Origin of the sequence: Streptomyces sp. TS71-3, assembly GCF_018327685.1 — a bacterium.
GTDB lineage: Bacteria > Actinomycetota > Actinomycetes > Streptomycetales > Streptomycetaceae > Streptomyces.
In genome coordinates this window covers 455,238-916,610 of sequence record NZ_BNEL01000001.1, presented here as the reverse complement: position 1 = coordinate 916,610, position 461,373 = coordinate 455,238, and the positions used below count along the sequence as shown (strand labels likewise).

368 protein-coding genes, 4 tRNA genes, 7 pseudogenes and 1 riboswitch (2 of these 380 running past the window's edge) are annotated in these 461,373 nt (G+C 72.5%); of the genes and pseudogenes, 139 read left to right on the top strand and 240 right to left on the bottom strand.

Annotated elements, in window-relative coordinates; translation table 11 throughout:
- Positions 1–13, top strand: partial view of a L,D-transpeptidase family protein gene (locus tag Sm713_RS03880; RefSeq protein ID WP_249416064.1) — the 3' end only. Its footprint begins 872 nt before the window's first position; only the last 13 of its 885 coding nucleotides appear in the window; its start codon lies off the left edge, out of view; it ends in the stop codon at positions 11–13.
- An 85-nt stretch (positions 14–98) separates the two neighbouring features.
- Positions 99–548 carry a hypothetical protein gene (locus tag Sm713_RS03875; protein WP_212908277.1) on the top strand — a complete coding sequence of 150 codons (450 nt, stop codon included), beginning with the start codon at positions 99–101 and terminating at the stop codon, positions 546–548.
- A 364-nt stretch (positions 549–912) separates the two neighbouring features.
- On the opposite strand, the gene Sm713_RS03870 is transcribed toward Sm713_RS03875, so the two are convergent.
- A complete protein-coding gene (locus Sm713_RS03870) occupies positions 913–2,088 on the bottom strand; it encodes a hypothetical protein (protein ID WP_212908276.1) in 1,176 nt (391 codons plus the stop codon).
- Positions 2,088–2,792 (bottom strand): RNA polymerase sigma factor, encoded by a 705-nt coding sequence (locus tag Sm713_RS03865; protein WP_212908275.1) that lies wholly within the window; start codon positions 2,790–2,792, stop codon positions 2,088–2,090. The genes Sm713_RS03870 and Sm713_RS03865 overlap by 1 nt, the downstream gene beginning before the upstream one ends.
- 512 nt (positions 2,793–3,304) lie before the next feature.
- Here Sm713_RS03865 and Sm713_RS03860 point away from each other — a divergent pair.
- Positions 3,305–3,512 (top strand): annotated as a pseudogene (locus Sm713_RS03860) (hypothetical protein); the annotation flags it as partial.
- A 299-nt stretch (positions 3,513–3,811) separates the two neighbouring features.
- On the opposite strand, the gene Sm713_RS03855 reads toward Sm713_RS03860, so the two are convergent.
- A complete protein-coding gene (locus Sm713_RS03855; RefSeq protein ID WP_212908274.1) occupies positions 3,812–5,464 on the bottom strand; it encodes a (2,3-dihydroxybenzoyl)adenylate synthase in 1,653 nt (550 codons plus the stop codon).
- Positions 5,465–5,580: 116 nt separating this feature from the next.
- Between Sm713_RS03855 and Sm713_RS03850 the strand changes: the two genes are divergently transcribed.
- The 16 genes and pseudogenes from Sm713_RS03850 (at position 5,581) to Sm713_RS03775 (ending at position 32,520) form a co-directional block, all read left to right on the top strand.
- Positions 5,581–12,297 carry a non-ribosomal peptide synthetase gene (locus tag Sm713_RS03850; RefSeq protein ID WP_249416063.1) on the top strand — a complete coding sequence of 2,239 codons (6,717 nt, stop codon included), beginning with the start codon at positions 5,581–5,583 and terminating at the stop codon, positions 12,295–12,297.
- Positions 12,294–17,882 (top strand): non-ribosomal peptide synthetase, encoded by a 5,589-nt coding sequence (locus Sm713_RS03845; RefSeq protein ID WP_212908273.1) that lies wholly within the window; start codon positions 12,294–12,296, stop codon positions 17,880–17,882. The genes Sm713_RS03850 and Sm713_RS03845 overlap by 4 nt, the downstream gene beginning before the upstream one ends.
- The gene (locus Sm713_RS03840) at positions 17,879–19,024 is read left to right on the top strand and encodes a saccharopine dehydrogenase NADP-binding domain-containing protein (RefSeq protein ID WP_212908272.1); all 1,146 of its coding nucleotides are present in this window, start codon (positions 17,879–17,881) and stop codon (positions 19,022–19,024) included. The genes Sm713_RS03845 and Sm713_RS03840 overlap by 4 nt, the downstream gene beginning before the upstream one ends.
- Positions 19,021–20,874 carry a Gfo/Idh/MocA family oxidoreductase gene (locus Sm713_RS03835; protein ID WP_212908271.1) on the top strand — a complete coding sequence of 618 codons (1,854 nt, stop codon included), beginning with the start codon at positions 19,021–19,023 and terminating at the stop codon, positions 20,872–20,874. Before Sm713_RS03840 ends, Sm713_RS03835 begins: the two co-directional genes overlap by 4 nt.
- Positions 20,871–22,079 (top strand): cytochrome P450, encoded by a 1,209-nt coding sequence (locus Sm713_RS03830; RefSeq protein WP_212908270.1) that lies wholly within the window; start codon positions 20,871–20,873, stop codon positions 22,077–22,079. Before Sm713_RS03835 ends, Sm713_RS03830 begins: the two co-directional genes overlap by 4 nt.
- Positions 22,076–22,885 carry a thioesterase II family protein gene (locus Sm713_RS03825; protein WP_212908269.1) on the top strand — a complete coding sequence of 270 codons (810 nt, stop codon included), beginning with the start codon at positions 22,076–22,078 and terminating at the stop codon, positions 22,883–22,885. Before Sm713_RS03830 ends, Sm713_RS03825 begins: the two co-directional genes overlap by 4 nt.
- A gap of 37 nt (positions 22,886–22,922) precedes the next feature.
- A complete protein-coding gene (locus Sm713_RS03820) occupies positions 22,923–23,651 on the top strand; it encodes a trans-aconitate 2-methyltransferase (protein ID WP_212908268.1) in 729 nt (242 codons plus the stop codon).
- Between the two features lie 44 nt (positions 23,652–23,695).
- Positions 23,696–25,495: an ABC transporter ATP-binding protein gene (locus Sm713_RS03815; RefSeq protein WP_212908267.1), complete on the top strand. Its 1,800-nt coding sequence runs from the start codon at positions 23,696–23,698 to the stop codon at positions 25,493–25,495.
- A complete protein-coding gene (locus Sm713_RS03810; protein WP_212908266.1) occupies positions 25,492–27,237 on the top strand; it encodes an ABC transporter ATP-binding protein in 1,746 nt (581 codons plus the stop codon). The genes Sm713_RS03815 and Sm713_RS03810 overlap by 4 nt, the downstream gene beginning before the upstream one ends.
- Positions 27,238–27,253: 16 nt before the next feature.
- Positions 27,254–28,735 carry a salicylate synthase gene (locus Sm713_RS03805; protein ID WP_212908265.1) on the top strand — a complete coding sequence of 494 codons (1,482 nt, stop codon included), beginning with the start codon at positions 27,254–27,256 and terminating at the stop codon, positions 28,733–28,735.
- A 236-nt stretch (positions 28,736–28,971) separates the two neighbouring features.
- On the top strand, positions 28,972–29,274 hold the full coding sequence (locus tag Sm713_RS03800; protein ID WP_212908264.1) for a hypothetical protein: 303 nt from the start codon (positions 28,972–28,974) through the stop codon (positions 29,272–29,274).
- A gap of 68 nt (positions 29,275–29,342) precedes the next feature.
- Positions 29,343–29,660, top strand: coding sequence for a helix-turn-helix transcriptional regulator (locus tag Sm713_RS03795; protein WP_212908263.1), 318 nt, complete (start codon positions 29,343–29,345; stop codon positions 29,658–29,660).
- A gap of 401 nt (positions 29,661–30,061) precedes the next feature.
- Positions 30,062–30,232 (top strand): 50S ribosomal protein L32, encoded by a 171-nt coding sequence (gene rpmF, locus Sm713_RS03790; RefSeq protein ID WP_212908262.1) that lies wholly within the window; start codon positions 30,062–30,064, stop codon positions 30,230–30,232.
- Between the two features lie 6 nt (positions 30,233–30,238).
- A complete protein-coding gene (locus Sm713_RS03785; RefSeq protein ID WP_212908261.1) occupies positions 30,239–31,420 on the top strand; it encodes a GTP-binding protein in 1,182 nt (393 codons plus the stop codon).
- A gap of 373 nt (positions 31,421–31,793) precedes the next feature.
- Positions 31,794–31,910: pseudogene (locus Sm713_RS40090) on the top strand (30S ribosomal protein S18); the annotation flags it as partial.
- A 49-nt stretch (positions 31,911–31,959) separates the two neighbouring features.
- The gene (locus tag Sm713_RS03775) at positions 31,960–32,520 is read left to right on the top strand and encodes a GNAT family N-acetyltransferase (protein ID WP_212908260.1); all 561 of its coding nucleotides are present in this window, start codon (positions 31,960–31,962) and stop codon (positions 32,518–32,520) included.
- A gap of 66 nt (positions 32,521–32,586) precedes the next feature.
- On the opposite strand, the gene Sm713_RS03770 is transcribed toward Sm713_RS03775, so the two are convergent.
- The 5 genes from Sm713_RS03770 to Sm713_RS03750 form a co-directional block, all read right to left on the bottom strand.
- Positions 32,587–33,357 (bottom strand): trans-aconitate 2-methyltransferase, encoded by a 771-nt coding sequence (locus tag Sm713_RS03770; RefSeq protein WP_212911758.1) that lies wholly within the window; start codon positions 33,355–33,357, stop codon positions 32,587–32,589.
- 69 nt (positions 33,358–33,426) lie between these two features.
- Complete coding sequence (locus Sm713_RS03765) at positions 33,427–34,665, bottom strand: aminotransferase class V-fold PLP-dependent enzyme (protein ID WP_212908259.1); 1,239 nt, start codon at positions 34,663–34,665, stop codon at positions 33,427–33,429.
- Positions 34,662–35,996 carry a pyridoxal-phosphate dependent enzyme gene (locus Sm713_RS03760; protein WP_212908258.1) on the bottom strand — a complete coding sequence of 445 codons (1,335 nt, stop codon included), beginning with the start codon at positions 35,994–35,996 and terminating at the stop codon, positions 34,662–34,664. Before Sm713_RS03760 ends, Sm713_RS03765 begins: the two co-directional genes overlap by 4 nt.
- Positions 35,993–37,498 (bottom strand): Y4yA family PLP-dependent enzyme, encoded by a 1,506-nt coding sequence (locus Sm713_RS03755; RefSeq protein WP_212908257.1) that lies wholly within the window; start codon positions 37,496–37,498, stop codon positions 35,993–35,995. Before Sm713_RS03755 ends, Sm713_RS03760 begins: the two co-directional genes overlap by 4 nt.
- Positions 37,499–38,615: 1,117 nt before the next feature.
- Positions 38,616–39,884: a GMC family oxidoreductase gene (locus Sm713_RS03750; protein ID WP_212908256.1), complete on the bottom strand. Its 1,269-nt coding sequence runs from the start codon at positions 39,882–39,884 to the stop codon at positions 38,616–38,618.
- A gap of 44 nt (positions 39,885–39,928) precedes the next feature.
- Here Sm713_RS03750 and Sm713_RS03745 point away from each other — a divergent pair, with 44 nt between their 5' ends.
- A complete protein-coding gene (locus Sm713_RS03745; protein WP_212908255.1) occupies positions 39,929–40,357 on the top strand; it encodes a hypothetical protein in 429 nt (142 codons plus the stop codon).
- Positions 40,358–40,662: 305 nt separating this feature from the next.
- Positions 40,663–42,837, top strand: a complete 2,175-nt coding sequence (locus Sm713_RS03740; RefSeq protein ID WP_212908254.1) for a SpoIIE family protein phosphatase — start codon at positions 40,663–40,665, stop codon at positions 42,835–42,837.
- A 135-nt stretch (positions 42,838–42,972) separates the two neighbouring features.
- On the opposite strand, the gene Sm713_RS03735 is transcribed toward Sm713_RS03740, so the two are convergent.
- The 3 genes from Sm713_RS03735 to Sm713_RS03725 all read right to left on the bottom strand — a co-directional run bounded on the left by Sm713_RS03735 (position 42,973) and on the right by Sm713_RS03725 (position 46,990).
- A complete protein-coding gene (locus tag Sm713_RS03735) occupies positions 42,973–44,157 on the bottom strand; it encodes a type III polyketide synthase (RefSeq protein WP_212908253.1) in 1,185 nt (394 codons plus the stop codon).
- Positions 44,158–44,694: 537 nt separating this feature from the next.
- Positions 44,695–46,146 (bottom strand): ATP-binding protein, encoded by a 1,452-nt coding sequence (locus Sm713_RS03730; RefSeq protein ID WP_249416504.1) that lies wholly within the window; start codon positions 46,144–46,146, stop codon positions 44,695–44,697.
- Between the two features lie 232 nt (positions 46,147–46,378).
- A complete protein-coding gene (locus Sm713_RS03725; protein WP_212908252.1) occupies positions 46,379–46,990 on the bottom strand; it encodes an SMI1/KNR4 family protein in 612 nt (203 codons plus the stop codon).
- A 659-nt stretch (positions 46,991–47,649) separates the two neighbouring features.
- On the opposite strand from Sm713_RS03725, the gene Sm713_RS03720 reads away from it, so the two are divergent.
- A complete protein-coding gene (locus tag Sm713_RS03720) occupies positions 47,650–48,336 on the top strand; it encodes an ankyrin repeat domain-containing protein (protein ID WP_212908251.1) in 687 nt (228 codons plus the stop codon).
- Between the two features lie 232 nt (positions 48,337–48,568).
- Here Sm713_RS03720 and Sm713_RS03715 read toward each other — a convergent pair whose 3' ends face one another.
- Positions 48,569–49,243 (bottom strand): hypothetical protein, encoded by a 675-nt coding sequence (locus Sm713_RS03715; RefSeq protein WP_212908250.1) that lies wholly within the window; start codon positions 49,241–49,243, stop codon positions 48,569–48,571.
- Positions 49,244–49,529: 286 nt separating this feature from the next.
- Positions 49,530–51,092: a glycoside hydrolase family 20 protein gene (locus Sm713_RS03710; RefSeq protein ID WP_212908249.1), complete on the bottom strand. Its 1,563-nt coding sequence runs from the start codon at positions 51,090–51,092 to the stop codon at positions 49,530–49,532.
- Between the two features lie 455 nt (positions 51,093–51,547).
- Between Sm713_RS03710 and Sm713_RS03705 the strand changes: the two genes are divergently transcribed.
- From Sm713_RS03705 to Sm713_RS03685, 5 genes are all read left to right on the top strand, one after another.
- Entirely contained in the window at positions 51,548–52,123 is a 576-nt protein-coding gene (locus tag Sm713_RS03705) for a 2-oxo-4-hydroxy-4-carboxy-5-ureidoimidazoline decarboxylase (protein WP_212911756.1), read from the top strand.
- A 547-nt stretch (positions 52,124–52,670) separates the two neighbouring features.
- Positions 52,671–53,051, top strand: coding sequence for a succinate dehydrogenase, cytochrome b556 subunit (gene sdhC / locus Sm713_RS03700; RefSeq protein ID WP_212908248.1), 381 nt, complete (start codon positions 52,671–52,673; stop codon positions 53,049–53,051).
- Between the two features lie 5 nt (positions 53,052–53,056).
- Complete coding sequence (locus tag Sm713_RS03695; protein WP_212908247.1) at positions 53,057–53,551, top strand: succinate dehydrogenase hydrophobic membrane anchor subunit; 495 nt, start codon at positions 53,057–53,059, stop codon at positions 53,549–53,551.
- A gap of 35 nt (positions 53,552–53,586) precedes the next feature.
- A complete protein-coding gene (gene sdhA, locus Sm713_RS03690; RefSeq protein WP_212908246.1) occupies positions 53,587–55,368 on the top strand; it encodes a succinate dehydrogenase flavoprotein subunit in 1,782 nt (593 codons plus the stop codon).
- Positions 55,368–56,129 carry a succinate dehydrogenase iron-sulfur subunit gene (locus Sm713_RS03685; RefSeq protein ID WP_212908245.1) on the top strand — a complete coding sequence of 254 codons (762 nt, stop codon included), beginning with the start codon at positions 55,368–55,370 and terminating at the stop codon, positions 56,127–56,129. Before sdhA ends, Sm713_RS03685 begins: the two co-directional genes overlap by 1 nt.
- Positions 56,130–56,476: 347 nt before the next feature.
- On the opposite strand, the gene Sm713_RS03680 is transcribed toward Sm713_RS03685, so the two are convergent.
- Together Sm713_RS03680 and Sm713_RS03675 are read right to left on the bottom strand one after the other, a co-directional pair.
- The gene (locus Sm713_RS03680) at positions 56,477–58,477 is read right to left on the bottom strand and encodes a sugar phosphate isomerase/epimerase and 4-hydroxyphenylpyruvate domain-containing protein (RefSeq protein WP_212908244.1); all 2,001 of its coding nucleotides are present in this window, start codon (positions 58,475–58,477) and stop codon (positions 56,477–56,479) included.
- Positions 58,447–59,403, bottom strand: coding sequence for a shikimate dehydrogenase (locus tag Sm713_RS03675; RefSeq protein ID WP_374195955.1), 957 nt, complete (start codon positions 59,401–59,403; stop codon positions 58,447–58,449). Before Sm713_RS03675 ends, Sm713_RS03680 begins: the two co-directional genes overlap by 31 nt.
- A gap of 332 nt (positions 59,404–59,735) precedes the next feature.
- On the opposite strand from Sm713_RS03675, the gene Sm713_RS03670 reads away from it, so the two are divergent.
- Both Sm713_RS03670 and Sm713_RS03665 read left to right on the top strand, forming a co-directional pair.
- Positions 59,736–60,431 (top strand): TetR/AcrR family transcriptional regulator, encoded by a 696-nt coding sequence (locus tag Sm713_RS03670; RefSeq protein ID WP_212908242.1) that lies wholly within the window; start codon positions 59,736–59,738, stop codon positions 60,429–60,431.
- Positions 60,432–60,698: 267 nt separating this feature from the next.
- Positions 60,699–62,105 (top strand): MFS transporter, encoded by a 1,407-nt coding sequence (locus Sm713_RS03665; RefSeq protein WP_212908241.1) that lies wholly within the window; start codon positions 60,699–60,701, stop codon positions 62,103–62,105.
- 106 nt (positions 62,106–62,211) lie between these two features.
- Here Sm713_RS03665 and Sm713_RS03660 read toward each other — a convergent pair whose 3' ends face one another.
- Complete coding sequence (locus Sm713_RS03660; protein WP_212911755.1) at positions 62,212–63,639, bottom strand: metallophosphoesterase; 1,428 nt, start codon at positions 63,637–63,639, stop codon at positions 62,212–62,214.
- A 446-nt stretch (positions 63,640–64,085) separates the two neighbouring features.
- On the opposite strand from Sm713_RS03660, the gene Sm713_RS03655 reads away from it, so the two are divergent.
- From Sm713_RS03655 to Sm713_RS03640, 4 genes are all read left to right on the top strand, one after another.
- Positions 64,086–67,346: a BTAD domain-containing putative transcriptional regulator gene (locus Sm713_RS03655; protein WP_212908240.1), complete on the top strand. Its 3,261-nt coding sequence runs from the start codon at positions 64,086–64,088 to the stop codon at positions 67,344–67,346.
- A gap of 142 nt (positions 67,347–67,488) precedes the next feature.
- A complete protein-coding gene (locus Sm713_RS03650) occupies positions 67,489–68,070 on the top strand; it encodes a PadR family transcriptional regulator (protein ID WP_249416062.1) in 582 nt (193 codons plus the stop codon).
- Complete coding sequence (locus Sm713_RS03645; protein WP_212908239.1) at positions 68,067–68,891, top strand: ABC transporter ATP-binding protein; 825 nt, start codon at positions 68,067–68,069, stop codon at positions 68,889–68,891. The genes Sm713_RS03650 and Sm713_RS03645 overlap by 4 nt, the downstream gene beginning before the upstream one ends.
- A gap of 4 nt (positions 68,892–68,895) precedes the next feature.
- Positions 68,896–70,686 carry an FtsX-like permease family protein gene (locus Sm713_RS03640; protein ID WP_212908238.1) on the top strand — a complete coding sequence of 597 codons (1,791 nt, stop codon included), beginning with the start codon at positions 68,896–68,898 and terminating at the stop codon, positions 70,684–70,686.
- Here Sm713_RS03640 and Sm713_RS41385 read toward each other — a convergent pair.
- Positions 70,667–71,041: a hypothetical protein gene (locus tag Sm713_RS41385; RefSeq protein WP_308293144.1), complete on the bottom strand. Its 375-nt coding sequence runs from the start codon at positions 71,039–71,041 to the stop codon at positions 70,667–70,669. The two genes, Sm713_RS03640 and Sm713_RS41385, sit on opposite strands and share 20 nt — an antisense overlap.
- A 132-nt stretch (positions 71,042–71,173) precedes the next feature.
- Between Sm713_RS41385 and Sm713_RS03630 the strand changes: the two genes are divergently transcribed.
- The 4 genes from Sm713_RS03630 to Sm713_RS41580 all read left to right on the top strand — a co-directional run bounded on the left by Sm713_RS03630 (position 71,174) and on the right by Sm713_RS41580 (position 73,399).
- Positions 71,174–72,010 (top strand): helix-turn-helix transcriptional regulator, encoded by an 837-nt coding sequence (locus Sm713_RS03630; RefSeq protein ID WP_212908237.1) that lies wholly within the window; start codon positions 71,174–71,176, stop codon positions 72,008–72,010.
- On the top strand, positions 71,988–72,296 hold the full coding sequence (locus Sm713_RS03625) for a DUF397 domain-containing protein (protein WP_212908236.1): 309 nt from the start codon (positions 71,988–71,990) through the stop codon (positions 72,294–72,296). The genes Sm713_RS03630 and Sm713_RS03625 overlap by 23 nt, the downstream gene beginning before the upstream one ends.
- Before the next feature lie 7 nt (positions 72,297–72,303).
- Positions 72,304–72,684 carry a hypothetical protein gene (locus tag Sm713_RS03620; RefSeq protein WP_212908235.1) on the top strand — a complete coding sequence of 127 codons (381 nt, stop codon included), beginning with the start codon at positions 72,304–72,306 and terminating at the stop codon, positions 72,682–72,684.
- Between the two features lie 205 nt (positions 72,685–72,889).
- On the top strand, positions 72,890–73,399 hold the full coding sequence (locus Sm713_RS41580) for a DUF6879 family protein (protein WP_374196029.1): 510 nt from the start codon (positions 72,890–72,892) through the stop codon (positions 73,397–73,399).
- Here the strand turns inward: Sm713_RS41580 and Sm713_RS03615 are convergent.
- Positions 73,312–73,884: a peptide deformylase gene (locus Sm713_RS03615; RefSeq protein WP_212908234.1), complete on the bottom strand. Its 573-nt coding sequence runs from the start codon at positions 73,882–73,884 to the stop codon at positions 73,312–73,314. The two genes, Sm713_RS41580 and Sm713_RS03615, sit on opposite strands and share 88 nt — an antisense overlap.
- Complete coding sequence (locus Sm713_RS03610; protein WP_212908233.1) at positions 73,881–74,852, bottom strand: helix-turn-helix transcriptional regulator; 972 nt, start codon at positions 74,850–74,852, stop codon at positions 73,881–73,883. The genes Sm713_RS03615 and Sm713_RS03610 overlap by 4 nt, the downstream gene beginning before the upstream one ends.
- A gap of 195 nt (positions 74,853–75,047) precedes the next feature.
- Between Sm713_RS03610 and Sm713_RS41140 the strand changes: the two genes are divergently transcribed.
- From Sm713_RS41140 to Sm713_RS03590, 6 genes are all read left to right on the top strand, one after another.
- Positions 75,048–75,173 carry a hypothetical protein gene (locus Sm713_RS41140; protein ID WP_283249756.1) on the top strand — a complete coding sequence of 42 codons (126 nt, stop codon included), beginning with the start codon at positions 75,048–75,050 and terminating at the stop codon, positions 75,171–75,173.
- 229 nt (positions 75,174–75,402) lie between these two features.
- Positions 75,403–76,098: a hypothetical protein gene (locus tag Sm713_RS40080; protein WP_249416061.1), complete on the top strand. Its 696-nt coding sequence runs from the start codon at positions 75,403–75,405 to the stop codon at positions 76,096–76,098.
- Positions 75,980–77,197 (top strand): asparagine synthase-related protein, encoded by a 1,218-nt coding sequence (locus Sm713_RS03605; protein WP_374196028.1) that lies wholly within the window; start codon positions 75,980–75,982, stop codon positions 77,195–77,197. The genes Sm713_RS40080 and Sm713_RS03605 overlap by 119 nt, the downstream gene beginning before the upstream one ends.
- Positions 77,181–77,483, top strand: coding sequence for a PqqD family peptide modification chaperone (locus Sm713_RS03600; protein ID WP_212908231.1), 303 nt, complete (start codon positions 77,181–77,183; stop codon positions 77,481–77,483). Before Sm713_RS03605 ends, Sm713_RS03600 begins: the two co-directional genes overlap by 17 nt.
- Positions 77,484–77,488: 5 nt before the next feature.
- Positions 77,489–77,902: a lasso peptide biosynthesis B2 protein gene (locus Sm713_RS03595; protein ID WP_212911753.1), complete on the top strand. Its 414-nt coding sequence runs from the start codon at positions 77,489–77,491 to the stop codon at positions 77,900–77,902.
- A 95-nt stretch (positions 77,903–77,997) separates the two neighbouring features.
- Positions 77,998–79,023, top strand: coding sequence for a protein-L-isoaspartate O-methyltransferase (locus Sm713_RS03590; RefSeq protein WP_212908230.1), 1,026 nt, complete (start codon positions 77,998–78,000; stop codon positions 79,021–79,023).
- A gap of 237 nt (positions 79,024–79,260) precedes the next feature.
- Here Sm713_RS03590 and Sm713_RS40075 read toward each other — a convergent pair.
- From Sm713_RS40075 to Sm713_RS03575, 3 genes and pseudogenes are all read right to left on the bottom strand, one after another.
- Positions 79,261–79,491, bottom strand: a pseudogene (locus tag Sm713_RS40075) (SCO4848 family membrane protein); the annotation flags it as partial.
- A 113-nt stretch (positions 79,492–79,604) separates the two neighbouring features.
- The gene (locus Sm713_RS03580) at positions 79,605–80,495 is read right to left on the bottom strand and encodes a GH25 family lysozyme (protein WP_374195954.1); all 891 of its coding nucleotides are present in this window, start codon (positions 80,493–80,495) and stop codon (positions 79,605–79,607) included.
- A 213-nt stretch (positions 80,496–80,708) separates the two neighbouring features.
- Entirely contained in the window at positions 80,709–81,710 is a 1,002-nt protein-coding gene (locus Sm713_RS03575; protein ID WP_212908229.1) for a GH25 family lysozyme, read from the bottom strand.
- A 652-nt stretch (positions 81,711–82,362) separates the two neighbouring features.
- Here Sm713_RS03575 and Sm713_RS03570 point away from each other — a divergent pair.
- Positions 82,363–83,622, top strand: a complete 1,260-nt coding sequence (locus Sm713_RS03570) for a D-alanyl-D-alanine carboxypeptidase (RefSeq protein ID WP_308293143.1) — start codon at positions 82,363–82,365, stop codon at positions 83,620–83,622.
- A 101-nt stretch (positions 83,623–83,723) separates the two neighbouring features.
- On the opposite strand, the gene Sm713_RS03565 is transcribed toward Sm713_RS03570, so the two are convergent.
- The 3 genes from Sm713_RS03565 to Sm713_RS03555 form a co-directional block, all read right to left on the bottom strand.
- Positions 83,724–84,287: a GtrA family protein gene (locus Sm713_RS03565; protein WP_212908227.1), complete on the bottom strand. Its 564-nt coding sequence runs from the start codon at positions 84,285–84,287 to the stop codon at positions 83,724–83,726.
- 71 nt (positions 84,288–84,358) lie between these two features.
- The gene (locus Sm713_RS03560) at positions 84,359–85,369 is read right to left on the bottom strand and encodes a decaprenyl-phosphate phosphoribosyltransferase (RefSeq protein WP_212908226.1); all 1,011 of its coding nucleotides are present in this window, start codon (positions 85,367–85,369) and stop codon (positions 84,359–84,361) included.
- On the bottom strand, positions 85,362–85,925 hold the full coding sequence (locus Sm713_RS03555; RefSeq protein ID WP_249416499.1) for a phosphatase PAP2 family protein: 564 nt from the start codon (positions 85,923–85,925) through the stop codon (positions 85,362–85,364). The genes Sm713_RS03560 and Sm713_RS03555 overlap by 8 nt, the downstream gene beginning before the upstream one ends.
- A gap of 551 nt (positions 85,926–86,476) precedes the next feature.
- On the opposite strand from Sm713_RS03555, the gene Sm713_RS03550 reads away from it, so the two are divergent.
- The 4 genes from Sm713_RS03550 (at position 86,477) to Sm713_RS41575 (ending at position 90,649) form a co-directional block, all read left to right on the top strand.
- A complete protein-coding gene (locus tag Sm713_RS03550) occupies positions 86,477–87,871 on the top strand; it encodes an FAD-binding oxidoreductase (RefSeq protein ID WP_212911749.1) in 1,395 nt (464 codons plus the stop codon).
- A gap of 78 nt (positions 87,872–87,949) precedes the next feature.
- Positions 87,950–88,717: a decaprenylphospho-beta-D-erythro-pentofuranosid-2-ulose 2-reductase gene (locus tag Sm713_RS03545; RefSeq protein ID WP_212908225.1), complete on the top strand. Its 768-nt coding sequence runs from the start codon at positions 87,950–87,952 to the stop codon at positions 88,715–88,717.
- A gap of 150 nt (positions 88,718–88,867) precedes the next feature.
- Positions 88,868–90,214 (top strand): ATP/GTP-binding protein, encoded by a 1,347-nt coding sequence (locus tag Sm713_RS03540; RefSeq protein ID WP_212908224.1) that lies wholly within the window; start codon positions 88,868–88,870, stop codon positions 90,212–90,214.
- A gap of 162 nt (positions 90,215–90,376) precedes the next feature.
- A complete protein-coding gene (locus Sm713_RS41575; RefSeq protein ID WP_212911748.1) occupies positions 90,377–90,649 on the top strand; it encodes an RloB domain-containing protein in 273 nt (90 codons plus the stop codon).
- A 99-nt stretch (positions 90,650–90,748) separates the two neighbouring features.
- On the opposite strand, the gene Sm713_RS03530 is transcribed toward Sm713_RS41575, so the two are convergent.
- The 3 genes from Sm713_RS03530 to glyA all read right to left on the bottom strand — a co-directional run bounded on the left by Sm713_RS03530 (position 90,749) and on the right by glyA (position 94,696).
- Positions 90,749–91,381: a 2'-5' RNA ligase family protein gene (locus tag Sm713_RS03530; RefSeq protein ID WP_212908223.1), complete on the bottom strand. Its 633-nt coding sequence runs from the start codon at positions 91,379–91,381 to the stop codon at positions 90,749–90,751.
- A gap of 253 nt (positions 91,382–91,634) precedes the next feature.
- Entirely contained in the window at positions 91,635–92,702 is a 1,068-nt protein-coding gene (gene trpS / locus Sm713_RS03525) for a tryptophan--tRNA ligase (RefSeq protein WP_212908222.1), read from the bottom strand.
- 677 nt (positions 92,703–93,379) lie between these two features.
- On the bottom strand, positions 93,380–94,696 hold the full coding sequence (gene glyA, locus Sm713_RS03520) for a serine hydroxymethyltransferase (protein ID WP_212908221.1): 1,317 nt from the start codon (positions 94,694–94,696) through the stop codon (positions 93,380–93,382).
- A gap of 476 nt (positions 94,697–95,172) precedes the next feature.
- Here glyA and rocD point away from each other — a divergent pair, with 476 nt between their 5' ends.
- Entirely contained in the window at positions 95,173–96,387 is a 1,215-nt protein-coding gene (gene rocD / locus Sm713_RS03515) for an ornithine--oxo-acid transaminase (protein ID WP_249416058.1), read from the top strand.
- Positions 96,388–97,111: 724 nt separating this feature from the next.
- On the opposite strand, the gene Sm713_RS03510 is transcribed toward rocD, so the two are convergent.
- On the bottom strand, positions 97,112–98,557 hold the full coding sequence (locus Sm713_RS03510) for a PLP-dependent aminotransferase family protein (protein WP_212908220.1): 1,446 nt from the start codon (positions 98,555–98,557) through the stop codon (positions 97,112–97,114).
- 46 nt (positions 98,558–98,603) lie between these two features.
- Between Sm713_RS03510 and Sm713_RS03505 the strand changes: the two genes are divergently transcribed.
- From Sm713_RS03505 to Sm713_RS03495, 3 genes are read left to right on the top strand one after another with little or no spacing between them, the layout of a single operon-like run.
- Positions 98,604–99,152 carry a carboxymuconolactone decarboxylase family protein gene (locus tag Sm713_RS03505; RefSeq protein ID WP_212908219.1) on the top strand — a complete coding sequence of 183 codons (549 nt, stop codon included), beginning with the start codon at positions 98,604–98,606 and terminating at the stop codon, positions 99,150–99,152.
- Positions 99,149–99,619, top strand: a complete 471-nt coding sequence (locus Sm713_RS03500; protein ID WP_212908218.1) for a carboxymuconolactone decarboxylase family protein — start codon at positions 99,149–99,151, stop codon at positions 99,617–99,619. The genes Sm713_RS03505 and Sm713_RS03500 overlap by 4 nt, the downstream gene beginning before the upstream one ends.
- Positions 99,613–100,395 (top strand): isocitrate lyase/phosphoenolpyruvate mutase family protein, encoded by a 783-nt coding sequence (locus tag Sm713_RS03495; RefSeq protein ID WP_212908217.1) that lies wholly within the window; start codon positions 99,613–99,615, stop codon positions 100,393–100,395. The genes Sm713_RS03500 and Sm713_RS03495 overlap by 7 nt, the downstream gene beginning before the upstream one ends.
- A 281-nt stretch (positions 100,396–100,676) precedes the next feature.
- Here the strand turns inward: Sm713_RS03495 and Sm713_RS03490 are convergent, their stop codons facing one another.
- From Sm713_RS03490 to Sm713_RS03470, 5 genes are all read right to left on the bottom strand, one after another.
- A complete protein-coding gene (locus tag Sm713_RS03490; RefSeq protein ID WP_249416498.1) occupies positions 100,677–101,558 on the bottom strand; it encodes an ABC transporter substrate-binding protein in 882 nt (293 codons plus the stop codon).
- Between the two features lie 112 nt (positions 101,559–101,670).
- Entirely contained in the window at positions 101,671–103,692 is a 2,022-nt protein-coding gene (locus Sm713_RS03485) for an ABC transporter permease subunit (RefSeq protein WP_212908215.1), read from the bottom strand.
- Between the two features lies 1 nt (position 103,693).
- Complete coding sequence (locus Sm713_RS03480; RefSeq protein ID WP_212908214.1) at positions 103,694–104,962, bottom strand: glycine betaine/L-proline ABC transporter ATP-binding protein; 1,269 nt, start codon at positions 104,960–104,962, stop codon at positions 103,694–103,696.
- Positions 104,959–106,476: a GMC family oxidoreductase gene (locus Sm713_RS03475; protein ID WP_212908213.1), complete on the bottom strand. Its 1,518-nt coding sequence runs from the start codon at positions 106,474–106,476 to the stop codon at positions 104,959–104,961. Before Sm713_RS03475 ends, Sm713_RS03480 begins: the two co-directional genes overlap by 4 nt.
- Positions 106,477–107,042: 566 nt before the next feature.
- Complete coding sequence (locus Sm713_RS03470; protein WP_212908212.1) at positions 107,043–108,545, bottom strand: aldehyde dehydrogenase family protein; 1,503 nt, start codon at positions 108,543–108,545, stop codon at positions 107,043–107,045.
- A 200-nt stretch (positions 108,546–108,745) separates the two neighbouring features.
- On the opposite strand from Sm713_RS03470, the gene Sm713_RS03465 reads away from it, so the two are divergent.
- Positions 108,746–109,651: a hypothetical protein gene (locus tag Sm713_RS03465; protein ID WP_212908211.1), complete on the top strand. Its 906-nt coding sequence runs from the start codon at positions 108,746–108,748 to the stop codon at positions 109,649–109,651.
- Positions 109,652–109,905: 254 nt separating this feature from the next.
- On the opposite strand, the gene Sm713_RS03460 is transcribed toward Sm713_RS03465, so the two are convergent.
- The 7 genes from Sm713_RS03460 to Sm713_RS03430 form a co-directional block, all read right to left on the bottom strand.
- Positions 109,906–112,758 carry a hypothetical protein gene (locus tag Sm713_RS03460; RefSeq protein WP_212908210.1) on the bottom strand — a complete coding sequence of 951 codons (2,853 nt, stop codon included), beginning with the start codon at positions 112,756–112,758 and terminating at the stop codon, positions 109,906–109,908.
- 304 nt (positions 112,759–113,062) lie between these two features.
- Positions 113,063–113,860 carry a hypothetical protein gene (locus Sm713_RS03455; protein ID WP_212908209.1) on the bottom strand — a complete coding sequence of 266 codons (798 nt, stop codon included), beginning with the start codon at positions 113,858–113,860 and terminating at the stop codon, positions 113,063–113,065.
- Positions 113,861–113,929: 69 nt separating this feature from the next.
- Positions 113,930–114,373 carry a hypothetical protein gene (locus tag Sm713_RS03450; protein ID WP_212908208.1) on the bottom strand — a complete coding sequence of 148 codons (444 nt, stop codon included), beginning with the start codon at positions 114,371–114,373 and terminating at the stop codon, positions 113,930–113,932.
- Positions 114,370–116,235 (bottom strand): hypothetical protein, encoded by a 1,866-nt coding sequence (locus Sm713_RS03445; RefSeq protein ID WP_212908207.1) that lies wholly within the window; start codon positions 116,233–116,235, stop codon positions 114,370–114,372. Before Sm713_RS03445 ends, Sm713_RS03450 begins: the two co-directional genes overlap by 4 nt.
- A gap of 406 nt (positions 116,236–116,641) precedes the next feature.
- Positions 116,642–117,631: a malate dehydrogenase gene (locus Sm713_RS03440; RefSeq protein WP_212908206.1), complete on the bottom strand. Its 990-nt coding sequence runs from the start codon at positions 117,629–117,631 to the stop codon at positions 116,642–116,644.
- A gap of 425 nt (positions 117,632–118,056) precedes the next feature.
- Positions 118,057–118,728, bottom strand: a complete 672-nt coding sequence (locus Sm713_RS03435; RefSeq protein WP_249416057.1) for a DUF3017 domain-containing protein — start codon at positions 118,726–118,728, stop codon at positions 118,057–118,059.
- A complete protein-coding gene (locus tag Sm713_RS03430; protein ID WP_212908205.1) occupies positions 118,725–119,591 on the bottom strand; it encodes a bifunctional methylenetetrahydrofolate dehydrogenase/methenyltetrahydrofolate cyclohydrolase in 867 nt (288 codons plus the stop codon). The genes Sm713_RS03435 and Sm713_RS03430 overlap by 4 nt, the downstream gene beginning before the upstream one ends.
- Before the next feature lie 355 nt (positions 119,592–119,946).
- On the opposite strand from Sm713_RS03430, the gene Sm713_RS03425 reads away from it, so the two are divergent.
- The gene (locus tag Sm713_RS03425) at positions 119,947–120,621 is read left to right on the top strand and encodes a hypothetical protein (protein WP_212908204.1); all 675 of its coding nucleotides are present in this window, start codon (positions 119,947–119,949) and stop codon (positions 120,619–120,621) included.
- 169 nt (positions 120,622–120,790) lie between these two features.
- On the opposite strand, the gene purH is transcribed toward Sm713_RS03425, so the two are convergent.
- Together purH and purN are read right to left on the bottom strand one after the other, a co-directional pair.
- Positions 120,791–122,404 carry a bifunctional phosphoribosylaminoimidazolecarboxamide formyltransferase/IMP cyclohydrolase gene (purH, locus tag Sm713_RS03420; RefSeq protein ID WP_374196027.1) on the bottom strand — a complete coding sequence of 538 codons (1,614 nt, stop codon included), beginning with the start codon at positions 122,402–122,404 and terminating at the stop codon, positions 120,791–120,793.
- Positions 122,405–122,411: 7 nt separating this feature from the next.
- On the bottom strand, positions 122,412–123,074 hold the full coding sequence (gene purN, locus Sm713_RS03415) for a phosphoribosylglycinamide formyltransferase (protein ID WP_212908202.1): 663 nt from the start codon (positions 123,072–123,074) through the stop codon (positions 122,412–122,414).
- Between the two features lie 673 nt (positions 123,075–123,747).
- Between purN and Sm713_RS03410 the strand changes: the two genes are divergently transcribed.
- Positions 123,748–124,857 (top strand): hypothetical protein, encoded by a 1,110-nt coding sequence (locus Sm713_RS03410; protein WP_249416055.1) that lies wholly within the window; start codon positions 123,748–123,750, stop codon positions 124,855–124,857.
- An 88-nt stretch (positions 124,858–124,945) separates the two neighbouring features.
- Here the strand turns inward: Sm713_RS03410 and Sm713_RS03405 are convergent, their stop codons facing one another.
- From Sm713_RS03405 to sucC, 3 genes are all read right to left on the bottom strand, one after another.
- Positions 124,946–127,198 carry a DUF6350 family protein gene (locus tag Sm713_RS03405; RefSeq protein ID WP_212908201.1) on the bottom strand — a complete coding sequence of 751 codons (2,253 nt, stop codon included), beginning with the start codon at positions 127,196–127,198 and terminating at the stop codon, positions 124,946–124,948.
- A 384-nt stretch (positions 127,199–127,582) separates the two neighbouring features.
- Positions 127,583–128,464, bottom strand: a complete 882-nt coding sequence (gene sucD / locus Sm713_RS03400; RefSeq protein ID WP_212908200.1) for a succinate--CoA ligase subunit alpha — start codon at positions 128,462–128,464, stop codon at positions 127,583–127,585.
- Between the two features lie 44 nt (positions 128,465–128,508).
- On the bottom strand, positions 128,509–129,687 hold the full coding sequence (gene sucC / locus Sm713_RS03395) for an ADP-forming succinate--CoA ligase subunit beta (RefSeq protein WP_212908199.1): 1,179 nt from the start codon (positions 129,685–129,687) through the stop codon (positions 128,509–128,511).
- A gap of 678 nt (positions 129,688–130,365) precedes the next feature.
- Here sucC and Sm713_RS03390 point away from each other — a divergent pair.
- From Sm713_RS03390 to Sm713_RS03280, 20 genes are all read left to right on the top strand, one after another.
- Complete coding sequence (locus Sm713_RS03390; protein WP_212908198.1) at positions 130,366–132,213, top strand: phage tail sheath C-terminal domain-containing protein; 1,848 nt, start codon at positions 130,366–130,368, stop codon at positions 132,211–132,213.
- A 42-nt stretch (positions 132,214–132,255) separates the two neighbouring features.
- Positions 132,256–132,780, top strand: a complete 525-nt coding sequence (locus Sm713_RS03385; RefSeq protein ID WP_212908197.1) for a phage tail protein — start codon at positions 132,256–132,258, stop codon at positions 132,778–132,780.
- Between the two features lie 110 nt (positions 132,781–132,890).
- Positions 132,891–133,757 carry a hypothetical protein gene (locus Sm713_RS03380; protein ID WP_212908196.1) on the top strand — a complete coding sequence of 289 codons (867 nt, stop codon included), beginning with the start codon at positions 132,891–132,893 and terminating at the stop codon, positions 133,755–133,757.
- Positions 133,750–134,640: a hypothetical protein gene (locus Sm713_RS03375; protein WP_249416054.1), complete on the top strand. Its 891-nt coding sequence runs from the start codon at positions 133,750–133,752 to the stop codon at positions 134,638–134,640. Before Sm713_RS03380 ends, Sm713_RS03375 begins: the two co-directional genes overlap by 8 nt.
- 151 nt (positions 134,641–134,791) lie before the next feature.
- Positions 134,792–135,862 carry a DUF4255 domain-containing protein gene (locus tag Sm713_RS03370; protein ID WP_212908195.1) on the top strand — a complete coding sequence of 357 codons (1,071 nt, stop codon included), beginning with the start codon at positions 134,792–134,794 and terminating at the stop codon, positions 135,860–135,862.
- A gap of 33 nt (positions 135,863–135,895) precedes the next feature.
- Positions 135,896–138,064 (top strand): ATP-binding protein, encoded by a 2,169-nt coding sequence (locus Sm713_RS03365; protein WP_212908194.1) that lies wholly within the window; start codon positions 135,896–135,898, stop codon positions 138,062–138,064.
- Entirely contained in the window at positions 138,055–138,489 is a 435-nt protein-coding gene (locus Sm713_RS03360) for a hypothetical protein (RefSeq protein ID WP_249416053.1), read from the top strand. The genes Sm713_RS03365 and Sm713_RS03360 overlap by 10 nt, the downstream gene beginning before the upstream one ends.
- Positions 138,486–145,469: a DUF4157 domain-containing protein gene (locus tag Sm713_RS03355; protein WP_212908193.1), complete on the top strand. Its 6,984-nt coding sequence runs from the start codon at positions 138,486–138,488 to the stop codon at positions 145,467–145,469. Before Sm713_RS03360 ends, Sm713_RS03355 begins: the two co-directional genes overlap by 4 nt.
- A gap of 14 nt (positions 145,470–145,483) precedes the next feature.
- On the top strand, positions 145,484–146,029 hold the full coding sequence (locus Sm713_RS03350; RefSeq protein WP_212908192.1) for an SUKH-4 family immunity protein: 546 nt from the start codon (positions 145,484–145,486) through the stop codon (positions 146,027–146,029).
- The gene (locus Sm713_RS03345) at positions 146,026–146,736 is read left to right on the top strand and encodes a hypothetical protein (protein ID WP_212908191.1); all 711 of its coding nucleotides are present in this window, start codon (positions 146,026–146,028) and stop codon (positions 146,734–146,736) included. Before Sm713_RS03350 ends, Sm713_RS03345 begins: the two co-directional genes overlap by 4 nt.
- 101 nt (positions 146,737–146,837) lie before the next feature.
- A complete protein-coding gene (locus Sm713_RS03340) occupies positions 146,838–147,254 on the top strand; it encodes a hypothetical protein (RefSeq protein ID WP_212908190.1) in 417 nt (138 codons plus the stop codon).
- Positions 147,255–147,355: 101 nt separating this feature from the next.
- Positions 147,356–148,495, top strand: a complete 1,140-nt coding sequence (locus Sm713_RS03335) for a hypothetical protein (protein ID WP_212908189.1) — start codon at positions 147,356–147,358, stop codon at positions 148,493–148,495.
- 32 nt (positions 148,496–148,527) lie between these two features.
- Positions 148,528–149,061, top strand: a complete 534-nt coding sequence (locus Sm713_RS03330) for a phage baseplate assembly protein V (protein ID WP_212908188.1) — start codon at positions 148,528–148,530, stop codon at positions 149,059–149,061.
- A 17-nt stretch (positions 149,062–149,078) separates the two neighbouring features.
- Positions 149,079–149,426 carry a hypothetical protein gene (locus Sm713_RS03325; RefSeq protein WP_212908187.1) on the top strand — a complete coding sequence of 116 codons (348 nt, stop codon included), beginning with the start codon at positions 149,079–149,081 and terminating at the stop codon, positions 149,424–149,426.
- The gene (locus Sm713_RS03320) at positions 149,423–149,809 is read left to right on the top strand and encodes a GPW/gp25 family protein (protein ID WP_212908186.1); all 387 of its coding nucleotides are present in this window, start codon (positions 149,423–149,425) and stop codon (positions 149,807–149,809) included. The genes Sm713_RS03325 and Sm713_RS03320 overlap by 4 nt, the downstream gene beginning before the upstream one ends.
- A 104-nt stretch (positions 149,810–149,913) precedes the next feature.
- Positions 149,914–153,468: a putative baseplate assembly protein gene (locus Sm713_RS40070; protein WP_249416497.1), complete on the top strand. Its 3,555-nt coding sequence runs from the start codon at positions 149,914–149,916 to the stop codon at positions 153,466–153,468.
- The gene (locus Sm713_RS40065) at positions 153,465–157,700 is read left to right on the top strand and encodes a putative baseplate assembly protein (RefSeq protein ID WP_249416052.1); all 4,236 of its coding nucleotides are present in this window, start codon (positions 153,465–153,467) and stop codon (positions 157,698–157,700) included. Before Sm713_RS40070 ends, Sm713_RS40065 begins: the two co-directional genes overlap by 4 nt.
- Positions 157,700–159,994 (top strand): hypothetical protein, encoded by a 2,295-nt coding sequence (locus Sm713_RS40060; protein WP_249416051.1) that lies wholly within the window; start codon positions 157,700–157,702, stop codon positions 159,992–159,994. Before Sm713_RS40065 ends, Sm713_RS40060 begins: the two co-directional genes overlap by 1 nt.
- A gap of 164 nt (positions 159,995–160,158) precedes the next feature.
- Positions 160,159–161,859, top strand: coding sequence for a DUF6519 domain-containing protein (locus Sm713_RS03285; protein ID WP_249416050.1), 1,701 nt, complete (start codon positions 160,159–160,161; stop codon positions 161,857–161,859).
- Positions 161,852–162,835: a peptidoglycan-binding protein gene (locus Sm713_RS03280; RefSeq protein ID WP_212908185.1), complete on the top strand. Its 984-nt coding sequence runs from the start codon at positions 161,852–161,854 to the stop codon at positions 162,833–162,835. Before Sm713_RS03285 ends, Sm713_RS03280 begins: the two co-directional genes overlap by 8 nt.
- Before the next feature lie 685 nt (positions 162,836–163,520).
- On the opposite strand, the gene Sm713_RS03275 is transcribed toward Sm713_RS03280, so the two are convergent.
- The 5 genes from Sm713_RS03275 to Sm713_RS03255 form a co-directional block, all read right to left on the bottom strand.
- Entirely contained in the window at positions 163,521–164,960 is a 1,440-nt protein-coding gene (locus Sm713_RS03275; protein WP_212908184.1) for a hypothetical protein, read from the bottom strand.
- 120 nt (positions 164,961–165,080) lie between these two features.
- A complete protein-coding gene (locus Sm713_RS03270) occupies positions 165,081–166,319 on the bottom strand; it encodes a hypothetical protein (protein WP_212908183.1) in 1,239 nt (412 codons plus the stop codon).
- A 149-nt stretch (positions 166,320–166,468) separates the two neighbouring features.
- Positions 166,469–167,653 (bottom strand): VWA domain-containing protein, encoded by a 1,185-nt coding sequence (locus tag Sm713_RS03265; protein ID WP_212908182.1) that lies wholly within the window; start codon positions 167,651–167,653, stop codon positions 166,469–166,471.
- A 131-nt stretch (positions 167,654–167,784) separates the two neighbouring features.
- On the bottom strand, positions 167,785–170,532 hold the full coding sequence (locus tag Sm713_RS03260; RefSeq protein WP_249416048.1) for a DUF5682 family protein: 2,748 nt from the start codon (positions 170,530–170,532) through the stop codon (positions 167,785–167,787).
- On the bottom strand, positions 170,529–171,716 hold the full coding sequence (locus Sm713_RS03255; protein WP_212908181.1) for an AAA family ATPase: 1,188 nt from the start codon (positions 171,714–171,716) through the stop codon (positions 170,529–170,531). Before Sm713_RS03255 ends, Sm713_RS03260 begins: the two co-directional genes overlap by 4 nt.
- Before the next feature lie 148 nt (positions 171,717–171,864).
- Between Sm713_RS03255 and Sm713_RS03250 the strand changes: the two genes are divergently transcribed.
- Both Sm713_RS03250 and Sm713_RS03245 read left to right on the top strand, forming a co-directional pair.
- Positions 171,865–173,232 carry an SWIM zinc finger family protein gene (locus Sm713_RS03250; protein ID WP_212908180.1) on the top strand — a complete coding sequence of 456 codons (1,368 nt, stop codon included), beginning with the start codon at positions 171,865–171,867 and terminating at the stop codon, positions 173,230–173,232.
- Between the two features lie 118 nt (positions 173,233–173,350).
- Positions 173,351–174,979, top strand: a complete 1,629-nt coding sequence (locus tag Sm713_RS03245; RefSeq protein ID WP_212908179.1) for a DUF5691 domain-containing protein — start codon at positions 173,351–173,353, stop codon at positions 174,977–174,979.
- 539 nt (positions 174,980–175,518) lie between these two features.
- Here the strand turns inward: Sm713_RS03245 and Sm713_RS03240 are convergent.
- Entirely contained in the window at positions 175,519–175,935 is a 417-nt protein-coding gene (locus Sm713_RS03240; RefSeq protein ID WP_212908178.1) for a cobalamin B12-binding domain-containing protein, read from the bottom strand.
- Positions 175,936–176,455: 520 nt separating this feature from the next.
- Between Sm713_RS03240 and Sm713_RS03235 the strand changes: the two genes are divergently transcribed.
- Complete coding sequence (locus Sm713_RS03235; RefSeq protein ID WP_212908177.1) at positions 176,456–178,441, top strand: M23 family metallopeptidase; 1,986 nt, start codon at positions 176,456–176,458, stop codon at positions 178,439–178,441.
- 61 nt (positions 178,442–178,502) lie between these two features.
- Here Sm713_RS03235 and pcrA read toward each other — a convergent pair whose 3' ends face one another.
- The gene (gene pcrA, locus Sm713_RS03230) at positions 178,503–180,983 is read right to left on the bottom strand and encodes a DNA helicase PcrA (RefSeq protein WP_212908176.1); all 2,481 of its coding nucleotides are present in this window, start codon (positions 180,981–180,983) and stop codon (positions 178,503–178,505) included.
- A 287-nt stretch (positions 180,984–181,270) separates the two neighbouring features.
- Positions 181,271–181,491, top strand: a riboswitch (cyclic di-AMP (ydaO/yuaA leader).
- Positions 181,492–181,498: 7 nt separating this feature from the next.
- Between pcrA and Sm713_RS03225 the strand changes: the two genes are divergently transcribed.
- From Sm713_RS03225 to Sm713_RS03215, 3 genes are all read left to right on the top strand, one after another.
- The gene (locus Sm713_RS03225) at positions 181,499–182,638 is read left to right on the top strand and encodes an NlpC/P60 family protein (RefSeq protein WP_212908175.1); all 1,140 of its coding nucleotides are present in this window, start codon (positions 181,499–181,501) and stop codon (positions 182,636–182,638) included.
- A gap of 45 nt (positions 182,639–182,683) precedes the next feature.
- The gene (locus Sm713_RS03220) at positions 182,684–183,907 is read left to right on the top strand and encodes an IS4 family transposase (protein WP_212908174.1); all 1,224 of its coding nucleotides are present in this window, start codon (positions 182,684–182,686) and stop codon (positions 183,905–183,907) included.
- Positions 183,908–184,315: 408 nt separating this feature from the next.
- Positions 184,316–185,053, top strand: a complete 738-nt coding sequence (locus Sm713_RS03215; protein ID WP_212908173.1) for a dienelactone hydrolase family protein — start codon at positions 184,316–184,318, stop codon at positions 185,051–185,053.
- 27 nt (positions 185,054–185,080) lie between these two features.
- Here the strand turns inward: Sm713_RS03215 and Sm713_RS03210 are convergent, their stop codons facing one another.
- On the bottom strand, positions 185,081–185,434 hold the full coding sequence (locus Sm713_RS03210; RefSeq protein ID WP_212908172.1) for a hypothetical protein: 354 nt from the start codon (positions 185,432–185,434) through the stop codon (positions 185,081–185,083).
- Positions 185,435–186,013: 579 nt separating this feature from the next.
- A pseudogene (locus Sm713_RS03205) lies at positions 186,014–187,057 on the bottom strand (endo-1,4-beta-xylanase); the annotation flags it as partial.
- Between the two features lie 703 nt (positions 187,058–187,760).
- On the opposite strand from Sm713_RS03205, the gene Sm713_RS03200 reads away from it, so the two are divergent.
- A complete protein-coding gene (locus tag Sm713_RS03200; RefSeq protein WP_212908170.1) occupies positions 187,761–188,510 on the top strand; it encodes a polysaccharide deacetylase family protein in 750 nt (249 codons plus the stop codon).
- A gap of 29 nt (positions 188,511–188,539) precedes the next feature.
- On the opposite strand, the gene Sm713_RS03195 is transcribed toward Sm713_RS03200, so the two are convergent.
- On the bottom strand, positions 188,540–189,703 hold the full coding sequence (locus tag Sm713_RS03195; RefSeq protein ID WP_212908169.1) for a LacI family DNA-binding transcriptional regulator: 1,164 nt from the start codon (positions 189,701–189,703) through the stop codon (positions 188,540–188,542).
- A 229-nt stretch (positions 189,704–189,932) separates the two neighbouring features.
- On the opposite strand from Sm713_RS03195, the gene Sm713_RS03190 reads away from it, so the two are divergent.
- Entirely contained in the window at positions 189,933–190,070 is a 138-nt protein-coding gene (locus Sm713_RS03190) for a hypothetical protein (RefSeq protein WP_212908168.1), read from the top strand.
- A 59-nt stretch (positions 190,071–190,129) separates the two neighbouring features.
- Here Sm713_RS03190 and Sm713_RS03185 read toward each other — a convergent pair whose 3' ends face one another.
- The 6 genes from Sm713_RS03185 to Sm713_RS03160 all read right to left on the bottom strand — a co-directional run bounded on the left by Sm713_RS03185 (position 190,130) and on the right by Sm713_RS03160 (position 193,811).
- Positions 190,130–191,125: a zinc-binding alcohol dehydrogenase family protein gene (locus tag Sm713_RS03185; protein WP_212911742.1), complete on the bottom strand. Its 996-nt coding sequence runs from the start codon at positions 191,123–191,125 to the stop codon at positions 190,130–190,132.
- Positions 191,126–191,386: 261 nt separating this feature from the next.
- Positions 191,387–191,917 (bottom strand): SRPBCC family protein, encoded by a 531-nt coding sequence (locus tag Sm713_RS03180; RefSeq protein WP_212908167.1) that lies wholly within the window; start codon positions 191,915–191,917, stop codon positions 191,387–191,389.
- Between the two features lie 107 nt (positions 191,918–192,024).
- Positions 192,025–192,279 (bottom strand): DUF397 domain-containing protein, encoded by a 255-nt coding sequence (locus tag Sm713_RS03175; protein WP_212908166.1) that lies wholly within the window; start codon positions 192,277–192,279, stop codon positions 192,025–192,027.
- A gap of 13 nt (positions 192,280–192,292) precedes the next feature.
- Positions 192,293–192,769, bottom strand: coding sequence for a hypothetical protein (locus Sm713_RS03170; protein ID WP_212908165.1), 477 nt, complete (start codon positions 192,767–192,769; stop codon positions 192,293–192,295).
- Positions 192,766–192,951, bottom strand: coding sequence for a MerR family DNA-binding transcriptional regulator (locus tag Sm713_RS41135; RefSeq protein WP_283249755.1), 186 nt, complete (start codon positions 192,949–192,951; stop codon positions 192,766–192,768). The genes Sm713_RS03170 and Sm713_RS41135 overlap by 4 nt, the downstream gene beginning before the upstream one ends.
- A 32-nt stretch (positions 192,952–192,983) precedes the next feature.
- A complete protein-coding gene (locus Sm713_RS03160; protein WP_212908164.1) occupies positions 192,984–193,811 on the bottom strand; it encodes a helix-turn-helix transcriptional regulator in 828 nt (275 codons plus the stop codon).
- A 129-nt stretch (positions 193,812–193,940) separates the two neighbouring features.
- On the opposite strand from Sm713_RS03160, the gene Sm713_RS03155 reads away from it, so the two are divergent.
- Positions 193,941–194,372 (top strand): ATP-binding protein, encoded by a 432-nt coding sequence (locus Sm713_RS03155; RefSeq protein WP_212908163.1) that lies wholly within the window; start codon positions 193,941–193,943, stop codon positions 194,370–194,372.
- An 83-nt stretch (positions 194,373–194,455) separates the two neighbouring features.
- On the opposite strand, the gene Sm713_RS03150 is transcribed toward Sm713_RS03155, so the two are convergent.
- The gene (locus tag Sm713_RS03150) at positions 194,456–195,406 is read right to left on the bottom strand and encodes an SDR family NAD(P)-dependent oxidoreductase (RefSeq protein WP_212908162.1); all 951 of its coding nucleotides are present in this window, start codon (positions 195,404–195,406) and stop codon (positions 194,456–194,458) included.
- Positions 195,407–195,855: 449 nt separating this feature from the next.
- Between Sm713_RS03150 and Sm713_RS03145 the strand changes: the two genes are divergently transcribed.
- Positions 195,856–196,935 (top strand): helix-turn-helix domain-containing protein, encoded by a 1,080-nt coding sequence (locus tag Sm713_RS03145; RefSeq protein WP_212908161.1) that lies wholly within the window; start codon positions 195,856–195,858, stop codon positions 196,933–196,935.
- Positions 196,936–197,040: 105 nt separating this feature from the next.
- Positions 197,041–197,580, top strand: coding sequence for a hypothetical protein (locus Sm713_RS03140; RefSeq protein WP_212908160.1), 540 nt, complete (start codon positions 197,041–197,043; stop codon positions 197,578–197,580).
- Between the two features lie 90 nt (positions 197,581–197,670).
- Here the strand turns inward: Sm713_RS03140 and Sm713_RS03135 are convergent, their stop codons facing one another.
- Both Sm713_RS03135 and Sm713_RS03130 read right to left on the bottom strand, forming a co-directional pair.
- Entirely contained in the window at positions 197,671–198,555 is an 885-nt protein-coding gene (locus Sm713_RS03135) for a response regulator transcription factor (protein WP_212908159.1), read from the bottom strand.
- Complete coding sequence (locus Sm713_RS03130; RefSeq protein WP_212908158.1) at positions 198,552–199,844, bottom strand: ATP-binding protein; 1,293 nt, start codon at positions 199,842–199,844, stop codon at positions 198,552–198,554. The genes Sm713_RS03135 and Sm713_RS03130 overlap by 4 nt, the downstream gene beginning before the upstream one ends.
- A 517-nt stretch (positions 199,845–200,361) precedes the next feature.
- On the opposite strand from Sm713_RS03130, the gene Sm713_RS03125 reads away from it, so the two are divergent.
- Positions 200,362–201,765 (top strand): PspC domain-containing protein, encoded by a 1,404-nt coding sequence (locus Sm713_RS03125; RefSeq protein ID WP_212908157.1) that lies wholly within the window; start codon positions 200,362–200,364, stop codon positions 201,763–201,765.
- Positions 201,752–201,988, top strand: coding sequence for a hypothetical protein (locus Sm713_RS03120; protein WP_212908156.1), 237 nt, complete (start codon positions 201,752–201,754; stop codon positions 201,986–201,988). The genes Sm713_RS03125 and Sm713_RS03120 overlap by 14 nt, the downstream gene beginning before the upstream one ends.
- A 16-nt stretch (positions 201,989–202,004) precedes the next feature.
- On the opposite strand, the gene Sm713_RS03115 is transcribed toward Sm713_RS03120, so the two are convergent.
- From Sm713_RS03115 to Sm713_RS03100, 4 genes are all read right to left on the bottom strand, one after another.
- Positions 202,005–202,622 (bottom strand): DoxX family protein, encoded by a 618-nt coding sequence (locus tag Sm713_RS03115; protein WP_212908155.1) that lies wholly within the window; start codon positions 202,620–202,622, stop codon positions 202,005–202,007.
- A gap of 322 nt (positions 202,623–202,944) precedes the next feature.
- Positions 202,945–204,213: a hypothetical protein gene (locus Sm713_RS03110; protein ID WP_212908154.1), complete on the bottom strand. Its 1,269-nt coding sequence runs from the start codon at positions 204,211–204,213 to the stop codon at positions 202,945–202,947.
- 438 nt (positions 204,214–204,651) lie between these two features.
- The gene (gene guaA / locus Sm713_RS03105) at positions 204,652–206,235 is read right to left on the bottom strand and encodes a glutamine-hydrolyzing GMP synthase (RefSeq protein ID WP_212908153.1); all 1,584 of its coding nucleotides are present in this window, start codon (positions 206,233–206,235) and stop codon (positions 204,652–204,654) included.
- A gap of 146 nt (positions 206,236–206,381) precedes the next feature.
- The gene (locus Sm713_RS03100; protein ID WP_212908152.1) at positions 206,382–206,945 is read right to left on the bottom strand and encodes a hypothetical protein; all 564 of its coding nucleotides are present in this window, start codon (positions 206,943–206,945) and stop codon (positions 206,382–206,384) included.
- A 186-nt stretch (positions 206,946–207,131) separates the two neighbouring features.
- Between Sm713_RS03100 and Sm713_RS03095 the strand changes: the two genes are divergently transcribed.
- The 3 genes from Sm713_RS03095 to Sm713_RS03085 all read left to right on the top strand — a co-directional run bounded on the left by Sm713_RS03095 (position 207,132) and on the right by Sm713_RS03085 (position 210,911).
- Entirely contained in the window at positions 207,132–207,734 is a 603-nt protein-coding gene (locus Sm713_RS03095; protein ID WP_212908151.1) for a PadR family transcriptional regulator, read from the top strand.
- A 481-nt stretch (positions 207,735–208,215) separates the two neighbouring features.
- The gene (locus Sm713_RS40055) at positions 208,216–208,449 is read left to right on the top strand and encodes a chorismate mutase (protein ID WP_249416495.1); all 234 of its coding nucleotides are present in this window, start codon (positions 208,216–208,218) and stop codon (positions 208,447–208,449) included.
- 803 nt (positions 208,450–209,252) lie between these two features.
- A complete protein-coding gene (locus Sm713_RS03085; protein ID WP_212908150.1) occupies positions 209,253–210,911 on the top strand; it encodes a hypothetical protein in 1,659 nt (552 codons plus the stop codon).
- Positions 210,912–211,277: 366 nt separating this feature from the next.
- On the opposite strand, the gene Sm713_RS03080 is transcribed toward Sm713_RS03085, so the two are convergent.
- The 7 genes from Sm713_RS03080 to Sm713_RS03050 all read right to left on the bottom strand — a co-directional run bounded on the left by Sm713_RS03080 (position 211,278) and on the right by Sm713_RS03050 (position 228,296).
- Entirely contained in the window at positions 211,278–213,218 is a 1,941-nt protein-coding gene (locus Sm713_RS03080) for a GMC family oxidoreductase (RefSeq protein ID WP_212908149.1), read from the bottom strand.
- A 178-nt stretch (positions 213,219–213,396) separates the two neighbouring features.
- On the bottom strand, positions 213,397–215,103 hold the full coding sequence (locus Sm713_RS03075) for a succinic semialdehyde dehydrogenase (protein ID WP_212908148.1): 1,707 nt from the start codon (positions 215,101–215,103) through the stop codon (positions 213,397–213,399).
- A 229-nt stretch (positions 215,104–215,332) separates the two neighbouring features.
- Positions 215,333–217,117 (bottom strand): serine/threonine-protein kinase, encoded by a 1,785-nt coding sequence (locus tag Sm713_RS03070; RefSeq protein WP_212908147.1) that lies wholly within the window; start codon positions 217,115–217,117, stop codon positions 215,333–215,335.
- A gap of 238 nt (positions 217,118–217,355) precedes the next feature.
- Positions 217,356–219,749: a protein kinase gene (locus tag Sm713_RS41570; RefSeq protein WP_374195953.1), complete on the bottom strand. Its 2,394-nt coding sequence runs from the start codon at positions 219,747–219,749 to the stop codon at positions 217,356–217,358.
- Between the two features lie 220 nt (positions 219,750–219,969).
- On the bottom strand, positions 219,970–221,925 hold the full coding sequence (locus tag Sm713_RS03060; protein WP_212908146.1) for a serine/threonine-protein kinase: 1,956 nt from the start codon (positions 221,923–221,925) through the stop codon (positions 219,970–219,972).
- 555 nt (positions 221,926–222,480) lie between these two features.
- The gene (locus Sm713_RS03055; RefSeq protein ID WP_212911740.1) at positions 222,481–225,057 is read right to left on the bottom strand and encodes a protein kinase; all 2,577 of its coding nucleotides are present in this window, start codon (positions 225,055–225,057) and stop codon (positions 222,481–222,483) included.
- Positions 225,058–225,608: 551 nt separating this feature from the next.
- Positions 225,609–228,296 carry a serine/threonine-protein kinase gene (locus Sm713_RS03050; RefSeq protein ID WP_249416047.1) on the bottom strand — a complete coding sequence of 896 codons (2,688 nt, stop codon included), beginning with the start codon at positions 228,294–228,296 and terminating at the stop codon, positions 225,609–225,611.
- Between the two features lie 137 nt (positions 228,297–228,433).
- Between Sm713_RS03050 and Sm713_RS03045 the strand changes: the two genes are divergently transcribed.
- A complete protein-coding gene (locus Sm713_RS03045) occupies positions 228,434–229,480 on the top strand; it encodes a serine hydrolase (protein ID WP_212908145.1) in 1,047 nt (348 codons plus the stop codon).
- A 662-nt stretch (positions 229,481–230,142) separates the two neighbouring features.
- Here Sm713_RS03045 and Sm713_RS03040 read toward each other — a convergent pair.
- Positions 230,143–231,849, bottom strand: coding sequence for a glycerol-3-phosphate dehydrogenase/oxidase (locus Sm713_RS03040; protein WP_212908144.1), 1,707 nt, complete (start codon positions 231,847–231,849; stop codon positions 230,143–230,145).
- 469 nt (positions 231,850–232,318) lie between these two features.
- Here Sm713_RS03040 and Sm713_RS03035 point away from each other — a divergent pair, with 469 nt between their 5' ends.
- The gene (locus Sm713_RS03035; protein WP_374196026.1) at positions 232,319–233,605 is read left to right on the top strand and encodes a nucleotide sugar dehydrogenase; all 1,287 of its coding nucleotides are present in this window, start codon (positions 232,319–232,321) and stop codon (positions 233,603–233,605) included.
- 693 nt (positions 233,606–234,298) lie between these two features.
- Here Sm713_RS03035 and Sm713_RS03030 read toward each other — a convergent pair.
- The 4 genes from Sm713_RS03030 to Sm713_RS03015 all read right to left on the bottom strand — a co-directional run bounded on the left by Sm713_RS03030 (position 234,299) and on the right by Sm713_RS03015 (position 239,387).
- Positions 234,299–235,423 (bottom strand): GuaB3 family IMP dehydrogenase-related protein, encoded by a 1,125-nt coding sequence (locus Sm713_RS03030; protein WP_212908142.1) that lies wholly within the window; start codon positions 235,421–235,423, stop codon positions 234,299–234,301.
- A 504-nt stretch (positions 235,424–235,927) separates the two neighbouring features.
- Positions 235,928–237,433: an IMP dehydrogenase gene (guaB, locus tag Sm713_RS03025; protein WP_212908141.1), complete on the bottom strand. Its 1,506-nt coding sequence runs from the start codon at positions 237,431–237,433 to the stop codon at positions 235,928–235,930.
- A 514-nt stretch (positions 237,434–237,947) separates the two neighbouring features.
- Positions 237,948–238,523: a sigma-70 family RNA polymerase sigma factor gene (locus tag Sm713_RS03020; RefSeq protein ID WP_212908140.1), complete on the bottom strand. Its 576-nt coding sequence runs from the start codon at positions 238,521–238,523 to the stop codon at positions 237,948–237,950.
- 252 nt (positions 238,524–238,775) lie between these two features.
- Entirely contained in the window at positions 238,776–239,387 is a 612-nt protein-coding gene (locus Sm713_RS03015; RefSeq protein WP_003948568.1) for a response regulator transcription factor, read from the bottom strand.
- A gap of 453 nt (positions 239,388–239,840) precedes the next feature.
- On the opposite strand from Sm713_RS03015, the pseudogene Sm713_RS03010 reads away from it, so the two are divergent.
- The 3 genes and pseudogenes from Sm713_RS03010 to Sm713_RS03000 all read left to right on the top strand — a co-directional run.
- Positions 239,841–240,161 (top strand): annotated as a pseudogene (locus tag Sm713_RS03010) (WhiB family transcriptional regulator); the annotation flags it as partial.
- A gap of 1,011 nt (positions 240,162–241,172) precedes the next feature.
- A complete protein-coding gene (locus Sm713_RS03005; protein ID WP_212908139.1) occupies positions 241,173–241,943 on the top strand; it encodes an MOSC domain-containing protein in 771 nt (256 codons plus the stop codon).
- Positions 241,944–241,967: 24 nt separating this feature from the next.
- Entirely contained in the window at positions 241,968–242,741 is a 774-nt protein-coding gene (locus Sm713_RS03000; protein ID WP_212908138.1) for an SDR family oxidoreductase, read from the top strand.
- Between the two features lie 184 nt (positions 242,742–242,925).
- Here the strand turns inward: Sm713_RS03000 and groL are convergent, their stop codons facing one another.
- The 3 genes from groL to Sm713_RS40050 all read right to left on the bottom strand — a co-directional run bounded on the left by groL (position 242,926) and on the right by Sm713_RS40050 (position 246,963).
- Positions 242,926–244,551, bottom strand: coding sequence for a chaperonin GroEL (gene groL, locus Sm713_RS02995; RefSeq protein WP_212908137.1), 1,626 nt, complete (start codon positions 244,549–244,551; stop codon positions 242,926–242,928).
- A 183-nt stretch (positions 244,552–244,734) separates the two neighbouring features.
- A complete protein-coding gene (gene groES / locus Sm713_RS02990; protein ID WP_189932005.1) occupies positions 244,735–245,043 on the bottom strand; it encodes a co-chaperone GroES in 309 nt (102 codons plus the stop codon).
- 276 nt (positions 245,044–245,319) lie between these two features.
- Positions 245,320–246,963, bottom strand: coding sequence for a polysaccharide deacetylase family protein (locus Sm713_RS40050; protein ID WP_249416046.1), 1,644 nt, complete (start codon positions 246,961–246,963; stop codon positions 245,320–245,322).
- Positions 246,964–247,054: 91 nt separating this feature from the next.
- Here Sm713_RS40050 and Sm713_RS02980 point away from each other — a divergent pair, with 91 nt between their 5' ends.
- Positions 247,055–248,347: a methyltransferase domain-containing protein gene (locus Sm713_RS02980; protein WP_212908136.1), complete on the top strand. Its 1,293-nt coding sequence runs from the start codon at positions 247,055–247,057 to the stop codon at positions 248,345–248,347.
- 330 nt (positions 248,348–248,677) lie between these two features.
- On the opposite strand, the gene Sm713_RS02975 is transcribed toward Sm713_RS02980, so the two are convergent.
- Together Sm713_RS02975 and Sm713_RS02970 are read right to left on the bottom strand one after the other, a co-directional pair.
- Positions 248,678–249,322 carry a hypothetical protein gene (locus tag Sm713_RS02975; protein WP_374196025.1) on the bottom strand — a complete coding sequence of 215 codons (645 nt, stop codon included), beginning with the start codon at positions 249,320–249,322 and terminating at the stop codon, positions 248,678–248,680.
- A gap of 36 nt (positions 249,323–249,358) precedes the next feature.
- Positions 249,359–249,607, bottom strand: a pseudogene (locus Sm713_RS02970) (TetR/AcrR family transcriptional regulator); the annotation flags it as partial.
- Between the two features lie 118 nt (positions 249,608–249,725).
- Between Sm713_RS02970 and Sm713_RS02965 the strand changes: the two are divergent.
- Positions 249,726–250,664 (top strand): SDR family oxidoreductase, encoded by a 939-nt coding sequence (locus Sm713_RS02965; RefSeq protein WP_212908135.1) that lies wholly within the window; start codon positions 249,726–249,728, stop codon positions 250,662–250,664.
- Positions 250,665–250,681: 17 nt separating this feature from the next.
- On the opposite strand, the gene Sm713_RS02960 is transcribed toward Sm713_RS02965, so the two are convergent.
- From Sm713_RS02960 to tsaB, 7 genes are all read right to left on the bottom strand, one after another.
- Complete coding sequence (locus Sm713_RS02960; protein WP_249416045.1) at positions 250,682–252,076, bottom strand: RNA polymerase sigma factor; 1,395 nt, start codon at positions 252,074–252,076, stop codon at positions 250,682–250,684.
- Positions 252,077–252,205: 129 nt separating this feature from the next.
- A complete protein-coding gene (locus Sm713_RS02955; RefSeq protein WP_212908133.1) occupies positions 252,206–252,562 on the bottom strand; it encodes a YciI family protein in 357 nt (118 codons plus the stop codon).
- A 162-nt stretch (positions 252,563–252,724) separates the two neighbouring features.
- Positions 252,725–253,366 carry a Uma2 family endonuclease gene (locus tag Sm713_RS02950; RefSeq protein ID WP_212908132.1) on the bottom strand — a complete coding sequence of 214 codons (642 nt, stop codon included), beginning with the start codon at positions 253,364–253,366 and terminating at the stop codon, positions 252,725–252,727.
- Positions 253,367–253,485: 119 nt separating this feature from the next.
- Positions 253,486–253,746, bottom strand: a complete 261-nt coding sequence (locus tag Sm713_RS02945) for a hypothetical protein (RefSeq protein ID WP_212908131.1) — start codon at positions 253,744–253,746, stop codon at positions 253,486–253,488.
- Between the two features lie 40 nt (positions 253,747–253,786).
- Positions 253,787–254,920: a tRNA (adenosine(37)-N6)-threonylcarbamoyltransferase complex transferase subunit TsaD gene (tsaD, locus tag Sm713_RS02940; RefSeq protein ID WP_212908130.1), complete on the bottom strand. Its 1,134-nt coding sequence runs from the start codon at positions 254,918–254,920 to the stop codon at positions 253,787–253,789.
- On the bottom strand, positions 254,913–255,455 hold the full coding sequence (rimI, locus tag Sm713_RS02935; RefSeq protein WP_212911736.1) for a ribosomal protein S18-alanine N-acetyltransferase: 543 nt from the start codon (positions 255,453–255,455) through the stop codon (positions 254,913–254,915). The genes tsaD and rimI overlap by 8 nt, the downstream gene beginning before the upstream one ends.
- A gap of 92 nt (positions 255,456–255,547) precedes the next feature.
- Positions 255,548–256,294 (bottom strand): tRNA (adenosine(37)-N6)-threonylcarbamoyltransferase complex dimerization subunit type 1 TsaB, encoded by a 747-nt coding sequence (tsaB, locus tag Sm713_RS02930; protein ID WP_212908129.1) that lies wholly within the window; start codon positions 256,292–256,294, stop codon positions 255,548–255,550.
- 242 nt (positions 256,295–256,536) lie between these two features.
- Between tsaB and Sm713_RS02925 the strand changes: the two genes are divergently transcribed.
- A complete protein-coding gene (locus Sm713_RS02925) occupies positions 256,537–257,088 on the top strand; it encodes a hypothetical protein (RefSeq protein WP_212908128.1) in 552 nt (183 codons plus the stop codon).
- Positions 257,089–257,286: 198 nt separating this feature from the next.
- Here the strand turns inward: Sm713_RS02925 and Sm713_RS02920 are convergent, their stop codons facing one another.
- From Sm713_RS02920 to Sm713_RS02890, 7 genes are all read right to left on the bottom strand, one after another.
- A complete protein-coding gene (locus tag Sm713_RS02920) occupies positions 257,287–257,571 on the bottom strand; it encodes a hypothetical protein (protein WP_212912236.1) in 285 nt (94 codons plus the stop codon).
- A gap of 1,062 nt (positions 257,572–258,633) precedes the next feature.
- Entirely contained in the window at positions 258,634–259,134 is a 501-nt protein-coding gene (gene tsaE / locus Sm713_RS02915; protein ID WP_212911735.1) for a tRNA (adenosine(37)-N6)-threonylcarbamoyltransferase complex ATPase subunit type 1 TsaE, read from the bottom strand.
- 121 nt (positions 259,135–259,255) lie between these two features.
- Positions 259,256–260,536, bottom strand: a complete 1,281-nt coding sequence (locus Sm713_RS02910; RefSeq protein WP_212908127.1) for an alpha/beta fold hydrolase — start codon at positions 260,534–260,536, stop codon at positions 259,256–259,258.
- A 168-nt stretch (positions 260,537–260,704) separates the two neighbouring features.
- Positions 260,705–261,859: an alanine racemase gene (alr, locus tag Sm713_RS02905; protein WP_212908126.1), complete on the bottom strand. Its 1,155-nt coding sequence runs from the start codon at positions 261,857–261,859 to the stop codon at positions 260,705–260,707.
- Positions 261,860–262,245: 386 nt separating this feature from the next.
- The gene (locus tag Sm713_RS02900; RefSeq protein WP_212908125.1) at positions 262,246–263,715 is read right to left on the bottom strand and encodes an NAD(P)H-hydrate dehydratase; all 1,470 of its coding nucleotides are present in this window, start codon (positions 263,713–263,715) and stop codon (positions 262,246–262,248) included.
- 87 nt (positions 263,716–263,802) lie between these two features.
- The gene (locus Sm713_RS02895) at positions 263,803–265,005 is read right to left on the bottom strand and encodes an IS110 family transposase (protein ID WP_212911734.1); all 1,203 of its coding nucleotides are present in this window, start codon (positions 265,003–265,005) and stop codon (positions 263,803–263,805) included.
- Between the two features lie 293 nt (positions 265,006–265,298).
- Positions 265,299–266,633 carry an SGNH/GDSL hydrolase family protein gene (locus tag Sm713_RS02890; protein ID WP_374195952.1) on the bottom strand — a complete coding sequence of 445 codons (1,335 nt, stop codon included), beginning with the start codon at positions 266,631–266,633 and terminating at the stop codon, positions 265,299–265,301.
- A 398-nt stretch (positions 266,634–267,031) separates the two neighbouring features.
- Here Sm713_RS02890 and Sm713_RS02885 point away from each other — a divergent pair, with 398 nt between their 5' ends.
- Positions 267,032–267,766: an alpha/beta hydrolase gene (locus Sm713_RS02885; RefSeq protein WP_212908123.1), complete on the top strand. Its 735-nt coding sequence runs from the start codon at positions 267,032–267,034 to the stop codon at positions 267,764–267,766.
- Between the two features lie 459 nt (positions 267,767–268,225).
- On the opposite strand, the gene Sm713_RS02880 is transcribed toward Sm713_RS02885, so the two are convergent.
- The 3 genes from Sm713_RS02880 to glmS form a co-directional block, all read right to left on the bottom strand.
- A complete protein-coding gene (locus Sm713_RS02880; protein ID WP_212908122.1) occupies positions 268,226–269,071 on the bottom strand; it encodes an SDR family oxidoreductase in 846 nt (281 codons plus the stop codon).
- 141 nt (positions 269,072–269,212) lie between these two features.
- Positions 269,213–269,581 (bottom strand): holo-ACP synthase, encoded by a 369-nt coding sequence (locus Sm713_RS02875; RefSeq protein ID WP_212908121.1) that lies wholly within the window; start codon positions 269,579–269,581, stop codon positions 269,213–269,215.
- A gap of 220 nt (positions 269,582–269,801) precedes the next feature.
- Complete coding sequence (gene glmS, locus Sm713_RS02870; RefSeq protein ID WP_212908120.1) at positions 269,802–271,649, bottom strand: glutamine--fructose-6-phosphate transaminase (isomerizing); 1,848 nt, start codon at positions 271,647–271,649, stop codon at positions 269,802–269,804.
- Positions 271,650–272,258: 609 nt separating this feature from the next.
- Here glmS and coaA point away from each other — a divergent pair.
- Together coaA and Sm713_RS02860 are read left to right on the top strand one after the other, a co-directional pair.
- On the top strand, positions 272,259–273,248 hold the full coding sequence (gene coaA, locus Sm713_RS02865; RefSeq protein ID WP_212908119.1) for a type I pantothenate kinase: 990 nt from the start codon (positions 272,259–272,261) through the stop codon (positions 273,246–273,248).
- Positions 273,249–273,312: 64 nt separating this feature from the next.
- The gene (locus Sm713_RS02860) at positions 273,313–274,266 is read left to right on the top strand and encodes a DUF389 domain-containing protein (protein WP_212908118.1); all 954 of its coding nucleotides are present in this window, start codon (positions 273,313–273,315) and stop codon (positions 274,264–274,266) included.
- Positions 274,267–274,332: 66 nt separating this feature from the next.
- Here Sm713_RS02860 and glmM read toward each other — a convergent pair whose 3' ends face one another.
- The 3 genes from glmM to rplM all read right to left on the bottom strand — a co-directional run bounded on the left by glmM (position 274,333) and on the right by rplM (position 277,064).
- Complete coding sequence (gene glmM / locus Sm713_RS02855) at positions 274,333–275,691, bottom strand: phosphoglucosamine mutase (protein ID WP_212908117.1); 1,359 nt, start codon at positions 275,689–275,691, stop codon at positions 274,333–274,335.
- A gap of 368 nt (positions 275,692–276,059) precedes the next feature.
- Positions 276,060–276,578, bottom strand: a complete 519-nt coding sequence (gene rpsI / locus Sm713_RS02850) for a 30S ribosomal protein S9 (protein WP_212908116.1) — start codon at positions 276,576–276,578, stop codon at positions 276,060–276,062.
- A 42-nt stretch (positions 276,579–276,620) separates the two neighbouring features.
- Positions 276,621–277,064 (bottom strand): 50S ribosomal protein L13, encoded by a 444-nt coding sequence (rplM, locus tag Sm713_RS02845; RefSeq protein WP_212908115.1) that lies wholly within the window; start codon positions 277,062–277,064, stop codon positions 276,621–276,623.
- Positions 277,065–278,016: 952 nt separating this feature from the next.
- On the opposite strand from rplM, the gene Sm713_RS02840 reads away from it, so the two are divergent.
- On the top strand, positions 278,017–278,955 hold the full coding sequence (locus Sm713_RS02840) for a hypothetical protein (protein WP_212908114.1): 939 nt from the start codon (positions 278,017–278,019) through the stop codon (positions 278,953–278,955).
- Positions 278,956–279,003: 48 nt separating this feature from the next.
- Here Sm713_RS02840 and truA read toward each other — a convergent pair whose 3' ends face one another.
- From truA to rpsJ, 31 genes are all read right to left on the bottom strand, one after another.
- Positions 279,004–279,882 carry a tRNA pseudouridine(38-40) synthase TruA gene (gene truA, locus Sm713_RS02835; RefSeq protein ID WP_212911733.1) on the bottom strand — a complete coding sequence of 293 codons (879 nt, stop codon included), beginning with the start codon at positions 279,880–279,882 and terminating at the stop codon, positions 279,004–279,006.
- Positions 279,883–279,997: 115 nt separating this feature from the next.
- Positions 279,998–280,510 (bottom strand): 50S ribosomal protein L17, encoded by a 513-nt coding sequence (gene rplQ / locus Sm713_RS02830; protein WP_212908113.1) that lies wholly within the window; start codon positions 280,508–280,510, stop codon positions 279,998–280,000.
- A 207-nt stretch (positions 280,511–280,717) separates the two neighbouring features.
- Positions 280,718–281,740 (bottom strand): DNA-directed RNA polymerase subunit alpha, encoded by a 1,023-nt coding sequence (locus Sm713_RS02825; RefSeq protein ID WP_212908112.1) that lies wholly within the window; start codon positions 281,738–281,740, stop codon positions 280,718–280,720.
- 274 nt (positions 281,741–282,014) lie between these two features.
- Positions 282,015–282,419 carry a 30S ribosomal protein S11 gene (rpsK, locus tag Sm713_RS02820; protein WP_003948617.1) on the bottom strand — a complete coding sequence of 135 codons (405 nt, stop codon included), beginning with the start codon at positions 282,417–282,419 and terminating at the stop codon, positions 282,015–282,017.
- A 60-nt stretch (positions 282,420–282,479) separates the two neighbouring features.
- Positions 282,480–282,860: a 30S ribosomal protein S13 gene (gene rpsM, locus Sm713_RS02815; protein WP_212908111.1), complete on the bottom strand. Its 381-nt coding sequence runs from the start codon at positions 282,858–282,860 to the stop codon at positions 282,480–282,482.
- Between the two features lie 218 nt (positions 282,861–283,078).
- A complete protein-coding gene (rpmJ, locus tag Sm713_RS02810; protein ID WP_003974245.1) occupies positions 283,079–283,192 on the bottom strand; it encodes a 50S ribosomal protein L36 in 114 nt (37 codons plus the stop codon).
- A gap of 59 nt (positions 283,193–283,251) precedes the next feature.
- The gene (infA, locus tag Sm713_RS02805) at positions 283,252–283,473 is read right to left on the bottom strand and encodes a translation initiation factor IF-1 (RefSeq protein WP_003948620.1); all 222 of its coding nucleotides are present in this window, start codon (positions 283,471–283,473) and stop codon (positions 283,252–283,254) included.
- Between the two features lie 278 nt (positions 283,474–283,751).
- On the bottom strand, positions 283,752–284,594 hold the full coding sequence (gene map, locus Sm713_RS02800; protein WP_212908110.1) for a type I methionyl aminopeptidase: 843 nt from the start codon (positions 284,592–284,594) through the stop codon (positions 283,752–283,754).
- Positions 284,595–285,046: 452 nt separating this feature from the next.
- Positions 285,047–285,700, bottom strand: coding sequence for an adenylate kinase (locus tag Sm713_RS02795; RefSeq protein ID WP_212908109.1), 654 nt, complete (start codon positions 285,698–285,700; stop codon positions 285,047–285,049).
- Complete coding sequence (gene secY / locus Sm713_RS02790; RefSeq protein WP_212908108.1) at positions 285,700–287,013, bottom strand: preprotein translocase subunit SecY; 1,314 nt, start codon at positions 287,011–287,013, stop codon at positions 285,700–285,702. Before secY ends, Sm713_RS02795 begins: the two co-directional genes overlap by 1 nt.
- 233 nt (positions 287,014–287,246) lie before the next feature.
- Positions 287,247–287,699, bottom strand: a complete 453-nt coding sequence (gene rplO, locus Sm713_RS02785; RefSeq protein ID WP_212908107.1) for a 50S ribosomal protein L15 — start codon at positions 287,697–287,699, stop codon at positions 287,247–287,249.
- Positions 287,700–287,701: 2 nt separating this feature from the next.
- On the bottom strand, positions 287,702–287,884 hold the full coding sequence (gene rpmD, locus Sm713_RS02780; protein ID WP_212908106.1) for a 50S ribosomal protein L30: 183 nt from the start codon (positions 287,882–287,884) through the stop codon (positions 287,702–287,704).
- The gene (gene rpsE, locus Sm713_RS02775) at positions 287,884–288,489 is read right to left on the bottom strand and encodes a 30S ribosomal protein S5 (RefSeq protein WP_212908105.1); all 606 of its coding nucleotides are present in this window, start codon (positions 288,487–288,489) and stop codon (positions 287,884–287,886) included. Before rpsE ends, rpmD begins: the two co-directional genes overlap by 1 nt.
- Positions 288,490–288,528: 39 nt before the next feature.
- The gene (gene rplR, locus Sm713_RS02770) at positions 288,529–288,912 is read right to left on the bottom strand and encodes a 50S ribosomal protein L18 (RefSeq protein WP_212908104.1); all 384 of its coding nucleotides are present in this window, start codon (positions 288,910–288,912) and stop codon (positions 288,529–288,531) included.
- A gap of 3 nt (positions 288,913–288,915) precedes the next feature.
- Positions 288,916–289,452 carry a 50S ribosomal protein L6 gene (rplF, locus tag Sm713_RS02765; RefSeq protein ID WP_212908103.1) on the bottom strand — a complete coding sequence of 179 codons (537 nt, stop codon included), beginning with the start codon at positions 289,450–289,452 and terminating at the stop codon, positions 288,916–288,918.
- 21 nt (positions 289,453–289,473) lie between these two features.
- Positions 289,474–289,872 (bottom strand): 30S ribosomal protein S8, encoded by a 399-nt coding sequence (gene rpsH, locus Sm713_RS02760; RefSeq protein WP_212908102.1) that lies wholly within the window; start codon positions 289,870–289,872, stop codon positions 289,474–289,476.
- 104 nt (positions 289,873–289,976) lie between these two features.
- The gene (locus tag Sm713_RS02755) at positions 289,977–290,162 is read right to left on the bottom strand and encodes a type Z 30S ribosomal protein S14 (protein WP_003956452.1); all 186 of its coding nucleotides are present in this window, start codon (positions 290,160–290,162) and stop codon (positions 289,977–289,979) included.
- 5 nt (positions 290,163–290,167) lie between these two features.
- Complete coding sequence (rplE, locus tag Sm713_RS02750; RefSeq protein ID WP_212908101.1) at positions 290,168–290,731, bottom strand: 50S ribosomal protein L5; 564 nt, start codon at positions 290,729–290,731, stop codon at positions 290,168–290,170.
- Complete coding sequence (gene rplX, locus Sm713_RS02745; protein ID WP_212908100.1) at positions 290,731–291,054, bottom strand: 50S ribosomal protein L24; 324 nt, start codon at positions 291,052–291,054, stop codon at positions 290,731–290,733. The genes rplE and rplX overlap by 1 nt, the downstream gene beginning before the upstream one ends.
- A gap of 2 nt (positions 291,055–291,056) precedes the next feature.
- The gene (gene rplN / locus Sm713_RS02740) at positions 291,057–291,425 is read right to left on the bottom strand and encodes a 50S ribosomal protein L14 (RefSeq protein WP_189931916.1); all 369 of its coding nucleotides are present in this window, start codon (positions 291,423–291,425) and stop codon (positions 291,057–291,059) included.
- A 141-nt stretch (positions 291,426–291,566) separates the two neighbouring features.
- Complete coding sequence (gene rpsQ / locus Sm713_RS02735; RefSeq protein WP_212908099.1) at positions 291,567–291,866, bottom strand: 30S ribosomal protein S17; 300 nt, start codon at positions 291,864–291,866, stop codon at positions 291,567–291,569.
- Entirely contained in the window at positions 291,866–292,090 is a 225-nt protein-coding gene (gene rpmC, locus Sm713_RS02730) for a 50S ribosomal protein L29 (protein WP_212908098.1), read from the bottom strand. Before rpmC ends, rpsQ begins: the two co-directional genes overlap by 1 nt.
- A complete protein-coding gene (gene rplP / locus Sm713_RS02725) occupies positions 292,090–292,509 on the bottom strand; it encodes a 50S ribosomal protein L16 (RefSeq protein ID WP_212908097.1) in 420 nt (139 codons plus the stop codon). Before rplP ends, rpmC begins: the two co-directional genes overlap by 1 nt.
- A gap of 5 nt (positions 292,510–292,514) precedes the next feature.
- A complete protein-coding gene (gene rpsC, locus Sm713_RS02720; protein ID WP_212908096.1) occupies positions 292,515–293,372 on the bottom strand; it encodes a 30S ribosomal protein S3 in 858 nt (285 codons plus the stop codon).
- Positions 293,372–293,719, bottom strand: coding sequence for a 50S ribosomal protein L22 (gene rplV / locus Sm713_RS02715; RefSeq protein ID WP_212908095.1), 348 nt, complete (start codon positions 293,717–293,719; stop codon positions 293,372–293,374). Before rplV ends, rpsC begins: the two co-directional genes overlap by 1 nt.
- A 50-nt stretch (positions 293,720–293,769) precedes the next feature.
- Positions 293,770–294,051: a 30S ribosomal protein S19 gene (rpsS, locus tag Sm713_RS02710; protein WP_003948639.1), complete on the bottom strand. Its 282-nt coding sequence runs from the start codon at positions 294,049–294,051 to the stop codon at positions 293,770–293,772.
- A 12-nt stretch (positions 294,052–294,063) separates the two neighbouring features.
- On the bottom strand, positions 294,064–294,900 hold the full coding sequence (rplB, locus tag Sm713_RS02705; protein WP_212908094.1) for a 50S ribosomal protein L2: 837 nt from the start codon (positions 294,898–294,900) through the stop codon (positions 294,064–294,066).
- Positions 294,901–294,939: 39 nt separating this feature from the next.
- Positions 294,940–295,356 (bottom strand): 50S ribosomal protein L23, encoded by a 417-nt coding sequence (gene rplW, locus Sm713_RS02700; protein ID WP_212908093.1) that lies wholly within the window; start codon positions 295,354–295,356, stop codon positions 294,940–294,942.
- The gene (rplD, locus tag Sm713_RS02695) at positions 295,356–296,015 is read right to left on the bottom strand and encodes a 50S ribosomal protein L4 (protein ID WP_212908092.1); all 660 of its coding nucleotides are present in this window, start codon (positions 296,013–296,015) and stop codon (positions 295,356–295,358) included. The genes rplW and rplD overlap by 1 nt, the downstream gene beginning before the upstream one ends.
- A gap of 7 nt (positions 296,016–296,022) precedes the next feature.
- Positions 296,023–296,670, bottom strand: coding sequence for a 50S ribosomal protein L3 (gene rplC / locus Sm713_RS02690; protein ID WP_212908091.1), 648 nt, complete (start codon positions 296,668–296,670; stop codon positions 296,023–296,025).
- Positions 296,671–296,689: 19 nt separating this feature from the next.
- Positions 296,690–296,998, bottom strand: a complete 309-nt coding sequence (rpsJ, locus tag Sm713_RS02685; RefSeq protein ID WP_003948644.1) for a 30S ribosomal protein S10 — start codon at positions 296,996–296,998, stop codon at positions 296,690–296,692.
- 641 nt (positions 296,999–297,639) lie between these two features.
- Between rpsJ and Sm713_RS02680 the strand changes: the two genes are divergently transcribed.
- Complete coding sequence (locus Sm713_RS02680) at positions 297,640–298,533, top strand: hypothetical protein (protein ID WP_308293142.1); 894 nt, start codon at positions 297,640–297,642, stop codon at positions 298,531–298,533.
- A gap of 358 nt (positions 298,534–298,891) precedes the next feature.
- Positions 298,892–299,437 (top strand): GNAT family N-acetyltransferase, encoded by a 546-nt coding sequence (locus Sm713_RS02675; RefSeq protein ID WP_212911732.1) that lies wholly within the window; start codon positions 298,892–298,894, stop codon positions 299,435–299,437.
- 188 nt (positions 299,438–299,625) lie between these two features.
- Here the strand turns inward: Sm713_RS02675 and Sm713_RS02670 are convergent, their stop codons facing one another.
- The 5 genes from Sm713_RS02670 to rpsL all read right to left on the bottom strand — a co-directional run bounded on the left by Sm713_RS02670 (position 299,626) and on the right by rpsL (position 307,874).
- Positions 299,626–302,820 (bottom strand): glycosyl hydrolase 115 family protein, encoded by a 3,195-nt coding sequence (locus Sm713_RS02670; RefSeq protein WP_212908089.1) that lies wholly within the window; start codon positions 302,818–302,820, stop codon positions 299,626–299,628.
- A 676-nt stretch (positions 302,821–303,496) separates the two neighbouring features.
- Positions 303,497–304,690, bottom strand: coding sequence for an elongation factor Tu (gene tuf, locus Sm713_RS02665; protein ID WP_212908088.1), 1,194 nt, complete (start codon positions 304,688–304,690; stop codon positions 303,497–303,499).
- 179 nt (positions 304,691–304,869) lie between these two features.
- The gene (fusA, locus tag Sm713_RS02660; protein ID WP_212908087.1) at positions 304,870–306,990 is read right to left on the bottom strand and encodes an elongation factor G; all 2,121 of its coding nucleotides are present in this window, start codon (positions 306,988–306,990) and stop codon (positions 304,870–304,872) included.
- A 39-nt stretch (positions 306,991–307,029) separates the two neighbouring features.
- Positions 307,030–307,500, bottom strand: coding sequence for a 30S ribosomal protein S7 (gene rpsG, locus Sm713_RS02655; protein WP_212908086.1), 471 nt, complete (start codon positions 307,498–307,500; stop codon positions 307,030–307,032).
- 2 nt (positions 307,501–307,502) lie between these two features.
- The gene (gene rpsL / locus Sm713_RS02650) at positions 307,503–307,874 is read right to left on the bottom strand and encodes a 30S ribosomal protein S12 (RefSeq protein WP_003948652.1); all 372 of its coding nucleotides are present in this window, start codon (positions 307,872–307,874) and stop codon (positions 307,503–307,505) included.
- A gap of 378 nt (positions 307,875–308,252) precedes the next feature.
- Here rpsL and Sm713_RS02645 point away from each other — a divergent pair, with 378 nt between their 5' ends.
- From Sm713_RS02645 to Sm713_RS02615, 7 genes are all read left to right on the top strand, one after another.
- Positions 308,253–308,987 (top strand): Crp/Fnr family transcriptional regulator, encoded by a 735-nt coding sequence (locus tag Sm713_RS02645; protein ID WP_212908085.1) that lies wholly within the window; start codon positions 308,253–308,255, stop codon positions 308,985–308,987.
- Between the two features lie 134 nt (positions 308,988–309,121).
- On the top strand, positions 309,122–310,129 hold the full coding sequence (locus Sm713_RS02640) for a hypothetical protein (protein ID WP_249416044.1): 1,008 nt from the start codon (positions 309,122–309,124) through the stop codon (positions 310,127–310,129).
- Positions 310,126–312,315, top strand: a complete 2,190-nt coding sequence (locus tag Sm713_RS02635) for a hypothetical protein (RefSeq protein WP_212908084.1) — start codon at positions 310,126–310,128, stop codon at positions 312,313–312,315. The genes Sm713_RS02640 and Sm713_RS02635 overlap by 4 nt, the downstream gene beginning before the upstream one ends.
- Before the next feature lie 21 nt (positions 312,316–312,336).
- Positions 312,337–313,599 (top strand): SPFH domain-containing protein, encoded by a 1,263-nt coding sequence (locus Sm713_RS02630; RefSeq protein ID WP_212908083.1) that lies wholly within the window; start codon positions 312,337–312,339, stop codon positions 313,597–313,599.
- A gap of 184 nt (positions 313,600–313,783) precedes the next feature.
- Positions 313,784–314,236, top strand: a complete 453-nt coding sequence (locus tag Sm713_RS02625) for a Pycsar system effector family protein (RefSeq protein WP_212908082.1) — start codon at positions 313,784–313,786, stop codon at positions 314,234–314,236.
- 569 nt (positions 314,237–314,805) lie between these two features.
- Positions 314,806–315,720 (top strand): M48 family metalloprotease, encoded by a 915-nt coding sequence (locus tag Sm713_RS02620; RefSeq protein WP_249416043.1) that lies wholly within the window; start codon positions 314,806–314,808, stop codon positions 315,718–315,720.
- A gap of 508 nt (positions 315,721–316,228) precedes the next feature.
- Positions 316,229–316,519 carry a helix-turn-helix domain-containing protein gene (locus Sm713_RS02615; RefSeq protein ID WP_249416042.1) on the top strand — a complete coding sequence of 97 codons (291 nt, stop codon included), beginning with the start codon at positions 316,229–316,231 and terminating at the stop codon, positions 316,517–316,519.
- 75 nt (positions 316,520–316,594) lie between these two features.
- On the opposite strand, the gene Sm713_RS02610 is transcribed toward Sm713_RS02615, so the two are convergent.
- Together Sm713_RS02610 and Sm713_RS02605 are read right to left on the bottom strand one after the other, a co-directional pair.
- Complete coding sequence (locus tag Sm713_RS02610) at positions 316,595–316,798, bottom strand: DUF397 domain-containing protein (protein ID WP_212908081.1); 204 nt, start codon at positions 316,796–316,798, stop codon at positions 316,595–316,597.
- Positions 316,795–317,667 (bottom strand): helix-turn-helix transcriptional regulator, encoded by an 873-nt coding sequence (locus tag Sm713_RS02605; RefSeq protein WP_212908080.1) that lies wholly within the window; start codon positions 317,665–317,667, stop codon positions 316,795–316,797. The genes Sm713_RS02610 and Sm713_RS02605 overlap by 4 nt, the downstream gene beginning before the upstream one ends.
- A gap of 186 nt (positions 317,668–317,853) precedes the next feature.
- Here Sm713_RS02605 and Sm713_RS02600 point away from each other — a divergent pair, with 186 nt between their 5' ends.
- The gene (locus tag Sm713_RS02600) at positions 317,854–318,264 is read left to right on the top strand and encodes an ATP-binding protein (protein WP_212908079.1); all 411 of its coding nucleotides are present in this window, start codon (positions 317,854–317,856) and stop codon (positions 318,262–318,264) included.
- Positions 318,265–318,363: 99 nt separating this feature from the next.
- On the opposite strand, the gene Sm713_RS02595 is transcribed toward Sm713_RS02600, so the two are convergent.
- The 12 genes from Sm713_RS02595 to Sm713_RS02540 form a co-directional block, all read right to left on the bottom strand.
- Positions 318,364–318,942 carry a DUF1707 and DUF4190 domain-containing protein gene (locus Sm713_RS02595; protein ID WP_374195951.1) on the bottom strand — a complete coding sequence of 193 codons (579 nt, stop codon included), beginning with the start codon at positions 318,940–318,942 and terminating at the stop codon, positions 318,364–318,366.
- 125 nt (positions 318,943–319,067) lie between these two features.
- Complete coding sequence (locus Sm713_RS02590) at positions 319,068–322,991, bottom strand: DNA-directed RNA polymerase subunit beta' (RefSeq protein WP_212908078.1); 3,924 nt, start codon at positions 322,989–322,991, stop codon at positions 319,068–319,070.
- 163 nt (positions 322,992–323,154) lie between these two features.
- Positions 323,155–326,640, bottom strand: coding sequence for a DNA-directed RNA polymerase subunit beta (gene rpoB, locus Sm713_RS02585; protein WP_212908077.1), 3,486 nt, complete (start codon positions 326,638–326,640; stop codon positions 323,155–323,157).
- 628 nt (positions 326,641–327,268) lie between these two features.
- The gene (gene rplL, locus Sm713_RS02580) at positions 327,269–327,655 is read right to left on the bottom strand and encodes a 50S ribosomal protein L7/L12 (protein ID WP_212908076.1); all 387 of its coding nucleotides are present in this window, start codon (positions 327,653–327,655) and stop codon (positions 327,269–327,271) included.
- Positions 327,656–328,036: 381 nt separating this feature from the next.
- A complete protein-coding gene (gene rplJ / locus Sm713_RS02575) occupies positions 328,037–328,564 on the bottom strand; it encodes a 50S ribosomal protein L10 (protein ID WP_212908075.1) in 528 nt (175 codons plus the stop codon).
- A 1,017-nt stretch (positions 328,565–329,581) separates the two neighbouring features.
- Positions 329,582–330,307 carry a 50S ribosomal protein L1 gene (gene rplA / locus Sm713_RS02570; RefSeq protein ID WP_212908074.1) on the bottom strand — a complete coding sequence of 242 codons (726 nt, stop codon included), beginning with the start codon at positions 330,305–330,307 and terminating at the stop codon, positions 329,582–329,584.
- Positions 330,308–330,483: 176 nt separating this feature from the next.
- Entirely contained in the window at positions 330,484–330,918 is a 435-nt protein-coding gene (rplK, locus tag Sm713_RS02565) for a 50S ribosomal protein L11 (protein ID WP_212908073.1), read from the bottom strand.
- Between the two features lie 181 nt (positions 330,919–331,099).
- Positions 331,100–331,630: a hypothetical protein gene (locus Sm713_RS02560; protein WP_212908072.1), complete on the bottom strand. Its 531-nt coding sequence runs from the start codon at positions 331,628–331,630 to the stop codon at positions 331,100–331,102.
- 272 nt (positions 331,631–331,902) lie between these two features.
- On the bottom strand, positions 331,903–332,334 hold the full coding sequence (locus Sm713_RS02555) for a DoxX family protein (RefSeq protein WP_212908071.1): 432 nt from the start codon (positions 332,332–332,334) through the stop codon (positions 331,903–331,905).
- A gap of 248 nt (positions 332,335–332,582) precedes the next feature.
- Positions 332,583–333,446, bottom strand: coding sequence for a transcription termination/antitermination protein NusG (gene nusG, locus Sm713_RS02550; RefSeq protein ID WP_212908070.1), 864 nt, complete (start codon positions 333,444–333,446; stop codon positions 332,583–332,585).
- Between the two features lie 78 nt (positions 333,447–333,524).
- Complete coding sequence (gene secE / locus Sm713_RS02545; RefSeq protein WP_212908069.1) at positions 333,525–333,812, bottom strand: preprotein translocase subunit SecE; 288 nt, start codon at positions 333,810–333,812, stop codon at positions 333,525–333,527.
- A gap of 108 nt (positions 333,813–333,920) precedes the next feature.
- Positions 333,921–333,993, bottom strand: a tRNA-Trp gene (locus tag Sm713_RS02540).
- Between the two features lie 272 nt (positions 333,994–334,265).
- Here Sm713_RS02540 and Sm713_RS02535 point away from each other — a divergent pair.
- Together Sm713_RS02535 and Sm713_RS02530 are read left to right on the top strand one after the other, a co-directional pair.
- Entirely contained in the window at positions 334,266–335,501 is a 1,236-nt protein-coding gene (locus tag Sm713_RS02535) for a pyridoxal phosphate-dependent aminotransferase (RefSeq protein ID WP_212908068.1), read from the top strand.
- 413 nt (positions 335,502–335,914) lie between these two features.
- A complete protein-coding gene (locus Sm713_RS02530) occupies positions 335,915–336,937 on the top strand; it encodes an adenosine deaminase (RefSeq protein ID WP_212908067.1) in 1,023 nt (340 codons plus the stop codon).
- A gap of 133 nt (positions 336,938–337,070) precedes the next feature.
- On the opposite strand, the gene Sm713_RS02525 is transcribed toward Sm713_RS02530, so the two are convergent.
- Positions 337,071–337,667: a TetR/AcrR family transcriptional regulator gene (locus Sm713_RS02525; RefSeq protein ID WP_212908066.1), complete on the bottom strand. Its 597-nt coding sequence runs from the start codon at positions 337,665–337,667 to the stop codon at positions 337,071–337,073.
- A gap of 165 nt (positions 337,668–337,832) precedes the next feature.
- On the opposite strand from Sm713_RS02525, the gene Sm713_RS02520 reads away from it, so the two are divergent.
- A complete protein-coding gene (locus Sm713_RS02520; protein ID WP_212908065.1) occupies positions 337,833–338,465 on the top strand; it encodes an NAD(P)-dependent oxidoreductase in 633 nt (210 codons plus the stop codon).
- 121 nt (positions 338,466–338,586) lie between these two features.
- Here Sm713_RS02520 and Sm713_RS02515 read toward each other — a convergent pair whose 3' ends face one another.
- From Sm713_RS02515 to Sm713_RS02480, 8 genes are all read right to left on the bottom strand, one after another.
- Positions 338,587–339,654 (bottom strand): UDP-N-acetylmuramate dehydrogenase, encoded by a 1,068-nt coding sequence (locus tag Sm713_RS02515; protein ID WP_212908064.1) that lies wholly within the window; start codon positions 339,652–339,654, stop codon positions 338,587–338,589.
- Positions 339,655–339,850: 196 nt separating this feature from the next.
- Positions 339,851–341,404 (bottom strand): DHA2 family efflux MFS transporter permease subunit, encoded by a 1,554-nt coding sequence (locus Sm713_RS02510; protein ID WP_212908063.1) that lies wholly within the window; start codon positions 341,402–341,404, stop codon positions 339,851–339,853.
- 168 nt (positions 341,405–341,572) lie between these two features.
- Positions 341,573–342,148: a TetR/AcrR family transcriptional regulator gene (locus Sm713_RS02505; RefSeq protein ID WP_212908062.1), complete on the bottom strand. Its 576-nt coding sequence runs from the start codon at positions 342,146–342,148 to the stop codon at positions 341,573–341,575.
- Between the two features lie 199 nt (positions 342,149–342,347).
- Positions 342,348–342,812 carry a MaoC family dehydratase gene (locus tag Sm713_RS02500; RefSeq protein WP_212908061.1) on the bottom strand — a complete coding sequence of 155 codons (465 nt, stop codon included), beginning with the start codon at positions 342,810–342,812 and terminating at the stop codon, positions 342,348–342,350.
- 5 nt (positions 342,813–342,817) lie between these two features.
- Positions 342,818–343,270 carry a MaoC family dehydratase N-terminal domain-containing protein gene (locus Sm713_RS02495; protein ID WP_212908060.1) on the bottom strand — a complete coding sequence of 151 codons (453 nt, stop codon included), beginning with the start codon at positions 343,268–343,270 and terminating at the stop codon, positions 342,818–342,820.
- 443 nt (positions 343,271–343,713) lie between these two features.
- The gene (gene rpmG, locus Sm713_RS02490; protein WP_212908059.1) at positions 343,714–343,878 is read right to left on the bottom strand and encodes a 50S ribosomal protein L33; all 165 of its coding nucleotides are present in this window, start codon (positions 343,876–343,878) and stop codon (positions 343,714–343,716) included.
- A 97-nt stretch (positions 343,879–343,975) separates the two neighbouring features.
- A tRNA-Met gene (locus tag Sm713_RS02485) sits at positions 343,976–344,048 on the bottom strand.
- Positions 344,049–344,115: 67 nt separating this feature from the next.
- Positions 344,116–344,188, bottom strand: a tRNA-Thr gene (locus Sm713_RS02480).
- 422 nt (positions 344,189–344,610) lie between these two features.
- Here Sm713_RS02480 and Sm713_RS02475 point away from each other — a divergent pair.
- Together Sm713_RS02475 and Sm713_RS02470 are read left to right on the top strand one after the other, a co-directional pair.
- Complete coding sequence (locus Sm713_RS02475; protein ID WP_212908058.1) at positions 344,611–346,131, top strand: hydrolase; 1,521 nt, start codon at positions 344,611–344,613, stop codon at positions 346,129–346,131.
- A 217-nt stretch (positions 346,132–346,348) separates the two neighbouring features.
- Positions 346,349–347,005, top strand: coding sequence for an SDR family oxidoreductase (locus Sm713_RS02470; RefSeq protein ID WP_212908057.1), 657 nt, complete (start codon positions 346,349–346,351; stop codon positions 347,003–347,005).
- Between the two features lie 86 nt (positions 347,006–347,091).
- Here Sm713_RS02470 and Sm713_RS41130 read toward each other — a convergent pair whose 3' ends face one another.
- The 6 genes from Sm713_RS41130 to Sm713_RS02440 all read right to left on the bottom strand — a co-directional run bounded on the left by Sm713_RS41130 (position 347,092) and on the right by Sm713_RS02440 (position 353,855).
- Positions 347,092–349,533, bottom strand: a complete 2,442-nt coding sequence (locus Sm713_RS41130; protein WP_212908056.1) for a tetratricopeptide repeat protein — start codon at positions 349,531–349,533, stop codon at positions 347,092–347,094.
- Positions 349,530–350,072 carry a hypothetical protein gene (locus tag Sm713_RS02460; protein ID WP_249416041.1) on the bottom strand — a complete coding sequence of 181 codons (543 nt, stop codon included), beginning with the start codon at positions 350,070–350,072 and terminating at the stop codon, positions 349,530–349,532. The genes Sm713_RS41130 and Sm713_RS02460 overlap by 4 nt, the downstream gene beginning before the upstream one ends.
- An 84-nt stretch (positions 350,073–350,156) precedes the next feature.
- On the bottom strand, positions 350,157–351,203 hold the full coding sequence (locus tag Sm713_RS02455) for a SpoIIE family protein phosphatase (RefSeq protein WP_212908055.1): 1,047 nt from the start codon (positions 351,201–351,203) through the stop codon (positions 350,157–350,159).
- Positions 351,204–351,220: 17 nt separating this feature from the next.
- Positions 351,221–352,726, bottom strand: coding sequence for a circadian clock protein KaiC (gene kaiC / locus Sm713_RS02450; RefSeq protein ID WP_212908054.1), 1,506 nt, complete (start codon positions 352,724–352,726; stop codon positions 351,221–351,223).
- Positions 352,719–353,033: a circadian clock KaiB family protein gene (locus Sm713_RS02445; protein WP_212908053.1), complete on the bottom strand. Its 315-nt coding sequence runs from the start codon at positions 353,031–353,033 to the stop codon at positions 352,719–352,721. The genes kaiC and Sm713_RS02445 overlap by 8 nt, the downstream gene beginning before the upstream one ends.
- A gap of 740 nt (positions 353,034–353,773) precedes the next feature.
- Positions 353,774–353,855 (bottom strand) — tRNA-Tyr (locus Sm713_RS02440).
- Between the two features lie 204 nt (positions 353,856–354,059).
- Here Sm713_RS02440 and Sm713_RS02435 point away from each other — a divergent pair.
- The gene (locus Sm713_RS02435; RefSeq protein ID WP_212908052.1) at positions 354,060–354,548 is read left to right on the top strand and encodes a YajQ family cyclic di-GMP-binding protein; all 489 of its coding nucleotides are present in this window, start codon (positions 354,060–354,062) and stop codon (positions 354,546–354,548) included.
- Between the two features lie 483 nt (positions 354,549–355,031).
- On the opposite strand, the gene Sm713_RS02430 is transcribed toward Sm713_RS02435, so the two are convergent.
- The 13 genes from Sm713_RS02430 to Sm713_RS02370 form a co-directional block, all read right to left on the bottom strand.
- Positions 355,032–355,301 carry a GlsB/YeaQ/YmgE family stress response membrane protein gene (locus Sm713_RS02430; protein ID WP_212908051.1) on the bottom strand — a complete coding sequence of 90 codons (270 nt, stop codon included), beginning with the start codon at positions 355,299–355,301 and terminating at the stop codon, positions 355,032–355,034.
- Positions 355,302–356,235: 934 nt separating this feature from the next.
- Positions 356,236–356,637, bottom strand: a complete 402-nt coding sequence (locus Sm713_RS02425; protein ID WP_212908050.1) for a YccF domain-containing protein — start codon at positions 356,635–356,637, stop codon at positions 356,236–356,238.
- Positions 356,634–357,497 (bottom strand): zinc metalloprotease HtpX, encoded by an 864-nt coding sequence (htpX, locus tag Sm713_RS02420; RefSeq protein ID WP_212908049.1) that lies wholly within the window; start codon positions 357,495–357,497, stop codon positions 356,634–356,636. Before htpX ends, Sm713_RS02425 begins: the two co-directional genes overlap by 4 nt.
- 345 nt (positions 357,498–357,842) lie before the next feature.
- Positions 357,843–359,549 carry an NADH-quinone oxidoreductase subunit N gene (locus Sm713_RS02415; protein WP_212908048.1) on the bottom strand — a complete coding sequence of 569 codons (1,707 nt, stop codon included), beginning with the start codon at positions 359,547–359,549 and terminating at the stop codon, positions 357,843–357,845.
- A complete protein-coding gene (locus Sm713_RS02410) occupies positions 359,546–361,180 on the bottom strand; it encodes a NuoM family protein (RefSeq protein WP_212908047.1) in 1,635 nt (544 codons plus the stop codon). Before Sm713_RS02410 ends, Sm713_RS02415 begins: the two co-directional genes overlap by 4 nt.
- A 6-nt stretch (positions 361,181–361,186) precedes the next feature.
- On the bottom strand, positions 361,187–363,229 hold the full coding sequence (locus Sm713_RS02405) for an NADH-quinone oxidoreductase subunit L (RefSeq protein ID WP_212908046.1): 2,043 nt from the start codon (positions 363,227–363,229) through the stop codon (positions 361,187–361,189).
- Positions 363,226–363,672, bottom strand: coding sequence for an NADH-quinone oxidoreductase subunit NuoK (gene nuoK, locus Sm713_RS02400; RefSeq protein ID WP_212908045.1), 447 nt, complete (start codon positions 363,670–363,672; stop codon positions 363,226–363,228). The genes Sm713_RS02405 and nuoK (Sm713_RS02400) overlap by 4 nt, the downstream gene beginning before the upstream one ends.
- On the bottom strand, positions 363,672–364,433 hold the full coding sequence (locus Sm713_RS02395; protein ID WP_212908044.1) for an NADH-quinone oxidoreductase subunit J: 762 nt from the start codon (positions 364,431–364,433) through the stop codon (positions 363,672–363,674). Before Sm713_RS02395 ends, nuoK (Sm713_RS02400) begins: the two co-directional genes overlap by 1 nt.
- Complete coding sequence (locus Sm713_RS02390) at positions 364,430–365,053, bottom strand: 4Fe-4S binding protein (protein ID WP_249416492.1); 624 nt, start codon at positions 365,051–365,053, stop codon at positions 364,430–364,432. Before Sm713_RS02390 ends, Sm713_RS02395 begins: the two co-directional genes overlap by 4 nt.
- Before the next feature lie 158 nt (positions 365,054–365,211).
- Entirely contained in the window at positions 365,212–366,183 is a 972-nt protein-coding gene (locus Sm713_RS02385) for a complex I subunit 1 family protein (protein ID WP_212908043.1), read from the bottom strand.
- A complete protein-coding gene (locus Sm713_RS02380; protein ID WP_212908042.1) occupies positions 366,180–367,499 on the bottom strand; it encodes an NADH-quinone oxidoreductase subunit C in 1,320 nt (439 codons plus the stop codon). The genes Sm713_RS02385 and Sm713_RS02380 overlap by 4 nt, the downstream gene beginning before the upstream one ends.
- Positions 367,496–368,122 (bottom strand): NADH-quinone oxidoreductase subunit B, encoded by a 627-nt coding sequence (locus Sm713_RS02375; protein WP_212911727.1) that lies wholly within the window; start codon positions 368,120–368,122, stop codon positions 367,496–367,498. Before Sm713_RS02375 ends, Sm713_RS02380 begins: the two co-directional genes overlap by 4 nt.
- A gap of 242 nt (positions 368,123–368,364) precedes the next feature.
- Entirely contained in the window at positions 368,365–368,757 is a 393-nt protein-coding gene (locus tag Sm713_RS02370) for an NADH-quinone oxidoreductase subunit A (RefSeq protein WP_212908041.1), read from the bottom strand.
- A gap of 500 nt (positions 368,758–369,257) precedes the next feature.
- Here Sm713_RS02370 and Sm713_RS02365 point away from each other — a divergent pair, with 500 nt between their 5' ends.
- The 8 genes from Sm713_RS02365 to Sm713_RS02330 all read left to right on the top strand — a co-directional run bounded on the left by Sm713_RS02365 (position 369,258) and on the right by Sm713_RS02330 (position 379,125).
- The gene (locus Sm713_RS02365; protein ID WP_212908040.1) at positions 369,258–370,505 is read left to right on the top strand and encodes a sensor histidine kinase; all 1,248 of its coding nucleotides are present in this window, start codon (positions 369,258–369,260) and stop codon (positions 370,503–370,505) included.
- A 173-nt stretch (positions 370,506–370,678) separates the two neighbouring features.
- Complete coding sequence (locus Sm713_RS02360; protein WP_212908039.1) at positions 370,679–372,034, top strand: sensor histidine kinase; 1,356 nt, start codon at positions 370,679–370,681, stop codon at positions 372,032–372,034.
- Between the two features lie 369 nt (positions 372,035–372,403).
- Positions 372,404–373,063 carry a response regulator transcription factor gene (locus tag Sm713_RS02355; protein ID WP_212911726.1) on the top strand — a complete coding sequence of 220 codons (660 nt, stop codon included), beginning with the start codon at positions 372,404–372,406 and terminating at the stop codon, positions 373,061–373,063.
- A 294-nt stretch (positions 373,064–373,357) separates the two neighbouring features.
- Positions 373,358–375,301, top strand: coding sequence for a 2-oxoacid:acceptor oxidoreductase subunit alpha (locus tag Sm713_RS02350; protein WP_374195950.1), 1,944 nt, complete (start codon positions 373,358–373,360; stop codon positions 375,299–375,301).
- Positions 375,294–376,397: a 2-oxoacid:ferredoxin oxidoreductase subunit beta gene (locus Sm713_RS02345; protein ID WP_374195949.1), complete on the top strand. Its 1,104-nt coding sequence runs from the start codon at positions 375,294–375,296 to the stop codon at positions 376,395–376,397. Before Sm713_RS02350 ends, Sm713_RS02345 begins: the two co-directional genes overlap by 8 nt.
- A gap of 272 nt (positions 376,398–376,669) precedes the next feature.
- Positions 376,670–377,632: an EamA family transporter RarD gene (gene rarD, locus Sm713_RS02340; RefSeq protein WP_212908038.1), complete on the top strand. Its 963-nt coding sequence runs from the start codon at positions 376,670–376,672 to the stop codon at positions 377,630–377,632.
- A gap of 67 nt (positions 377,633–377,699) precedes the next feature.
- Positions 377,700–378,158 carry a VOC family protein gene (locus Sm713_RS02335; RefSeq protein WP_249416040.1) on the top strand — a complete coding sequence of 153 codons (459 nt, stop codon included), beginning with the start codon at positions 377,700–377,702 and terminating at the stop codon, positions 378,156–378,158.
- 304 nt (positions 378,159–378,462) lie between these two features.
- A complete protein-coding gene (locus Sm713_RS02330; protein WP_212908037.1) occupies positions 378,463–379,125 on the top strand; it encodes a flavodoxin family protein in 663 nt (220 codons plus the stop codon).
- On the opposite strand, the gene Sm713_RS02325 is transcribed toward Sm713_RS02330, so the two are convergent.
- From Sm713_RS02325 to Sm713_RS02305, 5 genes are all read right to left on the bottom strand, one after another.
- Entirely contained in the window at positions 379,115–380,185 is a 1,071-nt protein-coding gene (locus Sm713_RS02325) for an ABC transporter permease (protein WP_249416039.1), read from the bottom strand. The genes Sm713_RS02330 and Sm713_RS02325 overlap by 11 nt on opposite strands.
- On the bottom strand, positions 380,172–381,140 hold the full coding sequence (locus tag Sm713_RS02320; RefSeq protein WP_212908036.1) for an ABC transporter ATP-binding protein: 969 nt from the start codon (positions 381,138–381,140) through the stop codon (positions 380,172–380,174). The genes Sm713_RS02325 and Sm713_RS02320 overlap by 14 nt, the downstream gene beginning before the upstream one ends.
- 405 nt (positions 381,141–381,545) lie before the next feature.
- Positions 381,546–382,844 (bottom strand): outer membrane lipoprotein carrier protein LolA, encoded by a 1,299-nt coding sequence (locus Sm713_RS02315; protein WP_212908035.1) that lies wholly within the window; start codon positions 382,842–382,844, stop codon positions 381,546–381,548.
- 429 nt (positions 382,845–383,273) lie between these two features.
- The gene (locus tag Sm713_RS02310; protein ID WP_212908034.1) at positions 383,274–384,284 is read right to left on the bottom strand and encodes a polyprenyl synthetase family protein; all 1,011 of its coding nucleotides are present in this window, start codon (positions 384,282–384,284) and stop codon (positions 383,274–383,276) included.
- A gap of 452 nt (positions 384,285–384,736) precedes the next feature.
- A complete protein-coding gene (locus tag Sm713_RS02305) occupies positions 384,737–385,543 on the bottom strand; it encodes an HAD family hydrolase (protein ID WP_212908033.1) in 807 nt (268 codons plus the stop codon).
- 326 nt (positions 385,544–385,869) lie between these two features.
- Here Sm713_RS02305 and fahA point away from each other — a divergent pair, with 326 nt between their 5' ends.
- On the top strand, positions 385,870–387,120 hold the full coding sequence (fahA, locus tag Sm713_RS02300; RefSeq protein ID WP_212908032.1) for a fumarylacetoacetase: 1,251 nt from the start codon (positions 385,870–385,872) through the stop codon (positions 387,118–387,120).
- A gap of 427 nt (positions 387,121–387,547) precedes the next feature.
- On the opposite strand, the gene recQ is transcribed toward fahA, so the two are convergent.
- Positions 387,548–389,695, bottom strand: coding sequence for a DNA helicase RecQ (gene recQ / locus Sm713_RS02295; RefSeq protein ID WP_374195948.1), 2,148 nt, complete (start codon positions 389,693–389,695; stop codon positions 387,548–387,550).
- A gap of 279 nt (positions 389,696–389,974) precedes the next feature.
- Positions 389,975–390,538, bottom strand: coding sequence for a TetR/AcrR family transcriptional regulator (locus Sm713_RS02290; RefSeq protein ID WP_212911720.1), 564 nt, complete (start codon positions 390,536–390,538; stop codon positions 389,975–389,977).
- 520 nt (positions 390,539–391,058) lie between these two features.
- Here Sm713_RS02290 and Sm713_RS02285 point away from each other — a divergent pair.
- A complete protein-coding gene (locus Sm713_RS02285; RefSeq protein WP_283249754.1) occupies positions 391,059–391,994 on the top strand; it encodes an NAD(P)-dependent oxidoreductase in 936 nt (311 codons plus the stop codon).
- Between the two features lie 251 nt (positions 391,995–392,245).
- Here the strand turns inward: Sm713_RS02285 and nuoN are convergent, their stop codons facing one another.
- The 14 genes from nuoN to Sm713_RS02215 form a co-directional block, all read right to left on the bottom strand.
- Complete coding sequence (gene nuoN / locus Sm713_RS02280; protein WP_212908031.1) at positions 392,246–393,895, bottom strand: NADH-quinone oxidoreductase subunit NuoN; 1,650 nt, start codon at positions 393,893–393,895, stop codon at positions 392,246–392,248.
- Positions 393,892–395,487, bottom strand: coding sequence for an NADH-quinone oxidoreductase subunit M (locus Sm713_RS02275; protein ID WP_212908030.1), 1,596 nt, complete (start codon positions 395,485–395,487; stop codon positions 393,892–393,894). Before Sm713_RS02275 ends, nuoN begins: the two co-directional genes overlap by 4 nt.
- Before the next feature lie 5 nt (positions 395,488–395,492).
- The gene (nuoL, locus tag Sm713_RS02270; RefSeq protein ID WP_212908029.1) at positions 395,493–397,388 is read right to left on the bottom strand and encodes an NADH-quinone oxidoreductase subunit L; all 1,896 of its coding nucleotides are present in this window, start codon (positions 397,386–397,388) and stop codon (positions 395,493–395,495) included.
- A 14-nt stretch (positions 397,389–397,402) separates the two neighbouring features.
- Entirely contained in the window at positions 397,403–397,702 is a 300-nt protein-coding gene (nuoK, locus tag Sm713_RS02265; protein WP_212908028.1) for an NADH-quinone oxidoreductase subunit NuoK, read from the bottom strand.
- The gene (locus Sm713_RS02260) at positions 397,699–398,517 is read right to left on the bottom strand and encodes an NADH-quinone oxidoreductase subunit J (RefSeq protein ID WP_212911718.1); all 819 of its coding nucleotides are present in this window, start codon (positions 398,515–398,517) and stop codon (positions 397,699–397,701) included. The genes nuoK (Sm713_RS02265) and Sm713_RS02260 overlap by 4 nt, the downstream gene beginning before the upstream one ends.
- On the bottom strand, positions 398,514–399,179 hold the full coding sequence (gene nuoI / locus Sm713_RS02255; RefSeq protein ID WP_212908027.1) for an NADH-quinone oxidoreductase subunit NuoI: 666 nt from the start codon (positions 399,177–399,179) through the stop codon (positions 398,514–398,516). The genes Sm713_RS02260 and nuoI overlap by 4 nt, the downstream gene beginning before the upstream one ends.
- Positions 399,172–400,566 (bottom strand): NADH-quinone oxidoreductase subunit NuoH, encoded by a 1,395-nt coding sequence (nuoH, locus tag Sm713_RS02250; protein ID WP_212908026.1) that lies wholly within the window; start codon positions 400,564–400,566, stop codon positions 399,172–399,174. Before nuoH ends, nuoI begins: the two co-directional genes overlap by 8 nt.
- Positions 400,563–403,073 (bottom strand): NADH-quinone oxidoreductase subunit G, encoded by a 2,511-nt coding sequence (locus Sm713_RS02245; RefSeq protein WP_212908025.1) that lies wholly within the window; start codon positions 403,071–403,073, stop codon positions 400,563–400,565. The genes nuoH and Sm713_RS02245 overlap by 4 nt, the downstream gene beginning before the upstream one ends.
- The gene (gene nuoF / locus Sm713_RS02240) at positions 403,070–404,473 is read right to left on the bottom strand and encodes an NADH-quinone oxidoreductase subunit NuoF (protein ID WP_249416038.1); all 1,404 of its coding nucleotides are present in this window, start codon (positions 404,471–404,473) and stop codon (positions 403,070–403,072) included. The genes Sm713_RS02245 and nuoF overlap by 4 nt, the downstream gene beginning before the upstream one ends.
- The gene (nuoE, locus tag Sm713_RS02235) at positions 404,473–405,288 is read right to left on the bottom strand and encodes an NADH-quinone oxidoreductase subunit NuoE (RefSeq protein WP_212911716.1); all 816 of its coding nucleotides are present in this window, start codon (positions 405,286–405,288) and stop codon (positions 404,473–404,475) included. Before nuoE ends, nuoF begins: the two co-directional genes overlap by 1 nt.
- A gap of 17 nt (positions 405,289–405,305) precedes the next feature.
- On the bottom strand, positions 405,306–406,628 hold the full coding sequence (locus tag Sm713_RS02230) for an NADH-quinone oxidoreductase subunit D (RefSeq protein ID WP_212908024.1): 1,323 nt from the start codon (positions 406,626–406,628) through the stop codon (positions 405,306–405,308).
- A complete protein-coding gene (locus Sm713_RS02225) occupies positions 406,625–407,359 on the bottom strand; it encodes an NADH-quinone oxidoreductase subunit C (protein WP_212908023.1) in 735 nt (244 codons plus the stop codon). The genes Sm713_RS02230 and Sm713_RS02225 overlap by 4 nt, the downstream gene beginning before the upstream one ends.
- Positions 407,356–407,910 (bottom strand): NADH-quinone oxidoreductase subunit B family protein, encoded by a 555-nt coding sequence (locus Sm713_RS02220; RefSeq protein WP_212908022.1) that lies wholly within the window; start codon positions 407,908–407,910, stop codon positions 407,356–407,358. The genes Sm713_RS02225 and Sm713_RS02220 overlap by 4 nt, the downstream gene beginning before the upstream one ends.
- A gap of 75 nt (positions 407,911–407,985) precedes the next feature.
- Positions 407,986–408,345, bottom strand: a complete 360-nt coding sequence (locus Sm713_RS02215) for an NADH-quinone oxidoreductase subunit A (RefSeq protein WP_212908021.1) — start codon at positions 408,343–408,345, stop codon at positions 407,986–407,988.
- Positions 408,346–409,441: 1,096 nt separating this feature from the next.
- Here Sm713_RS02215 and Sm713_RS02210 point away from each other — a divergent pair.
- The gene (locus Sm713_RS02210; RefSeq protein ID WP_212908020.1) at positions 409,442–410,236 is read left to right on the top strand and encodes a C40 family peptidase; all 795 of its coding nucleotides are present in this window, start codon (positions 409,442–409,444) and stop codon (positions 410,234–410,236) included.
- Positions 410,237–410,740: 504 nt separating this feature from the next.
- Here Sm713_RS02210 and Sm713_RS02205 read toward each other — a convergent pair.
- Positions 410,741–412,618, bottom strand: a complete 1,878-nt coding sequence (locus tag Sm713_RS02205; RefSeq protein WP_212908019.1) for an FAD-dependent oxidoreductase — start codon at positions 412,616–412,618, stop codon at positions 410,741–410,743.
- Positions 412,619–412,876: 258 nt separating this feature from the next.
- Positions 412,877–414,160: a geranylgeranyl reductase family protein gene (locus Sm713_RS02200; RefSeq protein ID WP_212908018.1), complete on the bottom strand. Its 1,284-nt coding sequence runs from the start codon at positions 414,158–414,160 to the stop codon at positions 412,877–412,879.
- Between the two features lie 50 nt (positions 414,161–414,210).
- On the opposite strand from Sm713_RS02200, the gene Sm713_RS02195 reads away from it, so the two are divergent.
- Both Sm713_RS02195 and Sm713_RS02190 read left to right on the top strand, forming a co-directional pair.
- Positions 414,211–414,774 carry a GNAT family N-acetyltransferase gene (locus Sm713_RS02195; RefSeq protein WP_212908017.1) on the top strand — a complete coding sequence of 188 codons (564 nt, stop codon included), beginning with the start codon at positions 414,211–414,213 and terminating at the stop codon, positions 414,772–414,774.
- 203 nt (positions 414,775–414,977) lie between these two features.
- On the top strand, positions 414,978–415,661 hold the full coding sequence (locus Sm713_RS02190) for a DUF1707 domain-containing protein (protein ID WP_212908016.1): 684 nt from the start codon (positions 414,978–414,980) through the stop codon (positions 415,659–415,661).
- Between the two features lie 59 nt (positions 415,662–415,720).
- Here Sm713_RS02190 and Sm713_RS02185 read toward each other — a convergent pair whose 3' ends face one another.
- The 8 genes and pseudogenes from Sm713_RS02185 to Sm713_RS02150 form a co-directional block, all read right to left on the bottom strand.
- Entirely contained in the window at positions 415,721–417,274 is a 1,554-nt protein-coding gene (locus Sm713_RS02185; RefSeq protein ID WP_212908015.1) for a zinc ribbon domain-containing protein, read from the bottom strand.
- 497 nt (positions 417,275–417,771) lie between these two features.
- Positions 417,772–418,467: a demethylmenaquinone methyltransferase gene (locus tag Sm713_RS02180; protein ID WP_212908014.1), complete on the bottom strand. Its 696-nt coding sequence runs from the start codon at positions 418,465–418,467 to the stop codon at positions 417,772–417,774.
- Positions 418,468–418,701: 234 nt separating this feature from the next.
- On the bottom strand, positions 418,702–419,937 hold the full coding sequence (gene mqnC / locus Sm713_RS02175) for a cyclic dehypoxanthinyl futalosine synthase (protein ID WP_212908013.1): 1,236 nt from the start codon (positions 419,935–419,937) through the stop codon (positions 418,702–418,704).
- Between the two features lie 182 nt (positions 419,938–420,119).
- On the bottom strand, positions 420,120–421,094 hold the full coding sequence (locus Sm713_RS02170; RefSeq protein ID WP_212908012.1) for an aldo/keto reductase: 975 nt from the start codon (positions 421,092–421,094) through the stop codon (positions 420,120–420,122).
- A 219-nt stretch (positions 421,095–421,313) separates the two neighbouring features.
- A complete protein-coding gene (locus tag Sm713_RS02165) occupies positions 421,314–422,609 on the bottom strand; it encodes an NAD(P)/FAD-dependent oxidoreductase (RefSeq protein ID WP_212908011.1) in 1,296 nt (431 codons plus the stop codon).
- 121 nt (positions 422,610–422,730) lie between these two features.
- Positions 422,731–423,609: pseudogene (gene sigJ, locus Sm713_RS02160) on the bottom strand (RNA polymerase sigma factor SigJ); the annotation flags it as partial.
- Positions 423,610–424,136: 527 nt separating this feature from the next.
- Positions 424,137–425,972, bottom strand: a complete 1,836-nt coding sequence (locus Sm713_RS02155; protein WP_212908009.1) for a serine/threonine-protein kinase — start codon at positions 425,970–425,972, stop codon at positions 424,137–424,139.
- Positions 425,973–426,558: 586 nt separating this feature from the next.
- Positions 426,559–427,371, bottom strand: coding sequence for a menaquinone biosynthetic enzyme MqnA/MqnD family protein (locus Sm713_RS02150; protein WP_249416489.1), 813 nt, complete (start codon positions 427,369–427,371; stop codon positions 426,559–426,561).
- 508 nt (positions 427,372–427,879) lie between these two features.
- Between Sm713_RS02150 and Sm713_RS02145 the strand changes: the two genes are divergently transcribed.
- Complete coding sequence (locus Sm713_RS02145) at positions 427,880–428,083, top strand: cold-shock protein (RefSeq protein ID WP_212908007.1); 204 nt, start codon at positions 427,880–427,882, stop codon at positions 428,081–428,083.
- Between the two features lie 410 nt (positions 428,084–428,493).
- Here the strand turns inward: Sm713_RS02145 and Sm713_RS02140 are convergent, their stop codons facing one another.
- Both Sm713_RS02140 and Sm713_RS02135 read right to left on the bottom strand, forming a co-directional pair.
- The gene (locus Sm713_RS02140) at positions 428,494–430,482 is read right to left on the bottom strand and encodes a long-chain fatty acid--CoA ligase (protein ID WP_212911715.1); all 1,989 of its coding nucleotides are present in this window, start codon (positions 430,480–430,482) and stop codon (positions 428,494–428,496) included.
- A 780-nt stretch (positions 430,483–431,262) separates the two neighbouring features.
- On the bottom strand, positions 431,263–432,636 hold the full coding sequence (locus Sm713_RS02135; protein WP_212908006.1) for an acetyl-CoA C-acetyltransferase: 1,374 nt from the start codon (positions 432,634–432,636) through the stop codon (positions 431,263–431,265).
- An 82-nt stretch (positions 432,637–432,718) separates the two neighbouring features.
- Here Sm713_RS02135 and Sm713_RS02130 point away from each other — a divergent pair, with 82 nt between their 5' ends.
- Positions 432,719–434,068 carry a 3-oxoacyl-ACP reductase gene (locus Sm713_RS02130; protein ID WP_212908005.1) on the top strand — a complete coding sequence of 450 codons (1,350 nt, stop codon included), beginning with the start codon at positions 432,719–432,721 and terminating at the stop codon, positions 434,066–434,068.
- Positions 434,069–434,223: 155 nt separating this feature from the next.
- Positions 434,224–435,135 carry a MaoC/PaaZ C-terminal domain-containing protein gene (locus Sm713_RS02125; RefSeq protein ID WP_249416036.1) on the top strand — a complete coding sequence of 304 codons (912 nt, stop codon included), beginning with the start codon at positions 434,224–434,226 and terminating at the stop codon, positions 435,133–435,135.
- A gap of 102 nt (positions 435,136–435,237) precedes the next feature.
- Here the strand turns inward: Sm713_RS02125 and Sm713_RS02120 are convergent, their stop codons facing one another.
- The 3 genes from Sm713_RS02120 to Sm713_RS02110 all read right to left on the bottom strand — a co-directional run bounded on the left by Sm713_RS02120 (position 435,238) and on the right by Sm713_RS02110 (position 439,746).
- Positions 435,238–435,858 (bottom strand): TetR/AcrR family transcriptional regulator, encoded by a 621-nt coding sequence (locus tag Sm713_RS02120; protein ID WP_212911713.1) that lies wholly within the window; start codon positions 435,856–435,858, stop codon positions 435,238–435,240.
- Between the two features lie 349 nt (positions 435,859–436,207).
- Entirely contained in the window at positions 436,208–438,325 is a 2,118-nt protein-coding gene (locus Sm713_RS02115; RefSeq protein WP_212908004.1) for a SpoIIE family protein phosphatase, read from the bottom strand.
- Positions 438,326–438,747: 422 nt separating this feature from the next.
- Positions 438,748–439,746: an aldo/keto reductase gene (locus Sm713_RS02110; protein WP_212908003.1), complete on the bottom strand. Its 999-nt coding sequence runs from the start codon at positions 439,744–439,746 to the stop codon at positions 438,748–438,750.
- A 141-nt stretch (positions 439,747–439,887) separates the two neighbouring features.
- On the opposite strand from Sm713_RS02110, the gene Sm713_RS02105 reads away from it, so the two are divergent.
- Entirely contained in the window at positions 439,888–440,442 is a 555-nt protein-coding gene (locus Sm713_RS02105) for a TetR/AcrR family transcriptional regulator (protein ID WP_212908002.1), read from the top strand.
- Between the two features lie 58 nt (positions 440,443–440,500).
- On the opposite strand, the gene Sm713_RS02100 is transcribed toward Sm713_RS02105, so the two are convergent.
- From Sm713_RS02100 to Sm713_RS02085, 4 genes are all read right to left on the bottom strand, one after another.
- Positions 440,501–440,872: a DUF4229 domain-containing protein gene (locus tag Sm713_RS02100; protein WP_212908001.1), complete on the bottom strand. Its 372-nt coding sequence runs from the start codon at positions 440,870–440,872 to the stop codon at positions 440,501–440,503.
- 343 nt (positions 440,873–441,215) lie between these two features.
- Positions 441,216–441,884, bottom strand: a complete 669-nt coding sequence (locus tag Sm713_RS02095; RefSeq protein WP_212908000.1) for a UdgX family uracil-DNA binding protein — start codon at positions 441,882–441,884, stop codon at positions 441,216–441,218.
- A 105-nt stretch (positions 441,885–441,989) separates the two neighbouring features.
- Complete coding sequence (locus tag Sm713_RS02090) at positions 441,990–442,667, bottom strand: response regulator transcription factor (protein ID WP_212907999.1); 678 nt, start codon at positions 442,665–442,667, stop codon at positions 441,990–441,992.
- Positions 442,668–443,861 carry a sensor histidine kinase gene (locus Sm713_RS02085; protein ID WP_212907998.1) on the bottom strand — a complete coding sequence of 398 codons (1,194 nt, stop codon included), beginning with the start codon at positions 443,859–443,861 and terminating at the stop codon, positions 442,668–442,670. It lies immediately after the preceding gene.
- A gap of 208 nt (positions 443,862–444,069) precedes the next feature.
- Between Sm713_RS02085 and Sm713_RS02080 the strand changes: the two genes are divergently transcribed.
- Positions 444,070–445,596 (top strand): alpha/beta hydrolase, encoded by a 1,527-nt coding sequence (locus Sm713_RS02080; protein ID WP_212907997.1) that lies wholly within the window; start codon positions 444,070–444,072, stop codon positions 445,594–445,596.
- A gap of 187 nt (positions 445,597–445,783) precedes the next feature.
- On the opposite strand, the gene Sm713_RS02075 is transcribed toward Sm713_RS02080, so the two are convergent.
- The 4 genes from Sm713_RS02075 to Sm713_RS02060 are packed head-to-tail and all read right to left on the bottom strand — an operon-like array spanning position 445,784 to position 447,251.
- Positions 445,784–445,975, bottom strand: coding sequence for a hypothetical protein (locus Sm713_RS02075; protein ID WP_212907996.1), 192 nt, complete (start codon positions 445,973–445,975; stop codon positions 445,784–445,786).
- A gap of 16 nt (positions 445,976–445,991) precedes the next feature.
- Positions 445,992–446,183, bottom strand: a complete 192-nt coding sequence (locus tag Sm713_RS02070) for a hypothetical protein (protein ID WP_212907995.1) — start codon at positions 446,181–446,183, stop codon at positions 445,992–445,994.
- 16 nt (positions 446,184–446,199) lie between these two features.
- The gene (locus Sm713_RS02065) at positions 446,200–446,391 is read right to left on the bottom strand and encodes a hypothetical protein (protein ID WP_212907994.1); all 192 of its coding nucleotides are present in this window, start codon (positions 446,389–446,391) and stop codon (positions 446,200–446,202) included.
- Between the two features lie 11 nt (positions 446,392–446,402).
- Entirely contained in the window at positions 446,403–447,251 is an 849-nt protein-coding gene (locus Sm713_RS02060) for a helix-turn-helix transcriptional regulator (RefSeq protein ID WP_212907993.1), read from the bottom strand.
- A 252-nt stretch (positions 447,252–447,503) separates the two neighbouring features.
- Between Sm713_RS02060 and Sm713_RS02055 the strand changes: the two genes are divergently transcribed.
- Entirely contained in the window at positions 447,504–447,923 is a 420-nt protein-coding gene (locus Sm713_RS02055; RefSeq protein WP_212907992.1) for an ATP-binding protein, read from the top strand.
- A gap of 10 nt (positions 447,924–447,933) precedes the next feature.
- Here the strand turns inward: Sm713_RS02055 and Sm713_RS02050 are convergent, their stop codons facing one another.
- From Sm713_RS02050 to hemL, 12 genes are all read right to left on the bottom strand, one after another.
- Entirely contained in the window at positions 447,934–448,914 is a 981-nt protein-coding gene (locus Sm713_RS02050; RefSeq protein WP_212911712.1) for an aminofutalosine synthase MqnE, read from the bottom strand.
- A gap of 164 nt (positions 448,915–449,078) precedes the next feature.
- A complete protein-coding gene (locus Sm713_RS02045) occupies positions 449,079–449,534 on the bottom strand; it encodes an Lrp/AsnC family transcriptional regulator (RefSeq protein ID WP_212907991.1) in 456 nt (151 codons plus the stop codon).
- A gap of 257 nt (positions 449,535–449,791) precedes the next feature.
- Complete coding sequence (locus Sm713_RS02040; RefSeq protein ID WP_212911711.1) at positions 449,792–450,445, bottom strand: UbiX family flavin prenyltransferase; 654 nt, start codon at positions 450,443–450,445, stop codon at positions 449,792–449,794.
- A gap of 162 nt (positions 450,446–450,607) precedes the next feature.
- Positions 450,608–451,528 carry a menaquinone biosynthesis prenyltransferase MqnP gene (gene mqnP / locus Sm713_RS02035; protein ID WP_212907990.1) on the bottom strand — a complete coding sequence of 307 codons (921 nt, stop codon included), beginning with the start codon at positions 451,526–451,528 and terminating at the stop codon, positions 450,608–450,610.
- The gene (locus Sm713_RS02030) at positions 451,525–452,982 is read right to left on the bottom strand and encodes a menaquinone biosynthesis decarboxylase (RefSeq protein WP_212907989.1); all 1,458 of its coding nucleotides are present in this window, start codon (positions 452,980–452,982) and stop codon (positions 451,525–451,527) included. Before Sm713_RS02030 ends, mqnP begins: the two co-directional genes overlap by 4 nt.
- A 558-nt stretch (positions 452,983–453,540) precedes the next feature.
- Complete coding sequence (locus tag Sm713_RS02025; RefSeq protein WP_212907988.1) at positions 453,541–453,951, bottom strand: PLD nuclease N-terminal domain-containing protein; 411 nt, start codon at positions 453,949–453,951, stop codon at positions 453,541–453,543.
- Positions 453,952–454,132: 181 nt separating this feature from the next.
- Positions 454,133–455,242 (bottom strand): c-type cytochrome biogenesis protein CcsB, encoded by a 1,110-nt coding sequence (ccsB, locus tag Sm713_RS02020; RefSeq protein ID WP_212907987.1) that lies wholly within the window; start codon positions 455,240–455,242, stop codon positions 454,133–454,135.
- Complete coding sequence (locus tag Sm713_RS02015) at positions 455,239–457,146, bottom strand: cytochrome c biogenesis protein ResB (RefSeq protein WP_212907986.1); 1,908 nt, start codon at positions 457,144–457,146, stop codon at positions 455,239–455,241. The genes ccsB and Sm713_RS02015 overlap by 4 nt, the downstream gene beginning before the upstream one ends.
- Before the next feature lie 3 nt (positions 457,147–457,149).
- Positions 457,150–457,887: a cytochrome c biogenesis CcdA family protein gene (locus Sm713_RS02010; RefSeq protein ID WP_212907985.1), complete on the bottom strand. Its 738-nt coding sequence runs from the start codon at positions 457,885–457,887 to the stop codon at positions 457,150–457,152.
- Positions 457,888–457,963: 76 nt separating this feature from the next.
- Positions 457,964–458,620: a TlpA disulfide reductase family protein gene (locus Sm713_RS02005; RefSeq protein ID WP_212907984.1), complete on the bottom strand. Its 657-nt coding sequence runs from the start codon at positions 458,618–458,620 to the stop codon at positions 457,964–457,966.
- A gap of 260 nt (positions 458,621–458,880) precedes the next feature.
- Positions 458,881–459,618, bottom strand: coding sequence for a histidine phosphatase family protein (locus tag Sm713_RS02000; RefSeq protein WP_212907983.1), 738 nt, complete (start codon positions 459,616–459,618; stop codon positions 458,881–458,883).
- Positions 459,615–460,922, bottom strand: a complete 1,308-nt coding sequence (gene hemL / locus Sm713_RS01995; RefSeq protein ID WP_212907982.1) for a glutamate-1-semialdehyde 2,1-aminomutase — start codon at positions 460,920–460,922, stop codon at positions 459,615–459,617. The genes Sm713_RS02000 and hemL overlap by 4 nt, the downstream gene beginning before the upstream one ends.
- 181 nt (positions 460,923–461,103) lie before the next feature.
- Here hemL and Sm713_RS01990 point away from each other — a divergent pair, with 181 nt between their 5' ends.
- Positions 461,104–461,373: the 5' portion of a hypothetical protein gene (locus Sm713_RS01990; protein WP_212907981.1), read on the top strand. 375 nt of this gene lie beyond the right edge of the window; the window shows 270 of its 645 coding nt (coding positions 1–270); it begins with the start codon at positions 461,104–461,106; its stop codon lies beyond the right edge, outside the window.

Genomic DNA, 461,373 nt, shown 5'->3' with positions numbered 1-461,373 from the left:
CATCGTGTACTGACACCGCGCCCGGCGGTGCGAGGTCCCGGCCGCGCGCGGTTCTCCCGGTGGGATGCGGTGGGGGCACGGCGGGTAGCGTGCCCGCCATGACCGAAGCCGGCCCGCGTTCCGCGGGCGATTGGGAGTACGCCTTGTCCGCCGGCGACGAACTCGTGCTCGCGCACCTGGGTTCCGTGTCACCGGGCGGCCCGGTGCGCGCCCGGCAGCCGCACGTCGTGGTGGTCCTCGCCGCCGCCGTCTGGGCCGAGGCGCAGCAGGCCGGGCTGCACGGCCCGAGCACGTCGGAGGTCCGCCTCGACGCGGTGGCCAGGGGGCTGGCTGACGGTCCCGGGGAGCTGCTGGCCGCGGCGCCGGCGCCGGCCGGGCTCGGTGCGGAGCAGCGGGACGAGTTGCTCGGCGATCCGGCGGGGCTGGGTGAGGCGGCGAGCCTCGCCGGCGACGTGCTCGCCGGCCACCTGGCCTCCGGTGCGGGCACCATCGCGGACCACCTCACCCGGGACAGCCGCGCGGAGCTCTTGCGGCGGCTCGGCGAGTAGGGCTGCGCCCCGGCTGCGGCCCTCAAAAGACGGGGCTGCGCCCCGATCACCGTCCAGGACGGGCCGTCTCCGTCGTTCCCGGACCACCCGCCCGTGGGTGCTTGCTCGCGCAGTTCCCCGCGCCCCTACGGGGCGCAGTCCCCCACAAGAGCCACCCACAAAAAATCCCCCCACGAACCCCAGCCATCAATTGAGGAACCCCAACGGCGCTCAACCAGCTACGCGAGAGCGGCGGCGGATTAGCCGCAAAGAAGGGGCGCGGGCGGGACCGGGGGAACGTGTCCCGCCCGCGCCGATCGCACTGAGCCGCGGGTACGGGGGGAACCCCGGCTCGTGCACCGCCGATGACCAGTCGGCTCATTTTCTACTGCGTCGGGGGGTCTGAAAATGTCACACCCGCGGGCGTCTCGGAGCTCGTGGAGGGTGTGGGAGCGCTGTCGGTGGCGCTCGGAGTGACGCCGGCACCGTCGCCCGGAGCGTCGTTCTTCGGGCCGCCGCCGGAGTCGGGGGTGTCCGGGCCGCCGTCGTCGCCTTCGTTGCCGGCGGTGTCGTTTCCGCTGGTGTCGTGGTTGCCGGGGCCCTGGGCCGGAGGGGCGCCGTTCTCCTTGCCCGGGCCGCCCTGGTCCGCGAGGAGGCCCTCGCAGAAGTGGGCGACGCGTTCCGAGCCGTTGGCGGCCTTCTCCAGGTCGTGCTGGCTCTTGCCGTCGAGGGGCTTGCCGCCGCGGTAGTCCTGGCAGGCACTGACCATCTTCGCCCACCAGTTTTCGGACGTTCCGTGGGCGCCGTCCTTCTTGTCCTTGCCGTGGCCCTGCTCGCCGCCTCTGCCGTCCGATCCGCCGGAGGGCGCACCGGATCCGCCGGGTCCCGCGGGGTCGCCGGGTGACCGGGGCGCGCCGCTGCCGGAGCCGCCGGCGGAGGGGTCCGAACCGTCGGGGGTCTCGGCGCCGGAGACGGAGACGGCGGGGCCGGGCCTGCCGAGGCCGCCCACCGGGGACGGCAGCAGTCCGGCGACGACGGCGGCGCCGCCGAGCATGCATCCGGCGAGCGTCGCGGCGAGCCCGAAGCGCAGGGGCCGCCAGCGGAAATGATCACCGCGCGTAGCATGATCGCCCGTGCCGCCGGCGAGGTGCACGGAGCCGATCTCCACGGGCGAGGGCTCGCCCTCGGCGCGCCGGCCGTGCACCGGTTGCGGAATCCGCGGAGGGATCGCGTCCGCCGCCACGCCCCGTGACGCTGTGTCGCGGGCATGCCGGAACGCGGCCAGCGCCGCGGCCTCACCGGGCAGCTCGCCCGCGGCGCCGGCCGCCGGCACCGAACGGCTCGCGGCGGCGTCCCCTGCCTGTTCCCGCAGAGCGTTCAGCACCTTGACGAGGCCGACCAGTTCGGCCGCGCCTCGGGGATCGAGACCTGCGCCTCCAGCCAGGGCGTCAGGGGACACGCCAGAGAGAAGGCCCTCCGCGGTGGCCTCGTCCAGCCACATTCCCGGGGCCCGGAGCGGGTCTCCTGTGTCCTCCGGAAAGACACGGCTCTCGTCGGCCATCACATGTCCTTCTGCGTCCGCAGGCGTGATTGCGTCACACCCGCGGACGTCACCGTACGCGTTCGGGGCCGCTGGTGCGGAACCGAGTCGAGCTCACCCGGAATGTCCGGGCGGATACCCTCCGTCGCGCGCGGGCCGTCCTCCAAGAACTCCTCCTGCGGGCCGAGCAACTCGGCGAGCCGTTTCAGACCGCGGTGCGCGGCGGTGCGGACGGCCCCCGGGCGCTTGCCGAGCGTCTGTGCGGCCGTCTTGGCGTCGAGGCCGACGACGACGCGGAGCACCACGGCCTCTGCCTGGTCCTGGGGAAGCTGGGCGATCAGGGCCAGCGTACGGTTCGTGGCGAGGGACTCCATCGCCTCGCCCGCGGTGTCCGAGGGGGACGGCTTTCCCGTCAGCTCCGACTCGTCACCGCCGACCGCGGGGCGCCTGCCCCGCATCCGTATGTGGTCGAGGGCGCGGTTGCGCGCGATCCGCGCGGTCCAGCCGCGGAACCGGTCGGCGTCCCCGCTGAACCTGTCGAGGTCCCGGGCTATCTGGAGCCACGCCTCCGAGGTGACGTCCTCGGCCTCGAACTCGCCGACCAGCGTCCGCACGTACCCGAGCAGCCGCGGGTGCACGGCGCGGTACACGGTACGGAACGCGTTCTCGTCCCCGTGCTGTGCCGCACTCACCGCGGCAGTCAACTCCGCGTCGTCCCCCAGCACTACAGGCTGCCCTTCTCTGCACCTCGACCGGCGCCGCTCTCGCGCACCCGGCCGCCGGCCGTCGTGGTTGCTGCATTGATGGTCGCGGTCGTGGTTGTGGGTGGCTTCGCGCCGGTCGTCGGGATCGTCCGGCCGGTCTGGAGGGACGCTACGGGCTCCGCGTCCTCCCGTCCATGTTTGTACAACGTGCAACTAGTGCCGCTCGGGGTGGGGTGTGACACAAACCGTCCTCCCGGCGCTGAACAAGATACGGGCCGCCGTGCGGCCCGTGCCGTGCGGCGGCCGGGGCCTCTCCTGTGGGGGGTGGCGGTCCCGGCCGTTGCCACCGGCGGGCCCCCACGCGATCAGGGGTCGGCGTGCGGGCCCGCCGCCAGAATCGGCCCGCGTGACCAACCGGCCTGACTCCTCACTTGACCCTATTCCAGCCGGCGCGCCAAGCCGCCCCAAGCGCAGGCTTACGGGCACCTTCGCCGCGGCGCTCCTTCGAACCGTCATTACACGGTGGGCGGGCCGACTCCCTCTACGAGCGCTGCCACCAGGTGGCCCGGCTCTCCAAGCACTCGGGCGGCACCGGAATCCCCTAGGGCAAGGACCCTTTACAGTCGCATCCGCTCCCGCGGCTCGCTGATCCGCGGCACCAACGGCCGCTCCAACGGCATCGTGCCCTTCGTGCGCACCCTGGACTCCTCGGTCGCCGCCGTCAACCAGGGCGGCCGACGCAACACCGGCCGGCGCGGGAGGCTTCGCTCCATCCAGCCGTACGGTCCGGCCGGGAACTCCGTCAGCCGGCCGGGCACACGGAACGGGCTCGGATGCGGGACGGCGCGGTCAACGACGGATACGGATATGGAACGGGGAGCGTCAGCGATCAGCGAAACTTCTCGGCGGCGCTATGCCGACTTCTGGGCCGCCCGAACCTCGGCCACGAACGGGAAGCTAGCGGCGACGCGTACCGGCGGGAGCGACGGTCAACCGTGATCTCGGTACGTCTCGGCACTCCGCGCGCCCCCGCGGAGAGCTCAGGCCCCCACGCCGGCGCGCAGGGCCTGCTTGTCGACCTTGCCCACCGGCGTCAGGGGGAGGGCGTCCACCGCGACGACCTCGTCCGGCGCCTTGTGGGCGGCCAGGCCGCGTCCACGCAGGAAGTCGGCCAGGGCACGAGGGGTGGGGGGCGGCTGGGTGCAGACCAGGTAGGCCACCGAACGCTCGCCCCAGCGCTCGTCCGGGGCGGCGACGAGCGCGGCCGCCTTGATGTCCGGGTGGGCGAGCAGGTGCTCCTCGACCTCCCCGGCCGCGATCTTCTCGCCGCCGCGGTTGATCTGGTCCTTGGAACGGCCCGTCACCACCAGATGGCCGGAGGGGAGGCGGCGGACGATGTCGCCGGTGACGTAGAAGCCGTCCGGGGTGAAGGACCGGGCGTTGTGCTCGGGCGCGCGGTAGTAGCCGCGGAGGGTGTAGGGGCCGCGGGTGAGGAGTTCGCCCGGCTCGCCATCCGGGACGTCACGGCCCAGGTCATCGACGATGCGGATCTCGTCGGCCGGCGAGAGGGGGCGGCCCTGGGTGGTGCAGATCAGTTGCTGCGGGTCGTCGAGGCGGGTGACGCAGATCAGGCCCTCCGCCATGCCGAAGACCTGCTGCACCGTGACCCGCAGCTCGCGGCCCAGCCGCCGGGCGGACGCGTCGGGCAACCGGGCGCCGCCCACCTGGAGGACCTGGAGGCCGCTCAGGGCATCGGGGGCGTGCGCGTGCTCGTCCAGCCAGTACGGCACGAGGGCCGGGCTGATCGCGGTGATCGTGACGCCGCGCCGCTCGATGAGCGCGAATGCGGTCTGAGGGCTCGGATCCGGTGCGACCACCACCGTGCCGCCGGTCATGAGGGTGCCCAGCACGCCGGGGCAGGCGAGTGCGAAGTTGAAGCCCATCGGGAGTACGGCGAGATAGACGCTGCGCTCGGTGAGGCCGGATGCCGCCGCCGCGGCGCGGGCGTTGTAGGCGTAGTCGTCGTGGGTGCGCGGGATCAGCTTCGGACGGCCCGTGGTACCGCCGGAGAGCAGCAGCGCCGCCAGGCCGGACGGGTCACTCGCGCCGCGCCGCGGCAGTGATGTGCCGTGGCTCGCGAGGTCGCCGGCGGCGGTGAAGCCGGGGTGGCCGCCGGTGTCGCCGTGCACCACGACCTGCCGCAGGCAGGGCTCGGAGCGGAGGAGCTCGGCCGCCATGGGGCGGTAGTCGAAGCGCTGGTGGCGGTCCGGGATCAGATAGGCGCTCGCGCCGGACGAGCCGAGCAGATCGCGCACCTCGGCGCTGCGGTGCGCGGGCATGGCGTGCACCGGAACGGCGCCGAGGAGCTGGAGCGCGAACCATTGGAGCGCGAACTCCGCGCTGTTGGGCAGGTGCAGCACGACGCGGTCCCCCTCGGCGACACCCAGGGCATGCAGGCCGCAGGCGCGTTCGATGGCTGCCGTGTGCAGTTCCGCGTAGGTCCAGGTCTGCTCGCCGTCGACAAGGGCCGGGCGGTCGGGGCGCGCGCGGGCCCAGGACTCCAGATAGGCGCCGAAGGTCCGGCCCGCCCAGTATCCGGCACTCCGGTAGCGCTCTGCCGCCTCCTCCGGCCAGCCCGGCCAGTCGGGCTGGCCACCGTCCAGTGCACTTCCGTCTGCCGGGTCATCGGCCATGGCGCTTCCTCCTGGTGCGCTCCGGGATCTTCTCGCCTGGGGCTGGTGCTTCTCCCGAGGCGAGGTCTACGCTACATTGCAATGAAAATCATTTCTATTAATGAAAGGCGGCCTGGGTGAGTGACGAGAGATCCACCCTGACGCTCCACCAGGTGCGCGAGTCCGTCGCCCGCGCCCTGCGGATTCCGGCGGACGAACTCGACCCGGACGGCGACCTCTTCGAGCAGGGGCTGGACTCACTCGCACTGATGTCCCTGGCCGGGGAGTGGCGCGGGAGGGGGCATGGCATCGGTTTCGCGGAGCTGGTCGAGGAGCCGGTGCTCAGCCGATGGGTGGCGCTCCTCGCGGCCGCGGAACGGACCGAGCGGTCGGTGGCGGCCGTTCCGGCTCCCGCCGAGCGGCCGGCTACCAGCCTCTCGTCTCGACCGCGGGACGACGACGAAACGTTCCCTCTGGCCACCATGCAGCACGCCTACTGGATCGGCCGCCAGGACGGCCAGCCGCTGGGCGGCGTCGCCCCGCACTTCTACACCGAACTCGACGGCGAGGGAGTCGATCCCGAACGCCTCCGGCGCGCGCTGCGCGCGCTCGTCGACCGCCACGCCATGCTGCGGGCGAGCTTCGACGACGGCAGGCAGCGCATCTCCCCCGCCGGCGCGGACGTGCCGAGCGCCAGGCTCGTCCTCCACGATCTGCGCGACGCCGGTGAGGGCGCGGTGGCCGCCGAGCTGGACCGGCGCCGTCAGGAGTACACCCACGCCCGCCGGGACGTGACCGCGGGCGACATGCTCCAGGTCGCGCTCACCCTGCTGCCGGCCGGTGGAACCCGGCTGCACATCGACCTCGACATGATGGCCGGGGACGCCCTCAGCCTCCGCGTCCTGCTGCGCGACCTGTGCCACCTCTACCACGACCCGGCGGCTCCGCTGCCCGAACTGGGCCTGGAGTTCCCCGAGTACGTCGCCGCCCACGCCGAGAGCCAGGCCGCCGAGCGGTCGCGGGCCGGGCGCTGGTGGGCCGAGCGGCTGCCGGATCTTCCCCCGCCGCCCCTGCTCCCCCTCACCGTCGATCCCCTGCACCCGGTCGCCGCCTCCGACACCGCGCTCACCCGCTCCCGCCGTCTGCACCACTGGCTGGACCCCGAGGCCAAAGATGCCCTGATCACAGGCGCCCGCAGCCACGGCCTCACCCCGGCGGCGGTGCTGGCCACCGCCTTCGCCGAGGCGGTGGCGGCCTGGAGCGGCAGCAGGCGTTTCCTGCTCAACCTGCCGGTCTTCGACCGCGAACCGATCACCCCGGATGTCGCCGGCATGATCGGGGACTTCAGCAGCTCGCTACTGCTGGACGCCGACCTGCGCCAGGACCTGCCGTTCACCGAGCAGGCCCGCCGCATCCAGGACGGCATCCGGCAAGGTATCGCCCACGCGGCACACTCGGGGGTCGACGTGCTCCGCGAGCTGGCCAGGCAGCAGGGCGCCCCGGTGATCGCTCCCGTCGTCTACACCAGCGCCATCGGACTGGGTGAGATCTTCGAGCAGGAGGTACAGGGCGCCTTCGGCAAGCCGGTCCACATCATCTCGCAGGGACCGCAGGTGGCGCTGGACGCCCAGGTCACCGAGCTGGACGGCGGGCTGCTGCTCAACTGGGACGTCAGAGAGGGAATCTTCGAGGACGGCGTGCCCGAGGCCGCGTTCACGGCGTACCTGGACGTCGTCGACGGCCTGGTCACCGCATCCGCAGGGCCCAAGGCGGGTTCCAAGGACCCCTGGCGGGCGCCGGTCGCGCCGCTGCCGGCCGAGGCCGACCTCGAAGCGCGCTCCCGCTCCCCGCAGCCGGACAGCGCGCCACCCGCGTACGCCCTGCACGACCGGTTCTTCGCGCTCGCGGAGGAGCATCCGCAGCGCACGGCCGTCGTCACGGAGGACGGCTCGACGCTCTGCTACGCGCAACTGGCCCTGGCGGCACGGCGGGTGGCGGGCGCGCTGGGCGCGCTCGGTGTGCGGCGCGGGGACACCGTGGCCGTCACCCTGCCCAAGGGGGCCGCGCAGATCACAGCGGTGCTCGGAGTGCTGGCGGCCGGCGCTGCCTACGTGCCCGTCGGCGTGGACCAGCCCGCGGCGCGCCGGGAGCTGATCCACCGGCTCTCCAACGCAGCCGTGGCCGTCACCGACGACGAGCACGCACCGCTGGTCGAGCGTGCCGGCGGTGTGGCGGTGCTGCGGCTGAGCGAGGCGGCGCGGGCGGAGCCCGCTCCGGTGTCCGGGGCTCGCCCGGAGGACCCGGCCTACCTGCTGTTCACCTCTGGATCGACCGGAGAGCCCAAGGGCGTCGAGGTGCCCCACCAGGCGGCGGTGAACACCCTCGACGCGCTGGCCTACCTCTTCGACACCGGACCTGACGACGCGGTGCTCGCGCTCTCCGCGCTCGACTTCGACCTGTCGGTGTTCGACGTCTTCGCGCCGCTGTCGGTCGGCGGGCGGGTGGTGGCGGTCGGTGAGGCGGAACGGCGGGACCCGGCGCGCTGGGCCGACGCGGTGCGAGAGCACGGGGTGACCATCGTCAACTGCGTTCCCGCGCTGCTTGACCTCCTGCTCGCCGCCGCCACGGCGCCAGGGCAACTGGACTCGCTGCGCCTGGCCCTGCTCGGCGGTGACTGGGTGGGCATGGACCAGCCCGCTCAGCTGCACGCGGCTGCCCCCGGGTGCCGGTTCGTGGCGCTGGGCGGGATGACCGAGGCGGCCATCCACTCCACCGTCTTCGAGGTCACCGGCGGCCACGTCGACCCCGCATGGCGATCCATCCCCTGGGGTGTGCCGCTGCGCAACGTCCGGACCCGGGTCGTCGACGAGCGCGGGCATGACCGGCCCACCCTCGTCCCCGGCGAGCTGTGGATCGGCGGCCGGAGCCTGGCCACCGGCTACCGGGGCGACCCCGAGCGCACCGCCGCCCGCTTCGTCACCGACCGCGGCGAGCGCTGGTACCGCAGCGGCGACCGGGCCCGCTACCGGCCCGACGGCACCCTCGAATTCCTCGGACGGACCGACCACCAGGTGAAGATCCGCGGCCACCGCGTCGAACTCGGTGAGATCGAGGCCGTGCTGCAGACCTGCCCCGGTGTCCAGCAGGCCGTTGCCGTGGTGATCCACGGCACGGGCGGCGACCGGTTGGGGGCCGCGGTCTCGCCGGACTCCCCCACCGCCGAGGAGCTGACGGCCTGGGCGGCCGACCGGCTGCCGCCCTACCTGCGGCCGGACGCCGTGCTGGTCCTGCCGTCCCTGCCGCTGACCGCCAACGCGAAGCTGGACCGCGCGGCCGTACGCGGGCTCCTGGAGGCCCACGATCTCCGGGACGGCCGCGAGGTCGCGGGTGAGCAACCCGTGGGGGCCTTCGAAGAAGCGGTCGCCGAGCTGTGGGCTGAACTGCTCGGGCGGCCCGGCGTGGTCAGGGAGGACTCCTTCTTCGCCCTGGGCGGCGACTCCCTGGTCGCCACCCGTGTCGTCTCCCGGCTGCGGGCCCAGGGGTTCGCCGGTGCGGCGGTCGCCGACCTGTTCGCCGCGCCGGTGCTCCACGACTTCGCGGCCCGGCTCAACCGTCCCTCCTCCCCTGCACCGATCGTTCCCGAGGTGGCCTGCGACCCGGCACTCGCCCACCGGCCCTTCCCGCTCACCGAGGTGCAGACCGCCTACGTCACCGGACGGGACTCCGGTTTCACCCTCGGGGGCGTGGGGACCTGGCACTACAGCGAGTTCGACGGTGAGGACGCCGACCTGGAGCGCCTGGAGCGCGCCTGGCAGGCCCTGGTACGCCGGCACGACATGCTGCGCGCCGTCATCGAGGACGGCACCCAGCGTGTGCTGCCCGAGGCCGAGGTGGCCCCGTTCCACATCCCGGTGCGGGACGTGACCGGCACACCGCACGAGGCCGGGCAGGACGCGGTGGCGGAGCTGCGCGGGGCGATGTCGCACGAGATCCGCGACCCCGCCCGCTGGCCGCTCTTCGACCTCCGCGCGGTGCGCTACCGGGACCGGTCGGGGGCGGTGCGCACCCGCCTCGGCGTGGGCCTCGACTACGTGGTGCTGGACGCCCTCTCCATCGTCACCCTCTACACCGAGTGGGGCACGCTCTACGCCGACCCCTCGGCCGTGCTTCCGGCGCTCGACCTCACCTACCGCGACTACCAGTCGGCTCTGGCCGCCCGAGCCGCCGCCGACCCGGCGGCGGCCGAAGCGACCCGCGCCCACTGGCGCTCCCGCCTGGAGGCGCTGCCTCCCGCGCCCCGGCTCCCCTACCGCACCGAGCCCGCCGCGGTGGAACGGCCGCGATTCGCCCGGCGCCGCACCGCGCTCGACGCCGCATCCTGGCAGGCCGTCAAGGCGGGTGCCGTGCGGCACGGCCTCACCCCCTCCGCCGTACTGCTCGCCGCCTACGGTGAGACGCTCGCGGCGTGGAGCGGCACGGACGCGGTGGCCATCACGCTCACCCTCTTCAACCGCCACGAGATCCACCCCCACGTGCACCGGGTGGTGGGCGACTTCACCTCGCTCTCCCTCGCCGGATACCACCGAACGCCGGGACCGTGGCTGCCCGCACTGCGCGGGCTGCAACGCCGCCTGGCCGAGGACCTCGACCATCAGGACGTGCCCGCCACCTGGCTGCTGCGTGAACTCGCCCGCCGCACCGGCACCGTGGACCCCGCGGCGCCGGTGGTCTTCACCAGCGCGCTCGGGGTGGGCGACGCCGCGCTCGCCGACCCCGGCAAGGGCTTCCCGGAACGGGTGTGGGGCGTCACCCAGACACCGCAGGTGAGCCTGGACCACCAGGTCACCGAGGAGAACGGCGCGCTGGTCGTCACCTGGGACGCGGTGGAGGAGCTGTTCTCCCCCGGCGTCCTGGACGAGATGGCGGCCGCGCACGCCCGACTGCTGCACCACCTCGCCCGCGGCGACTGGGACGCGCCGGTGCCCGACCTGCTGCCGCCGGGGCAGCGGGCCCGGCGCGCCGAGCTCAACGCCACCCCGCCCACCGCGCCCCGCCCGCTGCACGAGGCGTTCTTCGCCCGCGCCGCCGCGGAACCGGATCGGGCCGCGCTCATCGCCGCGGACGGTCGCACCCTCAGCTACGGCGAGACGGCGCAGGCCGCGCTGCGCACCGCTCGGGCCCTGCGCAGCAGCGGGGTGGCGGAGGGGGACCCGGTCGCGGTCACCCTGCCGAAGGGGCCCGAGCAGGTCATCGCCGTGCTCGGCGTGCTGGCCGCCGGAGCCGTCTACGTTCCGATCGGCGTGGAGCAGCCGGCGACCCGCCGCGAGTGCGTCCGACGCGCGGCCGGGATCCGGGTCGCCATCGCGGAGGACGAGCAGGCAGCGGGCTCTGTCCGGGTGCTGACGCCACGCGAGGCGATGGCCTGCGACGCGGCCGAGGCGCCGCTGCCGACGGCACCGGACGCGCTGGCGTACATCATCTTCACCTCCGGCTCCACCGGAGAACCGAAAGGGGTGCCGATCAGCCACGCTGCCGCCTGGAACACCGTGGCCGGCATCAACGCCCGGCACGGCATCGGGGGCCACGACCGGGTCATGGCGCTCTCCGCGCTGGACTTCGACCTCTCGGTGTACGACATCTTCGGGCTGCTCGCGGCCGGAGGCGCGCTGGTCCTGCCCACCGAGGAGCAGCGGCGCGAGCCGCGGAGCTGGCGGGCGCTGCTGCGCGAGCACGGCGTGACGGTCTGGAACACCGTGCCCGCCCTGCTCGACCTGCTGCTCTCGGCGGACGAGCGCGCAGGGGACCGCGCCCTCACCGGCCTGCGCACCGCCCTGCTCTCCGGCGACTGGATAGGCCTCGACCTGCCTGGGCGGCTGATGGAGCGCGCCGGCGGCGGGTGTCACTTCATCGCCATGGGCGGCGCGACCGAGGCATCCATCTGGTCCAACACCCACGAGGTCGAAGGCGGGGCGGTCGACCCCGGCTGGCCGTCCGTGCCCTACGGCCACCCGCTCACCGGGCAGCGCTACCGCGTCTGCGATCCGCAGGGCCGAGACTGCCCGGACTGGGTGCCCGGTGAGCTCTGGATCGGCGGCGCCGGACTCGCCGAGGGCTACCTCGGCGACGCCGAGCGGACCGCGGCCAAGTTCGTCACCCGCGGCGGGGAGCGCTGGTACCGCACCGGGGACCTGGGCCGCTACCGGCCCGGCGGGACGATCGAGTTCCTCGGCCGCACCGACCAGCAGATGAAGATCGCGGGACACCGGATCGAAGCCGGCGAGGTCGAGGCCGCCCTCGCGGCCCACCCGGGCGTCGCCCGCGCCGCGGTGGTGGCGGTGGGCCCGCGGGAAGCCCGCCGGCTTGCCGCCTTCACCGTCCCCACCGGCTCCGCGCCCGACGGCGGGCCGCCCGCCGCCTGGCTGCGCCCGTGGCTGGCCGAGCGGCTCGCCCCGTACGCGCTTCCCACCTCCGTCGAGACCCTGGCGGAGCTGCCGCTGACCGCCAACGGCAAGGTGGACCGCCACGCGCTGATCGCCCTCGCCGAAGGTTCCGCCGGTACGGACGGCACCACGGCCACGGACGCGGAGCCGCCCCGGAAGGGGATCGAAGCCGAACTCGCCGAGCTGTGGCAGGCCGTCCTGCCGGGCCCGGTCCACGGCCGTGACGCCAACTTCTTCACCCTCGGCGGCGACAGCCTCACCGCGATCCGCGTGGTCGCCGCCGTCGAACGCCGCCTCGGCGCACGCATCCCCGTCCGGGCACTACTGGCTGCCCCCACGCTCGCCGCCCTCGCCGCCGAGGTCACTGCGGCCCTCGCCGCCCCGGGGCACGACACCGAAACAGGAGAGCTGTGAACGCGCAGGACACCGAAGAAGCATCCGGCACCGAAGGAACGTCCGCCGCCGAGCTGATCGCCCGCTACGGGCGTGACGGAGTGGAACTGTGGGCCGAGGGCGACCGCCTCCGCTACCGCGCCCCCAAGGGCTACCTCACCGAACAGCGCCTCGCCGAACTACGTGACCGCAAGGAGGCCCTCCTCGCCGAACTGGCCAGGGCGGCCCGGCAGCCAGTGCTCCGGCACGATGCGGCAGAGCACCACGAGCCGTTCCCCCTCACCGACCTGCAGACCGCCTACCTGCTCGGCCGCACCGACGCCTACGCCTACGGCGGCATCGCCTGCCACACCTACGTCGAACTCGGCGATCCCGACCTCGACCCCGCCCGGGTGGCGGACGCCTGGAACACGCTCACCGCGCGGCACGACATGCTGCGCGCCGTCGTACACCCCGACGGCTACCAGCAGGTGCTCCCCGAGGTCCCCGCCATCGAGGTACCGGTCAGCGAGGTCACGAGCCGGCCCGATCTCGACGCCGAGGTCGCGCGGGTCCGCGACCGGCTCTCGCACCGCACCGGGCCCACCGACGCATGGCCCCTCTACCGGCTGCACCTGACTCGATGTCCCGGGCACGCGGTGCTGCACCTCTCCTTCGACATGCTGATCGTCGACCACGCCGGCCTGCGGCTGCTGCTCGCCGAGTTCCAGCGCCTGCTGTCCGACCCGGCCGCCGAGCTGACCCCGCTCACCGCCACCTTCCGCGACTACGTCCTGGCCCGGCGGTCGCTCACCGAGAGCCCGCAGTACGCCGCCGACCGCACGTACTGGACGGACCGGCTAACCGACCTGCCCGCCGCGCCGGAGCTTCCCCTGGCGGAGGGCTGGGCCGCACCCGCCGCGCCCGCCGGCGGGGGCCCGGTGCGCTTCGCCCGCCACGAACGGCTGCTGGACGGGGACACCGCGCGCGCCCTCGGCGAGTACGCCGCCGCGCACGGCGTGCCCGTCTCCACGGTGCTGCTCACCGCCTACGCGGAGGTGGTCGGAAGGTGGTCGCGCACCCCCCGCTTCACACTCAACGTGCCCACGGTGCAGCGCCTGGCGCTGCACGACGAGATCGACCGGATCGTCGGGGACTTCACCGCCCTGGAACTGCTGGCCGTAGATCTCACCGGCCTCGCCACGAGCTTCGCCGACCGGGCCCGCGCCCTTGGCGGTCAGCTGCTCGACGACCTGGCGCACCCCCTCTTCACCGGCTCCGAGGTGCTGGCCGAGCTCTCCCGCCGGGCCGGGGAGCCGGTGCTGATGCCGGTGGTCTTCACCAGCGCACTCGGACAGGACCCCGGCGCGGCGGTGCCGCGTGAGGTCGGCTACGCGGCCACCCAGACCCCGCAGGTCTGGCTCGACTGCCAGGCGATGACCCGCGGGGACGTGCTCGCCCTCTCCTGGGACGTGCGGGACGGCGTCCTCCCCGAGGGCATGCCCGAGGCCATGTTCAACGCCTGGGTCACCCTGGTCGAGCACCTCGCCGCGGACGCCGGGGCCTGGCACCGTCCGGCCCGCGTGGAGCTGCCCGCCGAGCAGACGGAGCGCAGAGCACTGGTCAACGGCACCCAGGGGCCACTTCCCGACGGCCTGCTGCACGAGCCGTTCTTCGCGCAGGCCCTGCGCACGCCGGACGCCCTCGCCGTGCGCACACCGGAGCGCGACCTGACGTACGCCCAGCTCGCGGATCGCGCCCGGCAGGTGGCGCGGCAGCTTGGCGGTCTGCGTCCTGCCGAGACGGTCGCGGTGTGGATGGACAAGGGCTGGGAGCAGGTCGCCGCCGTGCTCGGTGTACTGCTGGCCGGCGGCGCGTACGTGCCCGTCGACAGTGCACAGCCCGCGGCCCGCCGGGACACCATGCTCGCGGACGCGGGCGCCCGGACGGTGCTGACGCAGTCCTGGCTGGCAGAGGCGGACGACCTGCCACAAGGCCTGCGCGCGGTCTCCGTGGACGAGCTTCCGGCAGAAGGGGATCACGAGCTCCCATCCGGCACAGGTCCCGGCGCCGCGGGGCCACTCACCGGTTCCGGAGACCCGGCGCCTGACACCGGCCCCGACGATCTGGCGTACGTCATCTACACCTCCGGTTCGACCGGCACCCCGAAGGGCGTGATGATCAGCCATCGGGCGGCGGCCAACACCGTCCAGGACGTCAACACCCGTTTCGACGTGGGCCCGAAGGACCGCGTGCTCGGCCTGGCCGGGCTCGGTTTCGACCTGTCGGTGTACGACGTCTTCGGGCCGCTGTCGGTGGGCGGCGCCCTCGTGCTGCCGGCCGCCGAGCGGCGCGGGGACCCCTCGCACTGGGCCGAGCTGATCGCCGACGAGGGCGTCACGGTGTGGAACTCCGTACCCGGTCAGTTGGGGATGCTCTGCGACTGGCTGCGCGGCGACACCGACGCGTGGACGGCGGCCGGGCCCCGGCTCGCCCTGCTCTCGGGCGACTGGATACCCGTGGCCCTGCCCGACGAGGCACGCGCCCTGCTGCCGGGACTCGACGTGGTCTCGCTGGGGGGCGCGACGGAGGGCGCCATCTGGTCCATCGCCCACCCCATCGGCGAGGTGGACCCGACCCGGCCCAGCATCCCCTACGGCCGCCCGCTGACCAACCAGACCTTCCACGTCCTCGACCAGGCTCTGCTGCCGCGGCCGGACTGGGTGCCCGGTGAGCTCTGCATCGGCGGCGCGGGCGTCGCCCTCGGCTACCTCGGGGACCCGGAGCGCACCGCCGAGCGGTTCATCACCCACCCGGAGACCGGCGAACGGCTCTACCGCACCGGCGACTTCGGCCGCCACCTGCCCGGCGGCGACATCGAGTTCCTCGGCCGCCGGGACGCCCAGGTGAAGATCCGCGGCTACCGGATCGAACTGGCCGAGGTGGAGACCGCCGTACAGGCCCACCCGTCCGTGGCCGCCGGGGCGGTGGTGGTGGACGACTCGGCCTCCGGCGGACGCCGCCTGGCCGCTTTCGTGGAACCGGCCCGGGTGACCCCCGCTGCCGACGGCGCGCGCATCGCGGAGGCCGTGTACGGGGCCGCCGCCGAGGCCGTGCGCACCGCCTCGGAGCATGTGGACGCCGAGCGGCTGGCCACGTTCCTGCGGGTCCTGGACGAAGCCGCGCTGAACGCGATGGCGAGCGCGCTGGAGCCCGCCTTCGCGGACGCGGGCCCGCGGACCGCCGAGCAGGTCTGTGCCGCGCTGCGCGCCACCCCCCGCCACCGGCACATGGTCCGCCGCTGGTTGCGCGCCCTGGTCGCCGAGGGCCGGCTGGACCACGACCCGGCGGCGGACGCGTACCGGGGGCTGCGCCTGCCGGACACCGGGGACGGGGCGGCGGCCTGGGAGCGGGCCGCCGAGCTGGAGCGCGAGGTCGGCTGGTCCTCGCGGCTGCTTGAGGTGATGCGCACCTGCGCCGACCGGCTGCCGGAACTCGTCTCGGGCGAGGCCGACATCCGGGCGCTGCTCTTCCCCGGCGCCGCGCTGGACGCCGCCGACGCCGCCTACCGCGACAACCTCGCCATCCGTCACCTCAACCAGGCGCTCGCCGCCGCCCTCCGGGAGATCGCCGGCGCCCACCTCGGCGAGGAGCGGCTGCGGGTGCTGGAGGTCGGCGGCGGAGTCGGCGGCACCACCGACGAGCTCGTGGCTGGTCTGGCGGAGTTCGGCGTGGAGTACACCTTCACGGATGCCTCGCCCTTCTTCCTCCAAGAGGCCGGCGAGCGCTACGCCGACCAGCCGTGGATCCGCTGCCGCCGCCTGGACATCGACTCCGAGCCGCGGGAGCAGGGCTTCCTGCCCAACTCCTACGACGTGGTGGTGTGCGCCAACACGCTGCACGCCACCGCCGACACGGACGCGGCGGTGCGCAGGTTGCGCGAACTCCTGGTACCCGGGGGCCATCTGCTCTTCGTCGAGAACACCCGGGACGACCACTACCCGCTCCAGGTGTCGATGGAGTTCCTGGAGGTCGCCGGGCGCGAGTGGACGGACCTGCGGACGGCCGCGGGGCAGTCGTTCCTCACCCGCGCCCAGTGGACCGAGCTGCTCGACCGGCACGGCGCCACCGGGGTGGCCGTGCTGCCCGAGCCCGGCGACCCACTGGCGGCCACCGGTCAGGAGCTGGTGCTGGCCCGGGTGAAGACCGACCGGGCTCCGCTGACCGTGGGCGAGCTCGCCCGGGCGGCGGCGAACAGGCTGCCCGAGTACATGGTGCCCTCGGTGTGGCAGATCGTGGACGCCCTGCCGCGCACCGCCAACGGCAAGACCGACCGGGGCCGGCTGGCCTCCTGGCTGCCCGGCGAGGCCGACCGGGCCGCCGAGCAACCCGGCTCCGGGGCGGAGCAGCCCCTGGACGATCTCGAACGGGAGCTCGCCGACCTGTGGTCGCGCCTGCTGGGCGTGGTGCGCGTGGGCCGCCAGGACGACTTCTTCGCGCTCGGCGGCGACTCGCTGCTGGTCGCACGCATGGTGGGGCAGCTACGCGAGCACGTGCCGCAGGCCGCCGGTCTGGAGTGGGAGGTCGTGCTGCGGCACCTGCTGCGGCAGCCCACGGTCGCGGGTCTTGCGGCGTTCCTCCGCGAGGTCGCCGGGGAGCCCGTGGCACCCACGGCGGCGCCGGGCAATCCGGTGGTGCACCTGCATGGCAGCGGCTCTCCCGAGGAGCCCACCACCGTCCTCGTGCACGCCGGGACCGGCACGATCATGCCCTACCGGGGCCTGGTCACCGAGCTCCGGCGGCGCTCGCGCGGCACCGCCACCGTCGTGGGCCTGGAACTGCCGGACCCGGCGGGCTTCCTGGCCGACTCGCCGGACGGCCAGATCGAGCAACTGGCCGCCGGCTACGCCAAGGAGCTCCTCGCTGGAGGCTGCCGCACCTTCCACGTGGTCGGCTACTGCCTGGGCGGCCTGATCGCCACCGAGGTCGCACGCAACCTCGCCGAGTCCGGCGCCGAGGTGGCAGACCTCACCGTGATCAGCAGCCACAGCCCGCGGTTCCGCCTGGAGGACGAGCTGATCACGGAGTACTCCTTCGCGGTCATGATGGGCATCGCCCCCGCCGACCTGGGCTTCCCCGCCGACGAACTGCGGGTGGCCGCCGCCGCGGAGGCCGCGCTGGAGAAGACGCCCGATCTGCTCCCCGACGGCTCGATCGCCGCGCTGGACGGCTCACTCGCCGACGTGGCCGACTCCTTCTCGGCACTGGCCGCGGTGCCGCGCGCCACCCGCATCCTGCGCATGTGCGAGGCGGTCCCCGGCCCGGCCGGCACCTACACCCCCGAGCACATGACCCGGCTCTTCCGTGCCTTCCGGCAGAGCGTCTTCGCCATCACCCGCTACGACGCGGAGCCGTACGCCGGCGACATCACCTTCCTGCGCCACGGCGGTGCGTACCCCTTCCCGGGCAGCAAGGAGGCGGTCACCCGCTACTGGGAGGACCTGGTCCTCGGCGAGCTGCGCATCCTCGACATCCCGGGCGACCATTTCAGCTGCATGTCCGTCGAGCACGCTCCGGGGCTGCTGGCGCTGCTGGACCGCCTGACCGGCGGGGCGGTGACCCGATGACCGGCCGGGCGGGCATCGGTGTCCTCGGCGCCTCGGGCGCCGTCGGCCGCGAGGCCGTGCGCGCACTGCGGCAACTGGGTCACCGCGGGCTGCTGCTGGGCGCCCGCCGGCCGGAGGCACTACGCGAGCTGGCGCCGGGCTCCGGGCTCGCGGTCCGCGTCGATGTACGCGACCCGGCCAGTCTGGCGATGTTCGCCTCCTCCTGCGATCTCGTCCTCAACTGCGTCGGCCCCGCCTACGAACTGCGGGCCACCGTGCCCGCCGCCGCGCTCACCGCCGGCGCGCACTGCGTGGACGTCGGCGGATACGAGCCGGCCTGGGAGGACCTGGCCCGACAGGACGCGCCGGACGCCGGGAAGCACAGCGTCGTGCTCTCCGCGGGCACGCTGCCCGGCCTCTCCGGCATCCTGCCGCGCTGGCTGGCCGCTCAGGGCCCCGGCAGCCCGCGGGCCCTGACCGCCTACAGCGGGGGCCTGGAGCCCTGCACGCCCACCGTGGCCGAGGACGTCATGCTCTCCGTCATCACCGGCGGCGGGGGCGGCGACGCGTACGGCGAGTCGCTGGCCGCCTGGCGGAACGGCCGCAGGCAGTCCCGCGCCCTGCGCATCGTGGAGGACACCGAGGCCCCCGGCTTCCCGGACCGCGCCGCCCTTCAGCCCTACCTCAGCAGCGAGGCGGAGCGGCTCGCCGCACACCTCGGCCTGGACCGGGCCGACTGGTTCAACACCCACCCGGGCCCGCGGGTGCGGACGCTGTTCGGCGAGCTGCCCGGCCGCCTGGCGCAGCACGTGCACGAGGCGGATCGGACGGCCCTCGTCGAGGAGATGATGCTGGCCGCGCGTCTCGACCTGGCCGGCCGCACTCCCTACTACGTCATGGACTTCACCCTCACCGCGGACGGCTCGTCCGGTGTCCGGCGGCTCTCGCTGCGGGCGTCCAGCAGCTACCGGCTCACGGCCCTGGTCGGGGCGCTGGCCGCGGACGCGGTGGTGCGCCGGACCGTGCCGCCGGGCGTCCACTTCGCGTGCGACGTGCTCGACCCGGCCGAGGTGGCGGCCCGGCTGCGGGCGGACGAGACGGTGGAGCGCTTCGAGGTGAGCGGGGACGCGGAGCCCGCACTGGTCGAGGAGGGCGCCCTGTGAGCGGTCCCCCGCTGCGGGTGCTGGTCTGCGGCACCAACTTCGGCCGGTTCTACGCCGAGGCCGTGCGCGAGCGCGAGGGGTACGAACTGGTCGGCCTGCTGGCCCGCGGCTCCGACGCCTCCCGCGCCTACGCGGACAAGCTCGGCGTGCCCCTGCACACCAGCCCGCCCGAGGACGGCGTCGACCTGGCGTGCGTCGCCGTCGGCTCGGCGATCTCCGGCGGCACCGGCGCCGAGCTCGCCCTCGACCTGCTGGCCCGCGGTGTCCACGTCCTCCAGGAGCACCCGCTGCACCTGGACGAGCTGACCGCCTGCGTCCGCGAGGCACGCAGGCAGAAACTGCACTACCGGATCAACACCCATTACCCGCACCTCGCCCCGGTACGGCGGTTCGTCACAGCGGCCAGGAGGCTGGCGGAGCGTCAGCAACCGCTCTTCGTCGACGCGGCCACCCCCGTGCACCTGATGATGCCGCTGGTGGACATCCTCGGCCGGGCGCTGGGCACGCTGCGGCCCTGGCGGTTCGCCGACCCGGCGCCGCTCGTCGACGGATCCGGCCCGGCCCCCTTCCGGACCCTCCACGGCGTGATCGGCGGCGTGCCGCTGACCCTGCGGGTGCACCACCAGCTCGACCCCGCCGACCGGGACAACCACGCGCTGCACTGGCACCGGATCGCGCTCGGCACCGAGGGCGGGGTACTCACCCTCGCCGACACCCACGGCCCCGTGCTGTGGAGCCCGCGCCTGCACGCCGAGCGGGACGCGGACCACCGCCTCGTGCTGGACGGTCCGGGCACGGCTTCCTTCGGCCTGCCCACCACGTCCGTGATCGGCGAACCCGGCACCTTCCGCCAGGTCTTCGACGAGATGTGGCCGGATGCCATCGGCCGTGCAGTGGACGGGATGCGGGACGCCGTCCTCGGCGGCGGACCCGGCACCGCGGGACCGCAGTACGACCTCGCGGTGTGCCGCATCTGGTCGGAGCTGGCCACCCGTCTGGGCCCGCCCACGGTGGTACGGCCGCCCCGGCCGCGCCCGCTGCCCGCGGAGGAGCTCTTCGACGCACCGAGCGAGCAGCCCGCACCGGTGGCTTACACGCCCTCGGCCGAGTTCTTCGACCTGGTGGCCGCCGAGCACGTCGCCACCTCCAGCGCGCCGGCCGTGGCCGCCGCTCTGGGCGGGCTCGACACCGGCACCGGCACCGTCGTGGACATCGGTGCGGGCACCGGCCTCGTCACCGAGGCGGTCGCCCGCGCCCTGCCCGGGGCCGCGATCCTGGCGGCCGAACCGGCGGTCGGCATGCGCGCGGTGCTCACCAGCCGCGTCTTCGGCGATCCGGACCTGCGCCCGCGCGTCACCGTCACCGACAGTGCCGCACCGGACCTCGAACTGCCCGACCGGATCAGCGCGGCCGTCCTCTGCGGAGTGCTCGGCCACCTCGATGCCGGGCAGCGCCGCCGCCTGTGGTCCCGGCTGCTGGCCCGGCTCGCTCCGGGCGGCCGGATCGTGGTCGAGCTGATGCAGCTCGACGCCCCCGCCGAACTCCCGCCCAGCCGGCTGGCCACGGCCACCGCGGGCCGCCACCGCTACGAGTGGTGGTTCTCCGGTGTGCCGGAAGGCGCCGGCGCGATGCGGCTGCGCAGCACCTGGCGCATCTACGAGGAGGCGTCACCCGCGCCGCTGCGCGAGGTGCACGACGCCTACCTCTGGGAGCCGTTCGGCCTCGACACCCTCGCCGAGGAGTCCGGCCTCCTTGTCCGGCCGATGCCGGTGCGGCCGGGCGCCCCGCCTCTCGCGGTGCTCAGCCGCGAACCCCTGTCCCTCCCCCGTCCCACCGAGGATCTTCGATGACCGCACCGGAACCCGCCGCACCGCCCGCCTTCCCCATGCGCCGCGGCTGCCCCTTCGCACCGCCCGAGGAGTACGCACGGCTGCGCCGCGAGCAGCCACTCGCCCGCGTCACCATGCCGACCGGCCGCGGCGCCTGGCTCGCCACCCGCTACGAGGACGTGCGGGCACTGCTCGCCGACCCCCGGGTGAGCGCCGAGGCCCGGCACGCCGAATTCCCGGCGTTCAGCGAGGCCGAGCGCCAAGTGGCCGCCCAGCTCCGGCCGTTCCTGCGCACCGACGCACCCGACCACACCCGCTACCGGAAGATGCTCCAGCCGGAGTTCACCCTGCGCAAGGCGCGCGCCCTGCGCCCCGCCGTGCAGGCCATCGCGGACGAGCTGATCGACGACATGCTGGCACTGCCAGGACCGGTCTGCTTCATCACCCACTACGCCAACGCCTTCTCCACCTCGGTGATCTGCGCCCTGCTCGGCATACCGGGGGAGAACGTCGAGTTCTTCCGCGACGTCACCCGGATCTCCGGCTCCCGCACCAGCACCGAGGACGAGGTGCGGGCGGCGCTCGGCGGCCTTTTCGAGCTGCTTTCGAAGATCATCGAGCTGCGCCGCGAGCAGCCCGCGGACGACCTCATCTCCCAGCTCGTCACCGAGCAGCTCGTCCCCGGGCACATGACCCACCAGGAACTGCTCTCCGTCCTCGGGATCACCATCAACGGCGGGAGGGTGAGCACCACCGCCATGATCGCCCTGTCCACCCTCCATCTCCTCCAGCGGCCCGAACTGGCCGAGGAACTGCGTGCACAACCGGCGCTCCTCCCGCAGGCGATCGAGGAGTTCCTGCGGGTGACCTCGGTGTCCGACGCGCTGCCCGCCCGGGTGGCCACCGCCGACATCGAACTGCCGAGCGGCACTCTCCCCTCCGGGCACGGCGCCATCGGACTGCTGGCCGCCGCCAACCACGACCCGGAGGTCTTCCCCGAGCCGGAGCACATCGACATCCACCGCACCCCCAACCGGCACCTCGCCTTCGGGCACGGCCCCCACCAGTGCATCGGCCAGAACGTGGCCCGCCTCGAACTGGAAGTGGCCCTTGAGACCCTGCTGCGCCGGGTGCCCACACTGCGCCTGGCCACCGGGGTCGAGGAGATCGAGTTCATGCCGGACGCCCACACCTACGGCGTCGAGCGGATGCCGGTGATCTGGTGAGCGTTGCCGGCCGGAGTACCTGGCTGCGCTGCTGGCAGCCGCGGCCCGCCGCCCGGCTGCGGCTGGTCTGCCTGCCGCACGCCGGAGGCGGCGCGGGCTTCTACCGCACCTGGGACGCGCTCCTGCCACCCGACGTGGAACTGCTGGCCGTGCAGTACCCGGGGCGCGAGGACCGCTGGGCCGACCCGATGGCCGACCGCATGGACGACCTGGTCCACGCGGTGACGGAGGATCTGCTCCCGCTGCTGGACCGGCCGTACGCATTCTTCGGGCACAGCATGGGCTCCGCCGTCGCGTGGGAGCTGGCCCACGCGCTGCGCGGACACGGCGCGCCGCCGCGCCGGCTCTTCGTCTCCGGCCGCGAAGCGCCGGGCACGGCCCGGCCCGGCTCGGTGCACCGGCAGAGCGACGAGGCACTCGGCGCCGAGCTGGCCCGGCTGGGCGGCACCCCGCCCGAGGTGCTGGCCGATCCCGACCTGCGGGCCGCCGTGCTGGGCTACGTCCGCAGCGACTACCGGCTGATCGAGACGTACCGGCCGGGCCCCCTTTCCCGGCCCCCGCTGGACTGCCCGATCACCGTCCTCACCGGCGACTGCGACCCGGACTGCGACCTGCGGGCCGGCCGGGAGCACGGCGGCGACGGCACCGGCGGCTGGGCCGCGCTCACCACCGGGCGCACCCACGTGCACACCTTCTCCGGCGGCCACTTCTACCTCGGTCCCCAGCGCGCCCGGGTGATCGCCACCCTCCTGCGCCGCCTGGACCCCTCGCTGGCCGTCGCCGTGCCCTGGCCCAGTACGCCATGACGCCCCCTCTGCTGTGTGCGAACGAGAAGAGACAGCAATGATCGACTACTACACGCCGTCGGCCGAGTTCTACGACCTGGTCGCCGTGCGCCACACCGCGAGCAGCGGCCCCCCGCTGGCCCGCGTCCTGGCCGGGGCGGACACCCGGCACGGGCCTGTCCTGGAGATCGGCGCGGGCACCGGCCGGGTCACCGAGGTGATCGCCGGGACCCTGCCGGACGCGGAGATCGTCGCCGCCGAGCCGTCCGCGGTGATGCGCGCCCAGCTCACGGCCCGGGTCGCCCGCGATCCCGGGCTGCGGCGACGGGTCACCGTCACCGACGGCGCGGCCCAGGACATGCCGCTGCCGGAGCGGATCTCCGCAGTCGTGCTCTTCGGCGTGGCCGGGCACCTCGGCCAGGCCGAACGCACCGCCCTGTGGCGCCGGCTGGCCGATCGGCTGCCGCCCGGGGGCCGGATCATCGTGGAGCTGATGGGCGTCAGCGCCCCGCGCACCATCCCGCCCGCGATGTCGCTGCGGGAGACCATCGGCGAGCAGACCTACGAGTGGTGGATCGGCGGCGAGCCGGCCGGCGGCGACGCCATGCGCTTCGCCACCACCTGGAAGGTGCTGCGCGCCGGACGCACCGTGCGCGAGGTCGGCGACAGCTACGTCTGGCACACCTTCGACGTGGACCGTCTCGCCCGTGAATCCGGCCTGACCGCCCGCAGGGTGGCGCAGGGCGGCAGTGGCGCCATTCCGGAGATCGGAGTGCTGACCACGTGACCGAACCGAGTGCAGACCACGAGACCGATCGGAGTGCTGACCACGTGCGTGCACCAGCCGTCCGCACCGAGCCGCCGCTGCGGCGCATTCTGCGCCGAGCGAGCCGGCCCCTGGGCACCGCCGTCGCTCTCCAGGCCGCCGCCGCGGCCTGCGGAGTCATCCCCTTCATCGCCATCGCCCTGCTCGCGGGGCGCCTCACGGACGGCTCGCCGGTGACCGGCGACCGGCTGTGGCCGCTCGTCGGGCTGGCCGGCGGCAGCGGCCTGATCGCACTCGTCCTCGGCTATACCGCCGGCGTGCTGAGCCACCTCGCGGACAACACCCTGCAACTGAGCCTGCGCCGGGATCTCGCCCGCCACATCGGGAGGCTCCCGCTGGGCTGGGTCACCGACCGCGCCTCGGGCGAGATCAAGAACGCCGTGCAGGACGACGTCCAGGCCCTGCACGGCCTGGTGGCCCACACCCTGCTCGATGCCACCGCCCTGCTCACCGCCCCCCTGCTCGCCCTGGCCTACCTGTTCTCTGTCGACTGGCGGCTCGCCCTTGTGAGCCTGGTGCCGCTGGTCCTGGGAGCGCTGCTGTTCAGCCGTGCCATGGCGGGCGCCAGGGAGCAGATGGCGGAGTACGGCGGGGCGCTGGCCCGGATCGCCACCGCCGCGGTGGAGTTCGCCGGCGGCATCGCCGTCCTCAAGACCTTCGGCCGCGGCGCCAGCGGGCACCGGAGGTTCACCGCGGCCACCGACGCCTTCTCCGACTTCTTCACCCGCTGGGTGCGCCGCACCCTGCTGCCCTCGACGGCCGCGCTGCTGGTCGTGGCGCCCGCGGTGGTGCTGCTCCTGCTGGTGGGCGTGGGCACCGCCCTGGTCGTCTCCGGGACGACGTCCGCCGCGCACCTGGTGGCGTTCGCGCTGCTGGGGCCGCTGGTCAGCGCGCCGATGGGTGTCGTCGGCACCCGGATGCAGCAGATCCGCGCCGGGCAGGCGGCAGCCGTCCGTATCACCGCCCTGCTGGACACCCCGGTGCTGCCGGAGCCGGAGCGCCCGGCCGTCCCGAGCGGCTCGCAGGTCAGCCTGCGCGGCGTCTCGTTCTCCTACGACGGCCGCGGTGAGGTGCTCAGCGGCATCGACCTGGACCTGGCGCCCGGCACGGTGACCGCCCTTGTGGGGCCCTCCGGTGCGGGCAAGTCGACGCTCGCCGCGCTGCTGGCCCGGTTCCACGACATCACGGAAGGGAGCATCACCCTCGGTGGGGCGGACATCCGCGAGATCCCGCTCACCGAGCTCCACCGGCACATCGGCTTCGTTCTCCAGGACGTACGCCTGCTGCGGGCCAGCGTCACCGAGAACATCCGCCTCGGCCGCCCCGGCGCCACCGACGAGCAGGTCCGCGAGGCAGCGCGCGCGGCCCAGATCCACGACCGGATCACGACGCTGCCGGACGGCTACGACACCGTGCTGGGCGCATCGGTCCAGCTCTCCGGCGGCGAGGCCCAGCGCCTGTCCATCGCCCGCGCCCTGCTGGGCGACCCACCGGTGGTCGTCCTCGACGAGGCCACCGCGCACGCCGACGCCGGCTCGGAGGCACTCATCCAGAACGCCCTCGCCACGCTGGCCGCGGACCGCACCCTGCTGGTGATCGCTCACCGCCTGGCGACGATCGCGGGAGCGGACCGCATCGCCGTCCTGGACGGCGGCCGGCTGGTGGAGCAGGGCAGCCATGCGGAACTGCTCGGCCGGGGCGGCAGGTACGCGCGCATGTGGAAGGCGCAGCAAGCAGAGCAGGCGCCGCCCGACGGCCCCGCGGAGCCAGCCGGAACCACGACCCGAGAGGCCATGCCCCGATGATCCGCCAACTCCTGAGCGTCCTGGGGCCCGAGGGCTCCCGCCCGTTCCGCCGCCTGCTGGTGCTGCTCGCCGTCGCCGGGATCCTCCAGGGTGTGTGCTTCGCCCTGCTGGTGCCGCTGCTGCGAGCCCTGCTCGGCACGCACCCCTTTGACGCCTGGCCGTATCTCGCGCTCTTCGGCGCCGGCTGCGCCGCCTATGCGCTCGTCCAGGCGGCCTGCCTCAGCGGTGGGTTCACGGTCGGGTCGAGCCTCGCCCGGGCGCTGCACCACCGTCTCGCCGACCGTGCGCTGACGCTGCCGGTGGGCTGGTTCACCCCGGCCCGGGCAGCCGAACTCAGCCGGCTGGCCGGCGGCAGCGTCGTCCAGGTGATGAACATGCCGGCGCACCTGCTGCGCCCGCTGGTCTCCGCCGTCCTCACCCCGGCCGTCATCGTCGTCGCGGTGTTCTTCTTCGACTGGCGGATCGCACTGGTGCTGCTGGTCTGCGCGCCCGTGCTGGCCCTGGTGCAGCGGTCGAGCACCGCGGTCGTCCGGCGCCTGGACGAGCAGCGCGACGCGGCGAGCGCGGAAGCCGCCGAGCGGGTGCTGGAGTTCGCCCGCAACCAGCCCGTACTGCGCGCTTTCGGCAGGGCCGCCGACGGATACCAGGCGCTGGACGACGCGCTCCTCGCGCAGGCACGCGCCGACCGGGCGCTGATCCTGCGCGGCATCCCCGGCCTGGTCGGCTTCGCCTTCGCCGCCCGCATGGTTCTCGCACTGGTGCTGGCCCTCACCGTCTCCTGGCTGCTGGACGGCTCCCTGACCGCGGCCACGCTGATCGCGCTCGCGGTGCTCACGGCACGGCTGGTCGACAGCGCGGCGGGGGCCGCCGACCTGGGTGCCGGCCTGCGGATCGCCCAGCGGGGCCTGGCGGGCCTGGGGTCCGTGCTCGACGAACGGCCCTTCCCTCAGCCGGAGCACGGCCGCATCCCCAACGGTGCGGCCGTCGAACTCACCGACGTCCGCTTCGCCTACCCCGGCCGCGATGCCCAGCGGCCCGTCCTGGACGGGATCAGCCTGCGGCTCCCCCACCCCGGCCTCACCGCACTGGTCGGGCCCTCCGGCGCGGGCAAGACCACCCTCGCCCGGTTGCTCGGCCGCTTCTGGGACCCGACCGGCGGCACCGTCCGCATCGGCGGCGTGGACGCCCGGGAGATCGCGCCCGAGGAACTGGCGGGACTGGTCTCCTTCGTCTTCCAGGACGTCTTCCTCTTCGGCGGCACCATCGAGGAGAACGTCCGGATCGGCGACCCCGGCGCCGACGACGAGCGGCTAGGCCGCGCCGCCCGGCTCTCGGGCCTGGACCAGGTGGTGGCCGAACTCCCGGACGGCTGGGCCACCCGGGTCGGCGAGGGCGGCACCGCGCTCTCGGGCGGTCAGCGGCAGCGCGTCTCCATCGCACGCGCCCTGCTCAAGGACGCCCCGATCCTGGTACTTGACGAGGCCACCGCCGCCCTGGACGCGGAGAACGAACGCATCCTGGACGCGACCGTCACCGCCCTGGCAGGCAACAAGACCCTCCTGGTGATCGCCCACCGCTTGCGCACCGTCCAGACCGCGGACCAGATCGCGGTCCTGGAGGACGGCCGGATCACCGAGCACGGCACCCATCCCGAACTGCTGGCCGCGGGCGGCACCTACGCCGCCTTCTGGCAGCAGCGCAGCAAGGCGGAGGGCTGGCGCCTGGCCGCCGCCTCCCACTGAGACGAAGGCAAGCCCCATGACCACCAGCACCAGCACCAGCACGACGCACACCACCGGATCCCACAGCGCGGCCCTGGCCGCCTGGGCTGCACGGGTGCCCGACGCGCCGCACACCACGTCGCTGACGTTTCGAGGCGACGCCTTGGCGGCGGCGGTCGGCCTCGTCACCTCAGGTCTCGGCAGCCCTTACGTCCTCTACGAGCGGGACAGCCTGCTGCACGTGGCGGCCGGAGCCGCCGGGCTGCTGCGGATGACGGCCCGTCACCTGACAGCAGAGGCCCAAGGCGGCTCGTGGACCCTGCCCGTGACGGGGCCCGCACTCGCGCCGGTCACGGAAGCTTTCGAGGCGCTGTCCACAGTGCAGGCCGGTGTCAGAGGCGCCTACGGCTGGGCAGCGTTCGAACTCGCCCACCTGCTGCACGGGGCAGGCGGCTCGGAACCGAGCCTCTCCGTGCCGGCAGGCGGCTCGGGCGGTGCTACCCCGCTCGCGGGCGACCCGAGCGGACTCGGCGATCTGCTGTGCCTGTTCATCCCGGCGGTGGAGGTCGTCCTCAGCCCCGGGGAGGCCACCGTCAGTGCGGTGAGTCCGCATCTGCTGGACACGGCGGCACGGCTTCTCACCGCCCCGTCCGCCCGACGGGCGCCGGGCCCCGCGACACCCGTGGAAGCAGGGGACGGGGACCCGGAGGCCTACCGGACGGCCGTGGCCAAAGTGATCGGAGACATCAGGGCGGGCCGCCTCGACAAGGCCGTGCTCTCCCGGACGGTTCCCCTGGACGGAGCGGCCCCCGTCGACCTCCCCGCCACCTACCTGGCGGGCCTGGCCGCCAACACCCCCGCACGCTCCTTCCTGCTGGACCTCGGCGGGTGGCAGGCGGCCGGTTTCAGTCCCGAGACCGTGGTGGAGGCCGTACCGGGCGGCCGGGTCACCACCCAGCCGCTCGCCGGAACCCGGGCCCTCTCCCAGGACCCGGCGGAGAACCACCGCCTGCGCGCCGAGTTGCTCGCCGACCCCAAGGAGGTGCACGAGCACGCGGTGTCGGTACGGCTCGCGTGCCAGGAACTGGGCGGTGTCTGCGCGACCGGGTCAGTGCTGGTGGAGGAGTTCATGGCGGTGCGGGAGCGCGGCTCCGTCCAGCACCTGGCCTCCCGGGTCGCGGGACGGCTGAGGGAGGACCGCGGCCCCTGGGACGCGTTCGCCGCACTCTTTCCGGCCGTGACGGCGACCGGCGCCCCCAAGACCGAGGCCCTGGCGGCCCTCCAGCGCTACGAGGACGGTCCCCGCGGACTGTACGGCGGGGCGGTGATCACCGCGGACACGGCCGGCGCGCTGGACGCCGCCCTTGTGCTGCGCACGGTCTTCCGCCGGGGCGAGCGGACCTGGCTGCGGGCTGGTGCCGGGATCATGCGGGACTCGACGCCGGACCGGGAGTTCGAGGAGACCTGCGAGAAGCTGCGCAGCGTCGCGCCGCACATCCGCCGCCGTCCGAGGTCCTGAAGGCCGGAGGTCCGCTCTTACGAGCAGGTCCACCAGGACGGGCCGTTCGGCCGTACGGCCTCGGTCGGCTCCGGCCGACCCCGATCGACGCGGCCGACCGGCCTGGGTAGCACATGAAACGGGCCCGGGCTGGAGTAGCCCCGACATAACATGCAAGAGTTGCCATATGTTAATATCGCAATATGCGGTTTCGGAGGACCGGACCGCGGACGATCGACGAGCAGCCAGGAGCGCACATGACCACCGCCGCCGAGCACCGCACGCACGACACGCACCCGCACACCCATGGCGAGGGATGCGGACACGTCGCCCTCCCCCACAGCGACCACACCGACTACGCGCACGACGGCCACATCCACCGGCCCCACGGGGACCACGTCGACGAGTGCGCGAGCAGCGCCCACACCCCTCACGAGGGCCACGACCACCAGCACGGCGAGAACTGCGGGCATGTGGCCGTGCCGCACGAGGACCACGTCGACTACGTGCACGACGGCCACCGCCATGCGGCCCACCAGGGCCACTGGGACGACCACTGACCTCCGGTTTCACGCTCACGATCTTGAACGTGAAACCGGGAATCATCGTCACTTGCTAATGTCCGCATATGACGACACCCCCCACCGCGGCCACCTCGGCAGGCGAGCCGATACCCAACCTGCAGGCAGCCAGCGACCTCCTGAAGGCGCTCGCTTCCCCGGTCCGGCTCGGCATCGTGCGTGAGCTGTCCGAGGGCGAGAAGTACGTCCACGAGCTGGTCGACGCCCTCGGGGTGAGCCAGCCGCTGGTCTCCCAGCACCTCCGCGTGCTGCGCAACTCCCGGATCGTGACCGCCCGACGCGAGGCCCGCGAGATCCAGTACGGGCTCACCGACGAGCACATAGCCCACATCGTGCTGGACGCCATCCGGCACGCTCGGGAATAGCCCGGCGCCACCGCACACAACGGCGCCGGGCCTCTTCGGTATGAGACCGGCGCACACGGGACACCGGCCGAACGGATCAGGCAAGTCCAGTCCGGTGAGGGCACCCTGGGCGGGCAGCCGCCGTCGGCCGGAACGTGACCGCCCTCGACCGGCCCCCGCACCGGGCGAGCCGGCACACCGGGAGCGAGGACGGCTGCCGTGCCATCTGGCGCCCGACCGCCACGGAGGCCGGGACCGACTCGGCGGCCGGGCGAGCCGAAGGAGACCGCGCTCGCCCTCGTAGCGAGACCGCCGCCATGGTCGCGGCCCACCCACCGGCCCCGTGCCGTACCCGAGATTATTGGTAATGGAACCCGTTTTCATATAGCGTGGTGCTTCGTTCACCCACTTCGGAGGTCCCCATGGCCGTGCCCAAGCGCAAGATGTCCCGCAGCAACACCCGCCACCGACGCGCGCAGTGGAAGGCGACGGCCCCGCAGCTCGTGCCGGTCACCGTGGACGGCGTCTCCTACCTGGTGCCCCAGCGGCTGGTGAAGGCGTACGAGCGCGGCCTGCTGCACCCCGAAGGCTGATCACCGATGCCGTACGACGGACTCGAACTGCTACCCGTCACGGTCCTGTCCGGCTTTCTCGGCGCAGGCAAGACCACACTGCTCAACCACGTCCTCGGCAACCGCGACGGCCTGCGCGTCGCCGTCATCGTCAACGACATGAGCGAGGTCAACATCGACGCGGCGCTCGTCCGCGGCGGCGAGGCCGCCCTGTCGCGCACCGAGGAGCGCCTGGTCGAGATGACCAACGGCTGCATCTGCTGCACCCTGCGGGACGACCTGCTGGAGGAGGTCGACGCTCTGGCCCGCGAGGGCCGGTTCGACTACCTCCTCATCGAGTCCTCCGGCATCTCGGAACCCATGCCGGTGGCCGCCACCTTCGCCTTCGCCCGCGACGACGGCGCCACCCTCGGCGACGTCGCCCGGCTCGACACCATGGTCACGGTCGTGGACGCCGCGAACTTCCTGCCCGAGCTGGCCGGCGGCGACGAACTCGCCGAGCGCGGCCTGGACCAGTACGAGGATGACGAACGCACCGTCAGCGACCTGCTCATGGACCAGATCGAGTTCGCCGACGTCATCGTCCTCAACAAACTCGACCTCGTCGACACCGAGTCCGCCGACCGGCTCGGGGCGACCCTCTCCCGCCTCAACCCGGCAGCGAGGATCGTCCCCGCGGTGCAGGGCCGCGTCCGTGCCGGTGACGTCCTCGGCACCCGGCTCTTCGACCTGGAGCGGGCCTCCCAGGCACCGGGCTGGGTCATGGAGCTCAACGGCGACCACGTGCCCGAGACGGAGGAGTACGGCATCTCCTCCACCGTCTTCCGCGCCGACGTGCCCTTCCATCCCGGGCGGCTGTGGACGTTCGTGACCGAGGAACTCGACAGCGGCGCCTACGGCCAGATCCTGCGCTCCAAGGGCTTCTTCACCCTGGCCAACCGCCCGCACGTGACGGGCCTGTGGTCGCAGGCCGGCTCCGTGGCCCGCTTCGAGCCCTCCGCCGCAACGGACTCGGGGAGTCCGACCGGCCAGGAGCTGGTCTTCATCGGCACGCACCTGCACGCCGACGCGCTGCGCGCGTCCCTCACCGACTGCCTCATGGCGGACGGCGAGGACCTGCCGTCCAAAGACCCGTTCCCCGCCTGGGACACCCACGGCATCGACGACGCCTGCGAGCACGAACACCCGGCACTGGTGGCCGGGCTCTGAAGGCTCCGGGCCGGGCGGCGGGCGCGGCCACGCACCGCCCGGCCCGGTCGGACACCAGGCGGCGGGTCCGGCGCGGATACCGATCAAGGGAGGCCGCCGCGCCACAGCACCGCGTACGCATGGGCACGGTCCAGGAAACCCTGCTGATCCCCCTGTACGGGCGCGCGATGGAGAACCGCAAGGAACACCCCGCGTTGGGCGACGCGCGGGCCGACGCCGCCGCCGCGCTCGACCGCGACCTCGCCCGCTTCGACAGCATGCCGAGCGTGACCAGCGCGGTGCCGCGATCCTGCCGCTGCGAGAGGTGGGAAACAGAGTTCCCCACGGCCCACCTGGCCGGCACCGTCGTGGCGCTCGACACCCTCCCTCCCCCCGGGCGCGCGGTCGCCGCGTCACCCGCGTCACGGCCCAGCAGCAGCGCCAGATTGCCACGGCCATCAAGGACGCGCGCGAGATGGCCCTGCTGCCCTACTCCGGCAAGCGGGACTGACGTGAGGCGCGCCGAGTCTGCCGGCGGCCCGTCTGGCAGGCTGCTCGCCATGGCAACGCACGAGACAGTGAAGGCGCCGGAGCTCACGCAGTTCTCCCAGGCCGCTGAGGTCGGCCCTGCCCTCCGGCAGGAGCTTGTGGACTGCTGGGTGGCGGTGGTCAACACCGGCGGGGCGGTCATCCCGCACGGTGTCCCGGTACCACCGCTCGGCACGCGGGAAGTCCGGCCGGTGCTGGACGAGATCGCCGAGGGACTCGATCCGGGGCGGAGCAGGATGCTCGTGGCCACCGGCGAAGGCGCCGTCGCCGGCTGGTTGCTCCTCCGCCGCGACCCGCACCCGCTCGTCGCGCACTGCGGCACCGTCAACCACCTCCAGACACACCCGCGCTTTCGCGGAAAGGGCCTCGGCTCCGCGCTGATGCACCGAGTGCGCGGTATCGCCCGCGACGAGATGGGCCTCGAACGGCTGAGGCTCACGGCGAGGTCCGGTCTGGGCCTTGAGGACTTCTACCGGGGGCTGGGCTGGGTGGAAGTCGGCCGATGGCCGGGGGCGCTGCGCGTGGCCCCCGGCGACGACCGCGACGAGATCCTGATGAGCCTCGCCCTCTGACGCCCACCAGCAGTACGGCCCCGCCCGGAGCTCGAACCGTGCGCAGGAACGGTGCCCAGCACCGCATCAGTCCTTGAGCGCGACCAGGACCTGGCTGTCGCCGACCTGCCAGACCGGCGCGACGTGGCGAAAGCCGGCCTGCCGCAGCAGTTCGGCATGGCCGGCCGCGCTGAGGGGGCCGGCTGCGCCGTCACCGCCGCCTCGGGTGCGCTGCCGCCGCTCCCGCTCGGCGAACAGATCGGCAAGCTCGGGGTCGCGGGCCGCGGCGGCCCACCAGGACTGCCAGTCCTCGCAGCCGTGGTCGCCCGCCCGTTCGGCCCGGCGGCGGCCCACGTGCGCGGTGAGCGCCGAGCAGGCGGGGCCGTCCTGCGGAAAGTGGTCGCCGTTGACAAGGACGCCTCCGGGACGCAGGAGCGCCGCGAGGTGCCGGTAGGTGCCGAGCAGGGTGGGCTCGGGGAGGTAGTGGAGGGCCGTCGTCGAGACGGCCGCGTCCAGCGGCCGGTCGAGTTCCAGCGCGTCGCACCAGCCGTCGTCGCCGATCACGGCCTCCACGTAGCGGGCGGCGTCCGCGTGGTGGGTACGGCCGAGTTCCAGCAGGAGCGGGTCCATGTCGACGGCGACGATCTCCGCGCCCGGCAGACGGCCGGCGAGCCGCACCGCCAGGGACCCGGGCCCGCTGCCCATGTCCAGCAGAAGCGGGCCGTCACGGCCGGCCGTGACGTGCTCGACGATGTCGGCGATCACGGTGAACCGTTCCTCGCGGTCGACGGCGTAACGCCGCTGCTGTCGTTCCCAGCGTTCCACCCACACCTTGGCCGTCGCCATGCTCACGCCCATCTGACCGGGTCCCTTCATCCGTCTCTCACCTGTCGGCCCGACCACTCAATCTACAGGTGGAAACGGTTTTCATTCGCATTGTGGGCTCAGGGACGCGAGCAGCGCCAGCAGACGGTCCACCTCCTCCACCGTGTTGTACACGTGCAGGCTGACCCGCACCGAGCCCGCCTTCCTCTCGTCGGCGCCGGCCTGGCAGAGGCTGTCGGCCTGCACCATGAAGCCCTCGCTGAACAGGATGAAGCCGAGGTCGTCGGAGGGGACGTCGCGGTGCCGGAAGGTGACGATCCCGTGGCGCCGCTGTGCGGCGGGGAGAGGGGAGTCGGCGGCCAGGCTGGACTGGCAGCCCAGGATCTCGTACCCCTCCAACCGTCGCAGTCCGTCCGTCAGCCGGGTCGTCAGGGCGGCGGTCCACCGCGTGATCCGGTCCGTACCGACCGTGTCCAGCCAGCCGAGCGCCGCCTCCAGCGAGGCGATGCCCACGGTGTTCGGGGTGCCCTGCCAGCCGCCGGGCCTGAACGCCGGGCCGCGGGCGTTGCGCGCCCAGAGGGCCCCGGTACCGGGCAGGGCGAAGGCCTTGTGCCCCGAGAAGGCCACGAAGTCCACGTCGAGCGCGGACGGTTCGACGTTCACGGGAAGGTGGCCGACGCTCTGGGCGGCGTCCAGGCAGATCGGTACGTCCGGGCCGACGGCCGCGCGGATGCGGTGCACGTTCATGTCGCCGCCGTAGACATGGTGGACGTAGGTGGCGGCGACGAAGCGGGTGCGCGGACCTACGGCCTCGGCCAACGCGCGTTGGTCGTAGTCGCCCGACTGCTCCTGGTACGGCAGTGCCCGCACCCGCACGCCGACGCCCCGCTCCGCCAGCAGCTCCCGGACCTCCAGCCAGGGATCCAGGTTCGCCCGGTGATCGGCGAAGGGAACGAGGATCTCGTCGCCGTCGGTGAGGTAGGAGGCGAGCCAGTCGCGAGCCACGCTGCGCAGTCCCTCGGTGGCACCGCTGGTGAAGTGCACCGTGGACCGATCCGGATCCGGGTCGCCGAGGAACTCCCTGACCCGCTGCCGGGTCCGCTCGACCAGCTCCGTCGTCGCGTTGGCCCAGGGGTAGGTGCCGCGTCCGGCGTTGGCGTTCGCCGTCACGAGGTAGGTCTGCACGGCGTCCAGGACGGTCTGGGGCTTCTGGGAGGTGGCCGCGCTGTCGAGGTAGGCCAGCTCGGGGTGGGCCGTGAGGATGGGGAACTGCGCCCGCACCCCCCGCTGCCACTTCGCCACCTCCGGCCCCACCCCGAGCAGGGGATACTGCGCGCTCATTCCCGCACCAGCGGCGCACCCGCGTCCCGCCACGCCACGACGCCGCCGGTCAGGCTGCGGACGTCCGGGTGGCCCATCCGGGTCAGCAGTGCCGCGTACCGGGCGGACTTCTCACCGACCGGACAGGCCAGCAGCACGGGCCTGCTCTTGCTGAAGGGGAGTCCGCCGCGGACGAGTTCGTCGAAGACCTCGTCGACGATGTTGACCGATCCCTCGATGTGCAGTGCCGCGTAGGCGTGCGGGCCGCGCAGATCCACGACGAGCGGGGCGGGCTGTCCGTCTGCGATCCACCGGCGCGCGTCGCCGGTGCCGATGGTCTTCGCCCCGGCTGCCACGTCGGCGTCGGTGAGGTCGGAGACATGGTGTCCACGGCGAGGCGCCCCGAGGAGTTCCGGGCGGCGCTGCCGCACATAGCTGAGGTAGCTCTCGGCCCGGTCGCAGACGATGAAGACCGCGGTCCGCCGGTCCGAGTCCGTCAGCTCGGCGTCGACCAGGCGCAGACGGCGTACCGCCCCCTGGTAGGCGGCACCACCCGTCGGCCCGGACAGCAGGCCGCAGCGGCGGATGAGCGTCAGCATCCCGTCGATGGCCTCCTGCGAGGTCACCGGCTCGATCGTGTCGTACGTCGCCGGGTCGAAGAGGCCGACCTGATGCACCTCGTCGATGGTGCGGATGCCGGGGATGAAGTCCGACTTGTCGGCGACCAGGCCCAGGACCCGCACCCGAGGGTCATTCTCGCGCAGTACGCTCGCCACCCCGGTGGACGAACCGGCCGTGCCCACGCAGGCGATGAACCAGTCGGGCGCCCGCCCGTCCAGGTCCTTGACTATCTCGGGTCCGGTGCCTGTGGCGTGCGCCTCTGTGTTGCGCGGGTTGAAGTACTGGTCGGTGTGCAGGTACGTGCTCCCCGGCTCCGAGAGGGCCTGGTGGAAGCGGGTCAGCGGGTCGTCCGTGTCGGTCGGGTCGAGGCACTCGCTCTGCCCTGGAAGTTCCTCGATCTCCGCGCCGAGCAGCAGGAGCAGTTCCTTGATCTCCGGGACCCGCATCCGGTTCGTCACGCTCTTGAACGTGAGCCCGTGCATGCCGGCCAGGAGGGCGAGGGCCTTGGCCGTGTTCCCGCTGGAGAGCTCCACGACCGTCTCATCGCGCTCGGCAGCAGCAGCGAGGTGCGGGCGTGCCATGTTCCAGGCGGGCCGGTCCTTGACCGAGCCGAAGGGGTTGAGCATCTCCAGCTTCGCGTACAGGTCGATGTGGCGCAGACCGTGCACCGCAGGGTCGATGCGCACCAACGGTGTGTTTCCTATGACGTCTGTGATGCTGTCGTACCTCATGACAGGACTCCGCCCCCGTGAGAGATCGGCCAGTACTCCTCGTCCGGACACCAGCTCCACGAGCCGCCCTCCCCCGTGACCGCGACCGCCCGGGCGACCGGTTGCCGCTGTGCCTGGTGTGCGTGGAAGTCCATCGCGTAGCCGGCGGTGTTGGCGAAGGCCAGCAAGTCCCCAACACGCGGCAGGCGGGGAAGGAACACCATGCGACGCGTGATGAGGTCCGCCTCCAGACAGAGGTTGCCGACGAGGAACACCCCCACCGGCCCAGCGTCGCTCTCCCCTCCTCCCCCTCCGGGCCGGGGGAGCAGGACGGGGTCCACGAGCACGCCGTGCTCCTCCAGGCTCATGTCCCCCGCGTTCATCGCGAGCCGCACCACATAGTCGCCCGTCCCCTCCCCCATGCGCCGTACCTCCAGGACCCTCGCCAACGACGCCCCGCACTGATCGATGAGGGCCCGACCCGGTTCCACGCTCAGGTCGAAGAGGTGCTCCAGCAGCAGGGTCGCAGGAGGCCGACCCAGCAAGGGAGAGGCCAGCGAGAGCAACTCATCGAGGTAGCCGGCACCGGCGTCGGGCCGGTGCGCCGGGTACAGCGCCGCCGCCCCGCGCAGCGTGCCGGCCTCGTTGCGCAGGCCATAGCCGTACCCGCGCCAGGTGAGGGCCGGACGGGTGCCGAGCACCGCCTCGGTCAGTGCCGTGGTGTAGCGGTTCCACTGCCCCGCGTCCGCGACGTAGCCGACCCCGAAGCCGCCGCCGATGTCCACCACGCGTGGCGCCAGACCCCGGGCACGGCACTCGTCCATGACCATCAAGCACTGCTCGAGGGCCCGAACCTTCTCCGCGAGCCCCGTGGTGTCCAGGTGGTAGGCGATACCCGTCAACTCCACGGCATCGCGATGCCGTTCGACCGCGGCCAGCAGCTCGGCCGCCTCCTCGATCGGGGAGCCGAAGCGGCTGCGCCGCGACAGCAGGCGCACGCCGGACGCGCCCGACGCCGCCGCGCCCAACTCGAATCCGGACAGGCGCAGCAGGACATCGGTCCGGGGAAGCCCGTACTTCCGTACGATCTCGGCCAGTTGGTCCAGTTCACCGGGAGAGTCGAGGTTCACCGTCACCCCCGAACGGGCCGCGAGCCACAGGAAATCGGGATCCTTGGGACCGGTCGCCATGATCCGATCCGGCGTGAAACCACATGCCAGGACATGTTGCAGCTCGCCCAGCGAGGCGACATCAGCACCCACCGAAGCCGAATCCTCCACCGCCAGCCGCCGCACCAGCGCACTCGACCGGTTCGCCTTGTGCGCGAAATACACCCGCCCCGACAGGTGATGGTCGCGGTAGACGGCGCGGAATCGTCGGACGTTCTCCGCGATCCGCTCCGGCAACAGGACGTTGAGAGGGGAACCGAGTGCATCGACGAGTGGGTGAAGGAACTCTCCTGCGTCCAGGAGCGAGGAGAGCGGAGGTTCCAACCGTGGTAGCAGATACAAGGGCTCACTCATGACAACCCCTCCCTCCCCCATACCGGCCGACCATGACTTCGACAGCCCGTTCGAGCGTAATAATTTTCCTCCCACAAGGGTGTCCAAGCTCCGTCCCAGGACGTCATGCAGTGACCCTCGGGAGAGGCCGAGGGTCTGCACGGGCCCGATCGCGATGAGGTGACCTGAAGAACGAGGCGGACGGGCCCGGCCGTTGGCCCTGACAGAACAGGGCAGCAGGCGGACCCATGGCCGCTGTCGCCTGCGACCGCGGAACTCAGCCAGGCGGCGCCCCGGATCGGAATGAAGGAGCGGACAACGGCGTGGACGCTCTCACCGCCCCCTCCAGACGCGCGCGGCAGCGCACCGAGATCATGAACACGATTGTCATTACCCAGGGGATGGCTCCGTACACCCCGCAGGTACCGAGAACTCCATCCAGTGCCGGCGAGGGGCAGCCCGACCGTCCACTTCTGGCGCGGTGGCCCGCAGCGGTTGGTCGCATGACCAACCCGTGACCGACAGCGGTCAGGAACAGTTGGAGACACCCAGGTGAGGGCCGACCTGGGCGGAAAGCGAGAACCCGAGCCTCGGCGACAAAATGACTGGTCAGAGGCCCCTTATACCCTGGGTCAGGCCAGGGGTGGCGGTCGCGGCCGTTGCCACCGGCGGGCCCCCACGCGATCAGGGGTCGACGTGCGGGCCCGCCGCCAGAATCGGCCCGCGTGACCAACCGGCAGGCATTCTCATGGGGGCCTCCCCAGCTTGATGCGCGGCGCCGCCCCGGAAGCCAGTCCCAGAAGCCGGCTTGCGGGCCCCCTGGGCGCGGCGCTTGCCGTACTGGGCCATGGTGTGGCCCGGCAAGTAGTGCCTGACGTCCGCAGAGACCTCCACCGGGCTTTCCCCCGCAGCCGATCCAGGTCACCGCGATCTCCGTGATGCGGTCCAGCGAGACCTGACCGACGTGCTCGCCGACCCGGCTCAGCATCGGATCCGCGCGACGGACGTGCGGTGCGTCCGCCGTGATGCCGAGGATCATCGCCGCATCCGGACAAGCCCCGGCGGCCGTGGGCGCCGGCGGCGCCTTGATCGCCGCCGGGTCCCGGCTGCGCTGTCCGCCCGCACGGCACCCGGCGAGTCACGTGCCGTATACGCGCTGGAAGAGGTACTCCGCCGTCATGATGGCCGTCAGGTTCGTGGCGGTGGCCGGAACCTCCGGGAAGATCGAGGCGTCCACGACCCGCACGTTGGCGACTGAGTGGACGGCGCCCACGCTGTCCACGACTGCCCACTCGTCGTCGTCGCCTCCCATGGGCACGGTCGACGTCGTGTGCTCGTACGAGCCGAGGTTGTCGAGGATGTGCCGTTCGAGCTCCGCGTCGTCCCGCACGGTGTCGCCGGGCAGCAGCTCGAACTCCGCGACCTCCGAGAACCGCTCGCCGGCGCCGATGCGCCGGCAGAGCTTGACGGCCTCCACCATTCGGCGCCGGTCCCGCGGCTCCGCGAGGAAGTTGTAGTCGATGACCGGTGCGTCCCTCGGATCACGACTGCTGAGCCGGACGGAACCGATCGAGTCCGGCCGGATGATCGACACGGCGAGAACGATGGCGCCGCCGGTGGGGCTGGACTCCGGCTCGATGAGATGGGTCGCCGAGATGTGGATGTCGAGCTCGTCATCGGCGGCCTCGCTGGATCGGGTCCAGATCAGCGCCCCGCCGGGCGGGGTCATCGCGAGCTTGCCGGGGCGCAGCGCGTACACGTTGTAGAAGAAGGGCTGGTTCTGCAGGTGCAGGCCGACCGGGAGGTCGGCTACGACGGGGATGCCCAGCGAGCGCAGGTGGTCGGCCGGCCCGATCCCGGAGCGCATCAGGATGGCGGCACTGCCGTAGGCTCCGGCGGACAGGATCACCTCGTCGGCCGTGAACTCGGTGCCGTCGGTGGCCACCACTCCTCTGGCGACATCCCCGTCGAGGATCAGCCGGTCGATCTCCGTGCCCCCTCGGAGGGTCAGATTGGGGCGGCGGCGGACCCCGTCGGACAGGTAGGCCATCCCCGTGTTCTGGCGTACTCCCTCCAGCACGTTGAGCTGGTAGGCCGTCACGCCGTTCTGCCCCGTTCCGTTGACGTCCGCCAGGCGCTCCAGCCCCTCACTCACCGAGGCGTCGATGAAGGCCCTGACCGACGGGGTCAATTCTTCACGGCGCATCTGGTGGATGGGGAGTGGCCCTGAGCGGCCACGCAGGCTGTCGTCCCCCGCGGAGGTGTTCTCCAGCCGCTTGTACGCCTCCAGCATCTCGGAGTCCGTCCAGCCCGAGAGGTCGCGGGCACGCCAGCGCGCGAAGTCCACCGGGCGGGCTCGGAGCGCGACCCCGGCGTTGACCCCCGGAACTGCCGCCGAGTGCGCCACAGGTTCAGTGGAGTGTCCTCGGGGCCGGCGACGGAGTGTTCCACGTGGAAAAGCGGCTGCCTCGTGCCGGCCTTGACGTCACGGCCGAGCGGTGTGCGAAAGGTGTGCGCGCCGAGGAAATACGCCCGACGGCCGGCGTGGTCCAGTTGCACGTGCTCGATCACCGTGCCGAACTGCTCACTGTCCAACCACAGTTGTTGCTCCGACACGCGAGTGAAGTTCTCAAGGCGACCGTGGTACTCGCTCTGAAACCGTTCGACGCTGCCAGGGCGGACCAGCCCGGGCAGATAGATATCAGGTGCCGAAGCCTTCTTGACCTCCATGTCCCACAACGACGCCCCGGTCAGGTGAGCAGCCGGCTCCACAGCGTAGTGCCGGTGCAGCACATCGTTCACATCCACGGCAGGGAGATCGATGGCGGTGTTGCCCTCCTCCTCCCACGCCTGGTCGAACAGTGCCGCATAGTCGTGTGATTGAACCAGTCCCATGGGTGACCACCGCCCTTGACAGTGCGGTTTCTCGTCTCCTCTTCATGAAGGCAGGTCTTACGACGTTTTGACAGCAAACACCCGGACGGTACGCCCCGCCGGCACAAGCGGTCACCGCTCGCGCCCGCTGTGCAGTCGGCTTTGCAGGAATGCGGGCGAGTGTTGCAATGAAAGTGCGTGATCGGATCTCGGAGCTTCATCGCACGGATTCGGGCAAGCCCGCGGACATGAATCTGCGGATATGAATCCGCGGACATGTGCCGGGTCGTCCAGTGAGCTGGAAGAACCGCATGGACACACCGTCGTTCCCCTCGTCCTCGGCGTCGTTCGGCCTGGTCGGTCGCGCCTTGCGGGACTACATACGGCAGCACGGACCGGACGCTGCCGAGGGGTCCGCCGGGTCCGAAAGCGACCGGAGCGAGATCACGATCCCCCGCCCCGAACGCACCGGTGACGCCGAGGAGCAGATCCTCGGCGCGGTCAATCTGGACCGGGATCTGCGCATCACCCGCTGCAACCTGGACGCTCCGGCCTTCGAGGGGCTGACCGTGGAGCCCGGGAACGACTTCGTCGACCTGTTGCCTCCCGGGGACGTGCCCACGGTGACGCGCCGGCTGCGGCAGGTCATCGAGACGGGGGAGGCGCACGTCGCCCGCGTCCAGCGCCTGCGCCGCGACGACGGCTCGGAGTTCGTCGTCTCCTTGAGCATCCTGCCGGCCGCGACGCCGCAGGAGGGCCTCACCGTCTCCCTGATCGCGATGGCCAAGAGGCTGCACCTGTACGCGTCCGAGACCGCGATCGGGACGTCGCTGGACATCGGCGAGACCGCCCAGTCCCTCGCGCAGTCCCTGCTGGCCTGGGGGGACGTGGTCGCCGTCGACCTCGACTACGCGGTGTGGTCCGGCGAGGCCGTCATCGAGCAGGCCCGGGAGCGCATCCGGCTCAGGCGCGCCGCCCTGGTACCTGACCGGGTGTGGCCCGCGGGCTACCGGATACCGGGCGACGACCTTCCCCGCGAGGCCGTCCGCCTGCTGTCCCTCGCGGTCAGGCGCGACGACGTCGCGCAGGCCGTCGTCATTCCGGACCGCGAGACGATCGAGCGCGCGCTCGGCAGTCGACGGCTGGTGAGCGCCCTGGTCCCCACCGACCGGCCGGTGAGCTTGGCGTGCCTGCCGCTGGTCCTGGACGGCTCCGGAGGGGGGCCGCCCGTCGTGCTGGGCGTGGCGGAGGTGTGGCGGCGGCCGGACCGCCCCTTCCACGACAGCGAGCTGCTCGACCTGCAGGAACTGGTGGCCAGGACGGCCCACCACGTCGATCTGGCCCGCCAGCACCATCGCGAGCACGCCCAGGTGCTGGCCCTGCAGCGCCGGCTGCTGCCGCGGGGCCGGGACGACACCATCGAGGTCGCCACCGTCTACCAGCCCACCACGCCCGACAGCGCGGGTGTCGGCGGGGACTGGGTGAACAGCTTTCCGCTGCCCGGCGGGCGCACCGCACTCGTGGTCGGCGACGTCGTCGGGCACGGCCTGGGCGCGGCAGCGGCGATGGGCCAGGTCAGCATGGAGGCGCGCGCACTGCTCTCGGCGGGGTTGGCGCCCGACGAGGTGCTGGGGCATCTGGACGAGACCGTCACGATGCTGGACGACGCGGACGCCGGCCTGGCGAGCGGGTACAGCGCGCTCGGCTCGACGTGCTGCATCGCGGTGTACGACCCGGTCAGCCGCCAGGTGGTGGTGTCCAGCGCGGGCCACCTCCCGCCGGTCCTCGTCCTGCCCGACGCGACCGCCGAGACGCTGACGGTGCGCCCCCACCCAGGTCTGGGTGCCGAATTCGCCCTACGGGAACCGTTCGACGTGCACACCTTCGACGCGCCCCGGGGCTCGCTGCTCGCGCTCTACACCGACGGCCTGGTGGAGGATCCCGCGGTCGCCATCGACGAGGGCGTCGGCATGCTGCGGCAGGCCGTGAGCCGGGTGCATCCGTGGGACGATCTGCAAGGGGCCGCGCGGCGGGTGGTCGCCGAGCTGGCTCCGCAGGGCCGGCAGCGCGACGACGTGACGCTGCTGCTCGCCCGTATGGCGGGCCGCCACGAGCGGGACACCGCGGCCTGGCGCCTGCCCGCCCGCGACGACGCGCCCGCCCGTGCCCGCTCGCTGGCCTCGGCGCTCCTGCGGAGGTGGAGCGTCCGGGAGGACACCCGTGACAGCGCCCTGCTGCTGATCAGCGAGCTGGTCACCAATGCCGTGCGGTTCGCCACCGGGCCCGTCAGCGTGCGGCTGATCAGGACCGGGCACGGCCTGCTGTGCGAAGTGGGCGACACCGGCAACGGCCGGCCGCGCATGCGGCGCGGTGGGCCGTTCGACGACAGGGGGCGCGGCCTGCGCGTCGTCCACAAGCTCACCAGGCGCTGGGGGGTGCGGTGGACCGACACCGGCAAGGTCGTCTGGGCGGAGCTGGCCTGCTAGCGGAGCCGGCCTGCCAGCGGGACGGGCGTTGCCGTGTCGGCCGGCCCGGCGCGGTGACCGGCGCGCCCGGCCGAGGCACGAGCCCCCCGTGTGCGCGCCGTGGCGTTGCGTGACCCGGCAGCGGCTTCCCGCGCGCTACAGCCACTCCCCCTCCACGGCCGTGGCCGTGAGCCCCGGCGCCGCCGCGTACAGCACCGTGCGGCTCCCGGCCTTCTGGCCGGCGTCGTGCGCGCGCCGCAGGATGTCGAAGACGGCGGCACCGCCGCGGTTTCCGCTGGTGTAGCTGTCCCGGCTGTGAGCGAGGAGCCCGGGCGGCCAGGTGTCGGGCATGGTCTGCTCCATGTACTCCAGCACCCGGGTCCCGCCGGGGTGCGCGAGCAGCAGATCGGGGTGCCAGGGGCGGTCGTCGTCCTGGTGGCGCAGGCGCAGCCACTCCCACATCGCGGTGACCGTGTCCTGCACGGCGCGCGGCCCGCGCCGGTCCATCACGAAGTGCGTGCCGTCGGCGCGCGTCTCCAGCCGGTGCAGGTCCCGGGTGCCGGGCAGGGTGTGGTGCCAGGCCGCGTCCAGTCGCAGCACGGACTCCGGGCGGGGGCGGCCGGTGACCACGGCCGCGACGGCGGTGTCGGCGAACAGCAGGCGGACGATCAGGGACTCCAGGCTGTCGTCCGCAGGCTGGTAGGTGGTGCTCAGCGCCTCGGATATGACGACCAGGACCACCCGGTCCGGATCGGCGGCCACCAGATCGGCCGCCAGCGCCAGGCTCCGCGTCCCGGCGATGCAGGCCCACTGCGTGGCCGGGAGGAGCAGCGTGTCACCGTGCAGCGGGAGCCGGTTGGCCAGTGCCACGTCCAGGCCCGGCAGTGCCGGGGTGGTGGAGTTGCTGGTGATCAGGCAGTCGACGTCGGCGGGGTCCAGTCCGGCGATCTGCAGGGCTCCGCGTGCGGCTCGCTCGCCGTACGCCTGCACGGCCGCCCAGGCGGGCGCGGTGCGCTCTTCGACGGTCTGAGGTGCGGGTATCGCTTCCAGGGCGGCGATCGCGCGGTCCACGTCCTGCTCGGCGAACCCGTCGCGGGCCAGGGCCTGTCGGGCCTGTACGGGGCCGGGGGTGCGCAGGCCGCTTCCGCCCGCGGGCGCGACGGCGGCCTCCAGCGGCAGCATCCACCTGCGGGAGGCGATGCCCGTGCCCGCGGCGATACCGTCGATCCGCGGCAGCCACGGCACATCGGGGTGCCGGTCACGCACCTCCGCCAGGATCTGGCCGGTCTCGACGGCGTGCTCGCCGTGTATCACCGCGGGAGGGCACAGGTAAGCGGTCAAGACTCACACCTCTCTACACAGAGCTACGGAACGCCATCAGCGCCAGGGCACGGGTCACCTCGACGGTTCGCCCTCGGATCGGCGCCTTCGCCAACCCCCTGAGGGCGTCACCATCCGCTTCGAGAATGCCCCCTAAACGGACAATTCTTATGTGACCCATGCAACTCAAGTGGGTTCCGATGCGTGTGAGACGAGGCACATCGCATCCGTGCGAGATCACGTGAGTTCCGTGCAGCTCGCTCCGTTTGGCTCGCTCCGTTCGGCTCGTTCCGTTCGGCTCGTTCCGTTCGGCTCGTTCCGTTCGGCTCGTGGCCTCGGCGTCGGCGAGGGGGGTCGTCCGGACGACCCGCCCCTGAGCGTCGAGCCGCTGCTGGAAGCACGACTGGCTGACCAAGCTCCACCTGGTCGCGGCCGGCGCCGGCATCACCACGGCCACACCGACCCTGCTGCCCGCCGTCCCACCCGGCGTGCGCCTCGTGCCCGTCGAAGGCGCCGCGGAGGAGATACGACGCGCTCACGGCACGGGGTCGATTGACGTCACCCTGTTGGGGCTGCGGCGTGACCTGCGGGGATTCCGCCAGAGCTGCCGTAGAGGGTGGGCAGATCGACCAAGAGGAGATCGTCACGGCGGTTGGCCAGCTCGACGAGGCCGGGGTAGAAGCCGTGCAGTGAGTACAGGGCCAGAGTGGTGGCAGCGGTGTCGTACCCCTGATCCGCGAGCAGGCCACGGATACGTTCCAGACGCTCCAGGTCACCGGTCCCGCGGCGGGCGGCGGTCGCCTTGGCCTCGCCCAGCAGCGCGATCCGCGCACGGGGGGCCTGCGGGCGCTCGCCTGCGGCCAGGGCGATGACATCGACCTCGTGCTTCGTCCGGGCGGCCTGGTCGGCGACCTCGGTGGTACCGACCGGGCCGGGCAGCCCACCGGGCAACAGGGTGTGGGCGTAACGGCGTGTGAAGTCGCGGGCCAGGTCCTCGAAATGCGGCCCGAGGATCTTGGAGTTGAAGGTCGGAGCTGCCTGCTGCCACACCTGCTCGGCGAAACCCTGCTCCACTGCGGCAGCCTGCGGGAGAGTGATGAGCTGGTTGAAGCGGATAACGGGGTCAGCGAGCGTGATGACGGGATGCCTGGAGCGAAGGATGTCCTGCTCTCGCCGGATGTAGCCGGTGGATTCCAGCACTCCGAGCGGGTGAGCGACGGCGTTGCGCGGGCGCTCCAGGGCGGCACCGATCTTGCTGGGCGTGGTGGCGCCCTGCGCGATCGCGGTGAGGATGTCGTAGTACAGCGTGTGCTGGGTGATCCTCGGCTCCTCGCGCAGCAGGTACTCCGTCTCGGTACGCGAGTACACCGCCCGCCCCGGGTCCAGGAGCGTCCGGGTGAGCCAGGTGTCGAAGCCGTCGTCCGGATGTGGCCGGGCGGCCACCGACCGGTAGCCGGGGGCTCCGCCCAGGACCGCGTGCACCTTCAGCGCGGTCGGCAGGTCGTCGATTCCCCAGAAGGCCCGGCTGTCGCGGTAGTCGAAGGGACCCAGCCGGAGATCGACCACGGCACGTCCGCGCAGCGGCTTGGTTCCCGAGAGCAGTTCGTGCATGACGCTCATCGCGGAGCCGCACAGGATCAGCCGCGGGCCCGGCCTCGCATCGGGCCGGGCACCCCGCTGGCGTTCGTCGTAGAGCTGTTGCAGCAGCCCCGGGATCTCAGGCGAGTGCTGGAGCAGGTACGGCAACTCGTCGATCACCAGCAGCGGGTGCGGCGAACGGGCGGTCACCTCCAGGGCGTTGGACAGGACGTCACGCCAGTCGGCCAGGCGCAGGTTCCCCGGCCGCAGGCCGGCATGGGCGGCGACCGCGTCGCTGAACCGCTGGATCGCGGGCAGCCGCCCCTCCTCCCGTACCGCTGTGACGTACAGGCCCCCGACCTGCTCGGACAGAGCCTGCAGAAGGTACGACTTCCCATGGCGCCGCCGCCCCGACACGATGCCCAGCCGCATGGCCGGATCCGGATCGGTGAGGAACTCCGCGAGCAGATCCCACTCCCGGTCCCGATCGACCACGTCGTCCGGCTTTGCCGGCAGGCTCTCCAAGACTCGCCCTCCTCCACACGACTGCGACGAAGTACGTCTAAGTCTACTTTGACAGAAACCGTCGTACTGGAATTGGTCACCGAATCACGTCAGCGGGCTTCGACTGTCGAACCCGCGTGCGGGCCCGCCGCCAGGCAGGTCAGCCGCCCGTGAGATGCCTGCGCCAGCCGTCGTCGACGGAGACGGACGGGGTGGCCCCGGGGAAGCCCTTCGACAGTCCGCCGCAGGGCTCGATCTCGCCGAGGACCAGGCCCGCGAGGTAGCCGGTGAGGTCCCGCTCGACCTCGACCCAGACGTCGTCGGCACCGCACACCACCACCGTCCACGCCTCGGGCCCGTCCGGATGGGTGCGCCAGTAGAAGGTGTCGCCGTCGATCGAACCGCCCCACGGGATCAGGCCGCGCGGCCGGGGGTAGGGCACGTGCCCGCCGGAGTCCCTGGTCAACCAGCAGTCCTCCAGTTCCTGGAGGCACTCGCGGGTCGCGTCGATGTACCAGCGCTCCCAGCCGGGCCAGGGCATCCGGATGCCGAGCCGGTTGTCTATGACGAGTCCCTGGTAGCGGCGGACCAGTTCCACGTAGTCCACGGGCAGCTCGGTGCCCAGCTCGTCCGCGATCAGCTTCCAGTCGACCGCGCAGCCGGTGCCCGGACTCCGGCTGCGCAGGCCGTGCCCGGGCGCCCCGACGCCAGGCCGTGGTGCGATCAGTTCCGTTAACGCGGGCAGCGCTCTCTCCAGCATCTCCAAGGACATCGTGACCCGCCCTTCCCCACCCATGTGTCCGCCGGTGGCCGTGGCCACCGCACGGACCGGGCACCGGGCCCCCCGCGGGCCCGGTCGTGCGCCCGGTCCGGCGGCGCCACGCGGCCGCCGTCGCGGCCGCCCGGTTCTTGCGATGACTAGCGGATGCGCCTGCGGAAACGTCACGCGCGCCGCGCATACGCCTGCGGTACGCGCGACCCGGCCGTCACAGCCGCCTCATGGCGGCTCACCAGGGGCTGTCCGCCCCGGAGCCACCACGGTCGGCCCACCCGATGGTGGGCGTCAGCGTACTCGCGCCCCGGGCGGCGTCTCACCGGGCCCGTACTCCGGCGTCACGGCCTGACGGCGCCGGAACGGTTCCGGGCGGGGTCGGCTGGGCCCTGTCGTCGAACTCCCGCCGTTCGCCCGGAGGGCGGGCCGCGCGGCTCCCCCACCGCCATAAGGGCGTGGGCGGTGCCCCCAGTGCGTGCTCTGGGGGTCCCCCCGGCCGAAGGCTGGGGGAGTGCCGGGTGCAAGTCCTCGTACTGGATGTACGTGGGCTTACGCCCGGTGCGGCGAGTGGGGGCACCTCCCACGCCTTTCAGGCAGTGGGGGAGTGCATGGCGTCGCGCGGCAGACGGGAGTTCGACGACAGGGCATAGCGTTGCCGGATGATCAGCATGGAGTGGGACGGCCTCACGGACCGGGAACGCTTCGGCACGTGGTACCGGGAGGGGCGGGACCGGTTCTCGGACAGGGCCCGGGACGCCGACTGGGAGGGTGTCTTCGAGGAGTTGGGGGAGCATCCGGGCTGGGTGAACCTCCCCCGGCCCGGGAACCGCAGCGGCTTCGCACCGCTGCACCAGGCGGCCTGGCACGGCGCGGACTTCGCCGTCGTCTCCCGGCTGATCGCGCACGGCGCCTGGCGCACGCAGCGCGCCCGGGACGGACGGCGCGCCGTGGACGTCGCGCGGGAGCAGGGGCGCACGCATCTGCTGGAGCTGCTGGAACCGGTCGAGGTGCGGCGGCTCCCCGCGCCCGCGGAGATGCTGGAGCACCACTTCCACAGGCTGCTGAGGGAGCGGACCGGCGGCGCCTTCGAGGAGATCGAGCACCTGCTGCCGCCGCTGGCCCCGCTGACGGAGGGGCCGGCCGTGGAGATCCGCTTCCCGGTGGTCGGCATGATGGGCGGCTTCACCTACCGCCTGGAGCTGGACTACCTGCACGTGCACGGCCACTCGCGGATGGACGCCGACGACGGGGACCACTACCGGGTGACCCCGGAGGGCTGGTCCAGGATGGAGCGCCCGCGCGTGCCGCCGCCCCCTCCGCGCGCCCCGAAGCCGCCCGCGCCCTGATCGGGGCTCGGCCCCGGCCCACCTCAGGGGCGCGGGGCTGTATCGATGTGCGGCTCCGCCGCGTGGGCGCGATCAGCCACGACTGGGGGCACCTCCCACGCCCTTCAGGCAGTGGGGGACGTCAGGTCGCCACCGTCCCGAGGGGGGCTGGTTCTGTCGCAGCCGGACCGCCAGCGGGTGGTGGGTTGCTCGCAGTTCCCCGCGTCGCGCCGGGCGCCGGGGCGCCCAGGCCTCAGCGCACCCGCGCCCTGCGGCTCACCGCCGCGCGCAGGATGCGGCGGCCCTCCGTCGTGACCTCCAGCGCGTGCCGGAGCGCTCCGGCGCCGTGCTCGGCCATCATGGTCAGGACGTCGGTCTGGCTGCGCAGTTCGGACGCGGCCAGCGGGGTGATGCCGTCCGTGCGGCCCTCCCGGTACGCGGCGACGGCCGCGGGACCGTCCTGCGTGCCGTCCATCAGTGCGTGGACGCGCAGGGCGGCGAGCGAGCAGGCGTCGGCCCAGGCGTTCAGCGGGGCGTGCCCGGAGGAGGCGGCGCCCGTGGCCGTGACGGTGGCGGCGGCCGTGACCGGGGCGGCCGACTCGCCCGGGAGCGCCTCGGGCGCGGTGCCGAGCATCCTGAGCACCAGCGCCCGGGCCTCCTCTCGCGCCGTCCGCACGCCCGTCGCCACGCCGCCCGCCGGCGGATGCGGGCCTCCTGCCGCGCCGACCGGCTCGGCCACCGCGCCGAGGGCGACACGGGCCTCGGCGAGCCTTTCCGGCCAGCCCTCGCCCTCGGCGATGCTGGTCCACAGGGGCCGCAGCACTCCGTCTTCACCGCCCAGCAGCGGCGTACACCGGTCAAGGCAGGCAAGACCGGCTGTCGCCAATCCCTGATCGTTCGCCTGAGCGATCAGTGCCACCAGGCTCATGACGTCTTTCCTCTCCGAAATGGGCACGTCCAGGACTGCGTGCACCACTACAGGAACGTCACTTTCATAGCGGTTCGGCGGCTGAAAACCCACCCCGGGTCGTTCTGGGCGGCCTGTTCCTGACCCCGCGGATCCCGACTCGTCCCCCTATATCAGCCCTGACCCGGCCTCATCGTTCATCTCCTCTTCCACCGGCCCACGCACGGGCAACCGCCCGGCCGCCCAGCCGGCCGTCCGCCCAACCACCCGTCCGTTCAGCCGCGCGTCCACTCAGCCGCGTGTCCGCTCAGTCGCCCAGACGCTGCCCGAGGGCCATGAACTCGTTCCAGGACAGCGGTGGTTTCCCGGGATCCCAGAGCCTCTGGACGAGGGCCCGCAGCGGCATCCGGATGCCAGCGGCCACCTGGTCCTCGGTCTGCGCGTTCGCGTCGTCGCACCAGACGGCGAAGGTCGCGCCGAGCACCTGGCGGTCGTACTTCGCCGGCACCGGCTCGGTGCCGCGCACGACCAGCGGGGACCAGTCCTGGTAGATGCGCCGGCCGGTGGGATAGGGGAAGTGGTGGAGCTGGCCGAGGATGTAGTAGAGGAACTCGTCGTTGTAGTTGATCACCCGCCGGCCCTCCTTCAGGAAGTCCACCGGGTCACGCTCGTCAGGCTCGCGGCCGGTCCAGTACGCGACCTGGATCGCCTTGTCGAGGTGCACCACGCCGTCCGCGGGGAAGCCGTCGTCCCAGGCGCGCACGGCGGTGCGGTGGGCGCGGTGCAGGGTGGCGTACCGGTCGTTCAGCCACCCGGCCGTGAGGTCCTGGACCCGCGCCTTGCCGCCGTACCTGCGCTTGGCCGCGGCGGCGAGGGCGGGGTAGGCGGTCCCCGGGTCGCTCGACATCAGGGGGACGTACTCGTCGCCGCCGAGGTGCCACTTGCTGCCGGGGAAGAGGCGGGCGTACTCCTTGAGCAGGTCGTCCACGATCCGGCCGGCGGCCGGGTTCGCGATGTCCACCGTGCCGGCCGGCGCCCTGCCGCCCGCGCCGTGCAGCTGGAGTTCGGGGTGGGCGCCGATCACCGCCCCGAGGTGCCCCGGGGAGTCGATCTCCGGAACGATGCTGATGTGCCGCGCCGAGGCCAGCGCCACGAGCCGCTGGACCTGGGCCTTGCTGAGGTGGTCGCGGGAGACCACCTCGGGGTGCGTGGCGGACTCGATCCGGAAGCCCTGGTCGTCGGAGAGGTGCAGGCCCAGCTCGTTGTACTTGAGGTCGCCCAGCTCCCGGACCAGGTTCTCCAGCCAGCCAGCCGTGAAGGGCTTGCGGGCGATGTCGAGCATGAAGCCGCGCACCGGCTTCGCCGGGCCGTCGCGCACCTCGCCCTCCGGCGCGGTGCCGCCCGCGTGCACCTCCTGTTTGAGGGTGCGGGTGCCGTAGAAGACGCCGGCCTGGGCCGGCCCCTCGATCCGCACCCGGCCGTCCCGCACGCGGAGCGTGTACGACTCGGGGCCGTCCCCGGCGCCGGATGCGAGGTCCAGCTCGACGTCACCGGCGCGGGCGTCGGTGTGCCCCGCGTAGTGCAGCTTCAACTCGCCGGCGAGCAGCCGGCCCTCGTCGGCCAGCCCGTCGTCCCCGACGACCACGCGGCCGTCCGGTCCGGGCCGCCAGCCGGGGCCGTGCGCGGGCGTGGCGGAGCGTACCGAGGGGATCGTGCGGGGCGGCTTCGAGAGGGGGAACGAACGGGTGGCGGTCGGGGCGGACGAGGAGGCGCCCGACTGCCCGCCGCTCGACGACCACAGGGCGAGTGCGAGGGCGGCCGCCCCCGCGACCAGGACACCCCCGGCCAGGGTGACGGTCCTGCCGTTCATCGGAACTCGCCCTGTCCTTCCGTCGCGTGCGCCCGGCGGCACCGGACGCCCGGCGTCCGGCACCGACCCTAGGGGCGGGTACGGGGAGGTTGTCCACCCCACACCCCGAAAGGTCCCGTACGGGTGAAATTCGTGCACCGGTCGGGCGGTCCACGCGCGGCGTCGCTAGCGTGACGCCACTTCTGTTTGCACCCGCCGGGACCCGACCGCCCTTCTCCGCCATCTCCGTACCGGCCCCCTGAGCCAGGCTCTCGCGGTGGCCTCTGTACCGTTTCTTCAGGCCCGTCCACACCGTCCCGGCCCCGAGTCGCCACACCTTCCCCACCACCGATCCGCGCACCGACCGTCCCACGCACCGCGCACCGCCCTGACCAGCGCCGCGCCGTCCCGCATCAGCCGCGCCGTCCGTCCCCCCGCGCCGCGACGTTCCACCCCGTGCCCGCCGAGGAGTCACGCTGGCCACCGACTCTCCCCTCCGCCACCCCGGTTCCCGGGCGATACCCGCGACGCCGCGGCCCGCCCCCTGGGCCCCGGGGATAGAGGGGTTCAACACCGCGCCCACCGACGCGGTCACCCTTGCGCTGCTCGGCTGCTGCGCCAGCCCCGGCTGGGCGCGGCGGATCGTCGCCCACCGGCCCTACCCGAACGTGGGCGCGCTGATGGCCGCCTCCGACGAGGCGGCGTACGACCTCAGCCCCGACGAGCTGACCGAGGCCCTGTCCCGCGAGTCCCTCGCGCTGCCGCCCGGCGCGGGCTACTCCGCCGCGCACACCGCGCTGAGCGCGGCCCACGTGGCGTACGAGAACAAGTTCGGGCACGTCTTCGTGATCTGCCTGGACGACTTCCCGCAGGGCGAGGCGCTCGACCAGGTGCTCGCCGGGATCCGGGCACGCCTCTCCAACGAACCCGAGGAGGAACGGGTGCTTGCGGCGGAGGAGTTGCGGCGGCTCGCGCGCGGGAGGATCGCGCGGTTGGTGCGCGAGGGCCCGCGCACGGGCCGCGGAACGGCTTCCGCGGCGCCGGTCTCTTAACGTCGGCGGTCCGCCCCTCTCCCCTCCTCCACCACACCGGCCGGTGGCCCGGCCACGACAGGAGCTGCCGCTTCGGGACGGTGGCGACCTGACGTCCCCCACTGCCTGAAGGGCGTGGGAGGTGCCCCCAGTCGTGGCTGATCGCGCCCACGCGGCGGAGCCGCACATCGACACAGCCCCACGCCCCTGAGCAGGCCGGGGCGCAACCCCACGTAAGGGCCCGCCCCGCAAGGGGCGCGGGGAACTGCGCGAGCAACCACCCACCCACAGGTGGTCCGGACGCGACAGAACCAGCCCCCTCGGGACGGTGACGACCCGACGGCTTCGTCGCGGCTGTCCCCCGGCTCCCCGCGCCCCCATGGGGCGCCCCTCACCCATACGTGCCGCTTTGCCGCGCGGATGGACCAGCGCCGCCGTGTGGCGCCGGCCCCGGCCGCGGCCGTTCCTACGATGGCGGGGGCCGGTGACCGTACCCGGCCGGGCCCGAGTCGGCGGTGCGTCACAAGCGCGGCGGCGGGCTCCCGTTCCCCTACCCGGAGGGTGCTACGTGCCGGCTGGAACGCTGTACCGCGGCCGGGAGGGCATGTGGTCCTGGGTCGCCCACCGGATCACCGGGGTGCTCATCTTCTTCTACCTCTTCGTGCACGTCCTCGACACCGCGCTCGTGCGGGTGTCGCCGGACGACTACGACCGGGTCATCGCCACGTACAAGACCCCCGCGGTGGCGATCCTGGAGTACGGCCTGGTCGCCGGCGTGCTCTTCCACGCGCTGAACGGCGTGCGGGTGATCGCCGTCGACTTCTGGTCGAAGGGCGCGCGCTACCAGCGGCAGATGCTGTGGGCCGCCGTCGGCCTGTGGGCCCTGCTGATGGCGGCCGCCATCTATCCGGTGCTCGGGCACGCCGCCCGCGAAGTGTTCGGGAGCTGAGTGCGATGCCGACCAACGTCAGCAGCGGCGCGCGCCGGCCCTCCGGCATCGGCCCCGTGGAGGGCGGCGGAGCCTACGACGCCGAGCACCCCGCACCCGTCATCGAACCGCCGCGGCAGCGCACCGCGACCACGCCGAGCTCCACGCGCGGCAACTGGGAGATGTACGGCTGGCTGTTCATGCGGGTCTCCGGCGTGATCCTGGTGCTGCTCGTCCTCGGCCACCTCCTCATCCAGCTCATGCTGGACGGCGGGGTGTCCCGGATCGGCTTCGCGTTCGTCGCCGGGCGCTGGGCCTCGCCGTGGTGGCAGGTGTGGGACCTGCTGATGCTGTGGCTCGCGATGCTGCACGGCTCCAACGGCCTGCGCACGATCATCAACGACTACGCCGAGCACACCGCCACCCGCCTCTGGCTGAAGGCGCTGCTCTACACCGCGACGGCGTTCACCGTCCTGCTCGGCACCCTGGTGATCTTCACCTTCGACCCGGACATCACCTGACCCGCGCCCCGCGGCCCGACCGACCCGAGGTGCCCATGGAGAACCCGCAGACCCGTCAGGTGCGGCGCGTGCACACCTACGACACCGTGATCGTCGGTGCGGGCGGTGCGGGCATGCGGGCCGCGATCGAGGCCGCGCCGCGCTGCCGCACCGCCGTGCTGACCAAGCTCTACCCCACCCGCTCGCACACCGGCGCCGCGCAGGGCGGCATGGCGGCGGCGCTCGCGAACGTGGAGGAGGACAACTGGGAGTGGCACACCTTCGACACCGTCAAGGGCGGTGACTACCTCGTCGACCAGGACGCCGCGGAGATCCTGGCGAAGGAGGCCATCGACTCCGTGCTCGACCTGGAGAAGATGGGCCTGCCGTTCAACCGCACCCCGGACGGCACCATCGACCAGCGCCGCTTCGGCGGGCACAGCCGGGGCCACGGCGAGGCGCCGGTGCGCCGCTCCTGCTACGCCGCCGACCGCACCGGCCACATGATCCTCCAGACGCTCTACCAGAACTGCGTCCGCCTCGGCGTGGAGTTCTACAACGAGTTCTACGTGCTGGACCAGCTCCTCACGGAGATCGAGGGCGTCCGGCACTCGTCCGGCGTGGTCGCCTACGAGCTGGCCACCGGGGACATCCACGTCTTCCGCGCCAAGGCGGTGATCTACGCCTCCGGTGGCTGCGGCAAGTTCTTCAAGGTGACGTCGAACGCCCACACCCTCACCGGCGACGGCCAGGCCGCCGTCTACCGGCGGGGGCTGCCGCTGGAGGACATGGAGTTCTTCCAGTTCCACCCGACCGGCATCTGGCGGATGGGCATCCTGCTGACGGAGGGCGCGCGCGGGGAGGGCGGCATCCTGCGGAACAGGCACGGCGAGCGGTTCATGGAGAAGTACGCCCCCGTGATGAAGGACCTGGCCTCCCGCGACGTCGTCTCGCGCGCCATCTACACGGAGATCCGCGAGGGGCGCGGCTGCGGCCCGGACGGCGACCACGTCTACCTGGACCTGACACACCTGCCGCCGGACCAGCTCGACGCGAAGCTGCCCGACATCACCGAGTTCGCCCGCACCTACCTGGGCATCGAGCCGTACACCGACCCGATCCCGATCCAGCCGACGGCGCACTACGCGATGGGCGGCATCCCCACCACCGTGCAGGGCGAGGTGCTGGCCGACACCACCGCGGTGGTGCCGGGCCTGTACGCGGCCGGGGAGGTCGCCTGCGTGTCGGTGCACGGTGCCAACCGCCTCGGCACCAACTCGCTGCTGGACATCAACGTCTTCGGCCGCCGTGCGGGCCTCGCCGCGGCGGCCTTCTCGGCCCGCGCCGAGCTGCCCGAGCTGCCGGAGGACCCGGCGGAGCGGGTCGCGCGGCAGGTGGACCGCCTGCGGGAGGGCACCGGGCCCGAGCGCGTCGCGGCGCTGCGCGCCGAGCTCCAGGACACGCTGGACGCCAACGTCATGGTGTTCCGCACCGCGTCCACCATCGACGCGGCCCTGACGAAGATCGCGGAGCTGCGGGACCGGTACGAGCGGCTGACCGTGCAGGACAAGGGCAGGCGGTTCAACACCGACCTGCTGGAGGCGATCGAGCTGGGCAACCTGCTGGTGCTGGCCGAGGTGATGGCGGCCTGCGCCCTGGCCCGCCGCGAGTCGCGCGGCGGCCACTACCGCGAGGACTTCCCGAACCGCGACGACACCAACTTCATGCGGCACTCGATGGCGTACCGCCACGTCGCGGACGACGGCACCGAGTCGGTCCGTATCGACTACAAGCCGGTGGTGCAGACCCGCTACCTGCCGATGGAGAGGACGTACTGATGGCCACCGCCGCGCCCGCCGCCGAGTCCTCGCCCGAGCCCCCGGCCGGGCACCCGCTGACGGTCACGTTCCGGATCCGCCGCTTCAACCCCGAGGTGGCGGCGGATCCGTACTGGCAGGACTTCCCGGTCCCGATGGACTCGAAGGAACGGGTGCTGGACGGCCTGCACCGCATCAAGGGCGAGCAGGACGGCACGCTCACCTTCCGGCGGTCCTGCGCGCACGGCATCTGCGGTTCGGACGCCATGCGGATCAACGGGCGCAACCGGCTCGCGTGCAAGGCCCTGATCAAGGACCTCGCCCCGGAGCGTCCGGTCACCGTGGAGGCCATCAAGGGGATGACGGTCCTCAAGGACCTGGTGGTCGACATGGAGCCGTTCTTCCAGGCGTACCGGGACATGGCCCCGTTCCTGGTCGCCGGCGGCAACGAGCCCACCCGCGAGCGCCTCCAGTCCCCCGAGCAGCGGGCCCGCTACGACGACACCACCAAGTGCATCCTGTGCGCGGCCTGCACCTCGGCCTGCCCGGTCTTCTGGAACGACGGGCAGTACTTCGGCCCGCAGGCCATCGTCGGCGCGCACCGCTTCATCTTCGACTCCCGCGACGAGGCGGGCGAGCAGCGCCTGGACATCCTCAATGACAACCACGGCGTCTGGCGCTGCCGCACCGTCTTCAACTGCACGGAGGCGTGCCCGCGGGGGATCGAGGTGACGAAGGCGATCCAGGAGGTGAAGCGGGCGCTGATCGGGCGGCGGCTCTAGGTCGTGTCCGGCGGATCTTCGTGGATCAGCCTGCGGCGTCTGGTGCCGTGCATCGCAAGGCGGAGGATCATACTCGTACTGGGCGTACCCGGATGACTCCGACAACGCGGCGAGGTGCGGTACTGGGGGCACTCCCCCACTGCCCTGAACGGGCGTGGGAGGTACCCCCACCCACGCCCTTCAGGCAGTGGGGGAGTCGCGGGCCCACGAAGATCCGCCGGACACGACCTGGCGCTCACGACGGACGGCTCAAGCCGGACCGCTCAGGCCAGGCCGGTCAGGCAAGACCGCCCACGCCGGGCCGCTCAGGCCAGACCGCCCACGCCGGACCACTCGGGCCGGACCGTTCACGCCGGACCGCTCAGGCCGGCACCGGCTGCCGCGTGCTGGGCGGCCAGGCGTACGGGGGCGTTGCCGGCGCCGTAGCCGCGGTGGCCCGGGTCGCGTTGCACCAGTTCGAAGAAGAAGTGGCCCACGGCCTGGGTGTAGCAGTGCCGGAAGGCGTGGCCATCCTCGTCCTGGTCGTAGAGGATGCCCAGCTCGCGGTACGTGCCGAGGACGGGTTCCGGCAGGTCGAAGCGGGCGGCGAGGTCGTCGTGGTAGTTGGCGGGGATCGCGAGGAGCCGCCCGCCCGCCGCGCGGAAGGCACGGGCCGTGGCGACGATGTCGTCGGTGGCCAGGGCCACGTGCTGGGCGCGGGACCCCTGTTCGGCGGGGCCGGCCGGGCCGGGGCCGATGCTGAGCGCGATCCGGACGCCGCCGGACGCCGTGCTGACGGCCCGGCTGCGGAGCAGGCCGTGGGGGTCGGCCACGTCGACGCTCTCCTGCGGGCTGAGCCCGAGCACGCAGCGGTGGAAGAGGGCGGCCTCGTCGAACTGGTGCCAGGGCTGGGTCAGGGCGAGGTGGTCGATGCCCCGGACGCCCCGGACGGCGCCCTGGGTGGGACCCGCCCCGCCGTCCGTTGTGCCGGGCGCCGTCCCGTCCACCGCGCCATGCGCCGCACCGTCGCCGTCCGTGGCGTCACCCGCCGCGACGTCCGCAGGGGCGAAGTCGGCCCACCAGTCGGGCAGGCCGGGGCGGGCGGTGGCGCAGAAGAAGAGTTCGGTGCCGTCGGGGGCGGCGACCGCGTCGAGGGGGGTGTCGGCCGGGTCCCGGCGCCGGGGCAGCAGGGGCGCCAGCAGCGCTTCCGCGCGCCGCGCCGCGGAGACCGGGTCGGGCGATTCCAGGCCGACGGCGGCGAGCCGGGTCCCGCCGCGCCGCGTGGCCGGGCCGGTGTTCAGCAGGATCCGGGCGCCGCCGCGCTCCCACAGGGAGACCGGTTTGGTGCGGTGCACGCCCGTGCGGGCGAAGCCGAGGGCGGTGAGCTGGGCGGCGGGGAGCGTGGCGTCGGGGGTGGTGAGTTCGGCGAACGCCACGCCGGTGGGCGGCACGGGGGCCGGCAGGGCGACGGCGCCCACCGCCTCCTGGAGCGCCAGCAGGGAGCGGCGCGCGTCGATCGCCGTGGGGCCGGGGTCGGCCTGCCGGAACACGTCGTTGAAGACCTCCAGCGACAGCGGCCCCCGGTAGCCGGCGGCGAGGACGTGGCCGAGCAGCGCGGGCAGGTCGAAACCGCCCTGGCCGGGGAAGCAGCGGTAGTGGCGGCTCCACTGGAGGACGTCCATGGCCATCAGGGGCGCGTCGGCGAGCTGGAGGAAGAAGATCTTCTCGCCGGGAATCGCCTCGATGGCCCCGATGGGCTCGGGCGCCTTGGTGCCGTTGGTGGCCACGGTGTCGTTGGTGGTCTTGGTGGCCGCGGTGCCGTTGGTGGCCTTCGTGGCCTCGATCCCGCCCCCGCGGGCGAGGATGTGGAAGCTGTCGAGGCAGACCCCGAGCGCGGGGTGGTCCGCGCTCTCGACGATGCGCCAGGCGTGGTCCCACGTGTTGACGTGCCGGCCCCAGGCCAGCGCCTCGTAGGCGACCCTGATGCCGTGGTCGGCGGCGAGGCCCGCCAGCCGGTGCAGGTGCTCGGCGGCGAGCGCGTCGTCGTCCACGGCCCGGCGCGCCACGCTGGAGCAGACGAGCACGGTGTCCGCGCCGAGCCGCCGCATGGTCCGGAACTTGTGCCGGGCGCGGCGCAGGTTGCGCGCGAAGTCCTCGGCGGGAACCGCCTCGACGTCGCGCATCGGCTGGTAGAGGTCGACGCTCAGGCCGAGGTCGGCGCAGCGGGCACGGATCTCCTCGGGGGTGAGCGGGCTCGCCAGCAGGTCGTTCTCGAAGATCTCGACGCCGTCGAACCCGGCCCGGGACGCGGCGGTGAGCTTCTCGGTCAGGGAGCCGCTCAGGCTGACGGTGGCGATGGCGGTGCGCACTCGGACGCACTCCTTCCGGTGTCCCGGGTGTCGGACGTGGGGGTCGGGGGGCGGTGCGCGGGGGCGCCGGCCAGGTCGGCGAAGTCGGCGAGCATCCGCGGGGTGTCGGGTTCCCGGCCGGTGAACAGCCGGAAGGAGTCCGCGGCCTGGTGCACGGCCATGCCGCCGCCGTCCAGGACGCGGCAGCCCCGGGCGCGGGCTGCCGCCAGCAGCTCGGTGTCGAGCGGGCGGTAGACGATGTCGGCGACCCAGAGGCCGGGGTGCAGCAGGCCGGCGGGCAGCGGCAGGCCGGGGTGGGCGGCCATGCCGGTGGGCGTGGCGTGCACCAGCCCGTCGGCGCCGGCCAGCGCCGCACCGAGGTCGTCCTGCGGGCGGCTGTCGGCAAAGTCGAGTCCGGCGTGCGCGTTCAGCGCCGCGGCGAGGTCGCGGGCCCGGTCGGGGAGCGCGTCGACGACGGTGAGGTGCCGGGCGCCGAGCCCGAGCAGGGCGTGGCCGACGGCCGCCCCGGCACCGCCCGCACCGAGCTGGACGACACGGTCGAGCGGGGCGCCCAGGCCCTCGGCGAAGGCGGCCGCGAAGCCGGTGACGTCGGTGTTGTGCCCCACGGCGCGACCGTCGGGCGTGAAGACGATGGCGTTGACGGCGCCCAGGACCGCCGCCTGCGGGGAGAGCTCGTCCAGGTCGTCGAGGACGTGCTGCTTGCACGGGTGGGTGACGTTCAGGCCGTCGTACCCCGCGTCCCGGGCGGCCCGGACCAGCCGCCCCGCGCCGGCCGGCGGAACGCCGAGCCGGCCGATGTCGAGCAGCCGGTACAGGTACCGCAGACCGTGCCGGTCCGCCTCGCGCTCGTGCAGCGCGGGACTGAGGGAGGGGCCGATGGCGGCCCCGACGAGGCCGACCAGGTAGGAGTGCTGGGACCGCGCCACCACGCCTCCTTAATGTACGAACTGGTTCGTTATTCATATCAACCGAGGCGGTGGAGAGGGAAGCCCTCGGTTCGGGCCGCGCAACGGCGTGCCCCCGAAGAGGCGCGGGGAACTGCGCGACGAGCCACCACGAAACGATCAGACCGCCACCGTCCCGAGGGGGCAGACGCGTTCGCATCCGGACCACCGGCAGGTGGATGGTTGCTCGCACAGTTCCCCGCGCCCCCACAGGGGCGCTTCGCGCCCGACCCCACGCCAGGCCCCGCCTAGAATCCGACAGGACCCAGGCACACCGGCCAACGCGGCGCAAGCCGCACCCCCCGAGGAACCCCATGCCCCCTCACGCCAAGCCGGCCGCAGGCCCCCCGCAGGCCGCAGGCCACCCGCAGCCCGCCGCCCGCACGCGGGACGCGGCCCGCACCCAGGCCGAGATCCTGGACGTGGCCACCGCCGAGTTCGCGCGGGCCGGCTTCACAGGCGCCAGGGTGGACGAGATCGCCGCCCGCACCCGCACCACGAAACGGATGATCTACTACTACTTCGGCAGCAAGGAGCAGCTGTTCACGGCCGTCCTGGAGCGCGCGTACGCGGTGATCCGCGGCGCCGAGCAGGACCTGGACGTCGCCCACCTCGACCCGGTGTCCGCGATACGCCGTCTCGCGGAGCTGACGTTCGACCACCACGAGGCGCACCCGGACTTCATCCGGCTGGTCAGCATCGAGAACATCCACGACGCCGAGCACATCGCCGCCTCCGAGAAGCTCAGCCGCCTCAACTGGCCCGCCATCGACGTCATCGGGCGGATCCTGGAGAGCGGTCGGGCCAGCGGCGCCTTCACGGCGGACGTGGACGCGGTGAACCTGCACGCGATGATCAGCTCGTTCTGCTTCTTCCGGGTGGCCAACCGGCCCACGTTCGCCGCGCTGTTCGGCCGAGACCTGCTGGCCGCAGGGGAGCGCGAGCGGTACCGCACCATGCTGGGCGACATGGTCGTGGGCTACCTGACCGGCGGAGCGGGGCGCCGGTAGCGGCGCGAGGCGCACCGGACACTCGGGCACCGGGCACCGGGCACCGGGCACCGGGCACCGGGCACCGGGCACCGGCCGAGCCCTCCCCGCGGACCAAGCCCGCGCACACCCTTGACACCCGCTCGCGGCGGAAGCAGCATCCCTCCCACTCCGTTATTAACTATCTAGTGGGTTATTCACGCGAGTCCGGCGTGTAGCCGATGCCGATGCCGAGCCGCCCCGTCCCCGGAGCTCCGCCCGAGCTCCCCGGAGCCGAAGGAGTCCCCCGTGCCCTCCTCCGCCACGCCACCCGACGCCCCCGAAGGCCCCGAGCCCCCCGGAGCCCCCGATCCCGGCGGCACCCCGCAGGGGCAGCCGCGCAGAGCCGCGCTCGCCGCCTGGATCGGCAGCGCCCTGGAGTACTACGACTTCTTCATCTACGGCAGCGCCGCCGCGCTGGTCTTCCCGAAGGTGTTCTTCGACGACTCCGACCCGGCGAACGCGACGCTGCTGTCGATGGCCACCTTCGGTGTCGCGTACGCGGCCCGGCCCGTCGGGGCGCTGTTCCTCGGGCACTTCGGGGACCGCATCGGGCGCAAGAAGGTGATGGTCTTCACGCTGCTCCTGATGGGCCTCTCGACGTTCCTCATCGGCTGCCTGCCCACCCGCGCGCAGGCCGGCGACGCCGCCCCGGTCCTGCTGGTGATCTGCCGCGTCCTCGGCGGCATATCGGCGGCGGGCGAGCAGGCCAGCGCGACGTCCATGACGCTCGAACACGCCCCGGAGCACCGCCGCGCCTACTTCACCAGCTTCACGCTGAGCGGCACCCAGGCCGGGCAGCTCCTGGCCACCCTGGTCTTCCTGCCGGTCGCCGCGCTCGGCGACGACGCCCTGCTGTCCTGGGGGTGGCGGGTGCCGTTCCTGTGCAGCGTCGTCGTCGCGGTCGTCGGCTACGTGATCCGGCGCACCCTCCAGGAGCCGCCGGCCTTCACCCGGCAGGCGTCGGCCGAGGGCGTCGACCGCCTGCCGCTGGTCTCGCTGCTGCGCGGGCACTGGCCTGACGTGCTGCGGGTCGTCGCGGGCGCGCTCGTCGCGTCGGTCAGCACCATCTTCACCGTCTGGTCGCTCGCGTTCGCGACCGGCGACTCGGTCGGCATGGACCGCACGTTCATGCTGTGGGTCGGCGCGCTCGCCAACCTCGTCGCACTCGCCGCGATCCCGCTGTGGGCGACGCTGTCCGACCGCGTCGGGCGCCGCCCCGTCTTCCTCGCGGGCGCGGCCGGCAGCGCGGTCCTCATGTTCCTGTTCCTCTGGGCGATCGCCTCCGGCTCCTACCCGCTGACGGCGCTGCTGGGCATCCTGGCGTTCGGTGTGGTCTACAGCGCCGCGAACGGCCTGTGGCCCGCGTTCTACGGGGAGATGTTCCCGACCCGGGTACGGCTGTCCGGGGTGGCCCTCGGCACCCAGATCGGCTTCGCGCTCTCCGGTTTCGCCGTGACCTTCGCGGCCCGGATCGCGGGGCCCGAGGAGGACTGGGCGGCGGTCGGCCTGTTCACGGCGGCCCTGTGCGTACCCCCGGTCCTCGCCGCGCTGACGGCACGGGAGACCCACCGGGTGCCCACCGACGAACTCGGGCTGCGGGTCCGCGGCGCCACCGGGAAGGTCGCGGCCGGGTCGGGATCACCGGTGCGGTGAGCGGTGGGGTGGGGTGCGCGGTGGGGTCCGCGGTGGGGTGCGTCCCGGGCCGCCCGCGGCGCAGCGTCGGCGCCGCAATCACCCGGCGGCCGTTCGAGACCGCGGTTCACGCCTGGCGCGACGCCAGCTCCACCACCGTGATGTCCGAGGGTGCCCCGACCCGCACCGGAGGCCCCCACGCGCCCGCGCCCCGGGTGACGTAGAGCTGCGTGTCGCCGTACCGCTCAAGGCCCGCGACCGTGGGGTTGGCGAGGGCGGCGAGGTAGTTGCCGGGCCAGAGCTGGCCGCCGTGGGTGTGGCCGGAGAGCTGGAGGTCGACGCCGTACCGGACGGCGTCGTGGATCACGATGGGCTGGTGGGCCAGCAGGACGGAGGCGCGCGAGGTGTCCCGGTCGCCGAGCGCCCTGCCGAAGTCGGGGCCCTGCCCCTGGCTCTCGCCCTGCACGTCGTTGACCCCGGCGAGGTCGAAGCCGGGGAGTTCGGTGCGGGCGTTCTCCAACGGGTGCATGCCGAGTGTCCGGACGTGCTCGACCCACTGCGCGGCGCCCGAGAAGTACTCGTGGTTGCCCGTCACGAAGTACGCGCCGTGCCGGGCCCGCAGCCCGGCCATCGGCGCCGCGGCCGGGCCCAGGTCGTGCACGCTGCCGTCCACGAGGTCGCCGACGACGGCGATCAGGTCGGGCTGGGTGGCGTTGATCGTGTCGACGACGCGCTGCGTGAAGTCGCGCCCCAGGATCGGCCCGAGGTGGATGTCGCTGACGACGGCGATACGGAACCCGTGCGCGGCCCGCGGCAGTTTCGCGAGCGGCACGGTGAGCCGTTTGACGCGCGGCCCGCGCAGCACGCCGTAGGTGCCCTCGCCGACGATGCCGACGGCGGCGGCCGCCGCCGCGCCTGAGACCAGCCGGGCGACGAGGAGGCGGCGCGACGGGCCGGGGGTCGCGGTACCGGCCGTACCGGGGGCGGGCGGACCGGCGGGCGGTGCTTCCGCCGCTGCCGGTGCTTCGGGTGCGGAGGGTGCCGAGGGTGCCGAGGGTGCGGAGGGTGCCGTGGGTGCGGAGGGTGCCGTGGGTGCGGAGGGTGCGGAGGGTGCCGTGGGCGCATCGGGTGCCGAGGGCACGGTGGCCCCCGTGGCCCCCGTGGCCCCCGTGGCCCCCTCCTCCCCCGCCGGCGCCCCCACCGGCACGCTCGCCGAGGCCGCGACCGCCCCGGCGCGCCGTTCCAGCAGGCGCCGCAGCAGCGGCCGTACGACCTCCCCGGCGACCACCGTGAGCAGCATGTACAGCGAGAGCGCCATCCACAGGAACCCGGGCCAGCCCAGTACCCGCTGCAGCCAGAAGGGCGCGCCGGCCTGCTCGCTGACGAGGGCCCCGACCATCAGCAGCGGCCCCACGACGAACACGGCGGAACCGGCCCGGCGCACCACCGAACCCTTCGCCGTGGCGTCCCGCACCAGCCGCCGCCAGACGTACCAGTAGAGCGCGACGACGACGGCGAGAGCGACAAGCCCGGCCAGAATCCCGACGATGACCACCGCGCTTTTACCGTCCCTCACACCCGCCGTCTGACCTGTCTGTTCGCACGCCTGTCGCACATCTGTCGCACGCCCAGGCTGCCTGCGCATCCTACGGCGCACGGACAGCGCGGGCTGGACGGCTCCCCCGCGCCCCTACCAGCACGGGGCTTCGCCCCGATCCCCCCGACTGCCCCTCCAGGCCAGTGACGGACCGCCGGTCACGTCGTGGTTGCTCGCGCAGTTCCCCGCGCCCCTTTGGGCGGGGCTTCGCCCCGGGTCGGGCCTCTGTGGCGGCGCCTTGGCGCCGGGGCTTCGCCCCGTTAGGGGCGCGGGGAACTGCGCGACCAGCCACGACGAAACCCGCAGACCGCCACCGCCCCAAGGGGGCAGCCCCTGCTCGCTCCCCGAGGCCGGGCGTCCGTTCGGGCCGGGATGCCCGCCAACTCCCGTGACAAAATCAGCGGGTGCAGATCCAGTTGCTGGGCCCCTTGGAGATTCGCACCGACGGCAGTGGCCCGGCCGACGTGCAGGGCGCCCGGCTGCGCGGGCTCCTGGCCGCCCTCGCGCTCCATCCTGGGCACGTCGTCCCGAAGGCGTCGCTCGTCGACTGGATCTGGGGAGAACACCCGCCCGCCGACGCGGCGAACGCGCTCCAGCGCCTCGTCTCCCGGCTGCGGAAGGCGCTGCCGGACGGGGTGATCGAGGGGCGGACGGACGGCTACCTGCTGGCGGTGGAGCCCGAGGCCGTAGACGCCGTGCGGTTCGAACGCCTCGTGGCCGCGGGCCGGGCGCCCGCGCAGGAGGCTTCCCGGCGGGTGCGGCTGCTGCGCGATGCCCTCGGGCTGTGGCGGGGTGCGGCCATGCAGGACGTCGGGCTCCAGGACAGCGGTGCGTTCGACGCCGCGGTCGTCCGGCTGGAGGGGTTGCGCCTGGATGCCGCCGAGGAGCGGTTCGACGCTGAAGTCGCGCTCGGGCGCGGCGCGGAGATGGTCGCCGAGCTGACCGACCTCGTGGCCGCGCACCCGGTGCGGGAACGGCTCGTCGCCGCGCTGATGCGCGCGCTGGCCGCGGCCGGCCGCGACAGCGAGGCGCTGCTGGTGTACCAGCGCGCTAGGGAGGCCCTGGCCGACGCGTTCGGTGCCGACCCCTCGCCGGAGCTGGCCGCGGTGCACGTCGCGCTGCTGCGGGGCGAGCTGGGGCGGGACCCGCGGCCGGGAGAAGCGAGCCGCAAGACCAACCTGCGCGCCGAGCTGACCACGTTCGTCGGCAGGGGCGCCGATGTCGCCGCGGTCCGCGCGCTCATATCCGAGCACCGGCTCACCACCGTGATCGGGCCGGGCGGCTCGGGCAAGACGAGGCTGGCCGCGGAGACCGCGCGTGCGCTGCTCGGCGACCTGCCGGACGGGGCCTGGCTGGTGGAGCTGGCCGCGATCGGCACCGACGGCGGCGTGGCGCAGGTGGCGCAGGCGGCCCTCGTCGGTCTCGGCCTGCGGGACGCGCTGCTCGGCGGGGCGCCGGACGCGGAGCTGACGGGCCGTCTCGTCGCCGCGATCCGCGAGCGTGAGGCGCTGCTGGTCCTGGACAACTGCGAGCACATCATCGAGTCGGCGGCCGTGTTCGCCCACCGGCTGCTCGGCGAGTGCCGGCGGCTGCGGATCCTGGCGACGAGCCGGGAACCGCTCGGCATCACCGGCGAGGCGCTGTGGCCGGTCGAGCCGCTGGCCCTGCCGGAGGGGGACGCGGGCCGGGACGAGATCGAGTCCTCGCCGGCCGTCCGGCTGCTGCGTGACCGGGCCGGGGCAGTGCGCCGGGACCTCGCGGACGACGCCCAGGCGCTGGCGACGATCGTCCGCGTCTGCCGCGCGCTGGACGGGATGCCGCTGGCGATCGAGCTGGCCGCGGCACGGCTGCGCACCATGTCCGTCGACCAGCTCGCGCACCGGCTCGACGACCGGTTCCGCCTGCTGACCGGCGGCAGCCGCACCGCGCTGCCGCGGCACCAGACGCTGCGCGCGGTGGTCGACTGGAGCTGGGAGCTGCTCACCGGCGCCGAGCGGACGGTCCTGCGCAGGCTCTCGGTCTTCGCGGGCGGGGCGAGCCTGGAAGCGGCGGAACGGGTCTGCGCGGATGACGGTGACGAACGGGTCTGCGCGGGCCCCGCGGACGACACCGCCGGGCAGGAGGCCGCCGGGCAGGAGGCCGTCGAGCAGGAGGCCGTCGAGCAGGACCAGGTGCTCGACCTCCTCACCGCACTGGCCGAGAAGTCGCTGCTGCTCGCCGAGGGCGAGGGCGAGGACGCCCCGCGCTACCGCATGCTCGGCACGATCAGGGAGTACGCCGGGCACCGGCTCGCGGAGGCGGGCGAGGCGGACCGGGCCCGCCGCGCGCACCTGGCCTACTTCACCGGGTTCGCCGAGGCCGCTGAGCCGCACCTGCGCCGCGCCGAGCAGCTGCGGTGGCTCGCCCGGCTCGCGGCCGAACACGACAACATCGGCGCCGCTATGCGCGGCGCGCTCGCGGCCGGCGATGCGCGCGGGGCGATGCGGCTGGCGGCGGGCGCGGCCTGGTACTGGTGGCTCGGCGGGCGCAGGACCGAGGGCGTCGAGCTGCTGATCGCGGCCACCAGGACACCCGGCGAGGCGAGCGACGAGGTACGGGCCACGGTGTACGCCCTCATCTCGATGTTCGTGGACACCGGCCCGGGCGACGGGCGGCAGGCCGCGGAGTGGATCGGCAAGGCGTACCGGCTCGACTGGCGGACCAGGCCCCGCTACCACCCGGCGCTGGCCTTCGTCCCCGCGCTGGAACGCATATTTCAGGAGCCGGACGCGGTCCTGTCGGCGTTCGAGACGCTGCTGGACGACGAGGACCCCTGGGTGCGCGCGCTGGCCCGGCTGCACCTGGGCAAGATGCGGATCATGGCCGGTCAGGGCGGGCGGGACGCGGACGCGTACCTGGAGGGGGCGCTCGCGGAGTTCCGGGCGCTCGGGGAGCGGTTCGGGATCTCGTTCGCGCTGACCGAGCTGGCCGACCGGATCGCCGTGCGCGGCGAGTTCGCCCGTGCCTGCGAGCACTACGAGGAGGCGATCGCGGTCGTCACCGAGGTCGGCGCCGTCGAGGACGTCATCCGCATGCGGTCGCGGCAGGCGCAGCTGTACTGGCTGCTGGGCGACAAGGACGCCGGGGCCGCTGCCATGGCCGAGGCCCAGCGCCACGCGGACCGGGTCCCCTGGCCCGGCGCGCTGGCCTGGCTTGCCCTCGCCAGGGCGGGACTGGCCCGGGGGAACGGCGACGCCGGGGAGGCCCGCAGGCAACTCGCCCTCGTGACCGCCGTGATGGGCGACGGGGCGGACGGGGCGACCATGCGCGCGGGCACGCACGACCTGCTCGGCTACCTCACCGACGACCTCGGCGAGGCCCGGGCGCACCGCGCAGCGGCCTGCGAGGCGGCGTCCGGGTCAGGACACGCACCGTTGATCGCGCAGGTGCTCGTCGGCGTCGCGGACCTGGCTCTGCGCCGCGGCGAGCACGAGCAGGCCGCGCGGCTGCTCGCGGCGAGCGCGCGGGTACGCGGCCTTCAGGACCGCTCCCACCCGGACGTGGCCCGGATAGAGCAGGCCGCGCGCCACCGCCTCGGCGACGCGCGGTTCGCGGAGGCGGCCCGGGAGGGGGCGGGGACCGACTGGCCCCGGCTGGTCGAGGTCGCGCTCGCGTCGGCTCCGTGAGCGGGGGCAGTACGCATTTCCTGAACGGGGCCGCGCACGCCTTCTGAGGGGCTGCCCTCACTTCCTGAAGCGGACGGCGTCCGCTCCCTGAACCCACTCCGCCCTGCTCCACGTTGACGTCCGCCATAGATAACCGCTATCTATGGGCAAGCCCGCGGACGAGCCCATGGAAGGGGTGGCCGTGCAGGACGTGGTGCTCGCGATGCTCGGCAAGGAGCCGGCGCACGGCTATGACCTGCGCGCGCGGCTGCGTGCCGAACTCGGCCCGCTCGGGGAGGGGATGAACCCGGGGCAGGTCTACGTGACCCTGGCCCGTCTGGAGAAGGCGGGCCTGGTGACGTGCGAGCGCACCGACGGCCTGCCGGACCGGCCCGATCGCAAGGTGTACGCGCTGACGTCCGCCGGGCAGCAGCGGGTGGCCGAGTGGCTGGCCGACGTGCGCTGGCCGAAGCCGGACCTCGCGGAGTTCCACCTCAAGCTGTCGGCCGCCGCGGCGTCCGGGTCGGCCGATCCGGTGGAGCTGGTGGCCGCGCAGCGGCGCGAGCTGATGCGCAGGCTGCGGGATGCGCGGCGGGCGGCGATGGCCGAGCCGGACGGTTCGAACGCCGGTCTGCTGCTGGAGGGCATCACGCTCCGGCTCCAGGCAGACCTGCGCTGGCTGGAGGCGTGCGAGCGGAAGTGGTCCGCGCGTACGGGGGATGCGAAGGGGGCGGACGGCTCATGAACGCGTTCGGCGACACCGGCGTGATACGGGCAGTGATACGGGCCCGGGGCCTGTCCAGGGAGCACGGCGAGGAACCGGCGCTGGTGCGCGCGGTCGACGGCGTCGACCTGGACGTGCCGGCGGGCCAGATGCTGGCAGTGATGGGGCCGAGCGGCTGCGGGAAGTCCACCCTGCTGCACCTGCTCGGCGGCCTTGAGCGGCCCACCGCCGGGGAGCTGTGGCTCGCCGGGCGGCGCACCGACACGATGAGCGAACGGGCGCTGGCCCGGCTGCGCCGCGACGCCGTGGGATTCGTCTTCCAGGCGTTCCACCTGATGGAGGAGCTGACCGCGGCGGAGAACGTCGAACTCCCGGCGCTGCTGGCCGGATGCACGCCGTGCACGGCCAGGCGGCGCGCACGCGCGCTGCTGGAGCGGGTCGGGCTCGACGACCGGACGGGGTACCTGCCGTCGGAGCTGTCCGGCGGGCAGCGCCAGCGGGTCGCCGTCGCACGGGCTTTGGCGAACGAACCGCAGGTGGTACTGGCCGACGAGCCGACGGGGAACCTGGACAGCGCCGCCACGCTGGACGTGCTCAGGCTCTTCGAGGACCTGCGCCGCGCCGGGCAGACGCTGGTGATCGTCACGCATGACGAGACGGTGGCCGCGACGGCGGACCGGCTGATCTCGATGCGCGACGGGATGTTCGTCGACGACGTGCGCATGGACGACGACGCCAGGATGGCCGACGAGCCGACCGGGCACCCCGGCCGCGGCGGGACCGGGCACCTGGGGCTCGGCGGCTTCGGCGGGCTCGGCGGCCTGATCGGGCTGGAGGGCTGAGACCGTGGGCCGCATCCTCCTCGTCTCCCGCCTGGTCCTGAAGGACCTGCGCCGCCGTCCCGGCCAGGCCGGGATGTTCCTGCTCGCCATCACGGCGGCCGCGACCGCGCTGGCGATGGGCGTGACCCTGCTCGGGGCGACCGGCACGCTCTACCAGAAGACCAGGCAGGCGACGGCCGGACCGGACGTGGTGGCCGTGTCGGGGTCGCCCGACGGCCTGGCACAGGTGGCCCGGAGCACCCGCGTGCTGAGCCACGACAGTCCGCACCCCGTCCTGCGGACGAAGCTGACGGCGGGCGGCTCCACGGTGGACATGACGGTCGAGGGCCGCGGCACGGACCCGGGCCCGCTGGACCGCCCCCGGGTGACCTCGGGCAGTTGGCTGCACCCGGGCACCGTCGTCGTCGAACGGGGCCTGGCCACCGCGCTCGGCATCCGCGCCGGCGACCGCGTCACCCTCGCCGGCCGGACCTACCCGGTCGCCGGTGTCGCCGTCACCGCGGCCTCCCCGGTCTACCCCTGGACCAGCAGGCTGTCCGATCTGGGCGGCGGCCCGAGCGACGCGATGGGCCTGGCCTGGCTCACCGAGAAGGACACCAGGGCCCTCGCCACGCCCGAGGCGCCGCTGACCTACGCGCTCAACCTGAGGCTGAAGGACCCGGCCGCCACCAAGGCGTTCAGCGACTCCTTCAGGAGGCCGGGCGACTCCTTCGGGGGAAGCGGCTTGCAGGCCATGTTCAGCGGTTGGCAGTTCATCGCCTCCCAGGACGACGTGCTGCTCAGCAATGCCCAGCCGATTCTGGTCATAGGCGGCTGGCTGCTCGGCATCCTGGCCATGGCGGGACTGGCGGGCCTGGCCGCGACACGCGCGGCGCAGCAGACGCGCCGGGTGGGGCTGCTCAAGGCCGTCGGCGCCACGCCCGGCGTGGTCGCCACCGTCCTGCTCGTCCCCTACCTGGCCCTCGCCCTGCTCGCCGGCGCGCTCGGACTGACCGCCGCGGCCCTGCTCGTCCCCACCGTGGCCAACCCCAGCGCCTCCCTGCTGGGCGGCCCCACGCCGCCGACCACCGGCACCGTCACGTCCGTGGCCGTGCTCGCCCTCGGCGTGACCGCCCTCACCGTGCTGGCCCCGACCCTCCGCGCCGCCCGCACCGCCACCGTTCCCGCCCTGGCGGACACCCCCCGCCCACCCCAGCTCCGCACGGGCCTGACCGCGCTGCCCGTCCGCATCCCGACCTCACTCCTGCTCGGACTGCGGCTGACGGCCCGCCGCCCGGGCCACGCGGTCCTGCACGCCGCCGGCATCGCGGTCACCACCATCATGATCACCGCGCTGCTGTCCTTCTCCGTCCAGCCCAGACGGGGCTACGACCTGGGCGGTACGACCCTGCGCAACCTGCGCGACGACCAGGACTGGCACCTGTACCTCGCGGTCGCCTGCGCGTTCGCCGTCCTCGCCACCGTCAACATCATCGTCATCACGTGGACCACGGCATCGGAGGCGCGGTACTCCCTGGCCATCGCGCGCACCCTGGGCGCCACGCCGGGCCAGGTCACCACGGGCCTGTCCCTCGCCCAGCTCCTGCCCGCGCTGCCGGGCGCCTTCGCCGGCATCCCCCTCGGCCTCGGGCTGCTCTGGCTCTTCACCCCCGGCGAGATGACCGTGCCCTCGGCCTCATGGCTGTGCGCCGGCGCCCTGGGTGCGGTGCTCGCGGTCGCGGTACTCACGGCGGTCCCGGCACGCACGGCGGCGCGCCTGCCGGTGGCACGGATCCTCAACTCCGAGGGGGCGTAGGCCCCGTACGGGGCGCGTCCTCCGGTACGGGGCGGGCACCGCCGCGCAGGCGGACCTGGTGGGCCCGGATCTCGTCGGCCAGCACCTCGGTACGGCGCGCCAGCTCGTCGAGGGTGAGGGGCGCGGCCGGTACGCAGTCCGCGCTCAGCAGCACGGCGATGAGCTTCCTGGCGGTGGCGAGGTTGCACCGCCCCAGCTCGATGAGGGGGCGTGGTTCGTGGCCGGGGGCGAGCGAGAGGGGGTCGACGCCGAGGGAGGGGAGGGTGATGCCTGCGGCTTTGAGGGCAGCGAGCAGTTCGTCGCAGACGGCGTCCGCGTCCTCGATCGGGTTCCTCACTACCTGCTGCTGCGTCATCGCAGTACCGCCTTCCGTCTTCCGTCACTTCTGACCGGTTATCACCGTCCGTGCTGCGATGCTCACGCTCCGGGCCGTAGCCTGTGAAGCACCGTCGGCTCTCCATGGGAGCTGTCAAGAGGGGGAAGGCAATTGGCTGGTCAGCAGGCAAAGAAGTCGCCGCGGCAGCGGTACGGGGAAGAACTCCGCCTCCGGCGGGAGGCAGCGGGCCTGACGCAGGTCGCACTCGGGGAACTGGTCGTCCTCTCGCCGTCGATGATCGCCCACATCGAGGCGGGCCGCCGAAAACCGCAGCTGGAGGACGCACGGCGGCTGGACAGGGTGCTGAACACCGGGGGGTTCTTCGAGCGTTACCTGGACTCGCTTGACGTGGTGGAAGTGGCTGACCACTTCGTGGCGGCGCTGGAGGCGGAGCAGACGGCGATTGCGATCAGCGAGTACGCGGTGTCACTGGTGCCGGGCATTCTGCAAACTCCCGCGTATGCACGTGAGGTCTATCGGACGTCCCAGCCGAATCCGATTCCGAGCGAGATTGACAAGCTCGTTGTCAACCGAGTGCGCCGTGCCGAAATCCTCAAGGACCCTTTGTCTCCCACGATGTGGTTCGTACTGAACGAGAACGTGATCCGAACCGAGGTCGGCGGTCCAAAAGCCATGGCTGAGCAGTTGCAACACATCTTGGCTCTGGCCCACGGAGGGAGAATCCTGGTTCAGGTGGTCCCCCGTTCCTCGGGTGCACACGCCTGCATGAACAGCATGCTCAGTCTGATGCGCTTCGACGACAGCCCTGACCTCGCTTACGTGGAGGGCCTGTACACAGGGAACCTGATCGACGATCCGGCGATGGTCCAGAAGTGCAAGGACGCTTACGATCTTGCCCGTGCGTCGGCGCTATCTCCCGACGCATCCCAAGACCTGCTCGGCAAAGTGGCGGAGGAGTACAGCCATGGACGGCCTGCACATCCCTGACGCATCGGTTCTCACAGGTTGGCGCAAGTCCAGCTACAGCGGACCGGACAACGGGGACTGCCTCGAAATCACCGACGCGTCCACCCTCACCGCGTGGCGCAAGTCGTCGTACAGCGGCGGAGACAACGGAAGCTGCGTCGAGGTCCACGACCTCATACCCGACCTCGTCCCCGTCCGCGACAGCAAGAACCCCACAGGCCCCGCCGTGGTCTTCCCGGCCACCGGCTGGACCACCTTCGTCGCGGCTGTCAAGAACGGGCAGTGCGGCGAACGGTCGGCGGGATAATTGCCGCATGGCTCCACAGAACCAGCCCGAACCGACGATGACAGCCGCCGAGGTGCGGCGCGCCTGCTACGCCCGTCGCCTGCCCGCCAGCCTCGACGAACTGATCGGCCCGGTGAGCGGACCGGTACCGTTGCCGCTACATGTGGCCTGGTCAGGCCTGCGCACCTACGACCTCGATCGGCCGAAGCTGCGGATGAGCATGTACCGGACCGTCCTCGCCGAAGGTCAGCGCGACGACCTCACCACTCTGCTGAACAAGCATCTGCTGCTGGCTCAGTGGCCCGTGCTGCGCACCTTGATCAGCAGGCACATCGTCGCCGTCTGGGAGCCGGCTTTCCCGGAGCTGGCCGACCGGGCGGCAGCCCCGACGTGGCCCGCCCCGAAGTAGGCGCCCAACCCTGGTCGGTAAGGATCCGGAATCGAATCCAACAGGCTCTCCGAGGTCTACCGCACATATCGGGGCACATGGGTGGTGCAGGGGTGGGTGATCGACGACGCGGACGCGCTGGCCGAAATGGACATCCCTGAAGGCGAGACAGCAATGGAGATCCCGGAACGGATGCTCCAATTTTTCTAGCAGGGATGGCAATGCGATCGATCAGCGAAGACGGTTCAGCGGTCTGCTCACCGGCTTCGGACGTGAGGCCATCCACCTGGAGCAGCGTGATTCATATGGCACCGCCGTAGAACTACCCCACATGGCCAAGTGGCAGAGAGGTGAGCCCGACGACCTCGCCTGGCTTCAGGACTGGTGTGACACTCTGCATGGCCACGTGGCGGCCGGACGATCCGTCCGCCGCGCCCGCGTGATCTCCGAGCCGCTGAGTGAGTATCAGCGCTGGTCACACAGCATTGCCGACCCGGTGGTGGAAGCCGGAGAAAACATCCGCTGGGTTCCTCGGCGCCTGGTGTGCTCACGGTGTAAGGACACTCCTGCACCTGGAGCCGGAGGCGGCCGAGGCGGGCCCGTCACGGATTTGTCCACCGCCCCGGAGATCGGTTCGGCGGCTGACGCCTACTTCTCGTACGCCCACGCGCGGCCGGTCTGGCGATACTCCTCGACCGGAATGGGCTCGACACCTGCCCGCATACGGGCGGTGTAGAGGAGCCCGTCGAGGTGGTCGATCTCGTGGTGGATGAGCCGGGCGAGCCCGCGTTCGTACACGGCGGTGACCGTGCTGCCGTCGAGCGCAGTGGTCTCCACCGTGATCCGCAGTGGGCGGGGGACCAAGCCGCGGACGTCGAAGAAGGACAGGCAGCCCTCGTACTGCTCGTCCATCTGCTCGGAGGCCGCGGTGATCCGCGGGTTGAGAAGGATGATCGGCTCAGCGTCGGGTGCGGCGGGGCGTACGGCGGCAGCGGCGCGGGTGATGCCGATCTGCGGGGCCGCCAGGCCCATGCCCTTGCCGCTGAAGTCGTGGGCACGGGCGATGCGGTCCATGGCGTCGGCCAACTGCACGACGACGCGTTCGGCGGCGTCCTCGTCGGCGGGCAGTTGGAAGGCACCCGCGGGCTCCGCGAGAATGCCGGCGCCGCGCTGGACCACTCCGAGATCACGCATGCGCTGGCTGGGCCGCACCTCGATCACCGCAACGCTCCCTGATTCATTTCGGGCTCGGGCCTCGCCCGAAAACGCCATTCCAGACGGTACCGGGCGTGGAGGGCCGGAGTGGAAGTGGACCAAACGAAGACACGGGTGGCCCCGTCGTCGTGACGGTGCGGAGCGGTCCGCAACGGGACTTGCTCGGCGGTCATGGAGGGCTCGGTGCCCCACACCATCGGATCCAGAGCAACCGGGAAGGCGAGGGTGACCTCCAGGTGCTCGGTGGGCAGCCGCACCGCACGCTGGAACCACCGCCCCCACTTGCAGTCGCTCACGGAATAGGCGTACTCGATCCACACCGACTCCCCGGGGTACAGGGGAAAGCGGCCGTGCGCGTTCTCGAACAGGAGCCAGATCTCTTTGAAGGCGTTCCGGTCGTGTTTGGTCTGCCACGTCAGCGCCTCGCCCCGGCAGCTCGCGGTCAGGGCCAACTCGTCCCACGTCAAGGGGTGCTCGCGGTAGTGCTCGTTGGACCGCTCCGGCTCGCCGGGGTAACGGTCGACGGAGATTCGGATCAGGTAGCGGGTCACCGGCTCCGCGCCGGTGTTGCGCAGCAGACGGCGCATGGCGAGCCGGTACATCGCCCCGTCGTAGTCCAGGCGGGCAGCGTCGTGCTCGACGACGAGCGCGGAGCCGGTCGCGTACGGCTGTTCGACCCGGCGCGGGGGCGGCGAAGCGGCGGGACGACGCGTGCGCGTCTTGGCGGCCTCGTAGTCCAGCCAGCGCTTGAAGATCGCATTGCCCGCGTTCAACTGCTCGTCGGCGAGCCGCGCGAAGTCCTCGGAGGGCTTGGCGCGCCCGGCCTCCATGTGGCTGACGTAAGAGGGGGTGTAGCCCATGGCAGCGGCCAGAGCGTTCTTGGCCAGGCCGCGAACCTCCCGCCAGTAGGCGACCTCCGCCGCGAAGTTCTCGATGGCCTGCTCGACGGTGATGACGTCGTGGTGCGTGTCCATCAAAGTTCCTGCCCCGGCTGCCGGCTGAGTACGTGAGTGAAACATTGAGTGATCTAAGTTCACCATTCCGTCACGGTCTCGGCGAGGGGTTTGCTGCTCTTACCCGGACCGGTTCGCCCCGGACCGGCATTGGCACCCCCGTCCACAGCCCGCCCGCCTGGGGCGGGCGGGACACCATACGAGGAGGCAGAGCTCATGGAGCAGACCACCACTCCGGTCTACGAGGCGCCCGTCGTGCTGGATGGCGGCGCTGTCGTCATGGTGACGTTGGGCACCAACAACTTCGACACCGCCGACGACACCGAGTACAAGAACGCCTGACCTGCTGACAGCCGGGGCCAAAACGGGGAACCGAGTCCCGGTCCTGGCCCGATAGGGGGCGCCGGGCCGCCACACCCCGTGCTGGGGCACGGGACGGATCGCCCGGTGCCTCCGCCTTTCGACCAGCACGTACACGCGGACGGATCAGAGAAGGCGGCAGGCGATGAGGTGGAGTGCGGGATGGCACGGCGGGGCCAGGCCAGATCAGCGGCCCATCGGGGGCCGGGCGGTGCCCGGCCTCGAAACGACGTGGACGTGCGGGTGGCCGGCAGCCCGGGTGCGCGCCGGCGGTGACGGCCGCTCGGCACTGGCCGTGATCGGCGAGTGCGGCGCCGAATGGCAACTGCGGAACGCGCTGCCAGTCGTGCAAGCCAAGGACTGGCGGGCGCTGACCCGGTGGCCCGGCTCGTACCTCGTCGTCGCCCGCATCGGGGGGACGCTGGCCGTGATCGGGGATCTCGCCGGGCAGCATCCGGTCTTCTTCCGCACGGACGCGGCCGGTACGTGGTGGGCTACCGCGGCGTCCGCGCTGGCCGCGCTGGACGGGGCGCCTGTCGACGTCACCGCGCTCGCCGCCCATCTGGCGTTCGGCCAGCCAGACGTGCTCGCCACTCGGAGCCTGTTCCGCGACGTGCGGCGGGTGCCGGGCGGGCATCTGCTGCTGATCGGCCGCGACGGGGCGGCAGTCCAGCGGTACGAGCCGGTCCGATACCCGCCGGCCGATCTGCGGCAGCAGGCCCGGGTGGTGCGGGCCGCACTCACCGAGGCGGTTGCCGCGCGGATCGACGAGCGGCCCATCAGCGCGGATCGACGAGCGGCCCATCAGCGCGGATCTCGCGGGGCTGGACTCCACCACGCTCGCCTGCCTGGCTGCTCAGCGCGGCACGGTGGCCGCGGTAACGTTCGCCGACGAGCGCCTGCGTGACGACGACCTCGCGTTCGCCGCCCGTACCACGGCCACCGTGCCCGGCCTGTCCCACCACACGGTTCCCGGCGCCCCGGGCACCGTCTACTACGCGGGGCTTCACGACCTGGCGGCGCTGCCAGTGACCGACGCCCCGAACGCATACGTGGTCACCGCCTCCATCAAACGGGCCGTCCTCGACACGATCGCCGCCAACGCCCCCACCCCCGGTGTGCACTTCACGGGAGCCGCCGGAGACGCCGTCCTGTCCGCGCCTTCGTCGTACCTCGCGGACCTGCTGCGCGAGCGGCGCCACCGCCAAGCCTGGAGCCACGCCCTCGTCCACGCCCGGCTGCGGCACACCTCCACCTTCGCCGTACTCGCCCGCGCGTGGCCGGCCTCGCGCACCGACCTGGCCAAAGCATGGTCGCAGACGGCCGATGAACTGCGCCGTCCCGCCCGCGACTGGATTCCCCAAGCGCAGCGCCCGGTCGCCTGGACACCACTGCTGGCCTCGGCCGACTGGATGAACACGGACACCCGCAGCCGTCTCGCCGACGCCGTCGACCAGGCGGCGGGCGCGCTCGCCAATGCCCCGGCCCGCCTGGCGGACTGGACCGCCCGGCAGGACCTGGCCCGGGTCGGCGCGAACACCGCCGGGTGGCGGGCCCTCGCGCTCGCCGAGCACGGCATCGAGCTGGCCGCCCCGTACCTGGACAACGAGGTGATCCGGGCCTGCCTCGCCGTCCCCGCCGACCAGCGCGGCGCCCCCGGGCAGTACAAGCCGCTGCTGGACGCGGCGTTCACGGGCAAGAGAGTGCTCCCCGGGTTCGTCCTGGCCCGGACGACGAAGGGCGGATTCAACGCGCTCGCCTATGCCGGTCTGCGCGATCACGCCCCTGTCCTGAAGGAACTGGTGGGACCGTCATCGCGGCTGGCCGCCCTCGGGTTGGTCACCCAGGCACCCGTCAACGACGCGCTCGCCCGTGCCGCGGCCGGGCAGCCCACCGCCCAGGGCGCCCTGCACCTGGTGGTGACCGCCGAGGTGTGGCTGCGGCAGCTCGCCGCCGCACCGACGTGCTGGTGGGAGGAGGTGAGCCCCCATGTTGCACGTGCGTGACGGTGCCCACCCGGTCCTCACCGACGAAGGCGGCGCCCTCCTCGACGAGCGCACCGGCCGCTGGACCTACCTGACGCCGACCGCCTCTGCCGTGATGATGCTCCTGCTGTCCTGCACCACCCGGCAGGAGGCGGCCGCCCGACTCGCCGAGCGATACGACATCCCCGGCGAGCGGGCCGCCGCCGACATCCGAACGATCGCAGCCACGCTCACCGCCCAAGGACTCGCCCATGGCAGCACGGACCCGGCCCCGCGCCGCCGGTGGTGGAACGCGCGGCGGCCGTGACGAGCATGGAGGCGTACTCGACCACCCGCACCGGCACGTACGGTGAGCGCCTGGCTGCCACTGCCGGACTCGCCCTTGCCCTGGTACTGCTGCACTTGCCCTTCCGCCACACGGTCCAGGCAGTCCGGCTCGCCCGCAGGATCGGCCGACGCGACGTCGGCACCGCACGCGCCGAGGCGCTGGTCGCCGCCGTGCGGCATGCCGCACGCTGGTGGCCCGGCCGGGCCGCCTGCATGGAGACCTCGCTCGGCAGCGTCCTCGCCGCGGCCCTGCTCGGGCAGCGCCTCGACTGGTGCCTCGGAGTGCGGTTCACCCCGCCTCCGGTCGAGTACCACGCGTGGGCCGAACATCCCGGTCACGGCCCCGTAGGCCAGTACACCGAGGCAGGGTGGCACCACCACACCGCCTTGACGATCTGACCGACCCCATGCGCCGCCGGGCTCGTGTCTTTCACCCGCGCGAGGCAGTTGAAGAACACGAGTGCTCCATCCACCGCACCCCAGGGAGTGAATCCGTGACCGCCGTCCCGCTGGCCGTCGAATCCGTCCCCGAGCGCCACTACACCCACCACGAGGGCCGCGGCGCCACCCCGCACCGTTCCAACCCCGTCGTGATCCATCGGGAGCTGACCACCCTGGACGTCCAACCGGGCATGAGCGTCGCAGAGTTCGGCACCGGCTCGGGCTACTCCGGCGGCCTGCTCGCCGAGCTGGTCGGCCCCACCGGCATGGTGACCAGCCTCGACATCGACCGGTACCTGACGGAGTGGGCCAACCTCATCCACCACGAGCGTGGCCTGGACAACATCCGCTGCTTCACGGCCGATGGCATCGCCGGTTTTCCGGAGCGTGCCCCGTACGACCGGCTGGTGGCCTGGTGTACCCCGCCGCTGCTGCCCAAGACCTGGGTGGACCAGTCCGTCGACGACGCCCTGATCGTCGCCCCGCTGCCGATCGCATCCGTACCCAACATGACCGTGGTCGCCGAGGTGCGCGTCACCTGCGGGCAGCCGGCCGTCGAGGCGGTGTTCAACGGCGGCTACATCGAGGCCACCGCGTCCCCCAAGACGGACCTCGACCTGCCGGGCCGCTGGGTGGACTGGGAGAACCGCGTCCCCGCCCCCTCCTGGATCTCCATCGCCTGGCGCGAGAGTGACGACTGGCGGCACACTGGCGCCCGCACCGCCCTCAGTCTGCTGCTCAAGGACACCCACACCGAGCCGTACACCGGCGAGACGATCGACTGGCCGTCCTGGCGAACCTACGCCGCCACCACCGGCGACCCGCGCCTGACGATGGCCGGGCTCAGCCCCGACCTGTGGGCCATCGGGCACTCCACGCCGACGACGGCCGCCGTGCTCCAGCAGGACGGCACCATCCTGGCCGACGCACCCGACTCCCCGTCCCTTGTCATCCTTCGCGGCTGGCTGGACGGATGGGAGGAGGCCGGACGTCCGGCCCCAGAGACCTACACCGCGACCCTCGTTCGCTACGACGACGATCAGGGCGCCTGCGGCTGGAACCTGCGCCTGGCCCGGTGAGCCACGGCGGCTCCCCCTGTGGCGTGGCGCCGGTGACGACTACTGCGTGGGAGCCGGCATTCCTGGAGCTCGGTGACCGCGCGGGGCCACCTCGCCGCGAACCGATCGGTGTCGGATCCGCCCTGGCATCCCGGCGCGAAACTACCGGTTCCGGCGAGCAGGCTCCGGAGCCCCCGGCTCCGCCTCCTGCGGGGCCGGGGCAGGGTCGGCCCCCGTACCCTCCGCCGCCCCCGCCGCCCGGTGGGCCCGCACCCCCCGCAACCCGATCCCCCCGATCACCGTGCCGAGCACGAAGGAGACGATCGCCAGGGTCAGGTGGACGAAGAAGTACGCGGTCGGGTGGCCGGCGGCGTCGAAGGCCAGGCCGCTGCCGTCCTGCCAGAGGTTCTTGACGAACGTGATCCAGATCACCCAGCTCCAGGCGCCGAAGGCGAGCAGGAACCAGGAGACGCGGAGGCTGAGCTTCATACCGCCAGTGTGCCTGAGCGCGCCGGGGCGCACCCCGCAGGGGGCGGCCACGCCGCGCACGGCGCGACCGCCGCCCAGGGGCGGGCCCCTCAGGGCCCGCCGGGGTCAGAACGTCACGGCGTGTTGTTGGCCAGGGCCAGCAGGCGGGCGCTGGAGCCGTTGAAACGGTCCCGGTCCACCGCGCCGGAGATGCCGCTCACCGAGCCCGCGTCCGTGTACTGCCAGATCGTCCAGGCCGAGAAGCCGGCGGGGATGTTCGGGCTGGCCGCGGTCGTCCAGTGGGCCACCCACAGCGGGGTCAGCGCCGCCATGCCGTTCCAGCCGCCCGTGCAGGAGCTCCACCAGCTCGGGCTGGTGTAGATGACGACGTCACGGCCGGTGCGGTTCTTGTACGTGTTGTAGAACGACGTGATCCAGGTCCGCATCGAGGCCTGGGACAGGCCGGCGCAGCCGCCCTCCAGGTCGAGCATGCCCGGCAGCGTCAGGTTGTCGCGGGACCAGGCGCCGCCGTTGCTCGCGAAGTAGTTCGCCTGCGTGGCGCCGTCGGAGACGTCGGGCCGCGCGAAGTGGTACGCGCCCCGGATGACGCCGGCGTTGTACGCGTTCAGGTAGTTCGTGTTGAAGGTCGGGTCCTTGTACGTGGTGCCCTCGGTCGCCTTCATCCAGGCGAACTCGATGCCGGCACCCTTCACCGACGACCAGTTGATCGAACCCTGGTAGTGCGAGATGTCGACGCCCGCCGGGTACGCCGACAGGTTCGGGCCGAGCACGCCGGGGACGTTGAGCTGGAGCGACCGCGTGTCCGGCTTGAAGTCCTTGCCGTCCGTGACGTAGCCGACGCCCGCGTAGCCCTGGCCGAGCGGGATGGGGTTGGCGGCCGGCATCGGCTGGGCGGAGGCCGTGCCGGATGCCATGGACACGGTCAGCGCGGCGGTGGCACAGAGGGCGCCGGCCACGGTGAGTCTTCGCTGTGCGGCCTTCACGGTGCGGAATCGGGAGAACAAGGCTTCCTCCTGGCACTTCTGTGGAGAGGACAGGGGTGAGGGGGTTGCTCTGTACCTGTGTGGTGGCGGCGTGCCCGGCCGGCGCCAACCGCTGTCCGGGCCACCGCAACTTGTTGATCTACCCGCGTAGCCGCCTCGGGCGGGACACTCCGTCGTGGCCGTCCGAGGGCCGGGGCTGCCCCGGGGTCCCGGCGTCCCGGGCCCCGGGGGCGTTCAGGGGGTGTTGTTCGCCAGTGCCAGCAGCCGGGCCCGCGTGCCGTTGAACTTGTCACGGTCCACGTTGCCCGAGATGCCGCCGACCCGGCCGGTGCTGGAGTACTGCCAGACGGTCCACACGGGGAATCCGCCCGGGATGGTCGGGGAGGCCGCCGAGGTCCAGTGGGCCACCCACAGCGGGCTCTTGGCGGACATGCCGCCCCACGAGCCCGTGCAGCTGCTCCACCAGTTCCTGCTGGTGTAGATCACCACGTCACGGCCGGTCTTCGCCTTGTAGGCCCGGTAGAAGTCGCCGATCCACGTGCGCATCGCGGTCTTCGACTTGCCGTAGCAGGTGCCCTCGATGTCCAGGACACCGGGCAGCGTCAGGTTGTCCCGGGACCAGGCGCCGCCGTGCGTGGCGAAGTAGTTCGCCTGCGCGGTGCCGCCGGAGGCGTCGGGGCGCGCGAAGTGGTACGCGCCGCGGATCACCTTGTTCTTGTAGGCGCCCACGTAATTGGCGTTGAAGTTGGGGTCCTTGTAGGTCGTGCCCTCGGTCGCCTTGATCCAGGCGAACTGGACGCCGGCGGCCCGCACGCTCGCCCACTTGATCGACCCCTGGTAGTGCGAGACGTCGACGCCCTGGACGCCACCGCTGCTGGACAGCGGGCCCGCCGCGCGGTCGCCGGTGTCCTCCTGGTAGCTCATGCCCATGCGTCCCGCGCCGAGCGGGAGGGGGGCCGCGGAGAACCCGGATACGGAGGACCCGGATGCGGTGGAGCCGGATACGGAGGACCCGGATGCGGTGGAGCCGGATGCGGTGGAGACGGGTGCGGTGGAGCCGGATACGGAGGACCCGGATGCGGTGGAGACGGGTGCGGGTGCGGGGGCGGCGCCACGGCCGGCCCGCCCCTCCGGGTTCACGTCTGCGGCGGCCGGTGCCGCGGTGGCCAGCGGACCGGCGAGGACCGCCCCGGCGACGCCTGCCACGGTGCGCCTGCCCGGCCGGAGTCTCGGCATGCGATGCCGTTGAGAGAGCAAAGCTTCCTCCTGAGCACGATGTGTGGGGGTCGTGTGCGTGCCGGGCGGTGCTGTGCCTGCATGACGATGCTGTGCGAGAGCCGTGTCTTTGTCGTAGACGCGTCATGAGTGACGCATGAATAGTCCTGGATGTAAAGACGTTTCACGGATGCCCGGTGGTCTAGCCCGGTGAAAGACCACGTGAGCTGCCGCGACGGCTCGCGGACGGCGGAAACTTTCAGGATGTGAAGACTCCTTGGGATTGCCGGCGGTGCCTGGGCCGTGCATGGTGAACGGGCCGCGACAGCGTGGCGGCGACCTTGCGGCGGCCGTCTCGGTGACGTCTCGCGGGACCGCCCCGATGACCGCCCGGCGGCTTCCGGACGGCGGGACAGCGGCACGTGGGCGGCCCCCGGGTGACGTGCGGGGAGCCGTCGGCCTGCGTCAGCGGAGTGGCGTTGGCCACAGGGCCGCGGCCCGGCCGCCCCGCGGCGAGCGGGCGGCGCTCCGGCGACGAGCTGCCCGGGCCCCGGATCCGGTGGCGCACGGCGGCGGACCGGCTACGGAGAGCGACCGAAGGGGCGTCAGCGGAAGACGCGAAAAGAGCCCCGCAACGACCACTGGGGCACCCTCTCCGTGTACGTTCTCGAACGTGCCTGCCTTGAAGAAACTCGCCGTTGTGGCGTCCGCCACCACCCTGCTGTCCGTCCCGGCCGTCGTGCCCGCCTTCGCGAGTTCCGGCCCCGACTGGAGCAAGGCGAAGCCGCCGGCGTCGATGTCGACCGTCGGCGGTGCACAGCTCGGCAAGCCCGGCACACAGGTGCAGCTCGGCGCCAACGCCCCGGTGCTCCCGAAGGACGTGACCGCACGCTCCTGGATCGTCTCCGACGCCGAGTCCGGAGAGGTGCTCGCCGCACACAACGCCCACTGGAAGCTGCCGCCCGCGAGCACCCTGAAGATGCTCTTCGCGGACACCCTGCTGCCGAAGTTCCCGAAGACCCAGCAGCACAAGGTCCTGCCGACCGACCTGGCCGGGATGGGCGCGGGCTCCAGCCTCGTGGGCGTCAAGGAGGGCGAGACCTACAAGGTCGAGGACCTGTGGCGGGGCGTCTTCCTGCGCTCCGGGAACGACGCCGTGCACGTCCTCGCCGCGATGAACCACGGCGTGAAGAACACCGTGGCCGACATGCAGCGCCACGCGGACGACCTCCAGGCCGACGACACCCACGTGGTCAGCCCGGACGGCTACGACGAGCCCGGCCAGGTCTCGTCCGCGTACGACCTGACCCTGTTCGCGCGCTCCGGGCTCCAGAAGAAGGACTTCCGCGACTACTGCTCCACGGTGCGGACGCAGTTCCCCGGGGCGACCGAGAAGACCAAGCACGGCACCAAGCGCGGGTCGTTCGAGATCCAGAACACCAACCGGCTGCTCACCGGCGACTACGGGCTCGACCCCTACAAGGGCATCGCGGGCGTCAAGAACGGCAACACCACGAACGCCGGCGCTACCTTCACGGGTGTCGCCGAGCGGAACGGCCGGGTGCTGCTGGTCACCGTCATGCACCCGTCGGCGAACGGCATCCTGCCCGTCTACAAGGAGGCCGCGAGCCTGCTCGACTGGGGCTTTACGGCCGACGGGAAGGTCCAACCGGTCGGCGCCCTGGTCGCCCCGAAGAGCGCCGCCCCCGCGGGCGGCAAGTCGGGCGCTCCCGACGACGGCAAGGGCAGCGGCGCCTCGGACGCGAAGAACGCCGCCAAGGCGCGGACGCAGGCGTCCAAGGGCGGATCGAGCGGCGTCGGCATCGCGCTCGCGGTGGCCGGCGGCGTGCTGGTGCTGCTGGCCGCGGGCGTGTTCCTGGTCCGCAGGCGCTGGCCGCTCCCCGAGCTGGTGCGGCGGCTGAACCGGCGCTGACGGGCCCGGCCGCGGATCCGTGGGCGGGCGCTTCGGTGAGAGGTCCCGGCCCGCGCGGTCACCGGGCGGGCCGGGGGCGGGGTGCCGGCGTGCGTGCTCGGTCATGGTGTCCGCTCCATGGGGTGGCCGGGCCCCGGGTGCCCGGCCGGCCGCTCCTGCGCGGGGCCGGCCGAGAAGACGAAGGTGCGGGTCCCCCAGAAGCGCAGTGCCGTGCCCAGCACCATGCCGACGCCCGCCCCTGACACCGTGTCCGCCCGTGCCGAGGTGAGCCCGAGGCCGTAGTGGGAGACGGCGATGCACAGGAGCTGGACGGTGGCGCCGGCGAGGTTGACGGCGAAGAAGGTGCAGTACCTGCGCAGCCGGGGCCCGCGTTTCGCGTGCCGTCCGCGGTAGGTGACCAGCGCGTTGCCCGTGTACGCGATCGAGCAGGCCACCAGGAACGAGGCGGCCTTGGCGGTGAGCGGGCCGAGCCCCACGGGCCCGCGCAGCCAGACGAAGAGCGCGAGGTCGGCCGCGTAGGCGCCAAGGCCCGCGGCGGCGAACCCGATCACCTCGCGGGAGTGCCCGCGGTGCCAGGACGCCCGTCGGCTCGGGGACTCGTCCGGCTCGTCGCCGGGCAGCTCCCGGGCCCGCCGGACGGAACGGTTCCGGGGCGCCCACCACATCCGCCCCGGCCACCGGAGCCGGGGTGCCGCGGCGCACGGGCGTGGGGTGCGCCGCCTGAGGGCCGCGGCGCTCACCAGCCGGCGACCGCGAGCCCGTACATGCCCAGCCACAGGGCGCCGATCACCGCGAGCGCCCGGTCGTGCAGGACCACGTCCTCCGGCTCGCCCGCCGTGCCCCGGTCGGCGAAGACGGCGTACCGCAGCACGGCCAGGGTGAAGGCGATCATGGAGAGCTGGCGCCAGGGCAGCAGTCCCGCGGTGGCGTGCGCCCCGCCGCCCTCCAGGGCCCACAGGCAGTACGCGAGGACGGCCGCACCGCCCGCGAGCTGCCACACGAACCGCAGGTAGCCGGCGGTGTACTCGGTCAGCAGCGCCCGGGTGGCGCCGTCCTGCCCGGCCAGCTGCACGGCCTCGGAGTACCGCTTGGCGGCGACCATGAAGAGCGCGCCGAAGGCGGTGGTGATCAGGAACCAGCGCGACAGCGGGATGCCCAGCGCGAGCCCGCCCATCATGGTCCGCATCACGAAGCCGGTGGCGACGATGGTGAGGTCCACGACGAGGACGTGCTTGAGGCTGATGCAGTACGCGAACTGCATGCAGACGTACGCCGTCAGCAGGGCCCCCGCGAACGGCGTGCACAGCACCCACGCCGTGAGCGGGGCGCCCACCGCGAGCACTCCCCCGACCGCGTAGGCGACCGGCACGGGCACCTGGCCCGCGGCGACCGGGCGGCGGCACTTGACCGGGTGGGCGCGGTCGGCGTCGGCGTCCGCGGCGTCGTTGATCAGGTAGACGGCGGACGCGGCGGCCGTGAAGAGCAGGAAGACGAGGGCGAGTTTGGTGAGCGCGGAGGCGGAGGAGAGCTGGCCCGCCGCCGCGGGCGCGGCGACCACCAGGACGTTCTTGATCCACTGGCGGGGGCGTGCGGTGCGCAGCAGGCCGAGGGCGAGCGCCGCCAGCGCCCGCGGCGCGAGCCGGGCGAGGCGGCGGGGGCGCCCATCCCCCGGGGCATCGGGGTCGACGCCCGGCGGGTCCTGCCCGGGCGGCCGTGCGCGGCCCAGCAGGGCGGTGCGTTCAGTCATGGTGACGGCCTTTCAGGCGGACGGGGGACGGCACGGCGGCCGGCGCGGCCCGGAGCAGCGGGCGGGTCATCCAGCCGGTGCCGAGGCGGGCCAGCAAGCCGCCGAGGGCCGCGCCGGCGGCGACGTCGGACGGGTAGTGGACGCCGACGACCAGCCGCGAGACGCACATCGCGGCGGCGAGCGGGGCCGCGAGGCGGGTGCCGGTGGGCCGCAGCGCGCCGTAGGCGACCGCCGCCGCCACGGCGGACGTGGCGTGCGAGCTGGGGAAGGAGTGCGCGCCCGCCGTGCGCACCCGGGGCCGGAGGCGGGCCGGACGCGGCCGGCGCACCAGCCGTTTCACGCCCATGCTGGCCAGGTGCGCGCCGGCCGTGAGCGCGGTGCCGCGCAGCCAGGCGGCCCGCCGCTCACGGTCCACGGCGGCCGTGGCGAGCCCGGCGGCCAGCCAGAGCGCACCGTGCTCGCCGCTCCAGGAGAGGGCGCGGGCAGCCGCGGCCACCTCAGGCCGCTCGCCGCAGCCGTGCAGCACGGCCAGCAGCCGGTGGTCCAGCTCGGCCAGCCGTCCGGACGCGGGCCACTGCCGCGGGCGCCCCGACGCCGGGTCAGAACGCCCGCGCGGGGGCGCGATCCGCGCCCGCCGGCGCGAGGCCGGCGCGCGGAGCTGCGCCGCGTGCCCGCCGCCCGGTGCCCCGCGGGGGCGCTCCGGGCGGTGTCCTGCCAGAGGCCCGCCGTGCGGCCGGCTCCTCGGATCCTGGTACATGGGGCCGACTCTGCTACGCACGACACAACATGGTGATGATCAGATAGGCCGAAACTCCATTAATCCACCCGATACGGTGATGAGTTTCGACAGACAACCACAGAATCGTTCAAACCGATCGTGCGGCGGCATACCGTCCACCCATGTCCCCCGATATCGCCGCGGACACCGCTGCCGAGGCCGCCGACGCCGCTGCCGACGCTCTTTCCCGTCCCCCGGGCCCGACGCCCGTGCCCGTGGACGGCACGCTCGTGCCCGCGGGCGGCCCGACCGCGCCGACCGCGCCCGGCTCCCCCACGACCGCCGGCTCCCCCACGACCGCCAGGTCCCCCACGACCGCCAGGTCCGCCATGGCCGCCGTCACCGGGACGCCTCCCGCCGCGGGCTCGGGCGCCGAGCCGGTCGCCGTCACCGGCTGGGGCCGCACGGCACCGACCGCCGCGCGACTGCTGCACCCCCGCAGCTACACGGAGGCCGTGGACGCCGTGCGCGCCTGCGCCCGCCCCGGCGCGCGCGGCGCGATCGCGCGCGGGCTGGGCCGCGCCTACGGCGACGCCGCGCAGAACGCGGGCGGTGCGGTGCTCGACATGACCGGGCTCGACCGCGTCCACGTCATCGACTCGGCGAACGGCCTGGTGCTCTGCGACGCCGGCGTCAGCCTGCACCGGCTGATGGAGGTGCTGCTTCCGCTCGGCTGGTTCGTGCCAGTGACCCCCGGCACCCGCTACGTGACGGTCGGCGGGGCGATCGGCGCCGACATCCACGGCAAGAACCACCACGGCGCCGGCTCCTTCACCCGGCATGTCGTCTCGATGGAGCTGCTCACCGCCGACGGCGAGGTCCGCACCATCGAACCCGGCACGCCGCTCTTCGACGCCACGGCCGGCGGCATGGGCCTGACCGGCGTGATCCTCACCGCGACGATCCGGCTGCTGCCCGTCGAGACGTCCCTGATGCGCGTGGACACCGAACGCGCCACGGACCTCGACGACCTGATGGACCGGCTGACCGCCTCCGACCACCGCTACCGCTACTCGGTCGCCTGGATCGACCTGCTCGCGCGCGGCGCGTCCCTCGGCCGGGCCGTCCTCACCCGCGGCGACCACGCGCCCCTCGACGCGCTGCCCGCCCGCGCCCGGCGCGCGCCCCTCGCCTTCCGCCCCGGCCGGCTGCCGGGCGCCCCCGCGCTGGTCCCCGACGGGCTGCTGGGCCGCCGCTCGGTGGGGCTGTTCAACGCGTTCTGGTACCGCAGGGCGCCAAGGGCCATGACCGGCGAGCTCCAGCGGCTCTCCACGTTCTTCCACCCCCTGGACGGCGTGCCGCACTGGAACCGCATCTACGGGCGGAGCGGCTTCGTGCAGTACCAGTTCGTCGTCGGCCACGGGCGTCAGGAGGCGCTGCGGCGGATCGTGCGGCGCATCTCGGAGCGCCGCTGCCCGTCGTTCCTGGCGGTGCTCAAGCGCTTCGGGGAGGCGGGCCCCGGCTGGCTCTCCTTCCCCGCGCCCGGCTGGACGCTCGCGCTGGACATCCCGGCGAACCTGCCCGGCCTCGGCGCGTTCCTCGACGAGCTCGACGAGGAGGTGGCCGGCGCGGGCGGCCGGGTCTACCTCGCCAAGGACTCCCGGCTGCGGCCCGAGCTGCTGGCCGCCATGTACCCGCGCCTGGACGACTTCCGCGCGCTGCGCGCCGACCTGGACCCCGGCGCCGTCTTCACCTCGGACCTCTCCCGCCGTCTCGGCCTGTGACCCGCCGTCTCGGCCGGCACGCCGCCGTCTCCGCCTCTGACGCCCCGTCGGCCCTCAGCGGCCCGTGAGGAGCACCCCATGAAGGACGCCTTCGGCACCCCCCAGTCCCTGCTGATCCTCGGCGGCACCTCCGAGATCGCGCTGGCCACCGCCCGCCGCCTGATCGCGCGGCGCACCCGCGCGGTCTGGCTGGCGGGCCGCCCCTCGCCCGGCCTCGATGCGGCCGCCGAGGAGCTGCGCGGCCTCGGCGCCGACGCCAGGACGGTCCCGTTCGACGCGCTCGACCACGGGTCCCACGAGGAGGTGCTCGGCAAGGCGTTCGCGGCCGGCGGCCCCGGCGGGGACGTCGACATGGTGCTGCTCGCCTTCGGGGTCCTCGGCGACCAGGCGCACGACGAGAGCGATCCGGTCGCGGCGGCCCGGGTGGCGCAGACGAACTACACCGGGGCGGTCTCCGCGGGCCTGGTGTGCGCCAAGGCCCTCCAGGCGCAGGGCCACGGCTCGCTGGTGGTGCTGTCGTCGGTCGCCGGCGAGCGGGCCCGGCGCGCCAACTTCATCTACGGCTCCAGCAAGGCGGGCCTGGACGCGTTCGCCCAGGGCCTCGGCGACGCCCTGCACGGCACGGGGGTGCACGTCATGGTGGTGCGCCCCGGTTTCGTCCACACCAGGATGACGGCGGGCCGCACCGCCGCACCGCTGGCCACCACACCGGCGGCGGTCGCCGAGGCCATCGAGACGGGCCTGCTGCGCCGCACGGAGACGGTATGGGTACCAGGATCCCTGCGCTACCTGATGTCGGCACTCCGGCATGTGCCACGGCCGGTGTTCCGGCGGTTGCCGATGTAGGAACGGCGGACCAGGAAGACCTCCGGCCGAACCCGCTTTACCAAGCCAGGTTCCACCAACCCAGGTGGGTAAGCAGATGTAGCTGACAGTGCAGCTACACAAGGCGTACCGTTTGAGGAGCAGACAGGGCGGTAATCGTCCTCATAGCGGATGAAACTGCACCTAGCCCCCGAGATAGCCATGCTTCTGAGGTTCCGTGTCACGAACCACAAGTCCATCCGTGACACCGCCGAACTCGTGTTCACCAAGTCAAGCTTCGAGGGCGTGCGCCCCAAGGACGGAGACTGGGGCTCGGTGACGAACCGGGTCATCGGCATCTTCGGCCCCAACGCGTCAGGGAAGACCACGCTCCTTGATGCAATGGACTTCGCAGTGAAGGCCATCAGTGATTCCGCCAAGTGGAGTGAGCGCGAATCCTTCCCATTCGCTCCGTTCCGCTTGGACAAGGAGTCCAGGAGGGAAACCTCCGCATACGAAATCGACTTCACGGTCAAGGGGACACGTCATGTGTACGGTTTCGAATGCGACTCCGGCGGAATCGCCTCCGAGTGGCTCCACTCATTTCCGGAGGGTCGGCGCCGGCTCCTTTTCGAGAGAGATGGACCAGAGCCGAACGCGGTGACCTTCAGCAGGAGCCTCAAGGGAGAAAATACGCGAATCTCCCACCTCATGGGGCGCTACAACTTGTACCTCTCCACCGCAAGTATGGCCAATCATGCCTACTTGCGGAGGATTCACCACTACTTGACCAGGCATTTGCCTTACGCCGCGTTCTCTGAATACTACAAACAGACCCGAATCATGTCGGTCAAGAAATGGATAGAAGACAAGGAGGCCCTACAGCACGCCCAGAGTCTGCTGCGCTTCGCCGATCTCGGGATCTACCGTCTCTCGCTGGAGGAAGTCGAAATCGACGAGAAGACGCAGTCGACCCTACGCAGGGCAATGAAAGCCGTTCTGGACAAGGGAGATGACGAAGAGAAGCTCTTCGCCAACTTCCTCGAAGAGCAGCGGAAGGTGATCAGCTTCTGGCACAAGGGATCACCCGCCGAGGATCCGCACAATCTGGGATTGAGCGAAGAAAGCAGTGGCACTGTCGCATGGCTTTCGCTCGCATTGCCCGCACTCCGAGAAATCAAGTACGGTGGCGCACTGCTTGTGGACGAGCTCGACTCCAGCCTGCACCCTCGGCTCGCGTCAGCACTCATTGCGATGTTCAAGTCCCCGGAGGTCAACCCGCTTGGGGCCCAGCTCGTATTCACCTCACACGGCACGTCCCTGATGGGGCACCTCGCAGGTGACGGCCTGGACAGGGAGGAGATGTGGTTCTCCGAGAAATCTCCCGAGGGAGTCACGGAGATCTACCCTCTGACGGATTTCCCGGTCAAAAAGGATCACAACGTGGAGCGGCGTTATCTCGGCGGGAGGTACGGTGCGGTGCCCACACTCGCCTGGGAGGAACTACTTGCGTCTCTCCAGATGGAGACTCAAGCATGAGTCGTCGACAACTGCGTGGCCCCCAGAAGATCTCAAAGTCAAAGAACAGGCGATCTGAACACACAAAGATTCTCATCGCCACCGAAGGCATCAACACAGAGCCACAATACTTTGAAAAACTCACGGCGTTATTTAGAGCAAAAGCCGTTCGAGTAGTCACCGATCAGCTCACCGTGCTTCGAAATCTGGCTACTATGGCATTTCGAGAACCGCACTTCATGGACAGGTGCGACTGAGCTTTCCAGACTCCTGCGCAAGCAAGGGTTCTCCGGAAAGAGCATGCCAGAAGGGTTCCCGTACGAAAAATATCCGGAGGCCATGTCCCACGCCTCCAGATGCGAAGAGGCGAAGGTAAAGCACGCGCCACCGAATCCGCACAGTTCGGTCCCCCAACTGATCTCGGCATTACTCAACGCCTATGGCCACAGGCTCTGATGGCGCTGTGGCCGTCAAGTAAGGGGACGACGCCCGCCTCGCGTCACTGCCCACGTGGTGTGCAAAACCGACCCCGGGGTCCCGGGGCCTGAGCGGCGCTTACCGTATAGGACGCGTATCGCACGCCGGGTGGGCGCCAAGGGTTGGGACGCCGTCCCCCGGCCGGGGCCCGTGCGCCGTGTGCGGGGTCGCCTGCGGGGGCACCCGCGGCCCGCCGAAGGCGAACTCGCGCAGCTTGCGCCACGTCCCGTCGGCCCCCTGCTCGTAGAGCGCGAAGCCGGTGCAGGACCACTGCGCCTCGTACCCCGAAAGCTCCTCGAAGGCCCGGTCCATCGCGGCCTCGTCGATCCCGTGCGCCACCGTCACATGCGGGTGGTAGGGGAACTGGAGCTCCCGTGCGACGGGCCCGGACGGATCGCGGACCCGGCTCTGGAGCCACGCGCAGCCGTCGACGCCCTCGACGATCTGCACGAAGACGACGGGCGACAGCGGCCGGAACGTTCCCGTCCCCGACAGCCGCATCGGGAAGGGCCGCCCGGCGTCGGCGACACCCGCGAGGTGCGCCTCGATCGCGGGCAGCGCCGCTTCGTCGACCTCGGTCGGCGGGAGCAGGGTGACGTGGGTGGGGATGCCGTGGGCCGCGGCGTCACCGAAGCCCGCGCGCCGCTCCTGGAGCAGGCTGCCGTGTGGCTCCGGGACCGCGATCGACACACCGATCGTTACGGTCCCCACGTCGTACTCCCGTCGTGTTGTCGGGGCTGGTTGGCTGGCTGAACTGGCTGAGCTCGCTGGACCGGCCGAATCGGGCAGGCCGCCACCCCGGCCCGAACCGGGCCGGCGACCCGCACGCGCGTCCGGTCCCCCTTTGACTGTACGGCCGACACGACGTCGCGCCGACCGGTCGGTCGGCCGGGCCGGCCAGGCCGGCCGGTGCCCGGGGGATCGGCCCGGGCCGGCAGGCGGCGGGCGGTCGTGGGCGGCGTGGTCAGTGCTTGGCGGGCAGGAAGCCCACCCGCTCGTAGGCCCCCGCGAGGGTCTCCGCGGCGACCGCGCGGGCCTTCTCCGCGCCCTTCGCGAGGATCGAGTCCAGCGTCTCCGGGTCCTCCAGGTACTGCTGGGTGCGCTCCTTGAAGGGCGTCACGAACTCCACCACGACCTCGGCGAGGTCGGTCTTCAGCGCGCCGTACCCCTTGCCGTCGTACTTCTTCTCCAACTCCTCGACGGTGCTGCCGGTGAGCGTCGAGTAGATCCCGAGGAGGTTGCTGACGCCGGGCTTGGCCTCCGGGTCGAACCGGATCACGGTGTCGGTGTCGGTGACCGCGCTCTTGATCTTCTTGGCGGTGCTCTTCGGCTCGTCCAGGAGGTTGATCAGGCCCTTGGGGGTGGACGCCGACTTGCTCATCTTGATCGTCGGATCCTGGAGGTCGTAGATCCGGGCGGTCTCCTTGAGGATGTACGCCGCCGGCACGGTGAACAGCGACCCGAAGCGGCCGTTGAACCGCTCGGCGAGGTCGCGGGTGAGCTCGACGTGCTGGCGCTGGTCCTCGCCGACCGGGACCTGGTCGGCCTGGTAGAGGAGGATGTCCGCGACCTGGAGGATCGGGTACGTGAAGAGGCCGACCGACGTGCTGTCGGTGCCCTGCCGTGCCGCCTTGTCCTTGAACTGCGTCATCCGCCCGGCCTCGCCGAAGCCCGTCAGGCAGTTCATCACCCAGGCGAGCTGCGCGTGCTCCGGGACGTGGCTCTGCACGAAGAGCGTGCAGCGCTCCGGGTCGAGACCGGCCGCGAGGAGCTGGGCCGCGGCGAGCCGGGTGTTGGCGCGCAGCTCCGCCGGGTCCTGGGGAATCGTGATCGCGTGCAGGTCCACGACCATGTAGAACGCGTCGTGGGTCTCCTGAAGGGCCACCCACTGGCGCACGGCGCCGAGGTAGTTGCCCAGGTGGAACGAGCCCGCGGTGGGCTGGATCCCGGACAGCACGCGGGGTCGCGCACCCGGTGCGGATCCGTCGGGCTGCGGGTTGTCTTGAGCGGCGAGTGGGCGGTCAGTGGCCATGCCCATCATTCTCTCAGGTGTGCACGACCGCTGGGGAACCGATCTCCGACGGGTGTCCGCGCCGGTCGGCGGGGGTGCGGGGGCGAAGCGGCGAGGTGGGACCACGGGCTGTGTTTCTCGTCTCACTCGATGTTCCCCACCGGCCAGGATCCCGCCGGGACACGGACATCGTGGCCAGCTCCGGCCGGGCGGGGGTTCCTCTTACGGTTCCCCTTCCCCTTCCGGTTCTGGTCCGGCTCGGGTCCGGCTCGGGTCCGGCTCGGGTCTGGCCGGCGAGTCCCAGCCCGTCCGGCCAGTTCCGGCCCGTCCGACGTTTGGGACCGCCGGCCCCTATCCAGCCCGTCCGGCGCTCGGGACCGCCAGCCCCATTCCAGCCCATCCGGCGCTCGGGACCGCCAACCCCATTCCAGCCCGTCCGGCGCTCGGGACCGCCAACCCCATTCCAGCCCATCCGGCGCTCGGGACCGCCAACCCCTATCCAGCCCGTCCGGCGTTTGAGGACGAGCCCGCAGGGCGACTCCCCGGCCACCGGCCCGCACGGGAAGACGGAGAGAACCCACCCTCCATCCAGCCCGTCCGGCGCTTGAGGACATCACCTCGTCGGAGGGACGGCCCTCCGTCCGGCGGCCCGGGGGGGGGCGGCCCGGGGACGGATCCCGGGGCCGCCGGAGGTGGCGTCAGGACTGCGCGAGTCCGGGCGCGGGGAACGCACGCATCAGTTCCCCGACCTCCGCCCTGATCTTCGCCAGCGTGTCCTCGTCCCCCGCCCCCGCGGCCGTCACGCCGCGGTCGATCCACTCGGCGATCGCCGGCATGTGCTGGACCCCGAGGCCCCGCGAGGTCAGCGAGGGCGTGCCGATCCGCACGCCGGACGGGTCGAACGGCTTGCGCGGGTCATACGGCACGGTGTTGTAGTTGACGACGATCCCCGCCCGGTCGAGGGCCTTCGCCGCGACCTTGCCCGGCACGTCCTTCGGGGTGAGGTCCATCAGGATCAGGTGGTTGTCGGTACCGCCGGAGACCAGGTCGAAGCCGCGGGCCAGCAGCTCCTCGCCGAGCGTACGCGCGTTGTCCACCACCGCGCGGGCGTAGTCGCGGAACGCCGGCTGGGCCGCCTCGTGGAGGGCGACCGCGATGGCGGCCGTGGTGTGGTTGTGCGGCCCGCCCTGGAGCCCGGGGAAGACCGCCTTGTCGATGGCCTTGGCGTGCTCCTCGCGGGACATCAGCATCGCGCCGCGCGGCCCGCGCAGCGTCTTGTGGGTGGTCGTCGAGATCACGTCGGCGTGCGGCGCGGGCGACGGGTGCGCGCCGCCCGCGACCAGCCCCGCGATGTGGGCGATGTCCGCGACCAGCACGGCGCCGCACTCGCGGGCGATCTCCGCGAAGGCGGCGAAGTCGATGGTGCGCGGCACGGCGGTGCCGCCGCAGAAGATCAGCTTGGGCCGCTCGGCGAGTGCCAGCTCGCGGACCTGGTCGAAGTCGATGCGGCCCGTGTCGCGGCGCACCCCGTACTGCACGCCCCGGAACCACTTCCCCGTGGCCGAAACGCTCCACCCGTGGGTGAGGTGGCCGCCCATGGGCAGCGCCATGCCCATGACGGTGTCGCCGGGCTCGGCGAAGGCGAGGTAGACGGCGAGGTTCGCCGGGGAGCCCGAGTACGGCTGCACGTTCGCGTGCTCGACCCCGAAGACGGACCGGGCACGCTCGGCGGCGAGCCGCTCCAGGGGGTCGATGTTCTGCTGCCCCTCGTAGTAGCGGCGGCCGGGGTAGCCCTCGCTGTACTTGTTCGTGAGGACGGTGCCGGTGGCCTCCAGCACGGCGGCCGAGACGTAGTTCTCGCTGGGGATCATCCGCAGCGTGTCGGCCTGGAGCTGCTCCTCGGCGGCCACCAGCGCGGCGACGTCGGGGTCGGCCGCGGAGAGGGCGGGGTGGGAGCCAGGGGAGTTCGGCGGGTTCGGGGTATTCGGAGAGTTCGGGGTGCGGGGAAGAGACATCGGTCCTCCGGGGCGAGCTGGTCCTGGTCCGGTCGTGTCCCGGCGTGCCCAGGCGGGCGGCACCCCGGGGTCGTGGTTCCGCGGTCCCGCGCGCTCCCGACACATCCCGCGGCCACGCTCTGCGGACGGCCCGGGATCGGGAGGGCGGCACCTCGAAGCTTCAGCCCCTGCACGATTCCCCCAGGGTCGCTTCCCTGTGCGCCAGTCGTCGTGCGTGGAAGACAGCCTAGCCAGGGGGCGGGGGGTTGTCCCGTATTCACGGGGCTTGCGGCGCATGTGGGGCCTGCCGGGCGCGCGGGACATCCGGGTGGTCCCGGTCGCCTCGGAGAGTTCGATGTGGGTGCGACGTGGGTCCGATGTGAGTGCGATGGACCATTCGGCGCAGCACATTCATGCGAAAGGTTTCTTTCCGAGTTCGGCGAGCGACGATAGAAATTGGGCCACAAGCCCCCTTCCGCCGTAAGAACGGAGCTCCCGTGACTGCAACCGACGTCTTCATCAACTCGGCCGCGGAGAACAGCGCCCGCAACTACAACCCGCTGCCCGTCGTCGTGGCGTCGGCCGAGGGCGCCTGGATGACGGACGTGGAGGGCCGTCGCTATCTGGACATGCTGGCCGGATACTCGGCGCTCAACTTCGGCCATGGCAACAGGCGCCTGATCGATGCCGCCAAGGCGCAGCTCGACCGGGTGACGCTGACGTCGCGCGCGTTCCACCACGACCGGTACGCCGACTTCTGCGCGCAGCTCGCCGAGTTGTGCGGCATGGAGATGGTGCTGCCGATGAACACCGGCGCCGAGGCCGTCGAGACCGCCGTCAAGACGGCGCGGAAGTGGGGCTACCGGGTCAAGGGCGTACCCGACGACACGGCGCGGATCGTGGTCGCCGCGAACAACTTCCACGGCCGCACCACCACGATCATCAGCTTCTCCACCGACCCGGAGGCGCGGGACGACCACGGTCCGTACACGCCCGGTTTCGACATCGTGCCGTACGGGGACCTGGCCGCCCTGCGCGCGGCGATCACCGACAGCACGGTCGCCGTCCTGATCGAACCCATCCAGGGCGAGGCCGGCGTGATCGTGCCGCCGGAGGGCTACCTCGCCGGGGTGCGGGAGGTGACCCGGGCACAGAACGTGCTCTTCGTCGCCGACGAGATCCAGTCCGGGCTGGGGCGGACGGGGCGGACGTTCGCCTGCGAGCACGAGGGTGTGGTGCCGGACATGTACATCCTCGGCAAGGCGCTCGGCGGGGGTGTGGTGCCGGTGTCCGCGGTCGTCTCGTCGCGGGAGGTGCTCGGAGTGTTCAGGCCGGGCGAGCACGGGTCGACGTTCGGGGGGAACCCGCTGGCCTGCGCGGTGGCGCTGGAGGTGCTGGCGATTCTGCGGACCGGTGAGTACCAGGAGCGGGCGGCGGAGCTGGGCGACCACCTCCACCAGGAGCTGCAGTCGCTTGCCGGGGTGCCCGGGGGGCCCGTGCGGGAGGTTCGGGGGCGGGGGCTCTGGGCTGGGGTCGATCTTGATCCTGCGTTGGGGACGGGGCGGGAGTTCTGTGAGCGGCTGGTGGGGCGGGGGGTGCTGGCCAAGGACACGCATGGGTCGACGATTCGGCTGGCGCCGCCGCTTGTGATCAGCAAGGAGGATCTGGACTGGGGGATCGAACGGCTGCGGGAGGCTGTGGCGCGGGGGTGAGGGGTGCGCCTGCGGCTTGGTTCAGCCGGGGCGCGTTCTGTTCGTTTCGGTGCGGTGGGTAGGCGGGTGCGGGTCCGTTGTGGCTGGTCGCGCAGTTCCCCGCGCCCCTCCGGGGGCGCCCCTTGCGGGGCGGCACCCCGGTTCCCTCAGGGGCGCGGGGAACTGCGCGAGCAACCAGCCACGGGCGGATGATCCGGGCACAACCAGCGCCCCCCCTCTCTGGACGGCGAATGGGCGCGCAGCGCCCTACAAGGGGCGCGGGGAACTGCGCGACCAGCCAGCCACCCGCCGATGGTCCGGACACGACCTGCGCCACTTCCCTGGACGGTGGAACGCCTCCTGTTACGTCGTGGGGCGGGGCCGCGGGCGGATATCCGTCCTCGGTCCCGCGTCCTCCGCCAACAGAAGGTCCCCCTGGGCCTGACGCAGGACACTGCGGGCGGACATCCCCCCACGTCCCCTCACGTCTCGTACGCGACAGCGGCCCGGCGGGGGTACGCGACCCTGCGCGGAGAGGGCGAAGGGGGCACGTCTCGTGCGCGACGGCGGCAGAGTGGGGGTACGCGTTCCTGCGTGGACGGGGCGAAGAGGGCACGTCTCGTACGCGACAGCGGCCCGGCCGGGGGTACGCGCCTCCTACGCGAACAGGGGCGAGGGGGCACGTCTCGTCGGCGACTGCGGCCGAGTGGGGGTACGCGCCCCTGCGCGGACGGGGCCGGGCGGGTCAGCACAGGACCTCGCAGAGTGCTTCCAGTGCGCCGTGCCACGCGTGGTCCGGGGGTGTGCCGTAGCCCACGACCAGGGCGTCATGGGGGCCTGAGGCCCCCTCCGTGTCGGGGTGGCGGAAGCGGCCCAGGATCTCCACGGCCAGGCCCCGCCACGCCGCCGCGTGCAGGACCGCCTCCTCGGTGCCGGCAGGCAGTTCGAGCACCGCGTGCAGGCCCGCCGCTATGCCGGTGACCCGAACCGCCGGCGCGCGTTCGGCGAGCGCCGCGACGAGTTCGTCGCGGCGGCGCCGGTAGTGCAGGCGCATCGCCCGCACATGCCGGTCGTACGCCCCCGACGTCAGGAACTCCGCGAGCGTGAGCTGGTCGGGCACCCCGCACGACCAGTCCGAGTGGCCCTTCGCCGCCGCGACCTCCGCGGCCAGCGAGCCGGGCAGCACCATCCAGCCAAGCCGCAGGCCGGGGGCCAGGGACTTGCTCGCGGTGCCGAAGTAGACCACCCGGTCGGGGTCGAGCCCCTGCAAAGCCCCCACGGGCTGGCGGTCGTAGCGGAACTCACCGTCGTAGTCGTCCTCCAGGATCACGCCACCCGTGCGGCGCGCCCAGTCGACGACCGCGGCACGCCGCTTCGGGTGGAGCGGCATCCCCGTGGGGAACTGGTGCGCCGCGGTCAGCAGCACCGCTCCCGGATCGGTCCGCCGGGCGCCTGGGCGCGCGGCCCCGGACTCGGGCGCCCCGGTGGCGTCGAGCGGCTCCACGACCGTGCCCCGCTCGTCCAGCGGGAGCGGCCGCGTGCGCAGGCCCGCCGCGGTCAGGCGCTTCCAGTGGAAGTCGAGGCCGTACGCCTCCACGGCCACATCGGTCACGCCGCGCTCGCGCAGGACCGTGGCGAGGAGGGTGAGGCCGTGGGTGAAGCCGGAGCAGATGAGGATGCGGTCGGGATCGGTGCGCACCCCGCGGGCGCGGGCCAGGTAGGCGGCGAGAGCGGTGCGCAGCTCGACGCGGCCGCGCGGGTCGCCGTAGCCGAGCGCGTCGCTCGGGGCGGCGAGCAGGGCGCGGCGGGCGGCCTTCACCCAGGCCATACGGGGGAAGGAGCCCAGGTCGGGAGTGCCGGGCATCAGGTCGTAGGCGGGGCTGCCGGGCGGGCGGCGGTGCGGCGCGGGAGCCGGGGAGCCCGGGACCGTCCGGGCCGCGACGCGGGTGCCCGAGCCCTGGCGGGCGGTCAGCCAGCCCTCCGCGACCAGGTCCCCGTAGGCCTCCGCGACGGTGTTGCGCGCGATGCCCAGGTCGGCGGCGAGGCCGCGGGACGAGGGCAGGCGGGTGCCGGGCGCGAGGCGGCCGCTGGCCACGGCGTCCCGCAGGGCGTCCGTCAGGCCCCTGCGCACCCCCGAACCGGTCGGTTCGAGGTGGAGGTCCACCCCGAGATTGGCCCAGGACTTCGACATGTGAATGGACCATACCCCTGGGCTACTCCGCTCATAGGGTCGAGGCATGACGACGAACGAGACCGTCGCCGCGGCCCCTGCCGCCGGTGACGCACGCGCCCCGGAGCACACACCCCGTATCAACCTCGCCGAGCTGGCCCCCGAGGCCTACAAGGCCATGGCCCGCCTGGACGCGGCGGCCCGCAAGGGCGTCGACCCGGTGCTGCTCGAACTGGTGAAGATCCGTGCCTCCCAGATCAACCACTGCGCGTTCTGCCTCGACATGCACACCAAGGACGCGCTGGCCGCGGGCGAGTCGGTGGAGCGGGTCATCCAGCTCGGTGCCTGGGAGGAGTCGCGGCACTTCTACACGCCCAAGGAGATCGCGGCGCTGGAGCTGACCGAGGCGATCACGGTACTGACTGGGGGCACCTCCCGGCCGGAGGCTGGGGGAGGCTTCGTGCCGGACGAGGTGTACGACAGGGTCGCGGAGCACTTCACGGAGCAGGAGCTGGCGCAGCTCATCGCCGCGATCACGGTGATCAACGCGTGGAACCGGTTCGGCGTGACGTCCCGCGCGGTCCCGGGCCACTACCGGCCCGGACAGCACGCGTGACGGCCCGCACCACGCACCTCGACGCCGGGGTGCGCACCGCCATGATCACGCTGAGCGGGGCCGCGAAGCAGGGCTTCGGGGATCCCGTGCTGGCCGAGCTGGTCCAGATCCGCGCCTCGCAGCTCAACCACTGCGCCTTCTGCCTCGACATGCACGTGCGGAACGCCCGGGAGAGCGGGGCGGACCAGCGGCAGCTCGACCTGCTGGACGCGTGGGAGGAGGCCGAGGGCGTCTACACGGAACGCGAGCGTGCGGCGCTCGCCCTCACCGAGGCGGTCACGCTGCTCGCCGTCCCTGACCGGGCGGAGGCCAGGGGAGGCTTCGTTCCCGACGAGGTGTACGAGGAGGCGGCCAAGCACTTCGACGACGCCGCCCTGGCCTGTCTGATCGGGCTGATCACGGTCATCAACGCCTGGAACCGGCTGATGGTCTCGCGGCGCATCCCCGCCGGGAGCACGGAGTGGTGAGCGGACCGGAGGCCGCCGCGGCGTTCCGGGCGCTCCACCACGGGCGGCCGGCCGGCGATCCACTGGTGCTGCCGGGGCCCTGGGACGCGGCGAGCGCGCGGGTGTTCGCGGAGGCCGGGTTCCCGGCGCTGGCGACGCCCAGCGCCGGGATCGCCGCCTCGCTCGGGTACGCGGACGGGTCGACGCCCGCGGACGAGATGTTCGCGGCGGTGGCGCGGGTCGTGCGGGCGGTGGACGTGCCGGTGTCGGCGGACCTGGAGTCCGGCTACGGGCTCGCGCCGAAGGAGCTGGTGGAACGGCTGCTGGAGACGGGGGCCGTCGGCTGCAACCTGGAGGACTCCCACGGGGGCGTTCTTCAGGACCCGCGGCGGCACGCCGACTGGCTTGCCGAGGTGCGGGCCGCCGCGGGCGAGCGGGTGTTCCTGAACGCGCGCATCGACACGTTCCTGCACCCCGACGGCGGGGGCGACGGCTCCGCCGAGCGAGGAGGCGACGAGGGGGCCATGCGGCGGGCGGCGGAGCAGACCGTGGAGCGGGCGGCGCTGTACGTGGCCGCCGGCGCGGACTGCGTCTACCCTCTCGGGGCGCCGCCCCCAGCGCTCCCCGTCCTGCGGGCGGGCATCGACGGCCCCATCAACACGGCCACCCGGCTCGGCGACCACTCCCCCGCGGAACTCGGGCGACTCGGCGCCACGCGGATCACGTTCGGCCCCGGCTGGCAGCGGCGTGCCACGGCCCTGCTCGCGGCGGACGTCGCGGCGGCCCGCGGTACGTAACACCCCGTCAGGGGCGCGTCCGGCCTGCCGGGTACCCCCGGAAGGTGGGCGCGAGCGGCCCCGACTGCCCCTTTCGGCCGGTGGCGATCCGACGTCCCCCACTGCCTGAAGGGCGTGGGAGGTGCCCCCAGTCGTGGCTGGTCGCGCAGTTCCCCGCGCCCCTTATAGGCCGGGGCTGCGCCCCGATAGGGGCGCGGGGAACTGCGCGAGCAACCACCCACCCGCCGGTGGACCGGAGACGGCAGGGACCACCCCACCCGGACGGCGACCCCCTGATGGAGTCAGGAAAGCCACTGCTTCCACTCGGACCGGTGGCCGTCCACCCACTTCTTCGCGGCCTCGTCCGGCGACAGCTTCTGGTCGGCGATCATCAGCGACACCTCGTTCTGGTCCTCCAGCGTCCAGTGGAACTTCTTCAGCAACCGTGCCGCCGCCCCGCCGTTCCGCGAGAACCCGGCGTTCAGGTACTTCTGGAGCGGTGTCTTCGGGTACGCGCACGCCACCTTGTCCGCGTCCGCGTCGCAGCCCTCCTTGTACGCGGGCAGCTTCACCTCGGTCATCGGGACCTTCTTGAAGAGCCACTGCGGCTGGTACCAGTACGTCAGGTACGGCTTGTGCTGCTTGGCGAACTGCCGCATCTGCGTGATCTGGGCGGCCTCGGAGCCGGCGAACACCACCTGGTAGTCGAGGTGGAGGTTCTTCACCAGCGCCTTGTCGTTGGTGACGTACGACGGGGAGCCGTCCAGGAGCTGGCCCTTGCCGCCGCTCTCGGGGGTGCGCAGCTGCTTCGCGTACTTGTTGAGGTTCTTCCAGTCGGTGACGTCGGGGTGCTGCTTGGCGAAGTACGTGGGGACGAACCAGCCGATGTGGCCGGTGACCCCGAGGCCGCCTGCGCTGACGATGGTCTTCTTGTCCTCGACGTACCGCTTCTCCTGGTCGGGGTGGCCCCAGTCCTCCAGGATCGCGTCCACCCGGCCCTGGCTGAGCGCGTCCCAGGCGGGGACCTCGTCGACCTGGACGGTGTCCACGCGGTAGTGCAACTCGTGCTCCAGGATGTAGCTCGCCACCGCGACGTTCGACTGCGCGCCCACCCAGGACTGCACGGACAGCGTCACCGTCCTCGCGCCCTGGGCGTTCGCGAACGGCGAGGTCTGCTTGGTCATGTCGGCGGCGCCGCAGCCCGCCAGGGCCACCAGCGCGACCGCGGTGAGCCCGGCGGTCGCCGTCCTGGAACCGCGCCTGAAGCGCGTGGGGTGCGTGACGTGCGTGCGCATCTCAGGCCTCCTTCCCTGCGCGCCGCTCGGTGGGCTGGGTGACCCGGTCCAGCATCAGCCCCAGGCAGACGATGGCCGCGCCCGCCACCAGGCCGGTCGCCAGGTCGCCCTGGGCGAGGCCGAAGACGACGTCGTAGCCGAGCGCGCCGCCGCCGACGAGGCCGCCGATGATGACGACCGCGAGGACCAGCACCACGCCCTGGTTGACGGCGAGCAGCAGCGCGGGCCTGGCCAGCGGGAGCTGCACCTGCCGCAGTTGCTGGCCGCCGGTGGCGCCGAGGGAGCGGGACGCCTCCAGTGCGGCGGTGTCCACCGTCCGTACGCCCTGGGTGGTGATGCGGACGACGGCCGGCAGCGCGTAGACCACGGCGGCGGCGACGGCGGGCGCGCGGCCGACGCCGAACAGGGCCACCACCGGGATCAGGTAGACGAACTGCGGCAGGGTCTGCAACACGTCGAGGACGGGCCTGAGCACGGCTTCGAGCCGGCGGCTGCGGGCTGCCCCGATACCGACGGCGAAGCCCAGCACCAGGGTGACCACGACGGCCGCGAGGACCTGGGAGAGGGTGTCCAGCGAGGAGTTCCACACCCCGAGCACGCCGATCACGGCCATCGCGAGGACGGCGGTGAGCGCGGTCCGCCAGGTGCCGATCAGCCAGGCGAGGGCCGCCACCACGAGCAGCACGGACCACCACGGCAGCCACTGCAACCCGGAGCGGACCGGGTCGAGCACCCAGGTGGTGAAGTGGCCGGCCCAGTCGGCGGTGCCGCCGATGTAGGGCACGCCGGTGTAGAGGTGGCCGGTCATCCAGTCGACGGCGCGGTTGACGGGCTCCGCGATGTCGACCTCCCACGACCCGGGCCACTCCTGGCGCCCGGCGAGGCGCATCGCGGCGGCCACGGCGACGGTGAGCACGGCGACCAGCAGCCAGCCGGGCCAGCCGCGCAGCAGCCGGAACCAGCCGCCCGGGCCGCGTGCGGCGCCCCGGGAACCGTCCCCGGCTCCCGCGGCCCCGCCGGAGCCGAGCCGCTCCCCCGCCGCGGCCGTCGTGCGGTCCAGGACCACCGCGAGCAGCACGATCGGGATGCCCGCGGCGAGCGCCGCGCCGACGTCGACGGAGGCCAGGGCCTGGTAGACGCGGTCACCGAGGCCGCCGGCGCCGATCACGGAGGCGATCACGGCCATCGACAGGGCCATCATGATCGACTGGTTGACGCCGAGCATCAGCTCGCCGCGCGCGAGCGGCAGCCGGGCGGTGAGCAGCCGCTGGCGGCCGGTCGCGCCGAGCGAGGCCACCGCCTCCATCACTCCCTCGTCGGCGCCCCGCAGCCCGAGCGCGGTGAGCCGGGTCATCGGCGGGGCGGCGTAGACGACGGTGGCGAGGACGGCGGCCGGTACCCCGATGCCGAAGACCAGCACCACGGGCAGCAGGTAAGCGAACGCGGGCAGCACCTGCATGGTGTCCAGGATCGGCCGCAGCGCGCGGTGCACCCGGTCGGACAGGCCCGCGGCCAGCCCGAGCACCCCGCCGACCAGCACCGAGGCGAGGACGGCGACGACCATCAGGGCCAGCGTCTGCATGGTCGGCACCCACATGCCCAGCAGCCCGCACAGCACGAACGCGACGGCCGTGGTGAGCGCGAGCCGGAAGCCGGCCAGCTTCCAGGCGATCAGCCCGGCCCCCGCGGCGACCCCGGCCCAGCCCGCGGCGAGCAGCACCAGGTAGACGGCGTGTACGCAGACCACGACCGCGTTGGAGATGTAGCCGAAGAAGTAGAGGAACAGCGGGTGGCTGTCGCGGTTGTCGATGATCCAGTCGCTGGCTCTGCCGAGCGGTCCCGAGACGTCGACGGTCAGGGCGTCCGGCCAGGTTCCCCCGGACCAGTGCGCTTCGGCGAGCGGTACGAGGATCGCGGCGAGCACCGCGAGCACGAGCAGCTTGGCCGCTGCGCGCCGGCGCCCGGTGGCGCGCAGCGGAGCGAAGGCCCCGGTGGCCCGCGCCGGGGCGGTGGCGGCGGTCATGTCAGGCCACCTCCCGGCCGTCCGGCGCGGCGTGCTTCAGGCCGCCCGCGCCGCCGGCGCCCCGGTGCCCGGGGCCGCCACCGTCACCGTTGCCGTTGCCGTTGCCGCTGCCGCTGCCGTTCGCGGCGATGACCTCCAGCAGCCGTTCGTGGTCGACCACGCCGAGGCACCGCCCGTCCTGCATGACGCGGACCGGGAACCCGGTGCGGGCCACCTCCCCGATGGCCTCGGAGACGGTCGCGCCGGGCGTGATCGCGGGGCCCCGGTCGGTCTCGTCGGGGTCCGCCGGGCGCATCGCGGTGCGTACCGTCAGCACCTGCTCGCGCGGCACGTCGCGGACGAAGTCCCGTACGTAGTCGTCGGCGGGCGAGCCGACGATCTCCTCGGGGGTGCCGAGCTGGACGATGCGGCCGTCGCGCATGAGCGCGATCCGGTCGCCGAGCCGCAGCGCCTCGCTGAGGTCGTGGGTGATGAAGACCATGGTGCGGCCCTCCTCGCGGTGCAGGCGGATGACCTCCTCCTGCATGTCCCGCCGGATCAGCGGGTCGAGCGCGCTGAACGGCTCGTCGAAGAGCAGCACCTGGGGATCGACGGCGAGCGCGCGGGCGAGGCCCACGCGCTGCTGCTGGCCGCCGGAGAGCTCGCCGGGCCGGCGCTGCTCCAGGCCGTCCAGGCCCACCTTGGCGACCATCTCGGCGGCGCGTTCGCGGCGCTGCGCGCGGGGCATGCCCTGGATCTGGAGGCCGTAGGCGACGTTGTCGAGGACGCTGCGGTGCGGCAGCAGCCCGAAGTGCTGGAAGACCATGGCCGCGCGGTGCCTGCGCAGCTCGCGCAGGCTCGTACGGTCCATTTCGCGGACGTTCTCGCCCTCGATGGCGATGCTGCCCGCGGTCGGCTCGATCAGCCGGGTCAGGCACCGTACGAGGGTGGACTTGCCGGACCCGGACAGGCCCATGACGACGAAGACCTCCCCCTTGCGGACGCTGAACGACACGTCGTGCACCGCGGCGGTGCAGCCGGTGCGGGACCGCAGCGCGGCCGGGTCGAGCCCGGCCAGCTCGGGGTCGGAGGGGACGCGGGCCGGCTTGGGCCCGAAGACCTTCCACAGGCCGTCCACGGCGAAGACGGGCGCCGCGGCGCCATCGGTCGGGGCGGCGCCGTCGGGCGAGGACCCGGCCGGGGCCGGCTGCTTCCCCCGGGCACCGCTTCCGGTCGGCGGACGCTGGGCGGGCGGCGGGTCGAAGGGCTGCTGGGCGGGCTGATTGCTCATCGGGCGTCCTCCCTCAGCAGTTCGGCACAGCGTTCTCCGGTCATGAGCACCCCGATCATGGGATTGACGGCGGGCAGGGTGGGGAAGACGGACGCGTCCGCGATCCGGACGCCGGTAAGTCCCCGGATCCGCAACTGCGGGTCGACGACGGCCAGTTCGTCGTCGGCGGCACCCATCCGGCAGGTGCCTGCCGGGTGGTAGACGGTGTGCGCGACCCGGCGGGCGTACTCGCTCAGCTCCTCGTCCGAGGTGATGTCAGGCCCCGGGCACACCTCGCGCTTCAGCCAGCCGGCGAGCGGCTCGGCCCGTGCGACCTGGCGGGCGATGCGGATGCCGTCGACGAGGGTGCGGGCGTCGTAGTCCTCCTCGTCGGTGAAGTAGCGGAAGTCCAGGGCGGGTTTGACGGCGGGGTCCGCGCTGGTCAGGTAGAGCCGGCCGCGGCTTCGCGGCTTGGGGATGTTCGGCGTCATCGACACGCCGTGCGCCGGGCGCCGGTAGCCCAGTCGCTCCGGGTTGTCGGTGAACGGGATCTGGTAGAAGTGGAACATCAGGTCCGGGCCCGGACGCGCCCGGTCGCGGTGGACGAACAGGCCCGCGTCGCTGTCCATCGCGGAGTTCTCCGGGATCGGGCCCCCGGTCTCCCAGACGATCACCGACTCGGGGTGGTCCTGGAGGTTCTCGCCGACGCCCGGCAGGTCGTGCACCACCGGGATGCCCAGGTCCTGGAGGTCCTTCGCGGGGCCTATCCCAGAGTGCAGCAGCAGCCGCGGGGAGTCCACGGCGCCCGCGCACAGCAGCACCTCGCGGCGCGCCGTGACGAGTTCCTCCGTGCCGTCCGCGGCGCGCACGCGGGCGCCCGTCGCCCGGGTGCCGTCCAGTTCGAGCCGGTACGCCCAGGTCTCCAGCATCAGGTGGAGGTTCGGCCGGTCCAGGAACGGGTGCAGGTACGCGACGGAGGCGCTGGAGCGCTTGTTGTCCTCGGGGTGGTAGGCCAGGTCGAAGAAGCCGGCGCCCTCGGTGAACGGCTTGGCGTTGAACCCCTCCACCCGCGGCACGCCGACCGCGGACTCGGCCGCGGTGACGAAGTCGCGGGCGATGGCGTTGCGGTCCTTCTCGTGGACGGGAACGATGTTGTTCAGCAGCCGTGCGAAGTACGCCTCCATCGGCACGGCACCCCAGCCGGCCGCCCCGGCCGCCTCCCACTCGTCCCAGTCGGACGGCAGCGGCTTGAACGCGATCAGGGTGTTGTGCGAGGAGCAGCCGCCGAGCACGCGGGCGCGGCTGTGCCTGATGTGGGAGTTGCCGCGCGGCTGCTCGGTGGTCGGGTAGTCGTAGTCGAGCTCGCTGCCGAGCAGGCCCATCCAGCGGCGCAGGGTCAGCACCTCGGGGCGGTCGACGTCACTGGGGCCGCCCTCGATCACGGCGACCTGGACGTCGGGGTCCTCGGTGAGCCGGGAGGCGATCACGGATCCGGCCGTGCCGCCGCCGATCACGACGTAGTCGTACTCGGGCATGGTCAGTCGCTCCTCCTCTGGAGGCACCTGCGGCGTGCCGCTGTGTCCGGTCCGGTTGCTGTCTCTTCTTCGCCCACCTGTCGGTGGGGGCTGCTCTTTCCGTTCCCCGCGGCCCTTCCAGGGCGCCGCCTGCGGCGGGCCGCCACGGCCAGCCCCTTGCGGGCCCTTTCGCGACCACCCCGCCGGTGGGGGCTTGTCGCGCAGTTCCCCGCGCCCCTTTCGGGCGCCGCCTGCGGCGAGCCGCTTCGTCCAGCCACTTGCGGTCTTCTCCGCGACCACCCGCCCGTCGCTGGTTGCTCGCTCCCCCACAGCCTTGAAGGCGTGGGAGGCACCCCCACCCCGCGCCCCTTTCGGGCGCCGCCTGCGGCGAGCCGCTTCGTTCAGCCACTTGCGGTCTTCTCCGCGACCGTCCGCCGGTGGTCGGTTGCTCGCGCAGTTCCCCGCGCCCCTACGGGGCGCCGCATGCGTGGCCCCGCACGTGCGCGGCGTTGAAGGGACCGGCCCCGCAGCCGCGCCTACGGAACCGTGGCCGGGGGGCTCCGTACGTGGGGCGTGCGAGGCTCGGGTCAGCCGGTGAACCACCGGACCGGCCGGGGTGCCAGGTTCTGGTAGACGTGCTTCGTCTCGCGGTACTCGGCGAGGCCGGCCGGGCCCAGCTCGCGGCCCGTGCCCGACTTGCCGAAGCCGCCCCACTCCGCCTGCGGCAGGTAGGGGTGGAAGTCGTTGATCCACACGGTGCCGTGCCGCATCCTGCGCGCCATGCGCCGGGCGCGGCCCGCGTCCTGCGTCCACACGGCGCCCGCGAGGCCGTACTCGGTGTCGTTGGCGAGCGCCAGCGCCTCGTCCTCGGTGGTGAACGTCTCCACGGTCAGCACGGGGCCGAACACCTCCTCGCGGACCACCCGCATGCCGCGGTGGCAGCGGTCCAGGACCGTCGGCTCATAGAAGTAGCCCGTGGCGGGGCGGACCGTGGACGGCTCGGGGCGCTTGCCGCCGGTGCGCAGTACCGCGCCCTCCGCCAGCGCCGACGCCACGAACTCCTCCGTGCGCTCGCGCTGCCGCGCGGAGACCAGCGGCCCGCACTCCACGCCGTCCTCGGTGCCGCGGCCGAGCCTGACGCGGGCCGCCCTGCGGGCCAGTTCGGCGACGAACGGCTCCGCGACGGACTCCTCGATGATCAGCCGCCCGCCCGCCGAGCAGACCTGGCCGCTGTGGATGAACGCGGCGTTCAGCGCCTGGTCGACCGCGGTGTCCAGGCCGTCGTCGGTGGCGCAGGCGTCCGCGAAGACGACATTCGGGTTCTTGCCGCCCAGCTCCAGCGCCACCTTCTTGACGCCCGGCGCGGCCAGCTCGGCGACCTTGGTGCCGCTGACCAGGCCGCCCGTGAACGAGACCAGGTCGACGCCGGGGTGCCCGGCGAGCCGCGCGCCCACCGGGTCGCCCGGTCCCGTGACGATGTTCGCGACCCCGGCCGGCAGCCCGGCCTCGGTCAGCAGCCGGACCAGCGCCACCGTCGTCAGCGGCGTCAGCTCGGAGGGCTTGACCACGAACGTGTTCCCCGCGGCCAGCGCCGGCGCGATCTTCCAACTCGCCTGGAGCAGCGGATAGTTCCACGGCGCGATCAGGGCGCAGACGCCGACGGGCTCGTGCACCACGACACTGTGGATGTCCGGGGAACCCGCGTCGACCACGCGCCCCGGGTCCTCCGCGCCCACCAGGTCCGCGTAGTAGCGGAAGGTGTCGGCGACGCAGTCCACGTCGGCGCGGCCCTCGCCCAGGGTCTTGCCGGTGTCGCGGCTCTCCAGGAGCGCCAGCTCCTCGCGGTCCCGGCCGAGCAGGTCGGCGGTGGTGCGCAGCACGGCGGCGCGCCCGGCTGCGGGGGTGTCCGGCCACGGCCCGTCGTCGAACGCGGCCCTGGCCGCGGCAACGGCTTCGTCCGCGTCCTCACCGCCCGCCTCGGCGACGGCCGTGAACGGCTTGCCGTCGGCCGGGTCGATGATCTCGCGCGTGGCTCCGGAGAGGGCTGCACGCCACTCCCCGCCCACGTGGATGCTCTGCTCTGCGGACACCTTCCGTATGCCTTCCGTCGCGTTCTGCTGCCGGCCGGGCCATGCCGGCGGCCGAGCGCCTTCCCGCGGTGGCCGAAACCATGCGACCTCTACACGAGATCCATGCGCGAACGTGCCGACCGCCACAGCAAGTGCGACGCCAGTGGGCGGAACCTACGCTGATGGATGCCGAAGGGGGATATATCCCAGGAGGTCCTGTGATGGCATCGACGTCGCCCAGGAAACCGAGGTCCGAGCGGACGGACCGGCGGTCTCTGCCGGAGTACCGGCGGGCCGGCTCCGCGCGCCGGCGAGGGCCCCGCCTGGCCGGGTACGGGCTCCTCACCACGGTGAGCTGCGCCGCCGTCGCGCTGGCCGCGCTGCCCGCCACGCCCAGCTCCGCGGGCGCCGAGCCGCGGACGCCGCATGCCGCCCCGGCCACCAGCGGCGGCAGCAACGGCATCGAGAAGCAGAGCGCCCAGCAGATCGCCGGCAGGAGCAGCAAGGCCCTCCAGGGCGCCTCCTCGCTGCACGCCCACCTGAACGACAAGTCGGCGCGCTCCGACCCGCGCCGGCCCAGCTCCACCGACCTGCGCCTGGACCGGAAGGGCGACTGCACGGCGGGCCTCGGCTACAGCAACGGCGGCCAGGTCTCCCTGGTCAAACGCGGCAACCAGGTCTGGCTGCGGCCCAACGACACCTTCTGGAAGACCCAGCTCCCCGGGAAGACCGGCCGGAGCGCCGCGTCGTTCCTGCACGGCCGCTGGGTGCACGGCACGACCAGCAGCAACTTCCTCCAGTCGGCGGCACGGCTGTGCGACCTGAACGGCTTCCGCAAGCAGGTGCAGACCGCCGCCATGGGTGTGGGCGCGCTGCACAAGGGCCGCGCCACCCTGGTCGCGGGCACCCGCACCGTGCCGCTCTCCGGCTCGCGCAGCGGCAGGTCCAGCACGGTCTTCGTCTCGGCGGTGGGCACCCCGTTCCCGCTGCGGGCCACCGTCCACAGCAGCCAGGCGAACGTGGACGTCACCCTGTCGGACTACAACAAGCCGGTCCAGACGAAAACGCCGCCGTCCTCGGACTCGGTCGACGTGGCAAAGCTGGAGTCCCGACTGTCGTCGGGATAGGGGCGCGCCCGGCCGGGCGAGTGCTTCGTGCCGGCGGACCGGCCTACCCCTGGGCCGGGGCGCAGCCCCGCCCTACAGGGGCGCGGGGAACTGCGCGAGCAACCACTGCCGGCAGGTGGTCCAGACACGACAGAACCAGCCCCCTCGGGACGGCGACGACCCGGCGGTCACGTCGTGGCCAGTCGCGCAGTTCCCCGCACCCCTGGGGGTAGGCCGGGGGCACCCGAGACTCCAAGGGCGCCCCACGCCGGGGCTCAGCGCGCGCCGCGCACCCGTACCCGAACCGTCGCCGTGTCCGCATGCGCGGAACCCGCACCGGTCGCCGTCATCGTCGTCGCCCCGGCAGGAGCGCCCGCCGGTATCCGTGCCGCGAAGGCCACCGTGCCGTGGCGGTCCGCCACCGCCCTGCCCAGTGACGTCGCGCCGAGGCGGAACTCGACGCTCTCCCCGGACCGGTAGCCGCGTGCCGTCACGGGCGTGGTGGCACCGGCCGTGACGGGCCCGCCGACGTCGAGCCTGCCCGGCGTCCGCGAGGCCGCGTACTCGGCGCAGGCGTCGCCGGGGACGCCGAAGGCGGGCGCCGGGTCACCGGCGGTGACCCCGTCGTCCTCGCGCACGGTGAGGGTGCCGAAGCCCTTGTCGCCCATGACCGCCCCGGACACGTCGGTCGCCGAGACCTTGAACGACGTGGTCGCGGTGGCGCTCGGCACGGTGTCCCCGTACGTGGGCACCCGCACCGCGACGCACACCTGCCCCGGTGCGAAGGCCACCTCGTGCATCGCGTCCCCGGCCCTGCCGCCCGCAGCCCCGAACGCGCTGACGTACGCGGTGACCGGGTGGTCCACCGGCCTGGACAGCACGGCGGCCACCTCGGCGGTGCCGGGCCCCGACCCCTCGTCGACGCGGGCCGGTACCACGTCCACACCCGCCAGCCGCTCGGGAACCCGCGCGCCGACCGCCCGGTCCTCCACCGAGAGGTCGGAGAGGTAGACGCCGCCCGACGGAGCGCCCTTCGTCGCGGAGAACCGCACCTCGCGGATGTCCCGCATGTTCAGACCGTGCAGCGCGGACGTGGGGATGGTCACCTGCCGCAGGATCACCTTGCGCAGCCACGGCGAGCTGACCCCCGGCATCCGGGTCACCGCCTGTGCGTTGAGCGCGGAGACGGGCGAGGACCACGTGTGCCCGGAGCCGTCCGCGACGGTGACCGCCAGGTCGGTCGCGGTGGCCACCGACTCGTCCGCGGCCATCTTCACCGACAGCTGCTGGAACCGGCGCACGTCCCGCGCGCCCGCCGGGACCGCCACGCGCACCCGGCCGCTCGCCGACGTCCACGTCATGTGCAGCATCGGCGAGGCCGGCACGTTCCACGCCCACAGCGCCGGCGACCAGTGCGGCACCGCGGCCTCGCTGAGGCCGGTGGAGCAGGACGGCAGCGGCTGCCCGAGCGTGACGCCTCCGGTGCCGCCCATGCCCTCGCAGACCGCGGCGGTGGCGTCGCCTGCGGTGCGGACAGCGGCGGAGGCGTGCTCGAAGGTGCTGATGCCGACGCGGGACCTCGCGGGCTGGGTCGCGGCCACGGTGACGTGCGCGAACGGCGTCGAGGGCGGCATCACGTCCGAGCCGTCGAACATCGGCTGGAACTGCTTCTCCCCGCCGAGCGTGAGCCGGAAGAAGCCCGAGACGTAGGCGGTGCCGACGTCGACCTGCTGCTGCGGGGTGAGCCGTGTCGTCGTCGCGGACGAGGGGTCGCACACGGGGTCGTCGGCGCCGTCGGCCGCCGCCCAGTCGTCGGCGGTGCCGGCGGGAAAGCCGCCCGGCGTCCAGATGGTGTTGAAGAAGTTGTGGTTGGCGCCCATCACGAGCACCGCGGAGCGCAGCACGTCGTCGTCGAAGGCATGCCGCGAGTCGTCGACGATGTGCTGGCCCATCAGGTTCTCCACGTCGCCGTCGCAGTACGGCAGCACCGTCGCCGTCGCCGCGTTCGGCAGGGAGATCCGGTCGTAGTCGACGGGCGCGAGCGGCAGCACCGCCTTGATCCCGAACTGCTCCGGGACGGGCAGGGCGTCGTTGAGCGTGGCGGCGGCCACGACGCCCTCGCCACCGCGGGAGTGCCCCATGATCCCGACGTCGTGGAGATCGAGCCTGCCGGCGAGGTCGGACGGCGTGATGTCTCCGTCGAGCGCCTGCGCGAGGCTGACGTCGCGGCCGGTGAACGCGTCGTGGTAGACGACGCTCTGGCGGGCGTCGGCCTTCTTCAGCATCCGCAGGGTGTCGAGGATCAGCTCGCCGCGGGCCTGGGCGCCGTAGTCGGCGGCGAGCTGGTTGTCGGTGGCGTTGATCGCGTTCGCCGACACGGAGACGACGGCGTATCCGTTGCTCGCGAGGGCGCGGGCGGGCGCGTCGTACCCCAGGTAGCTGGGGACGGGCGAGCGCTGTTCCGTGCTGTCGGGCGAGGTGCGGCAGGGCCACGCGGCGGGGTTGGGCTTGCCGGGCCCGTAGCAGGAGGTGTGGCGGCCGTGCTCGAAGATCACGACGGGCTTCCTGCCGGGGCCGTCGGGCAGGTAGACCTTGCCCTCCAGCTCGCCCCGGATGCCGCCTGTGTTGAGCAGGGGTATCGCCTGGTCGCCGAAGTCGTAGACAGCCTCGGAGACATGGTGGTGACCGGGCTCCGACGGGTCCGCCGGGAGCGTCTTCGGTGCCCCGGGCGCCTCGGGCTCGGCCGGGGGGCGGGCGGGGGACGCCGGGCCGGTGCCGGACGGTGTGGTGGCGGCCCCGGTGGTCACCGACGCCGCATGCAGCACCGAGGGGTCGGTGGTGACGAGCGACAGGGACGTGCCGTCGGCCGACTCCGTCGCGGGGCCGAGGGGGGTGCCGTCCGCCGAGAGCGTCGGGACGTCGGCGGTCATGGGCAGCGGCTTGTCGAGGTCGAGGGTGACACGGAAGCCGCCCGCGACACGGGTCACGGACCAGGGGTGGCCGGCGGCCGGTTCGCCCGCGGCGGCGGCCCCGTTGGCCTGGCTGACGCCGAGGGCCCCGAGGACGAGCACGGCGGCGACGCGGAGCGAACGCCCCGCCCGTCTCTTGCGGCAGGTGACGTGTGACAAGGTGACAGCCTCACTCTGAGCGGACCGAACGAGCCCGCCGCCACCCCCAAGCCTTGGCCAACGCCGGGCGGATCGTAACGTATGGCCGGTCTGTGGCCCTCGCGCGGCGGTCTTGTTACCGGCATGTTCCGCACTGCGGATAACTGGTTGTGCCGGGTACGCCCGGCGCCCCGAAGGGGCGCGGGGTGGGGGTACCTCCCACGCCCTTGAGGCAGTGGGGGAGCGAGCAACCGACCAGCCACCGGTGGTCCGGACACGACGCAGGCTGTCCCTCTGGGACGGAGACGCCCCGAAGGGGCAGTCTCTATCGGCCCAAGCCCGCCGCAGGCGCTTCGCACTCGGTGAGCGGCGGGCAGAACCACGCCAGCGCCGTGTTCAGCACCTGGGTCTCATCGGCCCTGCCGTCCGCCTCCGCACCGTAGGAGGCGAGCGCGTACAGCTTGCCGTCCGCCGCCTCGAAGCGGTGGTCGACGACGTGCCAGCCGCCGATGTCGGGCTCGGCGGTGAGCTTGTCGGTGACGTATTCGAGGCGGGCGCCGGGGCGGCCCTCGGCGTCCGGCATCTCCTCCAGGGACAGCTTCTTGAACCCCTCGGACTTCGGGACCTGCTCCAGGAACGTCTGCAGCGACTCGTCCGGCGAGGACTCCTGCACCTCGTAGACCTGGAGCCTGCGGGAACCGTCGGAGCTGCGGTAGTTGACGATCGGGAAGCCGTAGGCGGAGCCCGCGGTGGAGCGCTGCCAGCCGTCGGGCACGGCTATGCGGAAGCCCTCGGTGTCCTCGTCCACCTGGTATCCGGCGGGCGCGCCCGTCGATGCGGGCGAGGACGGCTCCGACGGGTAGGGCGTCGGCGATCCGCTGCCGCCGCCCGCCGTCGCACCGGAACCGGGCGGCCGGCTCGGCTGGGCCGCGGGCGGCTTCGGCTCGTCCTTCCACCCGAGCGCGTAGGTGCCGAAGCCGATGCCGCAGACGGCGAGGACCGCGACCGACACCAGCAGCGCCTGCCGCTGGCGCAGCGCGTCACGGCGACGCAGCTCGCCGAGCCGGTCCTCCTGCTCATCGCTCGCCCATTCCTGGCGGTCGGCGTCGAAGCGTCTGACCATCTCGTCCCCCTTGGTGTAACGGTGCCCGGAACGGTCCACGAGCCGGTGGTCCGCGCCGGGGCGCCGCTCCTAGCCGAGCAGCGGCGCCAGCGCCTGGATGACGGTGGCCACGGCGGAGGCGGCCGCGCCCGCCGCCGGGCCGTACGCGGCGAGACCGGCCAGCAGGCGGGCCAGCAGCGGCCGTGGCGCCTGGCCGTGCGCGGTGATCTCCCCCTGGACCTCGGTGAGTTGGGCGAGGAGCCCGCTGTCGGCACCCTCGGAGCCCGCCGCCTGCGCCTCGGCCAGCTGCCGGCGCAGCTCGGCCACGGCGGCCAGCAGCTCCTGATGTGCCTGATCGAGCCCCTGGACCGTGACGTTGGTGGACTCGGCCCTGCCGTGCTCCCCGGTGGCGACGGAGCCGCCGGACATCGAGTTGATGGTGACGGACGTGCCGCCCGGTTGCCCGGCCCCCGCCGGTGCGCCGGGAGCGGGCGTGCCCGCGCCGGGGGCGGCGGGGTCGTGGTCGGTGCTCATGCGGTGCTCCCCTCCCTGTGAGTGGCCATGCCGTGGGTGCCGGTGGCCACCGCGCCGCCGGACATCTCGCCGATGTAGAGGCTGCTGTTGATGGTGGTGATGTTCTGCTCCAGGCGGTCGGTGCGGTAGCCGCGGGCGTGCAGGGCATCGCGGACGCCCTCGCCGATCCGGTCCTGGAGGGTCCTGATGTAACGGGTCACGTCCATTTCCTGGAGCAGCGACAGCTCGTCGGTGCTGACGAGCTCGCGCAGCGAGACGCTGGGAGCGTCAGGGGCGGCCAGCCGGGGCGGGGCCAGCCTCAGCCTGAGCTCGGAGCGCAGGGTGCGCAGCGCGCCGATGCCGATCGCCATCCCCTCCATGGGGCTCGCCAGGGCCGCCCCGATGCCGTCCCGCAGGGGCCCTGCGGGCTCGGCCTCGACCAGGGCGTCGACGGCCCGGAACTCGGCGATGATCGGGCCCAGTACGTGCGGCACCACTTCGAGGACCAGCATGCCGCCCTGCGTGTGCACCCTGACCAGCAGGGAGACGACGACCTGCTCGTCCCAGGCGCCGACCCTCACCCGCAGGAAGTGGCGGCGCGCCTCGCCGCCCTCGCCGAGGGACTCGGCCAGGTGCCGGGCGACCTGGGCCGCGTCATGGATCGGCCTGGGCGGGGCGCCGTCCGCCGTGTGCAGCAGTTCGTCGCGCCCGACGCCGGACGGCAGGTACACGAACTCCTCGATCTCCAGCGCCTGGAGCCGGTCCTTGCTGGTGGCCGCCGTGGACGTGCGCAGGGCGCGCAGCTTGGGCTCGATCATCTCGATGACGTCGCGTGCGGTGAGAGTCCCCGGCCCACCCGAGGGGTGCCCGGAAGGTCCCTCGCCCGCCGCGCGCGGCGCCGGTACCGGGCCCGGCGCGGGCCCGGTCTTGGCTTCCTCACCGTCTGCTTCGGTGTCCTCGCCACCCCTGGGCTGGAGCTCCAGCACGACCAGCCAGGGCTTGCGCGTGGTGCCGGCGCCGACGAACGGGCGGTGCGGGTCGTAGAGGGTGAGCGAGGCACGCTGCTCGCGCTGGATGAGCTCGGCCGTGTGCGCGTACCGGCCGGCCAGGCGCGGGGGCTCCGCCTCGGCGAAGGAGCGCCGGGAGAGGGAGGCACGAAGGCTCCGCTGGTGGACCGACCGGTGCCACCAGACGACGACGGCGATCAGCAGCGGAAAGATGACCGGGTACGGGGTGTCGGCGATCATCCTGACGGCGGCGTACCCGTACAGGACGGCGAGGAGGCCGGCGAGCAGTCGCAGCACGGAGGCGGTGTTCTTGCGCACGCCCTTCACGGAGCCGGGCAAGGGCGCCTTCCGGAGTGCCGCCGGGAGTTCCACGGTGCTCCCGGACACCTGCCGCGCGAACCACAGCAGGACGACGACCACCGCGTACGACAGCGCCCAGCTCAGCTGGGTGAAGACGAGGCCGGGTCCCTGGACGTCCGGGCGGAACCCCGCGACGGCCTCCGGCCGGAAGAGGAGCAGCGGGAGATCGATCGCGGACAGGGGGGAGTCGCCGCCATAGGCACCGCCATAGGCATCCGACACCGCGTCCCAGGTCATGACGGCGTCGGAGACCAGGAATCCCACCCAGACGGCGAGCAGCAGCAGGGCCGTGCGCGCCTCCTCGCGGCGGGCGCCGAGGGCGTGGGCGAGCACCGGGAGCACGTCGGCGCCATAGGAGGGGGCGACGGGGCGCTGGGCCTGGCCCACCAGTTCGTCGATGACACGGGTACGGAAGGAGGTGCTGAGGCGGGCGCCCGCGCAGAGCAGGCGGGTGGCCTCGGTGTGCCTGCTGTCCCGCACGGGCCACGCGGCCCGCCGAGACGACTCGCTCTCCATCTCCGGACCCCCCGATGTCCCGATGATGCCCCGGCCAACTCCGCCCGGACAGGGCAGGGTTGGCAGAGCTGACGCGTCGGTTTCGAACACTAGCGGGGAGTGCACGGTATGGCCACGGCAATACCGTGAGCGTCACCTTGATGAGGGAATCTACGGTCCGGCGATGTGAGGGACGCCTGGAAAAGGGGCGCAGGGAACTGCGCGAGCAACCAGCCACCGGCCGTTGGTCCGGAGACGACCGAAACCGCCCCTCCGGGACGGTGACGACCTGACGTCCCCCACTGCCTGAAGGGCGTGGGAGGTGCCCCCAGTCGTGGTTGCTCGCGCCCACGCGGCGGAGCCGCACATCAACACAGCCCCGCGCCCCTCTCGGGGCACCCCCACGTAAGGGGCCACCCAGGAGGGGTCAGATCAGGCCCAGCGCACTGACCGCGTCCCGCTCGTCGCTGAGTTCCTTGACGGAGGCGTCGATGCGGGGGCGGGAGAAGTCGTTGACGTCCAGGCCCTGGACGATGCTGAACGCGCCGTCCTTGGTGGTGACGGGGAACGACGACATCAGGCCCTCGGGGACGCCGTAGGAGCCGTCGGACGGGATGGCCATGGAGGTCCAGTCGCCGTCGGCGGTGCCGTTGACCCACGTGTACACGTGGTCGATGGCGGCCGAGGCGGCGGAGGCGGCCGACGAGGCGCCGCGGGCCTCGATGATGGCGGCGCCGCGCTTGGCGACGGTCGGGATGAAGTCCTCGGCGAGCCACTTCTCGTCGTTGACGACCTCGGCGGCGCTCTTGCCGCCGATCCGGGCGTTGAAGATGTCGGGGTACTGGGTGGCGGAGTGGTTGCCCCAGATGGTCAGGCGGGAGATGTCGGAGACGGACACGCCGGCCTTCTTCGCGAGCTGGCCGAGCGCGCGGTTGTGGTCGAGGCGGGTCATGGCGGTGAACCGCTCGGCCGGTACGTCCGGCGCCGCGGAGCGGGCGATGAGGGCGTTGGTGTTGGCGGGGTTGCCGACGACGAGGACCTTGATGTCGTCCGCGGCGTGGTCGTTGATCGCCTTGCCCTGCGGCTTGAAGATGCCGCCGTTGGCCTCCAGCAGGTCACCGCGCTCCATGCCCTTGGTGCGCGGCCGGGCGCCGACGAGGAGGGCGACGTTGGCGCCGTCGAAGGCCACGTTCGGGTCATCGCTGATGTCGATGCCCGCCAGGAGCGGGAACGCGGAGTCGTCGAGCTCCATGGCCGTGCCCTCGGCGGCCTTCAGCGCCGGGGTGATCTCCAGCAGCCGCAGCCTGACCGGCACGTCCGCGCCTAGCAGCTGGCCGGAGGCGATGCGGAAGAGGAGTGCGTAACCGATCTGACCGGCCGCGCCGGTGACGGTGACGTTCACGGGAGTGCGGGTCATGGCGTTCTCCGTTGACATCTGGCGGTGGGGGGCGATGCCCCCTTGCGTGGTCTCTCGGCATCAAGAGATCCGCGGTCAGGCTATCGCGCCCGGCACGGCCCGACGGCGCAGGGGCGCCCGGCCCGCCCCGCGGCGGACGCGGAAACGGCGGCCCGCGACCGCCCCCGGACGCGGAGGAGCGGTGGCCGCTCATGCCCGGGCATGAGAACGGCGGCCGCTCAGCGCCCGGGCGGGGAGGGGCGTGAGCGGCCGCCGTCGGGGGTGTGGCCACTCCCGTGGGGGTAAGACTCGCGTTCCCCGGATCGGCCGAAGCATTCCCCGCTTCTCACGAGTCTTCATGAGATCCGGCTCACGGAATCCGCGCCGCGGAACGGGCGTTGGCGGAACCGCCGGCCGGCCCCTCAGTCGCTGGCCGGCCCCTCAGTTCACTTGATGGTGAAGTGCAGCATGTCGTCCAGGAACGGTATCTCCAGCCAGGGGTGCGGCTGGGCCATCATCGCCAGGAGCGCTATCACGACACCGAGCACCCCGTAGGTGACCATGTCGGTGAAGCGGGAGCGCACCGCCAGCATGCCGACCGACGGCAGCGCCCAGCGCATCAGCGCGCCGCCGATCAGGCCGAGGCCGGCGAGCAGGGTGCCGGCGCGGAAGAAGTCGAACGCGGTCAGCAGGAGGCCGAGGCCGAAGAGCAGCAGCACCGTGAGCACCGGCCACTGGCGGGCCGGCGCCGGAGCGTCCCCGGACGCCGCACGGCCGCCGCCCTCGGGGCGCGCGGTGTCCTTGGTGAACAGCGGGAAACGGCGCGAGCGCTGCGGCCGCGCGCCGGCGGACGGCGCGGCGGCACTGTCCGTGCCCGTCTCCGTACCGCCCCCCGCACCGGACGGCGCCGGCTCCGCGCCCGTTCCCGTCCCCGCCTCGGCCGCACCGACTCCGCCGGCCGTCCGCCCCGCCTCGGCCGCACCGGCCGCGGCAGCGGTCCGCCCCGCCTCGCCGGTGCCGACCGCGTCAGCCGTGCGCCCCTCCGCTGCCGTGCCGGCCACCTCGGCCGTCTCGACCGCGTCAGCCGTGCGTCCCGCCGCCCCGGGCTCGCCCGTCACGACGCCGCACCCCCGGCCCCGCGCTCGGCCGACTCGACGACGTTGACCAGGAGCTGGGCCCGGGTCATGGGGCCGACGCCACCGGGGTTCGGGGAGAGCCAGCCGGCGACCTCCGCGACCCCGGGGTGCACGTCCCCGACGATCTTGCCGTTCTCGTCGCGGGAGACGCCCACGTCGAGCACCGCCGCGCCCGCCTTGACGTCCTCCGGCTTGATCAGGTGCGGCACGCCCGCGGCGGCCACGATGATGTCGGCCCGCCGCAGGTGCGCGGCGAGGTCGCGGGTGCCGGTGTGACACTGGGTGACCGTGGCGTTCTCCGAGCGGCGGGTGAGCAGCAGCGGCATCGGACGGCCGATGGTCACGCCCCGGCCCACCACGACGACGTCCGCGCCCTTGATCTCCACGCCGTGCCGGCGCAGCAGCCGGATGATCCCGTACGGGGTGCAGGGCAGCGGGGCGGGCTCGCCGAGGACCAGCCGGCCGAGGTTCATGGGGTGCAGGCCGTCGGCGTCCTTGGCGGGGTCCATCAGCTCCAGCACGCGGTTCTCGTCGATGCCCTTCGGGAGGGGCAGTTGGACGATGTAGCCGGTGCAGGCCGGGTCGGCGTTGAGCTCGCGGACCACCGCCTCGATCTCCTCCTGGGAGGCGGTGGCGGGCAGCTCGCGCTGGATGGAGGCGATGCCGACCTGGGCGCAGTCGCGGTGCTTGCCCGCGACGTACTTCTGGCTGCCCGGGTCGTCGCCGACCAGCAGCGTGCCGAGGCCGGGCAGCACGCCCTTCTCCTTGAGCGCCGCCACGCGGGCGGTCAGGTCGGACTTGATCGCGGCCGCGGCGGCCTTGCCATCGAGAATCTGGGCGGTCATGCCCCCATCCTCCCGGATGAGCCTGTCGCGGTTCCAATCCGGTCCCGGCGGCGGTCGCACGCGGGGGTCCGCCACGGGCGCCGCGGGCCCTGCCCGGCCCCCTACGGGGCGTGCCCGGTCGCCCACAGGGCCCGTCCAGCCCCCCGCACGACCTGCGCCCGGCCCCGTTCCCATGATCGGTGAGGTTGCGCTTACACAACACATTCGGAATGCGGCTGGACAATATGCTCGGCCTTTTATAACGATTGACGATGCAGTACCGCGGACTGTGCCGGGGGGACGGGGCCGCTTCCATACCGCCTTCCTCCTTCGCGCGAACCGCGCCGTCCCCGCACTTCCACGGAGGAACCGTCCGATGAGCTTCGGCGAACCGAACAACCCCTACGGCCCACCACCCGAGCAACCCCCGGGCCAGGGCTATCCCCCGGGGCCTCCGCAGCCCCAGGGCCAGCCCGGTTACGGGTATCCGCAGGCCCCGCAGGGCCAACCCGGGTACGGCTACCCGGGGGCCCCGCAGGGGCAGCCCGGTTACCCGAACCCGAACCAGAACTACCAGAACTACCCGGGTTATCCGGCCTACCCCGGCGGACCGGGCATGCCCATGGAGATGCCGGGCCTGATGAAGACGGCCCGGGTGCTGCTCTTCATCCTCGCCGGCCTCCAGATCCTGTTCGGCCTCATCGCGGGGATCGTCATCGGCGCCCTCCAGGACGCGTCGAACGTCGTGGGCAGCGGCGAGTCCAGCAGCGTGGCGGCGGGCCTCGGTATCGTCCTCGCGTTGGTGCTGCTGGCGCTCGGGGTGCTGTCGATCTTCCTCGGCGTGAAGTTCAAGACCGGCGGCGGCGCCATCCGCGTCGTGACGATCGTCTACGCGTCGCTGATGATCGTCGGCGGCATCGGGAACATGGTCAACGGCGCGAACGGATCCGCGACGTTCGGCGGCATCATCTCGCTCGCCATCGCCGGCATCATCCTCGCGTCGATGGTGGGCGGGCGGGCCACCGCCTGGTTCAACCGCCCCAGGTACTGACCCCGAACCGGTTCCGAACGGTTCGCGACCCGCGGCGAGCCGCGGTACGGACACCGCTCCCGGGGTACGAGCGTGCTTCACCGGCACGCTCGTACCCCGCGGGTCCTCCGGGCCCGTCCGGCCCGCGTCGCACCTGAGCGGAACCCGCGCGGAGCCCACGCGGAACGCCTCAGTGGAAGAAGTGCCGCGTCCCGGTGAAGTACATCGTCACGCCCGCCTTCTGCGCCGCCTCGACCGCCTGCTCGTCGCGGATCGACCCGCCCGGCTGGACGATCGCCTTCACGCCGGCGGCGATCAGGATCTCCGGCCCGTCGGGGAACGGGAAGAACGCGTCCGACGCGGCGAACGAGCCCTGGGCGCGCTCGGCGCCCGCGCGCTCCACGGCCAGCTTGCAGGAGTCCACGCGGTTGACCTGGCCCATGCCGACGCCCACGCTGGCGCCGTCCTTGGCGAGCAGGATCGCGTTGGACTTCACGGCCCGGCAGGCCCGCCACGCGAACGCCAGCTCGCGCAGCTCCGCCTCGGTGAGCGCGTCACCGGCCGCCAGCGTCCAGGCCGCCGGGTCGTCGCCCTCGGCCTGGAACCGGTCGGCGGCCTGGAGCAGCGCGCCGCCGTCGATGCCGCGCACCTCGACCTCGGCCACCGGGCCGCGGGGAGTGCGCAGCACCCGGATGTTCTTCTTCTTGGTGAGCGCCTCCAGGGCGCCGTCCTCGTAGCCGGGGGCCACGATGACCTCGGTGAAGATGTCCGCGACCTGCTCGGCCATCTCCTTGGAGACGGGGCGGTTGACGGCGATGACGCCGCCGTAGGCGGAGACCGGGTCGCAGGCGTGCGCCTTGCGGTGCGCCTCGGCGACGTCCGCGCCGATCGCGATGCCGCACGGGTTGGCGTGCTTGATGATGGCGACGCACGGCTCGGAGTGGTCGTACGCGGCGCGCAGGGCGGCGTCCGTGTCCGTGTAGTTGTTGTACGACATCTCCTTGCCGTGCACCTGCTCCGCCTCGGCGAGGCCGCCGGTGCCGTCGACGTAGAGCGCGGCGCCCTGGTGCGGGTTCTCGCCGTAACGCAGCACGTTCTTCCGCTGGTAGACGGCGCCGAGGAAGTCGGGGTGGCCGGTGTCGTCGGCCGGGGCGTACCCGTCGGCGAACCAGGTGGCGACGGCGACGTCGTACGCGGCGGTGTGCTGGAACGCCTCCGCCGCGAGGCGTTTACGCGCCGTCAGGTCGAAGCCGCCCGCGCGGACCGCGGCGAGCACGTCGCCGTACCGCTCGGGGCTGGTGACGACGGCGACGGAGGGGTGGTTCTTGGCGGCGGCGCGCACCATGGAGGGGCCGCCGATGTCGATCTGCTCCACGCACTCGTCGGGCGAGGCGCCGGAGGCCACGGTCTCCCGGAACGGGTAGAGGTTGCCGACGAACAGCTGGAACGGCTCGATGTCCAGCTCCTCCAACTGCCGGCGGTGGTCGGCGAGGCGGAGGTCGGCGAGCAGGCCGGCGTGCACGCGCGGGTGCAGCGTCTTGACGCGGCCGTCCAGGCACTCGGGGAAGCCGGTCAGGTCCTCGACCTTGGTGACGGGTACGCCGGCGGCGGCGATCCGGGCCGCGGTGGAGCCGGTCGACACCAGCTCGACGCCCGCCTCGTGCAGGCCGCGCGCCAGGTCCTCCAGGCCGGTCTTGTCGTAGACGCTGACCAGCGCCCGCCGGATGGGCACGCGCGAGCCGTCGCCCCCGGTCGAACCTGCTGCACCGCCGGTACCCGCTGTGCCGGTGGTCTCGGTGGTCACGCCCTCATCACTCATCGGGCAGCATTACCTTTCGTCCCTCGATGCGGTAGCCGTGCCGGGCCAGTCGCCCCACGACATCGACGAGCAGCCGTCGCTCGACGTCCTTGATGCGCTCATGGAGGGCGGCCTCGCCCTCCTCGGTGTCCTCCTCGACCACCTCGACCGCGCGCTGCGCGATGATCGGTCCCGTGTCGACGCCGTCGTCGACGAAGTGGACGGTGCAGCCGGTGACCCTGGCGCCGTACGCCAGCGCGTCCCGCACGCCGTGCGCCCCGGGGAAGCTGGGCAGCAGCGCGGGATGGGTGTTGACGGTCCGGCCGCCGAACCGGGCGAGGAACTCCTTGCCCAGGATCTTCATGAAGCCCGCGGAGACCACCAGGTCCGGCCGGTACGCGGCGACGGCCGCGGTGAGCGCCGCGTCCCACTCGGCACGGCTCCCGTGGTCCGCCACGCGGCACACGAACGTGGGCAGCCCCGCGCCGCGTGCACGCTCCAGACCGGTGGCGGAGTGCCGGTCGGCGCCCACGGCGACGATCCGGGCGCCGTACGCCTCGGGGCCGCGGGCCGCGACGGCGTCCAGCAGGGCCTGAAGGTTGGTGCCGGAGCCGGAGACCAGCACGACGAGGCGCTTGACGGCCTCAGTGGGAGCCACGGTGGGGCCCTTTCTCACAGAGCTGTTGCGGTCACGGGCGGTGCCGGGACCGCCCGGCGGCCGGCCCGGCCAGCGGTGGGCGGCGGGCGGCCGTACGGCGTTGTACGTCCGCCGGGCCGCACGGGTTCGCGGGGCCGTACGAGGACTTCGCCTCCCGGAGTACGGGTACGGCGAACCTCACGAAGCGGCCGACGCCACAAACGATACCGGCACCGCGCAGCGGCCCCCTCGCCACGGATACGTGACCTGGAGGTAGCGTCTGGGGTGGCTCCGCAAGGACCGTCATGGCTCAGGGCACCGACAACGCGCCTCATGGACAGTTCCGAACGCAGCTCCATGGACAGTTCCACGGGGGGACGGGTACGACTCCACAGGGGAACGGCACGACTCCGTACGGGAACGCTGCGGGTGCTCCGGTCGTTGGCAGGGCAGGGTCGTACCAGGGCCCTGGTCCGGTCCGCGGCGCTGTCACCGGCGGGCCGGCCGGTACGGGAGCGGGCCGGGCCCGCGCCGCGCTCGGTGCCCGTGGAGCCACCGGCACGCCCGGTACGCCTGGTCTGCCGCGTGCGCCATGTGCACCGTGCATGCCGTGCACGCCGGGTACGGACAGACAGACGGACAGACGGACAGATCGACACAACACCATCGCTCACGACCGAATCGCTCACGACCGAGGGAAGACACACCTCCGATGCCCCTAAGCCTCCGCCTCCTTCAGCTGCCCACGCAGCCCTGCGCGCCCGGGGCGCCGTGGGGCGGTGAGCGCGGGGCTCCCCTCCTCCGCGAGCAGCACTCCGCGTCGCAGCGGGGCCGCTCGTACGCGGATTCGCAGGAGACGGGTGAGCAGGGCACGGCGGGTCCGGGGGCGGAAGGCGCGGAAGGCGCCGCCGCCGCGGCCGGTACGGCGACCGGGTCCGGCGCAGCGCCCGGTCCGGGCGGGGAGCACGGCACGGGTACGCAGGACGCGGGCACGACGGACGGCTCAGGCTCGGCGGGCGGCTCGGATGCGGGCAGTGGCGCGCGGAGGCGCGGACGGGCGCGCGGGCAGGAGGACAACCCCTTCGCCCCGCCGCCCGAGGGCACGCCGGACCGGCCCTGGCAGCCGCGGCCGCCCGCGGGCGGCTCCGGTTCGCACTCCGGTTCCGGCGAGGACCGCGGCGGCCGCTCCCCCTGGGGCAGCCAGTGGAGCAACCAGCAGCCCGGCCGGTCCACCGGCCGGTTCGGCGAGCGGCCCGGCAGCCAGGGCGGCCCCGAGGACCCGTCGGGACAGGGAGGCAGCGGTCTGCGCTGGGACCCGACGGACCCGGCGCAGCGGCGTGCCCGGTATGCCCTGCTGAGCGGCATGTGGGCGTTCTTCTTCGCGCTCTTCGGATGGCGGGAGCTGGCGCTGCTGCTCGGTGTCCTGGCGCTCTACTGGGGTGTCAGCTCGCTGCGCGCCAAGCAGCGCAAGCCGGACCCCTCGGCGCCCGCCGCCGCGGCGGCCGGGCAGTCCGGGGCCGCCGCGGCGGCCGGGCAGTCCGGGGCCGCGGGCTCGGCTGCCCCCGGTGGTTCCGCTGCGGCTTCCGCGTCCGGTTCTGCATCCGGTTCCGTGTCCGGCGCGCGCCCGCAGACCACGGCCGCGGTCAGCGGGCTGGTGACGGCGTCCCTGGCACTGGCGATGGTCGCCGCGACCTTCACGGCACAGTTCGTCTACCACGACTACTACACGTGCGTGAACGACGCGCTGACCTCGTCGGCCAAGCACTCCTGCGACCGCCTCCTGCCGGAGGATTTGCGGGCGATCCTCGGCGCGCAGGGATAGGACCCCGTCCGAGGTTCCGTCCCTGGGGAGCGAGGGGGGCGAGGTGCCGGAGCGGCTTTCGCGGCCGCAGTGTTTCGCGCCCGCCGTGTCAGTGGCCGGCGTGCCGGCGTCCGCCGGGCCGGAGCGCCCACGCAAGCCGTCTGAGCACCCGGGCCCGGGCGCGCACCCGCCACGCCCGCAGGATCAGCACGGCCGGCGTCCCCACGACCAGCGTCCACGCCGTGGCCGCGACACCGGGCTGCCACCAGATCGGCCCGAAGCGGGCCAGTTCGCGCACGCCCATGGGCCCGCCCGCGAGAGCGCACAGCGCGGCCGTGAAGGCCCCGCACAGCACCGCCGCGCCCATCGCGACCAGCGCCGTACGCCCCCAGCTCCAGGCGTCCTCCCGCTCCCCGTACGCCGGTGCCGCGGCATTCGCCGTGCGCCACGCCAGCGCGAGGCCCCCGGCGAGCGGCACCACGCCCACAGCCCAGGTGAACGGGGCTCCGTAGCCCTCGGCGGGCAGCACGGGCAGGCGCGGCGCACCCGGCAGGAACGGAACCGGGGCGGTGCCCAGCGGGGCGATCAGATGGCTCGTACCGAGCAGGAAACCGGGCCCGAGGGCGAACGACGCCCCGAAGACCGCCACGTTCGGCACCAGCGCGAGCACCAGCAGGGCGACGGCGGCCCGGCCCGCGTTGTCCTGCGCGAGGTGCAGGAACGCCGTGCGGGCCTCCTGCTGCCGGTACAGCAGCGGGATCAACGCGAGGAGCACGCCGCCGGTGAGCAGCACGTAGGTGGCCGTGGTGGCCGCCCGCACGGTCGCCCGCAGCCGCCTGCGCGCCATCGCCCGCTCCGACGGCCCGGCAACGGCAGCGGCGTCCCGGGCCACCTTTGCGGCGGTGGTCTTGGGGCGGGGCGGGGTGCGGGGCGGCTTGGGGCGGGAGGGTTTGTCGCTTGTCTTGGTGGGGGGTGGCGGTTCGCTCGTTCCCGTGGGGGAGGGTGCGGTGCTTGTCCCGGCAGAGGAAGCCGGCTTGCCTGTCCCGGCTGGCGTGGCTGCGGTGCTCGTTCCGGCGGGGGTGCCCGCCTTGCCCGTCTGAGCAGGGGAGGCCGTGTTGCTCGTTCCGGCAGAGGAGGCCCGGTCGCCCAGGCCGCTGCGGGATGGCTCTTCGGGGTCCCCGGCGGGGGACGCGTCGTCGGCCTTCCCGGCGCGGGACGGCTCGTCGTTCGCCGCGGCGCATGGCTCTCCCTCGCTCGCCTCCGCTTCGGGCGCATCCTCACTCGGCCCCGTGCCCGGCCCGTCCTCACTGGTCGGACGGCCCGGGGCCGGGGGCCCCTGATCGGTCGCGGAGGGTTCGGTGCCGCCGGAATCCGCCGTGACGGTTCCCGGCGCCTTGGCGAGGGCGAGCGCGGGAGCGGGGCGGCGCGTGCCGGAAGCCGAGGTGGGCGCGTTCACCGCGGGCGCGGGGTCCGTCGCCTGGCCCCGGTCCGGGCTCGTGGGCACGGAGCGGTGCAGGACGATGGCGCCCCGGCCGACCGTCAGCGCCGACTGGGGCGCCTCGGGAGCGGCGGGGCGGGTTCTGCGGACCGCGGGGCGCCAGGTCCGGCGGGCCCGCAGGCCCCGTACGGTGCGGTGCGCGCGGGCCGGGCGCGCGGCACGCAGGCGGGCGCGGGCCCGCCACACGCCCGCCGTGACCACGAGCCCCAGCAGCACCGGCATGCGCACGCCCGCGCTCGCCCAGACGGGCCGTAGTGAGCCTCCACTCGCGTACGCCGCGGTGACCGCCGCGACCAGCAGGTATCCCGTCATCACGCCCCACCACGCGGAGTGCGCCGAGGGCCAGACGGACCGGACGGCCGCGCGCCGCGCCCCGCGGCCCCTCTCGCGCGCGGCCCGCGCACCGGCACCCGTGCGCTCTGGACCCATGCCGTCCGCGCCCGTGGGGGCGGGGGCCGCGGTACGAGGGTGTCCGGCGCCGTCGTCCGTCTCGGGGCTCGCCGCGTCGCGGGCCGCCCGGTAGGCGAGCCAGAGCGGCAGGACCGCCAGCAGCAGCGGGGTGACCGCCACGGGGGCCGGGGCGCCGGAGTGGCCGCCGTGCCTGAGGAGTTCGACGCCGTGCGCCAGGAGCCACAGGGACGCCGCCACGTGCAGCGCGCCGTGCAGGCCGCTGTCCGGGTAGGGGGAGGTGATCCACAGGACCATCACCAGGGTGACCACCAGGCCGAGCCCGAGCCCCGCAGCCAGCGCCCCGCCGGCCAGCGCGGCCAGGGGGCCGGGCGAGCGCTCCGGGGCCTGGGAGAGCTCGGCGAGCAGGGGTGGCAGGGAGACTCGGCGGTTGATCATCTGGGGCACGTCGGCCATGGTCCCAGCGAGTCGGGCATTTACGGCGCAATGCCCTCATAACGGAAGTGTCGTCTGCCGGTGCCCGGCGACACGGGGCTCCGCCCCGGCCCACCCAGGGGGCGCGGGGCTGCAACCCCACGTACGGGCCCGCCCCACAAGGGGCGCGGGGAACTACGCGAGCAACCACCCACCGGCCGGTGGTCCGAACACGACAGAATCAGCCCCCTCGGGACGGTGACGACCTGACGGCATCGTCGTGGCTGATCGCGCAGTTCCCCGCACCCCTGGGTGGGCCGGGGCGCAGCCCCGATCAGAGGCGCCCCCGAGGGGGCCGTCCGCACCCCAGCAAAAGGGCCCGCCCCCAACGCGGGAGGCGGGCCCTGCTCGGCGTCAGCCGAATACTCAGCCGAGGAGTTCGCGCGCCAGTCGCGCCGTCTCCGTCGGCGTCTTGCCGACCTTCACACCGGCGGCCTCCAGCGCCTCCTTCTTCGCCTGGGCCGTGCCCGACGAACCGGAGACGATGGCGCCCGCGTGGCCCATCGTCTTGCCCTCGGGGGCCGTGAAGCCCGCGACGTAGCCGACGACCGGCTTGGTGACGTTCGCCTTGATGAAGTCGGCCGCCCGCTCCTCCGCGTCGCCGCCGATCTCGCCGATCATCACGATCAGGTCGGTGTCGGGGTCGGCCTGGAACGCCCCCAGCGCGTCGATGTGCGTGGTGCCGATCACCGGGTCGCCGCCGATGCCGATGGCGGTCGAGAAGCCGATGTCACGCAGCTCGTACATCATCTGGTACGTCAGCGTGCCGGACTTCGAGACCAGGCCGATGCGGCCGGGCTTGGTGATGTCGCCGGGGATGATGCCGACGTTGGACTGGCCGGGCGTGATGATGCCGGGGCAGTTGGGGCCGATGATCCGGGTCTTGTTGCCCTTCTTGCCGGCGTACGCCCAGAAGGACGCGGAGTCGTGCACCGCGATGCCCTCGGTGATCACGACGGCCAGCGGGATCTCCGCGTCGATCGCCTCGATGACGGCGTCCTTGGTGAACTTCTCGGGAACGAAGATCACCGTGACGTCGGCACCGGTCTTGTCGATGGCGTCCTTGACGGAGCCGAAGACGGGGATCTCCGTGCCATCGAAGTCGACGGAGGTGCCGGCCTTGCGCGGGTTCACGCCGCCGACCACGTTGGTGCCGTCGCCGAGCATCAGGCGGGTGTGCTTCATGCCGGTCGCCCCGGTCATGCCCTGGACGATGACCTTGCTGTCCTTGGTGAGGAAGATAGCCATGGCTTGCTGATCGTTTCCTTGTCGTAAGGGTGGGGGACGCGCGGTCAGCGCGCGGCGGCTGCGAGCTCGGCAGCCTTGTCGGCCGCGCCGTCCATGGTGTCCACCCGCTGGACGAGGGGGTGGTCGGCGTCGGAGAGGATCTTGCGACCCAGCTCGGCGTTGTTCCCGTCGAGGCGCACGACGAGGGGCTTGCTGACGTCCTCGCCCTTGTTCTTCAGCAGCTCAAGGGCCTGCACGATGCCGTTGGCGACCTCGTCGCAGGCGGTGATGCCGCCGAAGACGTTGACGAAGACGGACTTGACGGCCGGGTCGCCCAGGATGATCTCCAGGCCGTTGGCCATCACCTGGGCGGAGGCGCCGCCGCCGATGTCGAGGAAGTTCGCGGGCTTCACGCCGCCGTGCTGCTCGCCGGCGTAGGCGACCACGTCGAGCGTGGACATGACCAGGCCCGCGCCGTTGCCGATGATGCCGACCTCGCCGTCGAGCTTGACGTAGTTGAGGTTCTTGGCCTTGGCGGCGGCCTCCAGCGGGTCGGCCGCGGCCTTGTCCTCCAGGGCCTCGTGGTCGGGCTGGCGGAAGGCGGCGTTCTCGTCCAGGGAGACCTTGCCGTCCAGCGCGATGACCTTGCCGTCGCCGGTCTTGACCAGCGGGTTCACCTCGACCAGCAGGGCGTCCTCGTTGACGAAGACCGTCCACAGGGTCTTCAGCACCTCGACCACCTGGTCGGTGAGCTCGGCCGGGAACCTGGCCGCCGCGACGATCTCGCGGGCCTTCTCGTCGGTGACGCCGTCGATGGCGTCGACCGGGACCTTGGCGAGCGCCTCGGGGTTGCTGACCGCCACCTCCTCGATCTCCACGCCGCCCTCGACGGAGGCCATGGCGAGGAAGGTGCGGTTGGTGCGGTCCAGCAGGAAGGAGACGTAGTACTCCTCCGCGATGTCCGCCGTCTCGGCCAGCATGACCTTGTGGACCGTGTGGCCCTTGATGTCCATGCCGAGGATCTGGCCGGCCTTGGCCACCGCGTCCTCGGGGTCGGCGGCCAGCTTCACGCCGCCGGCCTTGCCCCGGCCACCGGTCTTCACCTGCGCCTTGACGACGGCACGGCCGCCCAGTCGCTCGGCCACCGCGCGCGCCGCCTCAGGCGTGTCGATGACTTCACCGGCCAGCACCGGTACACCGTGCTTGGCGAAGAGGTCCCTCGCCTGGTACTCGAACAGGTCCACGCGCGTCCGTCCCTATCGTGATCTCGCCATATGGCGTCGGCTGCCTGCTCCCCCACCGCCTTGAGGGCGGGGGAGGCCCATCTCGTGGGCGTGCCGCGAGGGGCAACGTGACTGCGCTGTCACCGCTGTCTCTGCCGTCACTTGTCACTGCTCGGGATCTCCCGGTGCCCCAGGGGTCCGGGAGGTGCCCCCGGCCGGGTCCGAGCGGACCGGGGAGTGTCCTCTCCGGCACCCTCGGTGCCTGGCAGGAGGCGCCGGGTGGCGTACTCCGTGACCGGGCACGCGGCATGTCCGGTTGGCAGGCTATCGCCGTACGCAGGCGCTCCCTAAATCACGGATCACACGACGGCGGTGATACCGGTCACAGGGTGCCGACAGTCACCACTCCACCAATTGTGGACGACTCGCGCCCGAACCATCACACAACCTCCGCACTGAGTGACCGGAACGCCGCCTTGTCTCCCAACGAGCCGCCAAGAACACTGACTTGAGCAGCACGCATCAGGAGAAACAGGCACATTGCCCAGCCCCGGAGGGGACGTGGCCGGGCATGTACGGGGGAGAACTGGATGCGTCGAGTGTGACCGTGCGTCGACACGGTCCGCACGCCGTGCGCTGGACCCCCCTCCGCCACCTCTTGGTGTCCGTCACCCGGTACCGGAAGGGATAGGAGGGGGAATGCCGACGATCCCGTCGTACCCCGGCGTCTACGTCGAAGAGCTTCCCAGCAGCGTCCGCACCATCCAGACCGTCACCACCTCGGTCACCGCCTTCGTGGGCCACACCCGGCGCGGGCCGCTGAACGAACCGGTCCGCGTCACCAGCTTCGCCGACTTCGAGCGCCGCTTCGGCGGCCTGAGCAGCCGCAGCGCCGTCGGTTACGCGGTCCACCAGTTCTTCGGCAACGGCGGCACGGTCGCCGTGATCGTCCGTGTCGCCAGGGCCGGCAGCGGCAAGCCGGCCTCCGTCACGCTGGAGTCCACCGAGGGCCGGGGCGAGTCGGCGGCCCTCGCCGTGTACGCACGCGAACCCGGAGCCTGGGGCAACGGCCTGCGGGTGCTGGTCGACTACGACACGGCCCAGTGTGATGAAACCTTCAACCTCCGGGTGTACGACGCCAAGGGCGACGCCCGGGAGGTCTTCTCCAACCTCTCCGCCGACTCCGGCGACGACCGCTTCGCCGAGACCGTCGTGAACGCCGGCTCCCGGCTGATCCGCGTCGAGTCGAAGGGCGACGACCGGCCCGACCCGTCGGGCACCGTCTCGAAACCTTTCGGCCACCGCCTGCCGCACCTCGCGGTGGACCTCACCGTGAAGATCGGCGACGTCGAGCGCGAGTTCACGCTCTACGACCCGGACTGCGACGGCGAGGCCCCGCACGGGGTCGCCGAGCTGGCGCACCTGCTGGAGCGCAAGCTGCGCGCCCAGCCGGACGCGCCGGGACGGCACGCCTTCGCGGCGGCCGAGGTCACCGCGTTCGGCTCCCGCCTCCAGGTCGTCGCGGGCTCCACGGACCCCGGCGACACCGTGCGGTTCCTCGGCGAGTCGGCCAACGACCTCGGCCTTGAGGCGTCCGTCAACCCGCCGGTGTTCCCGCTGGAGGGCGGCGAGGACGGCGAGGCGCCGGGGCCGCGCGACCTGATCGGCAGCGAGGCCCGCAAGACCGGCATCCAGGCCCTGCGCGACGTCGACGACGTCAACCTGCTGGTCCTGCCCGAGCTGGCCGGATACGAGTCCGTGGACGACACCGTCACCGTCGTCTCCGCCGCCCAGCGGCTCTGCGCGGAGCGCCGGATCTTCCTGCTGGTGGACGCGCCGGCCACCTGGGTCAGCGTGGACTCCGCCCGGGCCGGCGTCGCCGCGTTCGACGCCGTCAGGGACGACCACGCGGGCCTGTACTTCCCGCACATCCAGCTCACCGACCCGCTCACCGGGCGGCTGCGGTCCTTCCCGCCGTCCGGCGCGGTGGCCGGCGTGATCGCGCGCACGGACAGCGAGCGCGGCGTGTGGAAGGCACCGGCCGGCACGGAGGCGCGCCTCGCGGGCGTGCACTCGCTCACGGTCCGCCTCACCGACCGGGAGAACGGCCTGCTGAACCCGCTCGGCATCAACTGCCTGCGCACCTTCCCGGTCGTCGGCCCGCTGGTCTGGGGCGCGCGCACCCTCGCGGGCACGGACGCGCTGGACAGCGAGTGGGCGTACGTGCCGGTGCGGCGCCTCGCCCTGTACGTCGAGGAGTCGCTGCGGCGCGGCCTGCAGTGGGTGGTCTTCGAGCCGAACGACGAGCAGCTCTGGCAGCAGATCCGCCTGAACGCCTCCGCGTACCTCAACAACCTGTTCCGACAGGGCGCGTTCAAGGGCACCACCCCGCGCGAGGCGTACTTCGTGAAGTGCGACAAGGACACGACGACCGACGAGGACCTCGCGAACGGCGTGGTGAACGTCCTGGTCGGCATCGCACCCGTGAAACCGGCCGAGTTCGTGGTCGTGAAGATCCAGCAGCTCGCCGGCCAGTTCCAGCTCTGAGGAACGTGAGGGACACGAACGTGAGGGACGCAGAGGAATCCGATGGCTGAATTCATCGTCAACGCCCATCGTTTCGACCCGTACAAGAACTTCAAGTTCCTGGTCCTCTGGGACGGGCGGACGGTCGCGGGCATCAGCAAGATCAGCCCGCTGAAGCGGACCACCGAGGTGGTCAAGCACAGGAACGGCGGCGACCCCAGCTCGCCGCGGAAGTCCCCGGGCCGCTCCGAGTTCGACGGCATCACGCTGGAGCGCGGGGTCACGCACGACCCGGAGTTCGACCGCTGGGCCAACAAGGTCTGGCAGGTCGGGGCCGGCCTCGGCTCCGAGGTGTCGCTCGCCGACTTCCGCAAGGACATCGTCATCCAGGTCCTGAACGAGGCCGGCCAGGTCGCCGTCTCGCACAAGCTCTACCGGAGCTGGCCGAGCGAGTACCAGGTGCTGGGCGAGATGGACGCCAACGCCAACGCGGTGGCCATCCAGAGCCTGAAGCTGGAGTGCGAGGGCTGGGAGCGGGACTACGAGGTGCCCGAGCCCGAGGAGCCCTCGTTCACCAACCCGGCCTGAGCGCGGGTCCGGGCCGGGGCCCGGGCCTGGGCCTGGGCGCGCGCCCGAGCACGAACCCGAGGACGAGCACGAGCACGAGCACGAGCACGATCCTGAGCGCGAGGACGTACATGACGGTGACGGAGCCCGCGGAGCTGCTGGCCACCTGGGAGGCGGGACTCGCCCGGCGCGGCCCGGCCCGGACGCGCCTGCTGCACCGCGCCGCCCGCCCCGCCGCGGGCGACGAGGCGCTGGCGGCGCTGCCGGTCGGCGCGCGGGAGGCGGACCTCCTCGCGCTGCGCCGGGCGCTGTTCGGCGAGCGCATGCAGGTGCGCCTGGAGTGCGCGTCCTGTTCCGCCGCGATGGAGTTCGAGCTGGACGCCGCGGGGTTCGCCGGGCGGTTCGCGGAGTCCGCGGCGGCCGGCGACGAGCCGCTGCGGGTGGTGGCGGGCGGCTGGGAGGTCGCCTTCCGGCCACCCACCGTGGCGGACGTCGCCGCCGCGGCGGCCGCCGCGGGATCGGCGGCGCGTGCGGGATCGGGCTCGGGCTTGGGTTCGGGTTCGGGCGGTGCGGTCCAGGGGGACGGCGTGACGACGACGGGCGGGACGGGAGCCGATGTGTCGCCCACCGCCGTCGCGCGGCGGGTCCTGCTGGAGCGCTGCCTCGTCTCGGCGGTGCGGGACGGCGCCCCGGTCGACGCGCGCCGGGCCGCGGGGCTGCTGCCGTCCGCCGTGCAGCGTGCGCTCGCCGAGGCCGCCGAGCGTGCCGACCCGGGCGCCGACGTCACGTTCGGCATCGCCTGCCCGGAGTGCGGCGAGGTCACCCGCGCCGAGCTGGACATCGCCTCGTACCTCTGGTCCGAGCTGGACGCCTGGGCCCGCGACCTGCTGCTCGACGTCCATCTGCTCGCTTCCGCCTACGGGTGGAGCGAGCCCCAGATCCTGGCGCTCAGCCCGCTGCGGCGCCGCTACTACCTGGAGCTGTGTGCCGATGCCTGAGCAGACCACGGGGGCCGGCGGGCCCGGGGCCGGCGGCTCCGGTGCGGGCGGCGGGTCCGGAGCACCCGGCGGCGGTTCCGGTGCCGCCGGTGGCTCCGGGTCGGTCGGTGGCTCGGGTGGCTCCGGTGGGGCCGCGGCGGGCGGTGCGCCGGACTTCTTCGACCGGCTGCTGGCCCGCCATGTGCCGGCCGCGCGGCCGGCCGGGAACGTCGTGCGGGTACGGCCGCGCCTGCCGGGCCCGTTCGAGCGGGTCGAGGCGGTGCGCGGCGACGCGGACGACCTCTGGGCCGAGGAGGAGACGGCCGCGCTGTGGCCCGCCGCGAGCGACCCGGTGCCGCGGCCCGGCGAGGCGGGCCGGAGCCTTCGCGAGATCCGCACCGAGCACGAGCGGACGGTGCCGCACACCGAGCGCGCCACCGGCCACGACACCGCCGAGGCCCCCGCCTCCCGTCCGGCGCCCGACGAGCCCGGCCTGCTGCGGCCCGCGGCCTCGCCCGTGCCGCGCTCGCCGCGGCCCGCCGAGCCCGGACGCCGCGGCACCGGCCGCGACACCGCGGAACCGGCCGCACCGGCACCCGCCGCCGCGGCCCTGCTGCCCGGCGCGTCCGTCGCTCCCCCGGCCGCCCCCACCGGCGCGGGGCCCTCCGCCGCGGCCGACGCCGCGACGGCAGCGCGCGGGGCGGCGCGCGCGGCAGCCGGGCGGCGCGGAGCGCGCGGCGGTGAGCGGACCGTTCATGTGCAGATCGGACGGCTCGAAGTGAGCGCGGGCGGCGCGGGGTCCGGTGCGCGGCGCCCGGCGCCGGCGCAGGAGCGGCAGGGACCCGCCGTCAGCCTGGCGGAGTATCTCGCCGGACGCGGGCAGGACGGGGAGGCACGCCGGTGAGCCGGGTGGTGCGGGCGGCAGCCGGGCGGCCGGGGACGGGCGGTGCGCAGGGGCGGGCGGCGCCGGTGCGGTGGCCGCGGGCGGCCTCGGGCGGCGTCAACCGGCGGACGAGAAGGAGCAGGGAAGTGACGGGGACCGAGGAAACGAGACCATGAGCAACGCACTCGCCATCGCACATGTGACCCAGGCCTTGGCCCTGCTGCTGGAGAACAACCTGCGGCCGGAGATCGACATCGCCGTGTCGGTGGAGACCCGCAAGCCGCCGGCCGAGCCGCCCCCGGAGCCGACCATCAACGTCTTCCTCTACCAGGTCACCCCGAACCCCAACATGCGCAACGCCGACCTGGTCACCCGCGCCTCCGACGGCACCCTCCTCAAGCGCGCCGCCGCGGCGCTCGACCTGCACTACGTGATCAGCGCGTACGGCGAGGAGAACGAGCTGGTCGGGCAGCGGCTGATCGGTTCCGTGGTGCGCACCCTGCACGAGATCCCCACGCTCCCCCACGACATCGTCGAGGCGGCCGCCGAACTGCCGTTCCTGCACGGCAGCGACCTGGCCTCGTCGCCTCAACGGGTGCGGTTCACACCGCAGGTCATGGACGTCGACGAGACCTCCAAGCTCTGGGGAATGCTCTACCAGACGCCGTACACGCTCTCGGTCGTCTACACGGCGACGCTCGTGCTGATCGACGGCCGCGAGAAGCCGGTGCCCGGGAAGCCGGTGGAGCGCAGCAGCATCCGGGTGCTGCCGTTCGGGGCGCCCGGAGCGCCGGTGCCGCCGCGGATCGGCGACGTGCCGCCCGGCAGGAGGCCGGCGGGCGTGCCGGGTGGGTCCGCCGCGGGGTCCGGTGACGAGGCGGGTGGCTCCGCCGGGTCCGGGGGCACGGCTGGCGGCGCGCGCCAGGACGCCCCGTCAGGTCCCGGCGGCACGACGGCCGCGGGCGGCGGGGACGGCTCGGGCGAGGATGCCGAGCGGCCGGAGGCCGCGGCGGCCACGAAGCGGACGGCCACGAAGAAGACCGCGTCGCGTGCCGGGAGGTCCGCGAAGAAGGCGGCGAGCGGCGCAGAGCAGGGGCGGGGCGCCGCCACGGGGCAAACGGGCTCGGGTTCGGGCACTGGTTCGGGCACGGCCGCGGCGAAGAAGGCCGTGGCGAAGAGATCCGCGGCGGCGCGGAGCAGGCGTGCCCAGGGGCCGAAGAGCACCGACGGCGGAGAGAACTGACGGGCCGTGCGGCGGCCGGGGGGTGGTGAGGGCATGGACGACGGCACGAACGGCACGAACGGCGCGGCCCCCGGCCAGGGCGCGCCCGGCGCTGGTCGCGGTGCCGGTGCCGGTGCGGGTGCCGGTGCCCTGACGCTCACCGCGGAACTCCACCGCGTGCTCACCCGCATCGACGCCCACGCGCGGCGGGCGAACCGTGGGACGGAGGCGGGGCCCGGGGTCGCCGCGGAGCCCGGGGCGGCCGCAGAGAGGGCGCCCGGGAGCGCGGGAGCAGATGCCGGCACAGGGTCAGGCACCGGAGCCCCCGGCGGAACCGGACCCCTGGAACCCGTCGCCGCCCCGAGGCCCGGGACCCCCGACACGTCCGGTGCGGCCGGCGTGGCCGCCGCGGCCCTCGACGCGCTGGTGGGCTGCTTCGGCCTGAGCCCGTTCGAGCGTGACCTCGTCCTGCTGACCGCCGCCGCCGAGCTGGACCCGACGACGGGCGCGCGGTGTGCGGCGGCGAGCGGCGCGCCGGAACGCGCGTACCCGACGTTCTCGTTGGCGCTCGCCGCCCTCGACGAGCCGCACTGGAGCGCGCTCACGCCGGTGGCGCCGCTGCGCCGCTGGCGGCTGGTGGAGCCGGACGAGAACGACCCCGCCGGGCGGCTCACCACCTCCCGGCTCCGCCTCGACGAGCGGATCCTGCACTTCCTGCTGGGCTCCCCCTACCTGGACACCCGGCTGCACGGCCTGCTGCGCCGCTGCCCGCCGCCCGAGACGCTGCCGCCCTCCCACGACCTCGCCGCCGACCGCGTCGCCTCCGGCTGGGCGGCCGGCTCCCGGCCCGACGCGCCGCTCCTCGTCGAGCTGGTCGGCGGCGACCTGCGCACCCGTGCGGACATCGCGGCCGCCGCCGCGGCACGTTCGGGGCTCGGCCTGTACGCGATGGCCGCGGACGACGTGCCCACCGACCCCGCGGCCCGCGACCGGCTCGCCCGGCTGTGGCAGCGGGAGGCGGTGCTGCTGCCGGCTGCGCTGCTCCTGGAGGCCGGTGAACTGGAGCGGGACCAGCGGGCGGCCACGGAGGCGTTCGTCGCGGGCGCCGCGGTGCCGCTGGTGGTCTCCGCCGACGAGCCGCGCCCCACCGACCGGCCGCGCGGCGAGCGGGTCATCGCGCCCCGCCTCGACGACGAGGAGCAGCTCGACCTGTGGGCGGGCGCGTTCGAGGACGTGCCGGAGCTGGGTGAGCACGATCTGCGCGCGCTGGTCGCGCAGTTCCAGCTCCCGCCGCACGTGGTGCGGTCCGCTGCCGCCGCCGTCCGCCGCGACCTGGGGGAGGCCCGGCCGGAGGACGAGCAGGACGCGGTGCGTCTCGCCTGGTCGGCCGGGCTCACCGAGGCGCGGCTCGGCATGGACGAGCTGGGCCGGCGGATCGAGCCCTCGGCGGGCTGGAACGACCTGGTGCTGGCCGAGCGCCACGTCCGGGTGCTGCGGGAGATCGTGGCCCACGTCCGGCAGCGGGCGACGGTGCACCAGGAGTGGGGCTTCGCGCAGACGCTCCGCCGCGGCCTCGGCGTCACGGCGCTGTTCGCGGGCGGCTCCGGCACCGGCAAGACGCTCGCCGCCGAGGTGATGGCCCGGGAGCTGGGCCTCGACCTGTTCGTCATCGACCTCTCCCAGGTGGTGTCGAAGTACATCGGCGAGACCGAGAAGAACCTCCGCAGGGTCTTCGACGCGGCCGAACGCGGCGGCGCCCTGCTGCTCTTCGACGAGGCCGACGCGCTGTTCGGCAAGCGCAGCGAGGTCAAGGACAGCCACGACCGGTACGCCAACCTGGAGGTCAGCTACCTGCTGATGCGCATGGAGGCGTACCGGGGCCTGGCCGTGCTCACCACGAACATGAAGAAGGCCCTGGACCCGGCGTTCATGCGCCGGATCCGCTTCGTCGTCGACTTCCCGTTCCCGGCGCAGAGCGAGCGCGCCGAGATCTGGCGCCGGGTGGTGCCGCCGCAGGCTCCCGTGAAGGACCTCGACCACGGGCTGCTCGCGCAGCTCACGGTGGCGGGCGGCTCGATCCGGAACATAGCGCTGTCCGGCGCGTTCCTCGCCGCGGAGGAGGGTGAGCAGCTCGGCATGCGGCACATGCTGGCCGCGGCCCGCACGGAGTACCTGAAGCTGGAGCGGTCCCTGACGCCTTCGGAGGTGCGGGGATGGGTGTGAACGAGTGGCCGGGCGGGGCGTTCCCGGGGGCCCGGGGGCCGGAAGCGGGCGGTACGGGTCGGGGCCGGGCGCCCGCACCCGGCGGGCAGGCCGGTGGTCCCGGGCGGTCCGGGGCGCGGCGTCCGGCGGTGTCCCGGCCGCCCCGGGACGACCCCGAGACGTTCCGCGTCGACATCGGCGAGCTCGTGCTGACCGGCTTCGCCCGCACCATCGACCCCGACCGCGTCACGGCCGCGTTCGAGGCGGAGCTGGGGCGCCTGGTGCGGGAGCGGGGCGTGCCGCTCGCCGCGGACGGCGGCGCCCGGGCGCTGGACGTGCTCGGCGGGCTGCCGCCGCTGCCCGCGAACCTGACGTCACGACGGCTCGGCCAGGAGCTGGCCCGCGCGGTGCACGACGGCCTCGCGGGCCGGGGGGAGGCACGATGAGCACCTCGGAGCGGCCTGCGCAGGAGGCCAAGGCGGCGCGTGACCGCCGCAGGAAGCGCAAGGAGCGTGCCGCCTCGCACGCGCTGGAGCCGAAGAACGTCGTCAGCGGCGCGGGCCAGCCTCTCGACCTGTCCGTCCGCCGCGAGCTGGAGGAGCAGCTCGGCCACGACCTGAGCCGGATCCGCCTGCACACCGACCGCTCCGCGGGCGCGCTCACCGACATGCTCGGCGCGGACGCGGTCGCCGTCGGCCAGGACATCTTCTTCCGCGAGGGCGCCTTCAGCCCCGGCACCACCGACGGCCGCCGCCTGCTCGCCCACGAGCTCCTGCACACCGTGCAGAACCCCGACGGCCTCGGCGCCCTGCGCGCGGGCCGCGACCTGGGCGCCGTCTCCCTGCCGCAGCAGGCGATCGAACGGGAGGCGGAGTCGGCGGCACAGGAGCTGGCGGACCCGTCCCGCGCGGCCTCGCCGGCGCCCCCCGCCCAGGACGTCGAGCCGGGGCAGGCGACCCCGGGGTGGCTCAGGTACGCGACGGTGGACGCGGACCGCAGCCGGCTGGACATGGTCGACCCGGCGACGCTGGTCGACCGGATGGCGAACCAGGTGCTGCGCTCGCTGCGCAGCGACCCGGCCGACTACTCCCGCCGCACCCGCCTCACGCTGTCGCGGCTGCCGGAGGAGGTGCAGGACCTGGTCCTGGCCCGGCTGGAGCGGCGGCTGCTCACGTCGGAGCGCGAGCGGCTGGAGGACCTGCTCGACCAGAACGCGGACGACACCCGGGGCACCCCGGACGACCAGCCGGAACTGAACTCCCACGAGGCGCCCGCGCTCGACCGCGACCTGCTGGAGGAGCTCCGGACCGAGCGGGAGACGGAACGGGACGACGCGGAGACCGAGCGGATCCGGAGCGACCGGGTCGAGCCCGCCGCACCGGGTGGGCCCGCTTCCGGCGAGCAGGACGGCCGGGGCACGGACACCTCGGGAACGGGCACGCGGCAGGACTCGCCGTCCGGTTCGGCGTCGGGCAGTGGCGGGGCCGGCACGTCGTCGGAGACCCAGGACACGTCGCCGGGCGAGCCGGCCGGCTCGGGGGGTTCCTCGGATGCCGGGCCGCAGTCGGACGCGGACCGCTCCGGCGGCGGTTCGGACACGGCACCGCAGGGGTCGTCGGCGCAGCAGGACGCGGGCGGCGGCGCGCAGGGTGGGGCCGCCGGGCAGGCGGCCGGGGAGCAGAAGGAGGAGGCCGGCGGGGCCCAGGGCGAGGCCGCCGGCGAGAAGAAGGACGGCGGGCAGCAGGCCGAGGATGCCGGCGGCGGCCAGGAGCAGGGCGTGCCGGCCCCCACCGAGGAGGGGTCGGCGGCGAAGAACCGCCCCGGCGCGGTGGATCCGCTGGTCGCGGGCCAGCAGGTCAAGGAGCAGGACAAACGGGGTGTGCCCGAGGTCCCCGCCACGGCACCGGGCCCGGCCGGCCCCAGCCTGCACGACCTCGGCGCGGTGAGCACGCTGGACGGCGCGCGCTCCCAGGATCTGCTCGGCGGCGAGGGGCGGACCGGGGACGACGACCCGTTCGGGCAGGACGCGGACGCGGACTCGGCGAATCGGCTCGACCCGAACGCGTCCGAGGCGAAGAGCGCCTGGGACGTCAAGCTGGGCCCGGACGACTTCCTCCCGCAGGCGGACCTCGACGTGTCGGCGGTGCCGACGGCGGACCAGATCGAGGTCGGCTCCGAGCAGTCCCCCGTCGTGCCGAGCTTCCCGCAGGCGCCGCCGACCCGGGCGGAGCAGGTGCAGGCGCAGCGGGACCGCGAGGACGCGGAGGACGCGGCCGGCGACGGCCCGCCGGAGACCGAGGGCACGCCGTCGCTGGTCGGCAGCGGCGCCATCGTCGACCCGGACGTGGCACCGCAGCGGCCCGGCGCGTCGGCGGGTCCGGTGGCGGGCGCGGCCACCGCCGCCCGCCCGGGCCCTCTCACGCTGAAGACCGCCCCGGACGCGGCGACCGGCGCCCCCGGGCAGAGTGCCGAGCAGCAGCCGGGCGGGGCCGAGCAGGACGGTGCGGACACCGGCGACGCCAGGAAGGACACGGCGGAGCAGGAGAAGAAGGACGCGGATCCGGCCGGGGACAGGGCCGGCAAGGGCGAGCAGAACGAGCAGCAGAAGCAGCAGCAGGGCCAGGACGGGGCCGGCGGCCAGGCGGGCACGGGCGGCGACCAGGCCGGCGACCCGAGCCAGGACGCGGTGCAGGGCACCCAGCAGGAGGCGGGCGGTGGAGCGTCCTCGCCTGCCGAGGGTTCGGGGGGCGCCCAGGACGCGTCCACCGGGACGCAGGGGGCCGGCGGCTCCGGCTCGGGAACGGCCGGGCAGGGCGGGCCGACGGACGACACCCAGTCCCCGTCGTCCGCACGGGACTCGCACGTGTCGGGCGCCGGAAGCGGCGCGTCCGCCTCCGGTGACACGGAGACGGACGGGGCGGGGGGTCCGTCGGGCGCGGGTACGGCCACGCCGTCGTCCGCCGCGTCCACCACCGCCTCGTCCGCGGACACGTCGAAGGCGTCGGCGGCATCCTCCGGAAGTTCCGGCTCGTCAGGATCCTCCGGCTCGTCCGGATCCTCGGGTGGGGGCGCCGCTCCGCCGGCACCCGCGCGCGCCGCCGCTCCCCCGGCCGCGTCCGGGTCGACCCGGTCGTCGTCGGCTCCGCCGGCACCCGCGCCCCTCGCCCCGCGCGGCGGCGGAGGCGGAGGTGCCGCCCCCGCGAAGGGCAAGGCGGCGAAGAAGGAGGCGCCGCCGCCGGACCTCTCGCAGGTCTCGCCGGAGGCCGGTCTCTCGACGGCCGCGGGCCTCAAGCCGCACGTGGCGCTCCAGGCGCTGGGCGGCGTCTCCGGCTCCGTCGACCGCACGGTGGGAGACGAGCACCAGTCGCTGGCGGGCGCGCCGCCGTCGGTGGAACGGCCCGCGGGCGCGCCCCAGACGCTTCAGGGCGCGCCGAACACGCAGGCCCCGGGCCAGTACAGCCAGGACCCGGCGCAGAAGGCCGACGCACCGGAGGGCAAGGACGCCGAGGTCAGCGGCGCGAAGCAGCCCGAGGGCGACATCCCCGCGGAGAACGCGGAGGAGCCCGACTTCGGCGACATGCTGGCCATGGGGGCCGGTTACGTGATCGGCGCCGTCGGCAGCTTCTTCGGTGCCGACGTGGACCCGGCGGACCTGGCGGCGAAGTTCGCGGGGCTGCCCACGAAGGACGAGGCCCTGAAGCAGGCCCAGGTCGGCGACGCGCCGGGCGTGAGCATGCAGGGCGACGCGGACTCGGCGGCCGGCGAGCAGGGCACCAACCTGGACGCCAAGGGCCAGGAGGTGCACACCGCCGCACGCGACGACGCGGGCCGCAACATGGGCGAGGACCAGGTCTATCCGAACGCGCCCAAGGAGCAGTTGGAGGCGAAGGTCCCCGGCCAGCGGGGCAAGGGCGCGGCCCCGGCGGCCGCCGGCGCGCCCGCCACCGGCCAGGTTCCGCCGGAGGCGGTCTCCGAGGTCGCCGAGCACGAGCGCGGACCGCAGTTCCACCGCTCGTTCACCGACGGCCAGCAGCAGATGTCGAAGGGCCGGCAGCAGAAGGACAAGGACACCCGCAAGTCCCAGGACGACAACAAGCAGCAGGTCAAGGCGGAGGTCTCCGCCAACACAGAGAGCCAGTCCGCGGAACGCGACAAGGCGATGGCCGGCGTCACCGCGGAGCGCGAGCAGTGGCGTGCGGACCAGGACCAGCACCTGGCCGACCTCGGCGACAAGAAGACCGAGAAGCACGACAAGCTGAAGAAGGACGTCAAGGACAAGGAAGACAAGACAGACAAGGACGTCACGGACCGCAAGGACAAGGACGACAAGGACGTCCAGACCAAGGCCACCCAGGCCGAGCAGGACGCCGGCAAGAAGAAGGACGAGCCCAAGGAGCAGGCCGGCAACTGGATCACCAAGGCGCTGGACTGGATCAAGCAGAAGTTCATCGAGATCAAGAACGCGATCGTCGGCATCTTCCGCGCGGCGCGCGACGCGGTGGTCGGTCTCATCCGGGACTTCAAGGACACGGTGGTCCGCTGGATCAACGAGGCACGCCAGTGGATCATCGACACGGTCAAGGGCCTCATCGACGCCCTGATCGAGCTGGGCAAGGCGCTGGTCCGCGCCATCGTGGAACTGGCCAACCGGATCCGGAAGCTGATCACGGACCTGGTGAAGGCCGCCATCGCGCTGGTGCAGCGGCTGGCGAACGCGCTGAAGGAAGCCATCAACGCGCTCCTCAACGCCCTCGGGAGCATCCTCAGCGCCATCCTCGACGCGCTGAAAGCCGCGCTCGACGCGGCTGTGAAGGCCGTGATCAGCGCGGTGAAGGCCGTCATGGACTTCGCCATGGGGCTGCTGAACGGCCTCGGCGAGTTCATCGCCATCGTCGGCGACATCATCTCCGACCCGGGCGGCTGGGTCAGCAACCTCGGCAGTGCGGCGAAGGACGGGGCACAGCACTACCTGTTCCCGGAAGTCGTCACCGCGGTCAAGCAGTGGTTCAACGAGAAGATCCAGGAGATCATCGGCATCCCCAAGGCGATCTTCGAGCAGTTGGTCAACGGCGGGATCAGCAAGGAGCAGATGGCGAAGGAGGCGTGGGACGCCGTCCTTCCACAGCTCCCCCTGATCATCGGCGAGATCGTCATCACGAAGATCGTGGCCAAGCTGATCCCCGGCGCGGGCTGGGTGCTGGCCATCATCGACTTCCTCCAGACCGCCTGGGGCGCGCTGAGCGCGATCATCAGCGCGTTCGGCGCGTTCATGGACTTCCTGAAGGCCGTCAAGGGCGGCAACGCGGCGGTGCTGTTCGCGAAGGCGGTCGCGTCGGGCGTCGTGGCCCTGCTGGAGACGTTGTACCAGTGGCTGCTGAGCGGCATCAGCAAGTACGTGGGGAAGGTGGGGGAACGGCTCAAGGGGGTCGCGAAGGGCCTCGGGAAGAAGCGGGGTGGCGGTGGCGGCGGCCGCGGTGGCGCCGACACCCCGGGCGACCGGAACCGACCCCGGGAGAACGAGGACGCTCCGGCACGCCCGGCGACGCGGCCGACGTCGGCCTCCGCTCCGAAGAAGCCGGCACCGAAGAAGGGGCCGGGGTCGGCGGACGCCGGCCGGCCCCGCCCGACCGACGGCACGCGCCCGGGTTCCCGCACCCCGGCAGACCGGGGCCGCCCGGCCGACCGGAACCGGCCCGGCGACCGCACCAGGCCGGCCGACCGCAACCGCCCCGCGGACCGCCCCCCGACCCGCGGCGACGGCACCCGCCCCGACGCAACCCCGGGCACCCGCCCCCGCCGCGACGACGCCCCCTCCACAAACCGCCCGGACGCGAACCGCCCCGGCACGACGCCGTCACGCCCGCGCCGCACCCCGGGGGAAGAGGCACCGACTCGTCCGCGCCCGAACGACCCCGAGGGCACGCAACGCCGCCCGGACGAGACAGCCCCGCGCCGGCCGGACGACGGCACCCCGGACGGGCGCCGCCCGAGTGACCCGGACCGCCCCCGGGACCGGCGTCCGGAGGAGGACCCGAACCGTCCACGCCGGGACGACGACCCCAACAGGCCCCGGGACCGCAAGCCGGACGAGGATCCCAACCGCCCGCGCCGAGACGACGACAGCGACCCAAGGCGACCGCGCCGAGACGACGACCCGAACCGTCCCCGTCGCCCCGGGCGGGACGACGACCACCACGATGGGGACGGGCGGAACCCGAAGCAGCAGAAGAAGGACGACAGGAAGAATGAAGAGGACTCGAAAGAGTCCAAGGACGAGCGACTAGCAAAGATTATCGCCCGTATCAGGCCACTCCTGAACCGTCTCCTCTCCAGAGGAACCAGTCAGCTCTCCCTGCGCTCAGTACTGCTAGGCCTGAGGGTTTGGTATCGACTCACCGAACTCACAGCCACCGGCTCGGATCCATTCAAGGTAAATGCAACACTAAATCCCACCGGGGAAGCGGCAGAAGGAAGGCGAGCAAAAGCACAACTTTCAGCGCGACTGGAAGAGTTCCTTGACAAGGATCCCGGTCGACGCGCACGCCTGGAACAGGCACTCAACATCTCAACCATCGACGAGTGGCTGCTCTTCAAGGGGAGAGAAGACGCCGACCAGTTCATGGCAAAAATCCGCAGGATACTCAAGGACCTGGACAAGGCAGAGCGAATTAATTCAAGCGACAATATCCTTGGCACCATCAGAACAGCAGAAAGCGACACACGCCAAACACTACGCAAAATGAAGGCCGCCGACGGAATATGGCGTCCCGAAAACGACGAGGCCCGGGATGGAGAAGTCAGCCAGGAGGAGGACGCTTTTCATCGTGTACATATGAGCAATGAGTTCGGAGAGAGCAGGCCACTGGTTGTCGGTGATCCCAGCCTGCCTCGGGGTACAGCGAGAGTCAGTTGGGACCCCACAAAAATGAGCGACAAGATCGAGTTCGCCAGAAAGGCGCTAGCACTCAAGAGAGCTGGCGAGCGGGGAGAGATCTCAAAATTCAAGAGCAGCGCAGAAGAGATGTTTCTTGACGAGGTTGACCAGGAGGAGCTGGTCACACAGTTTGGAGACATCGCGAGGAGGATAAAGCCGCCCAAGACCGCTCCCACAGACACAAAGGACCCTACGCAAGCGACTCGAATCAAAGATCTCAGCATGAAGTTCAAGCAGCTTACAATCATTCGAGCCGACACGCTGGCAAGACCCAAAGGGTCGCCGTTCCAGAAGGACGTAAAGGAGCGGCTCAAAAACATGCAGGCCGACCATACTATTGAACTACAATCGGGAGGTCGTGATATTTACGATAATCTACGCCTCATCGACAAGGGTCTGAACCAAAAGATTGGCAATCAGATCTTCACTTCGCTCAACGCCCAAAACCTGGACTATGGGGCCCTATACACGTTCGACATTCGCATCACCTGACAGAAGGAGAGAAAATGGCTGCACACGCTGAGCTTGCAGAGATCTTCGGCGAAGAAAATATCGAGAAAATGGGATATCGGGAGGCACTGCGTACAGGGTTGTCAGAAGTCGATGCATTGATTCTGTCACATGTAGGGCTACCCAAGAGCGTTGGCGCAATTTTCACGACTCAACTCAAAGGAAGTCCCCCCCTCTTCGCCGTACGAAACTTCGACGATAACGGCGACAATAGGGCGTTGATCATTGGCGGTCCGGAAGATGACCACCGTATGCGGTACTTCCTGAATGTACGCGACGGTTTCGTCGGGCTCATCGCCTTTCACGATGAACCTCACGGAGAAGTGGTGAACACAACCCTCGGGGACTTTGTGGAGTTTATCTACCGAATCGCACAGCGCGACATCTCTGAGCAGCCAGGCTCCGGAGAAGAAGGCCTACAGGAAGCCGACATGCTGGCGGCCCTACTCATCGACCGGGACCCGCACGCCTTTCGGAATGAAGACACCTGGTGGTCGATGGCCATTAACCGGATCCGTGAGCACGAAGCAGGGCAAGCATGACCACCTACCCCAACATCCCCAAACCCATCCGCTCCGGAATAGTCCTCATCGACCCCGCCCGCGGCACCCCCCAGCGCATCATCGTGCTCCAGTTCAACCCGGACAGCCTCGAACGGTCCATCGCGCCCCAAACCGCCGGCACGAGTAGCGACTCCGGCGGTGGAGGATCCGGCTCCGGGGACCGGAACGAGGCCCTGCGCCTGAAAGGGCCGGCCGAGGAGACCTGGAAGTTCACCGCCGAGATCGACTCGACCGACCAGCTCGACGTGGCCGCTCCCGACGGGATCCACCCGCAGCTCGCCGTGCTGGAGATGCTCGTGCAGCCGACCACCGAGAAGCTGCGGCAGAACAGCCAGCTCGGGAAGAACGGGGCCATCGAGATCACCCCGATCGAGATGCCGCTCACGCTCTTCACGTGGGGGAGCAAGCGGGTGATGCCCGTGCGGATCACCGAACTGTCCATCACCGAGTCCGCGTTCGACGTGAACCTCAACCCGATGCGCGCCTCGCTCAACATCGGGCTGAAGGTGCTGACCGTCAGCGACCTGCCCGTCGGGCACCCCGGTGCCGAGCTGTACCTCGCGCACCTCGCGCAGAAGGAGCGGCTCGCCGGGATGGCCCGGGCCGGGAGCCTCGGGGCGCTCGGGCTGACGCCCGGCGACATCGGCGGGGGCGGCGGCGCCCTGGCCGCGGGAGGAGCGGCATGACCGCATACATGGACACCCACGCCCACGCCGCCGCAACCGCCGCCGTGAACGGAACCGCCGCACCGGGAACCACCGGACCAGGGAGGGGCTGACCCGCACAGATGGCCACCATCGAGCCGTACGAGTCCGCGCTGGACGCGATACCGGGTGCCCACCCGTACCCCCGCTCCAGCCGCTACCACGACGCCGAGATCGGCGTGCACACGCTGCCCGACGGGACCGAGGTGCGGTACACCAAGCGGCGCCTGCTGCCGCCCCTTCCGGAGGGGCACGGCGGGGGCGGGGACGAGACGAGCGACACGCTCCCCCACACCGTCAGCGACGGCGAGCGGCCCGACCTGCTCGCGCAGCGCTACCTGGGCGCCCCGGACCAGTGGTGGCAGATCGCCGACGCCAACCCCGTCCTCGACCCGCACGAGCTGACCGAGGAGCCGGGGCGGACGATCGAGGTGCCGCTGCCCGGCGGCTTCCCGCGTGCCGCCACCCTGGGCACCGGACCGGGGGCCCGCCGTGGCTGACCGAGGAGCGAGGACCGCCGTCGCCGGCACAGCAGCGGGAGCCGCCGTGGCCCGCGGAGCCACACGATCCGCCGTGGCCCACCGGACCCCGGAGGCAGGCCGTGGCTGAGGAACCGGTGGGCCGTGGTCCCATCCACATCCAGATGCACATGGGGCCCCAGCTCGTCACACCCGTTCCGCAGGAAGTGACCGAAGCGCTGCTCACCGCGCAGATCACCAGCACCGCCGGGGAGCGCAGCGGGTTCCAGATCGCGTTCGACCTCACCAAGAGGGGCGCGATCATCGACCGGCTGCTGCCGGAGGGGTTCTTCGACCCGAAGACCCGGGTGGTCATCAGCGTGTCCGTGCAGGGCACTGCCAGCGTGCTGCTGGACGGGCTGATCGTGCGGCACGAGGTGGGCGCCAGCAACCAGCCGGGGCAGACCACCCTCACCATCACCGGCGAGGACCTCACCCTCCTGATGGACCTGGAGGAGCGCACCGACCGCTACCCGAACCTGCGGCCGTGGCAGCGCGCCCAGCGGGTCCTCGACAAGTACGCCGACTTCGGCATCAACGCCGATATCAAGCACGAGCAGATCGAGCAGCCGCCGCAGGAACAGCTGCGGGTGCCGTTCCAGACGAGCACGGACCTCCAGTTCCTGAACGAGCTGGCGCGCGCGAACGGCTACACCTTCTACCTGGTCCCGGGTCCCACGCCCGGCCAGTCCACCGCCTACTGGGGCCCGGAGGTGCGCACCGGCACGCGGCAGCACGCGCTGACCGTCAACATGGACGTCAACTCCACCGTCGACCAGCTGACGTTCGCCTACGACGGCACGGCCCGCGAGGAGCCGCAGGCGCGCTGGCAGAACCCGGCCACGCGCGACTGGCAGGTGCTGCCGCAGCCCGACATCGGGCCGCTGCGCCCGCCGCTGGCCAAGAACGCCTCGCCCGCGCTGAAGCGCAGGACCCTCCCGGGCACCGCGAAGATGCAGCTCGGCGAGGCCAACGCCGAGCTGCTGGCGCGCGCCGCGACCTCCGCGGACGCCATCTCGGGATCCGGGCAGCTCGACGTCAACAAGCACGGCTACCTGCTGTCGCCTCGCGAGCTGGTGGGCGTGCGCGGCGCGGGCGTGACCTACGACGGCGACTACTACGTCAAGAGCGTGACGCACAACCTGCGTCCCGGCTCGTACCAGCAGAACTTCACCCTCTCCCGGGAGGGCCTCGTCGCGCTCAGCGACCGGGTCCGCCCCTAGCACCACGAGAACCGACAGGAGCAGTCGACGAGATGGCGCCACCGAACAACCGCTTCCTCGGCAAGTTCCGCGGCCGCGTGGCGGACAACAACGACCCGCTGCACCTGGGCCGGCTGAAGGTCAGCGTGCCGGACGTGCTCGGTGACGAGCAGTCCACCTGGGCGCTGCCCTGCCTGCCCTTCACGGGGCCGCAGGCGGGGCACTTCGCCGTGCCGCACGAGGGCAGCGGCGTGTGGGTGGAGTTCGAGCAGGGCGACCCGAGCTTCCCGGTGTGGACGGGCTGCTGGTACGGCGCCGATGACGAGCTGCCGCCGGACGCCCTCAAGGAGCTGAACGCGAGCACCACCACCAAGCCGGTCGTCATCGAGACGATCGGCAAGCACAAGATCATCATGTCGCACGTGCCGGACGTCGACGGCATCAGGCTCCAGGCGGCGAGCGGCGCCTACGTCCAGATCGACGACAAGGGCGTGACGATCGGCAACAGCCAGGGCGCCGTGATCACGCTGATCGGCAACGAAGTGAACATCAACGAGGGCCGCCTGATCGTGCCCAAGAAGCGTTAGGACGGGGGGAGGACGCCATGTTCGGGACCCATGGCCATCTGTTCGGCACGGACACCGTGATCAGCTGCCCGCACGGGGGGCGCGCGGTCGCCGCGTTCGCGGCTGCGTCGGACGCGGTGCGCATCGACGGGGCGCCCGTCGCGACCGCGGCCGGCGCCTGGACCGTGATCGGCTGCACCCGCACCGTGGACGGCGCGCCCGCGCCCTGCACCAGCGTCCGGTGGGACGCGGAGCGGGACGGGGTCGTGGTGGACGGGGTGCCGGTGCTGCTCGACGTCACGCACGCGCAGTGCTTCACCGCGCACCTGGTGCCGGCGGGCCGGCCCGTGGTGGCGCCGGCGCGCAGGGAGGTGGCGGCGGGATGAGCGGCTACCCGAGGCGGCGCACCGACATCGCGTTCCCGTTCCGGGTGGACCGGCGGGGCCGCACGGCCGGCGCGGACCGTGACGCGCACGTGCACGACCTGGTCGAGCAGGTGCTGTTCACCTCGCCGGGCGAGCGGGTGATGCGCCCGGACTTCGGCTGCGGCCTGCTCGACCTGGTCTTCACGCCGAACAGCCCGGAGCTGGCGGCGGCCCTGGAGCTGTCCGTGCAGGCGGCCCTGCAGCGGTGGGTGGGCGACCTGATCGAGGTGGAGGGGCTCGACGTGGTCAGCGACGAGAACGCGGTGCGGGTGTTCCTGCGCTATGTGGTGCGGGCCACCGGGCACCGCCGCGACGAGATCTTCGAGGGGAGGGCCGGGGCGTGAGCGGCGGGCTCGGGCACGGCAGCGACACCAGAGGCAACAGGGGTGACAACGGCAATGGGGGCGAGGGCGGCGGGAGCGGGTGGCCGCCCGACCGGCGGGCGAGGATCAGGGCGGAGCGGCTGAACGGCATCGACGCGGTCGAGCCCGACGACGACGGCCTGACGCTCACGGTGACGTTCCTCGGCAAGGCCCCGCACGGGCTCGGCCCCGAGAACGTCCGCATCGACGGCGGCCGCCGGATCACGGGCATCCGGGCGACCCACACCTCCGTCGAGCGCGAGGACGACCCGGAGCTCGACGACCGGCTCGTGGTGACCGTGGACAGGGCGGGCGACACCTCCCGCTACCGGCTCTGTCTCGTCGAGGCCGACCCGTACGGGCGGCCCGGCACCGAGCCGTACCCGGGCTTCGAGCAGCGCTACTTCGGCGCCGACTTCACGTTCCGTTTCGACCGCCCCTCGCCGTTCGACTGCGGCGACGGCGAGCGGGACGGCGACGCCGCTGACTTCCCCACGGCGCCCGTGATCGACTACACGGCGCGCGACTACGACTCGATCCGCCGGCTGCTGCTGGACCGCCTCGCGCTGACCACCCCCGGCTGGGTCGAGCGCAATCCCGCGGACCTCGGCATGACGCTGGTGGAGCTGCTGGCGTACACCGGGGACCGGATCAGCTACCAGCAGGACGCGGTCGCCACGGAGGCCTACCTCGACACGGCGCGGCGCAGGGTCTCGGTGCGGCGGCACGTGCGGCTGATCGACTACGCGATGCACGACGGCTGCAACGCGCGCGCGTTCGTGACCGTCGAGACGGCCGGGGAGCACATGCTGCTGCCGGGCACGTTCCGGTTCGCGGCGGTGGACGTGCACTCCCGCGACCCGCAGGACCGGCCCGAGCCGGGCACCGTCATCGACGACGGCGACCTCGCGGTGCTCGACGAGCACGGCTCGGTGGAGGTCTTCGAACCGGTGACGGCCGACCCGCTGGTGCTGCGCGAGGTGCACAACACCATCCGGCTGTGGACCTGGGGCGGCGAGGTGCGCGCCCTGCCGCGCGGCGCCACCGCCGCCACCCTCGTGGACGGCTGGGCCGACGGGGGCGGCGAAGGGGACGGGAACGGACACGGGAGCGGGCACGGGAACGGGCACGGGAACGGGCACGGGAACGGGGACCGCGACGGGCGGCACGGCCCGGGGCGCGGCCACGGCGGCCACGGACACGGCGGCCACGAGCACGGCGGCCATGGTCGCGAGCACGGCCATGGGCACGGCCACGGAGACGGGCATGGCCACGGCCACGACCACCACCACGGCCGCCGACGGACGCTGAGCCTGCGCGCCGGCGACGTGCTGATCCTGGAGGAGGTCAAGGGCCCCCGCTCCGGCACCCCCGGCGACGCCGACCCGGCGCACCGCCAGCCGGTGCGGCTGACGTCGGTCACCCCGGCCTACGACGCGGTCGAGGACCAGCCGGTCCTGGAGGTCGCCTGGGCGCCCGAGGACGCGCTGCACTTCCCGCTCTGCCTCGCCACGCTCGGCGGCCCCGGCTGCGCGCCGGTCGCGGACGTGAGCGTGGCGCGCGGCAACGTCGTGCTGGTCGACCACGGGCGCTCCGTCGGCGGCCCGCCGGGCGCGGGCGTGCCGGGCACCTTCGGCCGCGGCGAGCTGCCGGCGACCGTGACGGTGCCGCCCGACCCGGCCGTCGTCGCCCCGTGCTGCCCGCCGGACTTCGGCTGCGGGGACCGCGAGGAGGGCAACGCGCCCGGCCGCCTGGTGGGCGCGCTCACCCGGAAGGCGGCCAGCGGGCGCCTGCTGACCTCGGACGACGTGCGCGAGCTGTTCACGGTGGTCGGCGAGGCGGCGGTGCTGCGCGCCGGCATCGGCCTGGAGCTCGCGGGGCTGCGGCGCACGGGACAGCCGTCCGGCGACGGCTCCGGGAGGGTCGTGCCCGGTACCGCGTACGAGCAGGCTTCGGCGCTCCGGACGCTGCTGGCGCAGAGCGTCTACCCGGGCATCCCGCCCCGCTTCCGCCCCCGGCTCGACCGCTCCCCCCTCGCCCAGGCCGTGCCGTTCCCGCTGCCCGAGCGGGTGGCGGCCGGGCAGGCCGACCGGCTCGCCGCGATCCCCGGACGGCTGCGGCAGCGGCTGGTGGAGCTGTGGCGCAGCGCCCGCGACCGCGACGGGCTCGCGGACGGCGAGATCGCCGAACTTACCGTCGTGTTCGGGCTGGACGTGATCGAGCGCTTCGAGCTGCGCCGGCACCCCGAGCGCGCGCTGCGGGACCTGCTGCACCGCAGCGACGAGCTGCTGGCGGGCAAGCGGCGCAGGCTGGAGGTGCTCACCGCCAGGGCCCGCGCGGGCACGGTGCTCGACGGGCACCTGGCCTGGGAGATCGAGCAGACCTGGGGACCCGGCTACACGGCCGGGCTGCACCCGGACGAGCCGGAGCTGCACGGCCCGGCGAGCGCCGCGCTCGCCCAGGACCCCCGCGCGGCGCTGCCCGCGGTCCGGCTGCACGAGCTGGACGACGTCCCCGGCGGCGACGGCAGGGCGGGCGGGGACGACCACGTCGCGGACGACGGCCACACCACTGCCGAGGGGCACCCGGCCGGCGGCGGCCGGGGCCCGGGCAGGGGGCACGGCGCCGTCTGGTCGCCGCGCCGCGACCTGCTCGAAAGCGGCCCGCGCGACCGCCACTTCGTCGGCGAGCTGGAGGACGACGAGCGGCTGGCGCTGCGGTTCGGCGACGGGCGGTACGGGGCGCGGCCCACGCCCGGCGCGCGGCTCGTCGTGCACTACCGGCTGGGCGGCGGCCGGGCCGGCAACGTCGGCGCCGAGGCCATCAACCACCTCGTCCTGGTACGGGACGAGGACGACGAGAACCGGGCGGTCCAGGCACCGGTGGCGGGGGTGCGCAATCCCCTGCCCGCCCTCGGCGGCACCGACCCCGAACCGGTCGACCAGGTGCGCCAGCTCGCCCCGCTGGACCTGCGGCGCACCCTGGGGGCACCTCCCACGCCCTTCAGGCAGTGGGGGAGGGCGGTCACCGCCGAGGACTACGCGGTGCTCGCCTCGGAACTGCCCGGCGTGCAGCGCGCCGCGGCCGAGTTGCGCTGGACCGGCAGCGGCCAGGAGGCCCACATCGCCGTGGACTCCGAAGGGGACGAGGACCCCGCGCCGCGGCTGCTGGCGGCGGTGGCGCAGGCCCTGGAGCCGTACCGGCTCATCGGCCACGCCCTGGTGGTGGGCCCGGCCCGCCTGGTGCCGCTCGACATCGCGCTGACGGTGTGCGCGGCGCCCGGCCACCAGCACGGGCAGATCCTCGCCGAGCTGTACCGGGTGCTGGGCAGCCGGCGGCTCGGCAAGGGGCGCCTCGGCTTCTTCCACCCGGATGCCCTGACGTTCGGCGAACCGGTGCGTCTGAGCCGTCTGGTGGCGGTCGCGGCCGCGGTGCCGGGCGTGGTCAGCGTCGAGGTGACGCGGCTGGGGCGGCTGTTCCGCGGCTCCGACAGCGGCGGCGGGCACGCAGGAGCGGTTGACGATTCGGCGATCGGGGACGGCGTGCTGCGGCTCGGCCCGCTGGAGATCGCCACATGCGACAACGATCCGGAACGGCCCGAGGCGGGCCGCCTGGAGATCACTCTCGGGGGTGTGCGATGAGTGCCACGGACCTGCCCACGGGGCCGGGCCCCGGCAACGACCGGGGTTGCGGCTGCGGTGGTGCGTGCGGCGGCCACGACGAGCGCACCGCGCCCGTCCCGCCGCACAACCCGCCCGGCCGCGACGCGCTGGACTACCGGGTCGGCGAGTACGGCGGCTTCCTCGCCGCCCTGCGCGACCGGCTGGCCTCGCCGGCGTATCCGGCGCTGCGCGACCTGACCGTGCGCACCCCGGACGACCCGGCGCTCGGGCTGCTGGACGCGGCGGCGGTGCTGGGCGACCTGCTGACGTTCCACTCGGAGCGGATCGCGGACGAGGCGTACCTGCGCACGGCCGACGAGCAGCGCTCGCTGGTGCTGCTGGGCCGCCTCGTCGGGCACCGGCCGCGGCCCGGCGTCGCCGCGGGCACCCACCTCGCGTACACCCTCGAACGGGACCCGCGCGCCCCGGACGTCGCCGTGACCGTGCCGCGTGGGGCGCGCAGCCACAGCGTGCCGGCGTCCCCGGGCGAGGACACGCAGACGTTCGAGACCGGCGAGGACCTGGTGGCGCGCTGGCGGTTCAACGAGCTGGCGGTGCGCCGCCGCCGGCCCGTCCCGCTCACCCCCGAGGACCTCGTGACGCGCCCCGAGCTGTATGTCGCGGGCACGGCCACGGGGCTGAGCACCGGCACCAAGCTGCTGTTCGTCTTCGGCGCCGGAGCCGGCGGGCAGCGGCTGCTGCCGGTGGCCGGGCTCCGGGTGGACCGCGACGCGGCGGTCACGGCGGTGCGGCTGCCCGAGTCGGCACCGCCCACGCTGAAGGAGCTGATCGAGGAGACCGGGCGCTGGATCGCGCTGCCCGAGGCGCCGGGCGAGCCGGGCGACGAGCCGCCCACACCGCAGGTGCCCAACCCTCGGCCGGTGAGCCGTCTCATCGAGGACTTCGACATCCAGGTCCTCGCCCCCCTCCGCGCCGACCTGCCGAACGTGACCACCCCGGAGGACTTCGCGGCCCGCCTCGCCGAGCCGCACGACCGGCTGGCCGAGGCGCAGGTGCTGGCGGAGCCCTACGCGGACGTGGCGGCCTGGTTCGAGGAACTGGAGGCGGTACTCGGGGAGATGCGGGCCCGCGCGGTGCGCCTCGGCCCGTCGGTGCCGGAGGCCCCGGCGGGTGCCGCCGGCCCCGGGCCGGCGGGGGGCTGGATCGGACCGGGGCTCACGGCGGGACGGTCCGGTGCCGGGTTCACCGCGGGGTGGGCCGGACCCGGGTTCACGGCGGGATGGGCCGGACCGGGTTTCACAGCGGGCCGGCCCGGTGCCGGGGACGCGGCGGGCGGGCCCGGTGCCGGGGCGCCCGGTGCCGGTGCTCAGGCGGGGGACGCGGCCGGCGACGGCGCGCACGACCCCGGGTTCGCGGCGCTGGCCGCCCTGAGCAACGTCCTGCCCGCGCTGCGCACCAGCGTCGCTCCGCTGCCCGCCACCGGCGGCGGGCGCCCGTTCCGGATGGGCTCGGGCCTGACCCCGCAGCTGCTGTCCGCGCTGGACCCGCGGCTGGCGGCCGGGCTCTACCCGGCGTGGCGGCAGGCCACCGCGGCGGGCACCGACGAGACGCTGCGGGAGCTGCTGGCGATGCGGGTGACCGCGGCCGTGTTCGGCTCGACGGCACCGCTCAAGCCGGTGCAGGACGACAAGGGCCGGGTGGTGCGGCAGACCGACTGGCCGCTGACCGGCGGCACCCTGACGATGATGCGGATCGTCTTCGACACCGCCGGCAAGGTGCCGATCCGGGCGGAGTTCCAGTACACCGAGTCGGGCTCGTCGTTCCAGTACGTGCAGAACCTGCCGTTCGACGGGACGTTCCCGTTCGCCACCGGCAGCGTGCTGCTGACGACCAGGACCGGCCAGGACAACGACCTGCACTGGCTCAGCCGCCGCCCCGCCGACTCGCAGGACGCCGGCATCACCGCCCAGCTCTTCGCGGGCCTGCCGGAGCGGACGCTGTTCGTGGGCCGGCCCGACGACGAGGGCAAGGTGCTCGCGGCCGTCAACAACGGCGAGGCGAGGGAGAGCCACCTCGCGCCCGAGGTCCCCGTGCAGTTCACGCACGGCGACTTCGAGGTGGCCATGGAGTACAGCCTGGCGGGCGGCCCGCCCTCGGTGGAGATCACCCTGGCGACCAAGCCGGCCCCCGCCAACCGGCGGCTGCTCCAGCTCGACTCCGTCCAGGACAGCATCACGGTCGGCAGCTGGGTGGCCATCCTGCGGCCCCGCAAGGGGGCCGTTCCGGCGGACGGCGGCGCGGTGGGGGGCAGCGGCTCTACGGCGGGCGACGGCTCGGCGGCGGGCGACGGCTCGGCGGCGGGCAGCGGCTCCGGTTCGGACGCGGCCTCGAACACCGGCACCGGCACCGGAACAGGTACCGGATCAAACAGCGGAACGGGCACGACCGCGGACCCAGGCACCGGCACCGGCACCGGCACCGGAAGCACCACGCCCACCGGCCCCGGCGCCCTCCCCGGCATCCCGGGCGACCCCGAGCTCGCCTTCGTCACCACCCGGGTCGTGGCGGCGCGCACCGCCGCGTACACCAACTACGGGATCACGGGCCGCGGCACCGAACTCGTCCTCGCCGACGACTGGCTGGACGACCACGACGTGCTGCTGTCGCACATCAGGGACACCGAGGTCCACGCCGGCGGCGAACCGCTGCGGCCGGCGGACGAGCCGCTCGGCGAGGACGTACACGGCAACGAGATCGAGCTCGCCGAGCTGTACGACGGGCTCGCGCCGGGCCGCACCCTCGTGGTGTCCGGCGAGCGCAGCGACATCCCCGGCACCGCGGGCGTGCGGGCCACCGAGGTCGTGGTGCTGCACGACGCGGCGCAGCGCATCGACCCGCAACTGCCCGGCGACCACGTGCACACGGTGCTGACGCTCACCACCGACCTCGCCTACCGCTACCGCCGCGAGACGGTGAAGGTCCTCGGCAACGTCGTCGCCGCGACGCACGGCGAGAGCCGCGACGAGCCGATCGGCAGCGGCGACGCGGACCGGATCAACCAGACCTTCCGGCTCTGGCAGTCCCCGCTCACCTGGCTGCCGTCGGACACCCCGCTGGGCGCCACGCCCACGCTGGAGGTCCGGGTGGACGGGCTGCTCTGGCACCAGGTCGACTCGCTCGCCGGGCGCGGCCCCTACGAGCGGGTCTACATCACGGGTACCACCGGCGACGGCGGCACCACGGTGACGTTCGGCGACGGCGTGCACGGCGCGCGGCTGCCCACCGGGCAGGAGAACGTCCGCGCGCGCTACCGGTTCGGCACGGGGCGGGCGGCGAACGTCGGCGCGGACCGCGTCACCCAGGCCATCACCCGCCCGCTCGGCGTCACCGCGGTCACCAACCCCCGCCCGGCCGCGGGCGGCGCGGACGCCGACGGGCCCGCGCTGACCCGCCGTACCGTCCCGCTGGCGGTGGCCGCGCTGGACCGGCTGGTCTCCGAGCGGGACTACGAGGACTTCTCCCGCTCCCGGGCCGGCATCGGCCGGGCCCAGGCGCGTGAGCTCTTCGACGGCCGGCGGCGCGTGCTGCACGTCACCGTGGCCGGCACCGACGACGTCGTCATCTCCGAGGACTCGCAGGTGCTGGGCACCCTGCGGGCGTCGCTCACCGAGTACGGCGACGCCCGGCTGCCGGTGCGGGTGGACGCCCGCGAGCTGGTCCTGCTGCTGCTCGCCGCCCGGGTCAAGGTCGCCCCCGACCACGAGTGGGCGCGGGTGGAGCCGCGGCTGCGCGCGGCGCTGCTGGCGAGGCTCGGCTTCGAGGGCCGCGAGCTGGGGCGCCCGGCGCACCTGTCGGAGGTGCTGGCGGCGGCCCAGTCGGTGCCGGGCGTCGACTACGTGGACGTGGACGCGTTCACCGGAGTGCCCGCGTCCGCCACCCCGCAGCAGCTCGCGGACCTGCTCGGCGCGCACGGGTCGCAGGGACCGCGGGCCCACGTGCCGGCCAGGACCGCCACCTACGACGAGCAGACCTACCGGGTGACGGACCCGGCCGGCGAGACGCTCACCTCGGTCGCGGGCAGGTCCGGCATCACGCTCGCCGAACTGCTCCGCCTCAACCCCGACATCACCGACACCCGCCGCCTCGCGCGGGGCCGCTCGGTGTTCGTCTTCCGCGGCATCAGGCCCGCGCAGCTCGCGCTGCTCACGCCGAAGGTCGCGGACACGCTGATTCTCACGGAGGTCAAGTGATGTCCAGGGAGCCGGACGGGCTCGCGGAGCTGCTTCCGCAGTGGCACCGGCTGCGCGACGGCGACGACGGCCGGGCGCCCGAGCCGCTGCGGGCGCTGCTCGCCGTCATCGCCGAGCAGCTGGATCTGGTGCGCAGCGGCGTGGAGCAGGGGTATGACGACCTGTTCGTGGAGACGGCGGCGCCCTGGGTGCTGCCGTACCTGGGCGACCTGGTCGGCTACCGGCCGCTGCCCGGCTACGAGCGGGTGCTGGCCGGCGGCCTCAGGGACGGGGGCCGCCCGGACGCCTCGCTCCAGCGGCTGGCGGAGGCGCTGGCGCCGCGCCGCGATGTGGCCGCGACCGTCGCGAGCCGCCGCCGCAAGGGCACCCTCGCGCTGCTGGAGGAGCTGTCCGAGCAGGTCGCGGGGTGGCCGGCGCGCGCCGTGGAGCTGTCGACGCAGGTGGCGCACCGGCAGCCGGTGAAGCTGTACGGGACGGGCTCGCCGGTCGCCGACACGGTCCGGCTGGGCCGTGGCAGGACGGCAGATCTGCGGGACGGGGCGGCGCTCGACCTGGCCGGCGGCCCGTTCGGGGCGGTGGCCCGCTCGGTGGACGTGCGGCGGGCCGGCTCCCCGCGCCGGCAGGGCGGCCTGACGCCCGGCGGGGTGGGCCTGTTCGTGTGGCGGCTGAAGGCGTACGCGCTGGCGAAGTCGCCCGCGTACTGCATCGACCGGGCCCGCAACCTCTACACGTTCTCCATCCTCGGCAACGACAGCCCGCTGGTGACCAGTCCGGTGCCGGAGCCGTCTGCCACGCACGTGGCCGCCGTCGACAACGTGCCCGCGTTCATCGGCCGCCGCCTGCTGCACGACCGGCTCGCCGACTACTACGGGCCCGGCAAGAGCTTCGTCATCCGCAGGGACGGCGAGGACCGCCCGGTGCCGCTGTCGGACATCGTGGTGGCCGACCTGTCCGAGTGGCGCTACCGGCCGCGCCGCGGGCAGGTGGCCGTCGACCCGGAGCTGGGGCGGATCGCGTTCGGCGCACGCTCCGCGCCCCGGCAGGGCGTCTGGGTGGACTTCCACTACGCGGGCGTGGCCGACCTCGGCGGTGGCGGCTACCTGCGGGACCGCGTGCCCCGCCCGGACGCCGTGGTGTACCGGGTCGGCCCCGGCCGGCGGTACCAGCGGATCATGGACGCCTACCGCGACTGGCAGCACGACAGGCGGGCGCGGCGGGTGGGGCCCGACGGCATCATCGAGATCATGCACAGCGGCGCCTACCAGGAGCAGCTGGACTTCGACCTGGACCCCGGCGACCGCCTGGAGGTACGGGCCGCCGAGGGCTGCCGCCCGGTGGTCCGGCTGCTGGACTGGTACAGCAACCGGCCCGACGCGCTCAACATCCGCGCGGAGGACGGCGGGGACCGCCGAGGGCAGCACGGGCACGACGGCGGTGAGCGCGGGCACGGGCACGGGCACGACGGGCACGATAGTCATGGGCACGGCCACGACGGGCACGGGCACCACGGTCATCACCACGGCGGGGAGGGCGAGCCGCCGCGGATCGTGCTGGACGGGCTGCTGGTCACCGGACGCGGCATCAACGTCACCGGTCCCGTGGGCGCCGTCGTACTACGGCACTGCACGCTCGTGCCGGGCTGGTCGCTGGAGCCCGACTGCACCCCGGGCGCCCCGCAGGAGCCCAGCATCGTGCTGGACCGCACCACCGCCTGCCTCCAGATCGAGGACAGCGTCCTCGGCACCATCCAGGTCATCGGCGACGAGGTGTCCACCGACCCGCTGCCGATCCACATCCGCGACAGCATCCTGGACGCCACGGGGCACGACCGCGAGGCGCTGTCCGCGCCGGACTGCCTCCTCGCGCACGCCGTGCTGCACGCCCACCGCACCACCGTCATCGGCGAGGTGCACACGCACGCCGTGCAGATCGCCGAGAACTCGCTGTTCACCGGCACGATGCGGGTGGCGCGGCGGGGCGTGGGCTGCCTGCGGTTCAGCTACGTGCCGCCCGGCTCGCGCACCCCGCGGAGGTTCCGCTGCCAGCCGGACCTGGTGGGCGCCGAGCACGCGGGCGAGGTGCGGCCGGTGTTCGCCTCGCAGCGGTACGGCACCCCCTCGTACGGCCGCCTCGCCGACGGGGGCGCCGCCGAGCTGCGGCGGGGCGCGGAGGACGGCGCGGAGATGGGCGCCTTCCACGACCTCTACCTGCCGCAGCGGGAGGACAGCCTGCGGGCCCGGATCGCCGAGTACACGCCGGCGGGCGCGGACGCGGGGATCTTCTATGTGACGTGACGATCGGATACGTGACCTGACGGCCGGAGATGCGACCCGAAGGCCGGATATGCGACCTGATGGCCGGAGGGAACGGCCCCGCGCCGGTCATGCCCGGCGCACCCACCCACCACCACCCCGCCACACCACCGACGGACGAACGAACCCAGGGGGGACCCCTTCCGATGCACGCTGATCTCTCCCGCTTCACCCACCACCCCGAGCTGCACTACTCCGCGGTCCTCGCCCAGCAGGGCCGCGTCCAGCTGGACGCCGACGCCAACGAGCAGACCGCCATCGAGCTGAGCAGGGCGCGGGCGCTCACCGCCGACCTGATCGGGCAGCACGGCGGGCCCGCGGGAGCCACCGGCTTCGAGGTCGCCTTCGTCGGCGGGCAGCGGGACATCGACAACCTGACCATCGGCGGCGGACGCTACTACGTCGACGGGATCCAGCTCGACGCGAGCAGGCCCGTGCCGGGCACGCCGGTGCCGGACGACGACGAGGCCGAGGGCGGGGCGCCCAGCTCGGAGGGCTCCGCGCCGGCCACCGCGACGTGGACATACTGGGACCAGCCCGACGCCTACCGCGACCCGGAGGTGCCGGGCGACCGGCTGCCGACGCAGTTCCCGTTCCTGGTGTACCTGAAGGTGTGGGAGCGGTCGGTGACGGCGGCCGAGGACCCGGCGCTGCGCGAGGTGGCGCTCGGCACGGCGATGCCCGACACCGCGGCGCGCGTCAAGACGGTGTGGCAGGTGCTGCCGCTGGCGCTGTCCGAGCTGGACGTGTCCGGCACCGACCCGTCCGAGGACGACGTGCGCACGGCGTTCCGGACCTGGGCCGACCGGCAGCAGGCGCCCGCGGCGCGCGCCGCCGTGCGCAGCGAGCGGCCCGAGCACTCCGCCGACGACCCGTGCCTGGTCAGCCCCGACGCCCAGTACCGGGGCCCGGAGAACCAGCTCTACCGGGTGGAGGTCCACGACGGCGGCAGCGCCGCGGAGGCCACCTTCAAGTGGTCCCGCGAGAACGGTTCCGTGGTCTTCCCGGTCGACGGCGTCGACGGCACGTGGGTGGAGCTGGCGAGCCTCGGCAGCGACGACAAGCTGGACCTGAACGTCGGCGACCGCGTCGAGTTCGTCGACAGGGCGTACGCGAGCCGCCTGGAGCCGCTGCCGCTGCTGCGCGTCGAGGAGCTGGACCTGCCGGGCCGCCGGGTGAGGCTGTCGGCCGAGCCGGGCACGCGGGAGCGCAGCGTGGGGCGGCGCCCGGAGCTCCACCCGTACCTGCGTCGCTGGGACCACCGGGACGGCCACCGGCGTACCGCGGGCAGGCGCCCGGGGGCTGCCGCGCGGCTCCAGCACGGGGCCGTCCGGATCGAGGAGGGCCGCTGGCTGCCGCTGGAGGACGGCGTGGAGGTGTACTTCGCCAAGGGCGGCACCTACCGCACCGGCGACTTCTGGATCGCCGCCGCCCGCACCGCCACCGGCAGCGTCGAGTGGCCGCGGGACGCGGCACGCCGGCCGCTGCTGCTCGCCCCGGCGGGCATCGAGCTGCACCACGCGCCGCTGGCGCTGGTCCGCGGCGAGGGCGGCACGAGCGATCTGCGGCTCGCCTTCGGGCCGCTGGCGGGCGCCATCCCGGCGGCCACCCAGTCGGAACTCGCCGCCGAGCGGCTGGCCGAGGACGAGGACCGGGCCGTCGAGGCCGCCGCCGCAGCAGCCACCTCAAAGGGGTCCCGCTCGCAGACCACCGCCGTCGCCGAGGCCGAGGCGGACGACGAGACGGTGGAGAGCGGCGACGGGGGCAGTGCCGGCAGGTCCGGGTCTGGGTCCGGATCCGGGTCCGGATCCGGGTCCGGCGGCCGTGGCGGGAGGCGCCATGGCTGACCCGCTGACCGCCGCGCGGGCGCTCAAGGCACTGCGCGACGAGGGCCTGACCGTCCATGAGGTGCGCTCGTGGAGCAAACACAACCGCAACACGAAGGGCCCGTGGGGCCCGCTGAACGGCGTGATGATCCACCACACCGTCACCAAGGGCGTCGAGGGCTCGGTCGACCTGTGCTACGACGGCCGCAGCGACCTGCCGGGGCCGCTCTGCCACGGCGTCATCGACAAGGCCGGCGAGGTGCACCTGGTCGGCTGGGGCCGCGCCAACCACGCCGGGCTCGGCGACGCCGACGTGCTCCGCGCGGTGATCGCCGAGACCGCACTGCCCGGGGACAACCAGGCGAACGCCGACGGCAACAGCCGTTTCTACGGCTTCGAGTGCATCAACATGGGCGACGGCAAGGACCCCTGGCCCGAGGAGCAGCTCGACGCCGCCGCCCGCGCCGCCGCGGCACTGTGCCGTGCGCACGGCTGGACCGAGCGGTCGGTGATCGGTCACAAGGAGTGGCAGCCCGGGAAGGTGGACCCGCGCGGATTCACCATGGACAGCATGCGGCGGCGGGTCGCGACGCTGCTCAAGGGGGCGCCGGGGGCCGGGGCGGGGTCCGGCTCCGGTTCGGGTACGGGCTCCGGGTCCGGCGGGGGCTCGGGCGCGCCCCGTCCTCCGGCGCCCGGGAAGCCGCCGGCCGAGCCGCCACGGCCGCCACGGCCGCCGGAGCCGGTGTACGAGCCGTTCCCGGGGGCCGCGTTCTTCCACAAGGGCCAGAGCCATCCGATGATCACGGTCATGGGTCACCGCCTCAACGCGGAGGGGTGCGGGCGGTACAGCACGGGGCCGTCGCCCGACTGGACCGAGGCGGATCGGCTGTCGTACGCCGCCTGGCAGAAGAAGCTCCGCTTCAAGGGGAAGGATGCGGACGGGATTCCCGGGAAGGTCAGCTGGGACCTTCTGAAGGTGCCGCGGACTCGACGCTGAAGTTGCCGCGGGCACGACGCTGAGGGGGTGCCCCATGTCTGGGGTGGCCCCCCTTCGGGGTGAGCCCTTTCGGGCTGGCGGTGTTGCGGCTGGGGTGCGCTGCCGGGTGCGGGCGGTCTCGCTTGTTTGCGCAGTTCCCCGCGCCCCTGTCCGGGTCGCGCCAATACCGCTGAGGTGCACTGCGGGGTGCGGGGCCGCTCCCCTTGCTCGCGCAGTTCCCCGCGCCCCTATCCGAGTCGCGCCGTCACGGCTGGGGTGCACTGCCGAGTGCGGGGCCGCTCCCCTTGCTCGCGCAGTTCCCCGCGGTCCTTCGGGGGCTCGGGGCCCTCGTTGGTGGCGTGGCGGTGGGTCGTGCCCCGAAAGGGGCGCGGGGAACTGCGCGAGGAGAGGGGAAGGGCCGCAGCCGGCGAGACGCCTCAAGGACAGCGGCGCTGTCCCGATAAGGGGCGCGGGGAACTGCGCAAGAACGGGCACGGGTCCGCAGCCGGCAACGGACCTCAGCCGTGGCGGCGAAGCCCCGCAAAGGGGCGCGGGGAACTGCGCGAACAAGCGAGGACCCGGCCGCACCCGGCAGCGGACCCCAGCCACAACGGCGCCGAGAAGGGGCCGCGCCCCGTCCCGGTCACCGAAGACCGGGACGGGGCGCTTGGCTGGAGCGTCCGGAACGGACAGGTCACGCCGACGGTCAGAAGGCGGCCGTGCCCGACCCCGTCACATCGCCGACGACACCCTGCGCACCGTAGACCGCGTGCCCCGCGAGCCGCCCGGTGTCCGCGGCCGCCGTACCCGCCGTGCCCACGGCATACCCGGGCACCTCCCGCACGACCTGGCCGACGCCGTCGAGACCCTGCCCGGTGACCTGGTCCACCAGGGGCTGGGTGTGCCCGAGGACCCCCTGGCCGACGTAGGACGCGTCGCCCACCGCCTGAAGGCCCATCGGCACCGCGTCCCCGACCACCGCGGCGGCCCGGGCCGGCAGGCCGGCGTCGGCGACGGTCGACGGCACGTCACCGCGCCAGGTACCGCCCGGCGCCGCGGCGTCCGCCGCCGGCGCGGCCATCGTCCGCTGGACCATGCCCGGCGCGACGGGCCGCTGCCCGGCACCGGGAAGCCGGCCGAGCGCGTCGCCGACCGTGTCGCCGAGGGCCGGGTCGATGCCGGACACCACCCGCTCCGCGTGGGCCACGACCTGGCCGACGTCCACCAGCTGCGGCGCGAACGAGGACAGCGGGCCGAAGAGGTAGTCGATCTCGCCCTCGGCCGTCGCGTGCACCTGGGCCACCTGCTGCCCGCCCTCGGTGAGCGCCACGTCGGCGACGGCCTGGACCCCGGCCGTGACGCCGCGCGCGGTGTGGCCGGTCGCGCGCACGTCGTCGTGCGCGGCGCCGGTCGTGCCGTCGACGGTGTTCTGCGCGGTGTGCCCGGTCCCGTACAGGGCGTCCTGCGCGGTGCCCTCGACGGTGGGGACGGCGGTGCGGACCGTGGCTTCCGCGGTGGGAAGGACGCTCTGGACGGTGCCGTCCACGGTGGGGAGGACCGTGCCCTCCACGGTGGGGACCGCGTGCCGGACGGCGCCCTCCGCCATGGGGGCCACCTGCCGCACCGTGCCCTGCGCGGCGGGGACGGCGCCGTTCACCGTGTGCCCCACGGTGGGGACGACGGTCTCGTTCACGGTGTCCCCCACCGTCGCGCCGGTGTGGCGGACGGTGTTCTGGGCGCCCGGCACCGCGGTGTGCACGGCGTCGCCGGCCCTCGCCACCGTGCCGTCGGCCGTGCCCACGGCCGGGGCAGCGGTGTCCTGCACCGAGCGGGTGGTGCCCAGCAGGGCGCCGTGCACGGCTCCGCCGGTCTTCGGCGCCTGCCCGAGCACACCGCTGACATCGCCGTGCACCGCGTCCGCGGCGCCCCGGACGGTGCCGGTCGTGTGGTGGACGGCCGCGGTGGCCCGGTGCACCGTGCCGGCCACGGTGCCGTCGCCGGACACGATGCCGTGGTCGCCGGCCGGATCGGGGACGGAGACGGAGTGTGCCGAGAGGTCGTCCGCGCTGGCGACGGCGGAGCCGAGCGCCCAGGCGCCCGTCACTCCGGCCGCTATCACCAGGGAACGTCGGATGTTCTTGTTCATGTGTACGTCAGATCCTTCGAGTTCTTCGGCTGAAGGTCCGGGCTCGTGGGAGTCTCCCGGACGAGAGGGCAGACCTGCATCGCCCCCGCGCGACAGGTCAGGGGGGGTGAAAGGCCTGCCCTAGCCGGGGAATTCGAGGATGTCGCGGTACCGGTCGCGGACCGCCGCGGCGTGTTCCACGCCCATGGCGCCCGGTACGAGCAGCACCGGAACGCGCGTGCCCGACAGCAACGCGCCCAGCTCACCCGGGCGGTGGTGCGCCCCGGACCAGGCGTCCTGCGCCCCGTACAGCACCCCGGCGGGGTCGCCGCCGGGCAACGGCGCGGGTACCGGTCCCGGCCCCTCCTCGCCCGAGGTCGTTACGTGGCCGCCGCCGCGCGACGGGACGGCGCCGTGCGCCGCGCTGCCGTACGCGACCGGTGTCGGCGGGCCGAGCACGGCGCTCGCGTACCGGCCGGTGTCCGCTCCGCCCGCCCCGGGGCCGTGCGCGCCCTGTGCGGCGGGGTCTTCGGGGCCGTCGCCGCCGGGTCCGCCCGGACCGGGGAGGCCCGGCAGCGGGCACCCGGGCAGCGACGGAAGTTCCGGAAGCCGCGGCACCAGCCGCACGGCGACGTCGTGCAGGGCCCCCTCGGTGTCCCGTACCGCGTCCCGCACACCGTCCCGCACGCCGTCCGTCACCCCCGAGGCGCCCGTGCCGCCGGCGCCGGGCGCCGACGGCCGGGGTGCGGCGCCGCCGTGCCCCAGGTGCCCGAGGTGCCCGAGGTGCGGCAGGGACCCGGGCAGCACGGGGCCGGAGGGCCGGCCGGTGGCCGGGCCCGGGGATCCGGTGCGGTGCGCGGCCCCGGACGAGGGCACCGAGGGGTGGGCGCCGCCGGTCGCCACGCCGCCCGGGAACGAGCCCGGGTGCGTGGATGGGGCGGCGTGTGTGGCGTGTGTGGCGTGTGTCGCATGGTGCCGGGGCGCGGTGTGCGTGGCGTGGTGCACCTGCCCCGCCCCGGCCTGCGTTGCGTGATGCAGGTGTCCGGCCACGTGGCCGGACACGGTGTGCGTGGCGTGGTGACCCGCGGGGTGCCGGTGTGTCGCGTGCTCGGCGGGCCTGTCGGTGCGGTGCGTGCGGTGCGTGTGGCGTGTGGTGTGCTCGGCGGGGTGCCGGTGGGTGGCGCGGTGCGGGTGCCCGGAGTTCGGGGCCCCGAGGTTCGACGGCCCCGGCACGTGGGCCGCGTCCGGTACGGAGACGGGCACCGACGGCCCGCCCTGCTCGGCGTGCGCCCGTGCCCCGCAGACCATGCCCAGCACGACCAGACCGCCCACCAGCAGCGCCACCTGGAGCGCACGCCTGCTCGCCGCGGCGCCGAACATGCGCGGAGCGGCTTCGGGCAGGAGCGTGGCTGGCCTCAGGATCGTCGGTCCTCCTGGACGAGCGGACGGCACAGCGGATGGAACCATGTGCTCCCATCACACCGTGGCCGATCCTTGCACGGAACTCGGGAGGTTGCGCAAGACCCGCGTTACTGTTGACCACTCTTGTCCGGTATGGGAAGTGGGCGTTTCTCGATCGCCGCGGCCATCACCTCCGGGAAGAGTTCCGGCGTGCAGGCGAAGGCCGGCGCGCCCAGTGCGGCGAGCGCCGCGGCGTGTTCGCGGTCGTAAGCGGGCGCACCCTCGTCGGAGAGCGCGAGCAGCGTCACGAACTGCACCCCGGATGCCTTCATCGCCGCCACCCGCTTCAGCATCTCGTTGCGTATCCCGCCTTCGTAGAGGTCGGAGATGAGGACGACGACGGTGTCCGCGGGGCGGGTGATCCCCGACTGGCAGTACGCCAGCGCCCTGTTGATGTCCGTGCCGCCGCCGAGTTGGGTGCCGAAGAGCACGTCGACGGGGTCGTCGAGCTGGTCGGTGAGGTCGACGACGGCGGTGTCGAAGACGACGAGCCGGGTCGCGATGGACCGCATCGACGCCAGCACCGCGCCGAACACCGAGGCGTACACGACGGACGCCGCCATCGAACCGGACTGGTCGATGCAGAGGACGACCTCCTTCTTGACCGCCTGCGACGCGCGGCCGTAGCCGATCAGCCGCTCGGGGACGACCGTCCGGTACTCGGGCAGGTAGTGCTTGAGGTTGGCCGCGATGGTGCGCTGCCAGTCGATGTCGTGGTGGCGCGGCCTGCTGATCCGGGCGCTGCGGTCGAGCGCGCCGGTGAGCGTGGCCCGGGTGCGGGTCGCCAGCCGCTTCTCCAGGTCGTCGACGACCTTGCGGACCACGGCCCGTGCGGTCTCCTTGGTGGTCTCCGGCATGGCCTTGTTGAGGGAGAGGAGCGTGCCGACCAGGTGGACGTCCGCCTCCACGGCCTGGAGCATCTCCGGTTCCAGCAGCAGCGCGGAGAGGCCGAGCCTGTCGATGGCGTCCCGCTGCATGACCTGCACCACGCTGGACGGGAAGTACGTCCGGATGTCGCCCAGCCAGCGCGCGACGGACGGCGCGGAGGCCCCGAGGCCCGCCGAACGGTCCCTGCCGCGCCCTTGCTTGTCCCCCTTGCCGTAGAGCGCGCCGAGTGCGGTGTCCATGGCGGCGTCCCGCCCGGACAGGCCGTGACCGGTGCCGTCGGCCGCGCCCCCGCCCAGCACCAGGCGCCAGCGCCGCAACCGCTCGTCGCGGTGTCCTTCCGCCTCTCCGCCCGCCGGTCCAGCCACTTCGCGGGCGGGTTCGGGAGCGGGGACGGGTTCGGGTCCGGCTCCAGGGGCGGGTACGGGTTCGGGTCCGGGTGCGGCATCGTCCGGGAACGGTGCCTCCGGTTGTGTCGCCTCGTGTGTCGAAGCCGTCGTCATCGGGCCACCCCCACCTGGTCGTCGAGCGTCTGCGTCCCTGATTGCACCGATGGGGATGATCCTGCTGGTCGGAGGCCCAGCAGCAGGGAGAGCACGGGGAGCATGGCGTCGGCGCGCGCCGTGTCCAGCTCGGTGCCGAAGCCCGGCAACGCGGTCCCCGCGGCGACCGGTGTGGCCCCGCAGGATGCCGGGCCGCGGCGCACCAGCTCGCCCAGGGTGCGGCGCACGCCCGGCTCGTACGCGGAGAACGTGCGGCGCAGCAGCGGCAGCACGTCCGTGAACGCGCTGTCCGGGACGGAGCCGAGCCAGCCGTCGACCAGCCCCAGCAGCCGTTCGTCGTGCACCAGGAGCATTCCGGAGCCGGAGCCTCCGCCGACGAACCCGTCGATCCAGGCCGCCGCGTCGGCGGGCGCGGTGCCCGGCGACAGGGCAAGGCTCATCCGCCGGGCGGCCTCGTCCTGCGTCGACGCGCCCTCGTCCAGCAGCAGCCGGGCACCGCGGCCGCGCAGCACCCCGGGCACGGAGTCCCGTCCGGCCAGCATGCCCAGTACCGCGTGCCACCGGCCGCGCATGCCCGTGGCGGCGGGGCGCACGGGGTGGGAGCCGGGGTCGTCGCCCGTACCGGCGCCGTCCCCGGCGCCCGAGTCGGCTTCCGCTCTCCCGGGGCTCTCCCCAGCGCTCTCCGCATCCGCGGCCGGGGCGTCCTCGGCGTCCGCCAGCAACCCCACCGCGCCATGCACGGCGTCCACATGGCGGCGCATGTCCGCGGCGGCGTCGGCGTCCAGGGAGGCGCAGGCGGGCGGCAGGCCGACGAAGACGCGCTCGGCCAGGCCCGCGGCGACCTCGCCGAGGGCGCGGGTGTCGGTGCCGCGGACGTCGCCGTAGCGCAGGGAGCGGACCAGGGCGGGGAGCGCCTGGGCGAGGTGGCCGACGTCCGTGTCCAGGGCCGCGCGGTCGGCGAGGGTGCGCATCACCTCGGGGAGCGCGTCGGGGAGTTCGGCGAGCAGGCAGCGCTCGGCGAGGGCGGTGACGTCGGAGAGCGTCTGAGCCGTGGTCGCGTCCGAGCGTGCCTTGGCCGTCGCCGCGGCGGACACCGTCGTTCCCCAGACGCCGGCCTCGGCGACGCGCACCGACAGCTCGGGCTCCCAGCGCAGCCGCCAGGTCTCCCGGAAGGTGCCGGTGCTGCCGCGCGCCGAGGCCGCGGGCTCGCCCCAGGGCACGCCGAGCAGGAGCAGGCGGTGCAGGAGCCGGCTGCGGGCGGCGTCGGTGTCGCGCCGCAGGTCGAGGTCGAGCTCCCGCTCCAGCGCCTCCGGCTTCAGCCGCAGCGTCTTCTGCCGCCTGGCCAGGTCGCGCTGGAGCGGCACGGCCGGGGCCGACTCGGGTACCTCGCCGAGGACGTCGCCGACCACCAGCCGGTCGTGGATGAGGGCGAGCGGCACCTGGGAGCCCTCGCACATCACGGCCTTCACTGCGTCCGTGGCCTCCGACAGGCCCGGCAGCGGCCTGCCGCGCAGCGCCGCGAGCGCCTCCGCCAGCCGGACCGCCTCGATCACATGGGCGGAGGACACGATCCTGTCCTCTTCCCTGAGCAGCCGGGCGACCTTCGTCATCCAGCGCTCCATGGGGCGGTCGCGTGCCTGGAACAGGTGGCCGTACCAGCCGGGCGAGTCGATGCCCGCGCCGTACCCGCTGTCCTTGGAGAGCCTGCGGTGCGTCCAGGGCACCCAGGTCAGGTCGGCCTTGGCCTTGGGGAGCCCCTTCAGCAGGGCGCGGTCGGCGGCGACGGTGCTGCGCTGCCGCAGCGCGGGCACGTGCCACGCGCCGCATACCACGGCCACCGCGCTCCCGAACTCCTTGCCCGCGGCGCGCAGCTGGAGGCGCATGTGGGCCTCGCGGACCAGGTCGCGCCGGGAGCCCGCTCCGTACGCCTCGCGGAGCGCGGCCATCGCGTCGGCGAGCGCCTCGAACGGCGCGAACGCGTCGCCCGTGGCGCCCCGGTGCTCTACGACGTCCTCCCACCAGCGCTCCGGGTCGTCGTACCCGGCGGCTTCGGCGAGCACGGCGAGCGGGTCGATCCGCACCTCGTGCCGCGGCGCCTCGCCGGAGCCCTCGCCCTCGCCCTCAGAGCCTCCTTCGGGCCCGGCCGAACTCCCGCCCCCGTCCGCGCCCGCGCCTTCCCCTTCTTCCTCTACTTCCTCTACTCCCCCTTCGCCTTGGGCGCGGCCCCGCGGGCCGTCCTCCCCGGCGTCGCCGGGACCGCTCCCTTCCGGCTCCTCGGCAGGGCGCCACGCGAGCGAGTGCGCGGCGGGCAGGTCGATGAAGCGGACCGGGACGTCGTGCGCCAGCGCCCACCGCAGCGCCACCCACTCCGGCGAGAACCCGGCGAGCGGCCAGAACGAGGAGTTCCCCGGCTCGTCCACCACATGCGCGAGCAGCGCCACGGGCGGCCGCATGGCGGGGTCGGCGGCCAGCGGCACCAGCGCGTCGGCCTCCGGCGGCCCCTCGATCAGCACCGCCCGGGGCGCCGCCGCGTCCAGCGCGGCCCGCACCGCACGCGCCGACCCCGGGCCGTGGTGCCGCACCCCCAGCAGCAGCGGCCCCCGGCGCCCCTGGCCCGCGCCGCCCGCCGGCTCGGCCCCGGCCACCGGCACCGGCACCGGCACCGGCACCACCGCAGCAGCCCCCTCCCCCGACGCGGCCGTGGACACGACTCCCGTGACGCCCGCGGGCACGGCCCCCGTCATGCGCTCACCTCCCGGCAGGCGCGGTAGAAGTCCTTCCAGCCGTCCCGCTCGCGGACGACGGCCTCCAGGTACTCCTGCCAGACGACCCGGTCGGCTGCGGGATCGCGGACCACCGCGCCGAGGATGCCGGCGGCGACGTCACCGGAGCGGAGCACGCCGTCGCCGAAGTGCGCGGCGAGGGCGAGGCCGTGGGTGACCACGGAGATCGCCTCGGCGGTGGAGAGCGTGCCGCTCGGCGACTTGACCTTCGTACGGCCGTCGGAGGTGATGCCCTCGCGCAGTTCGCGGAAGACCGTGACCACCCGGCGGATCTCCGCCATGCCCTCCGGGACGGCGGGCAGGTCGAGCGAGCGGCCGATCTGGTCGACGCGCCGGGACACGATGTCGACCTCGGCCTCCGCGCTCTCCGGCAGCGGCAGCACCACCGTGTTGAAGCGGCGGCGCAGGGCGCTGGAGAGGTCGTTCACGCCGCGGTCGCGGTCGTTGGCCGTGGCGATCACGTTGAAGCCGCGGACCGCCTGCACCTCCTGGCCCAGCTCCGGTATCGGCAGGGTCTTCTCCGAGAGGATCGTGATCAGCGTGTCCTGCACGTCCGCGGGGATGCGGGTCAGCTCCTCGACGCGGGCGGTCATGCCGGTCGCCATGGCGCGCATCACGGGGCTGGGGACGAGCGCGTCACGGCTCGGGCCCTGCGCCAGCAGCCGGGCGTAGTTCCACCCGTAGCGGATGGCCTCCTCCGGGGTGCCCGCGGTGCCCTGCACCAGCAGGGTGGAGTCGCCGCTGATCGCGGCGGCCAGGTGCTCGGAGACCCAGGTCTTGGCGGTGCCGGGCACGCCGAGGAGGAGCAGGGCGCGGTCCGTCGCCAGCGTGGTGACAGCGACCTCGACGATGCGGCGCGGGCCCACGTACTTGGGTGTGATCACCGTGCCGTCGGCGAGCGTGCCGCCGAGGAGGTAGGTGGCGACGGCCCACGGCGAGAGGCGCCAGCGGGGCGGGCGCGGCCGGTCGTCCTGCCCGGCGAGCGCGGCGAGTTCGGCGGCGAACGCCTCCTCGGCGTGCGGACGCAGCGCCTCGGCCGGCGCCGCGGAGCCGGAAGCGGACGGTGCCTCGGGCACCGGCACCTGCCCGCCCTCAACCGGCCGTTCGGTCGGCTGCCCGGGTGTGGGTTCTGCGGATGCGGACATGGCTCTCCCCCTCGTGCTCCGGCCGGCCCGCCGAGGACCGGCTGCGATCTGTCCCCAACTCTGCACCGACCCACTGACAATCGGCCTTGACCTGCACCGATGCATGATCTCGAACAGGTTGTCAGTGCCCGGACCTAGGGTCGGGAACATGACTGAGCAGGGGGTGCGCTGGACGGCGGACCAAGTGCTGGCACTGGCTCCTGACGCCGCGTCACGCAAGGCGGGAAGCAAGCTCGGCACGGCCGGGCCGTGGTCGGAGGCGGGCAGCGCCGGGGGTTCGGTGTGGGGCCTGTGCAAGGGCAGCGGCAGCAGGCCGTACCAGACGATCGTCGACGTCGCGGGCAGCGAGGGCCCGGCGTACAAGTGCAGCTGCCCGAGCCGGAAGTTCCCGTGCAAGCACGCGCTCGGGCTGCTGCTGCTCTGGGCCGGCGAGGACGGCTCGGTGGCGCCGTCCGAGGCTCCGGCCTGGGCCGGGGAGTGGCTGGACGGGCGCCGCAGGCGGGCGGCGGAGCGGCAGGCTCCCGCGCCCGAGGAGGCGGGGGCCGACGCGGCGGACCCTGCGGCCCGGCGGCGCGCGGAGTCCAGGGCGCGCAAGCGGGCCGAGCGGATCACCGCGGGCACCGCCGAGCTGGATCAGCGGCTGTCCGACCTGCTGCGCGGCGGCCTCGCCGGCCTGGAGCAGGCGGGGTACGGCGTCTGGGAGGAGACCGCGGCCCGGATGGTCGACGCGCAGGCGCCCGGCCTCGCGGCGCGCGTGCGGGAGCTGGGGTCCGTCGCCGCGTCGGGGCCCGGCTGGCCGATGCGGCTGCTGGAGGAGTGCGCGCTGCTCCACCTGCTCGACCAGGGCTGGCTGAACAGGCAGGCGCTGCCGCCCGACCTGGCCGCCGCCGTCCGCACCCACGTCGGCCTGCCCTCCGCCGCGCAGGAGCCGCCGGAGCGCGACACGTGGCTGGTCCTCGCGCAGTACGACACCGTGGACAGCCGCCTCACGACCCGCCGCATATGGCTGTACGGCACGGCGTCGGGGCGTTCGGCGCTGGTGCTGTCGTACGGCACGGCGGGCCGCGCGCCGGGGCTCGCGCTGCCGGTGGGGCTCGCGTTCGACGCCGAGTTGTCGGGCCGTCCGGGTTCCGGGCAGCTCCGGGCCGAGCTGGGCGAGCGGTTCGGCGCCCCGTCGCCCAGCACCGCCCGGCCCGCCGGCACGGGCACCGAGCAGGCGGCAGCCGAGTACGGCACGGCGCTGCGGGCCGACCCCTGGCTGGAGAGCTGGCCGGTGGCGCTCGGCCCCGTCATACCCGTCCCCCTGCCGGACCGCTCGGGCTGGCAGCTCGCCGACGCGGACGGCGGCGGCGCTCTGCCCGTGACCCCCGCGGTGGCCGCCTCTCCCGGGTTGTGGCGGCTCGTCGCGCTCTCCGGCGGCGCCCCCGTCACGGTCTTCGGCGAGTGCGGCCACCGCGGCTTCACTCCCCTCGCGGCCTGGCCGCAGGGCCCCGGCGAGACGGTGGCGCTGTGCTGACGGCCGCCGGAGACCGCGCGGGCACCGGGAAGCCGGGGTCCGGCTCGCGCACGGACCGGCCCCGCCTCCCCGCGGACACGCATCGGACGACGACACGAGAGAGGTGGCGAGGTACGCCATGACCCCAGTGACGAGCGGGGCGGCCCCGGCCGCGTGGGAGGACCTGGTCACCGCGGCGCTGCTGGGCACCGACCGCCGCAGGCCCCCGGTGCGGGCCCGGGACGGCGATCCGGCCGCCGGGCTGCTGGACGCCGCCGCCGCGCACACCCTCCGCCGCCGCGCGGGAATGCGCCCGGCACCGGCGGCACCGCTGCCGCACCGCGCCGCGCCCGACGACCGCCCCCCGTTGCCGCCCGCGGCCGTCCACAGGCTGGCGATGCTCCTCGCCGACCGGCCCGGCACCGGCTCCGGCGGCCGGCGGGGCTCGGCACCCGACCTGCTGGAGCTGCTGCCGCAGTGGCTCAGGACGGCGAACGCCCAGGGCTACGCCGCTCCCCCGCACCTGCTGCCGGCCCTGCTGGACGCGGCACGCGCGCGTACCGACCTCCGACGGCAGGTCCTCACCTTCGCGGGGCCCCGGGCGCTGTGGCTGGCCCGGCTCAATCCTGACTGGAAGTTCGCGCTGCGCGCCGCCCCCGGTGGCGGGGCGCTGCTGCCCTCACCGGAGGACGGCGCGCGGGTGCGGCGGTTGTGGGAGGAGGGCCTGTTCGCCGAGCGGGTGGCGCTGCTCGCGATGGTCCGGCGGCACGACCCGGCGGCGGCGCGCGACCTGCTCGCCACCACCTGGTCCACGGAGCGGGCCGAGGACCGCCTGATGTTCCTCGACTCGCTGCGCACCGGCCTGCGCGCCGACGACGAACCGTTCCTGGAGCAGGCGCTGGCCGACCGCAGCCGCAACGTCCGCGCCGTCGCGGCGGAGTTGCTGTCCGCGCTGCCCGGCTCGGCCCTCGCCGCCCGGATGGCGGACCGCGCCGCGGCCTGCCTCTCGCTGGAACGGACGGACGGCGAGCCCACGATCGCGGTGGAGGCGCCGCACGCGTGCGACGCGGCCATGGAGCGCGACGGGATCACGCCGAAACCGCCGGCCGGACGCGGCGAGCGGTCCTGGTGGCTGGGGCAGCTCATGGAGGCGGCCCCGCTGGCCGCCTGGGTGGGCCGGTTCGGCGGCCGGAGCCCCGAGGAGATCGTGGCGCTGCCGGTGGCGGACGAGTGGGCGGGCGAGCTGCACGCCGCGTGGTGCCGAGCGGCGGTGCGGCAGGTGGACGCCGCGTGGGCCCGCGCGCTGCTGGGCACGCCCGCCGCGCCGGGCACCGGTGGCCCGGGCGGCGCCTCGCTGGCCGAGCGGGCGAAGCTGCTCTCCGTGCTGGCGGCGGAGGAGCGGGCCGCGTGGGTGGCCGGGTTCATCGAGGCGCACGGCCTGTCCGAGGCGTTCCAGCTGCTGGGCGGCTGCCCGGCGCCCTGGGAGGAGCGGCTCGGGCGCTCGGTGGTGGACGCGCTGAACATCGCGCGGGACGCGGGCGGTTACCCCTGGAGCTTCAGCGGGGTGATGGGGCTCGCCGAACGGTGCCTTGATCCCTCCGCGGGAGGGCGCCTGGAGGGGCTCGCGGCTGTACCCGACGATGCGGAGAACGCCAGCCCAGGGGCTGGGGCCTACTGGGCGGAGGCCTTTCAGCGCCTCCTCAGCACGTTGCGCTTGCGCGCGGCCATGCACGCCGAGCTGACGGCACCGGGTGAGCCCATGCGGTGACCCCGCGGGGGCGGCTTCCCCGGCCCGGGGACGGTGCCCCGCACCCGTTGGGCAACCCAGCCCCCACGTCCACCACCAAAGGGGCACGGGGTTGGGGGTACCTCCCCCGCCCTTCAGGCAGGGGGGAGCGACAAGCCACCGCGAAACCGTCAGACCGCCACTGCCCCAAGGGGGCGCTTCTGTCGCATCCAGACCACCCGCCGGTGGTGGTTGCTCGCGCAGTTCCCCGCGCCCCTTTTCGGGGCGCGGGGAACTGCGCGAGCAACCACGACGAAACCGGTAGATCGCCACTGGCCCAAAGGGACACCTTCTGTCGCATCCAGACCAACGGCCGATGGCGGGTTGCTCGCGCCCGCGCGGCGGAGCCGCACATCGATACAGCCCCGCGCCCCTTCCGGGGCGGAGGGAGGCCGCACCCGCCGCGACGACCGGAACCGCAACCACGCCCACCGGAGTGACTGGAACCAGCGCCGCACCCCGCCAGGGGTAACCCGACCGGGGTCCGGGGTGCCCCCGAAGGAAGTGGTGCCGGAGAGCGGCTACGCCTCCGCAGGCTGCCGCACGTTCGCGCGGACCCACTCCACGATCGACGCGGTCGTCGCACCGGGCGTGAAGATCTCCGCGACCCCCTTCTCCTTGAGGAGCGGAATGTCCGCCTCGGGGATGATGCCGCCGCCGAACACCACGATGTCCTCGGCGTCCCGCTGCTCCAGCAGTTCCAGGACGCGTGCGAACAGGGTGTTGTGCGCGCCGGAGAGGATGGAGAGGCCGATCGCGTCGGCGTCCTCCTGGATGGCGGTGTCGACGACCTGCTCCGGCGTCTGGTGGAGGCCCGTGTAGATCACCTCCATGCCCGCGTCGCGCAGCGCACGCGCGATGACCTTGGCCCCCCGATCGTGGCCGTCGAGTCCCGGCTTGGCCACCACCACGCGGATCGGCCCGGCTGCCACACCCATCACTGCCTCCATAAACCGGCGAACGTTCTCCCCAGCATCCCGCACCCGCCCGTCCCGCGCCCCAGGGCGAGGGGGAAATCACACCGTGGCGCGCTGGACACGGCGGCACGGGCGCACGACAGCACGGGCAAGCCGCCGGAACCCGGCAAATGGACACAACCGGCCACTGGCGGAACCCGGCAAAAAAAGCGACCGGCCGCCCCGCGCGACCCGGACCACCTGCCGCTAAACCTCGGATTCTCTCGAACATGTTTCGAACGCATCGCCAAGGATGCATCCAGGCCGCGGCAAAAGGGGGCTGAATGCCCGGTTCCCCCTTCCCTTGGGGCGGCGGAAGATTGTCGCGCCCGCGTACTGCCGGGTACAGTCGCCGCACTGCTCCGCCTCTGGGGGGCGGTGACCCGGGAGCAGCCCTCCCGTCCTCAAGGAGTGGGCCCCTCCCACGCCCTTGAGGCAATGGGGGAGTTCGCAACCTGTCGACAGTCCCCCAGCCCCTGCTGTCGAGGCGAAAGAGAAGTAGGTGAACGACCGTCATCCGTCGGGGGACCCCTACCCCCCGGCCCCGGCTCCTGACGCCGACTATGCGTCGTACCCGTCGTACGACCAGCAAGGCGTCCAGTACGGCGGCCAGACCGGCTATGACGGTTACAGCACCTACGCCGCGGGCGGCACCGCCACGGCGACCGCCCCCTACGCCACCGACGGCTACGACACCGGCCACTACGCCACCGGCGCCTACACGTCCGGCGGTTTCGCCGCGGACGGCTTCGCCACCGGCAGCTTCACGCCCGGCGCGTTCGCCGCGGGGAACTTCGAGAGCGACCCCCTCTTCGGCGACCTCCCCGGCGCCGAGGGCGGCACCGCCTCCTCCGACGCCACCGGCTCCTACCCGACCGGCCAGTGGGACGCCGCCGCCCAGGACCCGTACGGGTACGCGGCGCAGCAACACCAGCAGCAGGGCACGGACTTCGGGACCGCCGGATACGACGGCTACGGCAGCACCGGGTACGACACGAGCGGCCAGTGGGACGCCACGGCGTGGAACGGCGGGGGCGAGTGGGAAGCCCACTCCTACGCCCAGCAGGCACCCGCCGCCCAGCAGGACCCGCTCTTCGGGGCGGAGTACGCGGACCCGCACCAGTACGACCCGTACGCCTCCCAGAACCTGGCCCCCCAGGACACCGGGACGCACGGCTACGACTCCCCCGACGCGGCGCACCAGGGCTACCAGGCCGGCGGCGTCTCCCCGGCGGAGTCCGCGGGGGGCTACGAGGCCCACCCGTACCAGGACCACGCCGCCGCCCATCCCGACCCCGGGATGGAGTACGCGACGGACCCCTCCGCGTACGCCGAGGGCCTCGAGGCTCCGTACGGCGACGGCAGCGAGGGCCACTACGGCGACGGGTACGCCTACGACGGCGCCCCGGCCGCGGACGGCGCCTACGGCGAGGCCCCGGGCACCGGTCACGAGGACCCCGCCTACGACGGCGCGGGCGACGCCTACGACAACCCCGGCTACGACGACCCCGCCGGCGCGCACGACCCCGCGGACACCGACCACTACCGCGACGCGGACCACTACGGCGACGCCGACTCCTACAGCGACGCCGACCGTTACGGCGACGACGACCCGTACGCGGACGGGGACGGGGACGGGGACGACACCGCGGACGACGCGGCCACCGCGGCGCTCCCGGAGGAGGCCCCCGGCGGGGATCTGCCCCGGCAGCGTTCCGGCGCCACACCCGTCCGTCCGGGCTCGCGCGGCGCGGCGTCCCGTGCCCGTGCCCGCCGCCGCCCCGCGAAGCGCTCCGCGCTGCTGACCGTGGTTGTCCCGTCGGCGTGCGTGATCGGTGTGGCGGGCGTGGCCGCCGCGGCGGTCGGGGGCGGTGGGGACGACAACAAGGACGTCGCCGCGTCCGGCACCCCCGTCAAGCCCTCCGTGGCCAACAACAAGCTCGACACCCAGCTCGAGAACCTCTCCGTGGACGCCGGCGACTTCGCCGACCGCGCGAGCCGTACGCAGGAGCGCATCGACCTCAAGGCCAAGCAGGAGGAAGCGCGCAAGAAAGCTGCGGCGGAAGCGGCGCGCAAGGAGGCGCTGCGGCCGAAGTTCGTCCTGCCGGTCACCCAGAAGGGCCTCAGCGCCTACTTCGGGCAGTCGGGCGAGAACTGGATGTCCCTGCACACCGGCATCGACTTCCCCGTCGCCTACGGCACCCAGGTGATGTCCGCGATCGACGGCACCGTCACCACGAAGTACAACGTCGCCTACGGGAACATGGCGATCGTCACCGCCAAGGACGGCACCCAGACCTGGTACTGCCACCTGTCCAGCTACAAGGTCAGCCCCGGGACGACCGTCAAGGCGGGCGACGTCATAGCCTTCTCCGGCAACTCCGGCAACTCCACCGGCCCGCACCTCCACTTCGAGGTCCACCCGGGCGGCGGCGCGGCGGTCGACCCGCTCCCGTGGCTGCGCAGCCACGGCCTCGACCCGACCTGAGCCGACCCGGAGCACCAGCACCCGGCCCCGCCCCGAGCAGGGGCGGCGCCCGGCACCGGGCCTACAGCTTCTCCACCGGCGCGTACCGCAGCAGCAGCTTCTTCGGCCTGTCGTCGCCGAAGTCGACCGTCGCCTTGGCGTTGTCGCCGGTGCCCTCGACGGAGACGACCGTGCCGAGGCCGAACTGGTCGTGCGTGACGCGGTCCCCGGCGACGAGCGAGATGACCGGCTTCTCCGACGCCCGGCGCGTGGCGAACCCGGAGGCGCCCGAGGCGGCGCTGCGGGACCGCGAGGAGGAGAGCGAGGCGGCGACACCGCTCGCGGCGGAGACGGAGGCCGAGGGGGCGGAGGGGCCCGTCCGCTTCCAGTCCACGTGCTGCTCGGGGATCTCCTCCAGGAAGCGGGACGGCGGGTTGTACGCGGGCTGGCCCCAGGCGCTGCGCAGCGCGGCGCGGGTCAGGTACAGCCGCTCCCGGGCGCGCGTGATGCCCACGTAGGCGAGCCGCCGCTCCTCCTCCAGCTCCTTGGTCTGCCCGAGGGCGCGCATGTGCGGGAAGACGCCGTCCTCCATGCCGGTCAGGAAGACCACCGGGAACTCCAGGCCCTTGGCGGTGTGGAGGGTCATCAGCGTGATGACGCCGGCGCCCTCCTCGTCCTCCTCGGGGATCTGGTCGGAGTCGGCGACCAGGGCCACCTGCTCCAGGAAGTCCGCCAGCGTGCCGGTCTCGCCCTCGCCGCGCTCCTGCTCGAACTCCAGGGCGACGGCGGCGAGCTCCTGGAGGTTCTCGATCCGGGTCTCGTCCTGGGGGTCGGTGGAGGACTGGAGCTCGGCGAGGTATCCGGTGCGCTCCAGGACGGCTTCCAGGACGGTGGCGGGCCCGGCGCCGGACTCGACGACGGTGCGGAGGTCCTCCATCAGGGTGTTGAACCTCTTGATGGCGTTGGCGGAGCGGGCCGCCATGCCGTAGGCCTCGTCGACGCGGCGCAGCGCCTGCGCGAAGCTGGTCCGCTCGCGCTGGGCAAGGGCGTCGATCATCGCCTCGGCGCGCTCGCCGATGCCCCGCTTGGGGACGTTGAGGATCCGGCGCAGCGGTACGGAGTCCTCCGGGTTGGCGAGGACGCGCAGGTAGGCGAGGACGTCCCGGACCTCCCGGCGCTCGTAGAAGCGGACGCCGCCGACGACCTTGTAGGGCAGGCCGACGCGGATGAAGATCTCCTCGAAGACACGGGACTGGGCGTTGGTGCGGTAGAAGACCGCGACGTCGCCGGCCTTGGCGTCGCCCGCGTCGGTGAGGCGGTCGATCTCCTCGGCGACGAACTGCGCCTCGTCGTGCTCGCTGTCGGCGACGTAGCCGGTGATCCGGGCGCCCGCGCCGGCGTTGGTCCAGAGGTTCTTGGGGCGGCGGCTCTCGTTGCGCTCGATGACGGCGTTGGCGGCGGTGAGGATCGTCTGCGTGGAGCGGTAGTTCTGCTCCAGGAGGATGGTGGTGGCGTCCGGGTAGTCCTCCTCGAACTGGAGGATGTTGCGGATGGTGGCGCCGCGGAAGGCGTAGATCGACTGGTCGGCGTCGCCGACGACGCAGAGCTCGGCGGGCTCCGGACCCGCCTCGCCGCCCGCTGCCTCGGGGCCCGGTGCCGTTCCGACCAGCTCGCGGACGAGCGCGTACTGCGCGTGGTTGGTGTCCTGGTACTCGTCGACGAGGATGTGGCGGAAGCGGCGGCGGTAGTGCTCGGCGACGTCCGGGAAGGTGCGCAGGAGGTTGACCGTCGTCATGATCAGGTCGTCGAAGTCCAGCGCGTTCGCCTCGCGCAGGCGGGACTGGTACAGCGCGTAGGCCTGCGCGAGGGTCTTCTCGAAGCCGTCACTGGCGGACCCCGCGAAGTCCTCCTCGTCGATCAGCTCGTTCTTCAGGTTGGAGATCTTGGCGCTGAACGACTTGGGCGGGAAGCGCTTGGGGTCGAGGTCCAGGTCGCGGCAGACGAGGGCCATCAGGCGCTTGGAGTCGGCGGCGTCGTAGATCGAGAACGAGGACGTGAAGCCGAGCTTCTTGTACTCGCGGCGCAGGATGCGCACGCAGGCGCTGTGGAACGTCATCACCCACATCGCGGCGGCACGCGGGCCGACGAGCTGCTCGACGCGCTCCTTCATCTCGCCCGCGGCCTTGTTGGTGAAGGTGATCGCGAGGATCTGGCCGGGGTGGGCGCGGTGCAGCGCGAGCAGGTGCGCGATGCGGTGCGTGAGCACCCGGGTCTTGCCGGAGCCCGCGCCGGCGACGATGAGCAGGGGGGAGCCGCTGTGCGCGACGGCGGCGCGCTGCTGGTCGTTCAGCCCGTCCAGGAGGGCGTTCGGGTCGGCGGCGGGGCGGGGGGCGCCGTCGCGGTAGTACGCCTCGCGCGGCGGCGGGGCGTCGTACCTGCCGCCGAACAGGTCGTCCGGGACCTCCTCCGGGCCCGGGTCCTCGGGCGGCGGCGGGGGCTCCTCCTGCGCGCCGTGGGACGCCTGGAGGCCGGCCAGGAAGTGATCGTCAAAGAGGCTGCTCATCGTCTACCGAGTCTAGGCCGCGGCACCGACACCCGGGCGCCGTCGGCCCACTTGTCACCACTCCGGCAACCCTCGCTCCCCGCGCGAGCGCTCCCAGAGCCCAGGTGGCCACGGATCCCACACCGAACCGCCGGGGAATCACCACAGGCGGTGGCTACCCGCTCACGCAACGCCAGAGTCACGGAAATGTATAGGGCGTATCACACAACACCCTTCACAGCAGTCACATGAGTTGGCTAACGTGCCGGTCGGGCAACCCGTACCCCCGCCGGCGAAGAGCGCCGGGCCGGGTCGCCCCGCCGAGTCCGGTGTGCCCTCGCGGGCCCTCCGGAGCCGGGGACCCAACGGAGCCGGGCAGCCGACGGCACCTGGGGTGAATCGGCCCCGCACGGCAGAGCCCGCGCACGTCCGCGTGCCGGAGAACCGCCGTACGAGGCCGTAGGGCAGCCTTCCGTACCACCCGCCCGAACCCGACAGCTAACCCGGTAGGCGGCCCACGGAAGGAGTCGCCCTCAGTGGCGTCGCACCGCAAAGCGCAGAGCACCAGCACCTTCGGGGGCCTGCGCACTCCCCCCGCCCTCGTTCCCGCCGTCGGTGTCACGACGGCCGCCCTGACGTCGGTGGCCCTGCTGGCGTCGAGCGCGCAGGCCGCGCCCGCGAAGCCCAGACCCTCCATCGAAGAGGTGCAGAAGCAGGTCGACGGCCTGTACCACCAGGCCGGTGTCGCCACCGAGAAGTACAACGGCGCCAAGGAGCACGCGGACGCCCAGCGCAAGCGCGTGGACGACCTCCTCGACCAGATCGCCAAGGGCACGGAGAAGCTGAACACCGCACGCCAGGAGCTCGGCTCGTTCGCGGCGGCCCAGTACCGCACCGGCGGCATCTCCGACACCGCCACCCTGCTGCTGGCCGAGGACCCCCAGCAGTACTTCGACGACGACCACCTGATGAGCCGGCTCACCGACCGGCAGAAGGTCGCCGTCGACAGCTTCGAGAAGCAGCAGGCCGCGACGGCGAAGAAGCGCACCGAGGCCGCCAAGAACCTGACGGAGCTGACGCATTCGCAGGCGACGCTCCGCAAGACCAAGGAAGACGTCCAGAAGAAGCTGAGCACCGCGCGGACCATGCTGTCGAAGCTGACCGCCGAGCAGAAGGCGCGCCTCGCGGCGATCGAGCGGCAGAAGGAGGAGGCCGCCGCCCGCAAGGCGAAGGAACTGGCCGCCCAGCAGGCCGCCGCCGCGGAGAAGCAGCGGGAGCAGGCCGGGAGCAGCGGCAGCGGATCGAGCAGCGGATCCAGCAGCACCTCGACGATGGGCGCCCAGGCGGTGGCGTTCGCCAAGGCCCAGCTCGGCAAGCCGTACGTGTGGGGGGCCACCGGACCCGAGTCGTTCGACTGCTCCGGCCTGGTGCAGGCGGCCTGGAAGACGGCCGGCGTCTCCCTGCCCCGCACCACCTGGGACCAGGTCAAGGTCGGCACGACCGTCTCCACCACCGAGGCCAGGCCGGGCGACCTGGTCTTCTACTTCTCCGACATCAGCCACGTCGGCATCTACATAGGCGACGGCAACGTCATCGACGCGCCGAGGCCCGGGAAGACCGTGGAGACGATCCCGATGACGTACATGCCGATCTACAGCGTGGTGCGGCCGGGCTAGGTCCAATGCCGGTGACTTAGGTGTCCTGGGCTCGTTGGTTGTGGTGTGGCGAGGGTGGGGCAGGTCAAGTCGTCTGTGGGTGAGCGGTTGTCGGACCGGATCGCGATCGGGGTGTTGACGCGTTCGTTTCCGCCGGAGCTGGTGGATGAGGTGATCGCGGAGGCCGGGCGGGGCGAGCAGCGCAATCGGCTGCTGCCGGCCCGCGTGGTCGTGTACTTCGTGCTGGCGATGTGTCTGTTCTTCGGGCAGCCGTATGAAGAGGTCGCGCGGCTGCTGGGCGAGGGGCTGGGGGACCGGAAGCGGTCCTGGCGGGTACCGACGACTGCCGCGATCGGGCGGGCGCGTCGGCGCCTGGGCGTGCAGCCGTTGAAGATGCTGTTCGCGCGGGTGTGCTGTCCGGTGGCGGTGCCGCAGACGGCGGGTGCCTGGTATCGGCGGTGGCGCCTGGTGGCGGTGGACGGCACGACCCTGGACCTGGCGGACACCGCGGACAATGACAGCTTCTTCGGCCGCCCGGGTTCGGGGCGGGGGACGGGTGCATTCCCGCAGGCCAGGGTAGTGGCGCTGGCTGAGTGCGGGACGCACGCGGTGTTCGGCGCGGCCATCGGGCCGCTGTCGGTGAGCGAGCCGGTGCTGTCCCGGCAACTGTTCGGCGAGCTGCGGGCGGGGATGCTACTGCTGGCCGACCGGGGCTTTTACGGCTTCGAGTTGTGGCAGGCCGCCCGGGCCACGGGCGCGGACCTGCTGTGGCGGATGCGTAAAAGCGCGGCCCTGCCCGTGGTGCAGGTGCTGGCCGACGGCTCCTACCTCAGCACGATCCATGCCGAGCCGGACCGCAGGAGCCGCCGCAACCCGGTGGTGGTCCGGGTGATCGAGTACACCCTTGCCCGCACCGGCGATGCCACCGTCTACCGCCTGCTGACCACCGTGCTCGACCCTGAACAGGCACCGGCGAAGGACCTGGCCGCGCTTTACACCCAGCGGTGGGAGATCGAGACCACACTGGACGAGATCAAAACCCACCAGCGCGGCCCGAAGCTCGTCCTACGCTCGAAGTACCCGTGGGGCGTGGAGCAGGAGATCTACGGCTTCCTCCTGGTGCATCACGCCATCCGGCAGCTGATACACCGGGCCGCCACCGGCCACGGTCTTGATCCCGACCGGCTCTCCTTCACACGCTCCCTGCGGATCGTGCGCCGCCAGGTCCCAGCCCAGGCGGCGTTTTCCCCCCGGCAGACTCGCCCGGGCGCTGACCCGCACCCTGGCTGAGATCGCCGAACGCCTGCTGCCCCCACGCCGCCACCGGGCCTGCCCCCGAGTGATCAAACGCAAGATGTCCAACTGGCGACTCAAACGGGCCGAGCACCACCACCAGACACCACCCGCACCAGACACCGTCACCATCACTCGGCGGAACAGAACCTAAGTCACCGGCATTGGGGCTAGGTCGTGTCCGGCAACCTCTGCGGCGACGGCTCCGTGGCATCCGGCCACGGAGCCCCCGCGAAAACCCGTTGGAGGAGCGCGGCGGCCGCTGCTACGTTTCCGGTGGCCGTGCGAGAGAACGAGGAGGTGGTACCCGTGAACGCGATATCGACACGGGTGCTCCCCTCCGGGGTCACGGTCGGGCGATAGGTCGTCCGGGAGCGCCACCCGGCACTCCCGAAAGGCACGACCATGCAGTTCACTTCCGAACGGCGCCTCGACGACGGCGTCCTCGAACGCGACTTCACCCTCGGCGAGATCCCCGGCACCCTGTGGGCGCCCGGATCCGCCTCCGCATCCGCACCGGCGCCGCTGATCCTGCTCGGCCACCCCGGCGGGCTGCGGAAGATGTACCCCCGGCTGGTGGGCCGGGCCCGGCACTCCGCGGCCGAGGGCTTCGCCACGGCCACCATCGAACTCCCCGGAAGCGGTGACCGGCCCCGTTCCGCCGCCGCCGAGCAGGCACGCGCCGACCTGCACCGGGCGCTGGAGGCCGGCGAGCCGGTCGGTGAGGAGATCGTGGACCGGCTCGTCCTGCCGCTGGTCGAAACGGCGGTCCCGGAGTGGCAGGCCGCCCTGGACGCCCTCCTCTCGCTGCCCGGGATCGGCGGCCCGGTCGGGTACTCGGGGGGAATGATCTCCATCGGGATCCGGCTGGCGGTGGTCGAGCCGCGCATCGCGGCCGCCGTCCTGTTCGCCGGGAGTTACGTGCCCCGCGCCCTGTTCGAGGAGGCCCGGCGGGTCACCATCCCGCTGCACGTCCTGCTCCAGTGGGACGACGAGGGGAACGACCGGCAGCGGGCCCTGGACCTGTTCGACGCCTTCGGCTCCAGGGAGAAGACGCTGAACGCCAATATGGGCGGGCACGCCGGGGTCCCGCAGTCCGCGGGGGACGCCGCGGCGGGGTTCTTCACCCGGCATCTGGGCTAGCAAGCACCAGGTGGGGGCAGCACGCCCTCAGGTCCACAGCACGGCGATGAAGATGTTCGCCACGGTGAGCGCGCCCACCGTGGCGAACGCTCCCTTGTCCACCGTCTCCTCGTCCCGCTTCACGTAGACCAGCCCGAGGATCACGATCAGGAAGGCGAGCTTGATGCCTATCTTGACGGCGTTCACAGGGTGGTCGCCGGCTTCGTTGAGACCGACCAGGACGACGCCGGTGACCAGCATGGCGAGGGCGCCGTGCAGCATCGGGGCGCTGAAGCGGGCGCGGTTCTCGCCCACCGCCTTCACCTGGGTGAGGAAGCCGCCCAGCAGCGAGGCGATGCCGATGATGTGCAGGCCGACGAAGAGATGGGTGAGTATGTCCATGTCCCGGAGCCTAAGTGGACCGGTTTCCGGCCTGGCGGCCGGGTCGACCTGATCTTGCGGTGGGCCTGTGCCAAGGCCGACCTGGCGGTGGGCCTGTGCCGCGGCAGGGGCGCGGGGAACTGCGCGCTCAGCCCGCGCGGCGCGTCCGCCGGGCAACGACCGCAAGGGGCTCGACGGGCCCCGACAGGGGCGCGGGGAACTGCGCGCTCAGCCCGCGCGGCGCGTCCGCCGGGCGACGACCGCAAGGGGCTGGACCCGTCCCGACAGGGGCGCGGGGTGGGTGTACCTCCCACGCCCTTGAGGCAGGGGGGAGCGACAAGCCACGACGCGCCTGCGGCGGGCCAACGGGCACAGCCCCACCGCCAGGTGAACCGGACCGGCCCCGGCCGGGGCGGGGTTGGCCGGGGCCGGAGCTGGAGGCCGCTGCCGTGGCCGGCGGACGGTGCCGGACCACGGCAGCGCACCGCCGCACGGAGCCGAGCGGGGACCTGCCCGTGCGCGGCTCACGGCACGGCGGCCGGGAGGAAGCCGCCGCACCGCGCCGCCGGACGGGGCGAGCAGCCTGAGCGGCTAGCTGTTCAGCGCCGACAGGACGGAGTTGTACGCCTGCTTCTTCTGGTAGTTGCCGTCGAACAGCAGCGGCGTGTCACCGCTGCGCCACGAGTACTTGTCCGTGACGCCCCACACAGTGATGCCGTCGCACTTCGCGATCGCGAGGCAGGCCTTGGTGACCCTGCTGTAGCTGTCGGCCTGCGACTGCCCCGAGCCCGCGACGTCCATCTCCGTGATCTGCACCGAGACGCCGAGGTCGACGAAGCGCTGCAGGTTCTGCTGGAAGTCGGAGGGGACCGGCGACTGGGAGTTGAAGTGGCCCTGGAAGCCGACGCAGTCGATCGGGATGTTCCGGCTCTTGAAGTCCTTGACCATGTTGTAGACGGCGTTGCTCTTCGCGTTGATGCCGTCGATGTTGTAGTCGTTGTAGCAGAGCTTCGCGGCCGAGTCGGTGTTGCGGGCCGTCTGGAAGGCGTGCTCGATGAACGAGTTGCCGATCTTGTCCTGGAACGGCGAGGAGCGCCGCGCGCCGCTGCTGCCGTCCTGGAAGGCCTCGTTCACCACGTCCCAGGCGAAGATCTTGCCCTTGTAGTGGTTCATCACGTTTCTGATGTGGTTGTCCATCACGCTGGTCAGCTCGCTGCCGCTGCCGATCCCGCTGACCCAGCCGGGCAGCTGGGAGTGCCACACCAGCGTGTGGCCGCGCATCCGCATGCCGTGGGACGTGGCGTGGTTGACGATCGCGTCGCCGCCGCTGAAATTGAACTGCCCGCGGTTCGGCTCGGTGGCGTCCCACTTCATCTCGTTCTCGGGCGTGGCCATGTTGAACTCGCGGTCCGCCGTCTGCGCGTACTGCGCCTCGCCCAGGTGGCCGTTGCTCAGCGCGGTGCCGAAGTACTTGCCCTTCGCGGCGGCCGCGGCGCCCAGGGTGGAGCCGGCGGCGTGCGCCGAGCCGCCGGTGAGGGCGACCAGGCCCGCGGAGGCGAGCGTGCCGGCGAGGCCCAGGACCAGCGCCCTGCGGAGGCCAGGCCGCGCGGGGGCCGGTCTGGTCGTGCGGGATTGCTCGGTCATTGCTTTCCCTTCGTCCGTGGGGGCCGGACGGCCAGTGGGCGCACCGTCCGGGGATGCGTCGTGCGATGACAGGCCGCGGCACGGGGGGGGTGCGCGTACGGCCGGGTCGTGCAGGACCGCCGGGAGCGGCAGGGCTGGCGGAGCGGAGCGACAGCGCTGTGGCGCAGAGTGACGATGGAAGGGGAGTATGCACGGCCCCCGGAGCAACGTCAACGTTACTTACCGGAAATATTTCGACCCCTTCTCGCGCCACCTACCCGCCGAATGACGCTCTGATCTGCGTGTATGTCGAGGCGTTCGAGTGTCCGGACGGAAACAGCGCCGGTTGGAGGAGTTTCGGCCTTCGAAAATTTCGAGTTCGGCGCCGGGACGCACGGATCCAGGGGCCGGGAGAGCGGCGCCCGCGTCGTCCCCGAGCGCCCGTGAGCACCCGCGAGCCCCGTCACGCCCGCCGCTCACGGATGCCGTACGGCCTCGGATGCCGTCCTCGTCTCCGGGAGTCCGAAAGCTTTCGGTCTCCGGCGTCGTCCCTGGATACCCGGCACATCGGCGGCCACGTCGGTATTTCGCGGGCTCCCAGCGCCTGTTGAGCCGCATGCCAACCATGCGAGAAGGCTTGCGCGGCGAAAACAACCGGTGCACACTCCGGAATGTTTCACGCCTGGAGCGGCGGCCGGAGCGCGCCTCACCCTTTGGAGGAAGCATGCGCACATCACCAGCCCGTGGCACCAAGCGCCGGGGAACGTTACGCGCGGCCCTCGTCGCCGCGCTGCTGACCGCGGCGGCCACCGTGCTGTCGACCGCTCCCTCGCCGGCCGCCCCCGCGGCGCCGGACGCGCAGGCCGGTGTCTGGGCCTCCTGCCCCAACGGGTACGTGGGACTGACCTACGACGACGGCCCCAACGCGTCGTCGACCACCCAGCTGCTGAACGCCCTGAAGTCGGGCGGCGCCAAGGCGACGTTCTTCATCTGGGGCCAGCACGCGCAGCAGCGCCCCGACCTGCTCAGGCAGGAGCAGGCGGCGGGCATGTGGATCGGGAACCACACCTGGACCCACCCCCACATGACCCAGATCGGCGAGCCGAACGCCTACAACGAGATCTCCCAGACCCAGAACATCATCCAGCAGACCATCGGCCAGCGGCCGACGCTGTTCCGCCCGCCGTACGGCGAGACCAGCACCCAGCTCAAGAACGACGAGCGGCAGCTCGGCATCACCGCCGAGGTGCTGTGGAACGTGGACAGCCAGGACTGGAACGGCGCCAGCACGGCCCAGATCGTGCAGGCCGCGTCCACGATGAGGAACGGCAGCATCATCCTCATGCACGACGGCGGCTACCAGACCACGATCCAGGCCGTCCCGCAGATCCTCAGCGGCCTCGCCTCCCGCGGCCTGTGCCCCGGCAAGATCGTCAGCGGCTCGAACCTCCAGCCGGTGGTGACGGCGCCGTGAGCTGACGCAAGTTCCGCCCCGCCGGACGGTCAGGCGTCCGGCGGGGCGGTGTCCGCCACGGCCGCGGAGCCCGGTTCCGGGGACGCCCCGGCGTCGGGCGGTGAGGCCGCCGCGGGGGCGGACGCTGAGGCGTTGCGCGGCGGGGCCGCCGCGGGCCGGGGCTCCGTGTCCGCCGGTGGCGCCGTGCTGTGCCGGACGACCAGGCGGGTGTTGAGTTCGAGGCGGGTGGCCGTGTCCTGACCGGCCCGCAGCCGCAGCAGCATCTGCGCCGCCTCCTGCGCCATCTTCCGCAGCGGCTGGTGCACGGTGGTCAGCGCCGGGCTCGACCACTGGGCCAGCGGAACGTCGTCGTAGCCGACCACCGACAGGTCGTGCGGCACGCGCAGGCCGAGCACCCGCGCCGCCTCCAGGACGCCGAGGGCTTGCAGGTCGCTCCCGGCGAAGACGGCGGTAGGCCGGTCGGGCGACTGGAGCAGTTCCATCGCGCGCGCGTAGCCGCCGTCCACGTGGAAGTCGCCGAAGGCGGTCAGGGCGGGGTCGGCCTCCAGGCCGGCCATGCTCAGGGCCGAGCGGTAGCCGTCCAGGCGGGCCATGGAGCAGAGCATGTCGCCCGGTCCCGTGATGATCGCGATCCGCCGGTGCCCGCACTCGATCAGGTGGCGGGTGGCGGCGAGGCCCCCGGACCAGTTGGCGGAGCCGACCGACGGCACGTCGGTCTCGGGGTCGCCCGCCGGGTCGACGATCACGAAGGGGATGCCGCGGGACTTGAGCTGCTTCTTGACCGCGGGCGGCAGCGACGAGAAGACCAGCACCACGCCGATCGGGCGGCGCTGCACCACGCCCCCGACCCAGTCGGGACCCGGCAGGTGCCGGGTCCCGCTCTCCGTCAGCACCACGCTGGCGTGGTTCGCCTTGGCCACGTCCTCCACGCCGCGGATCAGCTCCATGCCCCAGATGCTGTCCAGTTCGTGGAAGACGATCTCTATGAGGGGCGCCTCCCACGCGGAGCGCGGCGTACGCCGGTAGGCATGCTCCTCCAGCAGCCGTTCGACCTTGAGCCGGGTCGGCCGGGAGACGTCCTGGCGGCCGTTGAGCACCTTCGACACCGTCGAGATCGAGACACCCGCCTGCTCGGCGACCTGCGCCAGGGTGACCCGCCCCGTCTCCTCGTCTTCACGCACGACGTGCAGCATAGGCCACGTGCCCGAAAGTTTTCGAGGGGCCCTGGGTGGGGCGGGTGGCCGTGTGATGCGGCTCATTACCCCTTTCGTCCCTCTTGAGGGAGGATGGAGGACTGCGCCGCCGACCGGCCGACGGACCGGCCTGACCGGCCTGACCGACCGGCGGACAGACCGACGGACCGACCTGACCGACCAACCGATCACGATGATCGACCCCGGAGCACGGAGCGAGGGCTCTTCCATGGCTGAGCATGTTCACGTCCGCCTCGTCCAGGGGCTGGGCGTGACCGAGGACGGGGAACTGGTCGAGCAGTTCCGGTGCCGGTGCGGGGCCTCGTGGACGAGGCGGTACGAGGCGGAGAGCACGGAGCCGGAGTAGGACCGGGGCCGCCGGCCCCGGAGCCCCGGTTCCGCTGTGCGAGCTCGGCGTTCCGCTCGTCAGGCGGGCATCCGCAGCACCGCGGCGCCGTTCACGCGGCCCGCCGCGAGGTCGTCGAGGGCGCGGTCGGCGTCGTCGAAGTCGTAGTGCGTCAGGGTGGCGTGCAGCCGGTGCTCGGCGGCGGTGGCGAGGAAGCCGCGGCCGTCCCTGCGGGTGTTGGCGGTGACGCTGCGCACCGTCCGCTCCTGGAACAGGTGCCGCTGGTAGTTCAGCGAGGGGATGTCCGTGAGGTGGATCCCGGCGATGCTCAGGGTGCCGCCGCGGTCCAGCGCCTCCAGGGCCGTCGGGACGAGGGTGCCGACCGGCGCGAAGAGGATCGCCGCGTCCAGCGGCTCGGGCGGCCCGTCCTCGGCGTCGCGCGCGGACGTGGCGCCCAGGTCCAGCGCGAGGGCCTGCGCGTCCGGGGACCGGGTCAGCACGTGCACCGTCGCGCCCTCGGCCAGCGCGACCTGCGCGGTGAGGTGCGCGGACGCGCCGAAGCCGTAGATGCCGAGCCTGCCGCCCTCGGGGAGGTCGGCGCGGCGCAGCGCGCGGTAGCCGATGATCCCCGCGCAGAGCTGGGGTGTCAGCTCCTCGTCGGTGTAGCCGGGGGGCAGTTCGTAGGCGTAGGCGGCGGGCACGGTGACGTACTCGGCGTAGCCGCCGTTCACGTCCCAGCCGGTGTAGACGGACGCCGGGCAGAGGTTCTCCTGGCCGCGGGTGCAGTACCTGCACGTGCCGTCGGTCCTGCGCAGCCACGGCACGCCGACGCGGGTGCCGGCCGCCGGCATCGTGGTGCGCTCGCCGGCCAGCACCACCTCGCCGACCGCCTCGTGGCCCGGTACCACGCGCTCCAGGTGCGCGGGGAGGTCGCCGTCGCGTACGTGCAGGTCGGTGCGGCACACGCCGCAGGCGTGCACCTTGACGAGGTACTCGTCCGGTTCCGGGGTGGGGACCCTGAGCTCTATGCGGTGGATCGTGCCCTTGCGGGCGGCCGGGGCCACCCAGGCCCGCATGGTGTCGGGGATCGCGGTCCCGTGGGTCATCTGCGCCACCTCCCCTCGCATCATGCGGCAGCAGGGCGCCTCACGGCGCTCGGGGCCCCGGCAGGGGCGGGACTGTCTCGATATGCGGCTCCGCCGCGCGGGCGCGTCTGCCCCTCGGGGACGGTGACGGCCTGGCGGCCTCGTCGTGGCTGGTCGCTCCCCCACTGCCCTAAAGGCGTGGGAGGTACCCCCACCCCGCGCCCCTGAGTGGGCCGGGGGTGCCCCCAGAAGTCAGGGACCGGGGCGGTCGAACTTTCCCGGGACCGCGTGGGCCGTGTCGGTGACCTCGCCGGTCTCCAGGAGCTGCTTCAGGCGGTGCAGATTCGCCTCCGCCTCCGCGCCGGGAGGCTTTCCGACCAGGCTCAGCGCTCTCCGGCCGACCCTGCCGAACGGCAGCCCCATCACCTCGCGGACCACCGTGGTGTCCGGCTCGTCGCCCCGCGAGAAGTGGATGTCCCACCGGCTCCGCACACCCGGCGGTCCGCTGACCGTCTCGTAGCTGATCAGCTCCTCCGGGCGCTCCTCGGTCACCTCGACCGTCCAGTGGATGCTGAGGCCCTTCGGGCCCTGGATCGTCCACCGGGACCTCAGGGGCGCCGTCCCCCCGGCGTCCGTCACCTCGACGTCCATCACGTCGCCCAGGAAGCGGGGCAGGTTCCTGAAGTCCCGGTAGAAGTCGAAGACGTCCCGGACGGGACGCCGGACGGCGACCGCGGCCTCGACCGCGTTCCTCTCCCGGCCCGGCGACAGGCGCGTACGCATCCGCTGCCTCCCAGAAGTCGGACTCCGGGGCTCTGCCTCTGCCGTCGTCACCGTACCGCGCACGGCGGACATCGGCGCGGCGGAGAGACGGCCGGGAGCCGCGCCGGTCAGCCCGTGTGGACGTTCCGGACGTGGCCCAGGAAGTCCGCCCAGGCGGCGGAGGGTATGTCGAGCCGGGGGCTCGCCTGGCCGAGTTTGGAGTCTCTGATGTGGATGGTGCGGGGGCAGGGGGCGACTTCGAGGCATTCGCCGCCTTGGCTGTCGCTGTAACTGGACTTGTGCCAGTCCAGGGCGGCTTCGAGGCAGTTGCCGCCCTGGCTGTCGCTGTAACTGGACTTGAACCATGCGAGACGATCGCTCATAGCTGCTTCCTACTTATTGCTCAGAGTTGAGCATTGGTCGGATGTTTCGCTCTCCGCACCGACAGAGTTGGGTGCTGGAGTCCTGGTCCAAGGGCAGTCCGGACCGTTGGCGATCTGTACGTTCCTTCAGGATCTGTTTCACCCGCTTGAGCGCGGTGAACAGGCGCTTTTTCTCCGCCTCGGCCACCTTGAGCTTTGCTATCGCTCGGCGGGCCTTGACTTTGGCGGCCTCGCGGCCTGCGGTGATGTCGGCGACTGCATCGCGCACGGTCTCCTTCCAGGCATTCGCCAGCACACCGAACTCGGCCGCGGTGCCGTCGCGCATCCACTGATCGCGGATCTGACGGTCCTTGACACCGACACCAGCGATCGAGCCGTATAGACGCCACACCTTCGACCGAATCACGCCGAGTCGTAAAGCCTGCTCGTCGAGCTGGGCGTACTTCCCGGCGTTAAGGTTCTTGCTGTAGGCGATGCGGGTGACCTTCACCGGCCACCACCGAGTTCGCCCTTCAGGGTCTTCTTGTACTTCCCCAGCCCGTACAGGCGGCAGGGCTGACCGGACGTAGTTCGACGCGCAGTCAACCGGCCCTCCCGCTCCCACCTTCGAACGGTGGAAGCAGAACGGCCGATACGCTCCGCGAACTCGCCGATCCGATACATACTGATCATCGTAAACAACTCTGAGCAGTAGTAGGCAAGAATCACTCACTAGATCTCACCTCCTCCGCCGCTTTCCTGATGAACACCGCAGACTCCTCAACGCTCAGAGCATGCCTGCTGATCATGTCATGCGTCTGCGTCAGCGCACTGACGTTGGCTGCATCTGCGTAGAGGGCGCCCGTCTCCGGACCCTCCACGTACGCGTAACGATCGTGCTCGGCCGTCTCGACAAGCGCGATGGGTCCGTTGAGCGCCACCCCGCCGCACCGGCCGAAGGAAAGCACCCGGACCGACACGTTCCGCAGCCCTCCCACTTCCAGCAGGTGATCCAGTTGCGCATTCATCACCTCGCGCCCGCCGACGAGAGTGCGCAGGGCGGCCTCGTACACCACGAAGCTGAACACGACGCCCGGCTTCTTCGTCAACGCCTCCTGCCGCTTCAACCGCCCCGAAACGCGCTCCGCCACCGTCTCCTCGTCCAGCGGCGGACTGCTTTCGCTGATCAACGCGTACGCGTACGCCCTGGTCTGCAACAGCCCGGGGATGAGCAGTGGCTCATACGAGGACAGTGCAATCGCCTCCGCCTCGTACTCCATGTACTGCTGCGACCGCTGCGGAAACGGCTCCGGCTTCAGGTACTCCAGGGCGGCGACCAACTTCTCGCCCGCCCCGCACATCTCGTCCGCCGCCACCAGCAACTGCCGCGTAGGCCGTCGTCGGCCGTTCTCCATCGACTTGACGGTCTCGTAGTCGTAGTTCGACGCCTCCGCGAGCTGCCCTCTGGTGACGTTCGCCGCCGCGCGCCACATCTTGATCTGGTCGCCGCAGTACCGCCAAGTGATCGGCGGCTGAGCAGGCTCCTTGGCCATCGCGCCCACCTCCCCGTTGCGGGGTACGCCACATTGCGTACCCGCGTTGTCACTCCCCGACCGTAGGCACCGACCACCAACCTGGGCCTGGTAAACGACCCGAATTCACACCCAAGGATCGAGGCGCGCATGCCCCTGGTGCCGACGCCGTCCAGCGACCCGGAGTCCCTTCCCTACGACGCCGAGTGGTACTTCACCCGCCGTCCGCGCAGCGTCGGCAGAGCGCGCGCCCTGCTGCGGGAGGAGGCCGCCGCCTGGAAGCTCCCGGAGGAGCTGACGGAGACGGCCGTCCTGCTGCTCAGCGAGTTGATGACGAACGCGTACCGGCACGCGAAGGTCTCGCCGGGCCGGGAGATCCGCACCCGCCTCTACCTGAGCGAGGAGACCCTGCGGGTGGAGGTGGCCGACGCCGACCGCACCCTGCCGCGGGCGCACGACTCGGGCCCGGAGGACGAGTCCGGGCGGGGCCTGGAACTGGTGGCCGCGCTCGCGGAACGGTGGGGCGCCGAGCACCGTGCGTGCGGGATCGGCAAGCGGGTGTGGTTCGAGCTGAGGCGCTGACGTGGCGCCGGGCCGCTCCGGAGCGACCGGAACGGCCCGGGACGGCCGGGGACGGCCGACGGGGGCGCGGGGCCCCGGGGGAATCAGCCGATCATGTCCACCGAGACCCGCCACAGCCGCTGGGCCGCCTCGGGGTCGAGAGCGTGGTCGCAGACCCCGCCGACCATGCCGTCCTCGTGCCGCACGGCCTGGTTGCAGTCCTCGAAGTACCGTCCGCCGACGCCGTCGAGCGCGGGCCAGGTGGCCGTCAGGACGGAGGTCGCGGCGCCCTGCCGCACGTCCTTGAACGTGTACGGGACGGATGAGCTGGCGGCGTCCAGTTCCTCCTGGCTGATGTGCCGGGCCAGGCCGGTCCCGAGGACCGCGCCGGGGTGCACGGCGTTCACGGTGATGCCGTCGTCGGTCCAGCGCCGGTGGGCCTCCACGGCGAACAGCGAGTTGGCGGTCTTCGACTGCCCGTAGGCGAGCCGCTTGTCGTAGGGGCGCCGGTCGAAGTGGATGTCGTCGAAGACGACCGGGCCGGACTGGTGGCCGCGGGAGCTGAGGGACACCACGCGCGACCCGCCCGCGGCGGCGAGCGCCGGGTAGAGGCCCGTGGCGAGGGTGAAGTGGCCGAGGTGGTTGGTGGCGAACTGCAGCTCCCAGCCCTGCGGGGTGCGGGTCTCGGGGGTGTACATCACGCCGGCGTTGTTGATCAGGATGTGCAGCGGGCCCTGCCACCCGGAGGTGAAGGCGGTGACCGACGCCAGGTCGGCCAGGTCGAGCGGGGCCACGTGGATCCGCGGGTTTCCGGTGCTCGCGGTGATGTCGGCGGCGGTGGCCTCGCCCGCCTGGGTGTTGCGCACCGCCAGCGTCACCTCCGCGCCCGCGGCGGCCAGCGCTCGGGCCGTCTCGACGCCGACGCCGGACGACGCGCCGGTGACGACGGCGCGGCGGCCGCCGAGGTCGATGCCTTCGAGGACCTCGGCTGCCGTGGACTCGGCGCCGAACGGGGTGGTGACACGGTCGGTCAGAGGGGTGGATCCGGTGGTCATGGTGGCTGCCTTCTTCCGTCTTCTTCGGTGGTGCGGCTTCTTCGGTGGTGCGGCGCATTCACTTCCAGTGATGCGGCACTTCCAGTGGTGCGGCGCGTTCAGTGGTGCGGCGCGTTCAGTGGTGCGGCGCGCGGCCGAGCGCTTCCGCGAGGGCTTCCGCGCGGGGCCCGGCATGGCGTGGGGGCTTCCGCGGGGGCTCGGCGTGGCTTCCGGTCGCGTGCCTGCCCGCCGGGGTCGGCGGGCCCGCCGTGCGCGGGTCCCGGCTCGCCGCCGGCCCGCCCTTCCAGCGAAGCACCGGACACGCGCCCTGGGACGCCTGGAAGAAGCCCTGGTCGTCCCGGGTGCACGGCGTCCCGGGGCGGGCCGGACCGGGGGCCGGCGGGTAGGGGGGTCCGGCAGTGCCCCTTTGGACCGGCCCCGGACGCGGCGCCGGTCCTAACCTGGAGTGCATGAGCGAGCAGTCCAGCGGGGATCGCGGCCGCGGCAACGCGGAGCTGCGGGAGTTCCTGCGGTCGCGCAGGGCCAGGATCGGCCCCGAGGAGGTGGGCCTCGCGCCGCAGTCCGGTGCCCGGCGGGTTCCGGGGCTGCGCCGCGAGGAGGTCGCCCGGCTGGCCGGCGTCAGCGTGGACTACTACGTCCGCCTGGAGCGCGGCCGCACCACGAACGCCTCCGAGGCCGTCCTGGACGCGGTCGCGCGGGCGCTGCGCCTGAACGACACCGAGCGCACCCACCTGTACGCGCTGGCCAGGCCGACCCGGCGGCCGAGCCGTCCGCTGCCGCCCCAGCGGGTGCGGCCGGGGCTGCGCCGGGTGATGGACAGCCTCACGTACACCCCGGCCATCGTCGTCGGCCACCGCAGCGACGTCCTGGCCGCCAACGACGCCGCCCGTGCCCTGTACACCGACTTCGAGGCCCTTCCGGTCCGGGAGCGCAACCTCCCCCGGTACCTCTTCCTCGACGAGAGCGCCCGCGAGCTGTACGTGAACTGGGAGGCCGCCGCGCGGGGCGCCGTCGCGTCCCTGCACCTGTACGCCGGACGGCACCCGCACGATCCGAAGCTGGCCGAGCTGATCGGGGAGCTGTCGCTGCGCGACGCCGACTTCCGCCGCTGGTGGGCCGACCACGACGTGCAGCGCCGCACCTACGGCACCAAGGACTTCCACCATCCCGTCGTCGGCGACCTCACCCTGGACTACGAGGTCCTGACCCCCGACGGCGACCCCGACCAGATCCTCGGCATCTACACCGCGGAACCGGGCTCGCCCTCCGACCACGCGCTACGGCTGCTGCTGTCGGACTGGTCCGCCTCGTCCTCGTCCCGGTCGTCCGGCACGGCGTCCGCCTCGTCCTCGTCCCGGTCGTCCGGCACGGCGTCCGCCTCGTCGTCGACCGGGTCGTCCAGGGCTTCGACCGGCGCGCCGTCCGGCACGTCATCCGGTGCGTCATCCGGCACGCCTTCCGGCACGTCATCCGGTGCGTCGTCCAGGGCCCGGAGGGACTTCCTGCCCCGCACCGGAGCGGAATCCTGACGCGCCGCCAATCCCGGGCGGCACCGGCCTCAGCGGCTAGGGTGCGATCAGGCACCCCGGGCAGCAGTGGGCCGTCCGCCGGGCCTGCCCGGGAATGGAGCGCCCGTGACGTCCTCGCCCCCGGCCCGTCTCGGGAACCGGATCACACCCCTGCTGCTGGCCACCCTGGGCACCGGTGCCGTTGTCGCCGGCTGCTACGCGGACGTCGGCGCGCTCTCCCGCACTGCCGGGCCCCCGGCGGGCAGCCCGTTCCTCTCCGAGGTGGCCGGACAGATCGGCCTGCCCGAGCGGACCTTGACGGCATCGGGCACCCACACGGCCAAGGGCTACACGACCAGGGCCGCCCGGACCAGCGACGCCGCGGGCATGAAGGCCGACTGCGACAACATCAACGTCAACAAGAAGCTCTCCGCCGACTTCCGCAGCGACGTCTTCGGCCCCGGCATGAAGGGGTTCTTCTACAAGTGCGAGAAGATCGCCCCGGACACGAACAAGTACTGGTTCACCATCAGCTCCGCCAACCGTGCCCAGATCCGCAAGCTCTGCGCGCCGTCCACCCAGTACCCGATCGTGTACGACGCCCAGCACGGCACGTACTGGCTCGACGAGCCGTTCACCTGCACCAACCGGGTCGGGCCCGCGTAGCCCGGCCGGCGGGACCTTCCGAGCGGGCCCGCGGCGGGGATCAGCCGGCGACGGCTGAGCGCGGCGGCGGGACTCATCGGTCCCACCGCCTCAGACGAGTCGCCGCGCCGTCGCCCACCGGGTCAGCTCGTGGCGGTTGGAGAGCTGGAGCTTGCGGAGCACCGCCGAGACATGGGACTCGACCGTCTTCACGGAGATGAAGAGCTGCTTGGCGATCTCCTTGTACGCGTAGCCGCGCGCGATCAGGCGGAGCACCTCGCGCTCGCGCTGGGTGAGGCGGTCGAGGTCCTCGTCGACGGGCGGGGCGTCGGTGGAGGCGAAGGCGTCCAGGACGAAGCCGGCCAGGCGGGGGGAGAACACCGCGTCGCCCTCCTGGACGCGGAAGATCGAGTTGATCAGGTCGGCGCCGGTGATCGTCTTGGTGACGTACCCGCGGGCGCCGCCCCGGATGACGCCGATGACGTCCTCGGCGGCGTCGGAGACGGAGAGCGCGAGGAAGCGGACCGGGCGCTCGGGGTCGGTCATCAACGGGGCGCAGCGCCGCAGCACCTCCACTCCGCCGCCGCCCGGCAGGTGCACGTCCAGCAGGACGACCTCGGGGCGGGCCTCGGTGATGACGGACACCGCCTGGTCGACGTCCGCGGCCTCGCCGACGACCTCCACGCCCGTGAGGTCCGTCCGGCCGATCTCGGCCCGCACGCCGGTGCGGAACATCCTGTGGTCGTCGACGAGGACGACGCGCGCCCGGCGGTCCGCGGGGTCGACGGGCCGCTCCTGTCCGGGGGCAGCGGCCTGCTCCGGGGACTGGCGCGGCCCCGGGGCGCCCGTGCCGCCTGGCGTACCGGAGGCGCCCGCTGCCCCTGGAGTGCCCGAGGTGCCGGGCGTCCGGCCGGCCGGCGTGCTGCCCGCGCCCGCCGGCTCCCCCGGTCCGAGCGGCGCACCGCCGCCGGTCCCCCGCTCGCTCGCGTCGCTCATGACGTCTCCGCCCTCTCCATCGTCAGCTCGACCTCCGTGCCCCCGTCGGGCACCGCGCGGAGCCGGGCGGTGCCGCCGTGGCGCCGCATTCGGCCGATGATCGATTCTCGTACGCCCATCCGGTCGGTGGGCACGGCGTCCAGGTCGAAGCCGGGTCCCCGGTCACGGACCGAGACGAAGACGGACTTCCCCTCCACCTCCGCGAAGACCTGCACCGCACCGCCGTCGCCACCGTACTTGGCGGCGTTCACCATGGCTTCCCTCGCGGCCTGCATCAGCGCGGACAGTTTCTCGTCGAGCGGGCAGTCCCCCACGATGACGACCTCTATGGGCACGCCGTGCTTGTCCTCCACCTCGGCGGCGCTGCGCCGCACCGCCTCAGCGAGGGATTCCGGCGCGGCCTCGGAGCCCTCGGACGCGGCGCTCGCACCCGCGGGCTTGTAGAGCCAGGCGCGCAGGTCGCGCTCCTGGGCGCGCGCGAGACGGCGCACCTCGCCGGCGCTCTCCGCGTTCCGCTGTATCAGCGTGAGGGTGTGCAGCACGGAGTCGTGCACATGGGCGGCGACCTCGGCGCGCTCCTGCGCGCGGATGCGCATCAGGCGCTCCTCCGAGAGGTCCTGCGTCATGCGGACGAGGTAGGGGCCGGCGAGCAGCGCTATGCCGACGATCACGGCGAGCGAGGCCTGGAGCACGGAGCCGAGGTGCTCGACGGAGCCCTGAAGGACGAAGATGCTGGTGACACCGGCGCCGACCAGGACGACGCCCCCGGCGGAGCGGACCAGCGTGAGGGTCTTGCGGCGGCGGCCGACCTCCACCCAGCGGGCCCTGCGGGCGTTGTCCGCCTGCCGCCAGACCAGGGCGACACCGGCGCCGACCAGCAGCACCGGCAGCAGGTAGACCGTGGCGGGGCCGCCCATGTCGACGTTGACCACGAAGACCATGGCGACGACGACCATGGCGAGCAGCGCGATGATCTGGCCGCCGTCCGGCCTGCGGGCGACGAGTCTGCGGCGGCCGTCGCGGCCGGGCTCGGCGGAGACCGGGGGGCGCGAGGCGTCCACGCCGCCGAGGCCGAGCGGGACGAAGAACCAGAACGCGGCGTACAGCAGCGCGCCGAGGCCGTCCGCGGTGAACAGCCCGACGAAGATGATCCGCACCCAGATCACGGGCAGCCCGAGATGTCCCGCCAGGCCTCGCGCTACGCCCCCGAGCAGCCGTCCGTCGCTGCTGCGGTAGAGCTTGCGCGGGGCCCGCGGCTCTTCGGCGGCGACGGCTCCGGCTTCCGGCATGGCTCGATGGTCACATGCCCCACCGACACCGGTCATCAGGGTCGAACCCCGAGACCCCCCTGAACATCACACCGCCCGAGGCGGCGGGGGTCTTTCGCGCAGTTCCCCGCGCCCCTTATCAGGAGCGTGCTGCCCCTTGCTCCCGTCACCCCACGCAAGGCCCGCACGGGCTTCCCGCGCAGTTCCCCCGCGGTCCATGGGCCAGGACAGCCCCGATAAGGGGCGCGGGGAACTGCGCGAACAACCCCCACCGCCGGTCAGCCGAAAACGAAACCGCAAGAGGTCGGCCCATGGCCCTCCCCCACTGCCTGAAGGGCGTGGGAGGTACCCCCAAGGCGCATCGTGGCTGGTCACGCGGCACCCAAAGTCCCTCGGAAGCCGGCCGGGGCGCAGCCCGGAAAGCCCGTGCCGGATGGCCACGGAACCGCACCCCGGACCCGGCCTCGGGGCAGATATCAGGGATGCGCCAGGGTCGCCCCGACTGCCATCCGCCCTCCGAGCCCGTCACCATGGACCCATGAAGGATCAGCAGCACGCCGCACCGGACGCGGCCCCCGGACCCGGACCGGGCACGGGCCCGGACGAGCCGAGACGGGACGGGCCGGCGCCGGGCGGGAGCCAGGAGGCGGGCGGTGACGCGGCCCAGGGCGGCACCCCGCCGTCCGGAGCCCTCTCCGACGCCCTGCGCCGGGACCGCGGGCAGAAGCTGATCGGCGGCGTCTGCGCAGGCCTGGGCCGCCACTGCGACCTGGACCCGGTGATCTTCCGGATCGGCTTCGCCGTGCTGTCGGTGGCCGGCGGCATCGGCCTGATCTTCTACGGTTTCGCCTGGCTCTTCGTCCCCTTCGAGGGCGAGGAGGAGAACGAGGCGCGCAGGCTGCTCTCCGGCCGGGTGGACGGCCCTGCGCTGACGGCGGTGCTCTGCGCCCTGGTCGGCTGCGGCCTCTTCCTGTCGGTGCTCGGCAGGGGCGAGGTGCTCACGTTCGGTGCCGTGCTCGCCCTGCTGCTGGTCGGCGCGGGGTACTGGTCGCGGCAGCGCGGCACCCTCGACCCCGACCCGCTGGCCGCGCAGGCCGCCGCGGACGCGCCTCCGGAGCCCACGGCACCCCCCGCGCCCTCCTCGTTCCCCGCCTGGTGGCGCGGCCCGATCGTCAAGGACGGCACTCACGACGGCGGCACCGGCTATCTCTGGGGCCCGGTCGACATACGCGACGCCAGCGCGCGCAGGATCGCCGTCACCTCACGCTGGGACGCCGGGGGCCGCCCGCCACGGGCGCCGCAGGTGGGCGCCAGGCGCTGGATAGGCGGCTGGGTGTTCCTGCTCGCGCTGGCCGCCGGGTGCCTGGGCACCAACCTGACCTGGCAGTCCGCCGCGCTAGGCACCAGCCTTCAGACCGGTCTGGCCTGCGCGCTCGCGGTGTTCGGCGTGGGCATCGGCATCAGTGCCGTGCTGGGCAGGACGGGCGCCGGCTCGATCGTGCTCGCGGTGCTCACGGCCGTGCTGCTCGCCGGCTCCTCCGCGCTGCCGAAGGACATCACGACCACCTGGATGCGCACCACGTGGGCGCCGGCGACCGCCGCCCAGATCGTCCCCCGCTACGAGCTGGGCTCCGGGGACGGCACGCTCGACCTGAGCCGGATAACCGTCGCCAAGGGCACCACCGTCAGCACCCGCGCGCAGGTGAGCGCCGGCCACCTCAAGGTCGTCCTGCCACGGGACACGGATGTCCGGATCCGCGTCCAGGTCGGCCTCGGGGACATCCAGTTGCCGAACGAGGGACCGCACGACGTGGACGTGGCCCCCGGCAAGGAGGAGCGGATGACGCTGCCCGCACAGGACGGCCGGGCCACCGGCGGCACCCTGGAAGTGCGTCTCCACGTCGGCGTCGGGCAGGCGGAGGTGAGCCGTGCCGCTGCATGAGTTCCAGCCCGGGAAGCTGGTGGTGGGCGTGGCCCTGACCGGCGCGGCGGTCGCCTTCGGGGGCGACGCGCGGGGCCTGTGGGACGTCCCGTGGTTCGCGATGGCGCCGATCGTCGTCGGCGGCCTCTGCCTCGCGGCCGTCGCCGGCACCATCTCGTACGCGATACGGCGCACCCTGAGAAGGGACACCGCCTCCCGGCCGCCGGGCCCACCGGCGCTGTAGGCCGCTCCGGAGCGGGCTAGCCCACGAACGAGCCCATCTGCTGGGCCGCGCCGTCCCCCCGGCGCTGCCTGGCCCGGCGTATCAGCGCGTCGAGCGAGAACACGGGTGCCCCGGCGATCACCAGCGGCAGCCATGCCATCAGGTACGCGAGGTCGTTGCCGTAGTAGTACGGCGTGGTCTGCCAGCTCACCGTCAGCCACAGGCTCAGCGAGATCAGCGCGCCGCCCACCGCGGCGAGCCGGGACAGCAGGCCGAACAGCATCCCCAGGCCCACCGCCAGCTCACCGAAGGCGATGGCGTAGCCGAAGCCGACGGGGCTCTTGAGGGCCAGGTCGACGAGGCCCGGGATCGCGGCGGAATCCCGCACCGACCGCATCAAGTCGCCGATCGACCCCCCGCCGGACGCGGCCAGGAAGGAGCTGTCCGTGAGCTTGTCCAGCCCCGCGTAGACGAAGGTGATACCGAGGAAGACGCGCAGCGGGAGGAGAGCGAACAGGTACGGGGAGCGTCGTGCCGCGCCGGCATCGAGGGCGGCGCCCCCGGCGTCGGCGGCCTGGCTTCTGCCACCGGCGAGGTTCCCCTGGCCCTGCTCGCGGTACCCCGTCCCCGCCTCCGAACTCCACTCCTGAGCCATGGGTCTCAGCCACCTCTCGCACCGGCGATTCGCCGTCAGGTCCGTCCAGCTTTCCACAAGGGGATACGGACGGGCAGGGCGTATCGCTCACCGGGCAGAGGCGGAGTTCATGCACCCCCACCGCAAGGGACGCAAAGTGCACCATAAGGGCGCGGGGAACTGCGCGCCCAGCCACGACGAAACCGGCAGTTCGCCACCGGCAGCTCGCCACCGGCAGCTCGCCGCCGCCCCCAACGGACTGCTGGTGTCGTCGCCGGACCTGCGGCGGTAGCTGGTGCTCGCGCAGTTCCCCGCGCCCCTACAAGCCGGGGCTACGCCCCGATCAGTCCGAGGTGACGTCGATCGTGCACGTGTTCGTCTCCGTGCCCGCCGCCGTGACCACCTGCACGTCGACCCGGCCCGGCTCGACGTCGACCGGTACGGGCACCGTCAGCACGGTGTCCGAGGGGTTGCTGAAACCGCCGGCCACCGGGACCAGCGGGACGTGCACGTGGACGTTGCCGATGCGGACGACGGTGCGGGCCAGCCGGTCCGCACCCCCCGCACCCGGCGGGACGAAGCCGGTGCCGCGGACCTCGATGTCGTCGCCGGTGCGGATGGGGCCGTCCAGGTCGCCGGCCTCCCTGGCGCGGACCACGGAGAGGATCACCGCCCGGCCGCCCTCGGCGTACTTGCCCGCGAGGTAGGTGGCCGCGGAGACCAGCACGAGCAGGGCCAGGCCCCAGGGCACGTCGGGCAGTTGCTCGGGGCGGCGGGCCAGCCGGACCGCGGTGAAGACCAGGGCCACGGCGGTGATCACGACGTACTGGGTGTCGGCGAAGTCGGCGCGCCCGGCGTCGTCGGTGAGCAGGTCGGCGGCATGCGGCCGGTCGGCGCGCACCTTCTGGAGCCGCTGGGCGCGGACGCGGATCGCCACCACGCGCCGCACCAGGACGGCCACCCCGCACACCACGGCCACCACGGTGACGATGCCGGCGCCCGCGGCGAGGTCGAGACCGTCGATCAGGGCGTCGCGCTCCCGGTGACCGGAGGCCCCGCCCAGCTCTCCGGCGAGCACCAGCACCGCGTACACGGCGAGGAGCACCCAGGAGGCGGCGACGGCACGCGAGGTGGAGAGGCGGTTGTCCTCACCGATCATGGGCGCGAGGACGCCGCCGCGCGCCCGGTGCAGCCAGCCGGCGGCGGTCAGGCCGCCGCCCACGACGACCGCGGCGAGCAGGCCCGCCGTCCGCGCGGTGGTCCAGCCGCTGCCGATCGCGGTCAGCGCCTGCACCAGGAGCAGCACGACCACGCCGGCCCACACCGCCCAGAGCGTGCGGGGCCACAGCGCCGCCGTCCAGGCGTCGCCCTCGGCCCTGCTGCGCTCGGCGACCACGGTCGCGGACTGCGTCAGCTCGTCGGACACCCACTGGCGGGAGGCGCCGGCCGAGTGCACCACGGCGGAGGGCAGGCCCTTGCCCTGTGCGAACTCCTCGCGTTTGGTGAGGAACGCGGCCACCGCTCGCCGGTGACCCTCCCGCGCCCCGTGCGGGCAGTCGCCGCATGTGCAGCCACCCTCGTGCGTGCTCTGCTCCGCCTCCTGCACCGCCACGCGTCACTTCCGCCTTCCGCGCCTCAGACGCCGTCGATCCCGCTCAGGGTCCGTCCGGGTGCCGCGCCGCCGACCCGCCGTGCGGGCCTCGGCCGTCTCGGGGCACCCGGCCGTGCGGGCGCCCGTGGACATCCCCGGACCCCAGGGATTGTGCCGTACCGGCGGGGCGGATCGGCGGACAGGTCCGTCCGGCACGGTTGGGCGGTGGGTGACACCTCCCACCCGTGTTGACCGACCCCTCACGAAAGGGGTAAAGCCACCGGAACAGGGTCGCGGGGAACTGCGCGAAAACCACGGCCCACCCGCACCAAGACCGCGGCGCAACCCTGGAAAGGGGCGCGGGGTGGGGGTACCTCCCACGTCCTTGAGGCAGTGGGGGAGCGCAAAGAACCACGACGTACCCGCACAGACCTCACCGGCCGGCACCAGGGGCAGCCCTTACTCCCACTCGATGGTGCCCGGCGGCTTGCTGGTGATGTCGAGGGTGACGCGGTTGACCTCCGCGACCTCGTTGGTGATGCGGGTGGAGATCCGCGCCAGGGTGTCGTACGGCAGGCGGGACCAGTCGGCCGTCATGGCGTCCTCGGAGGAGACGGGGCGCAGCACGATGGGGTGGCCGTAGGTCCGCCCGTCGCCCTGGACGCCGACGCTGCGGACGTCGGCCAGCAGGACGACCGGGCACTGCCAGATGTCGCGGTCGAGCCCGGCGGCGGTCAGCTCCTCGCGGGCGATGGCGTCTGCCTCGCGGAGCAGGTCGAGCCGCTCCCTGGTGACCTCGCCGACGATCCGGATGCCGAGCCCGGGGCCGGGGAACGGCTGGCGGTGCACGATCTCGTCGGGCAGCCCCAGCTCGGCGCCGACCATCCGTACCTCGTCCTTGAAGAGCTTGCGCAGCGGCTCGACGAGCTCGAACTCCAGGTCCTCGGGGAGCCCGCCGACGTTGTGGTGGGACTTGATGTTGGCCGTGCCGGTGCCGCCGCCGGACTCGACGACGTCCGGGTAGAGGGTGCCCTGCACCAGGAACCGGACCGGATGGTCCCCGGGCGCCTCGGCGACGATCTCCGCCTGGGCCTGCTCGAAGACGCGGATGAACTCCCGGCCGATGATCTTCCGCTTCTGCTCGGGGTCGGAGACGCCGGCGAGGGCGTCGAGGAAGCGCTCCTGGGCGTCGACGACCTTGAGCTGGACGCCGGTGGCCGCCACGAAGTCCTTCTCGACCTGCTCGGTCTCGCCCTTGCGCATCAGGCCGTGGTCGACGTAGACGCAGGTGAGCTGGGTGCCGATGGCCTTGTGGACCAGGGCTGCGGCGACCGCGGAGTCCACCCCGCCGGACAGGCCGCAGATGGCGCGGCTGCTGCCGACCCGGGCGCGGATCTCGGTGACCTGCTCGTCGATGACGCTGCCGGTGGTCCAGGACGGGTCGATGCCGGCGCCGCGGTACAGGAAGTGCTCCAGGACCTGCTGCCCGTAGGTGGAGTGCATCACCTCGGGGTGGTGCTGGACGCCGTAGAGCCTGCGCTCGTCGTCCTCGAAGGCGGCGACGGGGACGACGTCGGTGGACGCGGTGACCGCGAAGCCGGCGGGGGCGGCGCTGCACGCGTCGCCGTGCGACATCCAGACGCTCTGCTCGGCCGGGGTGCCCTCGAACAGGGTGGAGCCGGGCTTGGAGACGGCGAGCGGGGTGCGGCCGTACTCGCGGGCGCCGGTGTTGTCGACCGTGCCGCCGAGGGCCGTGGCCATCAGCTGGAAGCCGTAGCACATGCCGAAGACGGGGACCCCGGCCGCGAACAGCGCCGGGTCGATGCCCGGGGCGCCCTCCGCGTAGACCGACGAGGGGCCGCCGGAGAGGATGATCGCCGCCGGCTTCCTGGCCAGCATCTCGGCGACCGGCGTGGTGCAGGGCACGATCTCGCTGTACACCCGCGCCTCGCGTACGCGGCGGGCGATGAGCTGGGCGTACTGCGCGCCGAAGTCGACGACCAGGACGGTGTCGGGTGCGGCGGCGGGGGACGCTGTGGGCACGGGCGCGGCCTTCCGGCGTGGAGCAACGGGCGCAGGCCGGTCCCGGCCGAGCCGGAACCGGACGCTGCGCGAGGTCTGTCCCTCGATTCTAACGGGGACGGTCGGCCGCCTTCGGGCGCGAGCCCCGGCCGGGGTCCGGGGGCGGCTCAGGCCGCGCCGCCGAGCGCCGCGTACCGGGCCTGGACGATCTTCGGATAGCGGGCGGTGAAGACGGCGGGCACCGCGAAACCGACGACCTGGCAGGCGATCTGGGCACCGGTGCCGGCGTGGAGTGCGTCGCAGGCGGCCACCGCCGCGGCGGTCAGCACGAAGGCCGTGGCCCACACCAGGGTGATCACGTTGTTGATGCGGAGGAACTGCGGGGTCTCCCAGAACTCCCGCGGCGTGGACCGGCGGGCGATGCCCAGGGTGAAGGGCCGCCGGGCGCCGAGCGTGCCCCAGGCCGTGAGCGCCAGCCAGGAGAAGGAGAGCGCGCCGCAGTAGCCGGCCACCGGGGAGTCGGGGACGGCGAAGGCGAAGGCGGTCAGCAGGACGAAGTAGCTGACCGTGCTGATCTCCAGGATCAGCGCGTCCGCCGGGACCCCCGCCCGGCGGGTGGCCAGGAACACCACGAGGCCCAGGACCAGTCCCGCCAGCGCGCCCCACTGCCAGCCGGCAGCCGACACGGCGGCGAAGGCGATCCACGGGACGAAACCGCGCAGGTAGTTCATATGAGAGCCCCCAAGAAGTGCTGGCGTGGAGTGATCAGAGGAGTGGAGAGAGAGTGATGACAAGGAGTGATGACGCCGACACCGACGCCGATGACGCCGTGGGCCGGTGTCCAGATATTCCTACTGTGACATGTCACTGCGGCGATGTCTACTTGGACATGTCAGTGGAGAGATACGCTGGATGCCATGAGCCTTCGCCACGCCCTGCTCGGACTCCTCGTCGACCGGCCCGCGAGCGGGTACGACCTGATGAAGCTGTTCGACGACTCGCTCGCGAACGTCTGGCCGGCCACCCAGAGCCAGATGTACGGCGAGCTGGGCCGGATGGCGGCGGCCGGGCTGGTCGACGTCTCCGCGGAGGGGCCGCGCCGCCGCAAGGAGTACACGCTCACCGACCAGGGCCTCGCCGAGCTGCGGGAGTGGATGAGCGAGCCCGAACGGCCCCAGCCCCGCCGCAGCCGGCTGCTGCTGAAGGTGTTCTTCCTGAACGTCGCCACCGCCGAGCAGGCCCGGTCCCTCTTCGGCAACCGCGCGGCCCTCGCCGCGTCCGAGCACGAGCGCCTCGCCGGGATCAGGGACGAGCTGGACCGGGAGGTCGGCGCGCTGTCCACCAACGGCCGCATCGCCCTGGAGTACGGGCTGCGGCTCGCCGCGATGGAGAAGGAGTGGGCCGAGTGGGCGGCCGGCCAGGTCGGCGGGACTCCGCCGGCGGCCGAGGGGGACGCACCTCACGGCGACCGGGACACGCCCTCGCCGACGCCCCGACCCAGCGATGGCGGGCGCACCTGACGGGACCCGCCTTGACCGGGCGCACCGCCGTACCTGCATACTGATGGCGTGACCCAGCAGCACAGCTTCCGCTTTACCTATGGCAACCGGCCCGCCGGCTGCCGTGGACGTGCTGCTTGATCCCCTGACAAGCGACTTCCCAGGCGCCCCGGGCCGAAAGGCCCGGGGCGCCTGTGCGTGGTCCGGACCGTCGCCCCGGGGACCTGCTTCCACCACTCGCAGAGGAGCCCCGCACATGACCAGCACGGCAAGCGACAAGACAGCACGCGACCGCATGGAGAGCGACGGCGCGGCAAGCGACCGTACGGAGACCGGCGGCACCGGAACGGGCGGTACGCGGAACGCCGGTACGGACGACGGCGGTACGCGGAACGCCGGTACGGATACCGGTACCAGTACGCGGAACGCCGGCGCGGGAACCGGTAGTACAGGCGGCGCCGGTGCCGAGGACCCCGGTGCCCGGAACCCCGAGGCGGCCCAGGTGATCACCGGTGCGCGTGCCCGCATCGACGCGCTCGACGACGCGATCATCGGCCTCGTCCAGGAGCGCATGGCGGTCTCGACGGTCATCCAGGAGTCCCGTATCGCCTCGGGAGGCCGCCGGGTGAACCTCTCGCGCGAGATGGCCGTGCTCGGCCACTACAGGGACGCGCTCGGCAAGCCGGGCACGTCCCTCGCCATGACGCTGCTCGAACTGTGCCGCGGCCGCATCTGATCCGCGGGCTCATCTGATCCGCGCCCAGGTCCGGTTCGCCCGCGTGCGCCGCGCCGGGGCGCGGCATCGGTGCCGGCCCCGTCTCACCCGTACGGCCCGTGACCGGCGGCACCCGGGCCTCGTTGGTCCCGATGTCCGCGCCGGCCGAGAGGCGGGCCGCAAGAGATGCGGACGGAAGATGAGCCGGACCCTTCTGGAGCGAGAGGACGCGCGGGTCGTGCCGTGCGCCGTGGGACCTCGCTCCGGATCTGTGGCCGGGCGGCAGGGGACAGCCGCCCGGCCACCCCAGAGAGGCCGGCTCCGGGGACGCCCGGAGCCGGCCGGCGGAGCGCACGCGCCCGGCACACCACCGTCCGGACGGCGTCCGGCCCCAGCCGCGGCCCCGCCCCCTCGCCCCTTAACCTCCGGGGCAGCACTCGTTAACCTTCCTCCAGGCAGTACTCGGTGGACCGCACCCGACCGCACCCGACCGCACCCGACGGCACCGGTCGTACCCGGCCGCACCCGGCGACACCCCGCGGCATCGGTGGCGGACCTCCGATCGCCGGCGGAGCCCGTCGCACGGTCAACCGCGGCGCCACCGGGCACCGTTGACGAAGGCTTTTTCCGGCCAGGCGCGTTGACCGACGGACCGACCCCAAGTGATGTATGTCACATTGGAAATGCGAGACTTCATGGGCAACCATTCACAAGAACTGCAGGTCATGAATGCATAATCGACGGCCGCACCCGCCCGTTTCGCGGTGGCACCCCCCACTCGTGCCCTGAATCACCAGAGCACACCGGACGTTTCCGAGGTCCTGATGAAGCTAAGCCGAGCCATCGCCGCCACGGCCACCGTGGCCGCACTGGCCGGGATCGGCCCGATCGCGCTGCTGGCGACGGCCGCCCCCGTGGCATCGGCTGACGCCACAGCGGGCGCCGACCCCGCCGCCCCGGGCACGGACACGCCGCCGGCCGATCCTGTCGACCCGGTCACCACACCCTCCGGGCAGGCCCCGAACGACCCGGCCACGACCTCTCCCGGCGGGACCCCGAGCGATCCGGCCACCGACCCCGGCACGCCCCCGCCCTCGGACTCCCCCTCGGACCCGCCCTCCAGCCCACCCGCCGGCACGCCGACCGACCCGGCCACCGGCGGCGGCCCCACGCCCCCCGGGCCCGGAGATTCCACCGGCACCGGAGGGCCCGGCCAGAGCCAGACCACCCTCCCGGCCGATCCGCAGGAGCAGGGCAGGGGCGACACTCCGAGCACGCCGGGCGACCCCGCCGACCCGGGTGGCACCGGCGCCCCCGCCGAGCCCGGGACCGAGACGCTGCCCGGCAAGGGCTGGTCCCCTGACCTGTGCGGGGAGTTCGTCCCCGACGACGGGCTCTCGGTCGACGTCACCGGCCTGCCCGGAAAGATCGTCGCCGGCTCCGGCTGGCACCCGTTCCTCTTCACCGTGACCAACCACACCGGCGCGGAGCTCACGAACATCTACGCCCAGAGCTTCACCGAGTACGCGACGGGCGTGAACGAGCACGACTCCCTCCAACTCGACCTGGCCCGCCTCCAGTTCAAGGACCCCGCCACGGGCCGGTGGACCGACGCCTACCAGGACTTCTACCAGGACGGCGGCGGCCGCCACGCGTACAGCGGCACCTTCGTCGCCCTCGTCCCGCGCGTCGGCCGCAACGCCCGCGTCGACCTCCAGCTCCGGGTGAACGTGGCCGCCACGGCCCCGCCCGGCGCGGCCTTCGCGCTGAGCACGGCCGTCTACGCCGGCCATGGTGACACCTGCAATCTCAACGGCGACACCTACGATTTCACCGTCCTCAAGGCCGGCAGCACCCTCGCGGGAGTCGACGACGCCAAGCCCACCGGCGAGAAGCCGGCGCAGCGCCGCAACGACGGCAGCCACCCCCAGGGCGGTGTCTACGCCCGCCCGGTCACCGGCACCCTCGCCGCCACCGGCACCTCCGAGGCCGTCCCCATCATGGGGCTGATCGGCGCTCTCGCGGTGCTCATCGGCTCCGTGACGCTCTACCTCGCCCGCCGCAGGGCCGCCGCACAGGCCCTGGGTCTGACGGACGGCGAGTACGCCGAGTACGCCGAGAATGCCGAGGACGCCAAGAGCGCTGACGGCTCCTTCGGCGACGGAGATGCGGCCGGCACCGGCACCACCGGCACGTCCAGCAGCACGGAGACCGCCGAGACTGCCGAGACCGCCGGTACCACCCGCGCCACCGCCAAGGGCGACACGGCGGGCGACGGTGACGCCTCCGACGAGAGCGACGCGGAGAACGGCGCCGTCACCGCCGAGGAATCCGGTGCGGCCGACGGATCCGGCACGTCCGGCGCGCCGGACGACGCCGACGGTGAAAGCGCTGCCGGCGGCTCCGGCGGCAAGCCCGGCACTGGCGGCAAGGAGACCGGCACCGCGGGCACCGGCTCCTCGGACGGCCCCGACCGCTCCTGAGAAGCACCGCGCGACGCACGCGGCCCCTGCGCCCTCCTCGGCGCGCAGGGGCCCTCCCCGGACCTAGGTCGTGTCCGGCGGATCTTCGTGGGCCCGCGACTCCCCCACTGCCTGAAGGGCGTGGGTGGGGGTACCTCCCACGCCCGTTCAGGGCAGTGGGGGAGTGCCCCCCAGCACCGCACCTCGCCGCGTTGCCGGAGTCATCCGAGTACGCCCCGTACGAGGACGATCCTCCGCCTTGCGATGCACGGCACCAGACGCCGCAGGCTGATCCACGAAGATCCGCCGGACACGACCTGACCCCGGACCCTCCTGTGCCCGGAGGGCCTGCCCCCGGCTCGGCTCCCCCGGCGCCCGGCTACCGCCTCACTCCCCGATGACCGGCCGGTCCTCTCCCCCGCGCGGAGCCCCCGCCGCCCTCGGCGGCACCTCCGGCATCCCCAGGAACGGCAGCTTCAGCGCGCCGAACGCGTCCTGCGGCACGACCGGGGACCTCGGGGCCACCGGTTCGAGCCGCTGGTAGGGCTCGCCCTGCGCCGGACGGGGATCGTCCTCGCCCTTGTTCGGCCAGAACGCCATGGCGCGCTCGGCCTGCGCCGTGATGGTCAGCGACGGGTTGACGCCCAGGTTCGCCGAGACCGCGGCGCCGTCCACGACCGAGATCGACGGATGCCCGAAGAGCCGGTGGTAGGGGTCGATGACGCCCTTCGCCGCGGTGTCGCCGATCGGGCAGCCGCCGAGGAAGTGCGCGGTGAGCGGGGTGCCCATGAGCTCGCCGACGTTGGAGCCGGGGAAGCCGTTGATCTCCTCGGCCAGCAGCGAGGCCGCCTGCGTCGCCTCGCGGATCTGGTCCGGGTTGGGCGCGCCGTGGCCCTGACGCGCCGTCAGCAGGCCCTTGCCCAGGCCGTTCGGCTTGCGGTAGGTGGTCAGGGAGTTGTCGAGCGACTGCATCACCAGGCCGATGATGGTCCGCTCCGACCAGCGCCGGTTCGACAGCGAGCGGATCGCCAGCCAGGGGTGCCGGGCCAGGTTGCCCAGCCAGCCCAGCACCCGCCCGCCGGGCCGGTAGGGCACCTGGACGATCGTCAGGCTGCCCATGGCGTTGGACCCCCTGCCGTACCGGACGGGCTCGATGTGCGTGTGCTCGTCCGGGTGGATCGACGAGGTGATCGCCACGCCCCGGGTGAAGTCGACCTTGCTGTGGCCGTGCCTCTGGCGGTAGCGGCGGTTGTCCGTCTGCGCGCCCACCAGCGCCTCGGAGTTGGTCCGGGTGAGCGCGCCGAGGCGGTCGGAGATGCCCGGCAGGAGGCCCTCGTCGCGCATCTGGTGCAGCAGCGTCTGCGTGCCGTAGGTGCCCGCGGCGACCACCACCCGCGGCGCCCGGAAGGTCCGGCCCCCGTCCCCCCGGCGCCGGGCGGTCGGCACGGTGCGCACTTCGAGGCCGCCGCGCGGGTCCTCGGTGACCGCGACCACCGACGTCATCGGGTGGATGACCGCGCCGGCGCGCTCCGCGAGGTGGAGGTAGTTCTCGGTGAGGGTGTTCTTGGCGCCGTGCCGGCAGCCCGTCATGCACTCACCGCACTCGGTGCAGGCCCGCCGCGCGGGTCCCGCACCGCCGAAGTACGGATCCGGAACCTCCGTACCCGGCTCCACCTTCACCCGGCGGTCCGCGTCGGCGCCGTCCCCGAAGAACACCCCGACCGGCGCCATGTGGAAGGACTCCCCCACCCCCATGGCCTCGGCCGTCGACTTCAGGTGCACGTCCGAGGGCGTCATGGTCGGGTTCAGCCGGGCCCCGAGCATCCGCTGCGCCTGGTCGTAGTACGGGCCGAGCTCGTCCCGCCAGTCGGTGATGTCCCTCCACTGCGGGTCGTCGAAGAACGCCTTCGGCGGAACGTAGAGGGTGTTGGCGTAGTTCAGCGAGCCGCCGCCGACGCCCGCGCCGGCCAGCACCATCACCTTGCCGAGCAGGTGGATGCGCTGGATGCCGTAGAGGCCGAGGGACGGGGCCCACAGGTAGTTCCTGATGTCCCAGGAGTTGCGCGGCAGGGTCTCGGGCGTGAAGCGGCGGCCGGCTTCCAGGACGCCGACGCGGTAGCCCTTCTCCGTGAGGCGCAGGGCGGTGACGGAGCCTCCGAAGCCGGAGCCTATGACTATGACGTCGTAGTCGGGGCGCTCGCTGCCCGCGAGGGGGGCGGGGTCCGCGGCGGGTTCGGCGTCCACGGCGGGTTCGCCGCCCACGGCGGGTTCGCCGCCCACGGCGGGTTCGCTGCCCGCGGTGGCGCCTTCGGCGGGGGGCTCGGGCATCGGGGGTACCTCCGGGGGTGGGCTGTGGCTGAGGTGGTTGGCAGGGCTCGCCGCCATGGGGGTTCCGCTGTGCCCACCCGTTCCGCCCCGCGGAACGCCTGCCCACAGCTACGGTCCATCCGGCCACTGCCCACAGCTGCGTTCGTCGGCACGTGGTCCCGCGGAGGACGCGTGGCGGCTAGCGCAGGCGGAGGGCCTTCATGGCGCGCAGGCTTCTGCTCATGAACGTCGCGTAGCCGGCGTCGTCCATGCCGAAGGCCGGGGCCATGGGGATCAGGCGCTGGTGGGCGACGGTCTGCGGCTCCGTGTACTTGTGGATGCCGTCCGCGCCGTGCCGGCGGCCGAGGCCGGAGTCCCGCATGCCGCCCATGGGCGAGCGGACGCTGCCGTAGGCGGCGGCGTACCCCTCGTTGACGTTGACGCTGCCGCAGCGCAGCCGGGCGGCGAGGCGCCGGGCGCGTGCGCCGTCCTTGGTCCACACCGAGGCGTTGAGGCCGTACGGGGTGGCGTTGGCGAGAGCGACCGCCTCGTCCTCCTCGCGGAAGCGGTAGACGGAGACGACCGGCCCGAAGGTCTCCTCGCCGCACACCGCCATCGGGGACTCGACCCCGTCGAGGATCGTCGGCTCGTAGAAGTAGGGGCCGATGTCCGGCCTCGCCGCGCCGCCGGCGACGAGCCGTGCGCCCTTCTCGACGGCCTCCGTCACGTGCCGCTGGACGGTCTGGAGCTGCCGCTCGCCCGCCAGCGAGCCCATCTCGGCCCCGTAGGCGAGCCCGGCGCCGAGCCGCATGGCCTTGGTGCGGGCCGCGAAGCGCTCAAGGAAGGCGTCCGCGACGGACTCGTGCACGTACAGCCGCTCGATGGAGATGCAGAGCTGCCCGGCCGAGGAGAAGCAGGCCCGCACGGCACCCGCGGCGGCCTTGTCCACGTCCGCGTCGTGCAGGACCAGCATCGGGTTCTTGCCGCCGAGTTCGAGCGAGGCGCCGACCAGCCGGGCGGCGGCCCGCTGGGCGACCTCGCGCCCGGTGCGGGTGGAGCCGGTGAACGAGACGTAGTCCGCGTGCTCGACCACCGCGGGCCCGACCACCGGGCCCTCGCCGATCACCACCTGGATCACCCCGGCGGGCAGCCCCGCCTCGATCAGCAGGTCGCGGGCCCACAGGACCGTCAGCGCGGTCTCCGTGTCGGGCTTCATGACGATGGCGTTGCCCGCGACGAGGGCGGGCAGGGCGTCGTCGACGGCCAGCTCGAAGGGGTAGTTCCAGGGCACGATCTGCCCGACCACGCCGCGTGGATGGCGCAGCTCCGTCACCCGGGTCAGGGTCGGCACGGCGCCCATGCGCCGCTTCGGCCGCAGGTACGCGGCGGCCCCGCGGCCGTAGTGCCGGGCGGTGACGAGGACGCCCTGCACCTCCTCGTGGGCGTGCAGGCGCGCCTTGCCGGTCTCCAGCTGGATCAGGTCGAGCACCTCGGCCTCGCGCTGGAGGACGAGGTCGTGGAAGCGCAGCAGCACGGCCGCACGGCGGCGCACGGGCGTGGCGGCCCAGGCGAGCTGGGCGGCACGGGCGCGCTCGTAGGCGGTGGCCACGTCCTCGGGCGTCGACTCGGGCAGGTCCGCCAGCTTCTCACCGGAGAACGGCGTGTGGCACGCGGTACTGCCCGACCCGACGACGTCGCGCACCAGCCGGGCCACCAGCTCCGGCGTGACCACGTCGGAGGCCGTCCGGGTGCCGGCGGGCACGGGCGCGACGGGGTTGGTGCCGGACGTGCCAGGCGTGCCGGGCGTGTCCGGCGACGCGGTGGCGGGGGCCGCGGCCCCGGCGTCCTCGGCGTCCACAGGGGGAGCGGGGGCCTTCGAGCCCGTCGGGTCCGTCGTGTCGGTCATGGGCGTGAGAGTAGGGCTAGGACACCCGTTTGGGTACCCATCGGTAACGACGTTTCACCATCCACTCACAGCCCGCCAGCGATCACTGGCAGGAACGGGGCTGATCTGGGAGATCGACCGCCGGACGGAAGCGCTCCGGAGCCCGGAGGGATGCGCTCAGGAAGCCGGGAGTGGTGGCGGCTGCCGTCCGGCCGCCGGCCGGCTACGTGTCGAGGTCCAGGTCCATCGGCTACATGTCGAGGTCCAGGTCCAGGTGGGCGACGACGTCCCGGTAGAGCTGCTCGCCGATGGGGTGGGCCCAGCCGTCCGCGGGCATGTCGACCTCCAGCCGCCAGTACCACTTGCTGGTGCCGCCCTCGGGGACGAGGAGCTGGTGGCGGTAGTGCCGCACGGGGTCGTCGCTGCTGTCGCTGTAGTCCGTGAAGGTCACCGTCGTCTCGTACGCCTTCTTCTGGCGGTACGACGTCGTCCTGCCGGCGACCTTCACCGGCGTGAACTCCGTGCCGTTGTCGCCGCCGCCCTTGTAGTACTTCTCCCAGCCCGCGCCGGTCGGCTCGACGGGGTCGTCGACCGTGGAGTTGTCCACCCGGGTGAGGTACACGTGGAAGACGTCGCTGGGGTCGTCGAACGTGACGCCGGCGGTCGTGCCGTCGTTGGGGACGCGCCGGTAGTCGGACGGCACGGCGAGCGACGCCGCCACGGTCTCCCGCTCGGGCCGCACCTCCCAGCCCTTGGGCAGCTCGTTCCCCTTGAACGGGTCGAGCAGCAGCAGGACGAGCGCGAGCGCCACGACCACCACGCCGGCGCCCAGGCCGAGCTGCGCCCTGCGGTCGTTCTGGAGCACCGGGGGCACCCAGCGGTTGGCGTCCCTCTGGTGCGGCGGGATCAGGCGGGTGCCCTCCGACGCCGGGTGCGCGAGGCCCTGAAGCACCTGGCGGACCTCCGGCGCGGGCGGGCGCGCCATCGGGTCCTTGCGGAGCAACTGCATGACGAGCATGGCGAGCGCTCCGCCCGCGCGCGCGGGCGACTGCGGCTCGGCGGAGAGCACGGCCTGGAGCGTGGCCGGGGTGTTCGAGCGGCGGAACGGCGACATGCCCTCCACGGCCGCGTACAGCACGACGCCGAGGGACCAGAGGTCGGCGGCGGGCCCGGGGCGCTGGCCCAGCACCCGTTCCGGCGAGATGAACTCCGGTGAGCCGACGAACACGCCCGTCTCGGTGAGCCGCTGCTCGCCCTCCACCTGGGCGATGCCGAAGTCGGTGAGCACGACCCGCTCGCCCCGGCCGAGCAGGACGTTGTCGGGCTTGACGTCACGGTGCAGCACGCCCGCGTCGTGCGCGGCCTGGAGCGCGCCGACGACCGCTACGCCGATCCGGGCGGCCTCCCGCGGGTCGAGGGTGCCCTCCTGCAGCCGGTCCGCGAGCGACTGGCCGCGCACCAGCTCCATGACCACCCAGGGCCTGCCCTGCTCCACGACGACGTCGTGCACGGTGACCACGGAGGGGTGCTCGATCCGGGCGGCGGCACGGGCCTCGCGCTGCATGCGCTCGTACGCGGTCCCCCGCTCGGCCTCGCTCAGGTGGTCCGGCAGCCGGGGCTCCTTGATCGCCACCTCGCGCTCCACGACGGTGTCCCGGGCGTGCCACACGGTGCCCATGCCGCCGTGGCCGAGGCGGTTCAGCAACTGGTAGCGACCACCGACGAGCCGGCCGGCGCCCTCGGGTGCCTGGGCGGGCCGCTGAGCGGGACCCGGCTGCCCAGGATGCGCCGGGTATTCGGGCTGCCCAGGGTGCGGCGGGTACTCCGGCTGCCCCGGGTGTCCGGGCTGCCCCGGGTTGCCCGCGGGGCCCTGTGCGGGGGTGCCGTTCCCGCCACCCGCTCCGCCGCCCGGGCCCTGGGTGGGCTGGTACGAGCCGTAGGCGCCCTGCCCCGGCACCGGCTGGACGGGCGGAGCCTGAGGTGGCCTCAGCCCGTAGCTGGTGGGCTCGTCCTGGTTTCCCCCATCGTTCGTCATGTTCACATCCTGGCGACCCGCGCCCGTGGATCGCCACCGAGGCCCCTGAGCGGATGCAACACCGTGACAAAGGGGGAGGTCTCCGCGCCGGGCCGCGCGGCCGCGCGGAACGCGCGAGTTCGTCGGACGAACGCTTGAGGGTGTCGTCCCGGCCATGGGATACGGGTAGTGGCCCGCGCAGAACGAAGCTCTGTGCACGCGCCCGCAGCAGGCCGACGGGCTGTCACGGTGCCGGCGTTCACCGGGAGGAGGGCTCGGAGAAGGCCCCGCCCGCCGGGGTGTCCGCAGGGGTGTGGGCGGACGAGCCGGTGCGGGGCGGTGTGGACGCCGACGGCCCTGAGGACGTGGGGGTCGGCTCGCCGGACTTCTGGGTGGGGCTCGGGGGTGCGGCCGGGGCGGACCCGTGCGTGGGGGCCCGGGTGGGGCTGGGGGTGGGGGTGGGGGTGGGGGTGGGGGTCGCGGGGACCGAGGTCGACGGTTCGCGGTGGCCGTTGCCGCCGCCCTTCGAGAGCAGTGCCACCGCGGACACGCCGGCTCCGGCGATACCCGCGGCCAGCGCGATGGCGATCAGCATGGTGCGCATCCGGCGGGTGGACTCCGCCTTCGGGGCCGGGCCCGGACCGGTGCCAGGGGTGCGCTCTCGTGCGCCGGGGAAGGGAGCTTGGCCACGGCCTGCGGGGGGCTCTCCGTCCGCGCTGGTGTCAGGCGCCCCTCCGGCGGGGTCGGCCGACCCGGTGCCCGTTGTGGAGGCGCCTCCCGCTCCTCCGCCGGTGCGGCCTCTGCGGGACCGGGTGGACGGTGGTGTGGCAGCGCCGGCCGGATTCCGGCGCGGCCGTCGCGGGGACGGCTCGGGGCGGGGGCCGGTGGACGGGCCGGGCGCGGCGGTCTCGTGAGCGGCGGAGGGCGGGGGTGCCGGCGCTGCGGGCGCCCGTCGCCCCGGCACCGCCGGATCGGGCTGCCCCCGCGGGGGGCGGGTGCCCCTGGGCGCCGGGGGTGACCAGGGTTCCGCCTCGGGCGGTGGCCAGGGGCCCGTGTCGGTGGGCGGGCCGTCCTGGGGTGACGGGCGGTCCTCCGCGGACGGGTGCTGGGTCGGGCCCGAGGCGGTGCCGTCGCCGCCCGGGGTGGCGCCCGGCATCGCCGGCCCCCGGCGGGGCGGCGCGGACGTGCGGTCGGAGAGCGGCACGGGGTGGTCGGCCGGGGCGCTCGGGCGTTCGTGGGGTGCGAAGGTGTGGTCCTGGCGCTCTCCGGCGGCCGGGCCGGCGCCGCCGGACCCCTCGGCCCCGGACGGACCGCTGTCGTTCCCGGCGGGACGGCCCGCGGTCCCGGGGGGCGCGGAGTCCTGCGCCCCGGTCCCGCGGACACCGCCGCCTTCCGCGCCCGAGGGCTCTCCTCGGTCGGCCTGGTCAGGGGTTCCGGGGCTCCGCGGGCCGGAGGTCCCGGTGCCACGCGCCGCGGGAATCCCGGTGCCGCCCGGCGCCGGGGACTCGCCGGGCCGTACCGCAGCCCGGCCCTCCGCCGCCGGAGGGTGTTCGGAGCTGCCGGACAGCGCCTCGTCCGGTGCCGGGGGCGGCTGGTCCGTGGTGGAGGACCCGGGTGGGTGCGGTGCCGCGCGACGGGACCCGCGGTGCGTCAGGCGGGAGACGCCCGGCAGGCGCCCGGCGCCCCGGGACGCGCGGTACGGGAGCCGGGCGACCCGGGGCGCCCAGCGCATGCGCGCGGCACCCGGCTCGCCGGACTCCGAGGCGGCGCGCGGCTCCGGGACGCGCCCCGTGTCGGCGTAGTCGCGCAACATCCGTTCGGTCTCGGCCGCGTCGAGACGGCGGTCCGGGTCGCGCTCCAGCAGGCCCAGGATCACCGGCAGCAGCGGACCGGCCTCCTGAGGTGTCCTGATCTCGTCGGAGACCACGGCGTGCAGCACGGCGCCCAGGTTGTCGCGGTGGAACGGCGACGTGCCACTGACCGCCGTGCACAGCAGCGCGCCCAGCGACCACAGGTCCGACTCGGGGCCCGAGCGCAGTCCGGACATCCGCTCCGGCGCCGTGTACTCCGGCGAGCCCATGAACGAGCCGGACTCGGTCAGCGTCGTGGAACCGCTCAGGTGCGCGGTGCCGAAGTCGGTGAGCACGACCCGGCCGGTCTCCGACTCCAGCAGGACGTTGGCCGGTTTCAGGTCGCGGTGCAGCACTCCGGAGGCGTGCGCCTTGCGGAGCGCGCCGAGTAGCGCGATCCCGATCCGGGCGGCCTCGCGCGTGTCGACGGGTCCGTTCCGCGCGATCCGCTCGGCGAGCGAGGGCCCGTCGACCAGCTCCATGACGATGTACGGGCGGCCCTCGGCCTCCACGACGTCGTGCACGGCGATGATGCCCGGGTGGCCGAGCTGGGCGAGGGCACGCGCCTCGCGCAGGGCGCGCTCGCGCTGGACCCGCACCTCGTCTGCGGAAAGCTCGTCGCCGAGGTCGAGCGCGACTTCCTTGACGGCGACCTGACGCCCCAGCAGCTCGTCCGTGGCACGCCACACCACGCCCATGCCGCCCCGGCCGAGACGTGTCTCCAAGCGGTACCGGCCCGCCAGGACACGGGTGCTGCCGCCGCCCGGGTGCCCCCCGCTCCCCGCGGCTCCGTCGGTCACCATAGGGTCATGATGCCCCAGGGTCACCGACCCGGAGGGGGTGCGTCCGGCCAGGTGACACGGGTTGTCCGAAGATCGCCCGTCGGGGCCCGGGCCGCGCGCCGGCACTGCGCCGTCAGCGCCGAACGCACCACCCCGTCACCGCATGGTCAGGGCCTCCGGCGGTCCCACCGGCGCCCGGGAAGCGCCTTCCCGGGCCCGCCCGATGGGGCGGCGCCACAGCTCACTCGCTGCCGTCGTCCCCGTCGTCCGAGCTGTCGCCGCCGTCCCCGCCGCCGTTCTGTGAGCCGTCGGATCCGGCCACGGAACCCTTCCGTGCGGGCTGCCAGCCCCTCAGTACGCGGTCGAACTGCAGGCGGGTGGTGTCCCAGTCCGCGTCCGGCGACGACATGTAGATCGCGTATTCGGTGCCGTCCCGATCCAGGTACGTCTGTTCTATGGCGTGCCGGGGTCCGGGGAAGGAGTCGGAGGGCACCGCGGTCCAGGTGAACTCCCAGAGCGATCCGGGCCGGTCGCGGAAGGTGTTCTCGGTCAGCTCGCCGCGGTGGTACTGGGGCAGCTTGTCGTGGAGCTGCTTCTCCAGGTCGAGCTGGTGCATGTACGGGTTCTCCCAGTCCGGGGACCGGTCGACGCTGATCCGCACGAAGTGGTTGCCGCGGTCGGGCGTGTAGTCGATCTGGGAGCCGTTGGCCTGCCGGTGCCAGCGCGGCGGCAGCATCAGGCTGAAGCCCTCGACGTCGTCGACCCGCCGCCAGTCGGGCGGGATCCCGCCGGCCTGCTCCGGAGGCCCCGCGGGGCCCGGGGCGTCGGGCGAGGAGGAGAGAGCGGGGGAATGGGAGGCGGCGTCCTTGCCGCCCTTGTCCGCGTAGTGCAGGCCGAGCACGGTGCCGCCGCCCATCAGCACGGCCGCCGCGACGACGCTCGCCAGAACGATCCAGCCGCGCCGGCTCCGCCGCCCGGGCGCGCCCGTGGACGCGGGTGCCGTCTGCTGCGCGGAGGATATGAGCGGCCCCGGAGGCGTGTGCGAGCCGGGCGGGGTGTGCGAGCCAGGAGGCGTGTGTGACCCGGGGGGCGTGTGCGAGCCAGGAGGCGTGTGCGAGCCGGGAGGCGTGTGTGACCCCGGGGGCGTGTGCGAGCTGGGGTGATGCGTCGTCACCGGCTCCGGCTGCGGGCCTGCGCCGGGATACCCGTAGCCGCTCCCGGCCGCTGCCGCGGGCCCGAAGGCGCCGTAGGGCTGGTGCGGGCCGTACGCCCCGCCGCCCGGCGCGTCCTGCGGGTGCTGCCCCTGCGCGGCGCTCTGGTTCCGCGTCGGGTTCTCGTAGGGGTGCACGCTGGTGGGCAGGTACTCCTGCGCGGCCGTGGGCCTGCGGCCCTCCGCGGCCTCCGCGAGCATCGCCTCGGCCTCCTCCGCGCTGGGGCGCAGGGCCGGGTCCTTGTGCAGCAGCGCGGTGATGACGGGGCCGAGCGGCCCGGCGCCGGCCGGCTCGGAAGGGTCCTCGTCGACGACGGCCTGCATGGTGGCCAGCGGCGTGGTCCGCCGGAACGGCGAGCTGCCGTCCACCGCGGTGTAGAGCGTCGCCCCGAGCGCCCACAGGTCGGACGCCGGGCCTGGGTCGGCGCCGCGCACCCGCTCCGGCGCCAGGTAGTCCACCGAGCCGACGACCTCGCCGGTCTTGGTCAGCGTGGTGTCGCCCTCCACCTGCGCGATGCCGAAGTCGGTCAGGAGCACCCTGCCGTCCTTCGCGAGCAGGACGTTGCCGGGCTTGACGTCGCGGTGCAGCACGCCGGCGGCGTGGGCGGCGCGCAGCGCGCGGAGCACCCAGACGCCGACGCGGGCGGCGTACCGCGGTTCGAGCGCGCCCGACTCCTTGACGACGTCCGCGAGGGAACCGCCCTCGACCAGCTCCATCACGATCCACGGCCGGTCGTCGTGCTCCAGCACGTCGTGGACGGTGACGACGGCGGGGTGGTTGATGCGGGCGGCGGCGCGGGCCTCGGTCTGGGTGCGCGCCAGCAGCACCGTGCGTTCGCTCTCGGACGCGTACTGGGCGGCGGTCAGTTCCTTCACCGCCACGACGCGGTGCAGCAACTCATCATGGGCGCGCCACACGCGGCCCATGCCGCCCCGTCCGATGGACTCACCGAGCCGGTAGCGCCCCGCGAGGAGCAGGCCTTGCATCTGATTCACGATCCCCCGCAGTGGATTGACCACTCCAGCGTAAGGAAGTGGTACCCCGCAGGGAACACGTGGGGTACAAGGTGACAGCACTGTGACGCTTGGGACTCATCGGCTGATCCCTCCACAGAGGCGCCATGCCCTCACAGCGCACGGACCCGCCATGACCTCCATGTTTCCACCACATACGGCCCCGGTACGGGTTCGAACGCCGCGGCCGGCACACATCTGGAGCGGGTTCAACGGCCTCCGCCCGCGGACGCCCGCGGGGCGGTTCGAGGTGGCCCGTCGATGCTCGTCCGGTACGGGTTCGAACGCGCCCGGCGAACGGACCGCCGCACGTACAGCCCGCCGGACGAACCGTCACACACACGCTCCCCGGACGGACCGAGACGCACGCACACGCCTGCCGGACGGACCGTCACGCTGGTGCAGGACGCACACGCCTGCCGGAGGAACCGCCGCGTACGCCCACCGGGCGGACCGCCTCACGCACCCGCCACACGCACCCGCCGCACGGAAACCTCCCCGCGCCCGCCTCCCCGCGGCCCGCGCCGGTCAGCCCGTGTACTGGTAGGTCGCCGACGCCTGGGTGTAGTAGCCGTCCACCTTGTCGCGCTGGGACTCGGGGCCCCGGACCTGCACGACGTGGTAGTGGCCGCCGACGAGGAGCGCGAGGTTGCGGACGTAGACCTCGCCGCCGTCGCCCTGCCAGGTGAACTGGCCCTCCGCCATGATCCGGTCGCCGACCTCGGTGGTGCGCAGCCCGCTGCTGGTGGCCCAGCTGGACTCGCGGAAGGGCTGGAGCTCGCGCTCCTTCTCGCGCTCGTAGACCATCGGGTCGGATCCGTACTGCTTGGCGGTGTCCCGGCCGGGCACCACGATCAGCTGGAAGCCGCCCTTGCCGTAGACGACCTGCCCGAGGGAGTTCTTGCCCTGCCGCTGCCACCCGTCGGGCACGGCTATCCGGAAGCCGGCGCTGTCGTTCTTCACCGTGAAGCCGGGCGGCACGTCGAGCGGGGTCGTCTGCGGCGGGTGGGAGTCGGAGGGCTGGCCGGGCGCGGCGCTGTCCTGGTCGCCCTGGCCGGTGGCGCCGCCCTGCGCGCCGGTGTCCGAGGACGACCCCGGCGCCGGGGATCCGGTGGGCTCGCCGGCCGCCTGCTGACCCGCGTCGCTCGACTTGGGCATGAAGACCATCGCGTAGGCCACGGCCGCCGCGAGGCCCAGCATGATCACCACGAGGAGCGTCCGGCCGAGCCGCCGCGGCCCGCCGCCCCGGCCCGCCTTGTGCCGCCCGCGGCCGGTGGCCACGACCGTGCCCTTGCGGCGGCGGACCAGCTCGCCGCGGCGCCGCACGATGGGCAGCTTCTCCCGGTCGGCGGGAGGGGTGGCGACGACGTGCGCGCCCGCGTCGGGCTCCGGCGCCGACCGGATCAGGGAGCGCAGCCAGCCGCGCAGCTCCTCGAAATCCGGCCGCTCGGCCGGATCCTGACGGAGCAGCGACTCCACGACGGGGCGCAGCGGACCGCACTCCTCGGCGAAGGCGGGTGGCTCGGAGCACACCATCTCGACCAGCTCGGGGGTGCTCTCCTCCGGGTACGGGGCGTGTCCCTGAACGGCCCGGAACAGCAGCGCGCCCAGGGCCCACAGGTCGGTGGCGGGGCCCACGGGCGGGGCGAGCTGCCAGTTCTCGTGGACGGGGCCGGCCTGCTCGGGGGCCCAGCGCTCGGTGACGGGGCCGACCACGGCCATCCGGGCCTGGCGGGCCCGCTCGGCGGCCAGCGGGGTGGCGGGACCGCGCCGCGGCGCTCCGCCGGCGCCCCAGCCGGCGGCCTCGCCCCAGGTGGCTCCGGCGGTGCCGGCGGGCGCGGGCTGGGCGGCGTCCGGCGCGGAGCGCGCGTAGACCTCGGGCTGGTTGTCCTGCGGGGACCTCGGAGCGGGGGGCCCGGGGCGGCGTACTCCGTAGGGGTCGACGATCTGGCCCGGCGGGTGCGGGGTGTCGTCCTGGTCCTGGGGGCGGGCCGGGGAGCCGTCGCCCTGGCGGGCCGCGGGCAGGCCCGGGGGCAGGGGTGTGGGCGTGTCGGTGTGCTCGTCGTCGATGCGGGCGGCGGCTCTGGCGCCTGCGCGGTAGGCCGCGATGGCACCGGCGCGGGCCGCTCTCGCGTCCGTGCCGCTCTGCGCCCGGTACGGGATCTGCCGGGGGACGCCGGTCCCCGTGCCGGCGGGCGCCCCGGGTGCCTGGCCGCCGGCTCCGGACGCGGGGCCGGGGTGGCCGGGGCCCGCCGCACCGGGACGGCCGGAAGCCGGGCCGGAGGGCCCCCGGACGGGGCCGAAGGGGCCCCCGGGCCGGCCGGGTGCGGCACCGAGGGCGGGCCGGTCCCCGCCGCCGGTGAGGGAGCCGGCGGGACCGGGTGGCATCGCGCCCGGTGACGGCGGGAGCTCGCCGCCGGGCGTACCGGCGGGGGCCCCGGTGTCGTCCGGCGTCGGGTCGTACCCGCACAGGGCCTCTTCCGCGGCGCCGGCGGCCAGTCCGGTGAGCATCACCCGGCCGTCCTCGCAGACCAGGACCGTGCGCGTGGTGATGTTGCGGTGGGTCCAGCCGTGCGCGTGCAGGGCACGGAGGGCGAGGAGGACGTCGGCCGCGACCTCCGCCGCGCGGTACGGCGACAAGGGGGCCTCGGCGAGTAGGGCGGCCAGCGGGCTGGCGGCGACCACCTCGCTCACGATCCAGAGCGAGCCGCCTTCCGCGAAGACGTCGAAGACCTGGTCGAGCCGGGGGTGGTCGGGGATCTGCGCGGCCGCCTGGGCGGCCTCGATGGCGCGGCGCACCGCCGGGTCGGAGGGGGTCCGGGTGGCGCCGCCGATCATGCCGCTGCCGGTGAGCCGCCGGGCGCCCGCGGGGTTCCGGCCGGTGAAGCCCTCGGGCAGGCCGTCGGCGTCGAGCACCTCAGCCTCGACGATCTCCGGCAGCGGCACCTGGCGGACCAGCACCTCCTGGCCGCTGTAGGTGTCGAACGCGCGTGTCTGGGCCAGCTCGTACTCGTCGGACGGGGGGAGGGGCAGGCGGTAGCGGTCGGCGAGTACCCGACCCGCGTAGTCGTCCACGGCGCCGCCCCCTTCCGATCGGTGTCGCATCAGCTCGCCGCGTGTGCCCGGCGCGTTGTCATGCGACTGCGCACGGTCCACACACACTCACGATACGTGCCGAAGTCCGGCCGTATCGAGGGGATGTGGATAACTCTTCGGGCCATTCGTGCCGCTCACCCGCCTGACTCCCCACATCCGGGGAGCACTTGACCCCCTGATCCGCTTCCGTCCCCTATGTCCCACGGGCACATCCCACCACCTGAGAGGCGGCCGGCCCGGCGTCCGCGGGGCATGTACCCGCGGTCGGACGAGGCGGAACCCCCGACCCGGGTGGCGCGCCCCCGGAACGTCACATTGCGCGGGACCGGTGTCACTTCGGTCGGGACCGGGGTCACATCGCGTGCGGCCACGGCCGCTTTCCTCGGGAGCGGCGCCACTCCGCTCGGGACCGCCGCCACTTCGCCCCTGAACGGCGTCGATTCGCGCGGGTTCAGCGTCGCTCGGCTCGGAGCCGGCGTCGCCTCGGGCAGGACGGCGCGCCGCCTCGGAGCCGGTGTCGCGTCGTCGGCCTCACCTGGCGGGGGTGCACGTCGCCGGCCTCACTTGGCGGGGGTGAAGGTGCTGGTGAAGGTGTTCCAGGTGGCGCGGCTCAGGTCGCTCGTCCACTCGCTGTCGTTCGCCGTGTACATCATCCCGTAGCCGTGCTTGGGGCTGGTGACGAAGCCGCGGTCGATCCGGTGCCTCTTGACGCCGGAGGACTCGAACGTGAACTCCCAGTCCGCCGCGGGCCAGCCGCGGTATTCGAGGCCGTCGATCCGGATGCGGTGGTACTGCGACAGCCCCATGTAGTGCTCCTGCTGGTGCCAGTCGAGCACGGGGTTGGCCTTGGGCGAGTTCGTCGACGCGAGGAGCAGGGCCTGGTTGTGGGGGCCGGTGAAGCGCACGCCGGCGGCGTCCGTGCCGGTGCGCTTCCAGCCCTTGGGCAGGCCGAGGGAGAAGCCCTGCGGGTCGCGGTACGTGCCGACGGCGGCGCCCTCGCCGGTGCCCGTCCCGGTCCCGCTGGTGGGGCCGCCGCTCGGCTTGCCCGCGTCGCCCGTACCGCCGCCGGAACCCTTGTCGTCGGATCCGTGGGATCCGTGGTCGTCCTTGCCGGTGTCCTTGCCGTCGTCCTGGCCGCCGCCCGTGCCGTTGTCCTGCTTGCCGCCGGACGTGCCGCCTCCTCCGGTGGCGGCCGTGCCGCCGCCCTTCCCCTCGGGCGTGGTGTCGTCGCCGGGCAGGGTGAGCGCCAGGATCGTGCCGAGCACGGCCAGCGCGACGACGACGGCGACGATCAGCAGGGTGCGGTGCGGGAGGTTCCACGGCCCGGAGCCCGTGCGGCGCGTGGCGGTCCCGGGCCGGGAGGGCGGCGTCCTGGGCGGTCCGGCGGGGCCGAAGGCGCCGAGGGGCGCCGCGCGGGTGGTGTCGGCCAGGCCCTTTCCGGGCAGGTCGGTGGCCGCGCCCGGCCCCTTGGAGTCGCCCGTGCCGCTGGAAGCCGCCGCGGCGGAGCCGTGGGCCACCGATCCGAAGACCGCGGTCGCGGCGGGGCTCTCGGTGCCGGTGCCGGAGGGGCTCTCGTCGCCGGCGGGTGCGGTGCCGGACGGGCTCTCGTCGCCGGCGGGTGCGGTGCCGGACGCGTCGGAACCGGAACGCTCGGTGGACGGGCCGTCCGCGTCGGGGGCGGTGCTCCGTTCGGCGCGGGGCACCCTGGGGTCGCCGGTGCCGCCCGCACGGGGCCGCTTGCGCAGCGGGTCGCTGGGCGGGTCGTCCGGGGCGCCGGACGTGGATCGGTGCGCGGCTGCGTCGGTTCCCGCCGGTCCGGAACCGGAGGCCGCGTCAGAGTCGGAGTCCTGCGCGGGGTCGGACGCGGTGCTGGTCACCGGGGCGCCCTTCGCCGCGGGCGGCGTGGTGTCTCCGGGGGCCGTGCCGGCCGCCTCGGACGTACGGGGCTCGGCCGTGCCGGAGCCCTCGGCGTCCTCCGCCCGGGCATCCGAGCCCGCGGTGCTCCCGGAGGCCGCAGCGCCCGAGCCCGTCGCCGTGCCGGATTCCGCAGGGCGGGCCGCCGACCTTCCCTGGACCGCGGTGGCCGCGGCCCCGGACGCCGCCGCGGCGGCCTTGCGCACCGAGCGCAGCGCACTGCGCAGGCGGCGCTCCTGCGCGGCGCCGGCGGGCTTGCCGGACTCGCTCGGGGTCCGCGCACCGGAAGGGGTGCCGGCCGTGCCGGAAGGGATGCCGACCGTGCCGGAAGGGCCGGACGCGGCCCCGGCGGCCGGGTCGGTGGCCGGGCCGCCGGCCGCGGGGGCGTCGCTCCCGTCGCCCTGCACGCCGTCGCGCCGCGCCTCGTCGGACACGCGCAGAGAGGTCGTCGCCCTGTCGGAGGCCGGGGCTGGAGCCGTCGGCTGGGGGGCGTGGGCGACCTCCTGGAGCATCGTCCGCGCCCCGGTCTCGTCGAGGCGCTGTTCGACGTCCTTGACGAGCAGGCCGTAGATGGCCGGCTCCAGCGGGCCGGCGTTCCGCGGATGCTCCACGGGCTCGGTCATCACCGCGGTCAGGGTCGCGATGGCGGAGCCCTTGTCGTACGGCGGGACGCCCTCCACGCACGCGTAGAGCAGCGCGCCGAGGGACCAGAGGTCGGCCGCGGGGCCGGGGCGGTGGCCGCGGGCGCGTTCCGGGGAGATGTAGGAGGGGGCGCCGACGAGCATGCCCGTCGACGTGATGGAGGGGTCGCCCTCCACCTGGGCGATGCCGAAGTCGGTGAGGACGACGCGGCCGTCCTCGGCGATGAGGACGTTGGAGGGCTTCACGTCACGGTGCAGGATTCCCGCTCCGTGGGCGGAGCGCAGCACGTCGAGGACGGCGAGGCCCACCTCGGCCGCCCGCTTCGGCGTCAGGACCCCGTCCTCGCGGATTACTTCGGCGAGCGACCTGCCCTCGACCAGTTCCATCACGATCCACGGGCGGTCGTCCTCGTCGACGACGTCGTAGACCGTCACGGCGCTGTTGTTGCGGATCCGCGCGATGGCCTTCGCCTCGCGGAGGGTGCGGGTGACGAGGCGTCGCTTCTCGTCCTCGTCGCTGGAGGGGAAGCGGAGTTCCTTGACCGCGACCGTGCGGCCCAGCGTCTCGTCCTCCGCGCGCCAGACCGTGCCCATGCCGCCGCGGCCGAGCACCCTCCCCAGCCGGTACCGCCCGGCCAGGAGACGTTCCCCGGTGCCCTGGCGGGTCTCCCCCGCCTGATCCGCCTCCGACATGTGACCCCTCTGCAACCCGCCCCGACAGAGCCTCCATTGTCCCCCACGTCGTGGCCGGAACCTTCGCAGGGTCTCCACCCGCTGTCGGGCTCCGTCGCCGAAGATGGCCGGGGCGGGGAACGACGACGGAGGACCCCATGCCCGCATCCCGGACACTCCCGGCTCTTTCGCTGGCCGTGGTCCTGCTCGGGCTGCTCCCCGGCAGCGTGAACGCCCCCGGATCCCCTGCCCCGGGCGCCACTCTTCCCCGGCTCGCCGGGATCGGCAAGACCAAGGCCGCCGCGCTGCTGGCCCGTGACAGAGTGGGTACGCAGTTCGCCACCAGCGGGCCGGGCATCCGGCGCGCCGACCGCTTCCGGGCCGGCAGCATCACGAAGACGTTCATCGCCACGGTCGTGCTGCAACTCGCCGTGGAGCGCCGCCTCAGGCTCTCCGACACCGTGGAACAGCACCTGCCGGGCCTGGTGCGCGGCCAGGGCTACGACGGGCGCCGGCTCACCCTGGGCGAGCTGCTCGACCACACCAGCGGGCTGCCCGACTTCACCGCGGACACCGGCGGCACCGTTCCCGTCTCGGCGCGCGCCGCGGTCCGCCTCGCACTCTCCCATCCGCCCCCGACCTCGGTGCGCAGCAACTCCTTCGCGTACTCCAACACCGACTACGTGCTGCTCGGCATGGTCGTCGAGCAGGTCACCGGGGAGTCCTACGCGGCCGAGGCACGGCGGCGGATCATCAAGCCGCTGCACCTCACGGGTACGTCCTTCCCGGGCGCGCGGCGGGACCTGCCCGAGCCGCACGGGCGCGCGTACACCGCCGGCGGCCGGGACGTCACCGAGCTGGATCCGCGGGTCGCGGGGGCGGCCGGCGAGCTGGTCTCCACCCTGGACGACCTGGACCGCTTCTTCGGCGCGCTGCTGGGCGGGCGGCTGCTGCCCCGCGCGGCGGTGGACCAGATGATGGACACGCGGGACACGGGCGGGGTGTACGGGCTGGGGCTGTACCCGCAGCGGCTGCCCTGCGGGGCGACCGTGTGGGGGCACAACGGTCGCATTCTGGGGAGCTACGTGCGGAGTGCCGGGACCGCTGGCGGGGGGCGGGTGGTGACGTATCGGGTGGACACCGATGCGGTGCCCTCGGCTCGGGCGGAGCTGGCCGTTCTTTCCTCGGAGTTCTGCAAGCGGTGAGGTTCCCCGTGCCGGGGCCGGCGTCCGCGTCTGCGGTGCGCTGCGTGGGCGTCTCGCGTCCGGCTTCCCGCCGGCGGGGGGTGTTTGCGCAGTTCCCCGCGCCCCTGTCGGGGGCCAGGTGGGCCGGAGGGTTACTCCCACTCGCTGCCCCCGCGGGGACGAACCAGCCCCTCAGAGCTCACCGCCGACCGACCGCCGGCGGGGGTTGTTCGCGCAGTTCCCCGCGCCCCCAGCCCGGCCCGGGTGAGCCGGACGGTTGCCCCTCCCGACGGCCCCCGCGGGGACGAACCAGCCCCTCAAGGCTCACCGCCGACCGACCGCCGGCGGGACTTCTCGCGCAGTTCCCCGCGCCCCTTTCGGGGCGCTGGGCACCGGTCCTGTGCCCCTGTCGGGGCGCAAGGCCCGGGGGCCGGGGCCTGGTGTAAGGGGGTGCCGATCAGGGGCGCGGGGAACTGCGCGAGCAACCGCGACGGGCCTCAGCCGTGCCCCCGAGAGCGGCCCCCCGATGGCGCGAAGCGCCGACGCAGGGGCGCGGGGAACTGCGCGAGTGGCCACCGCGAGAGGTGTCACGTCGTCACCGGGGTGAAGGGGCTGGTTCCTGGAGTGTCCGGGCCACCGGACCCGCCGAGGGAGGGATCGGGAGCCGGGCCCGGGGGGGGGGATCAGCCCGCCACGATGTCCGGGGCGCCCAGGCGGGCCGCGTCGGCCGTCAGGTCGTCCGGCTGGAGTTGGGACTCGCGTTCCGCCTGGACGCGCTTCTCGTAGTGCTCCACCTCTCGGTCGACGCGGTCGGCGTCCCAGCCGAGGACCGGGGCCATCAGCTGCGCGGCCTCGCGGGCGCAGCGGGTGCCGCGGTCGAAGGTCTCGAAGGAGATGCGGGTGCGGCGGGTGAGGGCGTCGTCGAGGTGGCGGGCGCCCTCGTGGGAGGCGGCGTAGACGATCTCGGCGCGGAGGTAGTCGTCGGCGCCCTGGAGGGGAGCGGCGAGGGTGGGGTCCTCGGCGATCAGGTCGAGCACTTCCTGGCTGAGCGACCCGTACCTGTTCAGCAGGTGCTCCACGCGGACGACGTGCAGGCCGTTGTCGGCGGCGATGCGGGCGCGGGCGTTCCACAGCGCCCTGTAGCCCTCGGCGCCCACCAGGGGGATGTCCTCCGTGACGCAGTCGGCGACGCGCTGGTCCAGGCCGTGCACGGCCTCGTCGACGGCGTCCTTGGCCATCACCCGGTACGTCGTGTACTTGCCGCCGGCGACCACCACGAGGCCGGGGGCCGCGTGCATCACGGTGTGCTCGCGGGACAGCTGGCTGGTGGCGTCCGACTCCCCGGCCAGCAGGGGCCGCAGGCCGGCGTAGACGCCCTGGACGTCGTCCCTGGTGAGGGGGACGGCCAGGACGGAGTTCACGTGGTCCAGGACGTAGTCGATGTCGGCGCTGGAGGCGGCCGGGTGGGCCTTGTCGAGGTTCCAGTCGGTGTCGGTGGTGCCGACGATCCAGTGCCGGCCCCAGGGAATGACGAACAGGACGCTCTTCTCCGTGCGCAGGATCAGGCCGGTGCTCGAATTGATCCGGTCCTTCGGCACGACGAGGTGGATGCCCTTGGAGGCCCGGACATGGAACTTGCCGCGCTCGCCGACCAGGGCCTGGGTGTCGTCGGTCCACACGCCCGTGGCGTTCACCAGCTGCTTGGCGCGGATCTCGTACTCGCCGTCGGCCTCCAGGTCGCGCACGCGGACGCCGACGACCCGCTCGCCCTCGCGCAGGAAGCTCGTCACCCGCGCGCGGTTGGCGACCTGCGCGCCGTACGCCGCCGCGGTGCGGACGAGGGTGGCGACGTAGCGGGCGTCGTCCATCTGCGCGTCGTAGTACTGCAGCGCGCCCACCAGCGCGTCCTTGCGGAGGCAGGGGGCGACCCGCAGCGCGTGGCGCCTGGTCAGGTGGCGGTGCGTGGGCAGGCCCCGGCCGTGGCCGCGGGCCATGGACATCAGGTCGTACAGCGCGACGCCCGAGCCCGCGTAGAGCCGCTCCCAGCCCGCGTGCTGGAGCGGGTACAGGAACGGCACCGGCTTGACCAGGTGCGGGGCGATCCGCTCCAGGAGCAGGCCGCGCTCCTTGAGTGCCTCTCTGACCAGGGCGAAGTCCAGCATCTCCAGATACCGCAGGCCGCCATGGATCAACTTGCTGGAACGGCTGGAGGTACCCGACGCCCAGTCGCGGGCCTCCACCAGGCCGGTGGACAGGCCGCGGGTCACCGCGTCGAGTGCCGTGCCGGCACCGACCACGCCCGCGCCGACCACCAGTACGTCCAGCTCGTGGTCGGCCATTGCCGCCAGGGATTCGGCGCGTCGCGCCGGCCCCAGTGTCGCTGTCCTCACCGCTGCCTCCCGTCACCTCTCACGGCCGGCACGGCAGCCGGCCGCGCCCGCACTCACACATCCCCCATGCCCAGTCTCACCGCGTTCTGCTACTTCAGCCACCACCGGCCCATGGCCTGTGGAAAACCTCGCGGCCAACACGCCCCAATTGCCGGGCAGTCAATGCGACATCACGGTCATATTTACTCCTAGTGTGACATTGCGCTGGTCCACCCTGTCCACAGGACTTGCGTGATCCTCCCGCTCCGGCTACTGGGAAGGACGCCGCCCCATGCCCGCTGATCTCGCCGTCATCGGTCTCGGCCCCTTCGGTCTGCCACTCGCCCAGGCCGCCGTGGCCGCCGGTATCCCCACCCTCGGCTACGACTGCCTGCCCGATCCGGTGGCCGGCACCACGACCCGCTCGTTGCACGCTCCGGTACCCAGCCGTACCGGCCAGGAATCCGGCGGGGGCCGGTACGCCGACGGCGTGGGGGGCGGCGACGCGGGCAGCCCGGGCGCCGGGAGCGCCGCGGGTGCGGGTGGCGCGGGCGCCTCCGGCGCGGGCACGGGCGCGTGCGGTGCCGGCACCGGGACCGGGACCGGCAACGGCGGCACGGGCGCGTGCGCCACGCTCACCCCCGCCGACCTGCGCCGTATTGTCTCGGGCGGCGCCCGGCCCTGTCCGGACCCGGCGCAGCTCGGCCGGGTGCGCACGGCGGTGATCTGCGTGCCCACCCCGCCCGGCCCGGACGGCGGTCCGAGCCTCGGCCAGGTCGCGGAGGCCGGCCGCGCCCTGGCGGCCCGGCTGCGTCCGCACACGACGGTGATCCTGGAGTCCCCGGTGCCACCCGGCACCACGGAGGACTTCCTGCGGCCGCTGCTGGAGGACGGCTCGGGGCTGCGCGCGGGCCGGGACTTCCACCTGGCCTACTCCCCCGTGCGCACCGACCCTGGGCAGGGCGCCCCCGGCTACCGGGCGATCCCCAAGGTCATCGGCGGCCTCACGCCGGCCTGCACCGAGTCCGCCGCGAAGTTCTACGGGCGGCTCACGGAGAAGGTGGTACGCGCGCGTGGGCCGCGGGAAGCGGAGACGGTGCAGCTTCTGGAGACCAACTACCGGCACGTCAACATCGCCCTCGTCAACGAGATGGCCGTGCTCTGCCACGACCTCGGCGTCGACATCTGGGACGTGATCCGGTGCGCGGAGACGAAGCCGTTCGGGTTCCACGCGTTCCGGCCCGGCCCCGGAGTGGGCGGCCACACCGTGCCGCAACACCTGCCGGGCCGCACCGCCGTGGTGCGTCCCCCGGGGCAGGGGCAGGGGCAGGGGCAGGGGCAGGGACTGCGGACGCTGCGCATGGTGGAGCTCGCCCAGCAGGTCAACCACCGCATGCCGCAGTACGTCGTCCAGCGGGGCGCCGCGCTCCTGAACGAGCACGGGAAGTCGGCACGCGGTGCCCACGTGCTGCTGCTCGGGGTCACGTACAAGCCCGATATGGCCGATCGGCAGGGGTCACCTGCGGAGGAGATCGCGCTGCGGCTGATGGAGCTGGGGGCGCGGGTCGGCTACCACGATCCCTACGTGCCCGCCTGGGAGGTGCGGGGGCGGGCGGTGCCGCGGGCCGATGCGCTCTACGAGGGGGTTGCGGCCGCCGATCTCACGTTGCTGCTGCAGCATCACCGTACGTATGACCTTCAGGGGCTGTCGGTGAAGGCGCAGCTTCTGCTGGACACTCGCGGGGCGACGCCGGCGGGGGCGGCGGAACGCCTCTGAGCGCCCCCGGTTCCCCGCACCTTCTCTGGGCCCCGCCTCCTTGCGTCCTGCCGCCGGCGGGTGCCGACTCCTCGCGCAGTTCCCCGCGCCCCCATCGGGGCCCAGCCCCCTGCGCTCAGTCCTTCAACCACCGGCCCGTCGTGGCTACTCGCGCAGTTCCCCGCGCCCCTATCAGGACCCAGCCCCCCGCGGTCCACCCTTCAACCACCGGCCCTCGGTGGCTACTCGCGCAGTTCCCGCGCCCCCATCGGGGCCCAGCCCCCTGCGCTCAGTCCTTCAACCACCGGCCCGTCGTGGCTACTCGCGCAGTTCCCCGCGCCCCCATCGGGGCGCTGCCCCTTCCCGTTCGCCGTTCGACCACCGGCCGTGGTACTCGCTCGCGCAGTTCCGGCGGAGTCACCTCGCGAACCAGCCCAGGCCCCTGATGAGGCGCGAAGCGCCGTCCAAGGGGCGCGGGGAACTGCGCGAACAACCACACCCAGCCTGAACTGACCCGTCGAGAGCAGCCTCACCAAAGGGGCGCGGGGAACTGCGCGAACAACCACACCCAACCTCAGCCGAACCGCCAAGAGCAGTCCACGCGGGCCGGCGCGGAGCGTCTGGAAAGGGCATCCCGGGGGCAACGCAGAGCCGCCGTGGGCACCGCACACCCCGGCCACAGCGAAGCGCAGCGCAGCGCAGCGCACCGCAGCGTTACCGTTTGTGTTGCGAGTCCGCCACCGTGACCTCGACCCGCTGGAACTCCTTGAGCTCGCTGTACCCGGTCGTGGCCATCGCGCGGCGCAGGGCGCCGAAGAAGTTCATGGAGCCGTCGGGGTTGTGCGAGGGACCCGTCAGGATCTCCTCGATGGAGCCGACGGTGCCGAGGTCGACCTTCATGCCGCGCGGCACCTCCTCGTGCACCGCCTCCATGCCCCAGTGGTGGCCCCGCCCGGGCGCGTCCGTGGCGCGTGCCAGCGGGGAGCCCATCATCACGGAGTCCGCGCCGCAGGCGATCGCCTTGGGGAGGTCACCCGACCAGCCCACGCCGCCGTCCGCGATCACGTGCACGTAGCGGCCGCCGGACTCGTCCATGTAGTCGCGGCGGGCCGCGGCGACGTCCGCGACCGCGGTCGCCATGGGGACCTGGATGCCGAGGACGTTGCGGGTGGTGTGCGCCGCCCCGCCGCCGAAGCCGACCAGCACGCCCGCCGCACCGGTGCGCATCAGGTGCAGCGCCGCCGTGTACGTGGCGCAACCGCCGACGATCACGGGCACGTCCAGCTCGTAGATGAACTGCTTCAGGTTCAGCGGTTCCGCCGCGCCCGACACGTGCTCCGCGGAGACGGTGGTGCCGCGGATGACGAAGATGTCGACGCCCGCGTCCACCACGGCCTTGGAGAACTGGGCCGTGCGCTGCGGGGAGAGCGCGGCGGCCGTGATCACGCCGGAGTCCCGCACCTCCTTGATCCGCTGCCCGATCAGTTCCTCCTTGATCGGGGCGGCGTAGATCTCCTGGAGGCGGCTGGTCGCCTTGTGGCCCGGCAGGTCGGCGATCTCGTCCAGGAGCGGCTGCGGGTCCTCGTACCGCGTCCACAGGCCCTCAAGGTTGAGCACGCCCAGCCCGCCGAGCTCACCGATGCGGATGGCGGTCCGGGGGGAGACCACCGAGTCCATCGGGGCGGCCAGGAACGGCAGCTCGAAGCGGTAGGCGTCGATCTGCCACGCGATGGAGACCTCTTTCGGGTCGCGGGTGCGGCGACTGGGGACGACGGCGATGTCGTCGAAGGCGTACGCCCGGCGGCCGCGCTTGCCCCGCCCGATCTCGATCTCAGTCACGTCTGTGGCCTTTCCCTCTGCGTCTCAGCGCCCTCCAGTATCCCCGACCCGGCCCCCCGGGCACCGAAAGGGCGGCCGTCGCCGCGACCGCCACCCGGGCGGCGCCGGCGCGCGTTCATTCCGCGCCCACCACAGCGGCCCGCGTTTTCGCGCGAAAGGGCGGCCCAGGGGATGCGCCCCGGGCCGCCCTCAGTGGGGTCCGTGGTGTCCGTGCTGTCCGTGGTGTCAGGGCTGCTCGACCTGCCCTCGGACAGGACCGGTGACCGGGCGGGCCAGGTCGTGTCCGGCGGATCTTCGTGGGCCCGCGACTCCCCCACTGCCTGAACGGGCGTGGGTGGGGGTACCTCCCACGCCCGTTCAGGCAGTGGGGGAGTGCCCCCAGCACCGCACCTCGCCGCGTTGTCGGAGTCATCCGAGTACGCCCAGTACGAGGACGATCCTCCGCCTTGCGATGCACGGCACCAGACGCCGCAGGCTGATCCACGAAGATCCGCCGGACACGACCTAGGCGCGGTTGTTGTAGTTGGGCGCCTCGACCGTCATCTGGATGTCGTGCGGGTGACTCTCCTTGAGGCCCGCGGACGTGATCCGGACGAAGCGGCCCTTGGTCTGCATCTCGCCGACCGCGGCCGCGCCGACGTAGCCCATGGTCTGCCGCAGGCCGCCGACGAGCTGGTGCAGGACGGCCGCGAGGGGGCCGCGGTAGGGCACCTGGCCCTCGATGCCCTCCGGGACCAGCTTGTCGTCGGAGGTGACGTCGGCCTGGAAGTAGCGGTCCTTCGAGTACGAGCGGCCCTGGCTGCGGGACTGCATGGCGCCCAGGGAGCCCATGCCGCGGTAGGACTTGAACTGCTTGCCGTTGATGAACAGCAGCTCGCCCGGCGACTCCTCGCAGCCCGCGAGCAGGCTGCCCAGCATGACCGTGTCCGCACCGGCGGCCAGCGCCTTGCCGATGTCGCCCGAGTACTGGAGGCCGCCGTCGCCGATCACCGGCACGCCGGCGTCCCGGCACGCCTCCGCCGCCTCGTAGATCGCCGTGACCTGCGGGACGCCGATGCCGGCGACCACGCGGGTGGTACAGATCGAACCGGGCCCGACGCCGACCTTGACGCCGTCCACACCCGCGTCGAGCAGGGCCTTCGCGCCGTCACGGGTGGCGATGTTGCCGCCGATGACGTCCACCGGGACCGACGACTTGATCTTGGACATCCAGCTCAGCGCGTTGCCGCTGTGGCCATGGGAGGTGTCGACGACCAGGAAGTCGACGCCGGCTTCGACCAGCGCGTGGGCGCGCTCCAGGGCCTCCGGGCTGGCGCCGACGGCGGCGCCGACCAGCAGCCTGCCCTCGGCGTCCTTGGCGGCGTTCGGGTACTGCTCGGCCTTGACGAAGTCCTTCACGGTGATCAGGCCCTTGAGGATGCCGGCGTCGTCGACGAGCGGCAGCTTCTCGATCTTGTGGCGGCGCAGCAGCTGCATGGCGTCCACGCCGGAGATGCCCACCTTGCCGGTGACCAGCGGCATCGGCGTCATCACCTCGCGCACCTGGCGCGAGCGCTCGGACTCGAAGGCCATGTCACGGTTGGTGACGATGCCGAGCAGCTTGCCGCTCCCGTCGGTGACCGGGACGCCGCTGATGCGGAACTTCGCACAGAGCTCGTCGGCCTCACCGAGGGTGGCGTCGGGCCGGACCGTGATCGGGTCGGTGACCATGCCGGACTCGGACCGCTTGACCAGGTCGACCTGGTTCGCCTGGTCCGCGATGGAGAGGTTGCGGTGCAGGACGCCCACGCCGCCCTGGCGGGCCATGGCGATGGCCATCCTGGCCTCGGTGACCTTGTCCATGGCTGCGGACAGCAGCGGAATGCTCACGCTGACGGAGCGCGAGACGCGGGACGAGGTGTCGACCTCGTTCGGCAGCACGTCCGAGGCGCCCGGCAGCAGCAGCACATCGTCGTAGGTCAGCCCTAGTGTCGCGAACTTCTCGGGCACTCCGTCGATGTCGGACGTCATGACACCTTCCCCAATGGCCTTGATCGGTGCGGATGTCCATGCTAACGGGAGCAGCAGCCGTGTCATTCCACGGTTCGCGCCATCCTGCGGCTTCATAGGTTCGTACGTATACACACCTCTCCGCGTTCACCCCTGTGTACACGTACAGACGCACGTACACGTACAGATGCACGTGCGAACTCACGGGGGCCTCAGGTGGGGGCGCCGCGTGGAGGTGTCATGCGAGGGCGCCATGTGAGGGGCGTCACGTGGGGGCGTCACTGCCGAGGGCACGCGCTTCTGCGGGCCCGCCCCGGTTCCATTAGGGGCGCGGGGTGGGGGCACCTCCCACGCCTTTAAGGCAGTGGGGGAGCGACAAGCCACACGCAACCCGCGGATCGCAGCCGACCCGAGGGGGCAGACGCTGTCGCATCCGGACCGCAGGTCCGAAGCCGCAGGCCAAGGCAGCGGGCCAGGGCAGCAGCCAGCGAACGGTATGCGGCCAGCCCGGCAACCGGCCAACCGGAGCCCGCGACTACTGCTCGGCAAGCGCCCGCAGCCGGCTGAGCGCGCGATGCTGGGCGACCCGGACGGCGCCGGGTGACATCCCGAGCACCTGGCCGGTCTCCTCCGCGGTGAGCCCCACGGCGATCCGGAGCAGCAGCAGCTCGCGCTGGTTGTCCGGGAGGCTCGCGAGGAGTTCCTTGGCGCGCTCCGCGTCGCTGCTCAGCAGCGCGCGCTCCTCGGGGCCGAGCGAGTCGTCGGGCCGCTCGGGCATCTCGTCGGAGGGCACGGCCGTGGACCCGGGGTGGCGCATGGCGGCGCGCTGGAGGTCGGCGACCTTGTGCGAGGCGATCGCGAAGACGAAGGCCTCGAAGGGGCGCCCGGTGTCGCGGTAGCGCGGCAGCGCCAGCAGCACCGCGACGCACACCTCCTGGGCCAGGTCCTCGACGAAGTGCCGTGCGTCACCCGGCAGCCGGGACAGGCGGGTGCGGCAGTACCGCAGCGCCAATGGGTGTACGTGGGCCAGCAGATCGTGCGTGGCCTGTTCGTCGCCGCCCACGGCGCGGTGGACGAGTGCACCAGTCACCGTCGTCCCGTCGTCACGCATCGGTCCATGGTGCCTCGGGGCGGATTGACCCGTGGCACCGCGTCCGTAGTTGTGCACTGAAGCGTTATGAGCAGGTGCGCCGGAACTCATCTCCTGCGCTCTCCCCTCACGCTCGTTCCGCTCTGCCGTCTTGTCCCTGAGGAACTCCACCATTCAAGGATGCGGCATCGTCGGCGAAACGAGCAGCGGGCATCCGTCGCCCCGTCCACCGAAAGGCGGACGGGGAGCGTCGCATCCCCGCTGCGGTGCCACTCAGCGAACCAGGCCCCAGCGGAAACCCAGCGCGACGGCGTGCGCCCGGTCCGAGGCGCCGAGCTTCTTGAAAAGGCGTCTGGCGTGCGTCTTGACCGTGTCCTCGGAGAGGAACAGCTCGCGGCCGATCTCCGCGTTCGACCGGCCATGGCTCATGCCTTCCAGGACCTGGATCTCACGGGCGGTGAGGGTGGGCGCCGCGCCCATCTCGGCGGAGCGCAGGCGGCGCGGGGCCAGCCGCCAGGTGGGGTCGGCCAGGGCCTGGGTCACGGTGGCCCGCAGCTCCGCGCGGGAGGCGTCCTTGTGAAGATAGCCACGTGCCCCGGCGGCCACCGCGAGTGCCACGCCGTCCAGGTCCTCGGCGACGGTGAGCATGATGATGCGGGCACCCGGGTCTGCCGAGAGCAACCGCCGGACGGTCTCCACGCCGCCGAGGCCCGGCATGCGTACGTCCATCAGAATCAGGTCCGAGCGGTCGGCGCCCCAGCGGCGGAGCACTTCCTCGCCGTTGGCCGCCGTCGTCACGCGCTCGACGCCGGGTACGGTCGCCACCGCACGGCGCAGCGCCTCTCGGGCGAGCGGGGAGTCATCACAGACGAGGACGGAAGTCATGACTGACCTCCGTGGCTCTCGCAGCGGATGCGCGTCACCTTGAGCCTCCAGGCTGGTACGAGTCGTCACCTCTGCGGTTGAGCCCTCGGACGCCTGCCCGACGAGCTTGGTTCCATCAACCGCTTCCGCACTCTCAACGACGGTCACTCGAAAGAGTTACGGGTAGGGCAGCCACGTCCGGCACTCTACGTGAGGGGGCCGACACGGTACAGCGGCGCGCATCCGCCCTGCTCCGCGACTGCTCCGGCACCACGGTCTTCACGGACCCCACCCCTTCCCTGGCAATTCCTTCACGAAGAGTCATGACCCATTTAGCTGGTTTTCTCCACTGTTTCTAGTGTCTGCGGCTAGATTCATAAAGAGTCATATTTTCATCTCCTTAGACAGTAGAGACGGCGTGCGCCCACCAACCCGCACAACAGCGGCCGCAAAACGGCTACAAGGGGACAGCTCATGGCAGACTTCTCCCGCCTTCCGGGACCCAACGCGGACCTGTGGGACTGGCAGCTGCTCGCCGCCTGCCGCGGCGTCGACAGCTCGCTCTTCTTCCACCCGGAGGGCGAGCGCGGCGCGGCGCGCAGCGCGCGGGAGAACTCGGCCAAGGAAGTCTGCATGCGGTGCCCGGTCCGCGCGGAGTGCGCCGCACACGCCCTCGCGGTACGCGAGCCGTACGGGGTGTGGGGCGGGCTGACCGAGGACGAGCGTGAGGAGCTGATGGGGCGGGCCAGGAACCGTCTGGTCTCCACCCCGGCGGGCGGCGCGGGAGCGGCGAACGGCACGGGCGCGGCGGACGGCGGCGCCGACGCGGCGAAGGGCCCTGGCGTGAACGGCGGCTCCCCGGGCTCGGCGCCGCGCACCCCTCCGGCGGGCGGCCGGCCGGGGTCCTCCGGGGGCGGGGGGCCGCTGGACCCGGCGGACGCCCACGACCCGGCGGATCCCGACGATGACCTGGACGACGACTTCTACCGCCTGGACGGGCCCCAGCACCTGGAAGAGCCTCACCATCCCCGGGACCTCCACCACCCCGAGCAGCCCCGGCATCCCGAGGATTCCCACCGTCCCGGGGACTTCCACGATCCAGAGGACTTCCACGACCCGGAGGGCTTCCAGCGCCCCGGGGACTTCCAGCCTCCTGAGGACTTCCAGCCTCCTGAGGACTTCTCTTACGGCGAGGACTCCTACCTCTCCGAAGACGCCTACCGCCCCGGGGCCCCCGCCCACCTCGAAGACTTCGGCCGCCCCGAGGACTTCCCCCACCTCGAAGACGTCCATCACGCCCGCGCCGAGGACGCGCCCTACGGCGAGGCAGCGCAGCACCCGGAGGACGCCGACGACTACCGCGCGGAGACCTCCTACCGCGTGGAGACCTCCTACCGACCGGAGAGCCCCTACCAGGGGGACGCCTCCTGCCAGCAGGAGACCTCCTGCCAACAGGAGGCCGTCCACCAGCCGGCGGACTCTCGGCGGCCGGACGGCCCTCACCAGCCGGAGGACTCCTCCCGCCCCTTCCCACCGCTCCCCCACACGTCGGACTTCTCACCGTCGCCCGTCCGCGTGCCCGGCGCCTCCCCCTCGCTCCCCTACGGATACGGCCCCTCCCTCGGCCCCGGCCCCTCAGCGCCGTACGCCCCGGACCCCACTCCCTCACCGTCGTCCCGTACGTCGGACCCGCCCGCCGCTTCTTCTTGACGTAACGTTTCTGCACAATCGGACGCCCAGGTGGCCGAGTCAGGAGTGACCCGAAATGAGTGTGCGGTGCGGGCGCGAACGTCTTAACGTGCCGTCATGAGAGTTCTGTCCCTGAACGTGGGCCGCCCCAAGTCCGTTCCGTACACGGCGCAGCCAGAGGGCCTGACCGGCATCGAGAAGTCGCCGGCGGCCGGGCCCGTACGGGTGGCGGCGCCCGGACCCAAGGGCAAGGCGGGCAGCGGGGTGGCCGGTGACGCCATCTGCGACAGGCGGCACCACGGCGGGAACGACCAGGCGGTGTACGCGTTCGCCCGCGAGGACCTGGACGAGTGGCAGGAGACCCTGGGCGCGGCGCTGCCCGACGGCATCTTCGGGGAGAACCTCACGACCGAGGGCGTGGACGTGTCCGGCGCGTTGATCGGCGAGCGGTGGCGGATCGGGCGCGAGGTGGTCCTGGAGGTGACCAGCGGCCGCATCCCCTGCCGGACGTTCGCCGGGGAGCTGAAGGCCCGGGTGCCCGAGGGCCGGACCGACCACTGGATGAAGCGCTTCACGGAGCGCGGGGCGCCGGGCGCGTACCTGCGCGTGCTGGAGCCGGGTGAGATCCGCGCCGGCGACCCCATCGAGATCGTGCACCGGCCGGGCCACGGGGTCACGGTCGCCCTCCAGTTCCGCGCCATCGCCGGCGAGAACCGGCTGCTGCCGGAGGTGCTCGCGGCCGGCGAGGCGCTGCACCCCGAGACGATCGAGCGGGCGCGGGCGTACCTGGCCCGGCAGCAGGCCGGGCGACAGCAGGGACAGGGACAGGCAGAGGGGCAGGGGCAGGCCGGGCCGGATGAGCGGGACGGGGCGCCGGAGGCGGTGTGACACCGGGGTCACTAACCTTGCTCCATGACCACGGCTCTGATCACGGGATCCACGTCGGGCCTCGGCGCCGCCTTCGCGCGGCGCCTCGCGGCGGACGGGCACAGTCTGGTCCTGGTGGCGCGCACCACGGAGCGACTCCAGGAACAGGCCACCGAACTGCATGACAGACACGGCATCGAGGCGCAGGTGCTGTCCGCGGACCTGGCCACGGAGCGGGGCATCGAGGCGGTGGTGGGCCGGCTGTCCGACCTTGCCAACCCGGTCGACCTGCTCGTGAACAACGCCGGGTTCGGCAACAAGGGCCGCTATCTCGACGTCCCGGTCACGGACGAGCTGACCATGCTCAAGGTGCACTGCGAGGCCGTGCTGCGGCTGACGTCGGCCGCGGCCGAGCCCATGCGCGAGCGGCGCCGCGGGGCCATCGTCAACGTCGCCTCGACCGCCGCCTTCGTGCCCCGCGGGACCTACGGCGCGTCCAAGGCGTGGGTGGTGCAGTTCACCGAGGGCGTGGCGCGGGACCTGGCCAGCTCCGGCGTGCGGCTGATGGCGCTGTGCCCCGGGTTCGTCCGCACGGAGTTCCACGAACGGGCCGGCATGGGCACCGAGAACATCCCCAACTGGATGTGGCTCGACGCCGACAAGGTGGTCGAAGCCGGCCTCGCCGACCTCGTCCGCGGCAGGACCGTGTCGATCCCGGACCCCCGCTACAAGGCGCTGATGGGCCTCGCGAGGCTGACGCCCCGCAGGATGCTGGGCGGCATCTCGTCCAAGGCGGGCCGCTCGTACGGACCGCGGTAAGGCCGCTCGCACGGGCCGCGGTGAGCACGAAGGCCGCTTGCACCGGCCGCGACAAGCGCGCCGGAAGAACCCAAGGGGCTACGAGGCCCGGGGCGCCCGGGCCGGCCCCGCCCGGAGACGCCGAGGGCCCGGCGCCCCGCGAACGGGGGCCGGGCCCTGGCCGGGCTCGGTGGGAACCGGAGCCTCAGTGCGCGTGGCTGTGCCCGTGGCCGGCGGCCTCGGGCTCCTCCTCCGCCGGCTTCTCGACGACCAGGGTCTCGGTCGTGAGCAGCAGGGAGGCGATGGACGCGGCGTTCTCCAGCGCGGAGCGGGTGACCTTGACCGGGTCGATGACGCCCTGCTTGATCAGGTCGCCGTACTCGCCGGTCGCGGCGTTGTAGCCCTCGCCCTTGTCGAGCTCGGCGACCTTGGAGGCGATGACGTAGCCCTCAAGGCCGGCGTTCTCGGCGATCCAGCGCAGCGGCTCGACCGCGGCGCGGCGGACGACGGCGACACCGGTGGCCTCGTCGCCCTCCTTGCCGAGGCTGCCTTCGAGCACCTTGGCCGCGTGCACGAGCGCGGAGCCACCACCGGAGACGATGCCCTCCTCGACCGCGGCGCGGGTCGCGGAGATGGCGTCCTCCAGACGGTGCTTCTTCTCCTTGAGCTCCACCTCGGTGGCGGCGCCGACCTTGATCACGCACACGCCGCCGGCCAGCTTCGCGAGGCGCTCCTGGAGCTTCTCGCGGTCCCAGTCGGAGTCGGTCGTCTCGATCTCGGCCTTGATCTGGGCGATCCGGGCCTGGACGTCCTCGGACTTGCCACCGCCGTCGACGATGGTGGTGTCGTCCTTGGTGACGGTGACGCGGCGGGCGGTGCCGAGCACGTCGAGGCCGACCTGGTCGAGCTTGAGGCCGACCTCCTCGGCGATGACGGTGGCACCGGTGAGGGTGGCCATGTCGCCGAGCATCGCCTTGCGGCGGTCGCCGAAGCCGGGGGCCTTCACCGAGACGGCGTTGAAGGTGCCGCGGATCTTGTTGACGACCAGGGTCGACAGGGCCTCGCCGTCGACGTCCTCCGCGATGATCAGCAGCGGCTTGGAGGAGTTGGACTGGATGACCTTCTCCAGCAGCGGCAGCAGATCCTGGATGGCGGAGATCTTGCCCTGGTGGATCAGGATGTACGGGTCGTCGAGGACGGCCTCCATGCGCTCCTGGTCCGTGACGAAGTACGGCGACAGGTAGCCCTTGTCGAAGGCCATGCCCTCGGTGAAGTCCAGTTCGAGACCGAAGGTGTTGGACTCCTCGACGGTGATGACGCCGTCCTTGCCGACCTTGTCCATCGCCTCGGCGATCAGCTCGCCGACCTGCTGGTCCTGCGCGGAGAGCGCGGCGACGGCGGCGATGTCGGACTTCTCGTCGATCGGGCGTGCCGAGGCGAGCAGGTCGTCGGAGACCGCCTTGACGGCGGCGTCGATGCCCTTCTTCAGGGCGGCCGGGGAGGCACCCGCGGCGACGTTGCGCAGACCCTCCTTGACCAGGGCCTGGGCGAGCACGGTGGCGGTGGTGGTGCCGTCACCCGCGATGTCGTTGGTCTTGGTCGCCACCTCCTTCACCAGCTGGGCGCCCAGGTTCTCGTACGGGTCGTCGACCTCCACCTCGCGGGCGATGGTCACGCCGTCGTTGGTGATGGTGGGCGCGCCGAACTTCTTGTCGATCACAACATTGCGGCCCTTGGGGCCGATGGTCACCTTGACGGTGTCCGCCAGCTTGTTGACGCCGCGTTCAAGGGCGCGACGGGCGTCCTCGTCGAACTTAAGAATCTTCGCCATGGGAGCGTTTCAGCCCTCTCGGAATGCGGGTGGTACGAACTGCGCCCCGGGCGCCCGGTTCTCATGGTGACGGGGGCCAGGGGCGCAGCTCACAAGCGGTATTCGCGGGCAACGGGCTCGGGCCCCGGTCCGTCCGGACCGCACACGGTCCCGTTGCACCGCACGTCGACGCTCTGCGTCGTCTTACTTCTCGACGATCGCGAGGACGTCGCGCGCCGAGAGGACGAGGTAGTCCTCGCCGTTGTACTTGACCTCGGTACCGCCGTACTTGCTGTAAAGCACGACGTCGCCGTCCTTGACGTCGAGCGGCAGGCGCTCGCCGTTCTCGAAACGGCCCGGGCCGACGGCCAGGACGACGCCCTCCTGGGGCTTCTCCTTCGCGGTGTCCGGAATGACCAGGCCCGAGGCCGTGGTCTGCTCGGCGTCCAGCGGCTGGACCACGATGCGGTCCTCGAGCGGCTTGATGGCAACCTTGGTGCTGGCGGTCGTCACGATCCGACCTCCCCCTTCGGAGATCTCACGGGGTTGACTGTCTGAGGTGGCGACCAGGTCGATCCGTCGTCGCGGGTGCCGGACCTGCCCGTCGCTTCATTGGCACTCTCCATTGAGGAGTGCCAGAGCCGAGACTATGACTGCGATTAGCACTCGGTCAAGCGGAGTGCCAACGCCACGCGGAGCGCGCCCCTCCGGCGCGGGTGCGGCGGGCCTCTCGGCGCCCGTCCGGCGACGGTCCGGGGACGGTCCGGGGGCTCCCCTGCGGCACCCCGGTCAGACGTAGTCCTCCAGCCTGGCCACCGCGTACCCCTGGGCGGCCACCGTCCTCAGCAGGTTGCGCAGCACCTCGGGCATGGTGGCGCCCCACTGGTGGCGGCCCCTGAAGTGGGTGAGGATGATGTCCCCCGGATGCAGGACGTGCGGGGCCCGCCGGTACTCCACGCGGTTCACGAGCGCCTCCTCGTTCCAGAGCAGCACCGCCTTGATCCCGCAGCCCGCGGCCGTCCGCAGGGTGGCGCGGTCGTACCTGCCGTAGGGCGGGCGGAAGAGTTCGGCCCGGCGGCCGTAGTGGTGTGCCAGGACCTCCTGCATGCCGCAGATCTCGCGCTGCTGCCGCGCCCGGCTCATGCCGCGCAGGTCGCCGTGGTGGAGCGTGTGGTTGTGGAGCGCGACGCCGTGCTCCCGCATGCCCGCGAAGTAGCGGAAGTCGTTCGCGATGAGGTCGCCGGTGAGGAACGCGGTGTAGGGGATCCCCAGATCCTCCATCATCCGGATGAGGGCCGGGTCCTTGTCCTGGCCGTCGTCGATGGTCAGGAAGACGACCTTGTCCCTGGTGGGGATGCGGGTGACGACCGGCGGCAGGCCCTTCTGCGGTCCTCGGACGCGCAGGTCCCGCGGGGTGCTCAGGCGCGGCTTGGCGGCCGGCGGGGGCGGGGCGAGGACGGGGACGGAGGCCAGGCGCCAGCGGCGGGCCATGGCGGCGCGCAGCGCTCGGGCCTCGCGGGGCGCACGGCGCGCACGGAGCGGGTGTCCCGCGCGTCGAGGGCGCTCGGCGCGTTTCGCGCGTTTGGCGCGCGGCGCGGCGGGGGCGGCTCCGGCTCGTGCACGGGCTCGGGGGCTGGGGCGGGGTCGGGATCGGGGTCGCGTTGCTTCGGGTGACGGGTGGGTGTGCATGCCGGTGGCGTGGCGTCCGGCGGCGTGGCGCCTTGTGGGGTCCTGCTCGTCGGTGGCGTGGCGCGTGTCGGTGGACGGTCGCTTGCCGGCAGTGTGGCGCCCCTCGGTGGCGTGGCGCCTGTCGGTGGCGTGTGGTGTTCCGGGTTCGCGCCCCGTACCGGTGGCGCGCTGTACTTTCATGGCCGCCCAGGCGCCCATGGGCTCCGTGGGGTCCATGGGCTCCGTGGGGTCCATGGGCAGCCCGGCACCGGCCCCGGCACCCGCGGCGTGCGGCCCTGCGGCCTCCTCGCCCGGCGCGGAACGACCGGCCCCGGGGACGGGGCGCTGCTCCGCAGCCGCGGGAGGCTCCGTCGATGAGGGGCGCTGCTCGGGCCGGCCCGGCGCGGCTTCCCGTCGTGCCGCGGGGGACGGCGACGGGGCGCGCCCCGTGCCGAGTCCGCCGGCCGCGTGCTCCGTACCGGACTCGTCCGCCGCGTGCTCCACGCCGGGCTCGTCCACGGCACTCGCCGGTCCACGGTCCGGTGCACGCTCCGACGAGCGCATCGGGCGGCCCTCCCCGGGCCGGGGCCCTGGTCGGGACGCCGCCGTCGTGCCGGTGAGGTCACCGGCGCCGGTGCTGCCGCACTGTCCCGCCGGGCCCACCCAGCCGGTCGCCAGGGCGGCCAGGGCGAGGACCGCCACGGTGCCGCCCGCCTGCCACGACCGCGCTCTCGGCCCGAGGCCGTTCCGTCGTATGAGGCGCATGACTTCTGATCGTGCCAGCGGTGCCCGCACCGCACCCGCCGGCCGGGCCACCCGGCGTACCCGCTCGCCCGGCTGGCCCACAATAGACCCGATGAACGACGAGGTGAACGACGCGGCGGACCGGCTCGCCGCACTGCGGACCGACGAGGGCCGCGCCCTGCTGGAGGAGGTGCGGGACGTCGGCCCCGGCGAGGAGTTGGCCGCCGCCACCCGGCTGCGCCGGGCGCACCCTCCGGACCTGGTCTCCGCGGCCCTCACGCAGGCGCGGCTGCGGCGCCGTGCCGAGGCGAAGTTCGGGGCGGCGGACGCCCGCCGGATGTTCTTCACCGCGGACGGCGTGGAGCAGGCGACGCGCGCCAGTGTCGCGGCGCACCGGGCGCAGCGGATGCGCGCGTTGGGAGTGCGGTCCCTGGCCGACCTGTGCTGCGGGATCGGCGGCGACGCCATCGCCCTGGCCCGCGCCGGGATCACCGTGCGCGCCGTGGACCGCTCGCCGCTGGTCTGCGCCGTGGCCCGGGCCAATGCGGAGGTACTGGGCCTCGCCGACCGCATCGAGGTCGTCGAGGCGGACGTCACCGAGGTCGACACGGCGCCGTACGACGCGGTCTTCGCCGACCCGGCGCGCCGGGTCCCCGGGGCGGACCGGGGCGCCTCGTCCGAGGGCGGCGGGAGGCGGGGAGGCCGGGGCCGGATCTTCCGTCCCGAGGACTACTCGCCGCCGCTCTCCTGGGCCGTGGAGACGGCGCGACGTGCGCCGTGCGCGGCGCTGAAGACGGCGCCTGGCATCCCGTACGAGGCGATCCCCGAGGACGTCGAGACGGAGTGGATCTCGGACGGCGGGGAGGTGAAGGAGGCGGTGCTGTGGTTCGGCACGGGCGCACCGCCCGGCCGCCGCGCCACCCTCCTGCCCGCTTCCCCGGACGGCCCGCAGTCCCCCGGTGCCCGGACGGCCCCGGAGGGGCCCCCGTCGCTGAGCGCCCCGCTGTCGGCCCTGCCGCCGGATCCGGACGTCCGCGCTCCGGGGCGCTATCTCTACGAGCCCGACGGGGCCGTCATCCGGGCCCACCTGGTCGCCGAGGTGGCGCGGGAGGTGGACGGCGGGCTGCTGGACGCGACCATCGCGTACGTCACGGCCGACGGGCTGCGGTCCACGCCGTTCGCCACCGCCTACGAGATCACCGACGCGCTGCCGTTCAACCTGAAACGGCTTCGGGCGCTGCTGCGCGAACGGGGCGTCGGCACCCTCACCGTGAAGAAGCGCGGCTCGGCGATCGAGCCGGAGGAACTGCGCCGCAAGGTCAGGCCGCAGGGCCCGAACTCCGCGACGGTCTTCCTGACCCGGCTCGCGGGCGCGCCGGCGATGCTCATCGGGGGTCCGGCCTGAGCGGTTGGGGTGCCGTGGGCACGCCGGGCCGGGGTACCGGAACGTGGGGTTCAGCCCCGGCGCCGCCGGGTGGGGCTTACGGGCGGTGGGCGTCTGCCAGTGTCGCCGTGGTTTCTTGCGCAGTTCCCCGCGCCCCTTGTCCGCGCAGTTCCCCGCGCCCCCTATCAGGGCGCTTCGGCTTGGCCCGGCGAGCATCCGACGGTTTCGTCGTGGTTTTCGCGCAGTTCCCCGCGCCCCTGATCCGCGCAGTTCCCCGCGCCCCCTATCAGGGCGCTTCGGCTTGGCCCGGCGACCATCCGACGGCGCCCTGCCAGGCGTTCGCCCGGCGGCCTACGCGAGCACGCCGCCCGCGGCTCCCGCGGCTCCAGGGGCGAGCGTCTCGCCCCTGGTCCCCCTGCGGGCCAGCAGGCCCGCCATGAAGACCTCCAGGGCCTGCCGGAGGGTGTCGGTGAAGTCCAGGCGCAGGGCGGCCAGGGCGGGGTCGGCCTCGTAGGCGGACAGCATGGCCTCGGACGGATGGGCGTGGGTCCACACGGAGCCGGCGGTCAGCATGACGACCCCGGCGAACCGCAGCGCGTCGTACTCGTCGAGTTCCGGGACGCACTGGCGCACGAGCCCGGCGAGCACGTGGGCGTTCTCGACGGTGGCCCGCTTGTACGCGAGGGCCACCTGCGGGGAGACGTTGCGCTCCAGGACGCCCGCCTGGGCGCTGGTCAGGTCGCAGAGGACCGGGCGGGCGGCCAGGGAGGTCGCCAGGACCGCGGACAGGCGGTCGCCGCGGGCCATGGGTGAGTCGCCGTCCGGGGCGTCGTCCGGGGCCGTCGAGGTGCCCTTGTCCCCGGTTCCGAGCGGGTCGCCCGGGTCGCCCGAGCCGTCCGCCCCCGCGGACCCACTGGCGCCCGCCGAGGCGCGCGCACCCGGGAAGTCCCCCTCACCGGCCGCGGAGTCCCCCGCACGGCCCGTGGAGGGCCCCAGGCGCCCCTCGGAGCCCCCCGCGAGGACCGCCGTGGGCAGCGTCTCGGCCAGCCGGTCCAGCCATGCCCGGGACTCCGCGTCCAGCAGCTCCAGAAGGATCTCCTCGCGCGACTCGAAGTAGCGCAGCACGTTCGACTTCGCCAGGCAGACCCGCCTGCTCAGGGCGTTGAGGCTGACCTCCGCCACGGGCATGTCCGCGAGCATCTGGGCCGCGGTGTCGAGGATCGCCTGGCGGCGCGCGGCGCGCTGCTCGTCACTGCGGGCGCGCTGGAACGGTGCGGGCATATGACCGATTCTACAGACCCTACAGACCGGCGGTCTGTTGTTATCAGACCACCGGTCTGCTAGCTTGGCGCCAGACACAACAGACCACCGGTCTGCTATTTCCCCGGAAGGAGCCACGATGTACCGAGTCCCTGATCAGACCGGAAAGTTCGCCGTCGTCACGGGCGCCAACAGCGGCACGGGCAAGGAGGCCGCCAAGCGCCTGGCGGGCGCCGGCGCCCGGGTCGTGCTCGCGGTGCGCACGCCCGCCAAGGGCGAGCAGGCGCGCGAGGAGATCCTGGCCGCGCACCCTGGCGCCGCCCTGGAGGTACGGAGGCTGGACCTGGCCGATCAGGCGTCGGTACGGGAGTTCGCCGAGGCCCTGCTCGCCGAGGGCACCCCGCTCGACCTGCTGCTCAACAACGCCGGGGTGATGACACCGCCGCGCCGGTTCGCCACGGTGGACGGCTTCGAGCTCCAGATGGGCACCAACTACCTCGGCCCCTTCGCCCTCACCGTCCGCCTGCTGCCCCTGCTGCTCGCGGCACGGGAGCCCCGGGTGGCCACGATGAGCAGCGGCATGGCCCACCGGGGCCGGATCGACTTCGACGACCTCCAGTGGGAGCGGCGCCGCTACAGCCCCAGCGGGTCGTACGCGCAGTCCAAGCTCGCCGACCTCCTGATGAGCCGGCAGCTCGCCCGGACCGCCGCCGAGCGCGGCTGGAAGCTGATGAGCAACGCCGCCCATCCCGGGTTCACCAGGACGAACCTCCAGACGGCGGGCCCCAGTCTGGGCGGTGACAGGCCGCCGCTGCTGTACCGGTTGATGACTCCGGTGGGCGCGAACCTCCTGCCGACCCAGCAGGCCGAGCAGGGCGCGGAGCCGCTGCTGTACGCAGCGACCAGCCCCGACGCCGTCGCGGACGCGTACTACGGGCCCAGCAGGCGCTTCGAGCTGGTCGGCCCCACCGGTGAGGCCAGGGCGGTGCGCAGGGCGCGCGACGAGGCCGTGGCCGCCCGGCTGTGGAGCGAGTCGGAGGCGCTCACGGGGGTGACGCTGCCGGCCCTGACCGTGTAGCGGAGTGGCAGGACCGGTCAGACCCCGCCGTGCTCGGCGACCCGCTTCAGCAGCAGTTCGCGCTCGCGCTCGTTGCGGGCCAGTGCCGCGGCCCGCTGGAACTCCGCGCGGGCCTCGGCGCCCCGGCCCAGCCGCGCCAGCAGGTCGCCGCGGACGCTGGGCAGCAGGTGGTAGTCGCGCAGCGCCGGCTCCTCGGCGAGGGCGTCCACCAGGGCGAGGCCCGCTTCGGGGCCCTCCGCCATGGAGACGGCCACGGCGCGGTTCAGCTCGACGACCGGGGTGGGCGCGCGGGCCGCGAGGAGGCCGTACAGGGCGACGATGCGCGGCCAGTCCGTGTCCTCGTAGCGGGCCGCGGCCGCGTGGCAGGCGGCGATGGCGGCCTGAAGGGTGTACGGGCCCGGGGCGGCGGCGCGTGCGCCCCGCTCCTCCCCGCCCACCGCGCCGCCCACCGCCCCCGCCCCGCCCGCTTCGGCCGCGCGCCGTGCGCCGCCCGCCTCCCCCGCGTCCCTGGCGACCGCCTCGGCGCGGGCCAGGGCGGTGAAGCCGCGGCGGATCAGGAGGCGGTCCCAGCGGGCGCGGTTCTGGTCGGCGAGCAGGACGGGGGTGCCGTCCGGGGCGGTCCTGGCCGGGGTGCGGGAGGCCTGGAGCTCCAGCAGCGCGGCCAGGCCGTGCACCTCGGGCTCCCGCGGCATCAGTTCCGCGAGGACCCGCGCGAGGCGCTGCGCGTCCTCGCAGAGCGCGGGCCGCAGCAGGTCGTCGCCCGCGGTCGCCGCGTAGCCCTCGTTGAAGATCAGGTAGATCACTTCGAGCACCGAGCCGAGCCGGGCCTCGCGGTCGGGCCCGTACGGCACCTCGAACGGGATGTTCCGGGCGGCGAGGGTGCGCTTGGCGCGGACGATCCTCTGGGCGACGGCGCTCTCGCCGGTGAGCAGGGCGCGGGCGATCTCCGCGGTGGTGAGCCCGCCGAGCAGCCGGAGCGTGAGGGCGATCCGGGAGGGCGCGGGGAGCACCGGGTGGCAGGCCGTGAACACCAGCCGGAGCAGGTCGTCGTCGATGGCCTCGGGGTCCGCCTGGGCGGGGTCGGCCAGATCGGCGGGCGGCGGCGCGCTCTGAAGATCACGACCGACCTCGGCCAGCTTGCGCGCGTACCGCTCCCGGCGGCGCACCAGGTCGATCGCGCGGCGCCGGGCGGTGGCCATGAGCCAGGCGCCCGGGTTGTCCGGGACGCCTGACTCGGGCCACTGTTCGAGGGCGGCCACCAGCGCGTCCTGTGCCAGTTCCTCCGCGATCCCGACGTCCCGCACGATCCGGGCCACCCCGGCGATGATGCGGGGCGCCTCGATCCGGAAGACGGCCTCGGTGGCGCGGCCCGCGGTGGCCCTGGGGTCCCCGGCGGTGGGGTCTGCTGTCACGGCCACCCATCACAGCAGTACCCCGGCCGGTCTCAAAGCATCGGGGCGACGCACGTGGGGCGGGCGGCGCCGACGCGCTGGGCGGGACCGCCCCGCGCGGCCATGACCGCCCCACCGCGCGCCCCCGCCTCAGCCCTCCGCGATCTCCCGGACCTCGCAGGTCACCGTCCAGTACTCCTCGTGGACCCGCAGGAACCGCTTCGTCCACTCGACGGCCTCGGCCCTGTCCTTGGCCTGGATGATCGCGTAGCCGCCGACCACCTCCCTGGACTCGGCGAACGGCCCGTCGGTGACGGAGATCCGCCCGCCCTCCCAGTGCACCCGGCTGCCCTGGTCGGCAGGGGCCAGACCGGCGGTGTCCAGCATCACGCCGGCCTTGGTCATCTCGTCCAGCAGCTCGTTCATCCGCTCCATCAGAGCCTTGCTGGGGCCCTCGGACGGTGCGGTGCTCTCGTCGACCCGGATCAGCGACATGTAACGCGGCATCGGTCTCTCCCAACCTCCGACGACGGCCCGGCACCCTGCGCGACAGCGCCTCGACGACACCCGGCCCGGCGGGGCCTCTCCCCGCTCTCACCCCGTGCGTCGAACAGGGGGCGGCCGGTTCGACACGTCCGCCGAAGTTTTCTCCGCGGGCCGGGCGAGGCCTCAGTCCGCGAACTCCTTCAGCTCGTTCGTGTCGAGGGTGAAGCCCACGGGCTGGGGCAGGTCGACGGCGGTCCCGTAGGCCCTGGAGGTGATGCTGCGATACCGGCCGTCCTCGGGCTCGGCATGCACGACGACGCTGGCCGTGTCCCGATCGACCAGCAGATAGACGGGAATCCCCGCGGCCGCGTAGCCGGCGGGCTTCTCGACGCGGTCGCGCCGATTGGTGTCCGGGGCGCGGGAGGTCACCTCGACGACCATGAGGACACCGCCGGGCTCCACCCACTCGCCCGTACCCGTGAAGTGCCTGCGAGGTGCCAGAGTGCCGTCGGGCCGGGCGCGGCCCCTGGGGTGGTGCCCGACCTTGAGACCTGCCTCGCTGTACAACCGCAAGTCCGTGCGGTGCCGCATGCACTGCTCCAGCAGCCACATCACGATCTCCCGGTGGTTGCCGTCCGGCACTGCCTTGACCTCGATCCTTCCGTTCAGGAACTCCAACCGCACCGTCTCCGGCGACGTGCGCGCGATCTGCTCGAACTCCTCGATCGTGACCTTTGGCGGGGCAACCGCACTCGGGGGCCTGGCCTCGCCCCTTCCCCTCCACGGCGCCCTTGCCTGCGACGCAGCGTTCCCCTGAATCGCCATAAGTGGTCCCCCATCCCTACCCGCCCGTCCGGGCCTTCGGCATATGAACCTGGCATATGCCGAACATGCGGGCATCGGAGAATGGAAAAGGAGACACCTTCGGGTGATCCGGCTCGCCCTCAGTCCACCGTCTCGAACCGCCACCGGTGCACCGCCCGGCCGACCAGGTCCGGTCCCGGTTCGGGGAGTTCCGGAAAGTCGGCGTCGGCGCCGGAGCCGTCAGCGGGCCACCAGGTGATCACGAGGACGCGGTCCTCGGCGGCCCTGAGGGTCTCGCGGCGCGACGGCTCGGGGGTGAGGGGCTGGTCGCGGACCCAGGCGAGGAGGTCGGGGCCGCGGCCGGGCAGTGCTCGGGCCTCCCACATCAGCGCGACGGTCATCGTGCCTCCCGAACGAGCGCTGTGAGCGCGGCGACCGCGGTCACGAGTACAGGTTGTCCTTCGCGGTCTCGTGCACATGGTCGTGGGAGTGGCCCGCGACCGGGGCGGGGACGAGTGGCTGGCGGCCCGGGACGTGGGGGTCGGTGACCGGGAGGGACGAGTCGGCGGGCAGGTCCCAGTCGGAGGCGGCGCGGTCCCGGGCGACCATCTCGGCGCCGAGGGCGGCGACCATCGCGCCGTTGTCCGTGCAGAGCTTCGGGCGGGGCACCCGCAGCCGGATGCCGGCCGCCTCGCAGCGCTCCTGGGCGAGGGCGCGCAGCCGGGAGTTGGCGGCGACGCCGCCGCCGATCATCAGGTGGTCCACGCCCTCGTCCCGGCAGGCCCGCACGGCCTTGCGGGTCAGCACGTCGGCGACCGCCTCCTGGAAGGACGCCGCCACGTCCCGCACGGGCACCTCCTCGCCGGCCGCGCGCTTCGCCTCGATCCAGCGGGCCACGGACGTCTTCAGGCCGGAGAACGAGAAGTCGTACGGCGCGTCCCGCGGCCCGGTGAGGCCGCGCGGGAACGCGATGGACCCGGGGTCCCCCTCGCGCGCGTACCGGTCGATGACCGGGCCGCCGGGGAAGCCCAGGTCGAGCACCCGCGCGATCTTGTCGAAGGCCTCGCCCGCGGCGTCGTCGATGGTCGAGCCCAGCGGCCGTACGTCGGCGGTGATGTCGGAGGCGAGCAGCAGGGACGAGTGCCCGCCGGAGACCAGCAGCGCCATCGTCGGCTCGGGCAGCGGGCCGTGTTCGAGCTGGTCGACGCAGATGTGCGAGGCCAGGTGGTTGACGCCGTACAGCGGCTTGCCGAGCGCGTACGCGTACGCCTTCGCGGCCGAGACGCCCACCAGCAGCGCACCCGCGAGGCCGGGGCCCGCGGTGACCGCGATGCCGTCCAGGTCGGAGGCGGCGATGCCGGCCTCCTTCAGGGCCCGCTCGATGGTGGGGACCATGGCCTCCAGGTGCGCCCGGGAGGCCACCTCCGGCACCACGCCGCCGAAGCGCGCGTGCTCGTCGACGCTGGAGGCGATCGCGTCCGCGAGCAGCGTCGTGCCGCGGACGACACCGACCCCGGTCTCGTCGCAGGAGGTCTCGATGCCGAGGACTAGCGGCTCGTCGCGGGAGTCAGGCATGGGTGTCGGGTCCTTGTTGTCCTGTTGGGCCGGAAACGGGTGAGAAGCCGGAGGAAGAGGGGGCGGGGGGTGAGTCGGGGGCAGGGGCGGGGGCGCCCCGCAGCAGCAGCCGCATGACCAGGGCGTCCACGTTGCCCGGCTGGTAGTAGCCGCGCCGGAACCCGACCGGCTCGAAGCCGAAGCGCAGGTAGAGCCGCTGGGCGCGGGTGTTGTCCACCCGCACCTCCAGCATCACCTCCGCGCACTCCGCGGCCGTCGCGTGCCGCAGCAGGTCGGTGAGGAGCCGCGCGCCGAGCCCGGTCCCCCACTGCTCGCGGGCCACGGCGATGGTCTGGACGTCGGCCAGGTCGCCGGAGACCGCGAGGCCCGCGTAGCCGAGCAGCCGGCCGTCCGTCTCGGCGACCAGGTAGCCGCGGGTGGCGCCCCGGCCCCGGGCGTGCGCCAGCTCCGACCAGAACATGCCGCGTGACCACGCGTCGTCCGGGAACACCGCGCGCTCCAGCTCCAGCACCGGGTCGATGTCCCACCAGCGCATCTCGCGCAGGCGGACGTCGGCCGCGGCCGGGGTCTGCCGCGGGGTCGTGGCGGGGGGCGGCCCTCCGGGTGAGGTGCGCGGGGCGGAGTGGGTCACCGCTGGGTGACCACCTTGTAGTTCTTGGGCACCTGGGCGTCCGGCCTGCGCAGGTAGAGCGGGCGGGGCGGCAGCAGGCCCTGGGGGACCTCGCCGTCCCCCTCGGACCCGTCCCCCATGGCCCGCGGTACCGCGCGCCCGCCACCGGCGGGCAGCCCTTCGCCGGCGGCGAGCCGTTCCACCGCGAACGCCGCGAGCGCCGCGGCCGTGACGTGCCGCGGCTCCCCGACGTCCGGGAACGCCTCCGGGTACAGGAACGCGCCCTCCCCCGCCGCGGGCAGCCCGGCCACCCGCTCCGCGATGTCGGCGGGGCGGTCCACGGCCGGTCCGAAGGCGCGGGTGCGCGCGTCCTCGTACCTGGCCCAGTAGACCTCCTTGCGCCGGGCGTCGGTGGCGACCACGAAGGGGCCGGCCGGGCCCCCCGAGGAGGTGCCGAAGGCGTGGGCGAGGGCGTCGAGCGTGCAGACGCCGTGCACGGGGACGCCGAGGGCGAAGCCGAACGTGTCCGCGGTCGTGAGGCCGACGCGCAGCCCGGTGTAGGGGCCGGGGCCCACGCCGACGGCGATGTCCGTGACCTCGGCGAGCTTCACGCCCGCCGAGGCGAGCACCCGGTCGACGGCGGGCAGCAGCAGCTCCCCGTGCCGGCGGGCGTCCACCTGGCTCGATTCGGCGACGACCGCGGCGCCGTCGTGCAGGGCGACGGTCACGGCTGGGGTGGCGGTATCCAGGGCGAGCAACAACACACCAACAGCCTACGGCTCCGGCGCCCGCCAGGCGCCCGCCCCGATCGGGTGCACCCGTGCTGCTACCGTCACCGTCTAGGCGTACGTACAGGTCGTATGTACGGGGCATAAGCGGCATTCCTGGCATACAACATGATGCCCGGCACCACCGTCAGCGCCCGGCCCGCCGGAGCAGCGGCACGGCAGGCTCCGTTCCGTTGGACAGGGCGAGGCGGTGGGCCCCGGGCGAGAGGTGGGCAGCGGTGTCTAGGAGCAGCTCGGGTTTCGTGGCCGGGCTGACGGCGGTGGCCGTCGCGATGGTCGGCTACCTGGCCTACCAGGCGTCCGCCAGCGCCCCGGACAGCCTGGGCGCCCCGGGCCCCGGCGCGAGCGCGTCCCCGAGCACCCCGGCCTCCCCTCCGCCCCACAAGGCCCCGGCACTGCCGGCCGGCTCGGGCAGCGGCGAGCGGGTGGTGTACTCGCTGGGCACCGACCGGGTCTGGCTGGTCACGGCCGGCAACCAGGTGCAGCGCACGTTCACCGTCACGCCCAGCACGGTCCACCCCGCGCCCGGCACCTTCGCGGTCACCTCGCGCTCCGCGGTCACCGCGGGCTCGGACGGCGTCTCGATCGAGCACGTCGTCCGCTTCACCAGCGTTGACGGCGTGACGATCGGGTTCAGCGCGGCGGTCGACGGTTCCACGCCTAAGCCGGACCCCGGCAAGAAGACGGGCGGCATCCGGGAGAGCAGGGCGGACGGGGCGGCGCTGTGGGGGTTCGCGGGGGTCGGCGAGAAGGTCGTCGTCGTTCGGTAGGTGGGGGTTCGGCGGGCGCAGGCGTCTGTTCGGTGGTTCGCGGTTGGTCGAGTCGCGGTCCTCGGCGGTCGGCGGTTCGGCGATCGGCGGTTTCGCAGTCGATGGTTCGGCGGTCGGCGGTTTCGCGGTCGCAGGCGCCTGTTCGGTGGTTTCGTGCTCGGTGGTTCCGGGGTCGCCTGGCCCGTCGGGGCGTTCCGGCTACGCGGCTGCTCCCCGGGTGCCGTCGTCACCCGGGTGAACGGTGGAGGTGACGGCCTCGGGCAGGCCGGACGGGTCCGAGGGGCCGGCGAGGTGGGCGGTGTCCGCCGGTGTGCCGGGGGCGGCGGGCCCGCCACGAGCCGGGGTGGCGGGCGGCGACGGGGACCACGGTGGCGTGGAGACCGCGCGGGCGGCGGCACAGGACGCCAGCAGCTCCCGCATGGACACCCGGCCCGCGCCCGCCGCAGGCGCCTGCGGCCGGCCCTCGCGCTCTGTCGCGGACATGGGGCGCCTCCTGGCTCCGGGGCGGGACGTACGCCGGTTGGTTAGGTAGACCTAACCTCGGTCTGTCCACCCATGGGACCATGCGCCGGGTACCGCACGCAACATCTTCCCGACAGAGTGTCGGCAATGGTTGCCGTGGGCACGCCGTGCCGGGGTACCGGAACGTTGGGTTCAGCCCCGGGGCCGCGGGGTGGGGCTTCCTGACGGTGTGCGTCTGCCCGTCTCGCCGTTGTTCTGCGCTCACGCGGCGGAGCTGCACATCGACACAGCCGCGCGCCCCTTGTTCGCGCAGTTCCCCGCGCCCCTTATCAGGGCGTTCCGACTGAACCAGCGACCATTCCGCGGCTCTCGTCGTGGCTTTTGCGCAGTTCCCCGCGCCCCTGATCAGGGCGCTTCGACTGAACCAGCGACCAATCCGCGGCTCTCGTCGTGGTTTCTTGCGCAGTTCCCCGCGCCCCTTATCCGCGCCGTTCCCCGCGCCCCTGATCAGGGCGCTTCGACTGAACCAGCGACCAATCCGCGGCTCTCGTCGTGGCTTTTGCGCAGTTCCCCGCGCCCCTTATCCGCGCCGTTCCCCGCGCCCCTGATCAGGGCGCTTCGACTGAACCAGCGACCAATCCGCGGCTCTCGTCGTGGCTTTTGCGCAGTTCCCCGCGCCCCTTATCCGCGCCGTTCCCCGCGCCCCTGATCAGGGCGCTTCGACTGAACCAGCGACCAATCCGCGGCTCTCGTCGTGGTTTCTTGCGCAGTTCCCCGCGCCCCTTATCCGCTTATCCGCGCAGTTCCCCGCGCCCCTCATCAGGCGCTTCGGCTGAACCGGCGGCCATCTGATGGTCTCGTCGTGGTTTTCGCGCCCGCGCGGCGGAGCCTCCCCCACTGCCTCAAGGGCGTGGGAGGTGCCCCACGGCTCAGCCCCGCGCCCCTCGTCGGGGCACCGTTGGTGTGAGGGGTGGCCGATCAGGGGCGCGGGGAACTGCGCGAGCAACCCGGCACCCGCCGGTGGTCCGGAGACAGCAGAACCACCCCACCCGGACGGTGGCGACCCGGAGGGTCGTGAAGCGGTCACGCAGGCGAGCCGCCTGCGAGATCACCCAGCGGCGCCCCCGCCCAGCGCGGGCCGACCCCGACGAGGGTCACCTCGCGGACCTCGTCCACGGTGCCGTCCACGGCCTCACCGCCGGCCCCGCCGGCCCCGCCGGCACCCCCGGTGGACCGGTCGATGACCACGTGCAGCCGCTCCTCGGAGAGTTCCTCGACCCTCCCCTCGCCCCACTCGACCACGACCACCGACTCGGGCAGCGAGACGTCCAGGTCCAGGTCCTCCATCTCGTCGAGCCCGCCGCCCAGGCGGTACGCGTCGGCGTGTACGAGCGGGGGGCCGTCGCCGAGCGGCGGGTGGACGCGGGCGATCACGAACGTCGGGGACGTGACCGCGCCCCGTACCCCGAGGCCCTCGCCGAGCCCCCGGGTCAGCGTCGTCTTGCCTGCGCCCAGCTCACCCGTGAGCAGCACCAGGTCCCCGGCGCGCAGCAGGCGGGCGAGCCGGCGGCCGAGTTCCTGCATGCGTTCGGGGGAGGACACGGTGATGCGGACGCTGACGGGCTCGCCCGCGGGGCCGCCGGCGCCGGGTTCCGGCCGTCCTTGCGGGGCGGGGCCGGAGCCGTGCTCGGAGCCGGGTCCCCGCTCAGCCACCGGACTGCGGTGTTCCGCCGCGGGACGTGCGTCCGCGGCCGGTGCGTGGGCGGCCGCCGGAGGGGCGGCGGGTTCGGGTGTGGGGTCCATAGCCGCCCACCGTAGCCGGGGGCCGGGCGACCCCGGCGCGCGCCAGCAGGTCGGCGATGCGGTCCGTGACGGCCTCGGGGTGCTCCAGCATCGCCAGGTGCCCCGCGTCGGGCACCAGGACGAGTTCCGCGCCGGGCAGCGCGTCCGCGATGGCCTCGCTGTGCGAGCTTGGCGTGACGAGGTCCTTGTCGCCCGCGAGCACCAGCACCGGCAGGTCCGCGAAGTGCCGCAGCGCCGCCGTCTTGTCGTGCGAGACGAAGCCCGGGTAGAACTCGGCGACCACGTCGATCGGGGTGCTCTCGATCATCCGTTCCGCGAACCGCGCCACCGCCGGATCCACGTCCTTCGACGCGAACGAGTACCGCTTGACGATCCCCGCGAACAGGTCCGCCGTGGCCCGCCTCCCCCGCTCCACCAGCTCGGCCCGCTGCCCCAGCGCCCTCAGCACCCCGGGCAGCACCCGCCGCACGGCGTTGACGCCCATCACCGGCAGTCCGAAGCTGACCTCGCCCAGGCGCCCGGCCGAGGTGTCCACGAACGCGGCGGCGGCCACCCGCTCCCGGATCAGCTCGGGGAACCGGTCGGCGAGCGCCATCACCGTCATGCCGCCCATCGAGTGGCCGACGAGCACCAACGGCCCCTCGGGCGCGGCGGCGTCGATGACGGCCCTGAGGTCCCCGCCCAGTTCCTCGAACGTGACCGGGGTGTCCTGCTCCCGCTGGGTGACGCCCCGTCCGGAGCGGCCGTGGCTGCGCTGGTCCCAGTGGACGGTGCGCACGACGCCGCGCAGCGCGGCGCGCTGGAAGTGCCAGGAGTCCTGGGTGAGGCAGTAGCCGTGGCTGAAGACGACGGTCACCGGCGCCGGGGTCCTGCGCCCGAACAGGCGCCTGCGCCGCGGCACCGGGCCGCCGTCCGGCTCGACCTCGTCGACCTCGTAGTAGAGCTCGGTGCCGTCCTCCGCGTACGCCTTTCCGGGGTTGCCGCGCAGCGTGCCGTACGGGCCCGTGGAGTCCAGGTCGAGCTGGGCCTGCCTGCGTATGCCGCGGCCGACCGTGAGGCGCTCCATGGCCACCGAGGCGGCGGCGCCGGCCGCGATGATGCCGAGGGCGGCGCCGGCGAAGCCGGCCTTCCGCCAGACGGCGTTCACCGCCCCCGTGGCGGCCTCCGCGCTGCTCTCGCTCACCTGCCCGCTCCCCTTCGCCGTCCCCGGTCCCCGCCGGTGCTCCGCCGTCCGGCCCGTGACGTGCGGTCTCGCCGCCGTTCGGCTGCCCGGCCCTTCCACGTGGTGTTCCCCGGCGGAGGCGTCCTCCACCCTCGGGTGGCGGAGATCACGGCGGAGGGCACCCGGCGGTTACGGCGTCCCGTCGAGATGGACACGCGGTACGCGCGCGCCGATCCGGGTCACGATCTCGTACGCGATGGTGCCCGCCGCCTGCGCCCAGTCCTCGGCGGTCGGCTCGCCCCGGTCGCCCGCGCCGAACAGCACCGCCTCGGTGCCCTCCGGCGGCTCCTCCCCGCCCAGGTCCACGACGAACTGGTCCATCGCCACCCGGCCCGCGATCGTCCGCCACTTGCCGCCGACGAGCACGGGGCCGGTGCCGGAGGCGTGCCGCGGTATGCCGTCGCCGTAGCCGAGGGGGACCAGGCCGAGGGTGGTCTCGCCCGGGGTGACGTAGGTGTGGCCGTAGCTCACGCCATGGCCGCCCGGCACCTGCTTGACCAGCACCATCGACGCGGACAGCCGCATCGCGGGGCGCAGTCCGAAGTCGGCCGGGGCGCCGATCTCGGGGCTCGGCGAGAGCCCGTACATGGCGATGCCGGGGCGCACCAGGTCGAAGTGCGCCTCGGGGAGGGTGAGGGTGGCCGGCGAGTTGGCGATGTGCCGGACCTCCGGGCGTGCGCCCTGCTGTTCGGCGTAGCGGACCATGTCGCGGAACCGGGCGAGCTGGGGGGCGATGGAGGGGTGCCCCGGCTCGTCGGCGCAGGCCAGGTGCGACCAGATGCCGGTGACGCGGACCAGCCCGGCGCGCTCGGCGCGCAGTGCCTCGGCAATCAGGGCGGGCCACTGAGCGGGCTGGCAGCCGCCGCGGCCCAGGCCGGTGTCCGACTTGAGCTGGACACGCGCCGGCACCCCGACAACGCGGGCGGCCTCCGCGGCCTCCCGCAGCGCCCTGGGTCCGCTGACGGACATGTCGAGCCCCGCGTCGACGGCCTCCCGCCAGGGTCCGCCGGGCGCCCACAGCCAGCACATGATGCGGGCCCGGTCCGGGCCGAACCCGGCGGCGCGCAGCTCCAGCGCCTCCTCCGGGGTGGCGGTTCCCAGCCAGGTGGCGCCCGCGTCGAGTGCGGCACGGGCGATGGGCACCATGCCGTGCCCGTAGCCGTCCGCCTTCACCACGGCCATGAAGGCGGCGCCGGGCGCGAGGGCGCGCAGGGTCCGTACGTTCGCCCGTACGGCCCCAAGATCGATCTCGGCACGCGCGCGCGCCGTCGCACTGTCACTCATCGTTCACCAGTGTCTCAAAGCCAACGCCGGCTGCCACCGGGCGGCCCGGAGAGCGAATCGGGGCTGCGCCCCGGCCAACCCAGGGGCGCGGGGCTGTATCGATACGCGGCTCCGCCGCGCGGGCGCGAGCCGCCCACCCACCGGTGGTCCGGACACGACAGAGACCGCCCCCTTCGGACAGTGACGACCTGACGGTGCCGTCGTGGCTGGTCGCGCAGTTCCCCACGCTTTACGGCGGGGCTCCGCCCCGGCCAACCTCAGGGGCGCGGGGCTGTGTCTATATGCGGCTCCGCCGCGCGGGCGCGAGCAACCACCCACCGGCAGGTGGTCCGGACACGACCCGAACCACCCACTTCCGCCGGTGGCGACCTGCAAGGTCGCGTCCGCTAGGGCACTGTCACGTCACGCCAGACCGACGGCAACGCACCCGCCAGCTCAGACGCGCCGACAGGCGCCTCCGCTGCCCGCCGCCCCGCGAGCCCGTGGAGGTACGCCGCGACGGACGCCGCGTCCTGCGCGCCGAGGCCCGCGGCGAGCAGGGAACCGGCGAGGCCGGAGAGGACGTCGCCGCTGCCCGCCGTGGCCAGCCACGGCGTGCCCGTCGGGTTCACCCGGACCGCACCGCCGTCCGGGCGCGCGACCAGCGTCGTCGAACCCTTCAGCAGTGCCGTCGCCCCGTACCGCGCCGCCAGTTCCCGCACCGCCGCGAGCCGGGCGCCCTCGACCTCCTCCCGGGTGGAGCCGAGCAGCGCCGCCGCCTCGCCGGCGTGCGGTGTCAGCACGGTCGGTGCCGTGCGCCGCCGTACCGCCTCGCGGTCCGCGAGCCGCAGCCCGTCCGCGTCCACGAGCACCGGCACGTCGGCGGCCAGCACCTCGTCCACCGCCGCGGCGTCGTCGCCGACGCCGGGGCCGACCACCCACGCCTGCACCCGCCCGGCCTTCGAGGGCGGCCCCGCCGACACCAGCGTCTCCGGGAACCGCGCGATCACCGCATCCGCCGCCGGACCCACGTACCGCACCGCACCCGCACCGCCGTGCAGCGCGCCGGAGACGGCGAGCACCGCCGCCCCCGGGTAGCGGGCGGAACCCGCGACGATGCCCACCACGCCGCGCCGGTACTTGTCGCTCTCCGCCACGGGGCGCGGCAACAGCGCGGCCACGTCCGCGTGCTGGAGGGCCTCCAGGTCGGCGGTGGGCGGCAGGTGGGGGCCGAGGCCGATGTCGATCAGGCGGGTGGCGCCCGCGTACTCGCGCGCGGGGTCGACGAGCAGGCCGGGCTTGTGGGTGCCGAAGGTGACCGTCACATCGGCGTGCACCGCCTCGCCCCGCACCTCGCCGCTGTCCGCCTCGATGCCGCTGGGCAGGTCGACGGCGACGACGACGGCGCCCGATGCACGGGCCAGCACGGCGAGCGGCACGGCGGCGGGCCGCAGGCCCCCGGTGCCTCCGATGCCGACGATGCCGTCCACGACCACGTCGGCCCGGCGGATCAGCTCCTCGGCGCCGCCGGCCGCCCCGTCCGTCGAGCGATCGCCCGACGGGGCGTTCCGTGCGCTGCCGCCCGCGGCGCGCAGGGCCGCGAGTCCGCCCGGATGCGCCCGGTCCGGCGCGAGCAGCAGCGCGGTGACGCCCGCGCCACGGCGCGCGAGCCGGGCGCCCGCATACAGGGCGTCACCTCCGTTGTCGCCGCTGCCGACCAGCAGGACGACCCGGGACCCGTAGACCCGTCCGAGCAGTTCGGCGCAGACGGCCGCGAGCCCGCTCGCGGCCCGCTGCATCAGGGCACCCTCCGGCAGCCGTGCCATGAGCTCCCGCTCGGCCGCCCTCACCGTTTCCACGCTGTACGCACTCCGCATGGCACGAGTCTCCCGCACGCCGCGCGCCGGGGAGCGGGGGCGGGTGACGCGAGTTGCGGCCGAGGGGGGGTGCCTCTATGTCCTTGGTCAAGCGGGGCGTGGGGTTCGGTGTTCGTAGAAGGTGCCGTCGCGGAGCATCGCGAAGAGCACGCTGATGCGCTGGCGGGCCAGGCGGAGGAGAGCCTGGGTATGAGTCTTTCCCCTGGCTCGGCAGCGGTCGTAGTAGGTGCGGGAGACGGGATCGTGCAAGGCGGCGAAAGCGGACAGGAACATCGCCCGTTTGAGCTGGCGGTTTCCGCCTCGTGGCGCGTGTTCGCCGTGGATCGATGTGCCCGACGACTTGGTGGTCGGGGCCAGGCCGGCGTAGGAGGCGAGATGGGCGGCGGTGGGGAAGCTGGTGCCGTCGCCGACGGTGACCAGCAGGGTGGCAGCGGTCCTGACCGCGATCCCCGGCATCGAGATCAGGACCTGGGAAAGAGGGTGCTCCTCCAGCAGGGCCTCGATCTGCGCTTGAAGAGCGCGGCGCTGTTCGTGGACAGCCGCGAGCGAGCGGGCCAGCGAGGGGATCACGATGTCGAGCGTGCCGGTCCCCGGGACCACGACGGTCTGTTCGTCGAGTGCGTCGAAGACGTCGTCGATCAGCCGCTGGGCCATGCGCGGGGCTTTGGGTCGGATGGTTTCGACGAGTTTGCGGCGGCCGGCTTTCCTGAGGGCGGATGGGGATCCGTAGCGCTCCAGCAGCCAGGTGACTGCTTGGTGATCCAGCCGCGGGCCCAGGACGCGTTCGAGGCTGGGGTGGAACTGTGTGAGCAGGCCGCGTATGCGGTTGCTGGTGCGTGTGGCCTCGGTGGCAAGATCCTGGTCGAAGCCGACCAGCACGGTGAGTTCGGCGGTGATCTCATCGGTCAGTTCCAGGGACCGCAGGGTGTGGGGCATGGTGCGGGCGGCGTCCGCGATGACCGCGGCGTCCTTGGCGTCGGTCTTGGCCTCGCCCGGGTAGAGGTCGGCGATCCTGCGCATCGCAAGTCCGGGCAGGTAGGCGACCTTGCAGCCTGCGTCCCGGGCCACGGTCAGTGGCAGAGCGCCGATCGAGGCGGGCTGGTCCACGATCAGCAGGACGGTGCCGAATTTGGCGGCCAGCTTGTCGAAGACGGCTCGCAGTTTCGGTTCGCTGTTGGGCAGGGGCTTGTCGAAGACCTTCTTGCCGGCTGGGGTGAGTCCGTGGCCGTGGTGGGCGGTCTTGCCGACGTCAAGGCCGAGGAAGACGCCCACGTCGCCGGTGTCGAACATCGTGCTGTCAGCTCCTTTGGTGCGGCTGGCCTGGGCTTCGGTGTCGTACGCGCGCATCCACGTTATGCAGACCTGCCGCCCGTGAACTGTCCGGCGTTGCGCCGGACCGGACGGTGGCCGGACCTCTCATCAGCGGCTCCGACGGCACCTCTCGGGCCCGGTGAACACCACCCCCCACGTCATCTCGGACAGGGGGACACAGTCATGCCGGGCCCGGAGGCCAGCGGCCCTCTTGCAGGACCGCGAAAAAGATAACGGGGACGGGGGTGGTCAGCGGCCATCCCCGTCGGCTCTCAGTGGAACAGGCCCAGCGGGAACGCCTTCGCCAGCGCCCCGTACCCCGCCGGGTTCAGGTGCAGGTGGTCGCCGACGTCGTACGCGGGGTCGAGAGCCCGGGGCCGTTCCGGGTCGCGGGCCGCGCGGTCCAGGTCGATGACCGCGTCGAACCTGCCGCTGGTGCGGATCCACCGGTTGACCTCCTGCCGGCCCGCCTCGCGGAGGCCGTCGGGATCGTCGTACATGGTGTTGCCGCCGAACGGGGTGAGCGTCGCGCCGTAGACGTGGATGCCGTGGGCGTGCGCGCGCAGGATCATCTGGTCGTAGGCCGTGATCAGGTCCTGGGCGACGGTGTGCTGCGCCTCGGCCGTGGCCGGTGCGGTGCCGATGTCGTTGACGCCCTCGAAGACGATCAGCGACGTGACACCGCTCTGCGCCAAGACGTCCCGGTCGAAGCGGGAGAGCGCGGTGGGACCGAGGCCGGCCGCCAGGACCTGGTTGCCGCCCGCGGCCTCGTTGAGCACGGCGGTCCCGGTGGTGGGACGGTGCGCCTGGAGGCGGGCCAGCAGCTGGTCGGGCCAGCGGTCGTTGGCGTTGGTGGTGGAGCCGCGGCCGTCGGAGAGCGAGTCGCCGAGCACCACCGCCGCCCCGGTGGCGGTGCGCGAGAGGACCTCGACGCCGCTCAGGAAGTACCAGTGGTCCGCGGTGGCCGCGCCCGGCAGGTCGGTGTCGTCGGTGTGGTCGCCGGCCAGCATGTAGGACGTGGTGCGGGAGCCGGGGTGGGACGTGATGTCGTTCGATGCCTGCCCCTCGGCCAGGTACACCGTGACCGTCAGGTTCGTGCCGGGGCGCACCGTGAAGTCCAGCGGGTCGGAGACCATGTCCGCGCCGGTCGGCACCGTCACGGCGGCCCGGCCGCGGAAGGTGACCGGGTGCGCGCTGCCCGGCCGGATCGCGGCGACCCCGGCCCGCCCGCCGCTCGGCAGGGCCACGGAGACCGAGGTGACCGGCAGCGGCGCGCCGCCGAACGCGTTCGACATGCGCAGCCGGATGCGCGGCCCGCCCACGGACACGTGCACCGTCTGCCGCAACGTGCTGTCGGCCAGCACCCGGCCGTCCTGCGTGAACGGCGCCGGGGGCATGTTGGCGGGCTCGGTGAGCTGCGGCATGGCCGTCCAGGTATGCACCCGCCCGCCGTCGGAGCCGGCCGCGGCCGCGGGCACGGCGGCGTGCTCCGGGGCGATGCGGTCGGGGGCGGCGGCATGGTCCGGGGCAGCGCCCCCGCCCGCGAAGTGGGCGCCGGCGAGCAGCCCGGCCGCCACGAGGCCGACGGCCCACGTCCGCCTCTTCACCACCCGGCCCTTCACAGCCGGACTCTCCGCCAACGGGCTTGTCACAACCGGACTCTTCGTGAACGCGCTTGTCACAGCCGGTCTCTTCGTGAACGGTCTCTTCGAGAACGGGCTCTTCGCGAACGGTCTGTTCATCAGGGGTGCGTCCTCCGCTCCACCGGTGCGACCCGTACGGCCTACGGTGCGCGGCCCGTACGGCATGGGATGCGCCACCCGTACGGCAAGGGGCGCGATCCGTACGGCATACAGCGCCGGGCACCGCCCTGCCCAGCCCTCCGGCACGGCTGTCGGGGACCTGGGCGATAGGTCCCGACGTACGTCGGATGGGCGCGGCTCCACGGGCGTGGCATCGTGCCGGGAACCCGCCGGCCGGCGGGCACCGACCGGAGGTCGAGCACATGTGCCGCCCGTACGATCCCGAGCTGGCCGCGGCCCTGGCGATGATGGCCGAGGTCGACATCTCCGACCTGGCCGCCGCCCGCGCCGCCCAGGCCCGGGAGGTGGCGGCCCGGTTCGCCGCGTCCGACGCCACCGGTGTGGAGGTGACCCTGCTGACGGCGCCGGGCTCCGACGGCGCACCCGACGTGCCCCTGCGCGTCTACCGGCCCGCGGGCAGCCGCGGTGAGCCGCTGCCGGCGCTCTACGCGCCGCACGGCGGCGGCTTCGTGCTCGGCTCCCCCGACGTCGACCACGAGACGAACCTGCGGCTGACCCGCGAACTCGGCGCCATCGTGGTCTCCCCGGACTACCGGCTGGCTCCGGAGCACCCGTACCCCGCCGCGCTGGAGGACTGCTACGCGGGCCTGTCGGCCCTGGCGCGGGACGCCGCGGAGCTGGGCATCAGGCCCGACAGGATCGCGGTGGGCGGCGACAGCGCGGGCGCCGGGCTCGCCGCGGCGCTGGCCCTGCTGGCACGGGACCGCGGCGGGCCCGCGATCTGCTTCCAGTACCTGTGCAGCCCGGCCCTGGACGACGCCCGAGAGCTACGTGCCAACTCTGGTCAGCGGCGCCGGCGGTTGGGATTTGCGCCTTGCCCCCTAGCTCGACCACGCCTGCGTTCCGCATGTCCGGCCACATCCGTGGCCCCCCGGCGCCGACGGTGGAGTGAGCACCTGAGCAGAGCGCGAGGCTGACGCGTGATGCGGGTCCTTCGCGCTGCTCGCGTTCGCGTCTGGGTGCGACTTTGCCGCAGTTCGCCCCTGACTGCTATGGCCGTGCCGACAAGAGCAAACAGGCTCGTGGACAGGGTGCCCACTACACCCACTGAGTCCGTGAAGCCGTTGGCTATCTGTGTACCGGTGGCTGGCGACGGGCACCTCCCGTCGTCGGAGCAATGCATATACCCCCCTGCCGGAAAGCCATCACGAAGGCCTGGCGACTGGGGTGTTGAGATGAACGGCGCCACGGATAGAGCAAGCACCACGGCAGCCAAGATGCACAACGCCCGCACTGAACGCCGCCCCGGCGAGGCGGCAGTACCGACCTTTTCATCATCGCTCTGATCTTCCACACGCATGTGGATCACGCTGTCAGAGTGCCAGCCGGCGGCGACATGGGCTCTCCGCGATTGGCACGCGTGCCGCGACCGGCCGTCAGCGGAACGCCGCCGCGTGCTCCGTCGCCCACTCCTCGAACGTCTTCGCCGGACGCCCGGCGACCCGCTCGACCTCGCCGGTGATGTCGGGCTCGGCCCCCACCAGCTCGCCCATCCCGTCGACGAGTTGCCGGGCGACCTCGGCCGGGAAGTGGGCGGTCGCCATCGCCTCGACCGCCTCCTCCGGCGAGATCTCCTCATAGCGTGCCGCAACACCGGCGACCCTGCCGATCACGGCGACCTGCTCGGCCTGGGTCAGCCCGGCGGGCCCCGTCAGGACGGGTGCCGTGCCGACGTGCGCGTCGTCCAGCAGGGCGCGGGCGGTCACGGCCGCCAGGTCGGCCTCGTGCACCGGAGCCATCACCGCCTCCGCGTACGCGCCGCGCACCACGCCGTCCGCCTTGATGGCCGCGGCCCAGCGCAGCGTGTTCGTGGCGTAGTAACCGCCGCGGACGAACGTCCACTCCAGGCCCGAGTCGCGCACCGCGCGCTCCGCCTCGGCGTGGATCCGGGGGATCATGGTGTCCTCGGCACCCTTGATGGTGACGGAGTAGGAGGAGTTCAGGACGATGCGCCGGGCGCCCGACCTCACGACGGCGCCGACGATCTCCTCGATGCCGCCCATGCCGCCGGCGGCGAGGTTCAGGTAGACCGCCGTCGCCCCGCCGAAGACGGAACCGAGCGCCGACGGGTCGAGAAGGTCGGCCCGGACGGTCTCGGCCGCGTCCGCCAGGCCCGCCGCGGCGGGGTCGCGCGTCAGGGCGCGCACGGGGGCGCCCTCGGCGAGGAGCTGGTCGACCAGGCTGCGCCCGATGTTGCCCGTTGCACCGGTCACTACGATCACGGAGTCCCCCTCGGAGTCGGGTGCCGATCCGGCGCCCCCGCGGTCGGCCGCCCCGCGCGGCACCGTACGGCCGTGGAAGGTGACCGTACTCGCGTGGGAGCGGCACGGACGGGCCGGGGCAGCCGGGCCGCACCGCGCGGCCTACCCCTCCGCGATCACCACCGCCGACGCCACCCCCGCGTCATGGCTGAGCGAGACGTGCCAGGAGCGGACGCCGAGCCGGGCGGCGCAGGCCGCGACGGTGCCGCGCACCCGCAGCCGGGGCCGGCCCGTGTCCTCCGTCCAGACCTCGGCGTCGGTCCACCTGAGGCCCCGGGGCGCCCCGAGCGACTTCGCGAGGGCCTCCTTCGCGGCGAACCGGGCGGCCAGGGACGCGATGCCGCGCCGCTCGCCTGAGGGCAGCAGCAGCTCCTCGGCCACGAAGAGCCGGTCGGCCAGCCCCGGCGTGCGCTCCAGCGACGCGCGGAAGCGGTCGATCTCCGCCACGTCGATCCCCACCCCGATGATCACGACACCCTCACTCCCCGGCCCCCTCACCGGGCGCCTTTCCCCGGGCGGGCCCGCCACGCCGTACCCGCCGTGCCCTGGCACCACGCCGTACCCGCCGCGCCATGACCACCAGGCTCGCACCGGCCGCGCCCGGACCCGCCCGCGCTCACTCCGCCGGCACGCGCACCGCCGGCCGTTACGCCACCGGCAGCCGCACCACCGACGCTCACTCCGCCGGCACTCACTCCACCGTCACGGACTTGGCGAGATTACGCGGCTGGTCCACCTCGTTGCCGCGCACGGTCGCCAGCTCGCACGCGAACACCTGCAACGGTACGGCCGCGACGAGCGGCTGGAGCAGCGTCGGGGTGGCGGGCACCCGGATGAGGTGGTCGGCGTAGGGCACGACGGCCTCGTCGTCCTCGTCGGCGATGACGATGGTGCGCGCGCCGCGGGCCCTGATCTCCTGGATGTTGGAGACCACCTTGTCGTGCAGCAGCGACCGCCCGTCGCGCGAGGGCACCACGACCACCACCGGCATGTCGTCCTCGATCAGCGCGATCGGCCCGTGCTTCAGCTCGCCCGCGGCGAAGCCCTCCGCGTGCATGTACGCCAGCTCCTTCAGCTTGAGCGCGCCCTCCAGGGCGACCGGGTGGCCGACGTGCCGGCCCAGGAAGAGCACCGTCCGCTTGTCCGCGAGGGTACGGGCCAGGGCACGCACCGGCTCCATGGTGCCGAGCACCCGTTCGACCGCGCCCGCGATCCCGGCCAGGTCCCGGATGACGGCCCGCACCTCCTCGCCCCACTGGGTGCCGCGCACCTGGCCCAGGTAGAGGGCGACCAGGTAGCAGGCCACGAGCTGCGTCAGGAAAGCCTTCGTGGAGGCCACCGCGATCTCGGGCCCCGCGTACGTGTAGAGCACGGCGTCGGACTCGCGGGGGATGGTGGAACCGTTGGTGTTGCAGATCGCCAGCACCCGGGAGCCCTGCTCGCGGGCGTGCCGCACGGCCATGAGGGTGTCCATGGTCTCGCCGGACTGCGAGATGGCGACGGTGAGCGTACGGGCCCCGAGGATCGGGTCCCGGTAGCGGAACTCGCTGGCCAGCTCCACCTCGCAGGGGATCCGGGTCCAGTGCTCGATGGCGTACTTGGCGATGAGGCCGGCGTGGAACGCGGTGCCGCACGCCACGATGACGATCTTGTTGACCTCGCGCAGCTCCGAGGCGGGGATCCGCAGCTCGTCCAGGACCAGCGAGCCTCGCGCGTCGATCCTGCCGAGCAGGGTGTCGGCGACCGCCTTGGGCTGCTCCGCGATCTCCTTGAGCATGAAGGAGGCGTGGCCGCCCTTCTCCGCCGCGGACACGTCCCAGTCCACGTGGTAGGCGCGGCCCTCTGCGGGCCGTCCGTCGAAGCCGGTGACCGCGACCGAGTCTTTGCGGACCTCCACGACCTGGTCCTGGCCCAGTTCCAGGGCGGAGCGGGTGTGGGCGATGAAGGCGGACACGTCCGAGGCGAGGAAGGCCTCGCCCTCGCCGACGCCCACCACCAGCGGGGAGTTGCGGCGCGCGCCCACCACCACCCCCGGGGCGTCGGCGTGCACCGCCACCAGGGTGAACGCCCCGTCGAGCCGCCGGCACACCAGCCGCATCGCCTCGCCGAGGTCGCCGCAGGAGGAGAACTCCTCGGCGAGCAGATGCGCCACCGCCTCGCTGTCGGTGTCGGAGCGCAGCTCGTGGCCGCGCCCGGCGAGTTCGGCGCGGAGTTCGGCGAAGTTCTCGATGATGCCGTTGTGCACGACGGCGACCCGGCCCGCGTCGTCCAGGTGCGGGTGGGCGTTGGTGTCGTTGGGTGCGCCGTGAGTGGCCCAGCGGGTGTGCCCGAGGCCGGTGGTACCGGACGGCAGCGGCCGGTCCTTGAGCACCTTCTCCAGGTTGACGAGCTTCCCGGCCCGCTTCGCGGTGGCCAGCCCCCCGTCCGCGAGAACGGCCACTCCCGCCGAGTCGTACCCCCGGTACTCCAACCGCTTCAGCCCCGCCACCACCACGTCCAGGGCCGACTGACCACCCACATATCCCACAATTCCACACATACCGGCAGCCTAAGGCCGTCCCCCCGGCCCCACCTTCCGACCACCCTCCGGTTGGCGGCACGGAGGAAACGGAGGAAGGGGCAGGTGGCTGGTTCCGATCTACGGCTCCGCCGCCCGGCGCCCTATAAGGAGCGCGGGGCTGGATTCGATCTGCGGCTCCGCCGCGCGGGCGCGAACACCCCGCACCAGCCGCCGGCCGAAGACGAACCCGCAACAGACACCGCCCGATAAGGGGCGCGGGGAACTGCGCGATCAACCACACCCAACCGACACCCGACACCAAAACCGCAAGGTGCGGTGCCCTATAAGGGGCGCGGGGAACTGCGCAACACCCCCACCAGCCGGCAGCCAGGAACGAACCCGCAACAGACACCACCCCATAAGGGGCGCGGGGAACTGCGCAAACACCCTCACCAACCTGCAGCCAACAACGAACCCGCAACACACTCGCCCCGATGGCCCTCCGCAGGCGCATGCGCACGCGGCGGAGCCGCAAAACCCCCGGACCCCGGACCCCCGGCCCACCAACAGCGCACCCGCACCGGGCCACCCGCCGCCCCCGGGCCCACCCGAAAAGCAGAGTGTGACGTGCACGAGTCACAATGAACTGTGACCGCTCCGCTCCACCCGGCCCCCCGAACCCCCCACCGCCCCCGCCCGGAGGCAACCCCGTACGTCGACCTCACCCGCACCGAGTGGAGCGCCCTGCGCGACAAGACCCCGCTCCCCCTCACCGCCACGGAAGTGGAGAAGCTGCGGGGCCTCGGCGACGTCATCGACCTCGACGAGGTGCGCGACGTCTACCTGCCGCTCTCCCGGCTGCTCAACCTCTACGTCGGCGCCACCCACGGCCTGCGCGGCGCGCTCAACACCTTCCTCGGCGCCCGCGGCTCCCAGTCCGGCACGCCCTTCGTGATCGGGGTCGCGGGCTCCGTGGCCGTCGGAAAGTCCACCGTCGCGCGCCTGCTCCAGGCCCTGCTGGCGCGCTGGCCCGAGCACCCGCGGGTCGAGCTGGTCACCACCGACGGCTTCCTGCTGCCCATGAAGGAGCTCACGGCCCGCGGCCTGATGTCGAGGAAAGGTTTCCCCGAGTCATACGACCGCAGGGCGCTGACCCGGTTCGTGGCGGACATCAAGGCGGGCAAGGACGAGGTGACCGCGCCCGTCTACTCGCACCTCATCTACGACATCGTGCCGGACGAGCTGCTCACCGTCCGGCGCCCGGACATACTGATCGTGGAGGGCCTGAACGTCCTCCAACCGGCCTTGCCGGGCGAGGACGGCCGCACGCGGGTGGCGCTCGCGGACTACTTCGACTTCAGCGTGTACGTCGACGCGCGCACGGAGGACATCGAGCACTGGTACCTCCAGCGGTTCCGGAAGCTGCGGCAGACCGCCTTCCAGGACCCGTCGTCGTACTTCCGGAAGTACACCCGCGTCGGCGAGGAGGAGGCGATGGACTACGCCCGCACCACCTGGCGCACCATCAACCGCCCCAACCTCCTGGAGAACATCGCCCCGACCCGGGGCCGCGCCACCCTGATCCTCAGGAAGGGCCCCGACCACAAAGCCCAGCGCCTGAGCCTGCGCAAGCTCTGAGCGGGCCCGTGCCGGGGCTGGGCCCAGCCCCGGCACGGGCCAGGACGGCCGCTACTCTGCGCCCATGCTGCATCTGCGCATGATCACACCGCCCGACCGCACCGAGGACGTGGTCAGGGCCGTCGAGGAGACCGTCGGGACCGCCCACCTCGCCGTCCTGACGGGCGCCGCCCGCATCCCCAGGGGGGATGTCGTCCTGTGCGACGTGGCGCGGGAGGCCGGCGACGAGCTGATCGGCCGGCTCCAGGCCCTCGGCATCGGCGAGGACGGCTCCATCGCCGTGGAGCAGACCGACCTCACCCTCTCGAAACGGGCGGACCGCGCGGAGGAGGAGGCGCCCGGCGAGGGCGCGGACGCGGTGCTGTGGGACCAGATGACGGAAGCCACCCAGGAGGAGTCCACGCTCTCCGTCACCTACGTGGCCCTCCTGACCATCGCGACGATGATCGCCGCCTGCGGCGTGGTGCTCGACAACGCCATCCTCATCGTGGGAGCCATGGCGGTGGGCCCGGAGTTCGGCCCGCTCGCCGGATTCTGCACGGCACTGGTGCGCCGGACGCCGCAGTTGGTGCTGCGGTCACTGATCGCGCTGATCGGCGGGTTCGCCGCGGCCATGGCGGTGACGGTCGTCTTCAGCCTGTTCATGAACGGCGTAGGGCTCTTCACCCGTGCGCAGCTCGAAGGACCGCGGCCCAACACCTCCTTCGTGTTCGCGCCGGACTGGTTCTCGTTCGTGGTGGCCGTGCTCGCCGGCGCCGCCGGCACCCTCTCGCTCACCTCGACCAAGTCCGGTGCGCTGATCGGCGTCGCCATCTCGGTGACCACGGTGCCGGCCGCGGCCAACGCCGCGGTGGCGCTCAGCTACGGCGACGGCGGCCAGACCTGGGGCTCCGCCAGTCAACTGCTGCTGAACATGCTCGGGATCGTGGTGGCGGGCACGCTCACCCTGCTGGCCCAGCGGTACTTCTGGGCCCGGCGGCGCACCACGCCGCCGGTCTCCCGCCCGGGGACGGGCTGACGGCACCGGCCGCGGGGGCGGGCCGACGGCACCGGCCGGCACCATGCGGCCGGCCGGGCCGGGAGGTTACCCGAGCGCCGACTTCACCGCATCCGCGAGATGCGCCGCGACGGACCGCGCCTGGTAGCTGTCGGCGGCCTCCACCATCACCCTGACCAGCGGCTCGGTGCCGGACGGACGCAGCAGGACGCGGCCCGTGCTGCCCAGCTCGCGCTCCGCGTCGGCGACGGCGGCGGCCAGCTCGACGGAGGTGGCCACGCGTGACTTGTCGACGTCGCGGACGTTGACGAGGACCTGCGGCAGCCGCTCCATCACGGCGACGAGGTCGGCGAGCGGCCGGCCGGTCCTGGCGACCTGGGCCGCGAGCAGCAGCCCGGTCAGGATGCCGTCCCCGGTGGTGGCGTGGTCCACGACGATGACGTGCCCGGACTGCTCGCCGCCGAGGGCGTAGCCGTGCTCCTTCATCTCCTCCAGCACGTACCGGTCGCCCACGGCCGTCTGCACCAGGTGGATCCCCTCGCGCTCCATGGCGAGCTTGAAGCCGAGGTTGGACATCACGGTGGCGACGACGGTGTCGGAGCGCAGCTCGCCCCGCTCGCGCATCGCGAGCGCCAGCACGGCGAGGATCTGGTCGCCGTCCACCTCAGCGCCGGTGTGGTCCACGGCGAGGCAGCGGTCGGCGTCGCCGTCGTGCGCGATGCCGAAGTCGGCGCCGTGCTCGACGACGGCGCCCTTGAGCAGGTCCAGATGGGTGGAGCCGCAGCCGTCGTTGATGTTGAGGCCGTTCGGGTCGGTGCCGATGGTGACGACCTCGGCGCCCGCGCGGGTGAAGGTCATGGGCGACACCCGGGACGCGGCGCCGTGCGCCTCGTCGAGCACCACCTTCAGGCCGTCGAGCCGGTTCGGCAGCACCCCGAGGAGGTGCTCCACGTACTTGTCGAAGCCCTCCGCGTACTCCCGGACCCGGCCGACGCCCGCGCCGGTGGGGCGGTCCCAGGGGGCGCCGGTGCGGTGCTCCTCGTAGACCCGCTCGATGCGGTCCTCCAGCTCGTCGGCGAGCTTCTGGCCGCCGCGTGCGAAGAACTTGACGCCGTTGTCGGGCATGGCGTTGTGGCTGGCGGAGAGCATCACGCCGAGGTCGGCGCCGAGCGCGCCGGTGAGGTGGGCGACCGCGGGGGTGGGCAGCACCCCGACGCGCAGCACGTCCACGCCGGCGCTGGCGAGGCCGGCCACCACGGCCGCCTCCAGGAACTCTCCGGAGGCCCGTGTGTCCCGCCCGACCACGGCCACGGGACGGTGGCCCTCGAAGGAGCCGGCCTCCCCCAGCACATGGGCGGCCGCCACGGAGAGGCCGAGCGCCAGCTCCGCCGTCAGATCCGCGTTGGCCCTGCCGCGCACACCGTCCGTACCGAAGAGTCGTCCCACTGGTGTCCTCCGAACTTTCTCCTCCGGTGCCGTAAGGGGCCCGGGTCGTATCCCAGCCCCCGAAGAGACCGAAGCGGTCGCAGAAGCTCCGGACATGATCAGCTCACGGCATGATCAGCTCAGGAAGCCTCTGAAAATCTTATGCCCTTATACGCCGGAGGCCGCGGATACACGAACGCCCCGGTGGCACGGAACGTGCCTCCGGGGCCTGTGGTAGCCCCCGTGGCGCCCGGAGCGCGAGGGGCTGTCGTAGGCCCCCGGGACAAGCCACGGGGACCGTACGCACGCGCGTGCGGCACGCCTTGCGCACCGCACGCGAAGGCGCCCGCGCACCCTGACACGAGGTCAGGCCGCGCGGGCGACCGGGGTCAGCGCTTGCTGTACTGCGGGGCCTTGCGGGCCTTCTTCAGACCGGCCTTCTTCCGCTCCACGGCGCGGTCGTCGCGGCGCAGGAATCCGGCCTTCTTGAGGGCGCCGCGGTTGTTGTCCACGTCGGCCTCGTTGAGCGCGCGGGCCACGCCGAGGCGCAGGGCGCCGGCCTGGCCGGAGACGCCGCCGCCGGCGATCCGGGCGATGACGTCGTAGCGGCCGTCCAGCTCAAGGACCTTGAACGGCTCGTTCACTTCCTGCTGGTGCACCTTGTTGGGGAAGTAGTCCTCAAGGGTGCGGCCATTGATCTTCCACCGGCCGGAGCCCGGGACGATCCGGACGCGCGCGATGGCGTTCTTGCGGCGGCCCAGGCCCGCGGCGGGCTGGGGCTCGCCGAAGCGGGACGCGAGGGACTCGCTGGTGTACTCACCCTCGACGGGGGTCTCCGACTCGGTCGTGTAGGACTCGACGTCGGTCTCGGTCTCTTCGAGCGGCTGCTCAGCAGTGGTCTCGGCCACGATGCTCCTCAGATTCTCTTCGTCTTAAGGGGGTGGCCGGACTTACTGCGCGACCTGGGTGATCTCGTACGGCACCGGCTGCTGGGCGCCGTGCGGGTGCTGGTCACCTGCGTAGACCTTCAGCTTGGAGAGCATCTGGCGGCCCAGGGTGTTCTTGGGGAGCATGCCCTTGACGGCCTTCTCGACGGCCTTCTCCGGGTTGTTCGTGAGCAGGTCCTCGTAGCGGACGGCGCGCAGACCACCCGGGTATCCCGAGTGGCGGTACGCCATCTTCTGGGTCCGCTTGTTGCCGGAGAGGTGCACCTTGTCGGCGTTGATGATGATGACGAAGTCACCGGTGTCGACATGGGGCGCGTAGATCGGCTTGTGCTTGCCCCGCAGGAGGCTGGCGGCGGTGGTGGCCAGGCGGCCCAGAACGACGTCCTGGGCATCGATGACATGCCACTGGCGCGTCACATCGCCGGGCTTGGGGCTGTACGTACGCACGGTTCGTAGCCTTCGCTTCTTCAGTGATGGGGTGTCCCGGCCCCGGATGGGGCTGGGGACGGGTCCTGACAAGGCCACCACGGACGATCACGACAGCCCTGGCCGCACGTCGGTCGACGCAAACCACATGCTGGCCGCTGGTCATCGGCCCGGTGGACCGGTGTAAGGGCCCCTCACGTGAGTTTGAGAAAGCCAATACACATAACGAACTGGCAGAATACCGGTGCGGGGCCACACGGGTCAAAACGACGCCGGCCTGACGGCCGGGTGAGCCGATGTGCGGGGCACCCCGGGCTTCGGTGTGACACTTCCGTCCGGCCCCTCGGCGGGCCCGACCCTACCGGGTCCATCAGGCATGTCGGTCCCGTCAGACCGGTGGCCCGGGGCGACAGGGGGTACCTCCTCAGACCTGTGGCGATCTACAGGTCCACTGTGGCTGTCCCCCACTGCCTGAAGGGCGTGGGAGGGGCCCCCAGCAGTTCCCCGCGCCCCTGGCCGGCTTGCCCGCACCGGACGGCGACGGCGCCAAACGAAGCCCGTCCGGCGATTGCGGACGAGCCCGGAGGGCGAACCCACCCCGCACGACCCGCGGCCGAGCACCCACACACACCCCAAACAAGCCCGTCCGGCGACTGAGGACCAGCCCGGAGGGCGAACCCACCCGAAACGACCCGCAGGCGAACACACAGCCGCACCCAAAACAAGCCCGTCCGGCGACTGAGGACCAGCCCGGAGGGCGAACCCACCCGAAACGACCCGCAGGCGAACACACAGCCGCACCCAAAACAAGCCCGTCCGGCGATTGAGGACCAGCCCGGAGGGCGGACCCTCCCGCCTCGGCGAGCGGCGCCGCACCCCGAGGACGAGGGCAACATCACACCCTCGCAACACCGGGCCCGTAGGGCCCTCCTGCACGGAGCGCAGCGCCCCATCCCCCTCTAAGATGCGGCCCATGAGTTTTGGGCAGGGGGGACCCCAGTGGGGGCCCGGGGGATCGGGTTCGGAGCCGCCCGAGTGGGGCTCGAACGACCAGCAGCAGGGGTGGAACCCCGGCCCCCAGCAGTCGCACACCCCGGAGTGGGGCTCGGGGTCGCAGACCCCGGACTGGAACGCACTCGCCGAGGCCTCGCAGTCCCGCACCAAGCGCCGCAGGTGGCTCATGATCGGCGGCGGCGCGCTGGCCACCGTCGTCATAGGGGCGGCCGTGGCCATCGCGGTGGTCAGCGCGAACGGTTCCAGCGAGTCCGACAAGCCCTCCGACCACCTGCCGGCCACCGCCGACATACCCAGCGAGCCCACGCAGCCGGGTCCCTCCTTCGAAGCCACCACTCCCCCGCCCCCGCCGAACCCGAAGGACTACGTCTCCAGCGCCGCGAAGGACAAGGCCCCGCTGAGCCCCGGAAGCCTCTTCCCGCTGGCGAAGGTCACCATGGGTGACCACGAGTACGCGAAGGGTCCGACGCGCGACACCAAGAGCTGCGCGTCCGCGGCCCACGGCGACCTCGGCCCCGCCCTCACCGGGAACCACTGCACCCGCCTCATGCGCGTCACCTACACCGCCAAGGGCGGCGTGGCGGTCACCGTCGGCGTCGCGGTCTTCGACGGTCAGGCGCAGGCCGCGAAGGCGGCGCAGCAGACCGACAAGGGCAACGTCGTGTCGCTCTCCGGATCCGGCGTGTCCGCCTTCTGCACCACGGCGGTCTGCCGCTCCACCTCGAACTCGTACGGCCGCTACGCGTACTTCACCGTCGCGGGCTTCACGAGCGGCGACAACGTCACCCAGAAGGACACCGGGGTCTTCACGGCCGGCGACGACCTGGCCGAGTACACGTTCCGCCAGATCATCCACCGCGGCCAGATGCAGGCCTCCGCCGCGGCGAACGGCCGCTAGCGACCCGGGGGCGCGGCACAGGCAGCCCAGAGGGGCGGCGGGTCCCCCTCAGCCCCGGGCCGCCGCCACGCCGGGCGCCGTGCGCCGCTGCCGGCTCTCGCGGTTACGGGCCGCGATCAGCTCGTCGGGCGGGTAGCCGACCTCTTCCAGGGTGAGCCCGTGCGGCCGCACCACGTGCACCGCGGAGTCGCGGACCCCGGCCGCCAGCACCTGCCGCGGCCAGTCGGGAGGCCGGTGCCCGTCCCCGACGAACAGCAGCGCGCCGATCAGCGAGCGCACCATGTTGTGGCAGAACGCGTCCGCGCGCACCGTCGCCGTGATCACCCCGTCCGCGCCGCGCTCCAGCGAGAGGTGCTGGAGGGTCCGGATGGTGGTGGCGCCCTCGCGCCGCTTGCAGTAGGCGGCGAAGTCGTGCTCCCCGAGCAGCAGCCGGGCCGCCTCGCTCATGGCGTCCAGGTCGAGCGGCCAGTCGTGCCAGAGGACGTGGCCGCGCAGCAGCGGGTCAACGCCGCCGGGGTGGTCGGTGACGCGGTAGGCGTAGCGGCGCCAGAGCGCCGAGAACCGCGCGTTGAAGCCCGCCGGGGCCTCGCTGACCGCCCAGACCCGCACGTCCTTCGGCAGCCGCCCAGCGAGCCGCTTGAGCAGCTTCTCGCGGTGCTCCGCCCACAGCGGCGCGGGCAGGTCCGCATGGGCCACCTGGCCGCGCGCGTGCACCCCGGCGTCGGTGCGGCCGGCCACGGTCAGCTCGGGGCCCCGGGCGACCCTCAGCACGATCCTGAGCGCCTCCTCGACCTCCCACTGAACGGTCCGCCGCTCCCCCTGCCGGGCCCAGCCGTGGAACCCCGCCCCGTCGTAGGACAGGTCCAGGCGGACCCTGACCGTGTCCTCGCCCGTGTACTCGCCCGCGTCCTCGGTACCTTCGGCCACTACCTCGTCACTCACCCGATCACCCTTCGCACCGCCGCTCGCACCCTCCGGCACATGTGAAAGCGGGCCCGCCCCGAGGGGCAGACCCGCTCACACGGCCAGGCAACCGATCGCCTCAGTCCTCCGACGAGGCCGCGCCCTCGGAGGAGCCGCCCTCGGCCGGGGCCTCGGCCTCGGCCTCGGCGGGCGTCTCGGCCTTCTTCAGGGCGTCTTCCTTGACGGCACGCTGGGTGGCCGCCTCGGCCTCGCCGGTGGCCTGCTGCGCCACCGTCAGCGCCTCCACCAGCTCGATGACCGCCATGGGGGCGTTGTCGCCCCGACGGTTACCGATCTTGGTGATCCGGGTGTAGCCACCCGGGCGGTTCTCGTAGCGGGGACCGATCTCCGTGAAGAGCGTGTGGACCACGCCCTTGTCGGTGATCACCTGAAGCACCTGGCGGCGGTTGTGAAGGTCGCCCTTCTTCGCCTTGGTGATCAGACGCTCGGCGTACGGCCGCAGGCGGCGGGCCTTCGCCTGGGTCGTGGTGATCCTGCCGTGCTCGAACAGCGACCTGGCCAGGTTCGCCAGGAGCAGCCGCTCGTGCGCGGCGCTGCCGCCCAGACGGGCACCCTTGGTGGGCTTCGGCATGGTGATTCTCCTAGGTGTCTGCCCCGGCCGTATCAGGTACCGGAGTCAGTATCCGAGCGGGCGGTCGCCCGTCGGAGATCCGGGCCCCGAAGGACCCGGAGACCTCGCGCCCCCTAAGGGGGGCGCGGGGAACTGCGCGACCGGCCGCAGCCGACCCGCAGCCGAGATACATCGTTGCGCACCCGAAGGAGCGCAGGCGCGGAGCGCCTAGTACTGCTCGGTCTCGACGAAACCCGCATCCGCGTCGTCGTCCGCACCGAACGCGTCCGCCGCGGCGGTCGGGTCGAATCCGGGCGGGCTGTCCTTGAGCGCCAGGCCCATACCCGCGAGCTTCGCCTTGACCTCGTCGATCGACTTGGCACCGAAGTTGCGGATGTCCAGCAGGTCCGCCTCGGAGCGCGCGACCAGCTCACCCACGGAGTGGATGCCCTCACGCTTGAGGCAGTTGTAGGACCGGACCGTCAGCTCCAGCTCCTCGATCGGCAGCGCCAGGTCCGCGGCGAGGGCGGCGTCCGTCGGCGACGGACCCATGTCGATGCCCTCCTGGTCGATGTTGAGCTCACGGGCGAGGCCGAAGAGCTCCACCAGGGTCTTGCCCGCGGACGCCATGGCGTCGCGCGGCCGCATGGCCTGCTTGGTCTCGACGTCGACGATCAGCTTGTCGAAGTCGGTGCGCTGCTCGACACGGGTCGCCTCGACCTTGTACGTGACCTTGAGCACCGGCGAGTAGATCGAGTCGACCGGGATCCGGCCGATCTCCTGGCCGACCTGCTTGTTCTGCACGGCGGAGACGTAGCCGCGGCCGCGCTCGACGGTCAGCTCCATCTCCAGCTTGCCCTTGCCGTTCAGCGTGGCGAGGACGAGGTCCGGGTTGTGCACCTCGACGCCCGCGGGCGGCGCGATGTCGGCCGCGGTCACCAGGCCCGGGCCCTGCTTGCGCAGGTACATCACCACGGGCTCGTCGTGCTCGCTGGAGACGACGAGCTGCTTGATGTTGAGGATGAGGTCGGTCACGTCCTCCTTGACGCCCGGCACGGTGGTGAACTCGTGCAGGACGCCGTCGATGCGGATGGACGTGATCGCCGCACCCGGGATCGAGGAGAGGAGCGTACGGCGCATGGAGTTGCCGAGCGTGTAGCCGAAGCCCGGCTCCAGCGGCTCGATGACGAACCGGGAGCGGAACTCGTCGACGACCTCTTCGGTCAACGAGGGACGCTGAGCGATCAGCATGTGTGGATCAGATCCTTCAGTTCGTGGACGCCCGCTATTTGACGCCCGACGGACCGCGCGCACTCGCGCGGTGTACTGCAAGGGTACGGGTGGTACGGCGAAACCGTGCCGTACCACCCGTAACCATCAGCGGTGGGACCCGCTGCCGAAGGCCGGAATCCGGCCGTCGCACGGTGTCGGACCCGGCGGCGCTTCGGCGGGCGGCAGCCGTGCTGTGACATGAGGGGGACGACCCCCTCACCCCCAGCCGGGCAGCCATGCCGGCACCCGCGCGTCAGACCCGGCGGCGCTTCGGCGGGCGGCAGCCGTTGTGCGGCGTGGGCGTCACGTCCTGGATGGAGCCCACCTCGAGGCCGGTCGCCTGGAGCGAGCGGATGGCGGTCTCACGGCCCGAACCCGGGCCCTTGACGAAGACGTCCACCTTGCGCATGCCGTGCTCCTGCGCGCGGCGCGCGGCCGACTCGGCGGCCATCTGCGCGGCGAACGGGGTCGACTTGCGCGAGCCCTTGAAGCCGACGTGGCCGGCGGAGGCCCAGGAGATCACGTTGCCCGTGGGGTCGGTGATCGAGACGATGGTGTTGTTGAACGTGCTCTTGATGTGGGCGTGCCCGTGAGCGACGTTCTTCTTTTCCTTGCGGCGCACCTTCTTGGCAGCGCCCTGACGGCCCTTCGGAGGCATGTATTTCTCCCGTGGAGGTGGTCGGTCCTGCAGCGTCAGCTGTCGATCGACCGCTGAGGACTACTTCTTGCCCGGCTTCTTCTTGCCGGCGATGGCGCGACGCGGGCCCTTGCGGGTGCGGGCGTTCGTGCTGGTGCGCTGGCCGTGTACGGGCAAGCCACGGCGGTGCCGCAGGCCCTGGTAGCACCCGATCTCCACCTTGCGGCGGATGTCGGCCGCGACCTCGCGGCGGAGGTCACCCTCGGTCTTGAGGTTGGCGTCCACGTACTCGCGGATCTGGACCAGTTCCTCTTCGGACAGGTCACGGACGCGGGTGTCGGGGCTCACGCCCGTGGCCGCCAGCGTCTGCTGGGACAGGGTCCGGCCAATGCCGAACACGTAGGTGAGGGCGACCTCCACGCGCTTGTCGCGCGGGATGTCGACACCGGAAACGCGTGCCATTCAATGGCTCCAGTTGATCGTCGGAGGTCTTCCACAGGACCGGCTCCCAGCCGCCGGCTCCCCTTGCGGGAAAATGCGGTACGGCTGGGTCCCCGGCCTCCGACCGGGGGTGTCGGATTCCTGCGGCCTCTGGTGAGGTGCACGGGATCCGGGACCTGCGTATGTACGTGTCGTGCTTGCGTCGCGCGAAGTCTGCGGGTGCAGAGATGCGGTCCTGCTCAGCCCTGGCGCTGCTTGTGGCGCGGGTTGTCGCAGATGACCATGACCCGGCCGTGACGGCGGATCACCCTGCACTTGTCGCAGATCTTCTTGACGCTCGGCTTGACCTTCATGGGATCGAAGTTCTCCGGGTCAGTGCTGGAACCCCACGGGAGCGGGGCCTCAGCAAGATCTACTTGTAGCGGTAGACGATTCGGCCACGGGTGAGGTCGTACGGAGAAAGCTCCACCACGACCCGGTCGTCAGGGAGGATGCGGATGTAGTGCATGCGCATCTTGCCGCTGATGTGTGCCAGGACCTGGTGGCCGTTCTGGAGCTCGACCTTGAACATCGCGTTCGGAAGAGACTCGACGACAGTGCCCTCGATCTCGATGGCACCTTGCTTCTTGGCCACGCTTCGCCCTTCGAATCGACTACCTGAGTCGACTCCCTGTGACCCCACTGGTACAGGCGTCACAGGGGTCCAGGGCCGCACGGAGGCGCGGTGGACCACCGGTGGAGCGCATGCTGATTGGCGGGTGCACGAGAGCCGACGAGTCAGTCTACGTCAGTGCACCCGGAAAGACGAATCGCCGCTGCCCGGAGCAGCGTACTCGCATGGATTCCCAGTGACGGTGAACTTTATTCCTGAAGACCCCAGCCGACCTCACCGCCGGACCTGATCGCCGAGCCTCAGGACGCCGCGGACGGATCCGGGGCGGTGGTGATCCCGTACTCGGCGAGCCTGGCCTTGCCGCCGTCCGGGGCGGTGAGCACGAGCGGGCCCTCCTCGGTGAGGGCGATGGTGTGCTCCCAGTGCGAGGACCAGGTGCCGTCGGTCGTGATCACCGTCCAGTCGTCGTCGAGCACCTGGGTACGGGGGGTGCCGAGGCTGACCATGGGCTCGATGGCGAGGCAGAAGCCGGGGACCAGGCGGGGTCCGCGCCCGCGCCGTCGCTCCACGTAGTTCAGCAGGTGGGGCTCCATGTGCATCTCGGTCCCGATGCCGTGCCCGCCGTACTCCTCGATGATCCCGTACTTGCCGCCGCCCGGCTTGGGCTGGCGGCGGATGTAGGTCTCGATGGCGCGGGAGACGTCCACCAGCCGGTTGCCGTTCTTCACGGCGGCGAGCCCGGCCCACATGGACTCCTCGGTCACCCGGGACAGCTCGACCAGCTCCGCGGGGTGACCGCTGCCGACGAAGGCGGTGTACGCGGCATCGCCGTGCCAGCCGTCGACCACGGCTCCGGCGTCCACCGAGATGATGTCGCCGTCCTTGAGGACGACGTCGGAGCGCGGGATGCCGTGGACCACGACCTCGTTCACCGAAGTGCAGATGGTGGCGGGGAAGCCGCCGTAGCCCAGGAAGTTCGAGGTGGCGCCGTGCTCGGCGAGGACCTTGCGGGCGATGTCGTCGAGGTCCTTGGTGGTGGCTCCCGGCACGGCGGCGGCCCTGGTCGCCTCGTGGACGGCGGCCACGACCAGCCCCGCCTCACGCATCTTGGCGATCTGCTCGGGGGTCTTGATCTGCACCATGGCGGCTGTCGCCTTTCTTGGCCGGCGGGCCTGGCGGCCCGGATTCACCGACCTTCAACCTTAAGGCCAACGTCGCGCTCCGAAGGGGCGCGGGAAGCAGCGCCCCGGCAGGGGCGCGGGGAACTGCGCGAGCAAGCCGCGCGAGACCCGGGGACCGCCACCGGCCGCAAGGGTCACCCCCTGACGGACCCGGCCGAAGGCCGGACCAGGTAGGGGCGCGGGGCTGTGTCGATTTGCGGCTCCGCCGCGTGAGCGCGAGCAACCCATACCGGCCGGTGGTCTGGATACGACAGCATCTGCCCCTTCGGGACAGTGACGATCCGACGGTCTCGTCGTGGCCGGTCGCGCAGTTCCCCGCGCCCCTTGAGGGCACCGCGGTGGCCCCCCACAGAAACCTGCTCGCGCCCCGGGCCTCACGGAACCGGGGTGGCTCCCCACAGACGCTGAAACGGCTAGTCGGCGGACCCCAGGGCCGCCATCGCCCTCTCGGTGACCTCTTCGACCTTGCCGAGCGCCGAGATGGTCACCACGAGCCCCTGGGACCGGTAGTAGTCGATCACCGGCTCGGTCTGGGTGTGGTACACCTCCAGCCGCTTGCGGACGGTGTCCTCGCTGTCGTCCTCGCGCTGGTACAGCTCCCCGCCGCAGGCGTCGCAGACGCCCTCCCGCTTCGGCGGGGCGTAGCTGACGTGGAAGACGTGGCTCGCGTCGTTGCGGCAGACGCGGCGGCCGGCGATCCGCTTGACCACCTCGTCCTCCGGGACCTCCAGGTCCAGCACCGCGTCCAGCTTCATGGACTCGGCCTTGAGCATCTCGTCGAGCGACTCGGCCTGGGCGACGTTCCGCGGGAAGCCGTCCAGCAGGAAGCCGCCCTCGGCGTCCGGCTGGGACATGCGGTCCTTCGCCATGGCGATGGTGATCTCGTCCGGCACGAGGTTTCCGGCGTCCATGTACGCCTTGGCCTTCGTGCCCAGCTCGGTGCCGTTGCTGATGTGGGCCCGGAACAGGTCGCCCGTCGAGATGTGCGGGATCGAGAGGTTCTTGGCTAGGTACGCGGCCTGCGTTCCCTTGCCGGCACCGGGCGGTCCGACGAGGACGATTCGCATCAGCGGAGGAACCCTTCGTAGTTGCGCTGCTGAAGCTGGCTCTCGATCTGCTTCACCGTCTCCAGGCCGACTCCCACGATGATCAGGATGCTGGTACCGCCGAAGGGGAAGTTCTGACTCGCCCCGAAGACGACCAGCGCCACCGTCGGCACAAGGGCGATCAGACCCAGATACAGCGAGCCCGGCCAGGTGATGCGGTTGAGCACATAACCCAGGTATTCAGCGGTCGGGCGACCGGCGCGGATGCCGGGGATGAAACCACCATACTTCTTCATGTTGTCCGCGACTTCCTCGGGGTTGAACGAGATCGCCACGTAGAAGAAAGCGAAGAACACGATCAACAGGAAGTACATCGCGATGTAGATCGGGTGGTCGCCCTTGGTGAGGTTGGTCTCGATCCAGGTCTTCCAGGCGGAATTCCCGCTGGAGAACTGGGCGACCAGCGCCGGAATGTACAGCAGCGACGACGCGAAGATGACGGGGATCACGCCCGCCTGGTTGACCTTGAGCGGAATGTAGGTCGAGGTGCCGCCGTACGAGCGACGGCCGATCATCCGCTTCGCGTACTGGACCGGGATGCGTCGTTGCGCCTGTTCCACGAAGACCACGAGGCCGACCATCACGAGCCCGATCAGGATCACCGTGCCGAACTCGATCCAGCCGTCGGCGAGCGTGCCCTGCTTCTTGATCGCCCAGAGGCGGGACGGGAACGTGGCGCAGATCGAGATGAACATCAGGATCGACATGCCGTTGCCGATGCCCCGGTCGGTGATCAGCTCGCCGAGCCACATCACGACGCCGGTGCCGGCGGTCATGGTGACGACCATCACGATGGTGGTGAAGATCGACTGGTTCGGGACGATGTCCGTGGCGACCGGGCAGCCCTGGAAGAGCGCGCCGCTGCGGGCGGTGGCGACCAGGCCGGTGCCCTGGAGCACGGCCAGCGCGACCGTCAGGTAGCGGGTGTACTGCGTGATCTTCGCGGTACCCGCCTGGCCCTCCTTCTTCAGGGCTTCCAGGCGTGGAATGACCACGGTCAGCAGCTGGAGGATGATGCTCGCTGTGATGTACGGCATGATGCCGAGCGCGAAGACCGTGATCTGGAGCAGCGCGCCACCACTGAACATGTTGACCAGACCGAACAGGCCCTGATTCGCGCTGGCCTGGTCCATACACGTCTGGACGTTCTTGTAGCTGACCCCTGGAATCGGGATGTGCGTCCCGATGCGGTACACGGCGATGATGCCGAGCGAGAAGAGCAGCTTCTTGCGCAGGTCGGGCGTCCTGAACGCCCGGGCGAACGCGGTGAGCACGGTGCCTCCTGCAGCGACCCCCGCGCGCGTGCGTCAGAGGTGACGGTCTTGAGGTTCCAACGAATACCGGTCTGTGTACCTGTCAACCCACGCGCCCCGGCGCCTTGTGTGCTCCGGCGCGTGTGAAAGTTGGCAGTGGAGGCAACCTTACCGGCGACTCTGCCCCCGTGGAATGACCAACCGGGGATACCCCGTTTGCGGTATCCCCGGTTGGCGTGATTCAGGTCACCTGGTCATGCCTCGGTGACGGTTCCGCCGGCCGCGGTGATCTTCTCCTTGGCGGAGCCGGAGACGGCGTCGACCGTCACCCGCAGCGCCACGGAGAGCTCGCCCTGGCCGAGGACCTTGACGGGGCTGTTCTTGCGAACGGCGCCCTTGGCGACCAGGTCGGCCACCGTGACGTCCCCGCCGTCGGGGTAGAGGACGGAGAGCTTGTCGAGGTTGACGACCTGGTACTCCGTCTTGAACGGGTTCTTGAAGCCCTTCAGCTTCGGCAGCCGCATGTGGAGCGGCATCTGGCCGCCCTCGAAGCGCTCCGGAACCTGGTAGCGGGCCTTGGTGCCCTTGGTGCCACGACCGGCCGTCTTGCCCTTCGACGCCTCACCACGACCGACGCGGGTCTTGGCGGTCTTGGCGCCGGGGGCCGGACGGAGGTTGTGGATCTTGAGCGGCTTCTGCTCCGCCATGATCAGTCGACCTCCTCGACCGTCACGAGGTGGCGGACGGTGTGCACCATGCCGCGGAACTCGGGGCGGTCCTCCTTGACGACCACATCGTGCAGGCGCTTGAGGCCCAGCGTACGAAGGGTGTCACGGTGGTTCTGCTTGCTGCCGATGTACGACTTTGTCTGCGTGATCTTGAGCCGGGCCATCACACACCCGCCCCGGCACGTGCACGCAGCAGCGCCGCGGGGGCGACGTCCTCCAGGGGCAGACCGCGGCGGGCCGCGATCTCCTCGGGACGCTGGAGGCCCTTCAGGGCCTCCACCGTGGCGTGCACGATGTTGATCGCGTTGGACGAGCCGAGCGACTTCGACAGGATGTCGTGGACGCCGGCGCACTCCAGCACCGCACGCACCGGGCCACCGGCGATAACGCCGGTACCGGGGGAAGCGGGCTTGAGCAGGACGACGCCCGCGGCCTTCTCTCCCGTGATCGGGTGCGGGATGGTGCCCTGGATCCGGGGGACCTTGAAGAAGTGCTTCTTGGCCTCCTCGACACCCTTGGCGATGGCGGCCGGCACCTCCTTGGCCTTGCCGTAGCCGACACCGACGGTGCCGTCACCATCGCCCACCACGACCAGCGCGGTGAAGCTGAAGCGACGACCACCCTTCACAACCTTGGCGACGCGGTTGATCGCGACGACGCGCTCAACGTACGCGGTCTTCTCGGCGGCAGCTGCGCCGCCGTCACGGCCCTTCCGGTCCCGCCGCTCGCCGCCACCGGCACCGCTACCGCGGCGCTGGGGTCCAGCCATTGGAATTACCTCTCTTCGTCTCCGCTAGCTACGGCAGGCTCAGAACTTGAGACCGGCTTCGCGGGCTGCGTCGGCCAGGGCGGCGATGCGCCCCGCGTACTTGTTGCCGCCACGGTCGAACACCACGGCCTCGACACCCGCCGCCTTGGCGCGCTCGGCGACCAGGGCGCCGACCCTGCCGGCCAGCGCGGACTTGTCGCCCTCGCCGTCGCGGATCGAGCTGTCCAGCGTCGACGCGGACGCCACGGTGTGCCCCTTCAGGTCGTCGATGACCTGGGCCACGATGTGGCGGTTGGACCGGGTCACGACCAGGCGCGGACGCTCCGCCGTACCGGAGACCTTCTTGCGGATCCGGATGTGGCGGCGCTTGATCGCGGCGCGCTTGTAGGCGTCACCCTTGGCGATCTTCGTTCCGTATGCCATGGCTTACTTACCCGCCTTTCCGACCTTGCGGCGGATGACTTCGCCCTCGTACTTGACGCCCTTGGCCTTGTACGGGTCGGGCTTGCGGAGCTTGCGGATGTTCGCGGCGACCTCGCCGACCTTCTGCTTGTCGATGCCCTCGACCGAGAAATGGGTCGGGTTCTCGACCTTGAAGGTGATGCCCTCGGGGGCCTCGACGAGGATCGAGTGGCTGTAGCCGAGCGAGAACTCCAGGTTGGAGCCCTTCGCCACGACACGGTAACCGACACCGCTGATTTCGAGCTTCTTGACGTATCCCGCGGTCACACCGGTGATCATGTTCGCCACCAGCGTGCGGGACAGGCCGTGCAGGGCCTTGTTCTGCCGCTCGTCGTTGGGGCGGGTGACGTTGAGCACGCCCTCGCCCTTCTCGATCTCGATCGGCGCGACAACGGTGTGGGAAAGGGCGCCCTTGGGGCCCTTCACCTGGACCGTACGGCCGTCGATGGTGACGTCCACGCCGGTGGGAACCGGGATGGGAAGCTTGCCGATACGCGACATTGCTTTTCCTCCTCTTCCCGATTACCAGACGTAGGCGAGGACTTCCCCGCCCACACCCTTCTTGCCGGCCTGCTTGTCGGTGAGGAGCCCGTGGGACGTGGAGATGATCGCCACGCCCAGGCCGCCCAGCACCCTCGGCAGGTTGGTGGACTTCGCGTAGACCCGCAGACCGGGCTTCGAGATCCGCTTGATGCCCGCGATGGAGCGCTCGCGGTTCGGGCCGAACTTCAGCTCGAGGATGAGGTTCTTGCCCACCTCGGCGTCCTCGGTCTTCCAGCCGGTGATGAAGCCCTCCTGCTGGAGGATCTCCGCGATGTGCGACTTGATCTTGCTGTGCGGCATTCCCACGGTGTCGTGGTACGCCGAGTTCGCGTTCCGCAGACGGGTCAGCATGTCTGCGATGGGATCAGTCATGGTCATGAAGTGGCCTATGGCCTTTCTCGCCGGGGTTTCCTGTCTGCGCCATCCCTCTCCCCGTACGGGACGGGACGGGTGTGGTGCGGGGACCTACGGCGTAGTGGTGACTACCAGGAGCTCTTGGTGACGCCCGGCAGCTCGCCGCGGTGTGCCATCTCACGCAGGCACACACGGCAGAGGCCGAACTTGCGGTACACGGAGTGCGGACGGCCGCACCGCTGGCAGCGGGTGTAGGCACGCACGCCGAACTTGGGCTTGCGGGCAGCCTTCGCGATCAGGGCCTTCTTCGCCATCTCGCTCACGCCTCCTTGAACGGGAAGCCGAGGTGACGGAGGAGCGCGCGGCCCTCTTCGTCGTTGGTCGCCGTGGTGACCACGGTGATGTCCATACCCCGGACGCGGTCGATCTTGTCCTGGTCGATCTCGTGGAACATGACCTGCTCCGTGAGACCGAAGGTGTAGTTGCCCCGGCCGTCGAACTGCTTCGGGGACAGACCGCGGAAGTCGCGGATGCGCGGGAGCGCCAGCGACAGCGTGCGGTCCAGGAACTCCCACATCCGGTCGCCGCGGAGCGTGACGTGCGCACCGATCGGCTGGCCCTCGCGCAGCTTGAACTGCGCGATGGACTTCCGGGCCTTGGTGACGGCGGGCTTCTGGCCGGTGATCGTGGCGAGGTCGCGCACGGCGCCCTCGATCAGCTTGGAGTCGCGGGCGGCGTCGCCCACACCCATGTTGACCACGATCTTGACCAGACCGGGCACCTGCATGACGTTCTCGTACTTGAACTGGTCACGCAGCTTGCCGACGATCTCTTCGCGGTAGCGCGTCTTCAGACGCGGCGCGGTGGTGGCAGCAGTCGTCATCAGATGTCCTCACCGGTCCGCTTGGCAACGCGGATCTTGTTGCCTTCGTCGTCGAAGCGGTAGCCGACGCGGGTGACGACCTTGTTGCCGTCCTTCTCCACCACGAGCTGGACGTTGCTCACGTGGATCGGGGCCTCGGTGGTCACGATGCCGCCGGTCTTCGAGCCGCGTGCGGTCTGGCCGGTCTTGGTGTGCTTCTTGACCCGGTTGACACCCTCGACGAGAACACGGTCGAGCTTGGGGAAGGCCGCGATGACCTTGCCCTGCTTGCCCCTGTCCTTGCCGGTGATGACCTGGACCAGGTCGCCCTTCTTGATCTTCATGCCTACAGCACCTCCGGGGCCAGCGAGATGATCTTCATGAACTTCTTCTCGCGCAGCTCACGGCCGACCGGGCCGAAGATACGGGTGCCTCGGGGGTCGCCGTCGTTCCTCAGAATGACGGCGGCGTTCTCGTCGAAACGGATGTACGAGCCGTCCGGGCGGCGGCGCTCCTTGACGGTGCGAACGATGACCGCCTTGACGACGTCACCCTTCTTCACGTTGCCACCGGGGATCGCGTCCTTGACGGTGGCGACGATGACGTCACCGATGCCCGCGTAGCGGCGGCCCGAGCCACCGAGAACACGGATGCAAAGGATCTCCTTGGCACCGGTGTTGTCGGCGACGCGCAGCCGCGACTCCTGCTGGATCACGTCTTTCTCCTGATCGTCTGCCGGTTCCCTCCGGGGTGAGCCGGAGAGCCTGGCGGAACTGGTGCTGGAGGCCGCCGCCCGGTTCTCTGCCCGGGCGGCGGGCCCCAGCGGGGGCATGCGGGGCGCTGGGGCCCCGCAGTATTACTTCGCCTTCTCGAGGATCTCGACGACGCGCCAGCGCTTCGTCGCGGAGAGCGGCCGGGTCTCCATCAGGAGGACACGGTCGCCGACACCCGCGGCGTTCTGCTCGTCGTGCGCCTTGAGCTTGCTGGTACGGCGGATGACCTTGCCGTACAGCGCGTGCTTGACGCGGTCCTCGACAGCGACGACGACGGTCTTGTCCATCTTGTCGCTGACGACGAGACCCTCACGGGTCTTGCGGAAGCCGCGCTCCTCGGAGTCGCTCTTGGTTGCAGTCTCAGTCACGTTCGTCTCGCTCATCAGGCGCTCTCCACCGTCTCGATGCCCAGCTCACGCTCGCGCATCAGGGTGTAGATCCGGGCGATGTCCTTGCGGACGGCCTTCAGCCGCCCGTGGTTCTCGAGCTGGCCGGTCGCCGCCTGGAAGCGGAGGTTGAACAGCTCTGCCTTGGCCTCGGTGAGCTTCCCCAGAAGCTCCTCGTTGCCCAGTTCGCGCAGCTCGGAGGCCTTGGTACCGGCCGACATCACGCTTCACCTGCCTCGCGCCGAACGATGCGGCACTTCATCGGAAGCTTGTGAGCAGCGCGGGTAAGCGCCTCACGCGCAATCTTCTCGTTCGGGTAGGACAGCTCGAACATCACCCGGCCAGGCTTGACGTTCGCGATCCACCACTCCGGCGAACCCTTACCGGAACCCATGCGGGTCTCGGCGGGCTTCTTCGTCAGCGGGCGGTCCGGGTAGATGTTGATCCAGACCTTGCCGCCACGCTTGATGTGACGCGTCATCGCGATACGAGCGGCCTCGATCTGACGGTTCGTCACGTACGCCGGGGTGAGCGCCTGGATACCGAACTCGCCGAACGACACCTGCGTACCGCCCTTGGCAGCGCCGCTGCGCTTCGGGTGGTGCTGCTTGCGGTGCTTGACCCTACGTGGGATCAGCATGTCGGTCAGGCCTCCGTTCCACTGGTCTCGGCGGGTGCCGCGGGAGCCGCGGCGCCTTCCTCGGCCTTGGGTGCCTCGGCGCTCGCCGCGGCGGCGCTCGGCTGCTGCTGCGGCCTGCGGCCACGGCCGCCCCGCTCGCCACCGCGGCCGCCACGGGCCGGGCGGTCGGAGCCGCCGCCACCACGGGCCGGGCGGTTGCCGGCACGGGCGGCCGCGTTCTCGGCGCGGACCTCGGCGATGTTCTTCACGTCGCCCTTGTAGATCCACACCTTCACGCCGATCCGGCCGAAGGTGGTCTTGGCCTCGAAGAAGCCGTAGTCCACGTTGGCACGGAGCGTGTGCAGGGGCACGCGGCCCTCGCGGTAGAACTCCGAGCGGGACATCTCGGCGCCGCCGAGGCGGCCACCGCACTGGATCTTGATGCCCTTGGCGCCCGCCTTCATCGCCGACTGCATGCTCTTGCGCATGGCGCGGCGGAAGGAGACGCGCGAGGAGAGCTGCTCGGCGACGGCCTGCGACACCAGCTGAGCGTCGACCTCGGGGTTCTTGACCTCGAGGATGTTCAGCTGGACCTGCTTGCCGGTGAGCTTCTCCAGGTCGCCGCGGATGCGGTCGGCCTCGGCGCCGCGGCGGCCGATGACGATGCCGGGGCGCGCGGTGTGGATGTCGACCCGCACACGGTCACGGGTGCGCTCGATCTCCACCTTGGAGATGCCGGCGCGCTCCATGCCCTTCGTCATCATCCGGCGGATGGCGACGTCTTCCTTGACGTAGTCCTTGTACAGCTTGTCGGCGTACCAGCGCGACTTGAAGTCGGTGGTGACACCGAGCCGGAACCCGTGCGGGTTTACCTTCTGGCCCATTACCGGGTTCCTTCCTTGCTGCTGACGACCACGGTGATGTGGCTGGTCCGCTTGCGGATCCGGTAGGCACGGCCCTGGGCGCGCGGCCGGAACCGCTTCAGGGTCGGGCCCTCGTCCACAAAGGCCTCGGAAACGAAGAGGCTGGTGACATCGGTGTGGTCGTAGTTGTGCGCGGCGTTGGCGATGGCGCTGTTGAGCACCTTGCCCACCGGCTCACTCGCGGCCTGCGGGGCGAAACGCAGGACCGCCTGAGCCTCCGCGGCGTCCATGCCACGGATGAGGTCCACCACGCGGCGGGCCTTCATGGGCGTGACGCGGATGTACCGCGCCTGAGCCCTGGCTTCCATGGTTGTCCCTTCAGTGTCTGACACGTTCGTCATGTCGTTTGCACCCCGCGTCAGCGGCGCTTCGACTTGCGGTCGTCCTTGACGTGGCCCCGGAAGGTGCGCGTCGGCGAGAACTCGCCGAGCTTGTGGCCGACCATCGACTCGGTGACGAACACCGGGATGTGGGTCTTGCCGTTGTGCACCGCGATCGTGTGGCCGAGCATGGCCGGGACGATCATCGAGCGACGGGACCAGGTCTTGATGACGTTCTTGGTGCCGGCTTCGTTCTGGACGTCCACCTTCTTGATCAGGTGGTCGTCGACGAAGGGCCCCTTCTTGAGACTGCGCGGCATCTGAACCCGCTCCTAGCGCTTCTTGTTCGTCTTGCGGCGGCGGACGATGTACTTGTTGCTCGCCTTCTTGGGGGAGCGCGTACGTCCTTCCTTCTGACCCCAGGGGCTCACCGGGTGGCGGCCACCGGAGGTCTTGCCCTCGCCACCACCGTGCGGGTGGTCGACGGGGTTCATCGCGACACCGCGGACGGTCGGGCGGACGCCCAGCCAGCGCTTGCGGCCCGCCTTGCCCCAGTTGATGTTCGACTGCTCGGCGTTGCCGACCTCGCCGACGGTGGCGCGGCAGCGGACGTCGACCAGCCGGATCTCTCCGGAGGGCATGCGGAGGTGGGCCATCGAGCCCTCCTTCGCGAGCAGCTGCACCGAGGCGCCGGCGGAGCGGGCGAACTTGGCGCCGCCGCCCGGACGGAGCTCGATCGCGTGGAGCGTCGTACCGACCGGGATGTTGCGCAGCGCCAGGTTGTTGCCCGGCTTGATGTCGGCCGCGGGGCCGTTCTCGACCCGGTCGCCCTGGGTCAGGCCGCGCGGCGCGAGGATGTAGCGCTTCTCGCCGTCGGCGTAGTGCAGCAGCGCGATGCGTGCGGTGCGGTTCGGGTCGTACTCGATGTGCGCGACCTTCGCCGGAACGCCGTCCTTGTCGTGGCGGCGGAAGTCGATCAGACGGTAGGCACGCTTGTGCCCGCCGCCCTGGTGGCGAACGGTCACACGACCGGCGTTGTTACGGCCGCCCTTGCTGTGCAGGGGGCGGACCAGCGACTTCTCCGGCGTGGACCGCGTCACCTCGACGAAGTCGGCGACGGAGGCGCCACGGCGGCCCGGCGTCGTCGGCTTGTACTTGCGGATTCCCATTTCTCAGTCCTCGTCCGATATTCGGACCAGGGCGCTCCCTCAGGAGGCCTGGCCGAAGATGTCGATACGGTCGCCCTCGGCAAGGGTCACGATCGCGCGCTTGGTGTCGGCGCGCTTGCCGAAACCGGTGCGGGTGCGCTTCCGCTTGCCCTGGCGGTTGATCGTGTTGACCCCGGTGACCTTGACCGAGAAGACCGCCTGGACGGCCTGCTTGATCTGGGTCTTGTTGGCACGCGGGTCGACGACGAACGTGTACTTGTTCTCGTCGAGCAGCGCGTAGCTCTTCTCGGAGACGACCGGCTTGAGCAGGATGTCACGGGGGTCCGTGTACGACTTGCTCAGCGGCGTCTCGACGGTGTTCCTGCCCTCGGTGGCGTGCCGCCTCGCCTTGGCGATGCGGGCCGCCTTCGCGGCCTTGGCCGCCTTGGGGGCAATGCTCGGGTGACGCGTAGCCATCAGGCCTCGCTCCCTTCAGCGGTCGCGGCGGCCGGCGTACGGGCGGCCACGAAGGCCTCCAGGGCGGCCTGGGTGAAGACCACGTCGTCCGAGACGAGCACGTCGTACGTGTTGAGCTGGCCCGGCTCCAGGATGTGCACCTGGGGGAGGTTGCGGGCGGACAGCCACGCGGCCTCGTCGGTGCGGTCGACGACCAGCAGCACGTTCTTGCGCTCGCTGATCCTGCCGAGCAGGCTCCTGGCCGCCTTGGTGGACGGGGCGTCGCCCTCGATCACACCGGAGACGACGTGGATGCGGTCATTGCGGGCCCGGTCGGTGAGGGCACCGCGCAGGGCGGCGGCCTTCATCTTCTTGGGCGTCCGCTGCGAGTAGTCGCGCGGCACGGGACCGTGCACGACGCCACCGCCCGCGAACTGCGGCGCGCGGGTCGAGCCCTGACGGGCGCGGCCGGTGCCCTTCTGGCGGTACGGCTTCTTGCCACCGCCGCGGACCTCGCCGCGCGTCTTGGTCTTGTGCGTGCCCTGACGGGCCGCGGCCAGCTGCGCGACGACGACCTGGTGGATCAGCGGAATGCTGATCTTGGCGTCGAAGATCTCCGCGGGGAGCTCGACGGTACCGGCCTTGTCGCCCGCCGGCGAAAGGATGTCAACAGTGCTCATCGTTCCCTCAGGCCCCCTTGGCCGCGGTGCGGACCAGGACGAGGCCGCCGTTCGGACCGGGAACCGCGCCCTTGATGAGCAGCAGGCCCTTCTCCGCGTCAACGGCGTGGACGGTCAGGTTCTGGGTGGTGACCCGCTCGTTGCCCATGCGGCCCGCCATGCGCAGGCCCTTGAACACCCGACCGGGGGTGGCGCAGCCGCCGATGGAGCCGGGAGAGCGGTGCTTGCGCTGCGTGCCGTGGCCGGCGCCGAGGCCCTTGAAGTTGTGGCGCTTCATGACACCGGCGAAGCCCTTGCCCTTGCTCTTGCCGGTCACGTCGACCTTGCCGCCCGACTCGAAGGTCTCGGCGGTCACCTCCTGGCCGAGGGTGTACTCGCTCGCGTCGGCGGTACGGATCTCGACGAGGTGGCGGCGGGGCGTGACGTCGGCCTTGGAGAAGTGGCCCTTGAGGGGCTTGTTCACCTTGCGCGGGTCGATCTCGCCGAAGGCGATCTGGACGGACTCGTAGCCGTCGCGGTCGCCGCTGCGGACCTGGGTCACGACGCAGGGTCCGGCCTTGACCACGGTCACCGGGACGACACGGTTGTTCTCGTCCCAGACCTGAGTCATGCCGAGCTTCTCGCCCAGGATGCCCTTGATGTTCTTGGTCGTCATCGTTGGTCAGCCCGCCTTCTCAGAGCTTGATCTCGATGTCGACGCCCGCCGGGAGGTCGAGGCGCATCAACGAGTCAACGGTCTTGGGGGTCGGGTCGAGGATGTCGATGAGGCGCTTGTGCGTGCGCATCTCGAAGTGCTCGCGCGAGTCCTTGTACTTGTGCGGCGACTTGATGACGCAGTACACGTTCTTCTCTGTGGGCAGCGGCACCGGGCCCGCGACCGACGCACCAGTGCGGGTCACCGTCTCGACGATCTTCTTCGCCGAGGAGTCGATGACCTCGTGGTCGTAGGCCTTGAGCCGGATGCGGATCTTCTGTCCCGCCATGGCTGCTTCTTAGTCCTGTCTCTTGTTGAACGCTCTGGAACCCGGCGGCGGGCACTGGAGCCCTCCTCCGACCCACGCGGTCGGGCGTGTCGCGCTCCGCTCGCATGCGTGTCCGCGGTGCGGACTTCCCTTGCGAGGGGTGCGATCGACGATCCGACGACCACGGGCCGGGGCGGGACCGAGCGGTCCGTTCACCGGGTGCCTGGCCGGCGCCCCGCTGACGCTTCCCGGAAGATTCCCGTACGTCCGCCTCAGCGCCGCGGTCGGGATCCTGTGGATCCCGGGTGCAGTTGGGGCGACGAGTACTGTGGGACTCGCTTCCGGTCCTCCCGGCGGGAGGCGCGCAGCATCGGCACTCAACCGAGCAACCCGGACAGTCTGCCATATGGGCCGGGGCCAGGGCCAATCGAGCGGGGGATCCTACCCCTCGGGGGCGGGCGTCCAAACGGATGGGCTAGCTGCCACAGTGACGGCGGCCACATCGTCGCGCTGTCGCACCCCCTGCACTCCCCCGAGACTTCCCCACCTCCCACTCCCCGAAGCCTTGGGGTCCCTTTCGGGTGAACGCGCATGCATATCCGCCTGGCATATGCGAGCGCCGTCCTAGCGTCCTGTCCATGGTCACTTCATCCCATGAAGCGATGCATCGGATCTTCCAGGAGGATCCGGGCGTCTTCAGCCGCACCTTCCGCAAACTCGGGTATGCGTTCGCAGAGCCCGAAGAGGTGAACCTCTTAACCCCCGACCTCACCGAGACCAAGCCGCTGGAGCGAAGGCTGGACTCGCTCCTGCGCTTCGACACGGCCAACGACGGCAGCTACCTCCTGGCCGTGGAGTCACAGCGCAGGAAGGACCCGGACAAGCACGGGAGCTGGGCCTACTACCTGGGCTACCTGTACGCCAAGTACCGCATTCCCCCGGTCCTGCTCGTCGTCTGCCACGACGCGGGCACGGCCCGCTGGGCGGAAACCCCGTTCCACCTGGGCCTGCCGCAGTGGCGCTCGCTCTCCCTGCGGCCCCTCGTGCTCGGCCCGCACAACGTCCCCCCGGTCACCGACCCCGAGACGGCCGCCCAGGACATCCCGCTCGCCACATTCGCGGCGATCACACACGGCTACGACCCGGACGCGGATAGGATGCTGAGGGCGCTGGCCACCGCGTTGAAAACCGTGGACGAAGACACCGCGACCGTCTTCCGAGAACTCACCGAACTCGGCCTGGACAAGAGCCCGGCAGCACAGATCTGGAGGAATCTCATGGCCATCGACCTCTCGTTCTTCCGCTCGGAGACGTCACAGAAGCTGCGGGCGGAGGGGCGTACGGAGGGGCGTACGGAGGGGCTTACGGAGGGGCGCGCCGAAGGCCACGCTGAGCGGGGCGCCAAGGACCTGCTCCTGGTTTTCCAGACGCGCGGCATCGACGTGGACGACACCACGCGGCAGCGCATCACCGACTGCACCGACCCAGACCTCCTCAGCATCTGGCTGCAGCGCGCGATCACCGTCAGCCGCGCAGCCGACGTCTTCTCCGAGTAGCGGATCACCGCCTGGCGGAGCCGCGCCCGTGCGCGTTGTGCGCGGCCCGACAGCACAGACCTGAGGGAATCCCATAGCCGCCAGCGGATCACCGACTGCACCGACGTGGACACTCTCCGCACCCAGTTGACGAGGGCTGCCACCGCCGACCACTCAAGCGACGTCTTCGCCGAGTGACCTGCCCGGCCGGTCCTTGCCACGATCAGACGGAGGCGAACCCACCGGTGCACCCGCAGTGCGCCCGCCATCCCGTGCTTCGCCTGGGACCTGGTACGTTTCCCGTAGTCGTCATGCCTCCCTGCGCGGGATCCTCCCGCCCAGGGAGGCTTTTTTGCGTTCCGAGCCCCTGGAGGAGCCCATGCCGCACGTGACCGTCCGTCCCGCGAGCCCTGCCGACCGGCAAGTGCTGGAGCGGCTCTGGCTGATGTTCCGGCACGACATGAGCGAGTTCGGCGGGACGCTGCCGGACCCGGACGGCACCTACCGGACGGAGCGGCTTCAGGCCGCGCTCGCGGGCGGGCCGGACTGGGCCGCGTACCTGCTGGTGAGCGGTGAGCGGCCGGCGGGGCTGGCGTTCGTGCGCGGGCTGAGCGGGCCGAAGGCCGTGCTGAACAGCTTCTTCGTGGTGCGGGGCGCGCGGCGGGACGGCGTCGGGATGCGCGCCGTCAAGGAGGTCGTCGCGCGGCACCCGGGCCCCTGGGAGATCGCGTTCCAGGACGCCAACACCGGCGCCGTCCGCTTCTGGCGGCGGATCGCCACCGAGATCGCGGGTGACGCGTGGACCGAGGAGCACCGGCCCGTGCCGGGGCGCCCGGAGGTCCCGCCGGACACCTGGATCTCCTTCGAGGCTCCGGCAGGCACGGGCATCCCCGCGCGGCCCGTGGCCGGGACGGCCCAGGATTGAAGCCGGCGCCCGCGAGGGCCGCGCCGAAGGCTGAACGGTGAACGGGTTGCACGGCCGGTCCCAGCAGGTTCGGGGCGGGCCGGGACCGGCCGTGCGGTCGGGTCAGCGGATCGGGGCGGGTGCCCGCCGGCCCGGTCTGAGGGGTCGCGCGGGCACCCGCCCGCGCGACCGCGCCTGCCTGCCCCGGGTCAGGGCAGCCTGCGGCTCTCCAGCGGGCCGAGGTACGTCGGCTCCAAGCCGCCCGTGTCCACCAGCAGCCGCTGCACGACGACGGTCGGGTCGACCATCCAGAACGTCAGCCGGTGCACCCCTGGCGCCCGGACCGTGTGCCTGGTGGCGGTCCGGTTGACGTTGTCGGAGGTGTTCCGCGCCCACCGGGTGTTCATCAGGCCGTCGTCGGACCCGGTGACCGCGATGACGTCCACGGTCTGCGGCGGGTCGTCGTCGAAGGAGACCGCGTAGGACAGGCCGTCCCTGGCGAGGGCCGGATTGCGCGGCGAGAGGTACGCCCAGACGGTCAGCTCGCCCGGGGTCAGCACGGTGACCTCGTACTCCAGCCGCGGCGACGCACCGCCCGGCGTCTGCCGGGAGGCCGTGACGGGTGTCGGTGTCATGCCCGCGCAGGTCCGCCCGATGCGGTCGAGGCGCCGCCAGCCGACGCCGTGGGCGCCGACGGCCCGCGTGGCGTGCTCCGCGTCGATGGCGATGTACCCGCCCGCCTCCACGAAGCCCCTCAGCCCGTGCACCCCCGGCGGGTCCACGACCGCGGTGACGGTGACGGCGGCGCCCCCGGGCCCGTGCACGACGATGCCCGCCTCGGCCCGCCGCCGCGGCGCCCGCGCCCAGTCGACGGTGACGGTCGCCCGGACCTGCTGCCGCACGGTGCCGCTCGGGCGGTCCACCCGGAGCCAGTCCACGGTGGGCTCGATGCGGTAGGCGAAGGGCCTGCCACCCCGGTTGAAGACCTCGATGTACTGGTCGGGGCGCGTCTGGTGGGGGCTGAAGGCCGGCAGCCGGGCCTCGGTCGACGCATGCGGCCACCACTCGGCGGACCCGTCGATCGCCACGCCCAGCTCCGCCCGGTCGGGCAGCTCGATCCGCTTGACCGCGGGGAACAGCACGTCCGGGATCGCGACGTTGTCGATCTCCGGCTGCTGCCAGGGCGCGTTGGGCCCGTACCGCTCGACGTCGCCGTAGTCGATGTGCGGCTGGGTCATGAACCCCTGCCACTTGCCGCCCGCGATCTTCGTGTTGAAGCGGTCCATCAGCGCGAAGTCGTCCTTGAGGCGGGCCTGAGCGGCGGCGGCGCGGTCGTTGGCGGCGGCGCGGCCCTGCTCGGCGTAGAGCAGGTTGGTGAACTCGGCCTCGCGGAGCGCGTACAGGTTGGCGGTGGCCGCGACCTCGTAGCCGACCAGCCCGAACCACGCGTCCTGCTCGGCCGGGGGCAGCCGGCGCCCGAGCGACTCCGCCTTCCTCGCGAGCCGCTGCCAGTCCTCGGTGACCCGCTCCAGCTCCCGGTGGGCGGTGAGCGAGAACGGCGTGGCCTGGTCGTCGTAGACGATCGCCGTGTCGTCCTGCGCCGGGTCCTTCGCCGGGTCGAGGCTGATGCGGCGGTTCAGCAGCTCCGGCTTGCGGCGGGACTGGAGCCGGGCGTACTCGGCGAGCACGCCGGCGATGGCCCCGGCCTGGGCCTCGCCGAAGTTCTGGCGGGCGTAGCGGCTCTCCCACTCGGGCAGCGCGTCCAGGTCCCAGCGGTCCGGGTTCCAGGCGTGCTCCAGGAAGAACTGGGTGGGCAGCTCGTTGCCCTTGAGGTCGCCGACGTTCGCCACCCACAGGCCGTGGTTGCCGTAGGCGATGGCCTGGTGGAGCTGGTCCCACATGTTCGGCAGCGAGGTGGTGTCGACCCACTTGTAGTTGCGGCCCACCCCGACGTAGTCGAAGTGGTAGTACAGCCCGTACCCGCCGGACCTGGCCGGCTCCGCGGGGTCGGGGTGCATGCGGATGTTGGCCCAGTTGTCGTCGGTGAGGACGACGGTGACGTCCTCGGGGGCGCGCAGGCCCCGGTCCCAGTAGCGCTGGACCTCCTTGTAGAGGGTCCACACCTGCGGGACGGTGGCGAGGTCCTTGCCGGTGACGTCGGCGATGATCTCCCGCTGGGTCCGGATGATCTCCTGCATCAGCTCGATGCCGTCGCCGTCGGGCAGGCTGGTGTCGCCGTTGCCGCGCATGCCGAGCGTGACGACGCCCTCGAAGCCCTGGTCCACCATCCGCTGGATGCCGGCGCGCCAGTACTTCTTGATCGCGTCGGCGTTGTTCCGGAACGACCACTCCCCCGTGCCGCCGTACGGGTCGTGGCCCGGAGTGGTGATCTTGCCGTCCTTGTCGCGGACCGCGGCGACGGCGTGGCGGTTCCACTCCTCGATGCCGCGCATCATCGGCGCCTCGTGCGAGGTGCCCATCACGATGCCGTACGCGGTGGCGCGGGCGTGGTTGTCCGGGTCGTCCTCGGCGAAGGCCCGGCCCCAGACGGCCGGCCAGAGGTAGTTCGCCTTCAGCCGCAGCAGCAGCTCGAAGACCCTGGCGTAGAAGTCGGCGTTGAAGCCGCCCTCGAACCCCTCGGCCTTCCCCGGGCCGAAGTAGGCCGGCGCCCAGGTGCCGAGCGCGGGGTTCTCGTCGTTGATGAAGATCCCCCGGTACTTCACGGCGGGCGTGCCCTGGGTGTGGGCGCCGGGCAGCACGTAGAGCGCGTCGCGGCGCACCGGGCGGACGTCGTCCCACCAGTACCAGGGCGAGACGCCGATGCCGAGGCTCACGTCGTAGGCGCCGAAGATGGTGCCGCGCTGGTCGCTGCCGGCGATCACCAGGGCACGGTCCACGCCGGGCAGCGGCCGCTCGACGACGGCCTGCAACGACGTCTCCCACTTGCCCCGGACGGCGCTGGCGTCGAGCTTTCCCGAGGTCACCAGGGCGTCGACGAGGGGGCTCCTGCCCAGGGTGCCGACGAGCACGATCTCCCGGGCACCCGCCGCCGAATGTTTCGGGGCGGCGGCGCCCTCGGGGGTCTTCTCCAGGGCGGGCCTGACGCCGGTGACGCGCTCGATGTCGTCCCGGAGATCGGCGACGGCGCGGAGCACGCCCGGGTGGTCCCCGGCGCTCACCACGAGGGGGGCGGCGGTCCTGCGCGCGGCCAGCGGGAACGCGCCGGGCCGGTTCGTGAACGAGATGTAGGCGCCGGGGTCGGTGGGGCGAGCCGCGGCGGGGGCGGCGTGAGCGGCTTCGGGGAACCCGGTGACGGATCCCAGGGGGCCGAGGGCGAGGGTGCCGCCGGCGCCGGCGGCAAGGATCGCTCTCCGGCCCGGCGGGGCGGGGGTGGGGCTGTCCATCGGGGCTCCTCCGTTCCCTGAGGGGCGGCCGGGGGCTGACGGTCGGCCGAGGCATATCCTTCTTCGAAAGATTCACCGAAACAATGCCTAGGCATGACCGAAACATTTTCGTGGGATGCCGATGCCGCGGTGGCCCCTGACGTGAAGGGTCACCCCTCCGTCGTTCAGGGGCGCGGGGCTGTGTCGATATGCGGCTCGCCGCGCGGGCGCGAGCAATCACCCACCTGCCGATGGCCCGCACACGACCGCGACTGCCCCCTCGGGGCGGTGACGATCTGACGTCCCCCACTGCCTGAAGGGAGTGGGGGTGCCCCCAGTCGTGGCTGATCGCGCAGTTCTCCGCGCCCCCAGGGTGGGCCAGGGCGACCCCTGACTCGAAGGGGCACCTCTTAAGGGGCGCGGGGAACTGCGCGAGCAACCCACTACCCACCGGTGGTCCGGACACGACCGCGACTGCCCCTCGGGACGGTGGCGACCTGCAGGTCTCGTCGTGGCTAATCGCGCAGTTCCCCGCGCCCCTCCGGGGATAGCCCCTTACTCCAGGGGCGCCGCAGGCAGGGCACGGGGTGGCCCCCGGCATCACGGGAAAACGCAAAGGACCCGCACGACCGAAATCGCGCGGGTCCTTTCGGGTGGCCGGGCCCGACAGGGCCCTACGCCGACGTCAGGGGTGACGTTACTTGATGATCTTGATGACCTGGCCGGCGCCCACGGTCCGACCACCCTCACGGATGGCGAACTTCAGGCCCTCCTCCATGGCGATGGGCTGGATCAGCTCAACGCGCATCTCGGTGTTGTCGCCAGGCATGACCATCTCGGTGCCCTCGGGGAGGTTCACCACACCGGTCACGTCCGTCGTACGGAAGTAGAACTGCGGGCGGTAGTTGTTGAAGAACGGGGTGTGGCGACCACCTTCGTCCTTCGACAGGATGTACGCCTGCGCCTCGAACTCCGTGTGCGGGGTGACCGAGCCCGGCTTGATGATGACCTGGCCGCGCTCGACGTCCTCGCGCTTGACACCGCGGAGCAGCAGACCGACGTTCTCACCGGCCTGGCCCTCGTCGAGCAGCTTGCGGAACATCTCGATGCCGGTGACCGTGGTGGTGGTCTTCTCCGGCTTGATGCCGATGATGTCCACGGTCTCGTTGACCTTCAGGATGCCGCGCTCGATACGGCCGGTGACGACCGTACCGCGACCGGTGATCGTGAAGACGTCCTCGATGGGCATCAGGAACGGCTTGTCGACGTCACGCTCGGGCTCCGGGATGGCCTCGTCCACGGCCTTCATCAGGTTGAGGACGGACTCGCCCCACTCCTTGTCGCCCTCCAGGGCCTTCAGAGCGGAGACCTTGACGACCGGAACGTCGTCGCCCGGGAACTCGTACTCGGTGAGGAGCTCGCGGACCTCGAGCTCGACGAGCTCGAGGATCTCCTCGTCGTCCACCATGTCGGCCTTGTTCAGGGCGACGACGATGTACGGCACACCCACCTGGCGGGCCAGGAGCACGTGCTCCTTGGTCTGCGGCATCGGGCCGTCGGTCGCGGCGACCACCAGGATCGCGCCGTCCATCTGGGCGGCACCGGTGATCATGTTCTTGATGTAGTCCGCGTGACCGGGGCAGTCGACGTGGGCGTAGTGACGCGCCTCGGTCTGGTACTCGACGTGCGCGATGGAGATGGTGATACCGCGCTGACGCTCCTCAGGAGCCTTGTCGATCTGGTCGAAGGCCGAGGCCTCGTTCAGGTTCGGAAACGCGTCGTGCAGCACCTTGGTAATGGCGGCCGTGAGGGTCGTCTTACCGTGGTCGATGTGACCGATGGTGCCGATGTTGACGTGCGGCTTAGTCCGCTCGAACTTCGCCTTCGCCACTGGGGTCCTCCTGTGGAGTGGTTCTGTACGCCTTACTTCATCGGCGCCAGGTGATCTTTGCTGGAAAGCCGGGGCCGGGGACATTCCGCCGGGATTGCGGCGGAAAGTCCCATGGGCTCCCGAGTCAAGCCTAAAGCGTGTGAGCTACCGAACCGGTCGTGCTGACCGAACCGGCCGTGCTACTCGCCCTTGGCCTTCGCGATGATCTCCTCGGCGACGTTCCGCGGAACCTCGGCGTAGGAGTCGAACTGCATCGAGTAGCTGGCGCGACCCGACGTCTTGCTGCGGAGGTCTCCGACGTAGCCGAACATCTCCGACAGCGGCACCAGCCCAGTGACGAGCTTGGCGCCGTGGCGGTCCTCCATGGCCTGGATCTGACCGCGACGGGAGTTGATGTCGCCGATGACGTCGCCCATGTAGTCCTCGGGCGTGGTCACCTCGACCTTCATCATCGGTTCGAGCAGGGCCGGGGAGGCCTTGCGGGCGGCCTCCTTGAAGGCCATCGAACCGGCGATCTTGAACGCCATCTCGGAGGAGTCGACCTCGTGGTAGGCGCCGTCGAGCAGGATGACCCGGACACCCGTGAGCGGGTAGCCGGCGAGCACGCCGAACTCCATGGCCTCCTGGCAGCCCGCGTCCACGGACGGGATGTACTCCCGCGGGATGCGGCCACCGGTGACCTTGTTCTCGAACTCGTAGCCATCGCCGTCGAGCGGCTCGACCGCGATCTGCACCTTGGCGAACTGGCCGGAACCACCCGTCTGCTTCTTGTGGGTGTAGTCCAGCCTCTCGACCGCCTTGCGCAGCGTCTCGCGGTAGGCCACCTGCGGCTTGCCGACGTTGGCCTCGACCTTGAACTCGCGGCGCATCCGGTCGACCAGCACGTCGAGGTGGAGCTCACCCATGCCGGCGATGATCGTCTGCCCGGTCTCCTCGTCGGTCTTGACGCGGAAGGACGGGTCCTCCTCGGCGAGACGCTGGATCGCGACACCCAGCTTCTCCTGGTCGCCCTTCGACTTGGGCTCGATGGCGACCTCGATCACCGGGGCCGGGAAGTCCATGGACTCCAGGATCACCGGGTTCGCCGGGTCGGAGAGCGTCTCACCGGTGGTGGTCTGCTTCAGGCCCATGACGGCGACGATGTCACCGGCGCCCACCGACTCGATCTCCTCACGCTTGTTCGCGTGCATGCGGTAGATCTTGCCGATGCGCTCTTTCCTGCCCTTGACCGAGTTCTGCACCTGGGATCCGGAGTTGAGCCGGCCCGAGTACACCCGGACGAAGGTGAGCTTGCCGAGGTGCGGGTCACTCGCGATCTTGAACGCCAGCGCCGCCAGCGGCTCCTCGTCCGACGGCTTGCGCCGGATGACCTGGTCGGGGTCGGAGACCGAGTGGCCCTCGATCGCCTCGATGTCGAGCGGCGACGGAAGGTAGCGGATCACGGCGTCGAGCAGCGGCTGGACGCCCTTGTTCTTGAACGCGGTGCCGCAGAAGACGGGGGTGACGGTGGTGCCGTCGCCCTTGCCGGAGTTGATCGTGACACGGCGGATGGCCGCGTAGAGCTGCTCCTCGGTGGGCTCCTCGCCCTCCAGGTACAGCTCCATCATCTCCTCGTCGTTCTCCGCGACGGCCTCCAGGAGCTTGCCGCGCCATTCGTCGGCGGCCTCCTGGTGGGTGTCGGGGATGTCGACGACGTCGTAGGCCTCGCCGAGCGCGGTCTCGGCGGACCACACCAGCGCCTTCATACGGACGAGGTCGACAACGCCCTTGAAGTCAGCCTCGGCGCCGATCGGCAGCTGCATGACCAGCGGGGTCGCGCCCAGCCGGTCGATGATCATGTCGACGCAGCGGTGGAACTCGGCACCGGTGCGGTCGAGCTTGTTCACGAAGCAGATACGCGGCACGCCATAGCGGTCCGCCTGACGCCACACGGTCTCGGACTGCGGTTCGACACCGGCGACTCCGTCGAACACCGTCACGGCACCGTCGAGCACGCGCAGTGAGCGCTCCACCTCGACCGTGAAGTCGACGTGGCCCGGGGTGTCGATGATGTTGATGGTGTTGTCGACGTCCTCGAGCGGCCAGTGACAGGTGGTGGCAGCAGACGTGATCGTGATGCCACGCTCCTGCTCCTGCTCCATCCAGTCCATGGTGGCAGCGCCGTCGTGGACCTCACCGATCTTGTAAGAGACGCCGGTGTAGTACAGGATCCGCTCGGTGGTCGTCGTCTTGCCCGCGTCGATGTGTGCCATGATCCCGATGTTGCGGACCGTGGCCAGGTCAAGCGAAGTGGTAGCCATAAGGCTTCATTCTTCTCTCGGATCTCGATGGGGTTGCGACTACCAGCGGTAGTGCGCGAAGGCCTTGTTGGACTCGGCCATCTTGTGCGTGTCCTCGCGCTTCTTCACGGCTGCGCCGAGGCCGTTGGAGGCGTCGAGCAGTTCGTTCAGCAGGCGCTCGGTCATGGTCTTCTCGCGGCGGGCGCGGGAGTAACCGACCAGCCAGCGCAGCGCCAGCGTGTTGGCGCGGCCCGGCTTGACCTCGACCGGAACCTGGTAGGTCGCGCCACCGACACGGCGGGACTTGACCTCAAGGGTCGGCTTGATGTTCTCGAGGGCGCGCTTGAGGGTGATGACCGGGTCGTTGCTGGTCTTCTCGCGCAGCCCTTCCATGGCGCCGTAGACGATGCGCTCGGCGGTGGAGCGCTTGCCGTTCAGCAGCACCTTGTTGATCAGGGAGGTCACCAGAGGAGAGCTGTAGACCGGGTCGATGATGACCGGGCGCTTCGGGGCGGGGCCCTTACGAGGCATTCTTACTTCTCCTTCTTGGCGCCGTAACGGCTGCGGGCCTGCTTGCGGTTCTTGACACCCTGGGTGTCGAGGGAGCCACGGATGATCTTGTAGCGAACACCCGGCAGGTCCTTCACACGGCCGCCGCGCACGAGCACGATGGAGTGCTCCTGCAGGTTGTGTCCCTCACCCGGAATGTAGGCCGTGACCTCGATACCGGAGGTCAGACGCACACGCGCGACCTTGCGGAGGGCCGAGTTCGGCTTCTTCGGGGTGGTCGTGAACACACGCGTGCAGACGCCGCGACGCTGGGGGGAACCCTCCAGTGCGGGCGTCTTGTTCTTCTCGACCTTGTCCTGCCGGCCCTTGCGGACCAGCTGCTGGATCGTAGGCACTACTTCTCCGGTTTCTGTGTGCCGATAGGTAAAGCTAACCTGGAACTTCGCCGACCCACGCGGTCGGGTGTGTCGAATACTGGGGACTCCCCCACGCAGGGAGGAGGAGCACAGAATTGCGGTGGCCGCTTCTGGCCCGACCGTACGGTTTCAAGGCACGCACGAGGGCCAGGGCACACCCCAGGCACAAGGTCTGAGCGTACCCAGCTCGTCGAGTTCGGTCAAAACGAATCGGGGCACGGCGACACGCCGGATATGTACAGCTCCACCGGGACACCGGATATTCCCGATCATGGCCCGAACCTGGCCATGGGCCGATCACAGTCGGTCGCCGTTCAGTACTTTGATCGGTCCGCTGTGGACTTTGGGGGCCGCGCAATGCCGCAGACACCGGGGATACCGGGCATCGACGACGAGGGGCTGGAAGACCGCATACCTTTCCTGCTCCGGCTGGAGCCCCAGGACCGCAAAACTCTGCTCGCGCTGGGGCGGGAGCTGACCTTCGCGCCCCGGACCGTCCTCCTTCACCAGCACGAACCATCCACTCACGTGCTACTGATCCAGTCCGGCTGGACCAAGGTGATCACCTCCGCCGCCAACGGCTACGAGATGCTGCTCGCGCTGCGCGGGCCCGGGGACATTCTCGGCGAGTCTGCACTGCTGACCGGGCGTTCCCGATCGGCCACGGTGACCGCGCTGGAGGAGGTGCGCGCGACCGCCGTCGACTGCGAACGCGCCCGGAACTTCATCCACCGTTCGCCGGGGGTCTCCTTCCTCCTGCTGGGCCTCATCTCCGACCGGGCCCGGGCCGGTGACCGGCGCCGTCTGGAGTTCGCGGCGATGAGCGTGCGCGAACGGTTCTCCGCACTCCTGCTCGATCTGGCCCACACCCATGGCAGGCGCACTCCGCGCGGCATCGAGTTCGTCATCCCGCTGAGCAAGCAGGAGCTGGCCGGCGCCGTGGGTGCCTCAAGGGAGATGGTGCAGCGGCTGCTCAAGGACCTACGAGAGAAGAAGGCCGTGGAGACGGCGCGGCGCGCCATGCTGATCACCCGGCCGGATGTGCTGCGCATGATCGCGAAGCGGGGCCCCGGCCAGCCCAGCGGGCTTTGACCGACGTGCGCAGCCGCGCCTCTGCGTCGCTCTGTGCACACCGTCACACTTCGAGTGCGTCATCGTTCCTCACGGCCCGGCCCAGTGACCCGCAAAGCTCGCCTCACACGGCAGGAACCCACCGAGAGGCGACCATGACCGAGCCCGTCAGCAGGACGATCCTGCTGCTCGACATCGAGCGGTACAGCGACCGGGACGACATCGAACAGACCTACCTGCGGCGCAGACTCTACGACGTCACCGACCGGGCCCTGCAGAGCGCCGGCATCGACGAAACGCTCCGGCTACGAGCCGACCGCGGAGACTCGGTGATGGAGCTGGTCGACGCCAATGCCTCCGTGCCGGCGTTGCTGCGGGCGCTGCTCACGCAGGTCCCCGACGAGTTGCGCGAGATGAACCGACTGGCGTCCAGCACCGTGCAGATCCGGCTGCGCGTGGTGGTGGCCACCGGATACGTGGCCGTTGACGACCGGGACGGCTGGGTCGGCACCGACCTCAACAACGCGTGCCGACTGCTCGACGCGCAGGTGCTGCGCGACGCGCTGAAGGAGCGACCGTCCGGCATGGCACTGTGCGTCTCGCCCGGCATCCATGCCGGCATCGTCCGCCACGACCACCGGGGCATCCCGGCCCACGACTTCCACGCGATCACTGTGCACAGCAAGAACGGCCCGCTGGAGGCATGGCTCCACGGGCCCCTACCGACCGCGGGCAGCGCCGGACCCGCAGACCCCACGGCGTCCCAGGACCACAGTGGAACGGGGGGCGGGCCGGTGCGGAGCACCTTGGGGGAGCGCTCCGCACCGGCCTTGGAGCGGGAGCAGAACGGCCCCACAGCGCCCTCGGCCACGGCCACGCACGGCGGCGGACCTTCGATGGCGGGCTGGGCGTTCCACACGGGAGGGGGTTCGGTCTCCTTCGGCGGTGGGCTGGTGGGCGGCGACCAGCACGTCGTTTCGGGCGGGCAGCAGACCGGCGACGTCTACCTCGGCGGCCGGACCGAGATCCACCGTTACGAACCCTCGGATCCTGCCGCGCACCGCACCGGCCCGGCCCAGGCCGACGGCACTAGTGGCACCCGGCCGGACGGCGACCGCACCGGACCCGCCGACGGCACGGTGGCACGCGGGGAGTCGGCGTGACCGCCCGGCTCTGGCAGGCCGCCGACGCCGGCGACCGGCCCCCGGCCGGTTCCGCACCGCCAGCGGACGACGCGGAACAGCGCCCGGAGGAAGCCGCGCCAGGAGCCGCGGTGGAGGAGGACAGCGAGTCCGAGGAGCACAGCCGGCAGGCGCGCGCAGCCCAGCGTGAGCTGTTCACCCACGCCCCCGACTTCATCCCGGCCTCCTTCGGCGGTTCGCTGGTCGGTGGGGCACAGCACGTGGTGTCCGGCGGGCACCTCACAGGGGACGTGTACCTCGGCGGCCGGACTGAGATCCATCACCATGCCCAGGTGACCGAGACGGTCGGTGCCTCCGGACAGATCCCGGCCGCGGCACTGGAGCGGCTCGATCGCGCCTTCGTGGCGGACCACGACTTCACCGCCGCTCTCGGTCGGCTCCGCGAGGAGCGCGTGCTGGTGCTCTCCGGGGCCCACGGCAGCGGCCGGAGCACCGCGGCGCAGGTGCTGCTGCACCGGTTGGGTGTCCCCGCGGTGCGCGCCCTCCAGCCGGATCTCGCTCCCGGCGCCCTGCCCACGCACCTCACGTTCGCGGGCGGATACGTCCTGGCGGACCTGCCGCTGAGCCGGAACAAGCCGCTCAGGCAGACGCACCTGTACGCGATGCGCGAGCAGCTCGCCAAAGTCGACGGCTACCTGGTGCTCACAGTGGCGAGCACCGCACATGTGATCGGGGCCTCGCCCTTCCACTGGCGGCGTCCGGCCGTCGACGAGGTCCTCCGCGCGCATCTTGCGGTACTGTGCGCCGGGCGAGACGACGTCGGCCGGCTGCTCGCGCTGACGCCGGTGGGGGACTTCCTGGCCCAGGGGCACCACAGGATCGCTGAGGCCGCCGACTTCGCCCGGGCGCTGGCCGCCTTTGACGGCACAGAACAGGGCATCGCCCAGCTCGCAGGGTTCGGCATGGCCGCGGTGGAGCACCAGTGCCGCACCTGGTTGGCCGATGCCCGTCTCCCGTTGCGCGACAAGGCATTCCTGATCTCGCTGGCGCTCCTCGACGACGCTCCGTACGTCCTGGCCGCCGAACTCGCCGATGTTCTGTTCGTGGAGTTCCAGCGGCTCCAGCACCCCGCCACTCCCCCGGAGATCCCAGTGTTCGGGCCTTCGCCCGACGAGCGTCTGGAGCTGGCCCGGGCCGTGGCCGACCAGCGGACCGAGCAGACCGAGTGGGGCCCGATCTCCCAGTACATGACCAGGTTTGCGGAGCGCGGTACCGCGCGTGCCCTGCTTACTGAAGTGTGGACGGGCCATCCCTCTGCCAGACCTGCCCTGGTCGCCTGGCTCAAGAGGCTCGCCCAGGACAAGCGGCCGCTGGTGCGCACACGCGCCGCCGCCGGCGCGGCGCTGCTGGCGGCCGCCGACCTGCCGTCCGCCGTGGCGCTGCTCATCGACGGCTGGGCCGCCTCCCGGTCGTTCCGCCCACGTGTCATGGCCGCCAACGCCCTGACGCTCGCCCAGCTGCTGGACGTGACTGCGATCCTCCCCCTGCTGACGCGCTGGTGCGACGACCCGGACTGGGCGCGGCGCTGGACGGCGATCCGGGCCCTCTCCCTGCTCGCTTCCCACCGGCCCGCTCTGGCCGGTCCAGCGCTGAACGCGCTCGCCGGCAGGGCCCGGACCGAGTCCGGAAGCGAAGCCGAGCGGCGCAACCTCATCGAGTCCACAGCCCTGTTGCTCTCCGGCGGCGAGGGCGGGGAGCCGGAAGAGATGCTCTCCGAACTGGTGCGCCTGCTCTACCAGGACTCGACCGCCGTCCGAGCCCTTGTTCTCGGAGCCTTCGTTCTCGCCGGCGAGAACACCGACGAGGGAGCGCTCGTCGAGTGGTACGCGGAGACCGGCGTCGCAAGCCCTCAGGCCACACGTGACCTGGCCACGCTGTGGCGGGCCGCATTGAACGACCGTGGAGAGACCCGCCGAGCCCTGGACGCGATGCGCCTCTGGGTGTCCGTGGCGGAGCAACGAAGCGACGCGCTCCACGCCGTCGAGCACCTTCTGCCGTTGCTGATCAGCACGGCGGCCGACCGGGACCGCCTGGCCCACTTGCTCCGCACACTGCCGCGCGACGACGCAGGCACTCGCCCGCAGATCGCCGAACACCTGCTCGCCGTGGTCAGCCGTGCACCCGCAGCAGGGCCGACCCCTTCATAACCTCATGAGGAGTTGACACACATGGCGGACTTCCGCCGACCACCGGAGTGGCATCAGGAAGCGGACCGGCACAGCGTCCTGATCGACCCGGTCCTGACGGTCCGGCCCATCTCCCGCTTCGACTACACCGCCCGCAGGCCGACCACCCCGATCGACCACGCACTGGTCTTCGTCACCACACAGAACACCTACGAGACGTTCCTCCCGCCGCACCGGCCGACCCGCGCGGACGCGGCCAGCAGGCGGTACACCTCCGTGTACGAGGTGGACATGGGCATCCACCCGGTCCAGGTGGAGCTCGAACTCCCCAGCGCGGGGGACGCGTTCCAGTTCACGGTGACCGCCGACCTCACCTGGCAGGTCACCGACCCCACTCGGTTCGTCACCAGCGGAGAACGGGACGTTCCCGCACGGCTGAGAAGGGAGCTGCAAGGCCGCGCACGGGTCGTCAGCCGCCGCTTCCCCATAGAGGAGAGCGCCGCTGCCGAGGAGGCCGTGACGAAGGAGGTCGTCGTCGACGGCCTGGCGGCGGACATCGGACTCCACACCACCTGCGTCGTGCAGGTGAGCACGGACGATGCGGCGATCGCGCACCAAATGCGACAGCGTGAGCTGCGCCATCAGAACGAACTGCTCGGCTCCGAGCACGAGCTCCGGCTCCGCCAGGCCCACCAGGAGCACGAGCTGGCGGCGCTGCGGCAGCGGCAGATGGAGGAGCTGGCCACGCGCAGGATCGAGTACTACCAGCACCACCTCCAGTACGGCGGCGTCGGGGCCTGGGCCGTGCATCTGGCTGAGCACCCCGAGGACACGCAGCTGGTGCTGAACAACATCACGCGCGACCAATTGACCTTGATTCGCAGCCAGTTGGAGCTCATCAGCACGGGGACCCTGGAGGACTACCAGCAGGCCGAGGCTGCCAGGAAGACGCTCGGAGCTGTCGACGACCTGCTCCGTCAGACCCCGCCGAGCGCCCTGCCGCATGCTGCGGAGCACGGGCAGCTGCCACCCGGGAGCGACATGGAGCCCGGCGCGGAGCTCGATGGCGGCACAGCACAGGACGGCATTCGGCACAAGGAGGACGAAGGGCTGACGGCACCGCAGGAGCGAGAGCCTGACGCGGCTCGCTCCGGTCAGCCGCCCGAACCGCCCCGGCCGACCTTCCCACCCGGGCCCACTGCCCGACCACCGTCATCGGAGGACGACCCGTGGCGGAAGCCCCAAGACGCGGGTCCGCGGCAACCGCCCGAAGACGGCTCCCCGTACCGCCATGGCCACGCCTGACGGCGCGCCGAGCGACTCCGCTCAAGGCGACTCTGCCCCGTACGGGGGGACAAGGGCCGGCGCCAATCGGATCCGAACGGCGGCGAGCCCCGCACGTACTGGAACCGCCGATCCCGACCGGACCCCAGCAGACCCGACGCTCCCCCTACCCGGTGCCCGGAGCGGGGAGCAACTCCTCGTCGCCATGCGGACCGAGATCGCTCGCGCCGATGCCAAGGCAGCGGTGCTCGTGGCCGCGCTCGGCATGACGGCTGGGTTGTTCAGCGGCCTGCTGACCGGGCGAAGCTGGACACCGCGCGTGCTCTCTCCGCTGGCCGCCACCATCTGGTGGTGCGGCACCGCGGCGTTCGCGCTGTCACTGGTAGCACTGCTCCTCACGGTACTGCCGCGGCACAGCCGGGTCGGCTGGTCCCCCGGCGCTCCTCTGGCCTATTTCGGCGACGTCCGACGCGCCGTGCGCGCCGGCCTACTCGCCGAGGCACTGGCCGAGACCGAACTCCACCCCCTGGCCGGACTCGCCACGGCCCTCAACGAAACCAGTCGCATCGCCAGCCGCAAACACGAGTGGATACGCGTCGGGCTGATCGCCTTCTGCGTCGGCTCAGCGCTCCTTCCGACGGCGCTGCTCATCGGCTGACCCACATCCAAGCCCAAGGAATTCTCATGACACAGCCACACCCACCCGAGTACCCCGAGGGCCCTGCGCTCCCGGACCCACCCGCCTACCCCGAAGCACCCCCACTGCCGGACCCACCCGCCTACCCGGCAGGCCCTCCCCTACCGAACCCACTCGCCTACCCCGATGGGCCGCAGGCCGTGGCGTGGTCCGCGCCCTCTGCCGAGAGGCCGGCGCCACCGCCGTGCACAGCGCCCCCGTATCCCGCCGCCCCTCCGCCGCTCCCCCCTGTCTCTCCGTCCGCTCCGGTCCCGCCCTCCGGGCGGCCTGGGGAAGGTTTGCCTCAGGGCCCGGCCCTCCCGTTTGCGGGCACGCAACCGCCCTATCCGTATCCCACGGCACCACCAGGCCCACGGCACGCAGCGTGGCAGGGCCCTGCGGCCGGCATTGCACCACCTCCCGGAACGCCCCCGTATGCGTCCGGGCTCGAAGCGCCCCCCGCGCTCCCGCCCGCGCCCCCTCCTCCACCACCACCGCCGTCCGCCGCCCCCGACGACCTCGACTACCGACACCTCGGCTCCCGCATCCACGTGGCCGCGCACCAGCGCGGCGCGGACGCCACCGCGCTCGGCCGGCTGCTGATCCAGGCACCGGGCGCCGTGGTCAGTCTCGCACTGGTCGTGACCATCTCCGAGGCGCTGTTCAACTGGCTCGTGGTCTGGCTGATCGCGCTCTCCTGGCTCGCTTCCGGCGCCTTGTTCTTCCACCGTCCCGCAGAGCTGGCCCTCTCCCGGACACTGCTGCGGCTGCGTCCACCATCGGATGAAGAGCGTCTCCGTCTTGACCCGGTCTGGCGCGAGGTGACGGCCCGCGCCGGGATCGAGGCTCACAGCTACGACCTGATGGTGGAGAAGAGCAACGACCTGAACGCCTTCGCCGTCGCCGGCCACGTGGTCGGTGTCACGACGTATGCGCTCCGTGAGGTCCCCAGCAGCAACCTGGCCGCGATCCTCGCTCACGAACTGGGACACCACACGGGCGGTCACGCCTGGTCCGGCCTGCTCGGTCAGTGGTATTCGCTGCCCGCCCGGCTGGCATGGAAGCTGCTACGCCTGTGCGCCGCGCTGGCCATACGGGTCGCGAGCCTCTTCTCACTGGCCGGCGCCGGGGTCCTCGTCCTGGTCATGGGGACGGCCCTGGTGTGCGGGCTGATCGCGATGCCCTTTGTCTTCATCCCGCTGATCGTGAGCCCGTATCTGGTGGCCTATGTCGCCCGCCGGGGTGAGCTGCGGGCCGACGCCCACGCCTCGGCCCTCGGATTCAGGCCGCAACTAGCCGAGGTCCTCCGCTACCACCAGGCCCAGGAGGCCAGCACACGTGCATGGAACGAGGCGCGGAGGATCAGGCAGCGGCGGCCCGGTGCCATGGCCCGGCTGCTCTCCAACCATCCCGACATCGACACACGACTCGCTGCCCTGGAGGGACTCGCCCGGCAGGATCTCTGATCGCCCCCTGCAACCGCGAAGGCGGTCACCCCTTGGAGTGACCGCCCTTCGTGTGCAGGTCTATCGGCAGTCAGTTCCCAGGTAGGCAACCACAGCCAGTGTCGCCAGACGCCGCATGAGCGGGAAAGGCGTCACTGCCGTGCCGGACCGTCCACTGGGCACGGCCAAGGCAGGCGGGGATCTCCGAGAGGCCGGGGCCTCTGCCCACTCATGCCAATGACGATATATACCGTCTAATGCATGAAAGGCCTCGGTACGCTAGCCGTCACCTGGGCGGCAAGGTACGAGGGCTCCGGTTCTGCCGCGGACAACCGCATCACCGCGTCACCTACTGGCTCGCGCCGGACCGGCGAATCGCGCTTCTCACCCTCTTCGCCAATACACAGCGGCAGGAGCACACCGAAGTACAGAGAGCTCTGGCCGCCGAGAAAGCGTGCGAAGCCCAGCACCCGGCCGGGCACACCTGCTACGACTGCTTCCCTGGAGAGACCCCATAAGCCACACCCGCTTGGAGATCACCAGTGCCGACCGGGCCCGCGAGGGGTACCAGGAGGCCCGCTGCGCCTACCTGTTCGGCAAAGCCGTCCGAGACCGTCGCATCGCCCTGGGCGTCACCCAGACCCAGTTAGCCACGCGTGCGGGCATGTCCCAAACTGCGATCTCCCGCCTGGAGCACGGCGGTTCCACTCCTACCATCCCTCTTCTCGAACGTCTGGCCGCGGCTCTCGACTCCACCCTGTACCTGGAGATCGCACCCAACAGCGACCTCTCGGTGGCCTTCGCCTCCCACGCCTCCTGAATCAACAAGGCTTCCGGTTCCAACCGGGAGCCGGGCACGGGAAAAGTGAAGGGGCAGCTTCCCGAGACGCGTAGATCACACGAGCCGGCTGACGAAAACCGCCCACGCCGTCCGGCTGAACGCGAGCACCGGACCGCCGGGCCGCTTGCTGTCGCGGACGGGAACCACGCCGGGTATGTGATCGTCAACCTCGACGCAATCCCCCTGGCCTCCGCTATAGCTGCTGGCGCGCCATGTCGGAACATCTACATCCACCGAAGTGCCGCACTCGTGGCTCATGTCGTGTACTCCTTGGCGATGCGCTCGATCAGCGCAAGGGATTCCGTCGGTGGCAACGCTACGGTGCGGGCGTCGTCGAAGAGCGCACGAAAGTGGGCGACTTCAGGCTCACGTTCTACCCAGATGTTGCCGGTCGGAGTCTCCGTCAGAACGAGGTCGAGCGAAGCCACCTGCGGGAAGCTCAGCAGCAGGTAGGGGCCGAACATGGCCGAGTGTGCGCCGCGTGAGAACGGCAGCACCTGCAAGGTGATGTTGGACCGCTCCGCCATGGTCATGAGGAAATCCAATTGCGCACGCATCACCGGAGGACCGCCCACCTGCTGGTGGAGAACCCCCTCGGCGAGCACTGCCCAGAAGTCCATGGGCGACTCCCCGGTCAGCCGCTGCTGCCGCGCGAGCCGGACTTCCACGAACCTGTCGATCTCCTCCGGTGTCTGCCATGTGCGCGACGCGACCGTTACCGCACGGCCGTACTCGGGCGTTTGGAGCAGCCCAGGCACCAACTGCACTTGATAGGTCCGGATGCTCTCGCAGATGGCCTCCAGCTCGATCTGGTCGCGGTAGGCGTCGTGGAGCATCGATTCGTACTGGTGCCACCACCCCGCGCGTCGGCGTCGATTGGCCTTGAGAGCCAACGCCTTCAGTCGCTTCTGGGCATTCAGATCCTCAACGCCGTATGCCTGCATGAGAGCAGCCAGATCCGGGGCACGGACGGGGACGTGGCCGTTCTCGATACGGCTGATCTTTCCCTTGGTGCATTCGAGGACCGCGGCCGCGTCAGCGGTCGACATGCCCGCCTGCTCGCGGAAGCTGCGTAGGTCGTCGCCGAGTTGGCGGCCCAGCACAGTGGACGGCTTGACGTTTGGCATACGCCATTGCCTATCAGCAGAAGCGACCCTGCCGCCTCCAGATTACTCGATCTGGTGAATCAGGCATCGGAAACTCCATTCAACGTTGCGCGAAACAGAGGCAGGCCGCGAGGCTGCTGCCTATTGCGCAGGGCAGCTGCCGTCAGCACCACCCGACCCCCCGGCCAGCCCCCTTTGGAGGTCCCTATGGCTGCAACGAACGAAGTCGCCTTCCGCCTGTCCCGCCGCCCCACCACCGTCCCCAGAGCACGAGCGCTGCTGCACGCCATGCTCGGGACCTGGCAGGTCAGCCAGGACGTCTCCGAAACGGCCGAACTGGTCCTCTCGGAGCTGGTGACCAACGCCCTACGCGTACGCGTGCCGCATGATCGCCAGGTGGGTGTACGGATCACCCACTCGCCACAGGACGGGGTACTGCTGCTGGAGGTGAGCGATGCCGGAACCGGGCGGCCCGAGGTCCGGAACCCCGGAGAGGACGAGACCAGCGGGCGCGGGCTACTCCTCGTCGAAGCCCTGGCCGACCGCTGGGGCGTGCGAGACCGGGCACACGGCATCGGAAAGACGGTGTGGGCAGAACTCAAGGCCACGGTCGGCTGAACCGGGAAGCCGACGGCTCGACCCCGCTCGCCACGCCCACCGGGTGGCCCAGAGACCCAGCAACCCGGGGTGACCCAGAAGCCACCCCGGGTCCCAATGTCAGATCGCCGCCGCGATGATCACCACCACGAAAAGCACCACCCCGATCCACCCGAGCACCAACCCACCGAGCGCCATGCCGTCGCCACGCTCGCCCGTGCGTCGGATCTCGTTGCGGGCCATGTGGCCGAGGACGATCGCCGGGATCGAGGTGACCCCCGCCGTGGCGAAGCCGGCCACGCCGAAGGACAGGGCGCCGATCGACTTGACGTTGGCGTCCGACGGGGCCGCCGGCATGAAGGTCCGCGGTGCATGGGCGGTCGCGGGGGGTGTCTGCTGCGCTACAGGGCCCTGCGGCAGGTCGGCGACGAGAACGGTCAGGTCACCTACCGTGCGCGCACGGTAAGCGCGCTCCAGTCGCTGCTCGTACTCGCCCTGCGGCAGCCGCCCCTCGGCGAAACCGGCCCGCAGGACGTCGACGGCACGCTCCCGGTCGGCGTGCGAGGCCAGCATGGAGGGCTGGGTGCCGTGCTGGGGCGGCCAGGGCGCAGGCCGCCAGGAATCGCTCTGAGTGCCGTACTGGGGCCGCTGGGCCTGCTGGGGCCGCCAGGGCATCGGCTGCCATGAATGACTCGACATGATACAAAGCCCCCGAAACAGGACAAGTACCTCGTATTACCTCTCCATGATGCTCCTACACGCCGCGGGGCGGCCACCCCGACTTTCGTCGGGATGACCGCCCCGCGGATCGAGCAGCCGATCGGTTACTGGTTGTAAGGACCGTAGTCGTAGTCCTCCAGCGGCACGGCCTGGCCGGAGCCCGTGCCGAACGGCGAGTAGTCGATGTCGTCGTAGCCGACGGCCGAGTACATCGCCGCCTTCGCCTCCTCGGTCGGCTCGACCCGGATGTTGCGGTAGCGGGACAGGCCCGTACCGGCCGGGATGAGCTTGCCGATGATGACGTTCTCCTTGAGGCCGATCAGGGAGTCGGACTTGGCGTTGATCGCCGCGTCCGTGAGGACCCTGGTCGTCTCCTGGAAGGACGCCGCCGACAGCCAGGACTCCGTGGCCAGCGAGGCCTTGGTGATGCCCATCAGCTGCGGACGGCCGGAGGCCGGGTGGCCGCCCTCCTGGACCACGCGGCGGTTCTCGGTCTCGAACTTCGAGCGCTCCACGAGCTCACCCGGCAGCAGCTCAGCGTCGCCGGACTCGATGATCGTCACCCGGCGCAGCATCTGGCGGATGATGATCTCGATGTGCTTGTCGTGGATCGACACGCCCTGGGAGTTGTAGACCTTCTGGACCTCGCCGACCAGGTGCACCTGGACCGCACGCTGGCCGAGGATGCGCAGCACGTCGTGCGGGTTGGTGGCACCCACGGTGAGCTTCTGGCCCACCTCGACGTGTTCGCCCTCGCTCACCAGCAGGCGGGCGCGCTTCGAGATCGGGTACGCCGTCTCGTCGCTGCCGTCGTCCGGGGTGACGATGATCTTCTTGGTCTTCTCGGTCTCCTCGATCCGCGCGCGGCCGGAGGCCTCGGAGATCGGGGCGACACCCTTGGGCGTACGGGCCTCGAACAGCTCGACGACACGCGGCAGACCCTGCGTGATGTCGTCACCGGCCACACCACCGGTGTGGAAGGTGCGCATCGTCAGCTGGGTGCCGGGCTCACCGATGGACTGGGCGGCGATGATGCCGACCGCCTCACCGATGTCGACCAGCTTGCCGGTGGCCAGCGAGCGTCCGTAGCACATGGCGCAGGTGCCGACGGCGGACTCGCAGGTCAGGACCGAGCGGGTCTTGACCTCCTCGACCCCGTGCCGCACGAGCTCGTCGATGAGCACGTCGCCCAGGTCGGTGTTGGCCGGGGCCAGCACCTTGCCGTCGGCGACGATGTCCTCGGCGAGGGCACGCGCGTACACGCTTGTCTCGACGTTCTCTGCCTTGCGCAGGACACCGTCGGCGCCCTGCTCGGCGATGCGCAGACGCAGGCCGCGGTCGGTGCCGCAGTCCTCCTCGCGAATGATGACGTCCTGGGAGACGTCGACCAGACGACGGGTGAGGTAGCCCGAGTCGGCGGTGCGCAGCGCGGTGTCGGCGAGACCCTTACGGGCACCGTGCGTGGAGATGAAGTACTCCAGCACGGACAGGCCCTCGCGGAACGACGCCTTGATGGGACGCGGAATCGTCTCGTTCTTGGCGTTGGACACCAGACCACGCATACCGGCGATCTGACGCATCTGCATCATGTTGCCGCGCGCACCCGAGTTCACCATCATGAAGATCGGGTTGGTCTTCGGGAAGTTCGCGTTCATCGCCTCGGCGACCTCGTTGGTCGCCTTGGTCCAGATCGCGATGAGCTCCTGGGTGCGCTCGTCCTTGGTGATCAGACCGCGCTCGTACTGCTTCTGGACCTTCTCGTCCTGCGACTCGTACCCGCGGACGATCTCCTTCTTCGCCTCGGGAACGACGACGTCGGAGATGGCCACGGTGACGCCGGAGCGGGTGGCCCAGAAGAAGCCGGCCGCCTTCAGGTTGTCGAGCGTCGCCGCCACGATGACCTTCGGGTAGCGCTCGGCGAGGTCGTTGACGATCTCGGAGAGCTGCTTCTTGCCGACCTCGTAGTCGACGAACGGGTAGTCCTCGGGCAGCAGCTCGTTGAAGAGCGCGCGGCCCAGGGTCGTCTTCAGCCGGAACGGGTCGCCCGGCTGCCACTCGCCGATACCGGCCTCGCCCGTGAACGACGCGGCGTCGTCGGCGGCCGGCGGGGTCCAGCCACGCGGCGGGATGGTGCCCACCGGGAAGCGGATGTCGACCTTCGACTGGAGCGACAGCTCGCCCGCGTCGAACGCCATGATCGCTTCCGCGACCGAGGCGAACGGGCGGTCCTCACCGAGCAGGTTGCGCGCGGCGCCGTCCGTGGTGAGGAAGAACAGCCCGAGCACCATGTCCTGGGTGGGCATGGTCACCGGGCGGCCGTCGGCCGGCTTGAGGATGTTGTTCGAGGACAGCATCAGGATGCGGGCCTCGGCCTGCGCCTCCGCGGACAGCGGCAGGTGCACGGCCATCTGGTCACCGTCGAAGTCCGCGTTGAACGCGGTGCACACGAGCGGGTGGATCTGGATGGCCTTGCCCTCGACCAGCTGCGGCTCGAAGGCCTGGATGCCGAGGCGGTGCAGCGTCGGAGCACGGTTCAGCAGCACCGGGTGCTCGGCGATGACCTCTTCCAGCACGTCGTACACGACCGTGCGGCCGCGCTCGACCATGCGCTTGGCCGACTTGATGTTCTGCGCGTGGTTCAGGTCCACCAGGCGCTTCATCACGAACGGCTTGAAGAGCTCCAGCGCCATGGCCTTGGGCAGGCCGCACTGGTGCAGCTTGAGCTGCGGGCCGACGACGATCACGGACCGCGCGGAGTAGTCCACGCGCTTGCCGAGCAGGTTCTGGCGGAACCGGCCCTGCTTGCCCTTGAGCATGTCGGACAGCGACTTCAGCGGGCGGTTGCCGGGACCCGTGACCGGGCGGCCGCGGCGACCGTTGTCGAAGAGGGCGTCAACGGCCTCCTGAAGCATGCGCTTCTCGTTGTTGACGATGATCTCCGGGGCACCGAGGTCCAGGAGCCTCTTCAGGCGGTTGTTGCGGTTGATGACCCTGCGGTACAGGTCGTTCAGGTCGGAGGTCGCGAAGCGGCCACCGTCCAGCTGCACCATGGGGCGCAGGTCCGGCGGGATCACCGGCACGCAGTCGAGCACCATGCCCTTGGGGCTGTTGGACGTCTGCAGGAACGCGGAGACGACCTTCAGCCGCTTGAGCGCACGGGTCTTCTTCTGGCCCTTGCCGGTACGGATGATCTCGCGGAGGCGCTCGGCCTCCTCGTCCAGGTCGAAGGACTCCAGGCGCTTCTGGAGCGCCGCGGCGCCCATCGAGCCGTCGAAGTACGTGCCGAAGCGGTCACGCAGCTCGCGGTAGAGGAGCTCGTCACCCTCCAGGTCCTGGACCTTGAGGTTCTTGAAGCGGTTCCACACCTCGTCGAGGCGGTCGATCTCGCGCTGCGCGCGGTCGCGGAGCTGCTTCATCTCGCGCTCGGCGCCCTCGCGCACCTTGCGGCGCACGTCCGCCTTGGCGCCCTCGGCCTCCAGCTCGCCCAGGTCGCCTTCCAGCTTCTTGGCGCGGGCTTCGAGGTCGGCGTCACGGCGCTGCTCGACCTGCTGGCGCTCGACGGAGACGTGGGCCTCCAGCGAGGGCAGGTCGCGCGTGCGGCGCTCCTCGTCCACGTACGTGATCATGTACGCGGCGAAGTAGATGACCTTCTCCAGGTCCTTCGGGGCGAGGTCGAGCAGGTAGCCGAGACGCGACGGAACGCCCTTGAAGTACCAGATGTGGGTGACGGGAGCGGCCAGCTCGATGTGGCCCATCCGCTCACGACGCACCTTGGCGCGAGTGACCTCGACGCCGCAGCGCTCGCAGATGATGCCCTTGAACCGGACACGCTTGTACTTGCCGCAGTAGCACTCCCAGTCCCGGGTGGGGCCGAAGATCTTCTCGCAGAAGAGGCCGTCCTTCTCGGGCTTGAGGGTGCGGTAGTTGATGGTTTCTGGCTTCTTGACCTCGCCGTGGGACCACTGACGGATGTCGTCAGCGGTGGCCAGGCCGATCCGCAGCTCGTCGAAGAAGTTGACGTCGAGCACTATTCGTCAATCCCTCTTTCGGGGTCGTGCCCTTCGCACGGGCGGGTGCGAGGGGCGCTGTGTGGTCTGTACGGGGTCCGGGCCCCCGGGGGACCGGGGGGCTTGGGCTTACCTCCCGCCGGTGGCCGCCGCCGGGGCGGCGGACACGCGGCGGGAGGGCCCGTCAGACCTCTTCGACGCTGCTCGGCTCGCGCCGGGACAGGTCGATACCGAGCTCTTCCGCGGCACGGAAGACGTCCTCGTCCGTGTCACGCATCTCGATGGACATGCCGTCGGACGACAGCACCTCCACGTTCAGGCACAGGGACTGCATCTCCTTGATGAGCACCTTGAAGGACTCGGGGATGCCGGGCTCGGGGATGTTCTCGCCCTTGACGATGGCCTCGTAGACCTTCACGCGGCCGGTCACGTCGTCGGACTTGATGGTCAGCAGTTCCTGGAGGGCGTAGGCGGCGCCGTACGCCTCCAGCGCCCACACCTCCATCTCGCCGAACCGCTGGCCGCCGAACTGAGCCTTACCACCCAGCGGCTGCTGGGTGATCATCGAGTACGGACCGGTCGAACGGGCGTGCAGCTTGTCGTCGACCAGGTGGTGCAGCTTGAGGATGTACATGTACCCGACCGAGATCGGGTCCGGGAACGGCTCGCCGGAGCGGCCGTCGAACAGCCGGGCCTTGCCGGACGGCAGGACCATGCGGTTGCCGTCGCGGTTCGGCAGGGTGTTCTCCAGCAGGCCGGCCAGCTCGTCCTCGCGGGCGCCGTCGAAGACGGGGGTGGCGACGTTGGTCCGGGTCTCGACGCGGTCGGCGCCGATGCCCTGGAGCCGCCGCGCCCACTCGTCGCCCAGGCCGGAGACGTCCCAGCCCTGGCTGGCGAGCCAGCCGAGGTGGATCTCCAGGACCTGGCCCGGGTTCATCCGGGACGGCACGCCGAGCGGGTTGAGGATGATGTCGACCGGGGTGCCGTCCTCCATGAACGGCATGTCCTCGATCGGCAGGATCTTCGAGATGACGCCCTTGTTGCCGTGGCGGCCGGCGAGCTTGTCACCGTCGGTGATCTTCCGCTTCTGCGCGACGTAGACGCGCACCAGCTGGTTCACACCGGGCGGCAGCTCGTCGCCCTCCTCGCGGTCGAAGACGCGCACGCCGATGACCTTGCCGGTCTCGCCGTGCGGCACCTTCAGCGAGGTGTCACGGACCTCACGGGCCTTCTCACCGAAGATCGCGCGCAGCAGCCGCTCCTCCGGGGTCAGCTCGGTCTCGCCCTTCGGCGTGACCTTGCCGACCAGGATGTCGCCGGCGATGACCTCGGCGCCGATGCGGATGATGCCGCGCTCGTCGAGGTCGGCCAGGACCTCCTCGGAGACGTTCGGGATGTCCCGGGTGATCTCCTCGGGGCCGAGCTTGGTGTCACGGGCGTCGACCTCGTGCTCCTCGATGTGGATCGAGGAGAGGACGTCGTCCTGGACGAGGCGCTGCGACAGGATGATCGCGTCCTCGTAGTTGTGGCCCTCCCACGGCATGAACGCGACCAGCAGGTTCTTGCCGAGCGCCATCTCGCCCTTCTCGGTGGCCGGGCCGTCGGCCAGCACCTGGCCGACGATGACCCGGTCGCCCTCGGACACGACGACCTTCTGGTTGACCGAGGTGCCCTGGTTGGAGCGGGAGAACTTGGCGAGCCGGTAGGTGGTGTAGGTGCCGTCGTCGTTGCCGACGGTGATGTAGTCGGCCGAGACCTCCTGGATCACACCGTCCTTCTCGGCCTTGACGACGTCGCCGGCGTCGGTGGCGCAGCGGTACTCCATGCCGGTGCCGACCAGCGGGGCCTCGGACCTGATGAGCGGCACGGCCTGGCGCATCATGTTGGCGCCCATGAGCGCGCGGTTGGCGTCGTCGTGCTCCAGGAAGGGGATCATGGCCGTCGCGACCGACACCATCTGGCGCGGCGAGACGTCCATGTAGTCCACGTCGTCACCCGCGACGTAGTCGACCTCGCCGCCACGCCGGCGGACCAGCACGCGCGCCTCGGCGAAGTGCAGGTCGTCGGTGAGCGGCGCGTTCGCCTGGGCGATGACGAAGCGGTCCTCCTCGTCGGCCGTGAGGTAGTCGACCTGGTCGGTGACCTGGCCGTTCGTGACCCTGCGGTACGGCGTCTCGATGAAGCCGAACGCGTTGACCCGGCCGTACGAGGCCAGCGAGCCGATCAGGCCGATGTTCGGGCCTTCCGGGGTCTCGATCGGGCACATGCGGCCGTAGTGCGACGGGTGCACGTCGCGGACCTCGAAGCCGGCCCGCTCACGGGAGAGACCACCCGGGCCGAGCGCGTTCAGACGCCGCTTGTGCGTCAGGCCCGACAGCGGGTTGTTCTGGTCCATGAACTGGGACAGCTGGCTGGTGCCGAAGAACTCCTTGATGGAGGCGACGACCGGCCGGATGTTGATCAGGGTCTGCGGGGTGATCGCCTCGACGTCCTGAGTGGTCATGCGCTCGCGCACGACGCGCTCCATACGGGCGAGACCCGTGCGGACCTGGTTCTGGATCAGCTCGCCGACGTTGCGGATACGGCGGTTGCCGAAGTGGTCGATGTCGTCCGTCTCGACCATGATCGAGCGACCGGACTCGCCCATCGTCTCGGTCTCGCCGGCGTGCAGCTTCACCAGGTACTTGATGGTGGCGATGATGTCGTTGGTGGTGAGCACGCCGGCGTCCAGCGGCTCGTCCGCACCGAGCTTCTTGTTGACCTTGTAGCGGCCGACCTTGGCGAGGTCGTAGCGCTTGTGGTTGAAGTAGAGGTTGTCCAGCAGGGTCTGGGCGGCCTCCTTGGTCGGCGGCTCGCCCGGGCGCAGCTTGCGGTAGATGTCGAGCAGCGCGTCGTCCTGGCCCTGGGTGTGGTCCTTCTCCAGGGTGGCGCGCATGGACTCGTAGTCGCCGAACTCCTCGAGGATCTGGTCCGTCGTCCAGCCGAGCGCCTTCAGCAGGACGGTGACCGACTGCTTGCGCTTGCGGTCGATGCGGACACCGACCATGTCGCGCTTGTCGATCTCCATCTCCAGCCAGGCACCCCGGGACGGGATGATCTTCGCGGAGAAGATGTCCTTGTCGGAGGTCTTGTCGATGGAGGAGTCGAAGTAGACACCCGGCGAGCGGACCAGCTGCGACACCACGACACGCTCGGTGCCGTTGATGACGAAGGTGCCCTTGTTGGTCATCAGGGGGAAGTCGCCCATGAAGACCGTCTGGGACTTGATCTCACCGGTTTCGTTGTTCGTGAACTCGGCCGTGACGAAGAGGGGCGCGGCGTAGGTGAAGTCGCGCTCCTTGCACTCGTCGATGGAGTTCTTCGGCGGCTCGAAGCGGTGGTCGCGGAAGGTCAGGGACATCGACCCGGAGAAGTCCTCGATCGGGGAGATCTCCTCGAAGATCTCCTCCAGACCTGACTTGGTGGGGACGTCCTGTCCGCTGTCCAGAGCCGCCTCGACACGAGCCTTCCACGCCTCGTTGCCGAGCAGCCAGTCGAAGCTCTCGGTCTGCAGGGCGAGAAGGTTCGGAACCTCAAGGGGCTCCTTGATCTTTGCAAAGGAGATGCGCAGCGGGGAGGTGCTTGCGCCGTTGTTCGTATTCGCGGTCGAGGCAGTGCGCGAGGCGGCCAAGAGGGGGTCCTTCCGAGGGCTCGGACTCACTACGCGCGTACCGGTCCCAGCCGGACACGGGGACGAAAAGCCCAGGTCAGGGCCGTGTGGTCCGTAATGCCAAGCAAGGGCAGACTCCTGGTGACGGGCAGGAGACAGCTAACAGGCAGCGCAAAGGGTCAGTGTAGCCACATGGCCCACTGATGTCCAGTGCGGGATTCTCGGGAGCCCGAACACCCTCGCTGTTCTCATCACCTTCGGTAAGTCACGCCCTCGTGCGCATATCGATGCTTCCCTCTCCGCCACCGATCCATGCCTCGGATTCCCGGATCGTTGTGACGACGCGTCCTGAGAATTGCGCGCTGCGTGCGGTTCGTCAAGGGCCCACTGCCCAAACCTGGTGCTGCGCTCGTCACTGCCCTGCTGCTGCGGGCGTCACCGACCTGCCGTCTCCGTGGGCCGGAGCCCGTCACCGGAGCGAATCCGTCACCGGAGGTCAACGAAGATCACCATACCCGCCGCCACCGGCCGCGCAAGGCGGCCGTCTGGGCCGGCCGGTGAACGCCGTAGGGCGACCACCCGACTGGATGATCGCCCTACGGTGTGTCCGCGTTACAGCCGGGCCGGCGTACCGGCCCCACTGTGATCCTTACTTGACCTCGACGGAGGCGCCGGCGCCCTTGAGGGACTCGGCGGCCTTGTCGGCGGCGTCCTTGGCGACCTTCTCCAGGACGGGCTTCGGGGCGCCGTCCACGAGGTCCTTGGCCTCCTTCAGACCCAGCGAGGTCAGCTCGCGCACGACCTTGATGACCTGGATCTTCTTCTCTCCGGCGCCGGTGAGGATGACGTCGAACTCGTCCTTCTCCTCCTCGGCCGGGGCAGCGGCGCCCGGGGCACCCGGGGCGGCCACGACGGCGGCGGGGGCGGCGGCGGTGACGTCGAACTTCTCCTCGAACGCCTTCACGAACCCGGAGAGTTCGAGGAGGGTCATCTCCTCGAACTGGGCCAGCAGGTCGTCCTGGGTGAGCTTCGCCATGATGGCGGTCCTTCCACTAATGCGGCTGGTGCCGTTCGGTCGGCGAGCGCCGGGTGCTCGGCGTGCGCCGGATGTACTGGTCGGGCGGGCGCCCGGTGCGGGGTGGGCGGTCGGTCCGGTGGCCGGGCCCGAGGGCCGGGGGCCTCCGGTTGGCCCGGGTGCCTCCCGTTGGCCGGGGGCCTCCGGTGGCCGGGTGGCCTCCGGTGATCCGGGGCGAGCTCCTGTGGAGCCTGGAGGGGCTCCTTCGGGGCTCTGCCGGGGCCGGGCCGGTGGGCCGTGGCTCCGGTGGCTCCGGTGGCTCCGGTAGGCCGGGTGGCTGCCGTGTCCCGCGGACGTGCGGCCCGCTGTGACCGCCTTGCGGCGGTCAGGGTGCGAGCCGGGTTACTCGGCACCGTCCTGCTCGTCCCGCTTGGCGCGCAGCGCCTCCGCGGTCCGGGCGAACTTGGCGGGCAGGGCCTGGAAGAGCGCGGCAGCCTGGGACTGCTTGCCCTTCATGGCACCGGCCAGCTTGGACAGCAGGACCTCGCGGGACTCGAGGTCCGCGAGCTGCTTGATCTCGTCTGCGGACAGGCCCTTGCCGTCAAGGACGCCGCCCTTGATGACGAGTGCGGGGTTGTCCTTGGCGAAGTCGCGCAGACCCTTCGCCGCCTCGACCGGGTCACCGGTGACGAAGGCGACTGCCGTCGAGCCATTGAGGTGCTCGTCCAGCTCGACGCCGGCCTGCTTGGCCGCGATCTTGGTCAGCGTGTTCTTCACCACACGGTACTGAGCGTTCTCGCCGAGAGAACGGCGGAGCTCCTTGAGCTGCGCCACGGTCAGTCCGGTGTACGAGGTGACCACGGCCGCGTTGGAGTTGCGCAGCTTGCCCGCGATCTCCTCGACGGCTGCGACCTTGTCGGACGTCGCCATGAGCCTCGGCCTCCTTCCGGGGTGATGATCCTCCGGCTGGCCTCACGGACAGCCGTGTGTCGCCGGGGACCGCCGGGGTCGGGCACTCGGGGAAGGTCGTCGTGTGCGCACCGTCTCGGGCGACGGGGGCTGCCGGTCGCCGTCTGGTGACGGTGACCGGCTCTCGGCTTCGGGGCCCTGCGGCCCTCGGCCTGGCGCACTACAGACGAAACGCCCCGGCGCAGGCGCACGGGGCGTGAGCTCGACCGGGTACGGTCATGAGGGACCGTTCGGGAGCACTTCCACTGTCACCTGCGCGGGTCGCCCGCCCTGCGGCGGATCCTTCGGCCACCGCACTCCCCTGCGGGCGCGCGGCGACTACCAGCGGTCTTTGGCTTCCGTTGGAGAGTACGGGAGCGGGTGCGCTGCGCGCAAATCCGGCGGGGTGGGGCGGGTCGGATGTTGTGGGCGGGGCGGGTGTGGTTGGGCCTGGCGTCTGCGGGTTCGTTGTGGTTCTTCGCGCAGTTCCCCGCGCCCCTTGTGGGGCGGTCTGTTGCGTGGGGTGCGGTGCTGTGGCCTGTGCGGGTTCGCTTGGGCCGGGGCGCCTTCTGGTGCGTTGTGGGTGCGGGGCCGCGGGGGGATGTACGTGCCCGGTCCGGCGCCCTTCGGTCGGATGAAAGGTGCCCTGGGCCTGGCGCCGGCCTCCCCCAGTGCCTTAATGGCCTGGGAGGTACCCCCAGCGCGCACATCCCCCCACGTCCCCTCCCGTCTTGTACGCGACTGCGGCCCGGTGGCCCATCAGGGGGCCTGGCGGGGTACGCCTTCACCCCGCCTGCTACCTCTGTGGGCAGGCGTTCCGCAGGGCGGAACGGGTGGGCACAGCCCACGGCGTGCGGCGACCGGGACGGCTCCGGGTAAGCGCTGATCCCACCCACCCGGGATGGGGAAAGGGCCATCCGCCCGGGGCAAGGGGTGCCCCCGGAACGGGTTCGGGCCCCGCACCGGAGTGTGGGGCCCGAAAAGGGGTGGCTGCGGGGGTCAGACCGCTGCCGGGTCCTCCTCGGTGAGGAGGTTGCGCGTGCGGTTGGGGTCGATCGGGATACCGGGACCCATCGTCGTGGAGAGAGCGGCCTTCTTGATGTACCGCCCCTTCGCCGCAGACGGCTTCAGCCGGATGATCTCCTCCAGCGCCGCCCCGTAGTTCTCCACCAGCTTGTCGTCCTCGAACGACGTCTTGCCGATGATGAAGTGCAGGTTCGAGTGCTTGTCGACGCGGAACTCGATCTTGCCGCCCTTGATGTCGGTGACGGCCTTGGCGACGTCCGGGGTCACGGTGCCGGTCTTGGGGTTCGGCATCAGGCCACGGGGGCCGAGGACACGGCCGAGGCGGCCGACCTTGCCCATCAGGTCGGGCGTGGCGACGACGGCGTCGAAGTCCAGGCGGCCCTTCGACACCTCGTCGATCAGTTCGTCGGAGCCGACGATGTCGGCGCCCGCGGCTTCCGCGGCCGCGGCACGGTCACCGGTCGCGAAGACCAGGACCCGGGCGGTCTTGCCGGTGCCGTGCGGGAGGTTCACGGTGCCACGGACCATCTGGTCGGCCTTGCGCGGGTCGACACCCAGGCGGAAGGCGACCTCGACGGTGCCGTCGAACTTGGTCGTGGAGGTCTCCTTGGCGAGGCGGACGGCCTCGAGCGGGGCGTAGAGCTTCTCCCGGTCGATCCTGGCGTCCGCAGCGCGGAGGGACTTGCTGCGCTTGCTCACGTGCTGCTCCTGTGGGTTGGTGCACCGGGTGGGGGTACCTCCCAGGCCTTCAAGGCACTGGGGGAGGCTGCCGCCGCCGGTGCGAGGAGTCGTGGTCCGGGCCGAGCAGGCCCTTCCACGGTCTGGCTGCACGGTCCTGCCGTCGTGGACGGTCAGGCCGTGATCGTGCGGGAGGGTCAGCCCTCGACCGTGATGCCCATGGAGCGGGCGGTACCGGCGATGATCTTCGACGCCTGGTCCAGGTCGTTGGCGTTGAGGTCGGGCATCTTGGTCTGGGCGATCTCGCGGACCTGCGCGTTGGTGATCTTCGCGACCTTGGTCTTGTGCGGCTCGCCGGAGCCCTTCTCGACGCCCGCGGCCTTGAGGATCATCCTGGAGGCGGGCGGGGTCTTGGTGATGAAGGTGAAGGAGCGGTCCTCGTAGACCGTGATCTCCACCGGGATCACCCAGCCGCGCTGCGACTCGGTCGCGGCGTTGTAGGCCTTGCAGAACTCCATGATGTTCACACCGTGCTGACCCAGCGCGGGGCCGACCGGCGGGGCCGGGTTCGCGGCACCGGCCTGGATCTGGAGCTTGATCAGCCCTGTGACCTTCTTCTTCTTCGGAGGCATTGCTCTCTTCCGGGTCCTAGTGAGAGTGACGAGCCTCCGTCCCGGATCATCCGGATGGAGGCATACCGCACAACGATAACGGTAAGTCGCACGTGACAAGAAACCAGCAGGTCGGACCGGCGGTGGGCCGATCCGACCTGCTGGGGCGTTCAGCGGCCCCCGCGGGCCGCGGGTGGCGGGCTCAGCAGCGCTTGCTGCTGTACGCGAAGGTCGGGGCGGGGTCGCCGGGCAGGCGCAGGGAGCCCACGCCGGCGGTGCAGACGTCCACGGTGTTCGCGGCGCCCGACCAGAACTCCTGCTGGTGCGTGGCCTTCCAGGACAGCTGGCCGGCGACGGTGTCCTTGGCGTAGTTGTAGACGCCGATGCTGGTGTCGTAGGCGCTGTACTTGTTGCGGAAGCTGTCCCAGACCCACAGGTAGCCGTAGTTGACGTTGCAGCTCGGGGAGTAGAACTGCTTCACCGAGGCGACGTGGGCGCCGGCCCGGTCGATGTAGGCGGTGGTGCCGATCTGGTAGGCGTCCGAGCACACCGCGGCGGCCTTGGCGGCCGCGCTGCGCGGGTTGCCCTGCTCCGACGGAGCCGTCGACGTGGCGGCGGCCCGCTGCTGCTTGGCCGGGGCGGGCGCCGGTCCGCTGCCTGCCATGGCGGTGGCCGCGGGAAGCATGACCAGGGCACAGGTCGCCGCGGTGATGACGGTCTTGCGAGCACGCATGGATGTCCCCCCAATGGGTCCGGTTCAGCTCTTCTTCGAGGTCTGGAGCCGTGTCCGTAACGCACATACCGTGTGATGAACGCAAAAGAGCATGAACCATTGCGTATGCCATCGTCCCTGTGCGTTTCGGTCATCAAGTGAGACCCGTGGGTGCGCCGGATGGTTGCGGTCGCGCCGGGCTTCTTTTCGGGTGTGGGGGAGCGGCAGGGGGCGCATGCCTCTCGACTGCGCTCCGCACGTTCCTCAGTCCCTTACGGAGTCGCCGGTGCGCCTCACCGGGCGGCCGGGACGGCGGACCCGCCCGGCACGGTCGGCAGGCGGCGGGGCTCGGGCCGCAGCGCCCAGGACAGGACGGTCAGCCCGGCGAGGGGGATCAGGAAGCCGAGTTCGGCGAGCTCGTAGCCGACGGTGAGGTGGGAGACGATCGCCCCGGTGTCGGTGAAGATCACGCCCGCGTAGGCCCACTCCTTGAGGAGCGGGAGGCGGGGCGCGAGCAGCGCGAGTGCGCCGAGCACCTTCCAGACCCCCAGCAGGACGAGGAAGTACGCCGGGTAGCCCAGGTGCTCGACGACGTCGCGCACCTGCGAGATCCGCAGCACGTCCCAGATCCCGCCGACGGCGAGTTCGGCGGTGACGAGTGCGGTGGCGGTCCAGTAGGCGGCGCTTCTGGCGGTGACGGCACGGGTGCCGGTGATGGTGGTCATGGCGGTTGCCTCCCTGGTGGGTCCGTCGGTCACCGCTATGACGGAGCCCGCCCGGGGACTGTGACCTGGCCGCCACCGCTGGGGGGGCGGGGGTCCGGCCGGGCGGTGCGGGAGGCACGGGCGACTCGGCGGCCCAGGGCCGGTCCCGGGCCCCGGTATCGGCACTCCCACGGGACACGTGAAACGCCCCCGCCCGCGGTGCGATGCAACCGCCGGCAGGGGCGCCGTCAGCCCAGCTGGGCCAGGAGCTAGTTCTTCTGGATCTGGTCGAAGCTCAGCTCGACCGGAGTCTCACGGCCGAAGATCTCGACGAGGCCCTTGACCTTCTTGGAGTCCGGGTTGATCTCGTTGATCGTGGCCTGGAGGGTGGCGAACGGGCCGTCGGTGACGGTGACCGAGTCGCCGACCTCGAAGTCCAGCACCTGGACCTCGACCTTGCGCTGCGGGATCGGCTTGCCTTCGGCCTCGGCCGCCTCGCGGGCCGCCTTCTCCTCGGCCTCCGGGGCGAGCATCTTGACGATCTCGTCCAGCGTCAGCGGGTACGGGTCGTAGGCGTTGCCGACGAAGCCCGTGACACCCGGGGTGTTCCGGACGACGCCCCAGGACTCGTTCGTCAGGTCCATGCGGACCAGGACGTAGCCCGGGAGCTTGTTCTGCCGGATGGTCTTGCGGTCGCCGTTCTTGATCTGGACGACCTCTTCCTGGGGCACCTCGGCCTGGAAGATGTAGTCCTCGACGTTCAGGGAGACCGCGCGCTGCTCGAGGTTGGTCTTCACGCGGTTCTCGTAGCCCGCGTAGGTGTGGATCACGTACCACTCGCCGGGCAGGATGCGCAGCTCGTCACGGAGCGCTGCGACCGGGTCGACCACCTCGGTCTCCTGCTCCTCCGCGGCCTCGTCCTCCGCGGCCTCGGCGACGGCCTCGGCCTCCCCCTCGACGTGCACGGCAGCCTCTTCGGCGGCCTCGCCCGCAGCGGCATCGGCGGCCTCGGCCTGGTCCCCGCCCTCCGTCTGGTCCGGGTCTGCCGCCTCCACGATGTCGAGCTCGTCCTCGGCGGACTCGGAGCTCGCGCTCGCGGACTGCGCGGCGTCGTTCAGATTCGGGTCGGACACGGTTGCTGCTTCTTCCTCGGATACATAGGGGTGGAACATGCGAAAAGGACGCCGATCAGGGCGTCTTTCGCTCTCGGCTCAGCCGAAGACGTACTTGGCGACGTGATCGAGCCCATAGTCAATCACGGTCACGATGGCGATCATGATGACAACGAACACAATCACCACGGTGGTGTATGTCGTGAGCTGATGGCGAGTGGGCCAGACGACCTTCCGGAGCTCGGCGATCACCTGGCGGTAGAAAAGCCCGAGCCGGCCCAGAGGGCCCCGCTTCCCACGCTTACCACCCTTACGGGTCTTCTTGGGCTCCTGTACCTCTTCGTCCTGAGCATCAGGCATGTCGATGGAGCCCACGGCGTCCGCCACTCTTCCTCACCTGATCCCGGGTCGTGGCCGTGCCGCGCCCGGTAGAGCCGCACGGCGATGCTTCTGCGGTACGTACTTGCCCACACACCCCAGGCGGGATGTGCCTAGCAGGGCCGGAGGGACTCGAACCCGCAACCGCTGGTTTTGGAGACCAGTGCTCTACCAATTGAGCTACGACCCTTTGTACTGATGCCCCCCAACCTACCGCATCCGCCCGGGTGCACCGGGTGCAGTTGACGGACTGCGTCGAGAGCCAACGACAGGTGAGTGTACGTGGTCGATGGGCCGACGTCGAACAGAAAGCCAGAGACGGCCGAGGGTGAGCGCCCCCCGCTGGTGCCCCGAAGACCGCCGGAGGGACGGCGGAAGGTCGCCGGTGCGCGGCCCTGCCCGGGTATGCGCTTCATGAAACCCGTGTGCCCTGGACGTTTCAGGTCTGGAACGATGGGGCGCATGAGCGCTGCAACCCCTTCCCCTGAGTCAGCCGGACGCCGGGTCTCCGCCCGGGTCGGATCGATCACAGAGTCAGCGACCCTCGCCGTCGACGCCAAGGCCAAGGCCCTCAAGGCCGCCGGGCGCCCGGTGATCGGCTTCGGAGCCGGCGAGCCCGACTTCCCGACCCCCGACTACATCGTCGACGCGGCCGTCGAGGCATGCAGGAACCCGAAGTACCACCGCTACACCCCGGCCGGCGGGCTCCCCGAGCTCAAGGCCGCCATCGTGGAGAAGACACGGCGCGACTCCGGCTACGAGGTGGACGCGTCGCAGGTGCTGATCACCAACGGCGGCAAGCAGGCCATCTACGAGGCGTTCGCCGCGATCCTGGACCCGGGCGACGAGGTCATCGTCCCGGCGCCGTACTGGACGACCTACCCGGAGTCCATCCGGCTCGCCGGCGGTGTGCCGGTGGAGGTCGTCGCGGACGAGTCCACGGGCTACCGTGTCTCGGTGGAGCAGCTGGAGGCCGCCCGCACGGAGCGCACGAAGGTGGTGCTCTTCGTCTCGCCGTCCAACCCGACCGGCGCCGTGTACGGCAGGGCCGAGACCGAGGCGATCGGCCGCTGGGCCGTCGAGCACGGCCTGTGGGTGCTCACCGACGAGATCTACGAGCACCTGGTCTACGGCGACGCGACCGCCACGTCGCTGCCGGTCGCCGTGCCGGAGCTGCGGGACAAGTGCATCGTCGTGAACGGCGTGGCGAAGACGTACGCCATGACCGGCTGGCGGGTGGGCTGGCTCATCGGCCCCAAGGACGTCGTCAAGGCCGCCACCAACATGCAGTCGCACGCCACCTCCAATGTGGCGAACGTCTCCCAGGCCGCCGCCCTGGCCGCCGTCTCCGGCGACCTGTCGGCCGTCGCGGCCATGGGGGAAGCCTTCGACCGGCGCCGCAGGACCATCGTGCGGATGCTGAACGAGATCGACGGCGTGGTCTGCCCCGAGCCCGAGGGCGCCTTCTACGTGTACCCCTCGGTGAAGGGCCTGCTCGGCAAGGACATCCGCGGCAAGCGCCCCGCGAACACCGTCGAGCTCGCCGCGGTCATCCTGGAGGAGGCCGAGGTCGCGATCGTGCCGGGTGAGGCGTTCGGCACACCCGGATACCTGCGCCTGTCCTACGCGCTCGGCGACGAGGACCTGGTGGAGGGCGTCTCCCGACTCCAGAAGCTGCTGGCCGAGGCCAAGGACTGACGCGCCGACGCGCGGGGGTGCCGGGTCCGCCGCCTGCCGGCGGTCCGAGACGTCCGAGGGTGCCCCCTCAGGACGCCGGCGACGTGCCGGTATCACTTCGGCTGGTCGCGCAGTTCCCCGCGCCCCTTCGGGGCACGAGGGCTGGCCGCGCCCCTCAAGGGGCGCGGGGAACTGCGCGAGCAACCGGCCGAGACAGACGATCCGGACACGACCGAAACCCACCGCCCCGGTCGGTAAAGCCCCGGAGGGCGCAGGGGGGTGGGCGCCCCCAAGAGCGGCGCGCGTCACCGCTCCGCCCGCCCCCGCACAGGCGTTGACGCGGCGCCATGACGCCGCCCCCTCATTCGTCCGGGCAAGGACCGAACAGGCATTCCGGTTACCACCTCCGGCTCCCGATACGGCAAGATCCTTGAATGGAGCGAGGAGTACGTGACGTAAGCGAGCTGCCCAAGGCCCATCTGCACCTGCACTTCACCGGGTCTATGCGGCCCGCCACGCTGCTGGAGCTCGCCGACAAATACGGAGTCCGCCTGCCGGACGCGCTCACGGCCGGGGAGCCGCCGAAGCTGCGCGCCACCGACGAGCGCGGCTGGTTCCGCTTCCAGCGCCTCTACGACGCCGCGCGGGCCTGCCTGAGAGAGCCGGACGACATCCGGCGGCTGGTGCGCGAGGCTGCCGAGGAGGACCTGCGGGACGGCAGCGGGTGGCTGGAGATCCAGGTGGACCCCACCTCGTACGCACCCCGGCTGGGCGGGCTGACCCCCGCGATGGAGATCATCCTGGACGCCGTGGAGACCGCCTCGCGTGACACGGGGCTCGGCATGCGTGTACTGATCGCCGCGAACCGCATGAAGCACCCCCTGGACGCCCGCACCCTCGCGCGGCTCGCGGTGCGCTTCGCCGACCGCGGCGTCGTCGGCTTCGGGCTCTCCAACGACGAGCGGCGCGGCATGGCCAGGGACTTCGACCGGGCCTTCGCCATCGCACGGGAGGGCGGGCTGCTCTCGGTGCCGCACGGCGGCGAGCTGACGGGACCCGAGTCGGTGCGCGACTGCCTGGACGACCTCAGGGCCGCCCGGATCGGCCACGGCGTGCGGGCCGCGGAGGACCCGGCGCTCGTCCGGCTGCTCGCCGAGCGGGGGGTCACCTGCGAGGTCTGCCCGACGTCCAACGTCGCCCTGGGGGTGTACGAGAAGCCGGAGGACGTCCCGCTGCGCCAGTTGTACGACGCCGGGGTCCCGCTGGCGCTGGGCGCCGACGACCCGCTGCTGTTCGGGTCCCGGCTGGCCGCCCAGTACGAGATCGCACGGCGGTACCACGGCTTCAGTGACGCGGACCTGGCCGAGCTGGCGCGGCAGTCCATCCAGGCCTCGGCAGCCCCCGGCGACGTGCGCGAGAAGCTGCTCGCGGGCGTGGACGCCTGGCTGTCCGACTGACACCTCCAGGCGGTCCCCGACGCCGCTAGGCCATGTCCGGCGGATCTTCGTGTGCTTGCGACTCCCCCACTGCCTGAAGGGCGTGGGAGGTGCCCCCAGCACCGCACCTCGCCGCGTTGTCGGAGTCATCCGACTAAGCGATCCCCATCAGCAGGGTCTGGGCCAGCCCCGCGGCGAACTCGCCGACCGGCTGGAGCGGGCGGCCCGCCTCGGTCATGTCGTACGCGAACGCCCGCTGGGCGCATGCCCCCAGCAGGAGCGAGGCGGCGGCGAAGGTGTCGGCGCCGGGCCGGATCCGGCCGATGGCCTGCTCGGCCCGCAGGTAGGCGGCCAGCCCCTCGATGGGGCGGTGCGGGCCGCTGCCGAGTTCCCTGAGCGCCTGGTCGTGGCGGCGTTTGAGCTGCACCTCGGCGTAGAGCGAGGCGGCGATCGGGAAGCTCTGCTCGTAGAAGAGGGCGGCGCGGCGGGCGATCTCGGTGAGGTTCGCCTCGAGGCCGCCCTCCCCCGGCCGTTCGGTCAGCTCGTCAAGCAGCGGCGTGAGCTGCGGCAGCCGCTCCTTGAGGACGCTGATGAACAGCTCCTCCTTGCTGGCGAAGTGCTTGTAGAGAGCCGCCTCCGAGCAGCCGGCCGCCCGTGCGATCTCCTTCGTGGTGGTACGGGCGAGCCCGACGGTCAGCATGAGCTCGTGCGCGGCGTCCAGAATGCGCTGCCGGGTGGGCCGCTGCTCCATACACGCTCCCTGTGCTGACGGTCGGATCCTGCCGAACGGATCCTCGCGGACGAATCCTGCCGAACGAATCCCGCTGAACGAATCCCGCCGGAGTGGCTTGACGGGTGAGTGAGTACTTACCCACTCTAGTGGTGAGTGAATACTTACCCACCCGGAGGAGGTGCCATGAAGCTCACGGTGTTCGGTGCGACCGGCGGCGTCGGCAAGGAGATCGTCCGGCAGGGCCTGGCCGCGGGCCACCAGGTGACCGCCGTGGTGCGGGACCCTGCCCGGCTGCCGGTGCGAGGTGAGCGCCTGGAGGTGTTCCGCGCGGATCTGCGGGACCCCGAGGCGGTACGGCCGGCGGTGGCCGGAAGGGAGGCGGTGCTGTCCGGTCTGGGGGCGCGCAGCCGGAGCGAGGCCGGGATCGCCGCCGAGCTGACGCGGACGGTGCTCGGCGCGATGGACGCGGAGGGCGTGCGCCGCCTCGTCGTGGTCTCCGCGGCACCGGTGGGCCCGCCGGCCGAGGGCGAGCCGTTCGTCGACCGCGCGATGGTCTCGGTGGTCAAGGCGTTCCTCAACGCCGTCTACGCCGACCTGACCGCCATGGAGCAGGAACTCGCCCGCAGCGCCGCGGACTGGACGTCGGTGCGCCCGCCGAAGCTCACGGACCAGCCGCTCACCGGCGCCTACCGCACGGTCGTCGGCGGCACCCCGCGCAGGGGCCGCACCATCGGGCGCCCGGACGTGGCCCACGCGATGCTCGCGGCGCTGTCGGACCCTGCGACCGTGCACCAGGGCGTGGGAGTGGCGTACTGACGCCTCGGGTCCACGGGAGGAATCACCTCAGCCCCGCGGGGAGGACCCGTCATCCGCCCTGCGGAGACGATCGCCTCAGCTCCGCGGGGAAGGGCCCTCCAGCCCCGCAGGGAGGACCGCCTCAGTCCCACAGGGAGCAGCCCACCGTCATCGGCTCGTTGACCAGCCGCACCCCGAAGGCATCCTCGACGCCGGCGGCGACCTCCCTGGCCAGCGCGAGGAGGTCCGCCGTCCGCGCGCCGCCGCGGTTGGTGAGCGCCAGGGTGTGCTTGGTGGAGATGGAGACGCGGCCGGAGGCGGGGCCGTACCCCTTGCTGAAGCCCGCCTTGTCGATCAGCCAGGCGGCGGACAGCTTCGTGCGCCCCTCGCCCGTCGGGAAGGCCGGAAAGGAGACGTCGTCGCCGAGCCGGTCCACCACGCGCGCGTGGAACGCGGCGAACTCCTCGTCGACGAGCACGGGATTGGTGAAGAACGAGCCGGCGGACCAGGTGTCGTGGTCGTCCGGATCGAGCACCATGCCCTTGCCCGCGCGCAGCTTCAGCACCGTCTCGCGCGCCCGGGCGAGCGGCACCCGGTCGCCCACGTCCACGCCCAGCGCCCTGGCCGTCTCGCCATAGCGGACCGGCGCGGAGAGGCCGTCGGCGTCCTCCAGCCGGAACCGCACCCGCAGCACCACGAAGCGGTCGGGGTCGGCCTTGAAGCGACTGTGCCGGTACGAGAACGCGCACTCGGCGCTCGGAACCGTCACCGTCTCACCCGCCCGCCGGTCGTAGGCGATCACTTCCGTGATGGTGGACGAGACCTCCTGCCCGTAGGCGCCGACGTTCTGTATCGGGGTGGCGCCCGCCGAGCCGGGGATGCCGGCCAGGCACTCGATGCCGGCGAGTCCCTTCTCCACGGTCTGGGCGACCGCGTCCGTCCAGGTCTCGCCCGCCGCCACCTCCAGGTCGGTGCCGTCCAGCTCGAAGCCGGTGGTGGCGATGTGCACGGCGGTGCCGTCGAAGCCCTCGTCGGCGATCACGAGATTGCTGCCCCCGCCGACGAGCAGCAGCGGCGTGCCCTCGGCGTCGGCGGCACGGACCGCGGCGATCAGCTCGGCCTCGGTGGTCGCGGTGGCGAGCCGGGTGGCGGGGCCGCCGAGCCGGAAGGTGGTGAGGGGAGCGAGCGGGGCGTCGTGGAGTTCGTGCACGACCAGAAGGGTACGGGCCCGGCGCGCGCCGCACAGAACGGGCGGCGCCCTTCCCCCGCGGGCGCCCTTTCCCCGAGGGCGGGCTCCGGTGCTCCGCGGCCAGCCGTCCGGCTGGGGCGGCCCGGCGGGGACGCGGGTCACCGCGCCCGTGCCGGGCCGCCGCCGAACGAGGTGGGGAAGGTGCCGCCGGGCCGGTTCAGACGCCGGCCGGCGCACTCTCCCGGGACACCGGCTCGGCCGGGACCGGAGCCGGGGCCGAGGCCGCCCTGAGGCCGTGGCGGCGCGGTATGACCAGCGCCGCCACCGCCGCGAGGGCCACCGCGGCGGCGCCGATCCAGAGGGCGGGAACGAGCCCGTCGACGAAGCTCTGCGGGCTGCCGTAGCCGCCGTGATCGGCGAAGACCGTGGCCAGCACGGCGATCCCGAGCGCGCCGCCCACCTCCCGCATGGCGTTGTTGGCGCCGGAGGCGATGCCCTGCTCACCGGGCCGGACGCTGGCCATCACCAAGTGCGCGGCGGGGGCGAAGTACAGCGCCATGCCCAGCCCGCTGACGATCAGCGCGGGAAGCTGTGCCGTGTAGCTCACGTCCGGCGCCAGGACCATCGCGAACATCCCGAGCCCCGCCGCCTGCAAGGCCAGCCCGGTCGCGACGACCGGCCGCCCACCGATCCGGTCGGCGAGGATGCCGGCGACCGGTGCGACCAGCATCGGCATGCCGGTCCAGGGCAGCATCCGCAGCCCGGCCTCGGTCGGCGAGTAGCCGGAGACCCCTTGCAGGAACTGGCTGAGCAGGAAGATCGAGCCGAACATGCCCAGGAACATCAGCAGGCTGGCCGCGTTGATCCCGGAGAACGCCCGGCTGCGGAACAGCCGCATGGGCAGCATCGGGCGCTTCGCCCGCTGCTCGAAGGCCACGAACGCGGCGAGCAGCACCGCCCCTCCGACCAGCCCGGCCAGGACCCAGGTGTCGGTCCAGCCGTCGCTCGCGGCGTTCACGAGCGCGTAGACCACGCCGAACAGCCCGGCGCTGGCCAGCAGGGTGCCCGGGACGTCCAGACGGGCGTCGGGGGCGTAGGACTCGGCGAGCCGGAAGCGGGCGGGCAGCAGCAGGGCGAGGCCGATCGGCACGTTCAGCCAGAAGATCCAGTGCCAGGAGATGTGCTCGGTGAGGCTGCCGCCGATGAGCGGGCCGCCGGCGACCGCCAGGCCGTTGACGGCGCTCCAGATGCCGAGCGCCGCACCGCGCCGCGCGGCCGGTACCGCGGCCGTCAGCAGGGTCAGGGTGAGCGGCATCATCACCGCCGCGCCGACGCCCTGCACGGCCCGCGCCGCGATCAGCTCCCCGATGCCGGACGACGAGGCCGCGGCCGCGGAGGCGCCGGTGAAGACGGCGAGCCCGGCGACGAAGAGCCTGCGCCGGCCGAACCGGTCGCCCAGGGCGGCGCCCATCATCAGCAGCACGGCGAAGGTGAGCGTGTACGCGCTCACCGTCCACTCCAGGTCCTCCAGACCGCCGCCGAGGTCCTTGCGGATGGACGGCAGGGCGGTGGTGACGACGAGGTTGTCGAGCGCCGCCATGAAGCCGGCGAGGCTGGTCGTGACGAGCGCCCACACGACGCGCGAGCGCGGTGTCCCCGCGGCTGCCCCGGTCGGCTTCCCGGTGCCGGCTCCGGCGGGCACCACCGGGCCTCCCGCCGGGTCGGGGCCGGGGTCCGGGGCCCCTGCGGCCAAGGAATCGGGTGTGGACATGGTTCCCCTCCAGGTGGACTCAGTCCAGGTGATTCAGACGATGATTAGTAATTGATCACTAACTTTTCGGAGCATGAAACGGCCCCTCAAGGCGCGCGCATGAGGGTCGTCAGGTGGTGCGTGTCGTCCCCGCCGCCGGGCAGCGCGCTCGGCGGCGGGCCGGTCGGGTCAGCGCTCGCCGCGCTCCCCGCGCTCGCTGAGCACGACCGAGCTGATCCCCGCCCAGACCTTGTGTTCGCTGGGGAACCCCATGGCCACCAGGCAGTTGATGAGCATGCCACAGGCCAGGAAGGTGGTGGTCTCGTCGACGTCCGAGCCGAGGAGCTCGTGCACGGTGTCCCAGAGCCGCGCCCATCCGGCCCGTACGGCCTCGCCGAACTCGTGATCCCCGGCGGCCTCCGCCGTCGCGGCGGCCACGTACAGCTGCATCTGCATCAGCAGCCACTCCGACTGCCCCGTGACCATCTCGGTGTACGCGCCGGCCATCGCATGGAGGGCCCCTTCGCCCTCCTTGCCCTCGGCGGCGTTCCGGAAGAGCCGGTCGATGACTTCCACGCAGCGTTCGGCGGCCGCGAGGAAGATGGCCCGCTTGTCGGGGAAGAGCCGGAACAGGTACGGCTGCGACACCCCCACGCGTTTGGCGATCGCGTCGGTGGAGGTGCCGTAGTACCCGCCCCGGGCGAACTCGCTCAACGCCGCACGGATGACGCCTTCGCGCCGGTCCTCTGCGCTCATCCTGACCATGTAAGTAAGTTAGCACTCAATAACTAACGACGGCAAGGTCCCCCTGATGCCGGAACCCTCGACCTGATGCGCCGACGCGCCACAACCCGGATGCGGGTGAAGGACCCAAGCCGTAAGGGGCGCCCCACCATCGCGGACGCCCCTTACAACTTCTCTCGTAGCCGTAGCCGCAGCCGCAGCTGTCGCCGTAGCCGTCGGCTCAGGCCAGCCGGACCACGGCGCGGGCCAGCCCGAGGACCTTCTTGCCGTCGGAGGTGGCCATGAGGTCGACGCGGACCTGCCGGTCGTCGAGCTTGGCGGCCACCTTGCCGGAGACCTCGATGAGGGCGCCCTCGTCGTCGTCCGGAACGACGACCGGCTTGGTGAAGCGGGCGGTGTACTCGACGACCGCGCCGGGGTCGCCGGCCCAGTCGGTGACCAGCCGGGCCGCCTCGGCCATGGTGAACATGCCGTGCGCGATCACGTTCTCCAGGCCGACGCCCTTGGCGAAGCGCTCGTTCCAGTGGATCGGGTTGAAGTCGCCGGAGGCGCCCGCGTACTTGACCAGCGTCTCCCTGGTCACCGTGAACGTCTGGGCGGGCAGCTCGGTGCCCACCTCGGTGGTGTCGTAGCCGGGCCGCTCGGGGGCGGGCCGGTCCGCGCTCTGCGCCGTCTGCTGCGTCATCCGGGTCATGCCTCCTCGGGCCCGCGCGCCACGAGCTTGGTCCATGCGGTCACCACGTGCTCACCGGCCTCGTCGTACACGTCACCGCGGATGTCCAGGATGTCGTTGCCGGCGAGGGACTTTATGTCCGCGATGCTGGTGGTGACGGTGAGCCGGTCACCCGCGAGCACGGGGCGGGTGTATTCGAACCTCTGGTCGCCGTGCACCACGCGGCCGTAGTCGAGCCCTAGCTGGGGGTCGTCGATGACCTGGCCCGCGGCCCGGAAGGTGATGATGAAGACGAACGTCGGCGGGGCGACGACGTCGGGGTGGCCGAGCGCCTTGGCGGCCTCCGTGTCGGTGTACACGGGGTTGTCGTCCCCCACCGCCTTCGCGAACTCACGGATCTTCTCGCGGCCGACCTCGTAGGGGTCGGTGGGCGGGTAGGTCCGCCCGACGAAGGACTGGTCGAGCGCCATGGCTCGGCACCTCCTGCTCTGCTGCTGTCTCTGCGATCCCGTCCGGACCGTGCCTCACATCCGGGCCGTGCCGTGTGCCGTCACGTCCGGACCGTGTCATCCCGCCCGGGCCGTGTCGTCCGGTCCAGGCCGTCTTTTCCTGTACGACCCGGGCCCGGCCCGTCCGGACCCGGCCGTCCCGTTCAGACCTTGCCATCACGTCCGGGCGCGGGGGTGTACTGACGGCGCGAACCCGTTCCCCCGGCGTGTCCCGTGGGTGCACCGGCCGTTCCCCCGACGGGTGGCCGTTCCCGCACCATCCGATCGTTCAGGCAACACCCGGTCGTTCCTGCAACACCTGGCCGTTGCCCGGCGTCCGGTCAATCCTGCACCGCCCGGTCGTTCCCTCAAATGAAGCGAGGCCGTCCCCGTCAAATGGGGGACGGCCTCGCTGATGAGTCCGGCTAGCGCGTCTCGCGGTGGGGCGTGTGCGAGTTGCAACGCGGGCAGTACTTCTTCATCTCCATGCGATCCGGGTTGTTACGCCGGTTCTTCTTGGTGATGTAGTTCCGCTCCTTGCACTCCACGCAGGCCAGCGTGATCTTCGGGCGGACGTCGGTGGCAGCCACGTGAGTGCTCCTTGACGAACGGTGGACATAAAAACTTACTTGGAACGCAGAAAGAGTAGCCGACCGAAGGACCGACCCCGCAATCGGCTACTTAGAGTAGCGGTGACCGGACTTGAACCGGTGACACAGCGATTATGAGCCGCTTGCTCTACCGACTGAGCTACACCGCTGCGATGTGCTGCGAAACCCCGGCCGAGAACCGGGGTCCCGGCACTGCAAAGGTACCTCACACATCAGAGCCCCAAAACGGAATCGAACCGTTGACCTTCTCCTTACCATGGAGACGCTCTGCCGACTGAGCTATTGGGGCGAGCGAGGAAGACATTACACGGTCGTCGGCCGATCGCCCAAATCCGTTTCGGGGCCCTCGCGGTGGGTCCTGCCACGTCATGGCCAGGACGCCACCGGAGGGTCACGGGGCCCCCGGAACGTCCGCCCCACCTGCCACATGGGCGTGCCGCCGCACCCGCCCGCGGTTCCTCGGCCCGGGGCCGCCCATGCCCGGGCCAGGACCCGTTTCCCGCCCGGCCCAGGACCGTCCCCGCCCCGCCCAGGACCGTCCCCGCCCCGCCCAGGACCGTCCCTTCTCGCCCCTGAGACGTCCCCCGCGCACGCCGGGTACACGAGGGGCACGGCCCAGCGCACCACACCGGTACGACTATTCCGCTCCTCCCGGACGGCCGGTCACCGTCCACCTAGGCTCGGCGTACTCCCCCGGACGCCAGGAGCCCGATGCCCGACAGCCAGCCGCAGTGGCCCCCGCCCGAAGGCCGGGGCGGGTACCCGGGCGGATGGGGCCGGCCCGCGGCTGAGTCCCGTGGCCTGCTGCTCAGCGGCGCCCGGCTGGCCGACGGCCGCAGGGTGGACGTACGCCTCGCGGGCACGCGCATCGAGGCGGTGGGCACGGTGGGCAGCCTCGGCGCGCCGCCGGGCACCACGCTGGTGGACCTGGACGGCTACCTGCTGCTGCCCGCCCCCGCGGAGCCGCACGCGCACAGCGACACCGCCCTGTCGGCGGACACGGACGGACCGGTCGGCTACGAGGCGGAGGAAGTGCAGCGGCGCACCACGGAGGCCGCGTTGCTCCAGCTCGGGCACGGCGCCACGGCGCTGCGTTCGCACGTGCGGATCGGCGAGGTGCACGGCCTTCAGGCGCTGGAAGCGGTGCTGGAGGCGGGGCGCGCGCTGCGCGGGCTCGCCGACCTCTCCGTGGTGGCGGTGCCGAGGCTGCTGACCGGGGCGGCCGGCGCGGAGGGGCTGGCGCTGCTGCGTGACGCGGTCAAGATGGGCGCCTCGGTGGTGGGCGGCTGCCCGGACGCGGACCCCGACCCCGCCGGCTACGTGGAAGCCGTCCTGGAGATCGCCGCGGAGCACGGCTGCGCGGTGGATCTGCACACGGACGGTGACGATCCGGCCCGGCTCGCCCGCCTGGCAGCGGCGGTCGGCGGGCTGCGGCCCGGGGTGGTGGTGGGCCCCTGCGGCGGGCTCGCCCGGCTGCCGGTGAGGGTCGCCGGCCAGGCCGCGGAACGGCTCGCGGCGGCGGGGGTGACGGTGGTGTGCCTCCCGCAGGGCGGCTGCGGGATCTCCGGTTACGGCATGCCGGCCGGCTACGGGACGTCCGCCGGCTACGGCGTGGCTGCCGGCTACGGCATGCCTGGCGACCTCGGTATGCCGGCCGGCCCCGACGCCGCGGCGGGTTCCGGTTCCCCCGGGGACGCCGGCGCGCCGGGCGACCTGGGCGTGCCGCACGCGCAGGGTGCGCCGCCGCGCCTCGGTGCGCTGCCCCCGGACGGCGTGCCGGAGCTTTCCGGGGGCGTGGTGCGCTCCGGCACGGCGCCGGTGCGGCTGCTGCGCGCCGCCGGCGTGCGGGTCGCGGCGGGCAGCGGGGCACTGCGCGACACGACGAACCCGGTCGGCCGCGGCGACCCGCTGGAGGCCGCCTACCTGCTGGCCTCCCGGCACGGCCTGCCCCCCGCGGACGCGTACGAGGCGGTGAGCCGCATGGCGCGCACGGCCCTCGGGCTGCCCGAGGTCCGCGTCGAGGCGGGCTTCCCCGCGGAGCTCCTGGCGGTACGGGGCCGCCGGCTCGCGGGCGTCCTGTCCCTCGCGTACAGCCGCGTAGTCGTGCATCGGGGCCGAGTCGTCTCCCGCACCAGCGCGGTACGCGAGTACTGCGACTCGGCCGCCAGCATCGCCCTGGGCCTGCCCCGGCAGGGCGGGGGGCCGCGGGGGTTGGAGTGGGGCGGGGCGTAGGGGCGGCTGCTCTGGGTGGGGATGCTTTGGTGTGGGGGGCTGCTGCTCTGGACGGGAGGCTCCGAGCAGGGCAGGGCGGCTGCTCCGGGCGGCTATGCTCTGGACGGGCGGCTGCTCTGGACGTGGGCCGGCCCGGGTGGGGAGCCTCGGGCCACTCCCCCGGCCGCCGGAGTGTGCCGTGGGGCGAACTCGCCCCGAACGGCGTACGGTCGGAACCATGCGTACTGTCATCGCTGGTGGACACGGTCAGATCGCGTTGCGGCTGGAGAAGTTGCTCTCCGCGCGCGGTGACGAGGTCATGGGGCTGATCCGCAACGCCGCGCAGGCGGAGGACCTGCTGGCGGCCGGCGCCGAGCCCGCGGTGTGCGATCTGGAGTCGGCCGGGGTCGACGAGGTCGCGCGCCACCTCCAGGGCGCCGACACGGCGGTCTTCGCGGCGGGCGCCGGACCGGGCAGCGGGGTGGAGCGCAAGGAGACCGTGGACCGTGCCGCGGCAGTGCTGTTCGCGGACGCGGCCGAACGGGCGGGTGCCCGGCGGTTCCTCCTGGTGTCCTCCCAGAGGGCCGACCCGAACCACGCCGGGGACGAGGTCATCGACGCGTACCTGCGCGCCAAGGGCAAGGCCGAGGAGGCCATCCGGGGCCGTTCAGGCCTGGACTGGACGATCCTGCGCCCCGGCAGGCTCACCAATGACCGCGGCACCGGCCTGGTGCGCCTGGAGGCGAGTACCGGCCGCGGCAGCATCCCCCGGGACGACGTCGCCGCGGTCCTGGCCGAACTGGGCGACTCGGCCGCGACGGCGGGCCTCACCCTGGACCTGATCGGCGGCTCCACGCCGGTGTCGGTGGCGGTCAAGTCGGTGGCCGGAAACTGATCCTGACGAGGGGGGTCGGTTCCGTGGCCGGCGGCTGATTCCGGCCGGTGGCGGCTGTTTCCCGCCGGTGAACGTCCGACCCCGCCTCAGCGGTTGTCGGAGGCGGCGTTGTCGGGGGCGGCGTGGGGCGCGTGGTCGGCGGCGGCGTGAGGGTCGTTGTCGGCGGCGTGGTTGTCGGCGGCGCCGTTGCCGGTGGCGGCGGCGGCCTCGGTGGCCTGGGCACCCTCGGCATCGTCGGCGTGATCGTGGTCGTCCAGCGGGCCTCGGGAGGCGTGGTGGGCCCGGTCCCGGGCCCGGTATGCGGTGGCGAGGTTGTCGCGGCTGGCCGCGGTGTCCGGGTGGGTGTCGCCCAGGACCTCCAGGCGCTGGGCGAGCGTGGCCTCGAACAGCGGGATGGCCCGTTCCAGATCCCCCGCCGACTCGTACGCGCAGGCGAGGTTGTTGCGGCTGGTCAGGGTGCTCGGGTGGGCGTCGCCCAGGACCTCCACACGCTGGGCCAGGGTGGCCTGGAACAGCGGGATGGCCCGTTCCAGATCCCCGGCCCGCAGGTAGGTGCCGGCGAGGTTGTTGCGGCTGATCAACGTGTCAGGATGGACGTCGCCGAGAATCCGTTCGCGGTGCGCGAGGGTGGCCTCGAACAGCGCGAGGGCCCGCTCCAGATCCCCCGCCGCCCGGTAGGCACCGGCCAGGTTGTTGCGACTGACCAACGTGTCAGGATGGACGTCGCCCAGGACCCGTTCACGCTGGGCCAGAGTGGTCTCGAACAGCGGGACGGCCCGTTCCGGATCGCCGGCTGCCCGGTACGCCTGCGCGAGGTTGTTCCGGCTGGTCAACGTCCTCGGATGGGTGTCACCGAGAATCCGCTGGCGCTGCGCCAGGGTGACCTCGTACAGCCGGACGGCCCGTTCCGGATCCCCCGCCGCCCGGTAGGCACCGGCCAGATTGTTACGGGTGGCCAACGTGTCCGGATGCGTGTCACCCAGCACCCGTTCGCGGTAGGCGAGGGCGGCCTCGCACAGCGGAACGGCCCTGGCCTGCTGACCCAGCCGATGCAGATGGTCGGCCGTCTCCAGGTACAGCGTCGCGCAGTCAGCGCAGTCGTGGCCCGGCGGTGTGGTGGCGGCCAGCGCGAGGATGTGGGACATCAACTGCTCGCAGCGGTCGGTGTCCAGCCCGGTGCCGGGCCCCCCTGGCCGGACCGCGCGCAGCAGCAACCGCTCGGCTTCCTTCCGGCCTGCCGGGGCTCTGCGGCTTCCGGCCGGTGCGGTCGGTGCGGATGGTGCGGTCGGCGCTGTCGCTACGGCCGGTGCCGTAGGTGCGGCTGGCTCGACCGGTGACACGGATACGGCCGGCTCGGCCGGCTCGGGCGAACCGGTCATGTGGCCGGATCGGGCGCGGGCGCGCAGGACGGCCTGGACCAGGCGGTGGACGCTCACGGTGCCGCCGGTGAAGGAGACCATGTTGTAGGCGTGCAGGACGCCCAGGGCCTTGTCGAGGTCGGTGGGGCGGTCGGCGAGGGGCGCGAGCAGCGTCCGGGGGCAGTGGTCGGGGGCGAGCCAGGCCAGGGTGTGCAGGACGGTCACGGCGAGTTCGCTGCGCCGGCTGATGGCGGCGAGGGTCAGGTCCCAGATGCGGGCGATGGTGCGCCGCGGATCGATGCCGTCGACGGCTTCGTCCAGCATGAGGCCGAGGTCGTCGCGGTAGGCGGCGAAGTCGGTGCCGGTCTGGTGCACGTAGGCGGCGGCCTGTTTCAGGGCGAGCGGCAGGTGGCCCAGGTCGTGCGCCAGGGCGCGGGCGTCCGCGCGCTGCCGGTCGGTCGGTGCCCGGCCGCCCAGGGCGAGGGTGCAGAGCAGCTCGGTGCCCGCCTCGGGGTCCAGGACGCCGAGGGGCAGGGTGGGGGCGATGTCGTGCCAGCCGGTGGCCTTGCGGCTGGTGACCAGGTGGTGCCCGCCGGGCAGCGTGCCGAGATGGGGGCGGAGGTGTTCGGGTTCTTCGACGTTGTCGAAGACCAGCAGCCAGCCTGGGTGCCATTGCAGCCACAGGACGGCCCAGGCGGCACGCTGGGCGGGCTGGACGGTACCGGCCCAGTTCGGGTGCAGGTAGCCGGCCAGATCGGCGAACCCGGCCGCGATCTGCTCGGGGGACGTGGCCGTGATCCACCACACAAGGCTGTAGGAACGGCGGTAGTGGTGCGCGTAGTGCAGCGCAAGGGTGCTCTTGCCGATCCCGCCGAGCCCGTGCACGGCCCGCGCCTGGGTGACGGCCACCTCGCCCTGCCCGGCCAGCGCCGCCCGCAACTCCTCCCGCTCCCGTGCCCGCCCGACCACGCCCACCGCCGGCGCCGGCAGGTACCCGGCCCCCGGCGGCGCGCCGACCTCACGCGCCGACTGCCTCTCGTCCGCGCTCAGCACGGTCACGTGCGCATGGTCGCCGGTGACGGCGGTGCCGATGGTCTGGGCGGCGATGGAGCGGGGGCCGGAGGCGTGGGGGGACGGCGGGGGTGCGGGGTGCGAGCGGGGGTCGGTCACTTGGCTTCGGGGCCGTCTGCTGGGGTGCCGTCAGCTGGGGTGCGATCGGTCACGGGGGCGTTGGCTGGGGTGCCACCGGCCATGGGGGCGTTGGCTGCGGTGCCGCCTGCCTCAGGGGCGTTGGCTGCGGTGCCGTGGTCGCCGGTGATGGCGGTGCCGATGGTCTGGGCGGCGATCGATCGCTCCCCGGAGGCGGTGATCGTCACGCTCCCCGCCGGGACGGCCGGCAGCAGCGCGGCCAGCTCCCTCATCAACTCGGCGTCCTCGCGCAGGGCGCGCTTGATCTGCTGGCGCAGCGCTCCGCCCGCGTCGGCGTCCTGCGGATCGTCGGCCGCGTCCTGCACGGCCTGCTCCAACGCGTCCCGGTCCCGCCCGCCGAGCCGCTGCCACACGGCACGCAGCACCCGACGGCCCACGTTGGCCGTCCCGTCGACCGCGGCGTCCTGCGCCCGCACCAGGACAGCGCCCCCGTACGAGCCCAGCGCAGCAGTCACGTAGGGCCCCGCCTGCTCCACCAGCTGCACGATCTCCGTACTCATCCCCGCCCCTCCGCACACCGCCCCAAGCGATTCCCCCAGCGTATGGAACCGCCTGTCCGCGTGCAGCGGAACGCCCGCGGAGGATCATTGAGGAAGGCTTCCGTCGTGAGGCCGGGCGGGTATGCGCAGGGCGAGGATGGCGATGTCGTCGTGGCCGTCGCCCAGGTGCTGGTCGGCGAGGGTCTGGCACAGCTCGTCCAGCGCCGATCGGACGCTGCGGGCAGCGGTAGCCGCGAGGGAGGCCATGCCCACGTCGATCGACTCGCCGGGCCGCTCGACCAGTCCATCGGTGAAGAAGACCACCGTGGCGCCCTGGGGCAGTGCGCGGGTGGTGTCGAAGCGGGGCTGGTCGGGATCGACGCCGAGCGGCAGGCCGGGCTCGGTGTTCAGGTACTCGGCCGTACCGGCGGGGGTGAGCAGCAGCGGCGGGAGGTGGCCCGCGCTGCTCCACAGCAGCCGCCAGCCGTCGCCGCTCGGCTCGATGGAGGCCACGCATGCGGTGGTGAGGGGACTCCCGTTGATCGCGTGCAGCGTCCGGTCGACCGTGGCCAGCACGGAGCCGGGCGCGGCGGGCCGGTCGTAGAGCAGGGCGCGCAGCATGTTGCGGATCTGGGCCATCGCAGCGGCGGCTTGCAGGCTGTGCCCGGCGACGTCACCGATCACGGCGCCGACGGCTCCGCCGGACAGCGGGAGGGCGTCGTACCAGTCCCCGCCCAGCTTCTCGGCGGCTGGACGGTAGACGACGGCCGCCTGGAAAGGGGCCAGATCCGGCAGCGTCGGCAGCAGCAGGCGCTGGAAGGCTAGCCATTGGACGGTGACGTCCCGCAGCGTGACGACACGCAGCGAATCGCCGTCCGCGGTGGTCTCGCTGACGCGCATCTCGACGACTCGGACGCCACCCCCGGGCTGCGTCAGCTCCACGTCCGTCGACTGGCCGGCCACGACCGGGAAGCCGAACGGGGCGCCCAGCAGGTCCCGGGCGGGGCGGCCGAAGAGCTCCGTCGCGGCTGGATTGCACAGCCGGACAACCCCCTGGTCGTCCACGGCGAGGATCCCGTCGGCGGACGCGGAGATGACCGCGTCGACGAGGTCGCCGCCAAGTCCGCGGGGCCCGGCTCCGGAGTCGCTCATGTCACGGGGGGCGGCGCTCAGATGCCATCGTCGATGACGCCCGGCCACGGTGGCGCGTCCAGGCCGGCGGCCTCCACTTCGTCGAGGCTGGCGACCGGGGCGCCGATGTGCATGCCCTCCGAGGTGATGGTGACCTGGCGCACGGCCTCGTCGTGGGCGGAGCCGCGGTTCTGCACGACGGCCACGGTGCGCTGGATCATCCCGGCCCGCTGGACGTACCGCAGCGCGATGGTGACGTCGGTGAGGCTGGCCAGCTCGCGCGCGATCGACGGTGTCTGCACGGGTGAGTAGCGGCTGATGGGAGCGGAGGTGAACAGCGTGGTGATGCGGCGCTCGCGGACGACCGCACCCAGCGCGATCACCAGGTCGAGGAGCGCCCTCGGGGTGGCGATGCGTTCCAGCGCGGACAGGGTGTCGATGACCAGGCGCTCGGGCCGGAAATCCATCACCGCCCGCCTGATCCGGATGAAGTAGTCCTCCAGGGAGGCCACTTCCGGGTAGTCGCACACGACGTGCAGCAGGCCGCGTTCCTCCAGGCCGTCCAGGTCGATTCCCCAGCCGAGGGCGTTGCGCCTCATCTGCTCGCGGGTCTCGTCGAAGGTGAACCCCAGGCACTGCTCCCCCGCCGCGACACCGGCCTCCAGGAACCTCAGACCGGTCAGCGTCTTGCCGGACCCGGAGGGCCCGGACAGCAGGACGACGGCGTCCCGGTAGAACCCGCCGCCACACATCCGGTCCAGTTCCGCGTTGCCGGAGGTCACGCGGGTGCTGGAGGCGGGCGCGGACGGCATGCCGAGGAAGGCGAGCGGGATGACGACGAACCCTTCGCTCGGGTCGATGGTGAACAGCCACTCCCCGGTACGGTGCGGGGCACCGCGGAACTTGACGATCTCGACGGTACGGCGCCGGCGCTCCTGGATCAGCACGTTGCGCAGGACGATCACGTTGTCGACGACGAACTCCTCCACGTGGTATCGGGAGACGCCGTCGTACTCGCTGTTCCGCTCGGCCGTGATGATCGAGGTGACCCCCAGCGAGTTCAGTGTGGAAGCGAGCCTGTGGCTCTCCCTGCGGACGATCCCGGTGTCGGTGAACCGTGCGAACACGGCCCCCACCGAGTCCAGCGCCACCCTTGACGCGCCGATCCGGCGGACCGCGTGGTCGATGCGGGACGTCAGCGCGCCGAAATCGTAGGCCCCGATGACGGCGGCTTCCTCCTCCTTGCTCTCGGCGGCGTCCACGAACGCCCACTTCCCCTCGGCCTCCCACCGCTCGATGGGAAAGCCCAGCGAGGCGAAGTTGCGGCGGATCGCCTCCGGCGGCTCCTCGAAGGTGACGAACACCCCCGGCTGGCCGAACTTCGCGATCCCGCGGGCGAGGAACTCCCCGGCGAAGATCGTCTTACCGCTGCCGGTCGTGCCGGTGACCAGCGTGGGCCTGCACGCCGGCAGCCCGCCGATCGCCACCTGGTCGAACCCGTTGATCCCGGTGGGAACCCGCTCGATCGAGTCTGTCTCAGTCACCGCCGGCCTCCTTCTCCCTGCGGACCTCCCGCGGCTCACCCGGTAGACCCAGCGCGTTCGCGACCCTCGGCGGGTCGGACAAGTCCCCGATCACCCGCAGCTGCGGCAGAGGCAGGAGCCTGACGACGGTCGGCGTGACCAGGATCCGCTGCTCCTCCGCCAGCCCCGGCCGGGCCACCACGTCCACCACCTCCAGCTCATAGCCTCCCGGCAGCCGCTCCCCGGCCAGCGCCCGCAGATTCGCCTCGGCAGCGCTGGACCGTTCCGACTGCCCGGCCACGTACAGGCGGAACGCGAAGTCCGTCATCTCCCGTCCGCCTTTCCCGGTGGCACGGCATGCGAAGGCGCTCCTGCCCGGTCCTCACCACCCGCGACGCGGCCTCCGCCGCCCCGCCACTCCGTGACGTCCATCCAGGCACCTGCCTCACCCTGCTCGGGAAACACCCGGGGCGCTTCACCGCAGAGACACGCAGCGCAACCGCTACCGAAGACGCGTGAACGCCTCCCGGGCCGTCCCAGCACCGGGGCAGTCCTCTCACACCGACGCGGGCGGTCCGTGCCGCCGACCGGGGGCTGCTCCGCCCTCACACCGTCGCACGGCCTCCCACCGGGTGCGAGCAGGAGACGGCCGTGCGAGTAGGCAGGGATGATCAGGGCGTACTCCCCCGGTAGGCGCCTGGACCGCTGCATCAGCGATGGCTGCATCGGCGATGGCTGCATCAGCGATGTAGGGCTCTCCGCGTCCTCTGCGACGGCGTGCCTGATCGTCCGGGACCGCATTCACCGCATTCACCGCAGCACCTGAACGCTGGAGGCCGGCACCCTCAACCCGCCCTCGACATGTCCTGGCTGGCCCTGCAAGGCAGGCGTCACCAAACGGCAATCAACGTTCCAGGCATACAGCGCATCCCCGGCAAGCCCCGAAACCTGCGTGCCACTCTCGTACCACATCGGAAGGACGATCACGGTCGCCAGCGGAAACCAACGGACCAGCCGAAAAACGCCCCCTGACTGCGTTTCCGCAGTCAGGGGGCGTTTCCTTCAGTGTGGCGGCGCCAGGATTCGAACCTGGGAAGGCTGAGCCGGCAGATTTACAGTCTGCTCCCTTTGGCCGCTCGGGCACACCGCCAGGGAAGCTGCTCCGTGGCCTGCTCTGGGCGGACCCCGGCGCAACGACGTAAACGATACCTGATCGACGAGGGTGCTTCGCCACCGGATTGATCGCCGCCCGTGGTCGGCCCCGGGCGCACCCAGGGTGACTAGGCTGGGTCGGTGCGGCCACCGGTGACGGGAGGCCGTGACCTATGTACCCGGATACAAGGAGCCACAGGACATGGCCGACTCCAGTTTCGACATCGTCTCGAAGGTCGAGCGGCAGGAGGTCGACAACGCCCTCAACCAGGCCGCGAAGGAGATCTCGCAGCGCTACGACTTCAAGAACGTCGGGGCCTCGATCGCCTGGTCCGGCGAGAAGATCCTGATGCAGGCGAACTCCGAGGAGCGGGTGAAGGCGATCCTCGACGTGTTCCAGTCCAAGCTGGTCAAGCGCGGTATCTCCCTCAAGTCGCTCGATGCGGGCGAGGCCCAGATCTCCGGCAAGGAGTACAAGATCTTCGCCTCCATCGAGGAGGGCATCTCCCAGGACAACGCCAAGAAGGTCGCGAAGATCATCCGTGATCAGGGGCCCAAGGGCGTCAAGGCCCAGGTCCAGGGCGACGAGTTGCGGGTCAGCTCGAAGAGCCGCGACGACCTCCAGGCCGTGATCGCCCTGCTCAAGGGAGAGGACTTCGACTTCGCCCTGCAGTTCGTGAACTACCGCTGACCGGGGCCGGTACGCCGCCGCCGGCGCGGCGGTCCGTCCGGCCCGCTCAGCGCACGACGACCTCCGCACGACGACCTCCGCACGACGACGTATGCACGACGACGTGTGCACAACGCCTCTGCCGGGCGCCCCGCGTGCTACGGCCTCGTATACCGCGCGAGGTCGAGGCCCTCGGCCCACGCGTCACCGTCGCGGCTTCCGGCGGCCCGCCGCCGCGGTCGGGGCCCTCGGAGTCGGACCGTGCAGGCCTCTGCAGCCTGGCCCGATTCGGCCGGGCCGGGCCGCAGAGGTCTGGAGCGGTGACCACGCCACCTTGGCCATCGCCACCGTGACCCGTCGGCACCGCGAGCCCGTCCCACCATCGAGGGAACGTTCCTGACTCACCGTTCCCCGGCAGCCCGCGGACCGGGCCGAACGGCACGGACACCGGACCGGGTGCTGGCTGGGGCCGCCCCGGCCCCCTCATCCCCGCCGCCGTCCCCCTCACCTGTTGCGCGAGTTCCCGAAGAAGATGCGGTAGAGGATCAGCAGGACGAGCGAGCCGCCGATCGCCGACAGCCATGTCGCGCCGTCGAAGAAGTCCTTGGTGACCGGGTGGTCCAGGAATTGGGTGGAGATCCAGCCGCCGAGGAAGGCGCCGATGATGCCGATGACCGTCGTGCCGATCAGGCCGCCCGGGTCGCGGCCCGGCAGCAGGAACTTGGCTATGCCGCCGGCGAGGAGTCCGAGGATTATCCAGCTGATGTAACCCATGCAGGGTTCTGCCTTTCGTGCGTGTCACCGTGGCACTGCGCGCCGCGGCGGTCGGGTAGCGGAGGTGGATTGGGGTGTCGTGGAAGGCCGGGACGACGGGGGGGGAGGCGGCGGGGCGGGGACGGGGCGGGTCTGTGGGGACGGAGTCGGTGAGATGCTGTGCGGTGGCGGCACGGCCCGGGGACGGCCGGCGCCCGTGCGCCGTCAGCCACGGGCCGTGTTCATCCGGACTGTGGTTCGTCCGGATGGTGGTTCATCCGGATCGTGGCTCGTCCAGACTGCGATTCATCCGGACTGCCGTTCGTCCGGACGGCGGGCGCCCGGACGGGTGACGACCGGGCGATCGTACGCCCGGGTGATCGTATGCCCGGAGATCGCGAACATATGGCGTTCGAGTGACGTCGCCAGGGAGGACGCTCGCAGAACGTCACCGGTTGCGTGTCCGGCCACCGTCCGGCACTGGGGGGCATGACAACGATGACGACGGGGCTCGTGCGCGCCGGGAAACGGGCGGGGGAACCTCTGAGTGGCGAACCCACTGAGCGAGGGAACCTCTACTCAGGAGGCGATCACCGTCTCCACGCCGCGCTTCCGCACCGGGCGCGCAGTCCGTTGAACGTGGGCGGGCACTCGGTCTGCGGGGCTACGCCCAGGCAGGCGCGGGCGACCGCGGAGCGGTGGTGCCAGATGCCAGATGACGGTGAACGGCGGCAGCGGATCGGCGCAGAGATCCAGTGCGTCCCCGCAGGGCACCCGCAAGGGCTCGGTTCCGGGTCCCTCAGCGGCCTGCTCACGGGGTGCTTCGGAGCGGGGGCGGGGTAAGCGGGATGGTTGCCCTCCGTCCTCCTCCGCACGCCCTCCGGGAAGCCGGGGCGTGCGGGGATCACCCGGCGTCGTACGCCACAAGGGCGCACACCGGGGGACGCATGGTCCGCTACCAGCGGCGATCCGCCTCGAACGGCCGGTCGGTGCGGACGATTTCACGGCCGAGGGGCAGCAGCGCGACGGGGATCAGCTTGAAGTTGGCGACGCCGAGCGGGATGCCGATGACGGTGAGGCACAGGGCGACACCGGTGACGATGTGCCCCAGGGCTATCCACCAGCCGGCCAGGATCAGCCACAGGGCGTTGCCGACGAGCGAGGGGGCTCCGGCGTCGTTGCGCTCGATCGTGGTGTAGCCGAAGGGCCACAGGGCGTAGATCCCGATACGGAACGCGGCGATGCCGAACGGGATGCCGATGATGGTGAGGCAGAGGAGCAGCCCGGCGACGAAGTAGCCCAGGAACAGCCAGAGACCGCTCAGGATCAGCCAGATGATGTTGAGGAGTGTCTTCACTGGTAGCGACCTGCCATCTGCTCTAGCCGGGCGATGCGCTCCGACATGGGCGGATGGGTCGAGAACATCCTGGCCATGCCCTGCCCGGGACGGAAAGGATTCGCAATCATCATGTGGCTCGCCGTCTCCAGCCGCGGCTCGGGCGGCAGCGGGAGCTGACGGGTACCCGCCTCCAGCTTGCGCAATGCGCTGGCGAGTGCAAGAGGATCACCGGTGAGCTGGGCACCGGAGGCGTCGGCCTCGTACTCCCGGGAGCGGCTGATGGCGAGCTGGATGACCGAGGCGGCCAGCGGGCCCAGGAGCATGATCAGCAGGTAGCCGAGGATGCCAGGGCCTTCGTCGTTCTCGTCGCGGCCGATGGGGATCAGCCAGGCGAAGTTCACCAGGAAGATGATGACGGACGCGAGGGCGCCGGCCACGGAGGAGATGAGGATGTCGCGGTTGTAGACATGGCTCAGCTCGTGCCCGATGACGCCGCGCAGCTCGCGCTCGTCCAGGATGCGGAGGATTCCGTCGGTGCAGCACACGGCGGCGTTCCGGGGATTGCGGCCGGTGGCGAACGCGTTCGGGGCCTCGGTCGGGGAGATGTAGAGCCGGGGCATGGGCTGGCGGGCCTGGGTGGAGAGGTCGCGGACCATGCGGTAGAGGCCGGGCGCCTCGAACTCGCTGACCGGGCGCGCGCGCATGGCGCGCAGGGCCATCTTGTCGCTGTTCCAGTACGCGTACGCGTTGGTGCCGAGCGCTACGAGGAGCGCGACGATGAGCCCCGTCTGCCCGAAGAAACTGCCGATCAAGACGATGAGTGCGGACAGTCCCCCGAGGAGTACAGCGGTCTTGAGCCCGTTGTGCCGGCGGTGCACGGTGCGCCCTCCTGTGTGGTGCTGCAGGGACCTCTGCCTACTGGTGCCACGGTCCGGTGGACCCTCTGTACGAATGAACGCCAGGCGTGTGGTTCTAGTTCCCTGATACCGGGGGTCGCGGGGCGCGGATGTCCGGCTGACCGGCGCATCCGTCACGAGGCCGTCGCTATCGCCTGCCACTGGGACAGCCACGGAACGGTCGCTGGGACACGCACTGAAACCGGCGCTGGAACGGGCACTGGAACGGGCACCGGAACACGCACTGGAACAGGCGCTGGGACACCCGCCGCGGCAGTCACCGCGACGGCCGCAGCGGCCCCCGCGCGGACGCCGTGGGACGGACCCTCAGAAGAGCCCCATCGCCGAGAACCGCAGCACCAGCTGCGGCGCCCCGGAGAGCACCACCGCCAGGACCGCCGCGAGGGCGAGCGCCGCGGCGAGCGGCGCCGGCACGGCGGCGGGTGCGGTGGCGGTGCCGTCACTCCCGGTACGGCCACTCCCGGTGCCGTCGCCCCCTGTGCCGTCATCGCCGGTAACGTCACTCAGAGTGCCGGCGTCCCCCCGGCCGACCTCCCTGGCGACCCCTCTGGCCTCCTCCCGTGGCTGCGGAGACCGGAAGAGCAGCGCCGTCCATTGGAGGTAGTAGTAGAGCGCCATCACGACGTTCACGGCCATGATCGCCGCGAGCCAGCCGAGGCCGGCGTCGACCGCCGACGAGAAGACGGTGACCTTCGCGAAGAGGCCGATCACGCCGGGTGGCAGCCCGGCGAGGCAGAGCAGGAAGAAGGCCAGCAGGAGGGCGGTCAGCGGTCGCCGTGCGTGCAGGCCGCGGTAGTCGGCGAGCCGGTTGAGGGGACTGCTCCGGGCGACGAGCGCGGCCACGGCGAACGCCCCCAGGTTCACCGCCGCGTACATCAGGGCGTACGCGACGGTGGAGCCGACGGCCCGCTCGGGGTCGTCGCCGTAACCGGCCGCCGCGATGGGCACGAGCAGGTAGCCCGCCTGCCCGACCGACGACCAGGCGAGCAGCCGGACCGCGCTGTACGCGCGCGTGGGCCGCTGCCGAAGCGCTGCGGCGTTGCCGGCGGTCATGGTGAGCGCGGCGAGGACGGCGAGCGCGGGGCCCCACACGTCGGCGTAGGACGGGAACGCCTCGACGGTGACCAGGATGAGCCCGGAGAAGCCGACCGCCTTGCCGGCGACGGAGAGGTAGGCGGCGATCGGCAGCGGGGCGCCCACGTACGTGTCGGGCACCCAGAAGTGAAAGGGCACGGCGGCCGTCTTGAAGGCGAAGCCGACGAGGGTGAGCGCGACGCCGGTGGCGGCGAGGGTGTGCAGCCGGCCGTCGACGCCGGGGAGCCGGGTGGCGATCTCCGTCAGGTAGAGGCTGCCGGTCGCCGCGTACACGAAGCTCGCCCCCATGAGCGTCACGGCGGTGGCGGTCACGGACGACAGGAAGAACTTCAGGGCCGCCTCGGCCGAGGTGCGCTCGCCGCGCCTGAGGCCCACGAGGGCGAAGGCGGGCAGGGACGCGACCTCCAGGGCGACCACCAGGGTGGCCAGGTCCCGGGCGGCGGGCAGCAGGGCGGCGCCCGCCGCGGAGGACAGCAGCAGGAACCAGTACTCGCCGTCGGGGATGGCGGCCTCCCGCCTGCCCGCCGTAGGGGTCCCCTTGGCGGCTGCCGAGCCGTCGGCGCCATCGCGTCCCGCCCCGGCGTCCCGGAGCGTGCTCACCGACAGCAGCGCGGCCAGCAGTGCGCCGCCCAGCACGAGGAACTGGACGACCAGCGTGAAGTGGTCCGCGGTGTAACTGCACGCCGCGGGGTGGCCACCGCGGCAGAAGGCGGACCGGTGCCCGGCCCGCAGCGGCAGCAGGGAGAGCCCCGCCAGGGCGAGGCCCGCGACGGAGACCCAGCCGAGGACGTGCTTGCGGCCCTCGTCGGTGAAGAGGTCGGCGACAAGCACCACCAGGCCCACCAGCGCGGCGATGGTGGGAGGCGCGATGGCCTGCCAGTCGATGGACTGCACGACTCCCGCGGCGGACTCGGTCACTTGGGGCCTCCTGCGAGGAGCTGCTGCACGGCCGGGTTCGTCAGGCCCAGGAGGGCGGCGGGCCAGAGTCCGGCGAGGACGGTGAGGGCGACCAGCGGCGTCCAGGCGGCGAACTCGTGCCCCCGCACGTCGGGCAGCTCGGCGAGCACCGGGGCGGGCCCGCCGCCGGCCGTTCCGGCACCGGTGCCCTCAAGGCGGCCGGGGCCCATGCAGACGCGGCGCACGACGACGAGCAGGTAGGCGGCTGTGAGCAGGGTGCCGAGCCCGGCCAGGGCCATGAAGGTGAGGTACGCGGGGCGGCTGAGGCCGTCGGCGGGCCGGAACGCGCCGAACATGGCCAGCATCTCGCCCCAGAACCCGGCGAGGCCCGGCAGTCCCAGCGAGGCGACCGCGCCGAACGCGACAAGACCGCCGAGCCGCGGGGCCCTGCCGTAGAGCGCGGCGCCGGAGTCCTCGGCCAGGGTGTCGAGGTCGGTGCTGCCCGTGCGGTCCTTCACGGCCCCGACCAGGAAGAACAGCAGGCCGGTGATGAGGCCGTGGGCGACGTTCGCGAACAGCGCGCCGTTGAGCCCGGTCGGCGTCATGGTCGCGATGCCGAGCAGGACGAAGCCCATGTGGCCGACGGACGAGTACGCGATGAGCCGCTTGAGGTCGCCCTTCGCGCCGGCGCGGGCCAGGGCCAGGCAGGCCAGCGACCCGTAGACGATGCCCGCGACGCCGAAGGCCGCGAGGTAGGGCGCGAAGGTGTGCATCCCGTGCGGCGCGATCGGCAGGACGATCCGCACGAACCCGTACGTGCCCATTTTCAGCAGGACACCGGCGAGCAGCACCGAGCCGACGGTGGGCGCGGCCGTGTGCGCGTCGGGCAGCCAGCTGTGCAGCGGCCACATCGGCGCCTTCACGGCCAGCCCGAGACCGATCGCCAGAACGGCGATGACCTGCACGGACGCGCTCAGCCCCCGGCCGTTGTCAGTGGCGAGTGCCACCATGTCGAAGGTGTGGGCGCGAAGCCCGACCAGCAGCAGGCCCAGCAGCATCACGACGGACCCGAGGAGCGTGTAGAGGACGAACTTCAGGGCGGCCGCCTGCCGTCCCTCGCCGCCCCACCGGCCGATGAGGAAGTACATCGGGACGAGCACCGTCTCGAAGGCCAGGAAGAAGAGCAGCAGGTCGAGGACGGCGAAGCTGGCGAGCGTGCCGGTTTCCAGCAGGAGCAGCAGCGCGACGAAGCTCCGAGGAGAAGGGGCGGACGGGGCTGACGGGCCCTCGGGCGGGCGGGCGTAGCTGTGCAGGGCGCAGAGGAAGGTCAGCAGCGCGGTGAGGAGCAGGAGGGGGAGGGAGATGCCGTCGACGCCGATGTGGAAGTGGATGTCCAGCGCCGGGATCCAGCTCACGTCCGTGCTGGCCTGGATCGTCGAGGGGTGGTCGCGGTCGAAGCCGAGCGCGAGGACGATCGCCGCGATGAGCACGGCCCCGGTGACGGTGACGCCGTGCCGCAGCACGGCCTGCTCGGGTGACCTGCCCTTCAGCCCGGGCGGCGGTGGCAGCAGGGCGGTCGCAGCACCCAGAAGCGGTCCGGCGACGATCAGAACAAGCAGGGCCTGCATCACGGACGAGCTGATATCGATCACGGCTGCTCACGCTCCCGTGGTGGCGACGAGGACGACGGCGATGGCCAGCACGGCGGAACCGGCGAGCAGGGCGCTCAGGTAGGTCTGCACGTTCCCCGTCTGCGCGCGGCGCACGGCCGTGCCCAGCAGCCGCGGCAGCGCGCCGGCGCCGCGTACGTACGTCTCGACGACCTCGCGGTCCAGGAAGCGGACCAGCCGGGCCGCGGCCCGCACAGGGGCGACGAGGAGCGCCGCGTAGGCGCCGTCGAGGTGGAAGCCGGCGGCGGCGTGCCGGTGCAGCGGGCCGAGCAGCAGCCGGCCGGGGTCGGCGGGGTCGTCCGCGGCGGCGACGCCCCCGTAGATCGGTGTGTGCGCGGCGATGGCCTCGGCCTCGACCCAGCCGGCGTCGGCGTCGCGTTCGGCGGCGACGGCCCCGAGCGGGACGCGGGCGGCCAGGGCGGTGGTGTGCCGCCAGGCGCCGTAGGCGACGAGGCCGCCGGCCAGGGAGAGGCCGGTGCCGAGGACGGAGGTGGTGAGGGCGGGGGTGAGGTCGGCTCCGCCGAGCCAGTCGGGCAGCACACCGGTGGCGAGGCCGAAGGCGAGGGAGGGGATCGCGAGCACCCAGAGTACGGCGTTCATGGTCGCGGGCTGGCTGTCGTGGTCGGGGGCGTCGCCGGTGCGCCCGCGGAACGCCAGCAGCCAGAGCCGGGTGGCGTAGGCGGCCGTGAGCAGAGCGGTGATCATGCCGGCGACGAGCACGATCCACCCGGCCGCACCGGGCACGCTCCCGATGCCGGGCCCGCTCGGCAGGCCCGCGTCGTGCGCGCCGATGGGGCCGGCCTGGCCGGTGGCGGCGTGCTCGGCGGCACCGAGCACCGCCTCCTTGGAGAAGAAGCCGCTGAACGGCGGGATGGCGGCGAGTGCCAGCAGCGCCACCGTCATCGTCCAGTAGGCGTCGGGGACGCGCTCGCGCAGGTTCCGCATCCGGGACATGGCGGCGAGCGAGTTGGTGCCGGCGGCGTGTATGACGACGCCCGCTGCGAGGAACAGCAGCGCCTTGAAGGCGCCGTGCGCGAGGAGGTGGAAGACGGCGGCGGCCCGGTCGCCGACGGCGAGGGCGCCGGTCATGTAGCCGAGCTGGCCGACGGTCGAGTAGGCGAGGACGCGCTTGATGTCGTCCTGTGCCAGCGCGGCCAGCGCGGAGCCGGTCATGGTCACGGCGGCCAGCACGGCCAGCACGACGAGCGCGGCCGCGGAGGCGGCGAAGACGGGGAGGAGGCGCGCGACGAAGTAGACACCGGCGGCGACCATCGTCGCGGCGTGGATCAGCGCGGAGACGGGCGTGGGGCCCGCCATCGCGTCGGGCAGCCAGGTGTGCAGCGGGAACTGCGCGGACTTGCCCGCGACTCCGGCGAGCAGCAGCAGCGCGATCAGCGTGGGGTGGCCGAGCCCGCCGCGGGCGACGGTGTCCAGGACGGTCGTGATGCGGAAGGACCCGGCGTCCGCGGCGAGCGCGAACAGCCCGATCAGGAAGGGGACGTCGCCGAGCTTGGTGACCAGGAACGCCTTCAGGGAGGCGGCGCGTGCCTCGGGCGTCTCCCAGTAGTGGCCCACCAGGAAGTACGAGCAGATGCCCATGACCTCCCAGCCGACCAGCAGCACCATCAGGTCGCCCGAGTAGACGACGAGCAGCATCGCGGAGGTGAACAGGGAGACCAGGGCGGCGTACGAGGAGTAGCGCGGGTCGTCGCGCAGATAGCCGGTCGAGTAGATCTGCACGCAGGTGGCGACGAGGCCGACCAGCACGGCCACGAGCACGGCGAAGCCGTCGAGGTGCAGGGCGAGGTCGATGGGCACCGAGCCGGTCGGGGTGAGCCGGGTGGCGGCGTCGAGGGGGTGCCCGCCGCCCTGGCGTGCGGCCACCAGCACGGCGAACACCGTCGAGATCAGCGTGGGCAGCACCGCCACCGGGCGTACGTAGCCCGGCGCGACCCGGCCGATCAGCAGCCCGGTCACGGCGCCCAGGAACGGCAGGAGGGGGACGAGTACGGCGAGAGTGGTCGTGGTCACGCGGTGGCCTCAGTCCTGTGTGCCGTCCGTGCCGGTGCCGCCGGCACCGCGGCGTCGTCCTCGTCGTCGCCGTCGTCCGGCGCCGCGGCGTCGTCGCCGTCCCGCGTTGCGGCGGCGCCTTCGTCGTCGTCGGGGCCGGGCTCGGCGGTGTCGCGGAGCCGGTCCACGTCCGACGTGCCGCGCCCGCGGTGGACCATCAGGACGATCGCCAGGCCGATGCCGATCTCAGCGGCGGCGATGGCGATGGTGAAGAGGGTCAGCGCCTGCCCGGAGTGCAGCCGGTCGCGCAGCCAGACGTCGAAGGCGACCAGATTGAGGTTGACGGCGTTGAGCATCAGCTCGACGGCCATCAGCACGAGGATCGCGTTGCGGCGGGCCAGCACTCCGTACACGCCCACGGAGAAGAGGAGGACGGACAGCGTGGCGGGGAAGACGAGGTGCATCAGCGGCCGCCTTCCCGGGGTGCGGCCGGCGGAGCCGTGCTCGACCGAGCCACGTCCGACGGGGCCGTGCCCTGCGAGGGCGTTTGCGACGCGGGCATCTTTGACGAGGGCGTTGGCGACGACGGCGTTGCCGGCGAAGGCGTTGCCGGCGAAGGCGTTGTCGACGAGTGGCTTCCCGGGGCGGCCGGGTTGGGGCCGGGGAGTGCACCTCGCGGGGCGGCCTCGGAGGGCGTCCTGCGGGAGAGGGCGATGGCGCCGACGAGGGCCGCGAGCAGCAGCACCGAGAGTGCCTCGAAGGGCAGTACCCAGTGCCGGAAGAGGCTCGCTCCGGTGACGGCGGTGGAGCCGGCGGCCGGTCCGTCCAGGTCGATCCACGTCGTCCGGAAGGCGTCCGCGACGACCCACACCAGGACGGCGGCCGAGGCGGCGGCGACCACGAGCGCGGCCCAGCGGTTGCCCGAATCCGCGTCCGGGGAGCGCCCTATGGGGGCCTTGGTGAGCATCAGCCCGAAGAGCAGGAGGACGACGACCGAGCCGACGTAGATGAGGACCTGCACCCAGGCGATGAACTCGGCCGTGAGCAGCAGGTACTCCACGGCGATGCCGCCCAGGGCCGCCACCAGCCACAGGGCGGCGTGGACTATCTGCTTGGTGGTGACGGTGACGATCGCCGCCCCGAGGGTCACCAGGCCGACGAGGACGAACGCGACCTCGGCGCCCGTCGGCGAGAGGAACCCGTGGGTCTGGGCTGCGAGGCTCACGTGGCTCCCTCCGGGGGCTCCTCGGGGGGCGTGCGCCGGCCTCCGTGGCCCTCGGCAGGGGATCCACCGGAGCCGCCGGGGCCGGCCTCGGCCGTGGATCCACGGGAGCCGCTGGGACCGGCCTCGGCCGCGGGGCCGCCGGCGCCCGGACCGGACTCGGCGGCGAGCCGGTCAGCGGTCTTGCGGGCGGCGGCGAGTTCCTTGGGCTCCTCAGCCGCCGGGTCGAGGGCGGGCGGCGCCGGGACGGTCCACATCCAGTCGCGCAGCTTGTCGCGCTCGTGGGTGAGTTCGCGGATGTCGGTCTCCGCGTACTCGAACTCGGGCGACCAGAAGAGCGCGTCGAAGGGGCACGCCTCGATGCAGATGCCGCAGTACATGCACAGGGCGAAGTCGATGGCGAACCGGTCGAGGACGTTCCGGCTGCGCTCGCGCCCGCCCGGAGCGGCGGGCGGGACGGTCTCCTTGTGGGAGTCGATGTAGATGCACCAGTCCGGGCACTCGCGGGCGCACAGCATGCAGACGGTGCAGTTCTCCTCGAAGAGCCCGATCACACCGCGGGTCCGGGGCGGAAGGGCGGGCAGCACGTCCGGGTACTGCTCGGTGACCGTCTTCCGCGTCATCGTGCGCAGAGTGACGGCGAGTCCCTTGGCGAGGCCGGAGCCCGGGATACGGGACCGGGCGGGCCGGCCGGAACGGCCGGGCCCCGCGGAGGGGCCGGACCCCGCGGAGGGGTCGGACTGCTCGGACGGGTCGGACCCGGGGGACCGTGACGGCTCCGTCATTGCTGGATCACCACCTTGACGACTCCGGTGAGGGCGATCTGGGCGAGGGCGAGCGGGACCAGCACGGTCCAGGAGAGCTTCTGGAGCTGGTCCTCGCGCAGCCGGGGGTAGCTGACGCGCAGCCAGATCACAAGGAAAGCGAGGACGGCGGTCTTCAGCAGGGTCCACACCCAGCCGAGTCCGTCGCCGCCCCAGGGGCCGTGCCAGCCGCCGAGGAAGAGGACGGTGGTCAGACCGCACAGGACGACGATCCCGGCGTACTCGGCGAGCAGGAAGAGGGCGAACCTGAGCCCCGTGTACTCGGTGTACGCGCCGAAGATGATCTCCGAGTCGGCGACGGGCATGTCGAAGGGCGGACGCTGGAGCTCGGCGAGCCCGGAGACGAAGAAGACCACCGCGCCGACGATCTGCCAGGGCACCCACCACCAGGCGAACGCGTCGAGGATGCCCGGCAGCGACAGGGTCCCGGCCGCCATGGCCACCGAGGCGGCAGCCAGCAGCATCGGCAGCTCGTAGGCGAGCAGTTGGGCGGCCGTGCGCAGGCCGCCCAGCAGGGAGAACTTGTTGGCGGAGGCCCACCCCGCCATCAGCGACCCGAGGACCCCGACGCCCATGACGGCGAGCACGAAGAAGATCCCCGCGTCGACGACCACCCCCACGGCGCCCTCTCCGGGCCCGACGGGGACGGCTATCAGCACCAGCAGATACGGCAGGAGGGCGACGGCGGGAGCGAGCTGGAAGACGCGCCGGTCGGCGTCCGCGGGGACGACGTCCTCCTTCTGCGCGAACTTCACGCCGTCGGCGACGAGCTGCGCCCAGCCGTGGAAACCGCCCGCGTACATCGGGCCCAGGCGGCCCTGCATGTGGGCCATCACCTTGTGCTCGGTCTGGCCGACCACGAGAGGGAGTGCGAGGAAGACGACGAAGACGACGAGGAGTCGCAGGACGACGTCGAGCACGCCGTTCACTCGGTGCCTCCTCGGGGGGCCTCGCCGTTCTCCGTGCGGCCCGGGGCCGGGGTGTCGTCGTCTGCGGGGGGTTCGGGGAGCGTCGCGTTCTCGCCTGTGCCCGTGGTTTCGGGGAGCGTCGCGATCTCGCCTGTGCCCGTGGTTTCGGGGGGCGTGGTGCCTTCGTCCGTACCGGTGGTTTCCGGGGACGCGCTGCTCTGCCCCGTGCCGGTGATTTCGGAGGGCAGGGTGCCCTCGTCCGTACCGGTGCTCCCGTCCGTGCCGGTGCTCCCGTCCGTGCCGGTGGTTTCGGGGGACGCGGTGCCCTCGTCCGTGCCCGTGCTCCCGGAGGACTTCGCGCCCTCGCCGGCGTCGGTGGCTTCGGAGGACCTGGTCCCCTCGTCCATGCCGGCACCACCCGGCGCCGCGGCGCCACCGCCCGTGCCGCCCCCCGGCGCCGTGCCACCCTCCGCCTCCGCCGTGCCGGCCCCGTCCGGTGTCCCCGGAGGCTCGTCGGACGTGGGACGGGCCTGGTGCCAGGGGGCGTCGCCGGAGGGGCGGTTCGGGGCGGTGTCCTCGCCGGTGCGTTGCGAGGCGGAGCCTTCGGAGGCGCTACGCGCGCGTCGGGGGCGGGTACCGCCGCGGGCCGGGCGCCCGGCGGCACCGGTGGCGCCCGGGGCGGCCGTCTCGTCCGTGGCCCCCGCCGTGCCGCGTGCCGGGCGGTCGCCGGCGGTCCGCGCGGCCCCGCGCGCGGGGCGGGCGGGAGCGGCGGGCAGCGTGCCCTTCTGCGGGCCCCACTCGTTCGGGTCCGGGACGCCGGGCGGCAGCATCTGGCGGCGCCGCGGGCCGCCGTGTCCGGACTCGCCGGGCTCCTTGGCGCCCGGCCAGGCCTTCACCACGCGCGCCGCCAGCACGAAGTCCTTGCGCAGCGGGTGCCCCTCGAAACCGTCGGGGAGCAGCAGCGGCACCAGATGGGGATGGCCCTCGAAGCCGATGCCGAACATCTCGTGGGTCTCGCGCTCGTGCCAGGCCGCGCCCGCGTACACGTCGACGGCGGATGCCAGCGCCGGCGCCTCGTGCGGCACCGTGGTGCGCAGCAGCAGCCGGCGCACCGGGGCCAGCGCCACGACATGCGCCGCCACCCGGAAGCCGGCCTCGGGCTCGTCGACGGCGCTGAGCCAGTCGAAGAACGTGCAGCCGAGCACGGAGTGCGCCGTCCGCAGGGCCGCGGTCCAGGAGGACGGCGGCACGTCCACGGTGAGCAGTTCGTACGCCTCCTCCGCCGTGGCGTCGGCTCCGAAGAGCTCGGCGACGGGGGCGGTCAGCCAGCCGGTCACGGCGTGCCCTCTCCGGGCGCACCGGGCCCCGGCGGCGGCTTCGTGAGGCCGCTCTGCAGCTCGGCGGCCGACGGCCGGGCCGCGGGGGCACCGGCACCGCCCGCACCGCGGCCGTACCGCTCCCCCAGCGACTCGCGTGCGATCTTCTCCTGGAGCTTGATGATCCCCTGGAGCAGCGCCTCTGGCCGGGGCGGGCAGCCCGGCACGTAGACGTCAACGGGGATGATCTGGTCGACGCCCTTGGTGACGCAGTACGAGTCCCAGTAGGGCCCGCCGCAGTTGGAGCAGGCCCCGAAGGAGATCACGTACTTGGGCTCGGGCATCTGCTCGTACAGCCGCTTGACGGCGGGGGCCATCTTGTCGGTGACCGTGCCGGAGACCACCATCAGGTCGGCCTGGCGCGGCCCCGGAGCGAAGGGGATGACGCCGAGCCGGATGAAGTCGTGCCGGGCCATGGAGGCGGCGATGAACTCGATGGCGCAGCACGCCAGCCCGAAGTTGAAGACCCAGAGGCTGTAGCGGCGGCCCCAGTTGAGGACCACCTTCATGGGCTCGGGGGCCAGACGGGCGAGCGCGCCGATCCGACCGCCGGGCTCCACGGGCAGGCGCACCGGGTCGGGCAGGGAGACGGCGGTGCTCCCCGAGCCGCCGGCAGGGGCGCCCGAACCGTCAGCAGGGGCACTCCCGCGGCCCTCAGGGGCACCCGAGCCGTCAGCGGGGGCACTAATGCGGCCCTCAGAGGCTCCCGCGGCATCGGCGAAAGCGCCCGCGCCGTCGGCGGAGGCTTCCGCGCCCGCGCCGTCGGCGGAGGCTTCCGCGCCCCCGCCGGAGGCGCCCGCCTGGGCGGCACGGTCGGCTGGCCGGTTCACATCCATGTCAGCACGCCCTTCTTCCAGGCGTACAGCAGGCCGACGGCGAGGAACCCGAGGAAGACGAACATCTCGACCAGTGTGGTGACCCCGTAGCCGGGCGCGGCGAACACCGTCGCCCAGGGGAAGAGGAAGACCGAGTCGACGGCGAAGATCACGTACAGGAAGGCGTAGACGTAGTAGCGGACCTGGGTGTGTGCCCAGCCCTCCCCCACCGGGTCGACGCCGCATTCGTACGTGAGCAGTTTCTCGGGGGTGGGCACGACGGGCCGCAGCAGCCGGCCGGCGCCGAACGCGACGGCGACGAACAGCACGCCCACCACGGCGAGCAGCCCGACGACGGAGTACGAGTGGAAGTAGTCCGCCGCGAGCACGGTCGGTTCCGGCACTTCCGCCCTCGCTCCCTGGCCTGATGACCCCCGGACGCACGTCGCGGGACGCCCGGCTCAACGACTTGTACGCATCCTGTACGCATGCTGGTGTACGGACGGGAGTCTAGGGCCTGGCAAAGACAGGGTGAGCAGCACGTCTAAAGTCCCGGTAAGCGGGCGGCCGGTGGAACTGCGGGCCTCCGGGCCCCTCGGCGGGGTGCAAGCGGGGCGTTCGAGCACGGGTGGGCGGCGCCCCGGCGTGCGCGGACGGGGCGGACGGCGCGGCTCCGGGCGGGGGTGGACGGCGCGTGTGCGCGGCGCGCACGGCGCGGTCGGACGGTGCCGTCGGGGCGGTGCCGGCGAGGCGGTGCCGTCGGGGCGGGGCAGGAACGCGGGCGGGCGCGGTGACCAGGTGCACGGCGCGGGCGCCTCGTGACCGCGAAGGTGGGGTTAACCACAGTGCAACGTGGCGGTGCACCTCATGGCGCGGCCGGCGGCGGGCGGGCACGCTGTCCCGTATGACCGCACGCACGTTCACCGTCTCGCTCGGCGGCCCGGCGCCGGGCGCGAGCGGACCGGGCGGCCCCGACCGGCCGCCACCCAGGCTGTTCAGGTACGACCGGCGCACGTTCAAGGAGATCGCGCACCTTCTGACGAATCTGCCCGCCGCGATCGTGGGCTTCGTGTACGTCGTGGCCACGCTGGCCATCGGCGCGGGCCTGTCGGTGACGCTCGTCGGGCTGCCGCTGCTCGGCCTCGGCATGGCGGTGACGCGCCTGCTCGGCAGGGCCGAGCGCTCGCGGGCCCGTGCGCTGCTGGGGCTGCACATAGCGGAGCCGCGGCGGAGGCGGAAGGAGCCGGGCGGGTTCGTGGCGTGGCTGCGGGGCACCCTGAAGGACCCGCTGGCCTGGCGCACCGCGCTGTACTCGTTCATACGCCTGCCCTGGGGCATCTTCACCTTCACCGTCACGCTGGTGGGGCTCGTCGTCCTCTTCCCCGTGCTGCCGTTCCTGACCAGGGGGCTGACGAACGCCGACCGGGCGATGGTGCGCGGCCTGCTGACCCCGACGGACGAACTGGAGGAGCGGATAGCCGAGCTGGAGTCCGACCGCGGCATCGTCGTGGACACGGCCGCAGCGGACCTGCGCCGCATCGAGCGCGACCTGCACGACGGCGCGCAGGCCCGGCTGGTGAACCTCGCCATGGGGCTCGGTCTCGCCAAGGAGAAGCTCCTGGAGGACCCGGAGGCGGCCGCGGCCATGGTCGACGAGGCCCACGGTGAAGTGAAGCTCGCCCTTCAGGAGCTGCGCGACCTGGCCCGCGGCATCCACCCCGCGGTGCTGACGGACCGCGGCCTCAGCGCGGCGCTGTCCTCCGTCGCCGCGCGCTGCACGGTTCCGGTGACGGTCGCCGTCGACCTGGAGACCCGGCCCGCGGCCGCCATCGAGGGGATCGCCTACTTCACCGTCTCGGAGCTCCTGCAGAACGTGAGCAAGCACAGCAGGGCGCGCACGGCCTCGGTGGACGTGTGGCGTACCGACAACCGCCTGCTCGTCCAGGTGGGCGACGACGGCACGGGCGGGGCCGACCTGTCGGGCGGCACGGGCATGGCGGGGCTCGCGGACCGGCTCGGGGCGGTGGACGGCCTGTTCGTCATCGACTCCCCCGTGGGCGGCCCCACGACGATCACCGCCGAACTCCCCTGGCGCGACCGCCAGACCGAGCCCGCCGAGCGGGCCCAGCCGGCACGGGGCGGCCGGGGGTAGGGAAAACCCCCGGTTCATGGGGCCGACGCGCTGGATGGTCCGGCGGCCGCCCCGGGAGCAGTCTGGGAACGCAGCGCCGCGGTGCGGGGAGTCTTCGGATTCACCGGCGGGGGCGGGCGAAAGACCTCACGCAGAGCATCTTGGGCGCCTTCCAGAGGGGAACGGACAGACCGATGGCCACGGGTTATGGAGAGGGCCCCGGGCAGCACGGCCTGCCCGGGTACGGCGGAACGGGGGCCGGCAAGCCGGGGCACCGCATACCGGCGGTCCTGCGGGCGCCGCTGGAGGGGCGGACCTGGCGGGAGTACGGGTACGTGCTGCTCGGCTTCCCGCTCGGCATGGCGATGTTCGTCGTCACGGTGACGGCGTTCTCGTGCGGTGCCGGGCTGCTGATCACGTTCCTGGGCATCCCGGTCCTGGCGGGCGGGCTGGCCGCGTGCCTCGGGTTCGGGGCGACGGAGCGGGCACGGGCCCGGGCCCTGCTGGACCTGGAGGTGGCCGCCCCGGAGCCGGTGCGCCCGCGCGAGAGGGGGCTGATGGCGTGGACGATGGCGCTTCTCAAGAGCGGCGCCGCGTGGCGGGCCTTCCTCTACACCCTGGTGTACTTCCCCTGGACCGTCTTCACGTTCTGCGTCTGGCTGACCTTCTTCACCTGCGGTTGGACGCTGCTGGCGTATCCGCTCTACCAGTGGGTGTTCCCGATGTACGGGGGCACCGGCGGCATCCAGCTCTACGGCGACGGCACGCACAGCGTGTACCTGGACAACCCCTTCGAGATCACGGTCACGGCCCTGGTGGGCCTGGTGATCACGCTCGCCACGCCCTGGCTGGTGCGGGTGCTGACGGGGGTCGACCGGTTCCTCGTGCGGGAGCTGCTCGGCCGTTCGCCGCTGGCCAGCCGGGTGGTGGAGCTGGAGTCGGACCGCGGTGCGGTGGTGGACACCGCCGCCGCGGACCTGCGCCGGATCGAGCGCGACCTGCACGACGGCGCGCAGGCCCGGCTGGTGAGCCTCGCCATGGAACTCGGTCTCGCCAAGGAGAAGCTGGCGGAGGACCCCGACGCCGCGGCGCGGATGGTGGACGAGGCGCACGGAGAGGTGAAGACGGCGCTCCAGGAGCTGCGCGACCTCGCCCGCGGCATCCACCCGGCCGTGCTCACCGACCGCGGGCTGGGCGCCGCGCTCTCCGCCGTCGCTGCCCGCTGCACGGTCCCCGTGCAGGTCGACGTGGACCTGCCGGCCAGGCCGGTGCCGGCCCTGGAGGGCATCGCCTACTTCACCGTCTCGGAGCTGCTCCAGAACGTCAGCAAGCACTCGGGGGCGGCCCATGCCCTGGTCGACGCCTGGCAGGTGGACAACCGGCTGATGCTCCAGGTCACCGACGACGGCACGGGCGGGGCGGACTCCACCGCCGGTTCGGGCCTGAGGGGGCTCGCGGAGCGGCTGGGCGCGGTCGACGGGGTCCTCGTCGTCGACTCCCCGCCCGGCGGCCCGACCCGCGTCACGGCGGACCTGCCCTGGCGGGCCTGAGCTCGCGGAGGAGGTCAGGCCGAAGGCGCTGGTCGCCGCCACCGGACCGGCCAGGGGCGCCCGGACGAACCGAGCCGTCAGACGGACCGACCGGTCACGGTGCCCGGACGGGTCCCCGTGGGGAACCGCCTGGAGCGGGGTGACCCCGCCCCGGCGTGCCCTGGCCGCGGTGGTCTATATCACTCCGCTCACCGTCTCGCCAGTTCCGCACCCACCACATGTGGACAATGACAGTTATCCACAGGCCCGACGCATGAGCACCCGATCCCTGCGATGCTGGTTGCTGTCAGAGGTGACGGACACGAGCGCTGCGCCGGGGGCGGCCGTGTCGGGGGTGCGAACCGGGGGGCCGGAATCGTGGAGGGCAAGGTGCGGGTGGTCATCGCCGAGGACTCGGTACTGCTCAGGGAGGGCCTGACCAGGCTGCTGACCGACCGCGGGCATGAGGTTGTGGCAGGCGTCGGCGACGCCGAGGCACTGATCAAGACCATCGAGGACCTGGCATCGCAGGGGGCTCCGCCGGACGTGGTCGTGGCGGACGTCCGCATGCCGCCGACGCACACGGACGAGGGGGTCCGGGCCGCCGTGCAGCTCCGCCGGTCGTACCCGGGCCTCGCGGTGCTGGTGCTCTCCCAGTACGTGGAGGAGGAGTACGCGACGGAGCTGCTGGCGGGCTCCAGCCACGGCGTGGGCTACCTCCTCAAGGACCGCGTGGCGGACGTGCGCGAGTTCGTGGACGCGGTGGTGCGGGTGGCCGAGGGCGGTACCGCGCTGGACCCGGAGGTGGTAGCCCAGCTCCTCGGCCGCAGCCGCAAGCAGGACGTCCTCGCGGGCCTCACGCCGCGCGAGCGCGAGGTGCTGAGCCTGATGGCCGAGGGCCGCACGAACTCGGCCATCGCCCGCCAGCTGGTGGTGAGCGACGGCGCCGTGGAGAAACACGTCAGCAACATCTTCCTGAAGCTGGGGCTCTCCCAGAGTGACGGGGATCACCGGCGGGTCCTGGCAGTCCTGACGTACCTGAACTCCTGACGCCCCCCGCCGATACCGCACGCGTGGCCCAACGTGCAGTACGGCGCTGTCCGCCGCCCCCGCACCGGCTGGCACCGACCAAAGTCCTCAACCGAAAGAACCAGTAGGAACGGCCTCCCAGCGGAGAGCCAGAAGGCGGGCAAAACATGGCAAAAACGGGCGGATATCCGTCTCAAAGAGCCGTCCACCATCCGATCAGCCAAGGGAAGGCCACCCTTAGCGACGTAGGGTGGTGGCTGGGTGGCCGGTCGGCCGGCCGAGCCCGCACAGCTGTCCCGAGGGAGGTCCAGTTCAGTGACCAGCCAGGTCAGTAGCCCAGCCGGGCAGAACGCCGGCACCACCGCCGGCGGTCCGCCCGCGACGCTGCCCACGGAGCCCGGCGACAAGGCGGTCCGCCGCCTCGACCGGGTGATCATCCGGTTCGCGGGGGACTCGGGTGACGGCATGCAGTTGACGGGTGACCGTTTCACATCGGAGACCGCGTCCTTCGGCAATGACCTGGCGACGCTGCCGAACTTCCCGGCCGAGATCCGGGCGCCCGCAGGCACCCTGCCCGGTGTCTCCTCGTTCCAGCTGCACTTCGCCGACCACGACATCCTCACCCCGGGCGACGCGCCGGACGTGCTGGTGGCCATGAACCCCGCCGCCCTGAAGGCGAACATCGGCGACCTGCCCCGCGGCGCGGAGATCATCGTCAACACCGACGAGTTCACCAAGCGCGCGATGCAGAAGGTCGGCTACGAGGCCTCCCCGCTGGAGGACGGCTCGCTGGACGGCTACCGCATCCACCCCGTCCCGCTGGGCACGCTGACCGTCGAGGCCCTGAAGGACTTCGACCTGTCGCGCAAGGACGCGGACCGCTCGAAGAACATGTTCGCGCTCGGCCTGCTGTCGTGGATGTACCACCGTCCCACGGAGGGCACGGAGCGGTTCCTCGCGGCGAAGTTCGCCAAGAAGCCGCAGATCATGGAGGCGAACCTGGCGGCCTTCCGGGCCGGCTGGAACTTCGGCGAGACCACCGAGGACTTCGCCGTCTCCTACGAGGTGGCCCCCGCCGCCACGGCGTTCCCCCCCGGCACGTACCGCAACATCTCGGGGAACCTCGCCCTGGCCTACGGCCTGGTCGCCGCCTCCCGCCAGGCGGACCTGCCGCTGTTCCTGGGCTCGTACCCGATCACGCCGGCCTCGGACGTCCTGCACGAGCTGAGCAAGCACAAGAACTTCGGCGTGCGCACCTTCCAGGCCGAGGACGAGATCGCCGGCATCGGCGCGGCGCTGGGCGCGGCCTTCGGCGGCTCCCTGGGCGTCACGACCACCTCAGGACCCGGTGTGGCGCTCAAGAGCGAGACGATCGGCCTCGCGGTCTCCCTGGAGCTGCCGCTGCTGATCATCGACATCCAGCGCGGCGGCCCCTCCACGGGCCTGCCCACCAAGACCGAGCAGGCGGACCTCCTCCAGGCCATGTACGGCCGCAACGGCGAGGCACCCGTGCCGATCGTCGCCGCGCAGACCCCCGCGGACTGCTTCGACGCGGCGCTGGAGGCGGCCCGGATCGCCCTCACCTACCGCACTCCGGTCTTCCTGCTGTCCGACGGATACCTCGCCAACGGCTCCGAGCCGTGGCGCATCCCGGACGTGGAGGACCTGCCGGACCTCAGGGTGCAGTTCGCCCAGTCGCCGAACCACGTGCTGGACGACGGCACGGAGACGTTCTGGCCCTACAAGCGCGACCCTCAGACGCTGGCCCGTCCCTGGGCCGTCCCCGGCACCCCCGGCCTCGAACACCGCATCGGCGGCATCGAGAAGCAGGACGGCACGGGCAACATCTCCTACGACCCGAACAACCACGACCACATGGTCCGCACCCGCCAGGCCAAGATCGACGGCATCTCCGTGCCGGACGTGACGGTCGACGACCCGTCGGGGCAGGCCAGGCTGCTGGTCCTCGGCTGGGGCTCGACGTACGGCCCGATCACCGCGGCGGTGCGGCGGCTGCGCAGGGCCGGGGAGGACGTCGCGCAGGTGCACCTGCGGCACCTCAACCCGTTCCCGGCCAACCTCGGCGAGGTTCTCAAGCGGTACGACAAGATCATCGTTCCGGAGATGAACCTCGGCCAGCTCACCACCCTGATCCGGGCCAGGTACCTGGTCGACGCCAGGCCGCACACCCAGGTGCGCGGTCTGCCGTTCAAGGCGGAGCAGCTCGCCACGGCTCTCAAGGAGGCCCTCGATGACTGAGACAGCCGAGACGGTGTCCCCCGGCGCCGGTTCGGGCGCCGGCCGCGCCCTCGACTCGCTGTCGCTGGTTCCCAAGGCGACGGCCAAGCAGTCCATGAAGGACTTCAAGTCCGACCAGGAAGTCCGCTGGTGCCCGGGCTGCGGCGACTACGCGGTGCTCTCGGCCGTGCAGGGCTTCATGCCCGAGCTGGGGCTGGCCAAGGAGAACATCGTCTTCGTCTCCGGCATCGGCTGCTCCTCCCGCTTCCCGTACTACATGAACACCTACGGGATGCACTCCATCCACGGCCGGGCGCCCTCGATCGCCACGGGCCTCGCAGCGTCGCGCCCCGACCTGTCCGTCTGGGTGGTCACGGGCGACGGCGACGCGCTGTCCATCGGCGGCAACCACCTGATCCACGCCCTGAGGCGCAACGTCAACCTGAAGATCCTGCTCTTCAACAACCGGATCTACGGGCTGACGAAGGGCCAGTACTCCCCCACCTCGGAAATCGGCAAGATCACGAAGTCGACGCCGATGGGCTCGCTGGACCACCCGTTCAACCCGGTCTCGCTGGCCCTGGGTGCGGAGGCGTCGTTCGTGGCGCGCACCGTCGACTCCGACCGCAAGCACCTCACCAGCGTGCTGCGGGCGGCGGCCGACCACCCCGGCACGGCCCTGGTGGAGATCTACCAGAACTGCAACATCTTCAACGACGGCGCGTTCGAGGTCCTCAAGGACCGCGAGCAGGCGCAGAACGCGGTGATCCGGCTGGAGCACGGGCAGCCGATCCGGTTCGGCCCGGACGGTTCCATGGGGGTCGTGCGGGACACGCTCACCGGCGACCTCGCGGTGGTGCCGATCACCCCGGAGAACGAGTCGGCGATCGTGGTCCACGACGCGTACAACCCGAGCCCGACGACCGCGTTCGCGCTCTCCCGGCTCGCCGACCCCGACACCCTGCACCACACCCCCATCGGTGTCTTCCGCTCGGTGGACCGGCCCATCTACGACCGGCTGATGTCCGACCAGCTCGACACCGCCGTGGAGCAGAACGGCAAGGGCGACCTCGCCGCGCTGCTCGCCGGCGGCGACACCTGGACGGTGGTCGGCTGACGCCCGCCCGGTCACCCGTTCGGCGGCCGGCGGCGCTTCGGCGCCGGGACCGGGAGCGGTGACCACGGTGCTCATGGGGCCCGGATCTGCACAGGCAGGTCCGGGCCCCGTCGTATGTCCGGGTCCCCCTGGCGCGGCCATCCCGTCATGACCGTATGGCGATACGCACATGACAGGCGGGGGGTCGCGGCGATACGGTCGTCGGGCTGCCGTGCGGCAGCCGGCCGGCTCAGGCGCCGGCCCCCGAAACGACTACGACGGAGGTCGGGCCGGTGACCAGCAGGGGCGAGCAGCGCGTCGGGGTGTTGAACGGCGTCGCGGCATACGGCCTGTGGGGCCTCGTACCGCTGTTCTGGCCCCTGGTCGACTCGGCCGGTCCGGTGGAGATCCTCGCGCACCGCATGGTCTGGTCGCTGGCGCTGGTCGCCGTGGCGCTGCTGGTGACCCGGCGGTGGGCCTGGGCCGTGGAACTGCTGCGCAACCCCCGCCGGCTGGCGCTGGTGGCCGTGGCCGCCACGCTGATCAGCGTCAACTGGGGCGTCTACATCTGGGCCGTCAACTCCGGCCACGTCGTGGAGGCGTCGCTCGGCTACTTCATCAATCCGCTGGTCACCATCGCCCTCGGGGTGCTGCTCCTCAAGGAGCGGCTGCGGCCGGCCCAGTGGGCCGCGGTCGGGGTCGGCCTCGCCGCGGTGATCACCCTGACCATCGGATACGGCCAGCCGCCGTGGATCTCGCTCTGCCTCGCGTTCTCCTTCGCGGGGTACGGGCTGGCCAAGAAGAAGGTGGCGCTCAGCGGGCTGGAGTCGCTGGCGGCCGAGACCGCGGTCCAGTTCCTGCCCGCGCTGGCCTACCTGCTGTGGCTGGGTGCGCGCGGCACGGGCACGTTCACCTCCGAGGGCGCCGGGCACGCGGCGCTGCTGGCGTCGACGGGGCTGGTGACCGCGGTGCCGCTGGTGTGCTTCGGGGCGTCGGCGATACGGGTGCCGCTGTCGACGCTGGGGCTGCTCCAGTACCTGACCCCGGTGCTCCAGTTCCTGCTCGGGATCCTGTACTTCCACGAGGAGATGCCGCCCGAGCGGTGGGCGGGCTTCGCGCTGGTGTGGGTGGCGCTGACGGTGCTCAGCTGGGACGCGTTGCGCACGGCCCGGCGGAACCGGGCGGAGGCCCGGCGGTTGCGGGCCCAGCAGGGCGTCGCCGTCGAGGGTTCGGCCCCCTCCGAGCGGGCGGTCTGACCCGGGGGCCGTCCCGGCGCGCCAGAACCCCTTGGGCCCACTCTGGAAGCCGGCTATAACGGTGGCCGTGACTCAGCCCGTACTGCACTGGAAACTCGTCGTGGACGCGGCGGACCCGCACGCGCAGGCCGCCTTCTGGGGCGCCGCGCTCGGCTATGCCGTGGAGGACAACAGCACCCTGATCGAGCGCCTGCTCGCCCAGCAGGCCCTTCCTCCGAGCGCCACGGTCGAGGTCGGGGGGCGTCCGGCGTTCCGGGATCTGATCGCCGTCCGGCATCCCGCGGACCCGTACGACCCCGACAGCGGCACCGGACTCGGCCGCCGCATCCTCTTCCAGCGGGTGCCGGAGCCCAGGGTGGGCAAGAACCGCCTGCACATCGACGTGCACTCCGGCGCGGGCCGGCGCGCGGACGAGGTCGCGCGCCTGGAAGGGCTCGGTGCGGGCGTCCTGCGGCACGTCAAGGAGCCCGGCGGCGAGTGGACGCTGATGCAGGACCCGGAGGGGAACGAGTTCTGCGTGAGCTGATCGTCCCGGGCGGCCGCCGGCCTACGGGGCCCGCCGAGGGAGTGCACCGGGCGAGGGGCGAGCCGAACCAGGGGCGCGCCGGCCGATGGACGCGCCAGGCGAGGTCAGCCACGGCCAGGGCCGCCCCCTTGCCGACCCCCCCGGGACCGTCTCCCGGCCGGAGTCGCCCCTCGCCCCCGGGCGGGCGGAATGTTTCCGTGCATCGGTGTCGTTCTCCCAGCCGCAGAGAAGCGTGTGAAGCGTGAAGAAGAGCCGCGGAGGGCCGCGGAAGACCGCGGGAGAGCCGCAGATGGGGAAGACCTCGATGGACCGCAGCTTTCTGTTCGTGCTGGGCAGCAGCCGGCGCGACGGCAACACCGAGTCGCTGGCCCGCAAGGCGGCCGAGCAGTTGCCCGCCGAGGTGGCGCAGCGCTGGATCCGGCTCGCCGACCACCCGCTGCCCGACTACGAGGACCGGCGGCACGACGCCCGCGACCACGCGGCGGACGACAGCGCGTCGCAGCTCTTCGAGGCCACCCTGGGCGCCACCGACCTCGTCATCGCCTCGCCCCTGTACTGGTACTCCCTCTCCTCCACCACCAAGCGCTACCTGGACTACTGGTCGGGCTGGCTGCGGTCGCCGGGTGTGGACTTCAAGGCCGCGATGGCGGGCCGCACCCTGTGGGGCGTCACGGTCCATTCGCACGCGCACCGCGAGGAGGAGGTCGTCGCGCCGCTGGCGGGGACGCTGGAGCTGACGGCCGCCTATATGGGGATGCGGTTCGGCGGGGTGCTCGTCGGCGCCGGCAACCGGCCGGGCGACGTGCTCGGCGACCCGGTCGGGCTGGGCCGCGCCAAGACGTTCTTCGCCCGGGAGCCGGTCCCGGCCCGCTTCCCCTACGAGGCCCGGGAGGCCCACGAGACCCGGGAGGCCCCGGCCGGCGACGGCGGCGGACCGGGCGCCGCGGAGGCCGCGGCTACGCCGTGACGTCCTTCGTCGTGAACCGCGCCCAGGCCGCCGAGCCGAACACCGCCGCGTACACGGCCTGGAGGCCCAGGTTCCTGAGCACGTCGGTCCAGTAGACGGGCTGGCGCATCACGTCCGCGAAGGACAGCCAGTAGTGCGAGAAGAAGTACGGCCGGATCCCGTGCAGCTGGGGGATCACGTCGAGGATCTGGAGCGTGATCAGCAGCCCGACGGTGGTCGCCATGGCGGCGATGCCGCTGCTGGTCAGCGTGGAGATGAACAGGCCGAGCGCCGCGAGCCCCAGCAGTGACGCGGCGACCAGCAGGGCGATCAGCAGCGCGCGCAGCAGGCCGTCGCCGAAGCCGATGGTGGTGCCGGAGATGGTGGTGACCTCGCCGAGCGGGAAGAGCAGTGCTCCGGTGGCCAGCGCGAAGACGGCCACGGTCACGGTCGCCACCAGGCAGAACGTCATGACGGTGGCGTACTTGACGAGCAGCAGGCGGGTCCGGCCCGCGGGCGCGACCAGCAGGTAGCGCAGCGTGCCGCCGTGCGCCTCGCCCGCGACGGCGTCGCCCGCGATCACCCCGACCGACATCGGCAGGAAGAACGGCAGGGTGGCGGCGAGCGCGGTGAACACGAGGAACAGGCCGTTGTTCGTGACCTGGGCGATGAACGGCGGGCCGCCGTCCCCGCCGCCGGGCCCCGCGCTCCCGCCGCCGTCGGTCTCCAGCTTCACGGCGATGCCGACCAGCACCGGCACGGCGGCCAGCACCGCGAGCAGCGCGAGGGTGCGCCAGCGGCGGAACGTGATGGTCAGCTCGCTGCGGAACAGGGTGAGCCAGCCGCCGAGGCGGGGCGGACGGCCGGCTGTGGTGCCGGGCTTCCCCGGCGAGGGGGCCGGTACTCGTGCCGGTGCCGCGGCCGAGGTCGGGTTCGGGGTCGAGGCCGGGTTCGAGGCCGAGGTCGGGTTCGGGGTCGAGGCCGGGTTCGAGGCCGAGGTCGGGTTCGGGGTCGAGGCCGGGTTCGAGGCCGGGGTCGGGGTCGGTTCCGGTGCTCCGGTCAGTTCGTCAGCCCGCGACATCGAAGCCCTCCCCGGTCAGGGCCACGAAGGCGTCCTCCAGCGAGGGCCGCTCCAGGCCGAAGCCGCGGACCCGGACGCCGCCGGCCACGAGTGCGGCGTTCACCTCGGCGAGGTCGGTCTCCGGCGGGTCGCCGGTCACCCGGTCCCCGCTCACCATGACATCCGTCACACCCTGCTCCTTCAGGATCCGCGCGGCGTCGCCGGGGTCCGGGGTGGCCACCGCGAGCCGGCCGCGCAGTCCGGCCCCGAGGGAGCCGACCGGGCCCTGCACGATCAACCGGCCCCGGGCCATCACCGCCGCGTGCGTGCAGACCTGTTCGATCTCGTCGAGCAGGTGGGAGGAGAGGAAGACGGTCGTGCCGTCCGAGGCCAGTTCGCGCACCAGCGACCGGATCTCGCGCATGCCCTGCGGGTCGAGGCCGTTGGTGGGCTCGTCGAGCACCAGCAGCCGGCGGGGCTGGAGGAGGGCGGCGGCCAGGCCGAGGCGCTGCTTCATGCCGAGCGAGTACGCCCGCGCCTTCTTGCCGGCCGCGGCACCCAGCCCTACGCGGTCCAGCGCGGCGGCCACCCGGGTGCGCCGGGTGCGGGGGTCGGCGGCCGGGTCGGCGGCGTCGTAGCGCACGAGGTTGTCCCGGCCGGACAGGAAGCCGTAGAGGGCGGGGCCCTCGATGAGCGCGCCGACCTCGGGGAGGACGGCGCGCGCGCTGCCCGGCATGCGGTGGCCGAGGACCTGGGCGGTGCCGGAGGTGGGCTCGATCAGGCCCATCAGCATCCGGATGGTGGTGGTCTTGCCGGAGCCGTTGGGGCCGAGGAAGCCGAAGACGCTGCCGGCCGGGACGGCCAGGTCGAGCCCGTCGACGGCGAGCTGGCCGCCGCGGTAGCGCTTGGTGAGCGCACGGGCGGCGATCACGGTGCCGCCGTCCGTGCCGCCGTCCGCGGTGGGCAGGTCTGCCATCAGCACTCCTGGGTCGTTGGCAGAACTAAGGATACGTAGCGCCCCGTAAGGGGCGCGGGGAACCGCGCGCTCAGGTCCCACCGGCCGGTGGCCGCCGGCCAGACCGCGTGAGACTCGGCATCACGGCCCACCACAGGTACATCGTGGTTGCTCGCGCAGTTCCCCGCGCCCCTTATCGGGGCGCTTCGCGCCCAACATCCGCCGATGGCGCCCCGAAGGGGCGCGGGGAACTGCGCGAGCACCCCCCACCCACCGGTGGTCGCGAGCGAGACCGCAAGGGGCTGGGCGATGCGGCCCTCCCCCACTGCCTGAAGGACGTGGGAGGTACCCCCAGCAGGCGCATCGTGGGTGAGCGGCCAGCTCCTGCACGACGCGCCTAACGGTGGGGCCGCATGCCCAGTCGGTTCAGTGGCCGCTCTCGGCGGCCTTGAGCAGGGCATCCTTCGTGACCATGCCCGCGTACACCTTGCCGTCGTCCGTGATGAGGGCGTTGACCAGGCGGGTCGAGAAGACCGTGCCGGTGCCGAACTTGCCGTGCACCCGGTCGCCCAGGGACTCCAGCATCTGCTGCTGGCCGTGCGGGTTCATGCCGTCCGGGGACGCGGCCGACCCGTGGCCGCCCTCGCCTCCGAACTCGGCGATGGCGCTCCAGCCCTTGCCGATGACGGTCGGGGCGCCTGCCGCACCCGCCGCGTGCGGGGCCCTGAGGTCCCCGCGGGCGTGCGCGGACGCGTGGGCCTTGGCGTGGTCCGCGCCCTTCTGGTCCGCCTCGGTGACCTTCGTGCCCTTCGGCGGCGTGAAGTCGAACGTGCTCGCCGCCGGCTTGCCGAAGTCCACCTTCGTGAAGCCCGCGTCGATGACCGCGGCGCCGCCGCTCGACGGGGTCAGCGTGAACTTCAGCGGCACGCCCTCCTCGGCGTCCACCGCCACGCTGATCTGCCCAACCGTCGACCCCGCCTGCTTGGGCTCGACCACCAGCTTGTACGCGTCGCGGCCGGCGATCCGCTCGGTGCCGTCGACCTTCACCGAGGTGGTGTCGTCGATGGACTTCAGCGCCTCACGGGCCATCTGGTCGGGGCTGGTGGGGACGTTCTCGGGGAGCTTCTTCCGCTCGCCCTCGCGGGGTATGCGGTCGGCGCCCTTCTGCGTCGCGTGGTACGCCTGGTTGGAGGCGCTGTCATACGCCCAGAGCTGGTCGCCGTTGTGGATGATGCTGTACTCGGAGGCGTTGCCGAGGACGGAGAGCTTCTGGTGCTGCTGCCCGTCGGCGGCGACCTGGAGCGTGTGCGTGCCGGAGGCCAGCTCCATCAGCTTGGACTGCGGGTCGGCGGAGGAGCCCCCCGCGCCGCCCTTGCCGCCCTGCTGGGCGCCGTTGAGGAGGCCCGAGGCGGCGCTGAAGTCCGGCAGGCCCAGGTCTGTGTTGATCTTCACGGTGCCGGAGAGCTGCTGGGTGTCCGACTTGGCGATCTTCGTGAGGAGTTGCTCGGCGCTGACCTTCGGCAGGTCCGGGTCGCCCGAGTCGGCGAGCGCCGGGACCAGCCCGATGGTCGCGGCCGCCACTCCGACCACCGCGAACGGGACCACGTACCGGGCCGCCTTGCGGCCCCCGAGGGGCCTCGTGGCGTCGCTGCCCTCGGGCGCCCCCTGGCGCTCGGGGCCCCTGGGCCCCTCTGCCGGGGTATCGCCGTGTTCGTACGGTGCCATCTGTGCCCTACCTCCGTGGCTCGGCGGCGGCCTTTCCCTTACCCGTCACTGTCCCCCCGCTGGGCGCGTGGGGCCACCACCCCCGCGCCGCCGTTCTCACCCGATCTGGTCAGGAGTGGTGTTAACCATCTGACCAAATCGGCCGCGACTAAGCGTCAACCCGCGGGATGCACTCGATGTACGCCTCCGGTATGACACCGCGCACGATCCGCTTCCCCCACCCGTAGGGGATGCGGTCGCACCGAGGTAAGGGTCCGTCCGGGTGACGGAGGCGGAGATTCCCGGCTGCTGCCGGACACCGGGATGGCCTGGTTGCCGAGACGGGAGCGGGGAACGGGGGCGGGAGCAGGAGGGTGTCCGGGGACGGGCGGGCAGGACCCGGCCCGCTGGGCGGACCACGGGCTCAGCCCCACCCGAAGGACCGCGGGCTCAGCCCGCCCGGTCGACCACCGCGTCGCAGAGTTCGAGGAGCGCGTTCTTGGCGTCGCGCTCGGGCAGCGGCGCCAGCGCGGACCTGGCCTCCTCCGCGTACCGCAGGGCGTCCCTGCGGGCCTGCTCCAGCGCCGGGTGGGCACGCAGCCGGGCCAGTGCCTCGGCGTGCCGTGCGTCGTCGGTGAGGTCGGAGTCGAGCAGCTCGGCGAGCTCCACGTCCTCCGGGAGGCCGAGTTGCCGCACCCGCTCGTGCAGCCGGAGCACCGGCAGCGTGGGGATGCCCTCACGCAGGTCGGTGCCGGGCTTCTTGCCGGACTCGCAGGTGTCGGAGGCGATGTCCAGGACGTCGTCGGCGAGCTGGAAGGCGACGCCGAGCCGCTCCCCGAACTGCGTCATCACGTCCACGACGGTCTCGTCGGCGCCCGACATCATCGCGCCGAAGCGGCCCGAGACCGCGATCAGGGAGCCGGTCTTGCCGCCGATCACGTCCAGGTAGTGCTCGACCGGGTCACGGCCGTCGCGCGGGCCCGCGGTCTCCAGGATCTGGCCCGTGACCAGGCGCTCGAACGCCTCGGCCTGGATACGGACGGCCTCGGGGCCGAGGTCGGCCAGTATGTGGGAGGCCCGGGCGAACAGGAAGTCGCCCGTGAGGACGGCCACCGAGTTCCCCCACCGGTTGTTGGCGCTCTCGACGCCACGGCGCACTTCCGCCTCGTCCATCACGTCGTCGTGGTACAACGTCGCCAGGTGGGTCAGCTCGACCACCACGGCGGACGGCACCACACCCGGCGCGTACTGGTCACCGAACTGGGCGGCGAGCATCACCAGCAGCGGGCGGAACCGCTTGCCGCCCGCGTGCACCAGGTGCTGGGCGGCCTGCGTGATGAACGGGACCTCGCTCTTGGTGGCATCGAGCAGGCCCTCCTCGACAGCCGCCAACCCGGCCCGGACATCGGCTTCGAGAGCCTGGTCCCGCACGCTCAGCCCGAAGGGCACGGTGACGGTCACGAGGGTTCTCCTGTCTGCTGACGATCACAAGGTCAGTCACATGGTTTGTCGATGTGTCGCTGCTCCCACTCAAGTCAGCGTATCCGGTCCACTTTCGATCAGAGTGAGCGCCTGCCCGACCAGTGCGGACGGCATGCGACCGGCGAGGGTTGGTTTTCGATCAGCTCATCCGACTGCGCTCCTCGCGTTCCCAGGTCGGACCCATTCCGAACCTCGCCCTGCGTGCGGATGTGCGCCCGGCCTCCGGGGACCGATGTCACCCACGCACCTGCACCCGTCCGGGCTGTCGTAGCGCCTCGGGGGGCAGGGCCACCGGCCGCAGGGCACGGCCGCCGGTGGGCCCCCGGGAGGCGACGGCACGGCTCGGGAGCGGGGCGCGCACGAGCGGACCGACAGCCTGCCACGAGCAGGGGCGGCGCACGAACGGGCGGACCGCGCCCTGGAGCGCCCCCTCATCCGTACAATCGTTCGAGTATCACGGCGATCCCGTCGTCCTCGTTCGAGAGCGTGATCTCGTCCGCTACGGCCTTCAGCGCCGGGTGAGCGTTCGCCATCGCAACGCCGTGGGCGGCCCAGGCGAACATGGGGATGTCGTTCGGCATGTCCCCGAACACGATGGCGTCCTCGGGGCCGAGCCCCAACCGCTGAGCCGCCGCCGCGAGCCCGGTGGCCTTCGTCACCCCGAACGGCTGGAGTTCCACCGTGTCCGGGCCCGCCATCGTGACCGTGACCAGATCGCCGACGACACCGCGTGCGGCCACCACCAGCTCCTCGTCGGACAGCTCGGGGTGCCGCACCAGCACCTTGTTGATCGGCGCGGTCCACAGGCCGAGCCGGGCCCCGACCCGGGTGGCGGGCAGCGTGGGGTGCGGCATGCGGTAGCCGTGCTCGGCGAGGGTGAGGCCGTCGGCCGCGGACTGGTTGACCGCCACGTGGACCAGGCCGACCTCCGCCTCGATCTTGCCGAGCGCGGTCTCGGCGAGATCCCGGTCGAGGGTGAGCGAGCTGAGCATGGTCTCGGTGCCCGTGTCGTAGACCTGGGCGCCCTGCCCGCAGACCGCCAGGCCCCGGTAGCCGAGGTCCGCCAGCAGCGACCGCACCTGGGGCACCGGGCGGCCGGTGGCCACGATGTGCCGTGCGCCGGCCTCGGCGGCCCGAGCGAGGGCGGCCCGGGAGCGGCGCGAGACCGTGTCACCGGCGCGCAGCAGCGTGCCGTCGAGGTCGGTCGCGATCAGCGCGTACGGCTGCGGGGTGAGCATGATCCAAGGATACGGAGAGCACACCAACGGGCAGGTCAGCGCGTGGACTTAACGGGGCCCCGGGACCCCGGGCCGCGGCCTCCTCCCGGGGGGACAGCCCACCGGTGCGCGCACACGCGCCTACCGCCAACTGCGCGCCCCCGGGGCCCACTCCCCGCCGGGCCTGGGCCCACGCGCGCCCTTTCACGCCCGGGTGCGCGGCCGGTGGCGCTGCCCCGGTGGGGCCGGTGGCCCGTGGCTGCTGGTACCCGCCGTACGGCCGGTGCCGGCACCACCCGGTGCCCCGTTAACGTGTGGCCCACCCACACGGAAAGCGAGGCGCACCGATGTCCGAGCAGACCCCGCTCGACCTTGCCGAGGGCGACCCCTTCGGACCGCACAACCTCCCGTACGGAGTGTTCACGCCGGCCGGTTCCGCCGAGCGCCGGGTCGGTGTCCGGCTCGGCTCCTCCGTGCTGGACGCCGGGGCCGCCGCGGCCGTGCTCGGCTCCCCGTACGCCTCGCTGCTCGCCCAGCCGTCGCTCGGCCCGCTGCTGGCAGCGGGCCGCACGGCGTGGCGGGACGTGCGGCGCGCGCTGACCGCCTGGGTGACGGTGCCCGCGCACCGCGAGTCCCTGGCGGACCTGTTCTTCCCGCTCTCCACGGTCACGCTGCACCTGCCGTTCGAGGTCGCGGACTACGTCGACTTCTACTCCTCCGAGCACCACGCCCGGCACCTCGGCTCGATCTTCCGCCCGGACGGCGAGCCGCTCACGCCCAACTGGAAGCACCTGCCGATCGGCTACCACGGCCGCGCCGGCACGGTGGTGGTCTCCGGCACGGACGTCACCCGGCCGAGCGGCCAGCGCAGGGCACCCGACGCGGGGGACGCGGCGCCTCTGTTCGGGCCCTCGACCCGGCTGGACATCGAGACCGAGGTCGCCTTCGTGGTGGGCGTGCCGTCCGCGCTCGGCACGCCTGTGCCGCTGAGCGCCTTCCGCGACCACGTCTTCGGGTTGTGCCTGCTCAACGACTGGTCGGCGCGGGACATCCAGGGCTGGGAGAACGTTCCGCTCGGGCCGTTCCTCGGCAAGTCGTTCGCCACGTCGCTCTCCGCGTGGGTCACCCCTCTGGAGGCGCTGGACGCGGCGCGCGTCGCACCGCCGGAGCGCGACACTCCCCTGCTGCCGTACCTGGACGACGGCGGCGAGGGCCTCGCGGACGAGCCCGGCGGCTACGACCTGCGGATCTCCGTCGAGATCAACGGCCAGGTGGTCGCCGAGCCGCCGTTCGCCGCCATGTACTGGACGGCGGCCCAGCAGCTCGCCCATATGACGGTGGGCGGGGCGAGCCTGCGCACCGGCGACCTCTACGCCTCCGGGACGGTCAGCGGGCCCGAGCCCCGTCAGTACGGCTCGCTCATCGAGCTGACGTGGAACGGGCGCGAGCCGCTGTCCCTGCCCGGCGGCAGCCGGACCTTCCTTGAGGACGGAGATGAGGTCGTCCTCGGCGGGTGGGCGCCCGGGCCGGACGGGACCCGGGTGGGGTTGGGGGAGGTTCGGGGGCGGATCGTGGCGGCGGGCGACTTCGGGGCCTGAGGGGTTCGCATTCGCACATTGCCGAATTGCCGGGGTGGGTGGGTGTGCGGCCGGCCGCGGGCTCGCTGGCCGGCGGGCTCGCTGGCCGTGGGGCTCACCCCGGATGCCCCCGCACAGGCACGTCGTGGCTGGTCGCGCAGTTCCCCGCGCCCCCTTCAAGGCGCTACCGCGCCCACCCTCGCGGGCAGCGGCCCGCCAGCGACCAACCGCCAGCCCGCAGGCCCGCCACTACCACATCTGCCCCCTCCTGCCGGTGGCGACCCGCGCGTCTCGTCACGGCCGGTCGCGCAGTTCCCCGCGCCCCCTTCAAGGCGCTACCGCGCCCACCCTCGCGGGCAGCGGCCCGCCCGCCGCGACCACATCAGACACCTCCCGCGCTCGCCGACCCGCACCTCTCGTCGTGGCCCCGCGCCCCCTTCAGGGGCGCCTAGCCGGCTTCTGCCAGGACCTCCAGTACTCCCTCTCCGTACGTCATGAGTTTCTTCTCACCCACGCCGCTGATGCCGCCCAGCTCCGCCAGGGTCGTGGGGCGGGTTGCGGCGATTTCTCGGAGGGTGGCGTCGTGGAAGATCACGTAGGCCGGGACTGCGTTCTCCTTGGCCTGGGTGGCGCGCCAGGCGCGTAGGGCCTCGAAGAGGGGCATGGCCTCCTCGGGGAGGTCGACGACCGCGGCCTTCGCACGCTTCGCGCCCTTCTCCCCGCGGCCCGATCCGGTGCCGCCCCGGGACGTCGTGGGCCGCTTCGGCTCCCTGCGCAGCGGGACCTCACGTTCGCGGCGCAGGACCGTGCCGCTGGTGTCCGTCAGCACCAGGGTCCCGTAGTCGCCCTCGACGGCGAGGAGTCCCTGGGCCAGCAACTGCCGTATGGCGCCACGCCACTCGGCCTCCGTCAGGTCCTCGCCGATGCCGAACACCGAGAGCTGGTCGTGGTCGAACTGGATGACCTTGGCCGTCCTGCGGCCCATCAGGATGTCGATGATCTGCCCGGCGCCGAACTTCTGCCGGCGCTCGCGCTGGAGCCGCACGACCGCGGACAGGACCTTCTGCGCCGCCACCGTGCCGTCCCAGGTCTCGGGCGGGGTGAGGCACGTGTCGCAGTTGCCGCACGACGGCTTCTCGGGGTCCTGGCCGAAGTACGCGAGGAGCTGGCCGCGGCGGCACTGCACCGTCTCGCACAGCGCGAGCATCGCGTCCAGGTGGGAGGCTGCCCGCCGCTGGAACGCCTCGTCCCCCTCGCCGGACTGGAGCAACTTGCGCTGCTGGACGACGTCCTGGAGGCCGTACGCCATCCAGGCGGTCGACGGCAGGCCGTCACGGCCCGCGCGGCCCGTCTCCTGGTAATACCCCTCGACCGACTTGGGGAGGTCCAGATGCGCCACGAAGCGGACGTCGGGCTTGTCGATGCCCATGCCGAAGGCGATGGTCGCCACCACGACCAGGCCCTCCTCGCGCAGGAAGCGGGACTGGTGGGCGGCGCGCGTCCCGGCGTCCAGGCCCGCGTGGTACGGCACGGCCTCGACGCCGTTGGCGCTCAGGAACTCCGCCGTCTTGTCGACGCTGCTGCGCGAGAGGCAGTAGACGATGCCCGCGTCACCCGGGTGCTCCTCGCGGAGGAACGCCAGCAACTGCTTCTTGGGGTCGGCCTTGGGCACGATCCGGTACTGGATGTTGGGCCGGTCGAAGCTCGCCACGAAGTGCCGGGCGGCCGGCATGCCCAGGCGCTGGGTGATCTCCTCGTGGGTGGCGTGCGTGGCGGTGGCCGTGAGGGCGATCCTCGGCACGTCGGGCCAGCGCTCGCCCAGCAGGGACAGAGTCAGGTAGTCGGGCCGGAAGTCGTGGCCCCACTGGGAGACGCAGTGCGCCTCGTCGATGGCGAAGACGGAGATCTTGCCACGCCCCAGCAACTCCAGCGAGGTGTCCAGGCGCAGCCGCTCCGGAGCCAGGTAGAGCAGGTCGAGCTCGCCGGCGAGGAACTCCGCCTCGACCACGCGGCGCTCGTCGAAATCCTGTGTCGAGTTGATGAAGCCGGCGCGCACACCGAGCGCCCGCAGGGCGTCGACCTGGTCCTGCATCAGGGCGATCAGGGGTGAGACGACCACGCCCGTACCGGGCCTGACCAGCGCCGGGATCTGGTAGCAGAGGGACTTGCCGCCACCGGTGGGCATCAGGACGACCGCGTCACCCCCATCGATCACATGATCGATGACCGCTTCCTGCTCGCCCCGGAAGGAGTCGTACCCGAAGACGCGGTGGAGCGTGGCCAGCGCCGCGCTCCGTGCCTCTGCCTCGGCGCCCGGCCCGGCCGCCACCGGCCCCGTCGCGGCCGGCCCTCGCACGCTCCGCCCGTCGGCCCTCGGCTCATCCCCGCCCCGCCCGTGCCCGCCGGAGTCCGGCCCGTCGGCGCCCCAGTCCTCGGGGATCGGTCCATCAGCGGCCCAGTCCTCCGGAGGCGGCCCGTCCGCCGACCAGTCCTCCGGAACCCGGTCGTCGGCGGCCCAGTCCTCGGCATCCGGTCCGGGCGCCGTCCACACCGCGCCCCTCTCGCCCTCTTCGATCGCCACGTCCGTCCCGCCCATCGCTGCATCGCCGATCCCCCGTCCTTGCCGTGCCCACCGCGCATCCCCCGCGCCCCTCACGTCCAGCGCCGAGCACACAGCCACGATAGGGGTCCGCGCCGACACCACCCGAGTTATCCACAGGCCCACCGGCGCGCGGCCCGAACCCCGGGCGCCCCCGTCAGCGCTGGTGCGCCCCAAGCCCCGGGACCCTCGCTCGCCGCAGCCCGACCACGGCCGCCCGGTGGTGGGCACCACCGGCGCAGGAAGCCGGCCTCCACAGGCCCCCGTGGACAGCCCTCAACCGCCCCCTACGACGCTTCCGTCCAGCAGCGGCCCCAGCTCAAGGGCGACCGTCTCCAGCGGCCCCACGCCCCCCTCGGCGCGCGCCATCAGGATCGCGCCCTCCAGGGTGCTGATCATCAGCGTCGCCAGCGGCTCGGCCCGCTCGGTGGGCACGCCCATCCCGGCGAGCGCCCGCGCGACCGGGCGGCGCCAGGAGGCGAACGCGTCCCCGGCCGCCTCCCGGACCGCCGGCGCCGACCGGGCGCAGTCCACCGTCGCCGCTGCGACCGGGCATCCCGCGACGTATCCGAGCGCGTCCGCCTCGTCCGTCCACTGCCGCACCATCGCGGTGAACAGCCCGCTCGGCGTGGGCGGGTCCATGGCCGCGACGAAGCGCGCCACGCGCCCGGCCGCGTACCGGCCCGCCCACGCCAGGGCCTCGCCCACCAGCTGCTCCTTGCCACCCGGGAAGTAGTGCTGGAGCGAACCGCGGGGGGCCTCGGCATGGCCGACGACGTCCCGCAGGCCGGTCGACGTGACCCCGTCGCGCCGGATGAGCTGGGCGGCGCTGAACACCATGCGCTCCCGGGGACCGTACCGCCCGGCCGCGGACGGCCCGGGCTCCCGCTCCCGCGGGTGCGTCTCCCGTCCGGAAACCGCCATGCCGACCTCCCACCGACCACCGCGGCACCGGCCGCGCGACCCGGGCAACCCTATCGACGGCCACGACACCGCACCCTCGGCGACGGCCACCTACACCGAACGCCCAGCCGTCCGATGACCCCGACCCGGCCCGAGCAGACCCGACCCGGCCCGAGCAGACGCGACTCGGCCCGACCCGAGCAGACCCGACCCGTTCCGAGCAGACGCGACTCGGCCCGACCCGAGCAGACCCGACCGGGCCCGAGCAGACGCGACTCGGCCCGCTCCGACCGGACTCCACCCGGCCCGACCACTATGACGACCGTCGTAATCTCTCCTACTATGACAGCCGTCATAACCAGGCGACGGGTCACTCACCACACCCCACGACGGCCACAGGCACGAGACCCGCGACAGCCACTTAAACGGAACGGAACGAAGGGAAGGGACGGCAGCGTTGGAGAGGACGCAGGAGGCGCACCGCAACCCGGATGGGCCTGCCCCCACCCCCACCGTGGGCTTCATCGGCCTCGGTGTGATGGGCACCCCCATGGCGCTGAACCTGGCGCGCGCGGGCACGCCTCTGACCGTCTGGAACCGCACGCCGGAGAAGTGCGAGCCGCTCCGGGCGGCGGGCGCCGTGGTGGCCGCCGACCCTGCCGAGGTCTTCGAGCGGGCCGGTACCGTCCTGCTGATGCTCGCCGACGAACCGGCGATCGACGCGGTCCTGGGCCGCGGGACACCGGACTTCGGGGCCCGCGTCGCCGAGCGCACCGTCGTCCACATGGGCACCACGTCACCCGCGTACTCGCTGGGCCTCGAAGCCGACGTCCGCGCGGCCGGCGGCGCCTACGCCGAGGCTCCCGTCTCCGGGTCGCGGATCCCGGCGGAGGCCGGGCGGCTGGTGGCGATGCCGGCCGGGCCCCAGGAGGTGCTCCAGGCCGTGCGGCCCCTGCTGGCGCCCGTCTGCCACGAGTCGTTCGACTGCGGTCCGGTCCCGAACGGGATGGTGATGAAGCTGGCGGTGAACCTCTTCCTCATCACGCTGGTGACGGGACTCACCGAGGCGTTCCACTTCGCGGAGCGCCAGGGGTTGGACCGGGAGCTGTTCCTGACCGTGCTCGACGCGGGACCGATGGCCAGCGGCGTCTCCAGGATGAAGGCGCCCAAGCTGCTCGACGGGGACCTCAGCGCCCAGGCGGGCGCGCTCGACGTGCTGAAGAACAACCGGCTGATCGCCGAGGCCGCCAGGGCCGGCGGGCTCGCCGCGCCGCTGCTTGAGGTCTGCCACGCCCTGTTCGGCGAGACGGTGGCGCTCGGCCACGGGGATGCCGACATGATCGCCGTCCTGCACGCCATCGAGGCCCGCACGACAGCACTCCGCGACGCGTGAGGCCGAGGCAGCGGCCACCACCCCGGGGCATCCACCGCCCGTCGAACCACCCGCCACGCGCGCGTGCACCCCCCCACACACGTGAACCGCACGCGCGCGTGGACCCCACACAAACCGCACGCGCGACAAACCGCACGCGCGCGCGTGGCCCGCGCACGCACGAGGCCTCCACTCCACAGGACCCCGAACGCAGGAGGGCCCGGCCCCCGAAGGGACCGAGCCCACGGCCTACATGTGCGCCGCCGCACAGCTCAGCGCACGAACACCCCCGCCTGCCCCGCAAGGTCCAGGAAGTACTGCGGCGCGAGGCCCAGCACCAGGGTGACGATGACGCCGAGCGCGATCGCCGTGGTCGTCAGGGGGGACGGCACGGCGACCGTCGGCCCCTCCGGCTTGGGCTCGCTGAAGAACATCAGCACGATCACCCGGATGTAGAAGAACGCCGCGATCGCCGAGGAGATCACACCGATCACGACCAGGGGCGTGCCGCCGCCCTCCGCCGCCGCCTTGAACACCGCGAACTTCCCGGCGAAGCCGGACGTCAGCGGGATGCCCGCGAAGGCCAGCAGGAACACCGCGAAGACCGCCGCCACCAGCGGCGAACGCCGCCCGAGCCCGGCCCACTTGGACAGGTGCGTGGCCTCGCCGCCCGCGTCGCGCACCAGCGTGACGACGCCGAACGCGCCCAGCGTCACGAAGGAGTACGCCGCCAGGTAGAACAGCACCGACGAGATGCCGTCGGGGTTCATGGCGATCACACCGGCGAGGATGAAGCCGGCGTGTGCGATGGACGAGTAGGCGAGCAGCCGCTTGATGTCGGTCTGGGTGATGGCGACGATCGCGCCGCCCAGCATGGTGACGATCGCGACCGCCCACATCACGGGACGCCAGTCCCAGCGCAGCCCCGGCAGCACGACGTACAGCAGCCTGAGCAGCGCGCCGAACGCGGCGACCTTGGTGGCCGCGGCCATGAAGCCGGTGACGGGGGTGGGCGCGCCCTGGTAGACGTCCGGCGTCCACATGTGGAACGGCACGGCGCCGACCTTGAAGAGCAGGCCCATCACGACCATCGCGCCGCCGATCAGCAGCAGCGCGTCGTTGCCCATGGTGCCCGCGAGCGCCGGGTCGACCGTGCGGACCGTGCCGTCGATGACCTGCCCGATGGTCGCGTACGACACCGAACCCGCGTACCCGTACAGCAGCGCGATGCCGAAGAGGGTGAACGCGGAGGCGAAGGCGCCGAGCAGGAAGTACTTGACGGCCGCCTCCTGCGACATGATCCGCTTGCGGCGGGCCAGGGCGCACAGGAGGTACAGCGGCAGCGAGAAGACCTCCAGGGCGACGAACAGCGTCAGCAGGTCGTTCGCCGCTGGGAAGACCAGCATGCCGCCGACCGCGAAGAGCGCCAGCGGGAAGACCTCGGTGGTGGTGAAGCCGGCCTTCACGGCGGCCTGCTCGCCCTCGCTGCCGGGCACGGACGCGGCCTGTGCGGCGAAGGAGTCGACGCGGTTGCCGTGGGCCTCCGGGTCGAGGCGGCGCTCGGCGAAGGTGAAGACGGCGATCAGGCCGGTCAGCAGGATGACGCCCTGGAGGAACAGCGCGGGGCCGTCGACGGCGACGGCACCCATGGCCGCGATGTGGCTCTTGGTCGTGGCGAACCCGCCGGCCGCGAGGCCGATGACCGCCGCGAACGCCGCCGCCAACGCGACCACGGACACGAACACCTGGGCGACGTACCGCGACCTGCGCGGCACGAACGCCTCGATGAGGACCCCGACGATCGCCGCCGCGAGAACGATCAGGGTGGGCGACAACTGCCCGTATTCGATCTTCGGCGCGTCGATCTTCGTGATCGGATCGGCCGCCGTTGTCCACAGGCTGTGGACGGCTGTCGGACTCACTGGGCCGCCTCCACCTCGGGCTTGGGGTCCTTCTTCTGGACGTCGGACATGGTGTGGTGCACCGCCGGGTTGACGATGTTCGTCAGCGGCTTCGGGTAGACGCCGAGGAAGATCAGCAGGGCGATCAGCGGGGCGACCACCAGCAGCTCGCGCGCCTTCAGGTCGGGCATCGCGGAGACCTCCGCTTTGACCGGGCCCGTCATCGTGCGCTGGTAGAGCACGAGGGTGTAGAGCGCGGCCAGCACGATGCCGAAGGTGGCGATGATGCCGATCACCGGATAGCGCGTGAAGGTCCCGACCAGGACCAGGAACTCGCTGATGAACGGGGCGAGGCCCGGGAGCGAGAGGGTGGCGAGGCCGCCCACCAGGAAGGTGCCCGCAAGCACCGGGGCGACCTTCTGCACGCCTCCGTAGTCCGCGATGAGCCGCGAGCCCCGGCGGGAGATCAGGAAGCCGGCGACCAGCATCAGCGCGGCGGTGGAGATGCCGTGGTTGACCATGTAGAGCGTGGCGCCGGACTGGCCCTGGCTGGTCATCGCGAAGATGCCCAGGATGATGAAGCCGAAGTGCGAGATCGAGGCGTACGCCACCAGGCGCTTGATGTCCCGCTGGCCGACCGCCAGCAGCGCTCCGTAGACGATGCTGATCAGCGCCAGGACCAGGATCACCGGGGTGGCCCAGCGGCTGGCGTTCGGGAAGAGCTGGAGGCAGAAGCGGAGCATCGCGAAGGTGCCCACCTTGTCCACCACCGCCGTGATCAGCACGGCGACCGGGGCGGTGGACTCGCCCATGGCGTTCGGCAGCCAGGTGTGCACCGGCCACAGCGGCGCCTTCACCGCGAACGCGAAGAAGAAGCCGAGGAACAGCCAGCGCTCGGTGCCGGTCGCGATGTGCAGCGAGCCACTCGCCCTGGCGTGGGCGATCTCGGTGAGGGAGAAGTTCCCCGCGACCACGTAGAGCCCGATCACCGCGGCCAGCATGATCAGGCCGCCGACCAGGTTGTAGAGCAGGAACTTCACCGCGGCGTAGGAGCGCTGGGCCGCGGCGGCCTCCTCGCCGCCGTCCGCCCCGCCGGTGCCCGAACCGCGCGCGGCGCGGTCCCCGAAGCCGCCGATGAGGAAGTACATCGGGATGAGCATGGCTTCGAAGAGGACGTAGAAGAGGAAGACGTCGGTGGCCTCGAAGGAGAGGATCACCATCGCCTCGACGGCGAGGATCAGGGCGAAGAAGCCCTGCGTCGGCCGCCACCTCCTGTTCTCCGTCTCGTACGGGTCGGCGTCGTGCCAGCCGGCCAGGATGATGAACGGCATCAGCAGCGCCGTGAGCGCGAGCAGCACCACCGCGATGCCGTCCACGCCCAGTTCGTACCGGACCCCGAAGGCCCTGATCCAGGAGTGCGACTCCGTGAGCTGGTACCGGTCGCCGCCGGGCTCGAAGCGGGCCAGCACGATGGCGGCCAGTACCAGGGTGGCGAGCGAGAACAGCAGCGCCAGCCACTTGGCGGCGGTCCGCTTGGCGGCCGGCACGGCGGCCGTGGCCACCGCCCCGACGGCCGGGAGGGCCGCCGTCGCTGTCAGCAGAGGAAAGGACATCGGTATCAGACCGCCCTCATCAGCAGGGTCGCGGCCACGATGATCGCCGCGCCCCCGAACATGGAGACCGCGTAGCTGCGGGCGTAGCCGTTCTGCAGTCTGCGCAGCCGGCCGGAGAGCCCGCCGAAGCCGGCCGCCGTGCCGTTGACGACCCCGTCGACCAGGGAGTGGTCGAGGTAGACCAGCGAGCGGGTGAGGTGCTCGCCGCCGCGGACCAGCACCACGTGGTTGAAGTCGTCCTGGAGGAGGTCGCGGCGGGCCGCCCGGGTGAGCAGCGAGCCGCGCGGGGCGACCGCCGGCACCGGACGGCGCCCGTACTGGAGGTAGGCGATGCCCGCGCCGACCACCAGCAGGACCATCGTGGCGATGGTGACCGTGCCGGCGCTGACCGGGGAGTTGCCCTCCTGGTGCCCGGTGACCGGTTCCAGCCAGTGCAGGAAGCGGTCGCCGATGCCGAAGAAGCCACCGGCGAAGACCGAGCCGAAGGCGAGCACGATCATCGGGATCGTCATCGACGAGGGCGACTCGTGCGGGTGCGGCTCGTGGCCGGCCGCATCCTTCTCCCAGCGCTTCTCGCCGAAGAACGTCATGATCATCACGCGGGTCATGTAGTACGCCGTGATGGCCGCGCCCAGCAGCGCGGCACCGCCGAGGATCCAGCCCTCCGTGCCGCCCTTGGCGAAGGCCGCCTCGATGATCTTGTCCTTGGAGAAGAACCCGGACAGGCCCGGGAAGCCGATGATGGCGAGGTAGCCCAGGCCGAACGTGACGAAGGTGACCGGCATGTGCTTGCGCAGGCCGCCGAACTTCCGCATGTCCACTTCGTCGTTCATGCCGTGCATCACGGAGCCGGCGCCGAGGAACAGCCCGGCCTTGAAGAAGCCGTGCGTCACCAGGTGCATGATCGCGAAGACGTAGCCGATCGGGCCGAGCCCGGCGGCGAGGATCATGTACCCGATCTGGCTCATGGTCGAGCCGGCCAGCGCCTTCTTGATGTCGTCCTTGGCGCAACCGACGATCGCACCGAAGAGGAGCGTGACCGCCCCGACCACGGTGACGGCGAGCTGGGCGGTGGGGGCGGCGTTGAAGATCGCGCCGGAGCGGACGATCAGGTAGACGCCCGCGGTCACCATCGTCGCCGCGTGGATCAGGGCCGAGACGGGCGTCGGGCCCTCCATCGCGTCCCCGAGCCAGGACTGCAGCGGCACCTGGGCCGACTTGCCGCACGCGGCGAGCAGCAGCATCAGGCCGATGGCCGTCAGCTTGCCCTCGCCCGTGTCGTCCACCGAGCCCAGCACCGGGCCGAAGGCGAAGGTGCCGAAGGTGGTGAACATCAGCATGATGGCGATCGACAGGCCCATGTCGCCGACGCGGTTGACCAGGAACGCCTTCTTCGCGGCGGTGGCGGCGCTGGGCTTGTGCTGCCAGAAGCCGATCAGCAGGTACGAGGCGAGGCCCACGCCCTCCCAGCCGACGTACAGCAGCAGGTAGTTGTCGGCGAGGACCAGCAGGAGCATGGCCGCCAGGAACAGGTTCAGGTAGCCGAAGAAGCGGCGGCGCCGCTCGTCGTGCTCCATGTACCCGATCGAGTAGATGTGGATCAGGGTGCCCACACCGGAGATCAGCAGCACGAACGTCATCGACAGCTGGTCGAGCTGGAAGGCGACGTCCGCGTGGAAACCGCCCACCGGCACCCAGCTGAAGAGGTGCTGGTGGAGCGACCGGTCGTCGGGGGACTTGCCCAGCAGGCCGGAGAAGAGCACCACGCCGATGACGAAGGAGACACCGGCCAGCAGGGTGCCGATCAGATGACCGACCCGCTCCAGCCGCCGCCCGCCGCACAGCAGGACGGCCGCTCCCAGCAAGGGCGCTGCGATGAGCAGCGCAATCAGGTTCTGCACGTTTGACCGACCCCTTACAGCTTCATCAGGCTGGCGTCGTCGACCGAGGCCGAGTGGCGGGAACGGAACAGCGACACGATGATCGCCAGCCCGACCACGACCTCCGCGGCGGCCACGACCATCGTGAAGAACGCGATGATCTGGCCGTCGAGGTTGCCGTGCAGCCGGGAGAAGACCACGAACGCGAGGTTGCAGGCATTGAGCATCAGCTCGATGCACATGAACACCACGATGGCGTTGCGCCTGATGAGCACGCCGGTGGCGCCGATCGTGAACAGCAGTGCCGCGAGGTAGAGGTAGTAGACCGGATTCACTTGGACGCCTCCTCGGTTCCGGCCCGCTCCAGGCGGTCGGCGGAACGCTGCTCCAGCGCCTTGAGGTCGCCCAGGGCCTCCTGGGAGACGTCGCGGATCTGGCCCCGGGCACGCAGGGTCTTGTTGACGGTGAGCTCCGACGGCGTGCCGTCCGGCAGCAGGCCGGCGATGTCCACGGCGTTGTGCCGGGCGTAGACGCCGGGGGCCGGGAGCGGCGGGAGGTGCTTGCCGTCGCGCACCCGCTGCTCGGCGAGCTCGCGCTGGGTCTTCGCGCGCTCGGTGCGCTCCCGGTGGGTGAGCACCATGGCGCCGACGGCCGCCGTGATCAGCAGCGCGCCGGTGATCTCGAACGCGAACACGTACTTGGTGAAGATCAGCGCGGCGAGGCCCTCGACGTTGCCGCCGGCGTTGGCCTTGCCGGCGCCCGCGAAGTCCTTGAGGGAGGCGTGCCCGATGCCGGCGATCAGCAGGACGCCGAAGCCGATCCCGCAGAGCGCGGCCAGCCAGCGCTGGCCCTTGATGGTCTCCGTCAGGGAGTCCGCGGCCGTGACGCCGACCAGCATCACCACGAAGAGGAAGAGCATCATGATCGCGCCCGTGTAGACCACGATCTGCACGATGCCCAGGAAGTAGGCGCCGTTGGCCAGGTAGAACACCGCGAGGATGATCATCGTCCCGGCCAGGCAGAGCGCGCTGTGCACCGCCTTGTGCATCAGGATCGTGCACAGGGCGCCGATCACCGCGACCACGGCCAGCACCCAGAACTGGATGGCCTCGCCGGTGGAGGTGGTGTAGGCGGCGAGTTCCGACATCAGCCGATCACCTTCTCGGAGGCCGGTTCGCCTGGGCCGAAGTCGGAGGCGGCCTCCTGCGGGCCCTCGCCCCTGGAGACCGCGACCTGCTGCTCCGTGCCCGGCGCGGCGTGGGTGACCAGGCCGCGGTAGTAGTCCTGCTCGTCGGTGCCCGGGAAGATGGCGTGCGGGCTGTCGACCATGCCCTCTTCCAGGCCGGCGAGCAGCTGCTCCTTGGTGTAGATCAGGTTCTCGCGGCTGCTGTCGGCGAGCTCGAACTCGTTCGTCATCGTCAACGCGCGCGTGGGGCACGCCTCGATGCACAGGCCGCACAGGATGCAGCGGGCGTAGTTGATCTGGTAGACGCGGCCGTACCGCTCGCCCGGGGAGTAGCGCTCCTCGTCGGTGTTGTCCGCGCCCTCCACGTAGATGGCGTCCGCCGGGCAGGCCCAGGCGCACAGCTCGCAGCCGACGCACTTCTCAAGACCGTCCGGGTGGCGGTTGAGCTGGTGCCGGCCGTGGAAGCGGGGCGCCGTGACCTTCTTCTGCTCCGGGTACTGCTCGGTGAGCCGCTTCTTGAACATGGCCTTGAAGGTCACGCCGAAGCCCGCCACCGGGTTCTGGAATCCCTCCTTGGACTCACTGGGCTTCCCGGACTCGATCTGCTTACGGGGTCGCTCAGCCATCGGACGCCTCCTTTCCGTCACTGGCATCGGGGGTCCGGGGGTCGCCCCCGGGACTGGCACTGCCGGTGGCACCGCTGGCAATCAACTCGCGCTCGTCCCAGCGGGGCCGGCGCCGCGGTACGGACGGCAGGCTCTGGCCGGGCAGCGGCGGCACGGGGAAGCCGCCCGCCATCGGGTCGAAGGCCACCGGCTCCTGATCGGCGTCGCTCTCGCGGGCCTTGCCGCGGAAGAGGTCCACGACGAAGGAGAGCAGCAGCACCGCGAGGACGGCGCCCGCCACGTACAGCACGATGCGCGAGAAGTCGTAGTTCTCGTTCCGCAGCGTGCGCACCGTGGCGACGAGCATCAGCCAGACCACCGAGACCGGGATCAGGACCTTCCAGCCGAGCTTCATGAGCTGGTCGTAGCGGACCCGTGGCAGGGTGCCGCGCAGCCAGATGAAGAAGAACAGCAGCAGCTGCACCTTGATGACGAACCAGAGCAGCGGCCACCAGTCGTGGTTCGCCTCCGCCCAGAACGTGCTGATGGGCCACGGGGCCCGCCAGCCGCCCAGGAAGAGCGTGGTGGACACCGCGGAGACGGTCACCATGTTGATGTACTCGGCCAGCATGAACATCGCGAACTTGATGGACGAGTACTCGGTGTTGAAGCCGCCGACGAGGTCGCCCTCGGACTCCGGCATGTCGAAGGGGGCGCGGTTGGTCTCGCCGACCATCGTCACGATGTAGATCAGGAACGAGACCGGCAGCAGCAGGATGTACCAGCGGTCGTGCTGCTGCTCCACGATCTGCGAGGTCGACATCGAGCCCGAGTACAGGAAGACCGAGGCGAACGCGGCGCCCATGGCGATCTCGTAGGAGATCATCTGGGCGCACGAGCGCAGGCCGCCGAGCAGCGGGTACGTCGACCCGGAGGACCAGCCGGCGAGCACGATGCCGTAGATGCCGACGGAGGCCACCGCCAGGATGTACAGCATCGCGATCGGCAGGTCGGTGAGCTGCATCGCGGTGCGGTGCCCGAAGACGGAGACCTCGTTGGAGGGACCGAACGGGATCACCGCGACCGCCATGAAGGCCGGGACCGCCGCGATGATCGGCGCGAGGACGTAGACCACCTTGTCCGCGCGCTTGACGACGACATCCTCCTTGAGCATCAGCTTCACGCCGTCGGCGAGCGACTGGAGCATGCCCCAGGGGCCGTGCCGGTTGGGGCCGATGCGCCGCTGCATCCAGGCGACGACCTTGCGCTCCCAGACGATGGAGAACAGCACCGTCACCATCATGAAGGCGAAGCAGAACACCGCCTTGATGGCGATCAGCCACCACGGGTCGCGGCCGAAGGCCGACAGGTCCTCCACAGCGAGCGGCGCCAGCACCTGGGGCGTCATGACGTCACCTCCGTGACCTCCTGGGACACCGGCGCCACGGCCGGGCCGATACGGACGAGTTCACCGGGGTGCGCGCCGGTGTCGGCGGCGATCCCGGAGCCGGTGGAGTTCAGCGGCAGCCAGACGACGCGGTCCGGCATCTGCGTGATGTGCAGCGGGAGTTCCACGGCGCCGGCGGGGCCGGTGACGGCGAGCACGTCGCCGTCCTTGACGCCGGCCTCGGCCGCGGTGGCCGCGGAGAGCCGGGCGGGGGCGGCGTGCCGGGTGCCCGCGAGGGCCTCGTCGCCGTCCTGGAGGAGGCCCTGGTCGAGCAGCATCCGGTGGCCGGCGAGCAGCGCCTCCCCGGTGCCGGGGCGGGGCAGCGTGGCCTGGGTCCCCACGGGCTCGGGGGCCCGCGGTCCCTCCCAGGTGCCGAGCCGCGTGAGCTCCGCGCGCGCGGTGCGCACGTCCGGCAGGCCGAGGTGGACGTCCATGGCGTCCGCCAGCATGTGCAGCACGCGCAGGTCGGCGGGGGACGGCCGGCGGGTCATCTGGTCGGGCTTCAGGGCGGCCTCGAAGGGCCGTCCGCGGCCTTCCCAGTTGAGGAAGGTGCCGGCCTTCTCGGCGACCGCGGCCACCGGGAAGACGACGTCCGCCCGCTCGGTGACCTCGCTGGGCCGCTGTTCGAGCGCCACCACGAAGCCGGCCGCGTCGAGCGCGGCGCGCGCGGCCTCGGGGTCGGGCAGGTCGGCGACCTCGACGCCCGCGACGAGCAGTGCGCCGAGCACGCCGCCGGCGGCGGCCTCGACGATCTGGGCCGTGTCGCGTCCGAAGTGGTGCGGCAGTTCGGCGACGCCCCAGGCGGCGGCGACCTCCTCGCGTGCCCCCGGGTCGGTGGCCGGGCGGCCGCCGGGCAGCAGCGTGGGCAGCGCGCCCGCCTCGATCGCGCCGCGCTCCCCGGCCCGGCGCGGGATCCACACCAGCCGGGCGCCGGTCGCGGTCGCGGCCCGTACGACGGCGGTGAGGGCGCCCTGCACTCCGGCGAGCCGCTCGCCGACGGCGATGACCGCGCCGTCCGCGTGCAGCGCCTCGGCCGCCCTCGCCCCGTCGTCGTGGAGGCCGACGCCGCTGGCGAGGGCGTCGAGCCACTCGGTCTCGGTGCCCGGGGCGGCCGCGAGCAGCGTGCCGCCGGCCTTTTCGAGGCCCCGGGTGCCGTGGCTGGCCACCGCGAAGGTGCGCTGGCCGTGCCCCCGCCAGGCCTTGCGCAGCCTCAGGAAGACGCCGGGCGCCTCCTCCTCGGCCTCCAGGCCGACGAGCAGCACCGCGGGCGCCTTCTCCAGGGCGGCGTACGTGACGCCGGTGCCGTCCAGGTCCCTGCCGCGCCCCGCCACGCGTGCGGCGAGGAAGTCGGCCTCCTCGGCGCTGTGCACGCGCGCGCGGAAGTCGATGTCGTTGGTGTCGAGCGCCACGCGCGCGAACTTGCTGTACGCGTAGGCGTCCTCCACGGTCAGCCGGCCACCGGTGAGGACCCCGGCCCTGCCGCGCGCGGCGGCCAGGCCCTTCGCCGCGGCCTCCAGCGCCTGCGGCCAGCTCGCGACCTGGAGCTCACCGGTCTCGGCGTCGCGCACCATCGGCTCCGTGAGCCGCTCGGGGCGCTGCGCGTAGCGGAAGGCGAAGCGGCCCTTGTCGCACAGCCACTCCTCGTTGACCTCCGGGTCGTTGGCGGCGAGCCGCCGCATGACCTTGCCGCGCCGGTGGTCGGTGCGCGTCGCGCAGCCGCCCGCGCAGTGCTCGCACACGCTCGGCGAGGACACCAGGTCGAACGGGCGGGAGCGGAACCGGTAGGCCGCCGAGGTGAGCGCGCCGACCGGGCAGATCTGGATGGTGTTGCCGGAGAAGTACGACTCGAACGGGTCGCCCTCGCCCGTGCCGACCTGCTGGAGCGCGCCGCGATCGAGCAGCTCGATCATCGGGTCGCCCGCGATCTGGTTGGAGAACCGGGTGCAGCGGGCGCACAGCACGCAGCGCTCGCGGTCCAGCAGCACCTGCGTGGAGATCGGGAGGGGCTTCTCGAAGGTGCGCTTGGTGCCCTCGAAGCGGGAGCTGGGGTCGCCCACCGACATCGCCTGGTTCTGGAGCGGGCACTCGCCGCCCTTGTCGCAGACCGGGCAGTCCAGCGGGTGGTTGATGAGCAGCAGCTCCATCACGCCCCGCTGGGCCTTCTCCGCGACCGCCGACGTCACCTGCGTCTTGACGACCATGCCGTCGGTGCAGGTGATGGTGCACGACGCCATGGGCTTGCGCTGGCCCTCGACCTCGACGATGCACTGCCGGCAGGCGCCGGCCGGGTCGAGCAGCGGGTGGTCGCAGAACCGGGGGATCTCGATCCCGAGCAGTTCCGCGGCCCGGATGACCAGAGTGCCCTTGGGCACGCTGATCTCGACGCCGTCGATGGTCAGCGAGACGAGATCCTCGGGTGGGGTGGCAGCCTCCGAGCCCCCGGAGGGAGCGCCAGTGGTTACCGTCATGCGTTCACCTCCGTGGTGTCGATGGGGCCGTCCGCCCAGACGGTCGACCGTGCCGGGTCGAACGGGCAGCCCCTGCCGGTGATGTGCTCCTCGTACTCGGCGCGGAAGTACTTGAGCGACGAGAAGATCGGCGAGGCGGCGCCGTCGCCGAGGGCGCAGAAGGACTTGCCGTTGATGTTGTCGGCGATGTCGGCGAGCTTGTCGAGGTCGCTCATGGCGCCCTTGCCCGCCTCGATGTCCCGCAGCAGCTGGACGAGCCAGTAGGTGCCCTCACGGCACGGCGTGCACTTGCCGCAGGACTCGTGGGCGTAGAACTCCGTCCAGCGGGTCACGGCGCGCACGACGCAGGTGGTCTCGTCGAAGCACTGGAGCGCCTTCGTGCCGAGCATGGAGCCGGCGGCGCCCACGCCCTCGTAGTCCAGCGGGACGTCCAGGTGCTCCTCGGTGAGCAGCGGCGTGGAGGAGCCGCCGGGAGTCCAGAACTTCAGCCGGTGGCCGGGGCGGATCCCGCCGCTCATCTCCAGGAGCTGGCGCAGCGTGATGCCGAGCGGGCCCTCGTACTGGCCGGGGCTCGCGACGTGGCCGCTGAGGGAGTACAGCGTGAAGCCCGGGGACTTCTCGCTTCCCATCGACCTGAACCATTCCTTGCCCTTGTTCAGGATCGCGGGAACGGAAGCGATGGACTCGACGTTGTTCACGACAGTGGGGCACGCGTAGAGGCCCGCGACGGCAGGGAAGGGAGGACGCAGTCGCGGCTGGCCGCGGCGGCCTTCGAGGGAGTCGAGAAGCGCGGTCTCCTCACCGCAGATGTACGCGCCCGCGCCCGCGTGCACGGTGAGTTCCAGGTTGAGTCCGCTGCCGAGGACGTTCTTCCCGAGGTACCCGGCCGCGTACGCCTCGCGGACGGCCTCGTGCAGCCGCCGGAGCACGGGGACGACCTCGCCGCGCAGGTAGATGAAGGCGTGCTCGGAGCGGATCGCGTAGCAGGCGATCACGATTCCCTCGATGAGGGAGTGCGGGTTCGCGAAGAGGAGCGGGATGTCCTTGCAGGTCCCCGGCTCCGACTCGTCCGCGTTGACGACGAGGTAGTGCGGCTTGCCGTCGCCCTGCGGGATGAACTGCCACTTCATGCCCGTCGGGAAGCCCGCGCCGCCACGGCCGCGCAGGCCGGACTCCTTGACGTAGGCGATGATGTCGTCCGGCTCCATGGCGAGGGCCTTGCGCAGGCCCTCGTAGCCGTCGTGCCGCCGGTAGGTGTCGAGCGTCCAGGACTTCTCCTCGTCCCAGAAGGCCGACAGCACCGGCGCCAGCAGCTTCTCCGGGTTGCTCTCCGCGTGGGTCCCGGAACCGGACTCCTGCGCGGCGGCCCCGTTCTCCGGGTTCTCGGCTGTGGTGGTCATCACTCCCCCTCCTCGGTGACCGGTCCGGCAGGGTGCTCGGGGTCGGAGGCCGAGGTCTGCTGCGGTGCGTCATGAGAGCTGAGGTGCTCGGCTCCGGCGGCCGGGGCGGCGGTGGGCGCCGCGCCGCGGGGGTGCACCACGCGCGCGGCGGCGGCGCTCTCACCGCGGGACAGGCGCAGCCCGATCAGCGACGCGGGGCCCGCGCCGCCGGTCGCGTCGACGGCTCCGGGGCGCTCGTCGGGGAAGCCCGCGAGGATCCGGGAGGTCTCCCGGAAGCCGCACAGGGGGGCGCCCCGGGTGGGCTCGACGTCGGCGCCGGCGCGCAGGTCGTCGACGAGGCGCTTGGCGGACTCGATGGTCTGGTTGTCGAAGAACTCCCAGTTCACCATCAGCACCGGCGCGAAGTCGCAGGCGGCGTTGCACTCGATGTGCTCCAGCGTGACCTTGCCGTCCTCGGTGGTCTCGCCGTTGCCGACGCCCAGGTGCTCCTGGAGGGCGGAGAAGATCGCGTCGCCGCCCATCACCGCGCACAGGGTGTTGGTGCAGACGCCCACGTGGTACTCGCCGCCCGGCTTGCGCCGGTACATGGTGTAGAAGGTGGCGACGGCGGTGACCTCGGCGGTGGTCAGGTCCAGCAGCTCGGCGCAGAACTGCACGCCGGTGCGGGTGACGTAGCCCTCCTCGGACTGCACCAGGTGCAGCAGCGGCAGCAGCGCGGAGCGGGAGCCCGGGTAGCGGCCGATGACGTCCTTCGCGTCCGCTTCGAGACGGGCGCGCACGTCGGCCGGGTAGGCGGGGGCGGGCAGTTGGGGCATGCCCAGGCTGACGTCCGTCACCGGTCGACGCCTCCCATCACGGGGTCGATGGACGCGACGGCGACGATGACGTCGGCGACCTGGCCGCCCTCGCACATCGCGGCCATCGCCTGAAGGTTGGTGAAGGACGGGTCGCGGAAGTGGACCCGGAAGGGGCGGGTGCCGCCGTCGGAGACCACGTGGGCGCCGAGCTCGCCCTTGGCGGACTCGACGGCCGCGTAGGCCTGCCCGGGCGGGACCCTGAAGCCCTCGGTCACCAGCTTGAAGTGGTGGATCAGGGACTCCATGGAGGTGCCCATGATCTGCTTGATGTGGTCGAGGGAGTTGCCGAGGCCGTCCGGGCCCAGGGCGAGCTGGGCGGGCCAGGCGATCTTCTTGTCGCCGACCATCACCGGGCCCGGCTCCAGCCGGTCGAGGCACTGCTCGACGATGTTCAGCGACTGGCGCATCTCCTCCAGGCGGATGAGGAAGCGCCCGTAGGAGTCGCAGGTGTCGGTGGTCGGGATGTCGAAGTCGTAGCTCTCGTAGCCGCAGTAGGGCTGCGCCTTGCGCAGGTCGTGCGGCAGGCCCGCGGAGCGCAGGATCGGGCCGGTCGCGCCGAGCGCCATGCAGCCGGTGAGGTCGAGGTAGCCGACGTCCTGCATCCGGGCCTTGAAGATCGGGTTCCCGGTGGCGAGCTTGTCGTACTCCGGGAGGTTCTTGCGCATCGTCTTCACGAACTCGCGCACCTGGTCCACCGCGCCCGGCGGCAGGTCCTGGGAGAGGCCGCCGGGACGGATGTACGCGTGGTTCATCCGCAGGCCGGTGATGAGCTCGTAGAGGTCGAGAATGAGTTCACGATCACGGAATCCGTAGATCATGATCGTGGTGGCGCCGAGCTCCATACCGCCGGTGGCGATGGCGACCAGGTGCGAGGAGAGGCGGTTGAGCTCCATGAGCATCACGCGGATGATGTTCGCCCGGTCCGGCACCTCGGCCTCGATGCCGAGCAGCTTCTCCACGCCCAGGCAGTACGCCGCCTCGTTGAAGAACGGCGTGAGGTAATCCATCCGGGTGACGAACGTGGTGCCCTGCGTCCAGGTGCGGAACTCAAGGTTCTTCTCGATGCCGGTGTGCAGGTAGCCGATGCCGCAGCGGGCCTCGGTGACCGTCTCGCCGTCGATCTCCAGGATGAGCCGGAGCACGCCGTGCGTGGACGGGTGCTGGGGGCCCATGTTGACCACGATGCGCTCGTCGTCGGCCTTGGCGGCGGCCTCGACGACCTCGTCCCAGTCCCCGCCGGTGACCGTGTAGACGGTGCCTTCCGTGGTTTCGCGTGCCGATGCTGACTGCGTCGTCATGAGTACGACCTCCGCTGGTCCGGAGCCGGGATCTGGGCGCCCTTGTACTCGACGGCGATGCCGCCGAGCGGGTAGTCCTTGCGCTGCGGGAAGCCCTGCCAGTCGTCCGGCATCATGATCCGCGTCAGCGCCGGGTGACCGTCGAAGACGATGCCGAAGAAGTCGTACGTCTCGCGCTCGTGCCAGTCGTTCGTCGGATACACGGAGACCAGCGAGGGGATGTGCGGGTCGCTGTCCGGGGCGCTGACTTCGAGGCGGATCAGGCGATTGTGGGTAATTGAGCGCATGTGGTAGACGGCGTGCAGCTCGCGGCCCTTGTCGCTCGGGTAGTGGACGCCGCTGACGCCGGTGCACAGCTCGAAGCGGAGCGCCGGGTCGTCACGCAGGGTCTTCGCCACCCGCACCAGGTGCTCGCGCGCGACGTGGAAGGTCATCTCGCCGCGGTCGACGACGGTCTTCTCGATGGCGTTCTCCGGGAGGAGGTCCTGCTCCTCCAGGGCGCCCTCCAGCTCGTCGGCCACCTCGTCGAACCATCCGCCGTAGGGCCGTGACGCGGCCCCGGGCAGCCGGATGGAGCGCACCAGGCCGCCGTAGCCGCTGGTGTCGCCGCCGTTGTTGGCCCCGAACATGCCGCGCTGGACCCGGATCTCCTCGCCCTGCTCGCCGCGCTGGCCGGGCAGGTTCTGGCTGTTCAGGTCCTGTTCGGGGTTGGTTCCGTTCTGCTCGCTCACCGCAGCAGCCCCTTCATCTCGATCGTGGGAAGCGCCTTGAGGGCCGCCTCCTCCGCCTCGCGGGCGGCCTCCTCGGCGTTCACGCCGAGCTTCGAGGTCTGGATCTTCTGATGGAGCTTCAGGATGCTGTCCATCAGCATCTCGGGCCGCGGGGGGCAGCCGGGCAGGTAGATGTCCACCGGAACGACGTGGTCGACGCCCTGCACGATCGCGTAGTTGTTGAACATCCCGCCGGAGGACGCGCAGACGCCCATCGAGATGACCCACTTGGGGTTCGGCATCTGGTCGTAGACCTGCCGCAGCACCGGCGCCATCTTCTGGCTCACCCGGCCCGCCACGATCATCAGGTCCGCCTGCCGCGGAGAGCCGCGGAAGACCTCCATGCCGAAGCGCGCCAGGTCATAGCGCCCGGCGCCGGTCGTCATCATCTCGATGGCGCAGCAGGCGAGGCCGAATGTCGCGGGGAAGACGGAGGACTTCCGCACCCAGCCCGCGGCCTGCTCGACGGTGGTCAGCAGAAACCCGCTCGGCAGTTTCTCTTCGAGTCCCATAGGCCCCTCAAGCCCCTCTGTTCCCTCGCGTGGTCGTTCACGCGGTCGCGTGGTCGTTGCGCGGTCTGACGCTTCTCAGTCCCATTCCAGGCCGCCGCGCCGCCACACGTATGCGTAGGCGACGAAGACGGTGAGCACGAAGAGCAGCATCTCGACGAGCCCGAACAGCCCCAGGGAGTCGAAGGTGACGGCCCAGGGGTAGAGAAAGACGATCTCGATGTCGAAGACGATGAAGAGCATCGCCGTCAGGTAGTACTTGATCGGGAACCGCCCGCCGCCCGCCGGTGTCGGCGTCGGCTCGATACCGCACTCATAGGCTTCGAGCTTGGCTCGGTTGTACCGCTTTGGACCGATAAGCGTGGCCATCACCACGGAGAAGATCGCAAAAGCTGCCCCGAGGGCTCCCAGTACGAGGATGGGCGCGTACGCGTTCACCGCTCCTCGCTCCTCTCAGTCGGCGCTGACTCCTACGGCGGTGTCGAGCCCGCTCCCCCGTGCGGGAGGCACCTCGGACACCGGTCCCGACCGGCCGATCCATCCAGCGATCGGCCGCCGTTCCGGCGATCCGGGACCCCACCGCTCCTTCACGGAGTCCACGAAGATCGTGTTCATGTGAAGCAGGTCACAAGCCCGACTGCCTCGCATCTTATGCCCGCCGGTCTGTGATCTGCGACACGGGGTCACGCATCGCCCTTGTGATCTCCACCACCTGACGAACGATCATGAAGCCGGAACAGCCGTGATCTTCACACGAGAAGCGGCGCGACGGTCACCCGAGGTGACATTTTTCCGCGTTTCCGCTGATCAAAGCCGGAGCCCCTTATCAAGGCAGCGCGTCTTGGCGCAAATTCGCGCTGGACTGAACTGCCTGATAAAGGGCTGGTTCATACGGAGAGGGGCGCAGAAGGGAGGAGACGGGAGGAGAGGAGACGAGTGCACCCGAGAGCGAGGGAACGGGGGAAGTGGTGCGAGAGGGACGCTGCGTCCGGGTCTGGGCGTGTGCTCCCGTTCACGTGAGGAATGCGTCATGTTCACGTAACGGGCGCGTGGTATGGCCCTCGGTGCGGGGTTCCGTCGCGCGGCGGGTGGGCCGGAGGGCACTCCGGTCGACGGGTCCGAGGGTCGGTGGGCCGGAGGGACGGAGCCGGCGGGTCAGAGCGACGACAGCCGGCGAACCGAAGCGAACGGAGCCGGCGGGACCGGAGGGGCGGAGGGGCGAACGCCCCCCTTTGCGACGCTGCGGCCCTTTATAGACGTACGGCCGGGGAGCATCGTTCCGTGACACTGGCCACATCACCCCGGGCCGCCGCACCGTCGGGGCTTGGCAGGGGTACCCAACAGATGGTAGGCACGGAGCAATTCGGGCGTATCGCGGAAAGTGCATGAGCACGGGCTTGATCGCCTCAATGTGAAACCGCTCCCGGAGTGGCACGAAATCCGACACACCCGGGATTCAGGACCCTGTGAAGCAACTGTGGCGCACCCCACGTTTCTTGAACGATGCGGTCGGGCCCTGGTAGCGGTTGTTCACATGTCCCACACCGCTCATATACCCAGCCACCGGAAGCCCCGACGCAGCGCGCCGAGATTCGCGCTGTGTGCGGGCGTCGCCGGCGGTGTTCTCAGCACCCTGGCCGTGACCGGCGCGTCGGCGCAGTCGGCCCCCGCCGAACCCGCTCACGACACGGTCGAGATGCCCGCCGTCACCGACGGTCTGGCCACGCAGGCCGCCGCGTCCGCGGACGCCACCCGTCAGACGGCGGACACCTACGCCACCCGGGCGGTGCAGAACACGGCCCTGTCCCAGGCCGTCAAGGAAGCCAAGAAGTCGCGGGCGGACGCCGAGAAGAAGGCGGAGGCCAAGAAGAAGGCCGCCGCCGCCCGGAAGGCCGCCGAGGCGCGCGCCTCGCGCTCCGCTCCCCGCACCACCCTCAGCACCAAGTCCACCGCCGCCGAGGTCCCCCTCCCCGGCGGCAACGTCGGCTCCGTGCTCGCCTTCCTGAACTCCCAGGTCGGCGACGCGTACGTCATGGGCGGCACCGGACCGAACTCCTGGGACTGCTCCGGGCTGGTCCAGGCCGCCTTCAAGCAGGCCGGCGTGAACCTGCCGCGCACCTCGCAGGACCAGTCGACGGCCGGCACGCAGGTGCCGGTGTCCAGCGCCCAGCCCGGCGACATCCTGTACTGGGGTGGCGCGGGCAGCGCCTACCACGTCGGCGTCTACATCGGCGGCGGCAAGTACCTGGACGCGGCGAACCCGTCCAAGGGGGTCGTCGTGCAGGACCTCTCGGGGTATCCGGCGAGCGGGGCCGTGCGGGTGCTCTGATCTTGGGGCGCGGGGTGTCCCGCGTGCCCCCTTCTTGTCATGGCGCGCCCTTGTCGGGGGTGCGGGGGGCTTCGCCGGCAGCCGTTCTTCGCCTGCGGCGGGCCATCGGGTCCAGCCCCTTGCGGGTGGTTTGCTTGACCATCTGCCGGTTGGGGCCGGTCGCGCCCACGCGGCGGAGCCGCACATCGGACACAGCCCCGCGCCCCTGACGGGGCGCGCTTGGCGCGAAAGCGCCCCGAAAAGAGCGCGGTAGCGCCCGGAAAGGGGGCGCGGGGAACTGCGCGAGCAACCACGACGAGAGGGGCAGGTCGCGACCGGCCGGAGGGGGCAGCCGGACCCGTCCCCGGCCACCGACCAGGCGCGGTAGCGCCCTGAGAAGGGGCGCGGGGAACTGCGCGAGCAACCACGACGAGACCGCCATGTCGCCACCGGCCGAAAGAGGTGGCCGGAGCCGCCCCCGGCCACCGGGGGAAGGGAGCAGTCGGCTCGCGCCGGCCGCAGGCACTAGCCCAGGTCGAACGTGTTCGGCAACCCCAACCGGTACCGGAGATCATCCACCCGCTTCAGCGGCTCCATCTCGGGTGGCCGGTAGAGCTCCCAGATCCGGCACCGCTCCGCGCCGGAGCCGTCGCGATCGAGCAGGGCGTTGACGGCGCGGCGCGCGGACTCGTTGGCGCCCTCCATCGTCGCCAGGTCGACGTCCGTGTGGACGTAGTCGCCCGCCAGGAAGAAGTTCGGGACCGCCGTGCCCGCGGAGGGGCGGTTGTAGAGGGTGCCCGTGGGGTGGATGAGGAGCTGCTCGCGGTTCTGCGGGTCGGCGCCGCCGAGTCCGGTCACCGCCGGGTCCATGAACCAGCCGAGCCGGTCGCCGTCCGTGAGCGTCGTCTTGCCCGCGTCGTTGAGCGCGTCCTTCAACTGCGCCCAGCACTCCTCGATGATCTCCTCCTTGGTGCACTCCCGCGCCGTCTTGCCGTAGAGGATGCCGGGCTGGTCCCACTCGGAGATGATCGCCGAGAGGCAGTCGCGGGCCGTGCCGTCGCCGTAGTCCGCCGGGAAGTCCCGGTCCCAGAACTGGGCCTGGCCGATGCCGGTCACCGACCACGGCGAGTCGAGGCAGTTGATGTGGCCGTGCACCACGGGCGTCGGCGCCCGCAGGTAGTACTGGATGCCGACCATCCAGTCCGTCTTCAGCGCGTCGCACCTGGCGAGCTGCGGGTCGGCGGCGCGCAGGGCGCTGCCCCAGGTGGTGCGGGCGTGCTCGACGGGCATGGCCGAGACGTAGTGGTCGGCGGTGACAACGCGCTCGTCGCCGCCGTCCCGCGCCGCGACCCGGACGCCGCTCACCCGGCCGTCCTCGTACAGCACCTCGCGTACCTGGGTGCCGAGGACGAACTCCACGCCGAGGGAGCGCAGGTGGCTGCCCCAGGGGTCGATCCAGGCCTCGTTGGTGGGGGCGTTCAGCACGCGGTCGATGTCGGCGTCGCCGTCCATGCCCTGGCCGAGAATGCCCCAGAGCAGCAGTGCCTCGATGATGACGCGGCCGACGGTGCGGGTGGACGCCACCTGGGCGCGGGTGGCGACGAGGTTGCGGGTCTGTCCGATGCCCAGCAGGAGCTGGTACTCGCGGCTCATCTCGCCGGCCCGGATGAAGTCCCACCAGGAGACCTTCTCCCACTGGTCCTCGCGGCGCGCGTCGCAGCTCGTGAGGTGCACGAGCACCCGGTTGGCGAAGTACGCGGCCTCCTGGGCCGGCAGCCGGGTGCCGAGGTCGAGCACGGAGAGCAGCTGGTCGCGGATCCAGGACGTGGTGAGGTCGCCGGGGGCGGGCAGGCTGGTGGCGCGGCGCAGCGGGAAGTGCAGGTCGGGCCGGCCCTTCTCGCGTGCGAAGAGGGCTTCGGTGCCGCTGCGGAGGTTGTCGTGGACGCCGTTCGCGTTGCCGGGGAAGGGGATGCGGCGGAAGGTGTCGGGGAGGTTCCGGTAGAAACCGGGAAAGAACCGGAATCCGTGCTCGCCGGGCAGGGGCTTCCGCCCGCCCGCGCCGGTGTCGGGGACGTCCATCGAACGGGCCTTGCCGCCGATCACGTCGTAGTACTCGTAGACCGTCACGGCGTAGCCGCGCTCGGCCAGCTCGTGCGCGGCGCTCAGCCCGGACACGCCGCCGCCGAGCACGGCGACCCGCTTGGCCCCCGCGCGCGGCGCGGGAACGGCGTGTGCGGCCTCCGTGGCCGCCACGGTGAGCGCGGCGGCGCCGGCCGCGGCCGACGCGCCGGCGAGGAAACGTCTGCGGGTGTGCCCGGACGGCCCCCGGGCCTCGTCTTCGGACGCCGTGCGCCCGGTCGGTTCCGCTGCGGACGCCGTGCGCCCGGTCAGTTCGGCTGCCATGGGCACGGAAGGTACGGCGGCGCCGGGCCGTTGCGGAAGCCCGCACGACGGGCCGCCCACAGCACCCTCACACTCCGTTCGAGGCTCCGAACTCCCGCGCGTGCCGACGCTGTAGAGCTCTGGACGGGCGCCCGGGAACCACGCTGACAGCAGCCGTGAGGGCTAAGCCATGTCCGTGGGGTGATGGTGAGCGCACAGCGGGAACCACGATGTGCCTACTGCCCGTCGCCCCGCGGGTTCCGCGCCCAAGGCGCCCGCTCAGGCCTTCGGGGCGATCTTCGTCAGGCCGTTGATGATGCGGTCCATGCTGTCGCCGCCCGTGGGGTCCGTGAGGTTGGCGAGCATCTTGAGGGTGAACTTCATCAGGAGCGGGTGGGTCAGGCCGTGCTGGGCGCCGATCTTCATCACCTTGGGGTTGCCGATGAGCTTCACGAAGATCCGGCCCAGCGTGTAGTAGCCGCCGTAGGTGTCCTTGAGGATCTTCGGGTAGTTGCGCAGGGCCAGTTCGCGCTGGGCCGAGGTGGAGCGGGCGTGCGCCTGGACGATGACGTCCGCGGCGATCTGGCCGGATTCCATCGCGTACGCGATGCCCTCGCCGTTGAACGGGTTCACCAGGCCGCCCGCGTCACCGACGAGCAGCAGGCCCTTGGTGTAGTGCGGCTGGCGGTTGAAGGCCATGGGGAGTGCGGCGCCGCGGATCGGGCCCGTCATGTTGTCCGGCGTGTAGCCCCAGTCCTCGGGCATCGAGGCGCACCACGTCCTGAGCACCTCGCGCCAGTCCAGCTCCTTGAAGGACGTGGAGGTGTTGAGCACGCCGAGGCCGACGTTGGAGGTGCCGTCGCCCATGCCGAAGATCCAGCCGTACCCGGGCAGCAGCCGCTCCCGGGCGCCGCGCCGGTCCCACAGCTCCAGCCAGGACTCCAGGTAGTCGTCACTGTGACGCGGCGAGGTGAAGTAGGTGCGCACCGCGACGCCCATCGGGCGGTCCTCGCGGCGGTGCAGGCCCATGCCGAGGGAGAGGCGGGTGGAGTTGCCGTCCGCCGCGACCACCAGCGGGGCGTGGAACGTGACCGGGGTCTTCTCCTCGCCCAGCTTCGCGCGTACGCCCGTGATCCGGCCGGTGCGGTCGTCGGTGATCGGCTCACCGACGTTGCACCGCTCGTACAGCCGGGCGCCCGCCTTCTGCGCCTGCCGGGCGAGCTGCTCGTCGAAGTCGTCCCGCCTGCGGACGAGGCCGTAGTCCGGGAACGAGGCGAGATCCGGCCAGTCCAGCTCCAGCCGTACGCCGCCGCCGATGATCCGCAGGCCCTTGTTCCGCAGCCAGCCGGCCTCCTCCGACACGTCGATGCCCATGCCGACGAGTTGCTTGACCGCGCGCGGGGTGAGGCCGTCGCCGCAGACCTTCTCGCGCGGGAACGCCGTCTTCTCCAGCAGCAGCACGTCGAGGCCGGCCTTGGCCAGGTGGTACGCGGTGGTGGAGCCGGCGGGCCCGGCGCCGACGACGATCACATCGGCGGTGTGTTCGGAGAGGGGCTCGGTCACGGCGGGGGCTCCCCTGGGCTTCGAAATCTGTGTGCCGGACGGCACGGGACATGGGCAGTCTATGCAGGAGAGCCGATCGTCCGACCGAAGGGCTGCCCGTGACGGAACACCGCGTCCCGCCTGCCGTACGTCTGCGCGTACCCACCCACGAGGACGCCTTCGCCTGGCACGGCGTCTTCGACGACCCCGACGTCATGGAATTCCACGGGGGCGCCTCCGCCGAGCTGTCCGTCTACGAGGAGCTGACCGCGCGCCAGCGCAAGCACGACGCCGAGCACGGCTTCTGCTTCTGGACGCTGCTCGGCGAGGACGACGAGGTGCTCGGCTTCGCCGGCGCACAGCCCTGGCCGCACCTCGAATGGGGGCCGGTGGGCGAGATCGAGCTCGGCTGGCGGCTCGGGCGCGCGCACTGGGGGAAGGGGTACGCGACGGCCGCGGCGCGCGCCGCCCTTGAGCGCCTGCGGGCCACGGGGGTGCCCAGCGTGGTCGCCATGGTCGACGTCCGCAACGAGCGGTCCATCGCGGTGACGCGGCGGCTCGGGATGGAGGTGGAGGAGCGGTTCGGGATGCCGGGGTCGGATCGGCGGGGGTTGCGGTTCCGGCTCCGGTTGTAGTTCCGGTTCCGGTTGTAGTTCCGGCTCCGGTTGTAGGGCCCGGACGCGCCCGGGCCCCGAACTGCCCCGGCCCGGACGCGCCCTGGCCCGGACGCACCCTGGCCGGGATTGCGTATCGCGATATAGCGTTAGTCTCGCAGTCGCGTCGGTGGTGGCCCTGGCCGCACCGCGTGAAGACGTGTCGACACGACCAGGACGGAAGCATGTCGGGAGAGACCTCGCCCACCGGTAAGCGCTCCGGCCCCGGCTCGTCGCCCGAGCTGCGCCCGTCCCCCGGCCTGCGCGCCTCTCACGCGGATCGGGACCGCGTGGTGGACGTACTGCGTGTCGCGGCGGGGGAAGGCCTGCTGACGGCGGACGAGTTGGACGAGCGGCTGGAGGCCGCCCTGTCGGCGCGGACCGTCGGCGAGCTCGCTCCGCTCACCGCCGACCTGCCGCCCGTCTCCGCCTCGGCCGGCCCGACCGCGGCGGAGGTCAAGGACGTGCTCCGGATCGAGCGGAGGTTCAGTGCGGTCGAGCGCGGGGGACGCTGGGTGTTGCCGCGCAGGCTGGAACTCAGGGTGGAGTGGTGCGAGGTGACGCTCGACTTCACCCAGGCCGTGATCACGCAGGACACCTTGCAGATCGACATGGACATGCGCGGCAAGAGCCTGACCCTGATCACCAGGCCGGGCATCGTGGTCGACGCCGACGCCCTGGCACTGGAGTTCAGCAAGCTCGACGTCCGTCAGGCTCCGGCTCCGGATCCGGATCACGGGACGCCGATCACGCTACGGGTGGAGCTGGTGGGCAGCAAGAGCTTCGGCCGCGTCGTGGTGCGGCCCCCGCGGCGGTCGTTCGGGCAGTGGCTGCTGCGCAGGCACCCGGGCCTGCCTGCGGGCGACTGACGAGGCGGCCCCGGGGCTCCGGAGACCCCGGTTCCTTCAGGGCCCCGGACACTCCCCCTTCAGGGGCGGGCCTCAGGCCCCGAGTGGGTGCTCTCGGCGCCTGCCTGCTGGTTCTGCCAGAGGAAGGCGCCTGCTGCCACGGCGGAGCCCAGGAGCAACGCGGCCGCGAGTGAGGCGAGCCAGATGACGGCGGGGCTGCGGGGCCGGGGGCGTGGGGCGCCGTCGGGTGGGGCGGCCGGGGACGGGATCGTCGCGGCGGCGGGGGCCTGCTCCGTCGTACGGGACGGTGCGGGCCCACGGGGAGGTGGCGGCGACCCGGTCCACCATGCCAGCCAGGGGCCCGCGATGACGGCGCCGATCAGCCAGGGCAGGACGGCGAGCAGGGTGTCCGGGAGGTGCAGGGCCACGGTCGCGCCGCCGGTGCCGCTCGCCCCGTGGGCGGACGCGGTGCCCTGCGCCTGGACGCCCGCGCCGCTGAGGGCGGCCAGAAGCAGGAACAGGGCGAAGAAGACGCCCGTGGCGAGCAGTCGCTCCCCTCGGCCCTTGCTGCGGCGTGCCGCGAGCGTGCCGACCACCAGCGCGCTTGCCAGGCCGAGGGCCATGGCGCCCGTCACCGCGCCCGGGCCCGCCGCCTCGGCGAGCTTGGCGAGGCCGAAGTACCCGCTCTCGTAGCCCCCTCCGTACGTCGAACTGCCGCCCGCCGTCGCCCGTACGGGTGCGCCCCAGCCGATGCCGAGCGCCGCCACGCCCAGGTTGGGCAGCACCAGCAGCGCGACGAGTTCCGGCGAGGCGCCGGTGTCCGGAAGGTTGAGCGCCCGGCCCAGGTCGTCCACCTGCGTGAGGGCGAGGTACGCGGCGGCGGAGCCGAGCGCCAGGACGGCGCCGAGGGCACGCAGGGCGGTGGTCGTCGCGCGTAGCAGTGTCCGGATCCTGGGCCGGCTGCCCAGCCACCAGGCGGCCTCCCCGCGGTGCAGCACGGCGGTGGAGACGGCCAGGCTCAGGAACAGCGCGCCCAGCGCCCCGAACACCGGCGAGGACGAGAACCGGACACCCAGCACGGTCGGCTGCGCGCACAGCTCCAGCGCCAGGGTGGACCCGCTCACCACTGCCGCGACCCGGACGGCCGCCTCCAGGCCCGCCGTTCGGGGCGCGGGACCCGCCGTGCCGCTGCCGGCCGCCGACCGCGGGCCCGGGGCGCGCAGCGGCAGGCGGGCGCGCAGGCCGCGCAGGCCCAGGAGGAGCGCCGCGATCCACAGGGCGGTGACGGTCATGGGGACGAGGGAGAGGGAACTTCCGCCGTCGAGCCGCAGGACGACTCCGTGGCCCGGGTGCTCAAGACCGTGCACCTCGAAGCCGCCGCCGACGGCCTGGAGAAGCAGGGCGAGGGCGAGGCGCAGCCGGGTGCCGAAGTCGATGAGTTCCGCTCCGTCCCGCTGCCCGTACGCCGGAACCGCCACCGCCACGGCGGCGACCAGGACGCCGCCCACCGGCCACAGCGCGGCACGGGCGGCCCCGGCCCAGTCCCCGCCCAGGACCCGCCCGAGGAACGCCCCGGCCGGGGAGGGCGGACGGGCCCCGCCGGGTCCGGCCCGATGTCCGGATCCTGGCTGCACCCGGGCGGGCAGCCCCCGAGGCGCGGGCGTCGGAACCGGAGGCGCGCCGGGCGCATGGGCCGGCGGCGGCACGACGGGGTGCGGGGGTGGCGGGGCGGCGGGATGCGACCCGGAGGCGGGGGGAGGCTTGGCGGGGTGTGGCGGTTGTGGGGCGCGGAGCGGGGGTTGCGTGGCGGGATGCGACTGCGCGGGCCGCGGCGAGGTGGGCGGGACCAGTGCGCGCGAGCCCCGGGAGCGGGAGTCCCGGGAGCGCGAGTCCGGAACGTGTGGATCCGGCGCACGCGAGTCCGGCGCACGCGAGTCCGGAACATGCGGGTCCGGAGCGGGCCGGGGCGCGCACTCCGCGCAGGTGCGGGTCTCGTCGGGAAGCCGGGTCCGGCAGTGTGCGCAGTACGACGCCATCGGATCGCTCCGTTCGCTCCGTCATGCAGGAGGCGGCGGGGGCCCGGGCGGCCCGGGGTTGTGCGGGCCGGCGGCGCCGGCCCGGTACGGGGCCGTCAGCCCTGCTTGAAGCCCCGGTGCAGGGCCACGATTCCGCCGGTCAGGTTCCGCCAGGCCACCTTGGACCAGCCGCTCTTGAGCAGCCGCTGGGCCAGCGCGGGCTGGTCGGGCCAGGCGCGGATGGACTCGGCGAGGTAGACGTACGCGTCGGGGTTGGACGACACGCCACGCGCCACCGGCGGCAGCGCACGCATCAGGTACTCGCTGTAGACGGTGCGCAGCGGCGCCCACGTCGGGTGCGAGAACTCGCAGATCACCACGCGGCCGCCCGGCTTCGTCACGCGGTACAGCTCTTGAAGGGCCGCGTCGGTGTCGTGGACGTTCCGCAGCCCGAAGGAGACCGTGACGGCGTCGAAGACGTCGTCCCTGAACGGCAGCCGGGTCGCGTCGCCCGCCGTGAACGGCAGCCAGGGGTTGCGCTGCTTGCCGACCCGCAGCATGCCGGTCGAGAAGTCGCACGGCACGACGTACGCGCCGGTGCGGGTGAACGGCAGCGAGGAGGTGGCCGTGCCCGCGGCGAGGTCGAGAACCTTCTGCGCGGGCCCGGCGTCGACGGCTCTGGCCACCTCCCGGCGCCAGAGCCGGGTCTGGCCGAGGGACAGCACGTCGTTGGTGAGGTCGTAGCGCTCCGCGACGTCGTCGAACATCGAGGCGACTTCGTGCGGCTGCTTGTCCAGGGATGCGCGGGTCACGGGCCCAGCATACGGACCGCCCGCCCGATCCCGGTGGCCCACCGCCTCCCCGGCGGGCCGCCGGGTTCCCGGGCCCGCCGGACGCCCGGGTCAGCGGGCCATCCGGGTCAGCAGACGACCTGGGGCAGGGGCGACCTGGGCCAGCGGACGACCCGAGTCAGGGGCCGACCCGGGTCAGCAGGCGACCTGGATCAGCACGTGACACGGGTCAGTGGGCAACCCGGCTCAGCCGGCTCAGCCGGCGTCGACGAGCTTCAGCGAACGGCGGCCCGTCCCCGTACCGTCCAGGGCGGTGGAGGAGAGGTGGGAGACGACGCGGTCGTCGACGGGGTCGTCGGCCGGGTCGTCGTGCACGACGAGGTGCTCGTAGGTGGTGGCGCGCTGCGCCGGGACCCGGCCCGCCGAGCGGATCAGGTCGATGATCTCCATCCGGTTCGAGCGGTGCCGGGCGCCCGCGGAGGAGACCACGTTCTCCTCCAGCATGATCGAGCCGAGGTCGTCCGCGCCGTAGTGCAGGGAGAGCTGGCCGACCTCCTTGCCGGTGGTCAGCCAGGAGCCCTGGATGTGGGCGACGTTGTCCAGGAAGATCCGCGCGATGGCGATCATGCGCAGGTACTCCAGGAGGGTGGCCTGCGTCTGGCCCTTCAGGTGGTTGTTCTCGGGCTGGTAGGTGTACGGGATGAAGGCGCGGAAGCCGCCCGTGCGGTCCTGTACGTCGCGGATCATGCGCAGGTGCTCGATGCGCTCGGCGTTGGTCTCGCCGGTGCCCATCAGCATCGTGCTGGTGGACTCCACGCCCAGCCCGTGCGCGGTCTCCATGATCTCCAGCCAGCGCTCGCCGGACTCCTTCAGCGGGGCGATGGCCTTGCGCGGCCGGGCGGGCAGCAGCTCCGCGCCCGCCCCCGCGAACGAGTCCAGGCCCGCGGCGTGGATGCGGGAGATCGCCTCTTCGACGGTGACGCCGGAGATACGGGCCATGTGCTCCACCTCGGACGCGCCGAGGGAGTGGATCACCAGCTCGGGGAACGCCTTCTTGATGGCCGCGAAGTGCTTCTCGTAGTACTCCACGCCGTAGTCCGGGTGGTGGCCGCCCTGGAACATGATCTGGGTGCCGCCCAACTCGACGGTCTCCGCGCAGCGGCGCAGGATGTCGTCCAGGTCGCGGGTCCAGCCCTTGTCCGTGTCCTTCGGCGCCGCGTAGAACGCGCAGAACTTGCACGCCGTCACGCACACGTTGGTGTAGTTGATGTTCCGCTCGATGATGTACGTCGCGATGTGCTCCGTGCCCGCGTAGCGGCGCCTGCGGAGGGTGTCCGCGGTCCGGCCGAGGGCGTGCAGCGGGGCGTCGCGGTAGAGGACGACGGCTTCCTCTGGCGTGATCCGGCCGCCGGCCGCGGCCCGCTGGAGGACGGCTGTCACGTCGACATCCGCCGGGGTGCCCGCGGAAGCGGTGTCGGCCTGGTCGGTCACCGGCGTCCCTTTCGTAGGGGTGTGAACGGACCGTGCCAGCGTACGCCAGGGACTTCGGCCCTTGGGCGGCCCCTTCACGGGGTGGGCGCTGCCGCGCGCCTGCGCGGGCCCCGGAGACCCCCGCCGTCCGGTGGCCCGGACACGACTGTTCGCCGCACTCCTGACCCGGCTCCACCACGCCGTCAGGTGTGCTGATCGATGTCCGACATGTCTCCGTACCGGTCTCCGTGGGACGCGGACAGGGACTGGAGGCGCTGGAGTTGGGGGCGGGTGAGGCGCACGCAGGTGGCCGCGATGTCCTCCTCCAGGCGGGAGACCCGCTTGGTGCCGGGGATGGGGACGACGTCCTCGCCCTGCGCGAGCAGCCAGGCCAGCGCGACCTGCGCGGGAGTCGCCCCGGCGTCGTCGGCGACGGCCTTGACCTCGTCGGCGATCCGCAGGTTCGCCTCCAGGTTGGCGCCGGAGAAACGGGGGTCGGTCTTGCGGAAGTCGTCCTCCGCGATCTGGCCGCTGTCGCGGATGGTGCCGGTGAGGAACCCGCGGCCGAGCGGGGCGTACCCGATGAAGCCGATGTCCAGGTCCCGCAGCGTCGGCAGGATCTCGTCCTCCGGCTCCCTGGCCCACAGGGAGTACTCGGTCTGGAGGGCGGTGACGGGGTGGACGGCGTGCGCGCGGCGGATCGTCTCCGGTGCGGCCTCCGAGAGGCCGATGTGCCGGATCTTGCCCTCGGTGACCAGTTCCTTCAGCGCGCCCATGGTCTCCTCGATGGGCGTGTCGGGGTCGACGCGGTGCTGGATGCAGAGGTCGATGTGGTCGGTGCCGAGCCTGCGGAGCGAGCCCTCCACGGCGTGGCGGACGCTCGCCGGGCTGCTGTCCAGGGCCTGCCGGCCCGAAGGCTGGGAGAGGTAACCGAACTTGGTGGCCAGCACCACGTGGTCCCGCCGCCCGGCGATCGCGCGGCCGACCAGTTCCTCGTTGGTGTACGGGCCGTAGACCTCGGCGGTGTCCAGCAGGGTGACGCCGAGGTCCAGCGCACGGTGGACGGTGCGGACGGACTCCGCGTCGTCCACGCCCTGGCGGCCGTAGATGGCGGCCATGCCCATGCAGCCCAGCCCGATCCGGGAGACCTCCAGGTCCCCGAGTTCGACGCGCTTCATTTCGGGTCCCTCCGGCGGGCGGCCTTCGTCCCACACAGCGAGTACCGCCTCGCCATCGGGCGAAACCGCGCGACGGCGCTCCGGCGTGCCTGGGCCACCGCACCGGTGCGGTCGCGCCGGGGCCGCGCACCGGCGCCGCTTCCCGCCGCCCCGCTGGCCGTGTGGCCGCGTGGCCGTGTGGCCGTGTGGCCGTGTGGCCGTGTGGCCGGTTCAGGCCCGCTATCCCATCCCCGGCACCAGCCGCGCCGCGTACGGCGCCCGGATCGTGAGGCGCAGGAAGCGGACCGTGGTGCGCACCACCTGCTCCTTCGTGCGGGCCGCGAGCCAGCCGGTGAGGGCGCGCTCGCGGGGCGAGTCGTCCGCGCGCACGAACTGCACCAGGCCGTCCGTGCGGCCGAGGCTGATGCACTGGATCCGGTACGAGAAGCGCAACGGCCGCGGTGCGCCGCCGCGCAGCTCGGCGATGATCGACCGTGCCGCGGACACGCCCGTCGGCAGGGCCGCCGCGCACCCCATCCGCATCGCCCCCGCCGTGGCGGAGTGGGCCGCCCCGGCGTCACCGGGCACGTACACCTCGGGGTGGCTGACGGAGCGCAGCGCCTCGTCGACCGCGATCCGGCCGGACGGGTGCAGGGTGAGGCCGGCCTGGGCGGCGAGTTCCGCGTTCGGGACCATGGCCGCGGCCCAGACCACGGTGTCGGCGTCGACGTCGTCGGGATGGGCGACCCGGTGCCCCTCCTCGATGCGTACACCCCGCGCTTCCAGGACGGCGTGCACGTGCGCCCGGCCCTTCGCGGACAGGCCCGCTCCGACGAGGCCGTCCGAGAGCAGCCGCACCCGGTGCCCCTCCGAGCGTTCCGCGATCTCGGCCGCCATCTCGATGCCGGTCAGGCCGCCGCCGACGACGGCCACCGAGCCGGGGCCCGCCGCGAGCCGCCGGTGCAGCTCGGCGGCGTGCTCGGTGGTGTGCACGCGCCCGGTCCCGCCCGAGGCGCCGGGGGCGATTCCGGTACGGCTGCCGAGGGCGTAGACCAGCCGGTCGTACCCCAGGGTCCGGCCGTCGTCCGTGGTGATCGTGCGGGCGGCCGGGTCCAGGGCGGCCGCGCGGGCGGCCACGTGCGTGACCTGCCTGCCGAGCAGGCCGCCGCGGCCGGTCAGCGGGTGGGTGACGTCGCGGCCGCCCACGGCCTGCTCGTGCAGCCGGACCCGCTCCGTGAAGCGGGTGGCCGGGTCGACGACGGTGACGCGGGCGTGCCCGGCCAGCTGGGTGGCGGCCGCGAGACCGGCGTAGCCCGCGCCCAGGACGACGACGTCCTGCCGCTCGGACCGCCTGGCGGCCGTGCCGTGCTGCCGCGTGGCCCCGGCGCTCTCGGGGTGCTGTCCGCCGGTGTGCTGTGCGTCGGTTGCCGTTGTCCCCGTCGTCGTGCCTGTCGTTGTGCGCGGTGTCTGCGTTGTGCCTGTCGTTGTGCGCGGTCTCTGCGTTGTGCCTGTCGTTGTGCGCGGTGTCTGCTTCATGCAAGGGGGACGACGCGACCCGCCCGACTGTGAGAGTGATGCCGGTCACATGTCGCTCACCCACCGTCGGATGCCGCGCGGGTGCCGCGCGCACGCCGGTCGCATGCCGCTCGCGCGCCGGTCAGCGCAACAGGGTGGTCAGGTGGCGGAGCTTGTCGGGGTTCATCATGAAGTCGATCTCGGTGATCCGGCCCTCGTGCACGGTGAAGCCGATGACGGCCGCCAGGCCGCTCGCCGGGTCGGAGAAGACCAGCCCCGGAGCGCCGTTGACGTCGCGGATCCGCGCGTCCATCGCCACGGGGTCGTACCCGCGGGTGATGCGGTGCGCGTAACGGGCGACCTTCTCGCGGCCCCGCACCGGGAGCCGGGCCGTGGTGAACCTGCCGCCGCTGTCGCTGATCCACACGGCGTCCGGGTCGAGCACCTCCAGCAGCGCGTCGAAGTCGCCCTCGGTGACGGCGGCCAGGAACGCTTCGACGGCCCGCCGGTGCTCCCCCGGTGCCAGTGAACGGCGCGGTGCCTCGGCGCGCACCCGCTTGCGCGCCCGCGAGGCCAGCTGCCGTACGGAGTCCTGGGTGCGGCCGACGACCTCGGCGATCTCCGGGAACGGCACCGCGAACACGTCGTGCAGCACGAAGGCGGTGCGCTCCGCCGGGGTGAGCCGTTCCAGGACGGTGAGCAGGGCGGTGCCGACGGACTCGTCGAGGGTCACCCGGTCCTCGGGGCCGGCCTCGGTGACCACCGGCTCGGGCAGCCAGGGCCCGACGTAGGACTCGCGGCGGGCCCGCGCGGAGCCGAGCTGGTCGTAGCAGATCCGGCTGACCACGGTCGTCAGGTACGCGCGCGGGTGCTCGATCCCCTCGACCTCGGCATCCGTCAGGGCCTGCCAGCGCAGCCAGGTCTCCTGGACGACGTCGTCACTGTCCGCGACCGAGCCGGTGATGCGGTAGGCGATGCCCCACAGGCGGCTCCGGTAGCGCTGGAAGAGCCCGGTCCTCTGGTCTCCCGGTGCGGTGGGCGGCTGTTCCCCCGGCGCGTCCGGCCACCGTTCCCCCGGCGTGGCGGGCGGCTGTTCCCCCCTCGCGTCTGGCCACCGTTGCCCGGGCGCGTCTGGCGACTGTTCCCCCGCCGCGTCTGGCGACCGTTCCCCCGACGCATCTGGCTCATACGCTCCCGAGATGTCTGGCGCATGGGCTCCCGACGTGGCCGGTTCCTGATCTCCGGAGGCGGCCGGGGGGTGCTCTGCCGGTGTGGCCGGCCTCCGGTCTGCTGGCCTGGCTGGCATGTGCGTTCTCCTTGGTTCCGGCGGCTGCCGGGAGGGCGGCCGGGCACGGCGTCCGGCGGGACGGCTGCCGTGCGGCTCACCGCGGCCGGGCGTACGCGGCCCGGCGGGCGGCTCCCGGTGCCGAGCGGGCGTTTCCGTTCGGCCGAAAGGAGACGATCCGCAGCCGCGATCCGTGACATCAGCGCCATCCGTGACGTCAGGCCGGGCGGTGGGGGGAGACGGGGGGTGCGGCGGGCTCCGTCTCAGTCCTTCGTCATCCGTGCCTCGGGGTTCCCCGCGCGGGGGTCGTCCGACGTGTACTGGAGGTCGTCACCGACCGGGCGGAGCGTGACGGAGTGGGCGGCCCCCGAGCAGTGCGACGCGTTGCCCTCGGCGCCCCTGCCGCTGGCCAGCAGCTCGTCCCCGCCGGCCTTCTTCAGCGTCAGGATGTCCTTGCAGGTGCCGCCGAGGAGGTCGGTCTGCGTGAGGTCCGCGAACTCGGTGCCCTCCTCCGCCTGCCGGACGACGAGTTCGAACGTGCCGTCGGGGATGCCGGAGGCGCTTGCCTCGCCGCGCCAGGTGCCGAGGAACCGGTCGGGCACGTCGTGCGGAGCCGAAGGGGTGCTCGAACCCGGGGGGTCCCCGACCGGACCGCCGCCGCCGGTGCCGCCGCCCGAGCTGTTCTCCGAGGCACCGCCCGTGTCGTTCCCCGCGCCGCCGCCCGGCAGCAGGTCGAAGACGAAGACGGAGCCGATGGTCAGCGCGGCGAGCGCGCCCGCGATGGCGAGCGTCACGGTGCACGTCAGCTTCCTGCCACGGCCGTGCGGACCCGTCCCACCGGCCGGCTTCCCGTCGCCGGATCCCGTCACCCCCTCGCCGCCGGGGCCGCCCGGAGGGGCACCGTGCGGCACGTAGGTGTCGGCGTCGTGCGGGCCGGGGGCGGGGGCGTCGTGCACGCCGTCTGCGGGGGCGCCGCGGCGGCCGAGCGGGAACGTGCGGCTGGAACCGGATGGCACGGCGCCGGGCGGCACGGCACCGGGCGGCGTGTCCTGCCCCGGGGACCGGCCGCCGGGTCCGGTGGTGGTGTCCGGGGCGCCCGGCGCCTCGTCCGGGGCGTGCTCGCCGTACGACGGGTCCGGCGGCCCGAAGCCCTCGCGGGGACCGGGCGCCGCGGCCTCCAGGTCCAGCAGCCGCTGGGTGAACCGCCCGGCCTCCGCCACGAGGGGTGCGGGCAGCCAGCCCGCCGCGACCGCGCGGGCCACGCCGTCGGGCGCGAGGCGCCGGGCGAGGTCGGCGGGGGCGGGCCGGGCGTCCGGGTCCTTGGCGAGGCAGGACCGCACCACGTCGCGCAGCTCGCCGGTGAGCCCGTCGAGTTCGGGTTCCTCGTGGACGACCTTGTAGAGCAGTACGGCCGACGAGTCGCCGGCGAACAGCGGCCGCCCCGTGGCGGCGTACCCGAGCACCGCGCCCAGCGAGAAGACGTCGGCGGTGCCGCTGACGTCCGTGCCGAGGATCTGCTCCGGCGCCATGTAGCCGGGCGAACCCACCGAGACACCCTGCGAGGTGAGGGAGGCGGTGCCGTCCACGGCCCGGGTGATGCCGAAGTCGATCAGCCGGGGGCCGTCCATGGCGAGCAGGACGTTGGACGGCTTGACGTCGCGGTGCACCAGGCCGAGCCCGTGCACGTGCGCCAGCGCCTCGGCGAGCCCGGCGCCGAGCACCCGCACCGTGGACTCGGGCAGCGGCGCGGGCTCCGGCGGCACGTCGTCGGGCCCGTCGGGCGGCGGGATCACGGCCTGGGCCAGCGAGGGCCCCGCCACGTACCCCGTGGCGACCCAGGGCACCGGGGCGTCGGGGTCGGCGTCCAGGACGGGGGCGGTCCAGGCGCCGCCGACCCGGCGGGCCGCGGCCACCTCGCGCCTGAAGCGCGCCCGGAACTGCCGGTCCGCGGCGAACCCCGGGTGCACGATCTTCACCGCGACGGTCCGGCCGCCCGCGCTCCGCCCCAGGTAGACCCGGCCCATGCCTCCCGAGCCGAGCCGACCGAGCAGCCGGTAGGGCCCGATGGCGGTCGGCTCCCCGGCTCCGAGCGGCTCCATGCCCACGGCCTCCCCCGAACTCGCCGTGCTCCCCCGGCGCTTGGCTGCTCCAGCAGCGTAGTCGCGTGCCAAGATCCGCCACAGGGGGCGTGGCCGCGGTCGCGCACCGGCTCCCGCTCCCGCGGGGCCCGAGCCCGTACGGCGCGTTTCCGTTCCCCCACATGCGGTGACTCCGGCGGCGGTACGCGGGGCGCCGCCGGCGGGACAAATCCGGAAGCAGGCCCTGAGGCCGATCCGGAGGGCGACCGGGAAGCCGATCGGGAAGGGGACCGGGAGGCGATCCGGAAGCCGCCCCAGAGGGGGTCCCCAGGCAGATCCGGAAACCACCCCGGGGGTCCGCAGACCGATCCGGAAGCCGCCCGAGAGAGGGATCCGCGGGCCCGTCCGGAAGCCGGGGTAACGGCCCCTGCCGGAATCACCGCCGGATCGAATTCCTGGCGCGTCCCTGGCGCCCTATTGCCGCCGCGTTCACCCACCGGGCCCTTAAATGGCCAGAAAGCCACCGGGCCGTCATACGGAATTAACCGGGGCCGCCCGGAAAGCGGACGGCCCCGTGAAAACAGGATGCGGAAAGCGCCGGCAGCTGCTATGGCTCCAGGAGTTCCACCCGGACGTCCGCCGGGAAGCCGGTGGTGGGCCCCACGCGCCGGGCGAACTCCGTCACGCCGGCGAGCTGGTCGGGGCCGAAGCGGAAGTCGAGCGTCGTGAAGTAGCGGGCCAGCACGTCCTGGCCGAACACCTCCCACCTGGCGGCCTGCTCGGCGACCTTGCCGACCTCGTCCAGCGACAGGTCCCGGGAGTCCAGGAACGCACGGTGGACCTGGCGGACCATCTCCGGCTCGGCCGCCAGGTAGTCCCGGCGGCTGGCCCAGACGGCGAAGACGAAGGGCAGACCTGTCCACTCCTTCCACAGGGTGCCCAGGTCGTGCACGTCGAGGCCGAGCCTGGGGCCGTCGTGCAGGTTGGCGCGGAGCGCGGCGTCGCCGATCAGCACGGCGGCGTCCGCCTCCTGCATCATCAGGCCGAGGTCCGGCGGGCAGGTGAAGTAGTCGGGGGTCACGCCGTACCGCTCGGCGAGCAGCAGCTGGGCGAGCCGCACCGACGTACGGGACGTGGAGCCGAGGGCGACCCGGGCGCCGTCGAGCTGGTCGAGCGGCACCTGCGAGACGATCACGCAGGACATCACCGGGCCGTCGCAGCCGACCGCGAGATCGGGGAAGGCGACCAGGTCGTCCGCGTTGCGGAGGAATTCCACCAGCGTCACGGGCGCGATGTCGAGATCGCCCCGCACGAGCTGCTCGCTCAGCTTCTCCGGGGTGTCCTTGGAGAGTTCGAGGTCCAGGAGGGTCCCGGTGCGTGCGAGCCCCCAGTAGAGGGGGAGGCAGTTCAGGAACTGGATGTGGCCGACACGCGGCCTGACGCGATGCGGGCCGGGGCGCTGGTCGCCGCCCGGGCCGGTGACTGAATCCGCGGGAGAATTGTCCACATCGCGAGGCTAGACCTCCGGCTTTCCCCGTCCGCCACCAGGTCCCGGGCGACACCCCGCGACCGCCTGCGCGCCTCGCCCGGACGGCCGCCGGTGCCGGCCCTCCACCCCGTCCCACCGGCGGTGCGCCTCGGTCCGCCTCGGTCTATCCGGGTCCGTCCGGATCCGTTCCGGTGCGCCGCGGGCGGGCCGCCGCGGGTACGGTCCGTAGCCTTCCGGCATCCGAGTGAAGTGATCTTTCCCTCTATTGCTTTTGGGGGGCTGCGTGCTAGGCTTCCACGCAAGTTGCAGTTTGGTTTCCCTTGCAGTACAGAGCCTGCGGAGCATGTGACCCGCAGGCTTTCGTCGTTTTAGGACTTTTGCAGTTGCCTCACAACAGCAGGTTCTGGAGCAGGGCAACCCTTTGGCCCAAGGAGGGCTTATGGCTACCGGAACCGTGAAGTGGTTCAACGCCGAAAAGGGCTTTGGTTTCATCGCCCAGGAAGGCGGCGGTCCCGACGTCTTCGTCCACTACTCCGCGATCAACGCGACCGGATTCCGCTCCCTTGAGGAGAACCAGTCCGTGAGCTTCGACGTGACGCAGGGCCCGAAGGGTCCGCAGGCGGAGAACGTCACCCCGCTGTAGTCCTTTCCCGGATCACGTGATCCGGTCCAGAACCGGAAGCAGTACCCAAGGGGCCCCGCCCCGTCGCCCTCGGCGACACGGCGGGGCCCCTGCCTTGCGCCCACGAGCGGCGCGGGGAACCGGCATGCCCAGCCCCCACCGGCCGGTGGGCCGAACACGGTCGCGTCTGCCCCTTCGGGCCGGTGGCGACGCGCGGGTCTCGTCGTGGCTGGTCGCGCAGTTCCCCGCGCCCCTATGTGGGCCGGGGAGCAGCCCCGTCCTATAAGGGGCACGGGCAACTGCGCGAGCAACCACAGCGAACCCGCAGTCCGCCACCCGCCCGACGGGGCAGGCGCGACCGCTCCCCGGCCCCCGGAACAAGGGCTCCCCGGCCCCCCGGGGCACGGGGTCGGCGAGGGCACCGCCCCCGCTTACTTGGCGTAGAGCCGGTCGATCTCCGTCGCGAAGTCCCGCTCGATCGCCCTCCGCTTCACCTTCAGCGAAGGAGTCAGATACCCGTTCTGCTCCGTGAAGTCCACCGGCAGAACGGCGAACCGCCGGATCGACTCGGGCCGCGAGACGAGCCGGTTCGCGTCGTCGACGGCACGCTGCAGCGCCGCCCGCAGCTCCGGATCCTCCGCCAGCTCCTCGAACGTGAGGCCCGCCTTCCCCCGCATCTCCTGCCAGTGGGCGATACCGTCCGTCTCCAGCGTGATCAGCGCCGCGATGTACGGACGCCCGTCGCCGATGACGAGGCACTGGCCGACCAGCGGATGGGCCCGCAGCCAGTCCTCCAGGGGCGCGGGCGCGACGCTCTTGCCGCCGGTGGTGATGAGGATGTCCTTCTTGCGGCCGGTGATGGTGAGGTAGCCGTCGTCGTCGAGGACCCCGATGTCGCCGGTCGCCAGCCAGCCGTCCGTCTTCGCCTCGACGGGGCCGCCGCTCTGGCTGTCCCAGTAGCCGGAGAACACCTGGCCGCCCTTGACCAGGATCTCGCCGTCGTCCGCGATGCGCACGCCCGTGCCGGGCATCGGCCAGCCGACCGTGCCGAACCGGGGCCGCAGCGGCGGGGTGCACGTCGCGGCCGCGGTGGACTCCGTGAGGCCGTAGCCCTCGAAGACCTGGATGCCGGCGCCGGCGTAGAACGCGGTGAGCCGGCGGCCGAGCGGGGAGCCGCCGCAGATGGTGTAGCGGACCTTGCCGCCGAGGGCCGCCCGGATGCGGCGGTAGACCAGCGGGTCGTAGACCGCTCGGGCCATCCGCAGCGCCGCCCCGGGGCCGGGGCCCTTGCCGAACAGCCGGGCCTCGGCCGCCTCGCCGTAGCGCCGGGCGATGGTGGCGGCGCGCTCGAAGGACGAGGCGCGGCCGATCCTCTCGGCGGTGGCCCGGCCGGTGTTGTAGACCTTCTCCAGGACGTACGGGATCGCCAGCAGGAACGTCGGCCGGAAGCCGGCCAGGTCGCCGAGGAGGTCCTCGGTCTTGATGGACGGCGCGTGCCCGAGCCGCACCCGGGCGCGCAGGCAGGCGACCGCCGCCATCCGCCCGAAGATGTGCGAGAGCGGCAGGAAGAGCAGGGTGCTCGCGGGCTCCTTGCTGATCGACTTGAAGCAGGGGTGCAGCAGTTCGATGGCGTTGTCGACCTCGGAGTAGAAGTTGCCGTGCGTGATCACGCAGCCCTTGGGGCGGCCGGTGGTGCCCGAGGTGTAGGCGATGGTGGCCACCGAGTCGGGGGTGAGCGCGGCGCGGCGCGCGGCGACCTCCTGGTCGGTGACGTGGGCGGTGCGGCCCAGTTCGGCGAGGCGGCGCACGCCGCCCTTGCCGGACCGGTCGCCGGGCGCCTTCTCGAAGGTCCACACGTGTTCGAGGTCGGGCAGCCGGTCGCGCTCCGTCTGGAGCGCGGCGGCCTGCGCGGCGGTCTCCATGGCGATCGCGACGGCCCCGGAGTCCTGGAGGATCCAGCGGATCTGGAACGCGGACGAGGTCGGGTAGACCGGCACGGTGATCAGGCCCGCGGCCCAGGCGGCGAAGTCGAGCAGGGTCCACTCGTAGGTGGTGCGGGCCATGATGGCGAGCCGGTCGCCGGGCGCCAGGCCGGCGGCGAGCAGGCCCTTGGCGACGTCCAGCACCTCCCGGGCGAACTCGCGCGCGGTGACGTCGATCCAGCGCCCGCCCGCGTCCTTCCGCCCGCCCTCGCCTCCGTGCGCCCCGGGTTCCAGGACCACCTTGCGGCTGAGGACGACGTCGTCGGGCGCCTCGCGGGCGTTGTCGAACGGGATGTCGGCGAGCGAGCCGCGCGTCACCTGCTCCTTGAGCAGCGGGACCGCCGCCTCGCGGACCTTCCCGTCGAGCTTGCGCAGGGTGGGCGGCACCAGGGGCGGCGGGGGCGCGATGATCTTGCCGGCGCCCGGGACGCGGTCCACCGGGGGCTCGGGGCCCTCCGGGGGGAGCCCGACGAACGTGTCGGCGGCGGGCTCACCGGACCCGCGCGACGAGCGACGGCCGCCGTGCCGGGGCAGGCCGGGGCCCTCTTCGGGGACGGCGGACACGGCGGGGCGCCGGGAGGCAGCGGACGCTGAACGGTCGAACAGGGCGGGCTCCAATGGATCGGGGTCCGACACGCCTCCTGTGGCGGGCGCCGGTGACCCATCCGCCCGGAACCATGGGGTGCGGGGCGGGCGCGGTTCAGAGGGGCTGGCAGGCTGGCGTGGCACGGGCGTCTCCTTGTCTGCCGGGAGGGTAAACACGGTGTGCGGCCCTCGGCCAGACAAGTTCTCGGCACCCCCACACGACTCCCACAGGCGGGCACGACCTGACGGGGCATTAGCCCAGACCAACGCCGGTGTTCCGCTCTTCTGGCAGGCCCCGAACCCTACTTGACGGCTTCTCAGTCGCGGGGGGCCGGTACGTGGGCCCCGGGCAAGCCGGCGACGGCCGGCACGCGAGCCCCGAGCGGGCCGCGCCGGCCGGTGGGTGGGCCGGGGGCAGTCCTGCACCGGCCCCGTCAGCCCCGCCGGACCCGTTGGACCCGTTGGACCCCATCAGCCTCGCCTCAGGCCCCATGGGGCCCCACCAGACCCGCCCCAGACCGCCATGGGACCCCACCAGACCGCCCTCAGACCCGCCTCAGCCCTGCCTCAGCCCTGCCTCAGACCCGCCTCGGACCCGCCTCAGCCCTGCCTCAGCCCTGCCTCAGACCCGCCTCAGACCCGCTCCAGGATCGCCGTCACCCCCTGCCCGCCCGCCGCGCAGATGGAGATCAGGCCCCGGCCGGGCCCGCCGCGTTCCGCGAGGAGGGTCGCCAGCGTGGCGACGATCCGTGCGCCGGTCGCCGCGAAGGGGTGGCCGGTGGCGAGGGACGAGCCGGCGACGTTCAGTCTGGTGCGGTCCACCGGCGCGAGGCCGCGCCTCTCCCATGCCGCGAGCGTGGCCAGCACCTGGGAGGCGAAGGCCTCGTGGATCTCCACGAGGCCGAAGTCCTCGATGCCGAGGCCCGCCCGCCGCAACATCCGCGGCACGGCGTACGCGGGCGCCATCAGCAGTCCGTCCTCGCCTCCCGCGACGTCACCGGCGACGAAGTCGACGGCCGCCGTCTCGTAGGCCGTCAGATAGGCGAGCGGTTCCAGGCCGCGCGCCGCCGCCCACTCCTCGCTCGCCAGCAGGACCGTCGCGGCGCCGTCGGTGAGGGGCGTGGAGTTCCCCGCCGTCATGGTCGGCTCCGGTCCGTCCGTGCCGAACACCGGCTTCAGCGCGGCCAGTCTCGCCACCGTGGAGTCGGGGCGCAGGTTCTGGTCGCGCTCCAGGCCGCGGAACGGCACCACGAGGTCCCGCATCAGCCCGCGCTCGTACGCGGCGGCGAGCCGCTGGTGGCTGGCCGCGGCGATCGCGTCCTGCGCCTCGCGGGTCACGCCGGCCGCGCGGGCCGTCACCGCGGCGTGCTCGCCCATGGACAGGCCGGTGCGCGGCTCGGCGTTGCGGGGGATGTCCGGCACCAGGTGGCGGGGCCTGATCCGGGACAGCGCGGCCAGCCGCCCGCCGGCGGACCTCGCGCGGCGCGCCGCGAGGAGGATCCTGCGCAACTCGTCGTTGACGCCGAGGGGCGCGTCGCTCGCGGTGTCCGCGCCGCCCGCGATCGCGGAGTCGAGCTGGCCCAGCATGATCTTGTTGGCGGCCGCGATCACGGCCTGGAGGCCGGTGCCGCAGGCCTGCTGGACGTCGTACGCGGGGGTGCGCGGGTCCAGGCGGGAGCCGAGGACGGTCTCGCGCGCGAGGTTGAAGTCCCGGCTGTGCTTGAGGACGGCACCGGCCACGAACTCGCCGACCGGCAGGCCCCCGTCGCCGCTCCTCTCCCCTACTCCCCCGGAACCGTCGAGCCCGAAGCGCTCGACCAGGCCGTCCAGGGCGGCGGTCAGCATCTCCTGGTTGGACGCGGTGGCATAGGCGCCGTCCGAGCGGGCGAACGGGATGCGGCAGCCGCCGATGACCGCCACGCGACGGGTGCCGGGCGGGGCCGCCTGAGCGGGGCGCGCGGCGCCCGGCCGACCGGTCCCCTGCGGCGGTGGGCTGTCGGGACTCATCTCGACCTGCTCCTGACTCTTGAGTAACCTTACTTAGTAGTTAAGTTACGACCGTCGCATCCGAAAGGCGAGGAGCTGGACCATGGCCGACCGCTATCTGGCCTTCTCGGGGACGGCGCCCGGCCGCTTCCTCACCCGCCGCATGGGGCTGCCGCAGCCCGCCGTGCTGCGCCGCTCCGCACCCGGGCACCGCACCCTCGACGGCCCGCTGCTGCACCTCACCGCGGGCAAGCCCGCCACCGGCCGTGACGGCTCCGGCGCGCTCGCCGAGGTACTGGCCGGCACCGGCCTGGCCGTGCACCGGGCCACCCCCGAGGCGGATGAGCGGTACGCGGGCGTGGTGCTGGACGCCCGGGGCGTCACGGGCGTCGACGCGCTCGCCGAGGTGCACGCCGCCCTGCATCCGGTCGTCCGGTCGGTCGCCGAGAGCGGGCGCGTGGTGGTGCTGGGCAGCCCGCTGGACCCGGCCGACCACCACCAGAGCGCGGCCCAGCAGGCCCTGGAGGGGTTCACCCGCTCCCTCGGCAAGGAGATCGGCCGGGGCCGCACGGTCACGCTGGTGCGCCTGGCGGGGCCGGCCGCTTCCGCCGGTTCGACGGTGCGCTTCCTGCTCTCGCCGAGGTCCGCTTACGTCAGCGGCCAGGTGATCGAGGTCGCGGACACGCCGCCGGACGTTCCCGTGGGCTACGACCCCGAACGGCCGCTGGCCGGCCGTACCGCGCTGGTCACCGGCGCGGCCCGCGGCATAGGCGAGGCCGTCGCCGAAACGCTGGCCCGCGACGGCGCCCGGGTGGTCTGCCTGGACGTGCCGGCCGCGGCGGACGCGCTGGAGGGCGTGGCGCGGCGGCTCGGCGGCGACGCGCTGACGGTGGACATGACCGCGCCCGACGCGGGCGAGCGCATCGCGGCCGGGCTCCCGGACGGCGCCCTGGACGTCCTCGTCCACAACGCCGGCATCACCCGCGACCGGCGCCTCGCCAACATGCCCGCCGAGCGCTGGGCAGCCGTGCTCGACGTCAACCTCGCCAGCGTGCTCAGCAGCACGGACGCGCTGCTCGCGGCCGGAGCGGTGCGGCGCGGCGGGCGGATCGTCGCCACCGCGTCCATCGCGGGCCTCGCGGGCAACGCCGGCCAGACCAACTACGCGGCGAGCAAGGCCGGGATCGTCGGCCTGGTCGGCTCCCTGTCGGGGCGCGCACGCGACGAGCACGGGGTGACGGTCAACGCGGTGGCGCCCGGCTTCATCGAGACGCGGATGACGGCCGCGGTGCCGTTCTTCATCCGGGAGGCGGGCCGGCGGATGAACTCGCTCGGGCAGGGCGGGCTGCCGGTGGACGTCGCGGAGACCACGGCCTGGTTCGCGGACCCGGTGTCCGGGGCGGTCAACGGGCAGGTGGTGCGGGTGTGCGGGCAGAGCCTGCTCGGCAGGTAGGCAGGCGGCCGTCGCCCCAGGGCAATCGCCTGGCCCAGAGGGCAATCGCCCGGCCCAGAGGGCAGTCACTCATCCTCCAAGGCAGTCACTCCTCCAAGGCAGTCACTCATCCCCAGGGCAATCGCTCGTCCCCCAGGCAGTAGAAGGAGTCCCCCGTGCTGGTCGCCCATCTCGTCCGCGGTGCCGTGCTCTCGCCGTTCAAGCGGCCGGGCGCGGGGCGTGGACTGCCCGGGGAAGCCGTGGTGGCCGAAGGGGTGCGCGCGGTGGACGGGCCGCTCACCGCGTACCGGGAGCTGTGCGGGTTCCCCGCGGGCGGGCCGGGCCTTCCGGTGACGTACCCGCATGTGCTCGGGTTCCCGCTGGGGATGCGGCTGATGTCGGCCCGGCGGTTCCCGCTGCCGCTGCTGGGGCTCGTCCACACCTCGATCGGGATCCGGCAGGTGCGGGAGCTCGGCGCCGGTGAGGAGTTCACCCTGAGCGTCCGCGCCGTGGAACTGGCACCGCACCGGCGCGGCACCGAGGCACACCTCGTGACCGAGGCGCGGGCGGCGGGCGAGCTGGTGTGGGAGTCCCGCAGCACGTATCTGGCACGGCACCGGACCCCGGCGGACGCGGCGCCGCCCGCCTCGCCCACCCCGTCCGTCCCACCCAAGGACGCCGCCTCCCCCAAGGACGCCGCCTCACCCAAGGACGCCGCCCGCGCCCTCCCCGTCCGGGCCGAGTGGCGGCTCGGCGGGGATCTGGGGCGGCGGTACGGCACCGTGTCCGGGGACCGGAACCCGATCCACCTGCACCCGCTGTCCGCCCGCCTGTTCGGCTTCCCGCGGGCCATCGCGCACGGCATGTGGACCGTCGCGCGGTGCCTGGCGGAGCACGGTGCCGGGGGTCCCGTGCAGGTGGCGGCACGGTTCCGGGCGCCCGTGCTGCTGCCGGCGACGGTGGTCTACGCCGCCGAGGACACGGCGTTCGCGCTGCGCGGCGGCACCGGCGGGGACGGCACGCGGGTGCATCTCACCGGAGAGGTCGCCCCGCTCGAAGCCGGAGAGGTCGCCCCGCTGGAAGGCTGAGCTGAGCTGAACTGAGCGGGCAGCGACGCCGAGACGGTGACCGGCGCCGGAGCACCGGAGCACCGGAGCACCGGAGCACCGGAGCACCGGAACGTACCCGTGCTACCCCTGGGGAGGCGACCAGGTCCGCCCCGCCATCAGGTTGCCGAGGCCGGCCCAGGCGAAGTTCATCAGGGTGGCCGCGGCGTCCTTCGCCGCTACGGCGCCGTCCGTGTTCGCCCAGGCGGCCAGCGACTCGGCCGCGCCGACCAGGGCCTGCGCGAGGCCCTCCATCTCGCGGACGGACGGCCCCGGGCCGCCGTGCGCCTCCCGGGCCGCCGCCCTGATCAGCTCCGCCACGAACGCGGTGATCTCCGCGCGGAGCGCCTCGACCTCGGCCGCGGACGGCTCGCCACGGGTGCGGGCGTGGCGGTGCAGGATCGCCCATCCGTCGGGGTGCTCCGCGGTGTGCGTGAAGAACGCCCGCAGCCCTTCCCAGAGCCGGCGGTCCGCCGGCAGCGACAGGTCCACGCCCTCCCGCACGGCGGCCGAGAGGGCTTCCGCCTCGCGGCGGATGCAGGCGGTGAAGAGGCTTTCCTTGGAGTTCAGGTACAGGTAGACGAGGGGCTTGGAGACGCCCGCCAGCTCGGCGATCTCGTCCATGGAGGCGGCACGGTAGCCGCGCCGGCCGAAGATCTGCACGGCGGCGTCCAGCATCTGCCGCTCGCGGACCGCCCGCGGCATCCGCTTGCGCCGTGGCTCCGGCTCCGTTCGCGACTCCCGTTCCGTTCCCGACTCCGGTTCCGTTCGCAGCTCCAGCCCCGGTCGCGGCTCCGCTCGTCGTTCCTCTGCGCCGGATGCCGCTCCGGACGCCGCTCCGGTGCGCTCGGCCTTCACCACGTCCACCCGGTGCCCCTTCCCGTACCCCGTGCCACGGGGTCCGTCCCCCTGCAAGCCTACGGCCCGCTCGCACCGTTCCCCCGCCCCTGCGTCGGGCGCCTGCCTGGTCACCGCAGGAGCAGGCGGAACAGGTGACGCGCCCGCGCCGGCGGCTTCGCTGATCGCGGATCGGCAGGGGCCGGCCTCGGAACGCTCAGGGCACCCCGCGTTCGAACTCGACCAGCAGCAGGGCGAAGTCGTCGCTGCTCCGCTCGACGACGGTCTCCTCGGCCCGTTTCACGATCATGTCCGCGAGCAGCTCCGGCGGCTCGTCCCCCGCAGCCGCGAGCTGGTCGGCGAGGCGGTCGATGGACTCCCCCAGATCCGTACCGGGCCGCTCCACGAGACCGTCGGTGTAGAGCGCGAGCAGCGCACCGGGCCGCACCGGCACCTCCACCGTCTCGAAGCGCGTGCCCTCCTCGACGCCGAGGAGCAGTCCGGGCGGCAGGTCGAGCACCTCGGTGCGGTGGTCGGGATGGCGCAGGATGGGCGGCGGGTGGCCTGCGGAGGCCAGGAGCACCCGCTTGCCGGGGGTGTCGATGTGGGCGAACAGGCAGCTGCAGAACATGTCGTCGCTCAGGTCCAGCACGTGCCGGTTGGTGCGGGCGAGGACCTCCTCGGGGGAGGCGCCGACCCTCGCGTGCGAGTGAACAGCGCTGCGGATCTGCCCCATCATCGTTGCCGCCTGCACGCTGTGCCCCTGGACGTCGCCGATCACCGCCCCCGCGGTGCGCTCGCCGCAGTCGACGAGGTCGTAGAAGTCGCCGCCGACATCGAGGGCGTGGGTCGCGGGCCGGTAGCGTGCGGCGACCTTCAGGCCGGGCACCCGCGGCAGGCGGCGCGGCAGCAGCCCGTCCTGGAGGCCGCGTGCCACCCGGGCGTTGTTGTCGTAGAGCCGGGCACGCTCCAGTGCCTGCGCGATCAGCCCCGCCAGCGAGACGAGTTCGGCGCGCTCGTCCGGGGGGAAGGCCCGTGGCCGGTCGTACCCGAGCACCAGGCAGCCGAAGGTACCGCCGGAGACCGTCAGGGGGATGAACGCCCAGGCCGCCATGCGCCCGTAGAGCGGGTGGTGGGGGTAGGTGCGCAGCAGCTCGGCGTTGGTGGGGTGGAAGCCGGGGACGCCGCTCTCCATCGTCCGCACGCCCTCGGACCTGGTGGCGAGCGGCTGGCCCTGGAAGTGGTCCGGAAGCTCCTGCGGGAAGCCGCCCGAGCCCGCCACCCGCTCCCGGCCCTCCTCCGCGACCAGCAGGGCCAGGCCCTGGGCGCCGAGCGCCGGCATCATCTGGTCGATGAGCGAATGGGTCACCTCGTCGACGTCCGCCGCCTCGGTGAGCGCGGAGGCCAGGCGCAGGAGGTGGAACAGGGTTCCGGCGCGGGCCGGGGCGTCCGGGGGCTCACCGCTCACGGGCTCCCGCCCTCCGACGGGGGCCTCCGCGGGCCTGATCCGCACGCTGATGCCGGTGGCGTCGGGGTAGAGCAGGAACGAGAGCCAGTCGCCGTCCGGCCGCCGGGCGGCGAAGCCGCTGGGCAGGCGGCTGAAGATCGCGGCGAGGTAGGCGTTCTCGTGGTCCGGGTCGCCCAGCCAGGGCAGTGCCCTCCAGGGCTCGGCGCCCACCAGATCGGCGGGGTCGCGGTCGAGCAGGCGGGCGGCCGCGGCGTTGACGAAGGTGATCCGGCCCTGGAGGTCGAGTGCGGCGAACCCCTCGTTCAGACGCTCCATGAGGGCGGCCGCGGGCTCACCGGGTTCGCTCGGCGCCCCCAGGGAGAGCGGTTCGTCCCTCGGCACCACCGCGTTCCCCCTGTCGGCGGCCTCCTTCAGCATCCGGGCCATCCCCTCGGCGCTCCCGCCGATCCGCGCCACCTCGGCGGCGGACAGCTCCGCGGGGCGCGTGCCGGGCCAGAGCAGCAGCACGGCACCCCAGCAGGTGCCGTCGACCATCAACGGGACGATGTACATGGCAACCGTGTACGGGAAGGAGAGCGCGGTCCGGGGGAAGCGGCGGGCCAGCTCCTGCTGGTCCGGGATCCACACCGGGACACCCGAGCGGGCTGCCTCCGCCGTCGCCACGGGCGCTGCCAGCGACACGCGTGACCAGGGCCTGGCCAGCCTCGTCGGCGCTCCGGTCACCGTGCTCATGTTGAGCACCTGCCGCTCCGGGACCTTCAGGTACAGCGCCCCGAGGTGCGCCCCGGCATCCCGGGTGACGCTGACCAGCGCCAGGTCGAGGCGTTCCGCGGCGGGTGCCGCGGCGCTGTCCTCGTTCCCGTGCACGTCTTACCGCCTTACGCACGACCTGCCGCTGTTCGCGGGGGCCCGCTCCGCTCACCACGGGGCGCGCCTCACCACGGAGCGCGCCTCACCACGGAGCGTGCCATCCGGTCACCCTCCGGCGGTGGCCCGTCCGCCGCGACACCTGTCACCACCGGTGACCACGCTCGCGCCGCGGTGGAGACCGGGACCGCGGAAGAGACAACGCCCCATTTATCCAAGATTAGCCCAATGTAGTCGCCACACACCGCCCACGGCCCGGAGTCGTCCACGAGCGGGAAGAGGACATCCACGAGCAGGAAGGGGACGTCCGCGAACAGGAGGAGGCGTCCGCGAACAGGAGGAGGCGTCCGCGAACAGGAGGAGGCGTCCGCGAACAGGAGGGGACTGCCCGAAGCCGGCCGGAGCGCCGACCCCGCACCACCTCAGTCGAGATCGGGAGGCGGAGGCATCCGCTCCCCCTTGACCTCCTGCGCGATGGTGTCGAGCACGGCCAGTTCCCCACCGGTCAAGGTGAGGCGGAGCGCGTCCGCGTTCTCCCGGAGCCGCAGCGGGCTGCGGGTGCCGGGAATCGGCACGACGGGGATGCCGTGCACGGCCGGACGGTGGAGGAGCCAGGCGAGGGCGACCTGGGCCATGGTCGCCCCGCGGGCCTCGGCGATGCGGCGGATCGGCGCCAGCAGGGTGGCGTTGTGCACGGCGTTCGGGGCGGCGAAGCGGGGCATGCTGCGGCGCAGGTCGTCCGCGGCCAGCCCGTCGGTGGAGGTGTGGCGTCCGGTCAGGAAGCCGCGGCTGAACGGCGAGTAGGCGACGAAGCCGATGCCCAGTTCGGCACAGACCGGCACCACCGAGTCCTCGTACTCGCGGGTGAACAGGGACCACTCGTTCTCCACGGCCGCGATGGGATGCACCCGGTGCCCGGCGCGCAGCTGGGCCGCGGTCACGTTGGACAGGCCCAGGTGGCGGACCTTGCCTGCGGCGACGAGTTCCGCCATGGCCCCGACGGTCTCCTCGATGGGGGTGACGAAGTCGGGGTGGTGCACGTAGTAGAGGTCGATGTGGTCGGTACCCAGCCGGCGCAGGCTCCTCTCGCACGCGGCACGGACGTGGGCGGGGTCGCTGCGCACGCCGATCAGCTCGCCGGTCCCGGGCGCGCGGACCGGCCCGAACTTGGTGGCCACGGTGAACCCGCTCCGGCCGGCCGCGGCCTTCGGCAGGAACTCGCCGATCAGGCGCTCGTTCGCGGAGTCGACGCCGTAGTAGTCGGAGGTGTCCAGGAAGGTCATGCCGACCTCGGCGGCCGCGTGGAGCGTGGCGAGGGAGCCGTCGCGGTCCACGGGGCCGTAGAACTCGCTCAGCCCGACGCACCCCAGGCCGAGCGCGGGGACTTCCGGTCCGGTGTCGCCGAGTTTCAGCGTGCGCATGGCAGGGCTCCGTTCGGGCGGGGGCGTCGCATAGAATCGAGAGAGAAGCGGGACACCCGTCCCGCTTCACCGAAGATACGGGACACCCGTCCCGGTTGTCTATGAGGGCTGGAGACACCGCTCGATGAACAGGCCGATGCGATGAGCAGGCCGATGCGCGCCGACGCCCGGCGCAACAGGGCACGGGTCCTGGACGTGGCGGCCGAGGCCTTCGCCACGGAGGGCCTTTCGGTGTCGGTCCACGAGATCGCCCGCCGCGCGGGGGTGGGCACCGGCACCGTCAGCAGGCACTTTCCGACCAAGGAGGCGCTGTTCCAGGCGGTGCTGCTCGACCGCGTGGAGCAGGTCGTGCGGCGGGCGGACGCGCTGGCGACGGGCGAGGACCCCGGCGAGGCGTTCTTCGCCTTCTTCTCGCTCATGGTCGACGAGGGCGCGGCGAACCGCGGCGTGGTGGACGCCCTCGCGGGCGCCGGCTACGACTTCGAGGCGGACGCTGCCGAGAGCAGGTACGACGTGATGGGGGCCTGGGGCCGCCTCCTCCAGCGCGCCCAGCAGGCCGGTGCGCTACGCGCCGACGTCGACATCTCCGACGTCAAGGCGCTGCTGGCGGGCTGCCTGGACCGGGAACGCCATGGGGCCGATCCGGCCGCGCGGGACCGAATGCTCGCGGTCGTCCGGGCGGGGCTGAGCGCCTGACGGCCCGGGGTGAGCGGGCCGGGGGTGAGGCGGCCGGGGGTGAGCCGGCCTTCTCCGATCAGCCGGCCTGCTGCTGGGCGCCCTGGGTGGCCTGAGCGCTCTGGCCGGCCTGGGCGGCCTGGGTGCCCTGGGAGTCCTGCGCGCGCCGTGCGCGGTCCGCGTCGTCGGCGGCGTCTTCCTGGCTGGCGTTGCGGTCGAAGTTCGCCTTGGCGCGGTCCACCCGGGCCACGATGTGCTCGGAGGCCCGGTCGCGCTCCTTGCGCAGCACCACGTAGCTGATGGGGGCGGAGATCACCAGGGCGAGCAGGGCGACCCACAGGTAGTTGGAACCGCCCAGGCCGCGCGGCACGACACGGGCCACGACGAGGCCCCAGATGACCAGGAAGCTGGCCGCGAAGATCCCCAGGCGCATCAGCGTGTAGCGGAGCATGTGAATCCGACTCCCGTTCCGGAGTGTCCCGATTTCCGATCCGGTCGGCTCCGGTCAGTCCCGTTCCGACCGGTCCGAATCGGGCAATGCCTTTGAATCGGTACTGCCCGCCCAGTGAAGCACGCGGGAAGGCCGCTCCCGCCAGCGGGTCGGGCCCGACACCCCTGACCAGGGCCTCACGCCGGGCGCCGGAGGACTGCGCCGACGGCCGGAGACTTACGGGAGCGGGCGGAGGCTGTACGCGAGCGCCCGGAGCCGGAGGCTTACGCGACCGCCCGGAGGCTTACGCGACCGGCCGGAGGCTTACGCGACCGGCCGGAGACTCGTGCAGGCGGCCCGGGGCTTACGCGAGCGCCCGGACCGCGACCTCCAGGTCGGCGACGAGGCCGCCGAACGCCTCTTCCCGGTCGTCCTTGTCCGCGCGCAGCACCGCGGAGGGGTGGATGGTGGCGACCAGGTGTTCCACGCGGCCGTGGATCTCCCTCTCCATGAGGGTGCCGCGCTCCTTCGTCACCCGGAAGGACGACCCGAGCAGGGCCTTGCCGGCGGTGGCGCCGAGCACGACGACGACCTCGGGTTCGACGACGGTCAGCTCGGCGGCGAGCCAGGGCGCGCAGGCGGCCGACTCGCGCAGGGTGGGCGGCTTGTGGATCCGGCGCTTGCCGTGCGCGGGGTCCCGGCTGAACTTGAAGTGCTTGACGGCGTTCGTCATGTACGCCTGGCCGGGGTCGAGGCCGGCGGCGTCGAGCGCACGGTCGAGCACGTGCCCCGCGGGCCCCACGAAGGGCTTGCCCTGCCGGTCCTCCTGGTCCCCGGGCTCCTCGCCGACAAGCATCACCCGGGCGTGCTCGTCGCCCTGGCCGAAGACGGTCCGGGTGGCGTCGCGGTGCAACGGGCAGCCTCGGCAGTCCGCGGCCGCCCGGCGCAGTGCGGCGATCCCGCCGCGCCCGGGAACGAAGGGTTCGGCACTGTACGCGTCCTCGGGCCCGTCCGCCGGGCGCCCATCAGCCATGCGGCTCGGGTACCCCGGGCCACGGGGGTCACTCGCCGGGGGCCTCCGCCGGGGGCCGTCCGGGGTTACCGGGTGGCGTTGCAGCCGGTCATTGCTCCGCGCCGGTCATTCCTCCGCGCCGCGGACCAGGAGCGCGATCTGCACCCGGTTCTGGACCGCCAGCTTGGCGAACAGGTTGCCCGTGTGCGCCTTGACGGTCGCGACGCTGATGTGCAGGCGCTCGGCGATCTCCGGGTTGCCCAGCCCGTCCGCGATGGCCCGGGCGGTGTCGAGTTCCCGTGCGCTCAGCGCGGACAGCCGTTTCCGCGCGGCTTCGCGGGACGAGCGGCGGGCCTCGGAGGACCGCGGCCCCGTGGCCGCGGCGATCACTCGTGCCGTGGCCGCCGGGGACAGCACGGGGTTCCCGCCCGCGACCGTGCGCACCGCGTCGAGGATCAGTGCCGGCGGGGTGTCCTTCATGACGAACCCGAGGGCTCCGGCGCGCAGCGCGCCGAGCACCAGATCGTCGGAGTCGAACGTGGTCAGCATGAGCACCCGGGGCGGCACCGGCAGGGTGAGGAGTTCCCGGGTCGTGCTGAGACCGTCACGGCCGGGCATCCGGATGTCCATCAGCACGACGTCCGGCCGCTGCTCCTCCACCACGGTGAGCGCGGCGTCCCCGTCGGCCGCCTCCGCGACGACGGTCAGGTCCGGCTCGCCGTCGAGGACGAGTCGTAGCGCCAGCCGCACCAGTTGCTCGTCGTCGACGATGACGACACGCACCGGCTCACGCTCGCCGTCCACTCAGCTTCTCTTCTCGTGGTCGTGGTCGTGGTTCGGCCAGGGTAGTCGCGCGGTGAGGACGTATCCGCCCTCGGGTGTCGGGTCGTGGCTGAGCTTTCCGCCGGCGAGGGTGATGCGTTCGGCGAGGCCGAGCAGGCCGAATCCCGATGCCGGCGGTCGAGTGGTCGGCGTCGTGGTGGCCGGGGAGTTGTGGACGCTCACGTGCAGTTCGTTGCCGGCCGTTCCTTCGACGGTGACGTGTACGCGGGCGCCCGGGGCGTGTTTGGCGGCGTTGGTCAGTCCTTCCTGGACGACCCGGTGGCAGGTTCGTCCCACGGCGTCGGACGGTTCTGCCGTCACCGTGGTGGTGAGCGCGACGTCCAGTCCCGAAGCGCGGGCGTCGGCCACCAGCTCCGGGATCCGGTCCAGGGAGGGCTGCGGCGGTTCCGGGTGGCCCGGGTCGGCGCGGAGCACACCGAGGACGTCTCGTAGTTCTTCCAGCGCCTGGTGGGAGCCGTCGGCTATGCCGCGGATCAACGTGCGGTTCTCCTCGGTGGTGAGGTTGCCGCGGTGGTCCAGCACGCCGGCCTGCATGGCGACGAGGGAGATCCGGTGCGCGAGCACGTCGTGCATCTCCCGGGCGATGCGGTTCCGTTCCAGGGCCCGCGCCTGCGCCGCCCGTGCGGTCTGTTCCCGTTCCGCGCTCTCCGCCCGCTCCCGCAGGGACCGCACCTCGACGCGCCGTGCGCCGACGGCCACGCCTATGGCCACCGCGATGCCCGCGCTCAGTGCCGTGAGCGCGAGTTGGAGCCATACCGAGCCGGGCGGGCTCCCGATCGGGTAGAGCACGAGCGTGAACTGCGACGCGGCCACGTAGCCGAGCGCGACGGCTCCGATCTCCCCCGGACGGCGACGAGTCGAGATCGAGCACAGGGCCAGAAGCGCGGCACCGGTGGCGAGTGCCGAGCCGCCCGGGGCGATGGCGACCGCCATGGCGACGGCGAGCGGGAAGCGTCGCCGCAACAGGAGCACCGCCAGGCAGCCGAGTGCCACCAGCGGATCACCGGTGGCGAACCAGGAGCAGGTGTCGGTCGCGCACCCCCGCGGCAGCGCCGTTCCGGTGGAGAGCCAGAAGGGGATGCCCAGTGCCGCGGCCGCCACCAGCCGCCAGGTCTGCTGCCACCCCCCGAGCGGTGGCGCGACGTCCGTGTCCATCACGTCATTGTCGCGAGACCGTGCGGCCGGTGCAGCAGCCCTGGGGATACTCCCGACCCCGCCCAGGGTCGGATCACCGCTTCGACTCCGGTCGAAGGTGACTCGGGCCGCCGGGCCGATGTGCCGGTGACGCCGGATGAACAGACTCGTGTCCCTCACCCGTCCGTTCCGGCGCGCGGCCTCGTGCGCCACCCCAGGAGGACACCAGATGCGCAAGATCTTCTCCCTCGCCCTCGCCGCGACCGCGGTCGCGGCGGCAGCGGTGCCGGGAGCGCCGGCGGCGGCGACCGCGGACACGGTGACGGCCGCGCCGGACGCCCTGCGGTGGGGCCCGTGTCCGCAGCAGGCCGAATCGCACCAGGCCGAATCGCAAAAGGGCGAACCGCAACAGGCCGGATCGGAGAACGCCGACGCGCCCCGTCTCCGGTGCGCGACGCTCGGCGTCCCGCTGGACTACCGAGACCCCGGCGGCCGGCAGATCGAGATCGCCGTCTCCCGCCTGGCGAGCAAGGACCCTTCGAAGCGCCGCGGCGTGCTGCTGACCAACCCGGGCGGCCCCGGCGGCTCCGGGCTCGACTACCCGGCCCTCCTCGCCGGCGCCAGGCTGCCGCAGTCCGTCCTCGACGCCTACGACGTGATCGGCTTCGACCCGCGTGGCGTCGGCCGCAGCACGCCGGTCACCTGCGACCTGACACCGCAGCAGCAGGCACGCGGCAACTTCCCGTCGTACGCGCATACCGCGGCCGACGTCGCCAAGGAGGCGCCGAAAGCGCGGGCCGTCGCCGAACAGTGCGCCACGTCGCGGACGGCGTGGATGCTGCCGTACACCACCACCGCGAACACCGCGCGCGACATGGACCGGATCCGGGCGGCGCTGGGCGAGCAGAAGGCCTCCTACCTCGGTGCCTCCTACGGCAGCTACCTGGGCGCGGTGTACACGACGCTGTTCCCCGGGCGCAGCGACCGGATCGTGCTCGACAGCAACATGGGCCCCGGCGGCTACGACCTGGCGAACTTCCGCCTGCTCGCCCGCGGCATGGAGGACCGGTTCCCGGACTTCGCGGCGTACGCCGCCGCGCACCCCGAGTACGGTCTGGGCACCACGCCGAAGCAGGTGACCGCCAAGTTCTTCGAACTCGCGAAGCGGCTGGACGCCGAGCCGGTCGGCGGCATCGACGGGACGCTGTTCCGCGGGGTGACGTTCGACCGGCTCTACGTCGACGGCCTCCTGCCCACGCTGGCCGAGGAATGGCAGGCGCTGGACAAGGGCAAGCCGCTGCCGGCTCCGCCGCCGGTCCCGGAGAACCTCCTGGCCAGCCATCTCTACGTGATCTGCGGTGACTCGCGCTGGCCCGGCACGGTCCGGGACTACCAGCGCAACGCCGCGACCGACCGGCTGAAGTACCCGATGCTGGGCGGCACCACCGGAAACATCAAGCCCTGCGCGTACTGGCCGGACAGCCACATCGAGCCGCCGGTGCGGATCGGCGACCGCGGCCCGTCCAACGTGCTGATGGTGCAGAACGAACGCGACCCGGGGACACCCCTGGCCGGTGCCATGAAGCTGCGGCGGGCCTTCGGCGACCGGGCCACGATGGTCACCGCCGACCAGGGCGGACACGGTGTCTACCCGTTCGGCCGCAACATGTGCGCGAACAACACGGTGACGGCGTTCCTGACGGGCGGACAGCGCCCGGCGGAGGACCTCGCCTGCGCGGCGGAGCCGAACGGGTAAGGGGAGCGGAGTGGCTGGGCTGATCCGCCCAGCCACCCGAGCCTTGGCAGCCGCGCCGGCGGCACCCCGTCGGCGCGGGCGAGCCCGGCTGCGCGAGGAACTCGAACCCCTCGCCGCGGCCGGCCGGGGACCGAGAAGGCCGTGGCCCCCAACCGGCAAGAGCACGACCTGTGGCAGGAGTACCAGGTCACAGCAAGTGGTCTGCTTTGCCGGCCTTGATGTCGGCGATCAGCGTGCGCAGGGCTTCGAGGGAGTCGGTCACGTAACGGGCTTCCTGACCGTTGACAGCTATGTAGGCGTTGCCTTCGGCGTCGGTGCCTATGCGGAAGCAGTTGTTTCCTTCAGCGCAGAAGGGGGCTTCCCAGGTGATGTCAGGCATGGCGGTTCCTCCCAGCTCACAGCAGGTGGTCGGCCTTGCCCGCCTTGATGTCCTGGATCAACGTGCGCAGGGCACCGACCGAGTCCCTCAGGTAACGGTCCTCCTGACCGTTGACGGCTATGTAGGCGTTGCCTTCGGCGTCGGTGCCTATGCGGAAGCAGGAGTTTCCTTCGCCGCAGAAGGGGGCTTCCCAGGCGATGTCAGGCATGACGGCTCCTCCAAGCTCACAGCAGGTGGTCGGCCTTGCCCGCCTTGATGTCCTGGATCAACGTGCGCAGGGCACCGACCGAGTCCCTCAGGTAACGGTCCTCCTGACCGTTGACGGCTATGTAGGCGTTGCCTTCGGTATCGGTGCCTATGCGGAAGCAGGAATTTCCCTCGGCACAAAAGGGCTCTTCCCAGGTGATTTCAAGCATCAGGGTGTTCCTCACAATTGGCGTGCTAGCTCACGGATGAAGTCTCGCGACCGCTCTGGCGGCAGGGCCAACTCTTCCAACCACTCGAACTGTGCCCGGTATTTCGTGAGTTGACCCTCGGCGTGCAGGAAGGCGGCTCCGTGCAGGCTGTCCACCTGCACCGTGTCGAGTTGCGGCACGGGCCCATCGACATACACGGCGTTCTGCCCAGCACCCGGGAAGGCCCCCTTCGCGAAGGGCAGAACCAGGACGGTCACGTTGTCCCGCTCTGACATGTCCAGCAGGTATTCCAACTGGGCCCTGGCCACGTCGGGGCCGCCGAACTGCATGCGGAGCGCAGCCTCGTGGATGGTGGCGACATACGGGACTGCCTCGTCACCGGTGATCACCTGCTGGCGCTCGGAACGGTGCGCCAGGCGAAGCGCGACTTCGTGTTCCGGGAGCTTGGGCACGGCAGTGCGAAAGACGGCCGTCGCGTGCTCCGACGTCTGAAGCAGTCCAGGAATGTGCACGGTGTTCGCGCCACGCATACGCACCGAGTGCGCTTCCATCTCGGCGATGTCGAGCATGCCTTGGGGCAGGCTGCCCCGGTAGCGTTCCCACCAGCCCGAGCTGGGCTGCGCCATATCCACGAGCGCTTCGACGTAAGCGTCGTCACCGCAGACGTAGTTGCTGGCCAGCGTCCGCACACGCTCGGGGCTGATGGTCCGGATGCCGGACTCCATGTTGGCAATGCGCGTGCGATCCATGTCCAGCAGGCCAGCCGCGAACTCGGTGGAGATGTCTGCGGCGGTGCGGAGCTTGCGCAGTTCCGCTCCCAGGCGCTTCTGGCGCTCAGTTGGCGTGCGTCGCGTCGACATGCCTTCCCCTCATCTGGCCCGCGCCCCGTCTCCCCGGAACCGGCCTCCGACCCCCATGGGGGGGTAATTGTATCGCCGGTGCAGACATTTACCCACACGCACGCTAGCGTTCAGTTACGCGCACGCTACACAAGGCAACAGCCGGAAGCGCACCGCGCGGTCATGCCCGTCCGCCCTGGGACGGGTGTGCCCGCGTCCAGGGCGGTAGGCCACCGGCGATCCCACATCCTCACGTACACAACGGAGTTCGCCATGCCCGAGATCCCCGTCGTACCCGCGCTCTGGCGCTTTCCCGCGCACCCCGCGTCCGTGCCGAGGGCCCGGCGGGCCGTTGCCGGTGCGCTGGCGCCCGAGGTGCGGCGCCATCTGAGGGACGACCTCACGCTGTTGACGTCCGAGCTGGTCACCAACGCCATCCGGCACGGCACCCGGCCCGCCGGGGACGACCTCGTCGAACTCGTGCTGTGGCCCGCGGACGGCCACTACTGGCTCGCCGTGTCCGATCCCGCGTCGCGCGACGGCGCGCGCACGCCCGTGGTGGCGCGCCCCTGCGTGGAGTCCGAGGGCGGGCGCGGCCTCGTCCTCGTCGATCATCTTGCGGCTGTCTGGGGCACCCGGCCGCGGCCCGTGCGCGGTACCTCCGTCATCGCCGGGCTTGCGGTCCGCCCGTGAACGGCCTGCGTCAGACCCGCATCGGCTGCGGCGCGTCCCGGCGTCCGGGGTCGGCCCCCTCGTGCTCCCGCACGACCTCGTACCGCGCGTCCCGCTCGACGGGCCGGAAGCCCGCGTCCCGGACGAGGTCCAGCAGGTCGTCCCGGGTGGGCTCCGCGGGCGCGTCCGAACTCTCCTGGGCGTTGACGAACGACGCGTCCACCTCGTCCGCGCCGTGCTGGAGTGCCAGCAGCGCCGCGCGCTCGCCGTGCGTCGCCCAGCAGGCCGCGAGGTGCGGGACGTTGTCGAGGAGCAGGCGCGAGACCGCGAACGTCTTCAGGATCTCCAAACCGGTGAGCGCGCCGCCCAGCGGGGCGAAGACGGGGAACCCGCCGGTCTCGTCCTGGAGTTCGCGCAGCCGCAGGAGGTCGTCGACGCGGTGCGGAAGGTCCCGGTCGCGGTCGAGGAGCAGGGCGGCGGGCGTCTTCAGGCCCTTGGCGTGGGCGAGGCGGTGGATGCGGGACCAGTCCTCCCAGCCGTCCTCCCCGGGGCCGGCGTCGGCCGTGAACGACTCAAGGCCGGCATCCACGAGTTCGGCGAGGATCTCGTCCGCGGACAGGCCGGTCGCCGTCTCGAAACGGTGCACGTCCGCGGCCGTGCACGCCCTTAGTGCGATCCCGGGCGCGGCCTCGCGCAGCGCCCGCAGCGCGCTCGTGCACGCGTCCCGGTCGAGGCCCTGGCCGATCCCGACGCGCAGCTCGGTCACGCCGTCGGCCCCCAGAGCCGCCGCATGCCGGACGGCCTCCTCGACGCCGGAACCGTCCGCCAGGACCAGCCCGCGGCTGACGCTGAAGTACCCCGCGTCGCCGTGCCTCCGGGTGCGTGCCTCGTGGGCCAGGTCGCCGAGCCACGCCAGGTCGTCCGACCCGTACAGCGCGAGCCCGTCCTCGCGGGACAGCCGCTCGCCGCCGCGGACCTTCTCGTCGAGCTCGCGCCTCAGCCCCGCGTCCATGCGCCGACCGCCTCCCATGTGCCTGACCGTTCGTTCCGGGCCGCTCCCTGCCGTCTCCCGGCGGGCGCCGCGGGCCCCGTTCACCGTACGCCAGCGGCCCCCGCCGCCCCGCACCCAACCCCACCTGCGGCGCGCCCCGCGAGGCGGCCGGGTTCCGGAAGGGCTCAGATCTCCTCGGGCAGGTCCCCGACCCGGTTCTCCCACTTCGTGGACAGCACGATCGTGGTACGCGTCCGGGAGACCCCCTTCGTCCCGGAGAGCCGTCTGATCGTCTTCTCCAGCCCGTCGACGTTGTTGGCGCGGACCTTGAGCATGTACGAGTCGTCGCCCGCGATGAACCAGCAGTCCTCGACCTCATGGAGGTCCCGCAGCCGGTGGGCGACGTCCTCGTGGTCGGTGGCGTCGGACAGCGAGATGCCGATGAGGGCGGTGACGCCGAGGCCCAGGGACGCCGAGTCGACCGTGGCGCGGTAGCCCGTGATGACGCCGGCCGCCTCCAGGCGGTTGATGCGGTCCGTGACGCTGGGCCCGGAGAGACCGACGAGACGGCCGAGTTCGGCGTAGGAGGCCCTGCCGTTCTCGCGCAGGGCCTGGATGAGCTGCCTGTCCACGGCGTCCATAGCTCCATTGCCTTTCATCGTGTCGCGGTCCCGCGCTCTGCGGTCCCGCGTTCCGCAGTGCCACGCTCGGCGGTCCCGCGTTCCGCGGTCCCGCCGGAATCCGTAAGTCTAGAATCTAAGGCACCCAGCGTCGGCAGCCTGCGAACCCATCAGCTCACCCGGGTGGTGAAGAGGCCCCCGCAAGGTACGGGCGCCCGCCTGGCGCATCCCGGGCACCGTCCGGCCGCGGTCGCCGGCCCCGGACGCGGTGCGCGCCGTCAACCGCTCCCCGCCCCGCCGCCCAGCGCCCCCTCCCAGCGGCGGTACAACGTGTGTCCGACCCCCGCCGCGTCGAGCACCCGGCCGGCGACGAAGTCCACCAGGTCCTGGATGTGGGTGGCGCCCGCATAGAAGGCCGGTGAGGCGGGCACCACGCTCGCTCCCGCGTCGTCGAGGGCCACCAGGTGCCGCAGCGTCTGCCCGTTCAGCGGGCTCTCCCGGACCGCGACCGCCAGCGCCCGCCGCTCCTTCAGCGTCACGCTCGCCGCGCGTTGCAGCAGGTCCTTGGAGAGGCCGAGCGCGACCCCCGCCACGCACGCCGTCGACGCCGGCACGATCACCATGCCCTTCGTCCGGTACGAGCCGGAGGACGGGCCCGCCGCGAGGTCGCCCGCGGGCCAGTACCGCACGCGTGTCGTGTCCACGTCCTTGAAGGCGTCCGGCGTTCCGTCCGCGCCGCGGGCCAGCCATCGGCCCAGGTCGGACTGCCAGTGGGCGTCCCGGAACGCGATCCCGGTCTCGTCCAGCACGGTCAGCCGGGACGCCCGGGAGACGATCAGGTCGACACCTTCGCCGGCGGCGAGCAGCGCGCGCAGCACGGCGGCGGCGTACGGCGTGCCGGAGGCGCCGGAGACGCCCACGATCCAGGGCACACGCTCCGGCGCGCCCTCGCCCGTCCCCGGGTGACCGGGTGCGTTCTCGTGCTCCACGGCACCGAGCCTAGCGGCGCGGCGACCGGGTCCCGTTCCCAGGTCACCCTGCCGGCCCTCTCCCCCGGTCGCTCCGGCGCCCACGGGCGACCGGGGCTCGGACGGTCAGACGGTCAGCCCCCGTACCAGCAGGTCCAGCAGCGCGCACACGAAGAGGGCGATGCCGATGAAACCGTTGACGGTGAAGAACGCCCTGTTCAGGCGGGACAGGTCGTGCGGGCGGACGATCGAGTGCTCGTAGAGGAACGCTCCCGCGACCACCAGCAGGCCGAACCAGAAGAACGGGCCCGCGTGGGTCTCGACCGCGTACCACGCGAAGAGGCCCATCACCACGACGTGGCAGGCTCGGGCGCCGTGCAGCGCGGCCGGGATGCCGAAGCGGGCCGGCACCGACATCACGCCGTGCGCCCGGTCCGCCTGCACGTCCTGGCAGCCGAAGATCAGGTCGAAGCCGCCGATCCACACCCCGACCGCGAGGCCCAGCAGCACCGCCGGCCAGGACCACTCGCCGGTGACCGCGATCCAGGCGCCGATCGGGCCCATCGCCTGCGCCACGGCGAGGATGGCATGCGGGAAGTTCGTGAACCGCTTGCCGTACGGGTACACCACCATCGGCACCACGGCGATCGGCGCGAGCGCCAGGCAGAGCGGGTTCAGCAGCGCCGCCGCGCCCAGGAAGACGGCCACCGCGATCAGCGCGCCCGTCCACGCGGACCGCACGCTCACCGCGCCGGTGACCAGCTCGCGGCCCGCCGTGCGCGGGTTGCGGGCGTCGATCTCCCGGTCGATGATCCGGTTGCAGGCCATCGCGAACGTGCGCAGGCCCACCATGGCGACGGTCACCAGCAGCAGCCGGCCCCAGTGGACGTTCCGGTCCAGGCCGTACATCGCCGTCAGCGAGGCGATGTACGCGAACGGCAGCGCGAAGACCGAGTGCTCGATCATCACCAGGCGGAGGAACGCCCTGACCCTGCCGTGCGGCTGGGCCGGACCCGGCCCGCCGATGACTCCTTCGACGGTACTCAAAAGCCGTACTCCCTCCACCGGCGGTCGACGGTCGCCGCCGTATCAGGGTCGGACAGGATCATGTCCGGCCAGCCCCCGTCGCGCGTGTAGCCCTCCTCGGGCAGCTTCCGCGTGGCGTCGATGCCCGCCTTCCCGCCCCAGAACTGCTGGTACGAGGCGTGGTCCAGATGGTCGACGGGGCCCTCGACGATGCTCAGGTCGCGTCCGTAGTCGGTGTTGCCGAGGGCGCGCCAGGCGACCTCGTGCAGGTCGTGCACGTCGCAGTCCGCGTCGACGACCACGATCAGCTTCGTCAACGACATCATGTGCGCGCCCCACACGGCGTGCATGACCTTCTGCGCGTGCTTCGGGTACTTCTTGTCGATCGAGACGATGGCGCAGTTGTGGAAGCCGCCCGCCTCCGGCAGGTGGTAGTCCACGATGTCCGGCACGATGATCTTGAGGAGCGGCAGGAAGAACCTTTCCGTGGCGCGGCCGAGCGGGCCGTCCTCCGTCGGCGGGCGGCCCACCACGATGGACTGGAGCAGCGGCCGCTTGCGCATCGTGACGCAGTCGATGGTCAGCGCCGGGAACGGCTCCTTGGGGGTGTAGAAGCCGGTGTGGTCGCCGAACGGGCCCTCCGGGAGCATGGTGCCGGGCTCCAGCCAGCCCTCCAGGACCACCTCGGCCTGCGCGGGCACCTGCAACGGCACCGTCCGGCAGTCGACCATCTCGATCCGCCTGCCCTGCACGAAGCCCGCGAAGAGGTACTCGTCGATGTCGCCGGGCAGCGGCGCCGTCGCCGCGTAGGTCACGGCGGGCGGGCAGCCGAAGGCGATCGCCACGGGCAGCCGCTCGCCGCGCCGGGCGGCGACCTGGTAGTGGTTGCGGCTGTCCTTGTGGATCTGCCAGTGCATGCCGATGGTGCGCCGGTCGTGCCGCTGGAGCCGGTACAGGCCGAGGTTGCGGACGCCCGTCTGAGGGTCCTTGGTGTGCGTGAGGCCGAGGTTGAAGAACGAGCCGCCGTCCTTCGGCCAGGTGAACAGCGCGGGCAGCCGGTTCAGGTCGACGCCGTCTCCGTGCAGCTCCACCTCCTGGACGGGGGCGGAGCCCTGCTTCACCTTCTTCGGCGGCACGTGCGCCATCGCGCCGAGCTTGCCGAACGCCTCGCGCACGCCCGTGAATCCCTGCGGCAGTTCGGGCTTCAGGAGCCCGCCGATGCGGTCGCTGATGTCGGCGTAGGACTTCAGGCCGAGTGCCTTCAGCAGGCGGCGGTCCGTGCCGTAGACGTTCATCGCCAGGGGCATGTCGGAGCCCTTGACGTTCTCGAAGAGGAGGGCCGGGCCCTTGGCCTTCTGCACGCGGTCGACGATCTCCCCGACTTCGAGGTGGGGGTCGACCTCGGCCTTGATGCGCTTGAGGTCGCCCTCGCGCTCCAGGGCCCTCAGCAGCGAGCGAAGATCGTCGTATGCCATGGGGTCCAGTATCGCCGAGGGGGCGGCGCCCCCTGCGCCCGCCCCGCTCCGTGGCCCCGGCACTCCGGACTCGGGGCTGCGCCCCGGTGCCCCTCGGTGCGACCGGCTGAGGGTTCTCGGGATCTGGGTCTCAGCCCCGGTGCCCCTCAGTGCCCCGGCTGAGGGTTCTCGGGATCGAGAGCTGTGCCCCGGCCGACCCAGGGGCGCGGGGCTGTATCGATGTGCGGCTCCGCCGCGTGGGCGCGAGCAACCAGCCACCGGCCGGTGGTCCGGAAACGACAGCGACTGCCCCCTCGGGACGGTGACGACCTGACCGTCTCGTCGTGGCTGGTCGCGCAGTTCCCCGCGCCCCTGAGGTGGGCTCGACCTCGCCGTCGGGGCGCCCCCGAAAGGGGCGCGGGGAACTGCGCGAACAACCCTCACCGGCCGGTGGTCCGGAGACGGCAGAACCAGCCCCCTCGGGACGGTGACGACCTGACGGTCTCGTCGTGGCTGGTCGCGCAGTTCCCCGCGCCCCTTTCGGGGCACCGGGGCTGGGCCCCGAGTTCAGGCTGAGGGTCAGGGCTGCTCGGTGTCCGGGGTGCCGCCGGCCTCGCCGGCCCTGCGGCGCAGGTCCTCCTCGCGGCGCCGGAGATCCGCCTCCCAGTCCTTGAGGAGCGCCTCGTCCTTCTTGTTGTCGTTGCGGAGGGATGCGAGGAACTCGGGGTCGTCGTCAGGGGCCTGCCACTGCGTGCGGTGGTTCCTGTGCCACTCGGACGGTGTGGCGCCGGCCGCCCGCAGGGGCCCGCGCTGCTTGCCCGCGATCAGCCAAGCGATCGGGCCCACCAGCACCTCGCCGAAGAGCAGCACGATGAGGACCCACGCCACCTTCGGGAGGTACCTGACCTCTTCCTCGGGAGTGGTCAGGCAGTCGATGAAGGCGTAGATCCACAGTGCGAGCACCAGCAGATAGGGCACATACCTGAGCATCTCGGTCCGCTCCCCCCGGAAGGCGTGGGGCCCGTCGGGCCCGTGTGGAGCCCACAGGGTAGCGGGCCCCAACGGTGGCCGACGGGCCGGATACGGCGTGCCGGGCGCCTGCCCGCGTGCCGCCGGACGCGCGGGTACCGTCAGACGCGCATGCCGTCCATGCCGTCACACGCGCGTACCGTCAGACCCCCGCGTACGAGTGCTTGCCGGAGACGAAGATGTTGACGCCGTAGTAGTTGAAGAGCCAGCAGCCGAAGGCGACCAGGGCCAGGATGGCGGCCTTGCGGCCCTTCCAGCCGGCCGTGGCGCGGGCGTGCAGGTAGCCGGCGTAGGCGACCCAGGTGATGAACGACCAGGTCTCCTTCGGGTCCCACTCCCAGTAGTGGCCCCACGCGTCGCCGGCCCAGATGGCGCCCGCGATGATCGTGAACGTCCACAGCGGGAAGACCGCCGCGTTCACCCGGTAGGAGAGCTTGTCGAGCGAGGACGCCGCGGGCAGCCGCTCCAGCACGGACGTGGCGAACGCGCCGGGCTGCCCGCCCGCCGCGAGCTTCGCCTCGTAGCTGTCCCGGAAGAGGTACAGCAGCGTGGCGACCGCGCCCACGTAGAAGCAGGCGCCGCAGAAGATGGCGGTGGAGACGTGGATCCACAGCCAGTACGAGTGCAGGGCCGGCACGAGCTGGTCGCTGGCCGTGTAGAGGACGGTGACGGCGAGGCCGAGGTCGAGCAGGACCGTGAGGACCAGCGGCAGGCCGATCCAGCGGACGTTCTTCTTCAGCGCCAGCAGAGCGAGGTAGACGGCGACGGCCACCGTGGAGAACGTGATGTTGAACTCGTACATGTTGCCCCACGGCGCCCGCTGCACGGACAGCGCGCGCGTGAGGACGCCGCCCGCCTCCACCAGGAAGGCGAGCACCGTGAAGGAGATGGCCATCCGGCCGTACATGTCGCCCTGGGCGTCGCCGCCGTGGGCGCCGGGGCCGTCGGGAACGTTGCGGCGGCCGGCCGCGGTGCGGGTCACCACCTCGGGGCGCTCCAGCACGGCGGTTCCGCCGCTCTGCTGCCTGACCTGCACCCCCGGGCCCGCGGTGGCCGCGGCACCGTTCGCCGCGGAGGAGGCGGAGGACGCGGTGAGCGCGGCGGCCGTGCGGCCCACCTTGCTGCGGCTGCCGAGCAGCCACTCGCCCGTGTGGGCGAAGAAGGCCAGCAGGTAGACGGCGATGGCGGAGTAGATCAGCACATTGCTGATGTGCGCCAGGTTCTCGTTGGTGGTGGCGGCGAGCTGGTTCACTTCGTGGCCCCTTCGGCGGATGCGACGTGGGGATGAGGTTCGGGGGTGGATGTCCCCGCGGCGTCGGGGCCGCTCGGGGCCGCGCCGGCGGCGCCGGACGCGGAGTTTGGCCCGGTGGTGTCCGGGGTGTCGGGGGTGTCCGGGGGCACGTCGTCGTGGCGGACGCTCGGGGCGCGGTCGTGGACGAGCGCGGCCAGGTCGCCCAGCTCCTGCGGGAGCCGGGCGGACTCGCTGCGTCCGAGGCCCGCCATCTCCACCACCGTGCGGCCGTCGGGGCCGGCGGTGGCGCGCACCCAGACCCTGCGCCGCTGGATGAAGAGCGACCCGGCGAGGCCCCCGATGGCGGCGATGGCACCGCCGAGCGCCCAGCCGCTGCCGGGCTGGTGGGTGATCTGGAAGCTGGCCCACTGCTGGAGGTTCCGGTCGAACGTGATCGACCCCTCGCCGTTCGGCAGCTTCATGGTCTGCCCCGGCTTCAGCCGCTGCTTCAGCAGGGCGCCCTTGGCGTCCTCGAACTTCTTCAGGTGGGCGGTGTCGAGCTGGTAGACGTTCTGCGGCACGCCGGAGTCCACGCCGAGGTCGCCGTGGTAGGCGGAGAGCGCCAGCACCGGGTTGTCCGCGGAGGGGAACGTCGAGAACATCTGGCCCTTGCCCGCGCCCGCGAAGGACGGCACGAAGAAGGCGTTGAAGCCGAGCTGCTCCCGCTTGCCCGCGGCGTTGCGGTAGCCGTCGAGCACCTTGATCGCGCCGGACGACGTCTCGTTGGAGTCGATCGGCAGCAGCGGCACCGAGTCGTGGTAGACGACCTTGCCCCGCCCGTCCCGGACGGTGACCGTCGGGGCGAAGCCGTGGTTGATGAGGTAGACCTTCGATCCGGAGATCTTCAACGGCTCGTTGACCTGGATCGTCGTCTTCTTCGGGGCCCCGTCGACGCCGTCGCTGTAGGTGATGTACGCCTTGTACGTGCGGGGGGTGCCGCGGTTCGGGCCCGAGCGCTCGTAGGTGCCGACGAACTTCTGGAGGGTGAAGCTGAACGGGGGCAGGTCACCCGGGTCGAAGAGGTTGCCGGAGCTGAAGTCGTCGTACTGCGTGAGCGTGTTGGCGAAGCCGTCGCCCTCCACGATCAGCTTGCTGCCCTCGGACTTGAAGAGCTGCCCGGAGGCGAAGGCCACCAGCATGACGACCAGGGCGATGTGGAAGATCAGGTTGCCGGTCTCGCGGAGGTAGCCCTTCTCGGCGGCGACCGCGCCGTTCACGGTGTGCGTCCGGAAGCGGCGGCGCCGCAGCACGTCGTACGCGATCTCCCGCACCTCGTCGGGCCCGGCGGCGGTGCGCCACGTGCTGTACACGGGCAGCCGGTCGAGCTTCCTGGGCGCGCCCGGCGGACGTCCGCGGAGCTGGCCCACGAACTGCCAGGTGCGCGGCACGATGCAGCCGATGAGCGAGATGAACAGCAGTATGTAGATCGCCGAGAACCACACCGAGCTGTAGACGTGGAAGAGCCCGAGCTTGTCGTAGACGGGCGCGAGCGTGGTGTGGGCGGTCCTGAACTCCTGGACCTTCAGGTCGTTGCTGTTCTGCGGGATCAGCGAGCCGGGGATGGCGGCGAGGGAGAGCAGCAGGAGGAGGAGCAGCGCGACGCGCATGGAGGTGAGCTGGCGCCAGAACCACCGGGCCCAGCCGATCACGCCCATGGACGGCAGGTTCGCCAGGGTCTCCTCGCGGGGCGCGGTGGAGAGCTGGGAGCCGGCGGCGCCGTACTCCCTGTCGTCGGAGGCGCCGGAGCCGTCGGCCTGCGGTGAGCCGGCGGTCCGCGGTGAGTCCTCGGCCTGCGGCGGGTCTTCGGCCTGCGGCGCGCCCACGCCGTCCCTGTCGTTCGTGGTGTGCGTCGTGGACTTGCTCATGGTTCAGATCCCCACCGTGAAGCCGTCGGACCAGACCTGCATCTCCTGCACGATGCCGTCCCACGCGCCGGTCAGCAGCAGCAGGCCGGTCGCGATCATCATTCCGCCGCCGATGCGCATCACCCACGCATAGTGGCGCTTGACCCAGCCGAAGGCGCCCAGCGCCTTGCGGAAGGCGACCGCCGCGACGACGAAGGGCACGCCGAGGCCGAGGCAGTACGCGATCGTCAGTATGGCCCCGCGCCCCGCGCTCGCCTGATCCAGGGCCAGCAGGTTGACGGAGGTGAGGGTCGGGCCGAGGCAGGGCGTCCAGCCGACGGCGAAGAGCGCGCCGAGCACGGGGGCGCCCGCGAGCCCCGTCATCGGCCGGGTGTGGAAGCGGAACTCGCGCTGGGTGAGCCAGGGCATCAGGCCCATGAAGAAGGCGCCCATGAGGATCATCAGCACCCCGAGCACCTTGGACGAGACGCCCTGGTAGCCCCGCAGCGTGGTGCCGAAGTACCCGAAGAGGGCACCGCCCGAGACGAAGACGGCCGTGAAGCCCAGCACGAAGAGCCCCGCGCCCGCCGCCATCCGCCCCCGCCGCGCCTGCACCAGGTCGGTGCCGCTGACGCCGGTGACGTACGAGAGGTAGCCGGGCACCAGAGGGAGCACGCAGGGCGAGAAGAACGACACCAGCCCGCCGAGCACCGCGATGGGAACGGCGAGCAGCAGGGCCCCGCTGTAGACGGTCTGGTTCACGCGCCCGCTCCGTTCGCGGCGCGGGGGCGGGGGCGGGGCGCCCGGTGGGGGCCGGAGGTCTGCGTGCGCACGGGGATCAGTGCTCCGCGATCAAGGGGTCGAGCATCTTGTGCAGGTCGTCCACGGTCATCGCCTTCAGCGAGCGGGCGGCGACCCTGCCCTGCCGGTCGAGGACGACGGTGGAGGGGATGTACTGCGGGTTGAGCGTGCCCTTGGGGAAGCGCAGTATCAGCTTGCCCGTGGGGTCGTACAGGCTCGGGTAGGGGATGTCGTGGTCCTGCTCGAACGCCTGGGCCGGGCCCTTGCTGTGGTCCCGGGTGTTGATCCCGACGAACTGCACGCCCTTGGACTCGGTCTCCTTGGCGACCTTGGCGAAGTTGGGCGCCTCGGCGCGGCAGGGCGGGCACCAGGAGCCCCAGACGTTGAGGACGACGATCTTGCCCTTGAACGAGGAGACGTCCAGCTGCTTGCCGTCGACTGTCTCCCCGGAGAGCTTCGGCCCGGCCTGGCGGCTGGCGGCCTTGACGGTGGCGACCCCGCCGGCGGAGGTGACGAACCCGGTCTGCCCGGAGCCGCCGCTGACCCCGCCGGAGCCGCATCCGGCGAGCACGGTGGCCGCGGCGGCGGTGAGCAGGGCGATGCGGGTCCCACGGTTGCCGCGTGGGGTCCGGTGCCCGCGGCGGCCGCGGGGTCCCGATGCGAGGGGGTGCAGGAGGCTACGGGCGGCACTCATGTGAAAAGTTTCGCATGCCCCTTTAGGGGATCTTCCGCACCCCCCTTCCTACGGAAAGCGCCCTTTCAGGGCTGCACCCCGGTTCCCTCAAGGGGCGCGGGGAACTGCGCGACCAGCCATCCACCGGCCGGTGGTCCGGAAACGACAGAACCGGCCCGCTCGGGACGGTGACGACCTGACGTCCCCCACTGCCTGAAGGGCGTGGCAGGTGCCCCCAGTCGTGGCTGGTCGCGCCGTTCCCCGCGCCCCTTTCAGGGGCGCTACGCGCCGTACGCCTTGTCCTTGCCCTTCACCGGTCGCGCCCCCGCTCGCAGGTGCGAAGGAACCAGGTCGATCGCCGGCTCCGTATAGCCGACCGTCACGAGGCGGTCGCCGTGGAACGTGAACGTCGTCAGCGACGCCAGCGTGCACTGCCGCTTGCGCGGATCGTGCCAGAGCCTGCGCCGCTCGACGAAGCTCCGCAGCACCCAGATCGGCAGCTGGTGGCTGACGCACACCGCCTCGTGCCCGCGCGCCGCGTCCCGTGCGGTCTCCAGCGCCTCGAACATCCGCGCGGCCTGCTCGGCGTACGGCTCGCCCCAGGACGGCTTGAACGGGTTGACCAGGTGCTTCCAGTTCGCCGGCCTGCGCAGCGCGCCGTCGCCGACGCCGAAGGTCTTGCCCTGGAAGATGTTGTCCGCCTCGATCAGCCGCTCGTCGGTGGCGACGTCCAGGCCGTGCGCCTTCGCGATCGGCGCCGCCGTCTCCTGCGCGCGCTCCAGCGGCGAGGCCACGACATGGGTGACGTCGCGGGGCGCGAGGTGGGTGGCGACGCGGTCGGCCATCTGCCGGCCCAGCTCGGAGAGGTGGTAGCCGGCCAGGCGCCCGTAGAGCAGCCCGTCGGGGTTGTGCACCTCGCCGTGCCGCAGCACGTGGACGACGGTGCGCTCCCCGGCGCCGTCCGCCTCGTCGTCGACGATGTGCACCGTGGTGTCCGTGCCTGCCGTTGGCTCGCTCATGCCGTCGCCTCCGCGGCGGCGCGGGCGGCGGCGGGCAGTGCCGTCGCGATCCGCTCGACGGCCCGCTCGTCGTGGGCGGTCGAGACGAACCAGCACTCGAACGCGGACGGCGGAAGGTAGACGCCCTGGGAGAGCATCGTGTGGAAGAAGGCCGCGTAGCGGAAGGACTCCTGCGCCTTGGCGTCGTCGTAGTCCAGGACCTCGTCCGCGGTGAAGAACACGGAGAACATGTTTCCGGCGTTCTGCACGCGGTGCGCGACGCCCTCCTTGGAGAGCGCCTCGCCCACCAGGCCGCGCAGCTCGCCGGAGACCCGGTCGAGGGTGGCGTAGGCGGCGTCGTCCAGCAGCCTGAGCTGGGCGAGGCCCGCGGCGGTGGCCACCGGGTTACCGGAGAGGGTGCCCGCCTGGTAGACGGGCCCGGCGGGCGCGAGGCGGGCCATCACGTCGGCGCGTCCGCCGAACGCGGCGGTCGGGAAGCCGCCGCCCATCACCTTGCCGAACGTCATCAGGTCCGGCCGCACGCCGTCCAGGCCGTACCAGCCGGCCTTCGAGGTACGGAAGCCGGTCATGACCTCGTCGGAGACGTACAGCGCACCGTGCTCGGCGCAGAGCTGCTTCAGACCGGCGTTGAACCCGTCCCGCGGCGGCACGCAGCCCATGTTGCCGGGCGAGGCCTCGGTGATCACGCAGGCGATCTCGCCGGGGTGCGCCGCGAAGGCGGCACGGACCGAGTCCAGATCGTTGTACGGCAGCACGAGGGTCTCGGCGGCCTGGGCGCCGGTGACGCCCGGGGTGTCCGGCAGGGCGAAGGTCGCGACCCCGGAGCCGGCCGCGGCGAGCAGCGCGTCGACGTGCCCGTGGTAGCACCCGGCGAACTTGATCACCTTGCTGCGGCCGGTGAACCCGCGCGCCAGCCGGATCGCCGACATCGTCGCCTCGGTGCCGGACGAGACCAGGCGCACCTGCTCGACGGGCTCCACCCGGGCCACGATCTCCTCGGCGAGCGTCACCTCTCCCTCGCTGGGCGTGCCGAAGGACGTACCGCGCCGGGCGGCCTCCAGCACGGCGTCCAGCACCTCGGGGTGGGAGTGGCCGAGGATCATGGGTCCCCACGAGCACACGAGGTCCACATACTCGCGGCCATCGGCATCGGTCAGGTACGGTCCCGTACCGGACACCATGAACCTGGGCGTTCCTCCCACGGCGCCGAACGCACGCACGGGGGAGTTCACACCGCCGGGTGTCACGAGGGCCGCGCGGTCGAAGAGGTTCTGCGAAACTGGGGCGCTGTACGGATAGGTCACAAGACCATGGTGTCAGAGCCCTCCCCCTGTCCCGTGGACAGGTGCGCTGCCGCACGTTTCACGGAGCGGGTGGTGGGGAGGTCAATGTCACGATGATCGGTGGGGGTACCTCGCGGGTTCGCGGGCACGGTGGGCGCGGCGGCGGCCCCGCGTCCTGAGAAGATTTCAGTCGGGTGGAGATATGCAGCGCGGTGGCGGACTGGGCGAAGGGACCGATGACCTGGGTCCCCGGCGCCGGCTCCCCTCTGCCGACGGCCAGGGCCGCGGCAGGCACCGGCGGGAGCACCAGCGCTCCGAGGGCGAGATGACGGATAATGCCCCTGCGGCGTCCGCCGACCGGACGCGCGGCGAGGCAGAGTGGGTGCGGGCAGGGAGCGGGAGTGGCCGGGTGGGGGTGACCTACAAGTACTTCGGCGCCCCCGACGGCGCGACGGCCGCACGTGTGCCCATT

Bases quoted from the DNA above. Each gene is read 5' to 3' on its own strand.
- Sm713_RS03875 (WP_212908277.1), top strand. From the start codon at position 99: ATGACCGAAGCCGGCCCGCGTTCCGCGGGCGATTGGGAGTACGCCTTG.
- rpsS (WP_003948639.1), bottom strand. From the start codon at position 294,051: ATGCCGCGCAGTCTCAAGAAGGGGCCCTTCGTCGACGACCACCTGATC.
- fusA (WP_212908087.1), bottom strand. From the start codon at position 306,990: ATGGCTACCACTTCGCTTGACCTGGCCACGGTCCGCAACATCGGGATC.
- Sm713_RS03490 (WP_249416498.1), bottom strand. From the start codon at position 101,558: ATGACCAAGCAGACCTCGCCGTTCGCGAACGCCCAGGGCGCGAGGACG.
- Sm713_RS03565 (WP_212908227.1), bottom strand. From the start codon at position 84,287: ATGTGGTGGGCGCCCCGGAACCGTTCCGTCCGGCGGGCCCGGGAGCTG.
- Sm713_RS03760 (WP_212908258.1), bottom strand. From the start codon at position 35,996: ATGAGGTACGACAGCATCACAGACGTCATAGGAAACACACCGTTGGTG.
- Sm713_RS03645 (WP_212908239.1), top strand. From the start codon at position 68,067: ATGAACGCGTTCGGCGACACCGGCGTGATACGGGCAGTGATACGGGCC.
- Sm713_RS03375 (WP_249416054.1), top strand. From the start codon at position 133,750: ATGCCTGAGCAGACCACGGGGGCCGGCGGGCCCGGGGCCGGCGGCTCC.
- Sm713_RS02965 (WP_212908135.1), top strand. From the start codon at position 249,726: ATGTACCGAGTCCCTGATCAGACCGGAAAGTTCGCCGTCGTCACGGGC.
- Sm713_RS41570 (WP_374195953.1), bottom strand. From the start codon at position 219,749: ATGGTGACCGACGGAGCCGCGGGGAGCGGGGGGCACCCGGGCGGCGGC.
- Sm713_RS03045 (WP_212908145.1), top strand. From the start codon at position 228,434: ATGCCCGCATCCCGGACACTCCCGGCTCTTTCGCTGGCCGTGGTCCTG.
- Sm713_RS03810 (WP_212908266.1), top strand. From the start codon at position 25,492: ATGATCCGCCAACTCCTGAGCGTCCTGGGGCCCGAGGGCTCCCGCCCG.
- Sm713_RS02445 (WP_212908053.1), bottom strand. From the start codon at position 353,033: ATGACGGACTTCGCGTTCCGCCTGTACGTGGCCGGGCAGTCGGAACGG.
- Sm713_RS03765 (WP_212908259.1), bottom strand. From the start codon at position 34,665: ATGAGCGCGCAGTATCCCCTGCTCGGGGTGGGGCCGGAGGTGGCGAAG.
- Sm713_RS03245 (WP_212908179.1), top strand. From the start codon at position 173,351: ATGACCCCAGTGACGAGCGGGGCGGCCCCGGCCGCGTGGGAGGACCTG.
- Sm713_RS03360 (WP_249416053.1), top strand. From the start codon at position 138,055: ATGGGTGTGAACGAGTGGCCGGGCGGGGCGTTCCCGGGGGCCCGGGGG.
- pcrA (WP_212908176.1), bottom strand. From the start codon at position 180,983: ATGAGCAGCCTCTTTGACGATCACTTCCTGGCCGGCCTCCAGGCGTCC.
- Sm713_RS40060 (WP_249416051.1), top strand. From the start codon at position 157,700: ATGTCCAGGGAGCCGGACGGGCTCGCGGAGCTGCTTCCGCAGTGGCAC.
- rpsE (WP_212908105.1), bottom strand. From the start codon at position 288,489: ATGGCTGGACCCCAGCGCCGCGGTAGCGGTGCCGGTGGCGGCGAGCGG.
- Sm713_RS02900 (WP_212908125.1), bottom strand. From the start codon at position 263,715: ATGCGGAGTGCGTACAGCGTGGAAACGGTGAGGGCGGCCGAGCGGGAG.
- Sm713_RS03175 (WP_212908166.1), bottom strand. From the start codon at position 192,279: ATGAGCGATCGTCTCGCATGGTTCAAGTCCAGTTACAGCGACAGCCAG.
- Sm713_RS03540 (WP_212908224.1), top strand. From the start codon at position 88,868: ATGAAACTGCACCTAGCCCCCGAGATAGCCATGCTTCTGAGGTTCCGT.
- rpmF (WP_212908262.1), top strand. From the start codon at position 30,062: ATGGCCGTGCCCAAGCGCAAGATGTCCCGCAGCAACACCCGCCACCGA.
- Sm713_RS02135 (WP_212908006.1), bottom strand. From the start codon at position 432,636: ATGAGTCCCGACAGCCCACCGCCGCAGGGGACCGGTCGGCCGGGCGCC.
- alr (WP_212908126.1), bottom strand. From the start codon at position 261,859: ATGAGTGACAGTGCGACGGCGCGCGCGCGTGCCGAGATCGATCTTGGG.
- Sm713_RS03055 (WP_212911740.1), bottom strand. From the start codon at position 225,057: ATGCGACACCGATCGGAAGGGGGCGGCGCCGTGGACGACTACGCGGGT.
- Sm713_RS03125 (WP_212908157.1), top strand. From the start codon at position 200,362: ATGAAGGATCAGCAGCACGCCGCACCGGACGCGGCCCCCGGACCCGGA.
- sucD (WP_212908200.1), bottom strand. From the start codon at position 128,464: ATGGCTATCTTCCTCACCAAGGACAGCAAGGTCATCGTCCAGGGCATG.
- Sm713_RS02365 (WP_212908040.1), top strand. From the start codon at position 369,258: ATGACCGCACGCACGTTCACCGTCTCGCTCGGCGGCCCGGCGCCGGGC.
- rpsG (WP_212908086.1), bottom strand. From the start codon at position 307,500: ATGCCTCGTAAGGGCCCCGCCCCGAAGCGCCCGGTCATCATCGACCCG.
- Sm713_RS02675 (WP_212911732.1), top strand. From the start codon at position 298,892: ATGCCGCACGTGACCGTCCGTCCCGCGAGCCCTGCCGACCGGCAAGTG.
- rpsJ (WP_003948644.1), bottom strand. From the start codon at position 296,998: ATGGCGGGACAGAAGATCCGCATCCGGCTCAAGGCCTACGACCACGAG.
- rpmC (WP_212908098.1), bottom strand. From the start codon at position 292,090: ATGTCGGCCGGTACCAAGGCCTCCGAGCTGCGCGAACTGGGCAACGAG.
- Sm713_RS03430 (WP_212908205.1), bottom strand. From the start codon at position 119,591: ATGACCGCCCAGATTCTCGATGGCAAGGCCGCCGCGGCCGCGATCAAG.
- fahA (WP_212908032.1), top strand. From the start codon at position 385,870: ATGTCCGAGCAGACCCCGCTCGACCTTGCCGAGGGCGACCCCTTCGGA.
- Sm713_RS02165 (WP_212908011.1), bottom strand. From the start codon at position 422,609: ATGAAGCAGACACCGCGCACAACGACAGGCACAACGCAGAGACCGCGC.
- Sm713_RS03685 (WP_212908245.1), top strand. From the start codon at position 55,368: ATGGCCACCGCCGCGCCCGCCGCCGAGTCCTCGCCCGAGCCCCCGGCC.
- Sm713_RS03355 (WP_212908193.1), top strand. From the start codon at position 138,486: ATGAGCACCTCGGAGCGGCCTGCGCAGGAGGCCAAGGCGGCGCGTGAC.
- Sm713_RS03695 (WP_212908247.1), top strand. From the start codon at position 53,057: ATGCCGACCAACGTCAGCAGCGGCGCGCGCCGGCCCTCCGGCATCGGC.
- rimI (WP_212911736.1), bottom strand. From the start codon at position 255,455: ATGCGCTGGTGGGACATCGACCCGGTGCTGGAGCTGGAGCGCGCGGTG.
- Sm713_RS02755 (WP_003956452.1), bottom strand. From the start codon at position 290,162: ATGGCGAAGAAGGCCCTGATCGCGAAGGCTGCCCGCAAGCCCAAGTTC.
- Sm713_RS03755 (WP_212908257.1), bottom strand. From the start codon at position 37,498: ATGAGTGAGCCCTTGTATCTGCTACCACGGTTGGAACCTCCGCTCTCC.
- Sm713_RS03410 (WP_249416055.1), top strand. From the start codon at position 123,748: ATGCCCCTAAGCCTCCGCCTCCTTCAGCTGCCCACGCAGCCCTGCGCG.
- Sm713_RS02520 (WP_212908065.1), top strand. From the start codon at position 337,833: ATGAAGCTCACGGTGTTCGGTGCGACCGGCGGCGTCGGCAAGGAGATC.
- Sm713_RS02920 (WP_212912236.1), bottom strand. From the start codon at position 257,571: ATGTCCGCGACAGAGCGCGAGGGCCGGCCGCAGGCGCCTGCGGCGGGC.
- Sm713_RS02080 (WP_212907997.1), top strand. From the start codon at position 444,070: ATGCGCAAGATCTTCTCCCTCGCCCTCGCCGCGACCGCGGTCGCGGCG.
- Sm713_RS02145 (WP_212908007.1), top strand. From the start codon at position 427,880: ATGGCTACCGGAACCGTGAAGTGGTTCAACGCCGAAAAGGGCTTTGGT.
- groL (WP_212908137.1), bottom strand. From the start codon at position 244,551: ATGGCGAAGATTCTTAAGTTCGACGAGGACGCCCGTCGCGCCCTTGAA.
- Sm713_RS03475 (WP_212908213.1), bottom strand. From the start codon at position 106,476: ATGCCCGAGTACGACTACGTCGTGATCGGCGGCGGCACGGCCGGATCC.
- Sm713_RS02095 (WP_212908000.1), bottom strand. From the start codon at position 441,884: ATGGCTGATGGGCGCCCGGCGGACGGGCCCGAGGACGCGTACAGTGCC.
- Sm713_RS02945 (WP_212908131.1), bottom strand. From the start codon at position 253,746: ATGACCGTCGCGCTGATGTGGGAGGCCCGAGCACTGCCCGGCCGCGGC.
- Sm713_RS02130 (WP_212908005.1), top strand. From the start codon at position 432,719: ATGGCCGACCGCTATCTGGCCTTCTCGGGGACGGCGCCCGGCCGCTTC.
- Sm713_RS03805 (WP_212908265.1), top strand. From the start codon at position 27,254: ATGACCACCAGCACCAGCACCAGCACGACGCACACCACCGGATCCCAC.
- Sm713_RS03130 (WP_212908158.1), bottom strand. From the start codon at position 199,844: ATGCCGGAAGCCGGAGCCGTCGCCGCCGAAGAGCCGCGGGCCCCGCGC.
- Sm713_RS03480 (WP_212908214.1), bottom strand. From the start codon at position 104,962: ATGAGCAATCAGCCCGCCCAGCAGCCCTTCGACCCGCCGCCCGCCCAG.
- rplJ (WP_212908075.1), bottom strand. From the start codon at position 328,564: ATGGCGACGTCCGACAAGGTCGCAGCCGTCGAGGAGATCGCGGGCAAG.
- Sm713_RS02500 (WP_212908061.1), bottom strand. From the start codon at position 342,812: ATGACGCAGCAGACGGCGCAGAGCGCGGACCGGCCCGCCCCCGAGCGG.
- Sm713_RS03085 (WP_212908150.1), top strand. From the start codon at position 209,253: ATGAAGCTAAGCCGAGCCATCGCCGCCACGGCCACCGTGGCCGCACTG.
- rplE (WP_212908101.1), bottom strand. From the start codon at position 290,731: ATGACGACTGCTGCCACCACCGCGCCGCGTCTGAAGACGCGCTACCGC.
- Sm713_RS03855 (WP_212908274.1), bottom strand. From the start codon at position 5,464: ATGGCCGATGACCCGGCAGACGGAAGTGCACTGGACGGTGGCCAGCCC.
- Sm713_RS02290 (WP_212911720.1), bottom strand. From the start codon at position 390,538: ATGGTGTTCAGCGCCGCCCAGCTCATCCGGCGCGACGGGGTCACGTCG.
- Sm713_RS02860 (WP_212908118.1), top strand. From the start codon at position 273,313: ATGCTGCATCTGCGCATGATCACACCGCCCGACCGCACCGAGGACGTG.
- Sm713_RS03325 (WP_212908187.1), top strand. From the start codon at position 149,079: ATGTTCGGGACCCATGGCCATCTGTTCGGCACGGACACCGTGATCAGC.
- Sm713_RS03190 (WP_212908168.1), top strand. From the start codon at position 189,933: ATGGCTGAGCATGTTCACGTCCGCCTCGTCCAGGGGCTGGGCGTGACC.
- Sm713_RS02330 (WP_212908037.1), top strand. From the start codon at position 378,463: ATGGACCGCAGCTTTCTGTTCGTGCTGGGCAGCAGCCGGCGCGACGGC.
- Sm713_RS02320 (WP_212908036.1), bottom strand. From the start codon at position 381,140: ATGGCAGACCTGCCCACCGCGGACGGCGGCACGGACGGCGGCACCGTG.
- Sm713_RS03150 (WP_212908162.1), bottom strand. From the start codon at position 195,406: ATGACCACCGGATCCACCCCTCTGACCGACCGTGTCACCACCCCGTTC.
- nuoE (WP_212911716.1), bottom strand. From the start codon at position 405,288: ATGCCCCAACTGCCCGCCCCCGCCTACCCGGCCGACGTGCGCGCCCGT.
- Sm713_RS03285 (WP_249416050.1), top strand. From the start codon at position 160,159: ATGCACGCTGATCTCTCCCGCTTCACCCACCACCCCGAGCTGCACTAC.
- rplX (WP_212908100.1), bottom strand. From the start codon at position 291,054: ATGAAGATCAAGAAGGGCGACCTGGTCCAGGTCATCACCGGCAAGGAC.
- Sm713_RS40065 (WP_249416052.1), top strand. From the start codon at position 153,465: ATGAGTGCCACGGACCTGCCCACGGGGCCGGGCCCCGGCAACGACCGG.
- Sm713_RS03610 (WP_212908233.1), bottom strand. From the start codon at position 74,852: ATGGACACGCACCACGACGTCATCACCGTCGAGCAGGCCATCGAGAAC.
- rplK (WP_212908073.1), bottom strand. From the start codon at position 330,918: ATGCCTCCGAAGAAGAAGAAGGTCACAGGGCTGATCAAGCTCCAGATC.
- Sm713_RS03095 (WP_212908151.1), top strand. From the start codon at position 207,132: ATGAGCCTTCGCCACGCCCTGCTCGGACTCCTCGTCGACCGGCCCGCG.
- Sm713_RS02170 (WP_212908012.1), bottom strand. From the start codon at position 421,094: ATGAAGCGCGTCGAACTCGGGGACCTGGAGGTCTCCCGGATCGGGCTG.
- Sm713_RS02110 (WP_212908003.1), bottom strand. From the start codon at position 439,746: ATGCGCACGCTGAAACTCGGCGACACCGGACCGGAAGTCCCCGCGCTC.
- Sm713_RS02015 (WP_212907986.1), bottom strand. From the start codon at position 457,146: ATGAGCAAGTCCACGACGCACACCACGAACGACAGGGACGGCGTGGGC.
- rplD (WP_212908092.1), bottom strand. From the start codon at position 296,015: ATGAGCACTGTTGACATCCTTTCGCCGGCGGGCGACAAGGCCGGTACC.
- Sm713_RS02495 (WP_212908060.1), bottom strand. From the start codon at position 343,270: ATGGCGCTCGACCAGTCCTTCGTCGGGCGGACCTACCCGCCCACCGAC.
- Sm713_RS02560 (WP_212908072.1), bottom strand. From the start codon at position 331,630: ATGCGTGCTCGCAAGACCGTCATCACCGCGGCGACCTGTGCCCTGGTC.
- Sm713_RS03440 (WP_212908206.1), bottom strand. From the start codon at position 117,631: ATGACCCGCACTCCCGTGAACGTCACCGTCACCGGCGCGGCCGGTCAG.
- Sm713_RS02605 (WP_212908080.1), bottom strand. From the start codon at position 317,667: ATGCCAAACGTCAAGCCGTCCACTGTGCTGGGCCGCCAACTCGGCGAC.
- Sm713_RS03545 (WP_212908225.1), top strand. From the start codon at position 87,950: ATGAAGGACGCCTTCGGCACCCCCCAGTCCCTGCTGATCCTCGGCGGC.
- nuoK (WP_212908045.1), bottom strand. From the start codon at position 363,672: ATGCACCTCGTCTTCCCCGCCACGCTGTCCGTCCTCCTCTTCTCCGTG.
- trpS (WP_212908222.1), bottom strand. From the start codon at position 92,702: ATGGCCACTGACCGCCCACTCGCCGCTCAAGACAACCCGCAGCCCGAC.
- Sm713_RS02840 (WP_212908114.1), top strand. From the start codon at position 278,017: ATGAGTTTTGGGCAGGGGGGACCCCAGTGGGGGCCCGGGGGATCGGGT.
- Sm713_RS03340 (WP_212908190.1), top strand. From the start codon at position 146,838: ATGGCCACCATCGAGCCGTACGAGTCCGCGCTGGACGCGATACCGGGT.
- tsaD (WP_212908130.1), bottom strand. From the start codon at position 254,920: ATGCCTGACTCCCGCGACGAGCCGCTAGTCCTCGGCATCGAGACCTCC.
- Sm713_RS02390 (WP_249416492.1), bottom strand. From the start codon at position 365,053: ATGACGCGGAAGACGGTCACCGAGCAGTACCCGGACGTGCTGCCCGCC.
- Sm713_RS03715 (WP_212908250.1), bottom strand. From the start codon at position 49,243: ATGAGCCTGGTGGCACTGATCGCTCAGGCGAACGATCAGGGATTGGCG.
- Sm713_RS02005 (WP_212907984.1), bottom strand. From the start codon at position 458,620: ATGAGTGCCGCCCGTAGCCTCCTGCACCCCCTCGCATCGGGACCCCGC.
- Sm713_RS03670 (WP_212908242.1), top strand. From the start codon at position 59,736: ATGCCCCCTCACGCCAAGCCGGCCGCAGGCCCCCCGCAGGCCGCAGGC.
- Sm713_RS03070 (WP_212908147.1), bottom strand. From the start codon at position 217,117: ATGACGAACGATGGGGGAAACCAGGACGAGCCCACCAGCTACGGGCTG.
- Sm713_RS03180 (WP_212908167.1), bottom strand. From the start codon at position 191,917: ATGCGTACGCGCCTGTCGCCGGGCCGGGAGAGGAACGCGGTCGAGGCC.
- guaB (WP_212908141.1), bottom strand. From the start codon at position 237,433: ATGACGTCCGACATCGACGGAGTGCCCGAGAAGTTCGCGACACTAGGG.
- Sm713_RS03015 (WP_003948568.1), bottom strand. From the start codon at position 239,387: ATGACTTCCGTCCTCGTCTGTGATGACTCCCCGCTCGCCCGAGAGGCG.
- Sm713_RS03195 (WP_212908169.1), bottom strand. From the start codon at position 189,703: ATGCTGCACGTCGTGCGTGAAGACGAGGAGACGGGGCGGGTCACCCTG.
- glmS (WP_212908120.1), bottom strand. From the start codon at position 271,649: ATGTGTGGAATTGTGGGATATGTGGGTGGTCAGTCGGCCCTGGACGTG.
- Sm713_RS03275 (WP_212908184.1), bottom strand. From the start codon at position 164,960: ATGAACAAGAACATCCGACGTTCCCTGGTGATAGCGGCCGGAGTGACG.
- nuoI (WP_212908027.1), bottom strand. From the start codon at position 399,179: ATGGCTGAGCGACCCCGTAAGCAGATCGAGTCCGGGAAGCCCAGTGAG.
- Sm713_RS02595 (WP_374195951.1), bottom strand. From the start codon at position 318,942: ATGTCGAGTCATTCATGGCAGCCGATGCCCTGGCGGCCCCAGCAGGCC.
- Sm713_RS03135 (WP_212908159.1), bottom strand. From the start codon at position 198,555: ATGAGCGACGCGAGCGAGCGGGGGACCGGCGGCGGTGCGCCGCTCGGA.
- Sm713_RS02325 (WP_249416039.1), bottom strand. From the start codon at position 380,185: ATGTCGCGGGCTGACGAACTGACCGGAGCACCGGAACCGACCCCGACC.
- Sm713_RS03115 (WP_212908155.1), bottom strand. From the start codon at position 202,622: ATGGCTCAGGAGTGGAGTTCGGAGGCGGGGACGGGGTACCGCGAGCAG.
- Sm713_RS02525 (WP_212908066.1), bottom strand. From the start codon at position 337,667: ATGGAGCAGCGGCCCACCCGGCAGCGCATTCTGGACGCCGCGCACGAG.
- Sm713_RS03625 (WP_212908236.1), top strand. From the start codon at position 71,988: ATGGACGGCCTGCACATCCCTGACGCATCGGTTCTCACAGGTTGGCGC.
- Sm713_RS02630 (WP_212908083.1), top strand. From the start codon at position 312,337: ATGGCGGACTTCCGCCGACCACCGGAGTGGCATCAGGAAGCGGACCGG.
- Sm713_RS03725 (WP_212908252.1), bottom strand. From the start codon at position 46,990: ATGTCCTTGGAGATGCTGGAGAGAGCGCTGCCCGCGTTAACGGAACTG.
- rplQ (WP_212908113.1), bottom strand. From the start codon at position 280,510: ATGCCGAAGCCCACCAAGGGTGCCCGTCTGGGCGGCAGCGCCGCGCAC.
- Sm713_RS03485 (WP_212908215.1), bottom strand. From the start codon at position 103,692: ATGACCGCCGCCACCGCCCCGGCGCGGGCCACCGGGGCCTTCGCTCCG.
- rplL (WP_212908076.1), bottom strand. From the start codon at position 327,655: ATGGCGAAGCTCACCCAGGACGACCTGCTGGCCCAGTTCGAGGAGATG.
- Sm713_RS03160 (WP_212908164.1), bottom strand. From the start codon at position 193,811: ATGGCCAAGGAGCCTGCTCAGCCGCCGATCACTTGGCGGTACTGCGGC.
- rpsQ (WP_212908099.1), bottom strand. From the start codon at position 291,866: ATGAGCGAGACGAACGTGACTGAGACTGCAACCAAGAGCGACTCCGAG.
- Sm713_RS03730 (WP_249416504.1), bottom strand. From the start codon at position 46,146: ATGCGGCTGGGCATCGTGTCGGGGCGGCGGCGCCATGGGAAGTCGTAC.
- Sm713_RS03560 (WP_212908226.1), bottom strand. From the start codon at position 85,369: ATGACTGAACGCACCGCCCTGCTGGGCCGCGCACGGCCGCCCGGGCAG.
- Sm713_RS03505 (WP_212908219.1), top strand. From the start codon at position 98,604: ATGACGACGAACGAGACCGTCGCCGCGGCCCCTGCCGCCGGTGACGCA.
- Sm713_RS02530 (WP_212908067.1), top strand. From the start codon at position 335,915: ATGGAGCGAGGAGTACGTGACGTAAGCGAGCTGCCCAAGGCCCATCTG.
- Sm713_RS02155 (WP_212908009.1), bottom strand. From the start codon at position 425,972: ATGGAGCCGCTCGGAGCCGGGGAGCCGACCGCCATCGGGCCCTACCGG.
- Sm713_RS03510 (WP_212908220.1), bottom strand. From the start codon at position 98,557: ATGTCGAAGTCCTGGGCCAATCTCGGGGTGGACCTCCACCTCGAACCG.
- Sm713_RS03145 (WP_212908161.1), top strand. From the start codon at position 195,856: ATGAGCGAGCAGTCCAGCGGGGATCGCGGCCGCGGCAACGCGGAGCTG.
- sdhA (WP_212908246.1), top strand. From the start codon at position 53,587: ATGGAGAACCCGCAGACCCGTCAGGTGCGGCGCGTGCACACCTACGAC.
- Sm713_RS03820 (WP_212908268.1), top strand. From the start codon at position 22,923: ATGATCGACTACTACACGCCGTCGGCCGAGTTCTACGACCTGGTCGCC.
- Sm713_RS02955 (WP_212908133.1), bottom strand. From the start codon at position 252,562: ATGCCGCGTTACATGTCGCTGATCCGGGTCGACGAGAGCACCGCACCG.
- Sm713_RS03405 (WP_212908201.1), bottom strand. From the start codon at position 127,198: ATGGCCGACGTGCCCCAGATGATCAACCGCCGAGTCTCCCTGCCACCC.
- Sm713_RS03365 (WP_212908194.1), top strand. From the start codon at position 135,896: ATGGACGACGGCACGAACGGCACGAACGGCGCGGCCCCCGGCCAGGGC.
- Sm713_RS02895 (WP_212911734.1), bottom strand. From the start codon at position 265,005: ATGTTCGACACCGGCGACGTGGGCGTCTTCCTCGGCCTTGACGTCGGC.
- Sm713_RS02980 (WP_212908136.1), top strand. From the start codon at position 247,055: ATGAACGACGAGGTGAACGACGCGGCGGACCGGCTCGCCGCACTGCGG.
- Sm713_RS03455 (WP_212908209.1), bottom strand. From the start codon at position 113,860: ATGGTCAGACGCTTCGACGCCGACCGCCAGGAATGGGCGAGCGATGAG.
- Sm713_RS02825 (WP_212908112.1), bottom strand. From the start codon at position 281,740: ATGCTGATCGCTCAGCGTCCCTCGTTGACCGAAGAGGTCGTCGACGAG.
- Sm713_RS03550 (WP_212911749.1), top strand. From the start codon at position 86,477: ATGGCCGCCGTCACCGGGACGCCTCCCGCCGCGGGCTCGGGCGCCGAG.
- Sm713_RS03200 (WP_212908170.1), top strand. From the start codon at position 187,761: ATGCGCACATCACCAGCCCGTGGCACCAAGCGCCGGGGAACGTTACGC.
- Sm713_RS02085 (WP_212907998.1), bottom strand. From the start codon at position 443,861: ATGGACACGGACGTCGCGCCACCGCTCGGGGGGTGGCAGCAGACCTGG.
- Sm713_RS03770 (WP_212911758.1), bottom strand. From the start codon at position 33,357: ATGGGCGTGAGCATGGCGACGGCCAAGGTGTGGGTGGAACGCTGGGAA.
- Sm713_RS02625 (WP_212908082.1), top strand. From the start codon at position 313,784: ATGCGGACCGAGATCGCTCGCGCCGATGCCAAGGCAGCGGTGCTCGTG.
- Sm713_RS03240 (WP_212908178.1), bottom strand. From the start codon at position 175,935: ATGGGTGTGGCAGCCGGGCCGATCCGCGTGGTGGTGGCCAAGCCGGGA.
- Sm713_RS03740 (WP_212908254.1), top strand. From the start codon at position 40,663: ATGGACACACCGTCGTTCCCCTCGTCCTCGGCGTCGTTCGGCCTGGTC.
- Sm713_RS02050 (WP_212911712.1), bottom strand. From the start codon at position 448,914: ATGGACGCGGGGCTGAGGCGCGAGCTCGACGAGAAGGTCCGCGGCGGC.
- Sm713_RS03795 (WP_212908263.1), top strand. From the start codon at position 29,343: ATGACGACACCCCCCACCGCGGCCACCTCGGCAGGCGAGCCGATACCC.
- Sm713_RS02105 (WP_212908002.1), top strand. From the start codon at position 439,888: ATGAGCAGGCCGATGCGCGCCGACGCCCGGCGCAACAGGGCACGGGTC.
- Sm713_RS03600 (WP_212908231.1), top strand. From the start codon at position 77,181: ATGTTGCACGTGCGTGACGGTGCCCACCCGGTCCTCACCGACGAAGGC.
- Sm713_RS03075 (WP_212908148.1), bottom strand. From the start codon at position 215,103: ATGACCGACACGACGGACCCGACGGGCTCGAAGGCCCCCGCTCCCCCT.
- Sm713_RS03385 (WP_212908197.1), top strand. From the start codon at position 132,256: ATGGCTGAATTCATCGTCAACGCCCATCGTTTCGACCCGTACAAGAAC.
- Sm713_RS02455 (WP_212908055.1), bottom strand. From the start codon at position 351,203: ATGAGCGACTCCGGAGCCGGGCCCCGCGGACTTGGCGGCGACCTCGTC.
- Sm713_RS03050 (WP_249416047.1), bottom strand. From the start codon at position 228,296: ATGTCGGAGGCGGATCAGGCGGGGGAGACCCGCCAGGGCACCGGGGAA.
- Sm713_RS03255 (WP_212908181.1), bottom strand. From the start codon at position 171,716: ATGTCCGCATCCGCAGAACCCACACCCGGGCAGCCGACCGAACGGCCG.
- Sm713_RS02060 (WP_212907993.1), bottom strand. From the start codon at position 447,251: ATGTCGACGCGACGCACGCCAACTGAGCGCCAGAAGCGCCTGGGAGCG.
- Sm713_RS41135 (WP_283249755.1), bottom strand. From the start codon at position 192,951: ATGATCAGTATGTATCGGATCGGCGAGTTCGCGGAGCGTATCGGCCGT.
- Sm713_RS03155 (WP_212908163.1), top strand. From the start codon at position 193,941: ATGCCCCTGGTGCCGACGCCGTCCAGCGACCCGGAGTCCCTTCCCTAC.
- Sm713_RS03280 (WP_212908185.1), top strand. From the start codon at position 161,852: ATGGCTGACCCGCTGACCGCCGCGCGGGCGCTCAAGGCACTGCGCGAC.
- rplP (WP_212908097.1), bottom strand. From the start codon at position 292,509: ATGCTGATCCCACGTAGGGTCAAGCACCGCAAGCAGCACCACCCGAAG.
- rplV (WP_212908095.1), bottom strand. From the start codon at position 293,719: ATGGAAGCCAGGGCTCAGGCGCGGTACATCCGCGTCACGCCCATGAAG.
- Sm713_RS03840 (WP_212908272.1), top strand. From the start codon at position 17,879: ATGACCGGCCGGGCGGGCATCGGTGTCCTCGGCGCCTCGGGCGCCGTC.
- Sm713_RS02505 (WP_212908062.1), bottom strand. From the start codon at position 342,148: ATGGTCAGGATGAGCGCAGAGGACCGGCGCGAAGGCGTCATCCGTGCG.
- Sm713_RS02245 (WP_212908025.1), bottom strand. From the start codon at position 403,073: ATGACGGTAACCACTGGCGCTCCCTCCGGGGGCTCGGAGGCTGCCACC.
- rplC (WP_212908091.1), bottom strand. From the start codon at position 296,670: ATGACGACCAAGAACATCAAGGGCATCCTGGGCGAGAAGCTCGGCATG.
- Sm713_RS03215 (WP_212908173.1), top strand. From the start codon at position 184,316: ATGCAGTTCACTTCCGAACGGCGCCTCGACGACGGCGTCCTCGAACGC.
- Sm713_RS03345 (WP_212908191.1), top strand. From the start codon at position 146,026: ATGACCACCTACCCCAACATCCCCAAACCCATCCGCTCCGGAATAGTC.
- rplW (WP_212908093.1), bottom strand. From the start codon at position 295,356: ATGGCTACGCGTCACCCGAGCATTGCCCCCAAGGCGGCCAAGGCCGCG.
- rplR (WP_212908104.1), bottom strand. From the start codon at position 288,912: ATGGCATACGGAACGAAGATCGCCAAGGGTGACGCCTACAAGCGCGCC.
- Sm713_RS03380 (WP_212908196.1), top strand. From the start codon at position 132,891: ATGACGGTGACGGAGCCCGCGGAGCTGCTGGCCACCTGGGAGGCGGGA.
- rplB (WP_212908094.1), bottom strand. From the start codon at position 294,900: ATGGGAATCCGCAAGTACAAGCCGACGACGCCGGGCCGCCGTGGCGCC.
- map (WP_212908110.1), bottom strand. From the start codon at position 284,594: ATGGTGCAGATCAAGACCCCCGAGCAGATCGCCAAGATGCGTGAGGCG.
- nuoH (WP_212908026.1), bottom strand. From the start codon at position 400,566: ATGACGCCCCAGGTGCTGGCGCCGCTCGCTGTGGAGGACCTGTCGGCC.
- rpsK (WP_003948617.1), bottom strand. From the start codon at position 282,419: ATGCCTCCGAAGGGCCGTCAGGGCGCTGCCAAGAAGGTGCGCCGCAAG.
- Sm713_RS02305 (WP_212908033.1), bottom strand. From the start codon at position 385,543: ATGCTCACCCCGCAGCCGTACGCGCTGATCGCGACCGACCTCGACGGC.
- Sm713_RS03370 (WP_212908195.1), top strand. From the start codon at position 134,792: ATGAGCAACGCACTCGCCATCGCACATGTGACCCAGGCCTTGGCCCTG.
- Sm713_RS02230 (WP_212908024.1), bottom strand. From the start codon at position 406,628: ATGACGACGCAGTCAGCATCGGCACGCGAAACCACGGAAGGCACCGTC.
- Sm713_RS03330 (WP_212908188.1), top strand. From the start codon at position 148,528: ATGGCGCCACCGAACAACCGCTTCCTCGGCAAGTTCCGCGGCCGCGTG.
- Sm713_RS02210 (WP_212908020.1), top strand. From the start codon at position 409,442: ATGTCCCACACCGCTCATATACCCAGCCACCGGAAGCCCCGACGCAGC.
- Sm713_RS03830 (WP_212908270.1), top strand. From the start codon at position 20,871: ATGACCGCACCGGAACCCGCCGCACCGCCCGCCTTCCCCATGCGCCGC.
- Sm713_RS40050 (WP_249416046.1), bottom strand. From the start codon at position 246,963: ATGCGCCTCATACGACGGAACGGCCTCGGGCCGAGAGCGCGGTCGTGG.
- Sm713_RS02065 (WP_212907994.1), bottom strand. From the start codon at position 446,391: ATGCTTGAAATCACCTGGGAAGAGCCCTTTTGTGCCGAGGGAAATTCC.
- Sm713_RS03000 (WP_212908138.1), top strand. From the start codon at position 241,968: ATGACCACGGCTCTGATCACGGGATCCACGTCGGGCCTCGGCGCCGCC.
- Sm713_RS03080 (WP_212908149.1), bottom strand. From the start codon at position 213,218: ATGCCCGAGCCCCCCGCCGAAGGCGCCACCGCGGGCAGCGAACCCGCC.
- Sm713_RS03445 (WP_212908207.1), bottom strand. From the start codon at position 116,235: ATGGAGAGCGAGTCGTCTCGGCGGGCCGCGTGGCCCGTGCGGGACAGC.
- Sm713_RS02475 (WP_212908058.1), top strand. From the start codon at position 344,611: ATGCCCGACAGCCAGCCGCAGTGGCCCCCGCCCGAAGGCCGGGGCGGG.
- rplO (WP_212908107.1), bottom strand. From the start codon at position 287,699: ATGGCGGAGCAGAAGCCGCTCAAGATCCACAACCTCCGTCCGGCCCCC.
- Sm713_RS02030 (WP_212907989.1), bottom strand. From the start codon at position 452,982: ATGGCATACGACGATCTTCGCTCGCTGCTGAGGGCCCTGGAGCGCGAG.
- Sm713_RS03465 (WP_212908211.1), top strand. From the start codon at position 108,746: ATGGCATCGACGTCGCCCAGGAAACCGAGGTCCGAGCGGACGGACCGG.
- Sm713_RS02670 (WP_212908089.1), bottom strand. From the start codon at position 302,820: ATGGACAGCCCCACCCCCGCCCCGCCGGGCCGGAGAGCGATCCTTGCC.
- Sm713_RS03620 (WP_212908235.1), top strand. From the start codon at position 72,304: ATGGCTCCACAGAACCAGCCCGAACCGACGATGACAGCCGCCGAGGTG.
- Sm713_RS02885 (WP_212908123.1), top strand. From the start codon at position 267,032: ATGTGCCGCCCGTACGATCCCGAGCTGGCCGCGGCCCTGGCGATGATG.
- Sm713_RS02510 (WP_212908063.1), bottom strand. From the start codon at position 341,404: ATGTCCACACCCGATTCCTTGGCCGCAGGGGCCCCGGACCCCGGCCCC.
- Sm713_RS02640 (WP_249416044.1), top strand. From the start codon at position 309,122: ATGACCGAGCCCGTCAGCAGGACGATCCTGCTGCTCGACATCGAGCGG.
- rpsM (WP_212908111.1), bottom strand. From the start codon at position 282,860: ATGGCACGCGTTTCCGGTGTCGACATCCCGCGCGACAAGCGCGTGGAG.
- Sm713_RS03775 (WP_212908260.1), top strand. From the start codon at position 31,960: ATGGCAACGCACGAGACAGTGAAGGCGCCGGAGCTCACGCAGTTCTCC.
- Sm713_RS03270 (WP_212908183.1), bottom strand. From the start codon at position 166,319: ATGTTCGGCGCCGCGGCGAGCAGGCGTGCGCTCCAGGTGGCGCTGCTG.
- rplF (WP_212908103.1), bottom strand. From the start codon at position 289,452: ATGTCGCGTATCGGCAAGCTTCCCATCCCGGTTCCCACCGGCGTGGAC.
- Sm713_RS03800 (WP_212908264.1), top strand. From the start codon at position 28,972: ATGACCACCGCCGCCGAGCACCGCACGCACGACACGCACCCGCACACC.
- Sm713_RS03720 (WP_212908251.1), top strand. From the start codon at position 47,650: ATGATCAGCATGGAGTGGGACGGCCTCACGGACCGGGAACGCTTCGGC.
- Sm713_RS03450 (WP_212908208.1), bottom strand. From the start codon at position 114,373: ATGAGCACCGACCACGACCCCGCCGCCCCCGGCGCGGGCACGCCCGCT.
- Sm713_RS03250 (WP_212908180.1), top strand. From the start codon at position 171,865: ATGACTGAGCAGGGGGTGCGCTGGACGGCGGACCAAGTGCTGGCACTG.
- Sm713_RS02460 (WP_249416041.1), bottom strand. From the start codon at position 350,072: ATGAGTACGGAGATCGTGCAGCTGGTGGAGCAGGCGGGGCCCTACGTG.
- Sm713_RS02000 (WP_212907983.1), bottom strand. From the start codon at position 459,618: ATGAGCGAGCCAACGGCAGGCACGGACACCACGGTGCACATCGTCGAC.
- Sm713_RS02195 (WP_212908017.1), top strand. From the start codon at position 414,211: ATGGGCAGTCTATGCAGGAGAGCCGATCGTCCGACCGAAGGGCTGCCC.
- Sm713_RS02435 (WP_212908052.1), top strand. From the start codon at position 354,060: ATGGCCGACTCCAGTTTCGACATCGTCTCGAAGGTCGAGCGGCAGGAG.
- Sm713_RS02100 (WP_212908001.1), bottom strand. From the start codon at position 440,872: ATGCTCCGCTACACGCTGATGCGCCTGGGGATCTTCGCGGCCAGCTTC.
- Sm713_RS02535 (WP_212908068.1), top strand. From the start codon at position 334,266: ATGAGCGCTGCAACCCCTTCCCCTGAGTCAGCCGGACGCCGGGTCTCC.
- Sm713_RS02025 (WP_212907988.1), bottom strand. From the start codon at position 453,951: ATGCTCAGGTATGTGCCCTATCTGCTGGTGCTCGCACTGTGGATCTAC.
- Sm713_RS02075 (WP_212907996.1), bottom strand. From the start codon at position 445,975: ATGCCTGACATCACCTGGGAAGCCCCCTTCTGCGCTGAAGGAAACAAC.
- rpsH (WP_212908102.1), bottom strand. From the start codon at position 289,872: ATGACCATGACTGATCCCATCGCAGACATGCTGACCCGTCTGCGGAAC.
- Sm713_RS02120 (WP_212911713.1), bottom strand. From the start codon at position 435,858: ATGCCGCGGGCGGTCCGCGAGCGGCAGATGCTGGACGCCGCCGTGCAG.
- Sm713_RS02795 (WP_212908109.1), bottom strand. From the start codon at position 285,700: ATGCGAATCGTCCTCGTCGGACCGCCCGGTGCCGGCAAGGGAACGCAG.
- Sm713_RS02645 (WP_212908085.1), top strand. From the start codon at position 308,253: ATGCCGCAGACACCGGGGATACCGGGCATCGACGACGAGGGGCTGGAA.
- Sm713_RS41385 (WP_308293144.1), bottom strand. From the start codon at position 71,041: ATGACGCAGCAGCAGGTAGTGAGGAACCCGATCGAGGACGCGGACGCC.
- Sm713_RS02345 (WP_374195949.1), top strand. From the start codon at position 375,294: ATGACTGAGACAGCCGAGACGGTGTCCCCCGGCGCCGGTTCGGGCGCC.
- Sm713_RS02680 (WP_308293142.1), top strand. From the start codon at position 297,640: ATGCATCGGATCTTCCAGGAGGATCCGGGCGTCTTCAGCCGCACCTTC.
- Sm713_RS03020 (WP_212908140.1), bottom strand. From the start codon at position 238,523: ATGCGTGACGACGGGACGACGGTGACTGGTGCACTCGTCCACCGCGCC.
- Sm713_RS02315 (WP_212908035.1), bottom strand. From the start codon at position 382,844: ATGGCACCGTACGAACACGGCGATACCCCGGCAGAGGGGCCCAGGGGC.
- Sm713_RS03100 (WP_212908152.1), bottom strand. From the start codon at position 206,945: ATGAACTACCTGCGCGGTTTCGTCCCGTGGATCGCCTTCGCCGCCGTG.
- nuoF (WP_249416038.1), bottom strand. From the start codon at position 404,473: ATGACCACCACAGCCGAGAACCCGGAGAACGGGGCCGCCGCGCAGGAG.
- Sm713_RS41140 (WP_283249756.1), top strand. From the start codon at position 75,048: ATGGAGCAGACCACCACTCCGGTCTACGAGGCGCCCGTCGTGCTGGAT.
- Sm713_RS03350 (WP_212908192.1), top strand. From the start codon at position 145,484: ATGGCTGCACACGCTGAGCTTGCAGAGATCTTCGGCGAAGAAAATATC.
- Sm713_RS03595 (WP_212911753.1), top strand. From the start codon at position 77,489: ATGGAGGCGTACTCGACCACCCGCACCGGCACGTACGGTGAGCGCCTG.
- Sm713_RS02430 (WP_212908051.1), bottom strand. From the start codon at position 355,301: ATGGGTTACATCAGCTGGATAATCCTCGGACTCCTCGCCGGCGGCATA.
- Sm713_RS03870 (WP_212908276.1), bottom strand. From the start codon at position 2,088: ATGGCCGACGAGAGCCGTGTCTTTCCGGAGGACACAGGAGACCCGCTC.
- rpmD (WP_212908106.1), bottom strand. From the start codon at position 287,884: ATGGCCCGGCTCAAGATCACGCAGACAAAGTCGTACATCGGCAGCAAG.
- Sm713_RS02220 (WP_212908022.1), bottom strand. From the start codon at position 407,910: ATGGGACTCGAAGAGAAACTGCCGAGCGGGTTTCTGCTGACCACCGTC.
- Sm713_RS02070 (WP_212907995.1), bottom strand. From the start codon at position 446,183: ATGCCTGACATCGCCTGGGAAGCCCCCTTCTGCGGCGAAGGAAACTCC.
- Sm713_RS03185 (WP_212911742.1), bottom strand. From the start codon at position 191,125: ATGCGGGCCTGGGTGGCCCCGGCCGCCCGCAAGGGCACGATCCACCGC.
- Sm713_RS03425 (WP_212908204.1), top strand. From the start codon at position 119,947: ATGAGCTTCGGCGAACCGAACAACCCCTACGGCCCACCACCCGAGCAA.
- Sm713_RS03785 (WP_212908261.1), top strand. From the start codon at position 30,239: ATGCCGTACGACGGACTCGAACTGCTACCCGTCACGGTCCTGTCCGGC.
- Sm713_RS03575 (WP_212908229.1), bottom strand. From the start codon at position 81,710: ATGCCGAGACTCCGGCCGGGCAGGCGCACCGTGGCAGGCGTCGCCGGG.
- glyA (WP_212908221.1), bottom strand. From the start codon at position 94,696: ATGTCTCTTCCCCGCACCCCGAACTCTCCGAATACCCCGAACCCGCCG.
- Sm713_RS02205 (WP_212908019.1), bottom strand. From the start codon at position 412,618: ATGGCAGCCGAACTGACCGGGCGCACGGCGTCCGCAGCGGAACCGACC.
- Sm713_RS03650 (WP_249416062.1), top strand. From the start codon at position 67,489: ATGGGCAAGCCCGCGGACGAGCCCATGGAAGGGGTGGCCGTGCAGGAC.
- Sm713_RS03210 (WP_212908172.1), bottom strand. From the start codon at position 185,434: ATGGACATACTCACCCATCTCTTCGTCGGCCTGCACATCATCGGCATC.
- Sm713_RS03060 (WP_212908146.1), bottom strand. From the start codon at position 221,925: ATGCAAGGCCTGCTCCTCGCGGGGCGCTACCGGCTCGGTGAGTCCATC.
- Sm713_RS02555 (WP_212908071.1), bottom strand. From the start codon at position 332,334: ATGACCACCATCACCGGCACCCGTGCCGTCACCGCCAGAAGCGCCGCC.
- Sm713_RS03260 (WP_249416048.1), bottom strand. From the start codon at position 170,532: ATGACGGGGGCCGTGCCCGCGGGCGTCACGGGAGTCGTGTCCACGGCC.
- Sm713_RS02610 (WP_212908081.1), bottom strand. From the start codon at position 316,798: ATGAGCCACGAGTGCGGCACTTCGGTGGATGTAGATGTTCCGACATGG.
- Sm713_RS02055 (WP_212907992.1), top strand. From the start codon at position 447,504: ATGCCCGAGATCCCCGTCGTACCCGCGCTCTGGCGCTTTCCCGCGCAC.
- Sm713_RS02470 (WP_212908057.1), top strand. From the start codon at position 346,349: ATGCGTACTGTCATCGCTGGTGGACACGGTCAGATCGCGTTGCGGCTG.
- Sm713_RS03320 (WP_212908186.1), top strand. From the start codon at position 149,423: ATGAGCGGCTACCCGAGGCGGCGCACCGACATCGCGTTCCCGTTCCGG.
- Sm713_RS02275 (WP_212908030.1), bottom strand. From the start codon at position 395,487: ATGTCCTTTCCTCTGCTGACAGCGACGGCGGCCCTCCCGGCCGTCGGG.
- Sm713_RS02600 (WP_212908079.1), top strand. From the start codon at position 317,854: ATGGCTGCAACGAACGAAGTCGCCTTCCGCCTGTCCCGCCGCCCCACC.
- rpmJ (WP_003974245.1), bottom strand. From the start codon at position 283,192: ATGAAGGTCAAGCCGAGCGTCAAGAAGATCTGCGACAAGTGCAGGGTG.
- Sm713_RS03390 (WP_212908198.1), top strand. From the start codon at position 130,366: ATGCCGACGATCCCGTCGTACCCCGGCGTCTACGTCGAAGAGCTTCCC.
- tsaE (WP_212911735.1), bottom strand. From the start codon at position 259,134: ATGCAGGAACTCGGCCGCCGGCTCGCCCGCCTGCTGCGCGCCGGGGAC.
- Sm713_RS02190 (WP_212908016.1), top strand. From the start codon at position 414,978: ATGTCGGGAGAGACCTCGCCCACCGGTAAGCGCTCCGGCCCCGGCTCG.
- Sm713_RS02045 (WP_212907991.1), bottom strand. From the start codon at position 449,534: ATGGACGCCGTGGACAGGCAGCTCATCCAGGCCCTGCGCGAGAACGGC.
- Sm713_RS02950 (WP_212908132.1), bottom strand. From the start codon at position 253,366: ATGGCGATTCAGGGGAACGCTGCGTCGCAGGCAAGGGCGCCGTGGAGG.
- Sm713_RS03710 (WP_212908249.1), bottom strand. From the start codon at position 51,092: ATGAACGGCAGGACCGTCACCCTGGCCGGGGGTGTCCTGGTCGCGGGG.
- recQ (WP_374195948.1), bottom strand. From the start codon at position 389,695: ATGGGCGGGACGGACGTGGCGATCGAAGAGGGCGAGAGGGGCGCGGTG.
- Sm713_RS02360 (WP_212908039.1), top strand. From the start codon at position 370,679: ATGGCCACGGGTTATGGAGAGGGCCCCGGGCAGCACGGCCTGCCCGGG.
- rpsC (WP_212908096.1), bottom strand. From the start codon at position 293,372: ATGGGCCAGAAGGTAAACCCGCACGGGTTCCGGCTCGGTGTCACCACC.
- Sm713_RS03005 (WP_212908139.1), top strand. From the start codon at position 241,173: ATGAGAGTTCTGTCCCTGAACGTGGGCCGCCCCAAGTCCGTTCCGTAC.